We start from the raw sequence: 456064 nt of genomic DNA, 5'->3' as shown, positions 1-456064 counted from the left end.
CGACTCAAAAGATGCTGGGGTCGCTGATAAACGAAGTTCCAACGAAGATGGGAGAAACAAAAAAGATGACTTGGAACTGACATCATGCTCCACCTCAAGCCTTGCCGTTTTCTTTGCTTTTCGATCTCCCTGAACAAACTCGGGTTCAGCAACTTTGTTCCGGCATTATGAACAGTTGGACAGGTTTCCGCGGCGGCGATCGCTCCCGCGCCGGCCTATCTCCGGCGTGGCCACTGATGTGTCGGAACAGCGTCTTTAACGGCGCGTTTCAGGTAAACGGCGCGGGCGTGGGCCTAATGGCGGTCACTTATGTGGGAATGGGCGTTAGGCTGGATCGCACCAGCCGCAACAATGATCGCCGCGATGATGACCGCCGCCAACGCGGGCGCGCGCGTCACGGGGTGGGGTTTCGTCGTGTTTGCAATCGGCTCCGTCGCCTGGAGCTTGACCGCGACGTACTCCCATCAGCGCAATCTGTTGCTCACCAATCTTGTTCTTACGGTGGTCAACTTGATTGGGGTATGGCGGTGGTTGGGCAGGCAGGCAAGGCATGAGGACGGAAGCATCAAGGCCGTGCGCAAGAGCAGCCACGCGGACGCCGTGCCGACGCTCTTTTCTGCGTCGGCGGCCGTTGGCGCTAATGTCATCGACGCGAGCGGCGAGAGGCTCGGCGTCATCGTTGATTTGATGCTGAGACGCGATCAGCGCGGCCTCGCCTATGTGGTCGTCGCGCAATATGGAATGGGCGGCGTTGGCGAGACGCTCCGCGCCGTCGATCCGGCGAACATAGAGTTCACAGCCGATTTTGCGCACAGTAAAATATCTAGGAAGGAACTCGACGCGCTTCCGGCGCTTCAAGCCGACGACTGGCCCAGCGCCTTACCCTCTGAGCGCGCGCGAGACCCGAGCGCGCTGGACCGAAACTGAATATGGCCGACGCTCATGCGCCGGCCATCATTCATCCGCCAAGGTTAGTCGCGCGGATTGCTGCTGCCCGAATTCCACATCGCGCCCAGCATAAATCCCGCTGCCACCGCCATGAGCACAGTCGTCGTTGGCTGACTGCGCGCCGACTTCTCGATGGCCTGCCGGAAGTTGCCGATCACATCGCCGGCGCGTCCGGCGGCTTCGCTGCCCTTCTCCTGCACCGTGGACATCGCCGATCCGGCTTGCTCCATTGTCTGATTGATGCGTTGCCCGACTCTGTCGGCCGCCGCCATTGCTTTGTCGCCCATGATCGCAGCAGTCTCGCTGATCGGGCGATCCGATTGTCGGATGCGCTCCAGTTCTGGCGTCGCCATTCTTGCCTCCATCCTCGAAATAGTTCGAGCCTCGCCTTAACCCGCTGACATCGTCGTTGTTCCAATCGGGGAAAGGCCAGGACATCGCAGCTCCTGTGGAGCCCACGTGTTCGGCAGGCCTCGTAGTCGGGCCTTGGCCGTCGCTGATCGAGCGCCGTTCAGCGGAACGTCGACGGCGGCTTGATTTGAATGATCTATGCTTTATTTCCTGAAAGTGCTTGCGCTTAGCTGGCGCGTCAAACGCAGTTCGCGCCGTATGTTAGCGAGTTGGTGAGGAAGATCTCGGGATGACGAACACGGCGATGTGGCGAGCGGATGACGTCGGGGGGTGGGCGGTTGACGACACAGACCTCTTCACAAAGGCGCGTCGGAATTGCAAGACGAGCGAACTCTACGCCGAAGCGATCCGACGCGGGGAGGGAATCGCATCCGCGACAGGCGGCCTCGTCGTGGAAACCGGCGCCCACACGGGGCGATCGCCGAACGACAAATTCATCGTCTGCAACGCGCTGACCGAACCGACGATCTGGTGGGACAACAATCTTTCGATGACGCCAGAGCAATTTGGCCGACTGCATCAAGACATGCTGACGCACGCGCGTCGTATGAGGCTCTTCGCTCAGGATCTCCATGCCTGCGCCGCGCCAGCGCACCAGCTAAATATTCGTGTTTTGACCGAATATGCTTGGCATTCGCTCTTTGCGCGGCATCTTTTCACTCCGGTTGAGAGCACGAGTGGTTTCGAGCCGCAGTTGACAGTTCTGGATCTGCCCTCCTTCCGGGCCGACCCATTGCGGCACGGGTGTCGCTCCACCACAGTGATCGCCATCGATTTCTCGAGAGGCGTCGTGCTGATCGGCGGCACACAATATGCGGGAGAAATCAAGAAATCGATCTTCACCTATCTCAACTTTATTCTGCCCGCGAAAGGCGTGTTGCCGATGCATTGCGCCGTCAATGACGGCGAGGGTGGATCGGCGGTGTTCTTCGGACTTTCTGGGACAGGTAAGACGACGCTTTCCGCCGATCCGGCGCGCAGCCTGATTGGCGACGACGAGCATGGGTGGGACGAGAGCGGTCTCTTCAACTTTGAAGGCGGCTGCTACGCTAAGGCGATCCGGCTTGCGCAGCACTCGGAGCCGGACATCTACGCCGCGTCTCACCGTCGGGGCGCAATCCTTGAGAATGTGTCGTACGATCCCCGCGCGGGGCGGTTCGACTTCGACGACGATTCGAAAACCGAAAACACGCGGATCGCCTATCCGCTCGACTTCATCTCCAATGCTTCGACGACGCGTCGGGCGAGTCATCCCAGGAACGTCGTGATGCTGACGTGTGACGCCTTTGGCGTGCTGCCGCCGATCGCCCGTCTTACGCCCGCGCAGGCGATGTATCATTTTCTGTCCGGCTACACCGCAAAGGTCGCAGGGACCGAGCGCGGCGTCAAAGAGCCCCAGGCGACGTTCTCCGCCTGCTTTGGCGCGCCCTTCATGCCGCGCCGGCCGACGGAATACGCCGATTTGCTGCGCGAGTTCATCTGTTCCAGCGAAGCGAACTGCTGGCTGGTGAACACCGGTTGGTCGGGCGGCCCCTATGGGATCGGACGTCGAATGCCGATCGCGGCGACGCGCGCTTTGCTTCAGGGCGCTCTCGACGGGTCCCTCGCGCAAGCCGACTTCCGGACGGATCCCTCCTTTGGACTATCCGTGCCGACGTCTGCGCTCGGCGTCGACTCCAAGATGCTAGATCCGGTCCAGACGTGGTCGTCGCGCGAAGATTTTGACCAAATGGCGAAAAGGCTGATCGGAATGTTCGAGGCGAATTTTAGCCGGTTCGCCCCGGTCGTCGACCAGCAGGTGCTCGACGCCCAGCCGGGCGTCGTCCGGTAGGCAGCGCAGCGCCAAACAGGGCCGCGCAAGCGCGCGCCAACTTGAAACTTCGCTGATTCGAGAAATATAGGCTCTATCTTGGTGCGCCGTCGGAGGATGCGCATGCGCCATTGGACGCCTACTTTCGACTTCGATCTCGGCGACGTGGCCGACCGCGTGCGCAGCGCAACCGAGGCCTTCGCGACGGCGGAAATCGCCCCGCGGGCGCAGCAGATCGATGCGCAAAACGCTTTTCCGCCGGATCTTTGGCCCAAGCTCGGCGCGCTCGGCGCGCTCGGCCTGACCGTGCATGAGCAATATGGCGGGGCCGGCATGGGCTATCTGGAACATGTGCTGGCGATGGAGGAAATCAGCCGCGCCTCGGCGTCTGTCGGACTGTCCTATGGCGCGCACTCCAATCTCTGCGTCAACCAGATCCATCGTAACGGCTCGGACGAACAGAAGCGGCGATACCTGCCGAACCTCGTCTCGGGACAACACGTCGGGGCGCTCGCGATGTCGGAGCCTGGCGCCGGATCAGACGTCACGGACATGAAGCTTAGCGCGGTGAAGCGCGGCGATCGTTATGTCCTGAACGGAAGCAAGATGTGGGTGACGAACGGTCCCGACGCCGATGTCGTGATCGTCTACGCCAAAACCGATCCGGGCGCCGGTTCGCATGGCATAACGGCCTTCATTGTCGAGCGCGTCTTTCGCGGATTTTCATCAAGCGCGAAGCTCGACAAGCTCGGCATGCGCGGCTCCAATACATGCGAACTCGTATTCGAAGACTGCGAGGTTCCCGAAGAAAACGTGCTCGGCCTCCCCGAGCGCGGAGTCAATGTGCTGATGAGCGGCCTGGATTACGAGCGCGCTGTGCTCGCCGGCGGTCCGCTTGGAATCATGCAGGCCTGCATGGATGTCGTGCTTCCCTATGTGCATGAGCGCAAGCAATTTGGGCAGCCGATCGGCGAGTTCGAACTCATGCAGGGCAAGCTCGCAGATATGTACACGGCTGTCATGGCGACGCGCGCCTATGTCTATGCGGTCGCGAAGGCGAGCGATCGCGGCCGCGTGACGAGAAAGGATGCGGCGAGCGCGATACTTTTCGCCGCTGAACGCGCGACATGGATGGCGCTTGAATCCATTCAGTGCCTCGGCGGCAACGGTTATATGAACGAATATCCGACTGGCAGATTGTTGCGCGACGCCAAGCTTTACGAGATCGGCGCGGGAACAAGCGAAATTCGCCGCATGCTGATCGGGCGCGAACTCTTTCAGGAGACAGCCTGATTTTGGATTTAGGATATGCCACGCCTCGATAGCCTTGTTCATCCGAAAGACGCCGATTTCGCCAACAATCATCAAGGGATGACCGATCGCGTCGCCGAGTTGAGGCGGATTGCGGCGGATATTCGAGCGGGTGGCGGCGAGCAGGCGTGTAAGCGGCATCTCGCCCGCGGCAAAATGCTCGCGCGTCAGCGCATTGACGCGCTTATCGATCCCTTTTCGCCCTTTCTCGAAATTGCGCCATTTGCGGCCCACGGCATGTATGACGGGCGTGTCGCCGCGGCGGGAGTCGTCGCTGGCGTCGGGCGGGTGCGCGGCCGCGAATGCATGATCGTGGCCAATGACGCGACGGTTAAAGGCGGGGTCTACTTCCCCTTAACTGTAAAGAAGCATCTTCGCGCGCAAGAGATCGCCGCGCAGAACAATCTGCCCTGTCTCTATCTCGTCGACTCAGGCGGCGCCAATCTGACGAGCCAGGAGGATGTTTTTCCCGACCGCGATCATTTCGGCCGAATTTTTTATAATCAGGCCACGATGTCGTCGCACGGCATTGCGCAGATCGCCGTCGTCATGGGTTCGTGCACCGCCGGAGGCGCTTATGTTCCGGCGATGAGCGATGAAACGATTATCGTGCGCAACGAAGGCGCGATATTTCTTGCGGGTCCGCCGCTCGTCAAAGCGGCGACGGGCGAAGTCGTAACAGCCGAGGAGCTTGGCGGCGCCGACGTTCACTGCCGCCGTTCTGGCGTTGCCGATCATTGCGCCGAGAATGACGCCCATGCCCTGCAGATCGCGCGTCAGATCGTCGGCAATCTCGGGCCTTCCGGCGCCATCACCGTTCCGGTGAGAAAGCCTGCGGAGCCCTGCTACGATCCCGCCGAGATTTACGGTCTGTTGCCGCAGGACCCGCGAAAGCAGTTCGACATACGCGAGGTGATCGCGCGCCTTGTCGACGCGAGCGAATTCGAGGAGTTCCGTAAGCTGTATGGCCCCACGCTGGTGACAGGTTTCGCGCACATCCATGGCTATCCCGTCGGGATCGTGGCCAATAACGGCGTCTTGTTTCCCGAGAGCGCGCAAAAGGGCGCGCATTTCATCGAGCTTTGCGCGCGACGAAAAATACCGCTGCTGTTTTTGCACAATACGACCGGCTTCATGGTCGGGGCGAAGTATGAAAGCGCCGGCGTCGCCAAGGAAGGGGCGAAGATGGTGACGGCGGTGGCGACGGCCGCGGTGCCGAAACTCTCGATTATCGTCGGCGGCAGTTTTGGCGCCGGCAATTACGCCATGTGCGGGCGCGCCTACTCGCCGCGATTTTTATGGATGTGGCCGGGCGCGCGCATCGGCGTCATGGGCGGGGAACAGGCCGCGAGCGTGCTGACGCGCGTCAAGCGCGAGGCCATGGAGAAACGGCAGAAGGCTTTCTCGGAAGAAGAGGAAGAGGACTTCGCGCGCCCGATTCGTCAGCAATATGAGCGCCAAAGCCTGCCGCTCTATTCCAGCGCCCGGCTCTGGGACGACGGCGTCATCGACCCGCTCGATACGAGACGGATTGTCGCTTTGGCGCTATCCTTCGCGCTAAGGGCGCCGGTCGAAGAAACGCGCTTTGGCTTATTTCGCATGTGAGTCACGTTCTATGACGACTTTGCTGCAATCGATTGACGCGAACGGCGTCGCGACTTTGACGCTGAACCGTCCAGACAAGCGCAATGCGCTCGACTATGAGCTTATTGGCCTTCTAAAGGATGCGCTCGAAGAATTGGATGCGCGCGCCGACGTCCGCATCATTACGCTTGAGGGCGCGGGAGACTATTTTTGCGCCGGCGGCGACATCGGCTCGATGATTCGCGTCACGCAGCGTTCATCGACCGCCAATGAACAGGACGCTTTGGCGCTCGCCCGAATGCTGCGCGCTCTGGACACGGTGTCAAAGCCGACGATCGCCTTGGCCAAGGGCGTCGTTGTTGGCGGAGGCGTCGGTCTGCTCGCGTGTTGCGACATCGTTGTGGCCGCCGCCGACGCGTCATTCTCGCTCAATGAGGTGCGGCTGGGATTGCTCCCGGCCATAGTCGCGCCCTTTCTCATCCGGGCCATAGGCCTGCGGCAGCTGCGCAGATATGCTTTGACGGCGGAGCGCTTTTCCGCCGCCGAGGCGCAGATGTTGGGTCTTGTCCATCGTGTGGCGCCAAGGTTGGAGGTTAATTTGGCGCATGCGGCCATCGTTGCGGACTTGCTGCGCGGCGCGCCTGGCGCGCAGGCGGACGTAAAGACCTTCTTCGCGGAATGCGACGGCCACGGCGTCGATGCGGAACTCTTGCGCGAAGCTGCGCATCGTCTCGCCGCAAGAAGATCCAGCGCGGAGGCGCAGGAAGGTCTCTCCGCCTTTCTTGAAAAACGAGCGCCACACTGGATCGCGGCCGATTGAGATGATGCGCAAGCTCCTCATCGCGAACCGCGGCGAGATCGCTTGCCGAATAATGCGCACGGCGAAAAGATTGGGCGTCACATCGGTCGCCGTCTACTCCGAAGCTGATGCGCATGCGCTGCATGTCGAACTTGCCGATGAAGCCTATCTTCTCGGACCCGCGCCGGCGCGCGACAGCTATCTGTCGATCGGGAAGATCATCGAGGTCGCCCGACGTAGCGGGGCGGACGCCATACATCCGGGCTACGGATTCCTGGCCGAGAATGCGGACTTCGCCGAAGCCTGTTCGGCGAACGGTCTGATCTTCGTCGGGCCTCCGCCCCACGCCATGCGGCTACTTGGCTCCAAGAGCGAGGCCAAGGCTGCGATGATGCGTGCAGGGGTGCCTGTGGCGCCGGGGGCATCAGGCGGCGACGACGCTGAATTGTTCGAAGCGGCGCGCGCCATCGGTCTTCCATTGCTCGTGAAGGCGTCCGCCGGCGGCGGCGGAAGGGGCATGCGCATCGTGCGCGCGCCTGAGGAGTTGTCCGCCGCGATCGAAAGCGCGCGGCGCGAAGCGGGCGCCGCCTTCGGGGATGACACGCTGTTCATCGAGAAATATTTCTCCGGCTATAAGCACGTCGAAATCCAGATTTTCGCGGACTCTCACGGCAACGTCGTTTCTTTCCTTGAGCGCGACTGTTCGATGCAGCGCCGCCATCAAAAAATTATTGAAGAGACGCCCGCGCCCGGTCTGACGCCCTCGTTACGCGCGCAGATGAGCGACGCGGCGATCCGCGCCTCCCGAGCCGCTGGCTACACCGGCGCAGGCACGGTCGAATTTCTCGTCGGAGAAGACCACTTCTATTTTCTCGAGATGAACACGCGGCTTCAGGTCGAACATCCTGTCACCGAGATGGTCTCGAAGCAGGATCTCGTCGAATGGCAGTTGCGCGTCGCCTGTGGCGCGCCGCTTCCCTTGACGCAGAGCGAGCTGAGGATGAGCGGCTGCGCAATTGAAGCGCGGATCTGCGCGGAAGATCCCGCGCGCGGGTTCATGCCTTCGGTTGGGGAAATCGCCCACTTCCGCGCGCCGCGGCAAGCGCCTTTCTTGCGCATCGACTCAGGCGTGCGCGCCGGGGATCGCGTCACGCCCTATTATGATTCGCTGTTGGCGAAACTCATCGTCTTCGGCGAAAATCGCGAGCAGGCGTTGCGTCGCCTGCAGGCGGGGCTAGAAGAGGTCGAAATCGTTGGCGTCGCCACAAATCTCGATCTGCTGCGGGCGATCTCGAAGAGCGACGGGATGGCGGCCGGCGATTACGACACGGAATATGTCGGGAGCAATATCGCTATGCTGACGTGCGCCGCGGCTCCGAGCACGGATTCGGACCGCGTCCTTCTTGCGGCGGCGGCAGCGGTTTTGCTGGCCGACTCTCGGCGCTCCGCGCTTGAAGCGAGTAGATCGCTGGGCGACGATTGGTCGCCCTGGGCCGGAACGGACGCGTGGCGGCTCTATGAGTGCGCCGATCATGAGCTCAGGGTGACGCAGGCGGGCCGGACGCTTGTTGCACAAATCATGCGTCCGCAGGACGGCGGCTTCCTGCTGAACTTTGGCGACGCGGTCACGGAAGTTGGCGTTCAAACTGTCGCAGGTCGCCTCTCGTTGCTTGTGGATGGAGTGAAGCACGAAGTCTCAACAGTCGCGTTGGATAATGGCCTTGTCGTCATTCTGCGCGGGAAGAACTATGTGATCCACTGGGCGAAAGCGGCAACCTCCTCGCAAAGCGAAGGACCATCTGACGAACGCGTGCTGGCCCCGATGCCGGCGACCGTCACGCGAGTTGCGGTGAAATCGGGCGACGCCGTCAGCAAAGGCGAGACTCTCGTCGTTCTGGAGGCGATGAAAATGGAGATCGCGATGGCCGCGCCGCACGATGGCGTCGTCAAAAGCGTGGCGTGCGAAGCGGGCGACATGGCGATCGAAGGCGCCGAACTCGTCACGATCCTGCGAAAGGACGAGGAGTGAGCGTTCCGGCACATGTCAACATCGTGGAGGTCGGCCCACGCGACGGCCTGCAGAATGAGAAGGTGATGCTGTCGCCGCAGATCCGGGCCGAACTCATCCGCCGTCTTGCGGCCGCGGGGCTTTCGCGCATCGAAGCCGGAAGTTTCGTCTCCCCTACGGCCGTGCCGCAGATGGCGCATACGGATGAAACTCTTGCGCTTGCGCCAAGGCAAAATGTGCGGCTGAGCGTGCTGGTTCCAAACCTGCGCGGACTCGCGGCGGCGCTTTCCGCCGGGGCGGACGAGATCGCCGTGTTCGCTGCGGCGTCGGAGACGTTTTCAAAGCGCAATATCAATTGCTCGATCGAGGAAAGTCTCACGCGATACGCCAAAGTCGTCGCGGAAGCCCGGCGATACGGCGTCATGGCCCGCGGCTATATTTCCTGCGTCTTAGGCTGTCCTTACGAAGGAGATGTCGATAGCGGCCGAGTTGCGTCGGTAGCCGGCGCGCTCCTCGACATGGGCTGCTTCGAGGTCTCGCTCGGCGATACGATCGGCGTCGGCGCGCCGCTGCCCGCCCGCCGAATGGTCGAAAGAGTGGCGCGCGTCGCGCCGCTCGACAAAATCGCGGTGCATTTTCACGACACCTACGGACAGGCGCTCGCCAATATTTTCGCGTGCCTCGAAGTCGGCGTCAGCGTTGTCGACAGTTCGCTGGCCGGCCTTGGCGGGTGTCCTTTCGCGCCCGGCGCCGCCGGAAATGTCGCGACCGAGGACGTCGTCTATATGCTTGAGCGAATGGACGTCGAAACCGGCGTGTCGCTCGATCGACTCTTGGAGGCCGGAGCTTTCGCCTGCCGCGAGTTGAAGCGCGCGCCGGCGAGTCGCGTGGCGCAAGCCTATGCCGCCAGATGCGGCGATCCGACCGAAGCCCCTTGCGACGCTGACTTGCCAAAAAGCTTCGACGCGACAGATTAACGTCAACAATTGCGGTGAATGGCCGAATGTCGTCCTATTTCGAATTGAGCGCCGAGCAGCAAGCCATTCGTGAATTGGCGCGGGACTTCGGACGCGATCGCCTTGCGCCCTTTGCTCTCGATTGGGACCGCGAGCATGTCTTTCCGACAGACACGCTGCGTGAGGCCGCGGCGCTCGGCATGGCGGCGATCTTTGTGCGAGAGGCGTCCGGCGGCGCCGGGCTGACGCGCTTTGACGGCGTGCTGATCTTCGAGGCGCTCGCAATGGGTTGCCCCACGATCGCCGCCTATCTCTCGATTCACAATATGTGCGCGGCCCTGATCGACGCTTTCGGAACCGAACGCCAGATCAACGCATGGCTGCCAGGGCTCGCGACGATGGAGGTTCTCTCGAGCTACTGCCTGACGGAATCGGGCAGCGGTTCGGATGCTGCGGCGCTACGCACGCAGGCGCGGCGCAGCGGCGATCACTACGTCTTGAATGGCGCGAAACAGTTTATCTCGGGCGCCGGCGCGGGCGGCGCCGACCATCTCTATGTGGTCATGGCGCGTACCGGCGAGTCGGGGCCGCAAGGCATTTCGGCCTTCGTCGTCGAGGGCGGCGCGCCAGGCCTAAGTTTCGGCGCGCTCGAGCGAAAAATGGGATGGAACGCCCAGCCGACGCGGGCCGTCATCTTCGACGACTGCCGCGTGCCGGCCGATAATCTCATCGGACGCGAGGGCGACGGATTCAAGATCGCCATGGCCGCGCTCGACGGCGGGCGGCTCAACATCGCCGCCTGTTCGCTTGGCGGCGCCCAATCGGCCTTCGACCATAGTCTGCGCTACATGGCGAGCCGCAAGGCGTTCGGGCGCGCCCTCGACGAATTTCAGGCGCTGCAGTTCCGGCTCGCGGATATGGCGACGCAGCTTGAAGTCTCGCGCACATTCCTTTGGCGCGCGGCGGCGGCGCTTGACGTCAAGGCGCCAGACGCCACGACGCTATGCGCCATGGCCAAGCGCGTCGTGACCGACGCCGGCTTCACAGTCGCCAATGAGGCGCTGCAATTGCATGGCGGCTACGGATATCTTAGCGAATATGGCGTCGAGAAGATTGTTCGCGACCTTCGCGTCCATCAGATTCTGGAGGGAACGAATGAAATCATGCGCGTCATCATCGCACGCTCGCTACTGAAGTAAGCATATGGATCTCATCGCTTCGCGAGAGGGCCGTCTCGGACGCATCCTCCTCAACAGGCCACAGGCGCTCAACACGCTGACGCTGCCGATGGTGCGAGAGTTCCGGCGCGCGCTTGACGACTTCGGGGGCGACGCGAGCATTTGCGCCGTGCTCGTCACGGGCGCCGGCGATCGCGGTCTGTGCGCCGGCGGCGACGTGAGGATTCTCTACGAGCTGGAGCCCGCACAAAAGCGGCTGTTCGCCGATTTTTGGCGCGAGGAATATGAGCTGAACGCCCGCATCGCCTCCTTTCCCAAGCCCTATGTCGTGATCATGGATGGCGTCGTGATGGGCGGCGGCGTGGGCATATCTGCGCATGGCAACCGGCGAGTGGTCACGGAGCGAAGCCGCGTCGCGATGCCGGAGGTTGGCATCGGATTCTTTCCTGATGTGGGCGCGACCTGGCTTCTTTCGAGAGCGCGCGAAATCGGCGCCTATCTGGCGCTTTCGGCGACGTCGGTGGCGGCGGCGGACGCGATCGAGGCCGGTCTTGCGGATGTTCTAATTCATGCAGAGGACATTTCGCCGCTGATCGACGCGCTGGCGACGATAGGAGCCGCCGAAGACGTCGATGTTGCGTTGCGGCGCCTCGCCCGCCACCCAGGGAACGGCCGGCTCTCGCTGCACAGGCCGTTGCTCGCTGCAGCGACGGCGCATGATCAAGTGGACGACATTATCGCCGCCTTCGAGCGCGAAGGGTCTGAATTCTCTTTGCGCGCGGCGGAGGACATCAGCGCGAAGTCGCCGACGGCGTTGAAAGTGACGCGCGCATTGCTGCTGCGCGCCGCGGGAGCGCCTGACGTCGAGACGTGTCTGACGAATGAATTCGAGGCGGCGTGCCGCATGCTGGCGACCCACGATCTTTATGAAGGCATCCGCGCCGCGATCATCGACAAGGACCGGCGCCCGAAATGGTCCCCGGACCGGCTCGACGCGGTGAGCGACGAAACCGTCGAAGACATTCTCGCCGGGGACGACACGCCGCTGCCGGCGTTCAAAAGTTGGGATTCAACCCCATATTCCGCTTGGAGGGGTTAGCTCGCCAGCCGATGAGGAGATTGTCATGAGCGCTGCCGCACCGGTCGCCATCGTAGGCGCCGCGCGCACCCCGATCGGCGCGTTTCTGGGAGAATTGAAGGACGTCTCCGCGCCGCAGCTCGGCGCGTACGCCATCGAGGCGGCCGTGACCCGCGCCGGCCTGGCGCCGAACGACATCGATGAAGTCGTCATGGGCTGCGTGCTTTCGGCAGGCATTGGCCAGGCCCCGGCGCGGCAGGCGGCGCTCGGCGCCGGGTTGCCGGAGACGACGGGCGCCGTCACCATCAACAAAATGTGCGGCTCTGGAATGAAGGCGGTGATGCTCGCGAGCGACCAGCTCGCTGTTGGAGGCGCGCGGATCGCGGTCGCCGGCGGCATGGAGAGCATGAGCAACGCGCCTTATCTGCTCGATCGCGCGCGCACCGGTTATCGAATGGGACACCGCAAGGTCCTCGATCACATGTTTCTGGATGGGCTGGAGGACGCCTACGAAAAGGGTCGGCTGATGGGCTCCTTCGCGGAGGATTGCGCGACGGAGTATCAATTTACCCGCGAGATGCAGGACCAATATGCGTCGACGTCGCTAGCGCGCGCCCAACGCGCGACGAGCGACGACTCTTTTGCGCAGGAGATCGCGCCCATAACGCTGGGAAAAGGCGCCAACGCGCGCGCCATCGCCAGCGACGAGCTGCCCGGCAACGCCAAGGCGCAGGATATCGCCCGCCTGAAACCCGCCTTCAGGGAGGACGGCACGATCACCGCCGCCAACGCCAGCGCGATATCGGACGGCGCGGCGGCGCTCGCCCTGATGCGCGTCGACGAGGCCGAGCGCGCCGGCGCGACGCCGCTCGCCATCATTCGCGATTACGTCACCGTCGCGGGCGCGCCGAGCCGCTTTTCCGTCATGCCGATCGAAGCGATCCGTAAACTCCTGGACCGGGTGGGCTGGGCGGCGCGCGACGTCGACCTCTTTGAGATCAATGAGGCGTTCGCCGTCGTCGCCATGGCGGCGATGCGCGAACTCGACTTGCCGCATGAGAAGGTGAATGTCCATGGCGGCGCCTGCGCCCTTGGCCATCCGATCGGCGCGTCGGGCGCACGGATCATCGTCACGCTTCTCGCCGCTCTGGAGGCTAAAGGCCTAAAAAGGGGCGTGGCGGCGCTCTGCATCGGCGGCGGAGAAGCTACCGCGATGGCGATCGAACGGTTGGGCTAGCCCCAGCGCCTCAGCTGCATGATCTTGCGCAGCCGGTCGGTCGAAAGTTCCATCGCGGCGTCGATAGGAGAAGCGCTCTCGGCGCGCGACCGCTCCAGCGTGAGCCGCGTGTTCCGGCCGATTTTCTCCTCTATCGCCGCGAAGGCCGCCGCTTCGCCGCCGCCGCTGTATTCAATGCTCGCGCAGATCACGCCGCCGGCGTTGGCGATGAAATCCGGCACGCTGACGATTCCTCGCGCGAACATCATGCGTTCCGCCTCGGCGGTGGCGGGAATGTTCGCGCCCTGCACCACCAATTTACAGTCGAGCATGTCGACATTGTCCGCGCGCAGCACGTCCGGGCGTGCGGCCGGAATGAAGATCTCGCAAGGCAAGGCGATGAGCGACTCAGGGTCGACGGCGCGCGCGCGCTCCAGGTCGCCAACGCTCTTGCCCTGGCGCTTCAGCGCGGTGAGCGCCTCGATATCGAGCCCATCCTCGTCAGCCACCGCGCCGCGGCTGTCGGACACGCCGACCATTCGCGCGCCTTTGCTGGCCAGAAACCGCGCAGCGTGTATGCCCACGGCGCCAAACCCCTGCACGACGATGCGCGCGCCGCGTAGCGAAACATCGGCGAAGGGCGCGGCTGCGCACGCGGCGATCATGACGCCAAAACCCGTGGCTCCGATTTCATCGAGAGGAATGCCGCCAATCTCAGCCGGGAGACCGACCGAGCGGCCGATTTCGTCATGCACCCAGGCCATCGCCGTCTCGTCCGTGCCCATGTCGGGTCCGGGAATATAGTCGACGAGCTGCTCAATGGATTTGGCGAACACGCGAATGAGCCGTTCTTTGTCGGCCTGCGCCATATCGGGATCGCCGAAAATCACGGATTTTGCGCCGCCGTGCGGCAATCCGCAGGCCGCGTTCTTCAAAGTCATCGCCCGGGCGAGTCGGAAGCACTCCGTGACGCTGACGTCCGGCGCCATACGGGTGCCGCCGATGGCGGGACCTGCGGCGACATTGTCGATGACGACGACGGCGCGTAGTTTGACCGAGGGCGACCAGATATGGACGATCTTCGCGGGGCCAAATTCGTCTCGAAAGGAGAAGGGATCGATTTCCGATTTGGCGGGCATGATCGGTAAATTGGACAGCCGGCTATACAGTCAAGCCCGTAGCTGGGCCCATTTTCCTGCGCTGCGGCGCCGGGAAATCGCCAAAAAAAATGTCGCAGAGCCGTGACCTCGCGTATCGCCGCGCTAATTCGCTCATCAGGAGCGGGGCGATGGGAAACATTGAGATGGGCTTCGATCTCCACATGGATCTTGTTCAGCTGTTGTCGCCCGGCGGCGAGATCAGCAAGGCGGCGAGCAAGTCGGCGAAGGACATCGAACGACTGCTCCGATTCTATCGCGCGATGACGCGAACCAGAATCTTCGACAACAAGGCGATCAGTCTTCAACGCACCGGTCAGTTGGGCACGTTCGCGTCGGCGCTCGGCCAGGAAGCGATCGGCGTCGGGGCGGCCGCGGCGATGGACGAACGCGACGTGCTCGTGCCGTCGTATCGAGATCACGCCGCGCAATTCTATCGCGGCATGGCGATGTCCGAATGTCTGCTCTATTGGGGCGGCGACGAGCGCGGCAGCGACTTCAAAAATGCGCGCGGCGACTTTCCAAACTGCGTCCCCGTCGCCACGCAGGCCCCGCAGGCGGTCGGCGCGGCATACGCGTTGATGGCACGGACGGAGGATCGCGTCGTCGTCACGTTCATCGGCGACGGCGGCACCTCCAATGGCGCTTTTTACGAAGCGTTAAACATGGCGGGAGTCTGGAAGACGCCTGTTGTTTTTATCATCTGCAATAACGGCTGGGCGATATCGACGCCGCGCGAACTTGAGAGCGCCGCGGAAACTCTCGCGCAAAAGGCCGTCGCCGCCGGCATGGAGGGGCGCCAGGTCGACGGCAATGACGTCATTGCGGTCCATGAAGTGGTGCGTCGGGCGATCGACAAGGCGCGATCGGGCGGCGGACCGACGCTGATCGAAGCGCTCACCTATCGGCTCGGCGATCACACCACCGCCGACGACGCATCGCGCTATCGCGATCCCGAAATCGTGCGCGCGCAGTGGACGCGCGAACCGATCGCTCGGCTGCGCGCTTACCTTGTGAGCGAAGGCGCCTGGTCGAAAGAGCAAGAGGCGGAGCTGCACAAGGCGTGTGCGGAAGAGGTCGATCGCGAGGTTGCAGCCTATTTGCACGCCTCGCCGCTGAACTCCGACGCCATGTTCGAACATCTCTACGCAAAGCTCCCGGATACCCTGCAGTGGCAGCGCGAGGAAGCGCGACGATTTGCCCAGCGCAGCGCAAATGGCGACGGAAACGGTCATGTCTGAAATCACTCTTGTCGAAGCGGTCAATCTCGCGCTCGCGCGCGCAATGGGCGAAGACAAGGACGTCCTCCTGCTTGGCGAGGACATCGGCGTCAATGGCGGCGTATTTCGCGCCACGAACGGCCTGCAGGCGCGCTTCGGGCGCGAGCGCGTCATCGACACGCCCTTGGCGGAAGGCGGCATCGCCGGCGTTGCGGTCGGCATGGCGGCGATGGGGCTGAAGCCGGTCGCCGAAATCCAGTTTTCCGGTTTCATCTATCCGGCCATCGACCAGATCATCAATCACGCGTCTCGCATGCGCAATCGCACGCGCGGGCGGCTGACCTGTCCAATGGTGCTGCGCTCGCCTTGCGGCGCCGGCATTCATGCGCCCGAGCATCATTCCGAAAGTCCGGAGGCGATGTTCGCGCACATGCCGGGCCTTCGCGTCGTCGCGCCCTCATCCCCCGCCCGAGCCTACGGGCTGCTTCTGGCGTCTGTGCGCGATCCCGATCCGGTGATCTTCCTCGAGCCCACGCGCCTCTATCGTCTCTTCCGCCAAGAGGTCGAAGACGACGGCGTGGAGTTGCCGCTCGACGCCTGCTTCATCCTGCGCGAAGGCGCCGACGCGACGGTCGTCACCTGGGGCGCGATGGTGCCCGAAACGCTCGCCGCCGCCGAAAATCTCGAAGAAGAGGGCGTGATGATCGAAGTGATCGACGTCGCCACTCTGAAGCCTCTCGATGTGGAAACGATTCTGCGTTCCGTTGAAAAGACCGGACGCTGCGTCATTGTTCACGAGGCGCCGCGCACGGCGGGCTTCGGCGCCGAGGTCGCCGCGGAAATCGCTGAGCGTGCGCTTTACTATCTGCTCGCCCCGATCAAGCGGGTCACCGGCTATGACGTGGTCGTGCCGCTCGCGAAGCTGGAGAAGCAATATATTCCAAGCGTGGATCGCATCGTCGACGGCGTTCGGCAAGTGATGGAGGCGTCATGAACATCTTTCGTCTTCCCGATCTCGGAGAGGGGTTGCAGGAGGCCGAACTCGTCGAATGGCGCGTCGCCGCCGGCGAGGACGTTAAAGTCGATCAGCCGCTCGTGGCGGTTGAAACCGCCAAGGCCGTCGTCGAAATCCCATCGCCGCAGGGAGGCCGCATCGAGCGGCTGTTCGCCTCCGCCGGAGACGTGATCCGCATCGGCGCGCCGCTGGTGGGTTTCGAGGGCGCGGGAGAAGACACAGGGTCAGTGGTCGGCGCCGTTCAGCAGGGGTCCGGGGTCGTCCGCGACCAGCCGATCTCAGTCGGCCATGTCGGCGGCGCGGTGCGGGCGACGCCTGCCGTAAGAGCGCTGGCGCGCAAGCTGAACGTCGATCTCGCCATGGTGACGCCCTCCGGCGCGGACGGATTGATTACCACGCAGGATATCGAACGCGTCGCGCGCATTCTGAGCGAGACGGAAGCCGCCGAGCCGCTGCGGGGGGTGCGCCGCGCCATGGCCCATAATATGGCGCAGGCGCAGGCGGAGGTGGCGGCGGCCACGATCGTCGACGACGCCGATATTCACGCGTGGGCGTCAGGAACCGACACGACCATCCGCCTGATCCGCGCTCTTGCCCAGGCCTGCAAGGCGGAGCCTGCGCTCAACGCCTGGTTCGAGCCTCACGCCTTCGCGCGTCGGGTGATGAAGAAGATCGATCTTGGCGTCGCGGTGGATCTGTCGGAAGAGGGCCTGTTCGTGCCTGTTCTGCGGGATGTCGGCAATCGCGACGCTCAGGATTTACGCAAGGGCCTCGACCGCCTGCGGCAGGACGCGGCGGCGCGGCGAATCCCGCCCGAGGAGCTGCGCGGCGCGACCATCACGCTTTCAAACTTTGGCATGATCGCCGGGCGCTACGCCGCGCCGATCGTGCTGCCGCCCACGGTCGCGATCCTCGGCGCCGGCCGGATCAGAGACGAGGTTGTCGCTGTCGATGGCGCGCCAGCGGTGCATCGGATTTTGCCTCTGAGCCTGACTTTCGATCACCGCGTCGTCACCGGCGGCGAAGCAGGCCGCTTCCTGGGCGCCGTGATCGCCGATTTGACGCTCGCGGCCTAAATCTATTCCGCGTCCGGCTGCGCCTCTGGACGCGCTTCGATAAAGGCGGGGTGCGCAGCGCAAGCCGCCTCTACGGCAAGGATGCGCGGGCAGGCCTCGAGTGAAACGTCGAAGCGTCGCGCGTTATAGACCTGCGGAATGAGACATATGTCGGCAAGCGACGGCTCGGCGCCAAAGGCGAAGGGGCCAGGCGCGATGAGCGCCTCGACCGCTGTCAAACCCTCTGCGATCCATCGCCTGCGCCAAGCGGCAATCTGATCGTCCCTTGCGCCGAATTCCCCTTGCAGCGCCTCTATCACCCGCAGATTGGCGAGCGGATGAATCTCGCAGGCGATCGTCAACGCCGCAGCCCGCGCCTGCGCCGCCAGGACGGGGTCTCTCGGCAAGAGCGGCGGCTCAGGCTTCAGCGCGTCGAGATAGTCGATGATCGCCAGCGATTGGGTAATGAGTCGACCATCATCAAGTTGAAGGGTCGGCACGATGCCCAGCGGGCTTTTGGCGCGATAGCCGGGATCACGCTGTTCCCCGCGCAGGAGATGTACGGGCCGCCGTTCGACAAACAGATTTTTGAGCGCAATGGCGATCCGCACGCGATAGGCGGCCGACGAGCGATAATAGTCGTAAAGGATCATGGGCCTTTAACCGGATCGGGAACGCAATATCTAAATATCAGGTCAGCCAAAGCTGTATATAGGCCCGCTCATGAACTCGACGCTTGGCGGCGCGGCAACGCCCGCCGAAAACCCGATGGGAACAGACGGATTCGAATTTGTCGAATTCGCTCACCCCGATCCCGCGCAACTCGCCTCGCTGTTCGAGAAGATGGGCTTCGTCGCCGTCGCGCGTCACCGCTCCAAGGACGTGACGCTCTATCGGCAGGGGGAAGTGAATTATGTGCTGAACGCGGAGCCTCACAGCTTCGCCGCCGAATTCCAGAAAGCGCACGGCCCTTCGGTGTGCTGCATCGGCTTCCGCGTCGTCGACGCCGCAAAAGCGATGCGCCGCGCGGTTTCGTTGGGCGCAAAGCCTGTCGCCTTCGGCGTCGGCCCGATGGAGCTGAACATTCCCGCTATCGAAGGCGTTGGAGGTTCGCTCATCTATCTCGTCGACCGTTATGGCGATCAGGGTTCGATCTGGGACATCGACTTTCGATGGATCGGAGAGCGCGATCCTAATCCCCCTGGCGTGGGGCTGACCAATATCGACCATCTTACTCACAATGTTCGGCGCGGCCGCATGGACGCGCTCGCGGCATGGTATGAGCGCATCTTCAATTTTCGTGAGATTCGCTACTTCGACATCGAGGGCAAGATGACGGGCCTGCGCTCTCGCGCCATGACGAGCCCCTGCGGCAAGATTCGCATCCCGATCAATGAAAGCGCCGACGAGAAAAGCCAGATCGAGGAATTCTTAGACGCATACAGGGGTGAAGGGATTCAGCACATCGCCTGCGCGTGCCACGATATTTACGAGACCGTCGTCGCGATGCGCAACAACGGGCTCGATTTCATGCCGGCGCCGCCGGACGCCTATTACGAAGCCCTTGAGCATAGGCTGCCGGGGCACGGGGAGCCGACCCAGCGTCTTAAGGAGCTCGGCATTCTGGTCGACGGCCTCACGACGGGCGCCCGACGTCTGTTGCTGCAGATTTTCTCGAAGACGGTTATTGGACCCATCTTCTTCGAATTCATTCAGCGCAAGGGCGATGAAGGTTTTGGCGAGGGAAATTTCCGGGCGCTATTTGAATCGATCGAAGAGGATCAGATCCGCCGCGGCGTTTTGAACCGGGCGGCAGGTTAGGCATGTCCTCCACGCGCTATTTGCATGGCTTCGGCAATGAGTTCGAGAGCGAAGCTCTGCCCGGCGCGTTGCCGATGGGGCAGAACTCGCCGCAGCGGTGCCCTTACGGGCTTTACGCCGAACAATTGTCTGGCTCCGCATTCACCGCGCCGAGCCATCTCAACAAACGCTCCTGGCTCTACAGGATACGACCCTCCGTCCTTCACCTCCGCAACCCCAAGGACATCGAGCAGAGCCACTGGAAAACCGCGCCCTGCCGCGATGTTGACGCGCCGCTCGGGCAGCTGCGCTGGGGGGCGAGTGACGTCCCAGAAGACGCAGGCTCCTTCATCGAAGGAATGCGCACCATCGTGACGGCGGGCGATTGCAGCCTGAGAGTCGGCATGGCGGCGCATCTCTATCTCGCCGGGCGGTCGATGCACGACGACTATTTCTACGACGCCGACGGCGAGTTGCTGATCGTCCCGCAGTTCGGCGAGCTGCGCATCTTCACCGAGTTCGGCTTCATCGAATGCGCTCCCGGCGAGATATGCGTCATTCCGCGCGGCGTGAAATTTCGGGTTGAGCTGTCGGCCGGCCCGTCTCGCGGCTATGTCTGTGAAAACTACGGCGCGCCGTTTACATTGCCCTATCGCGGCGTGATCGGCGCGAATGGACTCGCCAATCCGCGCGACTTCTTTTCGCCGACCGCCGCGTTCGAAGACAAGGAAACGCCGTGCCGTCTCCGCGTCAAATGGGGCGGCCGCTTCTATCGCTGTGACCTCGATCATTCGCCGCTTGACGTCGTTGCCTGGCATGGGAATTACGCGCCCTATAAATATGATCTGCGAAAATTCTGTCCGGTCGGCGCCGTGCTGTTCGATCATCCCGATCCATCAATATTTACGGTGCTGACCTCTCCTTCAGACGAAAGCGGCGTGGGCAACGTCGATTTCGCGATTTTCCCGCCCCGTTGGCAAGTCGCGGAACATACGTTCCGGCCTCCCTGGTATCACTTGAACATTATGAGCGAGTTCATGGGTCTGATTTACGGACGCTACGACGCGAAGCCGTCCGGCTTCGAGCCCGGCGGCATGTCGCTGCACAATGCGATGCTGCCGCACGGCCCGGACGCCGAAGCTTTCGAGCAGGCCTCTGAGGCCGATCTTGGCCCAGTGAAGATCGACGACGCTCTCGCCTTTATGTTCGAGTCTCGACTGCCGCTCTATCCGACCTCTTTCGCCATGTCGCTTGAAACCCTTCATCAAGACTATGCGGAGTGCTGGTCGGATTTGCGCCGCAACTTCACCGGCAATGGACCGTGAAGCTCGCATCCCTGAAGAGCCGACGGGACGGCGCTCTCATCCTCGTTTCGCGGGATCTCACGCGGGCTGTTGCGGCGGGCTTCGTCGCGCCCACTCTGCAATCGGCGATCGAAGATTGGGACGCCGTGGCGCCGGAGCTGCGGGCGCTGGCGGCGCGGCTCGAATGCGGACTTCGAGAGAGCTTTCCCTTTCGCGAGCAGGATTGCGCGTCGCCGCTGCCGCGCGCCTATCAGTGGGCGGACGGCTCGGCATATGTCAATCATGTCGCGCTCGTTCGCAAGTCGCGCGGCGCCGAGATGCCGGAGAGTTTTTGGAGCGATCCGCTGATGTATCAGGGAGGCTCCGACGTCTTCCTTGGCCCGCGTGACGATATTCCCCTGCTCGACGAAAAGCACGATCTCGATTTGGAAGCCGAAGTTGCGGTCGTCACCGACGATGTGCCGATGGGCGTGACGCCGGAGGAGGCGCGCGATCACATCAGGCTCGTCATGCTGGTCAATGACGTGACCTTGCGCGGGCTGGTCCCTCCGGAGCTTTCGAAAGGCTTTGGTTTTTTTCAGTCAAAGCCGGCGTCCGCCTTTTCTCCGGTCGCCGTGACGCCTGACGAACTTGGCGACGCTTGGGACGGCGAGCGGCTGTCGCTGCCGCTGCTGTCCTTCGTCAATGGCGCGCCGCTCGGCCGGCCGGACGCCGGAAAGGATATGACCTTCGACTTTCCGCGTCTCATCGCGCATGCCGCGCGCACGCGCGCGCTTAGCGCCGGAACGATCATCGGCTCCGGCACCGTTTCCAACCGGGACGCCGATGGCGGGCCAGGCAGACCGATTGCGCAGGGCGGAGACGGCTACTCCTGCATCGCCGAGCAGCGCGTGGTGGAGAAGCTTATCGAAGGCGCGCCGCGCACGCCGTTCCTGAAGGATGGAGATGTGGTGCGCATTGAGATGCGCGCCGCCGATGGGCGCTCGATCTTCGGCGCCATCGAGCAACAGGTGGCCAACTCAGGGCCGCAGCCCTAAGCGCTGCGCTTGGCGCGGAAGTAATGGAAATCGCCGCGCGAAATGATGCGGTCTGCTGGCGCGAGCTCATGCGCCGCAAAGTCAGAAGCGTCGCGCAGGCGATCATAGATCGGATCAAAATCCTGATAACCGTCGGCGAGAAGCTTCTCGAAGCTTTCGATGACAAAATATGTCTGCTGGAAATCGCTGATGATGTAATTCGTTCGCATGACGCGTTCGAGGTTGAAGGCGACGCGGTTTGGCGACGAGTCTTCGAGCGAAAAGATCGTCTCGGAAGGCGAGGACATGATTCCGGCCCCGAAAATGCGCAGTCCTTTCGGCGTCTCGATAAGGCCGAACTCGATCGTGTACCAGTAGAGTCGCGCGAGATTGTGGAGCTGCCCGCGCGCGAGCGCCCGTCGGCCGCCCTTGCCATAGGCTTCGAGAAAGCGCGCATACGTCGGATTGGCAAGGAGCGGCACATGCCCGAAGACGTCATGGAAGACGTCGGGCTCCTGCAGATATTCGAGCTCCGACTCCGGGCGAATGAATGCCCCGGCGGGAAAACGCCGATTGGCGAGATGATCGAAGAAGGCGTCGTCAGGAATCAGCCCGGCCACCGGGACGACGCTCCAGCCGGTCATCGCCCCCAGTCGGCGGGTCAGATCCGCGAACTCCGGAATGCCGGAGCGCGACAGTTCGAGCTTTTGCTTCGCCTCCAAGAATTCGTCGCAGGCCCGTCCGGGCAAGAGCTTCGCCTGGCGGGCGAACAGCCTGTTCCAGCGATCGTGCTCCTCGTCGCTGTACGAGGCCCAATTTTGATCTATCGTCCAGTCCGCCTGTCGCGGCGCCTGCGCGTATCGATTCTTGCTTTCGCTGGCGAGTTGCAGTCCCATCGCGGGTGTCCGTTGTCTCTCTCCAACATATAGGCGCGCGATCCCGTCTTGCGAGATGACATCGGCCGGACGCGCCTTAGATGAGCGAACATGGAAGAACTTTCGCATTTTATCGGCGGACGCCGGGTTAAGGGAAAGTCCGGCCGTTTCAGTGAGGCCTATGAGCCGATGACGGGCGCGGCGATCTCGCGTGTGCCGCTCGCCAGCCGCGACGAGGTGCGTGAGGCGATCGCCAACTCAGCCGCGGCGCAGCGAGAATGGGCGGCGGTCAATCCGCAGCGCAGAGCCCGCGTGCTGATGAAATTCGTCGATCTCGTCGGACGCGAGAAGGAGAGGCTTGCGGCGATTCTCGCGCGCGAGCACGGCAAGACGCTCGCCGATGCGCAGGGCGAGATCCAGCGCGGCGTCGAGGTCGCCGAATTTTGCATCGGCGTTCCGCATCTGATGAAGGGCGAATTTACCGATTCCGCGGCGGCCGGCCTCGACGTCTATTCGATGCGCCAGCCGCTCGGCGTCGTCGCCGGCATTACGCCTTTCAATTTCCCGCTGATGATTCCGATGTGGAAATTCGCCCCGGCGATCGCCTGCGGCAATGCCTTCATTCTGAAGCCCTCCGAACGCGATCCTGGCGCGCCCTTGTTTCTGGCGGAACTGATGCTCGAAGCCGGTCTGCCGCCGGGCGTGCTCAATGTCGTCAACGGCGACAAGGAAGCGGTCGACGCGCTCCTTGAAGACCCTGACGTCAAGGCCATCGGCTTCGTCGGTTCGACGCCGGTCGCCGAATATGTCTATGCGCAGGGCGCCGCCCACGGAAAACGCATGCAGTGTTTCGGCGGCGCGAAAAACCACATGGTGATCATGCCCGACGCCGACATGGATCAGGCCGTCGACGCCTTGATCGGCGCCGCCTATGGATCCGGCGGCGAGCGGTGCATGGCGATTTCTGTCGCCGTGCCGGTCGGGGAAGAAACCGCCAACGCGCTGGTCGCCCGGCTCGAACCTCGGGTCGAAAATCTGCGCGTCGGGCCCTCGACCGATCCTTCAGCGGATTTCGGCCCGCTGGTCACGCGCGCGCATCTGGAGCGGGTCAAGGATTACGTCGCGCTCGGCGTCCAAGAGGGCGCGAGATTACGCGTCGACGGACGCGGCTTCAAAATGCAAGGCTATGAGAACGGCTTCTACATGGGCGGATGTCTGTTCGACGAGGTGCGCCCGGAGATGCGGATCTACAAGGAGGAAATCTTCGGCCCGGTGCTCTGCGTGGTGCGCGCGCGCAGCTTCGATGAGGCGCTGTCGCTGGCCAATGATCACGAATATGGCAATGGCGTCGCGATCTATACACGCGACGGCGACGCCGCGCGTGAATTCGCCTCCCGCGTCGAAGTCGGCATGGTCGGCGTCAATGTGCCGATCCCGACGCCGCTCGCCTATTACACCTTCGGCGGTTGGAAGCGCTCGATGTTCGGCGATCTCAATCAGCACGGGCCGGACGCCATCCGCTTCTATACAAAGACGAAGACGGTCGCATCCCGCTGGCCGGGCGGCGTCAGGACCGGCGCGAGTTTCGTCATGCCGACCTTGTCATAGCCATGATGCGCGCGGCTTTCATCGGTCTGGGCAATATGGGCCGTCCGATGGCGGCGGCGCTGGCGCGCGCCGGGGTTGAGGCGCGAGGCTTCGATCTCAACGCATCGCTCGTCGAAGCCGCCGCTCGGGAGGGGGTCGTCGCGACGAATTCCCTGCGCGAGGCGATCGAGGGCGCTGACGTTGCGATCACCATGCTGCAAAGCGGCGCTCAGATGCTTGCCGTCTGGCGCGAAGTCGCGCCGCACGCGCGCGGCAAGCTTCTCATCGACTGCTCCACGATTGACGTCGAAAGCGCGCGCGCCGCGCATCGGCTCGCGCAGGAGGCCGGCGCGCGCTCGGTCGACGCGCCGGTGTCGGGCGGCGTCGCCGGCGCGAAAGCGGCGAGTCTGACCTTCATGTGCGGCGGCGAGCAGGAGGCGTTCGCGGCGGCGAAGCCGATCCTCGAACATATGGGCGCGCATGTGCTTCATTGCGGCGGCGCCGGCATGGGGCAGGCGGCGAAAATCTGCAACAATCTCATGCTCGGCGTCACGATGATCGCGACGGCCGAGGCTTTCGTGCTTGCGGAAAGACTCGGCCTCTCGCATCGGGCGCTATTCGACGCTGCGTCGATCTCCTCGGGCCAATCGTGGTCGCTCACCACCTATTGTCCCGTGCCGGAGATGACGCCCGCGTCGCCGGCGAACAATGACTACAAACCCGGCTTCATGACCGCCCTGATGCTGAAAGATTTGCGACTCGCGCAAGAAGCCGCCGCGCAGGTTGGCGCGGCCTCGCCGGTCGGGGCCGCCGCGACGCAGCTCTATGCGCTGCATCAGTCTGCTGGCCAGGGCGGCGCCGATTTTTCGAGCATCATCAGACTCATTCGCGGCGAATAAGGCGATTTCGAACAATCTTGATGTTGATACAAACACGACATAGCGTGCGGCGGCAGGCGCTTGCAACGATCAGCCGCACATTCTCTCCACGTCTTTATAGGAGGCGACACGTGTCGAATCATTTTACCGGCCTCAGTCTCGGTCCGCCGCTTGGCGATCAAAGGTTGGATCTCTGCGATCTCTACGCCTTCCAGTCTCCAAGCGATCCGACTCGGTCGGCGATCATCCTCAACGCCAATCCCGCTTGCGATGAATTTCATCCCGACGCCATCTACCGGCTCAACATCGATAATGACGGAGATTGCCTGACGGATATTGCGATCAGCTATGTGTTCTCGCCCAAGCAAAACGGCAGACAGACCTACGACGTTTATCTGGCGCGGGGCGCAGAGTCGCATTCTCCCGAACCCGTGGGCGAGAAGATCGTCTCCGGCGCGGAAGTCTCCTTCGGACCCAAGCCGAACATCGTGCGAGCAGGCGATTTCACCTTCTTCACAGGCGTTCGCAGTGACGCGTTCTTTTTCGATTACGACGGCATTCTGGCCTTGTACGACACGTCCGGCGGCAGAAATTTCACTGCGCCGCATCTGGGCGGCAAGTCTCCCTGGACGGGAAAGGATTCAAACACCGAAGCCAATGTGCTTTCGACGGTCGTTGAAATGCCGACAAGCGCTCTTGGCGGCAATCCGGCGGTCAGAATCTGGGGACGGTGCAGCGTGCGCGAGGACGGCAAGCTTATTCATGCCGATCGCGCCGGCCATCCGTCGGTCAGCAGCTTCTTCAATACCGACGAAACAAAGGAAGAATATAACGCCAGCGAACCCGTCAACGACCGCGCGCGCTGGCTCGAGCTGTTCATTCATCTGATGGGCCATACCGGCGACTACACGAGGGACGACGCGATTACGGCGATCGACGAGCACGGCATTCTGCCCGACATGCTGAGCTTCGATCCCACCAAGCCCGCGGGCTATCCCAATGGCCGCACCTTCGCCGACGATGTCATCAATTTCCGGTTGTCCTTTCTCTCGAAGGGCGACATCCCGCCGGATGGGCTGGAGCCGCATACCGACACTTTGAAAGAGTTCCCCTATCTCGGAACGCCGCACGCAAAGTAAATCGCAGGCGCAAAAAAGGGCGCGCCGGCGGCGCGCCCGTTTTCGTCCGTTGCGTCGTCAAAGATTACCGGTGCGCGCGAGTTTTCTTCGGCTTGGCGGCCGGCGCGGGCGGCGGCGGCGGCGGGGTCACCGGCATATATTGCAGGCTGACATTGCCGATGCCGGCGGAAACATTGAGGCCGGTGCCAAGGGAAACGGACACGGGCTGCAGGGAGATGGTCTTGTTCGAGCCGCCCACAAGGACCGCGCCGCCGGCGCCGGCGCCGACTGCGACCGACCCTTCCGCGCCGACATAGTCTCCGGCCAGCGCGCCAGGCGCCACGCTGTTGGTGGCCGCGAGAACCGTCCAAATCATCTGACCCGGACCGCTGATGCCGATATTGGCGCCGACGTTGGTCAGTCTGCCGATGTAATGCTGGGGCGGGCTGCCTTTGGCGTCCGTGTAGACGCAGTCGAGCGCCTGATTCTCCATGATAATCATGCCGACGCCGCCGGAGACATGGCAGAGAAGGGTGCCGACCTGCACCGACTGGGCCATGGCGGCGCTGGACGACAGCGCGATGAAAGACATCGCGCACATCGCGCGGCCGAGCGAGGAATGAGACATTATTGAACTCCAATTGATGGGTGCGGAACTTAGCCGCGCGCCGGGACTTTATGGCGAAAAATACAAAAAGTAACCCCGCCGCGAAGCCCTTGAGCCGTCGCAAGAATATTTGCCACAGCCGAGCCGAACGGGACGCGGCGTCGCGCCGGAGCGATCAGAGGCGCGCCACGGCCCTGCTTGCTTTCAATTGCCCTGGGCCTACGTTTTTACCGAGAGGCGGCCGCTGCCAGCGGTAGCCTACACGGAACGGCTCGCGACCTCGGATGTAAAGGCGCGAGCCGTTTTCTTTGAAGCGTCTTCCGCTTAGCGCACAGGCGTTCCCGCAGGCGCAATATTCAGCCGCGGGTCGTCTTTCGGATCGTAATAGTCGATCTGCCAAGGACCGGTTGCGTTGATCTGGAGCACTGAGTCCTCGTCGACGAAAACATAATGCAGCACGCCGGCAGGCATTGAAATGAAGCTTCCCGCTGGGAGTCTTTCGACCGTCGCGCGGTCGGCCGCCTGCCCTCGACCGAAACTGAATGCGCCGGAGATGATCGTGACGAGTTCGGCCTTGGAATGCGTGTGTGGCGGCACCCGGTAGCCTTTCGGCGCTCTGATCCTGGCGACGAAGTCGCCTTCTTTGGTCGGGTCTCCGTACAGCACCGCCATTTCGGCGCCGCCTGGCAGCGAACTCGGCGCCGCCTCCCATTTCATGTTCTGCGGAAGAAATACGCGATGCGCTTCGACTGCGCCGCCCTGGGCCGCTCCGCCGCAGGCGAGGACGCCAGCGACGACGATCGCTATTGTTGTTTTCATAAGTCCCTCCCACCGCCGCGGTCTGTCTTCCCGCACGACTCCAAGTCGCGTCGGCCCGCAGCGCCTTCAGGGCGAGAGATATAGGGCGAGAGCGACTGCGCTCATCCCTTCGTGGCCGGAAAAAGCGTAGAATCGAAAAGGCGTCGCGTTGGCGCCGGGAGGGGCTAACCCCACCAGAAGATCGTCGCGACGATGACGTAAAGACCGACCAGCGCGGCCCCGTCGACCATGTCCGCTCGGCCGTCGACGGTGACCACTGTGACGACCAATACTGAAAGAAACAGCGCCGCCGCGAGGATCGGCGGAATGGCGAGCGTGAACGGCGCCGCGCCGCCCATCGCAAAGCTGACGAGCACGAGAATCGGAATCAGCGCCACGGCGACCTGAAGCGCCGAGTTCAAAATAACGCTGACCGCGAGGTCGGCCTTGCCCTGAGCCGCGAGCCGAACGCCCACGACATTTTCGACGGCGTTGCCGGCGATGGCGACGATGACGAGCCCGGAAAAGGCCTCGCTGATGCCCAGGATTTCAATCGCTGGACCGAGCGCCTCGACGAACCAGTCCGAGACGAAGGCGGCGGCGCCGCCACAGGCGGCGAGAACGGCGATCGCGGCGCCGAGCGACCATGCATGCTGGCGCGCATGCGCTTCAGCCGGCAGCGCACGCTGCCCCTGACTGAGCATCGCCTGGGTGAGCACAACGAAAACGAAAAGAAGCACAATCGCGCAGACGACGGCGAGCTCCTGCTCATGGGCGCCGCTCGGCAGGTGCAACTCCTGCGCGAGCGTCGGCAGCACCAACGCCGACACCGCCAGCAGAAGCAGCGTCGCGATCATCCGCGGCGTCTGACTTTCGAAGTGAAGAACGCCGCGCCTCCAGCCGCCGGCGATAAAAGCGAGGCCCAGGACGAGAAGCGCGTTCGACAGAATGGAGCCGATCAGCGACGCCTGCACGACGGTCAGCAGCCCGGCCCTGAGCGCGAAGATGCAGACGAACAATTCGGGAAGATTGCCGACCGCCGACTGAACAATGCCCGTCGCGGCCGGCGAGAGGTGATTGCCAAGCTGATCGGTGGCTTCGCCAATCACATGCGCGACGCTCGCCAGGGCCAAAGCCGAGGCGATGAAATTGACGATGGGCCCGGCTTCGGTGAAATGCAGCGCTGCGGCGACTCCCACAAGTCCGGCTGCTGGCGCCATCGTCGCGAGGACTTTCCCGTAGCCGGCTGCGATCATTTGCTTTCCTTTATTTGGCGACGCGCGCCACAGTCGGTCCACGCTTGGCGCGGGCGCCAAACGTGAACGGCGATCCAGATCAATCTAAGAGTTGCGCAGAGCGGTCAATCCGTCTTTCTCGGCCCTCGACCAAGACGCTTCTCCAAATCGACGATGCGTCTTGTGGTCTGCAAAACCGTGTCGGGATTGAGGCTGATCGAATCGATTCCCAAGCGCACGAGAAACTCGGCGATCTCTGGGTAATCCGAGGGCGCCTGGCCGCAAATGCCGCTGTGCCGCCCGTTGCGCTTGGCCCCTTCGACCGCCAAACGAATGATCTCCTTCACGCCCTCGTCGCGTTCGTCGAAGTCGAAGGCGACGATTTCGGAGTCGCGATCGACGCCGAGCGTCAGTTGCGTCAGATCGTTCGAGCCGATCGAAAAACCGTCGAAATTTTTGGAGAATTGATCGATAAGCATGACGTTGTTTGGAATTTCGCACATCACGTAGATCTCGAGCCCGTTCTTGCCGCGTTCGAGACCGAGTTCGCGCATCAGCGAGATGACCTTCTCCGCTTCTTCGATCCGGCGGCAGAAGGGAATCATCAGCGTGATGTTCGTCAGACCCATCTCGTCGCGCACGCGGGTCATTGCGGCGCATTCGAGCGCGAAACCTTCCCGGTAAGCAGGGTGGGCATAGCGCGATGCGCCGCGAAAGCCAATCATCGGATTGGCTTCCTGCATTTCGAAAACCTCGCCGCCGAGCAATGAGGCATATTCATTGCTCTTGAAGTCGGACATGCGCACGACGACAGGCTTTGGATAAAACGCCGCGGCGATCGTGCCGACGCCTTCCGACAGGCGCTTCACGAAAAATTCGCTGGGGCTTGCATAATTTGCGGTCAGTCTCGCAATTTCGGCGCGTTCGCGCTCTCCGAGCCGCTCCGGGTGAACGAGCGCCATGGGGTGCGCCTTGATCGAGTCCGCAATAATGAACTCCATGCGCGCAAGGCCGACGCCGTCGTTCGGCAGCGCCGCAAGGCCGAAGGCGATATCGGGATTGCCGACGTTCATCATCACATGCGTGGCGGGCTTCGTCAGAGTCGACAGATCGACGCGCTCCACCTCGAAGGCGATGGGCCCTTCGTAGACCTTTCCGGCGTCGCCCTCGGCGCAACTCACCGAGATCATGTCGCCGGTGCGAATGAGTCGCGTCGCGGCGTCCGTGCCGACGATTGCCGGAATGCCAAGTTCGCGCGCGACGATCGCCGCATGGCACGTGCGGCCGCCGCGGTTCGTCACTATGGCGGCGGCCGATTTCATCACCGTGCCCCAGTCCGGCGACGTCGTATCGGCGACGAGGATCTCGCCCGGAACGAATGTTGAAAGCTCGCTGGCGTGCTCGATCACGCGCGCCTTGCCGCTGGCGATCTTTGCGCCGACGGCGCGCCCTTCAACTTTCACCGCGCCGTGCTTCGTCACCTTATAGATTTCAGCGATGTTCCGGTCGCGGCGCGACGCGACGGTTTCGGGGCGGGCCTGAACGATGTAGAGCTGGCCGTCGAGACCATCCTTGGCCCATTCGATGTCCATGGGGCGGCGCGCGCCGGCTTTGGCGCTATAATGGTCCTCGATCTCGATCGCCTGGCCGGCGAGCGTCAGCGCCTCTTCGTCGGAGATGCAGAATTTCTCGCATTCCTTGGCGTCGGTGGGGATGTTGCGCGTCGTCGCCCGGCCCCGATCCGAAAAGACCATCCTGATTTTTTTTGCGCCCAGCGCGCGCTTCAAAATAGCGCGCTTGCCCTGCCGATAGGTGGGCTTGAAGACGTAAAATTCGTCGGGGTCGACCGCGCCCTGCACGACGTTTTCGCCAAGGCCATAGGCGCCGGTGAGGAAGACAACGTCCTCGAATCCGCTTTCGGTGTCGATCGTGAAGATGACGCCGGACGCCGCCAAATCCGAGCGCACCATTTTCATCACGCCGACGGAGTTGAACACTTTGAAGTGATCGAATCCGTTGTCGATGCGATAGCGGATGGCGCGGTCGGTGAACAGGCTCGCAAAGCAATGACGGATAGCGTCGAGAACGGCGGCGGGGCCGCGCACATTGAGATAAGTGTCATGTTGTCCGGCGAAGCTCGCGCTCGGCAAATCTTCCGCCGTCGCCGACGAGCGCACCGCGACCGTCAAATCGGCTCCATATTCGTCGGTGAGGCGGGCTAGGGCGGTGCGGATTTCGGCCTCGACGACCGGGGGCGTCTGCGCGCCATAAACGATGTCGCGGGCGCGCGCGGCGCGCTTGGCGAGATCATCGACGTCAGACGGGTCCAATCCCTCGAGCGCCTCTTTTAGCGTGGTCCAGACGCCCGCTGCATCGAGCGTATAGCGATAGGCTTCGGCGGTGACGGCGAAGCCATTGGGCACCTGGATGCCCTTGGCCGTCAGCTCCCGGTACATTTCGCCAAGCGAGGCGTTCTTGCCGCCTACCAGCGGCACGTCGGCGATGTTCACCTCATTGAAAAAACGAATAAATCGCCCGGAAGCCGAGTGCGCCGGCGTTGACTCTTTGGAAATGGGGGAGTCGGCCATTCTATTCATGACGAGCTCTTTTGGTAAGGGTGCGTGCGTGAGGTCCCTGGGCTATTGCGCCAAAATTATTACAGCTGCGCGGTGATATTGAGCCCTACACAGAATTTGTGTGAACAAGGCACGTTTTCAGTCGCATCGGCGCGCTTAGTAGCTTAAGCATTGGCCCTTGGAGGCCGATCTGTCCTAGGAAAACGCTTACCCCGCAGGTTATGGTTAAAACTTGACTTAATGGTCGAGATTTGGCCGGATTCTTGTCCATAATAGGAATCTGATTGGACGGCTGGCCAACCCAGTTCGTGCGATGGCGGGAGGCGCAAATGGATTCGCTGGATCTGGATCAGGTGATGGACGAAATCATCCCGAGAGGGGACAACAGGCCGCTGGCGCCGCCGGCGCCGAACTATCCTGTCCGTCAGCGGCCGCGCGCCACTGACGACGCTACGGCGGCGCTGGACCTCGTGTCCCAGGCCGCCGCGGCGATCAAGGAGCTCGAAAAGCAGTCCGCTCAAGCGGTGGCGCGCGCGCATAGCGCCGCTAATGCGGTGAGAGAGAAGCTAGAGCGCGCCGAAGACCGAGGCGATCGCGCCGAAGCTGCGCTGCGCAAATCGGAGTCGGAAGCCGCCGAACTCTCCGCGGCCCTCATCCAGACGCGAAAAGATCTCGAGGGGGTGCAGTCGCAGCTTGCGGCGAGGCAGGCCGAACTGGCGGCTATGGAGCAGCGGGCCATCGCGGCGGAGAAGCGCGCCAGTGAGTCCGACGCCTCCGTTCAAAGGATCGTCGATGCGATTCGGACGCAGCTGCCGGTCAAAGTCGCCGAACAAGCCAAGCCTGCGGCCTAGAGTCCAGAACTTGGCGCCCGAGGGTCGTGATCGGCGTCGGCCGATCCGCCCCGCCTGAGAATTGACCAGTGTGCGCGCCAACCGGCGCGAGAGGCTCCGCGCCTTTGGCGCAACCGCCAGCGCGTCGGCCCGGCGCGCTCAGGCGCAGCGCCCGCGGCGCCATCCCCCCGCACTTTTACTATCTCGGGCGACTTCATCGCAGCGTCTGGCAGGGCGCGATAAAGAAAGCCGCAAGGCTCGACCACACCACGCCGGCGCTCGACAGCAAGATCAGCAGCAACGTCGCGCGCATCTGAAATTCCGCTGACAGGGCGGCGTCGCCGTCGCTCTCGACCGCATCGCGACGCCAGCGGCGCGCCGCGCGCGCGATGAAAACAAGAAGCGCAAGGGCCGCGCCGCCCGCCACGATCACAGTCGCCCGTATGATTTGCGGCTCGCTGGACCATCCGAGCGCGCACATCAGCGTGTGTCCGCCATAGACAAAAAGAAAATGCAGGCTCCAGACGATGGGACCGGCGAGCAGAGAGGCGATGATCGTCGTCAGCGACCAGCGAGGATGCTCCGCCTTGCCTGCACGCGACATCGTCTACCCCAGCATTCGCGGAAAGCCATAAATGAGCAGAAATCCGAGGAGCCCTTGCGCGGCTGTGTAGTAAGCCAGCAGCGCCGCGCTTTCGAATGATACGCGTCGCTGCGCATCGAGTTTCCCCGTGACGAGACGCGCCAGGGCGAATCCGGTCATCAGCGTGACAGTCGCCACGAGCTGACCTGTCAAGACAATGTCCAAATACACCATCGCGCCGTAGGAGTTTTCCCCCGGCCGCAGGCCGGATCGCCATTGCGCATAGCCCTCTATCCCGACGCCGGCGATGAGACACAAGGCGCCGGCGATCATCAGAAGCGCCGCCGATAGGCTGATCGAACCGGGCTTTGGAAGCGCGCGGTCGGCCATCCCGTACGCAAGGATGCTGAGAAGCATCAGCGACGCGCCGCTCGCCGCCCAGCGCAGGTCCGGAAGCGGCGAAGAGCCCGCGAGGGGCCAAACCCCCGGGCTGACGGTCCAAAGATAGAGGTAGGAGAAGACGAAGGCGATGTAGAGCGAGCCGGCGACGAGGATCAGCACGATCATCGCCCACCAGGCGTGCGACGAGGGTCCGGACATATAGGTGGGCAGACTGATCCCGCCGCCGATCTCCACCCGTCCGCGCGGCGGCGGGTCGAGCTGCCAGCACCAGACGAGCGTGGCGAAGATGGCTACCGCGCCGCAGACAAGCGCGATCGCAACGGCCTTCACCGTCAGCAGCAGAAAGAAAGCGGCCGTGAAGACCGCGGAGAACATATGCGCCCAGCCGGGCCCCGGCATTTCCAGCAGATATTCCGGTCGGGCGTCGATCGGCGAGGTGACGATCGTCTCGCGCCGTCCGGTTGCGGCGTTCGGCAGATAATAGGCCCCCGCGGCGACGTCCTCGGCGAGATTGGGCTGATCCCATAGAGGGTAGCGACTCGTGACGATTGGAACGCTGCGCATCGAATAAAGATCGCTCGGCAGCCACTCCAGCGTTCCGGCGTTCCAGGGGTTGGTTTGCCTTCGCTGCGTCTCCCAGTCGCGCCGGAAGCGCACGAAAATATCGACGACGAACACCAGCACGCCGAGCGCGAGAATGAAGGCGCCGATGGTGGACGTCATATTGAGCGTGTCCCAGCCCATGGCGCTTGGATAGGTCCAAACCCGGCGCGGCATGCCGAGGAGACCAGAGATGTGCATGGGGAAAAAGGCGACGTTGAAGCCGATGAACATAAGCCAGAACACGTAGCGCCCCAGGCGCTCCGAAAGCCGGTTCCGGCTGATCATCGGGTCCCAGTAATAGAAGGTCGCAAACAGCGGAAACACCATGCCGCCGACGAGCACGTAATGGAAATGCGCGACGATGAAATAGCTGTCATGCGCCTGAAGATCGAACGGCACGACCGCCACCATGACGCCCGTCAGACCGCCGACCGCGAAGATGAAAAGAAATCCGAGGATGAACAGCGACGGCGTGGTGATTCTGAATCGATCGCGCGCCGCGGCGATCGTCGCGATCCATGAGAAGACCTGAATGCCGGAAGGCACGGCGACCGCCATGCTCGCGGCCGAAAAGAAACCGAGGCTTAGGGCCGGTATGCCGGTGCTGAACATGTGATGCACCCACAGGCCGAAGCTGAAGAAGCCCGTGGCGATCAACGCGACGACGATCAGCCGGTAGCCAACCAGGGGCCGTTGCGCCATCGTAGGCACGATCATCGAGACGAGACCGGCCGCGGGCAGGAAGATGATGTAGACCTCGGGATGCCCGAAAAACCAGAAGAGATGCTGCCACAGCAGCGGATCGCCGCTTTGGGCCGCATTGAAGAAGGGCCAGCCGAAGGACCGCTCGATCTCAAGCATCATGGTCGCAAGGATCACAGCGGGGAAGGCGAAGACGATCATCGCCGCAAAGACCAGCATCGACCAGCCGAAGATCGGCATCTTGTCGAGCGTCATCCCCGGCGGCCGCGTGCGCAGCAAACCGACGATAATTTCAATGGCGCCAGCGATTGCGGATATCTCGATGAAGCCGATGCCGAGCAGCCAGAAATCGGCGTTGTCTCCCGGCGAGAACTTGGTCAGCGTCAGCGGCGGATACATGAACCAGCCGCCGCTCGGCGCGAGTCCATAGAAGATCGTCGAGAAGAACACGAGGCCGCCGATCACATAGGCCCAGACGGCGAAGGCGCTCAGCCTTGGAAAGGGCAGGTCGCGCGCAGCCAGCATCTGCGGCAGCAGGATGACGCTCAGCGCCTCCATCACAGGCACGGCGAAAAGGAACATCATCGTCGTGCCATGCACGGTAAAGATCTGGTTGTAGAAATCCTGTCCGATGAAACGATTGTCGCCGTGCGAAAGTTGGACGCGCATGATCAGCGCCAGCACGCCCGCGAGCAGAAAGAACAGAAAGGCCGCGCCGATATAGATGACGCCAACGAGACTGTTGTTGATCTCGCTGATTTTTCGCCACCCCGGCGGATAGGCCCAGACGCGCTCAAGTTCTTCAAGTTCGCCTGGCGGCCGCGGCGTTTCGTTTGGAAGACGCTTCGGGTCGCTTTGGCGTTCAGGCATCGAGGCGGCGCCCTAGGCGCCGTCCGGACGATCGGAACGCCCCTGCACGCGATCGTCCTCCAAAGCAAGCAGCCATCGGGATGCGATCCAAACGCCGGAGAGGACATAGCTTGCCGGGCAGGCCGCCAGCATCAGCAAACCGGCAAGGCGTTGATCCGCCAACATTGTCTCTGTGGTCACTCCCCAACTTGCAGCGCTTGTGTCGAGAACGCGCGGCGCGAACACAAGAAGCACGCCGAGAAGGCAGGCGACCTTTCCGGTGATCGCCAGAGCGGCGACGCCGCGCCAGCGCGCGACGCCTGTATCGCCAAGAATCGCGAGCCAGAACAGCAGGGCGGCCGCCAGCAGCGACGCGTGCATCAGGAGATGCGCGGTCGGATGCGACTCCGTGTAAGCGGCAGCCCCCGGCGCATGCCACGCATAGAGCAGGGCAAGCTGCGCCGCGGTGACAACCGCCAGGGCGCGACCGGTCGCGAGGACCGGCGCCGACGCGAAACGCATCCACAGCACAGCCAAAAAAGGCGCGAGCGCGCTCATTAATATAATGTGCGTCGCCATGTGAGACGCGCGAGGTCCGAGGCCCGGACCCGCGGAAGCGACAAGCCCGACCGCGGAAGCGACGATGATCGCGACGGCGATTTTCGCTCCGAAATCCGAGAAGGCCTGGACGCTGGGCGCGCCGTTCGCCGTCGATGCAATCGCCAATTTCGCTCTGCTCATCGATTCGTTGGTGCGGGTTACGAATAGGGACCATATTGGCCAGCGCTCGGACCAATCCAGAGCTTGTGGCGCCTATTGAAACGTCTGCCGCGTCGCCTACTGTTTAAACTTGGGGCGGCAAGCGGCGTAGACGTGGACAAATTTCAGATACTTCCCCATCTCGCGGCGCTGGCGGGCGCCTATGCGCTCGCATTGCCGATCGGCTGGGATCGGGAGCGAGAAGAGCGCAGCGCAGGTCTTCGCACCTTTCCGCTCGTCGCTCTTGCCTCCTGCGGATTTGTCCAGGCGGCTGAGCAATACATGGCCAACTCGCCTGACGGTATGGCGAGAATTGTTCAGGGGATCATCACTGGAATAGGGTTCATCGGCGGCGGCGCCATTCTCAAGCAAGGCGCGGCGGTTAAGGGAACGGCGACCGCCGCGAGCCTGTGGGCCACCGGCGCTATAGGCGCCTCGGTTGGTCTCGGCAGCTACGACGTTGCGGTTGCGATAGCGATTTTCACTTTTGTGACGCTCAGGGCGATCACGCCGCTCGAAAATAACGTGCTGGTCGACGACGATTCTCGCCCGAACAAAGACCCCCGCGTGAACAAAGATCCGAGCTCATAGAATTTGGCAGCTGCGTCGCGGATTCGCTCACAGAAGCGCAGGCGCGATGGCGCTGTGGAAGCGCGTCGGCAGCGCTGAGGAACATCGCCCACGTGACGGGGTTCTATTGCCTGACGAAACGGGACTGGATCATGGAGTTTTCAGTTGGACGCAGCCTGGGAGCGGCTTCAAAACATTTGGCAGGGGTTCGTGGCGTTTCTGCCGAACCTCGCCTTCGGAATCTTCGTTTATTTCGTCGTTTACCTGTTCGCCCTGGGCGTGGGGCGCGGCGTCGCTAGGGTCGCGACCCGTTCGGGACAGCCTCCACACATCGTCAAGATTTTCTCCCGGCTGGGTCGCGGCGCCGTTAACCTGATCGGCGCGATCATCGCCCTGTCCGTCGTGCTTCCTTCGCTCGACGCCGCTTCCGTGTTCGGCGCGCTTGGAATCGGCAGCGTCGCCGTCGGCTTCGCGGCGAAGGACATATTCCAGAATATGCTCGCCGGCATACTCTTGCTGGTGACGCGGCCATTCCATATCGGCGATCAGATCGTCAGCGGCCCGCATGAGGGAACCGTCGAGGACATTCAAATCCGAGCGACTCTGCTGCGCACCTATGACAGTCGCCGCGTCGTGATTCCGAACAGCGAGCTTTATACGAACCGCGTCGTGGTCAATACCGCCTATGAGGCGCGCCGCATTCATCTCATGATCACGATCGGCGTGAGCGACGAGGTCGACAAGGCGGGCGCAGTCATCCTTTCCAATATCGCGAAAGTGGGCCGCGTGCTGCGCGAGCCGAAACCTGTCGTGCTGTTCCAAGGCCTTGGCGATTTCGGCGTCAATCTGGAGGTCCGCTACTGGATCCAGCCGACGATCATGCGCGAGGTGGTCGAGTCGACCGACGAGGTCTATCGCGCCATTGCGCCGGCTTTGACGGCGGCCGGCGTCGACATGCCGTTCCCGACCTATCAGATCCTCTTCCACGATCAGACCGAGGAAACAGACGGGGAGCGCGGGCGTCAGCGCGAAGGTTGGCCGCCGCCGAGCGGAACTGCGCCGCCGCGCAAGCAAAGGCGCGATCAGGCGGCGACGACGACTCGAGCCGGCGAATTGTTTCACGGCGGCTAGGCGATCCTCTGTCTGCCGCTTTGCTTTGCATGAGCCCTGTGGAGAGCGGAATGGATCACTCGCAGCAAACGCAACAGGTCGCGCAGACTAGACTGCTGGCGATCATCTCCTTCTTGCTCGTCGGCTTTGCATTGAGACAAACCTACGCCGTGACGATGCCGCTCGCGGCGGCCTTTGTCGTGATCGCCGCTGTCTGGCCGGTCAAACCATGGCTGCAGCGCTATGTGCCGGAGACGCTCAGCAACATCGGCACGATTCTGGCGCTGCTCGCCGTGCTGGCGGCTTTCGCCGGCGCCATTTCCTTTTCCGTCGCTCAGATCGGGCAAGCTTTTGGCGAAAATTCTGAAAAGCTGCAGCAGCTCTACGAAAGGGTCTCCGCTTGGGTGCAGAGCTGGGGTGGCTCGATCGGCGGAGTGGGCGGCTACGGCCGGATGATCGACTTCGCACAACAGGCGCTCACGAGCGTCTACAACATCATTGCCTATATCGGCGTCATTGGCGTGCTTGTCGCCTTCGGCCTCCCCGAAGTTACGCTGCTGCGCCAGAAGATCGGACAGCAACTCGGCGGGCGTGAAAGACGATGCTTCAGAGCCAGCGCCTATCGCTGACGCCGATGGCGGTCCTCGTTTCGCTTTCGGTCTGGACCTGGATCTGGGGAATCGCCGGCGCCTTTATCGCCGTTCCGCTGACATCGGCGCTGATCATCCTCTGTCAACATTTTCCGAGCGTCCGTTGGATTGCGACGCTGCTCTCGGACGATCAGGCGGAGAGCGCCGCCTCGCCGGAGGAAACCGAGATGGCCGCTCGCCGCTCCGCGTGATGACCCAGTCGAGGCGCGGCTGATCCGCCCTCGACCTTGGACGCGGTCCTCAGGCGACGAGGCAGGCGTTGCTCTGAAGGTGGCCGAGAACGCGATCGACGTGCTCGGCGGCGCAGACGGCGACATCGGCCGGCTCGACCACTGTCTGACCGGCGCGCTGAAAGGTCACGCGGCCGGCATCCGCCGCGTCGATTGTCGCGGCGATCAAGCCGTCGCGGTCGTTGCTTCCGTCGAGCAGCGGCGTCACAACCTGGGCGACGATATCGAGCCGAATCGGCTCGTGACGCAGATTGGCCGAGTGCAAGACGCCGGCGGCCGCGTCGGCGCGCAGCATGGGGCAGGCGATTGGCTTCGCCGACAGCGCGCGGGCGATCCGCAGGCATTCCGTTGAGGCGGTCAAGAGACCCACAAGCGCCATGCGCATTAGCGCGTCGGCGATTCTGGATCGCATCGCCTCGTCGACCGGGGCGCCGCGCAGCTCCATCGCTGCGACGAGCTCGTCGACCGAACTCGACTCGGGCAGGCGCGCGACGAGCGCTTCCATGGCCTTGCGCACGTCAAGGTCCTGTGTGGAAAACCACGCCCCCGCGCCGTCGGCGAAAAACGCCTTGCCGTCCTCTTCGCGAGAAAGGCCAAAGTCCGGCCGCGCCAGAAAGTGTAGACCTTTAAGAGCGTCGGGCGTCACTGTGCGGACGCACTTGCCCTCCCGCTCTTTATGGATGAGCAGGGTTTGGCGGAAAGTCCGGCCGGTGAAAATATCCATGTGCTGCTCGAGTGAGACCTGATTGTCGCCCGCAAGCGCGCGCAGCAAGGGCGCCGCGGCGGGATTCATATTTTCGGGCAGCATGGTCGAAAGGGTCGCCTCGCCGAGATAGGCCAGCCCGCGGCCCCCGGCGCTCGCCATGAACTCTGAGAAACTGCACGGCTCGTTGCAGTCTTCGAGAAATTCGTGGCCGATGTAAGAGTCGTCCGCCATACGCAAATTGGCGGCTTCGGCGCGGAAAATATTGCCCCAGGTGGTTTCCGCCGGCGTGTTCTGCTCCAGAAAGGACAGCATTTCGCGGGCGCGGGCCACGCGCTCGCGCAGCGAGCCCTGCGGCCCCACGTGCAGCCCCAGCGCATCGCGCAGCGTCTGTCGCAGCCGCCATCCGGGCTGAACATTGTAACTGATGAAGGCGACGCCGTTTGGCGCGAGATTTTCTCGCGCGATTCGCAGAATGGCGTCGCGCACCTGCTCGGGCACCCAGCTGTAGACTCCGTGGCATATAATATAGTCAAACCCGCCGTCCTTGGACCGAAGGTCGGTCAGGCTCTGGCGGCGCAGATTGATATTGGAGAGGCCGAGGGCGGCGACTCGCTGCTGGCCCTCGTCAATCTGCCGCTGCGACAGGTCGACGCCGAGAAAATAAGCATCGGGGTGACGGGCCGCGAGCGGAATGAGATTGCCCCCAGCCGCGCATCCGAGTTCAAGCACGCGCGCGCGGGAGAGGTCCGGCGCCGCGAGCTTGAAGATACGTGCGACCGCGCCGAGGCGCGCCGGATGTGTCTGCGGAAAGGGATGCGAGACATAAGGAAGATCGTCATAGGAAGCGGCGTTGCGTGCAATCGCCGCCTGCACGGCCGTCCCGAAGTGAGTCGTCATAAGCAAGGTTCCGGAGCCTAAAGCGGATTCATTCTCCCTTCCGGCCGGCGAATTTGCAAATGACGCGCGGCGAATTCCGCAAGAGCGCATGAGAATCCACACCGGCCACTCCCATCGTGGGCCGATATTTTTCCCATCGTGGGACGATGCGCCAATTTGAGACGCGCCAACGCTCATTTCGAGACGCGCAGGGTCATAATCCAAAAAGATGAATTACTTCAAGTATTTGGCTTGTTTTCAGTCACTTGCGCACTGTTTCCTATTTATCACAGCTGCCGGAAATGTGGCCAAAGCGCGCGCTGAAGGCGCCGTTCGTCGTTGACTGTGCATGCCCGTCTAAATTGTATTCATCGCGATAACGCTTCCCGCGGCTTGGGCAAATTCGCGGCTTGGTGCTCTTCGCAGTCAAGGAATTGGGGGAACTGATCGTGACCAAACTATCTCAGAAACTCATCAAGTCGAACACGGGCGCCATCGCGCTTCGTCGCGTGCTCATGGGCGGCTCGGCCGCCGTCGCGATGGGCGCCGCCTTTGCGCCGACGTCGGCGAGCGCCGCGGTCTGCACCGGCTCGGTCGGCTCCGCCGCCGCGATTACTTCGTTTGCTTGCGGATTTCTCGACAATGCGTCGGGAAGCGGGTCCTCGGCCTTTGGCATTGGCAATACTTCCTCTGGAATAGGCTCGGCCGCGTTCGGTAATCTCAACACAGCATCTGGGTTGGGCGCTGCGGCATTCGGCAACACCAACAACGCCATCGGAGCTGGCTCTGCGGCGTTTGGCGTCCTCAATACTTCTAAGGGATTGGGTTCAGCCGCGGTTGGCGTCAGCAACACGTCTAACGGAGCTGGTTCTGCGGCGCTCGGCGTCCTCAACACGTCCAACGGAGCTGGCTCTGCGGCGGTCGGCGTCGGCAACACCTCGGATGGGCTCGGCTCCTCGGCGGTCGGCGTCGGCAACACGTCGAAGGGAGATCTTTCGACCGCGCTCGGCAATCTCAACAAGTCGAACGGCGCTGGCTCCGCGGCGATCGGCATTGGCAACGTCTCGGATGGAGTTGGCTCGGCGGCGATTGGCGTCGGCAACAAATCGTCGGGATTGGGTTCCGTCGCGCAAGGCGTCCTCAATACCGCCTCGGGGGCGGGGTCCGTCGCGCAGGGCATCGGCAACACCTCCGCCGGATTGGGCTCCACAGCTGTAGGCGTGGCGAATTTCGCCAATGCGGACGGCTCCACCGCCGTCGGCAACGTCAATGTGATCACTCCCGCATCGACCAAGGCGACTTCGGTCGGCTCCTTCAACGGGATCGATGGCGAAAACTCCACAGCCGTCGGCACCCTCAACGGCATCTTGGGCAAGAACTCCACTTCGGTCGGCGCCACGAACCTTGTGATTGGCGACAAGTCCACCATCCTCGGCACGACCAACGCCGTTGTGGGCGATAACTCCACCGCGGTTGGCACGGTCAACGGCGTGGCTGGCGACAACTCCGCGGCCTTCGGCGCCTTTAACGGCGTGATTGGCGACGGTTCGCACGCGATGGGCACGCTGAACGGCGTGATCGGCGACGGCTCGAACGCGGTCGGCACGATCAACGGCGTGATCGGTGACGGCTCCAACGCCTTCGGCACAGTCAACGGCGTGATCGGCGACGGCTCGAATGCGGTCGGCACCATCAACGGCGTGATCGGCGACGGCTCGAACGCGGTCGGCACGATCAACGGCGTGATCGGCGATGGCTCCAACGCCTTCGGCACGATCAACGGCGTCATTGGCGACGGCTCCACCGCGACCGGCTCCAAGAACCTCGTGATCGGCGACAAGTCCACCAGCACCGGCAACACCAACGCGGTCATCGGCGACAACTCCAGCGCGTTCGGCACGGTCAACGGCGTGGCGGGCGACAACTCCGCGGCCTTCGGCGCCTTCAACGGCGTGATTGGCGACGGGTCGCACGCGGTTGGCACGCTGAACGGCGTGATCGGCGACGGCTCGAATGCGGTCGGCACGATTAACGGCGTCATCGGCAAAGGCTCGAATGCGGTCGGCACCGTCAACGGCGTGATCGGCGACGGCTCCAACTCGGTCGGAACGTTCAACGCCGTCATCGGCGATAAGTCCACCGCGGTCGGCAACACCAACTTCGTGGCTGCCGACACCGCCCAGGCCTTCGGCTCTGGCAACTTTGTCATCGGCGACAAGGGCACCGCCGTCGGCACGAATAACGCCGCGATTGGCAAGAATTCGTTTGCCGCCGGCGTGGGTTCGAAGGCGATCGGCACGAACGCCGTCGCCATCGGAAACAACGCCCAGGCGGGCGCGAAGGGAGCTAACGCGATCGCGATCGGCACGAACGCGAAAGCCACTGACTCGGTCGCGATTGGTTTGAACTCGACCGCGTCGAACGGCGGCACGGCCGTGGGCGATTTCTCGACCGCGACGGGCCCTCTCTCGAACGCCTATGGCTTCGGCTCTAAGTCGACCGGCTTTGGTTCCTCGGCGACCGGCGCGTTCTCGAACGCGAGCGGCGTTGCCGCCACGGCCTCCGGCACGGGCTCGAACGCCAGTGGGTTCGGCTCCACCGCGACTGGCGCGTTCTCGAACGCCAGCGGCGTGGCTTCCACGGCCATGGGCGTCGGCTCCAACGCTTCGGGCTTCGGCTCGACGGCGGTCGGCGCCGGCTCCTCGGCTGCATTTGCGGGCTCGACCGCTCTCGGCGCGGGCGCAGTCGCCAACGCTCCGGGCCAGATCATGCTCGGCACGGCGGCCAACACCTACCAGGCGCCTGGCATCACCTCTGCCGCGAGCCTGGCCTCGCAGGTTGGCGTGACCAAGTTCACCACCACGGACGCCCAGGGTCATCTCGCGACTTCGGCCTTCGGTCCGCAGGACATCCAAGGTCTGCAGGCCGGCGTCCTTGGCCTGTCGCAGAGCGTGTATGACCTCGGCAGAGGGGTGCAACGCGGTTACGAGGGCACGGCCGTCGCCGTCGCGCTCGGCGGCGCCAGCTACCTGCCGGACAACAAGTTCTTCTCGGTCACCGGCAACTTCGGCACCTTCCGTGGTCAATACGGCCTTGCCGCTCAGGCGCAATTGCGCTTGAACGAATGGGCGGTGGTCAATGCCGGCATCGGCGCGGGCCTCAAATACGGCGGCGTCGCCGGCCGTGCGGGCGTGACCCTGGCTTGGTGATCCATGATCGTGAAGGTCAAGACAATACTGCTCGCGGCCCTAGTGGCCGCGAGTTTTTTTCCGACGATGGCTTCGGCGCAGTCGCCTAAGCCGGCGCCTAAGCCTGGGACCTCAAGGCCGGCGCAAGCGCCCAGGCCCGCCGAGATCGACAAGAACGGGGTGCTGATTCTGGTCCGCTCGACTCTGCTCGCGCTCGATCAGGCCAACAAAACCGGCAATTATACGGTGCTGCGCGACCTCGGAGCCCCCGGCTTCCAGACGAACACGGCCGCCCGGCTCGCGGAAATCTTCGCCTATCAGCGCAACCAAAATCTCGACCTCTCCGGCGTCGCCGTCTTGGAGCCGCAGCTCAGCATGCTGCCGCAAATCGAGTCGACCGGCATGATGCACATGTCAGGGTTTTTCCCCTCCGTGCCGACGCAGATCCGTTTCGAACTGCTCTATGCGCCGGTCCAAGGTCAGTGGAAGCTGTTCGGCCTCTCGGTTTCGCTGGGATCTTCAGCGCCGGTGGCGCCGAGCGACGCGCCAGCCCCGAGCGCCGCGGAACAGCCAAGAGGCGGGACAGGACTTCGCCCCTCCGGGCAAAAGCCCTGAGGGCATTAGGGAGCGGCCTCGCCGAGGCGCCGGGACGGTTCGCCGTCCCGGCTTGTCACTGAACTTAATAATTTGGCCAGCAGCGGCGGCCGTAGGGGCCGAGATGGAAGCCTGGCGGGCAGGCGCGACCGACGCCGTATCCGCCCCACTGTCCGCCCCAGCGGCAGCCGCCATAGGGACCGCGATGGCCGTAAGGCCCGCAACCGCCATAAACTTGCACGATCGGCGCGCTCGCCGTCTCACTTGGCGCGAGCGGCATGGCGGCCTGGGCAGGGGCAGCCACAGCGGCCGCGAAAACCAGCGCGAGACCCGTCCTCAATTTCATCTCCAATCTCCTCCTTAGACCAGATTAACGCGCGGCTGGCGCGCCGCGCCCTCAGAATATCAGCGCGTGAACCGAAACTTGGCAATTGCAATCTGCGATCTAGGTTAGTGCTGGCGCGGCTATGTTCATATAATGTTCTTGCGCTGAAATCGCGCGGCAGTTAAGCTGTCGACGATAATTTGCGCAAAAGAATTTCTCGGGAGCGCGCGATGGCGGTGAGGGTGGCGACGGTCGCGTTCGAAGGCGTCGAGGCCCGTCCCGTCGACGTCCAAGTGCAGATTTCGAGCGGCGCGGTCGTCTTCAACGTCGTCGGCCTCGCCGATAAGGCCGTCGCCGAGTCGCGCGAGCGAGTGCGCGCGGCGCTGATCGCTTCCGGTCTGGCGCTGCCGGCGAAAAGAATCACCGTCAATCTCGCTCCCGCCGACATGCCCAAAGAGGGAAGCCACTATGACGTGCCGATCGCGCTTGGCGTGATGGCCGCCATTGGAGCCATTCCCTCCGACGCGCTGGAAGGATTCGTCGTGCTTGGCGAACTTGCGCTCGACGGAACGCTGACGCCGACGGCGGGAGTCCTGCCGGCGGCGGTGGCCGCCAACGCCCGGGGCTTGGGACTGATCTGTCCGAGCGAATGCGGGCCGGAAGCGGCCTGGGCGTCGAGCGATATGGAGGTGATCGCGCCGCGCTCGCTCATCCAACTCGTCAATCACATCAAGGGCGCGCAGGTTCTAGCCCGGCCTGAGCCGGCGGTGCGCAGGCTCGCCGCCGATCAGCCCGACCTTTCCGACATCAAGGGACAGGAGACCGCCAAGCGCGCGCTCGAAATCGCCGCCGCCGGCGGCCACAACCTTCTGATGAGCGGCCCTCCGGGCGCGGGAAAATCGATGCTCGCCGCGCGGCTGCCGTCGATCCTGCCGCCGTTGACCCCGCGGGAATTGCTCGAAGTCTCGATGGTTCATTCGGTGGCGGGACAGATTGCGGGAGGCGAACTGACCGACCGGCGGCCATTTCGCGCGCCCCACCATTCCGCCTCGATGCCGGCGCTGGTCGGCGGCGGCTCCCATGCAAAGCCTGGCGAGATTTCGCTTGCGCATAACGGGGTCCTTTTTCTCGACGAATTGCCCGAGTTTCAACCGCAAGTGCTGGACAGCCTGCGTCAGCCGCTCGAGACCGGCGAGGTGGCGGTGTCGCGCGCCAATCATCGCGCCGTCTACCCAGCGCGCTTTCAGCTTGTGGCGGCGATGAATCCCTGCCGTTGCGGTCATGCGATGGATCCGGGCTACGCCTGCAAGCGCCAGCCCAATGAACGCTGCGTCGCGCAATATCAGGCGCGGCTTTCGGGACCGCTGCTCGACCGTTTCGATGTGCAGATCGAAGTGCCGGCGGTGACCGCCGCCGATCTCGTGTTGCCGCCGCCGTGCGAGGGTTCGCGCCAGGTCGCGGCGCGCGTCGCGCGCGCGCGCGAGATTCAGCGCGCCCGCTACGATGCGCTCTCGTTGCCAAGGGTCGCCGCCAACGCCGCCGCGCCGGCGGCGGTGATCGAGCGCGCGGCGCGTCTCGACGCTGCGGGCACAGCGCTGATTCGGGACGCGTCGGAGCGCTTCGGCCTCACGGCGCGCGGGTTTCACAGGGTCTTGAAGCTCGCGCGCACCATCGCCGATCTCGACGGCGCTGAATCCGTCGGCCGACCGCATCTCGCGGAAGCGCTTTCCTATCGCGCGGGACTTGCGTTCGGGCGCCTTGCGGCCTGATATGGGCGCATGTCCTTAAACCATATTGTGATTTTGGTCGTGGCGCAGCTCGTCATTCTGTTGCTGGCGGCGTCCATTTACATTGCTCTGCGCGGGCGTGGCCGCGAAAATGTCGAGGCCGAGCTCGAATCGCTGCGCGATGAAATTTGGGAGCTGCGCGCCGCCGCCGCCGCGCGCGACAGGGCGGAAGCCGCCAGTCTCGCCAAGTCGCGCTTTCTCGCAGCGGTCAGCCACGAATTTCGCACGCCGCTCAACGGCGTCATGGGGTTGGCGCAGCTTCTCGCGATGACCAAGCTCACCGCCGAACAGGCGAGCTATGTCGAAGCGATCGGCGATTCGAGCCGTTCGCTCTCGCAACTGATCGACGACATTCTGGATTTCTCCAAGATCGAAGCCGGCAAGTTCGAGCTGCGCCACGAAGCCTTTGCGCTCGCGCCGTTCGTCGAAAGCTTGGTCGAATTGCTGGCTCCGCGCGCGATGGCGAAAGGGCTGGAGCTTGCCAGCGTCATCTCGCCTGATACGCCGAGCGAAATCGTGGGTGATCCGGCGCGACTTCGGCAGGTGCTCGTCAATCTCATCGGCAACGCGGTGAAATTTACTGAGCGGGGCGGCGTGGGCGTGCGCGTCGCGCGAGATGGCGCGCGGCTGCGCTTCGAGGTGAGTGACTCTGGGCCGGGCGTGCCCGAGGCGGCGCGCGAGGCGATCTTCGAGGAATTCGAACAGGCCGATCCTTCCGACAACCACCCTCAGGCGGGCGCAGGCCTCGGCCTCGCCATCTCCCGCCGTCTCGTCGCCCGGATGGGCGGCGCGCTGGCGCTGGTTAAGTCATCCGACCAGGGGGCCGTGTTCGCATTCACGCTGCCGGCGCCGCCCATCAGCGAAGAGCCCGCGCCGGCGCCGCTTTCCGGGCTGAAGGCGCTGATCGTGGCGCAAAGCATCTTTGAAGCGCCCTATCTCGCGCAGTGCTTGAGGTTCGCCGGGGCTGAAGCGGAGATCGTCGCGGCCGAGGACGCACCCAGCGCGCTGCATAGCGCGCGCGAAAAACCTTTCGACGCCATCATCGTCGACTGCGCGCTGGGGCCGCACATGACGTCGCAGCTTGCAAAAACCGCACGCGCCGCGCAGGCGCGAAAGCTTTTTCTCCTTTTTTCGCCCATCGAACGGCGCGCCTTCGGCGAGGACGCCTTGTGCGACTTCGATGGCTGGCTGGTGAAGCCGGTGCGGATCGCCTCGCTCATCGCTCGGTTGTCGCAGGAGCGCGCCAAGGCGCCGGCGCCCGAGCAGGGCGCGCCCACGCAGGCGCTCGCCGGGGTGAACGCCCTTGTCGCCGAAGACAATGATATCAACGCGCTTATTCTCATGCGTCACCTCGCCAAGCTTGGCGCGAGAGTGACTCGGGCGGAAAGCGGCGCGCTCGCGCTCGCGCGCGCCCGCGAGGCGATCGAGGGCGTGGGCGAGCCTTATGACGTGATCGTCATGGATCTTTTCATGCCAGATTTCGACGGATGCGAGGCGAGCCTCCGCATTCGTGAGGCCGAGGCGCGGGCAGGCGCGCCGCGCACGCCCATATTGGTGCTTACGGCCAGCGCGCGCGAAGAAGACGAGCGCGCCGCCCGCGCCGCCGGAGTCGACGCTTTTCTCACCAAGCCGGTGGAATTCACTTCGTTGGCGGCGACGATCGAAGAGCTGAGATTGGCGGCGCGTCGCAGCAGCGCTTCCTCTTAGAGCAGGTTCCCAAAAGGCTCACAGACCTTTTCGATGAGAACCTGCTCCGACATTTGCTTTTGAGCGATTGCTATCGATCACATGAGTCCATGTGATCGATAGCGCTTTAGCCGCCCTGCGGCGCGATGACGCCGAACCGTCCCGACTGATAATCGGCGAAGGCCTGCCGCAACTCGTCCCGCGTATTCATCACGAACGGACCTTGTTGCGCCACGGGCTCGTCAATCGGTTCGCCGCTCATGACGATCAGCTTCACGTCATTGTTGGCTTCAAAGGCGATGTCTCCGCCTTCCTCCTCGAATACGACAACATCCGTGGCGCGTGCGATCTTCTCGCCATTGACTTCGGCCGTTCCTTCGAGAATGGCGACAAGCGCTGTATGGTTTTCCGGCAGCGTGAATCGGGCGCTCTTTCCCGCGTCGATCCGCACGTCCCACAGGTCAATCGGCGTCGCGGTTTGCGCCGGTCCGCGATGGCCCTCGAATTCGCCGGCGATGACGCGAACAAGCCCGGCGTTGCCGGGCAGATCGACGCGCGGAATGTCCTTGTCGAGGAGGGTCTGGTAGCGCGGCGGGCTCATCTTCTCGCGCGCCGGCAGATTGACCCAAAGCTGCACGACCTCGAACCGTCCGCCCGACTTGCCGAAGCTTTCGGAATGATATTCCTCGTGAACGACGCCGGAAGCGGCGCGCATCCATTGCACGTCGCCGGGACCGATCAGTCCGCCGGCGCCGGTCGAGTCGCGATGCGCCAGTTCGCCGTCCAGGACGATCGTCACCGTTTCGAAGCCGCGATGCGGATGGGCGCCGACGCCGCGGCGCTCGGGCGTCGGTGAAAAGTCAAACGGTCCCGCGTAGTCGAACAGCAAAAAGGGGCTCACCTGTGCGCCATGTTGGTGATGCGAAAACAGCGAGCGTACGGGAAAACCGTCGCCGACCCAGTGCATGGAGTCCGGGGCGGGGTAAACGCCGATAATTCTTCTCATGATGAAGGCTCCTTGCGGCCTATGTGGGCGGCGTCCCGCGAAATGCAAATTGGCGGTTCTTGACGGATTGGACCGCAAAACCCACAAGTCGCCGGACGCGGCGACGACGCCGGCGGGCAAGGACGGTTAGATGGACTGGATCATCCTTTTTATCGGCAGCATCTGCGAAGTCGGCTGGCTCATCGGGATGAAATATGCACAAGGATTCACGCGGCTCTGGCCTTCGCTCATCATGGTGTTCTTCATGGCGGCGAGCGTCGGATGCCTGGGCATTGCGGTAAAGACGATTCCCGCCGGCACGGCCTATGCGGTGTGGACCGGCGCAAGCATCGCCGCGGCGACCTTGGTGGGCGTTTTCCTGTTCAATGAACCGACCACCGTGCTGCGGCTGGGATCGATTGGCCTCATTCTCTTGGGCATCATCGGCCTGCGGCTTGGCGGCGTGAACCTCAAATAGAAATCGCCCGGCGCTCCTTGCGAGAAGCGTCGGGCGAAGAGCGCGATTGAATCAAAAATAGCTTTCGAGCGTGCCGCGCCGGCGCACGTCGAGCGTGGCGCAGTGGAACGCGCCGCCGAACGCCGCATAGTGCAGGAAAGAGCAGGGGATGGGTTCGTAGCCCCATTTCTCCATCTGCCGCATCATGTTGGTGTGATGCGGATCGACGATGACGCGCTTCTCATCGATCGCCAGAATGTTCATGCTGAGCCATTTGCCGCACATCGAGGTGATTGCCAGAATGCGGTCGTTGATCGGATCCGGCTCCGGCGCGACGAGAATGTCCCATTTCTTCAAAATGTCCGGCAGCTCATCCGGATTGATATATTCCGGATTGATCAGCAGGCGCCCCGGCCCCAGCGGCAGAATCGTCGTGTCGATATGCATCGGGTTCGGGCAACGGCTCTTGATCTCATGGATGCGATAGCCCTCGCCAAGATGGCGGCGCAGCCAGTCGATGCCCATCGCATTGGTGACATTGGAGCGCGTCACGAAAAGATCGCGGCCGCAGCGGAAGAAATCGGCGGCGTCGAACACCGGCTCGAATTCGGTGAGAATGTAGCGAATCTCTTCGCCCTTCTCCGGCAATTTGAAATTTGGATCAAAGAGTTCGTCGGTGAGCTGCGGCTTGGGCGCCGAGGTCCAGCGCGCGCCGCGTCGGAAATAATCCTTGAGGATCTCCCGATAGGAGTGTGTTTCGAAATAGCGGCAGGGCCAGGCCATCGGGGTTTCGATGATCTCGTCGCCGATCACCAGCATCGAGTCGCGCGGGCAAGAGTTGCAGAAGCCGCGCGACGACCAGTGCGGCGTCGAGAACTTCGCCTTGTGATTGACCGCGTCGGGCCGCGTCACCTTGACGTCGAGCGATTCAAGCAAGGCGATGAAGCCGTCGAGCTCCTGCTGCGCCGGTTCGATCATGAATTTCGGAAAGCGGAAGCCTGCGGCGAGCGATTGGGCGCGCGCGGCCATGCCGGGGATGTTGCAGGTGACGACCGGATGGTCGGAAGGAATTGTCGAGCCTTCGAGGCGCCCGACGATGATCTCCTCCAAAGGATCCCACTCATTGTGGGAATTGACTGGACAGTCCGCGGCAATCGCGGTCCCCATAGTTGCATGTATATTCATAATGCGCCCCGGATCGTTTCCAGCGAGTGACATCTAGCGCTTTCCGACTGTTCTTCAATCTTACGAAAAAACGGCGTTATTTCTTGCTTTAACGTCGCGCTGCTTGGTCTTCCTCGCTTTGTTGCCGACTCAAGCCTTCTTGGCGGTCGGACTATGTCGCCAAGAGGAGGGGCCGTCTACTCCTGGCGCTCCCGACGCTTGCGCGGACTTGCGTTTCCCCCTGCATTGGGCAATAAACCGCGCTCTACAGAACCGCCCGGCCAGTGATGGGCTGCCGTGGCGGTTCTTTCGCTCGCGCGAACACGCGTCGTTTGGACCAATTTCCTGCGGCGCAAACAACAGGGCCTAGCGCCCGGGAGAGCAAAATGCCCAAACTGAAGACGAAATCCGGCGCGAAAAAGCGCTTCAAGATCACCGGCACCGGGAAAGTGGTCTACGCCCAGCAGGGCAAGCGCCACGGGATGATCAAGCGGACGAACAAGCAGATCAGAAATCTGCGCGGCACGGCTGTCTTGTTCAAGACTGACGGCGACAACGTCAAGAAATACTTCCTGCCGAACGGCTGATCGCAAAGAGCGCACTTTTTCCGCAAAGGAGTTTCGTCATGGCTCGCGTCAAACGCGGCGTCACATCGCACGCCAAGCACAAGAAGACCCTCAAGGCCGCCAAAGGTTTCTATGGCCGCCGCAAGAATACGATCCGCGCCGCCAAGGCCGCCGTCGACCGGTCGATGCAATATGCGACGCGCGACCGTAAGGCGAAAAAGCGCGTGTTCCGCGCCTTGTGGATTCAGCGGCTCAACGCCGCCGTGCGCGAGCACGGGCTGACCTATTCGCGGTTCATCGACGGGCTCGCCAAGGGCGGGATCGAAGTCGACCGCAAGGTTTTGTCGGATCTCGCCATCCACCAGCCCGAAGCCTTCGCGGCGATCGTGGCGCAGGCCAAATCGGCGTTGCCGCAGGCCGCTTAAGACTTATATCGGCGAACATATTCGAGCCTCCCGCGGCAGCGCGGGAGGCTTTTTGTTTTGGAGTTTTACTATTCTTGGCCGCCTATTGCCGGGCGATTTATCTCGCCCGCCCACGAATTTTGGGAGCGTCCGCCACCGGCCGATTTGGCTCTTGAGGCATAGGCGCGCTCTGCAATTCGGCTGGCGGCGCCTGAAGGGGCCATCGTGTTGGCCGATCCATGACGAACTGGTTGATCGCGCAAATGAACGAACTGAACATGAAGCCGCCATGGCTCATGAGCACGTCGTCATAGGCGCGCATGTTCCAGAACGGGTCGTTCGCGCGCGTGATCGGGAGCAGTCCCGCAAGCCTGAAACCGTGAGTCATCTCGACCGCGGGATGACCGCCGCTGCCGCGAGGATTCGCAGGATCTGGGTCGAGCGGCGGGGCCAGTATCGCGCTCTCCCACTGAGTGCCATTCGTTTGCGCCCTTCGAGCCCGCGTCAGCCAGTCGTGGCTGACAGCGCAGGTTAGTGAGGGATCGGCGGGGATATCCTTGTAATCCGCCTGACTGGGCGGCGCCCAACCGATGCTGCGAATTTCATGCGTCGTGCCGAGCTGGCGCGCCGGCATGCGAAGAGTATCGACGAGATTCACCGACGATCGCGGCGGATCGAGATGGCCGATCGTGCGCGAAGACTCGATATCCGTATTCTGAAAGGGAAGATCGCTCACGAATTCTCCAACCCTTTGCCAAAATCTCAGCGCTCGCTGATCTTGTCGGTTTTCGGGGAGGCTGAAGCTTTCGCAGGCTGCGCGCAAATCTCGTGCGACGCCAGCGATCATCGCGCCAAGGGGACGCAGGTCGCCGCGAAAAAGCGGAAAAGCGAGATAGGTTGCGAGGTCGGATTTTATGCCGATTTTCTTTTTTCGATCGATGTTCTCCACCGCTTGATCGAGCGCAAACGGCGTTCTCAGCGCCCCGCAGGCGCGCTCGTCGGGGTTCGGCGTCTCGTCATGGAAGATGAACTCCCCGGGTTTTTTTGCCTCTAGGAACTGCTTGTATCTCGAGCATATTTCGTCTGGCGAATTCACACCCTGACCGAGCAAACTCAGTTTGTGACGCATTGCTATGGCGCAGTCTCCGGGCCGGATCCCTCCTGGAGGCCAGGAATAGGCCGAGGTGACTGAAATCACGACAGGACTCTGATGAGCGGGAAAGAAGCGGTGGCCCGCCATGAGGTCGCCTTCGCCCTCGAAGAAAGCGACTTTCTCCCAGACGGCGCGCTGAACATCAGTCCATTTTGAGGCTTCGGCCGCAGGGTTAATGAGAACCACGAGATCGCCGAGCGGCGGATAAAAATAGGCGTTGGCGCCCGGATGATTATGCACCGCCTTGATCAAATGGTCTTTCAAAGCCGTGGCCAGCATGTTGCCGCCGAGGCTATGACCGATCACGATCATCTTGTTTGGATTGTCTCGTTGCTTTGCCTTCGTCCCGGGCTGTTTGTTGAGAACCTGCTCGATTTTTCTCAGCGCCATAAGGGCGTGCGGCGCAATATATTCGCTGACGGGTTTGCGGTCGAAGAGGGTCAGCGTCGCGACGCCGGAAGCGAGCGAATCGCCCCAGGAATTGATCCAGTTCTTCCAGCACAAGGGTTTTTCGCTGGGCAGAACGCCGTTCGAGCAATGTGCGGCGTCGCCATCTAAGAGCGCGCCGACGGTATTGCCCATAGCGATAAAGGGAAGATGCAGTCGCGTCTCGTTCAGGCGCGCGCCTCGCCAGCCGACGTACACCGCCGTCACCTCGCGCCCGCAATGCTCGCTTTCGCCAGCGTTGCACCGGTCGCGAAGGTATCGCGCGACATGCGCCGCGTAAGCGCGAAGATCGGTGACATTTCCGTCGCCGATCGATGCGTCATGTCGCCAGCCATGAACGAAGACGATGACGTAATTGCTGTGCTTGACGGCATTCCCGAATTCATCGGCGTGGGCGCGCTTTTCAACTGATCTAAGATGCGCGTTGAGCGCCTCAAGTTGTGTGATCGGCTTCCATGAGCTGCGTTCGATATAGCTCACGCGATCGGTCAATTCGTTCATGGTGAACAGCTGATGAGGGTCCTTGATCAGCTCGAACGGCTCGCCATCCTCCTTGAATTCCAGAAAGGCCAGCGTGTAGCCAAGCGCATTCGATCGATTGTTGTCATCAGCGCGAGGGACAGGAACTTCGTGACGCTGTATCGCGCACTGAAATCTCGTGTCCCAACGACCTGCCTTGTCCTTGAGCGCCGCTTCGTTTTCGGCGTTGCCATAGGCTGCAAGAATATTCCAAGCCGGCGACGCGTAGTTTCCGTTTTCGCCGATCCGCATGTTGCAATCGCGCGAGTCGGGATCAAGAACGCGATAGGGGTGATCCTTCGGCGTGGAAATGGCCCAAGCGGTCACGAGAACCGTCAGAAAAGCCAAAAGCAAAAGCCGCACGACAGTAATTGCCGCGCGCCAGATGAAACGAGCGGCGCGACGCAGACCAGCGAGGATCTTGAAAGAAAGCGAACGCAGCGAGGCGGTCGTAGATGCAAGACGGGCGCTCATCAAAGCCCCCTTATGGTCAGGTGACTGCAAACGTCTAAACAATATATGCTTTTCCTTCAGCGCGTAAATTTTCGCGAATTTTTAGAATTTGCCGACAACGCTGAAGACTGGGTTACCTGGAAGCTAGGACGAAGCATGGCCGACACATATGATCTCATCGTCATCGGCGGCGGGCCCGGCGGCTATGTCGCCGCGATCCGCGCCGCGCAGCTGGGTCTCAAAACGGCGGTCGTCGAGCGCGAACATCTTGGCGGCATTTGCCTGAACTGGGGCTGCATCCCGACGAAAGCGCTGCTGCGCTCCGCCGAGGTCTATCGCCTCGCCAGCGAGGGCGAGCGGTTCGGCGTTTCGCCAGGCGCCCTGAGCGCCGACGTCGCGCGCATCGTCGCGCATTCGCGCGAGGCGGCGACGCGACTCAATGGCGGCGTGGCGTTTCTGCTCAAGAAGAACAAGATCGACGTGATTTGGGGGGAGGCGACGCTTGCCGGAAAGGGCGAGGTGCGCGTCGCCGCGCCGACCAAACCGCCCATGCTGCCGCAATTGCCCTCGCCGAAAGCGAGGCTCGACCACGGCGTCTATCAGGCGAAACACGTCATCATCGCGACCGGCGCCCGCCCGCGCGTTCTGCCGGGGCTCGAGCCCGACGGACGACTCGTCTGGACCTATTTCGAGGCGATGAAGCCGGAGCGCTTTCCGAAGTCGATGCTTATCGTCGGCGCCGGCGCCATCGGCGTCGAATTCGCCTCCTTCTATCGGACGTTCGGCGTCGAAGTCATTCTCGTCGAAGCGCTGCCGCATATTCTCCCGAGCGAAGACGAAGAGATCGCCGCTTTGGCGCATCGATCGTTCAAAAAGCAGGGGATCGACATTCGCGTCGCGACGACGGTGACGGGCGTCGAGAAAAAGGCCGACAGCCTCGTCGTCACGCTGAAACCCGCGGACGGCGAGGTGGAGACGCTCGAAGTCGACCGCGCGCTGTCGGCGATCGGCGTCGTCGCCAATGTCGAAAATCTCGGGCTAGAGACGCTCGGCGTCGCCCTCGAGCGGGGCGTCATCAAGATCGACGGCTTCGGGCGCACCAATGTCGAAAGCGTTTACGCGATCGGCGACGTCGCCGGCGGCCCGATGCTTGCGCATAAGGCGGAGCATGAGGGCGTCACCTGCGTCGAGGCGATCGCCGGCTTGGACGCGCACGCGCTCGACAGATCTCGCATTCCAGGCTGCACCTATTGCCATCCGCAGGTCGCGTCGGTCGGACTGACCGAGGCGAAGGCGAAAGAGCAGGGGCTCGACGTCAAGATCGGCCGCTTTCCCTATCTCGCCAATGGCAAGGCGATCGCGCTCGGCGAACTCGAAGGCGTCGTGAAGACAATCTTCGACGCCAAGAGCGGGCGGCTGCTCGGCGCGCATATCTTTGGGGTCGAAGCGACGGAACTGATTCAGGGCTTCGTCATCGCCATGAATCTCGAGACGACCGAAGAAGAACTGATCCGCACGATCTTTCCGCATCCGACGCTGTCGGAAACGATGCATGAGAGCGTGCTCGCGGCCTACGGCCGCGCGATTCACGTGTAAGGCGAACCTTGCCCGCATGTCATTCCCGACGCGCGTTTCGCGCGCGATCGGGAATCCAGACGCACGGCAAGCGTCTCGGGCGTTGCTCTGGGTCCCCGATCGCGCTTCGCGCGTCGGGGATGACAAGCGGAGGCAAATTGATACGACGTGCGAGCGCCGGTTCTCGGCGCGTCAGCTCTGCAGCACATAGGTTCCCGGCGCGTCGCAGAGCGCGTCGGCCATCGCCGGCGGCGCGACCGGCGGGCCGGATCGGGCGGCGAGCCAGGCGCTCCATTCCGGCCACCATGATCCTTCCCTGACAGTCGCGATCTTCACCCATTCTGCGGGGTCGGCGTAATGCTCGCCGTTCACGCGATGCGTGAAGCGGTAATCGCCGCGCTTCTTCTCGGGCGCCGAGACGATGCCGGCGTTATGCCCGCCGCTCGTCAGCAGGAAGGTGATTTGGGCGTCGGCGAGCAGGTGGATCTTATAAACCGAACGCCAGGGCGCGACATGATCGCGCTCCGTGCCCACGGCGAAAATCGGCGCGCGAATTTCGCTGAGCGCGACGGCGCCGCCGTTGACGCGCAGCCGGCCCTCGGCGAGATCGTTGTTGAGGAAGAGCCGCCGCAGATATTCCGAATGCATCTTGTAGGGCATGCGCGTGGCGTCGGCGTTCCAGGCCATCATATCGGTCATCGGCTCGCGCTCGCCCATGAGATAGGATTTGAGCGCGTAGGACCAGACAAGATCATTGGAGCGCAGGAGCTGGAACGCGCCGGCCATCTCCTTGGAATCGAGGAAGCCGTGCTCCCACATCAGATCTTCGAGAAAGTCGAGCTGACTCTCGTTGACGAAGAGCGTCAGTTCTCCGGCTTCGGTGAAATCGGTCTGCGCGGCGAGGAGCGTCACGCTCTTGAGGCGATCGTCATTGTCGCGCGCCATGGCCGCTGCGGCGATGGCGAGCAGCGTTCCGCCTAGGCAATAGCCGGCCGCATGGATCTTTCGGTCCGGCATGAGCCGCGAGATCACGTCGAGCGCCGCCATCACGCCGAGTCTGCGATAGGCTTCCATGTCGAGATCACGATCTTCGGCGCTGGGATTGCGCCAGGAGATCATGAAGACCGTGAAGCCTTGCTCGGTCAAAAACCGCACGAGCGAATTATGCGGCGATAGATCGAGGATGTAATATTTCATGATCCAGGCTGGGGTGATGAGCACGGGCTCGGGCCGTACTGTCTGGGTTGCCGGCGCATATTGGATGAGCTCGATCAGCCGGTTGCGGTAGATCACCTTGCCTGGCGTTATCGCGACGTTCTGACCGGGAACGAAGGCTTCGGCGCCGACAGGCCGCTTGCCGCCGGCGCGCCGCTCCATGTCTTCGAGAAAATTCTGCAGGCCATAGACGAGATTGACGCCGCCTGTCTCCAGCGTGCGTTGCAACGCCTCTGGATTCGTTAGCAGGAAATTCGACGGCGAGAACATGTCGAGCAATTGCCGCGAGGCGAATTCGACGACGTCTTCATGCTGCTTGGTGACGCCGCGGATGCCCGTCGTAGCGTTGTGCCACCACTGCTGATTGAGCAGAAAACCCTGGTAGAGCAGCGCATAGGGCCAGCCTCGCCACGCTTCGCCGGCAAATCTCTTGTCCTGCGGCAGCGGCTCGATGCAGGGCGCGGCTTTCGACTGCAGCGCGCAGCGCCCGGCGTAATTGGCGAATCGCCAAGTTTTGCGCATCGCCTTTTCGGCAAGCTGCATCTGCTTTCCTGGCGCTGACGCGAGGTGCGCCGCCCAGTCCCAATAGGCGCTCGCCATCGAGGCGGGCGAAAGGCCGCCGGTCAGATGGGCGACGCTCGCATGGAGCGAACGGTCGATGACATTGCTCAGGGCCGCGTAGCCGTAAGGGTCTTTGTCGGCGGCGCGCTCCGCCGCCAGAAAGGCGCTTGGCCAAGCCTCGACGAAGGCTCTCGACGCGAGGCGCGGAAAGTCATGGGCAGGGGAGGGGTGGCCATGGCTAGAAGATGCCTGCTCTGCGTGCGCAGGGTTCGGCTGCGCGGCATGGGGGTGCTTTGTCATCAACTTCCTTTAAGCGCGAGGCGCTCGACTGAATTCTGATCTTATTTCGGGCAATGCTGCGCCGCAACATGGCGTTTCCGGGCTTGGCCGGGAGGCGAGCGCTACCATTTCCCTGTGAAGGAATGCCGACCGCTTAGGAGAGCCCTATGAGAGCCATCGCCGCAGCCGCCTTATTGACTCTCGTCTCCAGCGCCGCGCTTGCCGCTCTCAAGCCCGGCGACGCCGCGCCCGACTTCAGTCTGGAGGCCGCGCAGGGCGGCAAGGAATTCTCCTTCTCGCTGCGTCAGGCGCTCGAGAAGGGTCCGGTCGTGCTGTATTTCTATCCGAAGTCGTTCACGAGCGTCTGCACGCTCGAGGCGCATGAATTCGCCGAAGCCATGGAGCAGTTCGCCGCCATGGGCGCGAGCGTCATCGGCGTTTCGAGCGACAAGATCGCCACGCAGCGCGAATTCTCGATGAAGGAGTGCCGCGACAAATTCCCCGTCGGCGCTGATCCGGGCTTCAAGGTGATCAACGCCTATGACGCCGCCTTCAAGGTTCCGGTCGCGGGAGCGATGTTCGCGAACCGCATTTCCTATGTCATCGCGCCCGGCGGGAAGATTCTCTCGGCGGTCGAGGATTCGGGCGCAACGAAGCATATTGAGAATGCGCTCGCCGTCGTGCGGCAGTGGCGCGACGCGCAGCGGAAATAAGCTGCGAGCAAGGGGGCGATCGTCCGTATGCAAGGCCAGCCGCCCGACGCGCAAAAGCGCTATCGCGCATGCAAGGGCGGGCCGTCGTTCACCCCCTCTTCGGGCGAATGCGGATGATCACGTCGCAGCCGACGATTTCCATCCCTTCCGGCGGCGCCGGCAACCGCGTAAATTCGACAGAGCCATCGGCGGCGTCGAACATGCGGCCCGTCGCCTCATCCATGAAATGATGGTGCGGCGAGGTGCGGGTGTGGAAATAGGTGCGGGGTCCCTGCACGGCGATTTCGCGCAACAGCCCGGCTCCGGCGAACTGGTTGAGCGTGTTGTAGACCGTGGAGAGAGACATTGTCAGACCGGCTTCGCGCGCTTCGGCGTGCAGCGCCTCGGCGCTCACATGTCGATCGCCGTTGCCGAACAGCAGCCGGCTCAGAGCGAGCCGCTGAACGGTGGGACGCAGACCTGCGCCGCGCAGCCGGGCTTTGATTTCCGAGACCTTCGTCGCGCTCTCGGGGGATTGATCGCGCAGTTTGATCGAACGGTCGAAACTTGTAGTCGAAGGTTGATGAGTCATTCTTCGCGACAGGCGAGCATCACTCGCTCCCTATTCATACATTAAGCTTTTTTCAGTAGAGGGCAGCGCCCGCCCCCTGTCAAACGAAATGGCGGAAGGTGTAATATTTCCAAAGAAGCAGCAAAGGACTGGCTAATGATGCGGCGCCTTGAGCCAATACTCTGTGCAGGGATTGATCGACGTCAGATGCTCGGCGCGTCGGTTCGTGCAGTCGCCGTTCTCTGGCTTGCCGGAGGGCGCGCCAAAGCCGACACGTTCGAGGCGTTTTTGCAGGGCCTGTGGCCGTCGGCGCAGGCCGCCGGGGTCTCGCGCGAAACCTTCGACGCGGCGATCGCCGGACTTGCGCCGGACCCGTCGGTATCGGCGAAGCCGCGCGCACAGTCCGAGTTCACCATTTCGATTCCCGCCTATCTCGCCGGCTCCGTGACGAATGGTCGCGTCGCGCGCGGCCGGGCGGTCGCCGCCGAACTCGCGGGGCCGCTGGGTCGGGCGCAATCCCGCCACGGCGTTCCAAGCGAGATCGTCGTCGCCATTCTGGGCGTCGAAAGCAATTTCGGAACGGCGGCCGGCGGCTCTGACGCGCTGCGCGTCCTGGCGTCGCTTGCGTGGAAGGGGCATCGCGCCGAAACCTTCATCGAGGAATTTGTCGCCGCCCTCGTGATGCTGGAGAAGGGCTACGCGACGCGCGAGCAATTGCGCGGCTCCTGGGCCGGGGCCATGGGCCAACCGCAGTTCATGCCTTCCGCCTATCTCAAATACGCCGAAAGCGACGCGGGCGGCGGCGCGCCGGACATCTGGCGCTCGCGCGGCGACGCCGTGGCCTCCATCGCCAATTTCCTGGCGAAATCCGGATGGATCGCCGGACTGCCCGCCGTCGTCGAAGTTCGACTGCCTCAAGGATTCGACTACGGCGCCTTCGATCTCGACTTCGCCCGCTGGCGACAGCTCGGCGTGACGCGCGCCGACGGCGGCGCGCTTCCCGGCGGCGGCGCCGCCAGCCTCTATTTGCCGGCTGGCGCGAACGGCCCGGCCTTTCTGATCACCGACAATTTCGAAGTCATTCGGCAATACAATACGTCTGACGCCTATGCGATGTCGGTTGCGCTGCTCGCCGATCGCATCGCCGGGCGCGATATCCCGATCACGCCCTGGCCGAAGGTCGCGCCGTTACCGACCGCCGACGTCAAGGCGATGCAGCAGCTGTTGACGGAGCGCGGCTTTTATCGCGGCACATTCGACGGCAAGCTCGGGCGCGCGAGCCGCAACGCCATCCACGCCTTTCAATTGAGCGAAGGCATTCAGCCCGCCGACGGCTTTGCGACGAAAGACGTTCTGGCGCGGCTGCGCGGCCGGTAAAGCCGCCACGATTCAGACATCGAGATCGCGGTAGACGGAGACTTCCCTTTCGCGCGCGGTCCGCGCCGCATCGCCGGCGCGGAAGCCACGCCAGACGTCGAACGCCATGACCAGGGTCGTGAACAGTCCGGAAATTTTCCCGACGATGAAGCTGAAGGGAAAAATAAGACGGTCCGGCGGAAGAATGAATTGCGCGCCAAGAAAGATGAGCGCCGCGTTGACGAAATAGGCTGGCCGGAACAGCGATTTTTCTTCCCAGGCGCTTTGCGCATAGCTGCGTGAATTCTTCTTCACCGTGCGGTTATAGGCCGGATTGGGAAACATGCCCCAGAAGCGCCGTTTGGGCGGAAGCGCATTCGGCCCCGCGAGCAGCGCGCGATAGCTTTGACGCACCGAGGAATGCGCAAGCAGCGCGAGAATGATGTTGGCGATCACGAACGCGAATTTGAGCTGGAGGAACGAGAACGACAGTTGCGCGGCGAGGTCGACGAAAAACAAATGGGTGAATGCGTTCAGCATGAAGGCGGAGCGATGAAAGCTCGCGCGGTTGATGTCTTGAATCTTCTCGTCGACGAAAGTCGCGCCGGCCTTGGTCTCGGCGAGTTCCTTGAGAGTCAGCCGATCATAGTCGTCGGTTTTGAACCGCTTCGCGATCTCGCCAATCATTTCGAGCGGCGGCCCGCGCTTGATCTTGAAGGTCGCTTTGTTGAGGAAAGTTGAGATACGCGCGAAAATATCTCGCGCCATGGCGTAACGCGACGTTACCGAACTGAGAAAATCGGGCTCTCCCGCCATTGCGCGCACCTAAGCTGATTCTTTCGCTCTCATATTGTTATAGACGCAACTGGCGCCGGCGCCGACCCTGACCGCAGGTTGATCCTGTCCGGCCTCTTGCCATATTTAGGCTGATCCCGATCCTCGCGTCTTCGCTTGTCGGAGCCGCCCATTTTTTGGTCCCCGCCATGTTCAGCGCCCGTTCTTTCGCCCATTCGACCGCCGAAGCTCCCGCCGCGAAAACTGCGGAACGACTGCCAGAATGGAATCTCGCCGATCTTTATCCGGGCATCGATTCTCCCCAGGTCGTGTCCGATCTTGGCAAGGCCGCGCAGGAGGTTGCGCAATTCGGCAAGGATTATCGCGGCCGGCTAGAGTCGCTAGCTAAAGGCCCCGACGCCAGCGTCAAGCTTGGCGAGGCGGTGGCGCGATATGAAGCGCTGCAGGACTTGCTCGGGCGACTGATGTCCTTCGCCGGCCTGCTCTATAGCGGCGACACCACCGATCCCGCGCGCGCCAAATTCTATGGCGACGTGCAGGAGAAGGTCACCAACGCTTCGGCGCAGCTGCTGTTTTTTCAGCTTGAGCTCAATCGGATGGACGACGCCGCGCTGATGGCCGCGGCGAGCAAGGAGCCGCTCTCGCGCTGGAAGCCGTGGCTCGAAGACATCCGCAAGGAGAAGCCGTACGAACTCGAGGACAAGCTGGAAGAGCTGTTCCACGAAAAATACATCTCCGGCGCGGCCGCTTGGAATCGTCTTTTTGACGACACCATCGCCGGGCTGCGCTTCAAGGTCGCCGGCGAGGAGCTTGCGATCGAGCCCGTGCTCAATCTGATGCAGGATTCGCGCGAAGAGACGCGTCGGGAAGCGGCGCAGGCGATCGGCGTGACGCTCAAAAACAATCTGCGCACCTTTTCGCTCATCACCAATACGTTGGCGAAGGACAAGGAAATCTCGGATCGCTGGCGCGGCTTCCAGGACGTCGCCGATGCGCGCCACCTCTCCAACCGCGTCGAACGCGAGGTGGTCGAGGCGCTCGCGCAAGCGGTGGAGGCTGCGCATCCGCGCCTGTCGCATCGCTATTACAAGCTGAAGGCGAAATGGTTCGGCAAGGACGCGCTGGACTATTGGGATCGCAGCGCGCCGCTGCCGTCGACGCCGGCCAAACGCTATTCCTGGCCGGAGGCGCGCGAAATCGTGCTCGAGGCGTACGACGGGTTTGCGCCGCGCATGGCGGAGATCGCCGGGCGCTTCTTTGAGAAGAACTGGATCGACGCGCCGGTGCGGCCGGGCAAGGCGCCGGGCGCCTTTTCACATCCCACCGTGCCCTCCGCGCATCCCTATGTGCTGCTGAATTTTCAAGGAAAGACGCGCGACGTGATGACGCTCGCGCATGAACTCGGCCATGGCGTGCATCAGGTGCTTGCGGCGCGACAGGGCGCTTTGATGGCGCCGACCCCGCTGACTCTCGCGGAGACGGCGTCCGTCTTCGGCGAAATGCTCACCTTCCGCGCGCTCATCGCGCAGGCGTCCGATAAGGCGCAAAAGCGGGTTCTGCTCGCCTCCAAGGTGGAGGACATGCTCAATACCGTGGTGCGGCAGATGGCGTTCTACGCCTTCGAGCGAAAGGTGCATAACGCGCGACGCGAAGGCGAGCTGACCGCGGATCAGATCTGCGAATTATGGATGAGCGTGCAGGCCGAAAGCTTTGGCCCTTCAATCCGCCTGGGCCCCGGCTATGAGACCTTCTGGGCCTATATCCCGCATTTCATCCATTCGCCGTTCTACGTCTACGCCTATGCGTTCGGCGATTGCCTGGTGAATTCGCTCTACGGCGTCTATCAAAAGGCGCATGATGGATTCGCCGAGCGCTATTTCGCTTTGCTCGAAGCGGGCGGCGCCAAGCCTTATGCCGAGCTTCTCAAGCCTTTCGGATTGGACGCGCGGGATCCGGCGTTCTGGAACATTGGCCTTGAAATGATCGAAGGCTTGATCGCGGAACTGGAGGCGATGGAGGACGCTTAATGAGCGCCATGACGACCTTCGCGCAAAAAAAACGCCGGCGTTGAGCCGGCGTTGTTGTTGGAAGCAGCTGGTGTCAGCGCTTAATTCTGGCCGCCCCTGATCACGATCTTCTCGCCGTCGCAGGCAGCTTCGCCAATATACACGTTGTGGGCGCCCTCGACGGGCTTGCCGGTCCATACGCAATTCTTCTTGGAATCGGAGCGGTCCACGAGTTTGAGCGTGTAAACGCCGCCGGTGAGTTCGCCTTCAAGCTTGTAGGTCAGCATGGAGCCGTTATCGAGCTGCATTTCGCTCTTGCCCGAAACCTTGTCGCCTTCCGTCGCGACAGTCCAGGTGCCCTGCGCGCGCTTGATGCCCGCCTTATTCGCTTCGGTCACATTCCACTGCGCGGCATAGGCCGAGGCGCTAAAGGCGGCGGCGGCAAGGGCCGTCGTCAAAGCAAGCTTGATCATTTGTTGTGCTCCCATAAAGTGTTGTGATGAGCAGCATATCGGCCGCAGTCCAACTGGGGCTCGTGAAATGCGGCTATCAAGCCTTTTTGCGCCCGTGCGCTTTGGCGCGCGAACGACGGCGGAACATCGCGTGATATCACGCGAGATGTCAATTTATTTCCGCCCGAACTAACGTTAGGCGCTCGATGTAAGGGACGTCAAATGTTCGAAGTAAAAAACTGGCCTCGCGTGGACGACTACATCGGCGCGGCGCTGATTTCCAAAGAAGAAGCGCAGGAGGAAACGCTTGCGGCAAATGCGCGCGCTGGCCTTCCGGCGATCGACGTTTCGCCGCCGCAAGGCAAATTGCTGTATCTGCTCGCCTGCGCAATCGGCGCAAGACGCGTTCTCGAAATCGGGACGCTTGGAGGCTACTCGACGACCTGGCTGGCGCGCGCCGTGGGCGAGGGCGGCAAGGTCGTCACCTTCGAAGTCGATGCGCATCACGCCGAGGTCGCGCGCGCCAATATTGCCCGCGAAGGCGTGAGCGCGCGCGTCGATCTACGCGTCGGCCCCGCGCTCGAAATGCTGCCGCTGCTTGAATCAGAGCGGGCGCAACCCTTCGATCTTGCCTTCATCGACGCCGACAAGCCGAGCAACGCCGCCTATTTCGATTATGCGCTGAAGCTGTCGCGTCCCGGGGCGCTGATCATCGTCGACAATGTCATTCGGGAGGGCGCCGTCGCCGACGCATCGGCCACGGACAGCGGCGCGCTGGGAGCGCGCGCGCTGTTTGACGCCGTCGCCGCGGAGGGGCGGGTCGAAGCGACGGCGGTGCAAACCGTCGGCGCCAAAGGTTGGGATGGGTTTCTGATCGCGCGCGTCAGATAGGACGCCTCTTCAGCTCCCTTCAAACGCTGTCGAACGCCCGCTTGCCGCGCCGCTTGCGGGGCAATGGCGCGCCGTCGGCTCCGAACAGGGCCGCTTCGACCTGGTTGCCGCTGTCGTCATAGCGCCAGGAGATGCGCGCCGCGCCAAGATCCTTGCGGATCGTGGGCTTGCCCTCGGCATTGAAGTAGGCCTCCTCGACCTGATTGCCCTTGGCGTCATAGAAGCGCGCGACCCTGGCTGCGCCAAGGCTTTTGCGCTTCATTGGCCGGCCGTCGGGATCGAAATAGGCCTCGACGACCTCCACCCGTCCGCGCGTGGGGGCAGGCGCCGCAATGGCTTCAGGCGCGACGCGGATATTGCCGTCGCTCGCCGCGGTCAGCTTCCCGTTCTGAGAGCAGCGCCGTTCTCCCGAGGCCGCGCTGCGCGCCCTCTTAGCGAGGCGCGGCGCCAATTGAGTTTTCTGTTCCATGATCCCAAATCGCTGCGCGGTCCGATGGCTCGTCGCAACCGCCAGTCAGAGAACTGAGCGGCGCGTGCTCTCTGCGATGCACGCTGACAAACGACGGATACGCTGGTCTGACTCTCCCCCGCCGGCGGCATGCCGACATCGGGGCGTGACGCCGCACTGCTGCGGCAAGCGTCAGATCAGGACGGGAGGGGCGCGGGAGCCGAGCGGCGGTGTCGACGCCTCTGGAGGACGAGATGTCTCGTCAAAGGCCAGTCCGATCGTCGAATAGGACGCGGCTGGTGGCGTCTCGCCGATGAACGGCGAGGCGGCGGTCGCGCCGCCGAGCGATGCGCAATGCGCGACGCAACAGACGTCGCCGTGCCGCGCCGGACGTGCGGGAGTCGCGGGATCTCCGGAAAGCGGTCCGGAAGCCTTGCTAAAGCAGATCGTGTTGGCGAAGAGGCCCGAACCGCGTCCGCTGAACGAAACGCCTACAGCAAGGCCTTGCAAAACAAACAGATAGGCGACGAGCAGAGCGACTGCCGTCGAACCGTACTGCGATGTTTTGACTTCGCTGCGCGCGCTCATAGCCCGTCGAAGCTATTCACTGATCTTGTCAAGGTCAATGGCGACGCCGCGCGCCGGCGGCGATTAAGGGTTGGGCCGCCCAGAGCGCTTATGGATCACATGGAATCATGTGATCGATATGGAATTGCTCGAAATCAAATGCTGGAGCAGGTTCTCATCGAAAAAGTCCGTCAACTTTTTCGTAACCTGCTCTCGTCAAGGGTTCCAGGGCCCCTCGGCTTCCGACGCGCGCTCATACGCCTTTTGCGCCTCGATGGCGTCGAACACAGCGCGGAGCGCTTCCCTGACGCCGGCGCGGCTCGCGGACGAAAGGAGCAGGGGCGCCGGATGGCGATCGTGCGTCTCAGGGCCGGCGGCGGCGATCGCCCGCTTCAGCCGCTCCCGCTGCTTCTTGAGATGATCCGCGTCGACCGCATCGATCTTCGAAAGCGCGACGATTTCCGGCTTCTCGGCGAGACCGGCGCCATAGGCGGCGAGTTCGCCGCGGACGATCTTGTAATCCTTGCCGGCATGTTCCCCGGTCGCGTCGATCAGATGCAGCAGCGCACGGCACCGCTCGACATGGCCGAGAAAGCGATCGCCGAGGCCGTGGCCCTCATGGGCGCCCTCGATCAGACCCGGAATGTCCGCGAGAACGAGTTCCCTGTCGTCGATGCGCACGACGCCGAGACCGGGATAAAGCGTCGTGAACGGATAGTCGGCGATCTTGGGCTTCGCCGCCGTCACCGTCGCCAGGAATGTCGACTTGCCGGCGTTGGGCAGGCCGATCAGCCCCGCGTCGGCGATGAGTTTCAGCCGCAGGATGATGGTGCGCTCCTGGCCCTCGAGGCCGGGATTGGCGCGCCGCGGCGCTCGATTGGTCGAGGTGGTGAAATGCGCGTTGCCGAAGCCGCCGTTGCCGCCTTTGCAGATGACGACGCGCTGCCCGACCTCGGTCATGTCGGCGATGAGGGTTTCCCCATCCTCCTCGAAGATTTGCGTCCCGACCGGCACTTTCAGCACGGCGTCGGCGCCGCGCCCGCCGGCGCGGTTCTTGCCCATGCCGTGGCCGCCGGTCTTGGCCTTGAAGTGCTGCTGGTAGCGATAATCGATCAGCGTGTTGAGCCCGGCGACGCATTCGGCGACGACGTCGCCGCCGCGTCCGCCGTCGCCGCCGTCCGGCCCGCCGAATTCAATGAACTTCTCGCGCCGAAACGAGACGGATCCCGCGCCGCCGTCGCCGGAGCGGACAAAAACGCGGGCCTGGTCGAGGAATTTCATCTGCCGCTCACGGTGAAAAGAATCGCGGCCGGCGCGCGCCGAACAGCGTATGCGCTTCGCCGCGCTTTAATTCGAAAAGCTCGACTTCCATTTCGCCGCCGCGCGCGGGCGCCGGCCGCATGCCGCGGCCGATGGTCCGGAAGCCGAGTTTCTCATGCACGTGCAACGAGGAGCGATTGTCCGGCCGCGCCGCGGAGACGATCCGATCCAGCGAGGTGATGCCGAAGGCGAGGTCGATGAGGGCTCTGGCCGCCTCGGTCGTATAGCCTTGCCCCCAATAGGGCTTGCCCAGCCAATAGCCGAGCGTCGCCGAGCCGCGGCGGTCGGCGCCATGCAAACTCACAAGCCCGATCGGCTCGTTGGGCCGGTTTTTCGGGGTGATGACGAGATGAAGCCCGCCGCCGGCGCCGTTCTCCGCGCGCACCGATGCGATGAACGCGTCGGCGTCGTGCGGCGCATAAGGATGCGGGATGCTGGCGGTCATCAACGCGACGTCGGGATCGCCGACGTGCTGGCGAATCTCGTCGGCGTCAGCGGCGCGCGGCCAACGCAGCCACAGTCGTTCAGTCTCCAGCCGAAAAACGTCGTCGCGGGTAATTTCGGGAAACATTGATTGCTCCAAGCGACATCGGAAATATTGGCCTAAGAGCCTGAAAGGAGAGCGCTCCCCACTGGCCCTTCACGGCGCTTCCGGACATCTCGCCTGAAACGTTCCCGCCTGAATTCGCGAGAGTGGTAGTCGAGACGACTGTCCGCCGGAAGGCCGGCGGCGGGTCGTCCCCTACCGCCTTACTCGGCTGCTGCGGCGGGCGCCGGCGCCACCGATACGCTAGCGCGTCCGCCGCTGGACTTGAATTCGACGACTCCGTCGACGAGCGCAAAAAGCGTGTGGTCCTTGCCCATGCCCACATTGCGGCCCGGGCGCCACTTCGTGCCGCGTTGACGCACGATAATATTGCCGCCGATGACGGCTTCCCCGCCGAATTTCTTGACGCCGAGGCGCCGGCCGTCCGAATCGCGGCCGTTGCGCGACGAGCCGCCTGCCTTTTTGTGAGCCATGGTCTTGCTCCGATCTTCCTATGCGGCGACTGGGGCCGCTTTATTCCAAGTGTCGCGTTCCAAGTGTCGCGAGAGGCGGTCAGCTCTCGATCGCGGTGATTCTCACAAGCGTCAGGTCCTGGCGATGACCGCGCTTGCGCTTGGAATTCTGCCGGCGGCGCTTTTTGAAGGCGATCGACTTGGCGCTGCGGGTCTGCTCGGCGATCTCGCCGGAGACTTTCGCGCCGGCGATCGTCGGGGCGCCGACCTTGGGGCTGTCGCCGCCCAGCATGAGCACTTCGTCGAAGGTGACGGCGTCGCCCGGCGCGCCGTCGAGCGCCATGACGGTGATCACGTCCCCAGCGGCGACGCTATATTGCTTGCCGCCGGTTTTAATGACTGCGAACATCTTTTTTTCCTGTGTTCGTCCCGACGCTGGCGTTTCCGCCGGCCGGCTTCTTGGCAGTTAGTGGCTTCGCCTCGATCTTGCGCCAGGCGCAAACGAAAAGCGCGGCGAAACCGCCGCGCCGAAGCGACGTTCATCTACCCTTCAAAGCCGGCGACTGTCAATATGTGGGGTGGTTGGGTTCAAAGGCGGGGGCGCTGTCGATTTCGGTTTCAGCTGAGATCGGCTTTCTATTGCATCTGAGGCGTCGACTCTCTTGTCGCGATCCAGATGACGTGCCGGGCGCCGCCACGCCCGCCGTTGGCGCGCACCTTGACTTCATCCACGCGGAACCCGGCTTTGCGGAGGCGCGACGTGAAATTCCGATCCGGCCCCGATGACCAGACGGCCAACACCCCATTATGGCGCAGCGCCTTGCGGGCCGCCCTCAATCCCTCGATATCGTAAAGTCCGTCATTGGCTTCGCGAGTCAGGCCCTCGGGGCCATTATCGACATCGAGAAGGATTGCGTCATAAGTCGCGCGGCCGGACCGGATCAGGCGCCCAACGTCCCCTTCCTCAATGCTGACGCGCGGATCCGTCAGGCTGGCGCCGAAGACTTCCGCCATCGGGCCGCGCGCCCAGGCCACGACCGCCGGAACGAGTTCGGCGACAACGATCCGCGCTTTCGCGCCGAGGACAGTGAGCGCGGCGCGCAGCGTGAAGCCCATCCCCAGCCCGCCGATCAGAAGGCGCGGCTGTGGGCGCGCCTGAATTCTCTCGCAAGAGAGCGTGGCGAGCGCCTCCTCCGAGCCACTGAGGCGACTGTTCATCAGTTCGATATCGCCCAACATGATCGAGAATTCCGCGCCGCGACGCTTGAGGCGGAGTTCGCCCTCGCCGCCCGGTATCGGCGCTGTGTCGAGCAGGGTCCAGGGAATCACTGATAACACTCCGTTGGAGTTCAAAGCCCCTCACGAAAAATGGCGCAGCAGCGATAGGCCGGCGAGGAGGCCGGCCACCGCCAGGCCGACCGACGCCACGACATAGAAGGTCGCCATCGCCAGTTCGCCGCGCTCGTAAAGCAAAACCGTCTCGAGCGAGAACGCCGAAAAGGTGGTGAAGCCGCCGAGGATCCCGGTCGTGAGGAACAGGCGCCAGTTCTGCGACGCCTCGCCCTGGAAGGCGAAATAACCGACGATCACGCCCATCAGGAACGAGCCAAGCACGTTCACGGTCAGCGTCCCGAACGGAAAACCAACGCCGATCAGTCGGGCAAGAAGAATGTTGACCCCGTGGCGCGCGGCCGCGGCCAGTCCTCCGCCAGCAAACACAATGAAGAAGCCCATGACGTCGTCCTTTCCAACGAGCGGACGACAAACATGCTGCGGCAGGCGGCGTTTTAGGCGCGCTCCTCCCGCAGGACGCGCGTCCTTGCGGCAGGAGCCATCAGCCTTCATCAGGCGGTTACCGGGAGCCCCATCCCGTGTGGAAGGCAACATAGCCGCGCCGGCGCAAACGATCAACCGGCCGTCGCCCCCGCAGGGCTTCGACCTCTGGTTAATTTCAGCTCACTTCGGCTCTCACATTTGCCTCGCGTCATCGCGTGGATGTCCGCGACAAGCGCGGCCATGACGCGGCGCGATGACCCCTCGTTCACCTGGATTCGGAGCCCTGCAGCCGCCGTCGCCCGTGCGGAACGCTTGCGCGCCACACGCGTTATCCTTCCGTTACGAAAGAATTTTTTGGAGAATAGCTATGCATTTACGCTCTGGTTTGCGCCTCTGCGCGGTCCTCGCTTCGACGCTCTTCGTATTTTTCATGGCGACGTCATCGCCAGCGGTCGCCGCCGGCGCGGTTGGCGCGAAGTGCGGCGGCATCGCCGGCCTTCCCTGCGCGAAGGGCTTGTGGTGCGAGATGCGCCCCGGCTCCTGCCGCGTCGCCGACGCGTTCGGCCATTGCGCGCGCAAGCCCGCCTTCTGCCGCCGCAATTTCAGGCCGGTTTGCGGCTGCGACGGCCGCACCTACCCGAACGACTGCGCGCGCCGCGCCGCCGGCGTCAGCAAAAACCACAATGGCCGCTGCCGACGCCACCACTGACCGCTCGTTGAAGCAGCATATTTTAAAGGAGGAGAATATGACGAAATTACTTTGGAGATTAGCGATCGCCCTGGCGCTCTCACACTTTGTTTCCGCCCCCGCCTCGGCCGCCAAAGTCGGTGAGATGTGCGCAGGCATCGCCGGCATTCAATGCGACAAAGGCTGCACGCGTCGCGCCGCGAAGATCGCGAAAAAGTCCGACGGCGAGTGCCCGAAACCCTACAGGTGAGCCTTGATGATGGCGCGGCGCACTCGGGCCGCGCCATCACTTCGGTTACGCGCGTTCTTGGGCTAGTTGAAGCAGCCGCTGGCGTGCATCTGAGCGAACCAGATGGCGCAGGCCGCCTTGGCGCGCTCGTAACGGCGACGGGGGGAGCCGCCGCCATAGCCGTCGTAGCCGCCAAATCCGCCGTAGCCGCCACCGCCGCCATCGTCGTCATCGTCGCCGGGATAGCCGCCGCGATAGCCACGACCATAGCCTTGACCATAACCTTGGCCATAGCCCGGACCATAACCGCCGCCGCCGCGCCCGTACTGATGCTGGCGCATGCAGGTGTTGTAGTTTTCAGCGATCGCGAGGCACAGCGGCGCATTGGCCGCCTGCGCGATCGGCGTGAAGAGGATGCCGAGGGCGCAAGCCGCGCCGACGATAGAACAGGTCACGAGCCGCATGCGGGCATTTTCCTTGTTTGCGCCCCCCAGCGCTTTGCCAAGGCATCTTCGCGCGCGCCGGCTGAAACCAAGCTGAACGGCGTCACAGCTACCGCGATCACCAGCCGGCGATGCGTCGGCATGAAGAATCGCCCGCGCCAAAGGCGTAATGATCGCCGCAGGCGAAGGCCACCGGCGGTTCGCCGGTCTGCTCGAAGATGTCGTAGCCCTGCTTCAGATTGCGCCAGAACTCGGTCCAGTGCTGATAATTGCCGCCCGCGCCGACGAAGGCGAGCCAGCTGCCGCCGGTCTCCCGAGCGATCGCCTGCTCCGTCAAGCGGAAGGGAAAAATATGCACCTGCACTTCGTGCTGGCCGGCGCGCATCGCCGCCTCGACGAAGGCGTAGATTTCCTCGATGCCGCGGTCGGTCATGGCGAAGCAGCCGACCGATTTGCACGCGCCATGCACCATGACGAGGCCGCCGGTCCGGCCGTTCTGGCGATCGAAGGCGTTCGGATACCCGACGTTGAACGCGCGGTGATAATTCGAATGCGGATGCAGCTGCTTCGCCGAGACGCTGTAGAAGCCCTCCGGCGACTGGTAATCGGCTTCCTTGAGCTTGGGTCCGAGCCTGCCTGACCATTTGCAAATCGGATAGGTTTTATAGAGCGAGAAGCGGCTGTTGCTCTTTCGAAGCCAAAGCTCGAGCTGCCCTTCCTGCTTGAAGATCCGCACGAAGACCTGGTCCCCCATGCCGTAACGGATCGGGGCCTCCTGCTGAAACGCGTCCTCGGGCGCAGCCCGCAAGGTCGGCTCGACGGCGCGCGCCACCTGGGTCGGCGGCGCCGACTCCTGCGCCGTGGGCGTCGCCTCTACCGCGGCTCTCGCCGACGGCTCCTGCGGCCGGGCCGGCGGCAGCGGCGCATTGGCGAGCGCCGGCGCCGGGACCTCGGCGGGGGCGGGCGCGGTCGCCTCGGCGGTTTGCGGCGGCTGGGCGGGAGCTGCCGCCGTCTCGGCGAATTTGTCGGCAAGCTCGGCGAGATTGGCCGGTCGCGACGGGGGCAGCGGCGTGGGCTTTTCCACAATCTCCGGTCGCGCGGGCGGCGGCGGCGCGGGCGGGAAGGACACCGACCCTTCGACGCCGTCGCCGCCTTGCGGCAGCGCCGCGACCTCGGCGGACGGCTCTTGCGGCGGCGCAGCGACTGGCGGAGCAGGGGGAAAAGCGCCGGGCTTTATCCGCAGGGCCATGCTGCGCAGGCCGGTCGGCAGCGCGCCGCTCCAGGCGCTGCGCGCGGCGTCGCTGCGGACGGGAGAGTTGCTCCCAACGTCGGGCATATAGCGGAGGGCTACGACTCCGCTGACGAGTGCGGCGAGGGCGATCGCCGCCAGCGCCAAATGGGTCCGTCGCGGCGTCATGCGCCTATGCAAGCCTCTCACGGAGATTCTGAACTTCGAGCCTGGGCTGAGCAAGAACACCCGGAAAAAGGCGCTTTAGTGGCCTGCGAAGGCGACGAGCGTGCGCACCGGGACGCCGAGCGCCTGGAGCCTTTTCACGCCGGCGAGATCGGGCAGGTCGATGACGAAACAGGCGGCGACGACGTCAGCGCCGCCCTGGCGTAGGAGCTTCACCGCGCCCTCGGCGGTGCCGCCGGTAGCGATCAGATCGTCGACGAGAATGACGCGCTCGCCGGGGGAGACCGCGTCTTCATGCATCTCCATTTCGTCGACGCCATATTCGAGCTCATAGGCGACCGAGACGACGCGATGCGGCAGCTTGCCCTTCTTGCGGATCGGGATGAAGCCGGCGGAAAGCTGATGCGCCACCGCGCCCCCGAGGATGAAGCCGCGCGCCTCCATGCCGGCGACCTTGTCGATCTTGCCGCCGCACCAGGGCTGCACGAGTTCGTCGACCGCCTTGCGGAACGCCTTGGCGTCGCCGAGCAGGGTGGTGATGTCGCGAAACAGGATTCCCTTCTTGGGATAATCGGGAATGGTGCGAATGGCGGCGGCAAGCGGCATGAAACGGCCTTGCGATCAGCGGCGAGGTGGCCGCGTGGATGGATATGGCGCAACCGCCACGGCTCAGAGGAATACACGGAGGGCGGGGCGGGGCGCAAATGGGTGGTAGGCGCTGGGGCAATCGGGCGAACAGCGAACTCGAACAGTTGCGCGAAATACCTCCCCCTTGCGGGGAGGTCGGCGGTCGCAGGCAAGTTTACGCAGCGTGCGTAAACTTGGCTGGGACCGCCGGGTGGGGGGTCTTAAACGCCAGATCGAGCGGAGCTTACCCCACCCGACCCCGCTTCGCGGGGCCACCCTCCCCGTAAAGGGGAGGGATTCGCAAACGCCTGAAGTGAGCGGCCTGTCTGCGACGAGCAGGCCTCGATCCGCAGCAACCTTTTCTTCGGATCAGCGAACAAATATCGACATCTCAGCATTATGCGACATGAGGGAACTAAGTATGTGACTCTCGCGCTCTAATTCCGATGTGATGGAAAAAATTGCCAAGGAGTGTTCCTTAAGATTCCCCAACTTATTGAATGGACTGAATAAATCCTTGGCGACAATTGCATCTCCGACTTTTACGTATGTTCTACAAAGCCTGTGTGCTTCCGAAAAACGCTCGATTTTCGATATGGTATCGGGCCCAAAAAAGACCCTAAAGACAACAATGCTCTGATTAGTCTCAACCTCTCTGCCAGCTGAATCAAACACCTTTGCTCGATTAACTGGCTCAACGTGATAATAATCTATGTTGATGGAGGTTCCCGCGACGCATTGAGCATTCTCTGCTCCGCACACAGCGCCCGGAACAGAATAAAAGATCAAAAGAATCGTAATTTGTTTCAGAAAAAATTTATCGAAGTTCATCACCTACGCCCTCCAGGCGTTTCCTTGGCAATCGCTCGCCTTCTGCAGAAAACATCATAATACTCCTCATCATCGCGCGCTCCGTTAGCGAACTGCGGCGGCGCTGATATCGTGGATCAGTCGCGACTGCCCCTTTCCATCACCGCGTCGAGCCTCTTTGAGCAGTTCCGGATCGCTCTCCGCCGTATCCGCGTCGGCAAGTTCGGTAACGATAACGCGAGTCATCGCCCCTTGAGCGCGGCGAGACGGGCGGCGTTACGCGCCCTGTGCTCCTCAAGCGAAATAAACTCGCCGCGTTCAAGCGCGGCCAGACCTTCCTCAACGAGGGGCTTTGCCCAAACCAAATCGTCTTTTTCAAGTTCACGCTCGACAATACGCTCGTCGATGAGCTGACGGGCGGCCTCCTCGATCGAGGGAAAATCACCGGTCGCGACATGCGCTTGAAGCCAAGCTTTTTGGTCGGGGGTGAGGGTGATCGCCATGAGGCTTCCTATATCATAAAACGCCTTTGCCCTTCACCCTCCCCATCACCGCATCGAGCTTCTTCAACAATTCCGGATCGCGCGCGTCGGGGGCGGTGACGATGGCGTTGTCGAGCGCGCGGTCGGAGCCGATCGGGCAGGGCTCGTGTTCGCGCGGAAAATCCGTCAGAACCCGCGCCAACAATCGCGCGACGGTCGCCGAATTCTTCTGAACGACCGCGATCACCGAGGCGATGTCGACATTGTCGTGCTCGGGATGCCAGCAGTCGAAATCCGTCACCATGGCGACGGTGGCGTAGGAGATTTCGGCCTCGCGCGCGAGCTTGGCTTCGGGCATCGCCGTCATGCCGATCACGTCATAGCCGGCGGCCTTGTAGGTGAGCGATTCGGCGTAGGACGAAAACTGTGGGCCTTCCATGCAGACGTAAGTTCCGCCGGCGACATGTTCGATGTTCTCGTCTTTCGCCGCGGCGCCGATGCGCGCGGACAGCAGCGGCGCGATCGGATGCGCCATCGACACATGCGCGACGCAGCCGTCGCCAAAGAAGGAGGATTGGCGCGCGAAGGTGCGATCGACGAATTGATCGATCAGCACGAAGAGACCCGGAAAAAGCTCCGATCTGAACGAGCCGCAAGCCGAGACCGAAATCAGATCGGTGACGCCGGCGCGCTTCATCGCGTCGATGTTCGCGCGATAGTTGATGGTCGAGGGCGAGAGCCGATGGCCGCGCCCGTGCCGCGGCAAAAAGACCGCCTGAGTCGCGCCGAGTTCGCCAAAGACGAGTTCGTCGGAAGGCGCGCCCCAGGGCGTCGTGACCCGCTCGCGGCGGATGTTGGCGAGCCCCGGTAGATCATAAACGCCTGACCCGCCGATTATTCCGACGACCGCTCTGGTCATGAATATGTCTCCTCGATAGCTGTTGCTCGGCCGGGTTTTGGGCCGGCGCCGAAAATCGCGGCAATGTGACAGGGTTGCGCCCCCAAAATGCCTGTGTTAGGGGACGCTCGCCTTGGAGCTGGGGCGCAGCGGCCCTCGTTCCTTTTCCTACAGCATCCGTCGTTTGAGGCTAACCGCTTAATCGTCGCGACCGTGCAACTTGCACTGCGAGCGGCGTCTCCAAACGGCGTAGATTGACGAGCGAACCAAGTGGCTCAAGACGGGGATTCCTTATCGGGCGTTGCAGGTCGCTACGCTTCCGCACTCTATGATTTGGCGACGGAAAATCACGCCGCCGATGACGTCGCCGCGGCGCTCGATCGATTCAAGACTCTGCTGGACGGCAGCGACGATCTCAAGCGCATGGTCAAAAGCCCGGTGTTCTCCGCCAAGGAGCAACTCGACGCGCTCGAGCCCGTTCTCAACAAGGGCCAGATCTCCGGCATCGCCGCCAATTTCATCCGTCTCGTCGCCGCCAAGCGACGTCTCTTCGTCATCTCCGACATGATCGCCGCCTATCGCCGCCTGCACGACAAGGCGAAGGGCCTGGTGCGCGCCGACGTGACGATCGCGGCGGCGCTGAAGCCGGATCATGAAGCCGCGCTGCGCGAGACGCTCGCCGGCGTCACCGGCGGCAAGACCATCGATCTCAAGGTGACGACGGATCCGTCGATCATCGGCGGTCTGATCGTCAAAATCGGTTCACGCATGGTCGACGCCTCCGTGCGCACCAAGCTCAACTCAATCCGCACACGCATGAAAGAGGTCGGCTGATGGATATCCGCGCCGCAGAAATTTCCGCGATCCTCAAGAAGGAGATCGCCAACTTTGGCGCCGAGGCCGAGGTCACCGAGGTCGGCCAGGTTCTGTCCGTCGGCGACGGCATTGCGCGCGTCTATGGACTCGACAATGTTCAGGCCGGTGAGACCGTCGAATTCCAGGACGGCACCAAGGGCATGGCGCTCAATCTCGAAACCGACAATGTCGGCATCGTGATTTTCGGCGACGACCGCCACATCAAGGAAGGCCAGACGGTCAAGCGCACCGGCGCCATCGTCGAGGTTCCGGTCGGCAAGGAGCTCCTGGGCCGCGTCGTCGACGCGCTCGGCAATCCGATCGACGGCAAGGGCCCGATCAAGACGGCTCAGCGTTCGCGCGTCGACGTCAAGGCGCCGGGCATCATTCCGCGCAAATCCGTGCATGAGCCGATGGCGACGGGCTTGAAGGCCGTCGACGCGCTGATCCCGATCGGCCGCGGCCAGCGCGAACTGATCATCGGCGATCGCCAGACCGGCAAGACCGCCATCGCGCTCGACACGATCCTCAATCAGAAATCGCTGAACGACGGCGACGACGAGAAGTCGAAGCTCTACTGCGTCTATGTCGCTATCGGCCAGAAGCGCTCGACCGTGGCGCAATTCGTCAAGGTGCTCGAAGAGCGCGGCGCGCTCGAATATTCGATCATCGTCGCCGCGACGGCTTCGGATCCGGCGCCGATGCAGTTCCTCGCGCCCTTCTCCGGCTGCGCGATGGGCGAATATTTCCGCGACAACGGCATGCACGCCGTGATCATCTATGACGATCTGTCGAAGCAGGCCGTCGCCTACCGTCAGATGTCGCTGCTGCTGCGCCGCCCGCCGGGCCGCGAAGCCTATCCGGGCGACGTCTTCTATCTGCATTCGCGCCTGCTCGAGCGCGCCGCGAAGCTTTCCGACGATCGCGGCGCCGGATCGCTCACCGCGCTGCCGGTCATCGAGACGCAGGCGAACGACGTGTCGGCTTATATTCCGACGAACGTCATCTCGATCACCGACGGCCAGATCTTCCTTGAGACCGATCTCTTCTACCAGGGCATTCGTCCCGCGGTGAACGTCGGCCTTTCGGTGTCGCGCGTCGGCTCGTCGGCGCAGACCAAGGCGACCAAGAAGGTCGCCGGCAAGATCAAGGGCGAACTGGCGCAGTATCGCGAAATGGCCGCCTTCGCCCAGTTCGGCTCGGACCTCGACGCGGTGACGCAGCGCCTCCTGAATCGCGGCGCGCGCCTCACCGAACTCTTGAAGCAGCCGCAGTTCTCGCCCTTGAAGATGGAAGAGCAGACCTGCGTGATCTACGCCGGCGTCAACGGCTATCTCGATCCGCTGCCGGTCAATCGCGTGCGCGCGTTCGAGGACGGCTTGCTCGCGCTGCTGCGTTCGCAGCACAGCGACATTCTCGAGAGCATCCGCACGACGAAGGATCTCACCGACGAGACTGCGGCGAAACTCAAGAGCGTCGTCGAGAGCTTCGCGAAGAGCTTCGCTTAACGCGCCCGGTCATATGGGCGTTGGTGAAACGAGACAGGCAAAAACGACATGCCCTCGCTAAAGGATCTTCGAAACCGCATCTCCTCCGTCAAGGCGACGCAGAAGATCACCAAGGCCATGCAGATGGTCGCCGCCGCAAAATTGCGCCGCGCCCAGTCGGCGGCGGAAGCGGCGCGTCCCTATGCCGAGCGCATGGAGTCGGTGCTCGCCAATCTCGCGTCCAGCGTGACGGCGGGCGGACCTCCGCTCTTGGCCGGCAATGGCAAGGATGAGACGCACCTGCTGGTCGTCGCCACCGCCGAGCGCGGCCTTTGCGGCGCCTTCAATTCCTCCATCGTGCGTCTCGCCCGCGAGCACATCGCGCGGCTTCAGGATCAGGGCAAGACCGTCAAGATCCTCTGCGTCGGCAAGAAGGGTTTCGAGCAGCTTCGCCGCCAGTATGAGCGCAACATCATCGAGGTCATCGAGCTGCGCGGCGTCAAGCAGCTGGGCTTCGACACCGCCGATGAGATCGGCAAGAAGATCATCCGCATGTTCGAAGAGGGCGACTTCGACGTCGCGACGCTGTTCTTCTCGCGCTTCAAATCGGTGATCGCTCAAATTCCGACCGCGCAGCAGCTCATCCCGGCGCAAATTCCCTCGAACGAAAACGCGCCGCCCGTCGAAGGTCCGCAAGCGTCTTATGAATATGAGCCGGGACAGGACGAAATTCTCTCGACGCTGCTGCCGCGCAACATCTCCGTGCAGGTGTTCCGCGCGCTGCTCGAAAACGCCGCCTCCGAACAAGGCGCCCGCATGAGCGCGATGGACAATGCGACGCGCAACGCCGGCGATATGATCAAGAAGCAGACGACGATCTACAACAGGTCGCGTCAGGCGATGATCACCAAGGAGCTCATCGAAATCATCTCGGGCGCCGAGGCGCTCTGAGGCATTTTAGGACGAGGACCAAACATGGCCGCCAATAAGCCCAGCGGGCGCATCACCCAAGTCATCGGCGCCGTCGTCGACGTGCAGTTCGACGGGAATTTGCCTGAGATTCTGAACGCGCTCGAGACGACGAACCAAGGCAATCGCCTCGTTCTCGAAGTCGCGCAGCATTTGGGCGAAAATTCCGTGCGCACCATCGCCATGGATTCGTCCGAAGGCCTCGTGCGCGGTCAGGAAGTCACCGACACCGGCGCGCCGATTTCGGTTCCGGTCGGCGACGAGACGCTTGGGCGCATCATCAACGTCATCGGCGAGCCGGTCGACGAGGCGGGCCCGATGCTCACGAAATCGCGCCGCGCGATTCACCAGCCAGCGCCCTCCTACGCCGAGCAGGCGACGGAAGCGCAGATTCTCGAGACCGGCATCAAGGTCGTCGATCTGCTCGCGCCTTACGCCAAGGGCGGCAAGATCGGCCTGTTCGGCGGCGCGGGCGTCGGCAAGACCGTGCTGATCATGGAGCTGATCAACAACATCGCCAAGGCGCATGGCGGCTATTCCGTCTTCGCCGGCGTCGGCGAGCGCACCCGCGAAGGCAACGACCTCTATCACGAGATGATCGAGGGCGGCGTCAACAAGAAGGGCGGCGGCGAAGGCTCGAAATGCGCGCTGGTCTACGGCCAGATGAACGAGCCGCCGGGCGCGCGCATGCGCGTCGCGCTGTCGGGCCTCACCGTCGCCGAAGATTTCCGCGACCGCGGCATGGACGTGCTGTTCTTCGTCGACAACATCTTCCGCTTCACCCAGGCGGGTTCGGAAGTCTCGGCGCTTCTCGGCCGCATCCCCTCGGCGGTGGGCTATCAGCCGACGCTCGCCACCGACATGGGCGCGCTGCAGGAGCGCATCACCACGACGACCAAGGGCTCGATCACTTCGGTGCAGGCGATTTACGTCCCGGCCGACGATTTGACCGACCCGGCGCCCGCCACCTCCTTCGCGCATTTGGACGCCACGACCGTGTTGTCGCGTTCGATCGCGGAAAAGGGCATTTATCCGGCGGTCGATCCGCTCGACTCGACCTCGCGCATGCTGTCGCCGGCCATCGTCGGCGAGGAGCACTACGACGTCGCCCGTAAGGTGCAGTCGACGCTGCAGCGCTACAAGTCGCTGCAGGATATCATCGCCATTCTCGGCATGGACGAACTCTCCGAAGAGGACAAGCTCGTCGTCGCCCGCGCCCGTAAGATCGAGCGCTTCCTGTCGCAGCCCTTCCATGTCGCCGAAGTGTTCACCGGTTCGCCCGGCAAGCTCGTCGCGCTCGCCGACACGATCAAGGGCTTCAAGGGCCTCGTCGAAGGTGAATATGACCATCTGCCCGAGGCGGCTTTCTACATGGTCGGCTCGATCGAAGAAGCGGTCGAAAAGGCCGCGAAGCTCGCCAAGGAAGCGGCGTAACTTTTACAAAGCGTTTTGGCCGGACGTGCTCCGGCCATGACGCTGATCAGTTTTCGTGGATGGCCGGGTCGCCCGGCCATGACGGGCTGAACGCAAAGCGCCGTCGGAGAACATCATGGCTGCATTCCACTTCGAACTCGTCTCACCCGAGAAGCATCTCTTCTCCGGCGATGTCGAGTCGGTCGTCGCCCCTGGCGCCGACGGTCAGTTCACCGTGCTCAAGGACCATGCGCCGGTCATGACCACGCTGAAGGCCGGCGTGGTGACGGTCGCCGGCGGCGACGGCAAGGTCGAGAAGCTTTTCGTGCGCGGCGGGTTCGCCGACGTCAATGCGTCCGGCTTCACCATTCTCGCCGAACAGGCGATTCCTCTTGCCGAAATCGACGTCGCCAAGGTCGACGTCGACATTCGGAACGCGCGCGAGGACATCTCCGACGCCAAGTCTGACGAAGCGCGTCTAGCCGCGTCCGACAAGCTCGCGCAATTGCAGGAGCTGCGCGCGGCGATCGGCGGCTGATCACCGCGCGAGGGCCATCACGCGGCGCAGCGCGCAAGTCTCGCAACTTCTCTCCGCGTCATGCCCGCGCTTTGTCGCGGGCATCCACGCAGAACTGCTCAAACGCGGCGTGAACTATATCTCGTTCACGTCTTCCGACGCCGGCTCCTCGAGCTCCGCTTCGATCATGTCGCCGTGCCGCTCTGCTGGCGCGAGTTCGGATCGTGACTGCGCAATCTCTCGGATCGCCTCTCCAATCTCCGGATTGCGCTTGGTCAGCGTCTGCAGATCATAGGCGTCGAGGATAAGGAGTTTCGTCGGCGCGGTCGCCCGCACGTCGGCGGTGCGCGATGTTTTGTGCAGAACGGCGATCTCGCCGAAGAACTGCCCTTCGCCGAGCTTGACGTTTTCATGCGCCAGTTCGACTTCGACCTCGCCTTCGGCGATGAAATACATCGAATGCGCGGGATCGCCCTTGCGCACGATCATTGCGCCCCGGGGGATGGACTGCGCCCGAAGATAGCGCATGATCTCGGCAATCCCGGCCGCATCGAGGCCGCGAAACAGCGGCACGCTGGCGACCATCGTCCACGTGACGACGAATTCGCGGCGGTGAATTTCTTCGGCGAAGGCGGTGGCGAGAATGCCGACCGGCAGGCCCAGCAGCAGAAAGCCCGTCACCATGGCGAAGGAGGCGATGAGCTTGCCCGCCAGCGTGAGCGGGATGACTTCGCCATAGCCGACGGTCGTCACCGTTTCGATCGCCCACCACATGGCGTCCGGAATCGTGCCGAATTTTTCGGGCTGCGCCTCATGTTCGGCGATATGCATCGCGGTCGAAAAGAACAGCACCGCGCCAAACAGAATGATTAGCCAGGCGAGCAGCGCCTTGCGCTCGGCCTCGATCACCGCCAGCAATGTGCGGATGCCAGGAGAATAGCGCGCGAATTTGAAGAACCGCAGCAGGCGCAGCATCAAAAAGACGCGCAGATCCGCCGAGAAGTAGAACGAGAGATAGAAGGGCAGGAAGGCGGCGAGGTCGATCAGCGCCCAGCCTGATCCGATGAAGGCGAGCCGCGCCGCCGTCGGCGAGCGGCGCGCATAGAGCGCATGTTCGGGGGCGCACCAGACGCGCAAGACATATTCGAGCGTGAAGGCGGCGACGGCGACATATTCGATAAGGTCGAAGACATCCGCATAGCTGTCGCTGTATTCCGGCACCGATTCGAAAATCACCGAAACGACCGACAGCAGCACGAGCCCAATCAGCCCGCGATGCACGACGCGTGCGAACCGGTCGTGGCTGCCGCCGTCCAGGACGACGTGGACGCGTCGCCGCAACAAAGCCAGACCGCGCCGCCGGTCCGGCTCGTTCATGGCGTGGCCGCTTTTCCGCGCAACGCATCCTCGACGGAGGCGAGCGCCTGATCGATGGCGGCGGCGTTGGGGCCGCCCGCCTGCGCAAGGTCGGGGCGGCCGCCGCCGCCCTTGCCGCCGAGCATAACGCTCGCGACGCGCACGAAATCCACGGCGCTGTATTTCTCGGTGAGATCATCGGTGACGCCGACGACAATGCCGGCCTTGCCGTCGGGCGAGGCGCTAGCGATCGCGACAACGCCCGAGCCGATCGCCTTCTTGGCGTCGTCGACCATCGACTTCAAATCCTTGGCCTCGATGCCTTCGACCGCGCGCGCCAGCAGCTTAACGCCGCCGATGTCGCGCGGCTTCTCGGCGGCGCCGTCGACAGCGCCACCGCCCATCGCGAGCTTGCGTTTTGCGTCCGCGAGTTCGCGTTCAAGCCGCTTGCGCTCGTCGAGAAGAGCGGCAAGTCGCGCCGGCGCGTCTTCGACAGGGGCGCGCATCAGCGCCGCCATGTCGCGCAGCGCGCGCGATTGCGCGACAAGCTGGCTGCGCGCGCCCTCGGCGGTGCGCGCCTCGATGCGGCGCACGCCGGACGCGACCGCGCCCTCGCCGACGATGGCGACGAGGCCGATGTCGCCGGTGCGCGCGACATGCGTGCCGCCGCACAGCTCGACGGAGAAGGGATGCGCGGCGCCGGGACTCACCGGGCCCATCGAGACGACGCGCACTTCGTCGCCGTATTTTTCGCCAAAGAGCGCGCGCGCGCCGGAGCGGATGGCGTCGTCCTGGGCCATCACCCGCGTCTCGACGGGCGCATTGTCCTGAACAATCTCATTGGCGAGCGTCTCGACGCGCGCCAGCTCCTCATCGGTGAGCGGCTTGGGATGGGTGAAGTCGAAGCGCAGCCGATCCGGCGCGACGAGCGACCCCCTTTGCGCCACATGCTCGCCGAGCACCTGCCGCAGCGCCTCATGCAGAATATGGGTGGCCGAATGGTTGGCGCGCGACTGAGTGCGGCGCTCGTGGTCGACGTCGAGCTCGAGCGCGAGGCCGGGCGTGATCTCGCCCTCTTCGACGACGCCCTCGTGAACGATGAGGTCGCCGAGCTTCTTGACGGTGTTTTCCACGCGAAAGCGCAGGCCGCGGGCGCGCATCACGCCGACGTCGCCGACCTGTCCGCCCGATTCGCCGTAGAAGGGCGTCTGATTGAGGATCAGCGCGCCGCGCCCGCCTTCCTTCAGCGAAAAGGCCTCGCCGCCGTCATGAATGATGGCGGTGACGACGCCCTCGCTTCTTTCGGTTTCATAGCCGAGGAATTCGGTCGCGCCGAGACGTTCCTTCAGCGCGAACCAGAGCGCTTCGGTCGCGGTTTCGCCGGAGCCGGACCAGGCCTTGCGCGCGTCCGCCCGCTGGCGCTCCATCGCGGCGTTGAAGATTTCCTTGTCGACGCCGATGCCGCGCGGACGCAAGGCGTCCTCGGTGAGATCGAGCGGGAAGCCGTAGGTGTCATAGAGTTTGAACGCCGTTTCGCCGGAGAGCTTGTCGCCCTGGCCGAGCGCCGCCGTCTCCTCGTCGAGGATCGCGAGACCGCGCGCGAGCGTGGCGCGAAAGCGCGTCTCTTCGGAAAGCAGCGTGTCGGCGATGAGCGACTGCGCGCGCACGAGCTCCGGATAGGCCTGGCCCATCTCGGCGACGAGCGTCGGCGCCAGCTTCCACATCAGCGGTTCTTTCGCGCCGAGAAGCTGGGCGTGCCGCATGGCGCGGCGCATGATTCGGCGCAGCACATAGCCGCGGCCTTCGTTCGACGGCGTGACGCCGTCGGCGACGAGGAAGGAGGAGGCGCGTAGATGGTCGGCGATGACGCGATGGCTCGCGCCCTGCGGGCCGTCGACCGCCGCGCCGGTGAAATCGGCGACCGCGCCGGTCAGCGCGCGGAAGAGATCAATGTCGTAGTTGGAGGTCACGCCCTGCATCAGCGCGGCGATGCGCTCCAATCCCATGCCGGTGTCGATCGAGGGGCGCGGCAGCGGCGCGCGTTGTCCCGGCGCCACCTGCTCATATTGCATGAAGACGAGGTTCCAGAACTCCAGGAATCTGTCGCCGTCCTCGTCCGGACTGCCGGGCGGACCGCCTTTGAGCGCCTCGCCCTGGTCGTAGAAGATCTCCGAGCAGGGGCCGCAGGGGCCGGCATCGCCCATGCTCCAGAAATTGTCGGAACTGGCGATGCGGATGATGCGGCTGTCGTTGAAGCCGGCGATCTTTTTCCACAGATCATAGGCCTCGTCGTCGTCGTGATAGACGGTGACGAGCAGCCGATCGACGTTGAGCCCGAATTCGCGCGTGATGAGGTTCCAGGCAAGCTCGATCGCGCCTTCCTTGAAATAGTCGCCGAAGGAGAAATTGCCGAGCATCTCAAAGAAGGTGTGATGGCGCGCGGTGTAGCCGACATTGTCGAGGTCGTTATGCTTGCCGCCGGCGCGCACGCATTTTTGCGCCGAGGCGGCGCGCGCATAGGCGCGCTTTTCGACGCCGGTGAAGACGTTCTTGAATTGCACCATGCCGGCGTTGGTGAACATCAACGTCGGATCATTGTGCGGCACGAGCGACGATGAGGCGACTTTCTCGTGCCCCTTGTGCGCGAAATAGTCGAGGAAGGCGGTGCGGATCTGGTTGACGCCACTCATGCGGTCACGGCTCGCGAATGCGCTCCCGTCGCCGAAGCGGCTTCTGCGCCGATGCGGGAGACGCGTTAAAACAATAACCTGGAGCGGCTTTTCGTTTCAACGAAACAGGCGACGGCCCGAGGTTGCGGCGAAGGCTGCGGCAGGCGGCGCCGTCGCGCGCTTCGTCCTGCGCGATATGACAGTTTCGGGGGGAAACGGCAATGGCGCGGGGGCGCCAGGCCCCCTCGCCAGTTCCAAATCACCGGCGCGCGCAGCGCCGGAAGTGCGATTGCATACGACGCGTAGGGTGGCTTAGGCCTCTCCGGCCTCGTTGTCATCGGGCGCGTCGAGAATACGCTCGGCGATCAGCCCGGCGTTCTCGCGGATCGCCTGTTCGATGCGCTGCGCGGCCTCGGGATTTTGCTTCAAAAAGCTCTTGGCGTTCTCGCGGCCCTGGCCGAGCCTCTGGCTGTCGTAGGAGAACCAGGCGCCCGATTTCTCGACGACGCCGGCCTTGACGCCAAGATCGATCAATTCGCCGAATTTGGAGACGCCTTCGCCATACATGATGTCGAATTCGACCTGTTTGAACGGCGGCGCCACCTTGTTCTTGACCACTTTGACGCGGGTCTGGTTGCCGGTCGTCTCGTCGCGGTCCTTGATCGCGCCGATGCGGCGGATGTCGAGCCGCACCGAGGCGTAGAATTTCAGCGCATTGCCGCCGGTCGTCGTCTCGGGCGAACCGTACATTACGCCGATCTTCATGCGGATCTGATTGATGAAGATGACGAGCGTGTTGGAGCGGGCGATCGAGGCGGTGAGCTTGCGCAGCGCCTGGCTCATCAGCCGCGCCTGCAGGCCGGGCTGCACGTCGCCCATCTCGCCTTCGATTTCGGCGCGGGGCGTCAGCGCCGCGACCGAATCGACGACGAGCACGTCGACGGCGCCCGAGCGCACCAGCGTGTCGGTGATCTCAAGCGCCTGCTCGCCGGTGTCGGGCTGCGAAATCAGGAGATCTTCGAGATTGACGCCGAGCTTGCGGGCGTAGATCGGGTCGAGGGCATGTTCCGCGTCGACAAAGGCGCAGACGCCGCCCAATTTCTGCGCCTCGGCGATGACATGCAGGGTGAGGGTGGTCTTGCCCGAGGATTCCGGCCCGTAAATCTCAACGACGCGGCCGCGGGGCAGGCCGCCGACGCCCAGCGCGATGTCGAGCCCCAGCGAGCCGGTCGAAATCGTCTCGATCTCGACGGCCTTCTGGTTCTTGCCGAGCCGCATGATCGAGCCTTTGCCGAAGGCGCGCTCGATCTGCGACAGCGCGGCGTCGAGCGCCTTGGTCTTGTCCACGGACGTCCCTTCCACGAGGCGGAGATTGGCTTGGCTCACGGCTGAAATTCCTTCTGACACGGTTAGCTAGGCGCGGCAATGCGGCTGCGAGGGGCGGGGCCAAACGCGCCAAGGCGAGAAGGGGGACAGCGCGCTTGACCCTGACCTCCAGTGTGCATGATTTGTTCTTTTTGCCAAGTTCTTTTTTTGTTCGAATTGGAGCGGACATAATTGTTAGTCCTCGGCGGACATCGCTATTTGTCCATCCAAAACCGTGTCTGATTTAAAAACAGGCCACTTAGATTGCGGAACATTGGCGAACCTATTGGCGAAACTCGCGCGTGGCCGCAGAACTTATCAAAACACGTCAAAACAATGAATTATGCAATTTGGATTCGCGAAAGCCTCCCGCCCAGCGAGGCGATTGGCGAACATATTGGCGAAAGTCTCGCCTGCCTTATGCGTCGTCCAAGGGCCCGTTTAACTCGGCTTCACAGATTCGATCATACTTGCTGTCGAGTAAGAGCACGATCATTGATGCAGCGGCTCTTAGAGACTTAAAGTCGCGATCTTCCGCTGGAGGATTTCCAATTTCGATATTCATTCCGCTTTCCCGCGATGTGTTGACGCTCACTGATGGCAGCTTCTGACCTAAAACATCAACCAGGGCAGTCTTTATGTTTTCAACATCAAGCTTCATCCGGCAACCATCCATCGGATACGACCGTGGAATGCGCGCGAACCGACATATTTGCTCGTACAGCGAAAGCGGCATGTCATTTTTATTAAAATAGTTCTGCAATGACCTGTATGGAATATTAAGATCACGCGCTACGTCTGTCAGCTTTACACGTCTTTGCTTCAGAGCGGCCCGCAAATGCTCAACGGTGCGCGTCCCTCCACTCTCAGCCTTGACATAGGCATCGTCAGGTGTATTTTTCATCAATTATGGGCCAAATTTCGCACAACATTCGCCTCACGGTCGCGCCGTCAGAAGATTTGTATCTGATGGTGCGCGCGGGTTTCGTGGCGCAGGGCACAACGCTTAACGCGTGGTGTATCGCTAACGCCCTTAATCGGCAAACCGTTGAACGCTCTCTGCGAGGATATCGGAACGGGATGCGGTCCCACTTGCTTCGAGAGCGTGTTGTTGCCGCCGCGCTTCAAAAGGCGAATGGCGCGCCATGAATGCATTCGTATCGACAGTCGCAATAGCGGAGGCAACAGGTAAAACGAAGCGAGCGATTGAGATTGCAATTTCCCGGATCGTTGCTGGGCAAGCAAGCACTTGGCGCGGAGCCAAGTTGGACATTCGTCAAGTGCACGGTCGCGGCGGGAAGGCTGGCGTTCAATATCAAGTTCGCGTCGACTCCCTTCCAATCGACGTTCAAGACCGCCTGAAGGTCCATTTGAACGGCCCTTCAACGCCCGTTATGCCGCGAACCTTTGCAACCCACTCCGCTGCGGTGCTGGACTGGTTCTCCCGTTTTGTCGAAGAGGTCGAAGCGACGAAGCCGGGCTCCGTCGCCCACGCGAACATCCTTCGCGCATGGAGCGGAAGGCCGCTGCCTGACATCAAGGGCTCGGGCACATTTCGGCGCTACAGCACGCGCTCGCTCAATCGCTTCCTCGCGGACTATCAATGCAACGGCGTCAGAGCATTGTGTCGCGCCAAGCGCAGCGATCACCGGACGAAACGCACGATCGTCACAGTGAAATTCGACGCCTGGGTGCGCGAAGTCGGGTTGGGGAATGAACTGGAGCCCATTGCGGAAGCGCTGAAAACTCGCATTCGCGGCTGGCACAAGGCGTCGGAAGGCATTTCCGCGATCCGTCTGGACGCCGAACGTCACCTTGAGAAGCTCGTCAGGGAGCGCGGCTTCGAGCCGCCGAACGGTGCCTGTGCCATCCCGCTTCACATCGTCAAGGCGGAGAGCAAATACCGCGCCGTCGCCAAATTCAAGAAAGACCGGAAAGCATGGCAGGACAGCGCGCCCGCCATCCGTCGCACGATCGACGGACTGGCGCCGATGGATATCATTGTCGGCGACGTGCATCCGCTCGATTTTCTGTTGCCCGAGGTGGAGGGTTTTCAGCGCTACGCAAAGGCGATCTGTTGGCTCGACGTTGCGACGAAGCGCCTGTGGATGACTGTCGTCTTTCTTCCCAAGGGCACAGGCATTCGCAACGCGCATGTCATCGCCAGCTTCATGGAGATGGCGTCGGCTCGGGGCCTGCCGAAAACCCTCTATCTCGATAACGGCTCGGAATATAACTTTGCCGAGTTTATCCCCGACGCCATGAAGCTCGCGGGCAATGACGGGGAACGCGTCCTCATCCGCGCGAAACCGTATAACGCTCGCGCCAAGGCGATTGAAGGCGTCTTCGCGATCTTGCGCCACCTCTTCGCAAAAATTCCGGGCTATATCGGCGGCGATCGCATGAAATCCAAAGTCGCCAACATCGGCAAGGCGCCCGTCCCCTTCAACGGCACATTTGGCCAATTCCGAGAAATCATCGGCGCGGTCGTTATGCAATATCACGCGCTGCCGCAACGCGGGCAATTGAAGGGCCTTTCGCCCATCGAAGCCTACAACCGGGCCGTCGGGGCCGGTTGGCATATGACTGAAGTCGACCCCGACGCCTTCTTTACCGCCTTTTCGACGCGCGAGACGCGCGTCATCAAGAATGACTGTTCCATCGATGTCGGCGGACGCTCTTGGACGTGTAGAGAGCTTCGCGAGCGCATCAGCGATCGCGTGACCGTGCGCATTCCAAAATTCGAGCAATGGGACCGCCTGCCGCTCGAAGACGAGCGCGGCAACCTCATAGGCTTCGCTGAAGAAGCGGTTGAGTATCGCTATTTCGACCCGGCCGGCGCGCGCGCAAGCGCCAAGCAGCAGCGCGAACGCGTCGCAGCGGTTCGCAGGCTCGATAGGTCGGCGCCAGATATCGACGTCATTGGCGAGGTTTTGGCGCTTGCAAATACCGTTCCCAAGATGCTTCCAGCGCCGATCGGCGCGCGCGTGACGGCCTCCGACTCTGCGCGAGCGATCGCGCGTGGGGCGAAGGAAAGTCCCAAGGTCAAGCGCGCGCGAGAGGACGCCGCGCGCGAGAGTGAGGCGGCGTTTGACGAAGACTTTATTCGCCGCATTCAAGGAGCCAAACAGCAGTGAGGGAGGATTTCTTCGTCGAGACGACAATCACGCGCGGCGTGCGCGCGAGTGTCGAATACGCCCTACAGAGCAAGACCGCCGTCGTTATCAAAGGCAAGGCGGGCCAGGGCAAGACGGTCACCTTGTTGCGCGAAATCGACGGGCGCCGCCCGTTTGCTCGAGGAATATATTGGCGCGCCAATGTCAGCGACGCGACGCCACGCGCGGCGCTTTGTTCGCTCGCTGACATTCTCGGTGACCACTATGGCTCGCATTTCAGCAATGCGAGTTCCTGCAAGGCGGCTTTCGAAGCGATCGAAGAATTTCTCACCGCGTGGCAAGCCATGGGCGATTTCCTGGTCGTCGACGAGGCGCACAAGATCGACCTTTCTGTTTTGCAGGAAGTCTCAGATTTTCCCTACCGGCACGGTCTGCCCGTCGTCTTCTGCGGCAATGACAAGCTCTTGAAGCGATCGCGCGCCAAAGCCGGCAATCTTGATCAAATTGAGAGCCGTTGTGGGCGGCAATTTATCGTCGGCGAAGCCTCTGAAGAAGATCATAAGGCCATTGCGGTCGCCTACGGGGTCGTCGGACAAGAAGCTTTGCAAGCCTGCATCCAGTTCGCCGCCAAGCAGTCGATTCGCGAGCTTGTCGAAATGCTGTCCGCTGCGCGCGCCGGGTCAGCCGGAAGCGATATCGGTTCAAATGAAATCCGCGAAGCCGCCGCCTTTCTCAAAAAGAAGCGTGGCCTGCGAATGCTCGCGCGGGATGACGATGATTTGTAAAGCGCGCTCGTATGGCCGCGTGAGAGCCCCGAAAGCGAACGGAGCAGCGGAGTAGCGGAATGTTGAACGCAAAGCAGCTAAGGCTCGTTCAGATCGTCAAGCGACAACTCGCCCTCGATGAGGAAACCTATCGACATCTCTTGCGTGAGGCGGCCGGCGTCGAGAGCGCGAAAGACCTCGACAATGTGGGATTGAACGCGTTTGTCAGGGAGGCGAAGCGGCTTGGGTTCAGGCACACGTCCGCGACCAGCTTCGGCGCGCGGCGAGGGATGGCGACACCAAAACAGGTCGCGGTGATCCGCAAGCTTTGGGAGGAATGGTCGACGATCGACGGTTCCGAAAAAGCGCTCAACGCCTGGATCGAACGTTCCTACGGTGTTTCGGCGCTCCGCTTTCTTTCGTTGGATGCGGCCGGAAAGGCGATCAACGGTCTTCGCGCCATGATCCGGCGCATGGCTGAAACAGCTGACCAGTCCTCAGATCGGAGTGCTTGATGACGCAAGGACCGATTTTCACACGCGAAGAGCTTCTTTCGCTCAGCAAGGAAAGGCTCGTCGATATCATCGGCCCGCAAAGCGTGACCATAAGCGCAATTCGAGAAATCAACAATGAAGCGGTGACCGTAGGGCTGCGACTTATGTCGGCGGATGTTCGAGACGATCACGCATATAGCCAAGTTCCACTTAGAGCACGGCGTCGCTTTCGAAGCGATGTGCAGGCAGAAATCCAGTCGTCAAGCACGAAGCAATAGTTGAGCGGGAAATCGCCGCGCAGGAAATAGTCGCAGTCTTTGCAACGTTTTTCGGCGGAAGAGATCAAGTCGCAAGCTTTGCGACTTGGAAGGCGCGAGACGGGCGCTGCTACGCCCGCCTCGCATGATCGTAAACCACGACAGACAGGTGAAGTCCATGAGCAGCATACGATCGATGAGAGATTACGACGAACGCACTCAACATCTCAAGCATCTATGGCATGAGACGGTTATCAAGAGGTTGCTCGACAATGCCGAACATCTTGAGGGCAGAGTGGGCGCGCTTCGCCACGACATGAAATTGGAGAACCTCGACGTCCGCCACGCCTACGCCAGAACATTTGAGTTCGACAAAATCCTTGCGGACATACGACGGCTGCTTTTGGAGACGGAGATATTCCAGGACAAGGAAGTGTTTTTCGAAGGGTTTTTGGAGGATGCGGCCGAGGCTGAACGATTGAAGGCGAAGCCCAGCCGAACGAAAGCGCGGAAAGCTAACGGCCGCGCCGCAAAGCCGCAAACGCCCGTCCGAAAGAAGCTCGCAAAAGCGCGCCCTTCGGCGTGACGCTGTCCACAATGGGCGTTTCGATTTCACTCCCAAAGACAAGGCCTTTCAACATGAGCGAACTGAAACATCATGCCAATGAGGCGCTCGCCGACATCGGCTATCTTGGCGACATTCTCGACGCGCTGGACAGCGTTCCAGACGACAAAGCCGACGCCGACGTTCTCTTGCGAGGAGTCACGGCGATTGGGCGGCGCATCGTCTGGCTTTCGATTGAAGCGTCCGAGCCGTTTCAACTATCCGCCGATGCTCGCTACACGCGCGCAGCGCTGTCCGATCTTTGCGGCTTTGGCCAGATCATCGCCGCGCTCGACGCGGTGCCTGCGTCGAAGCAAGACGCCACAACGCTTCTTTGCGCATCGGCCGCGCTCGGCCGCGGCATCACCCATCTGGCGATCGAAGCCGGCAACTCGCCAGCGGGCGAACTCGACGTAGTCGAAGCCACATTGGCGGCTGCAGAGATCCTGGACGCCGCCGAGAAGGGCGTGGCGCCTGATCCTTCGCGAAGGCCGATCTATGCATCCTTTCTAAAGGAGTTTAGCACCGTCGAGCATGGCGGCGTGCGCTTCGACGGGCGTTTCTGGAGCTGCGCGGCGATGCAGCCACTCCACGGCGAAAGAGTGACCGTCTTCATCCCGAAAGTCGGACATCTCACACGCCTTATGATCCTTGACTCCGATGGCGGTCTGATCGGGGTGGCGAAGGCGGAGCAACCCGGCGCTTTGGCGTCGGGAGAGGTTCAGGCGGCCGACTAGGAGCCAATGTCGACCGGCCGACGCGGCGCACTATGGCAGCGCCGGCCGGAAAGGTCAGAGGTATACTAGTCTGACTGCGCCGGGGAGTACGTGACGCTCCATGGGCTTTGTCGCCTGCCACTACCGATTCCGGGCCGTCGCAGCCTATTGATGCGCCTCTCCGGTCCGTTCGACAAGCCAAGCGCAAGAAACGGCCCATCTAACGTTCGATCAGCGTGCGCGTCTGGCGAAAATCGCCATTATTTCGAGAGGCGTGACGGGGAGGACGCCTGAACCCTCCGCGGGCGCATTGCCCGGCTGCTCGATTTTGCGCCGTCGCGATCGCCGAATATAGCTTCCAGTCGCCTTCTTCAACGCGCGAGCGCGATCTTCGCAGAAACGGCCCTCTGGCGCCCCAAACCAAAAATCCACTGCTTCCACCCGCGTGGTTTCGAAAAACGCGCCCACGGCGTTCAATGGTGCTTTAACGTCGATTTTATCGGATGGAGGGACGGCCGGTCGTGACCGGCCCATAACAATTTCGAACCGCCATCATTACTTTGGAAGGCGTGACGGGGAGGACGCTGGCGCCCTCCGCAGGCGATTGCCCCGCCACACGATTTTTGCGCCGTCACGAGGCCTGACGGCCCTTCAGGCGGCCGTCTTTCAACACGTGGCGTTTTCCCGTCAATTTGATTTCCGCTCTGGGACCCCAAGCCAACTTTCGCAGGTGCAGCCTGCAAGAAAGCTTTGAGCCCCCGGTCGAGCAGCACTTCTCATCAAGAGCTAGCCTTGGGTTTCCGCGGCTAACATTTGACGACGCGCAAACATCGCAGTTACACCTTTCGACGGATTGCGAGACAAAATTAGGCGGGAAATCGGGGTGCGATGCGCGTCAGAAAAATCACCATCGAAAATTTTCGTGGTGTCGCCCACGGCACAGTCGACTTTCCGGGGCATACGTTGCTCGTCGGAACGAACAACGTCGGCAAATCGACGGTCTGCGAGGCGCTCGACCTAGTTCTAGGCGCGGAACGACTATTCCGTCGACCAATCGTCGACGAACACGACTTTCACAATGGTCGGTATTTAGACGATGCCGGCAATCTCGTCGTCATCAAGATTGAAGTCGTGTTGATCGATCTGCCAGAGGATATGCGTCGGAAACTCTTTCACAAGACCAGACCCTGGAGCGAAGAGAAAAAGGGTTTCGTCGATGTCGACGGTTCGACACCATCCGACACTGACATCCCCGGCGTCGTTCGCGCACTCCCGATCACCTTTCTCGGCTGGTACGATCGAAAGACCGACGATTTTGAGGGGAAGACGTTCTTCTCCCATCCCACCAAGGAGAGCCCGGACGAACCGGATGATCCCACACCGGGCATCGGGCTAGAATCGTTCGGTCGCGATTGGAAGCAGGCATGCGGCTTCATCTATCTGCGAACGCTCCGCACCGGCCGTAGAGCGTTAAGTCTTGAACGAGGCTCCCTGCTGGATACGATTCTTCGGCTCGGCGACAAGGGCCGCGAGTCGATGTGGGAGGATACCGTCAAACGTCTGAAGTCGTTTGAACCGCCCGTCGGCTCCATCCCGCAACTCAAGGCGATCCGCGAGCAAGTCCGAAAACGGATGCAGCGCTTCATTGGGATAGCAGACGAGGATGATGCGACAGCGTTCTTCGCATCGGATCTCACGCGCGAGAATCTGAGGGAGGTTATTCAGTTCTTTGTGCGGTCCAAGGGGAGTGAATACGCCGTCCCGTTCCACAGATTGGGCACGGGGTCGATCAACACGCTTGTTTTCTCGCTTCTGACCCACATTGCCGATCTTCGCGGAAACGACTCCGTCATCTTCTCGATGGAGGAACCGGAGATCGCGTTGCCCCCGCACTCGCAGCGTCGGCTCACCCGTTACCTTCTCAAGAAGATGGGCCAGGCGATCGTCACCTCGCACTCGTCGCACGTCATCGACGAATTCGAGGTCACGCAGATCCTCGCAATCGACCGCGATACGAACCATCGTCTCTCGAGCACCGCGATTCCGACGGAGGGGATCAAGTTCAAGGCGGTGCGCCAGCGAAAGCTTCAGCTTGCAGAAGCAATCCTCGCGCGCGGTGTCATTGTCGCGGAAGGCGCGACCGAGGTTGCGACTCTGATCGCGACATCGCGCGCGCTGGAAGCTCATAGCCCGGAAAACGCGTATGACCCCTTCGACCTGACCGGCATCTCCGTCTTCGAGGCAGGAGCCCACGGTGAAATCCCCAAATGGGGACCCGCTTTAGGGAGCCTGCGAAAGGCGTTCTTCGCGTTCCATGATCTGCCGAAAAAAGAATGGACCGCGGAGCAAACGGCAAATCTCGCCCTGTATTCGGAGAACTGCCAGACGACCTACAAGGGGATTGAGGCGCTGCTGGTCGCCGAGGTCGCGGTCGACGCGCAAAGACGGTTTCTATCGGCGGTCGCGGAGTGGCCCGACTATCCGCAACACCGTGGCAAGCTGATGGCCGGCGCCGACGACGATGCGGTCAGAAAGCTTACCTACGTCGTGCTCGCAGACCGCAAAGGGGATGGTTACGCGGCCCACCTGATCGAGTGCTGCCAATCGTTGGCCGAGCTCCCCAAGACGATTACCGAGTTTCTGCAGCGCGTGAACGCGCTCTTGAGACTTCCGCCACTGGATGGCGACGACGACGCAGACGACGAGGGCAAGCCCGGATGACCTTCGTCCTGAACGACCAGCGCAGATCGGTGCTCGACGAGCCGGGGCACGTCCTCGTATTGGGCGGACCGGGCGCGGGAAAGACTACCCTCGCGATCCTGAAGGCACAGGCCGGAATGCCAGCGATGAAGCCCGGTCAAACGGCACTTTTCTTGAGCTTCTCTCGCGCGGCCGTGCACCAGATCATCACGCGCTGCAAGACCGTCCTGAGCCGGGAGGAGCTGTCGAGGATCGAGGTCAGAACCTATCACTCGTTCTGCTGGGAACTCCTGAAGGGACATGGTCGAGTGCTCCGCGGCTCGCCGATTGCCATGATCTCTCCCGGGCAGGAAGGAATGATGCGAACGCAATTCGAGGGCGACTGGGAAGTAGAACGTCGTCGCCTTCTCGACGAGGAAAGCCAAGCATCCTTTGACGCGTTTGCCCATGCCGCCGCTCGCCTGATCGAGGAAAGCAGGCATATTCGCGACGGCATCGCCGACATTCACCCGCTTATCATCCTCGACGAATTTCAAGACACAGATGACGATCAATGGCGCCTGGTACAGGCGCTCGCCGAAGCCACCAAGAGCGTCTTCCTCGCCGATCCGGAGCAGCGGATCTACGATTTCCGCAAGGGCGTCCGCACCGATCGCCTCGATATCCTACGCCGAGGTATCAAGTTACTCGAGGCCGACCTGGAGGCGGACAATTTCCGTAGCCCGACGTCGGACGTGCTGCGCTTCGCTAACGCGGTGGTAACGGCGAAAGCGCCGGGGCGATCAAAAGATGTCATCGTCACGACCTACGAGCGCTTCCAGAACATGTTCAATTCCACGGTCCACTTTTATGTGGGTCAGGCGTTCGCTGATTTGGCCCGGCGCGGCGTGGCAGAGCCTTGCGTGGCGGTCTTGGCGACGAGCAACGATCTCGTAGCGGACATCTCCGAGCTGCTCTCGACCTCTCATAATTTCGGGAAGAACGCGCTCTCCCCCATCAGCCACGACGTTGTCTGGGACGGTGAGCAATCATCCGCGGCGGCCCTCGTTACGGCCGCGTTGCTCGAGCAGACCTCCGCCTATTCGGTCGCATCCCGGACAGCAGCGCTGCGGCGTGTGGCCGATTTTTGGCTCCTGAAAAAGGATTGGTGCGAACAGCAAAATGCCCTCGGAGCCAAGACGGCCGGCGACCGCGCCGCCAGGATGACGGCCGCAATCGATTCGCTACGGAGGGACAAGCCGATCCGCGCATCTGGACCGAACCATCTAGCGCAATATCAGAGAGCATGCACCGGCGACCCTGTCAGCGATTGGCGCCTAGCCCGCCAGCATTGCACCGGCCATGACGACCTCAGAGCTATCGCGGTTCAAGCCGCAATGGTCCGCCTCTCGAAAGCCGGCGATCCGATCGCGATGGCATTGAGCGAACTCTGGGCGCGAACTGCGACATACGCCGGCGCGGTCGAGCGTGTCACCGCTATCCTCGATCAGCAGCGACTTGTTGGTGCTGATCGCCCTCCTCGCGGATGCATCCTGATGACCATCCATAAATCCAAAGGTAAGGAGTTTGATGCCGTCGTCATCGTGGAGGGATATCGTGGAGGCGCGCTCCTGAAGGAAGATGAGGCGCCCAAATACGAGAACAGCCGCCGTGTGCTTCGGGTCGGCATCACCAGAGCGCGGTACGCCGTCCGCATCATCCGCCCGGTCGATCCCACGCCGTTCTTCGATCCGAAGTGAGGCGGCCGCTGTGGTCATTTAGTCACGTCCGGCAGTTTGGCTTGAGCTTCCACCGGAGGCTGTTACTGCAACAAGGTCGGACGGATCGTCCGCTTCTGGCGCTTCCTCGCCTTGCGGGAACGCGAGTTTTTGAACCTTTTTTCGCCATTCACCGAGACTCGAATTTATTTCATGATTTCTGAGGGTGTATTGTTCGGTCTGTGGCCCGAGGGGAAACTTGGAACCGAGACCGTTCGGGCGCCGGGCGGCGTCTTAGAGAATCTATCCCCAGAAAAGGCGGAGGAGGCTCTGTGCATTCAGAGGATATCGACGAGTTGAAAGCGAAGCGGATGTGCTTTGCTTGCATCGGCGAGCGCTACCTAAGCGATGAAGTTCGCTCCAATGGTAAGCGGGCAAAGTGCAGCTATTGCCGCAAGATGCGTCGCTCCTACAGCGTCGGTGATATTGCCGAGCGCATCCAGACGGCGTTCGAGCAGCACTACTTCCGGACGTCGGATCAGCCCGACGACTGGGAATATACCCTATTGCGAGATCGAGAGTCGAACTACGAATGGGAACGGCATGGCGAACCGGTTGTCTACGCGATCATGAACGCTGCTGAAATTCCGGAAGAGGCGGCTCAAGACGTCCAGGCGATTCTAGAGGATGAGCATAGCGACTTTGACAGCGCTGCGATGGGCGAAGAGACAGAATTCGCCGATGAGAGCTACTATGAGGAGAAGCAAGTAAGCGATGACGCTTGGCAAGAGGAATGGCGTAACTTCGAGAACGCTCTAAAAACTGAAGCGCGCTTCTTTAGTCGCACCGCGGCCTCACACTTGGCATCAGTGTTCGATCGCATTGACGGACTGCGCACGCATGATGGCCGACCGCTGGTCGTCGATGCAGGGCCGGGAACAGATTTCCATAGACTGTTTCGTGCACGCGTCTTCCAATCCGACGACAAGCTCGAAGCCGCACTCGGTAGGCCAGATCAGCACCTCGGCCCCCCTCCTGCGTTTTTGGCCGCAGCAGGGCGCATGAATGCGCGCGGCATATCTGTGTTCTACGGCGCTAACGATCCGATAGCGGCTATTGCGGAAGTACGCCCACCCGTCGGTAGCCGGGTCGCCGTCGCGCAACTCGAGATCATCCGGAAGCTGCGGCTCCTTGATTTGACAGCCCTGAAGGATGTGCGGCTTTCGGGTAGCATCTTCGATTTTGGCTTCGCAGCCCGTCTGGAGCGCGCACAATTCTTGCGGTCGCTGAGCCGACGCATCACGCAGCCCGTGATGCCGGACGACGAGCCGTTCGAGTATCTTGCGACGCAAGCTATCGCCGATTTCTTAGCGACGGAATCCTCCTTGTCCGTCGACGGGATACTCTTTCCGTCGGTTCAGGTTGCCGGTGATGTTCTCAATGTCGTGCTGTTTCAAAAATCGGCACGCGTTGCAGCCATGGACATCCCCAAGGGCGCGGAGATCACTGCGCGGACCGGACAACTCGGGGAGGACGGATGGGAACACGATTACTCGGTGATCGAGGAGGTCCCACCGGTGCCCATGGAAACGGAGAAGAAGGAGAAGGACCACCCATGGCCTGATTTCGCCGCGATAGCAACGATGCCCTGGGAGGCGGTCGATTCCGACCTACGCGGAGTGACTCTTCGCATCTTAAGTGACAGCATCAAGGTGCATCGTGTGAAACGCGTCGTATTCGATACGGACGAATTCCCGGTTCGGCGACACAGATGGGAGAAGAGAAAAGCCGACTTCTAAATGCGTTTAACGAAATTCGGCCCGCCGCTGCACTATACGGACGAATGTCCATTTTTGGCGCAAAGCGGAAATTCAAACTGACCCACTCCCCGTTTTTCGCCCAAGCCCATCCGCGCACCCTGCTACTTGATTGGCGGCAGAGGGTCGGGTGAAATTCTTCACCCTGTGAAATCGTTCACCCTTTCAGCACTGTCGGCGCGCCTAGGCGTTCGCTTCGCGCTTGTCGGAAGGACAGCGGCAACCCGTCGCTCTCGCTTAGGCGGCTAGAGACGACATACGCATGTCCGAAGACTATTCCTTCCTTCCGCCCCTGCAAGCCGAGATCGCAACTGTTATCGGGCTTTATGCGACCATGAAACTCGCGGCCGAATGGGGCGGATGCGAGATATATATTCCGGCACACGCGCCGAACGATCATTGGCTCGTGCGATCGATTGGGCGTGAGGCGACCGATGGGCTCTGCGCCTATTTTGCTGCGCGTATCGAAGGCGATGGGCGGCGCGCCCATCATGGCGTGAAAATCACGTTGCCTCTCGGGCAAGCCGGCTCACGTGAGAAGGCGCGCCGCCAGGCAATAGAACTGCTAGACAAGGGCGCGAGCCTGAAGGAAGCTGCACGCGGCTCCGGTTTGCATCAGCGAACAATTCAAAACATCCGCGCCAAATTGCGCAATGAACGAGCTGGTGCTTCTACGGCGCTCGCCAGAAAATCTTCGTAGCCAGCGGTCCAGCGCATCCCGCCTATTCTCGTGACGAGAGGAGGAAAGGTTTCACCATGTGAAACCTTTCACGCTGAAGCGAGCGATCGAACGTCGGAGCTATTTTTCCTCGTCGACGCGTGCCGAAGAAGAGTTACGCAGGAATGCGAAGCGCCCGTGCCGAAGCCGACGAAAAAGCGCGAAGCCCAAAAGCTCCCTGGACGACTGCAAGCCATCGCCGATGCGGCGGGCATAGACGCGGCAATCGCGATCGCGCGCGAGTTCGGCGGTCGGCGGCTATATCTCCCCGCTTTGAAGACGCTTCGTCGGCGCCGCCAACATCCATTAGTTGTTCTGCTTGGGCTCGAATGCGCCTTGAAAGTCGTCGAGACGATCGGCGGCTTCGGCGAATATTTCGACGTTCCGACGGCGAGAAACGAGCTGATTTACCTAAAGCTCAGAGACGGCTTGTCGCAGGGACTAAGCACTTCAGAGCTTGCGAAACAGACTGGCATTTGTCGCCGCGCAGTCCTCTACCGGCTTGCCGCTATGAGAGTGGCCAACAAGGATGCCGCGAGGACGTCAAAGGGCGCAAAGACGGGCCGCAAAAGGACGCATCACGATGATGTATGATCTAATCGAGGACAACTCCATGCTTTCCGTCTCGGCCCCGCTGCCCAAAGCCGGCGCGGAGCCGCCGACGTGGATTACGATTTTCCCTCAGCTGGGGCGCATCGCAACTCGCGACGGGAGAAGTTACGACGTGGACGCTCAGGCGCTTATCGAGCGCTTTGAAGCCGACGGCCTAGACATTCCGATCGATATAAATCACTCGACGCCTAGAGCCGCCAGCACCGGGGAGCGCGCGGACGCCGTTGGTTGGATTACCGAGCTGAGCGTCAAGAATGGCGCACTTCAGGGCAAAGTCGATTGGCTGGACCAAGGCAGGGAGGTCTTACGCAAGCGAACGCATCGCTTCGTTTCCCCCGATTTTTTCCATACGCCTGAAGGAAAGACGAAGTGGTTGCGCGCAGTTGCGCTTGTCACGGCACCCGCGCTCGCGAACCAGCGCGCGCTCGCTGCCGCGCAAACGACGCACGGCGCTTCGCTTGCCGCCAAGATGGAAGACATCATTTATGCAATGATCGCGACGCCGATGCCGCGGACGAAGCCTTTGCCCGAGTGGGTTGTCGTCTTTGCCGCCCTGGGCTTCGTCGAGACGCAAACGGAGGATATCTTCTACATCGATGGAAAGGCGATCTGCGACGCATTCACGGCGGCGCGGCGCAGCGACGATCCTGATTATCGCGAATTTCCGGTAAACATTGAACATCGCCCGGATATTCAAATCGACAATGGTGAGGACGTTACGTCGGCGCCGATCGGCGAGATTGTCGAGCTTCGCATAAACACCGGAAAATTGGAGGCGAAAATCGATTGGCAGCCTGACGCATTGCAAATCATCAACGACATGAGGCTGACCAGCGTGTCGCCGACCTTTTTCAGCGATCAGGGCGGAAAGGTAAAGCGCCTCAAGTCGATCTCTCTTGTTCGACGTCCCATGCCATTGCTTAGATCGCGCGCCGTCGGAAATGACGCGGCGCCGGAGGAGCGCGGCTATCAACCCAAGGCGGTAGGAAATTCGAGCGACGCTCGGCTCTCCGCGGTTTCTGACTTGTTGAATTATCGCGTGAAGCAATTATCCAGCATCGGTCGAGTGAACCGGGACGAGCTCTTTCTCTTGGAGATATGGCGAACTGAAAGAGATTTGCTCGCCGCCGGGATTACGCCCGACGCGTCGTATATCCGGAGTTCCGCAGCTGAAAGTGTCGACAAACACGCCAATTATGTGCTTGGCAAACTCTTTCCTGAAGGCGGCGTGAGGCTCGAAGGCGCGCCGGCCACAGCGCGCTCGGCCCTGCGCGCAAGCGTTTCCCTCCCGGTGACACGGGCCAATAAGTTGAGCGCACAAGCGACGAAGCGCCCCGAGGATTGGAGCGCTCTCGAACTGGCGGCTGAGTTCCGAAAGGAGACGGCGCAGGCGAGCGCCGCCGGGCTCCCGACCGATGTCTGCTCCGTGCAACATCGCGTCATGTCCTGGTTAGGATTGGAGTGGGACTCGGAGAACGGCAGGCTGGTGGCGAGCGCGGCCGGACCGCAGGCGACGTAGCGTCCCGAAGATTGGAGCGCTCTAGAACTGGCGGCTGAGTTCGCAAAGGAGAGGGCGCAGGCGAGCGCCGCCGGGCTCCCGACCGATGTCTGCTCCGTGCAACATCGCGTCATGTCCCGGTTGGGAATTGAGTGGGACTCGGAGAACGGCAGGCTGGTGGCGAGCGCGGCCGGGCCGCAGGCGACGCAGCGTCCCGAAAATTGGAGTGCTCTCGAACTGGCGGCTGAGTTCCGAAAGGACATGGCGCAGGCGAGCGCCGCCGGGCTCCCGACCGATGTCTGCTCCGTGCAACATCGCGTCATGTCCCGGCTGGGAATTGAGTGGGACTCGGAGAACGGCAGGCTGGTGGCGAGCGCGGCCGGACCGCAGGCGACGCAGCGTCCCGAAGAATGGAGCGGTCTCGAATTGGCGGCTGAGTTCGCAAAGGAGATGGCGCAGGCGAGCGCCGCCGGGCTCCCGATCGATGTCTGCTCCGTGCAACATCGCGTCATGTCCCGGCTGGGAATTGAGTGGGACTCGGAGAACGGCAGGCTGGTGGCGAGCGCGGCCGGACCGCAGGCGACGCAGCGTCCGGAAGAATGGAGCGGTCTCGAATTGGCGGCTGAGTTCCGAAAGGAGATGGCGCAGGCGAGCGCCGCCGGGCTCCCGACCGATGTCTGCTCCGCGCAACATCGCGTCATGTCCCGGCTAGGAATTCAGTGGGACTCCGAGAACGGCAGGCTGGTGGCGTCGAAGTGACAACGCCCTGGATGACATAGGCTGAACGCGACCCTGGGCGCGCCTCCGAGAGGCTTTGAAGAGGCTTTTGAGGTGACTAAAACCACGGGAAAAGGCGCTCTTCCGCTTGGCGCGGCGAACGTGGGCGATGTCGCCATGGTGACCATCCCCCTCGCGGAATACGAGGAGCTGCTGACGGCCCGCCGTCGCTGCGGCGAGGCTCAAGCGGCCGCTTCTGTCCCTCTATTCCGGCGTCCATGGTGGGAAATCGATACGGACGTAGCTGATTTTGTTAGATCAATTTTCGGGAAAATGCCTCTCGGGAACATGCCGGCAGCCGTGGCGGACCGATTTTCGCGGGAGCGGACACCCTCGAAATCGGGGATTTTTCGATACATGAATGTATTGAGAGGGCGGCCGGCCGATACGCCAAAGAAGAAAAGCCGAACCGCGCCGATGCGGCGAAACCCGCATTCGAAGGCCAAATTCCCGCCTACGGCCGGTTGATCTCACCTAATCCCGGTCAAATAGCGATGTCGATACCAGAATGCGGTAGGAAAAGGAAAGAGTTTCGATCACCCTCGGGCAAGGTCCGCGACGCTCGGTTAAGGGATCGGTCGGAAACGTTTAGAGGTAGTCGAATTCTGTCGCCGCCTTCCCTAATCTTTGGGCAAAGCCCTCTGCACGGCTGCCGTTCAATGAACATGATTGACCTACCCGACCTGAAGGCAAAACTCTGGCATCAGATGCGGCACGATTTGAAGTCGTTGGTTCCGTGGTTCGCAGATAATGACTTGCTGCTGTGTCCTGCTTGTTGTCGGCCACTTAGGTTCGACGAATTCTCATTGGAGCATATCATTCCGCAGCAGGCTTTAGCATGTGATCCTTTAGATGTGCGTGATGCTGTCCCGCGAAACGAGCGCAGCGGAATGACCCTGATGTGTCGAAAACCTCTTGTCATCAAAGGAAGAAAAATACCTGGGCACGGTTGCAATAGCTGGAAGGGCAAATTCTACGACGCCTCCCTTCGCGACCTCATTCGAGCCGACTTTCAAAGGAAGCAGCTTAACTCACGTCACCAGATAGCTTTGTTCTCAGCAGGGTATCTCGCGCTATTTCGACAGTTCGGATATCAGATCGCGCTTCTGCCTAGTGGCTTGCTTATGAGAAACCAATTCTTTCATCCAAACTCGTTTCTCAGGGACGTGCCACTTTCTTGTCAGGTGGTGCTAGCAGGCGAACGCCTCCGGAGCTACGAGGAAGGCAATCGAGAATATTGGAGCGAACCTTTTAAAATCACTGTGGACGGCGCATCTGCGTTCATCGTGCTACGGAACATGGTCCTCAATCTTCCACTGTCACGCGATCCCAAGCTGCCGCTCGCGCGGGCGCTACCCTATGCTCCGTCAAAATATGCTTTCAGACCCGATCTGAGAACGGCATTTGAATGATGGTGGCGGCGCGCTCCGTCCTTTGCACACTTATCAAGGACTTCGCGTGCGGGTCTTTTGAAAGTCGGTGTTCTCGATAGATGGCGCGGGCGCACGGATTAATAGAAGAGACGATGAAACTGTTCCTTAGAGACATCAAACATCATGCCTGTTGAACTTCCCGTTTCGGAGCCGCTCCCCCCCTTCCGCGAGCGGGCGCCGTGGTTCGGCGGCGATCTGCAGACGTTGCGCAACATCATCATCGGCGGACCGCCGGAGCTTCCCGGCGGCGAGCGGCTGCTGCTTCCCATGCCGGACGGCGATCGTCTCGCGGCGCGGCTTGATCGACCGGGCGTGGAGACAAACGCGCCGCTCATCGTTCTGACGCATGGGCTCGCCGGCTCCGAATCCAGCCGGCATGGAATCGCCACGGCGCGCTATCTCGTGAGCCAAGGCTGGCCGGTGCTGCGCCTCAATCTGCGCGGCGCCGCGCCCTCGCGCGCCACCTCCGGCGGGCGCTACCACGCCGGCAAGACCGAGGATCTCGTCGCGGCGCTGCGCGGGCTGCCGGCGGAACTTGTCAGTCGCGGCATCGTGCTCATCGGCAATTCGCTCGGCGGCAATCTCGTGCTGAAATTTGTGGGCGAGGGCGGCCATCAGCTGCCGGTTCTCGCCGCCGTCGCCGTGTCGACGCCGATCGACCTCGCCGCGTCCTGCGCCCGGCTGATGGCGCCGCGCAATTTCGTCTATCATCGATACATGCTGGATGAGATGAAACGCGAAGCGCTGGCGCCGAGCGCCGCGCTCACCGCCGCCGAGCGCGCCGCGATCGCCGGCGCCCGCACGCTTTACGAATTCGACGATCGCTTCGTCGCGCCGCATTTCGGCTATCGGGGCGCGCCGGACTATTACGAATCCAACGCCGCGAAGAATTTCCTCGCCGGCGCGAGGCTGCCGACGCTGATCCTGCATGCGCTCGACGACCCTTGGGTGCCGGCGGAGAGTTATGCGGCGATCGACTGGTCGACTCTGCCGATGATCGAGGCGGCGCTGACGCAGGGCGGGGGACACATGGGTTTTCATGGCGTCGGCAGCCTGACGCCCTGGCATGATCGCGCCGCGGCGTTGTGGCTGACGCAAAAAGGTCTCGGGCCCGCGTCGCATGTTCAAGACGAAGTGAGGCCGCCGCAATGAATGCAGGCCAGACGATGGTGTTCGGCGACAACGCGGGCGACTATCGCTCCTTTCGCCCGCATTATCCCGACGCGCTTTTCGCGTGGCTCGCAAGCGTCGCGAAACAGGATCGTCTCGCCTGGGATTGCGGCGCGGGGAGCGGGCAGGCGGCGCTCGGACTGTCGCGCCATTTCACGCGCGTGCTCGCGACGGACCCCGATCCCCGGCAGCTGGCGCTCGCGCCAAAGGAGCCCAATGTCGATTATCGTCTGGCGCGCGCGGAAGATGATCTCGGCCTGCGCGGCGAGGTCGATCTCATCGCCTGCGCCTGTTCGATCCACTGGTTCGACCTGCCGAGTTTTTACGCGAACGCGCGGCGCGCCTTGCGCGCCGAGGGGATCATCGCGGCATGGACCTATGACTGGCCGCGAACGCATGTCGAGCCGCTCGATTTAATCTTGCGCAGGCTGAAGGAGGATATTCTTGGCCCCTTCTGGGCGGAGAATTCGGCGCTCTATTTCAATCGCTACGAGACCCTGCCGTTTCCGTTCAAGGAGATCGATTGCCCGCTGTTTCAGACGCCCATCGCCCGATCAAAAAGCGAGTTCGTGAGCTTTCTCAAGACCTGGTCCGCGGTCGAGAAATACAGACTGCATTATGGCCGCGATCCGCTGGCGCTCGTCGATCGCGAGTTGGAGGGGGTCTGGCGCGCGCATCCGCCGGATCTGCCGCTGTGCGTCCCGCTTTACATGCGCTGCGGCGTTAACACACCGTAAACTTAAGAATTGGCGCGCGCTATCCTACGTGTCGCCCGCAGCTTTCCCTAATTTTGCCTGTTTCTTGACGACGATGAAGAGTCGTCGCGTTGAGCCAATGCCGTATCGCCCGAGGGGATCGTTCAGCAAAGGACAGCAATATGCTTGAGGCCGGCAAAATTTATAAAGTCACGACGCTTGTGAATTGCGAAGGCGCCTGGGACGAAGAGATCGATCTATGGACCGTCACAGCGGTCGAAGGCACCTGCGCCAAGCTCAGCAATGAGAGTCGCGAAAACAGGATCGTCGACACGGCGTCCTGGAATTTCGTCAAAGCCGAAGCGGTCGAATAGGTTTCGATTCGTCGGCTGTCGGGGGACAATGTCGTCCCCGCGACGAAGGATCGCCATCGCGCTTTGGCGCGCGCCGGAGCGCCGCTATTTGCAGTTCATCAGCCGGGCGTCTTTCGTTAAGCCGGATTCGCTGCACAAGCCGAAGTGCCTGTCGGCGTCGTCGTTGTTCGGACAGCCGCCGCCGGATTGTTTGTCGTAAGCGGCGAAATAATAACTGTCGAAGTTCTGCGGGCGCGTTTTCCACGTGCTGAAATAATCAATTTCCGACTCGATGTTCATGTCCTTCATGCCGGCGTTGTTTCCACAGCTCGGCCAGCCTTCCTCGGTGACGATGACCGGCTTCGCGGTTTTGCCCGCTAAGCCTGTAACAGTGGCCTGAATGTCGTTTGCGACGCTCCTGCCGTTGACCTTCTCGGGCGAGCCGCCCCAGAACGGATAGATATTCGCGCCGATGACGGGGACGTTCTGCAACACTTTTTGAGGATCGCTTGCGACGAGGCGATTCCAATCCGGCGCGCGTTGCGCCGTCGTCACCACAACCTTGTTGTTGGTCTTACTCCTGAGCGTGTTCATGTCGGCCACGATTCGCTGTTGCATCGCCGGCTGCGGATTGCCTTGCCAATCGAACATGTCTTCATTGCCGACGACGAATGCGATGACCGTTCCGGGGTAGCGGAAATTAGCGTCGACGGCGGCGCTGATCTGCGACTGTGTCCAGTCAGGATGATCGGGAAATTCGAAAACGCCGAGCATCAGGCGCATGTTTCTCGCCGACGCCAACTCGGCGATGCTGACGCATTGCTGCCCGTTGATCGTGCAATAGGTCGAGTAGAATGTCTTGACGCGCGAAAAGCCCAGCGTCCTGATCTGGGTGAGATCGTCGCCGACGACCTTCTTCATCGTCGCGAAGTCATTGGCCTTCTGCGCCGCCAGGTAAGCGCCGCTGTGCGCAGGGTCGTAGTTGACGCCGTTTTCAGCCGCATAGGCATGGGACGACGCGACAATAGACGCCACGAGGGCGCTGCGAATCCAAGTCTTCATAAATTCCTCCAAGATCTCTCTTAAAAGACGAACGAACTTAACTTCCTTTGAGGTTTTAAAACGTAAGAGTCGTGACAATCCGACTTTTCAACTAGAATTTTGTAGCGCGTCTGCGGTTTGACCTCGTCATATGCGGGTCGGTAGCTCGGCGACGCCAGCCGCGCTATGAAGGAGCGAGTCGGCGTCGACGCCGCGCGCATCGGGAGGCGGGGATGTATAAGAAAATTCTGGTGGCGGTGGAAATCGGCGAGGACGAGGTCACGCAGATCGCGCTCGACGCGGCGGTGGCGCTCGCAAAAGTGGAGCATGAGGCTCAGCTTCGGCTCATCAATGTCCAGCCGCTCGTTCCGGTGGCCTTCATCGACTACATTCCGCCCAATTTCGACGAGGAGATGCGCGAGGCGACCGAGAAGGACCTCGCAGTGTTGCGTGGCAAGATCGCCTATCCGGCAGAGCGCGTCTCCTCGATCGTGCGCTTCGGCGCCGTCTACCCGGAAGTGCTCGCCGAGGCCGATGAATGGGGCGCCGACCTTGTTGTCGTTGGTTCGCATCGTCCGACGATGGCGACCTATCTGCTCGGCTCCAACGCCAAGACCATCGTGCGCCACGCCAAATGTTCGGTGCTTGTCGTGCGCAAATAGGGCGCGGTGACAGGCGCCGGGCGCGCGGCTAGACTTCGATGATGATCCGATTCGCGCCTCTGGCGATTATGACTTGCCTCTTGCTCGCCGCGGGAGCCGCCGCGGCGAAAGCGCCGATCGACGCCCAATTGCTGAAGCGCGGGCGGGTGATCGCGCAAGAAAATTGCGGCCGCTGCCATGCGGTCGGCCCGCGCGGCGTCAGCGCGAATCCGAAGTCGCCGCCGTTTCGCGATCTCGCGCGAAAATATCCGCTGCACAATCTCGAAGAGGCGCTCGCCGAGGGCATTGTCGTCGGCCATGAGGGCGTCGAGATGCCGCCGTTCCGGCTTAGCGCTGCGCAGATCGAAGCGCTGCTCGCCTATCTCAACTCCGTCCAGAGGTAGACCTGCGCGACCGCTGGCGCGGGAATGAATCGCGATGGTTGAACTGCCAATCGACACGCTCTACGCGGGGCGCCCGCGCGAGATCGCCCCCGGCCGCAAAAGCGCGATTTGCAAGGAGCCGCTTGAGCCGCCCTGGCGCATCGAGGTGGAAGGGCTCGTCGGCGATCGACAGGCGGATCGGCGTTATCATGGCGGCGTCGAGAAAGCGCTGCACCACTATCCGCGCGAGCATTACGACGCCTGGCGCGCGGATGTGCCGGAACTTGCGCAAGAATGGCGTCCCGCCGCCTTTGGCGAGAACATCTCGACGCTCGGGCTCACCGAAGATTCGGTCTGCGTCGGCGACGTCTTCGCGCTCGGCGGCGCGCGCCTGCAGGTGAGCCAGGGACGACAGCCCTGCCTGACCCTCAATTTTCGCTTTGGCCGGCGCGACATGGCGCGGCGCACGCAGGAGACGATGCGCTGCGGCTGGTATTACCGCGTTCTCGAAACGGGCGCGGCGCAGCCGGGCGACTCGCTGCGGCTCATCGAGCGGCCGCGTGCCGATTGGCCGCTCTCGCGCCTATTTGCGCTGCTCCACGACCGCACGCAGGCTTACGATGAACTCTCTGATATGGCCGCGCTGCCGGAGCTGGCGGAAAGCTGGCGGGCGCTCGCGCGCAGGCGAATCGAAAGCCGCAAGGTCGAAGACTGGAGGCGGCGGCTCGGAGGATAGGCGTTAGGCGCTTTGGCGACAAAGTCGTTTGCGCGATGCGGCGTCATGCGCGACGTTGACGCTGCGGCCTTCGACCATGCTGGGCGCTGCACATAATTTGTAGGCACGCGATGAAAGACTTGGACAGGAAGCAACATCCGGCGGTGCGTCGATTGCTGGATCTGATGGATCCGATCGGCTACCTGCTCACCGAACTCTTCCACCTTCTGGGACTGTTCGCGATCGGCGGCGCGACGGTCTGGGCGGCGGCGAAAGCGTTTCTCGAAATGTCGACGAAGGGTCACGCTTCGATCGAAGATTTGTTGCTGCTCTTTATCTATCTCGAAATCGGCTCGATGGTCGGCATCTATTTCCGCACCAATCACATGCCGGTGCGCTTCCTTCTCTATGTCGGCATCACGGCGCTCACCCGCCACATGATCGGCTATGTGCAGACGGAATCGGTCCCGGACGTCGGCATACTGATCCTCGCGGGCGCGACGCTCATTCTCTCGCTCGCCGTCCTCACGATCCGCTACGCCTCGGCGCGATTTCCCTCCAAGGCGTCGGACGGCATGGACGGCTGAACGCGCCCTGAGGCGCGCCTCCGCCGTAGCGGCGGAAGCGCGGGAGACGGTGGGTCAGTTCTTCATCTTGGAGAGCGCATCGGCGCAGTCCGGCGAGACTTCGGCCTTATGCGCCTGAAAACAGGCGAGGATGCGCCCGCCGCCAGGCATGACGCCGCTGCACAGCCTCGAATAATCGGCCTTGCATCTTACCTTCACGTCGTCGGGAATATCGTTTCCCGCCATGGCCTGCACGGGCGCGACGCTGGCGAAGAGGGCGATCAGCAACAGGCATACGGAATGGCGCATGTAGTTTTTCCTGGGTTGGGGTTGGAGACGAAGGCGATCGGCCGAGAGTGGGATTGTGACCCGCCTGCCGCGATCAGGGCAAGAGGGCGGCGAGGAGGGCGGGCGGCGAGCCGAGCGGCGGCTGACCCGCAGCGCTTCAAAACGCCGCGCTCCGCCCTTTGCGGCCACGGCTTTGCGAGACAGGCCGCTCTAGTCTAAGAGAAAACGGCAAAATAGCCGAGGAAAGAATGTCCGCGATACCGAACTTTGCATCAATTCCCTTTGCGCCCGTCGCGCCCGAGCAGGAGCCGAAGCCCCGCCGCTGGCTGACGCCCGAAGGGATCGAGGTGAAGAACGCCTATGGCCCCGAGGATATCGAGGGCCTCGCCTTCGTCGACGGCTATCCGGGCGTCGCCCCCTACGTGCGCGGACCCTATCCGACGATGTATGTCGCCCAGCCCTGGACGATCCGCCAATATGCGGGCTTCTCCACGGCCGAGGACTCGAACGCCTTCTACCGGCGCAACCTCGCCGCCGGACAGAAGGGCCTCTCCGTCGCCTTCGATCTCGCCACCCATCGCGGCTATGATTCCGACCATCCGCGCGTGATGGGCGACGTCGGCATGGCGGGCGTCGCGATCGACTCGATTTATGACATGCGCACGCTGTTCGACGGCATTCCGCTCGATCAGATGTCCGTGTCGATGACCATGAACGGCGCGGTGCTGCCCGTTCTCGCGCTCTTCATCGTCGCGGCGGAAGAGCAGGGCGTGCCCGCCGAAAAGCTGACGGGCACGATCCAGAACGACATCCTCAAAGAATTCATGGTGCGCAACACCTACATTTACCCGCCCGACCCGTCGATGCGCATCGTGTCGGATATTTTTGCCTATACCTCCAAGCATATGCCGAAGTTCAACTCGATCTCGATCTCCGGCTATCACATGCAGGAGGCCGGCGCCTCGGCCGATCTCGAATTGGGCTACACGCTGGCCGACGGCGTCGAATATGTGCGCGCCGGCGTCGCAGCCGGCCTCGACATCGACGCCTTTGCGCCGCGTCTTTCCTTCTTCTTCGCCATCGGCATGAATTTCTTCATGGAGGTCGCGAAGCTGCGCGCCGCGCGCCTGCTCTGGGCGCGGCTGATGAAGGATCTCGGAGCGAAGTCCGAGAAGAGCATGACCCTGCGCACGCACTGCCAGACCTCCGGCTGGTCGCTGACGGCGCAGGATGTTTACGTCAACGCCATCCGAACCTGCGTCGAGGCGATGGCGGCGACTCAAGGGCATACGCAGTCGCTGCACACCAATGCGCTCGACGAAGCGCTCGCGCTGCCGACCGACTTCTCCGCCCGCATCGCGCGCAACACGCAGATCGTGCTGCAGGAGGAGAGCGGCACGACGCGGATCATCGATCCCTGGGGCGGTTCTTACTATGTCGAACGCCTGACCGCGGAGCTCGCCAAGGGGGCGTGGAAGCATATCGAGGAGATCGAGACGCTCGGCGGCATGGCGAAGGCGATCGCCGCGGGCGTGCCCAAGCAGCGCATCGAGGAGGCGGCCGCGAAGACGCAAGCGCGCATCGACAGCGGAACGCAGGTCGTCGTCGGCGTGAACAAATATCAGCCGGTGAACGACGCCAAGCCCAATGTGCTGAAGGTCGACAACGCCGCGGTGCGCGCCGCGCAGCTCGATAAGCTCAAGCGGCTGCGTGAAGAGCGCGACGAAGCGAAGACGCAAGCAGCGCTCGACGCGCTGACCGACGGCGCCACGTCGGGCGCCAATCTTCTCGATCTCGCGGTCAAGGCGGCGCGGGCGAAGGCCAGCGTCGGCGAGATCTCTTTCGCGCTCGAAAAAGTGTTCTCCCGCCATCAGCCGAAGGCCAATGTCATTTCGGGAGTCTATGCGAAGGAAGCCGGCAAGGAGAGCGTTCATCTTGGCCGCGTCATCGGCATGACGCGCGACTTCGAAGAGAACGTCGGGCGCAAACCACGCATTCTCGTCGCCAAGATGGGTCAGGACGGCCATGACCGCGGTCAGAAGGTCATCGCCTCGGCCTTCGCCGACATGGGCTTCGACGTCGTCATCGGCGATCTCTTCGCGACGCCCGATGAAGTCGCCAGGAAAGCGGCGGAAGCCGACGTGCATATCGTCGGCGTCTCGACGATGACCGCCGGCCATCTGACTCTGACGCCGGAACTGCGCGACGCGCTCAGACGCGCCGGGCGCGGCGACATCATGATGGTCGTTGGCGGCGTCATCCCGCCTGATGATTTCCAGGCGTTGTATGATTCTGGCGCGGCGGCGATCTTCCCGCCCGGCACCAACATTCCGCTCGCGGCTGAGAAGCTGCTGTACGAGCTGAATATCCGTCTGGGCTTTGCGCAGCGCGAAGTGGCGAAGGCGGGGTAACTGACAGGTTCACCACCCCCTCCCTGTCCCTCCCCCGCTAAAGCGGGAGAGGGGACGCTCACGACGATTTCGCATCATGCTGCTTGACGAGCGCAATCCGCTCCCTCTCCCGCGAGCATAGCGAAGCGGGGGAGGGTTGGGGAGGGGGCGATAGCAGCGCTACAAAAAAGCGTTATCTAAATGGCGCGAAGTCGGGAGAAGCACGATGGATGAAGACGCTTTCAATATGGCGGTGCGCAAGTTCCTCAAGGAGGTGGGCGTCACCTCGCAGCGCGAGATTGAGCGGATCGTGCGCGAGCACAAGGACGATCACGGCCGCTTGAAGCTGCGCATGGCGTTGACGGCGGAAGGCACGCCGCTCAATCACATCGTCGAAACCGAGATTGACGTTCGCTGAGCCGATCAGATCGTAGGCGCCTCGACGAGGCGGGCGGCCTCGTCGATCTTTGCAGCGCGCGCGCGAATCTGCTGCTTTTCAGATTCGAGGGTCAGTTTCGCCTCGGCGCGCGCCAGGGCGTCCGCGGACTGGCGGAGCGCGGCCTTGCCGAAGGTCGTCGCGTCATCGCGCGTCAGACCAAGCAGAATTTTCTGCAGCCAGATCTGCACTTCGACTATGGCGGCGCCGTCGCGCGCGATAGGGCGAAAGAAATCCTCGAACATGTCGCCGACGTCGAGCGGCGGCAAATAAATGTTCGCGAAATTCACTTCCGCCTCGCTGCGGGTTTCCCACAGAGCGAGAAGACGCGCGCCACGCGTCAGCACGTCGATCGCGGTGCCGGGGTCGTTGATCGCCGGCGAGAGGGCGCGCGATGCGATTTCGCCAAGCACGATGAGCCCGAAGCGCGGATCCTGCTCGAAGGTTCGATTGTCGCCGATGGAGAAGACGCCTCGCAGAGTTTCCGTCAGCTCCTTGAGCCGCTCTTGTTCGATATCAGGACAGGCCACGCAACACAGGGGCTTGGTGCGATGCGCAAAGGAGCCAGGGTTCACCTGAATCCACAAGGTCGCGCCTGCTTCTTCCGCCGCTTCCTGCGCGGCCTCGAGGTCCATGTGCACGACATAGCCCGGCCGCACGGCATGAATCGGCGTCGCGTTCTCGGGCGGCGGCGCGGCCAGCGGCTTGCATCCGAGATATGGCGATTCGAGCCGTTCCTTCAGCGCTTCGGCGGTGGCCTTCTCCACCCGCGGCAGAAGGTCCGAAATGCGGCCGAATTCACGCAATAGATCAACCCAGCGAATGAAATTCCAGAACATCAGCGCGATCACGACAAGCGTGACGAAGAACAGCAGGAGCCGTCCGGCGCCGCCGTAGATTCCCATATTGAGCGTGACGATTCCGACAAGGCTGAAGACGAATGCGCCGAGAAAGGTTGCTATGACCTTTTGAGAGGTCTTCTCTTCAAGCAGAAGCTGCGTTGTGCGTGGCGTCGCGCTCGATGCGGCGCTGGCGATGGCGGTCGCCATAATGCCCAGCGAGAAGGTCGACACCGCCAGCATGGAGGAGGCCAGTATGGTCAGCACGCTTTCGAGTGCGTCGGCCCCGAGCTCCCGGTCGATCCACTCCGGCACATAGGTGCGCAACAGAAAGGCGGCGAAGGCCGTGGCGCAGGCGACGATCGCATAAAGCGTGACCCGCACCCATAATTGCTGGAAGAAATGGGACAGCCGCCAGGCCCACTTGCGTTGCATGTCCTTTTCCCTCTTAAGCGCCCGTATCGAAGCTCAAGACGGGAAATAGCGCTCACCGGCCGCCAAGCCACAGCGGACTATTTTAGACGCAGAGACTTCCCAGCCTCGGCTGGCTCTGGAATGCAACCGCGCGTCGCGCGGCTGCACTGTCTTTAAGATCCAGACGTCAACTTAACCAAGTAGGACCGGAAGCCGCTACCAGCACGTGCAGCCGCCGCCGTAGCCGTAGGCAGGAGCGGCCGCGCCATAGTAGCCGGGGGTAGCCGCGCCATAATAGCCGGGATAGGAAGATCCCCAATAGCCGGAGCCGCCGTACGGGTAACTCGTCGCCGCCCCGAGCGCCAGGCCGGTGGCCAAGCCCGCGGCGCCCAAGCCCAATCCGAGACCATATCCCCCGCGACCGTAATAGCCACGGTTCCACCCGAAGCCGCCACGGCCCCATCCGCCGCCGCCCCAAGCCTGGCGGCCCCATCCGCCGCCTCCACCCCAACGGCTCCACGCGGAGGCCGGAGTGGCGACCGACAACGCTCCAGCGAGCATGGTTGCGGCGAGCGCTGTCGTAAGTAGCTTGCGTGAGTTTTTCATTCCAAAATCTCCAGGTCCTCGTGTGAGGAGCCCCCCGAGCACGCCTAACGCGACACCAGTACTGTTGTTCCGGGCGCGAGGTTTGAGACGGGGAGACTTTGTCCTGCGGAGGCCGAGGCTTTCGGATTGCTCTTACAGCGCTGGAGCAAGAAAAAATCACAGGGATTCTATCGCGCTATCCAGAAGCTAGCTGCTCGCGGTTAAAGCTCGCCGGGCGCGGTGTGGAAACGTGCAAAAAATTGAGCGGCCAGTGACGGCGTGCGCTGCGTGAGCGAGCGATCAGAACAAAGCGCGCTGATTTTTGAACGAGCGCAAAAAGCGCCGGATCGGCGATGCGCGAGGTTTCTCTATGCTATGGAAGTTTTGGCGAGAGAGACGGGACTTGAACCCGCGACCTCCGGCGTGACAGGCCGGCGCTCTAACCAACTGAGCTACTCCCCCGCGAGCGCGCGCACGCGAGAGGCGCCAGATAGCGCAGCCGCATCTAGAGGTCAAGGAACTTCGCTGTCGCGGACCTCAGACGAAGCGCCGCGGGGCCGGGCAAGCCGCGCCGAGCGCCCCGCTGCTGGCGTCTTTCCCTGACCTTCCTTTGCCTTTCCTTTGCGCCTGCATTAAGCCTCGCGCCATATAGGGAGACAGATGTTGGACGACGACATGCGCAGGCGGCGCATCCGGGTGCGCGCCTGGCGGCGAGGCTTGCGCGAGATGGACATCCTCATGGGACGCTTCGTCGACGCCCGCGTCGAGACGCTTCCCGCGCAGGCGCTTGACGAACTCGAGACTCTGCTCGACCTGCCCGACGCCGCGGTGTACCGGTGGCTCTCGGGGGCTGAACAGCCGCCAGCCGAGCATGACACGTCGCTTCTACGGCAGATCATCGCCTTCCACACACATGATGGGCCGATCCATTGAGCGCCGCCGCGACAAAGCTCAAGAAAGCGGCGGCGGGACTTCAAGCGGCCCGCGCCGGCCTCGTCAAAGGCGAAAGGCTGATTTTCGCCCATGCGCCGGACGGGTTCGACGCTTTCGTCAGCGCCGATCTTGCGCGCGCGCTCGCGCGCGAGGCGGAAGGACATGCGGCGGTCTTCGTGCATGTCGCACGCGACGGCGCGCGGTCGGCGGCCTTTCGCACCGCCCTGCGTTTCGCCAATCCCGACGTCGAAATCCTCGACATCCCGGGATGGGACTGCCAGCCCTACGATCGCGTGTCGCCGCACGCGGGCGTCGTGGCGCGGCGGATGACGGCGCTTTCGCGTCTGACGCGCGCAAAATCCTCATCCGAACGTCCGCGCGTCGTCACGACCACCGTCGACTGCCTGTTGCAGCGCGTTCCGCCGCAAAAGATGATCGCCGCGGAAAGCTTCGCCGCCGCGCCCGGCAATGTCGTGAAGCTCGACGAGCTGGCGCTTTGGCTCGAGTCGAACGGCTATCTGCGCGCCAGCACCGTGCGCGAGACCGGCGAATATGCGCAGCGCGGCGGCATTGTCGATCTTTATCCGCCGGGGCTGCCGGCCCCGATCCGTCTCGATTTCTTTGGCGAAACGCTTGAATCGATCCGCTCGTTCGATCCCGATACGCAACGCGCCACGGGGCAGCTCCGTTCGCTCGACCTGACGCCGATGAGCGAATTGCGGCTGACGAGCGAGACGATGCGCCGTTTCCGGCAGTCCTACGCTGCGCGCTTTGGCGGGCAGACGCGCGGCGACGCCCTTTATGAGGCTGTCAGCGAAGGCCGGCGCTTCCACGGCATGGAGCATTGGCTGCCGCTCTTCTATGAGCGGATGGATACGCTCTTCGACTATCTGGGCGAGGCCCCTGTCGTGCTCGATCCGCTTGTCGAGGATGCGGCGGCGGAGCGCGTCAAGCAGATCGAGGATTATTACGACGCGCGCAAACATGCGCATGATCTCGATCCCGCCGCCTCAAACTATAAGCCGCTCGAACCGCGCGCGCTCTATCTGTCGCTTGACGAATGGCGCGCCGCCATCGAGGGGCGCGCGGCGGCGCAATTCACGCCTTTCGCGGCGCATGAAGGCGAGAAAGTCATTGATTGCGGCGCGCGGCCCGGCCGCGACTTTGCGCCCGAGCGCAACACGCCCGACGTCAATGTCTTCCAAGCGGCCGCGGACCATGTCGAGGCGCTGCGCGACGCGGGCAGAACGGTCGTCGTCACCGGCTGGTCCGAGGGCTCCTGCGAGCGGCTCGGCCATGTGCTCGCGGAACACGGCTTGCCCGACTTGCCGCGCGTCGCGTCGCTTCCGCAGGCGTTGTCGAAGGCCGTCTCCATCGCCGTTCTCGGGATCGAACACGGCTTCGAAACGGATGCCTACGCGGTTCTGGGCGAGCAGGACATTCTTGGCGATCGCTTCGTTCGTCGCCGCCGCAAACGCAAGCCCAACGAAAATCTCCTCGGCGAGGTCGCCGCGCTCGCCGCCGGCGATCTCGTCGTGCATGTCGATCACGGCATCGGCCGGTTCATCGGCCTCGAAACGATCTCCGCCGCCGGCGCGCCGCATGATTGCCTCGAACTGCACTACGCTGGCGGCGACAAGCTCTATCTGCCGGTCGAAAACATCGAACTCTTGACGCGCTATGGCGGCGAGGACGCCGAAGCGCAGCTCGATCGGCTTGGCGGCGCCGGCTGGCAGTCGCGCAAGTCGCGGATGAAGAATCGCATCCGCGAAATGGCGAAAGGGCTCATCGAGATCGCGGCGCAGCGGCAATTGCGCGAGGCGCCGAAGCTCGCCCCGCCGGAAGGACTCTACGACGAATTCTGCGCGCGCTTTCCTTATGATGAAACCGAGGATCAGCTCGCCGCCATCGATGCGACGCTCGATGATCTCGCCGCCGGCCGGCCGATGGATCGACTCGTTTGCGGCGACGTTGGTTTTGGCAAAACCGAGGTCGCGCTGCGCGCCGCCTTCTGCGCCGCCATCAATGGCAAGCAGGTGGCCGTCGTCGCGCCGACCACCTTGCTTGCGCGCCAGCACTACAAGACCTTCAGCGAGCGCTTTGCGGGCCTGCCGGTGCGAATCGGACGATTGTCGCGCATGGTCGGCGCCGCGGAAACGCGCGAGACGAAGAAGGACCTCGCCGAAGGCCGCATCGAGATTTTAATCGGCACGCATGCCGTACTTGGCAAGACGGTGAGCTTTAAGGATCTTGGACTCGTCATCATCGACGAGGAGCAGCATTTCGGCGTCGGCCATAAGGAGCGGCTGAAAGAATTGCGCGCCGAGGTGCATGTTCTGACGCTCTCGGCGACGCCGATACCGCGCACGCTGCAGCTCGCGATGACGGGCGTGCGTGAGCTTTCGATCATCGCCACGCCGCCGGTCGACCGGCTGGCGGTGCGCAGCTTCGTCTCGCCCTTCGATTCGCTTATTGTACGCGAAGCGCTGCTGCGCGAGCGCTATCGCGGCGGCCAGGCTTTCTTCGTCTGTCCGCGCATCGAGGACCTCGAGGAGGCCGCGGCGTTTCTGCGCGAAAACGTGCCTGAGTCGAAATTCGTCCTGGCGCATGGGCAGATGAGCGCGAGCGAACTCGAGGACAAGATGTCGGCCTTCTGCGAAGGCAAATTCGACATTCTGCTGTCAACGACGATCGTCGAGTCGGGCCTGGACATCCCACGCGCCAATACGCTGATCGTCTGGCGCGCCGATATGTTCGGCCTCGCGCAGCTCTATCAGCTGCGTGGCCGCGTCGGCCGCGCCAAATTGCGCGCCTACGCGCTGTTCACGACGCCCGCAACCCGCACGATCACGCCTCAGGCGCAAAAGCGTCTGGACGTGCTGCAGTCGCTCGATACGCTTGGCGCGGGCTTCCAACTCGCCAGTCACGATCTCGACATTCGCGGCGCCGGCAATCTGCTTGGCGACGAGCAGTCGGGACATATCAGGGAGGTGGGCTACGAGCTTTATCAGCAGATGCTCGCCGACGCGATCACGCTGTTGAAAGCTGGAATCGAGGAGCCGCAGGAGGAAGCCTGGTCGCCGACGATCGCGATCGGCGCGCCGGTGACGATACCGGAAGATTATGTCGCCGACCTCACGCTGCGCCTGCAGCTCTATCGCCGTCTGTCGACGCTCGAAACGGACCAAGACATCGAAGCGTTCGCCGCCGAGATGATCGACCGTTTCGGCCCGATCCCGCCGGAGGTGGAACAATTGCTCGAGATCGTCGCGATCAAGGCGCTCTGCCGACGCGCGCATGTCGAGAAGATCGACGCCGGCCCCAAGGGCGTCATCGTCGCGTTCCGCGAAGACAAATTCGCAAACCCGGCGGGGCTCGTGCGTTATGTCGCGGAGCAGCGGTCAAGCGCCAAGGTGCGTCCCGACATGCGCGTCGTGTTCATCCGCGAGTTCGAAAACACGAAACAGCGGCTCGCCGGCACGCGCCGAATTCTGCGCGCGCTCGTCGAGATCGCCGAGAAGAAGAAGGCGGCATAAGCTTTTGCGCCGCAACGCAGTGCGGTTTTTTGCGTCGCGGGATTTGTTCAAAAAAATCGCTTTCGAAATTCATGCGACCGCGTGACGATTCGCCCATCGCCACACGGCTTGATCTGTGACAAAGTTGCAGACGTTCAACGGCGCCTGATGCTCGGTTAGGCGCTCAACATGCGCGAAACTCCAACAGTGATTCGTCGCGCCAGCGACGACAGGAGCGATCGCGACAAACATCGCAAGGGAGGGCGCCATGACGACGCGAAAACAAACATCGCGCGGAAAATTGCTTGCGGCGAGCGCCGCTGCTTTGCTCCTCGCAGCTGGACTCTCGGTGGCGCAGGCGCAGCAGGGCGGCGCCGATCAGGGCGGCATGGACCATGGCAAGATGGACCATGGCGCCATGGAGCATGGCAAAATGGACCACGGCGGCGCCGCCGCCCCGGCGCAATGGGCGGACCCCGGCAAGGCGCAATCAGGCGGCGCTGAATCCGGCAAGGTCGACGAGCAGAAGAGCGAAGCGGGCAAGGCCGACGAAGGTCATGCGGGCCATCACGGCGGCATGTCGGGCATGGGCCAGGGCGGCGGCCAGAGCGGCGGCATGGGCGGCATGGGCGGCGGGATGATGGGCGGCATGTCGGGCATGAGCCACGGCGGCGGCAAGGACGGCGGCAAGGCCGGCGACGGCATGAGCGGCATGTCGCATGCCGGCGGCGGGATGATGAACAAAATGGTCTGCGGCTTCGCCGAACATGTCGATGGGCGGCTCGCCTATCTCAAGGCCGAGTTGAAACTCACGGCGACGCAAACCGGCGCCTGGAGCGCCTTCGACGAGGCATGGCGCGCCGCGGCGCAAAAGGCGAAGCAAAAATGCGACGCCGCCGACATGCGCATGGATCATTCCAAGCCGGAAGTGTTGAACAAGCTCACGATGATGGAGAACCATATGGTCGACCATCTCGAGGTCGTGCGCGCGCAAAAGGCTGCGATCGAGTCGCTCTTCACCGGTTTGAGCGATGAGCAGAAGAAGACCGCAAATGAGACGCTGAGCGGCATCATGAAGGTCGGCATGTCCATGGGCGACATGATGGGCGGCGGCATGATGGGCGGCATGGGCGGCGGCATGATGGGTGGCATGTCGCATTCGGGCGGCGGCATGGGCGGAATGCAGCATTAGTCGGCGTAACATCGCTCCCGGCGGGCCGAAGGCCCGACCGGGAGTGCGTTTGAATAGACGGCTTTTCAGATTGAGTTTGATACACGGCTCTGGATTTGCGAATGCGCTTCGCGGCCGCGCGTCTTCAGCCGCTCTACTCCACCGAGAACTCGCGCATCATGCCTGCGTCCTCATGTTCGAGGTTGTGGCAGTGATACATGAAGCGGCCTTTGAAATCGCCGAACGGCTTGATGATTCGCAGGCGCTCGCCCGGGGTGACGAGCACAGTGTCCTTTAGGCCGCTGTCGATGAAGCCGTCGCGGACCGAGGCGTAGGCGTCCTCGTCGCCTTCAAAGCGGCGCTCGATAATTTCGAAAGGCTGGCCGTGCAGATGGATGGGATGCGCCATCGACATCATTCCCATCATGCCCATGCCGCCCATGCCCATGCCGCCCATTCTGCCCCGCATCATGCCGCCGCCCATCATGCCGCGACCTTGCATCCCGCCCATGCCCATCCCGCCCATGCCCATCCCGCCCATGCCCATCCCGCCCATGTCCATGCCGCCCATGCCGCCGTGCTCATGGAAAATTTCGATGAGCTGCGTCGTGTCGACGGGGATGCGCTCGCGCGGCTGGATGTCGTCGTGACCGTAAGGTCGTCCGTTCAGGAACATCGCCATATGCGCCATGGTGATGGCGATCGGAATGGGATCGTCCAAATTGGCGATCTCGTCCTTGCGGAAACGCCGTATCGTCGAGAGCTTTTCCGGAAGCTTCCATGAGTCGGTTGAGGTTTTCGTCACCCTCGCCGTAAACAAAGGGAATTCCTCGCCCAACGCGAGATCGCTTCCCATCATGCGCTGCGCCATCGGCGGAATCAGACCGTAGAATTCTCCGCTCAGCATCGTCAGCTTCGCGCCTTGCGGACGTCCGCTGAAATCGACGATGAGATCGACGCGCTCGGCGGGCGCGAGCATCACATAGGGCCGCGTCTCCGCCTTCTCCAATAGACCGCCGTCAACGCCGATCACGGTCAGCGGCGTCCGGTCGTCCCAGCACAATTTGTAGATGCGCGCATTCGAGCCGTTGAGGATCCGCAGACGATAGGCGCGGCTCGCAACGTCGAACGTGAAGTCGCTTCGTCCATTGACGAGCACGCGGTCGCCATAAAAACCGAACATGCTCGTATGCATGTCGCCGCCGTAGGCGAGCTGATTGTCGTCGCCGAACGAGCGATCCTGGATGACGAGCGGAATTTCGAATTCGCCGGACGGCAGTCCGAGCGCGCGCTCTTCCTCGTCCTCAACGATGATGGCGCCCGCCAGGCCGCGATAGACCTGCGTCGCTGTCTTCTCGTGCGTGTGCGGATGATAGAAATACATCCCGGCGCGATTGCGGACCTCGAATTCGTAGACGTACGTTTCGCCCGGATCGATCGCCGCCGTCGGATGGCCGTCCATGAGCATCGGCACATGCAGACCGTGCCAATGCGTGATGGTTTCCTCCGGCAATTCGTTGCGAAGCCGGATGCGAACCTTTTGTCCCTTGGTGAACCGCAGCAGGGGGCCGAGGTAAGCGTCAGGCAGGGCCGTCAGCGCATTCGGCGGACCTTTGATCAGATTGCCGACGTAGCGCCACACCCGCGTGGCCTTGCCCGTCAAGATGGAGGTTTCGTCACGCTTGCAGATTAATTCGAGTTCAATATCCGGCGTGAAAGCGTCGGACGCACGGTTCGGCGCAATCCGGCGCATCGCATGACCCTGGCCCAAGGCCGGAGCGCCGATCGTCGCCGCTGCGCCCGCGCCGATGAGAAATCCCCGGCGCGACAAGGGCCTAAAGCGTTTCATGCATCCCCCCAGCGGCGTTCGAGCGCCACTTAAATTAGATACTGCTTATATATGCGGTCTCAGCGCATTGATAACTGCGGCAAAACGCGTCATGTTTTTGCGGGGGCGCGTTTTTGCCCAAAGGCGGCTATAATTTTAAAGTGACGCCCCCCGATCACCGACACAGTTCGACTATGCAAGCAGCGGCGGCGCTGGAGAGCGGCTTTCCATCCCAATGAACGACAGCAGCGGACAACGCGCCTTTAGCGCGACCTTGGCCGTGGACGCCCTTCGGCGGCGCCGCGCGCTCTTGGTGCGCCCGCGCTTCCTCATGTTTCTCCTGCTGTGCCTGTTGGCGCATCTGTGCGTCCTCGCGTTCCTGCTCTTGGAGGACTGGCGCTCGGCCCGCGAAGCGCCGCGGATCGTCGAGGAAACTCCCGTCGAGGTGATCACCGAACCGCCCGCGCCGAAGCAGGAAGAGCCTCCCGCGCCCGAGCCGGAGAAGCCGCCGGAGCAGCAAAAGCAGCAGCAGAAGCCGCCGCCCCCTCCGCCGCCCGTGGAAGAGGAAAAGCCGGCTTTCGACGCCCCCGAGGCCGAGAGCAAGACCAAGTCCGACGTTAACGCGCCGGAGGAGAAGGACGTCAAAACGCCGAAGAACGCGGAGGAGAAGGACGCGCCCAAGGACGACAAGCCTCAGGGCATGAAGGACGCCGAGGACGAAGACGGAAAGGCGAAGGCTCCGGAGGAGACCAAGGAAACGCCCCTCGAGGACAAGAGCGACGCCGAGATCATCGAGCAGGCCGCGCCCGAAAAGAAGCCGCAGGAAAAGCCCGACCCGAACGAAAAGGGGTCGGTGAAGAAAGGCGAGGCGAACTCCATCGCCGATCAGCTCGCGGCGCTCGCGCCGATCCCCGACTACAAGCTCGCCGCGCCGCGCAAGTTCTCGCCGGTTGGCGGCGGCCATGCGAAGACGACCTATCTGACGATCCTCTACGGCCTCATCATGCCGCACATGCGTATTCCTCCGCGCGTGCGCGGGAGCGGCGCGATAGGCAGGGGCGCGGTTGTCTTCTACATCGACGAGATGGGCAATCTCACCCATCAGGCGGTGCACCAGCCGAGCGGCGCGCCCGATCTCGACGCCGCCGCTCTTGCGGCCGTGCGCCGCGCCGCGCCGTTCCCGGCGCCGCCGCGCGGCCTGCCGCACTCAATGATCTTCAGCTACGCGACAAAGTAGTCTGGATTCCGGTCAGGCCTTCGCCTTTCACGCGAACCGATCAATCCGCACATGTGTTAGATCAGCGCGATCGCCGAGACGAGCCGCCCATAGTCCGGCTCGCGGCGATGCACGCTGCGGCGGTAGCTGAAGCAGCGCGCTTCATCGGCGTAAGTGTCGACGCCGAGGTCTTCGAAGGAGGCCACATCCAGCGTCTCGACGCGTGAGGCGATGAAGCCCGGCAGATCGAAGGTGGCATGGCCTTCGCGCGCCGTCGGCGTAAAAAAGCGCGAAAAGGACGCGTTGGCGTCGCGAAACTGATCGATGAATTCCGGCCCGACTTCATAACTCGTCGCGCCGATCGCCGGGCCGAGCGCGACATGGATGTCGGCGCGGCGCGCGCCATGCGCCTCCATCTCTCTGACGGTCGCTTCGATGACGCCGCCGAGCGCGCCCTTCCAGCCGGCGTGGCAGGCGCCGATGACGGCCGCCTTCGCGTCGGCGAAAAGCAACATGCCGCAGTCGGCGCCGGTGACGCCGAGCGCGAGCGAGACTTCCGCCGTCACCACGCCGTCGCATCGCGGCCGCGCGTCAGCGCTCCACGGTTCGCGCACGGCGCGCGCCTCCGCGGAATGGATCTGGAACGGCACCAGCAGGCGCTCGGCCTCAACGCCGAGACGCGCCGCCATGCGGGCGCGATTCTCCTCGACATGCGGCGGCGCGTCGCGCGAGCCGACGCCGCCATTGAGCGTGGCGTAGACGCCTTCGGACACGCCGCCGCCGCGGGTGAAAAAGGCGTGGCGCAGGCCAGGCAGGCTGAGATTTCGCGCGGTCAGCGCAGGCGTTTCGAACGTCATCGCATCAGATGCTACACGAAAAATCCCGGCAGGTCGGGCATGTCGGGATGGGTCACCGCCATCACCTTGAACAGTCCGCCCATCTGATGGCGCGCGTCATCGACGCCAGCGAGACGTTCGAAGGCGTCGATGATCGACTGCGCCTGTTCGGGCGTCGCCTTTTTCGACAAGGTCTCGGCGCGGCGTTCGATGCCAAGCTGCAGCAGAAATTGCGCTTGCGTGACCGGGCCCATCACCTTGGCGCCGCGCGCGCGCGCGGCGCGCGCCAGAGCCGCGAAGTCAACGTGCGCGGTCAGATCCGCATCTCCCGGGGTAGCGAGCGGATCGACATAGGCGTGGCGCGACACCGCCTGCAGACTTTCGCCAAGCGACGTCTGCTCATAGCCATAGTCAATGAGCAGCAGCGCGCCGCCCTCGGCGACGAGCCGCGCGGCGATGTCGCCGATGAGCTTTTGGCTTGCGGCGCTCACTTCGATGATCGATCCGTCGCGCGCCGGAACATTGAGCGTCGGCTCGATCTGATCGGACAGTCCGAAGGCGAGTTCGCCTTGAGCGTCGAGCCCGACAAGTTGTTCGCGCCAGCCGCCGGCGGTCTTGACGAAGTGCCTGACGGGCAGGGCGTCAAAAAACTCATTGGCGAGGATGAAGGCCGGACCGGGCGGCGTTTCCGCAAAATCCAGATGCCATTGCGCCGGCTTTGCGGCCCTGGCCAGCGTCTGGCGTTGCGTCTCGCGCAGAACCGGACTGGTTTCGACGAGATGCACGCTGACGGCGGAAAAGAAGTTGGGCGCGATCGGCGTCACCCGCAGCACGTCCGACATCAGCGTGCCGCGGCCGGGTCCGAGTTCGACAAGCCTTGCCTCAGTCGGCGCGCCGGCGGCGCGCCAGGCTTCGGTGACCCAGACGCCGAGCAATTCGCCGAACATCTGGCTTATCTCCGGCGCGGTGACGAAGTCTCCGCCAGCGCCGAACGGGTCGCGCGTCATGTAATAGCCGTAGCGCGGATGCGTCAAACAGAGCGACATGTAGCGCTCGAGCGTCATCGGACCGTCATGAGCGATCGTCTCGACGATCTCTCTCTTTAAGGCGCTCATGCCGTCGCGCTCCTTGGGCGCAGCGCGAACAGGATCGCCGCGGCGCCAATCAAAACAAGCGGCGTCGAAAGGACCATGCCCATGGTCAATCCATTGGGCAGCGCTTCCTGCACCGGATCGGGTTCACGAAAAAACTCGCAGAAAATGCGCGCCAGTCCATAGCCGACGCCAAAAAGGCCGGTGGCGAGACCCGGGTGTTTGAGCGCGCCGTGGCGCGCGGCGAGCCACAACAGCAGGCCCAGCGCCACGCCTTCGAGCCCCGCCTCATAAAGCTGGCTGGGATGGCGCGGGACGTCGCCCGCGCCGGGAAAGACCATCGCCCAGGGCACGTCGGTTTCGCGCCCCCACATCTCGGGCTTGATGAAATTGGCGAGGCGGCCGAAGAAAAGTCCGATCGGCGCCACCACCGCGCAAATGTCGCTCACGGTGAGCAGCGGCACGCCGCTGCGACGCGCGTAAAGGACCATGCCGATGGTCGCCCCGACGAGGCCGCCATGAAAGGCCATGCCGCCCTTCCATGTCTGGAAAATTTCCAATGGGTGCGCGAGGTAAAAGCCCGGATCATAGATCAGCACATGCCCGAGTCGTCCGCCGATGACGACGCCGAAGGCGACGAAGACGAGAAGATCATCGAGCGACTCTCGGCTTGGTCGCGGTTGGCCGCGTCTCCAGAGCGCGTCGTTGGCGGCGAGCGCGCGCAAGCCGAGCCAGCCGAAGATGAAGCCGCCGATATAGGCGAGCGCATACCACCGCAGCGGCACGGGCCCGATGTTGACGGCGACAGGATCGATCACTGGAAAGGGAAGCACAAAAATCGGCATCAACCAGGTCCGGGCGCGGGCGCGCGTTTCGAACCTACACGCCCAGCCTGTCTTTTACCCGTCGGCCCTGCGGATGTCATGTCCCCTAAAGGTGAAGCGCCCTCGCAGCGTGCGTTCAGACGCGGCCCCTCGTCCTTCGAGACGCGCCTGCGGCGCTCCTCAGGATGAGGGGCCTCAGCTCCGCATTTTTGCATGCTCGATGAAGAAGCCCTCATGCTGAGGAAGTCGCGAAGCGACCGTCTCGAAGCACGAGGGCTGTGATGCCGAATGTGATTACGCCGCCATTTTCTGCGGCATGAACCGCCCGTAGAACGTTTCGCCTTTCGCCGCCATGTCGCGCAGCAGTTGCGGCGGCTCGAAACGCTTGCCGTATGTCGCGGCGAGCTTGTCGCACAGCGCGACAAAGGCCTTCGCGCCCATGCCGTCGATGTAGGAGATGACGCCGCCGGTGAAGGGCGCGAAGCCGAATCCAAGAATGGAGCCGACGTCGGCCTCGCGCGGATCGGTGACGACGCCCTCCGCCATGGCGCGGGCCGCCTCGACCGCCTGCGTGACGAGAAAGCGCTGCTTCATTTCGGCGACGTCGAGCGTATCGGGGTCGATCTCATTCTGCGCCAGGGCCGAGAGACCGGGCCAGAGGCTTTTCGTTCCATTGGCGTGATAGTCATAAAAGCCCTTGCCGTTCTTGCGGCCGAAGCGGCTGTTTTCCTCGACCATGAAGCGCAGCACGCGTTCTTGCGCGGGATCGACGGAGCCTTCGCCGAGGTCCTTCTTCGTCGCCTGCAGGATTTTCCATCCCAGATCGAGCGCGACTTCGTCATTGAGCGACAATGGCCCGACCGGCATGCCAGCCATGCGGGCGACATTCTCGATCATCGCCGGCGGCACGCCGTCGACAAGCATGATCTGCCCTTCGCGAACATAATTGAGCACGCAGCGATTGGCGAAGAAGCCGCGCGAGTCGTTGACGACGATCGGCGTCTTCTTGATGATGCGGACGAAGTCGAGCGCCGTGGCCAGCGCGCGATCGCTCGTTTTCTCGCCCATGATCACTTCGACGAGCAGCATCTTCTCGACGGGCGAGAAGAAATGGATGCCGATGAAGTTCTCGGGCTTCTGCGTGGTTTCCGCGAGCGAGGTGATCGGCAGCGTCGACGTGTTCGAGGCGAAGATGACGTCGGCGCCCACAACCTCCTGCGCGCGCTTGGTGACGTCCGCCTTGACCGCGCGATCCTCGAATACGGCTTCGAGCACGAGATCGCAGCCTTTGAGCGCGGCATAATCGGCGGTGGCGACGACGCGCGCCATCAGCGCGTCCTTGTCGGCGGCGGTCGCGCGGCCCTTGCTGACGGAGCTCGAAATGAGCTTGTCGATCGTGGCCACACCCTTATCGGCGCTTTCCTGATCGCGATCGATGAGAACGACGTCGAGGCCGTTCAGCGCGCTGATATAGCCGACGCCCGCGCCCATGAAGCCCGCGCCGATAATGCCGATCTTCTTGAGATTGGTGGGGCCGACGTCCTTGGGCCGATGCGCGCCTTTGTCCAATTCGTTCTTCGAGAGAAACAGCGAGCGGATCATCGCCGCCGCTTCCTTCGAGCGCAGGATATGCGCGAACCAGCGCGACTCGACGGTCAGCGCCTGGTCCATCGGCAATTGCAGCCCTTCATAGACGGCGTGCAGAATGGCCTTGGCGGCGGGATAATTGTTGTAGGTCTCGCGGCGATAGATGGCGTTGGCGGCGGGCCAGATCATCATGCCGGTCGGCGAGAACACCCTGCCGGACGGAGCCTTGAACTCCTTCGCGTCCCACGGCGCCTGCGCCTTGCCGCCGTTGACGATAAAGGCGCGGGCGCGCTCGACGATTTCCGCTTTCGGCGCGATCTCATGCACGAGCTTCGCGCCGAGCGCGGCTCTCGGCTTGATCTGATCACCCTTGAACAGAAACTGCAGCGCATCGCCCGTCTGCATGATGCGTGACACGCGCTGCGTGCCGCCCGCGCCCGGAAAGAGACCGACCTTGATTTCAGGCAGCCCGACTTTGGTCTTCTCGTCGTCGGCCATCACGCGATAATGGCAGGCGAGCGCGAGTTCGAACGCGCCGCCAAGACAGACGCCGTGAATGGCGACGGCGAAAGGTTTGCCGCAGGTCTCTAGCTTGCGGTAGAGGAGCGACAATCGGCGCGAAAATTCGAAGAAATGCTTGTTCGCCGCGTCTTCGCCCTGCTCCTTGAGCGCCCTGGCGTATTGCGCGGCGCCATGCTGCAGCATGGAAAGATCGGCGCCGCCCGAAAAAGCGCTCTTGCCCGACGCGATCACGCAGCCTTTGACGTCGGGCGCGGCGACCACTGTGTCGATGAGCTGCTCCAGCTCGTCCATCACTTCGGGCGTGATGACGTTCATCGTGCGCTCGGGCATGTCCCAGGTCGCAAGCGCGACGCCGTCGGCGCCGGTCTCGAAGCGGAAATTGACGAGGTTCATTGTTTCGTCTCCGAAAGATTTTGCGCTGTATTGAACCTCGTCCTTCGAGACGCCCGCTGCGCGGGCTCCTCAGGATGAGGTTCATAACGTTGCCTCACCCTGAGGAGCGAGCGCAGCTCGCGTCTCGAAGGGCGAGGAAACGTTGACCCTTCACACCCGCTCCACGATCGTCGCGGTGCCCATGCCGGCCCCGATGCAGAGCGTCACGAGCGCGGTCGATTTTCCCGTGCGCTCCAATTCGTCGATTGCGATTCCCATCAGCATGGCGCCCGTCGCGCCGAGCGGGTGACCCATGGCGATGGCGCCGCCATTGACGTTGACCTTGGCGGGGTCGAGTTCGAAGGCTTCGAGGTAGCGCAGCACGACGGCGGCGAAGGCCTCGTTCACCTCAAAGAGGTCGATATCGTCGACGTTCATGCCGGCGCGGTGCAGCACTTTCTTCGTCACATCGACAGGGCCGGTGAGCATCAGCGCCGGGTCCGAGCCGATATTGGCGTAGGCGCGAATCTTCACGCGAGGTTTCATGCCGAGCTTCTCGCCCGCTTCTTTCGAACCGACGAGCACCGCCGCCGCGCCGTCGACGATGCCCGACGAATTGCCGGCATGATGGACGTAATTCAATTTCTCGACTTCGGGATGCGCCTGAATCGCCACCGCGTCGAAGCCGCCCTGCTCCGCGTAAAAGGCGAAGGACGGCTTTAGCGCCGCGAGCGACTGCATGTCGGTTCCCGGCCGCATATGTTCGTCGCGGTCCAGCAGGGTGATGCCGTTGACGTCCTTCACCGGCACGATCGAATGTTTGAAGCGGCCTTCTTCCCACGCCTTCGCTGCGCGCTTTTGCGATTCGACGGCGTAGGCGTCGACGTCATCGCGCGAGAAGCCGTATTTGGTGGCGATGAGGTCCGCCGACACGCCCTGCGGCATGAAGTAGGAGGGAATGGCGATCGTCGGATCGACAGGCCAGGCGCCGCCGGACGCGCCGATGCCGACGCGGCTCATGCTCTCGACGCCGCCGCCGATCGCAAGATCATGCTGGCCCGACATGATTTCGCCGGCGGCGAAATTCACCGAGTCCAATCCGGACGCGCAGAAGCGGTTGATCTGCACGCCGGGCACTTTGTAGGAGTAGCCCGATGAAATCGCCGCGGCGCGGGCGATGTCGCCGCCGGCCTCGCCGACCGGATCGACGCAGCCGAGGATGACATCGTCGATTTCGGGACCTTCGAGCTTGTTGCGCTCCCTGACCGCTTGCAGCGCCGTGACGGCGAGGCCGAGCGAAGAGACCTCATGCAGCGAGCCGTCCGGCTTGCCGCGACCGCGCGGCGTGCGGACTGCGTCGTAGATAAAAGCGTCGGCCATGAAGAGTTCCTCTTCTCGAATCTTTCCAGCACGTCCCTCTCCCGCTTGCGGGAGAGGGTGGCCCGGCGCAGCCGGGTCGGGTGAGGGCCCTCATCCGTCACGCCTTCGGCGCGACACCTTCTCCCGCGAGCGGGAGAAGGAGGGCGCCCCTTAAAACATCTCCTCGGGGAGCGACATCATCGTGTCGGCGCCGGTTGAAATGCGCGTCAGGCGCAGGCTCGTTTCAGGCAGCATGCGCTCCATGTAGAAGCGCGCGGTGAGCAGCTTGGCGTCCATCAGTTCGGCCCGCTCAGGCTCTTGCGCCTTTATCGCCAACGCCGCCTGCGCGATCTTCACCCACATGACGCCGAGCGCGACGCGGCCGAAGAGATGCATATAGTCGTAAGAAGCGGCGCCGGCGTTGTCGGGCTTCGCCATGGCGTTCTGCATCAGCCACATCGTCGCCTTTTGCAGATCGTCGAGCGCCGACTTCACCGGCGCGGCGAAGGATTTCATCGCTTCGTCCGATGCCAGCGGCGCCAACAGCTCCGTCGTGTCCTTGAAATAGGCCATGATCGCCCGGCCGCCGTCGCGCGGCAGCTTGCGGCCGACGAGGTCGAGCGCCTGAATGCCGTTGGCTCCTTCGTAGATCATGCAGATGCGCGCATCGCGCACGAACTGCTCCATGCCCCATTCGCGGATATAGCCATGTCCGCCGAGCACCTGCTGGGCCTTGACGGTGTTTTCGAAGCCGATGTCGGTGAGCACGCCCTTGAGCACGGGCGTCAGCAGGCCGAGGCGGTCCTCGGCCGCCTGGCGCGAGGCGGCGTCGTCCGATCGGTGCGCGATGTCGCTGTCGAGCGCGGCCGAAAGCGCGAAGCCGCGCGCCGCTTCGTTGAAGGCCTTCATCTCGAGCAGCATCCGCCGCACGTCCGGATGCACGATGATCGGGTCGGCCGGCTTTCCGGGGTCTTTGGGTCCGGAAAGCGCGCGGCCCTGCAGACGCTCCTTGGCGTATTGCGCCGCGTTCTGATAGGCGACCTCGGACTGGGCGAGGCCTTGCATGGCCACGCCGAGCCGCGCCTCGTTCATCATCACGAACATGGCGTTCAGTCCGCGATTGGCTTCGCCGACGAGAAAGCCCTGCGCGCCGTCGTAATTCATGACGCAGGTGGCGTTGCCGTGGATGCCCATCTTTTCTTCGATGGAGCCGCAGCTGACGCCGTTGCGAGGTCCAAGCGCGCCGTCGCCGTCGACCAGGAACTTCGGCACGACGAAGAGCGAGATTCCTTTCACGCCGGCGGGCGCGCCCTCGATGCGCGCGAGCACGAGATGCACGATGTTTTCCGTCAGATCATGTTCGCCGGCGGAGATGAAGATTTTTTGCCCGGTGATCGAATAGGAGCCGTCGCCGCGCGGCGTCGCCTTGGTCGTCAGCAGGCCGAGATCGGTGCCGCATTGCGGCTCGGTCAGATTCATCGTGCCCGACCAGCGGCCTTCGGCCATCTTCGGCACATAAAGTTTCTTCTGCTCGTCGTCGCCATGGCGCAGCAGAGCGGCGAGCGCGCCTTGGGTCAGACCCGGATACATGGCGAAAGACATATTCGCCGAGGAGGCGAACTCATTCATCGCCATCGACAGCGTATAGGGCAGGCCCTGTCCGCCATATTCCTCGGGCACGGCGAGGCTGATCCAGCCTCCTTGAGCGAAAGCGTCATGCGCCTCCTTGAAGCCCGGCGGGGTGGAGACGGAGGCGTCGTCGTGGCGCTTGCAGCCCTTTTCGTCGCCAATCTGGTTGAGCGGCGCGAGCGCCTCCTCGCAGATCTTTCCCCCCTCCAGGAGGATTTGCGACAGGACGTCCGGCGTCACGTCCGCGAAGCCTGGCAGATTGCCGAAACGCTGAAAATTCAAGACATCATTTAGCAGGAAGAGGGTGTCGTCTACAGGCGCCTTGTAGCTCGGCATCAACGCCTCCTTGCAAGCCGGCGCTTGGGGCCGAGCCGTCGCGCCGCGATTCTCTCGGGCTGCGTCATAGGTAGAGAGGCGCCGGCGCGGGCGCAAGCGAGCCGCTGTGCGACAATCGTGAACGCGACGGCTCTTTAGGGCCGTTTCTTAACGGCTTCTTTACTGCGATCGACGGAAAGTCACGGCGGTCGGCGGCCCGCGCCGACAGTAGCGCGCGATTCGCGCGTTCCACCGCGTTTTCGTCACAATTTCCACGGGTCGGTCCCGCCGGACAGCCACATGACCAAGGCGCAATTTCCTGATCAGGGTCGTCCGAATTCCGAGTCGCCCGAAGATAAGCGCGAGACCGGACATTGGGGGGGAAATCTTCCCAACGCGGAAGAGCCGAGCGACGAGAACCGTGGCGTCGACGAAGACGCCATCTGGCGGTCGATCGCTGCGCTCTCCAAAAGCCGTATCGAGAGCCAGCTCGGCGAACAGCCGGCCGCGAATGCGCGGCCGATTCGCAGCGCGCTGGCGGAGCTCGAAGCGCGGCTGGCGCGGCTGTCGGGCGAACATCGCGGCGCCGACGTCGAGAAGACGCTGCGCGGCCTTGATCAGCATCTCGCCGATATTGCAGGACGCCTGGACGACAATGCGGCGCGCGGGCGCGCAGCGAAGCCAGCGGAGACGTCGGGCGCCTCAGCCGGCTCGCGAAACGCCAGCTTCCCGGACGGTGGGCGCGGCGCGCGCAGCGCGGATGCGGCCGCCCGGCCAATTCTGGAAGCCTTCGCAAAAATCCCGCAGCGCCCACGCGCGCTCGACGACGCCCTCGGCGGGTCTGAGAACGCGTCCGGATCGCGCTTTGAGGCGCTGCAGCGCTCGATCGATTCCGTCACGCAGGGTTTAGACAGCTTTCGCGAGGACGCCGCCGAGCGCGGCGACCAGCAGCTTGTGATGATGCGACAAATCGAAAACGTCCGTCGCGAACTCCAGGATATGGCGCAAGCGATCGGCGAACTTGCGCCGCGCGCATCCGTCGCCGCTATCGAAACGGCGATGGGCGATCTGCGCCAGGGCATCGAGTCGCAACGCGGCCGCGGCGTTCCAGACGAGACGCTCGCGCCCGCCGAAAGAATTATCGGCGAATTGCGCGCCGTGATCGAAGATCTCGATCCGACGCCCATCGTGCGTAACCTGCGCGCCGACGTCGAAACGATCGGCTTCAGGCTGGAGAAGCTGCAGAATGGAGACGTTGCGAACGCTTCGGCTGTGCGCGACCTCGCGCGTGAAACTCATGAGATCAAGGAACAGCTGACGGCGCTCATGGCGCGGCCGCTGCCGCTTGAGAGGATCGAAACACGCATCATCGACGTCACGCAGCGAGTCGACGCGCTGGCGCTTTCACGTGGCGCGTCCGGCGCGGATCTCGGCGAAGTGGTCAAGGCGATCCGCTCCATCGTCGCGGCGGAAACAGGCAAGGGACTGGAGACCTTCAACAAGCGGCTGGAGCGGCTCGCGCGCAAGCTTGACGTCGTCGTCGAACAAACGGCGGCGGCGCGATTCGATGAAATCGGCGCGCGCATCGACGAACTCGGCAAGACGCTGGCGCAGCGCATCGATCGCGGCGCCGCCAACATGGCCCCCCTCGAAGCGCTCATCACAACGCTCGCCAAAAAAATCGATACGGCGCTGGACGGCGACGGTCACGCGTCGGCGTTCGAGGAGATCGGCCGCAGGTTCGATCGCTTCGAGTCCCGCGTCGGGGACAGCGCGCCGACAGAATCGCTCGCGCGCATCGAGGCCATGCTTGCCGAACAGAACGCCGAGCGTCAGTTCGCCGATCTCGCGCAGCGCATCGACGAGCTTCGACAGACGATCGCCGCGCGGTTGGAAAACCCCGGGGGCGTCGGCGATTCCGAACATTTCGCCGCGCTCGAGAATTTGGTGCGCGGCCTCGACAGGAAAATGGACGCCGCGTTCGCCGCCGATGCGCGGGACATTGATCTTCAGGCTGTCGAGCGTCAGCTCGCGCAGCTCTCGTTCAAGATCGACCGGCTCGACGATCCATTCTCAGCGCCGAGATTTGGCGAACAGAACACTCGGCTCGACGAAATCGTCGATCGCCTCGACCGGATGCACGCCGCATTCGCGCAGCGGGTCGAAGAGGACGGGAGCGTCGAGAAACGAGAGGGCGAGTTGGCGGCTCTCGTCGGGTCGCTCGCCGACCGCATGAAACAGTCGGCTGATCCCACGGCCGATGACGGTGCGCTCAAGTCGCTCGAAACTCAGATCGGCGCCCTGGCGCAGCGGCTCGAACGGATCGACGCGGGGAGCGGCGCGCTCATCGGCTTTGAGTCGAAGATCAACGATCTTTTCGCGCGCCTGGAGGACACGCGGTCCGCAACGACGCAGGCGGCGGAGGCGGCGGTGCGCCGGGCCGCCACGGAGGTTCTCCGCGATGCGGCGGGCGTTCAGCCGGCGGCCGTGCGCGTCGCTGTGCAGCGCGAATTGAGCGAATTGCTCAGGACGCAGGACGCGAGCGGTCAACGCACGAATGAAACGCTGACGGCGGTGCATCAAACGCTCGAGCGCGTCGTCAAACGGCTGGGCGTGGTCGATGACGAATGGACCGAGAACCGCTCCGTCGCGCGGCGCTCGCCAGATGCAGAACTCGGTGTCGAACCTTGCGGCGATGATACGCGCGAGCGGGTAGGCGCGCCGGCCGCTGACGCCTCAGATGCTGACGGCGAAGCCTTGGCGCCGGTCGATCCGATGGAGTTCCTGCTGCCGGTCGGCGAGGGGGGCGTGGAACGGCGCGAGCCTTTCCTGGCGCCCCCAGGAACGGAGGCCGATCAGGCCGCACATCGCAGTTCGATTCAGTTGGACTTCATCGCCGCCGCGCGCCGCGCGGCGCAAACGCCCGCGGCCGAGGCTGACGCTCAGTCGGCCGAAGCGGCGCGCCACGCGGGACAGGCTGGGGAAAAGCCGCAGGGCGCCGCCGTCGTCAATTTCAGCGCCCTCATTCAGGACCGCAAGCGTCCGCTGCTCCTAGGCATTGGCGCGGTCATGCTGCTGATCGGCGCCTATCAGATCGCGCGCATGGAGGGGCAGGGCGGCTTGACGCTGGGGCCGTCGCTCAGACAGCAGGAGGCGAAGGCGCCAGCCAAGGCGGTTCGGCCGGCGTTGTCGCCGGAAAAGCGTCTCGCCTCTAACGGCGCCTCGTCGCCGGTCGCCCAACGCCCGACCATGCCCGGGCCGGTTCTCAAAGAACTTCCCTCGGACATGGCGCCGGCGGCGTCCGTCGCACGACCCATCGCCGCGCAGCGGAACATCGATCCGACCCCCACTGGAACGATCGAGGCGCCGCCTCTGTCGCCGGGCGACGCCTTGGCGACGATCGAGCGACTCGCCGTCGAGGGCAATCCGGCCGCCCAGTATGAAATGGGCGCGCGTCTTGTCGAGGGACGCGGCGCCGCGCGGGACGCCAAGGCGGCCGCGCATTGGTTCGAAAAAGCTGCTGGTATGGGTCTGGCGCTCGCCCAATACCGGCTGGGTTCGATGTATGAGAGGGGCGTTGGGGTCGCGCGCGACTACGCCCGCGCCAGGCTGTGGTACGAGCGCGCGGCCGAGTCCGGCAACGCCCGCGCCATGCATAATGTCGCCGTGCTGCTCGCCGAGGGCGGCGACGGCAAGCCGGATTACGCCGCCGCTGCGGAGTGGTTCCGTCGGGCGGCCGAATACGGCATCCGTGACAGCCAGTTCAATCTCGGCATCCTCTACGCCCGGGGCCTTGGGATCAGCCGCGATCTGCAGCAATCCTACGTTTGGTTTTCCGCCGCGGCCGACCAGGGTGATGAAGACGCGGCCAAAAAGCGCGACGAAATCGGCGCCCGGCTGGATTCCAAGGAGCTTGCCGCGGCCAAGGCGCTGGCCGCCGCGTTCCGCGCCAAGACCCCGACGTCGGAGGCGAATGACGCGCCGGCGATCAGGACGGGCGGCGGCGAGGGCGAGAGGGAGCAGACTCCCGTCAAGCCGGCGCCGAAGTCGCCTTCCGGCAAGCCGCGGGTCTCGCAGCTTTGAAGCTTCGCTTGGCGGGCCATTAACGATTCGTCTACGGGATCGCTCCTATTGTCCCATCGAGCGAGCTTGCCGGCGCAGCGCGTGCGGACATGTGGCTCGCCCCTCTTGGGAGAGTATGATGCGCAGAACTATTGCGACGCTTTTGGCGGCTTTGGCTCTCGGCGCCGCGTCCCTGGCGCCGATTGCGCCAGCGCGCGCCGATTCCGCCGGCCCGGCCATTGCGGCGGGCATTGGCGGGTTTGCGCTTGGCGCCATCACCGGCGGGGCGCTCGCCAGTTCCGCGCCGCCCGTCGTCTATGCGCCTGGACCCGTTTATGTCGCGCCGCCGCCGGTGTGCTGGGTCGAGCGCCGTCCCGTCTTCGACGAATATGGCGACGTGATCGGCTCCCGCCCGCGCCGCGTCTGCGAGTGACGTGCGATCATCGCGTCCAAGAGGATTGATCGGCGGGAAGGTCGCGCAGCGGATCGAGCGCCGCGACTTTTGTCGCGCCTTCGATATTCCATCGCCAAAGGACGAGATTGAAGCCCGAAGCCTGAACCGAAGGGACGCGCACGCCGTCGATGTCTTGCGCAAGCAGACGCTTGGCGAGCGCCCAGCTCGGCGGCGCGCGCCTTTCGACGAAGGCGATCTGTTTCCACGGATTCTTCAATATCGCGGCATCGACGCCGAGCGCCTCAAGCGTTGGAATATCGCCGAGGTCCGCTATTCGTTCGCTTGTCACTTCATAGGCGCAGAGCGTTCCCGGCCTGATGCCGAGGTCCTGCTCATATTCCGCGACCGCTGTCGCGAAGTCCTCGGACATATAGAGCGCCGATAGGCCCGGCGGATTGAAGCGCCCGCCGCGCGCGGCGGCCCCGGCGCCGCTCAAGGGATCATGGGCCAATTTCGGCGCGAGCATCCGCCAATAGCGGCGCGCGACGGCGATCGTCGGCGCGCGCTTGGCCGTCACGCGTAGGAGCCCTCGCGCAGCAGATCGAGATGCGCCACCACGGCGTCGCTATGGCCGGCGGCGACCAGCTCCTCCGCGGTGCGTCCATCGAAACCAGAGAGCGGCTGATGCATGAACCAGACGATGGCGCGGCCCTGTTCGCCGCCGAGAAGCTCGGTCGCCGTGGCGATGATCCTGGCGACGTCGCCGAGGCGTTCTTGCACCAGCGGCGACTCCGGTCGCTGGGCAAGCGTATTGCGATGAACCTTGGCGAGCCGCGCAATCCTGGAGAGAGGCACATGCAGCGCCTCGCTCACGCGCTGCGGCGAAATGAAGCCGCCCCGCCGGTCGGTCACTTGGTCTAGGAAGGCGCTGATCATGGCGGGTTGGCTCTGTGCATGTAATGTGCACAATATGCCTATTGTGGTCACTGTTTCAAGCATCGGTCGGGCGACAAGGCCTGCGGCCGCTCCCAAGGGACGCCCATCCAACTCATGAAAAAGCCGCGTCCTTGCGCTAGAATTCGCGCCATGAACGCGAATCATCTTCTGGCGGCGCTTGCCGCGCTCATGCTCACGGCCGCGCCCGCCCGCGCCGAATGGTCGAGCTGCCTCTCCAGCCTGCGCTCGGCGGCGGCCAGAGCCGGCGTCGGCCAGCAGACCATCGCGTCGGCGACGAATGGGCTCACCCCCAACGACGCCGTCAGCTTCATGGACAAGCAGCCGGAGTTTACGACGCCCGTTTGGGACTATGTCGCCGGGCTCGTCGACGAGGAGCGCGTCGACGAAGGGCGCGTGATGCTGCATCAGCATGCCCGCGCGCTGCACGCGGCGGAAGGCCGATACGGCGTCGACGCTCCGACCATTGTCGCCGTGTGGGGCGTCGAATCCGACTTCGGCAAGAGCTTCGGCAAGCGCCCCGTGGTGCAGAGCCTCGCGACGCTCGCCTGCGAAGCGCCGCGCCGCAACGACTATTGGCGCAAGGAATTCATCGCCGCGCTCAAAGTCCTCGACCATGGCGATATCGCGCCAGAGGAGTTCTACGGCTCCTGGGCCGGAGCCTTCGGCCACACGCAATTCATGCCGTCGACCTTTCTCGGCATGGCGGTCGATCTCGACGGCGACGGCAGGCGCAATATCGCCAGCTCCGCAGCCGACTCGCTCGGCTCGACGGCGAATTATCTGCGCAAGAGCGGCTGGCATGCCGGAACGCCCTGGGGCTTCGAAGTGCGTCTGCCGGAAACCTATTCCGGACCTTCCGGCCGCAAGGGCCGCCAATCGATGGGCTTCTGGCAGTCGCGCGGCGTGACGCGCCTCGACGGCGGCGGCCTCGGCGAGGGAACTGCGGCGCTGCTCCTGCCGGCGGGGCGGAACGGACCCGCGTTCCTGGTGACGAAAAATTTCGACGCGGTCTACGCCTATAATGCCTCCGAATCTTACGCGCTGGCGATCTGCGTACTGTCCGACAGGCTGCGCGGAAGGCCGGGCATTCAGACGCCATGGCCGACAGACGATCCGGGCCTCTCGCGCGCCGAGCGCCGCGAACTGCAAGCGCTTCTGACCCGCAGCGGCTATGACGTCGGCGACTCAGATGGCGTGATCGGAACGAAAACCAAAGAGGCGATCGCCGATTTTCAGTCGCGCGCCGGCTTGCAGCGCAATGGCCGCGCCGGCCTAAAGGTTCTTAACGCCTTGCGCGGACGATAGCGCCGGCGACGTCTCCACGTTGAAGTCGGGCTCGGCGGCCGTTTCGTTGACCAATTTGAGGTCGTCGGCGATCCAGGCCTTCGTCAGCTCCCAAACGACGGCGAGCACGACCGGTCCTGCAAACAGGCCGGCGATGCCATGCGCGAGAACGCCGCCGATCACGCCCACGAAAATCACCGGTATCGGCGTCGACAGCCCATGCGCGAAAATGAACGGCTTCAGCACATTGTCCACGTAATTGACGCTGAGCATGCAAACCGTCAGCGCCAGCGCCGGCCCGGTCGCTAACGTCGTCCATCCCCAGAAGATGACGGGCGCGACGACGAGCAACGGCCCGATCTGAATAATGCCGAGGACGAGGATGGCGAGAGTCAAAAGGCTCGCGCCCGGCACGTCGGCGAGATACATGCCGGCGCCGCCAACGACGGCCTGCAAGAGCGACAGGCCCATGACGCCGCGTGAAACCGCGTTGATCGTCGCGCCGGCGAGATCGACGAATTTCTCGCCGCTCGAAGGATCGATCCGCCGCGACAGCGCGCGCGCCCCTGCGAGCATTTGCGGCGCGGCGGCGAGGATGAAGCCCATGAGCAGGACGGAGACCAGAAATTTGAGCGTGCCCGCGCCGGCGCTCTTCGCCATTTCGAGCAAAAATTCCCCGGCGGGCTTCAGCTGCGGCAAAACTTGGGTGAAGGCGCTGCGCAGATTGGTCGAGGCCAGCAGCCAGAAGGAATAAAGCTGCTCGCCGACGAACGGCCAGTCCTTGATCGAGGCCGGCGGCGGCGGGACGGCGATATCGCCGGTTTCAATGCCCGCCATCACCGCCTTGATGGGGTCGATGGCGCCGACGGCCATCCATGTGACGGGCCCGATGATCAGCACGAGGCCGGCGATCGTCACCAAAATGGCGGCGGCGATCGGCCGGCCGCCCAATATTTCGGCCACCACGCGAAAGATCGGATAGAGCGCCACGGCGAGCACGACGCTCCACAGAATAATCGCCGCGAAAGGCAGGACGATGATGAAGGTCCAGTAGATCAGCGCGCCGATCGCGAACAGCCGGATCGCCAGTTCGATGACCAGCATGTTGAAGCGGCGGTCGGAGCCGTTGAGGCCATTGGTCGGATCGTTCACCGGCGTTCTCTCGTCGCGATTTTGCATCGCAATAGAGTGAAGACTTGGCAGGCGTCTGACAAGAGGAGCAGTTTGCGCGGTCGGGCGGGTCGGTTCCGGGCGAACCGCAGCTCGCCGAGCGCCAGCGGAAGCCCTGCGGGTTCAACCGGCCCTAATAGTCGCCGCTTCCAACCAACGGATGGATGCCGCCGGCGCCGCCGCGATCGGCGTTCTGCCGACTGCGCTTGCCGGTTTTTGTCGCCTGGTCCGACTTTGCGGCCGAAACGGATTTGGCGCTGGATTTCGAGGACGCCGCGGAGGCGGGCGGCGCGGCAATTGCGCAAGCGACAATCAAAGCAAGAATGTAACGCATGGGGTTACTCCCTGGGCCAGGAGGTCCCTCGACCAGGGCCCAGCCATTAGTTAGCACAATTCGCCGCGCAGGCGAGCGCGTCGGGCGCAAACCCCCGCCGCGCTTCGACAAGCCTTGCGCATTCTGCGATAGACTGTCCGCTCCACATCGAATGATTCGAGCCGCATGACCATCCGCCTCCACCAGGGCGATCTCCCCGAGGGGATCGGCGCTGGCGCCATTGTCGCGATCGACACCGAGACTCTAGGCCTCAATCCGCATCGTGACCGTCTGTGCCTGGCGCAGCTCTCCTTCGGCGACGGGAACGCCGAGCTCGTCCAGTTCGGGCGCGGTCAAACGCGCGCTCCAAATCTTGAGCGCCTGCTCGCAGATCCGGCCATTCTGAAGCTCTTCCATTTCGCCCGTTTCGACATCGGCATCTTGGCCAAGACCTTCGGCTTCGTTCCGGCGCCGGTCTATTGCACCAAGATCGCCTCCAAGCTCGCCCGCACCTATACGGACCGGCATGGCCTCAAGGATCTCGTGCGCGAGCTTCTTGGCGTCGAGATTTCGAAGCAGCAGCAGTCGTCGGACTGGGGCGCCCCGATCCTTACCGACGCGCAGCAGACCTATGCGGCGTCGGACGTCCTTTATCTGCATCAGCTCAAGGACAAGCTCGACGCCATGCTGGCCCGCGAGGGCCGCGCCGAACTGGCGCAGGCTTGTTTCGACTTTCTGCCCGCCCGCGCCCGGCTCGACCTCGCCGGCTGGCCGGAAACCGATATTTTCGCCCATGAGTAAGGCTCTGGCGATCGAGGCTTTGGCTTTGCCTCGAATTCGCCACCTGCACGCCTCATGATCACGTCATGACCGACGTCTTGCCGGCGCCCAGCGCTCGCGATCGCCTGGGCGGCCTTGTTGCGCCGCGCCAGAGCGCCTTTCCGGAGGCGCTGCGCCACACGACGCGCGTTGCGCACCTGCGCCGCTGGATCCTTTGGGGGGCAGGCGGCGTCGTTGGAATTGTCGGCCTCGGCCTTCTGATCAGCTCGCTGCGCTTTCTGCCCGCCGATCTGAGCTTGGCGCGCGTCGCGCTCAAGGGGTCCCGCATCGTCATCGAGAGCCCCAAGCTCGTCGGCTATCGCAAGGACGGACGTCCCTACGAGGTGCGCGCGCTCGTGGGCACGCAGGATCTGGCGAAGCCTGATGTTTTCGAACTCGATCAGCTCGAGGTCCGGGTCGAGAACGCCAAGGACAATTCCATAGTCCTGTCGGCGGCGAAGGGCGTCTACAACAGGAAAGCCGATCGGGCCGATATGACCGGCGGCGTCAACATCCACGAAGACAACAACTTCGATATGCGGCTCGAGTCGGCGGTAATGGATTTCAAGGACAGCGTGATGACGTCCGACAAGCCCGTGCTGTTGAAGATCGACGGCGGCGAGGTCACCGCGCAATCTGTTGAGTTTTCCCAAAAGGACCGCCACGCGACTTTCGCGGGCGGCGTCCATTCGGTGCTATACGGTGAGGGCGATGCGCCTTCGCAAACGTCCGGCGCTGCGATCAAGGACTAAATGCGCCGCCACCTCTTCGTTCTTCCCCTAGCTGCGCTCGTCGCCGCGACGCCGGCCAGCGCCGCAGGCCGCTCGGGCGGCATTCTGCCGGGCGCCTCCGCCAAGGATCCGCTCAACATCGACGCGGGCAAGCTCGATTATTTCGAGAAGGAGCAGAAGCTCATCTACTCCGGCAGCGTCATCGTCACGAATGGGCCCTCGACGCTGAAGGCCTCGCGCCTCATCATTTTTCTCGAGGGAAAGGGCGGGGGACAACCCGCCGCGACGACCAACGACCGCGTCAAACATATCGACGCCGAAGGTCCGGTGACGCTGGTTTCAAAGGACCAGATCGGCACGGGCGATCGGGGCAGCTACGACAAGGCCGAAAACAAGGTTTATCTCATCGGCAACGTCACGCTCACCCAGGCCGAGAACATCGTGAAGGGCGACAAGCTCGTCTATGACGTGGCGACCGGCATGGCGACCGTGCAGGGCGGCGCGGCCCAGGGGGGGCGGGTGCGCAGCACCTTCACCCCGAAAAACCAATAAGGCTTTTACGGTTCACTGAGAGGCGGACGTCACCAGCTCGTCGAGCATCCGCTTGCGCTTCGCCTCGTAGTAGTAACCGCCGGCGTAAAGCTTGATCGCCCGGCCTTCGTCGCCGCCGCTGACCTTATAGGCGTTGGCGAGGTAAGGCACCGCGAACGCAAGATTGGTGTCGGCGTCGAGAAGACCGCTCGCTGGGCCCTGATAGCCCATGTGCCGCGCCGTGTCGTGACGGATCTGCATCAGCCCCCAATAGGGTCCATGGCGGGCGTGGGGATTGTAATTGCTCTCTCGGCGGATCGAGCGATGAATGAGCGATTCCGGAATGTCGTAGATGCGGGCGTAATGGGAAATTCGCGCATGCAGCGCGTCCTGGCCGGTGAGTTCGGTCGCCTTAGCGGCCTCTTCATAGGCGGCGGGAGCTGACGCGACGGGCGACTCCTGCGGCGCGCAGCCCGCGAGCGGCAGAGCGCCAATGGCGACAAAGGCGGCGGCTCGGCGGAATAGTCTCATCTAAAAAATCCCTCGCGGCCGCCCACGGCCCAGCTGGGAAATGCGCCACGCGCAGATGGCGAATTCGTGGCGGCCACGCTTCGGGGACATTGAATTCTGTGGGCGGCCGACTACCTGGCCAAGGCTCCTGACTGACAGCGCTCCTGACAAGCGCTTCTGAGATGAGGCGGATGATGGCGCCAAGGCAGCCGAAAAGCCGCGCGCCGGCAAAAAGTTCAAAGACCGCGACCAACTACTGGTCGGGCGAGGTCACGAGCCACAGCAACGCGCTCGATCTCGACGCGGGGGTGTTCACATGGGACGACCCCGTGAAGATCGCCCGCTCCCTGAAGCGGTCGGCGGAGGCGAGCGAGCGGCGCAAAGCGGACCCGTTCCGTTCCGCTATGTCGATGCTGACCTTCTACATCAACCGGGCCGGCAAGGATTTGCCCGACGCGCGCCGACAGGTGCTGGAGCAGGCGAAGGACGAACTGCGGAAGGCGTTTGGGCGGACGTCCCAATGAGCGTGCCCGCAGATTGACGCCTCGATTGAATGGGTATTACTTTCTTGAGCGAGTATTACCCTTTGGCGTCATGAGCACAAAAGTCACCATAAAGGGCCAGGTCACCTTGCCAAAGGCCGTACGCGAAGCGGCCGGCATCCGGCCCGGCGACCGCGTCAGCGTGCGCGCAAGGCCGGAGGGCGGCGTGCTGGTGGAGCGAAGTGATGCAGCTCAGGCGGACCCCGCGGCGCTGAAGGCGGCGAGGGGCAAGATCGAGCGGGCGCTCGCCGCGCTGGATCGCAAGGGCGTGAAATTTCGAACGACGACTGACGAGTGGATGCGTCTCCTGCGGGGCGACGATTGACGCTTGTCGACACCAATATCTTCATCGACCTGCTGACGCATGATTCCAATTGGTTTGAAGCGTCGCAGCAGGCGCTCGAACGAAGAATGTCGCTTGGAGCGATCTTGATCGTCGATGCCGTCTTTGCGGAACTGGCGACCGGCTTTACGGCCGAAGCCGATTGTTCCGACTTTTTAGGCGCGCTCGGGGCTGAACATTCCACAATGTCGCGTCAAGCCCTCTGGCGCGCCGGGCAGGCGTTTCGCGACTATCGGATACGCGGCGGCGCCAAGACGAATGTACTGGCGGATTTCTTTATCGGCGCGCAGGCGGAAACTCTCGGCGCTCCCCTGCTGACCCGAGACGTTGCGCGTTATCGAACGTATTTCCCGGAGGTCGCGATTGTAACGCCCGGCTGAGAACGGAGCAGCTAATCAGGCAAGACGAGAGAAGCTTTTGCGGCGTATGAAAGCAGGCCAAAGCGCATCTGCCATCGTCACCGCGCGAACTTCTTATATTTCAGCCGGTGCGGAATGACGCTGTCGATCCCGAGGCGCCGCTTCTTATCCTCTTCGTAATCGGCGAAGTTGCCTTCGAACCATTCGACATGGCTGTCGCCTTCATAGGCGAGAATATGCGTCGCGATGCGGTCCAGGAAAAAGCGGTCATGCGAGATGATGACGGCGCAGCCGGCGAAATCGACGAGCGCCTCTTCGAGCGCGCGCAGCGTGTCGACGTCGAGATCGTTGGTCGGCTCGTCGAGCAGCAACACATTGGCGCCGCTCTTCAGCATCTTGGCGAGGTGCACGCGGTTGCGCTCGCCGCCTGAAAGCTGACCGACCTTCTTTTGCTGATCGGCGCCCTTGAAATTGAAGGCCGAGCAATAGGCGCGGCTGTTGATCTCGCGCTTGCCGAGATAGATCACCTCATTGCCGTCCGAGATTTCCTCCCAGACGGACTTGTTGGCGTGCAGCGCGTCGCGCGACTGGTCGACATAGCCGAGCTGCACGCTGTCGCCGATCTCGATCGTCCCGTTGTCGGGCTTCTCTTGTCCGGTGATCATGCGAAACAGCGTCGTCTTGCCGGCGCCGTTCGGCCCGATCACCCCGACGATGCCCCCGGGCGGCAGTTTGAAGGAGAGATCGTCGATCAGAAGCGTGTCGCCATAGCCTTTCGACAGATGGTCGAAGTCGATGACATTGTCGCCGAGGCGTTCGGCCACCGGAATGACGATCTGCGCGGTCGTCGGCGCCTTGTCGTTCTGCTTGGCGACGAGTTCCTCATAGCGCTGAATGCGCGCCTTGCTTTTGGCCTGCCGCGCCTTTGGCGAAGCGGCGATCCACTCGCTCTCGGCTTCAAGCGCCCGCTGGCGCGCCTTGTCCTCGGAGGATTCCTGAGCCAGTCGCTTCTGCTTTTGCTTCAGCCAGCTGGTGTAATTGCCCTCGTAAGGGATGCCGCGACCGCGATCGAGCTCCAATATCCATCCGGTGACATTGTCCAAGAAATAGCGGTCGTGGGTGACGATCAGGATTGCGCCGGGATACTGGCGCAGATGTCCTTCGAGCCAGTTGACGGTTTCAGCGTCGAGATGGTTCGTCGGTTCGTCGAGGAGCAGCATTTCCGGCTGTTCGAGCAGCAATTTGCACAGTGCGACGCGACGCCGCTCGCCGCCCGAAAGCTTGGTGACGTCAGCGTCGTCCGGCGGGCAGCCAAGCGCGTCCATCGCCTGATCGACCTGGCTGTCCAAGTCCCAAAGACCTTTGGCCTCGATTTCGTCCTGGAGCTTAGTCATCTCGTCGGCGGTCTCGTCCGAATAATTCATGGCGAGATCGTTGTAGCGATCGAGAATGGCCTTCTTGTCGGCGACGCCAAGCATGACATTGCCGCGCACGTCGAGCGTCGGGTCGAGCTGCGGCTCCTGCGGCAGATAGCCGACCCGCGCGCCCTCGGCGACGAAGCCCTCGCCAGAATATTCCTTGTCGGCGCCTGCCATAATGCGCAGCAGCGTCGATTTGCCGGAGCCGTTGACGCCGAGAACGCCGATCTTCGCGTCGGGATAAAAGGAGAGATTGATGTTCTCCAAGACCTTCTTGCCGCCCGGATAGGTCTTGCTGAGGCCCTGCATGTGATAGATGAACTGCCGCGCCATATCGCCTCGCAAAGAGAGATTGCGCTGTCTTTAGAGCATTTTCACTCCGGGAGGGAAGCCGTCTGGGACCTTGGCGAGGCAGAAAAATGCCCCCGACGGCTTGTCGGGGGCATTTGTTTCCAGGCGCTGCGCTCAGGTTCGCATAAAACTCAGAACCGTGGCGCTAAGGGTGCTGCCCGTGAGCACGATCGTCGAGCCGAGCGCGAGCAGTGCGACCAGGTTCAGGGTCAAATCGGCGGGACTGCCGGCAAGCGCCAGTATGCCGAGGACGATCGCCGCCAGTCCTGCGAGCGCCTGAATGCCCGCTGAACCCGACGCCATTTCGCTCGCGAGCATCTCGGCGCCGACATGTTGCGACTGTCCGATCGCGGTCTCCATCTGAGCGGAGGCGCGTCGCAGCACATACAGGCGCCACACGGCGTTGCTGCTCAGCAACAGAGCGGTGCCATAGCCGATCGCCGCGACCGGGGTCAGGATTGCCGGACTGATTCCAAGGAGCGACAGAACGCCCAGCACTATGCCTGCAGCGCCGACGAGGAAGACGAGCGCGAGACTATTGCCGCCCATCTGTTCCACGGAAGCGGTTCGAACGCCGCCGGGAAACACGACCTGCATATATTCCGACAGCATAGCTCCGCCTTGAATCAACAATGCGACGCCAAACACGATCGTCGCGATTGCGACCATCATGGGGGGCGCTATTCCAACTAAACCGCAAATCACCAGGACGATGGTGGCGACGCCGCCAATGGCGTCAATGAGGCCGCCATAGGCGACCGCATTGTCATGCGAAGAGATCTCTCGGGTAATGGACATGTGGGACACTCCAGCCGCTAGCCCCCGGACCGATAGCTAGCGGCGCTTACGCAACGGGCAAGCACAGCATTTCGGCAGCGCATTGCCTTTTGGCGTCCGCGCGCTCTAGAAGCGGAAACGAAGCAACCGGGCGAGCGTTAATGAATGTTCTTCTGATCGGATCGGGCGGTCGCGAGCATGCGATCTCCAATGCGCTAACGAAAAGCCCGCTGCTGACGGGGCTCTATATCGCCCCAGGCAATCCGGGGACGGCTCGCGTGGGAGATAACGTCGATCTCGACGTCGCCAACCACCCCGCCGTGATCGACTTTTGTCGCGATGCGGGAATTGCGCTCGTCGTTGTCGGACCCGAGCAGCCGCTGATCGGCGGTCTCGTCGACGAACTGGAGAAGCACGGGATCCTCGCCTTCGGGCCAACTCAGGCGGCGGCTCAGCTTGAAGGGTCCAAGGGTTTTACAAAGGATTTGTGTCGCGACTACGGGATTCCGACCGCGAGCTATGCGCGATTTGCTGCGCTCGAGCCGGCGCTACACTATCTGCGTGAGCAGGGCGCGCCGATCGTCGTCAAGGCGGACGGGCTCGCCGCCGGCAAAGGCGTCGTCGTGGCTCGGACGCTCGAGGAAGCGGAACGCGCCGTGCAGGCGATGTTCGCGGGCGCTTTTGGACTCTCGGGCGCGGAGGTGGTCATCGAGGAATGTCTTGAAGGCGAAGAGGCGTCGTTCTTTGCGATTTGCGACGGCGTTCGCGCGCTGCCGTTCACGGCCGCCCAGGATCATAAGCGGGTTGGCGACGGCGACACGGGGCCGAACACAGGCGGCATGGGCGCCTACTCGCCGGCTTCAGTGGTGACGCCAGAAATAGAAGCGCGCGTGATGGCCGAGATCATCGAGCCCACGATGCGCGCCATGCGCGACAAGGGCGCGCCGTTCAAGGGCGTGCTCTACGCCGGACTCATGCTGACACAGGACGGGCCAAAGCTGATCGAATACAATTGCCGTTTCGGCGACCCCGAGGCGCAGGTCATTCTGCCCCGTTTCGAGGGCGATCTTCTCGAGCTGATGCTTGACGCCGCGCGGGGCGAATCGCCTTCGCACCGACCGCGGTTTTCGCCGCTCGCGGCGCTGACGGTGGTGCTGGCGGCGAAAAACTATCCGGGAACGCCAATGACCGGCTCGGAAATTCGCAATTTGGAGTGCGCCGAAGCCGTCGAGGACGTCGCCATCACCCACGCCGGCACGCGCGAAGAAGGCGGACGACTCCTCGCTGCCGGGGGTCGCGTGCTGAATGTCACGGCGTTAGGCGAAAGCGTCGCCGAAGCTCAGGCGCGCGCTTACGCGGCGGTCGACCTCATCGATTGGCCGGGCGGCTTTTGCCGCCGCGACATCGGCTGGCGGGAAGTCGCGCGCGAACGAGAGGCCTCATGAGCGTGGACGCGCATGGGTCGCCCGGCCAAGGCGCGGCCCGCTACATCACATAGATTTTATCCGGCAGTTCGTCGCCGCTCGCGCCGGGCGGCGCATGCCGCGCCAGGAGGCGCGCGCATTCCTCGATCGCCGCGACAAAGCCGTCCGAGAGCCGTTCGCGTTGCAGGTCTCGCAGCAGCAAATCGAGAGCGGCCTGCCATTCGTCATTACTGATCTTTGCGGCGATGGCGTCATCCGCGACGATGCGCGCGTAACGCTCGGCGAATGAGACGAAAATGAGCACGCCCGTGCGCGCCTTGGTGGCGGAGACGCCGCGCGAGAAAAACTGCTCAATCGCCTCGCGCGCGGCGCGGGCGCGCTTCACGGCGCGCGGCGTCAGGAAAAAGCGCACCGGTCCCCAGGAAACGACGAGCGTCGCAACGATAAAGATGGCGATCTGCGCCGCAAAAATCTCACGAGGCGAAAGTTGGGTGAAAAGCAGCATGGGCCAAGGCGACGCTAGCGCGATAAATGCGCCCCAGAGCGGTGGCACGAAGGCGTAATCGGATGAGCGACGCGCCAGCACGCAGACGATCTCGCCGGAGGTTTTTTCTTCGGCCCGACGAATCGCCTCCGCGATGCGCTCGAAGTCGTCCGCCGTGAGCTGCATCACCAATCCCCCGAAGCGCCGCCGCCACCCGATGAGCCGCCGCCGCCGGAAAAGCCGCCGCCGTCTCCGAAACCGCCTCCCCCTCCCCACCCGCCGCGAGAATCATCCCCCCAGAAGCCGCCGCTCGGGGGCAAGACGATGAAAGGGGGGCCGCCGCGCCTGTAACTCCGCTGGTACCGTTGCCGGCCGCGCGCGCTACGCGCCATCCAGACCACGATGAACAGAAAAAGAGCGAAAAAAATGAGCGGGGAAAGCTCATCGAAGGTCGTGGACTGTGGCCCCCGCGCGCGTTTTGTCCATTCCGCGGAATCGCCGGAGAGCACCTCGATGATCCCCTCGACGCCGCGTTCGATTCCCGCGCCGTAGTCTCGCGCTTTGAATCGCGGCGCCACCGCGCTCGTCAAAATGATCTTCGACAGCGCGTCGGTGAGCGTCCCTTCCAGGCCATAGCCGACTTCGATGCGCATTTTGCGCTCGTTCGGCGCCACCAGAAACAGAACGCCATTGTTCTTTTTTGCTTCGCCGAGCTTCCAAGCGCGAAACAGGCCGTTGGCGTAGGTTTCGACGTCCAGGCCGTCCAGCGAATTGACAGAGGCGACAACGAGCTGAATGCCGGATTTATCCTCGAGATCCCTCAGCTTTGTCTCGATCGCGCTTTTCGTGGACGGCGGAATGACATCGGCTTCGTCGACCACCCGACCAGCGAGTGGCGGATAGTTCACCGCCGCGAAGGCCAGCGACGCGACAAGAAAGAAGAGCGGCGCGAGCCAGCGCACGGCGCCGCGCATGGCTATTTGCCTTCGCATCGGGCGCAGCGCCCGGCGATTTCAACGACGCGCGTGCGGGCGCTGAAATGCGCCGCTCCGACGAGCGCCGCGAGTTCGCGGGCAAATCCGGGCGACGTCGCCTCTTTCACCTCGCCGCATTGCTCGCAAATGATGAAAACGACCGGCTCCTCGGCTTCATGGGCATGGCCGCAGACGATATAGGCGTTTTTTGACGCAAGCCGATGCGCGAGGCCGTTGTCCATAAGGTAGCCGAGCGCGCGATAGACAGAGACGGGCGCGGGGCGCTTGCCTTCTTCGTCGGCCATGAGATCGATCATCTCATAAGCGCCGACCGGGCGGTTCGCTTGCGTGAGAATGTCGAGCGCACGGCGGCGCGCCGGCGTCAGGCCGGCGACCTTGGACCGTGTCGGAGTTTTTGTCGAACGGCTGCTCATTGCGCCAATTTAGGGGGCTCCAACGTAAAAAACGAGGCTTTAGCGTTTGGCGCAGGCTGCGGCGAATTTCTTGAATTTTTCCGCTGCGTCCGCGAGGGGCGCCGATCGCTTTGTTCCGCCAACGGCGATGTCGAGCGTTTCCCCGCCGGCCATCGCCGCGAAGATCGGGTCTTTCGCCGGCAGGCTCCCTTCGAAGCTCGGCACGCCCGCTTCTTCATTGGGCACGAGCTTGCCGGCGACCTTCGCCGTCTTTTCGCCGACCGAAAAGATCGCCGTCGTCTTGCCTCCCGCTTTAAGCTTGGCGCTGGTTTCGGCGATCCAGATTTTGACCACGCCGCCCCCTGGCGTGCAGGTGAAGCTCCCAAGGCTGTCGTCGCTCTCCGGCACCCCATAGCCAAGATAGATGCTGTCGGCGTTTTTCTCCTCCAGTCCGCCGAGCGTCCATACGCGCTGGTCGGTTTGCGCGCAGAGACCCGATAGCCCCAGAAAAGAAAGGACGCCCGTCAGGGCGAATGTTCGCTTCACGTCGTTTCTCCTGCGCGCACGTGGGCCGCGTCGCGCCGCCTTGCGCTCGGGCGCGCGGCGCCTATAGTCCGCGCGCAAATCGCCTCCCGCCGAGCCAGAGCCAAAATGACCCGCCAGAAAACAGAAATCAAACGCGTCGTCCTCGCCTATTCCGGGGGGCTCGACACCTCGATCATTCTGAAATGGCTGCAGACGACCTATGGCGCGGAAGTCATCACCTTCACCGCCGATCTCGGTCAGGGCGAGGAGCTCGAGCCCGCGCGCGAGAAGGCGCTGCTTCTGGGCGTCAAGCCTGAAAACATCTTCATCGAGGATCTGCGCGAAGAATTCGTGCGCGATTATGTCTTCCCGATGTTCCGCGCCAACGCCCAATATGAGGGGCTTTATCTGCTTGGCACCTCGATTGCGCGCCCGCTCATCGCTAAGAAGCAGATCGAGATCGCGCGCAAAATGGGCGCCGACGCGGTCTGCCATGGCGCGACCGGCAAGGGCAACGACCAGGTGCGGTTCGAACTCGGCTATTACGCGCTCGAGCCCGATATCACCGTGATCGCGCCGTGGCGCGAATGGGATTTCGTCTCGCGCGCCGATCTCATCGCCTTCGCCGAAAAGAACCAGATCCCGATCGCCAAGGACAAACGCGGCGAAGCGCCGTTCTCGACCGACGCCAATCTTCTGCACACGTCTTCGGAAGGGAAGGTGCTCGAAGATCCGACTCAGGAAACGCCTGATTACGTCTATTCGCGCACCGGCAATCCCGAAGATGCGCCGGACGCGGCGCAATATGTCACGATCGACTTCAAAAAAGGCGACGCCGTCGCGGTGGACGGCGTCAAGCTTTCGCCGGCGGCGCTCCTCGCCAAGCTCAATGATCTGGGGCGTCTTCACGGCATCGGGCGACTCGATCTCGTCGAAAATCGCTTCGTCGGCATGAAGTCGCGCGGCATGTATGAGACGCCCGGCGGCGCGATTCTGCTCGTCGCGCATCGCGGAATCGAAAGCCTGACGCTCGACCGCGGCGCCGCGCATCTCAAAGACGAGCTGATGCCGCGCTACGCCGAACTGATCTATAACGGCTTCTGGTTCGCGCCGGAGCGCGAGATGCTGCAGGCCGCGATCGACAAGAGCCAGGTGCATGTCACGGGCCGCGTGCGCATCAAGCTCTACAAGGGCTCGGCGACGCTCGTCGGTCGCGAAAGCCCCTGGTCGCTTTACGATCAGGACCTTGTCACTTTCGAAGAAGGCGGAACCTACGACCAGCGCGACGCGGAAGGCTTCATCAAGCTCAACGCGCTGCGGCTGCGCACGCTGGCCAAGCGCGCCGCGCGTGGGGCGAAGCAATAACGAACCGCGCGGATGATTTTTTCGCGGAACGCTTGACGCCTCCCTCTCCCGCGCAGCGGGGGAGGGAAAGGGAGGGGGAATATATTCGAGCCGAGCGCAAACCGCATCGCCCCCTCTCCAACTCTCCCCCGCTGCGCGGGAGAGAGAGCGATTGCGCGGCGGAGAAACGCGTGCCGCGGGATCAAGACGCCGCTGCGCCAATGCGCGCGCCGTCGCGCACGCTTACCTCGATCGCCGATCTGGTTGACGCGCGCCTCATGAGCGAGGTCAACGGTCTCGATCGGGTGGCGCAGCGCTACAGCATCGCCGTCACGCCGGAGATCGTGGCGCTGATCGACCGTGACGATCCGAATGATCCGATTGCGCGGCAATTTATCCCCGATCTTCGCGAGGCCGCGACGACGCCGCAGGAACGCGCCGATCCCATCGGCGACGACGCCCATTCGCCGCTTCCGGGGCTCGTGCATCGCTATCCCGACCGCGTGCTCCTAAAGCTGCTGTCCGTCTGTCCCGTCTACTGCCGTTTTTGTTTTCGGCGCGAGACGGTTGGTCGCGGGAAAGGCGATCTGCTGCCCGAGCGTCACGTCGCGGCGGCGCTCGACTATATCGCGCGGCGACCGCAGATTTTCGAAGTGATCCTCACCGGCGGCGATCCGTTGATGCTGTCGGCGCGTCGACTCGGCGCCGTGTCGCGCCGGCTTGCCGAGATTCCGCATGTGCGGCTGTTGCGCGTCCATACGCGCGCGCCGACGGTCGCGCCCGATCTCGTGACGAGCGATCGGCTTGCCGCGCTTCGCGAGAGCGGCAAGACGCTGTTCGTCGCCTTGCATGTCAATCATGCGCGCGAATTGACCGAACCGGCGCGCGCGGCGATCGCGCAGTTGCGCGAGGCCGGCGCAGTCCTTCTCTCCCAGACCGTGCTGCTCAAGGGCGTCAATGACAACGTCGACGTCTTGGAGCGGCTGATGCGCGATTTGGCAGGTTTGGGCGTTCGGCCCTATTATCTGCACCATCCAGATCTCGCGCCGGGGACCGCGCATTTTCGGCTCAGCCTCGCGGCGGGCAGGAGAATCTACGAAGACCTGTCGCGCCGCGTGACCAGCGTTGCGCTGCCGGCCTATGTGCTCGACATTCCCGGCGGGTTCGGCAAAGCGCGGGTCGCCGAGGGCTCCGCCGCGCCGGATGGGCGGGGGGGGTGGACCGTGGTCGACCGGAACGGCGACAAGCGGTCCTACCGCGACGAACTCGAACCGCCGCAAGATTGACCTTTCGCCTGCGTGCTCGAAACCGATTTGATCGGCTCGCTCCACCCAAGGACCGCATGTGCGCATACTGACGCTCCTGATCGCCATCCTGATTGCGACGCTCGCCGCCCCCGAACTGCGCGCCGACGAAGCGCCGGCGTCGATCGAACAGTTCAACGCGCGTCTCGATCGCGCGCGCGCCACGTTGGATGAGGTGCAGAAGACGCTTGAGCAGCCCGAGCTTTCCGACGCCGCGCTGCGCAGTCTGCGCGCGCGTATAGAACCCTTGCCGCACGAACTCGAGGAAACGATCGAAAAGCTGACGCCGCGTCTTGCCGCGATCGATGCGCGGTTGAAGGAGCTTGCGCCCGCCGCCGCAAAACCGCAGGAGCCGCCAAAAGAGGCTCCGAAAGCGCCCGAGAAGCCGGCGGAGTCCAAGCCTCTGGCCAAACCTGCTGCAAAGAACGGCGTCGCGAAGCCGCCGCCGGCGAGAGGGCCGCCGGTCCCCACGCCCGAAGCGACGCCGAACGGGCCAGAATCCGCCGACGCGGCCGCGCGCGTCAGCGCTGACGCCGAACTCCAAGAGCAGCGTCGCCTGTACGACGCGGTCGACGCGACTCTCAAACGCGCGCGCGCCATGTTGCTCGAGACGCGGCAGGTCGCCGTCACGATTGTCGCGCGCCAGCGCGGGCTCTTTGCGAAGAATCTCTTTCTGCGCACGGACGGTCTATTCTCGCCTTCGCTGTGGCGCGCCGCGCTCGACGGGGCGCCCGCCGTGATCAGCGATTCTGCGACCTTTCTTTCCGATCGAACGGCGAACGTCGTCGATCGCGTCAACAATGGCCGACGCGCGCAGTTTTTCGCCGTCATTTTTCTGATCGCAGCGAGCGTCGCCTTGGCGCTCTTCATGGCGCGGCGCGTCGTCCGGCGTTCGGCGGACGAGTCTGCTCCGACGCCTTTGCGCAAGGCGGCCGCCGCCGGATGGACGGCGCTCGTCATCGCGGCCGTGCCGGTCGCGGCGGTCGGCGCTTTAAGCATCGCCTTCGACGCCTATGATCTTATCGACGGCGCGCTCGAACCGATCTGGCGACGCTTTGTCGAGGGCGTAGCGCGCATCGCCTTCGCCTACGCCATCGCGCGCGCCGTCCTTGCTCCCGCGCATCCGAACTGGCGGCTGATTGATCCGGGCGATCGGCTTGCGAAACGTCTCACGCAACTCGTCACGCTGGCTGCGGTGACTCTTTCCGCGGCGCGGTTCCTGGAGCAGTTGGAAGAGTCCGTGCAGGGGGGGCTTCCTATCGTGATCGTGACGCGCGGCCTCGGCGTTATGATCGTCGCGGCGCTCATCGCGATCGCCCTCTTCAATCTGCCAAGCCGAGTCGAAGTCGAGGAGGGCGCCGCCGTCGCCACCCCCGAGGGCCGCGACTGGATGAGCGCCGCGCGTTTCTTCGGCGCGCTTATCGTGCTCGTGCTCGTGGGGGCGTGCGCGGCTGGCTATGTCACTTTCGCCAATTTCGTCATCCTGCAGATCGGCTGGACGGCGGCGGTCATCTCCATTCTGTATGTCGTCGTCACCCTTTCGCGCGGCGGCATCGAGGCGGCGCTTGCGCCGACGAGTTTCCTCGGTCGTAAATTGATCACCGGTCTTGGCGTGCGCCGTGAGCAGCTCGCGCCGCTCGCCGTGCTCCTGTCCGGCATTGTCACGCTGCTCTGTTTCCTCGCGGCGGCGTTGGTGGCGCTTGCGCCGCTCGGCTATGAGTCGGGCGATTTCCTGGGCAATATTCGCTCGGCGTTCGTTTCCTTCAAGATCGGCGACGTCACGATCTCTCCTTCAAGCGCGCTTGTGGCGATGCTGCTCTTCGCCGCGGCGCTCGCCGCAACGCAGGGGCTGCGGCGCTGGCTTGACGCGCGCTTTCTGCCGCTCACCCGGCTCGATCTCGGTTTGCGCAACTCCATCAGCGCGACGCTTGGCTACGCCGGCTTCATTTTCGCGGCAGCGCTCGCACTGTCCTATGTCGGGCTCGGTTTCGAAAAACTCGCGATCGTCGCCGGCGCGCTCTCGGTCGGCATCGGCTTTGGCCTGCAATCGATCGTCAACAATTTCGTCTCCGGCCTCATCCTGCTGTGGGAGCGCGCCATTCGCGTCGGCGACTGGGTCGTGGTCGGCGACGAGCAGGGCTATGTCAAACGCATTAATGTCCGCTCCACCGAGATCGAGACCTTCGATCGCGCGACGATGATCGTGCCGAATTCGAATCTCGTCGCGGGTGTGGTGAAGAACTGGCTGCGCGGCGACAAGGTCGGCCGCATCAAGATCGCCATTTCGCCGCATGTCGGCGTCGATCCGGAAAGAATGCGCGACATTCTTCTTGCGGCGGCGCGCGCGCAGGAAAGCGTTTTGCGGATACCCGCGCCGCAAGTGATGTTCCTCGGCATGGAGGCGAACATCTTCAAATTCGAGCTTTGGTGCTACGTCGAGGATGTCGAGCAGTCCGCGCGCGTGCGCAGTGACTTGCACTTCGATCTCTATGAGCGCCTCAACGACGCCGGAATCTCGATCGGTCCGGCGGCTTCGCCGCCGCCGCCGACAATCGTCAACATTCCCGAACTCGACAAGCTGGCCGCAGCGGCCGTCGCGAGCGCGCTGGCGATCGAAGCCAATCTGGTGGGCGGCAAGAGCGAAGATGAGCGCACCGAACGGTCCGACGACTCGAAGGAGGACGCTGCGACGCCGGACGATGCGCAAGCGAAGTAACTCCCGCCATTCATTGTTTCTCAAACAATGAGGAGCGAGATGCGCTCGATGTCCTTGTTGTCTCCTCTCCGCATCGCCGTTCTCCTGGCGCTCGGCGCGCTTGCCGGCTGCAACGCCGGGCAAGAGCCTGCGCCTCGGGCGACCGGGCCGGAGTCGCCGATGTATCGTTCTTTGGCGGCGACGGGCGCGCACGTCGATCCCGTGACCGCGCGCGACATGATTTCGCTCTATCGACGCAACAGCGGGCTCGGCGCTCTCACGCTGGATGACGGGCTGCAGCGCGTCGCGGAGACGCAGGCGCGGGACATGGCGCAAAGCGGCGATCTTGCGGCGCGCGGCGAACTCGGCGACCGCCTCGCAGGCGCGGGCATTCAAACGCCGGCGGCCGTGGAGAACGTATCAGCGGGTTATCGCACGCTGGCGGAAGCTTTTTCCGGCTGGCGCGATTCCGCGCCGCATAATGCGCGCATGCTGGATAAACGCGTGAAACGGATGGGCATCGCGACGGCCTACGCGGCCGGGGCGAAATATAAGGTCTATTGGGCGCTCGTTCTTGCCGACTGAGGTCAGGCGCGGACCCGGCGCCTGCGCTTGCCGCCGCCCTGCGGCGCGCCGCAGGACTCCGGAGCAGGCTTCTCCTGTGGATTGACGAGGGCGTCCTCCATCCGCACATAGCGCACGCCGAGAAAGAACAGGATCTGCGCGTCGCGTTCGGGCGCCTCGCGGCGTTTCGACGCCGCTCTCGTGCGCATCTGGAAGGCGATGACCTTCCCCATGGCGATTTCTCCAAGCTCGTTCCGCCGACGATGAATCAGCCGTCCCTAACGATTAGGAATTGGCGAGGGTTAATGCTCCGTCAACGACCGGATGCTAAATTTTCTGCAAGTTGCGTATGGGTTCGAGTGGTGAAGTGATGGGCGCCGATAGGGAACAGCGTCGGATGGTCGACGCGTCGCTGCTTCGAGCGGTCGTCGATCAGTTCGTCGAGCGATCGATGCATTCGATGGCCGACATCCGGCAGTTCGAACAGCTCGCGCTCGGGCTCATCGACATTGTCGATGCAGAAACAGTAGCCCGCGCGGCGCTGCCGCTCTGCTTCCATCCCGAAACGCCCGCCTCGATTTTCGCGCGTCTTTTCGACAAGGGCGGCGCTGCGGCCGCGCTTGCCTTTCAATTCGCGCCTAAGCTCGCGCAGCGGGACATGATCGCGACCGCCGAGCAGGGGCCGGCGCAATTCGCGGCGGCCGTCGCCCGCCGCCGCGACCTCGATCGGGAGACGATGCTGGCGCTTGCCTCACGCCGCGAGGGCGAAGTGCTTCGCGGGCTCGCCGGCAATCTCGCTGCGCATTTCGATTCGGCGTCCAGGCGGGCGTTGGTCATGGCGGCGCGCGATGATCTGACTCTTGCGCGCATGTTGCTCGATCGCGACGACCTGGATCTCGATCCAGAACCGCTTTTCCTTGCGGCGAACCGGCTCGAGCGCACGGCGATCGTGCTCAACGCCTGCCGCCAAATATTGGCGAGCGGCGCGACCGAAGCGCCGCTTCGCGCCGACGACGCTTTCCTCGAGAAACTGGAAGCCGCGGCGCAACGCCTTGATCGCAACGCGATGGCCGCTCTCCTCTCCGAAGCGCTCGAGTGCCGAAAGGAACGGGCGCGCGCGCTCGTCGTCGATCATCTCGGCGAGGCGCTCGCTCTGGCGCTCAACGCGATCGGCGTCCCGCTCGAATCGGCGACGCGCATCTTTCTTTGCGCCCAGCCTGGCATTGCCGATGACGGCGAGGTCGTGCAGGCGTTGCTCGGCGTGATGCGCTCGACGCCGCAGCGGGCGGCGGCGCGCATCGTGGGCGCTATGACCGGCGCGGCGCGATCGGAGCGCGAAATTTCACGCCGTGCGGCGCGAGAAGATCCGGGCGCGCTGACGCGGCGTCGCGCGGCGCCGCAGCAATCATTGGCGCGGCCATCGCGCAAACTCGATCAATCCGCTTAGGGCGCCTGTCGGCTTTTTCACAAACCTGCTTGCGCTAAGCGGCGAGGTCGACGAACACGCGGCCGTCCGGGTCCTCGATCTCGACGATCCAAAGGTCCGGGTCGAACATGATCTCGCGCTTGAGCCTCTGCTCGGCCTCCGCCGGATCGAGCCAATCGCCGGCATGGACGCGCGCGAACAGCCGATCGACTCCCTCCGGCGGCTCTTCGGTCTGCGGGGCAGGGCCATAGACGGCGGCGCGCCCATCAAGCCGATCAAGCTTGACGAAGATCGCGCCGGCCTCGGCGGCGCCGCGCCGGCGCAGCATGGCGACCGCGCCTTGCACCTCAGCCCGGCGGATCAGCGCGGAGACGAATATGTCGGACCTCAGTCGCATGCGCGCAAACTAGCGCTTGAGCGGCGGGATTGTCGAACGCGCGCGCCTCAAGGGAGCGGAAGGCGGGAGCGCGCCGCGAGCTGCTGAAGCAATTTCGGCGTGATCCGGCCCTTGACCGGCAGGCCGGCGTCGCCCTCGAACTTCTCCAAAGCGTGGCGCGTCGCGCCGCTGAGAACGCCGTCGGAGCGCACCACATAGCCGAGCTTCAGGAGCGCGCGCTGCGCGTAAAGAACGTTTTTGTCGACAGAAGCAGTTTTGTCGGCGCTGGCGGCCTTGTCCGCTTTGTCCGCCTTGTCGGCTTTGTCGGCGCTTGCCTTAAGCGGCGGCGGATCGCCGACGATCAGCAGGCCGATCGCGTCCCGCTTCTTTTCCGCTGCGCGCGGCGGATCCGCTTTCGCCGGCGCGCTCTTGCCCGAGTCGGGGCTTTTGGCGACGTCAAGCCTTTCGATCTTGCTGGCGATGGGGTCTTTCGGAGTGGCGCGCGCGGGCGCATTCGCGTCTCGCTCTGTGCGGGCTTCGACTGCGGGCGGGCGCGCCGGCGGCGTTGGCGCGCCCAGGACCGCGTTCGAAGTCTGAGCCGAAAAGAGCGGCGCCGGATGTCTTCCGTCCTGGAGGAACAGCGCGTTCATGGGCACGCCGATCGCCGCCACGGCGGCGATGCCGAGGATAAGCATGACGCCGATTCGCTTGGCGCCGAACACGCGCGCAAGGACTGAGCGACGACCATTGCGCCTTGTGTCGCGCGGCGGGGCGCGATCGGCGGGGGAAGCCTGAAAGCGAGAGGCATAGAGCGAGGCGTCACGCAATTTTCTTCACCGTTGCTGGTTCTGCGCCGTCGACCACGGCCACGCTGAGCGGCGCGCCAAGTCGCGCGATCGTTTCGATTCTTGCCGGACCGCCGGTTGCGCAGCGGTTACGGCAGTCGAGCGGCAGGCGCACGGAAACCGCCGTGCCGGCCTGCAGGCCGCTTTCGATGGTGATCGAACCCCCGTGCAGCCCAACGAGTCCGCACACCACGGAAAGGCCGAGGCCAGTTCCCTCGCGCCCGCTGTCGAGCGACGCGCGCGTTTGAAAGAAGGGATCACCGAGCCGCGCGAGATCGTCTGCGGCGATGCCTGCGCCATCATCCGCGACGGTGATGACGATGTGATTTCCTTCAGGCTGAAGCAACAGCTTGACCGTGCCGCCGCGCGGCGTGAATTTCAGTGCGTTGGAGAGCAGATTGATCAAGATCTGCCTGCACCCGCGCTTGTCGGCGACGATCTCGCCAAGGCTTTCGGCATATTCGCGCGCGAGCCTCACGCTCGACTGATCGGCCTGCAGCTGCATCATGTCGCAGCACTGATCGGCGAGGGTCGGCAGGGCGAAGGACTCAGCGGCGATCTCCATCGCGCCGGATTCGATCTTGGATATGTCCAGGATAGAATTGACGATCTCGAGCAGATGGTGGCCGGAGTCGCTGATGATCGACGCATATTCCCGCTGTTTGGCGGGTTCGGAAGGCGCAATCTCGTCGGTCGCCAACATTTGGGAGAAGCCGATGATGGCGTTGAGCGGCGTGCGCAGCTCATGGCTGACATTGGCGAGAAGGCGCACGTTGCTGCTTGCAGCGCGCTCGGCTGCCGCGTGTGCCGCCGCAAGCGCGATATCAGCTTCGAGCGTGGCGTGTACGTCTCGCAGGGCGCAGACGACGGCCTCCGCTGCGCATTCCTCGTCGTTTGATTGAGCACGGCGCACGCGCGCCTCGAAAGAGTTGAAAACGGGCGCGACGAATTCGCTGGAAGCATTGCGCGCAACGCCAACCTGAACGCGAACGGCTGCGGTCGCCACCGCCATGCCGTCGACGGCGTCGGAGACCGCCTTGAGGAAGCTCGGCCGGTCGGCGACGTGAATCCGCGTGAAGAATTCACGGCCGATCAGATCGCGCTTGAGATCAAAGACGTGGCGCCCGTCGCCCAGGACCGCGTTGACGAAGCCGGCGCGATCAAGGTGCAGCAGGATGTCGCCGACGGCGCCAGTCAGGAGCATGAGGTCGCGGTCGTTGCGCGCTTCGGCGTGGGCGCGAGCCTGCTCGACCCGGACGGCGCCGAAGACGAGAGCGGCGATATAGAGAAACAGCGGCGCTCCGAGAAGGATCGTCGTCGCTGCATGTTCCGTCAGCAGTTCGCGCGGGGCCCGCAGATTGAGACCGGCCGTCAGCGCGAGGGCGGCGATGGCGACCACTTCTATAACGATCACCGCGCCGACGTCGGGCGTCAGGGCAGCCTCAACGAGCGCAACGAGCAGCAGCGCGATTGAAAGCGCGTCGTAGCCCGGCATTAGCGCGTGGATCGCCGTCGCCATCGTCAGCCAGCCGCCGATCGAGAGGCTCCGCGCGATACGCAAATCTCCCGTGCGCGACAACACGATCACCGAGGCGAGCGGGATCTGCGCGAGAAGGAAAAGGACGCAATCGCTTGTCGTCGGCGCGCCATGCAAGAACAGAAACAGCGGGGCCGAGAGCAGGACGCAGGCGGCGACGACGAGCCGAGCGACGATGAACGCACGATGACGCGCCTCTTCCACCGGTCGTCCGGCGACCCGCTCGTGCAAGGCGGCGTCCACGCAAGACGGGTAACGGCTGTCCTCGGCGATGCTACTCAAGGCGTACGCTCCTTATCGCCAATAGCGATAGCAGGGCGTCCTTAAGCAGCCGCTAAGCCGATGCGAAAGCTTCAACAGCTACTCGGCGACGCGTTGACATGGTTTGCACTTTATTGCCGTGACTTTCAGGGAAAGAATTGAAGGCGCGTTTACGAAGGCTCAACCCCGCCGCGCCATCACTTACAAGAAACCGCTATCGCTGATGGAGACGAGTTTGGTTTTTCTCGCCAAATGCGCGATTTGCATTCTCCTCGTCTGCGTCGCCCTGCAATGGCGCGCTGATCACGCGCCAGTTGCGCCGAAAAGCGCCGCCGTCCGCGCTTCTGCGCCGCAGCACGCGGCTGGCTTCGTACAGGACGCGATCGAGAAAGCGTCCGCGCTGATTCGCGCCGGCGGCGACGCGCTCGCCGGCGCCGCGCGCGATAAATGTCTGGCGTCGCCGCGCGACTGCCTCTCGGCGGCGCAGCGCGTGCAGTCCGCCGCCGGTCGCGCGCAGTAACAGCCAATCCACGACGGCGTAGTGTGCAATAGCTGCGCCGCTGCGCCGGTTTTGCAGAATCAATTTTTTGACACTAAACATGTTTGCGCTTGGCGCGCGATTTTGAGGCCGAACCGCCACCGAGGCCATTCCGTTTTTGCTCGCGCGACCCGTTCGCACATCGCGAGCCATCCTGTCCCTAAAGGAGGCGGCCATGTCCGAAGAAACTTCCTCGCAACCCGAAGATACGGTTTCCCGCTCCGAACTGACCAATCTGCAGGAGCAGCTCAAAGCGACGCGCATGGAGCGTGACCGGCAGATTTTCGAGAAGTCCGAGATCGTCGCGAAGGCGAACGCCTACGCCAAGGAGCGCGACGATGTTCGCGACAGCCTGGCGGCGATGACCGCCGAGCGCGACCGCCTCGCCGCGGAGAACGCCGGGGCGTCGACGAAAGCGCTCGAGATGTCTCGGCAGCTCGAAGCCGCCAATCGCCGGGCCGACGAGGCTGCGGCTGAGGTCGTGCGGCTGCGCCACGCGATCGCCACCGCGCCCTCATCCGACCCCGCCGTCGTGCTGTGGAGCCTCATCTCGGAAAAGACCAGGGATGGCGTCGCCTGGGTAAGGGGCAAATTCCCCGCCGACAGCCCGGCTTTGCCCTGGTTCGACAAGACGGTCTCGCTCGTGACTCAGATCGGCTGCATGGCCGTGCGGGCGACGGACGCCTTCATCCGCTGGGCCGTGCCCAAAGCTATCGAGCTTTTTAACAAGGGCAAGGCGGAGCTCGAGGCGCGGATGGAGAAGAAGTAGCCTTCCAGAAGGCTCCGGCGCGCCCTAGGACGCCCGCCTGGGAATGAAATGGCGCCGGGCGCGGGCTGGCGCGCCCTTTCATTCCTTGGCGGGCGCTGCTATCCCCGCGCACATGACCGCCCACAAGATCGAAAACATCCGCAATTTCTCGATTGTCGCGCATATCGACCACGGCAAATCGACCCTGGCCGACAGGCTCATTCAGGAGACAGGGACGGTCGCCGCGCGCGACATGGTTGAGCAGGTGCTCGACTCGATGGACATCGAGCGCGAGCGCGGCATCACCATCAAGGCGCAGACGGTGCGCCTCAACTACAAGGCCAAGGACGGCAAGGATTACGTCCTCAATCTGATGGACACGCCGGGCCACGTCGACTTCGCCTATGAGGTGTCCCGCTCGCTGAAGGCCTGCGAAGGCTCGCTGCTTGTCGTCGACGCCTCCCAGGGGGTCGAAGCGCAGACGCTCGCCAATGTCTATCAGGCGATCGACGCCGGCCACGAGATCGTTCCCGTCCTCAACAAGATCGATCTGCCGGCGGCCGAGCCCGACCGCATCAAGGAGCAGATCGAGGAGGTCATCGGGCTTGACGCCTCGGGCGCGGTGCTCATTTCGGCCAAGACCGGCATCGGCATTCCCGACGTGCTCGAGGCGATCGTCACGCGCCTGCCGCCGCCAAATGGCGACGAGAAGGCGCCTTTGAAGGCGCTGCTCGTCGACAGCTGGTATGACGCTTATCTCGGCGTCGTCGTGCTGGTACGAATTTTTGATGGCACCCTGAAGAAGGGCCAGAAGATCAAGATGATGGCGGCCGACGCCCATTACGAAGTGGACAAGATCGGCGTCTTCCGTCCCAAAATGCAGGACGTCGCGGCGCTTGGTCCCGGCGAAGTCGGCTTCATCACGGCGCAGATCAAGCAGGTGGCGGATACGCGCGTCGGCGACACGATCACCGACGACAAGAAGCCGACCGCCGAGGCGCTCCCGGGCTTCAAGCCGGCGCAGCCCGTAGTGTTCTGCGGACTGTTCCCCGTGGACGCCGCCGACTTCGAGGATTTGCGCGCGGCGATCGGCAAGCTGCGCCTGAACGACGCCAGCTTCTCCTACGAAATGGAGACCTCCGCCGCGCTCGGCTTCGGATTCCGCTGCGGTTTCCTGGGCCTGCTTCATCTCGAAATCATTCAGGAGCGGCTGCAGCGGGAATTCGATCTCGATCTCATCGCGACGGCGCCGTCGGTCATCTACAAGATCACGCTGACGAATGGCGACGAGATTGAGCTGCACAACCCCGCCGACATGCCGGATGTCGTGAAGATCGAGGAGATCAATGAGCCCTGGATCAGGGCGACGATCCTGACGCCCGACGACTATCTCGGCTCGGTGCTGAAACTCTGTCAGGACCGGCGCGGCGTGCAGGTCGATCTCAACTATGTCGGCAAGCGCGCCATGGCGGTCTACGATCTGCCGCTGAACGAAGTGGTGTTCGATTTCTATGACCGGCTGAAGTCGATCTCGAAGGGCTATGCGTCATTCGATTATCAGATCACCGACTATCGCGCCGGCGATCTCGTGAAGCTCAGCATTCTCGTCAACGCCGAGCCGGTCGACGCACTTTCGATGCTCGTGCATCGCACCCGCGCTGACTCGCGCGGCCGCGCCATGTGCGAGAAGCTGAAAGAGCTGATCCCGCCGCATATGTTCCAGGTGCCGATTCAGGCGGCGATCGGCGGCAAGATCATCGCGCGCGAAACGGTGCGCGCCTTCCGCAAAGACGTGACCGCGAAATGTTACGGCGGAGACGTTAGCCGCAAGCGCAAGCTCCTGGAGAAGCAGAAGGAAGGCAAGAAGAAGATGCGCCAGTTCGGCCGCGTCGAGATTCCGCAGGAAGCCTTCATCGCCGCGCTGAAGATGGAGGAGTAGGGTGCCCTCTCCCGTTTGCGGGGGAGGGTGACGAGCCGTCTCCGCCGTCATGCCCGCGCTTGTCGCGGGCATCCACGCGATGGCCTACGCCAATCTGGCAAAGCGGGCGCAGCGTCCCGGCGTGGATGGCCGGGACAAGCCCGGCCATGACGACATTCTTGCGAGCGTACGCAATTGCGTACATATTGGAGTGATGCGCACAACCTCTTACAGCGATCTCCGCAAGAATCTCGCCGCTACGCTCGATCGCGTCACGGAAGACCATGAGCCGGTCGTCATCACCCGCGACAAAGGCAAGCCTGCAGCCGTGCTGATCTCGCTCGAAGACTTCGCCTCCTATGAAGAGACCAGCTATCTGCTGCAGAGTCCGCGCAATGCAGAGCGCTTGCGCGCAGCCATCCAGGAGCTCGACGCGGGGCGTGGAAAAGAGCGCAAGCTCGTTGAATGAAGCTCGTCTTCGCCGAACAGGCTTGGGCCGATTATCTCTATTGGCAAGGCCAAGATAAAAAGACTCTCGAACGCATTAACATGCTCATCAAAGAGTGTAGTCGCACGCCCTTCGAAGGGCTTGGCAAGCCGGAACCCTTACGTGGCGATTTACGCGGCTGGTGGTCACGCCGCATCGATCGGGAGCATCGCCTCGTTTATCGCGTCGAAGACGGCGCCTTGCTGATTGCTCAGTGCCGCTATCATTACTGACGCCTCACTCCCGCGCCAGCGCGATCATCACCGCGCCAAGCAGCATCACCGCCGCGCCAAGCAACCGGCCGCTCGACTCCTCCTTCAGCACACGTCCGCTCGCGACAACCGTGAAGAGCGCCGACAGGCGCTTGATGGCGATGACATAGGGCGTGAACAGCACGGTGAGCGCCCACATCTGCAAAGTATTGCCGAAGGCCATCGCTGAACCCGCGCCGATGGCGTAACGCAAATTGAACGCGCTTGGCGCGGGCCGGCGCCCGGCGACCCAGTAGAGCAGGGCGCACAGCGAAATGACGATCGTCACCGCCGCGATCCAGATCAGCGGCGTCGACGCCCTGACGCCGAGCTTGTCGATATTGGCGGTGACGCTCCAGATCACCGCGGTGCCGATCATCATCCGCGCGCCTTTGTCGCGCGCGAAGACATGGAAGTTGAAACGGCGTCCGTTTGCCCGGTCGGCGTCGAGCAAGCCGACGCCGAGCACGGTGAACAGCACGCCGAAGACGCCCATCGGCGGCGCGTGCTCGCCCGTCATGATCGGCGAGGTGAACAGCATCAGCACGGGCGTGAGCAGCACGAGCGGCGCGACCAGCGACGCGTCGGACAGTCGAAAGGCGCGGATGTACAGCACATAGGCGACGACGTTGAGCGCGCCCGACCACGCGAGGAGACTCCAGAATTCGGGCCTCGTCAGCGATGCGAGCGTCTCGCGCGGCGCGCCGAGAAGGCCCGGATAGAAGACGACGCAAGCAACGGTCAGGAGGACCGCGCCCGCGCACCATTGCGCGGCGAGAATGGCGCGATCGTCGGCCGTTCGCGTCGCGGCCTTGGTGCCGAGATCGGTGACGGATTGGCAGATGGCGGTGACGAGCGAGGCGAAGAGAGCGAGAAGCGCGAGGTCCATGGCGCGCTATAACGCATGATCAGCGAGAGTGGGAACTGGCTTTGCGAGCGAGTTTCTCGTGTCATTCCCGACGCGCGCTTTGCGCGCGATCGGGAATCCAGAGCAAGAAGTTCAGCACCCTGGATTCCCGGTCGAGCCTCCGGCTCGCCGGGAATGACATGCTGGTATACTAAAGCGGCCTCACGCGCCCGGCTTCACCGCCGTCACCAGCGTGTCGACGCCGTCGCGGAATTCAACCGCGACCGGCGCGTAGCCCGCGGCGCGCAACTGCTCGAGCGCCGGCTCGAAAGGCATAATGTGCAGAGGCGATTCGTCGCTCAATAGATGCACGATCCAGTCTTCGAGCAGATCGAGCCGGTTCATCTTCGTGAAAATCTTGAACCAACCCCGCACCACGGCTTGCGTGTCGGCAAGATGCGCCGCTGGGTCGTCCATCGCGTAGCGGTCGCCATTGACGAAAATTCCGCCCGGCTTCAGGACGCGAAAAATCTGCGAAACCACGTCCTTACGGTAGTCGTCAGGGAAGTTATGGATCGCGTAATTTGAAATGACGACATCCATGCGCGCATCGGGCAGCGCGCGGAGCGCCGTCAGCGCATCGGCTTCGACAAATTTGACGCGGCCCGCCAAGGCGTATTCGGCGAGATTGGTTCGCGCCTGATCAAGCATTTCGCCGGCGCTGTCGATCGCGGTGAGCTTGAGGTCGCCCCGCGCCGAGAGCGCCGCCAGCGTGCTGATCCCCGTTCCGCAGCCGATCTCGAAGCCATCGATCGGCCCTGCGTCGGAACGCCAAGCGGCGATTCGGTCGCCGATCTTTTTGGCGAGCGTGGCGGCGTTTGGACACATCAGCCGCAGCACGTCATATTCGGCCGCAATGGGCCCAGTGAACGGATTCTCTTGAAGCGCGGACATGCGGCCTTTTTTCATATCGCGACAGGCCTCGCAAGGGCGGCCTTTCTTGAGGGCGGCTTTTCTTGCTTGGGCCGCCATGTTAGCGAAACTCCAGCATATCCCGTGAGAAAGCTATGACGCAGGCATTACGCAGCGAGCCGCCGGCAGGCGGCGCAGACGCGACGCTGAGCGACTCGTTTGTCGCGCTCGGGCGCGCCGCGCGCGCAGCGGCGCGGGCGGTGGCGCTCGCCTCCACCGACGCCAAGAACAAGGCGCTGCGCGCAGCCGCCGGCGAAATTCGCCGCCAGAGCAACGCCATACTCGCCGCGAATGCGCTCGACGTCGCCGACGCCAAGGCGCGCGGAACTGCGGCGTCCTTCCTCGATCGGCTGACGCTTGATCCCGCCCGCGTCGAGGCGATCGCCCGTGGACTGGAGGAGATCGCGGATCTGCCGGACCCTGTCGGCCGCGTTCTGGCGAGTTTCGACCGCCCGAACGGCCTCAAGATCGAGCGCGTCTCGACGCCGCTTGGCGTCATCGGCGTGATCTACGAAAGCCGGCCAAATGTCACCGCTGACGCCGGCGCTCTGTGTCTCAAGGCCGGCAACGCCGCGATCCTGCGCGGCGGCTCCGAAAGCCTGCGCTCGTCGGCCGCCATTCACGCCTGCCTCGTCGCGGGGCTGAAGGCCGCAGGGCTTCCCGAAGCGGCGATCTCGCTTGTCGCGACGGCGGACCGCGCCGCCGTGGGCGCGATGCTCGCGGGCCTCGACGGCAATATCGACGTGATCGTGCCGCGCGGCGGCAAGAGTCTCGTCGCCCGTGTGCAGCATGAGGCGCGCGTGCCGGTTTTCGCGCATCTTGAAGGCATCGTGCATGTCTTCGTGCATAAGGACGCCGATCTCGACATGGCGAGGCGCGTGCTGCTGAACGCCAAGATGCGGCGCACCGGCATTTGCGGCGCGGCGGAGACGCTGCTCGTCGACCAGGCCTGCGCCGCGACCCACCTTCAGCCGCTCGTCGCGATGCTGATCGATTCAGGCTGCGAAGTGCGCGGCGACTCAGCAACACAAGCCGCCGACGCGCGCGTCAAGCCGGCGCGCGAAGACGACTGGCGCGCCGAATATCTTGACGCCATCATCGCGGCGCGGGTCGTCGATGGATTAGAGGGCGCGATCGATCACATCGAAACTTACGGCTCGCACCACACCGATTGCATCATCACGCGTGACGCCGCTGCGGCGCAGCGTTTCATGAACGAGGTTGATTCCGCGATCGTGCTGCACAACGCCTCGACGCAATTCGCCGACGGCGGCGAATTCGGCTTCGGCGCCGAGATCGGCATCGCCACGGGCCGCATGCATGCGCGCGGACCCGTCGGCGTCGAGCAGCTGACCTCGTTCAAATACCGCGTCTATGGCGACGGCCAGGTGCGGGGGTGAGTGGCGAAGCCAAATCTGAAGAGTGACTCTGCCGCGAGCGTGCGCAGTTTCTGAAGGCGTTTTGAGCGCCGGTTCGCTTTCCGCTGTCGGCATATGACGGTTTCCCCGACCGTTCGATCGGCCGACTAAGCGCTCTTTCCGCCTGTTTCGCTTGCGCTGGCAATTGAAGCGTATAACGTTATGCGTTATAAGCTTTCATGATCAGGAGTTTCGCTGACTCCGAGACTGAATCGATCTGGTCGGGTCGTCGCAGCCGCAGGCTGCCGCCGGACATTCAGAGCGTGGCGCTGCGCAAACTGCGCCTGCTCAATCAAGCGCGCATACTGAACGATTTGCGCGTCCCGCCGGGCAATCGTCTTGAGGCGCTGAAAAGCGATCGGTTCGGCCAGCATTCGATCAGGATCAATGACCAATGGCGCATCTGTTTTATTTGGAGCGAGGGAGGGCCGTCCGATGTCACGATCGTCGACTACCATGACTGACTTGTTGCCCAACCCGACCCCGGGAGAAATTCTTGCCGAGGAATTTTTGAAGCCCATGGAACTGAGCCAGAATGCGCTCGCGCGCGCCATTCGCGTGCCGCCCCGCCGCATCAATGAGATCGTTCTCGGCAGGCGCGCGATCACCGCCGACACGGATTTGCGCCTGGCGCGATATTTCGGAATTTCGGAAGGCTTCTTTCTCGGGCTGCAGGCGGACTATGACCTTATGGCCCGGCGCCGGCAGATCGGCTCCGAGCTCAGCGCGATCGAGCCGCGCGCCGCCTGAGAAGCTTGATCTAACCCAAGCTTGCGCCGCATATCGACGTATGACTTCCGCCCCCGTTCGCCTTCCCCCGCACGCGCCCGGCATGCGCATCGGTCTTTTCGGCGGCTCATTCGATCCGCCGCATGAGGGCCATGCGCTCGTCTCGCGACTCGCGCTGACGCGGCTAAAACTCGATCGGCTGTGGTGGATCGTCTCGCCCGGCAATCCGCTCAAAGACGCGCGCGAACTGCCGTCAATCGAAGCGCGAATAGCGGCGGCGAGAAAAATCCTGCGCGATCCGCGAGTCGCCTTCACCGGATTCGAAGCCGAGATCGGCGCGCGTTACACCTGCGACACGCTCGATTATCTGCGCCTCCATTGCCCCGGCGTGCGCTTCGTTTGGATCATGGGAGCGGATAATCTCTTGCAGTTTCATCGTTGGCGGCGATGGCAGGACATTGCGCGGACGACGCCGATCGCCGTCATCGACAGGCCGGGCGCGACGCTCAGATCCGTAAACGCCAAGGCGGCGGTCTATTTCGAGAGCGCGAGGATTCCCGAGAGCGCGGCCGGTGTGCTCGCCGTGACGTCGCCGCCGGCGATCGTCTACCTGCACGGGCCAAGAATCGAGCGCTCTTCGACCGAGTTGCGCGCCGGAGCGCGTTCATAACCGCGCTCCGGTTTCTTGATTTGACGCAATTTCGGACGCGCCGGCTTCGCCTTCGGCGGAGAATGCTTCCCTATTTGCGCTCGAAGAGCGGCAATATCCAGCGCTTGTAGGCCCAGAAGCTCAGAGGAATGCCGACGAAGATCGCGACCCACATCAGCGCCGAATTGTCCGTGCTGTGCTCGTAAAAGCCGCCGCCTTCGGTCACGGACTGCGTATAGGGATTGCGCACGAAGAGCGTAATGGCGAATGAGCCGATGACGATGAGCGCGGTCGCGATGTAAAGGCTGCGCGGAATGACGAACTTCGGCAGCTGCGGCTGCGCCGGCGCCTCTCTGGGCAAAGGCGGCGGCGTTTCCAGCGGCGGCGTGCCCTTGTCTTGCGGTTCTTCGGTCATGGCGCTTCTCTCCCTAAATCTATCCTTGGCCCCAATATAGGGCTGCTCTAGGTCGCTGCGCCATAGACGTCATAGGCCTCCGAGCGTTCAATTTTCGCCGTGACGATGTCGCCCGCGCGCAGCGGGCGCCGCGATGCGACAAAGGCTGCGCCGTCGATCTGCGGCGCGTCGGCCTTAGTGCGGCCCTTGGCGAGCGCGCCCGATGGTCCGCCGCCCGGCTCGTCGATGATGACTGAAAGGCGCTTGCCGATTTTGCGCTTCATCAGCCGCGCGCTGATTGCCTGCTGCTTCTCCATGAAGCGCTTCCAGCGCGTCTCCTTCACATCGTCGGGGACGGCAGGTAGGCCAAGCGCCTCGGCCGGCGCGCCGGCGACAGGCTCATATTTGAAGGCGCCGGCGCGGTCGATCGCGGCCTCCTCCAGCCAATCGAGAAGATAATCGAAATCCGCGTCGGTCTCGCCGGGGAAGCCGACGATGAACGTCGATCGCAGCGCGAGGTCGGGACACGCCTCGCGCCAGGATCGAATGCGCGCGAGCGTCTTCTCTTCATTCGCAGGACGCTTCATGGCCTTCAGCACGTTCGGCGCGGCATGCTGAAACGGAATGTCGAGATAGGGAAGGATTTTCCCTTCCGCCATCAATGGCATCACCTCGTCGACATGAGGATAGGGATAGACGTAATGCAGGCGGACCCAAAGGCCGAGATCGCCAAGTTCGCGCGCCAGATCGAGAAAGCGCGCGCGCACGCTGCGGTCGCCGAACATGCTTTCGGCGTAGCGAATGTCGCGGCCATAGGCGCTCGTGTCCTGGGAGATGACAAGCAGTTCCTTGACGCCGGCGCGCGCCAGCTTTTCCGCTTCGCGCAGCACGTCGGCCGCAGGCCGCGAGACGAGCGGCCCGCGCAGATGCGGGATGATGCAGAAGGAGCAGCTGTTGTCGCAGCCTTCGGAGATTTTCAGATAGGCGTAGTGGCGCGGCGTGAGCTTCACGCCTTGTTCGGGGAGAAGATCGACAAACGGGTCATGCGCGGGCGCGGCGGCGCGATGCACCGCGTCGACGACGCTCTCATATTGCTGCGGGCCGGTGATCGCCAGCACCTGCGGGAAGCGCGCCGTAATCGCTTCAGGTTCGGCGCCCATGCAGCCGGTGACGATCACCTTGCCGTTTTCGTTCAGCGCGGCGCCGATCGCTTCAAGCGATTCCGCCTTAGCGCTGTCAAGGAAGCCGCATGTATTGACGATGACGACGTCCGCCCCGGCGTGGGTGCGCGACAGCTCGTAGCCTTCGGCGCGCAGCTGCGTGATGATCCGTTCGCTATCGACGAGGGCCTTCGGACAGCCGAGCGAGACGAAGGAGACGCGCGGGGCGGCGCTCAGCGGCCTCTGTTGTTCCTGCATGGCGCCCCTTGCCATGCGGCGGCGGACTTTGCAATCGCGGGCTCGGCGTTACGCCGTCAGCGCGCCAATGAGAGCGAAGAGCGCGACGGCGGCAAAGATGATAGCGTGGACCATAACGCAACTCCGACGAGCCCAGATTGGTCTAGTTGCGCGCGCTTTAAGAAAGCGTTGACGGCCTCGTTTTGGGACAGTCTGCCGTCGCCGGCGCAAAAAAGCCAATAAGTCAGCGACGATTGGGGCCGTTGCCGAAGCTCAAAAAGAAAAATTTGCGCTTGGCCTGAGCCGCTCTTAATGAATAGCGCCACGCTCACGAGCTTCAGCCACGCCGTCTCAGAAGGAAGCGCCACGTCTTGACGAATTCCATTGTTCTCGGAACCGGGTCTTATGCGCCCCAGCGCGTCATCTCCAACGCCGACCTCGAGAAAATCGTCAGGACGAACAATGAGTGGATCGTCAGCCGCACCGGCATCAAAGAGCGCCGAGTGGCCGCGGATGATGAGGCGACATCGGATCTGGCCGCGGCCGCAGGGCGCGAGGCGCTGCAGTTCGCTGGCGTAAAGCCGGACGACGTCGACATGATCGTCGTGTGCACGGTGACAGGCGATGCGCCGACGCCGTCCTGCGCGTCATTTGTTCAGGCGCAGCTCGGCGCGAGAAACGCTTTCGCCTTCGACGTCGGCGCCGCTTGCGCCGGTTCGCTTTACGGGCTGTCGATCGCCGACCAGTTTATCAGAAGCGGCAAGGTCAAGCGCGCGCTGGTGATCGGCGCCGAGACCCTCAGTCGCTTCGTCGATTGGACAAATCGCGAGACATGCGTGCTGTTTGGCGACGCCGCCGGCGCGATTTTGCTGGGCGCCAGCGAAGAAGAAGGGCGGGGCGTGCTCGCCGCCAGCCTGCGCACCGACGGCTCGATGACGGGCATTCTCGGCATCTATGGCGGCGGCAGCCGCCGCCCGCCATCTGCTGAAATGCTCGAAGAAAAGGCCGGCAAAATCAAGATGCGCGGGCGCGAGGTCTATAAGGTGGCGACGCGCCTGTTGCCTGAAGTGGTCGGCGAAACGCTCGAAGCCGCCGGTCTGACCGCAGCCGACGTCGATCACGTGATCGCCCACCAGGCCAACAAGCGCATTATCGAGTCCGCAATGCAGAATCTCGGCGTTCCGTTCGAGAAATGCTGGATCAACATTGACCGCTACGGCAATACGTCGAGCGCCTCGATGCCGATCACGCTCGATGAGGCGAATCGCGCCGGAAAGCTGAAAAAGGGCGACGTGATCGCGATGATGGCGATCGGCGCGGGAATGACCTGGGGCGGCGCAGTTCTGCGCTGGTAGGCGTTACCTTTCGCGGCCGTCCACACTCCAAGCTCCGCTGACGTCACGCAGGCTTGACCCGCGCTTTTCCTCCTTGCCCAATCAGTCTACTCATGCTAGTGACTTTATAGACTATATGGGAGAGGCGTCACCATGAGTGAGAAATTGCGAAAAAGTCTGGGACTTGGAATTTTAGGGGGATTGGTCGCCCTCACGATGCTGGCAAGCGCGCATTCTCTAGCGGGCCAGACGTTCCTGAACGTCTCCTATGACCCGACGCGCGAACTCTATAAGGCGATCAACCCCGCTTTCGCGGCGGACTGGAAAGCCCGGACGGGCGAGACGATCGAACTTCTGGCGTCGCATGGCGGCTCAGGCGCGCAGGCGCGCGCGGTGATCGAAGGACTGAACGCCGATGTCGTGACGCTGGCGCTCGCCGCCGACATTGACGCGATCGCCAGCAAGAGCGGCAAGATTCCGGTCGATTGGCAAAAGCGCCGACCGAATAACTCGTCGCCCTATACGTCGACGATCGTGTTTCTTGTCCGCAAGGGCAATCCGAAAGCCGTCGAGGATTGGGACGATCTGGCGAAGCCCGGCGTCGCGGTGATCACGCCCAACCCGAAGACGTCCGGCGGCGCGCGCTGGAATTATCTTGCGGCCTGGGGCTACGGGCTGAAGAAATTCGGCGGCGACGAAGCCAAGACCAAGGATTTTGTCAAGGCGATCTACAAGAACGCCCCGGTGATGGACACGGGCGCGCGAGGCTCGACGATCACCTTCGCCCAGCGCGGCATCGGCGACGTGCTCCTCGCATGGGAGAACGAAGCCTTCCTTGCGCTGAAGGAATTCGGCGCTGACAAGTTCGAGATCGTGACGCCGCCGCAGTCCATTCTGGCGGAGCCGCCGGTCGCCGTCGTTGACGCCAACGCCGACGCCAAAGGCAACAGGCAGCTCGCGGAAGCCTATCTCGACTTTCTGTATTCGCCGGCGGCGCAGGCGATCATCGCACGCAATTTCTATCGTCCCGTTCATCCCGAATATGCGGCGAAGGACGACGTAAAGAAATTCGCCAAGATCGAATTCATCACCGTCGATAAAAGTTTCGGCGGCTGGGCGGCGGCGCAAAAGAAGCATTTCGCCGACGGCGGCATTTTCGACGACATCCAGAAACAAGAGCTGACAAGGTGACCTCCCCGAGCCTTGTCGGCAAAAACGCTCGGCGCTTCGCGGCGCCGAGCGTCATTCCAGGCTTCGGCCTGACCTTCGGCTATACGCTGATCTATCTTGGCGTGATCGTCCTCTTTCCGCTCGCCACGCTCATCTGGCAGTCATCGGGACTGGGATTTTCCGGGCTCTACGCGATCGCCGCGGAGCCGCGCGTCGCCGCGTCGCTGCGCACGACGTTCTTCATCTCCTTCGCGGCCGCGGTCGTCGATCTTTTCTTTGGCCTCATCGTCGCCTGGGTGCTCACAAGATACGATTTTCCCGGCCGTCGACTGCTCGACGCGTTCGTCGATCTGCCCTTCGCGCTGCCGACGGCGGTCGCCGGCATTTCGCTTGCGGCGCTGTATTCGCCGAATGGCTGGTTTGGCGCGCCGCTCGCCGATTACGACATCAAGGTCGCTTACACCCGCTGGGGCATTCTGGTCGCGCTCATCTTCATTGGCTTGCCGTTCGTCGTGCGCACCGTGCAGCCGATTATTTCCGAGCTCGAAGCGGAACTGGAGGAAGCCTCCGCCACTCTCGGCGCGGGCAGGCTGCAAACCGTCGTCCGTGTGATGCTGCCGCCGCTGGCGCCGGCGCTGCTCACCGGCTTCGCGCTCGCCTTCGCCAGATCCATTGGCGAATATGGCTCGGTGATCTTCATCGCCGGCAATATCGCTTACGTCTCTGAGATCGCGCCGCTGATCATCGTCGTGAAGCTTGAACAATATGACGTCCCGGGCGCGACCGGAATCGCAACGATCATGCTGGCGATTTCTTTCGCCGCGCTGCTGCTCATCAATCTGGTCCAGGCATGGAGCCGCAGGAGATTCGGCCATGTCTGACATGTCTGAGATGTCTGAGATCGCGATCACGTCCAGCCGCCGCGGTCGCGGCGTCAAATTCCGACCGGTCACGCAGGACTCGTCGTTCGCGCGCTATACGCTCATTGCGACGGCGGTGCTGTTTCTCGCTCTCTTCCTTTTTGCGCCGCTGGCGATCGTCTTCGTCGAAGCCTTCAGCAAAGGGATCGGCCCTTTTCTGACCGCGTTCGGCGATCCAGACGCGCGCGCCGCGATCCGTCTGACGCTTCTTGTCGCGGCGATCGCCGTTCCAGCGAATCTTGTGTTCGGGCTCGCGGCTTCCTGGTCGATCGCCAAATTTTCCTTTCCCGGCAAGAGCGTGCTCATCACGCTGATCGATCTTCCGTTCTCCGTCTCGCCGGTCGTCGCCGGCCTCGTCTATGTGCTGGTATTCGGGGGCCAGGGCCTCTTCGGCCCGTGGCTCGCAGCTCACGGCGTGCAGATCATCTTTGCCGTGCCCGGCATCGTGCTGGCGACCATCTTCGTCACCTTTCCTTTCGTTGCGCGCGAACTCATTCCGTTGATGGAGGAGCAGGGCAAGATCGAGGAGGAAGCGGCGCTCACGCTCGGCGCCTCCGGCTTCAAGACATTTCTCACCGTGACGCTGCCCAACATTAAATGGGGCCTGCTGTACGGCGTGCTGCTGTGTAACGCCCGCGCCATGGGCGAATTCGGCGCCGTTTCGGTCGTATCGGGCCACATTCGCGGCTTGACCAACACAATTCCGCTTCAGGTGGAGATACTCTACAATGAATACAATAATGTCGCCGCTTTCGCGCTCGCGGTTCTTCTTGCAGGCTTGGCGCTCGTCACACTTGGGCTCAAGACGTTCCTCGAATGGCGTCACGCTGACGCGCTCTCCGGACGCGCTCGCCGCCACTGAGGGAAGTAAGCGCGGAACGTCCATTCGCATCGAGGGAGTCGAGCAGGACTTCGGCGCCTTTCCGGCTTTGCGCGACGTCAGCCTCGACATTCAGCCTGGCGAACTCGTCGCGCTGCTTGGACCCTCGGGCTCCGGCAAGACGACGCTGCTGCGGGTGATCGCGGGCCTCAATTCTCCCGATCGCGGCCGGATCCTCTTCGACGGCGAGAACGCGACCAATCTGCCCGTGCAGGACCGCCATGTCGGCATGGTGTTTCAGAACTATGCGCTGTTCAAACATATGACCGTCGCCGACAATATCGCCTACGGTCTGAGAGTCCGTCCCAGACGCACGCGTCCCTCGCGGGCGGCGATCAAGGCGCGCGTCATGGAGCTTCTGCAGTTCGTGCAGCTCGACGGACTCGGCGGCCGCTATCCGGCGCAGCTCTCCGGCGGCCAGCGTCAGCGCGTCGCCCTCGCGCGCGCGCTCGCCATCGAACCGCGCGTGCTGCTGCTCGACGAGCCCTTCGGCGCCCTTGACGCGCGCGTGCGCAAGGATTTGCGCCGCTGGCTGCGCGACATTCATAAGCAAACGGGATTGACGACGGTCTTCGTCACGCATGATCAGGATGAAGCGATGGAGCTTGCCGATCGCGTCGTCGTGCTCAACGAAGGCCGCATCGAACAGATTGGCACGCCTGAGGAGCTTTACGACCGCCCGGCTTCGCCCTTCGTCATTTCCTTCGTTGGCGAAGCGGTCGCGTTGCCTGTCACCATCGCTGGCGGCCATGTGACGTTCGGCGGCCGCGAATTGCATATCGACACCCATGGCTTGCGCAGCGGACCGGCGAGAGTCTTCTTCCGCCCGGCGGACATCGCCGTCGCAGCTGAAGGGAGCGGCGATCTTGAAGGACGCGTCGAGAGCCTGCGGCGCACGCCGGCCGGCGTGCGCGCCACGATCGCCATCGACGGCTACGATCAAACGCTCGAAATCGACTCGCCGCTCGAACGTTCAGCTTCGCTCGGCGGCCGCGTGCCGCTTTCACTGGCGAAAGCACGCATATTTCCCGCGGACGAGAATGGCGACTATGTCAACGCCGGAGACGGCATTTGAGCGCGGCGCCCGCTGACGGGATCGCCGAAAGGCGCGCGACAAACGACTGGAATTCGGCGCTCTATCTGAAATTCGAAGCGGAGCGCACGCGCGCCGCCCGCGACCTGCTTGCGCACGTGCCTTATTGCGACACGCAACGGGTTTATGACCTTGGATGCGGACCCGGAAACAGCACACAGCTCCTCGCGATGAGCTTTCCCGACGCCGACATCATCGGGATCGACAAATCCGACAACATGCTGTCGGTCGCCCGCGCGCGCACGCCCACAGCGACTTTTATCAAGGAGGACATCGGGCATTGGCGTCCGTCGCAGCCCGCCGATCTCATCTTCGCCAATGCGGCTCTGCATTTCCTCCCCGACCATCGCGGGTTGATGACAAGGCTTTTGAGTTATTTGCGGCCCGGCGGACGTCTGGCGGTCCAGATGCCGAACAATACGCATGAGCTTTCGCACGCGGCGATGCGCATGGTCGCGGCGGATGGCCCTTGGGCGCCGCGTCTGCTTCCAGTCGCCAAGTCGATCATGGTGCTCGGTCCGCTCGAGGAATATTACAATCTGCTCGCGCCGCTCTGCAGCACAATCGATATTTGGCAGACGGTCTATGTCCATCCGCTCGACGGTCCTGACGGCGTGGTCGAATGGTTCGAAGGATCGGGCCTTCGTCCCTTCCTCGACTTGCTCGATGCAAATGAGCGCGTCGAATTTTTAGCGCGATACAGAGGGAGGCTTGCACAGGCCTATTCGCGGCAACCGGACGGTAAAGTTCTTCTGCGGTATCCGCGCCTCTTCTTCGCCCTGCAGAAATAGGGTGGCGGGCTAGGTCTCTGCTCGCTTTGGCGGCGCCCAATCTCTCAAACTGTGACATTACCGCAACGCTTTCGCTCGATGTGCGGAATGGTCTACTAAATCGATAGACAAAAAGCCAAGGTTTCGCTTTACTGCCTCTTGCGGCGTGGACGGAAAATGGTCGCAGAAGGGCAACCTCTGCGGCCAGAGAGAGAGAGCCGAAATGTCAAAGCGAAAATTAAACGCGTGGGCTGCAGTGTCGCGTTTGCTGTGGCTATTCCACAACAGCGCAAGTCGAAAATCGAGTTGATGCAAACATGAGCTTAACAGATCGACCGTAACGGCATATCCGATATGTACACGGTTTACATATCGGTCCGTCGATCAGAGCGCCAACCGGAGTCCGGGTTAAGCGATACGGGACAAAAGTCGATGTCGACAAGCAAAAACAGCAAGAAGTTAAGAATAGCCGCGTTTGGCGCTGTTGTCGGCGCTGTCCTTAGCGTTCCCGAAATAGCGGGCGCCGAAGACAAAGCGCCCTCGAAGGAAGTTGCGGGAAAAGAGGGGCAGTCGGATGACGGCGCAAAAGCGGCCGCGCCGGAAAAAAAGTCAGTCAAGACGAAGACCGATGGCAAGGGTGTCGCTGCTGGTCCCGGGGCGCCACCGGCGCTGCTGGTGAAGAAGAGCTACTATGTGCCGACGCGCGGCTATCGTTTGGAGCCGCAGCCCGACATTCCGCCTTATGTGCGTAACCTCGCGAACACCTACAAGCAATTCGAAGGCATCGACTGGCTGAACGTCGGTCTCGATTCGCGCGTGCGTTTTGAATACCGCAAGGACGATTATCGGCCGTGGACGAGCACGGCAACCAATCCGCCGACGTCGCAGCGCAAGTATTTTCCCAACTCGCTCTGGCTGTCGCGCACGCGGGCCTATCTGGGCGTGCAGAACATCCTCGATCCCTTTCGATTCGTCATCGAATTTCAGGACTCGCGCGCCTACAACAGCATCTATGAATATCAGGGCCAGGAGATCAATCAGACGGAGCTCATTTCGGGCTATGGCGAACTCTTTTTCAAGGACGCCTTCGGCAAGGACGATCTCGGCAATGATCGGCCGCTGACGCTTCGCGCCGGGCGCTTTCATCTCGAGCTGCTCGACCGCCGTCTGATCGCCGAGAATGAGTTCCGCAACACGACCAACAATTTTGATGGCTTCCGGATCAAAATCGGCAAGAAGGATAATGACTGGGACATTGACAGTTTCCTGATGCGGCCGGTCATTCGTTATCCATATCAGTTCGACCGACCTGACTGGCAGAACTGGATCTACGGCAGCGTGTTCAGCATCCGCCGCTGGTCGGAATATGCGACGATCCAGCCTTATTTCCTGGGCCGCAAGCAATATGGGGATCCGCTCAACGTCTCGAACGCGCTGAAGTTTCATCGCGACACTTATGCGCCTGGCCTGCGCGTCTACGGCGTGATCAAAGATTTTGATTACGACTTCGACATCAACAAGCAGTTTGGCGAATCCGGTGAATTCCGCCAGTTCAGGAATGTCCAGAACGCGGTGCAGACGACAGTGCAGCACGACGCCATCGCCTATGCATTCGAGGCGGGCTACACATTCTCAGATCATCCGTGGAAACCGCGGATCAGCGCCAACTACGCCTATGGCACTGGCAATAAGAGTCCTTTCGATAGCGTCAATCAGACCTTCGACATCTTCTACGGCTTCAATCAGCCGTTCTCGCGCAACGATTATATCGCCTGGAATAATGTCAAAGCGCCCAAGGCGCGCTTGGAATTTTCGCCTTTCAAAGATCTCCGGATCGATACGGCCTTCAGCGCCTATTGGTTGGCGAGCGCCGCCGCCGCTTGGGACCGCGCTAATCTCTTTGCCCCGCTCGGCAACAGAGGCACATTCATGGGCACGGAATATGATCTGCGCATTCGCTACAAACTGAATCAGTTCATCAATTTGACGGCGAGCTACGCGCGGTTCTGGCCGGGCTCCTTTACCTCGAGCTTCGCGCCGCCGGTTGCGCTGCAGCCATTCTTCCCGCAATCGTTCCCTGGGCAGACGACGACAACGAATGGCCTGACCGGGCGGCCGACCGACTTCTTCTATCTGGAAGTCTCCGCCAACGCTTTTGGCGACGGCAATCCGATCACCAAGCCGCCGGGCTCGGATTTCCTCGCTCTCTTCTCGCCTGAGGGGCCTGCGCCGCGGCCTGCGCCGCCGCCAAGCTGGTCTGACGTTTACGTCGGCCTCAACGGCGGCGGAGCTTGGTCGAGCCCGCGGTCGATCGTTCAGCCCTGGCCCTTCGGCGCCGCCGCCGCGAGTCCAGCCGTGGCTGTCAGCGCCACGCCGATCGACCAGACGAACCATCTCGCCGGCTTCATCGGCGGTTTCCAGATTGGCGCCAACTGGAAGTTCGCCGACAGCTTCTTGGCCGGCGCGGAGGCGGATCTGCACGGCGTTTCGGGCAACACCGACACCAGATGGCAAGCGACTCTCGCGCAGGGGGGCGGCAATAGCTTCGCCACCTATGCGCAACGCACCGCGACGCTCAACTATCTGGGAACGATCCGCGGCCGACTGGGCTATCTCGTCACCCCGACGCTCGCCCTCTACGGCACGGGCGGCATGGCCTATGGCGGCGTCACCTCCAACGCCGCGATCTTCACGCGAAGAATTGGCGGAACGAACCAGACGCTCGTCAATCCCGTCTATCAGGACAGCTTGATCGGCTGGACGGCGGGCGGCGGCGCGGAATGGATGTTTACGCCCGATTGGAGCGTTAAGATCGACTATCTTCGCTACGATCTCGGCGCCGCTCAAGGGTTCAATTTCGCGGCGCAGACGAACGGCTTTTACGCCTATGGCGCGTCAAGCTCGACGCGCTTCAATGGCAACCTGATCCATGCCGGCGTCAACCGCCACTTCGATCTCATCAGCATCGCAGAAATGAAATAGGCTCAAGCTGAAGTGCGAGGCGCTGCGTCAGTTAAGGCAGCGCCAGTGCGCTTCTAAGGCGCGCTTTCGTGGGCGCTTCAGTCGCGCTCTCGCCGTCTCGATGGGCAGGATCGACCCGGGTCAGAAATGAAATCGCTCCAGCGCACGTGAGCGCGCGAGCTGTGATTTTGTTCCCTCCTAGGAACATTTCTTAAGTTCCAGAGTTTTCCTTCGGCCGTGACAGGCCTGTACGCCGCCGCGCGCCGGCATGACTGCGTCGCTCGCAGCCAATAGAAGCGCAAGCTGAGCAGGTTGCTCCCGGTGCAAACTTTCCGTCGCCAGGTCTTTTGGTGAAAGGCCAGGTCTTTTGGTGAAAGGATTGACCGATGGCTTCAGACCCCAATCCAGTTCCCAAAGGAAAAGAGCGCCCTTCATCCACGATCGAAGAGCTTGACGTGCTCTGGCTTACGGCGGGACTGAGTTGCGACGGCGACTCGGTCTCAATCACCGCCGCGAGCGAACCGAGCATAGAAGACGTCATCCTCGGAGCGATCCCCGGCCTGCCGAAGGTGCGCTTGCACAATGCAGTGCTGTCCTACGAAGTTGGCGATGACTTCATGAAGGCCTTCCATAAAGGCGCGCGGGGCGAACTCGAAAACTTCGTCCTTGTCGTCGAAGGCTCCATCCCGAACGAGAAGCTGAGCGGCGATGGGTATTGGGCCGCGATCGGCACGGATGCGGCAACCGGAGAGCCAATCAGAACGACCGAATGGATCGACCGTTTGGCTCCAAAGGCGCTCGCCGTAATCGGCGCCGGAACATGCGCCGCATATGGCGGCATTCATGCAATGAAGGGCAATCCCACCGGCTGCATGGGCCTGCAGGACTATCTTGGCGCCGAGTGGAAATCGAAGGCCGGTCTGCCAATCGTCAACGTCCCGGGCTGTCCTGTGCAGCCGGACAATTTCATGGAGACATTTCTCTACCTGCTGCGCCAGCTCGCCGGTCTGGCGCCGATGATTCCTGTCGATGGACACGGGCGCCCGCGCTGGCTGTTTGGTCCCACCGTTCATGAGGGATGTGACCGCGGCGCTTATTACGAAGAAGCCGATTTCGCGCAGGAATATGGCTCGCGGAAATGCCTGGTGAAGATCGGCTGCTGGGGACCGGTCGTGCAGTGCAACGTGCCCAAGCGCGGTTGGATCGCGGGTCTTGGAGGGTGCCCCAATGTCGGCGGCATCTGCATCGGCTGCACCATGCCGGGGTTTCCCGACAAGTTCATGCCGTTCATGGACGAACCGCCCGGCGCGCGCATTTCATCGGTGCTGGTCAAGCCGTACGGCGTGTTGATCCGCAATCTGCGCAAGATCACCAATCACACGCTCAACAAGGAGCCGAAGTGGCGCAACAGGGAGCCCACCTACACCACTGGTTACGAGCCTGATCGGCCGAACAAGACTCATCCACTCTAGTTAAGGATCGCGACCATGGTCGACCTCGCAACCCGTCCTTCGGCGCCTCCGAGCCCCAATAAAGCGTCGCCCAATCTCGTCGAGATGAATTGGGATCCGATTACGCGGATCGTCGGCAGTCTGGGAATTTTCACCAAAATTGATTTCGAAAATCGGCAGGTCGCCGAATGTCACAGCACGTCGTCGATCTTTCGCGGCTACAGCATTTTCATGAAGGGCAAAGATCCCCGCGATTCCCACTTCATCACCAGTCGCATTTGTGGAATCTGCGGCGACAATCACGCGACGTGCTCGGTCTATGCGCAGAATATGGCCTATGGCATCAAGCCGCCGCCGCTCGCCGATTGGATCATCAATCTCGGCGAAGCCGCGGAATATATGTTCGACCACAACATCTTTCAGGACAATCTCGTGGGGGTCGATTTCTGCGAGCAGATGGTCAAGGAAACCAATCCGAGCGTCTGGGTAAAGGCGCAACGGACCCCGGCGCGGAACTCGGACGCGCATGGCTATCGCACGATCGCCGACATCATGACCGCGCTTAATCCATTTTCCGGCGAATTCTACCGTGAGACATTGATTGTAAGCCGCTACACGCGTGAGATGTTCAGCCTGATGGAGGGGCGCCATGTGCACCCCTCCACCCTCTATCCGGGCGGCGTCGGCACCGTCCCGTCGAACCAGCTTTTCACCGAATATCTGACGCGACTCGTGCGCTACGCCGAGTTCATGAAAAAATGCGTGCCGCTGCACGATGATCTGTTCGACTTTTTTTATGAAGCGCTGCCCGGCTACGAGGAGGTTGGACGTCGACGAATCCTGCTCGGGTGCTGGGGCGCGTTTCAGGACCCGAACCATTGCGACTACAATTATAAGCATATGACCGACTGGGGCCGGAAGATGTTCGTCACTCCAGGCGTTGTCGTTGACGGCAAGCTTGTCACGACCGACCTCGTCGACATCAATCTGCAGATTCGCATCCTGCGCGGTCAGTCCTATTACGAGGACTGGGACAATTGCGAAACCTTCGTCAAGACTGACCCGCTGGGCAATCCGGTCGATCAGAAACATCCATGGAATCAGACGACCATTCCGCGGCCGCAGAAGCGGGATTTCGACAAGAACTATTCCTGGGTGATGTGTCCGCGCTGGCTCGACAAGAGCAGCGGAGATCATCTGCCGCTCGACACCGGCGGAGGCGCCTTCGCGCGCCTATTTTCGACGGCGCTGGCAGGGCTCGTCAACATGAATGGCTATGTCAAAGCGACGGGCGACAGCGTGAAGATCAATCTCCCCAAGACGGCGCTCAAGCCGGCAGTGGAGTTTGAATGGAAGGTCCCAAAGTGGAGCAACGCGATCGAACGCAATCGGGCCCGCACCTATTTTCAAGCCTACTGCGCCGCTGCGGCATATTACTTCCTTGAGCAGGCCTTTACAGAGATTCAGGCGGGCCGCACCAAGACCTTTACGCCATTCGAGGTTCCGGACGAGGCGATCGGCTGTGGCTTCCATGAGGCGGTGCGCGGCGTGCTGTCGCACCATCTCGTCATAAGAGACAAGAAGATCGCCAATTATCATCCCTATCCGCCGACGCCGTGGAACGCGACGCCGCGAGACGACTTCGGAACGCCGGGCCCCTACGAGGACGCGGTCCAGAACACGCCGATCTTCGAAGAGAACGGTCCGGACAAGTTTAAGGGCATCGACATCATGCGCGCGGTGCGCAGTTTCGATCCTTGTCTGCCATGCGGCGTGCACATGTATGTGGGCGGCGGCAAAACTGTCAAGACCACGCATTCGCCGATGTTCGGCGCGTCGCGAAAGCCGTCGCCATGAGCGGAGAAGCGCGCGAGACGGAGACGCTGGAGCAGTCGCTGGCCCGGCTGGAAAAGCTGACGGCGACGCTCGAGAGCATCCCCGATGCGACGGGGCGGGAGGCGGCGCGTGAGTTGCTGGCGCTGCTGCTCGATTTGCACGCGCGTTCGCTGGCGCGGCTCAGCGCGATCATTGCAGCATCGGACGATGGCGCGGCCTTACTCGATAGGATCGTCGACGATCGGGATCTTCGGGCGATATTGCTCCTCCACGGGCTACATCCGCAGAGCGTGGAGAATCGTCTACTTGATGTCATCGCGCGCATGCAGCCGCAATGGAGCGCGCGTGGCCTCCATGTGAGCCTCATGAGCGCGAGTAAAGCCTTTGCAATGGTTCAGCTGCAAAGGAATGGCGTTGCTGAGCCTACCGACCAGTTGCGGCTGGAGATCGAGAACGCTCTCACCGACGCGGCGCCGGACCTCGATGATATTTTGATCGAAATGGACATGACAACCCTATACGCCGAGACCGCCGCCTAGAAAGTAAAGAGGCGCGAGAGCATGGAAAGAATAGAATCGGGGAATTGGGCGTCTCGGCTGCGGCGCTTCGTGCGCACGACGGCAGAAGAGCATTGCGAGTTCTGCTCGAAGGCCATCGATTCTCGGCACGCGCATTTGGTCGAGCGCGCGACGCGAAAGTTCTTTTGTGCTTGTCCGCAATGTGCGTTCCTCTTGGGCGGGGGTGAGCGTTTTGCCGCCTTGCGGGCACGCGCTGATGCGCTTCACGACTTCGATCTAAGCGACGACGACTGGCAGGGCTTTCGTATTCCGATTGATCTCGCCTTCGTGTTCCACAGCACGCCGGCGCAGGGTCCCGTGGCGATCTATCCCGGGCCGGCCGGAGCGATCGAGTCTCCTTTTGCCGCCGATGGCTGGTCGCGACTGGTCGCGGCCAATCCGACGCTGGCGGACCTTGATCCGGACGTTGAGGCGTTGCTCGTCAATCGAATGAATGGCGCACGGCAATACTATCTCGTTTCGATTGACCGCTGTTATGCGCTCGTCGGGCTGATCCGAAGGCATTGGCGCGGATTGTCGGGCGGCGCAGAGGTCTGGGAGGCTGTTGGCGACTATTTTACGAACCTGCGGGACGACGTCGAGACGAAGGACAGTGTACATGGTTGATCTCGACTTTCGCATCGAAGACGTCAAAGTCGAGAAATATTCTGCGGCGCCGCTGCTGCTGTTCGCGCTGCATGTCGTAAACAAGACGCCTGACCTGCCCATTCTCAACGTGATGTTGAACTGCCAGATTCGCATTGAGCCTGCGCGGCGGCGCTACGACGGCGACGAGCATGATCGACTTTCCGATCTCTTCGGTCAGCCCTCGCGCTGGGGCGAGACGATGCGGAGTTTCCTTTGGACGCATGCGAGCGTTTCCGTTCCCGCAGTCAATCCTGAGCGTATAGTCGATCTGCCGGCGCCTTGCAGCTATGACTTCAACATTGCAGCGACCAAATATTTTCATGGCCTGGAGCAGGGCGATGTTCCGCTCAATTTTCTGTTCAGCGGCTCGATTTTTTACCGCGACAGCGAAGGTAGGCTGCAGATTGAGCAAGTCGCTTGGAGCAAGGAATGCGCGTATCGCCTGCCCTTAAGCGTATGGCGCGCGATGATGGAGCACTACTATCCGCAGAGCATGTGGCTTTGCCTGCATCGCGACGCTTTTGAGGACTTGGACCGTTACCGGCGCCGGCAAGGACTTCCGACATTTGAACGCGCCTTGCAGGCGCTACTCGAATCCAGCGCGGCGGAGGCGACATGAAACTCGACTCCATCAGAGCGATCGCCAACGCGGTTCTTTACGAGGGCTACATCCTGTATCCCTATCGGCCATCGTCAATAAAAAATCGTCAGCGCTGGACGTTCGGCGGGGTCTTTCCGCAGGCGTTCGATCAGCAGGGCGACGCCTCGCGCATGGAGACGCAGGTTCTCTTGCGGGGCGGAGAGCAGGCGGCGTTGAACATCCATTTTAGATTCCTGCAGGTCATGACGCGCGAGGTTGGACAGCTGGCGACGCCGACGCGAGAGCTTCCCGAAGAGGGCGAGCCGGCGCTGACGCGCGTTCCGAGCCTTCATGTCGACGGCCGGGAGTTGCTGGCCTGGGAGGAGGCGATCGAACGGGAGATCGACTTAGGGCCGCTGCGGCCGGCAGATATTCAAGAGGTAGCGACTGTCTTGCCGTTCCACTTCGAAGGCGCGCACGAAATTGAGCCGGTGCGCGGCGCAGACGGCTGCGTCGCCGCCGTTCTCATTCGCACCTCGCATGAGATCCAGGGCGTGGTTGAGGCGAGGGCGGAGAAGCTCGCGACTGATTTGTGGATGCTGACGATTGGAATCGAGAACGTCACGCCGCTTTCGGGCGCTGTTCGTGATGAACGCGCCGCCGCGCAGCTTCGCGCTTTCGCCTCGACGCATGCGATCCTCACCGTCGAAGATGGCGCATTCGTTTCGTTGCTCGATCCTCCCGACGATTTGCGGGGGACTGCGGCGCAGTGCCGAAATGTCGGCGCCTTCCCGGTGTTGGTGGGCGGTCAAGACAATAGCGCCATGCTGGCTTCTCCGATCATCCTCTATGATCATCCTGCGATCGCGCCCGAAAGTCCTGGCGACCTCTTCGACGGCACTGAGATCGACGAAATCCTGACGCTTCGTATCCTCGCGATGACCGACGCCGAAAAACGCGAGATGGCGTGCGTCGACGCTCGTGCGCGCGCGCTTCTGGAACGCACGCATGCTCTGACCGCCGAGGACATGGCGCGGCTTCATGGCGTCATGCGAAATCACCAGTCTCAGGCCAGCCAGATTGAACCGCCGCCGATGGGCGGGGACCATGAGAAGCCTCGCCTCGTCTCACTGCTGGAGAGCGGACGCAGTCTATGCGTCGGCGCCCGCGTGCGACTGCGCCCAAAATCGGGCGGCGACATCATGGATATCGCGCTCAAAGACAAGATCGCGGTCGTCGAGGCGATCGAGCGCGATTTCGAGGACAGGATTCATGTCGCGGTGACCTTGATTGACGATCCGGGCCGGGATCTCGGCGCGGCGGGCTTTCCGGGACATCGGTTCTTTTTCAGTCAAGAGGAGATCGAGCCGATCGCTGCGGGAGACGGACCATGACGTCGATCCTCGTCGCCTGCGTCGGCAACATCTTCAATGGCGATGACGCCTTCGGCGTCGAGGTGGCGCGGAGGCTTTCACAGGCGAAGCTGCCGGACGGCGCGCGAGTGATCGATTTCGGCATTCGCGGAATCGATCTCACCTACGCGCTGATGGATGGCTACGACGCCGTGATTCTCGTCGATGCGGCGCAGCGGGGGGAAGCGCCGGGCGTCGTCTCAGTGGTTGAGCCCGACCCGATCGCAGCGGGAGACTCGATACCCGAGGATCTGGCGCTTTCGCCGCATGAGCTCGATCCGGCGAAAGTTCTTCGCCTGGCGTCGGCGCTCGGCGGAACTTGCCGGCGCGTCCTGCTGGTCGCCTGCGAGCCGTTGACCTTCGGTGACGACGAAGGCGTCATGGGGCTGAGCGAGCCTGTCGTGGCGGCGGTCGGCGTCGCTGCGGAGACCGTCGAAGAGCTGATTGAGGAGATGATGGCGGCGTAACATAACGTGATCGCGCTCGCGCCGCGCATCGGGTAAAGGGAGAATGTCATGAGCGGATGGGAGATTACAGGCATCGTCCTGGGGCTTATCATCCTCGGACTGCTGATCATGAATGCGAAGGACCTCTGGCGCTATATCAAGATCAGCAATATGTGAGGCTGACAGGGATCATGAGTTTCGCGGCGGTAGAGCCATCGCAGGCGCTCGAATTTCGGGTGCGCGGCCGCGTCCAGGGCGTTGGCTTTCGCCCGACCGTCTGGCGCATGGCGCGTGAATTGGGGCTTGCCGGCGAGGTGCTCAATGACGGCGAGGGCGTATTATTGCGCGTCAGCGGCGATCCGTCGCGGATCGCTGCGTTGCTTCGGCGAATCGAACGAGACGCGCCGCCGCTCGCGCATATCGACTGCATCGAAACGCGGCGCTACAGCGGCCAACTGCCAGTGGAGTTCCGTATCGCCGAGAGCATCGGCGGACCCGCACGCACCCAGGTCGCGCCGGATGCGGCGCTCTGCGGAGCATGCGCGGCGGAGCTGCGTGATCCAAACGAACGGCGCTATCGCTATCCGTTCACGAATTGCACCCATTGCGGACCGCGCCTCAGCATTGTCACGGCTATTCCCTATGACCGCGCGACGACCACGATGGCGCCCTTCGCCTTGTGTGCGGCGTGTGAGGCGGAATATCGCAATCCGAACGATCGCCGCTTTCACGCTGAAGCGGTGGCCTGCCCGTCCTGCGGGCCGACTGCATCGCTGGTTGCATTCGGTGAAGCGGAAGTTCCGCGCGATGGCGACGCCGACGCGGTCGAAATTGCAGCGCGTCTTATCACGCGGGGCGACATTATCTCCGTTAAGGGACTGGGCGGCTATCATCTCGCATGTGACGCAACCGACCTTGCGGCCGTCTCGCGCCTGCGCCGTTTGAAGCGCCGTGACGCAAAGCCCTTCGCGCTGATGGCGCGGGATCTTGCCGTTATCCGTCGCTACTGCGCGATCGACCCGGTCGAGGAGCGCGCGCTCACAAGCGTTGAGGCGCCGATCGTGCTGCTGCGCGCGACAGGTCCGCAGCATTTGCCTGAGGCCGTTGCGCCTGGACTTGCCACACTCGGCTTCATGCTGCCGACGACGCCGCTGCATCTGCTATTGATGGATCAGTTCGATCATCCGCTCGTGATGACGAGCGGCAATATCTCGGACGAGCCCGCCGTCGTCGATGACGCGGAGGCGTACCGACAGCTTGCCGAAATCGCCTCCTTCGCATTGACGCATGATCGTGACATCGCCAATCGGGTCGATGACTCGGTCGTGCGGGTCATGGCCGGGCGATCGCGCGTTCTTCGCCGCGCCCGCGGCTACGCGCCCGCGCCGCTGCGCTTGCCGAGCGGCTTTGAGAAGGCGCCCGACCTGTTGGCGATGGGCGGGGAGCTGAAGGCGACCTTCTGCCTGGTCAAGGACGGTCAGGCGATCCTGTCGCAGCATCAGGGCGATCTCGAGAATGCGGCGACGCTAGATGATTACAAAAGGAATCTGGCGCTCTATCGGAGCCTGTTCGATCATGCGCCCTCGGCGATCGTCGTCGATCGGCATCCGGAATATTTGTCGTCGAAAATCGGACGTGCGGCGGCCGACACACGGGCTTTGCCTTTGATTGAAGTTCAACACCATCACGCCCATATCGCCGCCTGCTTTGCTGAGAATGGCCGGCCGCTCGATGCGGTGCCAGCGCTCGGGATCGTGCTCGACGGCCTAGGCTTTGGCGATGACGGGACGATATGGGGCGGAGAATTCCTGCTCGCCGACTATCTTGGCTACGAGCGGCTCGCGCGGTTGAAGCCGGTCGCCATGCCTGGCGGGGCACAGGCGGTGCGCCAACCATGGCGAAACCTCTATGCGCATTTGAAGGCGGCGGGCGATTTCGATGCGACGCCTTCTGCGTCGGGCGATTGGAGCGCCTTGAACGGCAAACCGCTAGCGACGATCGACCGGATGATCGCGCAAGGCCTCAATTCGCCGTTAGCCTCGTCTTGCGGACGGCTCTACGATGCGGCCGCCGCCGCGCTCGGCGTCTGCGCCGACCGTCAGGCCTATGAAAGCGAAGCGGCCGCGCGGCTCGAGGCGCTTGCGGCCGCGGCGCCAAACGAGACGCGCGGCTATGCGCTTAGGATTTCCGAGCCCGCGCTCATCGACATCGACGCGGCGCCGATGTGGCGCGCAATTCTCGATGATTTTCGGCAGGGCGTTTCGGCGCAGACCATTGCGCGCCGTTTTCACCTCGGTCTGGCGCAGTCAATCACTGAAGTCGCCGTGCGGCTGGCGGCTGCGCGAGGATTCGAAACGGTGGCGCTGTCGGGCGGCTGCTTCCAGAACCGCCTGCTTTTTGAAGGTGTCCACGACAGATTGTGCGAGGCTGGCTTCACGGTGCTCACCCATGCTGACGCGCCCGCCAATGATGGCGGGCTCTCGCTGGGTCAGGCCGCCATCGGCGCCGCGCATCTGATGAGAACGGACATGACAAGAGATGGAAAGGACGGCGCATGTGTCTCGGCATTCCCGGCTGCATCGTTAGCATAGACAATGCCGACGATCTCGTCGCGACCGTTGACGTGAGCGGGGTGCGCCGGCAGATCAACATCAGCTGCATCGTGGATGAAACGCATCCTGTCGAGTCCTGTGTCGGCGATTGGGTTCTCGTCCATGTCGGTTTCGCGATGAGCCGGATCAATGAGGCGGAGGCTGCGGAGACGCTCAGATTGCTGCAAGAGCTTGGCGAACTCCAAGCCGAACTTGAGACTATGCAAACGCTCACCGACGCCGTCGCGGCGGAGAAATAGGATCATGACCAGCAAGAGCGCATTGGAGGTCCTTTATCCGTTCCTGCATGGCAAGGAGCAGGATCCCGCCGCCGTTGACGCGAGCCTGATGCAGTCGATTGCCGAAAAGGCGCGGGAGTCGCGCGAGACCAGCGTGAGATTTTTTGGCGAGCAGGCGCCCGTCCTACTCGACGCGGCGAAGGCGCTTGCCGGCGTCTATCGACGCGGCGGCCGGATGTTCACCATGGGCAATGGCGGCTCGAGTTGCGACGCCTCGCATGTGGCCGTCGAGTTTCTCCATCCGATCACCGCTGGCCGGCCCGCGCTTGCCGCGATAAATCTCACCGCCGACGTGGCGATGACGTCCGCGGTCGGCAATGACGTGGGCTTCGAGCACATTTTCGTGCGCCAGATCATCGCTCATGGCCGGGCGGGAGACGGGCTTGTTGGCCTCTCCACCAGCGGCAATTCGGCAAACCTGATCGCCGCCTTCGTGAAGGCGAGAGAAATGGGTCTGACGACGATTGGCTTTAGCGGCGGCGACGGCGGCAAGATGGCGTTGGGGGCCTGCGATCATTGTCTTGTCGTGCCGACGACGTCCGTCCATCGCATCCAGGAATGTCACGTCGCCGCCTATCACATTCTCTGGGACCTGGTTCACACGCTGCTCGCCGACGATCGCGGCTCGTCTATAAGCAAGGATGTCGCGGCATGAGATATGTCGACGAATTTCGTGATCGGGCCAAGGCTGACATTCTGGTCAAGGAGATTGAGCGCCTGCTTGCGCGAATGAAGCGCGACGAAAGTCGGCCGCTGCAGATCATGGAAGTGTGTGGAGGCCACACGCATTCGATCTTCCGCTACGGCGTCGAAGGCATGCTGCCGAAGTCCATTGAGCTGGTGCATGGACCCGGCTGTCCAGTGTGCGTTCTGCCGATGGGACGCGTCGACGATTGCGTCGCCATCGCCGAGCGGCCGGAGGTGATCTTCACCACCTTCGGCGACGCCATGCGCGTGCCGGGCTCACGCAAGAGCCTGCTGCAGGCGAAGGCCGACGGCTGTGACGTGCGCATGGTCTATTCGCCGATGGATGCGCTGGCGCTCGCGCGTAAAAATCCCGCGCGCGAGGTCGTTTTCTTCGGCATCGGCTTCGAGACTACCATGCCGTCGACGGCGTTGACCGTGCTGCAGGCGGAGCGCGAAGGGATCAAGAACTTTTCGATCTTCTGCAATCACATCACCATCGTTCCGACCATCAAGGCGATTCTCGACAGCCCGGATCTGCGGCTCGACGGATTTCTGGGGCCGGGCCATGTGTCCATGGTGATCGGCGATGCGCCTTATGAATTTATCGCGTGTTACTACAAGAAGCCGATGGTGATCGCGGGGTTCGAGCCTCTCGACATTTTGCAGTCGATCTGGATGTTGCTGAGGCAAATCGACGAGGGACGCTGCGAGATCGAAAATCAATATGCGCGCGTCGCGCCAGCAGGGGGCAACGCCGTGGCGCTGCAGGCGGTTGCGCAGGTCTATGAACTGCGCGAATTCTTCGAATGGCGCGGGCTCGGCTCCATCGATCACTCTGGCGTCAAAGTGCGCGACGCCTATGCGGGCTTTGACGCCGAGCGGAAATTCGCCGTGCCCAATGCAAGAATCGCCGATCCAAAATCCTGCCAGTGTGGCGAGGTCCTCAAGGGCGTCATCAAGCCGTGGCAGTGCAAGGTGTTCGGCGGCGCCTGCACGCCGGAGACGCCGCTCGGCGCGCTTATGGTGTCGTCCGAGGGCGCATGCGCGGCCTATTACCAATATGGCGGCATAAAGCGGGGCCGCGACGACGAGGCGAGCGCCGCATGAACATGGTTTCCATCCCACCCCGACGTGCGCGCGGCAAGGTGCATGTGCCGACCGTCACGCTGGCGCATGGCGGCGGCGGCAAGGCGATGAAGGATTTGATCGACGACGTCTTTGTCTCGGCCTTCGACAATCCGCTGCTGTCGCCGCTCGACGATTCTGCGCGGATGGATCTCTTGGACCTTGCGCAATATGGCGACCGGCTGGCCTTCACGACCGACTCATTCGTCGTCGACCCGCTGGTGTTCCCCGGCGGCGACATCGGCAGGCTTGCGGTCTGCGGCACGGTGAACGACCTCGCGGTAGGCGGCGCGCTTCCCCTCTATCTCTCTTGCGCCGTCATTATCGAGGAGGGCGTCTCGATCGATTTTCTGCGACAGATCGCAAGGTCTATGGCGGCGACGGCGCAGGAAGCCGGGGTGAAGATCGTCACCGGCGACACCAAGGTCGTAAACAAGGGCGCCTGCGACCAGATGTTCATCACCACGACCGGCGTTGGCGTCGCCGCCGCCGGCGTCGAGCTTGGCGCGCATCGCGCAAGACTGGGCGACGCCGTGCTGGTCAACGGGCTCCTCGGCGATCACGGCGCCGCAATTCTTGGCGCGCGCGGCGACATGGCGTTGCAGTCGCCGATCGAGAGCGACTGTGCGCCGCTGCAGGGTCTTATTGCAAGCCTGCTCAATGCGGCGCCGAACACGCGGTTCATGCGCGATCCGACGCGCGGCGGAGTCGCGACCGTGCTCAATGAAATCGCCGAAGCGGCACAGATCGCCATAGACATTGACGAGGCGGTCACGCCGCTTCGCGACGAGGTGCGCGGCTTTTGTGAGATTCTCGGCCTCGATCCGCTCTATCTCGCCAATGAGGGGAAGATCGTCGCAATTGTCCCGCCCGATGAGGCCGAACCGGCGCTCGAAGCCATGCGGGCGCATCCGCTGGGCCGACAGGCGGCGATCATCGGCAATGTCGTCGCGGGCGAGTCGGGCCGCGTCACCATGCGCACGATTTTCGGTGGCCGGCGCATCGTCGACATGCTGGTCGGCGAGCAACTGCCGCGCATCTGCTAAAGGAGCCGACGTGCACGAACTCTCGATCGTTTGCAGCATCATCGAACTGGCGTCGCAAGCCGCGCAAGGGCGTAGCGTGCGCCGCGTGACGCTCGAGATCGGCAAATTGTCGGGCGTCGAGCCGCAGGCCGTCGCGTTCTGTTTTCCGGAAGTCGCCCGAGGCACGCCGGTTGAAGACGCGACGCTGGACATCCGCGAAGTCGACGCCGAGGCGCGCTGCGATGTTTGCGGCGCGGAATTTCCCACGCCGGACATGCTTTCGGCGTGTCCTTGCGGCTCTCGCCAATTCCAGCGCCTGCGTGGCGAAGAGTTGAACATCAAAAGCATCGAAGTCGAAGAGGCTGCATAATGTGCACGAGCTGCGGCTGCCAAGGGCAGGGCACCACGATGACCAATCTGCAGACCGGCGCGCGCGCGGAGATCGCGGCGCCGCCCGAGCATGATTCGTTCGGCGATGGCCATTCGCATGGGGACCATGGCCACGGTCATCTTCATGGCGAACAACAACATGCTCATGATCATCATCACGGGCGCGAGCATGGCCATGCGCATGGGCATGATCACAGCCACGCGCATTCGCACGATCACGGCGATCACGATCACGCTCACGAGGATTCCCACCGGCGCCTCGAATTGGAGACGCGCATTCTCGCGAAGAACGACGCGATCGCCGCCAAATGTCGGGCATGGCTCGCGGGTCGCGAGATCGTGGCGCTCAATCTCGTCAGCTCGCCCGGCGCGGGAAAGACGACGCTGCTGGAGCGCGCCATCGCGGACCTCTCAGGCGAACTGCCGCTGTTCGTCATCGAGGGCGATCAGGCGACGTCGAATGACGGCGAACGCATTCGCGCCGCGGGCGCGCCGGTGGTTCAGGTCAACACCGGCACGGGATGCCATCTCGACGCGGAAATGATCGCGCGCGCGCTTTCCGAACTCAAGCCGAGCGTCGCTTCGCTCGTCTTCATCGAAAATGTCGGCAATCTCGTCTGCCCGGCGCTGTTCGATCTCGGCGAGCACGCCAAGGCGGTCATCTTTTCGACGACGGAAGGCGAAGACAAGCCGCTCAAATATCCGCATATGTTCAGCGCCGCGAAGCTCGTCATCTTTAACAAGATCGACCTTCTGCCGCATCTGGATTTCTCTATGGAGCTGGCGCGAGACAATGTTCTCCGCGTCAATCCGGATGCTGAAATCATTGAAGTCGCCGCCAAGACCGGCGCGGGCATGCAGACGCTTTACGACTGGATTCGCGCGCAGATGGCAGCGGCGAAGGAACCGGCTCTTTTGTAAAGACAGGGTAAAGGTCGCGCTGCTAAATCGCTGCTTCCTTGACGTCGACGCTGACATCCAAATCTTGATCGCCGGCGCCGATAATCACCCCGTCGATCGGCGAAACATCCGCATAGTCGCGTCCGATGGCGATGGCGATATGGTCGTTCCCAACGACGATCGCGTTCGTCGGATCAAGGTCGAAGAAGCCAAATTCCGGCCCGCACCAGACAGACACCCACGCATGGGTTGAATCGGCGCCTTCCAGCCGCGCCTGGCCTGGCGCTGCGAAAGTTCGAAGATAGCCGCTGACATAGGACGCCGCCAGGCCAAGCCCGCGTAAAGCCGCGATCATGATATGCGCGAAATCCTGGCAGACGCCGCGACGGCGTTCGAACGCCTGGGCGATCGGCGTCGCGATATGCGTCGCATCCGGATCGTAGGCGAAGTCGGCGTGGATGCGCTGCGTTAGTTCGATTGCGCCTTCGAGAATGGGTCGACCCGGCGAAAAGCTTTTGCGCGCATAATGCGTCGCTGCGTCGAACAGCGGCGCAAAGCGGCTTGCATAAATGTAATGGGCGGGAGAGGAGGCTGCGAGCGAGTCGGACGCGTAAGCGGCGTTCCTCACGATTTCCCATGCCGGCGTCAGCGCCGGCGCAGGCGGGGGCGCCCGTTCGACCGCGACGCGCGCAGCAAGGGCGATTTGCAGTCTCGTATGAGGCTTGAGAATGCGCGCTTCGCAGATCCGGTTGCCGTGAAAGTCGATTCTTTCATGGAGGATTTCGGCTGATGGCGACAGCTCAATTCGGTGGGACAGCACGGTTTGGCCGCGATCGTTTCGCGGGATCAGGCGCATGGCGCAGCGCGCCGAGGCGACCGGCGCGTCATATTTGTAGATCGTGCGATGGGCGATATCGTAAATCACGCGATCCGCGACGGCTGAGAATTTGCTGCGCCATCGGCGCCATGCGTGAAATAGCGCTCGGCGATTTTGTCGGCGAGAGACATCAGGCGTTGCTCAAACCCAAGAATGATCGCGGCGTCCAAGCGGCGCGCATCTTCCGACTCGAGTTCGGCGCGCAGCTTGACGGAAAGTCGCCGCGGCGGCTCCATGACGCCGTCGTCGCGCAGATTCGGCAGCGCCGCGAGATGTTCGTCGATACGCATCGCCTGGAAGAGGACGGATCGCGGATTGAACGGATCGAGCATGGCCATGTCGAGGACCGGCGCCAGCGCGGCGCCGGCGATGTAGCGGGAGCGATAGGTAATCTGCGAATCGAGCAGATCGAGCAGAGCGTCCAACGTCTCGACCGTCGCATCGTCGCCGGCAAATTGCCGGGCGAAGCGGCACGTCCCGATGGCGCGTTCGATTCTGCGTCCGAGATCGATAAAGCTCCAGCCGGCGACGCGATTGAAATTTTCGTCGATCAGTCCGGACAAAGCCGCCAGCGTATGGAGCGAACGCTCCACAATCTCGAGCGCCTCGGGCTCGGTTATCGCGGCGGCGCCGGCGCGCGTCAGGCGTGTCTCGATACGTCCGATGAGTTGCCAGACATCTTGGGACAAGCGCTCGCGCACGATCGAGGCTGCGCGTCTTGCATAGCGCACGACAGAAAGCGCTGAACCGTAATTGTCGGCGCCTGCGGCCGCCGCCCATGCGATCTGCGTCGGGTCCATGTCCGGCATGTCTTCGGGGGCGGCGCCCCAGGCGATCAGCAGTCGCGCAAGCCGTTCGATCGACTGGCGCCCTTGCAGATCGATGTGCTGGAGTTCGCCCAGCCGTGCCCCGAGCGACCGCACGACGCGCAATGTCGCTTCGGCGCGCTCGAGATAGCGTCCCATCCAGAAAAGATTATCAGCGGCGCGGCTCGGTAGATTGCCGAGCGCGCGCACGATCGGCGGATCCTCGTCGGACGGCAGCAGCGTCGACCATTCAATCGGATGGCTTGTCAACACCCAGACGTCGCTCGACTGCGCGCCGGCGTCCATCGACACGGCGCGCGCATTAAGCCGGTTGGAGACTCGGCAGAATCCGCCGGGCATCACCGTCCAACCGTCAACCGTCGCGGCGGCGAACACACGCAAGGCGAAAGGTCTCGGCGTCAGCCTGCCCTCGGCCCAGGCTGGCGTCGTGGAGAGATTGACAGGTTCCTGAGCGACATAGTCGACGCCGCGCTGATTGATGGCGTCGATCAGACGCGCGCGCTCCTCGCTGGAGAGCGCATGACCGAGCGCCTCACGACGTTCGCCAAATCCCGGGAGCCTGTCGCTGAACGCCCCGCTGATCGCGTAGGCGCTCAAGGTCTCGACAACTTGATCGCGTTCGCTTTCGCGTCCGCACCACCACGTCGCGACATTGGGAAGTTTGAGGCTCTCGCCGAGCAGGCGTTGCGACAGCTCCGGCAGGAAACTCATCAGCGCGCGCGATTCGATGAGACCGGCGCCGGGCATGTTCGCCACGACAACGGCGCCGCGACGGATGGCTTCGAACATCCCGGCGACGCCCAGACGCGACGCGGCATTCTGCTCCAGCGGGTCGCACCAGTCAGCGTCGACGCGACGCCAAATCGCATCGGCGCGCTTCAAGCCGGCGATGGTGCGCACATGCAGCTTGCCATCGCTCATGACGAGATCTTCGCCTTCGATCAGCGTAAGGCCGAGATAGCGGGCGAGATTCACCTGTTCGGAATAGGTCTCGCTCCAAGGGCCAGGCGTCAGCAGGCAGATGCGCGGATCAACGCGTTGCGCGGCGCCGGAAAGGCTCGCACGGAATTCTCGGAAAAACGGCGCGAGGCGCTCGACGTTCATGTCTCGATAGAGACTCGGCAGCGCGCGCGACAGGATCATCCGATTTTCTAAGGCGTAACCAGCTCCCGAAGGCGCCTGCGCGCGATCGCCGAGCACCCGCCAGGCGCCATCGGGCCCGCGCCCGATATCGGCGGCGTAAAAGCGAAGCCAGCGTCCGCCGGGCGGCGCGACTCCGCACATCGGTCGAATGAAGTCCGGCGATCCCGTTATGGCTGCGGCCGGCAGGGCGCCCTCAGCGACAAGCCGCGCCTCGCCGTAAACGTCATGCAGGATCTGATCGAGAAGTTCTGCGCGCTGTGCGACCCCAGTCGCAATATCGCGCCATTCTGATTCCGGGATCAGAAGCGGCAAACGCCCTAACGGCCAACTGCGCTCCTTGGCCTCTCCGTGGACCCGGTAGGAAATTCCCATGTCGTCGATGCGGCGGCCGGCCGCGGCGAAGCGTTGCTCAAGGCCGATATCGCCGAACGCGGCGAGCGATTCGAGGAATTGGAGCCAGTGCGCACGCGGACGTCCATCTGGGTTCAGAAGCTCATCCGGCGCGTCGCGCATCGGCGCATATTGAGCGATCCAGGCGGCAACGCGCTGCGACGCCTTGTCCGTTTCCATGGGGCGCTCAGCGGACAATGCTCCTCCGAAGATCCAATGTCAGCGGAAACTCTTGGCCGGGCTCCTCGCGCGGCGGATCGACAGGCCCGGGCGTATGCCCATGATCCTCAAATCGCGCCAAGCGCCGCGCTTCGGCTTCGTTACTGTTGACGGGGAAGGCGTCGTAATTGCGGCCCCCAGGGTGCGTCGCGTGATACACGCAGCCGCCCAGCGAACGCCTGCTCCAGCAGTCGATCACGTCGAAGGTCAATGGCGCGTGGACCGGCAGCGTCGGATGCAGGCCGGAGGGCGGCTGCCAGGCCTTGAAGCGAACGCCCGCCACCGCCTCGCCGGGGACGCCGGTGCTGGTCATCGGGACACGGCGTCCATTGCAGGCGATCATGTGCCGGCCCGGAACGAGGCCCTTCGCTTTGACCTGCAGGCGCTCAAGCGACGAATCGACGTAGCGCACCGTGGCGCCGTTCGCGCCTTCTTCACCCATCACATGCCAGGGTTCGAGCGCGCCGCGGATCTCCAGATGAACGCCGCCGTGCTCGACGCTTCCAGCGAGCGGAAAGCGGAATTCCCGCTGCGCCTCAAACCATTCCTGTTCGAAGGCGTAGCCGGCGCGGCGCAGATCATCGATAACGCCAAGGAAGTCCTGCCATACGAAATGCGGCAGCATGAATTTGTCGTGCAGCGCCGTTCCCCAGCGCACCAGATCGCCGTGCTGCGGCTCCCGCCAGAACCAGGCGACGAGCGCGCGAAGCAACAGCTGCTGCGCCAGACTCATGCGGGCGTCGGGAGGCATTTCGAAGGCGCGGAATTCGACGAGCCCGAGACGCCCGGTCGGCCCGTCGGGCGAATAGAGCTTATCGATGCAGATTTCGGCGCGATGGGTGTTGCCGCCGACATCGACCAGCAGATTGCGGAACAGTCGGTCGACGAGCCACGGCGGCACATAGCCTTCGCCGGGAGACGGCACCTGCGCCAGGGCGATCTCCAGCTCGTACAGCGAGTCGTGCCGCGCCTCGTCAACGCGGGGCGACTGGCTGGTGGGGCCGATGAAGAGTCCGGAGAATAGATAGGATAGTGAGGGATGCCGCTGCCAATAAAGCACAAGGCTCTTCAAGAGGTCGGGGCGGCGCAGGAAGGGGGAGTCGGCTGGCGTTTTGCCCCCAAGCACGACATGATTGCCGCCGCCCGAGCCGATCTGCCGTCCGTCGATCATGAATTTGGCGGTCGTCAATCGCGCCCGCCGCGCGTCCTCATAGAGCGCGGTCGTCGTTTCGACGGCCTCCCGCCATGTGGCGGCCGGGTGAATATTGACCTCGATGACGCCAGGATCAGGCGTCACCTTGATCACTTCGAGGCGCGGGTCGTCGGGCGGCGGATAGCCTTCGATATAGAGCGGCAGCCCGGTCGCTTTGGCGCTCTCTTCCACCGCCTCGAGCAGTTCGAGATAATCCTCGAGCGTTTCGACGGGCGGCATGAACACGCAGAGATTGCCGTCTCGTGGTTCGATGGTGAAGGCGGTGCGCACGGCGCCCTCGACAAGGGACTGTTCGTGCACGTCTTGGCGCGCATGACCCCCGGACGTCGCCCCCCCGCCTTGAATGCGGCGAAAATGTCCGGGCTCCGGCAGCGGCTCGCGGGGCGCGAAGGGATCCTGCGGATAGATGAACGGATATTCGCCTTCGGGAAGCTTGGGCAAGGATGCAACCGGGAGCCGCAGTCCGATAGGCGAATCGCCCGGCGCCAAGAACAGCTTTCCTCGTCGCAGCGTCCACTTCTCCGAGGTCCAGCGCGACTGGGACTCGGCGCGCGCATTCCAGCGCTGAATCGGCAGGACGAAACCTGTCGGCTTGCTCAGGCCGCGCTCAAACACGCGCATCATGCGTGAGCGTTCCTCCGCATCGTCGATCTTAGGATCGGCGGGGTCGACATTGATCGGGAGGACGCTCTCCTTGACCATCCAATGCGCGGGATCTTCGTAGGCCGGCAAAGCATGTTCGGCGCCCACCCCGAGACGCTCCGCAAGATCCTGCACAAAGACTTCCGCCTCCGCCGTGGTCGCGCCTTTCGGCTCGGCGATATCGGCGATCAGTTGCGGCTGCGACCAAATCGGCTTGCCGTCCCGGCGCCAGTAAAGCCCGAAGGCCCAGCGCGGCAGGCTTTCGCCGGGATACCATTTGCCTTGGCCGTAATGCAGAAACCCGTTTGGCGCAAAGCGCTCGCGCAGCCTGCGAATAAGGTCGTCGGCCCGCTCTCGCTTGGTGGGGCCGGTCGCCGCCGTGTTCCACTCGGGGGATTCGAAATCGTCGATCGAGACGAATGTCGGCTCGCCGCCCATTGTGAGGCGAACGTCCAGCGCGCCAAGATCGGCGTCGACCTTCTCACCCAAGGCGTCAAGTCGGCCCCATGCGTCATGGGAAAAGGGGGCGGTGATGCGCGGCGCCTCATTGATGCGATCGACGCGCATCTCGAAACCGAATTCGACCTGGGCGGGCTCTACGAGGCCCGACAGAGGCGCGGCGGAGCGATAGTGCGGCGCGCTGCATAGCGGCAGATGACCTTCGCCGCAAAACAGTCCCGAAGTCGCGTCGAGACCGATCCAACCTGCGCCGGGCAGAAAAACTTCCGCCCAAGCGTGCAGATCGGTGAAGTCGTGATCGGTTCCCTTCGGGCCTTCAATCGGATCGACATCCGCCTTTAACTGGATGAGGTAGCCGGAGACGAAACGCGCCGCGAGACCGAGCTTGCGCAAGATCTGCACGAGAAGCCAAGCGGAATCGCGGCACGAACCCGATCCCAGCGCGAGAGTCTCTTCCGGCGCCTGCACGCCAGGCTCCATCCGGATGACGTAACGAATGTCGCGGTGCAGCCGCGCGTTGAGTTCGACGAGAAAATCAATTGTCCGCGTTTTTTGCCGCGGAAGGCTTCGGACGAAGTCTTCCGTCAGGGCGCCCACGTCCTCGGGGTCAAGATAGGCGGCAAGCTCAATTTTCTGTTCCTCTGGATAAGCGAACGAAAATTCTTCGGCATAAGGCTCGATGAAGAAATCGAATGGGTTATAGACGGCGAGATCCGCCAGCAGATCGACCTCAATCTTGAATTCGCTCGCGCTATCGGGGAACACCAGACGCGCCAGCCAATTCCCGTGCGGGTCCTGCTGCCAGTTTATGAAATTTTCCGAAGGCGCGATCTTGAGCGAGTAGCTCAAGATTTTCGTGCGGCAATGCGGAGCCGGGCGCAGACGGACGATCTGCGGACCGAGCACGACCGGGCGGTCATATTTGTAGTGGGTGATGTGGTGAAGGGCGATCTGGATCGACACGTTAATCAGCGTCTCGTTTCAGCGTCATTCTCTCAAGAACTGACGCAGGGCCACTGCCGAGAGTTTAGCGGGGCCGCGCCGCGCAGTGTCAATCTGAAGAGCCGCCAAAATGGCGGCTTTGTCCGAAATTACGGCAATAAGCCTAGCAGGTGAATACGGGCTGCGCATTCAATTGGCGCCGGTATAGGATGCTCCGGAAGACCGAGGCTCCCGAGCGACCACCGCTCTGTCTTGACCAGGAACATTCCGTCAGCAGCGCAGTTAAGGGCGCAAGCGCGGTTCGGGAAGATCCTCCATGAAAGCCTTTCGATGCCAGGTTTGCCGCCAGAGCATACTTTTCGAGAACACCAAATGCGAAAGTTGCGGGCACACGCTCGGCTATTTGCCGACGCATAGCGAGATGACCGCCGTCGAACCCGTCGGTAACGGATGGCGCGCGCTCGCTGACGGAACTCGCGAATATCGTTTCTGCAAGAACTGGGAGTTGCACGGATGTAATTGGATGGTCGAGAAGGGCGGTCCCTCGGAGTATTGCCTCGCCTGCCAGCATAATCGAATCGTGCCTGACTTGTCGGACGACAAGCGCCACGCGGCGTGGCGGAAAATCGAAGCCGCCAAACGACGGCTATTTTACAGCCTGATCAGACTGAAGCTTCCTGCGCCAACGGCGTCCGAGAACGACGGCGAGCCGCTCGTCTTTGATTTCTTGGCTGAGGAGCCATCGCGACGGCCGGTGCTCACGGGCCATAGCTCGGGCCTGATTACGATCGCTTTGAAGGAAGCGGACGACCCCGTGAGGGAAAAAATGCGCGATGAGATGGGTGAGCCTTATCGTACATTGCTTGGGCATTTCCGGCATGAGATCGGCCATTATTATTGGGATCGCATCGTGCCGCACGCCGAACATCTTTGGCCGTTTCGAGAGCTCTTTGGAGACGAGCGGGAAGATTATTTCACCGCCCTAAAGAGACATTATGATGAGGGGCCGCCAGCCGACTGGCGACAAAAGCACATAAGCGCATACGCCTCTTGTCATGCGTGGGAAGATTTTGCGGAAACCTTCGCGCATTATCTCCATATCGTCGACACGCTCGAAACCGGTAGCAGCGCAGGGCTCGTGGTGCGGCGGGATGACGGTTCTCCGGCGCGGGTCGATTTTGATCCCTACGGCTATCCCGACATCAATGAGATGGTCGATAGTTGGCTGGACATTTCGTTCGCGTTGAACAACATCAACCGATCTATGGGGCAGCCCGATATCTATCCCTTCGTGATTTCCCCGGTCGTGAAAGAAAAGCTGAGCTTTGTCCAAAACCTTCTCATGGATCACGCCCAGCGCCACGCCGCTGTCGCCGCGCCGCGCGCCGCGTGCTGCTAATCCATCCAATTGCGATAGAGGGCCAGCTCGCAGGCGAAGCGCTCTTGAGCTGTGACGAAGCGGCAAGCGCCCAAGGCGATAGATCGGTTTGACGATGCGCCGCGCTCCTGCGATCAAGGCGGAAGGCGTGAGCCCTCGACGCGCGCCTGTGCGTTCAGGCGTAGGCTCGCGCTCACGCTCCAGCGCCCGACCAGTTTGGGGAATCGAATGATTGTTTCGTCAGCTTCGGATTATCGAAAGGTCGCACAGCGCAAGCTGCCGCGCTTCCTCTTTGATTATATCGATGGCGGGGCGAACGCAGAAGACACCCTGCAGGCCAATGTCGCTGATTTGAGAGCCGTGAACCTCAGACAGCGCGTGTTGAAGAACGTCACCGGCCTCAGTCTCGCGACGGCGTGGTTCGGTCAGCATTCCGAGCTTCCGGTGATCCTGGCGCCTGTCGGGCTGAGCGGGATGTTTGCTCGTCGGGGCGAGGTCCAGGCGGCCAATGCTGCGTCGAGGAAGGGCATTCCTTACGTGCTGTCAACGCTTTCGATCTGCTCGCTCGAAGAGGTCGCGTCGCAATGCAGCGCAGGAACCATCTGGTTCCAGCTCTACGTGCTCAAAGACCGCGGATTCATGCAATCGATGTTGGAGCGCGCCCAACGCGCAGGCATAACAAAACTTGTCTTCACGGTAGACCTTCCTGTGCATGGATCGCGCTACCGCGACGCCCATTCCGGTCTGTCAGGGCCTATCGCCAAACCGAGGCGCTTGCTTCAGGCGATCGCGAAACCGAGCTGGTCCTTTGACGTGGGGATCAGGGGCCGACCGCACGATCTCGGCAACATCTCAAAATATCTCGGCAAGGCGACCGGACTGCAGGATTACATCGGCTGGCTTGGAAAAAACATTGATCCATCGATCAGCTGGTCAGACCTCGAATGGATCCGCGAGTTCTGGAAGGGGCCTTTGATCCTCAAGGGCATATTGGATCCTGAGGACGCACGGGACGCCGTGCGGTTCGGAGCGAATGGAATCATCGTTTCCAATCACGGCGGACGGCAGCTCGACGGCGCGCTCTCGACGGTCAAAGCCTTGCCGCCGATCGTCGACGCCGTCGGAAGCGATCTTGAAGTTTTTGTCGATTCAGGCGTGCGGTCCGGACTGGACGTGGTGCGCATGCTGGCGCTCGGCGCAAAGGGCGTCCTGCTCGGACGGGCCGCAGCCTATGCGCTGGCCGCGGCCGGACAGGGGGGCGTCGAGAATATGCTCGAGATCTTCGCCAAAGAAATGCGCGTGGCGATGACCCTGACGGGCGTCACTTCAATTGCGCAGATCGATCGGCGCATTCTTGCGTGATCAGCCTCAAGCAAACAGGTCGACCCGACCGTCTGCAAGGCGATAAATTCCGCTCACGACTTTGACGCGCTTCTCATTGACAGCGGCGCTCAGCAACGGCGTTGCGGTCTCGAGCATCCTCGCGCACATCCGGGCGTTCTCCGCGGTCGCATTCTCCTGAAGATCGCCCTGCCGGCCCCTAACTGCTTCAACCGCGGGGGTTAGAGCGGCGACGAGCGTCGGAAGGTGGCCTGGCAAAGTCGTATGATCCTGGATCGACGAAATCGCCGACTTAACAGCGCCGCAGGCTTCGTGACAGAGCACTAAGATGAGAGGAGTCTTCAACACCTCAACAGCATATTCCAAGCTTGCGATATTGTATGGATTGGCGACATTGCCCGCGACACGAACAACGAAAAGGTCGCCGCGCGAACTGTCAAAAGCGTATTCCGGCGCGATACGTGAATCCGCGCAGCTAAGAATCGCAGCATAAGGATTCTGTCCGCTGACGAGGGCTTCGCGCTCTGCGAAGAAGTCGTGCCGTCTTGCGATGCCCTTCTGATATCGCCTATTGCCCTCCATCAGGCGCGCCAATGCATCGTCTGGATTCATCACATTATCAGGCTTGGGCGGCGCACTACTCGGCTTGGCTTGTTTCGACTGGGATTTTCGGCCCTGGGCGCTCGCGCTTCCTACGACCGTCAGCGCTCCCGCCGTGGCGGCGCCGAACACAAAGGCTCTGCGGCGCATTTTGCTTCCATGAATGACATCGGTAAAGCCACACGCCTGACACATACGCGATCCTCCGAGAGAGAAAACAACGCTCCGAACCCGTGGCGCACACATAGCGCCATATTGATCGATATTGAAAGAGTCTACTCGAGCTCGGCCTTTTTACCGCGGTCAAAATTGCTTTGCTTTCAACGCTGACAAGGCGCCATGCGAGCGTCTGCCGCTGAACGATGGCTGGTCGATTGAGCAGGATCCGATGTATCTAATTTACCATGAATTTTACAAATCGCCTGTTGCGGGCCCGCGGGGGAGCGTCGCTCACATTATGGCCGCAACCTAAGTCGACGCTCTCACGTCCGCTGTGGACGAGTGGAGGCGTAACATGCGTCTGTCCCCTATGCATGGCCAAAAGGTCGGCGATGAAATCGGCGAATTGCTAAGGAAAACCTACGACGACGTTCTTCGAGAGCCGCTTCCCGATCGGATGCGCGATCTATTGGAGGGGCTGGGAATGGACAGGCCGTTTTTTTTAGCGGAAGCGCGAGCTTGCGAAGATAGCGACTCCGATCATGCGCTCACGGCGCGCTGACGTCGTTGGAGCCTGGGCGCCTGTTATGGGCTCAGGTTATGTCAGCAGATCGCGTCGTTATCTTGCTCACCTGCCTTTGATTCTTCTTCGAAGCTGCGGGAATTTTTGAGAGGACACCATGTCGATAAGAATTTTGACCGCCGGAATTTGCGTCGCTGGCGCTTTGATTTCGACTGCTGCTTTCGCCCAGACACCGCCAACTGGCCCGGACTGCGCCGCCCAGGCGACGGAAAAGAAGCTGCACGGCGCAGCGCTGAAAAGTTTCATGAGAAGGTGCGACAGAGACGCCGCTGCGAGCGCCTGCGATGTGGCTGCAGCTGAAAAGAAACTGGCAGGCGCAGCTCGGACGAGCTTCACGAAGAAGTGTGTCAGGGACGCTGCGGCGAAGCCCAGCATCCACTGATTGCGTATAAAATCAGAAGGTCGCTCCGTGTCGCTCAGTCATCAGCAAGGGTAAAGCGATGAATGAGCCCCCCGATGACGGCGCCGACGAGCGGCGCGACCCAGAACAGCCAAAGTTGTTCGAGGGCCCAGCCGCCGACGAAGAGCGCCTGGCTTGTCGAACGCGCAGGGTTCACGGAAGCGTTGGTGATAGGGATGTCGACCAGATGGATCAGCGTCAGCGCCAATCCGATCGCGATCGGCGCGAAGGCGACCGGCGCGCGACCTTCCGTCGTTCCCAGAATGACAAGCAGGAAAAACGCCGTCAGCACGATTTCCGCAAGAAGGCCGGACTGCCATGTGTATCCAGCGGGGGAATGTTCGTCATAGCCATTTGCGGCAAAGCCGTTGGCGAGCGAAAAATCAATGTTGCCCTGAGCGATCTTGAGCAGCACGAAAGCCGCAAATGTCGCGCCGAGAAGCTGCACGACCCAGAAGGGTCCGACGTCCTTCCAGGAGAAGCGGCCGGCCGTCGCGACGCCGAGCGTCACCGCTGGATTGAAATGGCCGCCAGATACGGGGCCGAAGGCGTAAGCGCCCGTCAGCACCGTGAGTCCGAAGGCTAGCGCCACGCCGAGAAAGCCAATGCCGAGCTGTGGAAAGCCGGCGGAAATCACCGCGCTGCCGCAGCCGCCGAACACGAGCCAAAAAGTCCCAAGAAATTCAGCGAGAAGCCTACGTGGAAGAGAATGCCGCATTTAGTTCTCCTTCTGTCGCTGCACGAATGAATTTGTGAATCGAAGGAAAGCTTAGCGCAAAGCCATGGTTTGATCGAGGGCCGACATGCCGCGGCGAGGTCGAGCGCGGACCGGCTTGTGCTCCGAGAGCCAAGTGGGAAAGAACAGAAAGTCGCACGCGGATCGTTAGAACGCCTTATCCGCGAATGGGACGCGGGACGCCGACATGTCCTAATGGACATTCGAGAGCTGCGCGGTCCCATCCGCCGGCGTCGGCGGCAGCGTCATATGTGCTCTGCAAAAAGCGAAGGAGCGTCGCATCCGGATGTTCGGCTTTTCGCACGATGTCATAGGGCAGGATGAATTCCTTGAGATCCTGGCTAAAAAAAGCGCCCTCGGGTCCTACCGGCGCGCGATCGAATCCCGGCGGCGCGGGATAGGCGTAGGAATAGAAAGCAGGAAAATCGATCGAGCCGCCGCCAGGCCAAAAGCCCGCGCTGCTCACCTCATGCGAGTAAGCTTCGCGCACAACGGCGTCCGCAAGATTTGGAACACCCCCGGGATGGCGCGGCGCACGGCGACCAGAAAACCTCGTCACCGCCAAATCGAAACTGCCCCAGAAAAAGTGCACAGGGCTGACCTTGCCAACGAAGCCGGTGCGAAAGGTTTTGAAGACGCGATCGGCCTGCACAAGCAATCTCCAAAAGCTGTTCGCGTAAACAGGATCGTAGTCGGCATGAATCCGGTCCGTGGTGAAGGGAAGCGCATCAGGTATCTCGTTGGGATGTTCATTGATGCGCACAAAAATGCTCAACTCCTCGAGCCTGCTGAAAAGATGCGCGTAAAAGTCGGCGACAGTCTGAGATCGGAGCTGCATTTGGCGTTCGTCGCCATCGCTCGTCGTTATACGAAGAACGTGGTCTATAAAATCGAAATCAATCTGAAAGACGCTTACGCCATATGCGATGGGCGACGTGGTGAGGCCACGCGTCGTCACATAAAGCGCAACGTGCCAGGAGTGGTTCTGCCAGGGAGTCAGCGACAACCGGATCTTGCCGACGATCTGAGTCCAGAGATGCAGAGTCGTATAGGTCTCCCGCCAAGCCAAGTAAGGCAACGCTGGCCAAGCATTTCGCTCTGCTTCGGTCACGGTAGTCGCGGTCATTCAGCTGGTCCCGGCGGCGTCGCCCTTCGCTCAAGGTGCGACCAATTCATGTACGCTGAACAAGCTTAGGTGATCTTTCCATACGCGCAGAGGGGTCCACCCCGCCGCCTGCGCGATCAGATGGAACTCTTCGATCGTGTATTTGTAAGCGCTCTCGGTGTGAATCGTCTCCGCCGTACGGAAGCGAATTTTTCTTCCCGCCACCCAGACGTCCTGATCCTTCAGACTGACGAGATGCATCTCAATGCGTCCTTCGAAGGGCTCGTAGGTCGCCGCATGGCGAAAGGCTTGAAGATCGAATGTCGCATCGAGTTCGCGATTAATGCGCACAAGGAGATTGAGATTGAATGCGGCGGTGACGCCATTGGCGTCATCGTAAGCTGCAACAAGCTGGCGAACGTCCTTTTTCAGATCGACGCCGATGATCAGCTTTCCGCGCGGCGAAAGCGTCTCTCGCATCGCGCGTAGCAACTGCGTCGCCTCCGCAGGGACGAAATTGCCGATCGTCGATCCAGGGAAAAATCCCAGCTTAGGCCGTTCCGCCAGCTCGAGAGGAAGCTCGATCGGACGCGAAAAATCGCCCAAGAGCAGCTGAATGTTGAGTCCGGAAAATCGCGCCGTCAGCCGCTCTCGAGCATCTGTAAGAGCGCTCTCCGAGATATCGATCGGCACATAGGCGTGTAGACGCGGCAAATGTCCGAGCAGGATTTCCGTCTTGATGCTCGAACCCGAGCCGAACTCGACGAGAACCGTCTCTGCGAGCGCTCCCTCGAGCATCTGCATCGCATTGGCTGTGAGAATCCCAACCTCGACTCTTGTTGGATAGTACTCGGGCTGGCGCGTAATGTCTTCGAAAAGCCCGCTGCCTTTCGCGTCATAAAAGAACCGGCAGGGAAGACTCTTCTTCGGCCGGGACAGGCCCTCCAGCACGCTAACGGCGAAGTCGTCCGCTTGCCGCGCGAGCGGCGTGGCTGAGCGTTCCGTCGCCTTTGACATCAGGCAACCTCCGAAGCGAGACGTAGGCCCAGAAATTGCCAGCGCTGATGTGGATAAAAGAAGTTGCGATAGCTCGGGCGGATGTGATCTTGCGGCGTTACGCAGGAGCCGCCGCGCAACACGTGCTGACCAACCATGAACTTGCCATTGTATTCTCCGAGCGCTCCCTCAGGGGCGCGATAGCCCGGATAGGGCAGATAGGCGCTCTGGGTCCATTCCCAGACATCGCCGAACATCTGACGAGGCGATCCATTGGGTTCGGCTTCGACCGGTCGCGGACGCAATGCCGCCGTTTCAAGAAAATTTCCCTGCTTTGGGACTGTTGCCGCCGCGACTTCCCATTCGAATTCCGTGGGCAAGCGCTTGCCAGACCAGCGCGCAAAAGCATCGGCTTCGTAGTAGCTCACATGCGCAACCGGCGCATCGAGGCTTAGCGGCTGCAATCCATGGAGCGACATCTCAAACCACTCTCCGTCGCGAGACTCCCAATAGAGTGGCGCATGCCAGTTTTCGCGCAGGATCGCGGCCCAGCCGTCGGACAGCCATAGGGTCGCCGTCTCGTAGCCGCCGTCGGCGACGAACGCCAACCACTCCCGGTTTGTGACGAGGCGGTCCGCAAGCCGAAACGGGCGCAGGAGCACATCATGGCGAGGCCCCTCATTGTCCCAAGCAAAACCCTTTCCGTCGTGGCCGATTTGGCGCACGCCGCCGGCAAAGTCGATCCAGCGTAGCGGTTCGCTTGGCGCGGGAATGGAGTGGGGCTGGGTTGGGCGATAGGCTGGCGTTAGGGGATTCGCAGCGAAAAGGGAGAGGATGTCTGTGAGCATCAGCTCCTGATGTTGCTGCTCGTGATTGATCCCGACCTCCAGCGTATGGATCAACGCCGGCGACGCCTCGGTTTGCTCAGTAAGAAGCTGCGCCAATGCTATGTCAACATGCTGCCTGTAGGCGAAAACGCGATCGAGCGACGGCCTGGTGAGTAGTCCGCGCTTCGGCCTTGGCTGCCGAGCGCCAAGGTGCTCATAATACGAATTGAAGCAATAATTGAACGCCTCATCGAATAGTTGATAGCCAGTCAGATACGGCGTCAAGACGAAGGTTTCGAAAAACCAAGTTGTGTGAGCGAGATGCCATTTGGTCGGACTGGCGTCCTCCATCGCTTGGACGACCATGTCTTCGGCGCTGAGTGGAGCTGCAAGTTCGATCGAAAGTCTGCGGGTTTGAAAAAGACGGTCGCTCATGGCGCTGTGGGCGCTCGCCGAAAGCTGCGTTTCGAGGATCAAGGCTAATCCACCCATCAACATCTCTCCAAAGAAGCAAGCTGAACTTAAGCTGCGACGCCCGACAAGGTGAGCATATAGGGCGATCCGCCAACCTAAGGGTCCGTGCAGGGATTGGTCCCGCTGATCAGTCATCGAGTTCAGGATAGTGACGAAATATACCTTGCTCGTTGAATTTCACCCTGCGATCGCTCTCGATGTATGCGCGAATGCGCGGGCGTCGCGCGACCATCATGCAAAGAGCGGACACGCGCGGCGACGCGGCGAGAACTGCTTTTGTTGTGTTGGGGAACGCATAGAGCAAGCCTTCGACGGTTTGGAACAGGGAGAGATCGGCGTAGCTTAAGGTATCGCCGACGAGATGTGCGTCACCGTCGGGATTGCGGGCGAGGATCGTTTGGAACCAATCAAGATATTTTTGTATCCGTTCCTTGCGGAACCACTTCGCTCTGCGTGAGGCCTCGGGTTTCTGCTCCTCGTAATACAAATCCCCGCCCAAGGGATGATGAGTGTCGTGAGCCTCGCCGACCAAGTCAGCGATCGTCAACTGAATTTGGTGAACCCAAAGTCTGCGCGCCGCGTCGCTCGGCGCGAGATGGTGACGATCGCCGAGATAAAGCAGTATCGCGGCGGTCTGTCCCACGATCACCTGTCCGTCTTTCAAGAACGGCGGTGCGAATGACGGATGGGCGAGGTCGGTTCGTTCGAGAAAAGCCACAAGCGACGCCTCGGCGTTTGGCTCACGCGCCATGTCAATATAGCTGGCGCCGGCTTCTTCCAGCACGAGCCTCACGAACTCTCCACGTCCTTGAATGCCGGGCCAATAGTAGAGCTCATAGGGCATGACTGAGCCTGCAATTTCGGCTGCGCCGGAAGTATCCAGCGCGGAAGGTCGTCTCGAACGTCAATCGCTTGATGGCCGCTTATGCTGCAACATATTCCTTGAGCCGGACACATCAAGGTCGCGCTTGAGGCGCATCAGAGCCCCGACGCAGCCGTGCGGCTGCTCTATTATCGCAGCGTGCGCGGTTAAGCGGCCCATTTGCATGACGAAATCTGCGCCGCGTAAAAGCCCTTAAAGATTCGCAATGTTCAATCGCGAACGGGCGGCTTCCAAATCCGCAGGCGCATCAACGTCGAGATAGGCGCTTTCATCAAACACGTGCGCCTGCTTTTGCGAATCCGCGCAGTTCTGGAGCAATTGCTTGGCGCCCGACGACCCAGAAAGGACCGCCAGCGAGGGGAGGAATCGTCGGGGCCACAAAACCGGGTTGCGCTGCTCGCCAGAGGAGGTTGTTGGATAGGTGATCAAAGCGCCCCGGCTCTCCATAAAGAGGGCGGTCAGCTCTTTGATCAGATCTGATGTCAAAAAGGGCAGATCGCCCGGGATCACAAACGCTCCTTGTGTTTGCTGGCCGAGCGCGTTGACGCCGACGGCGATCGACGCTCCCATGCCGCTTTCCCAGTTCAAATTGTGTGCAAATCGAAGCGGCAAGCCTTCGAGAGCTTTTTCGATCTGCGGGCGATCGCAGCCGGTAACGACGACAACGTCGACGCCGCTGCAAACGACGGCTTCGGCCACCCTGCGGATGAGCGGCTTTCCGCCGAGGTCGGAGAGAAGCTTGTTGTTCTCGCCAAATCGTTTTGAGGCTCCAGCAGCCAAGAGCACAGCTGCGATATTCACGCTTGCCTCGTTTCGCGCGCGACTTTGACGATTTCCGCGAGAATCGAGACGGCGATCTCGGCCGGGCCTTTCGCGCCAATCGGCAGTCCAATCGGGGCGCTGATGCGCGCGAGTTCCGCATCGTTGAAGCCTGCTGCGGCGAGACGCTGCAAGCGCTTGGCGTGTGTCCGTGTCGAGCCCAGGGCGCCAATATACAGGCAGTGCGAGCGCAGCGCCTCGGTGAGCGCTTCATCGTCAATCGCGGCGGCGTGGGTCAGAGCGACCACCGCCGTCCTTGGGTCGAGCCCCAAGGACTTCAGCGAGATTTCAGGCCAGTCGGTGAGACTTTTGAAATCGCCGAGGCGGTCTACGCTCGCAAATGCGGCGCGCGGGTCCACGACGACGACGTCGTAACCAATGCGATTCGTCAGATCAGCCAGCACCTGGCCGACATGCGTCGCGCCGACAATGACCACGCGAACGGGCGGCGTGAGCGCGTGCAAGAAGACCGGCGCATCGCCGAGCGAGAGAAGCCGGCTTTCACCCGAAACCAGGCATTGGGCGATCTCGGCCGGCATCAATTCGCTGGCGTCAAACAGGCGTCGCGCGCCGGTCGCAAGCGTGGTGATCACGGCAAGCGACATCCGTGCGCGGCGCGCGGAAAACACTCTGTCGAGAAAAGCTGAATCTCGCTCACGCTGCAGCGGCTCGACATAGATGCTGATGGCGCCGCCGCAGGGCAGGTCGGCCTTCCACGCCAGTTCCTCTCCGACTCCGAACTCTAACAACTTCGGTCTGTCGCGCGCCAGAACGTCCGCCGCTTGGGTAATCACGTCCGCTTCGACGCAACCCCCGGAGACGGAGCCCTCGAATTGTCCGCATGGACCGATGGCCATTTGGCCGCCGACCGGTACGGGCGACGAACCCCAGGTGGAAACGACGGTCGCTAACGCCGCCTGTCCGAATTCCTCCAGCCACCTGCGGGCGCTCGTCAGCGCGTCTCTCGGTCGGCCGGGGTCTGGGACGTAATTCATTTACTCTGCGTGGTTGCTCGTGGGCTGCCTCAACTCGGGTAGCTTATCGATCGTGATCGGAAGATCGCGGACGCGAGATGTTCACGAAGGGCGTCGAGGAAGGTGGTCCACGGCCGCACGAACATGCGGCGTTCCACGTCATTCACGCGAAAGCCCACCTCGAACTCCGGCGGCAAGCTCCGCTGAGGTCGCCTGCGGTCTTCCTTGCATGGCCTGATCCGAGAAGGCCGAATTAGAACCGCCGGCATTAGGATTGGTTCCCTTGCAGCTTCAGGAAGACGATCGCACATCAGCTCGAGAATGCTTCCTGGCTCACGCGTCGCGCCGAACTTGCCGCGATCATTCAGCCGAACTTGCCGCGATCATTCATCTGCTTACCGGAAAAAACCCGTTGCCAGATGGAAGCCAGGAGGTCCTATTTAATACGACCCCTGTTACAGGGCTATCCGTGTGGAAGCACGGTGAGGGAATAACGGTCGATCGCGTCGATACCTTAGAGGAGTGTTCGAGGCGCGCGAAATCCTGGGTCTATTTCTGTTCGACACACGCGCCGTTGATTGAGACCGTCATCTCATGAGAGGCGGCGTTTACGGCATATAATTCCACTGCGCCGGTGGAACGGTTGAGGTTGCCCCCCTGATTTTTCTTATTTTTAAAGACGTAGTAGGCGTCATTCTTTCGAATGAGAGAAAAATGGCCATCAAGGGCGCTGACGTTGCTCAGCTTCACTGCGGCGCCACTTATCTCGATGGAAAAGGGCCCCGACTGGCTTGAGTCGCTCTGTTGAGCCGAGACCTCGCATTGATATGTCACCGGCGCATCTTCAGCGAAGGCCCAACCCGAGCAGAACAATATGATCGTCGCAACGGATAGTCGTAATTTCATTTCGCAAGTTCCTTTCTATGGAAGCATCGCCCTGCGCGCCGACGGGCGTCACCCGACCTCGTTGGCAGGCAGCGCCGCTGTCGCGAGATCGGCGCCATCCCATGTCGGAGACCGCATTTTGTATTCAATTCGTCCATTTGCTGAGCGTCTTTGAATGGATCTCTCGCGCCAGGTTTCGTCGCCGGATCGCCCGTTTGACGCCAGAACAATTTTCGCACGCCGAGACCAACCGCGAGGTTCAGAGGCTGCGCGGCGCTCCTGCGATTCGGCTAGGGCCAAATCCGGGATTTGTCGAGAACCATTTCGTTGGTTTCTTCGAAAAACCACTTTAAAACAGCGGATTAGGATAGTGGTGGAGCCAGACGGAATCGAACCGACGACCTCTTCAATGCCATTGAAGCGCTCTCCCAACTGAGCTATGGCCCCGTTTTATTCGGACGCCTCTTGGGGGAGGCCGGACGGCTTGACGTCGTCGCGCGCTGTATAGTTCAGCCGTGCGTCGCCTGCAAGCCCGCTCAAGAGGGCCGCCGCTCCGGCGGGCCGGGACCATCGACGGTCTGGCGATGAAGTCGTCTGCGCCCGACTTCAGACTGACGCCGCGGCCGGGCCGATCGAGAGCCGTCATCGTAACGGCGAAGATGCGCGGTGCTTCGCGGACGGATCGTTAACGAGGCGAACGCGCGCGCTCATGTGAACACAGAACTCTCAGCGCTTCTCTGCGAGAAAGGAATTCACGGTTTCCAAGAATTTCGCCACGGAAATGGGTTTCGACAAATAGGCTTCGCAGCCGCCCTGCAGGATCTTTTCCTCGTCGCCCTTCATCGCGAAGGCGGTGATCGCGATGACGGGAATGGCGCGCAGATCATCGTCCTCCTTGAGCATGCGGGTGACTTCCAGACCGCTGATCTCGGGCAGCTGGATGTCCATCAGGATCAGATCTGGCCGGTGGTTGCGCGCGAGGGATATCGCCTCGAAGCCGCTCTTTGTTTGCAGCGTCGCATGGCCGTTGGCTTCCAAGAGATCATTAAAAAGCTTCATATTGAGCTCGTTATCCTCGACGATGAGGATGGTCTTGGTCATTTCCCTTCGGCCCGTGTTTCCGCCTGCGATCGATCTCACCTAGCATAGGCGGATTAATGAAAAGCGCCAGAAATCCGCGCATTTCTAATGGTTGCGCGATCGGGCCATGCTTGCGGGCAATTCGAGGCTCCTCTAAACGGTTTGGACCATAGGGCGCAGCCCGGAGCAAAAGCCATGCTCCGCTTAGGCGAATAGCTGCAGGTTCAGCAGCGCTCTCGCTCGCGTTGGAGGCGCGAGTCCATGACGCTTCTCATGCCGAAGCCCGAGCCGGCGATTATGTCGCGGCGCAATGAACTCATTGCGCGCCTCGCGGCCATACTGCCTCGCGAAAGCCTGATCGTCGACGAGGTCGCGCGTCGCGCCTATGAATGCGACGCGTTCACCATGTATCGGGCGCTGCCGCTCGTCGTCACGCTGCCGGAGAGCGTTGAACAGGTGCGCGCGATCATGGCGCTCGCCGCCGAGATGAACGTCAAGGTCGTGCCCCGCGGCGCCGGCACGTCGCTGTCCGGCGGTTCGATGCCGCTCGAGGACGGCATTCTTCTCGGCATGTCCAAGTTCAACCGAATCCTAGAAATCGACTACGAAAACCGCTGCGCGCGCGTCCAGCCCGGCGTTCAAAATCTCGCGATCTCCAAAGCCGTTGAAGCGCAGGGCTTCTATTATGCGCCGGATCCGTCGTCCCAGATCGCCTGTTCGATCGGCGGCAATGTCGCCGAGAACGCCGGCGGCGTTCACTGTCTGAAATACGGCCTGACGACCAATAACATCCTCGGACTCGACATCGTGCTGATGGGCGGCGAGTTCATCCGGCTCGGCGGCAAGCATCTCGACAGCGAGGGCTACGACCTCATCGGACTGATGACCGGCTCCGAAGGCTTGCTAGGCGTCGTCACGGAGGTGACGGTCCGTCTGCTGCAAAGGCCGCCCGTTGCGCGGGGGCTGCTGCTCGGCTTTGCGAGCGTGGCGGCGGGGGCGCGCTGCGTTGGCGCGATCATTGCGCGCGGCGTCATCCCGGCTGGCCTCGAAATGATGGACAAGGCGACAATCCATGCGGTCGAGCGCTTCCAGCCCTGCGGCTATCCGCTCGACGCCGCAGCGCTCGTCATCGTCGAACTCGACGGGCCGCAGGCCGAAGTGGATCATCTCGTAGGCGTGGTGCAGGATATCGCGCGCGAAGAAGGGGCGACGACGATACGGGCTTCGACAAGCGAGGCCGAGCGGCTGCAATTCTGGGCCGGACGCAAAAACGCCTTTCCGGCGGTGAGCTGCATCGCGCCCGACTATCTTTGCATGGACGGCACGATCCCGCGGGCGCGGCTGCCGGAAGCGCTCGCCGGCATGGATCGGCTCGCCAAGGAGCAAGGATTGGGCGTCGCCAATGTCTTTCACGCCGGCGACGGCAATCTCCACCCGCTCATTCTCTATGACGCGTCGAAAGAGGGCGACATTGAGCGCGCGGAGAAGCTCGGCTTCGACATCTTGCGCCTGTGCGTCTCGCTCGGCGGCGTTCTCACCGGCGAACATGGCGTCGGCGTCGAGAAGCGGGACCTCATGGGCGAGATGTTTACCGAGGTGGATCTCGCGCAGCAGATGCGGCTGAAATGCGCTTTTGACCCGGAGGGCCGGCTCAATCCGGGCAAGGTGTTTCCGACGCTGCATCGCTGCGCTGAACTCGGGATGATGCATGTCTCGGGCGGCAAAGTGCCCTTTCCCAACCTGCCGAGATTTTAGCAATGCAGTCCGCTTGCGCGACGCTGGAAATCCGCGACGAAGCGGACGCCGTTGACGCGATCTGCGCGGCAAAGGCGAGAGGCGACTGCTGCGCGATCGTCGGCGGCGGCTCCAAGTCGGGGCTCGGCCGCTTCGCGCCGCAAGCGCAGGCGCTCTCCACGGCCGCGCTGACCGGCGTGACGCTCTATGAGCCCAATGAACTCGTGCTCTCGGCGCGCGCCGGCGCGCGCCTGAGTGAGATTGAAGCGCTGCTGGACCGGCATGGACAGCAGCTCGCCTTCGAGCCGATGGATTACGGACTGCTGTTTGGCGGAGAAACGGGCGGCGCCACGATCGGGGGCGTGATCGCGGTGAACGCCGCGGGGCCGCGGCGGATCAAGGCGGGCGCGGCGCGCGATCATCTGCTCGGGTTCCGCTGCGTCACCGGTCGCGGCGAGCTGGTGAAATCCGGCGGCCGCGTGATGAAGAACGTCACCGGCTACGATCTCTCCAAGCTTGTCTGCGGCTCCTACGGCACGCTGGCGCTTCTGACGGAGCTGACGCTCAAGGTGCTTCCAAAGCCGCAGACCGAATGCACGCTGCTGGCGATCGGGGCGGACGAGGCGGAGAGCCTCGCGCTGCTGCGCCGCGCCACCGCGACGCCTTGCGAGCCTTCGGCGCTCGCCATGCTGCCGGCCGGCGCCGCATTGGCGCTGGACGCCGATGCGGCCGCCATACGGCTGGAAGGTCCGGCGATTTCCGTAACGGCGCGCCGCGACGATCTCGTCGGGCGACTGGCGCGCGATGGCGTCCGGTTCGAGACGCTCGATGAACACGACTCCGCGGCGTTGTGGCGAGGTCTGCGCGACGCTGCGCCCGTCGCCGCCAAGGTCGGCCAAATCTGGCGTATGTCCGTTGCGCCGAGCGAAGGTTTCGCGGTCGTCGAGCGCATTCGCCGCGCTGGCGCGCCGGTCCTCGCTCATTTCTACGACTGGGCGGGCGGACTGATCTGGCTGCGCCTCGAGAGTGCGCCTGACGCCTATGCCGGCGTCGTGCGCAGCGCGGTGGACGCCAGCGGCGGCCATGCGACGCTCATCCGGGCGAGCGCGGAGACGCGCGCGACGGTCGACGTCTTTCATCCGCAACCGGCGGCGCTCGCCGCGCTGACGCGCCGCGTCAAGGCAAGCTTCGATCCCGCGCATATTTTGGAGCGCGGCCGCATGCGCGCGGAGTTCTAAAGCGATGCAGACGTTCTTCTCGCTGCAGGCGCTCGCCGATCCCGACATGGCGGAATCGGAGAAGATTCTGCGCGCCTGCGTGCACTGCGGATTCTGCTCGGCGACATGTCCGACCTATCTTCTCACCGGCGACGAACTCGACGGGCCGCGGGGCCGCATCTATCTCATCAAGGAGATGTTCGAGAAGGAGCGGCCGGCTGACGCGCGCACGGCTCTTCATATCGATCGTTGTCTGTCTTGTCTTTCCTGCATGACGACGTGTCCTTCGGGCGTGCATTTCATGCATCTCGTCGATCACGCCCGGGCGCATATCGAAAAAACATATGCGCGACCATTCACGGAGCGCGCGATGTGCGGAGCGCTCGCTTTCGTCCTGCCGCGTCCTTCTCTCGCGCGACCGCTGTTTCGCGTCGCAGCCGCGATCCGCCCCTTGGCGCGCTGGCTGCCGCGCCGAATCGCGGCGGCGCTCGCGCTGGCGCCGTCGAGCCTTCCGCCAGCTTCCAGCGTCGACTCTCCGCAAGTCTTTGCCGCGCAAGGCGCGCGCAAGATGCGCGTCGCTCTACTCAATGGCTGCGTTCAGACGGTTGTCGACACGTCGATCAACGAGGCGACCATACGGCTCCTGACGCGCCACGGCGTTGAGGTCGTCGTCGCGAAGGGCGCCGGCTGCTGTGGGGCGCTGCCGCATCATCTGGGAAAGGTCGACGAGTCGCTGCGCTATGCCCGCGCGAACATCGACGCCTGGACGCGCGAAATCGACTCTGGCGGACTGGATCATATCATCGTCAACGCCTCAGGATGCGGCACGAGCGTGAAGGACTATGGGCATATGTTCCGCAACGATCCAACTCTCGCGGATAAAGCCGCGCACATCTCGGCGATGACGAGAGATGTGACGGAGCTGATGACCGAGATCGGCTTTGCGCCGTCGGGCGATGCGCCGAAACTTCGGGTCGCCTACCATTCCGCCTGCTCTCTGCAACATGGGCAGAAGATATCGCAAGAGCCGGTCGCGCTGCTGACCGCCGCGGGCTTTGATGTCGTTCCCGTTCCGGAGGGTCACATCTGCTGCGGTTCGGCGGGAACCTATAATGTGCTGCAGCCGAAGCTGGCCGGTGAGCTGCGGTCGCGAAAAGTCGCAAATATCGAGAGCGTCGCGCCGGACATTGTGGCCGCCGGCAATATCGGCTGCATCGTGCAGATCAGGTCGGGAACGCCCGTCCCTGTCGTCCACACAGTGGAATTGCTCGATTGGGCGAGCGGAGGGCGAAAGCCTGACGCGCTCGCTCGGCGAGAAATTGGAAGCGCTGTCTTCTGACGGGACGGCCCGTGTCATTCCCGACGCGCGCGAAGCGAGCGATCGGGAATCCAGAGCAAGGCCAAAACGCATGGATTGATTCTGGATTCCCGGTCGGACCTTCGGTCCGCCGGGAATGACACGTCATGTGAACTGATCTAACGGATTCCGTGTAGCTGGGGATTAACGCAAAAACCCAACAATATCCTTCACCGCATTCATATTCTCGCGGGCGATGGCGCGGGCGCGTTCGGCGCCGTCGCGCAGCACGCCGTCGACATAGCTCTCATCCTCGCGAATGCGGCGCATTTTGTCGGTGATCGGCGCGAGCTTGGCGACGGCGAGATCGACAAGCGCGCTCTTGAAGCTCGAGAAATTGGCCCCGCCGAACTCGCCGAGCACATCCGCCTTGCTGCGTCCTGAAAGCGCCGCGAAGATGCCGACGAGATTATAGGCCTCGGGGCGCCCTTCGAGTCCTTTTTCCTCGGAAGGCAGCGCATCGGGGTCGGTCTTGGCCTTCCTCACCTTCTGCGCGATCTGATCGGCGTCGTCCGATAGATTGATGCGCGAATAGTCGGAGGCGTCGGATTTCGACATCTTCTTCGTGCCGTCGCGAAGGCTCATCACCCGCGTGGCCGGGCCTGAGATCAGCGGCTCGGGCAGGGGAAAGAACGCCTCGCCAAAACCGTTGCGTGCGATCGATTCCGAGAAATCATTGTTGAACTTCTGCGCGATGTCGCGCGCAAGCTCCAGATGCTGCTTCTGGTCGTCGCCCACAGGCACATGGGTCGCGCGATAGATGAGAATGTCGGCGGCCATCAGCACCGGATAGTCGAGCAGGCCCATGGAGGCGTTCTCGCGATCCTTGCCCGCCTTGTCCTTGAACTGAGTCATGCGGTTGAGCCAACCGATGCGCGCGACGCAATTCAACACCCAGGCGAGCTCGGCGTGCTCCGGCACCTGACTCTGGTTGAAGACGATGTTTTCCTTGGGGTCGATGCCGCAGGCGATGAACGCCGCGGCGATCTCGCGCGTGTTCGCCTTCAGCGCGATTGGGTCCTGCGGCACCGTGATCGCATGCAGGTCGACGACGCAATACATGCAGTCGAAGTTCTTCTGCAGCTCGACGAATTTGACGATCGCGCCGAGATAGTTGCCGAGATGCAGATTGCCGGTGGACTGCACGCCCGAGAAGACGCGCTGAGGAAAGGTGGACATGTGATTGGCCAAGGTTTTGAGTTTGGCCGGTCTTATGGCGAGAAGCGGGGGCTGAGGCAAGCGTGCTGTTTGGGAATAGAATTTGTTAAATGCCCCAGCCCCTCATCTCACTTCTCCCCGCAAGCGGGGAGAAGGGGCGTTAGGCGTTGCGCTGAAGACCCCTCTCCCCGCTTGCGGGGAGAGGTAAGGTGAGGGGCTTGGGCGATGTGCGCTGGCTAAATCGCGTCACAAAATAAACCGGCTCAAATCCCTGTTCCTCGCCAGATCGCCGATATGCTCCTCGACATAGGCGCCATCGATCACGATACTGTCGCCCGCGCGGTCGGACGCCGAGAAACTGATGTCGTCGAGCACGCGCTCCATCACCGTTTGCAGACGCCGCGCGCCGATGTTCTCGACCGAGGTGTTCACCTGCACGGCGACTTTGGCGATCGCATCGACGGCGGACGGCGCGAATTCGAGCGTCATGCCTTCGGTGCCCAGCAGCGCTGAATATTGTTTCGTCAGGCAGGCCTCGGTTTCGGTCAGAATGCGACGGAAGTCGTCTTCGTTGAGCGAGGCGAGTTCGACGCGAATCGGCAGGCGCCCCTGCAGTTCCGGCAGCAGGTCTGAAGGCTTCGCCACATGGAAGGCGCCGGAGGCGATGAACAGCACATGGTCCGTCTTCACCGTTCCATGTTTCGTCGCGACGGTCGTACCCTCGATCAGCGGCAGCAGGTCACGCTGCACGCCTTCGCGCGAGACATCGGCGCCGCCGCGTCCTTCGCGCGCGCAGATCTTATCCATCTCGTCGATGAAGACGATGCCGTTGTTCTCGACCTCGTGGATCGCCTCGCGGACGCTCGCTTCCTGATCGATCAGCTTGTCGCTCTCTTCGGCGATCAGAGGGCCCTGCGCCTCTTTGACCGAGAGTTTGCGCGGCTTGCCGCGCTGCATCGCCTTGCCGAAAATATCGCCGAGCGAAAAGGCGGAGACGCTGGCGCCGGGCATATTCGGCAGTTCGAACATCGGCATCGAGGAGCCCGACTGCGTCAGCTCGACTTCGATTTCCTTATCGTCGAGTTCGCCCGCGCGCAGGCGGCGGCGAAACGTTTCACGCGTGCCGGGCGACGCGGCGGGCCCCACCAGCGCATCGAGCGTGCGCTCTTCGGCCGCTTGCTGCGCGCGCGCCTGCACGTCCTTGCGGCGGCGCTCCTTGACCATCAGGATGGCGACCTCGACCAGATCGCGCACAATCTGTTCGACGTCGCGGCCGACATAGCCGACCTCGGTGAATTTCGTCGCCTCGACTTTGATGAAGGGCGCATTGGCGAGACGCGCCAGACGCCGCGCGATTTCGGTCTTGCCGCAGCCGGTCGGGCCGATCATCAGGATGTTTTTGGGCAGCACCTCTTCGCGCATCTGGCCTTCGAGCTGCAGCCGCCGCCAGCGGTTGCGCAGCGCGATCGCCACCGCGCGCTTGGCGTCGCTTTGCCCAACGATATAACGATCAAGTTCGGAAACGATCTCGCGCGGCGAGAAGTCGGCCATGGTGAGTTCCTTCGGAACGGCAGTAGGCAGGGCGGTAGGCAGTAGACAGACGGCTGTGGAATCTTCGTCATTGCCGACCAACGACTGCCGACCGCCTTAGATCTTTTCCACCACCACATTCTGGTTGGTATAGACGCAAATCTCGGAGGCGATCACCATCGCGCGTCGGGCGATGGTTTCGGCGTCGAGGGACGAATCGAGCAGGGCGCGCCCGGCGGCGAGCGCGAAGTTTCCGCCCGAGCCGATCGCAGCCACCGCGCCCTCGCCGGTGCCTTCCGGCTCAAGCACGTCGCCGGAGCCGGTCAGCACGAGGCCGACGCTCTTGTCAGCGACGAGCATCATCGCCTCCAGGCGCCGCAGATAGCGGTCCATACGCCAGTCTTTGGCGAGTTCGACGCAGGCCCTCATCAATTGTCCGGGATATTGTTCGAGCTTCGATTCGAGCCGTTCGAAGAGCGTGAAGGCGTCGGCGGTGGCGCCGGCGAAACCGGCGATCACGTCGCCCTTGCCAAGACGCCGCACTTTCTTGGCGTTGCCCTTCATGATCGTCTGGCCGAGGCTGACCTGGCCGTCGCCGGCGATCACCGTTTCTCCGGCTTTCTTGACGAGGATGATTGTCGTCGCGTGCATGGCCGCAAAGCGGTGTTGTTCGCTATCCATTCGCCTCATCCAGCCAGAGATGTGAAGCCGATGTAAGGTTTGGCGGCGATTTGAGCAAGGGCGGAGCGGCGACGGGGCAGCCCGCTATTCGCCAGTCGGGCTGCAGTTCACTGCAAGACTCACTCGCGCGGCGCGCCGGCGAGCGGCGCGGGAAAATCCAGGACCTCGCGCGTATAGGTCTCATGCACCTCGGAAAGCGGACGTTGATCGCGCGCATAGACCACGGCCGTGTGCTCGAAGAGGTCGTGCGGAATGGAGAGCGCGCCGTTGGTCTTTTCAGGCGAGGCCGTTGGGACGGTCGAGAGCTCCCAGCCCTCGGGCAAAGGCGACCAGCGCATCTTCATGTCGATGGTGCGACGGAACGGCTGCAGCGGCGCGATGGCCTTGCCGAAGGGCGTTTCGGTCGTCTCCAGCGTGCGGTTCATTTCGTCGGAAAGCCGCCCAGGCACGTACCAATTGTCGGCCTCCGAGAGCACGTGATCGCCGCAGGCGAGCTGCACGCGCCGGTATTTCACCGGCTCCGCGTCGCCGACGTCGAGCCGCCGGCGCGTCTCCGCGCTCGGCTGCTGCTCGATTCCCGCAACGCGGCGGGCGACGATCTTGGGCTCCGCGGACATCTTGTGATCGGCGCACCATTTCTCAAGCGTCGCGGTCGCGCTGCGGCTTGCGAGCAGGGAGGCGTTGAGCGTTTGCATGAGCGCCAGCGCTTCGATGCGCGACACGAAGCCGTCCCGCCAAGGCTCGCCCGTGGCCGGAACAGTCCCTGAGGACGCCACGAGAAGCGCGAAACCGAGCTTAAGTCGCATGTTTAAGTCTCCCTGCGGCGCGGCAGTTCTCGCCACGACTTCGCGATCTATTTCTCCCCAACGGCCGAAGTCGCCGCCGGTGCGGCATTTAGCGTCTTCTTGATGCGTTGTCGCGAAGCTACAAGCGCCTGTCGGCGTCGGACATATTGCCGTGGTTGCGCTTGGGTGAGGAATCAGCGCGAACACACAGACCATTCTCTTCTTTGTTTAGGCCGATTTGCCGTCAAGGAAGAGTGAGTTGGCGCGCATCTCGCTTCTCCTTGACGCCCAAGCAGTTCGGGTGGCGAATCCAAGGCGGAGTTGCTACAAGCTGGCCGCTTGCGGCCAAAGTCGCCGGAAACGCCGGTAGGGTCCAAGAAAAGGCAGGAAATGCGCAGCGCGACGATCGAGCGCAACACCAAGGAAACCAAAATCTCGGTCACCGTCGACCTCGACGGGGACGGCCGCTCGGACATTTCGACCGGCGTGGGGTTTTTCGATCATATGCTCGACCAGATCGCCCGTCATGCGCCGCTGGATCTTGCCGTGCGCGCTGAGGGCGATCTGCACATCGACGGCCATCACACGGTCGAGGACGTCGGCATTGCCGTGGGCCAGGCGGTGGATCGCGCGCTTGGAGACCGCAAGGGCATTTCCCGCTATGGCGACGCGCATGTGCCGCTCGACGAGGCCCTGACCCGCGTCGTCGTGGACGTCTCGGGCCGGCCCTTTCTCGTTTACGACGTCGCCTTTCCGTCGCAGCGGATCGGCGGCTTTGATACCGAGCTGATGCGCGAATTTTTTCAGGCCTTTGCGGTTCACGCCCGCGTCGGGCTGCACATCGAATGCCTGCGCGGCGTCAACAGCCACCATATCGCCGAGAGCGCCTTCAAGGGATTCGCGCGCGCCTTCGGCAAGGCGGTGGCGATCGATCCGCGCCGCACGCAGGGGGAAGCGCCTTCCACCAAGGGAACGCTCACCGCCTGAAAAGAGGCGGGTGACGCCGACGAGGGGACGGCCGATGGCGATATTCACTGTTCATTTTCCGCGAATGGCGCCGGGCCAGCTTCCCGCGCCGGACAAGATCGTCTTCTTGCGCGACGGCTTTTCCTGGCCGGCCTTTATTTTTGGTCCGTTCTGGCTGGCCTGGCGGCGCGCCTGGCTGGTCGCCGTCCTCTGGACGCTGCTTCTTGTCGCCTTGGCGCTTATCGCCTGGCAGCTGCGGGTGTCGCGCGACGCGATGTCCTGGCTGACGTTCGGGCTCGCTGTCTGGCTCGGTTTCGAGGGGGAACGGCTCGTCGGCTGGAATATGGCGCGTCGCGGCTATGTCGAGCAGGATCTCGTCATCGGCGATGACATGGACGAGGCGGAGGCGGCCTACTTTCACCGCCATCGCCTTTCTGAGCCGACCGCGAAAGACGGTGACGCTGGGGAGCCCGCTCCTTGACGACCGCGATCATCGACTATGGGTCGGGCAATCTGCATTCCGCCTTGAAAGCCTTTGAGCGCGCCGCCCGAGAGTCGCAGGCGCGAGGCGACATTTGCGTCACCAGCGACCCTGACGTCGTGCGCGCCGCCGAGCGCGTCGTACTGCCGGGTGTCGGCGCTTTCGCCGATTGTCGCCGCGGGTTGATGGCCATCGAGGGTCTTTACGCCGCCCTGCAAGAGGCGGTCATCGACCGCGGCCGGCCATTCTTAGGGATTTGCGTCGGAATGCAGCTCATGGGCGCGCGCGGCCTTGAACATGGTGAAACGCCGGGCCTCGGCTGGGTTCCGGGAGACGTCGCGGCCATCGAGCCTGCGGATCCTTCGCTGAAAATCCCGCATATGGGCTGGAATACGCTGACGCTGAGCCGCGAACATCCGCTCTTTGCCGGCGTGCCGACGGGAGAGCGTGGATTGCACGCCTATTTCGTGCACTCGTTTCAGCTCGCGCCGACGTCGCCGGCGCACATCCTGGCGACCACCGACTATGGCGCGCCGCTCACCGCGGCCGTGGCGCGCGACAACCTCGTCGGCGTGCAGTTTCATCCCGAAAAAAGCCAGAGGCTGGGCCTAGCGTTGATCGGCAATTTCCTGAGGTGGCGTCCGTGATTCTGTTTCCCGCAATCGATTTGAAGGAAGGTCAGTGCGTGCGCCTCGCGCAGGGCGATATGGACCGCGCGACCGTGTTCAATGACGATCCCGCCGAGCAGGCGCGCGCCTTCCAGCGAGTCGGTTTCGAATATCTGCATGTCGTCGATCTCGACGGCGCCTTCGCCGGCGCGCCGCGCAACGCCCAGGCGGTCGAATCCATTCTCGCCGCGTTGACGATTCCCGTGCAGCTTGGCGGCGGCATTCGCGACATGCGCACGCTGTCCTGCTGGTTGGACAAAGGCGTCGCGCGCGTCATCATCGGCACGGCGGCCGTCAAAGACCCGTCTTTCGTGCGCGAGGCGGCGCGCCTTCACCCGGGCCGCGTGGCGGTCGGTGTCGACGCCAAGAATGGTTTTGTCGCCGTCGACGGCTGGGCGCGCGCCACGCGCATGTCGGCGCTCGATCTTGGCAAGAGCTTCGAAGACGCGGGGGTGAGCGCCATCATCTACACCGACATCTCGCGCGACGGCGTTTTGACCGGGCTTAACATCGAGGCGACCCTGGCGCTCGCCGACGCCTTGACGATACCCGTCATCGCCTCCGGCGGCCTCGCCTCGCTCGCCGACGTGGAGCGCCTGCTGCAGCCCGACTGCCGCAAGCTCGCCGGCGCGATCACCGGACGGGCGCTCTATGACGGGCGGCTCGATCCGGCGCAGGCGCTGGCGATGATCCGCGCGCGCGCCGCGACCGAGAACGCGTGATGCTGAAGGCGCGCGTCATTCCCTGCCTGGACGTGAAAGGCGGACGCGTCGTCAAAGGCGTCAATTTCGTCGATCTGCGCGACGCCGGCGATCCGGTCGAATGCGCCATCGCCTATGACGCCGCCGGCGCCGACGAACTCTGCTTTCTCGACATCACCGCAAGCCATGAAGACCGCGGCATACTGCTCGACGTCGTGCAGCGCACGGCGGAAGCCTGCTTCATGCCGCTGACCGTCGGCGGCGGCGTGCGCACGCTGGATGACATCCGCAATCTGCTGCTCGCGGGCGCCGACAAGGTCTCGATTAATTCCGCCGCCGTCGCCAATCCCGGCTTCGTTCGCGAAGCATCGGAAAAATTTGGCGCGCAATGCATCGTTGTGGCCATTGACGCCAAGCGCGCAGCCGAGGGACGCTGGGAAATCTTCACCCATGGCGGACGCCGCGCAACGGGGATCGACGCGGTGCAATTTGCACGCGACGTCAGCGAACTCGGCGCAGGCGAAATCCTGCTGACCTCGATGGACCGCGACGGCACAAAGAGCGGCTTCGACATCGCGCTGACGCGGGCCGTCGCCGACGCGGTGCAGGTGCCGGTCATCGCCTCGGGCGGCGTCGGAACGCTCGACCATCTCGTCGCCGGCGTCAAGGAAGGCCATGCGAGCGCCGTGCTCGCCGCTTCGATTTTCCATTTCGGCGAATATTCGATCCCGCAGGCGAAGCTTCACATGGCGGCTGCGGGGCTGCCGATGCGCCTCGACGGCCTGGAGGCGGGGAGATGACGGCAAAATCCAGTTGCAGCGCAGGGGCGATGACCCCCTCCCTGTCCCTCCCCCGCTTCGCTTGGCTCGCGGGAGAGGGGACGCTAACGATCGGCGATAGCGAAATCCCGACGAAGCGCGGAATCTGCTCCCTCTCCCGCGCAGCGGGGGAGGGTTGGGGAGGGGGTCTGTCATGAGTTTCACGCTCGACGATCTCGCCGCGCTCATCAAAGCGCGGCGCAACGACAGCGCCTCGACCTCCTATACGAAAACCCTGCTCGACGCCGGAATGGCGCGCATCGCCAAGAAGTTCGGCGAAGAGGCGGTCGAAACGGTGATCGCGGCGATAGAAGGCGACCGAAGCGCGCTCGTCAATGAAGCCGCCGATACGCTCTATCATCTTCTCGTCATGCTCGAAGCGCGGGACATTTCGCTCGACGACGTGTTGCGCGAACTGGAGCGGCGCACGAATCAGTCCGGGCTCGCAGAGAAAGCCGCGCGCGGAGCAAAGGAATGACCGTGGCGGAGCTCGTCCCCAACAACGAGGCTCTTTCCCCCTACCGGCATTTTACGCGCGCCGAATGGGCGTCGCTGCGCGCCGATACGCCGCTGACGCTGACGCTCGATGATCTCGTCCGACTGAAATCGCTCAACGATCCGATCTCGCTCGAAGAGGTAATTGAGATCTATCTGCCGCTCTCGCGCCTGCTCGCGCTTTACGTCGCGGCGACGCAGGGCCTCTTCAAGGCGACGCAGCGCTTTCTCGGCGCCGAGGACGGCAAGGTTCCTTACATTATCGGCGTCGCAGGCTCCGTCGCCGTGGGAAAATCCACGACGGCGCGCGTGCTGCGCGCCCTGTTGTCGCGCTGGCCGAATACGCCGAAAGTGGAGCTCATCACCACCGACGGATTTCTCTTGCCCAACAGAATCCTTGAAGCCGAAAAGCTGATGGACAAGAAGGGCTTTCCGGAAAGCTACGACAATAAATCGCTGCTGCGATTTCTCTCCGATGTGAAGGCGGGGAGGCGCAATGTCTGCGCGCCGGTCTATTCGCATATGACCTATGACGTCGTCGAGGGCGAAGCGAGCTGCGTCGATCGTCCCGACATTCTCATCGTCGAAGGCGTCAACGTCTTGCTTGCGCCGCGCATGCGCGACGGCCGCGAAATTCCCTTCGTCTCCGACTTCTTCGATTTCTCGGTCTATCTCGACGCGCCCGAAGACGTGCTGGAGCGATGGTATGTGGAGCGCTTTCGGCGACTTCAGCAGACGGCGTTCCGTGATCCCAAGTCCTACTTCCGCGTCTATGCCGATCTCGACGCAGAGGAGACGACGCGCGTCGCGAAAGACATATGGACGCGCATCAACCTCGAGAATCTGCGCCAGAACATCGCCCCGACCCGCCCGCGCGCGAGTTTGATCCTCACCAAGGACGCCGATCACAGGATCGAGGAAGTGTCGCTGCGCAAATTATAAGCTTCGCTTCGGCCGCGACGCGGAGTTCGCTTGCGCGAGGCGCGGCTTATAGGGTGGGCGCATGATCGCGGGTCTCCAAACGCTTGTCTTTCTTCTCGCGGCGGTGGCGTTCGTCGCCTTCATCGCGTCGCGCTCCGGCGCCGCCGCGCCAATCCTGCTCGTCGCGGCCGGCGTGCTGATCGCCGTTGCCCCGGGCGTGCCCACCCTTGTGCTCGAGCCGCAGTTCGTGCTGCTGCTCGTGCTGCCGCCGGTGATCTACATCTCCGCGGTCAATATGAGCTGGCGGGAGTTCAAATTTAATCTGCGGCCGATCCTTCTGCTCGCCGTCGGCTGCGTCGTCTTCACCACCATTTCCGTTTCACTCGCGACGAAATGGCTGCTCGGCTGGCCACTGGCCGTCGGTTTCGTGCTCGGCGCGATCGTGTCGCCGCCCGACGCCGTCGCGCCGCTCGCCATTGCGCGACGCATGCAGTTGCCGCGGCGCATCTCGGTCATTTTGGAGGGAGAGGGTCTCGCCAACGACGCCACCGCGCTTGTCCTTTATCGCTTCGCGGTGGCGGCGGTCAGCGTCGGCTCCTTTTCGCTGGCGCAAGGAGGCGAGACGTTCACGGCGATTATCGCCGGCGAAATCGTGTGGGGCATCGGCGTCGGCTGGACGATGCTGCGGCTGCGTCGCTTCATGCGCGATCCGCGCATTGAAATCACTCTCTCGCTGATCACCCCGTTCTTGGCCTATTGGCCGCCTGAACATCTCGGCGGCTCGGGCGTCATCGCGACGGTCGCCACCGGCCTTTATATCAGCTGGAATGGCCCCAGATTGATCAGCGCCGCGACGCGTCTGCAAGGCGTGTTCTTCTGGGATTTCTTCCTTTTTCTGATCGAAGGCCTGGTTTTTCTCTTCACCGGTCTACAGGCGCAGGCGCTTTTTGCGCGAATCCAAGACCATTCCCTGTACGAACTGACGACGTCCGCCGCGATCGTTTCGCTTGTCGTAATCGCGGCGCGGTTCGTGTGGACGTTTCCAATCACCTACCTGCCGCGCTGGCTCATTCCGCCGCTGGCGCGACGCGATCCATCGCCGCCGTGGCAGTGGCCGTTCATCATTTCCTTCACTGGCGTGCGCGGGATCGTCTCGCTCGCCGCGGCGCTGGCGATCCCGCTCGCCACAGCGGACGGCGCGCCGTTTCCCTATCGCGACTCGATCTTTTTTCTCACCTTCTGCGTCGTGATGGTGACGCTCGTCTTCCAGGGGTCGGCGTTGCCCTGGATCATTCGCAAACTCGGCCTCGTCAAAACCGGCATGAGGGAACGCGTCCTCGACCGCGCTGAAGAGCTGCGCGCCCGCCACGCCGCGATCGAGGCGTCGAGCGCAAAACTCGCGCGTTTTGGCGTGGAAAATGACGTCCCGGAAGAAGCGATGAACTCGCTTCTCGCGCAACAGGACTATTTTCTGTCGCGCGTCCGCATGAAATGCGAGGCAAGTGAAGAACGCCGTGCGCTGACTGCGCTGCATGACGAGATCGACCTGCAGCTCATCGCCGAGGAGCGCAATCTGATCAACGGCATGCTGCGGGAAGGCGAACTCACCGACGAGGCGCGCCGCCGCATCGAGCGGGAGCTCGATTTGCGCGAGGCGGATGTGCTGAATCGGAAGAAAGAGCGGCTGGGGTAGAGCGCGAGAAACCCTCTCCCAAGGGAGAGGGTGGCTGCGCAGCAACCGGGTGAGGGGACGTAGGTCCGATCACACAGATCGAAGTTACACTTATGATTTAGAGATCGATATGTTGAACTCTTTTTTTAACAGTTTGCGCTTCGCTGGAGTCACTGCATACGATAATATGTCACGCAGTTGAGGAAGGAGGGTTCCTTGAAGCCTATCAGCAAAAAGGCAAACGAGTAGTAGTGAAATACCTTCGATAACTTTTCGCTCCCGTGTTGCCCACATACCAAGGCGGTCAGATTCTGTGCTCCAAATTAAGATCTTGGAAGCAACGTCAGTCATACGGAAAATGGTTGCCGACGCATGAACTGCTTTTGACAGCGTGGCGTATTCACTCTCGATTAACTCTAGTCCTGTGATTTTAGCATCTGAGCTTGATACAATTGGATGCTGCTGGGCGTAACGCATCAACTCGCTGAAGCCCTTACGAAATTTTCCAGCCTGCCATAGTTGCAGCTCGATCGGATGATCCTTGTAATAAATCGTTGAGAGCGTGTTTTCCAAGCAACTGCGCAAAGATTGCAGCGCTGGACGCCACGCTCCCATGGATGCGCTTACGTGTGACGCAACCGCATCATTGTGCGCTTCGAGAAAAAAGGCCGAACTATCTGGACTGCAGTGCGGCTCGATAAGTTGCACCTTTAACGCTTGTAAACAGCAGAGCCTGCGGTAACTCTCAAGGTAGTGTTTCTCTTTTGCTAAATCATTCCAGTTCTTGGTTGCTTGTTGTGTCCAATCCTCGCGGAAACTACGATAATTGGCTTCCAATTCAGTTTCGAGCAAATTCATTCTTGGCTCAAAAGAAACTGCAGAGCTTTCATCAGCTCGGGCGACGTTTCAGAGCGAGAGCGCTGAGCAACCTTACTCAGACGTTCTCTGGCCTCTGGGTTCTGTTCGAGGTGTTTCAGAAGTTTGCCCAAAATATCGCGCGAAGCGTCGCGAAGTCGAACTTCGATCGGAAAATTATGCTCCTTTATAAAAGTTGTCCATTGCCGCTTATCGATTTCTGAAAGTCGCACAAGCGTGCTTAATGCAACAGGAATGCTAGCGGGATCGAGCTGAGGAGGCTTGGCAATTGAGCTTGCGAAATCGTCGAGATCTCGGTTAGGCGCATTTCGAAGCGCTTGTGCCAGGACCATCAAAATTTTTGCCGCGTCGTGAGTTTTCATGCCGTTAAACCCACTTCAGCCAGTATTTCCCCGCCAAGCCGGGTGAACTCCTTCACAGCTTCGATATCTTGCATACTAAAAATGGGTAAATTTTTTGCAGCTGATTCACTGACAGACGACCGTTCACGGATTTCGGTATCAAAAACCTTGGTGCCGAACGTTTTTCTCAGTGATTCGATAGTTTGGGCCCTAAAATACGAAGGGCGCCCAACGCGAGACATTATTATGCCCGCGTGCTCAATCGGGGAATCGAGCTCATCAGAAAATTTCTTAACGCGCGTGAGCAGCAGCGCGATCCCTAAGCTAGAAAGAAAATCGGGTGAAACTGGGACTATATAATGAGTGCTTAGTGCGAGTGCATTCTGAGTTGGAATTGTTAAATTGGGAGGACAATCGCAGATGATTACGTCGTAGTCAGAGACGACGTCCTTAAGTGCTCGCTTTAATTTGGTTTCTCGTGCAACTTCCGAGCCAATGTCAAGGTCAATAGTGAATAGGTCCAAGTGGGAGGGTAGCAGATCCACGTTATTGAAAACACTTCCTTTTATAACTTCTGCTGCGCTCTTAGATTTTCCCTCGGCGCTCGTATGTTGTCTTACTCCAAGCAGATTTGCCACAGTTCCACGCTCTGCTGCATGTTTCTGCCAATCCTCAGGAGAAATGCAAGAAAACGTGGCGTTTGTCTGTGGGTCCAAATCTATGAGGAGCGTTTTCTTCTTCTTAATTCCGCAGTAGGCAGCTAGGTTTACTGCAATTGCGGTTTTTCCTACTCCGCCCTTCAGGTTGACGCAGGAAATTATAACCGGATTATTCATAATACCTCAGAAGAATCTTGAAAGGTGCTTTATCCCTAACATGCACTCGCATTACTCGCAACGAGAAGGCGCGCCATTCGCATGGTATCCATATGCGACTGGCGCGCCCGTCGGTTACGCGTTCCCCACCGTGCGCAGCAGAGGCGGCGCGACATTTCGATGCGCCGACTTGCCGTCGATGATGAGGCCCGTCGCGTCCGCCGAAACTTCGACGCTCGCCCCGTCGATGATCTCGCCCGCGAGCAGCCGCTCGGCGAGCGTGTCCTGCAACTCTTTCTGCATGACGCGCTTCAAGGGCCGCGCGCCATAGGTCGGGTCGTAGCCCTTGGCGGCCAGCCAGTCGCGCGCCTTGGCGTCGAGGCGCAGCGTGATCTTGCGATCTTCGAGGAGCTTCTGCAGCCGCTTGACCTGGATGTCGACGATCGCGCCCATATCCTCGCGCCGCAGGCGGTTGAACAGGATGATCTCGTCGACGCGGTTCAGGAACTCCGGCCTGAAATGCGCGCGCACGACCTGCATGACTTCGCTGTGCACGGCGGACGAATCCTCGCCCTCTTTCTGCATGACGAGGAATTCCGAGCCGAGATTCGACGTCATGATGATCAGCGTGTTCTTGAAGTCGACGGTGCGGCCCTGGCCGTCCGTCAGGCGCCCATCGTCGAGCACCTGCAGGAGCACGTTGAAGACATCCGGATGCGCCTTCTCGATCTCGTCGAAGAGCACGACCTGATACGGCCTGCGGCGGACGGCTTCGGTCAACGCGCCGCCTTCCTCATAGCCGACATAGCCGGGCGGCGCGCCGATGAGCCGCGCCACTGAGTGCTTTTCCATATATTCGGACATGTCGAGCCGCACCATCGCCGTCTCATCGTCGAAGAGAAACGCGGCGAGCGCCTTCGTCAGCTCGGTCTTGCCGACGCCCGTGGGGCCAAGGAAGATGAAGCTGCCGATCGGACGGTTCGGGTCCTGCAGTCCGGCGCGCGCGCGACGCACCGCGGTCGACACGGCGACGACCGCGTCATGCTGGCCGACGACGCGCTTTGCGAGCTCGTCCTCCATGTGCAACAGCTTCTCGCGTTCTCCTTCGAGCATCTTGTCGACAGGCACGCCGGTCCAGCGCGAGACGACCTGCGCCACGTCATTGGCGGTGACCTCCTCGTCGACGAGCGTGTCGGCTTCGCCTTCCGTCTCGCCCAGTTTCTTTTCGAGATCGGGAATGACGCCATAGGTGAGCTCGCCCGCGCGCTGATATTCGCCGCGTCGCTGCGCCTGCGCGAGTTCGTTGCGCGCCGCTTCAAGCTGCTCCTTGAGCTTCTGCGCCGCGCCGAGCTTGTCCTTCTCGGCTCGCCAGCGCGCGGTCAGCGCTCCCGATTTCTCTTCGAGGTCGGCAAGCTCGCCTTCGAGTTTCGCCAGGCGATCCTTTGACGCCGTGTCCGTTTCCTTCTTGAGCGCTTCCTGTTCGATCTTCAGCTGGATGATGCGCCGATCGAGTTCGTCGAGCTCCTCGGGCTTCGAATCGATCTGCATGCGCAGGCGCGACGACGCCTCGTCGATGAGGTCGATCGCCTTGTCCGGCAGGAAGCGGTCGGAGATGTAGCGGTTCGACAGAGTCGCCGCGGCGACGATCGCGCTGTCGGTGATGCGCACGCCGTGATGGAGTTCGTATTTCTCCTTCAGGCCGCGCAGGATCGAGATCGTATCCTCGACGGTCGGCTCGTCGACGAACACCGGCTGGAAGCGTCGCGCCAGCGCCGCGTCCTTTTCGACATGTTTGCGGTATTCATTAAGGGTCGTCGCGCCGACGCAATGCAGTTCGCCGCGCGCAAGCGCGGGTTTCAGCAGATTGGAGGCGTCCATCGCCCCATCCGCCTTGCCTGCGCCGACAAGCGTGTGCATCTCGTCGATGAACAGGATGATATTGCCTTCGGCGGCGGTGACTTCGTTCAGCACCGCCTTCAGCCGCTCCTCGAATTCGCCGCGATATTTCGCGCCGGCGATCAACGCGCCCATGTCGAGCGCGAGCAGCTTCTTGTCCTCGAGCGACTCGGGCACGTCGCCATTGACGATGCGCAGCGCCAGGCCCTCGACGATCGCGGTCTTGCCGACGCCCGGTTCGCCAATCAGCACCGGATTGTTCTTGGTGCGGCGCGACAGCACCTGAATCGCGCGTCGGATCTCCTCGTCGCGGCCGATCACCGGATCGAGCTTGCCCTCGCGCGCCGCTTCGGTGAGGTCGCGGGCGTATTTCTTCAGCGCGTCATAGGCGTTTTCGGCGGAAGCCGAATCCGCCGTGCGGCCCTTGCGCAAATCTTCGATCGCGGCGTTGAGCGTCTGCGGCGTCACGCCGGCGGCGGCAAGAATTTTCGCGGCCTCGGAGTCCTTCTCCATCGCGAGCGCCAAGAGCAGCCGTTCGACGGTGACGTAAGAATCGCCCGCCTTTTGCGCGATCTTCTCGGCGTTGTCGAAGAGGCGCGCGGTCGCCGGCGCGAGATAGAGCTGGCCGGCGCCGGAGCCGCCGACTTTCGGGAGTTTGGCGAGCGCGGCCTCGGTTTTCGCCAGCGCCTCGCGCGAGCGGCCGCCGGCGCGGTCGATCAGTCCGGCGGACAGGCCCTGATCGTCATCGAGCAGGACTTTTAATATGTGCTCGGGCGTAAACTGCTGGTGGCCTTCGCGCGTCGCCATCGACTGCGCCGACTGAACGAATCCGCGCGCGCGTTCGGTGTATTTCTCAAAATTCATTTTTAGCCCCTCTGACCATGAGGCGGCCCTTTGTTTTAAGCGGCGCGCCTCGCGTCCAAAATTTCTCGTTCAAGGCCCCTTGCGGCTGCCCTCGTGGTCGATATGGGAAGGGCCGCACGAGGTTAAAGGGGGTGCGGCGCGAAAGCGCGGACTCGACCGCAAGCGAAGATGTGTCGATTAACCGCGCACGCCCGCCCGGACCGCGCGCCATGCCCCATAGAGCGCGAGGGCCGCGAGCGACAGCGTCATCGCATAGACCAGTCCCGAGGCGATGAACCCCGCGATGGGACTGCCGTACATCGCAGAAATGTCAGGCGGCCGCTGCTCGGCGGCGGGGCTCAGATGAGCGAACCAGAGCGCCACGGCGCCAAGAACGCCGATGACCGCCCAGAACCCCGCGCCGATCTTGCCGCGGAAATAGAAATACAGCGCGGCGCCCGTGAGCGCGTATTTCACCGAAAGAAAAGCGGCGACGATCGCCCATGCCCCTGGTTGCGAGAAATCGTCGCGCAACAGGTGGTCGAGATCATGCGCGGCGGAAAACGCCACTGCGGCCAGAACGAGGACTGTGAGCGTCTTGTCCGACATGGATGGCCCTCCTTGCGAAACGGCGGCGCTGTTTTCGTGACGGCTGGGGAGGTGTAGGCAATTCGCCTCGACTTGTCACCGAACAGGGACGTCCATGCGACTCGCTTCTCTATATCGCTATCCCGTCAAAGGCCTCTCGCCCGAGCCGCTGGACGCGGCCGATCTGAAGACTGGCGATTACTTTCCGGGAGATCGGCTGTTCGCGCTGGAAAACGGCCCTTCAGGCTTCGATCCAGCGGCGCCGGAGCATCAGCCCAAGATCAAATTCCTGATGCTGATGAGGAACGGCGGGCTCGCGGGTCTTGCGACGCGCTACGATGACGCGACAGGCGTATTGACGATCGCCAGGGCAGGCCGCGAGGTCGCGCGCGGAGAGTTGCGGTCCGCCAAAGGGCGCCAACCCATCGAGGCCTTCCTGACCGGCTTTCTTGGGCCCGAAATCCGGGGTCCCGTGCGGCTTCTGGCCGCGCCCGACGGCTTTCGCTTCACGGATTCAAAGTCGGGATTTGTCTCACTCGTCAATTTGGCGAGCGTTGCGGCGATTGCGCAGGCGCAAGGCGCCGCGCTCGATCCGCTGCGGTTTCGCGCCAATCTCTATGTCGAAGACATCGGCCCTTGGGCCGAGGCGGCGCTCCTGGGGCGGACCCTGTCGATCGGCGCCGCACGGCTCGAGGTGCTCAAGATGACCGATCGCTGCGCGGCCACAGGCGTCGAGCCGGGCACAGGGCGACGCGACATGGATCTCGTTCAAACGCTGCGCCAGAACTTCGGCCACATTGATTGCGGCGTTTACGCGCGGGTGATCGAGGGTGGCCGGATCAAGGCCGGCGACGCGATCAGCATCCTCGCCTGAAGCCCTAGAACCGATCGGGCTCCAGCGGAAGTTCGCCCACCTGCGGCGATTCCTCGTCGCGTGCGCCGCCGGCGACGTCATCCATCGGCGGGCGCGGGCGCCGGCGCCGGCGTGAACTCAAATGATAATTGACTCCGCCCTCGGTTTCACGCGGCGCATTCTCGCGCTCGAGAACGGGTTCCGCGCCCGCGCCCTCGCTCGGAACGGCGGCGCGCGCCACTGGCGCGGTGATGAATGAGGGAAGCGCCGTCCCTGCTTCGCTCTCGGCCGCGCTGGCCTCGGGGCGCGGCTGGAAGCGGCGGTCGCGGCCGCGCTCATATCCCTGGTGACGAGGGCGGTCGCCGCCGCCTTCGGCGTTGCGATCTCGGTTAAACGGCGGTCGCTCGGGCCGCTGCTGCCGTTCCGGACGCTCCACGCGCTCGCCGGCGCGCATCTCGCCGATCGGGCGCTCCTCAAAAGGCTGGGGCTGCGGCTGCGGCTGCGAGAAATGCGGCTGCGGCTGTGGTTGCGGCGAAAAGGGCGGCGGCGGCTGGAAGGCCGGCGGCGGCAGTCGTTCGGCAAGCGGCGCGAAACGGTCCGGAAGCGGGGCGAAATCGTCGTCGTCATCAGAGGTGTCGACTTCCGCTTCCAGCTGCGGGCGCCCATAGCCGTTGACTTGCTGTTGCTGCTGCGCGGCGGCGATCAGCCGGAAATAGTGCTCCGCATGCTGCAGCAGGCTCTCCGCCATGATCGTGTCGCCCGAGGACTGCGCGTCGCGCGCGAGCTGAAGATATTTCTCGGCGACATGCTGAGCCGTGCCGCGGATCTTCACATCGGGGCCATTCGACTCGTAGGACCGCGTAAGCGGATTGGGCCCTTTGCGGTTGTTGGGCCGCCCGCGCATTCTCTTGTTTTGCCCTGGTCTCATCAAACTCCCCGAAATCTTGCTGCGCTCGGCCCCGCCTGCGCGGCGTTCCCAATACGTCGCCGCTAAATTCCCTCGCCCGGCGCATGCGCGAACGGACAGGCGACAGCAATCCGTTTTCGGACCTCAAGCTTCGATAACGCTGTGCGCGAGTCGATTTTCCTCAAGTCGGCGCCAATCGGCGGCCCCACGTAGCTTTGCGCCAATTCCCCTCAGCGCAACGGCTTGACGTCCAACGCGATCGCATGCCTGCCTGCCGGATCGCAACGCCTCCGACAATCGAAGTGGTCTTCACTCCGGCGCTTTCATGTCGATTTCGACGTTGCTCCTGGCCGGTCGTTTCGGGCTTCCGTTCGCGAAGCGGAGCCAAAGCGTTCGAGTTCTCTCTCGAAGTCGGCGATCGGCTGGACCTGGGGATGACTATAGTGGAGGGGGTGGCCGCCAACAAGGCCGAGCGCGGCGAGACTGGCCAAAAAAGCGGTTACTGTCGCCAATATGTCACGGCCTTGGCGGGCCAAGCCGAGCCGCCACGACCCTCTCGTGGCCCCCAACATCGCGCGCCACACGCTCGATGTTGAAGCCGTCGGCCTCCAACAGCGCCCCGACGCCGCCAGCTTGATCGAAGCCGACCTCGAACAGGACGACCGTGTCCTCGTCAATGAGCCGCGGCAAGTCGCCGATGATCTCCCGATATCGCTCGAGTCCGTCGGCGCCGCCGTCGAGCGCCAGCGCCGGATCATGGAGCCGCACCTCGGGATCGAGCCCTGCGATGTCCTGCGTGCGCACATAGGGAGGATTGGACACGACAAGGTCGAAACGCGCCTGGAGCGCCTCCGCCCAGCGGCCGCGCACAACCGCCGCCCGGTCTGACAGGCCGCAACGGGCGAGATTTGCGGCGGTCGCCGCGCAGGCGTCCTCCGAGAGATCGACGGCGACGGCGCGCGCCGCCGGAAGCTCGCTGAGAAGCGCGCAGGCGATCGCGCCCGAGCCGGCGCCGAGATCGAGAATCGAGAGCGGCGCGTCGCGCCTTTCCGCAACGAAGCGCAACGCCGTCTCGACCAGCGTTTCCGTGTCGGGCCGCGGATCGAGCACTGACGGCGCGACGGCGAGATCGAGCGTCCAGAATCCGCGCTCTCCGAGAATGCGCGACACCGGCTCACGGGCGGCGCGTCGCGCCGCGTAGCGGGATAGGGCGCGCGCTTCCTCGTCCGAAAGCGGCGCGCGCGGCGTCATGGCGAGTTCGAGCCGCGTCAGCCCGGTGGCGGCGCGCAGCAGAGCGCGCGCGTCCTCCTGCGCGTCCTCAACCCCCCGGGCGCCGAGATAGTCCGCAACTGTCGCGATCGCCTGGGCGCGCGTCAGCGGATCGCTCGTTGCGGCTTTCCTCGCGCCCAGATTCATCTCTACCCCCGGCTGGCGAGAAGCGCCGTCAGCCTTTTCGCGAAAGCCGCTGCGTCGATAGGATGCTCGCCGTCGGCGACGCGGGCGAGATCGAGCAGGAGGAACTGGTCGTCGCGCGCCGCTTCACGCCCCTTTTCACGCAAGGCCGTCGCCAGCGCGACGATCGCTTCATGCCTCGGGTTGATCTCCAAAACCGGCTTTCCGAAGGCCGCCTGTTGTCCATGTTCGGCCAAAAGCCGGGACAATTGGCGATCCAACCCGCTGTCCGGAGCGACAAGGCAGACGGCGCTGTCGGTCAGCCGCGTCGAGGCGCGCACGTTGTCCACATATTCGGCAAGCGTCTCCTTGAGGGCTGCAAGCAGGTCGGCCACGTCCGCCGGCTGCGTCGCCTCCGTCTTGGCGTCCTCGACCAGCGCGATCGCATCGATGTCGGCCTGACCCTGCGTGACGGATTTGAACGGCTTGCCCTCGTAGCCCAGCGCGCTCGTCACCCAGAAGGCGTCGACGGCGTCGTCGAGAAGCAGCACTTCGACGCCTCTGGCGCGGAATCCTTCGAGCTGCGGGCTGGCGCGCAGCCGCTTCATATCGTCGCCGACAAGATAATAAATCGCCGTCTGATTTTCCCTCAGATCGGCGACGTAATCCTTGAGCGCGCGGGTCTGTTCCTCGGACTTCGTCGAGGCGAACCTCGCAATTTCGAACAAATCGTCGCGGCGGCTCGGGTCTTCATGCAGCCCTTCCTTGAGCACGGAGCCGAAGTTCTTCCATACGTCCGCGAATTTTTCGGGCTCCGCGTCGGCGAGCTTCTTGAGCTCCTGCAAAATGCGCGTCGCGATGGCCTTGCCGATCGCGCCGGCGACCGGGCTTTTCTGCACCATCTCGCGCGAGACATTGAGCGGAATGTCGGCGCTGTCGACGACGATGCGCATGAACCGCAGCCAGGCGGGCAGCAGCTCCATGTCGCGCGATATCAGCACGCGCCGCACATACAGCTTGGATTTGCTCTTTCGCGCCGGGTCGAAGAGATCGAAGGGCCGCGCCCCAGGAACAAAGGCGAGCACCGTATATTCGGTGCGTCCTTCGGCGCGCCAATGGGCGATCAGCGCGGGCTCGTCCAGCTGCCCGGACAATTGGCGGTAGAAGTCGACATATTGCTCATGTGTGATGTCAGACTTCGGCTTCGTCCACAGGGCGACGCCTTCGGCGATCCGCCGGGGCTCTTCGCCCGGGGCCGCGATGAGATCAATCGGCGCGGCGATCGCGCCCGAGTGCTCGCGCACGACGCTTTCAACCCGCCAGCCGTCGAGAAATTCATCGCTGTCGGCGTTGAGATGCAGCGTGACGCGGGCGCCGACGGTCGGCGCCTCTTCGAGCGGCAGAGCTGCGATCTGATAGGAGCCCTTGCCGTCTGAACTCCACAGCCAGGCCTGATCCTGGCCGGCCCGCCGCGTCGCGACCTCGACGTGGTCGGCGACCATGAAGGCGGAGTAGAAGCCGACGCCGAACTGGCCGATGAAGCCGGCGTCCTTCTCCTTCCCGAGTTTGTCGAGAAAGGCGCGCGTGCCGGAATTGGCGATGGTGCCAAGGGCGCTGATCAGCTCCTCGCGCGACATGCCGACGCCATTGTCGGCCACGGTCAGCGTGCGCTTCTCCTTGTCGAGTGAGATCGTGACGAGCGGCGCGGCGGCTTGCGCGGCGAGTTTTTCGTCGGAAAGCGCCTCGTAACGCAGCTTTTCACAGGCGTCGGCGGCGTTCGAGACGAGTTCGCGCAGAAAGACGTCGCGCTCCGAATAGACGGAATGCGTCATCAGCTCGAGCAGCCGCGCGACGTCGGCCTCAAAACCGAAATCGGCGGCGGTTTGCGGATCGGCGGCGGGAGCCGCGGCGGCGACGGATGCGGCGTCGTCGGTCATGTTCTCTCCAATGAAAACAAAAAGAGAATGGCGTCGCGGGCGACGCGACTGCGGCTCCTGAATTCGTCAATAATGCGGAATTTTGCAAGAGCCTCGGCGGCGGGGCGCCGCTGCTGGCCCGCTAAAGCTAGACGAGCCGGCGCGGGAGCGAAACTCCCGGCCGGCTCGACCATCGCCACGACCTCTATATCTCTGAACCTCACGCTTCGGGGGGCTGGGGGGCTGACGAAACCGAAAACGCGTGGCCCCGAGCTGTCGAGGCAATGAACTTCATTTTGGGCGGCGCGTTTGGCTGGCAAGGGGCGCCAAGTCGGCGAAAGTATGATTCTTCCCAGCCAAATCTTATCAGAGCGCAAGGATGCGAAGATTCTCGTCGTAAACCAGTCATTAAGTCTTGCCGGGCGCATTCTTGCGGGCCAACATGGTTAAGAGAGATCGAGGAGAGCGGACGCATGGCGGAGTCGGAGACGACGGAGCCCAGCCGGGTTCGACCCGCGCTCGTCGTCGTGAACGGCGCTTCGCCGGACGCGGCGTCGGGAGTTCGGGGAGACAAGCGCGGCGCGGCGGTTTCGTTCAGCCGCCTAGAACTCAACGTCATCTTCAATCTTTATGGAGCGAAAGTCGCGCAGGGAGAGTGGCGCGACTATGCGATCGACTTCACGCCGGCGAAGGCCGTGTTCTCGATTTTTCGGCGCGCGAGCGAAGCGCCGTTGTATCGAATCGAGAAGAACCCGGCGCTGGCGCGTCGGCAAGGCGCCTATTCCGTCATCGCGGCGACGGGGCTCGTGCTGCGGCGCGGACATGATCTCGCGCGCGTCGTGCGAGTCTTGGACCGCGCGCTCAAGCTCGTCGGCGCCGAATAGAACAAAGTCATCTTCGCAAGATCAGAATCGATCGGCCCGATAGGGCGCGGGATCGATGAAGGGCTGTTCGCCCGTCATCATATCGGCGAGGAGCCGGCCGGAAACCGGCCCAAGCGTCAGCCCATGATGCGCGTGGCCGAAATCGAACCATAGGCCGGGATGACGCGGCGCCGGACCGACGATCGGCAGCATGTCCGGCAGGCAGGGCCGCGCGCCGCGCCAGGGTTCGGGGTCCAGCCGTTCGGCCAGCGGAAACAATCGCCGCGCCGTCGGTTCGCAAACCTCGATCTGAACCGGGGTCGGCGGCGCGTCGCGGCGGGCGAATTCGGCGCCGCTCGTCAGCCTGACGCCGCGGCGCATCGGCGCCAAAAGATAACCGACGTCGGCGTCGAGGATGGGATGATTGAGTTTTGCGCCATCCTTTGCGGCGTAATGCATATGGTAGCCGCGCTTCCAGCCGAGCGGAATGCGATAGCCGAGCGGCCCGTAGATGGCGTCCGACCAGGGGCCGAGCGCCACAACCGCGGCGCCGGCGACGAGCGGCCCGTTACCCGTCTCGAAGCGCCAACGCCCATCCGGCTCTTGCGAAAGACTGCGCGCGTCTCCTGAGAGCAGATGGCCGCCACGCGAGACGAAGAGATCGGCATAGGCTTTCGACAGAGCCGCAGGATCGATGATCGCGGCGGTGTCACGGTAATGGATACCGCCCATGATCGGGGCGAGATCGGGCTCCAGCGCCGCGACCCCGGCCGAGTCGAGCGTATCGATATGCAGATCATAGGCGCGCAGCCGCTCGGCGTCGGCAAGGCCGGCGGCGAGCGTCCGCTCGCTGCGATGCAGCTTGATCCACCCGGTCCTGCGCAACAGCTCGCCGGCGCCCGCCTGCTGGATCAGCGCCTCATGCTCGCTCAGGCTGTGTTCGATCAGCGGGCGTCGCGCCTCGAGATTCCGCTGCACCCTCTCTGGCGCGCTCTCGCGCCAATAGCGCAAGAGCCAGGGCCCCACCGCCGGCATGGCCGAGACGTGATAGCGCGCCTCCGGCAGAAGGTTCAGCGCATATTTGATGAGCTTCGCCGGATCGCGCGGGAACAGATAGGGGATGAGGGAAGAACGTTCGATCAGGCCGGCGTTGCCGAAGCTCGTCTCCTGACCCACGGCGCCGGCGCGATCGATGAGCGCGACGTCGCGGCCGCGCGCCTGCAGATGCAGCGCGGCGCTGACGCCGACAATTCCGGCGCCAAGAACGACGACATCCGTCGACTGCATGAATCCCCCAAAGTGATCGCCTCATATATGGACTTTGATGCAACGCGCATGCTAGCGCCTCTCTTCTTCCACAAATTTTCAGGGCGCGCCGGATGATCCCCCGCTATTCCAGACCCGAGATGACCGTGATTTGGGAGCCGCAGACGCGGTTTCGCATCTGGTTCGAGATCGAGGCCTACGCCTGCGACGCGCTCGCCGAGATCGGCGTCATCCCGCGGGAGAGCGCCAAGGCGATCTGGGACAAAGCGGATTTCGTCACCTTCGACGTCGCGCGGATCGACGAGATCGAGCGGGTGACGAAACATGACGTGATCGCCTTTTTGACCCATCTCGCCGAATTCATCGGCGCCGAATCGCGCTTTGTGCATCAAGGCATGACGTCTTCCGACGTGCTCGACACTTGCCTTGCCGTGCAATTGTCGCGCGCCGCCGATCTCTTGATCGCCGACGTCGACGCGCTGCTCTCCGCGCTCAAAACGCGCGCTTTTGAGCACAAATACACGCCGACGATCGGACGCTCGCATGGCATTCACGCCGAGCCGACGACCTTTGGGCTGAAACTGGCTCAGGCCTATGCAGAGTTCGCGCGGGCGCGCGCGCGGCTCGTCGAGGCGCGCAGGGAAATTTCGACCTGCGCGATTTCCGGCGCCGTCGGCACTTTCGCCAATATTGATCCGCGCGTCGAAGACTATGTGGCGCATAAGATGGGACTGACCGTCGAACCGATCTCGACGCAGGTCATTCCGCGCGACCGCCATGCGGCGTTTTTTGCGACGCTCGCCGTCGTTGCGTCTTCCGTCGAACGGCTGTCCATCGAAATCCGCCATCTTCAGCGCACCGAGGTTCTTGAGGCGGAGGAATATTTCTCGGCCGGGCAGAAGGGCTCGTCGGCCATGCCCCACAAGCGCAATCCGGTGCTGACCGAGAATCTGACCGGCCTCGCGCGGCTGGTGCGCGGCATGGCGATCCCCGCGATGGAAAACGTCGCGCTCTGGCACGAGCGCGATATTTCGCATTCGTCCGTCGAGCGCATGATCGGGCCTGACGCGACGGTCACTCTGGACTTCGCGCTGGCGCGCTTGACGAGCGTCATCGACAATCTCGTCATCTACCCCGAAAATATGCGCAAGAATCTAGAGAAGCTCGGGGGACTCATTCATTCGCAGCGCGTGCTTCTCGCGCTGACGCAAAAAGGCGTCTCGCGCGAAGACGCCTACGCCATGGTGCAGCGTAACGCCATGCCGGTTTGGCATAGGGCGTTCGAGGGACGCCCGTCGCAAGAAAATAATTTGGAAGGGGATTTCCGCACGCTGCTCGGGCACGACAAGGATGTGAGCGCGAAGCTGTCGCCGGCGGAATTGGATGCGCTGTTCGACCTCTCGTACCACTTCAAACATGTGGATACGATTTTCGCGCGCGTCTTTGGAGAGGCTTAGCGCCGCCGCTAATCTCAATATATCCGAGCTGCAATTCTCTCGCGAAAGCGACCAGCGCGGCGGTGAAGAGCGCCATCGCCAGGGCGAACAGCAATCCCGCGCCATACTCATGGCGTACATGAAGGTAAGCCGCCCCGAAGCTGACGATGACGAGGACGCTCGTCACGATGCAGCTCGCCACGCCCCAGTAGATCGCGTAATGCATCAGCAAGCCGCGCTTTCTGAGGATTGGCAGTTCAGCTTTCAGATCGACTTGCGCCGCGCTGTCGCCGTCCGTCTGGACGATGGTTCTCGCGCGATCGATGATGCGGTCCAATCGTGAGACGAGGACGGCCAAGAGCTGCGCCTCGGCTGCGAGCAGAAAGGCTGGACCGGTGACCTGTGAGATCACAGTGGAAAGCTGTTCGATCGAGGGCGTGTTGATGAGCATTTAGGGTCTCGGAGCATGAGGGTTCGCACGAGGATCCGGCGCAATTCCGATTAGGCGCGCCCGCCAGTCAAGCGTTACCGTGACGGCCAGCGCCATTTTGGCGACTCATGTTCGGGCGCGAGCGTCTCGCCCAGACGCTTCTCTAGCGCGATTTCGACGCAACAATCGTCCTTTCTCAGTTCCGAGACCAGTTGGGCCGAGTGCGACACGACGAACAGCTGCGTCTCGTTGGAGACCTTGCGCATCAGCCGCGCCAGCGCGCCGATGAGATTGGGATGGAGGCTCGCTTCAGGTTCGTTGAACACCATCAGCGCGGGCGGGCGCGGCGTCAGCAGCGCCGCGACGAGCAGCAGATAGCGCAGCGTGCCTTCCGAGAGTTCCGCGGCGCGTAGCGGCCGAAGCAAACCGTGCTGGCGCATCAGCGTCTCCACGTAACCGTCCGATGCCGAAATATCGATCGTGCTGGATGAAAAGGCGTCGTCGATCGTCTCTCCAAGGCCGTCGGCGTCGCCAACTTCCAAAATGGTTGCGAGCGCCGCCGCGAGGTCTGCGCCGTCATTCGAGAGCGCGGGGGTGAAGGTGCCGATCTGCGGGCGTCGCGCCGGCGCCTCGCGGTCGGCGCGCAAATTGTCATAGAAGCGCCAGCGCCGCACCGTCTCACGCAAGATTGAGAGGTCATAGGCTTCGCGCAGGTCGGCGCAGTGCGTCATCATGCTGTCGACGCCGGCGAGCGCCGCCGCGGCCTGCCGCCATTCGCCATTTTCCCCGCGAATGCGTGCGCTCGGTCCCCGTCGCTCGGCGAAAAGATTAGCATGGCCGAGATGTTCTCCGGTCCATTGCGCCTCGAGCTTGATCTGCGGATCGAGCGGGAAGGCCTCCGTCGCATTGGAAGTTGGGCCGAGGTCGATCGCATAACCATAGGTCTTCGAAGCGAAGCCGAGCTTCAGCGCCTTTCGCGACTGGCGCGCCAACGGCTCTATCGGAGTCTCGCCCGCTTTCATGGCCCGGGAGAATTTCTCTGGCCCGGCCCAAAGCGTCGAATTCAGTCCGCCCTCCCGGGCAAGGGATTGGACGATGCGTCCCTGCGCAACATCGGCGAGAAGGCGCAGCGCGCGATAAAGGCTGGACTTGCCGGCCCCGTTGGCGCCAGTCACGATGGTGAGACGCCCCGGCGCAAGGACCAGATCGCGGATGGATCGATAGCCTGAAATTGCGAGCCGCGTGATCACGGAGCCTCCCTTGGCGCGAATATCCGATGGACGGGCGTGCAGGGGCAATGGCCGCACTTCCAATAGGGAGCGCAAAGCCTTAAAGAGCGGGCATGATCTGGCTTATCTTCGCCTTGCTGACCGGCGCCGCGGTGATGGCGGTGCTGGCGCCGCTCGCCATGCGGAATGGGGCGCGGGATGAAAGCGCCGCAGACGTCGCCTTTTTCGAGGAGCAGATCGCCGAAATCGAGCGGGAACGCGCCGAAGGGCGTCTCGACGCGCCGGACGCTGACGCCGCGAAGACCGAGGCGGCGCGCCGACTGCTGCGCGCGGAAGCCGCGCCAAAGGCGAGGGTCGTCTCCTCGCGCAAACTCGCGCTCGCCGCGGCGCTCGCCGCCATCGTGGTCATCCCCGCCGTCGCGCTGACGCTTTATGCGCGGCTCGGCCATTCTGACATGCCGGATATGCCGCTGACGGCGCGGCTCGACTCCGCGCCGGACCGCAATGACCTCTCCGGCGCCGTCGCGCGCATCGAACAGCATTTGCGCGCGCATCCCGAAGACGGCCGCGGCTTCGAAGTCATCGCGCCATATTTGCTGCGCACGGGCCGCGGCGAAGACGCCGTCCACGCCTATTCCGAAGCGCTGCGACTTTTGGGCGCAACCGCGGCGCGACATGCGGCGCTCGGAGAAGCGCGCGTCGTCGTCGCTCAAGGCGTGGTGACGCCGCAAGCCAGGAAGGATTTCGAGGCGGCGCTCGCGCTCGACGCGGCGGCGCCAGAGGCGCAGTATTACCTCGGCGTGGCGGCTGCGCAGGCCGGCGAGAAGGACAAGGCCATCGCAATCTTTTCCAAGATGGCCGCTGACGCGCCGGCCGACGCCGCTTATCTGAAGGCGGTCAACGCCCAGCTCGCCATTCTGCGCGGCGAAGCAAGCGCGCCGGTCGTCGCGCGCGGGCCGTCGAGCGAGCAGGGCAAAGCGATTGCGGCGATGCCCGCCGATCAGCGTCAGGAGATGATCCGCGGCATGGTCGATCGTCTTGCCTCGCGGCTCGAGGCGAAGGGAGACGACGTCGAGGGATGGCTGAAGCTCATTCGCGCCTATAGCGTTCTCGCCGAGACGGAAAAGGCGAAGAAGGCCGTGACCGAGGCGCGCAAGGCGCTCGCCAGCAGGCAAGATGATGTCGCCCGCATCGAGGCGCTGGCGAAGGAGCTGAATATCGGAGGCTAGACGTTTCGCCTTTTTGCGAGAGCGGCCATATGTGGCCGCATGGGAGCGTTCTGAATAATGACGCGTAAGGGAAAGCGGCTGACGTTGATCGCCGGAGCAATGGCCGTTCTCGGCGTCGCCGCCGGGCTTATGCTGTTCGCGCTGCGCGACAATATCGTGTTCTTCTATACGCCCTCGGAGCTTGCGAAGAAGCAAACGGCCTCCGGCGCGCGGCTGCGCATCGGCGGTCTCGTGAAGGAAGGCACGGTGGTCAAGAATGGCCAGGATGTGCGCTTCACCGTCACCGACAAGACGAGCGATCTCACGGTGTCCTACACAGGCCTGTTGCCGGATCTCTTCCGCGAAGGGCAGGGCGTCGTCGTCGATGGCGTGCTGCAGCCCTCCGGCGGCTTTCGCGCCGACAGCGTGCTGGCCAAGCACGACGAACGCTACATGCCGCGCGACGTCGCCGACGCTTTGAAGAAGCAGGGCGTCTGGCAGGGAGAGACGAAGTGAGGGGCGGCTGCCGTGTTCATACCTCCCCCTTGCGGGGAGGTCGGTCGCCATCGCAGGCAAGTTTACGCAGCCTGCGTAAACTTGGCTGCGAAGCGACCGGGTGGGGGGCGATCTCACAGTCCCTCTACGAGATCACCCCACCCCGAACCGCGTCGCGGTTCGACCCTCCCCGTCAAGGGGAGGGATATGCGCCCTTTCTTGCGATCCTCGGAAGGTCCGCATGATCGTTGAAACCGGACATTACGCGCTTGTCCTCGCGCTCGCTCTGGCGCTGGCGCAATTCGCCATTCCCTTCATTGGCGCTCGGCTGAACGATGCTGCGCTGATGCGCGTCGCGCGTCCCGCGGCGATCACGCAATTCCTGTTCGTCGCGCTGTCATACGGCGCGCTGACATATGCGCATGTCGTTTCCGACTTTTCGCTCGTCAACGTCATCGAGAATTCCCATTCGCTGAAGCCCTTCATCTATAAAATCTCGGGCGTGTGGGGGAACCACGAAGGCTCGATGCTTCTGTGGGTGCTCGTTCTCTCGCTATGCGGCGCGCTGATCGCGGTTTTCTCCAGCGCAATGCCCGACCGGCTGCGCGCCGACGCGCTCGCCGTGCAGGGTCTGCTCGGCGCGGCGTTTCTTCTCTTCATTCTGCTCACCTCAAATCCGTTCGCGCGCGTTGCGCCGGCGCCGTGGGAGGGCCGCGACCTCAACCCGATCCTGCAGGACCCGGGCCTCGCGATCCATCCGCCGCTGCTCTATCTCGGCTATGTCGGCTTTTCGATCGTGTTCTCTTTCGCCGCCGCCGCGCTCATTGGCGGACGCATCGACGCCGGCTGGGCGCGCGTCATTCGCCCCTGGACTCTCTTCGCCTGGATCGCCCTGACGCTCGGCATCGCCATGGGGTCGTACTGGGCCTATTACACGCTCGGCTGGGGCGGCTTTTGGTTCTGGGACCCGGTCGAGAACGCGTCGCTGATGCCCTGGATCGCCGGCACGGCGCTCGTGCACAGCGCCGCCGTGATGGAAAAGCGTGAGGCGCTGAAGGTCTGGACGATCTTTCTCGCGATCCTCGCCTTCTCGCTCTCTCTGCTCGGCACCTTCCTCGTGCGCTCCGGCGTGCTGACGTCCGTGCACGCCTTCGCGAGCGATCCCGACCGCGGCGTGTTCATCCTCGCCATTCTCGTCTTCTTTATCGGCGGCGCGCTTGCGCTCTTTGCGCTGCGGGCCGGCGCGCTGCCCGTCGGCGGACTGTTTTCGCCGATCTCGCGGGAAGGCGCGCTCGTCCTCAACAATCTGCTGCTTTCGGCGTGCTGCGCCACCGTCGTCGTCGGGACGCTCTATCCGCTGGCGCTGGAAGCGATCACCGGCGAGAAAATTTCCGTCGGCGCGCCTTTCTTCAACACCGTGCTGATCCCGATCGCGCTGCCGCTCGCCTTGCTGATGCCGATCGGCCAGATGCTCTCCTGGAAGCGCGGCGATCTCGCCGCCGCCTTGCAGCGGCTGCGCGTCGCCTTCATTGTCGGCGTCGTCGCGACGGCCGCTTTCGGCGCCTGGTACGGGACGCCCTTCCTCTCGATCTCTGCCGCCGGAATCGCGATCTATCTCGTCGTCGGCGCCTTGAGCGATCTTGCGCTGCGCGTGCGGGGGAGTTCGGGGCGCGCGAGCCTGAAGCGGCTCGCCGGCCTGCCGCTTTCGGTCTTCGGCACGTCGATCGCTCACGCCGGCATGGGGCTGACGCTGCTTGGCCTCGCCGCCACCGGCTGGGGCGTCGAAACCATCGTGGCGATGAAGCCCGCGAGCTTCTATGACGTCGGTCCCTATCAGATCGGCATCGAATCCGTTTCCCCGCGCCAGGGACCGAATTATTCCGAAGTCTATGCGGTGATGGCGGTGCGCAAGGACGGCGCGACGCTCGCGACGATCGAACCGGCCAAGCGCTTCTATCAGGCGCGGCGCATGGCGCGCTCGGAGGCGGGCATCGTCACGCTCGGCCTTGGCCAGGTCTATGCGGCGATCGGCGAGTCGCATGAGGACGGCACGATCGACGCGCGGCTGTACTGGAAGCCGCTCGTGACGCTGATCTGGATCGGCGCGCTGATCATGGCCTTCGGCGGCGCGCTGTCGCTCGCCGACCGGCGTTTGCGCATCGGCGTCGCCCGCCGCGCCGCCGCGCCAGCCCTGGAGCCAGCTGAATGAGCGTCGATCTTTGCTTCGGCCAATCCCCCAAGCCCCTCACCTCACCTCTCCCCGTTTTCACGGGGAGAGGGGTCATCAGCGCATCGCGTATGCGATCGGCCTTGCGGCGCGGCGCCGACCGCCTCCTCTCCCCGCTCGCGGGGAGAGGTGAGGTGAGGGGCCGGGGGGTTTGCCTTCGACTCGCGGCGTTACTCTTCCTCCTTTTCCCCCTGACCGCCCACGCCGTCACGCCTGGCGAAAGGCTTGCCGATCCGGCGCTCGAAGCGCGGGCGCGGGCGATCACCACCGAGCTGCGCTGCCTCGTCTGCCAGAACCAGTCGATCGACGATTCCGACGCCTCGCTCGCCAAGGATTTGCGCGTTCTGGTGCGCGAGAAGCTCAAGGAGGGGATGAGCGACGCGCAGGTGCGCGAATTCGTCCATGCCCGTTATGGCGATTTCGTGCTGCTGCGCCCACCGATGAAGCCCGGCACGCTGCTGCTCTGGGCCGCGCCGCTGATCGCGCTGCTCGCGGGCGCCGCCGCCATCTGGATGGCGGCGCGGCGACGGGCAGGCGTCCCCGCCACGCCCGCCAAGGCGCTCAGCGAAGAAGAGCGCGCGCGACTGAAAACTCTGGGCGTTTCGCACTTGGAAACGCCCAAGAGCTAACCCCCCAAGAGCTATACCCCTATCCAACGCACTCCCACTGGACTATAGGGGCGGGATAGTTCCCGCCGCCCCGGCGCCTCTCAAGGAGCGGATCATGGCCCAGCATTACACGCCCCATTTCCACAATCAGCCCGGCGTCGCGCAGATCAGGATTGGCGCGAAGGAATTCATGTGCATCGGCGCGCTCCCGCCTTTCGACCATCCGCATGTCTATCTCGACATGGGCGCGGGCTCGGAGGCGATCTGCCCCTATTGCTCGACGCATTATGTCTACGACGCGACGCTGCGCGGCGGCGCCGACCCGGCCGAATGCGTCTATCGCATCTCTGAAGACACCGCCGCCTGACAGTTCGCGGGTGAACGCGCCGATCGTCATCGCCGGCGCGGGCATTGGCGGCCTCGCCGCGGCCCTGTCGCTGGCGCGCGCCGGCAAGCGCACGCTGGTGCTCGAGCGCGCTGCTCGGATCGACGAGGTCGGCGCAGGATTGCAGATCGCGCCGAACGCCGGCCGCATCCTCGCCAAGCTCGGGCTTGAGCCGGCGCTCACCGCCGTCGCTTTGGAGCCCGAGGCCATCAATATCCGCCGCGGGCGGGACGGCGCCGTTCTAGCGCGCCTTGATCTTTCCGCCGCAAGGACCCGCTGGGGCGCGCCGTTCCGGCTTTTCCACCGCGCCGATTTGCAGGGCGCGTTGCTGCAGGCGGCGCTGGACAATCCGCAGATTCATGTCCGCGCCGGCGCCCGCGTCGGCGATTTCGAAGCGACCGCCCGAGGCGTTCGCCTTCGCGTGCACACCCAGGACGGCGTCGAGGAAATCGAGGCGGCGGGCCTGATCGGCGCCGATGGCGTGCGCTCGAGCGTGCGCGGCCATCTCGTCCCGTCCGAGCGCGACGCGCCCGCCTATTCCGGATGCGTCGCCTGGCGCGCGACGCTGCCCGCCGAGAGCGTTCCGGCGGCGTTGCGCGCGCGCGAGTCCAATCTCTGGCTGCTGCCGGGCGCCCATGTCGTGCACTATCCGCTGCGCGACGCGTCAATAATCAACGCCGTCGTCATCATCGAAGAGCCGCCGCAGGCCGAGGACGCCGCGTCAAGCCTGTCTCTTGACGGGGCGGCGCTCGCGCGCCGACTCGCGCCGCGTAAAATCGCGGTAGAACTGCGCGACTTGATCGAAGCCGGCGCCTCCTGGCGCCACTGGCCTTTGTTCACGCGGCCGGCGCTGGAACACTGGACGCAGGGACCGGTGACGCTCCTCGGCGACGCGGCGCATCCGATGGTTCCCTTTCTGGCGCAGGGCGCGGCGCAGGCGATCGAAGACGCTGACGCCTTGGGGGACGCCTTCATGCGATTGGGCGCGACGGTGGAAACGGCCTTCGCCGCCTATGAGGACGCGAGGCTTCCCCGCGCCGAGCGGGTCGTGCGCGTCTCCCGTCGCCAGGGCGGCTATTTCCATATGCGCGGGCTCCCCGCCGCGGCGCGCAATCTTGCGATCCGCGCGCTCGGCGGCGGCGGCATGCTGGCGCGCAACGCCTGGCTTTACCGTTAGCGCTCGCGTTCGCTTCGTCGCTTGTCGGTAAGAACGCGCTCAATTCTCGGATCGGGCGCAAACCACATTAGCGCGACGAACACGTAAATCGCCAGCGAGAGTCGCGGATCGATGAACGTCAGCCCGATCGCGAGCAGATAAAGCAGCACCGAAATTTTGCCTTTGACGTCGACGCCGAGCGCGCGCGCGAGCGTCGACTCGGGTCCGTGCGTCTTCAGAAGCATTCGGCTGAGGATGAAATAGGCGATGGCCGGCGCCAGCAGCGCTGCGCCATAGACCGCGACCGTCGCGCGAGCAAAATGGTTCTCCGCCATCCATGCGCTGGCGAAGGGAATGAGAGACAGCCAGAACAGCAAATGGACGTTAGCCCACAGCACCCGACCTGTCACATGCGACGACGCCTGCAGCAGATGATGATGGTTGTTCCAGTAGATGGCGATATAGGCGAAGCTCAAAACATAGCTGAAAAACACCGGCGCGAGCTGCGCGAGCGCCGCGAAGCTCGCCTCATGCGGCGGCTTCAACTCGAGCACCATGATCGTGATGATGATCGCGATGACGCCGTCGCTGAAGGCTTCGAGCCGCTGCTTCTCCATGATCCGCTCCAAGGCCGATTGTTCTTTACGACGCTATATGCATTCGCGAGGAATGCGCTCGCCGCTTCCTGCTCGCGCCAACTCGGCGTCAGCGGTCTCGCAACGTAAACCTCTGTGACGAATTTGCGCTTCCACCAAGGCGCGCCGTCACACTCGCTAAAAAAATTTGCGCGCTGAACGGGCGCGTTAACCGCCAGAATGGTCGCATATTAACCGGCCTTCCTCGAAGCTTTAGTGTGGGTGGCCGGAAGGGCCGGAAACGAGACGCCGGGCGGGAAAAAACTTGATGCAGTTCAGCGTGATAGGAGATCGCATCAAATTTTATGCATTCTCATAAGACGAAATTATACTTACCGACGATGCAGCAAAATCTAAACGCGTTCGCGTAAAATGCGGCTGAAATACTTTCATCGACAGCAAAACAAGAAAACTAACCTCGCCTCATGTCACGGAGGCGGGTTATGTTGGGCATCGTTAGCAAGGCGGTTGTGGCTCTCGGGATGGCGGGCGCGGCGCTTATCGCCGTCAATGCAAAAAGTTTCGCCGGACCCGAAACCGCGAGTTTCGCCACGCTTGGCGCCGAAACAAGCGTGCCCTACGGCTGGGTGGACTTCTGCCAGCGCTACCGGGGCGAATGCCAGAACGAGGAAGCCGCGCCGCAGGAGGTCGAACTCACCGCGGCCGTCTATCGCAAGATCGCGCGCATCAACGCCTGGGTGAATGAGAACATTGACCCGATCGCCGACGCCGATCACTGGGGCGCGGTCGATCAGTGGGATTATCCCAGCGACGGGAAGGGCGACTGCGAGGATTTCGCGCTTCTAAAGCGCCGCATGCTGATCGAGGAAGGCTTTCCCCGGCAGGCGCTGCTGCTCACCGTGGTGAAGGAGAAGAACGGCGACGGCCATTCGGTCTTGACGGTCAAGACCAACCGCGGCGAATTCGTGCTCGACAATCTTTCCAACGAGATGCGGCCCTGGACGCGCGCTCCCTACCGCTTCGTCAAGCGGCAGTCGCAGCAAAATCAGAACGCCTGGGTGGCGATTGCCCCCGCGACCAGCGCCCCGCTGTATGTGTCGCGGTAAGGGAGTTCAGCCGATCAGCGTCAGCCCGCTCGCGTAGCGTTGGCCGTTCTCGACATAATGTTTCGCCGAGTCGAGATGGCGCTCGCGCGCCGCTTCGTCGAGCGTGCGGATCGCCTTGGCGGGCGAGCCGACGATCAGCGAATAGTCGGGAAATTCCTTGCCCTCGGTGACCAGCGCATTGGCGCCGACGAGGCAGTTCGCGCCGATCTTCGCCCCGTTGAGGATTGTCGCCCCCATGCCGATCAACGTCGCTTCGCCGATGATGCAGCTATGCAGAATGACGCCATGGCCGATCGTGCAGTCCGGCCCGATGACGAGCGGGAAGCCCATGTCGGTGTGGAGAATGCTGTTTTCCTGAATATTGGTGCGGGCGCCGACGGTGATCCACTCATTGTCGCCGCGCAGCACGCAGCCGAACCAGACATTGGCGTCTTCCTCCAGCGCCACGCGGCCGATGATTCGCGCGCCCGGAGCCACGAAGAACCGGCCGGGAGCCGGAAGGCGCGGCGCGATTCCGTCGATCGTGTAAAGCGGCATGGGCGAAGCCTCCTAAAAAAGAGGCGCGACATTGGCATTTTCCCCCTTTCGCATGCAATGGCGCAGCGCCGAAGCCGGCGCGATCTCATTCGGAAGTCACGGAAATTTGGACTATAAGCGGACGGCGGGGTTTGATATTGCCGGCTGGCGCGCCGCCGGTGGCAGATCTATCGCGCGAGAGCCGCTGTCGGAGGACGCCCACTGAGCGCCATCATGTTGCGGGATAGGGTTCGGCTGGCGAGCGTTTCCGCGGCGCGGGCGGCGGGCGCCTTCGCGCGAGGCGCCGCCGCGCCCTATCACCTCATGAAGTCGATGGCGATCGCGCCGCCGGAGCGGCTGCGCATCGCGCCTCCCGACATCAGAACCACCGATTCGACCGTCGCGGACCAGATTTACGCCGGCTATTTCTCCTTCGAGGGGAAAACCGTGCAGGCGCGGGGCGTATCGCCTTTTCTGGTCGCGCCGCCTTCCGAATGCTGGCGGCGCTCGCTTGCAGGCTTTTCCTGGCTGCGGCATTTACAGGCCTCGGACAGCAGAGTGGCGCTGGCCACGGCGCAGGAGCTCGTAGCGGATTTTCTTTCGCTTCCGAAAATTCCGGCCGACGATCCGGCGATGGAGCCTGCCGTCGTCGCGCGGCGCCTTCTGTCTTTCCTGTCGCAATCGCCGACGCTCCTCGACGGCGCCGACGCCGATTTTTATGACGCCTTCATGCTGGCGCTCGCGCGCAACGCCCGGCTGTTGTGGCGGGCGCTGGCCGGCGATGGGGCGCGCGGCGCCGATCGCGCCTTCTGCGCCATCGCGCTTGCCGAATTCGCCGTTTGCGCGGACACCGGCCGCAAGATCGCCCCGCATGTGTCGCGCGCGCTCAGCGCGGAGCTCGACCGCCAGATCCTCATCGACGGCGGCCATGTCAGCCGCAATCCGCAGGTGGCGGTCGACCTGCTGCTCGATTTGTTGCCGCTGCGGCAGGTGATTGCGGCGCGCGGCCTGCAAACGCCGTCCGCCGTCCTGCGCGCCATCGACCGGATGATGCCGATGCTGCGGATGCTGCAGCATGGCGACGGCTCGCTGGCGCTGTTCAACGGCATGGGCGCGACGGCGCTGGACCGGCTGGCGAGCGCGCTCGCCCATGAGGACACGCGCGGCGCGCCGCCCGTCAACGCCCCATACGCCGGCTATCAGCGCATGGAGGCCGGCGACGCGCTCGTCCTCGTCGATGCCGGGGGGCCGCCGCCTTTCGAATTTTCCCTCTCGGCCCACGCCGGCTGCCTGTCTTTCGAATATTCGCTGGGAATCGAGCGGGTCGTCGTCAATTGCGGCGCTCCCTCGGCGCCGCATCTCGACGCCCGTGAACTGGCGCGCGCCACCGCCGCGCATTCGACGCTCATCGTCGGCGATCGCTCCAGCGCCCGCATCGCGCCGCAGAGCGCGCCGCGCCGGCGCGCCGGGCGCGTTCTCGGCGGCCCGCGGAACACGGCGGTCGAGCGCCGCCGTCTCGACGGCGAGACGTCGCTCATTTTGTCGCATGACGGCTATGTGCGCGATTTCGGCCTCGTCCATCAGCGCGAACTGACCCTTCCGGCCGATGGCGCCGCGCTCCTGGGCGTCGATCGGCTCATCGGCGCGGAGCGTGGCGGAAGACATGCGCAAGCGAGCGATTTCGCCCTGCGCTTTCACATTCATCCGCGCGTGCGCATCGCGCCGAACGCCGACGGCGCAATCGAACTCACGCTCGCCGACGGCGAAATTCTCATCTTTGAATCGCAAGACCTGACGCCCGAAATCGAAGACAGTATTTTCTTCGCCGCGCCCGGCGGCGCGCGCAAATGCGCGCAAATCATTGTGCGAGGCGCGGCGGCTCCTGGCGCCGAGATCGCTTGGAGCTTCCGGCGGCGCGCAGGCGCGCAGGTTCCTCCCGGCGGCAAGGTATGTTAAGCGCGGCGCCAGTTAGGAGTATGCGATGCCCGTCGATTTGCGCCACGTGTCGCGCGCGCTGATTTCCGTTTCCGACAAAACAGGCCTTGTCGAGTTCGCGCGCGTTCTGGCGACGCATGGCGTGGAGCTTGTCTCCACCGGCGGCACGCGCAAAGCGCTCGCGGAGGCGGGTCTCGCGGTTCGCGACGTGGCCGATCTCACGCAGTTTCCGGAGATGATGGACGGAAGGCTGAAGACTCTGCATCCCAAGGTGCATGGCGGCCTTCTGGCGATCCGCGAGAATCCCGAACATGAAGCGGCGATGCTCGCGCATGACATCCGGCCGATCGACCTGCTCGTCGTCAATCTCTACCCCTTCGAGGCGGCGCTTGCGAAAGGCGCGCCGTTCGAAGAATGCGTCGAAAACATTGATATCGGCGGGCCGGCGATGATCCGCGCCGCGTCGAAGAATCACGACGACGTCGCTGTCGTCGTCGATCCCGATGATTACGCCGCGCTCATCGAGGAACTCGCGGCGATGAATGGCGCAACGCGGCTCGCGACGCGCAGGCGGCTCGCGCAGAAGGCGTTCGCGCGCACCGCCGCCTATGACGCCGCGATCTCCAACTGGCTCGCGCAGCAGATCGGCGAAGCCTCGCCGCCGCTACGCGCCTTCGGCGGACGACTCGCCGAGCCGATGCGCTATGGCGAAAACCCGCATCAATCCGCTGGCTTCTATCTTTCCGGCGAGAAGCGGCCGGGCGTCGCCACGGCGCGCCAGATTCAGGGCAAGCAGCTTTCGTACAACAACGTCAATGATACCGACGCAGCCTTCGAATGCGTGGCGGAATTCGATCCGGCGCGGACCGCGGCCGTCGTCATTGTCAAACACGCCAATCCTTGCGGCGTCGCCGAAGGCGCGACTCTTGTCGAAGCCTACGCCAAGGCGCTGCGTTGCGATCCGGTGTCCGCCTTCGGCGGCATCGTCGCGCTTAATCGCAAGCTTGACGCCGACGCGGCGCGCGAGATCGTCAAGATTTTCACCGAGGTGATCATTGCGCCAGACGCCGACGAAGAGTCGATTTCGATCCTCGGGGCCAAGAAGAACCTGCGTTTGCTGTTGACCGGCGGCGTTCCAGATGCGCGCGCGGCTGGCTTGACCTATCGCTCGGTTTCAGGCGGCTTTCTTGCGCAATCGCGCGACAGCGCCGTCGTCGATGAGATGAATCTGCAGGTTGTGACGAAGCGCCAGCCGACGGCCGAGGAGCTGGCGGATCTCAAATTCGCTTTCCGCGTCGTGAAGCACGTCAAGTCGAACGCTATCGTCTACGCGAAGGGCGCCGCCACGGTGGGAATCGGCGCTGGGCAAATGTCGCGCGTCGACTCATCGCGCACCGCCGCGCATAAGGCGCAGGAGGCCGCGCGCGCGGCGGGGCTAACGACAAGTCTCGCGCAAGGGGCCGTCGTCGCTTCCGACGCTTTCTTTCCCTTTGCGGACGGACTATTGGCGGCGGCTGAGGCAGGCGTGACGGCCGTCATCCAGCCGGGCGGCTCCATGAATGATAAGGACGTGATCGCCGCGGCGGACGCACAGGGTCTCGCCATGGTTTTCACTGGCGTGCGCCACTTCCGACACTAGCGATCGACACTAGCCATGCGCCGGGCGATCCAGCTAGAGTGGCGCTTGACGCGAAATGGAGTTCAAAAAATGCGTAAGTCTTTGAAACTGGCGTTGGGTCTCGCGTTGGTTTGCGCGCTTGCTTCGAGCGACGCCCTGGCGAAATCGAAACAACGCGCGCCTGTCGCGACGGGTCAGGTCACCGCGACGCAGGGCGATGATTTTGCGATTCCTCTGCCGCATAATCTGACGACCGGCAAAGACTGGCTCGACGACGGCGCGGCGCCGGACGCGGCGAAGGGAAATCTGCAGCCCAATCGTTACGCCAATGACAATTACTTCCTGGAGCAGCAGGATTTCTCGCTGCAAGATCCGCAGCGCTACAATGAAATCGGTCAGTATTTCGATTACGGCTGGTGAGCGGCGCCTCAAAATGAAAAGGCCGGCGTGGGCCGGCCCCTTCCTGACGACGGGATCTTGGCCGCATCAGCACGTCGGCACGGCGCGGTAGCCGATGACATAGCCATAGCGGCTATAGATCGGCTCGCGAACGTAACCGCAATCCGGCTCGCTCGCGGCGGCCGCCGCCACTGCGCCTAACGCGAGCGCGCCGCCCACGGCGAAAGGCGCCCAGCCATAGCCGTGATGGTGCCACTTGGACCACGCGAATGCCGGCGTGGCGCTCCCGACCGCCCCCAACATGACGCTGGCGGCGAGACTCGTAGAGACAATCTTTTTCAACGTAGACATGAGGTTCTCCTCGGCGTTCTCACTCGTCATTTGGCGAGTAGCCGCACTCTAGCGAGGGCCTCTAACGATGTTCGTGCGTCGGCGCACAGGACGCATGCGCACGTCATTTCGTCGGCGCGCGTCTACGCCTCGCTTTGCGAGAGGAGTTTTTGCTGATGATCGGTCGTCAGCGCGTCGAAGATCTCGTCGAACTCGCCTTCCATCACGCGGTCGAGCTTGTAGAGCGTGAGATTGATGCGGTGATCGGTGACGCGTCCCTGCGGAAAATTATAGGTGCGGATTCGCTCGGAGCGATCGCCTGAGCCGACCTGCTGCTTGCGATCCTCCGAACGTTCATTGTCGAGGCGCTGTCGTTCGGCGTCATAGAGACGCGAGCGAAGAACGTTCATCGCCTTGGCTCTGTTGCGATGTTGAGAGCGCTCCTCCTGCATCATCACCACGATGCCCGATGGAATATGCGTGATGCGGATGGCCGACTCGGTCTTGTTGACGTGCTGGCCGCCGGCGCCTTGCGCGCGCATCGTATCGATCTGCAAATCCTTCTCGTCGATGTCGACGTCGACGTCCTCGGCCTGCGGCAGCACGGCGACTGTCGCGGCCGACGTGTGGATGCGACCCTGCGTCTCGGTCGCCGGCACGCGCTGGACGCGATGCACGCCCGACTCGAATTTCAGCCGGCCATAGACGCCGCGACCGATGATCTCGGCGACGATTTCCTTGAATCCGCCAAGCGGGCCGGGGCTTTCGGACACGATCTCCATGCGCCAGCCCTTGAGCGCCGCATATCTTTGATAGGCGTGGAAGAGATCGCCGGCGAACAGCGCCGCTTCATCGCCGCCCGTGCCGGCGCGCACTTCGAGAATGACGCCTTTCTCGTCTGCTTCGTCCTTCGGCAGAAGCGCCAGTTTCAGCGCGCTTTCCGCCGCAGCGAGTCGTTCGTGCGCGGCCGCCGTCTCACTTTCGGCCAGCACGCGCATTTCGGCGTCGAGCGAGGCGTCAGCGAGCATGGCGGAAAGATCGTCGGATTCCTTCTGCGCCGCGCGATAGACGCGAATCCTGTCGACGACCGCGTCGAGCGTCGCGCGTTCGCGCGAGAGCGCGACGAACGCCTGCCCGTCGGCGCCGGCCGCGAGCTTGTCGCCGATCTCGTCGTAGCGGCGCAAAATGAGGTCGAGCTTGTCTTGAGCGAACATGGGGGAGGGGCTTCCCGAGCAATGGTGAGGGCGACGGCGTGAAGAAAGGGGGGCTCGCTACAAGGGCACGCCGCGCGCAATCGCATAATCGCGCAATTGCTCGCGCACCGAAGCGCTGCCGTCGTCGGACGCGAGCAGCGAGGCGAGATACACCTGCGCCTCTTCGAGATTGAGATTGAGGATCATTGATTTGACCGGACCGATGGCGGACGCCGCCATCGACAGCGAGCGGTAGCCGATGCCGAGCAGCGCCAGCGCCTCGAGCGGGCGGCCGCCCATCTCGCCGCAGAGCGTCACCGGCGCGTTGTGCCGCGCGCCGGCCGTGACGATGCGCTCGAGCGCGCGCAGCACCGGCCGCGAGAGATTGTCGTAGCGCTTCGAAACGCGCGTGTTGTCGCGGTCGGCCGCGTACATGTATTGCACCAGATCGTTCGATCCGACCGACAGAAAATCCGCGCGCTCGGCGATAAGATCGATTTCCCACAGGAGCGACGGCACTTCCACCATCGCGCCGAGCTCCAATCGCGTCGGCGGCGGATGGCGATGATGCGTGATGTGGTCGAGCTCCCGCAGCGCGATCGCTTTCGCTGCGTCAAATTCGGCGACATTGGCGATCATCGGAAACATGATGCGCAGATCGCGATGGGCGCCTGCCTTCAGCATCGCGCGCAGCTGCATGCGCAAAAGCCCCGGCCTGTCGAGGCCGATGCGGATGGCGCGCCAACCGAGCGCCGGGTTCTCCTCTTCGATCTTCGCCATATAGGGAAGGATCTTGTCGGAGCCGATGTCGAGCGTGCGAAACGTGATCGGCTTATCCGGCGCGGCGTCGAGCACGGCTTTGTAGAAGCGATATTGCTCGTCCATGCGCGGAAAGCGCGGCGCGAGCATGAATTGCAACTCGGTGCGGAATAGTCCGATCGAATTCGCGCCGGTCTCATGCAGATGCGGCATGTCGATCGCCAGGCCGGCGTTCATCTGCAGCCCGATTTCGACGCCGTCCTTGGTGACCGCCGGCACATCGCGCAGCTTGGCGTATTGCTCCTGACGCCGCGCCCGCAGCCGCGCTTTTTCGGCATAAGCGCTCTGCACGTCGGGTTGCGGCCGGACATGCACTTCGCCGGTCGTGCCGTCGACGATGATCGGATCGCCGGTTTCGACGATGTCGATCAGGCCGGCGACGAGCCCCACGGTGGCGATGCCGAGCGCGCGCGCGACAATGGCGACGTGGCTCGTCGGCCCGCCTTCCTCCAGCACGAGGCCGCGCAGCCGCTTGCGGTCATAGTCGAGAAGCGCCGCCGGCCCCATGGTGCGCGCGACGATGATGGCGTTTTCCGGCACGCTGTCGCGATCGGCGACGTAGCTCTGACCGGTCAGCTGATGCAGCAGCCGGTTGGCGATATCGTCGAGATCGTGCAGGCGGTCGCGCAGATAGGGATCGGTCTGGCGCTGCATGCGGGCGCGCGCGTCGTTCTGAACGCGCTCGACCGCCGCCTCCGCCGTCAGCCCGGTCATCACCGCTTCGCGCAGGCGGCGCACCCAGCCGCGGTCATAGGCGACCATCCGCACGGTTTCGAGCACGTCGCGCGGCTCGCCGGCGGCGATGCGGTCGCTATGGGCGACGAGCTCGTCGATCGACTGGCGCATCGCGTCGATCGCATGTTCGAGCCTCGCGAGTTCAGAGGGCATGTCCTCGGCGACGAGCTGCTTGATGACGACGCGCGGCTCGTGCAGCAGCACATGGCCGAGGCCGACGCCTTCCGCCATCGGCGCGCCTCTCAGCGACGCCGGGCGATAAAGCGCGAGATCGCGCGGGTCTTCGATCGCCTGCAATTCGCCCGAAGCGATGAGCTCGGCGAGCAGCATCGCCGTCGTCTGCAGCGCCTCGATCTCTTCTTCAGAATAAACGCGGCGCACCTTGTTCTGCACGACGAGCACGCCGAGCGTGTTGCCGCCGCGCAGGATCGGCACGCCGAGGAAGGAGTGATAGGCGTCTTCGCCCGTCTCCGGCTTGTAGGAGAACGAGGGATGCTCCTGCGCCTCCGAAAGGGCGAGAGGCTCGGCGCTTTTGGCGATCAGGCCGACAAGTCCTTCGCCCGCGTGCATCGTGGTGAGATGCACGGCCTCGCGGTTAAGGCCCTCCGTGGCGTAAAGCTCCAAGCGCTGGTCGGCGCGCAGCACATAAACGGAACAAACCTCGGCGACCATATTCGCGGCGATCTGCACCACGATCTTGTCGAGCCGCGCCTGTGCGCTCACCGGTTCCGCGCTGATTTCGCGGAGTCGGCGCAGCAGAAGGCGAGGGCCGCCGAGAGCGCTTCGCATCCAATCCGTTCCCGTTTTCCCAGAATTTCGCGGGTGGGCACACCGCAAAAAAACCGCCATGCGCCTGCAGATAGCGACGGTGGCCTTCAAGCAGCGTATATTGGCGCCGTCCGCGCTCCGCAAGCGCGGCCAAGAAGCGCAGCGACGCAAGGAACATACCGTTATTGCAAAGCTTGGCGAATCGGCTTGCCGGCAGGGCTCGAAGCCTCTACCACTTTCCCATCAGAGTCTGGCGATGACAGCCCGCCCACGCGTTTGGCGCCCGGCATCGACCGCGCCAGGCGCGTTCTCCGAGCCTGCGGCATCGAGAAGAGAATTCGTGCGTCTGAAAAAATACCTGGTTGCGCTCTTTTTGTTCATCCTCTCGGCTCAGGCCGTCGCCATGGAGTCGGTGCGGGTGCCGCAGGGCGCGCGCGCGATCGATCTCACCAATGTCATCGAGAAACATTCCTCGCAGGGCGACCGGCTGCAGGTCTCGACCGCGCCTGGCTCGGACGGCATCGTCCGCCGTATCGAGGTCGGCGCCAAGGAGGCCGGCAGCCAGCCCAACTGGATCGTTTTCGCGCTCACCAACGACACGGATGAGCAGATCGAGCGCCTGATCGTCGCCCCGCATTACCGCCTGCAGGGCTCGGGCGTCATCTGGCCCGATCTCGGCTCGACGCGCATTTCGGCGATCACGGCCAGCCAGGGCTTTCCGCCCGAGGCCGAAGACGCCTCGGACGCCGACGTTTTCCGGCTGACGCTCGACCCCGGAACCACGGTCACCTATGTCGCGGAGCTGCGCACGCCGAACCTGCCGCAGCTCTATTTGTGGGAGCCAGCCGCCTATAAGGACAAGGTGACGAGCCTGACGCTCTATAAGGGCATCGTCATCGGCATCGCCGGCCTGCTCGCGCTGTTTCTGACCATCGTCTTCGTGGTGAAAGGCGCCGTGATTTTCCCGGCGGCGGCGGCGCTCGCCTGGGCGGTGCTGGCCTATGTGTGCATCGATTTCGGCTTTTGGGACAAGATTTTCGGCTTTGACGCCAACGCCAACCGCATCTGGCGCGCTGGGGCCGAAACGGTTCTGTCGGCGACGCTCGTCGTCTTCCTTTTCGCCTATCTGAACCTCAACCGCTGGCATGTGCGCGCCTGGCACGTCGCCGCCCTGTGGCTGCTGATCCTGTTGGACCTCGTCGGTCTTGCGGTGTTCGACGCGCCCGTCGCCGCTGGCGTTGCGCGCATCTCGCTGGCGACGGCCGCCGTCGTCGGATTCGTGCTGATTCTCTATCTCGCGTCGCACGGCTTCGATCGGGCCATCATGCTGATCCCGACCTGGTTCCTGCTGGCTGTGTGGGTGGCGACGGCCGGATTTGCGGTCGCCGGCTGGATCACCAACGATCTTGTCTCTCCCGCGCTTGTCGGCGGTCTGGTGCTCATCGTGATGCTGATCGGTTTCACGGTGATGCAAAACGCCTTCGCCGCCGGCGGGCTGTCGCACGGCGCCATCAGCGACGTCGAGCGCAAGGCCCTCGCGCTCACCGGCGCGAATGAGATCGTGTTCGACTGGGACGTTCCGTCGGACCACATCTATGTCAGCCCGGAGGCGGAAGCGGCGCTCGGACTCGACCGCGGCGGGCTCGAGGGCGCCGCCTCCTCCTGGCTCGATCTGCTGCATCCCTTCGAGCAGGACCGCTATCGCGCCTGTCTCGACGCCATTCTCGAGCAGCGGCGCGGCCGCATCAATCAGGACTTTCGCCTGCGCGCGGCGGACGGCCATTACCTCTGCTACCGGCTGCGGGCGCGGCCTGTCGTCGGTCCCGACGGCGAGGTGATCCGCGTCGTCGGCACGCTCAATGACGTCACCGACGAGCGCAACGCCCAGGAACGGCTGCTGCACGACGCCGTGCATGACAATCTGACGGGCCTGCCGAACCGCGAATTGTTCTTCGACCGGCTAGAGGCGGCCCTGATTCTCGCGCGCATGGAAAAGGACGTGCGCCCGACGATCCTCGTCATCGACATCGACCGCTTCAAGCTGATCAATGAGCAGGTCGGCATGGCCATGGGCGACAGCATTCTGCTCACCGTGGCGCATCGCCTGACGCGGCTGTTGCAGCCACAAGACACGCTGGCGCGACTTTCAGGCGATACATTCGCGATCATCCTCGTTTCGGAGTCGCACGCCGACCACGTCATCTCCATCGCCGATTCGGTGCGCCGCGCGCTGTCTATTCCGGTGCGCTTCACCGACCAGGAGATCGCGCTGTTCGCCTCGATCGGCATCGCGCTCTACGACCAGCAGACGCATCCCGGCGCCCGCGACATGCTGGAAGACGCCCAAATCGCGATGCGCCACGCCAAGCGCTCGGGCGGCAACCGCATCGAAGTGTTCCGCCCGGCCATGCGTGCGCAGCGCTCCGATCGCCTGACGCTCGAGGCCGATCTACGGCGGGCGCTGGAGCGGGGCGAGATCAAGGTTTTCTTCCAGCCGATCGTCAGGCTCGAGGATCGCACCATCGCCGGATTCGAGGCCTTGCTGCGGTGGGACCATCTGCGCTTGGGTCGGCTCGAGCCTTCCGAATTCTTGCCCATCGCCGAGCAGACGGGGCTGATCATCGACCTCGGACTTTTGGCGCTGGAGCGCACGGCGCGCGAACTCGCGGCCTGGCAACGCGCGCTTGCGGTCGATCCGCCGATTTTCGCCTCCGTCAATGTCTCGTCGCGTCAGCTCTTGCGCCACGACCTCCTGCGCGACGTCAAAAGCGTGTTGATGCGCAATGACATCGCCAAAGGCAGCCTCAAACTTGAACTGACCGAGAGTCTGGTGATGGAGAATCCCGAATATGCCGCGCAGATGCTGGCGCGCATCAGGGAACTCGGCGCGGGGCTGTCGCTCGACGATTTCGGCGCCGGCTATTCGTCGCTCGCCTATTTGCAGCGCTTCCCCTTCGACACGATCAAGATCGATCGTTCCTTCATCAAGCAGTCCGGCAAGGGCGCGCGCCCCATCATTCTGCGCTCGATCATCGCGCTGGCGCAGGATCTCGGCATGGACGTCGTCGCCGAGGGCGCGGAGACCGAGCAGGACGCCATCGAGCTTTATCAGCTCGGCTGCGGCTTCGCGCAGGGCTACGCCTTTGGGCGCCCGATCAGCGCGCGGGATGCGCGCCGCCTCGTCGGCGCCGCGCCGGAAGCGGCATAGGGCGAAGATGACGGAGAAAATCGAGTTCTGGTTCGAATTCGCGAGCACATATTCTTACGTCGCTGCGGAAGAGATCGAGGAAAAGGCCGCCGCCGCTCGCATCGAGGTGGCATGGCGACCCTTTCTTCTCGGGCCGATCTTCGCCGAGCAGGGCTGGCGGGATTCACCCTTTAATCTCTATCCAGCAAAAGGCGCCTACATGTGGCGCGACATCGAGCGTCTCTGCCAGAGCAAGGGCATCGCCTGGCGCCGGCCGAGCGCCTTTCCGCGCAACGGCCTTTTGGCCGCGCGCGTTGCAACCGCATTGGATGGGGCGGAGAAGCTTTCTGACTTCGTTCGGGCCGTTTATCGCGCCAATTTCTCCGATGACCTCGACATCTCGGACCCCTCCGTTCTGAAGGAAATCTTGCGGCGTCTCTCGCTCGATGGGGAGGCGACTCTTAACCGCGCCAATGACGAGTCCATAAAGCGATTGCTCAGAGCTCGCACGGATGAGGCCAAGAGTCGGGGCGTGTTCGGCGCGCCGAGCTTTTTTGCAAAAGAGGAACTATTCTGGGGTAGCGATCGATTAGAACTCGCTCTTTCAGCCTTGAAAGAATAAAGCGCCGCCCGGCGCGCCCTATCGACCGGATCGTCCAGCATATGGCCAAGTCGCCTCCCGAGCCTTCCCTTTCCGAAGCGCGCGCCGAACATGCGCGGCTGCATGAAGAACTCACGGCGCACGATCGGCGCTATTACCGGGAAGACGCGCCGACGATCTCGGACGCCGACTATGACGCGCTGCGCCGTCGTTACGAGGAATTGGAAAAGGCTTGCCCCGAACTCGCGACCCCGCAGTCGCTGACGAAGACGGTCGGCGCCAAGCCGTCTGAAAAATTCGCCAAAGTGAAGCACGCCGTGCCGATGCTCTCGCTCGGCAACGTCTTCTCGGACGAAGAGGTCCTGGAATTCGTCGCGCGCGTGCGCCGATTTCTTGGCCTGGGTGAAAGCCCGCTGCGCTTCACCTTTGAGCCGAAGATCGACGGGCTGTCCTGTTCGCTGCGCTACGAGAAAGGCCATCTCGTGCAGGCGGCGACGCGTGGCGACGGCTATGAGGGCGAAGACGTCACCGCCAATGTCCGAACCATCGACGAAATCCCGCAACGGCTACGCGGCGATCATTCCGACGTTTTTGAAGTGCGCGGCGAAGTCTATATGACGCACAAGGATTTCGCCGCGCTCAATGCACGGCAGAAGGACGCGGGCAAAACGCTCTTCGCCAATCCGCGCAACGCCGCCGCCGGTTCCCTGCGGCAGCTCGATCAAAAGATCACCGCATCCCGTCCGCTGCATTTCTTCGCCTATGGGTGGGGCGAGACGAGCGCGCTGCCTGCGAATACGCAACTGGGCGTGCTTGAGGCGCTGCGCCGTTACGGGTTGCCGGTCAATCCGCTGACGACGCTCTGCGAGGACGCGGAAGACATGCTGGCGCATTACCGTTCGATCGAAACGCAACGCGCGACGCTCGGCTATGACATCGACGGCGTTGTTTACAAGGTCGACGACATCGTGCTGCAGGAGCGGCTTGGATTTGTCTCGCGCGCGCCGCGCTGGGCCGTCGCGCGCAAGTTCCCTGCCGAACGCGCCACGACAATTTTGCGCGATATCGAGATTCAGGTGGGGCGCACGGGCGCCTTAACGCCGGTCGCGAGGCTCGAGCCGGTGACGGTCGGCGGCGTCGTCGTGCAGAACGCCACGCTGCACAACGAAGACGAGATCGCACGCAAGGATATTCGCATCGGCGACACCGTCGTCGTGCAGCGCGCCGGCGACGTCATTCCGCAGATTGTCGAAGTGGTGAAGGAGCAGCGTCCGCACGGCGCGAAGCCCTATCAGTTTCCCCATGTCTGCCCGCGCTGCGGCTCGGCGGCGCTGCGCGAAATCGACGAAAAGACCGGCGAGGCCGACGTCGTGCGCCGCTGCACCGGATCGCTTGTTTGTCCGGCGCAGGCGATCGAGCGCCTAAAGCATTTCGCCTCGCGCAACGCCATGGACATTGAAGGTCTCGGCGACAAGCAGATCGAATTTTTCTACGATGAAGGGCTCATCAAAACCGCTTCCGACATTTTTGCGCTTGCCGAGCGCGAAGCGCAGATGTCGCCGCGACTCGCGGAACGCGAGGGCTATGGCGAGACCTCGGTGCGCAACCTCTTTGCGGCGATCGAGGCGCGGCGAAGGGCGCCGATCAATCGCTTCATCTTTGCGCTTGGCGTGCGCCACGTGGGCGAGACCAATGCGCGCCGGCTGGCCCGCCATTTCGGCGACTTCGAGTCGTTGCGCGAGACGGCGCGCGATGCGGCGTTGGGGAGCGAAGCGCGCGCCCGCATCGATTCGATCGACGGCGTCGGCCCTGCTGTCGCCGAAGCGCTGCACGATTTTTTCGCCGAGCCGCATAATGAGCGCGAACTCGACGCGCTGCTCAAACAAATCACGCTGGAGCCGATGCCGGCGGTGGCGTCCACGTCGCCCGTCTCCGGCAAGACGGTGGTGTTCACCGGCGCGCTAGAGCGGCTCACGCGCGACGAAGCGAAGGCGCAGGCCGAGCGTTTCGGCGCGCATGTCGCGGCGTCGGTGTCGAAGAAAACCGATCTTGTGGTCGCCGGTCCCGGCGCGGGCTCGAAGCTCAAAAAGGCTGCGGAGTTGGGGATCGAAGTGATTACCGAAGACGAGTGGTTTAAGCGGACGGGGCAGGGGTAAAATTCAGCGCTCGCCGCAGTTAGGGCGTTTCCCTCCCCTCGACGGGGAGGGTGGCTTGCGAAGCAAGCCGGGTGGGGTGAATTCTATTACCCCCACCCGATCGCCTTTGGCGATCGACCTCCCCGCAAGGGGGAGGTAGTGCGCGCCCTCACACCGCGCGCGTGCCGGGCGTCTCGTCCTTGCGATAGGCGGTGCCGAACACATAGTCCCACCAGATCGCGTGAACGCCGAAGCCTTTCTCGGCGTCGCGGAAATGATGCAGCATGTGCAGGCGCTTCACCATGCGGGCGAAGTCGGATTTCGGCTGCCCGTGATGCGTCCAGTAGTGCACGCAATCATAGATCACATAGCCGGTGATGAAGCCGGCCAGCGCCGGCCACGCGAATGTTGGGCCAAAAATCAGGCGGGCGCAGACGAGCGCGATCAGCATGATCGGCGCCGAGAGCAGCGGCGGCATGACGAGCCGCAGCGGGTCGTTGGGATAGATGTGATGCACGCCGTGGATAAGGAACTGGAAGCGCGGTCCAAGCCCGAACGGCAGCGCGAACACGGTGTGGAAGAGATAGCGATGGCCGAAATATTCGGTCAGCGTCCAGCCGAGATAGCCGACGACAAGACCCAATAAGACGAGCGTCAGACTGTTGAAGGTGAGCGAATAGAACACCAGGCCGAGAGTGATCGGGCAATAGACGATCACCGGCGTCAAATGGTGCACGCGCGACAGCTTATCGAGAAGATCGCTCTCGAAGAGGCGGGGCGAAGCGTCGAGCGCTTCCGTTCTTACGTCCTGCGTCATGACTTACTCCGCCGGCGCGACGACAGGCGCTACGCGCTCCGCCGCCTGCGTGACATTTTCCGACCGCGTGCCGAGTGAATAGGTCGGATCGAAAATGAAGGTGACGAGCAGCGCCGTCCAGGAGCGATGGCATCGCAGATCATCGTAGAACTCCGGGGCCATCGCCTTCAGCTGAGGCAATCGGTTCCACGGGATCTCGTGAAAGTCGTGGTGTTCGTTGTGATAGCCGATGTTGAGCGCGAGCGTGTTGAGCGGCCCGTAATAGTCGAACGTTCCCTGATCGGGGCCGAAGGCGAAATGCTCCTGCAGCCAGCGCGCGCTCAACGGATGCATGCCTCCGACCGAAAACCAGAAGGAAAAGAAAAGATAGAGCAGCGCGTTCGGCCCAAAGGCCCAGAGCACGAAAAGATCGAAAACGGCGATGACGGCGATATTGACGTAGGTCCAGGTTCCCCAGATCGGCACCGTGCCTTTCAGGCGCGACAGGCGCGCAAGCTGAATGACCGGGAAGAAGAAGATCCAAGCGGCCTTGCGCCATCCGCTGTTGCCGACCCATTCGACCTCCCAGCGGCTCGGAATGTCGGCGTCATAGTCATAGGCCGAGAGATGCGAATGATGCTTGATGTGGTAGCAGCGAAAGCCCATCGCCGTCGGAAAGGCGTTGGGAAGATCGGCGAGGATCGCCGTCCATTTATTGGCGAGCGGGCTCTCGAAAACGCAATTGTGGATCGCGTCGTGGATGATGACGAAATTGGCGTGATTGGCGAAGGCGCCGACGCAGATCGCCATCAAGAGCGACAGCCACCAGTAAGAAAGGCCGAGCGAACCCAAGATCGCGGCGATGACAAACTGCCCGACGAAAATCGCCGCCGTGATCTTGAAGGTCACCGGGTCCTTGCCGAAAAGTTCGCGCACTTGCGGATATTTTTCGAGGATCAGCTTGCGCCGTTCGACATGCGAGCGGTCGGCGCCATTGGCGGTGACGGATATGCCGTTCATGACGTTGCATCCTGTAGCTGAGTTGCCGTGACGCCGTCGCGCATACGCATCGCCTCGTCGCCGCCGCCGACCGTGAGGCGCTTTTCATAAATGCGATGAATTTTGTCGACCTTGCCGCCGAACATTTCGATCGGCCGGCGCATGTCGGCGTTGCTTTCCAACACCCATCCCGCTTCGAGATGCGGAACGCGGATTTTCGCGTGGCGCCGCCGCATCTCTTCGACCAGCGACAGGAAGATCGCGCCGCCGGTCGCGCTTCTTTGCAGCGTCTTGCGCGTGCCAAGCAGCAACAGCCGCGCCGATTTGAACTGATGCGAGCGGAACCGCTGAAACGCGCGCGCCCAGCCGAAGGGGAACAGGCGGCCGTCGAGATCGGCGAGAATTTCGTTGAGATTGGGAAGCGCGATCGCAAAGGACTGCGGAACGCCGTCGAGCTCGACGACGATGCCGAAATCCGCCGGCACGAGATATTGCAGCGCGTCGGCGTCGGAGTCGAATTCTTCCTTGGTGAAGGGCACGAAACCCCAATTTCCGCTCCAGCCGTCGTTGAACAGCTCGGCCATCAGCGCGGTTTCGCCCTGCTTCAAGGCCTTCATGTTCAACGGCCGGAGTTTCAAGCGATCGCGCCACTCGCGCCGCGTTGAAATGCGCGCCGGCTTGTCGCTCTCGTCGCTCGAAATGTCGAAGCGGTAGGACAGGAGGTCCTGCGCCTTCTCGTAGCCCAGCGCCTCGAGATGGCGCGAGAGATAGGGCGGATGCCAGGGCATGAAGAACATCGGCGTGGCGTCGAAGCCATCGACAAGAAGTCCGCACTCCTTGTTGACCGAGGGCGAGAACGGTCCGTTGATCCGCGCCGCGCCCTTGGCGCGCAACCAGTCCTCGGCGGCCAGGGTCAGCGCGCGCACGACCTCGACGTCGTCGATTGCGTCGAGCGCGCCGAATTGCGCATTGGAGGCGCCGACCGGCGTGACGCCGGGCTTATAGATCTGCGCCATGACGCGGCCGACCCATTGGCCGTCACGTCGGGCGAGAAATTTCTGCTCCTCGACGAGCTTGTAATGCGGGTTGAGCTTATGCGCGAAGACGCTCCAGCGCTCGAGGTCGAGCGGGGGCGCGAAGCCCTCCGCGCCGGCATAAAGCAGCCGTGGGAGCCTGCAGAAGGTCGCAAAGCGCAAAGGGCCGTCGACCGGAAGAATCTCGATCCGCGCCATATGCAAGTCCTAGCGGCCGCTGGCCTTAATCGAAAGCGTCAAAGTGACGCGGGAGTCAGCGCTAGCCGCCCGCCATCGCCGCGGCGACGATCTGATGCGCCTCTTCCGTCACCGGCGGCATGTCGCGCAGCATCTGGATGACGCCGCGGATTTCCGCTTCGCTGTGGTTCGCCGAGAAGAAGAAGCGCAGCCGCGGCCCGTCCTTCGGCACGCCGATGCGCACGACCGGCGGCACGTAATAGCCGTTCTCCAGCAGATGCTGCGACGCCCACATCGTTTCGACGTCGCTCGAGAACAGGATCGGCACGACGCCGCGGCCGATCGCCGGGCCGGTCGAGAATCCCGCTTCATGCGCCACGGTGCGGAAGAGCTCGGCGTTGTCGGCGAGTTTGGCGATGCGCCAGGTCTCTTCCTGCATCAGCCGCAGAGCGGTGCGCGCGGCGGCGAGAATGACGGGCGACAGGCCGACGCTGTAGACGAAGCCCGGCAGCGTATAGCGAAACCAGTCGATGACCTGCTTCTTGCCGCAGACATAGCCGCCGCAGGACGCCAGCGTCTTCGACATGGTGCCGACGATGAGATCGATGCGCGCCGGATCGACGTCCTGATGTTCGGCGAGGCCGCGGCCCGTCGCGCCGAGCACGCCGAGAGAATGCGCCTCATCGACAAGCAGCCAGACCTTGTATTTTTCCTTGATGGCGAGGAGCCGCGGCAGGTCGGCGGTGTCGCCGTCCATGCTGTAGACGCCCTCCACCACGATCAGGACGTTGCGGTATTCCTCGCGATGACGCGCGAGCAGATGGTCGAGATGATCCAAGTCGTTGTGGCGGAATTTGACGACCTGCGCCGGCGCGCCGTCGGCGCCCGCGACGATGCTGTTATGCGCGAGTTCGTCGATGAAGATCGCATCGCGCTTGCCGCTCATCAGCCAGGCGATCGTCGTCACATTGGAGAGATAGCCGGAGACGAGCGTCAGCGCGCTTTCCATGCCAAGGAATTCGGCGATCTCCGCCTCGAACGGCTTGTGCGTGGTGCGTTCGCCGCCAACAAGCCGCGAGGCCAGCGCGCCGATGCCGAGGCCGTCGATCTCGCGCTTTGCTTCCTCGCGGATCCGCGGGTGATTCGCGAGCCCGAGATAATCGTAATTGGCGAAGCTGACGAAATGCTTGCCCTGCGCCTCGAATTCGGCCCGCAGCCTGTCGATCTGGGCGAAGAACGGGTCGCTGAACTCCAGCAAGGCGTTGCCAGCAAAACGGAATCGCCTTGCCGCGTAATCCTCTAAGCTCTTATGCTTCGTCACTTACTGGGCAATCCCTGAATAACGGGCGCGCCGCGCGCGATTAGCGAGAACTTGGGCCGCTGAGCGTCCAAGAAAGGGTCTGCGCTGCTTAGCATTCCCGTCCCGTCTGCGCCAGCGGCGCGGACGGGGGCAGGGGGCGGGCGATCGGGTGAAGAATTGTTTTCCTCACCCTCATCCTGAGGAGCCGCCGCAGGCGGCGTCTCGAAGGACGAGGGTGAGGAGAAATACGTGAAAACGGGCTTCCTCGTCCTTCGAGACGCGTGCTGCGCACGCTCCTCAGGATGAGGAAGCCGTTCACCCGATCGCCCTGCGGGACCAGGGCGGGGCGCTTGAGGCGCGAGCCCCTGTCTGGCGGAGTCGATCGCAAAGCTCTATGCGGAGCGCATGTCGATCGATGTGTCCCAGCCCGTTCAGCCGCCCGTCGATGGCGCTTTACGTCTTTACGTCGATAATCTCGGCGTTTTGCGCGGGGGCAGGCGCGTGCTCGATCACCTGAGCTTTTCGCTTTCCGCCGGGCAGGCGCTGATCGTGACGGGTCCCAACGGCGCCGGGAAATCGACGCTGCTGCGGGCCTTGGCGGGACTGCTGCCGCGCGCCGGAGGCTCGATCGCTCTCGAAGGCGGGCCGAGCGACGTCGAACTGCCGCAGCAGGCGCATTACCTTGCCCATAGCGACGGGATGAAGGCGGCGCTAAGCGTCGAGGAGAACCTCGATTTCTGGTCGCGCTATCTCACTCAAGGGCCGGACGCGCGCAGCCGCACAGTCGGCGCGGCGCTCGCGGTCGTCGGTCTCTCCCATGTCGCGGCCGCGCCGTTTGGCGTTCTCTCGGCGGGTCAGAAACGGCGCGCCGCGCTGGCGCGCCTCCTCGTCGCCTTTCGGCCGCTCTGGCTGCTCGACGAGCCGCTGACGGCGCTCGACCGCGCCTCACGCGAAAAATTCGCGCTCGCCATGCGCGATCATTGCGCGCTCGGCGGATTGATCGTCGCCGCGACGCATGAGCCGCTGGGATTGAACGAAGCAAAGGAATTGCCGCTAGGGAGCGCGGGATAATGCTGCGTTGCTCTCCGTGGCTCCTTGCCCTCGCCCCTCGCCTTACCTCTCCCCGCCAGCGGGGAGAGGGGTCATCAGCGCCGCGCTTGCCGCCCCCTCTCCCCGCGAGAGCGGGGAGAGGTGAGGTGAGGGGCCGGGGGATTGGCGCGAACGCCATAAAAGCCTGGAGTCTAGAGTGAGCTCTCCGCTCGTCGCGCTTTTCCTGCGCGAATGGCGCGTCGCGCGCCGCATCGGCGGCTCCGGCGCGATGGGCGTCGTCTTCTTCCTGACGCTCGTCGCGATCGTGCCTTTCGCCGTCGGGCCCGATCCCAATCTCCTCGCCCGCATCGGACCGGCGATCCTGTGGATCGCGGCGCTGCTGGCGACGCTGCTCTGTCTCGATCGCCTGTTTCAGGCCGACGCCGAGGATGGCTCCCTCGATCTCTTCCATCTTTCCGAGACGCCGCTCGAATTGGCGGTGCTCGTCAAATGCGCGGCGCATTGGGCGGCGACCGGCCTGCCGCTCGTGATCGCCGCGCCGTTTCTGGGACTGATGCTGCAACAGGAGGCCATGGCGCTTCTCGGCGTCGTCGCGACGCTGCTTGTCGGCACGCCGGCGCTCACGCTGATCGGCGCCATTGGCGCGGCGGCGACCGTGACCGTGCGGCGCGGCGGCCTGCTTATGGCGCTGCTCGTCCTGCCGCTGACGATCCCGGTGCTGATCTTCGGCGTCTCCGCCGCGGAGGCGGCGAGCGGCGGAACCGTGCCCTTCTACGCGCCCTTCGCGATCCTATGCGCGATCACGCTCGCCGCTCTCGCGCTTTGCCCCTTCGCGGCCGCCGCGGCGCTGCGCTATCTCGGCGAATAGGTCGCGACTTCAATCAATGCACACGCGACCGCTGCTCGAGCGGCCGGTGAGGCTGTGCGTATGATTGCCGCTGCCGCTCGTCACATGAACGAAGTTCTTCATCTGGCCACGTCGTCCAAACACGCAGCGCTTGGCGTTGCCGATCTTGAATGCGCCCGGGGTCGTGCAAAAAGCCGAGTCGCCGCGCCATTCCCTGCCGGCGCCATGGGCGTAGAAAAAGTAATTGTGCGGATCGGACGTCTCGCTGCGAAGGACGACTCTTTCGCAGCCGCCGCAGGCGCGAAGCTTCCACCATCCCTCTGAGGTGAATCCGCCGCTCGGGCTCACCCAAGCGGACGCAACGGTGACTTGATCGGGCGTTCTGTTGCAGACGGTTAAATCCGCCTTCGCGGGCGGCGCAAAAGCGCAGGATGCGACGGCGAGCGCGATCGAAAGACGAAAAGCATTCATTTCACTCTCCTAAAAATGAGTTCTAAAAAAACTCGCGATAAGTCATTGACGCCCGCCAAAGCAGCTGAGCGTGTTTCGCGGCGGCGCTCGATGATCAGCCTGCGCGCGCCGGGAAGGCGGCGAGCGTGAAGGCGATCGCGAGCGCAAGGAGCAGCGCCAGATGCAGGGCGCGATTGCGCAATCTGGACATTTTTCTCTTCCTTCAAAAATGACGCGCCGTGCCAAACAGGCTAGGTGCGGCGAACATCATTTAAGATCGAAACAGCGTGCGGCGCCTCGTCCGGTTAGCTGAGAGAGGCGCAAGAAAGATCAGCGTCGGCGCAGCCGAGAGCGGCGCGACTTTTAGCAGCGTATAAGGCCGGTTCTCACTTTTCGGCCCATGCGGGCGCACGCTTCTCCAGAAACGCCGCGACGCCCTCCTTGGCGTCTTCCGCCAGCATGTTCTCGACCATCACGGCGCTCGCCAGTTCATAGGCGTCCGAAAGCGGCTTCTCGCTCTGCGCATAGAAGGCCCTCTTTCCGAAGCGGATCGCCTGCGGGGATTTTTGCGCGACGAGTCGCGCCAGCGCCAGCGCGCCGGTCCGGGCGCCATCGGCTGACATGCGGTTGACGAGGCCGATGCGCAGCGCCTCCTCGGCGTTGATGGGAACGCCCGTGAGCAGCATCTCCATCGCCTGCTTTGGAGCCACATTGCGCGAGAGCGCCACGGCCGGCGTCGAGCAGAAAAGGCCGATGTTAACGCCCGGCGTGCAGAAGCGCGCGCGCGGGCCGGCGACGGCGAGATCGCAACTCGCGACGAGCTGGCAGCCCGCGGCCGTCGCCATCTCATCGACAGCGGCGACGACCGGCTGAGGCAGCGTCACGATTTTCTGCATTAGCGCCGAGCAGGCGCGCATCGTCTTATCGAAGAAGGCGCGGCCTCGGTCGGGATCGTTGCGATGCGCCGTCAGCTCCTTGAGGTCATGACCGGCGCAGAAGGCGGGGCCTTCCGCCTGCAGCACGACGACGCGAACGTCGTTGCTGCCGGCAAGCGCGTCGAGCCGGCCCGAGAGGGCGTCGATCATCGCGAGAGACAGAGCGTTGCGCGAGGCGGGGCTGTTCAGCGTCAGGATCGCCACGCCAGCCGCAGTCTCCAGCGTCACGCGCGCGGTTGTTTCGGCGTCCAGGGTCATCGCTTCGAGCATATAAGCCCGGCGGCGGGAAACCAAAGGTGTCCGGCCGCCGTGCGCAGGGGAATCGGGTGAAGGGGTTCCTCATCCTGAGGAGGCCTCGAAGAGGCCGTCTCGAAGGACGAGGAAACCCGCTTTCACGTATTTTTTCCTCACCCTCGTCCTTCGAGACGCCGCCTACGGCGGCTCCTCAGGATGAGGTGAGGAAAAACATTCTTTACCCGATCGCTCGGCCGCTGCGTTCGATTTAGTAGAGGCCGCCGGTGCCGCTGCCGACCTGCTGATCCACGTCATGCGGCGTATCGAGCTGACGCGGGCCGCCGCCGCCGGAGTAGGAGTCGGGCGGCGCCGTTCCCGGCTTGAACGCCTCGAGAATCGTGCCGGCTCCCGACGAACGCAGCCCGGAGTGCACGTCGATGGAAATGAGCTTGATCCCCGGCGGCACACGGAACGGCGTATCGGGCTTGTCCTTCAGAGCCACGGTCATGAAGTCGCGGAAGATCGGCGCGGCGAACTGCGCGGCCTGGGCGTGGCTGCCGAGCGAGCGCGGCCGATCGTAGCCGATGAAGACGCCAACCGCGAGGTCAGGCGAGAAGCCGACGAACCAAAGATCTTTTGCGTCGTTTGTCGTGCCGGTCTTGCCGGCAAGGTGCTTGCCGACCGATCTGATCGAGACGCCGGTGCCGCGCTGGATCACGCCTTCCATGATCGAGGTGATCTGATAGGCGGTGAGCGGATCGAGCACCTGTTCGCGCTTGTCGATCAGTTTCGGTTCGAGCTGATTCTCCCATTTGGCGGAGTCGCAGCCGATGCATTGACGCTCGTCATGTCGGTAGACCGTCTTGCCCCAGCGATCCTGAATGCGGTCAATCAGCGTGGGCTTGATGCGCTTGCCGCCATTCGCCAGCATCGAATAGCCGGTGACCATGCGGAGCAGCGTCGTTTCGCCGGCGCCGAGCGCCATGGACAGATAGGGCGTCATCTCGTCGTAGACGCCAAAGCGCTTGGCGTATTCGGCGATGAGCGGCATGCCGACGTCTTTCGCCAGACGCACCGTCATCATGTTCTTGGAATGCTCGATTCCGTAGCGCAACGGATGCGCGCCGGTGCCGTGGCCGCCTTCGAAATTCTCGGGCGTCCAATAGGTGCCGTCCGCCTGCTGGATGGAAATCGGCTCGTCGAGGATGGACGACGACGGCGTATAGCCATTGTCGAGCGCCGTCGCATAGACGAAGGGCTTGAACGAGGAGCCGGGCTGGCGCAACGCCTGAGTCGCGCGATTGAATGACGACTGGTCGAAGGAAAAGCCGCCGACCATGGAGAAGACGCGGCCCGTATGCGGGTCCATGGCCACCATTGCGCCGGAGATGTCGGGGATCTGGCGCAGACGATATTGGCCGGCGCGTCCCGCGAGCGGTTCGACGTAGATCACGTCGCCCGTCGTCAAGGCCGTTCGCGGCGTGCGGCCGCTCCAGCGCATGCCTTCGGCCGTGAGAAGGCCGGTCTCGCGTTCGCGCGCCACTTCGCCGAATTTCTCGCGTCCCGGCTGAAGGCCGATGCGCGCGGCGTCGCCGGTCACATCCAGCACGACGGCGAGGCGCCATGGCTTGACGTCGCCAAGCGCGGGAATGGCCGCGAGCGTCACGCCCCAGTCGGAAGAGATGTCGATGTGGTTCATCGCGCCGCGGAAGCCATGCGCCTCGTCGTAGCGAACGAGGCCGTCGGCCAACGCCTTTCGCGTGAGGGCCTGCATCTTGGGGTCGAGCGTCGTGCGAACCGACAGCCCGCCTTCATAGAGCTTCTTCTCGCTTTGTTGCTCCAGCAACTGACGGCGCACTTCCTCGGCGAAATAGCCCGCGACATAAGTGTTGGGCGAGAGAACGCGCGGATTGACGCCAAGCGGCTCGGCTTTCGCCTTCGCGCCTTCGTCGGCGGTCACATAGCCGTCGGCGATCAGTCGATCGATCACGTAGTTGCGGCGCTCGATGGCGCGCTCGCGGTTCTGGAACGGATGATAATTGCTCGGCGCCTTGGGAAGCGCGGCGAGATAGGCCGCCTCGGCGAGCGTGAGCTCATTGACCGATTTGTTGAAGTAGTTGAGCGCCGCGGCGGCGACGCCGTAGTTTCCAAGGCCGAGATAGATCTCGTTGAGATAAAGCTCGAGAATCTTGTCCTTGGGATAGGCCGCTTCGATGCGGAAGGCGACGAGCGCTTCGCGAATCTTGCGTTCGATCGAGCGCTCGTTGCCGACGAGGAAGTTCTTGGCGACCTGCTGCGTGATGGTCGAGGCGCCTTGCACATGGCGGCCGCCCTGGGCGAGCACCGTTACGGCGCGCATCACGCCTTCCGGATCGATGCCGACGTGGTTGTAGAAATTCTTGTCTTCGGCGGAGATGAACGCCTGTTTCACCAGCTGCGGAATGGCGGAACTCGGCAGGAACAGGCGGCGTTCATGTGAATATTCGGCGAGGATCGACCCGTCGCCGGCGTGCAGCCTTGTCGTCACTGGCGGCTCGTAGTCGCGCAACTGGGCTGTGTCGGGCAGATCCTTGGAAAAATAATAGATCAGCCCGGACCCGGCGATCGCTCCGATGAGGAAAACGATCGTCGCGGTCGCGAAGACGAAGCCCAAAAACCTTGCGAGCATTCGCATGAAATATCACCCTTAGAGCGGCCGGCGGCTGGCGTCGGCTATTGTTTCAATGCCAAAGTCCGTGTCGCAACCGCGGGAGCCTGAGCCTGGTTGGCGCGAGAGCGACTCGTTCAGCTCAGATATAGTGAGCGATCGCACTATTTGGGTCGCTTTCTTTCACAACGCCCGTTTGGATCATTCCACCGTTCGGCGAATTCCCGGCGCCGGCTCGCGGCGCCTTTGACTGCGAACGCCGCCGGTCACGAAATTGCCGCGACGCGAGAAGCGTTTATCCGCAAGTGTGTGACGCCGCGTCTGCGTTTCTCGTTCTTCAGCGGCTGCGACGCGCGGGCGATCGTGCGTCGCGACTGTCTCCATGTGCCGTGATTTTGTGTTTTATTGTGGGCGCGCCGCGCCCGAGGGCGCTCCAGCGGGGGCCCGCGCTTCACGGCTACGCGCGCTGATAAAGGCGTCAACAGCTTCGGCGGTTTTCTGCGCCGCGCGCTCGCGCCAGTCCTGGGACGTCAGCCGGGACAGATCCTTTTCGCTTGAAAGATATCCAAGTTCGAGCAGCACGGAGGGGACGTCAAAGGCTTTGAGCACAACGAAGCCCGCCGAACGGCTTGGATTTTTGTTGAGCGCCCCGACTTCCTTCCAGAATGAGATCAGCGAATGCGAAAATTGGCGACTGTAGCCGCGGGTTTCGCGCCGCGTGAGTTCGAACAATATGTCGCCAACCTCTTCGGCGTCCGCCTTGCTTTCAAGTCCGGCGGCCTGATCCGCGAGATTCTCCTTCTCGGCCATCCGCGCCGCTTCGGCGTCCGAGGCGCGTTCAGAGACCGTGTACACGGTCGCGCCCTCGACGCGGGACGCGGACAGCGTGTCCGCATGAACCGAGATAAACAGCGACGCGTTGTTTTCGCGACCGATTCGCACCCGCTCGCCGAGCGGGAGAAACATGTCGTGGTCGCGGGTTAAAAGCACGCGCGCGCGCCCGGTTTCCTGGATTTTGTCCCGCAGCGCGCGCGCGAATTCGAGCACGACGTCCTTTTCCATTTCGCCGTGCTTGGAGGTCGCGCCCATATCGACGCCGCCATGGCCCGGATCGATGACCACCATGGGCTTGTCCGTTGGCGCTTTGGCGGCCGTCGCTGGCAGTTTCGGCGGTTCCGCAGGCTGCAGGCGCGCCTGTTCGGCGACAGTCGCGGCGAAATGCCCGGCGCTGGTCGGGGCGAGCTCGATGACGAGCCGCGGTCCGCCGACGGCGACCTCGCTGTCCGCTTTGAGAATCTTGGCGGGCCCCGCGAGATCGATCACGACGCGCGAGCGTCCCGGCGCGAAGATGCCATAACGGTATGATTTTATGAGCTTGTCGCCGGGCGACAGGCCGGCGTTCGCCTCCATGCGGAAAAGCACTTCCGGCAAATCGACGATGATGCGCGGGGGGTTCGCCACGGGATGCGCGGTCACCGGCGGCAGGCCGGTGAGATCGAAGAGGAGGCGGGAACGATCGGGGAGCGCCTCGATTCGCGCGGTGAGCGCAGAGATTTCCTTCTGCTGCTCGACGGCGGCGGCAGACCGCGAGAGCGCGCCCTGAGCCGCGAGGAGCGCGGCCGCCATTACGATCAACGGTCGTGACGCCCCTGCGCGCAAAGCTGTCCTCCTCACCTGCGTCCCCAAATTCGCGCGGCGTTTCGATCCGGCAACTGGCATTTTGGCAAGAGCGCCGTTAACGCATCGTTAGCTTATCTGAAAGCCGTCCGTTGCGGGACCTTTCCCCATGAATTTTTCGGTGAATAGCCGAGCCGGCGCTTGCACCGGCCTACTTCGACCGATATGTAAGGAGATAGCTGCGGAATTCTGCGGCGCGATATTTGCCGTAAAATGCGGCCGTGAAGTCGAGCCAACAGAATTTCGGACAGTTGCTTTCCGTTACGCCGCCCCGTGCAGGTCGTGACGTTTGGTCGCCGCCATTTGGCGGTGCGAAAGGTTTTTTGACGATCTCATGGCCAGGACCGTGATAGGCGCGAGAGCAGTCGTTTCCTCCGTGTGGCTTGTCCTCGCGGAAGGGCGCAGCCTCGCAAAAAACATGTCCTCTTGGTTCGTTCGTCATTTCACGGGGACGAGGCGCGATGCGCTTTGTCCCGCCGGCTCGCAAGCCGGCAAGCGTATCGCAGGTCTCAGGCCTGTCTCCCTTATCCTCACAAGAAGCGTTCGCGCCGTCAGGATGCGCCAAAGAGCGGTCGCCGAGTCCCCTCGAGGACTCAGGCTTGCCCCGTCGGCGTTATTGCGCGCGACGCCGCAGAAGAGTCCCCCATGGCTAACAAGATGCTCATCGACGCCTCCCACCCGGAGGAGACCCGCGTAGTCGTTCTACGTGGAAGCCGCGTTCAGGAATTCGATTTCGAGGCTGCTGACAAAAAACCCCTGCGCGGCAACATTTATCTCGCGAAGGTCACGCGGGTTGAGCCGTCCCTTCAGGCCGCCTTCGTCGACTATGGCGGAAACCGTCACGGCTTTCTGGCCTTCGCCGAAATTCACCCTGACTATTATCAAATCCCCGTCGCCGACCGGCAGGCGCTGCTCGAGGAAGAGAGCCGCGCCCATCAGCAGGCCGACGAGGAAGAGCGCGTTCCGCATGGTCGCGGGCGTCGTTCGCGCCGCCGCCAACATGAGGGCGCCGAGAAGCGTGCGAGCGCCGATGAGGCTGTGACGAGCGAGCCCCTCGACGACGCGGGCGCTTCGCCGGTCGTCATTGAGGATCAGGCCGAAACAGCCTTCGCCGAATCGGCTGAGGAACGGTCTGAAGCCGCGCCGGAGTTCGCGCTCCAAGCTGAGTCGCAAGAAGGTCTTGAAGCTCAGCCAGAGGCCGTCGAGACCCAATCGAGGGGTCAAGACGTCGGGGCGCAGGAGGAGCCTGACGCCGGGAACGCCGAAGCTGCCGACTTTCGGTCAGAGAGCACGGACGTTGAGGTCGAGGCGGGCGATCAGCCGATCGCTACGGCGCAGCATGAGCAGATTTCCATCGATCCGGCCGGTTTCGGTTCGGTCGAGACCGGCGAAGCCGAGGAGTTTGCCCTCGAAGCGCCGGAGCCTGACCACGAACTGAAAGCGCGCCGCCAGGACGAGCGCGACGAGGCGCGTGAGCGCGCTCGCGAAGATGCTGAAGGCGAAACGGCTGAGGTCAACGCCCGCGTCAACGCCCCGGCTGAGGAGCATGACGAGGAAGAGCACGACGACGAGGACGATCACGTCGAGCACATCGGCGGGGATGCGATGGACGAAGCGCCCTATCGGGCGCCGCGCTCCCGCCGTCAGTACAAGATTCAAGAGGTCATCAAGCGCCGCCAGGTGCTGCTTGTGCAGGTCGTCAAGGAAGAACGCGGCAACAAGGGCGCCGCGCTCACGACCTATCTCTCGCTCGCCGGCCGTTATTCCGTGCTCATGCCCAACACCGCGCGTGGCGGGGGCATTTCGCGCAAGATCACGGACGGCGCGGACCGCAAGCGGTTGAAAGAGATCGTGCATGATCTCGAAGTGCCCGAGGGGATGGGCGTCATCCTGCGAACGGCCGGCGCGACGCGGACCAAGCAGGAGGTCAAGCGCGATTTCGAATATCTGCTGCGGCTGTGGGAGAGCGTGCGCGAATTGACCCTGCGCTCCGCGGCGCCGACCCTCGTCTATGAGGAAGGCTCGCTCATCAAGCGGGCGATTCGCGATCTTTATGGCCGCGACGTCGAGGAAGTCGTCGTTTCCGGCGAAGACGCCTATCGCGAGGCCAAAGACTTCATGCGCATGCTGATGCCGAGCCACGCCAAGAACGTGCGCCTGCATCGCGAGCCCTTTCCGATCTTCGCCGAGAGCGGCGTCGAGGCCCAACTCGACGCGATGTTCTCCAATCATGTCACGCTGAAGTCGGGCGGCTATCTGGTCATCAACCAGACCGAGGCGCTGGTCGCCATCGACGTGAACTCGGGACGTTCGACGCGCGAGCACAATATCGAGGACACGGCGCTTCGCACCAATCTCGAAGCCGCGGACGAAGTGGCGCGGCAGTTGCGACTGCGGGATCTCGCCGGGCTGATCGTCGTCGACTTCATCGACATGGAGGAGAGTCGCAACAATCGCGCTGTTGAGCGACGCCTCAAGGACGCGCTGAAAAACGACCGCGCCCGCATTCAGGTCGGCCGCATCTCGCATTTCGGCTTGCTCGAAATGTCGCGCCAGCGCATCCGCGCGGGCGTCGTCGAAGGCTCGACGGTGCCATGTCCGCACTGCCTCGGCGCCGGTCACGTGCGCTCCACCGCTTCCGTCGCGCTGCACGTGCTGCGCGTGCTCGAAGAGGCGCTGGTCAAGAGCGCCGCGCATGACGTGACGCTGCGCACCCGCGCGGTGGTGGCGCTCTACATTCTCAACCAGAAGCGCACTCATTTGCAGGAGCTGGAGCGCCGCTTCGGCGTCCACATCACGGTGGCCGCCGACGATACGCTGACGGGCGCGACCTATCATGCGCTCGAGCGCGGAGAACTCGCGACCGGTCCGCGCGTTTCCCAGCGCGACGCGCCTCTGCGGGTCGATTCGCTGCGCGCCGAACCTCTCGAGGAAGAGGCGCCGGAAGATGTGATCGGCGGCGAAATCGTCGAGGTGGAAGAGGAAACCGTCGAGTCGAACGGCGACAAGCGTGAAGAGAACGGCGAACGATCGCGCTTGGGCGCGGAAGAAGACGCATCGCGCGGCCGTCGCCGTCGCCGTCGTCGAGGCCGTGGCGGCGGCGCACAGGGCGGCGAACCCTTGCCGCCCGGCGCCGAGCAGCCGTCCGATGAAGGTCTTGCGCTCATGGCGGCGATCGAGGGCGCGCCGGCGCCTGCCGAGGAGCGGTCTGACCGCCGCGGCGGCCGACGCGGTGGCAATCGCGGCCCGGATCGCGGTTCAGATCGCGGTCCCGGCCGTTGGCGGCGATCCGCGCCCTTGCCCGAGGAATTCAAGGACCCTTCCGCAGTCTTCGCGCTCGACGAGGGTGGTGAGGGCGCTCAGGCGCTGATCTCTCCGCGTGGGGCGCAGATGCCGGACTATCCGGAGACTTTGCCGCCGCCGCCGCCGGTAAACGGCGCCGAGATTGCGCCGCCCTCCCAGCCGCCCATCCAAGAGCGTGCAAGCGAGCCGGTCGCCCCCATCGCTCCGCCTCAGGCTGCGGCGCCGACGCCCGAGCCCGCCCCGCAGCCGGTCGCCCCGCGCGAGCCCACGGAAGTGGTCATTACCCAAGCGGACCCCGACCGCCCGAAGAAGGGCGGCTGGTGGCAGCGCGTGCGCACGCCTTTCGGCAGTTAGAGCGCTTCCCGATCACATGGAATCATGTGATCGATAAGGAATCGCTCAAAATCAAAATGGTGGAGCAGGTTCTCATCGAAAAAGTCTGTCAACTTTTTCGGAACCTGCTCTTAGGGCCGCAGCCAGGCTTCTAGGCGGGCGAGGCCCTCGCGCACGTCCGCCTCCGGACCGGCGTAAGAAAGCCGCAGCGTTTTTGCGCCGCGGCGCGGATCAAAATCGAGGCCGGGCGTCGTCGCGACGCCGGCCTCGTGCAACATCCGCCGACAGAACCCGATCGAATCGTCGGTGAAACGCGAGATGTCGGCGTAGATGTAAAACGCGCCGTCGGGCGGGGCGAAATTGTCCAATCCCAGTTTGGGAAGCCGGTCGAGCAGAAGCGCCCGGTTTCGAGCATAGGCGGCGCGGTTCGCCTCCAGTTCATCGCCCGCGTCGAAAGCGGCGAGGGCCGCGCGCTGCGACAGGGTCGGGGCGCAGATCGCGAGCGACTGCTGCAAGCGCTCGAGCGGACGCATCAATTCGGCCGGCGCGACGAGCCACCCGAGCCGCCATCCCGTCATCGCGTAATATTTTGAGAAGGAATTGATGACGAGGGCGCGTTGCGAGAAACGCAGCGCGGTCTCCGCGCGCATCTCATATTCGAGTCCGTGATAGATCTCGTCGGAGACGAGAACGATTTCGGCTTCGTCGCAGAAGGCGCAGATCCGCGCCAATTCATCGCGCGCAATCATCGCGCCGGTTGGATTGGCGGGACTCATGAAGAGCGCGCCATGAAGTTTCCTGTCGCGATGGGCCGCTTCCAGCATCGCCGCGGTGGGCGCAAAGCGCGTCTCTTCACTGATTTCGAGCAGGACCGGCTCCAAGCCGAGCGCCGAAAGGATGTTCGCATAGGCCGGATAGCCTGGCGCGGTGACGGCGATCCTAGCTCCCGGGTCGAATGCCGCGAGGAAGGCGAGCAGAAAGCCGCCGGATGAGCCTGTCGTGGCGATGACGCGGTCGGGCGTAACGTCAACGCCATAGCGCTCGCGATAGTGCTGCGCGATGCGATCGCGCAGCGGCGCGTCGCCGAGCGCCTCGCCATAGCCGATCGAGCCGTTGCGCAGCGACTCGGCGGCGGCCTCGCGCACGCGGCGCGGCGCGGCGACCCCGGGTTCGCCAAGCTCCAAATGGATGATGCTGCGGCCGGCGCGCTCCAAGGCTTTCGCGTCGCGCAGCACGTCCATGGCCATGAAGGGCGCGATATTGGAGCGGCGGGATGGGGGTAGGGGTACGTTCATACATGCCTTCTATTGCTAATCTCGGTCAGGCGCACGCTCTGGCGGCCACGCGCCATATGATCTTGAGCGGCGCACGCCGCGTCGGGTCTTGATGGAGTAGTCGTGGCCACCAGCCGTGATTTCCGGCGCATCGCACTGTCTCTCGAGGGAACGCGCGAAGCGCCGCATTTCGACAGAACCGCATTTAAGGTCGCGCGGATCTACGCGACTCTCGCCGCCGACGAATTGACGGCCAACGTGAAACTGGCGCCCGAAGAGCAGGCGTTCAAATCCATGATGGCGCCGCAAGCCTTTGCGCCGGTTCCCAACGCCTGGGGACGGCAGGGATGGACGACCATTCTGCTCGAGGCGATCGACGTCTCGGAGCTGCGCGACGCGCTGGAAACGGCTTGGCGTCACGCCACAAAGAAAAAGACGGAAAAGAAGAAGACATGTACGATTTAAGCGCCATCGAGCTGATGCAGAGACTGTCGATTGCGCTGGCGATCGGGCTGCTCATTGGCTTGGAACGAGGCTGGACGTCACGCGACGAGTCGGAAGGCGAGCGCGCCGCCGGCCTGCGCACGCATGGGCTTGCCGGACTGCTTGGCGGCGTGTGGGGCGCAATCGTTCAGCCTTTTGGCGCTTCCGGCGTCGTCGCTTTGGCGATCGCCTTCGCCTTCGTCGGCGCTTTGGTCGGGGTCTATCGCTACCGCGAAAACGTCCATGATGAGACCTTTGGCGCGACGACCGTCGTCGCGGCGTCGCTAGCCTTTTCACTCGGCGCCTTCGCGGTGATCGGCGACATACAGGCGGCGGCAGCCGCAGCGGTGGCGACGACGGCGATCCTGGCGCTCAAAGGGTTTCTCCACGGCCTCGTCAAGCGCATCACCTGGGACGAGCTGCGCTCCGGGCTGGCGCTGCTGGCGATGAGCTTCATCCTGCTTCCCGTTCTACCCAATCGCGCCATTGACCCGTGGCAAGCGGTGAACCCTTTCGAATTGTGGCTGATGACCGTGCTGATCGGCGTGATTTCCTTCGCGGGCTACGTCGCCGTAAAGATTATCGGCTACGGCCGCGGCGTCGCGGTCGCCGGCATGGCGGGAGGATTGGCGTCATCGACGGCGGCGACGGCGGCGATGTCGCGGCTGGCGCGGGAATATCCCTCGCAGATTGGCGCTTCGGCGGCGGGCGCCATCTTCGCGAATGCGGTGATGGCGCCGCGAATCATCGCCGTCATCGCGGTCATCAATCCGACGCTCGCGTGGCGCTTGGCGCCGCCGGTCGTTGCGGGCGGCGCGCTCTTCGCGCTCGCCGGAGTCTTTCTCCTGCGACGAAGCGAGCGGCCCGCAGAATCGAGCGGCTTTTCTGTTGGCAATCCGCTGGATCTGATGGCGGTGCTCAAATTCGGCGCGCTCCTCGCGACCGTGATGATCCTCTCGCGGCTCGCGACGCATTTCGCCGGGAGCGCCGGCGCCTATGCGCTCGCGGCCATTTCCGGCATCGTCGACGTTGACGCGATCGGACTGACCATGGCGCGGCTCGGCGCAAGCGAGATCGGCATAAGGGCGGCGGCGGGGGCGGTGCTGCTGGCGCTGCTGTCGAACACGGCGTCGAAAGTCGTGATGGGCTGGGTTATCGGCGGCGCCGGAATGGGCCAAAGACTCGCCGCGGCTTCCGCTCTCGCCGTCGCCGGGGCGCTCATGGCGTTGTGGCTGGCGGAATTCGCAGGCCTATAGACCACGTTCGTCAAGCGCGACAGACTTCACCAGGGCGTATACGTCTGCGCCGACGGTCAGCCGCAATTCATCGAGCGCGAGGCGCGTGATCGCCGAGACAAGACGGTCGCCGCCGATGAGCGTCAGCGTGACGAAGGCGAGGGCGCTCTCGGTCGCATCGATCTTTTCGATGCGGCCGCGCAAAATCGTGCGCACGCTGGTGTCGCGTGGTTCGGACATCGCAAGCGCGACGTCTGTCGCGCGCATGACGACGCGCGCCTCGCGCTGCGTCGTCAGACGCGCAGCGATCAAGATCTCGCCCGCCGGATGGGCGAGCCGCGTGACGCCGTATGCTTCGTCGACGGCGACCACGCGCGCCTTGAGCGCGTTGACCACGCCGAATCGGCCGCCTTCGACAAGACGGCTCGCGCTCGGCAGCACGTCGAGCGGCGCGCCGCGCGCGACGACGCGACCGCGATCGAGCACGACGGCCTCGTCGGCGATGCGGGTCACTTCTTCCGGCGCATGGCTGACGTAGATGATCGGAATATCGAGTTCGTCGCGCAGCCGTTCGAGATAGGGCAACACGTCGAGACGGCGCGCAACGTCGAGCGACGCCAGCGGCTCATCCATGAGCAGCAGTTGCGGACGCGTCAGCAGGGCGCGGGCGATCGCGACTCTCTGTCGCTCGCCGCCGGAAAGCGTATCCGGCCAGCGCTCCGCGAGAGCGGCGATGTCGAGCATTTCGCAGAGCGCCTCGCGCCCTGCGTCGGCCGCCGTGACGCGCGCGCGGGTCATTCCATAGTCGAGATTTCCTTTGACGGTGAGATGGGAAAACAGACTCGCATCTTGAAACACCATGCCAAGCGCGCGGCGATGCGTCGGCACGAAGACGCCATGCGCCTCGTCTTGCCAGACGTCGCCGCCGATCTTGAGAAGCCCGTCGGGCGCGCGCGCCAGCCCGGCGATGCAGCGCAGAGCGGTGGTCTTGCCGGAGCCGGAAGGGCCAAAGAGCGCTGTGACGCCGCGTCCCGGCAGCTCCAGGTCAACGTCGAGCGCGAAGCCGGAATAGGCGAGGCGAAAACGCGCGGCGATGGCGCCGTCAGCCATTGCGGCCGTTCCGTCGGCGCCCATAGAGCGCGAGGAGAACGCAGAAACTGAACAGCAGCATGCCCCCCGCGAGCCAATGTGCGCGCTCGTAGTTCATCGACTCGACCTGGTCATAGATCAGTACGGACACCACGCGCGTCTTGTCCGGAATGGCGCCGCCGATCATCAGAACGACGCCGAATTCACCGACGGTATGCGCAAAGCCGAGGATGGCCGCGGTGACGAGACCGGGCCTCGCCAGAGGCAGCGCCACCGTGAAGAAAGCGTCCAGCGGGCTCGCGCGCAAGGTGGCGGCGGCCTCCAGCGGACGATCGCCCATCGCCTCGAAGGCGTTCTGAATCGGCTGCACCACGAAGGGCAGCGAATAAAAAAGCGACGCCACGACGAGGCCGGCGAAGGTGAAAGGCAAGGGCGCGACGCCGAGGAACGCCGTGAGCCTGCCCAGGGGTCCATGCGGGCCCATGGTCAGCAGCAGGTAGAAGCCCAGCACCGTCGGCGGCAGAACCAGCGGCAGCGCCACGACGGCGCCCAATGGACCCTTGAGCCAGGACTGCGTGCGCGCCAGCCACCACGCCAGCGGCGCGCCAATGAGGAGCAGCAGAAAGGTGACGATCGTCGCGAGCTTGAGCGTCAGCCAGATCGCCGCGAAATCTTCAGATGTCGGCATATGAGACCTGCCGCCGAGCGGCGGCGGTGAGGTTAAGACAGGCGGAAGACTGTCAGTCCGCCTGTTCCATTTAGCGGATGCGGCGGGCGGAACGGCCTACCGCGCGGCCTGGCCGGGGGGCGCGAAGCCGAACTTAATCATGATCGTCTGCGACTGTCCGGTTTTGAGATAGTCGAGAAAGGTCTTCGCCAAAGGTTTGTCGGCGCCCTGGCGGGTCACGACATAGGCCTGTTCGAGTCGTGAATGCAGCGTCTCTGGGATCAGAGAATAGCCGCCTCTGTCCGCAACCTCTTTGCTCAAAGCGATCGAAAGAGCGGTCAGCGCGACATCGGCGGCGCCTGTCTCGGCGTATTGCGTCGCCTGCGAGATGTTCTCGCCGAACACAAGCTTGTCCTTCACCTTGTCCCAAAGGCCGGCGGCGCGCAGCACTTGTTCCGCGCATCTGCCGTAAGGCGCATGCGCCGGATTGGCGATCGCGATCTTGCCGATCTTGGAATCGGCAAGATCCTCCAGGCGCAATTTTGTCGCGTCCCTCGTCGCGCTCCACAGGACGAGCCTGCCGACCGCGTAGGGCGTGGGCTCGCTCGCCGCGAAGCCGTCCTTGCGCAGCGCGCGCGCATAGGCGATGTCGGCCGAAAAGAAAATGTCGAAGGGCGCGCCCTCGCGGATCTGCGTCTGCAGCTTGCCGGAAGAGCCGTAAACAACGTCGACCTTGTCGCCCTTATGGGCGGCTTGAAAGTTGGAGACGATTTCCTGCAACGCGAATTTAAGATCGGACGCCGCCGCGATGGTGATTTCGCTGGCTGCCGCCGCGCGGAGCGGCGCGAGCGTTAAAGCGATCAGGCAACAGACAGCGAAAAATTCATGCAGTCGGCGCATCTACGCAGCTCCCGAGTTTTGATGGCTCGAGAGCATGCCTGTTGCGATGCGCCGGCCGCTGGACCCAATTGCAAGAATCGTTCACACGGCTGCAGCGATCCACCGCGACAATTCGCCCTTGGGCGCGGCGCCGACCTTTTGTGCGGCGGCCTTGCCGTCCTTGAACAGAATAAGCGTCGGAATCGACCGGATGCCGAGCTTGCTCGCCACGGCGGGGTTTTCGTCGATGTTGAGCTTGACGACTTTGATCTTGCCCTTCATCTCCGCGGCGATCTCCTCCAGCGCCGGGGCGATCATGCGGCAGGGACCGCACCATTCCGCCCAAAAATCGACAACAACCGGCTCGGCGGATTTGAGCACTTCCTCTTCGAAAGTGGCGTCAGTGATTTTCTGCGTGGTCATGGCCGGCCTTCCATTGGGCTTTTCGTTAGACGTGCGCGGAACGTAGGAAGCGCGTCATCGCCCGTCAAGGCGACGTCCCACGCAGCTCCGGATCAGACTGAGCGGAATCATTGTTCGACGCTTAGCGATTCATTAAGCGCATGTGTCGCAAACGCATGTGTGTCGCGCGTCGATAAAAACACCGCGCGGCGACAAAAAAACACAAAGAGCGGGAATGGCGTCCCGCCGCTCCCCGCTCTTTGGTACCCCGTCCTTAACCAAACTGAAACGCCAAGCTCCGAAGTCTTAAGTCGCTCCGATAGCCCCGTTCGCGCCGACTCATCTTGCGAGCCTCGGCGAACTGCGTTCTGTTCGGCGTCCTCCCCGACTTGGACCGTAGCTGGGCCTAATTCCTGCGACGCATACGACGCTTAGGCTTTTACCCCAACCAACCTGGCGAGCGAACACTAGGACAAAACGGGCGGACTGTCACTTGAAAAATGTGCAGTCTGACGAATTTTGTGATCGGGCGCCGCTGAATTAGGCGGATCACGCGGACCCAGCCTCAACGGCGCAACGCCATCACGTTTGCGACGGCGCCGCGCTCGCTATTGCGCCGCGTTACAAGGGAATGTTGTCGTGCTTCTTCCAGGGATTCTCCAATTCCTTGTGGCGAAGCAGCGCAAGCGCGCGAGCGATTCGTTTGCGGGTCGAACGCGGCGTAATCACCTCGTCGATATAACCGCGCTCCGCGGCGACAAATGGCGACAAGAAGCGATCTTCATACTCCTTGGTGCGCTGAGCGATCTTCTCCGGATCGCCAATGTCGGCGCGGAAGATGATCTCGACGGCGCCCTTCGCGCCCATGACGGCGATCTGCGCCGACGGCCAGGCGTAATTGACGTCGCCGCGAAGATGTTTCGAGGACATAACGTCATAGGCGCCGCCGAACGCCTTTCGCGTGATGACGGTCACTTTCGGCACCGTCGCTTCGGCGTATGCGAACAGCAGTTTCGCGCCATGCTTGATCAGGCCGCCATATTCTTGCGCCGTCCCAGGCAGAAAGCCCGGCACGTCGACAAAGGTGACGATCGGAATGTTGAAGCAGTCGCAAAAACGCACGAAACGCGCCGCCTTCTTGGAGGCGTCGATGTCGAGCACGCCGGCGAGCACGAGCGGCTGATTGGCGACAAAGCCGACCGTGCGTCCTTCGATGCGGCCGAAGCCGATCACGATATTGCGCGCATGCGCATCTTGTATCTCGAAGAAGTCGGCCTCGTCGACGATCTTATGGATGAGTTCCTTGATGTCGTATGGCTTGTTCGGATTATCCGGAACAATCGTGTCGAGCGATTCGTCGAGCCGGTCCGCCTCGTCGAAAGCGGGCCATTCCGGCGGCTCCTCCTGGTTGGAGGAGGGCAGGAAATCGATCAGCCTGCGCATCTGCAGGAGCGCTTCCACATCGTTGTCGTAGGCGCGATCGGCGATCGAGCTTTTGGTCGTATGCACCGAGGCGCCGCCGAGCTCTTCCGCCGTCACCGTCTCATTCGTCACGGTCTTGACGACGTCGGGTCCGGTCACGAACATATAGCTCGTGTCGCGCACCATGAAGATGAAGTCCGTCATCGCCGGCGAGTAAACGTCGCCGCCGGCGCAAGGGCCCATGATCACCGAGATTTGCGGAATGACGCCGGAGGCCATGACATTGCGCTGGAAGACTTCGCCATAGCCGCCGAGCGCCGCGACGCCTTCCTGGATGCGCGCGCCGCCGGCGTCGAACAGGCCGATGATCGGGGCGCGATTTTTCAGCGCCATGTCCTGCAGCTTGGTGATCTTTTGCGCGTGCGTTTCGGAGAGCGAGCCGCCGAAGACGGTGAAGTCCTTGGCGAAGACGAAGACGGCGCGGCCGTTGACAGTGCCCCATCCCGTGACGACCCCATCGCCCGAAATTTTCTCGCCCTGATCCATGCCGAAATCGGTGCAGCGGTGGGCGACGAACATGTCGAATTCTTCGAACGAGCCGTGATCGAGGAGCAGTTCGATTCTCTCGCGCGCGGTGAGCTTGCCGCGGGCGTGCTGCGCTTCGATCCGCTTTTGGCCGCCGCCAAGCCGCGCGGACGCGCGCCGCCGTTCAAGCCCGTCGAAAATATGTTTCATGTGCTGCCCTGGTTGCTGATTATGGCTGTCATCCGGCGCGTCTAGAGCTTGCGCGACCCAAGCCGCCAACGAGCGATGTCGGCGCCGGTCAGCACGTAAAGCTTATCGGGCGACGTCCGCTCGGCGAGCTTCACGAGTTCGGTGCTCACGCCCATCATCGCCGCGTAGCGGGAAAGCGTCTGAAGCATGCCGCCATCGTCATAATTTCGCTCGCGCACGAGTCCGCCCTCGGCGATGTCGAAACTCGTCGAATAATTGAACATGCGGTGAATGCCGACGCTGCTCTGCGGCGGAATCACGCGCCTCCTGCCGCCCATCAGCGCATAGACGCAGGCAGAATAGCAGCGGCCCGATACGAGCGCCATCGTGCGCGATTGATCCGCCGCGGGACGGGCGACGATCACCGCCATCCCGAGCTTGCGGATGGCCTGGCCGAGTTCCATCGAGGCGACGACCTTTCCGCCAGGCGAGTCGAGCAGCACAATTCCGTGCAGATTGCCGCCGCGAGCATTTTCGCGCACGAAGGCGACGAAGGCGTCGGGCGTCTCCGGGCCGATTTCGCCTTGCGCCGCGATCACCTGTGGGCAGTTTGCGCCGCAGCCCCCGGAATTCACGCTGACGACGCGAAAGCTCATATCTTCAGCATGCGCGAAGGTGGGGACGAAGGCGGCGACGCAGAGCGCAATGAAAACGGTTTTGATCAATCTCATCCGGGCGGCCTTCTTTGTCCCAGCAAGCTAAAGCGAAATCCTGGGCTTTGGAACACCAATTCCCGCGGCGAGCCCTGTGCCGTCTCGATGGCGGCAGTGGTGGGCGGTGACGGTCTCGAACCGCCGACCCTCTCGGTGTAAACGAGATGCTCTACCAACTGAGCTAACCGCCCTGACATGATGCGCGCCCGCCGGGTTTTAAGGGCGGGCGCCTCGGGAGGCAAGCCGGTTCAAAACTACGGCCGCCGGGGCTCCGACGGCCGTCGTGCGAAATTTCGGAAACGCCTGCGACGCCAGCGCCTCCGCGCGCCGAGCTACTTGGCCTTGTTGAGCGCGGTCTTCAGCGTCGCGCCGGGCTTGAAGCGGGCGCTCTTGGACGCGGGAATCTTGATTTCTTCGCCGGTCGCCGGATTGCGGCCTTTGCCGGCGGCGCGTTTCTTGACCGAAAAAGTGCCGAAGCCGACGAGGCGAACTTCGTCGCCCTTCTTGAGGGCCTTCGTGATGCCGTCGATGACGGCGTCGATGGCGGCGGCCGCCGCCGCTTTCGAGCTGTCCGTCTCGCTCGCGACGTGCTCAACGAGTTCCAATTTGTTCATGGCTTTTCCTTCTCCTTCACTGCGAGCCGCCCGGCGTAAGAATGCGCGACCTCGAATCGGCGTTGCGCAGCGATGGCGAGTGTTGGTCGCGAATCGCAGGAAAAGCAAGGCTTACCGGCCGCCAAAGGCCAGGAATCGCTGGTTTTCCGGGGGAAACGGCGGCTCTGCCGCGAAATGCTCATACAATCTGGGGGCTGCAGCGCGCATCAGCCGCCCAAAAGCAAAGAGCCCCGCTCTGAGGGAGCGGGGCTCTTGAGTGTGTTGTACGATTTGCGATCAGTGGGCGCGGACGCCGGTGCCGTCATCGTCGCCGACAGCGTGTTTTGCGATCGCGGCGGCGTCTTCCCGCCATTCGATCGGCGTCGGCTGAGAAATCAGCGCGTGGCGCAGCACTTCTTCCATGCGGGCGACGGGCACGATTTCCAGTCGGTTCTTCACCGCGTCCGGGATTTCCGCCAAATCCTTGGCGTTCTCCTCTGGGATCAGCACTTTCTTCAAGCCGCCACGCAGCGCCGCAAGCAGCTTCTCCTTCAAGCCGCCGATCGGCAAGACGCGGCCGCGCAGCGTGATCTCGCCGGTCATGGCGATGTCGCGCCGGACGGGGATGCCGGTGATGATCGAGACGATGGCGGTCGCCATCGCCACGCCGGCCGACGGTCCATCCTTGGGCGTCGCGCCTTCCGGCACGTGCACATGGAAGTCGCGTCGGTCGAAAACCGGCGGTTCGACGCCGAAGTCCACGGCGCGGGAGCGCACATAGGACGCCGCCGCGGAGATGGACTCCTTCATCACGTCGCGCAGATTGCCCGTCACGGTCATCTTGCCCTTGCCGGGCATCATGACGCCTTCGATCGTCAGCAATTCGCCGCCCACTTCGGTCCAGGCCAGACCGGTCACGACGCCGACCTGATCTTCGAGTTCGGCCTCGCCATAGCGGAACTTCGGCACGCCAAGATAGTCGGCGAGATTCTCGCTCGTGACGACGATCTTCTCTTTCTTCTTTAGAAGGATTTCCTTTACCGCCTTGCGCGCGAGATTGGAGAGTTCGCGCTCCAGATTGCGCACGCCGGCTTCGCGCGTATAGCGGCGAATGAGGGTGAGCAGCCCGTCGTCGGCGATCATCCATTCGTCGGGCGAAAGGCCGTGCTTATGCACCGCGCTGGGAATGAGGTGCCTGCGCGCGATCTCGAGCTTCTCATCTTCGGTGTAGCCGGCGATGCGAATGATCTCCATGCGGTCCATCAGCGGCGCCGGAATATTGAGCGTATTCGCCGTCGTCACGAACATCACATTCGAAAGGTCGTAGTCGACTTCGAGGTAATGGTCGTTGAACGTCGCGTTCTGCTCCGGGTCCAGCACTTCGAGCAAGGCCGACGACGGATCGCCGCGGAAGTCCATGCCCATCTTGTCAATCTCGTCCAAGAGAAAGAGCGGATTGGACGTCTTCGCCTTGCGCATCGACTGGATGATCTTGCCGGGCATCGAGCCGATGTAAGTGCGCCGATGACCGCGGATTTCCGCTTCGTCCCGCACGCCGCCCAGCGACATGCGCACGAAGTCGCGGCCCGTGGCTTTGGCGATGGACTTGCCGAGCGAGGTCTTGCCGACGCCGGGCGGGCCGACGAGGCACAGGATCGGTCCCGTCAGCTTGTTGGCGCGGCTCTGCACCGCGAGATACTCAAGGATGCGCTCCTTGACCTTCTCGAGGCCGAAATGCTCGGCGTCGAGCACTTCCTCGGCCTGTCCGAGATCCCGCTTCACCTTGGAGCGCTTGCCCCACGGGATCGACAGGATCCAGTCAAGGTAGTTCCGCACGACGGTGGCTTCGGCGGACATCGGCGACATCTGCCGCAGCTTCTTGAACTCGGCCAAGGCCTTGTCGCGCGCTTCCTTGGAGAGCTTGGTGTTCTTGATGCGCTCCTCGAGCTCGGCGAGATCGTCCTTGCCGTCCTCGTCGCCCAGCTCCTTCTGGATCGCCTTCATCTGCTCGTTGAGATAATATTCGCGCTGCGTCTTCTCCATCTGGCGCTTGACGCGCGTGCGAATGCGCTTCTCGACCTGCAGGACCGAGATCTCGCTCTCCATCAGCGACAGACATTTTTCGAGGCGGCGCGCGACGCTGACCGTCTCAAGCACGTCCTGCTTCTCGGCGATCTTCACCGACAGGTGAGACGCGACCGTGTCGGCGAGCTTCGAATAGTCGTCGATCTGCGTCACCGCGCCGACGACCTCGGAAGAGACTCGCTTGTTGAGCTTCACATAGCTTTCGAATTCAGCGATCACCGATCGGCCGAGCGCTTCGACTTCGACCGGAGAGGCGAGATCGTCGGCGACGACTTCGGCGTCCGCTTCGTAATAATCGTCCGCGCGCGTGTATGTGCGAACGCTGGCGCGCGCCACGCCTTCGACCAGCACCTTCACCGTGCCGTCGGGCAGCTTCAGAAGCTGCAACACCGAGGCGAGCGTGCCGATCGGATAAATCGCATCGGCCGAGGGATCGTCGTCGCCAGCGTTCTTCTGCGTCGCCAGCAGAATGAGCCTGTCGGATTTCGTCACCTCTTCGAGCGCGCGAATGGATTTCTCCCGCGCGACGAAAAGAGGAACGATCATGTGCGGAAAGACGACAATGTCGCGCAGCGGCAGCACCGGATAGCTTTCGATGGTTCCGGGGGTGACGGCGTCTCGCTTTTCGTTCGACATTCTTTTTGTCCTGTCCTTGACGCGTCCCGCTAAAGCGGCGGCGCGAGACCGCAGGGCGATTTTTGGGTTCAGGCCGCGAATACGGTCGCCCGCCGATTTCGCGCCAATTAAAGACCGCCGGCGGATGCGCCCGACGGCCCCGTTAACGCAAATGGTTACGCGAATAATCGATTCAAGGCGCTGCGGCGCCCAAGCTTAAACCCGCATGCGGCGTCGCCGCCGCATAGTCGCTTCGTCTTTGCGCGTCAGGCGCTCGTGCCGCTCTTTTCGCTGCGTTCGGCGTAAATATAGAGCGGCCGGGCTTTGCCCTCGACGACTTCCGGTCCGATGACAACCTGTTCGACCCCCTCCAGACCTGGCAGATCGAACATCGTGTCTAGCAAGATTCCTTCCATGATCGAACGCAGGCCGCGCGCGCCGGTATGGCGTTCGATCGCCTTGCGCGCGACGGACGAAAGAGCGTCGTCCTGGAAGGTGAGCTCGACGTTCTCCATCTCGAAGAGCCGCTGATACTGCTTGACCAGCGCGTTCTTGGGCTCGGTGAGGATGCGCTTGAGCGCGTCCTCGTCGAGATCCTCGAGCGTCGCAATGACCGGCAGACGGCCGACGAATTCGGGGATGAGCCCAAATTTCAGCAGGTCTTCCGGCTGCACTTGCCTAAAAATGTCGCCGGTGCGCCGTTCGTCGGGCGACTGCACGGTGGCGGCGAAGCCGATCGAGGTGTTGCGTCCGCGGGAGGAGATGATCTTTTCAAGCCCGGCGAAAGCGCCGCCACAGATGAACAGGATGTTCGTCGTGTCGACCTGCAGGAACTCCTGCTGTGGATGCTTGCGACCGCCCTGGGGCGGCACGGAGGCGACGGTGCCTTCCATGATCTTCAACAGCGCCTGCTGCACGCCTTCGCCCGAAACGTCGCGGGTGATCGAAGGATTGTCGGACTTGCGCGAAATCTTGTCGATTTCGTCGACATAGACGATGCCGCGCTGGGCGCGCTCGACATTATAATCCGACGCCTGCAGAAGCTTGAGAATGATGTTTTCGACATCCTCGCCGACGTAGCCCGCTTCGGTCAGGGTCGTGGCGTCGGCCATGGTGAACGGAACATCCAGGATGCGCGCCAGAGTCTGCGCCAGCATGGTCTTGCCGACGCCGGTCGGTCCGATCAGCAGAATGTTGGACTTCGCCAGCTCCACGTCGCCATGCTTGGTCGCATGGTTGAGGCGCTTGTAATGGTTGTGGACCGCGACCGAGAGCACGCGCTTGGCCTGGGACTGGCCGATGACATAGTCGTCCAGAACCTTACAAATCTCCCGCGGGGTCGGAATGCCGTCGCGCTGCTTGACCAGCGAGGATTTGTTCTCCTCGCGGATGATGTCCATGCACAGTTCGACGCATTCATCGCAGATGAACACCGTCGGTCCGGCGATAAGCTTACGGACCTCGTGCTGGCTCTTGCCGCAAAAGGAGCAGTAAAGCGTGTTCTTGGAATCGCCGCCGCCGACCTTGCTCATATTGCTCTCCTATCGGGCCGGCCTGCCGGGCGAATCGGCCCGAACACCTGTGTAACCGGCGCCAGACTAACAAAAAGTGGAAGCGGCTGGCGTGCCCGTTCCCATCCAGTTTCGGTCGTCAGCGACGAGCGCCCGAGAACCATGACTAGTTAGTGTATTTTACACGACGGCCAAATTGCAACCTTCGCCGGAAACTCTGTTGAAGCAAGAAAGGCGCCCTCGCCGGCGGCTCAGGCGGTAAGGATCTTGGGAACTCGATTCAGCCGTAGCCGATAGGCGTCTGGCATGCCGCTTCCGAGTAAGGGGCGCAGATACATCCGGAAGGCGTCGGTGACGTCCGTGCCGCAGGGGCTAATGTATTCGTCCGGCATGACTTTTGTCTTTCCAGCGATCGCTTCAAGCGGCGTCAACTGATAGTCCACCGAATAAAAGCCGGTCCGGTGGATCGTCACCGAGCCGTCGCGGTCGCCCCAAATGGCGTATTGCACGGCCTTTTCGCCGACCTCGCGCGCCTCTCGCTGGTCGACGTCGGAAACGCAACCGACGAAGCTCCTTTGCACATAGCCGAATGTATCGGCCCGCACCCGCTTGAATCCGAGCCGGTCCTTCACGAGGCGGGTGAGTTCGTCGGCCAGCGCGCCGCCCCCGAGATGGACATTGCCGTGATCGTCGCGCTCCACCGCTTTGGCGAGCTTTTCGGCGATGGGGGTATGGTTTTCGTCGCAGACGCCTTCTGACACCGCAACGACGCAGCGGCCGTATTTCGCCATGGTCGCCTTAACGTCGGCGAGGAATTTGTCGATGATGAAGGCGCGCTCAGGGATGTAGATGAGATGCGGGCCGTCGTCGGGGAATTTCTTGCCGAGCGCCGAGGCGGCGGTCAGAAACCCCGCGTGCCGGCCCATGACGACGGCGACATACACGCCGGGGAGAGCCCAATTGTCGAGATTGGCGCCGGCGAACGCCTGCGCCACCCAGCGCGCCGCCGAGGGAAAGCCCGGCGTGTGGTCGTTGATCATCAGATCGTTGTCGATGGTTTTTGGAATGTGCACCGTCCGCAGCGGATAGCCGGCGCTTTGGGCCTCCTGCGAAACGATGCGCACCGTGTCCGAGGAATCATTGCCGCCGATATAGAAAAAGCAGCCGACCCCATGCGCGCGCAGGACCCGGAAGATTTCCTGACAATATTTTAGATCCGGCTTGTCGCGCGTCGAGCCGAGCGCCGAAGACGGGGTGCAGGCGACGAGTTCGAGATTATGAGTCGTCTCCTGCGTGAGGTCGACGAAATCCTCGTTGACGATGCCGCGAACGCCGTGGAAGGCGCCATAAACCCGCTCGACCTCGCGAAATTTGCGGGACTCCAGCACGGCCCCGACGAGCGACTGATTGATGACGGCGGTGGGGCCGCCGCCCTGAGCGACGAGCACTTTAGAAAAATCAATGGCGGTCACGACAAGCTCCTGGAAACCCGCGGCGGCCGCTTTCTCGCGAACGCGAGACGGCGGCGCTCCAACCGCGCTGCGCTTATATTCTCAGGCGCGAGGCGGTTCAAATCGATCCGGCCGCTCATCCCGAGGTCGTGCGCGCGCAGACCTTGGCGAAGAGTCCGTCGTAATAGGGCGGCACCGGCGACCATTCGTCTTTCGGCGGATAGGGCTTGGTTATCTTTCCTTCGCCCATCTGACCCTGCCGCCAGCCGCCGCCCTCGGACCTGTATTTCCGATTGGCGCAATCGAGCGACACTTTCTCGATTTCCGACAGCCCCTTTTCGGCGAGGCCGAACGCCGCGGCTTTTGGCGAGGCGGCGTTGTAATCGGTGAGCGCGTCGACCGTGACGAACCCGTCGGGCGAGGTCCGACGCGAGCCGGCGTCCATATAGACGGTCGAGAAATCGTCCTTGGAGACCTGCACCCACTCGGCGCGGGCCGATGCGGAAGACGCCAGCGTCGACAGGAGAGCCGAGACGCTGATCTTCCACATCGCCGTCCGCATCCCCGGCTTAGACAAGAGCGCCGTGGCAATGCTTGTATTTCTTACCCGAGCCGCAAGGGCAGGGCTCATTGCGTCCCACCTTGCCCCAAGTGGCGGGATTGCTCGCGTCGCGCGCAGCGGGCGCTTCGCTGACCGCGAGCCCGCGCGCCGAGAAATCGGCCCCCGCGAGACGCGTATTGAGATCATCGAGCGCAAGCTGCGCGCCGCCGCCGATCAGCGCCTCGGGATTTGGATGCGACATTTCCATCGGCGGCAGTTCCGGCGGCGCGGAAGGCGGAGCTTCGAAGGACACTTCGACGCGCATCAGTTGCGTGGTCACCGTTTCGTCCCACCGCGTCATCAGGCCTTTGAAGAGCTCGAGCGCTTCGGACTTGTACTCGTTAAGGGGATCGCGCTGCGCCAGGCCGCGCCAGCCGATCACCTGCCGAAGGTGGTCGAGCGCGACGAGATGTTCGCGCCACAGCGTATCGAGAGACTGCAGGACGACCTGCTTCTCGATCATGCGCATCAGCGGCTCAGTGTTCTTTTCGACGCGCTCGGCGTAAGCGGCGTCGGCCGCCTCAAGCAGGCGCTCCTTGAGCTCCTCGTCGGCGATGCCTTCTTCCTTCGCCCAGTCGGCGACCGGCAGATCGAGATTGAGCTTCGCTTTGACGTCTTCCGCCAGCCCGTCGACGTCCCAGGCCTCGGCGTAGGCGTCATGCGGAATGTGCTGCGACACCATCGCGTCGACCACATCGGCGCGCATGTCGGCGGTCTGCTCCTCGACGCTCTCCTCATCCATGATTTCGCGCCGGCGCTCGAAGATCACCTTGCGCTGGTCGTTCATGACGTTGTCGAACTTGAGGATGTTCTTGCGGATGTCGAAGTTGCGCGCCTCGACCTTATGCTGCGCCTTCTCGATCGCCTTGTTGATCCAAGGATGGACGATGGCTTCGCCCTCCTGCAGGCCGAGCTTCACCAACATCGAGTCCATGCGCTCGGAGCCGAAGATGCGCATGAGATCGTCCTGCAGCGACAGGAAAAATTTCGAGCGGCCAGGGTCGCCCTGACGTCCGGAGCGGCCGCGCAGCTGATTGTCGATGCGCCGGCTCTCGTGGCGCTCGGTGCCGATGATGTAAAGGCCGCCGGCAGCGATGGCCTTCTCTTTGAAGTCCGCGACCTCCTCGCGAATCTCCGCTTCCTTCTTGGCGCGCGCGTCGCCTTCAAGGCCGGCGCATTCCTGCGTCACGCGCATCTCGACGTTGCCGCCCAGCTGAATGTCGGTGCCGCGGCCGGCCATGTTGGTGGCGATGGTGATCGCGCCGGGCACGCCGGCTTCCGCGACGATATAGGCTTCCTGCTCGTGGAAGCGCGCATTGAGCACCGCGAAAAGCTTCGACGGCTTGCCAGAGCGCGCCGCCGCGTAGAGCCCCGTCAGCCCCTTGGGATCGGCGAAGTCGATCATCGTGTAGCCCTGCGTCAGCAGGAATTCCGCAAGCTGCTCCGACTTTTCGATCGACGTGGTGCCGACGAGAAGCGGCTGCATCCGTCCATTGGCGTCCTGGATCTCGGCGGCGATCGCGCCGAGCTTTTCCTTGGCGCTTCGATAAACCTCGTCATCTTCATCGAGCCGGCAGACGTCGCGGTTCGTCGGAATTTCGACGACGTCCAGCTTGTAGATTTCGGAGAATTCATTTGCCTCTGTGGCCGCGGTGCCGGTCATGCCGGCGAGTTTGCCGTAGAGACGAAAGTAATTTTGGAAGGTGATCGACGCCAAGGTGACGTTTTCAGGCTGAACCTGAACATGCTCTTTCGCTTCGAGGGCCTGATGCAGGCCTTCCGAATATCGGCGGCCCGGCATCATGCGGCCGGTGAATTCGTCGATGATGACCACCTCGCCCTTGCGGACGATGTAATCCTTGTCCTTCTGGAAGAGCTTATGCGCGCGCAGCGCCTGATTGACGTGATGCACGAGCGTCACGTTGTGCGCTTCGTAAAGCGCGCCTTCGGTCAGCGCGCCGGCCTCGGTCAGCAGCTCTTCCATATGCTCATTGCCGGCGTCGGTCAGATGAACCGTGCGCTGCTTCTCGTCGAGTTCGAAGTCGTCGGCGTTGAGCTTGGGGACCAGCTTGTCGATCGTGTTGTAAAGATCGGACTTGTCGTCGATGGCGCCCGAGATGATGAGCGGCGTGCGCGCCTCGTCGATCAGGATCGAGTCGACTTCGTCGACGATCGCATAATTATGTCCGCGCTGAACCATCTGCGAGAACTCATATTTCATATTGTCGCGCAGATAGTCGAAGCCGAATTCGTTATTCGTTCCGTAGGTGATGTCGCAAGCGTAGGCGGCGGCGCGATCCTCGTCCACGAGGTCATGCACCACGACCCCGACGCTCATGCCGAGAAATCTGTAGATCTGCCCCATCCATTCGGAGTCGCGCTTGGCGAGATAGTCGTTCACCGTGACGACATGGACGCCTTTGCCGGCGAGCGCGTTGAGATAGACGGCGAGCGTGGCGACGAGAGTCTTGCCTTCGCCCGTGCGCATCTCCGAGATCGCGCCTTCGTGCAGCACCATGCCGCCGATGAGCTGGACGTCAAAATGGCGTTGCCCGAGGGTGCGCTTGGCCGCCTCGCGCACGGTGGCGAAAGCGGGAACGAGCAGATCGTCGAGCGACTTGCCGGCGGCGTGCTCTTCGCGGAACCGGCGGGTGCGATCCCGCAACTCTTCGTCGGTCAGCGCCTCGACTTCCGGCTCCAGGGCGTTGATCGCGTTGACCTTCGGCGCATATGTCTTAAGCCGGCGATCGTTCGCCGTGCCGAAAATCTTCTTGGCGAGTGCGCCGATCATACTTGCGAACCTTTCTCCCGCGCAGCGTCTGCCGCCTTCTCGGCGCGCCGGGGAATGGCGGCCGGCGGAACGTCACATAATGCATGAATAACATCCGCCTGCGACATCGCGCCAACGGCGGGGCGCCAAGATCGACGCGACATTTCCGCCGGAGAGATAAGAGCCGCCGGAAACCTTGTCAATGTAAGGGATTTTCTCGCGACGCCATGTGGATCAGGGCTGACCCCCATCGCCTGAGGGTAAGCCAAACGGACGTTGACGGCGGTCAGCGCTGCGCCTAGCGTCGCTTGACCAATCGTTTTTTACGGTCGCGCGTTCATATTCGGAATAGAATTAAGGAGGTCCCATTGGCCAGCCGTCATTATACGTTTTTCGCCGCTCTTGGCGCCGCAATTTTTCTTGGCGGCGCGACGGCGGAGGCTCAGCGCCGAACCCCTTCCGCAGCCGGTGTGAGCCCGACGGAGCACTTCGGCGAGAAGGCGCCTTCCAAGGAAGAAGCCGCGCCGCCGAGCAAGAAGCCCGTCTCCGGCGAGGAGGACGCCCGGCCGGGCGTCGGCGACGTTTCCAAAGAGCCGCAAGTTCCCACCAAGGCGCGGTCCATCCGCCGCGACCCTGCGGCCCAGCCCACGCCCAAGCCTTAATTCTTTTTAGTCGCGCCCGCGCATTTTCGCAGGGGAGGGAACCATGCGCAGATTTTTGATCTTATTGGCCACGCTCAGCATCGTCTGTGCGCCGAACGCCGCTCAGGCCTGGTTCAAGTTCCGCAACACCACCAAGGCCACGGTGTGGGTTTCATTTCTTTGGTATTCGCCGGGCTGTTCGGACGGCGGCGACTGGACGAAAAAGGGGTGGTGGAAATTGGAGCCGGGCCAGACGAAAACCGTCTTCGGCAAAGATCTGCAGAGCGTCAACACCTACTATTATTGGTACGCCGAGTCGAACGACGGCGCTGTGTGGAGCGGCCCTTTCAACACATGCGTGCCGCAGAGCGCCTACGAGTGGTGCATCAACACCTGTTGCTCGCCGACATGCCGGACGGTCGGCTTCCGCGAGAAATATATTGGCAGCTACAATAATTACACGATCAACCTCGTCAAATAGGGGCTCATGGAGCCTCATTGATGGGGCGTAGGGGCAACGGCATACCGCCGGTCTGCATCAGCCGCAAAAACAGCCTTATGCCCACCGGCTCATTTCCGTTCGGGTGCACGAGCACGATCGAGCCCGGGTGGGGCCTCGGGCCGAGCGCCAGCCAGGAGTCGGCGCCGAGCGCGACGAGATGTCGGCTGCGGACGTTCTCCAGCAGCGCGGCGTCGGCGACAAGGCCCGGAAAGCGGAAAAATACCGACGGCGTTTCGCCTTGGGCGACCATGAGCTTTTCCGTCTCGAATATCTCGCGATCGACGTCCACGCCCGGCCGCAGGAAGAAATTCCGCCCGTCCGGAAGGCGGCGAACATAGGGATGGCTGTAGGAATGATTGGCCCAGGCGATGTCGAGCGCCCCGCTGCGCGCCTTCTCGCGCAGCCAGGCGAAGTCGGCTCCGTGGCGGGCGATCCAGCCGCCGGAGACGGCGAGCATCACGGGCGTGCGCGGCCCCTGCGCGGCGAGTTCTTCGAAAAAGGCGCGGTCCAGCGGCTTGCGGCTCGGGCAGAGATCGCCGGTTACAAAGGCGCCGCCGCCGGCGCCGTGAATGAGGCCGGCGTTGACGAGCGCCGGCGGACGCGTGGGGTCTTGCGGCGGATGCAGCGCCTTGAGATAGCGAGTCTCGGCTTGCGCCGCATCGCTCGTCGCCTCGCAGCGCCAGCATGCCGCGCGCTCCAGCGACGTCTGGAGCGATTGCGGGTCGACCGTCAGGATCAAGGGCGTGCCGTCCAGGCTCATGCGCCGGATGGCCAGCCGCGTTGAGCCGCTTTCGCTCGCGCAGCTCTCGAAAACCGGCGCATAATTCTTAACGCGCGAGGCTGCCGGCGTCGGAGATGGCGCGATGTCGACCGGCGCGCAGGCGCTGTCTTCGCCGCGCGCCGTTGCGGCGCCGGCGACGCATGTCCACAATAGCAGAACGACGGCCCGTCTCACGGCGCGATCATGATAAAAAAAGAAGAGATTGAGAAGATCGCCCTTTCGGTCGAGTCGAAGGAGTCGAGCGAGGTTGCGGCAATGCTCGGCGAGGACATCGCGCGCCAGTTCGGCCCGCGCGACGAAACGCCTTTCTCCATTCTGGCGCGCGGGAAAGATGGCGCGCTGATCGGCGGGATCAATGGACTCATCCATTGGCGATGGGCCTATGTGCGCCATCTCTGGGTGGCGGAGTCGTGGCGCGGCCAGGGCCTCGGCGCGTGGCTGATGGGGGAGGCGGAGCGCCTCGCGCGGGATCGTGGGTGCGTCGGCGTCTATATCGACACATTCGAGAAACGCGTCGCCGCATTCTATGAGCGGCTCGGCTTCGCGCGCGTGGGTGAAATCGCGGATTTTCCGCCGGGCCACAGCCGCATCTCCCTAAGCAAGCCTCTCCGATGACTGAGATCATGAAAGCGATGGTCCTGCCGCGGCCCCACGCGCCGCTCGTCATGGAGGAGCGGCCGATCCCGTCGCCCGGCGTCGGGGAGTTACGGCTCAAGGTCGAGGCCTGCGGCGTCTGTCGCACCGATCTCCATGTCGTCGACGGCGAACTGACCCGGCCGAAGCTTCCGATCGTTCCGGGCCACGAAATCGTCGGGCGCATCGACGCGATCGGTGCTGGCGTGACCGGTTTCTCGCTTGGACAGCGGGTCGGCGTTCCCTGGCTTGGCTACACCTGCGGGCATTGCCCCTACTGTATGAGCGCGCGCGAAAATCTGTGCGACGATCCGCTCTTCACCGGCTACACGCGCGATGGCGGCTATGCGTCTCACGCCGTAGCCGATGCGTCCTACTGCTTCCCGCTGCCGGAGACTGGAGATCCGGCGACGCTCGCGCCATTGCTCTGCGCGGGCCTCATCGGCTGGCGCACGCTGAAGATGGCGGGTCCGGCGGAAGCGATCGGCATATACGGCTTCGGCGCCGCCGCCCATATCATCGCTCAGGTGGCGATCGCTCAAGGCAAGCGCGTTCATGCCTTCGTGCGGCCGGGCGATCAGGCGGCGGCGGAATTCGCGCTGTCGCTCGGCGCGGCCTCGGCGCAAGGATCGGACGCGCAGGCGCCGGAGAAGCTCGACGCCGCGCTGATCTTTGCGCCGGTCGGCGCGCTCATTCCGCGCGCGCTCGCCGCGACGAAGAAAGGCGGCGCTGTCGTCTGCGGCGGCATTCACATGAGCGATATTCCGAGCTTTCCCTACGCGCTGCTTTGGGAGGAGCGGCGACTGCTCTCCGTGGCGAATCTCACGCGCGAAGATGCGCGCGAGTTCCTTGCGCTCGCGCCGACAATTCCGCTGAAAATGCATGCGACGCGCTATCCTCTGGCGCAGGCGAATGAGGCGCTCGCCCATCTGCGTGAAGGTCGCCTGCAAGGCGCGGCGGTGCTCATTCCGTAAGCCGTGATCGCTGCGCGCTCCGCAATGATAGGCGGTTGCCGATTGTCATTCCCGGCAGGCCGAAGGCCTGACGGAAATCCAGAGCAAAGGCATGAGTGATGGGTTTCGTTCTGGATTCCCGATCGCGCGCTTCGCGCACGTCGGGAATGACATCACAGTTTGACGGCTTGCGATGACGACTTCAAAGCATTCCCAATCTCAGCGGCGATGATCGCCGTGTCTTTCGACGCGTCGATCTTGAACCATTCAATTTCGCCGGTCGGCCTCTCCATCTGCGCTTCGAGCACGTCGCGCGTGGCGTCGGACACGTCGTTGATGCGCGCATCGACGCGCGCCGCGCGCCGGTCGAGATCGAGATCGAGCCAGACGCCAAGGAACGGCGCTCGCGCACGCTCGGCCGCGGCTTTTATCGCTTCGCGATCTTGAGAACGGTCGAAGACGGCGTCGACGATGACGGGCCAGCCGCGCGCGGCCGTTCGCGCCGCAATCTCGAACATTTCGCCATAGACCTGCGCCGAAACGGCGCTCGCGTAAGCTTCCTGCGGGAGACGCGCGGTCGGCGCGACGCCGAACAGCCGTTTGCGAATGCGATCGCTGTTGATGACGCGCGCGCCGGGCGGACATCCGATGACGGGCGCAAGCGCCGCGGCGACGCTCGACTTACCCGATCCGCTCAGTCCCCCGATCGCGATGACGGCGCCTGCGGCCGGCGCAAGCAGAGTCATCGCGAGATCGAAATAGAGGCGCGCGCGTTTTAAGTTTTGTTGCGACGCCTCGACATGCGCGCGTATGGCGGCGCGCAGCGACATGAAGAAGGGAAGCAGCGGCAGGCCATCAGTTTCGTCGCGCGCGTCGAGATAGCGGTTCAACGCCAGATTGGCGCAGCCAAACGCGCCGACGCGCCACAGATCCATCAGCAGGAAGCTGACGTCGTACAGCACGTCGATCGTTGCGATCTCGTCGTCGAACTCGAGGCAGTCGAACAGCGTCGGGGAGCCCTCGAACAGACAGATGTTGCGCAGCGTCAGATCGCCATGGCAGCGGCGCACCTTGCCCCGCGCCTTTCGAGCGTCGAAAAGCGCGCTTTGCGCGTCGAGGGCTGCGTTGAGGCGCGCGACAAGCGCATCGATTCGCTCCGCGCTTGCAGCCGCCGCGTTGCGCAAGCTCAACGCCGTATCGTCCAGCGTCCGGCGCATCGACGCCGCGCCGCCCTTTTCATCGTTCGGCCTGGCTTCGTCGTGGGTTTTCGCAACCCGATGCGCCAGGGCCTCCACCATCACGGGCGTCAGACGGCCGTCCTGCGCAATCTGTTCGAAGAGGTCTTCGTCGGCGAAGCGCCGCATGACGACCACGGCGTCGATCATCTCGCCCGCGCCGTCGAGCGCCAGCCGCCCGTCCCTCTCGCGGGTCACGCGATGCGCGCCGAGATAAAGTTCGGGCGCGAAGCTTGTATTGAGCATCGCTTCGCGCTCGCACATGTCCAACCGGCGGCTCGGCGTCGAAAAGTCGAGATAGGGGAAGCGCACCGCTTTCTTCAGCTTATAGGCATGCGTCCTGCAGAGCGCGACGACGGAAATGTGAGTCGTGACGATTCGCTCCGCGCCGCCCTCGAGCGAGGCGAGAAAGCGCACGACTTCATCTTGCGCGCCAAAATCCATATGGAGTCTCAGAACTCGCGCCCACTGACGCCGTGCAAGAGGCGAACCGTCCCCCGCGGCCAGTCCGCTTTGGGTTTGATCGAGCCTATTCCATGCCGAGCGCGGAAAGATAGAGGTCGAGGATTTCCTCCTCCTCCTGCCGCTTGTGCTTATCCAAGCGGCGTATCGACACGATCTTGCGCATCACCTTCGGGTCGAACCCGGTCCCTTTCGCTTCGGCGTAGACATCCTTGATGTCGTCGCTGATCGCGCGCTTCTCCTCCTCGAGCTTCTCGATCCGCTCGATGAAGGCGCGCAAATGTCCGCCGTCGACGGCGTTGCTGGTCATGTGCAATTCCCGAGGCTGCTCCGGGCGGGCGGGGCGCGCGCCGGCTGGGCGGGAGCCTTGCGACAAACCGGCGGCGCTCGTCAAGGCGGCAGGGCCACTAATCCCCGAATTCCGCACCCCGAGCGGCGCACTTGAAACCGGCCTTAAGGTCGCCGATCTTTGGCGTGCCACCAGAAAGGCCGTAAATTGATGACCGAGCGGGATCCCTTTTCCAGTCGCGAGCGCCCCATGGCCCCAATCGGGGCGCGCGCCGCGCCTTACATTCCGCCACAGGCGCTCGAGGGCGTGCGGACGCGCCGCGTCATCGCCGTCACGCTTGATTTGATTCTCGTCGCCAGCATGTCGGCGGCGCTCTTCGTCGCCCTATTCATCCTTAGCGCCGGATTGTCTGCGTTCATCCTGCCGCCTTTGTTCCCGATCGTCGCCTTTTTCTACAACGGTCTGACAGTGTCGGGGCGAAGAATGGCGACGCCCGGCATGGCGTTCATGGACCTGGAGATGCGCACCATGGAAGGAGACCCGGTGCCGTTTCTGCAGGCGGCCGTCCACGCCGTGCTGTTTTATGTCACCTGGCTATTCCCGCCGCTGCTGCTCCTCTCGCTGTTTACGGGCGACAAGCGGTGCCTGCACGACATGCTCGCGGACGTCATCGTTTTGCGGCGCTCGTCTTAAAATCCGCAACTTCGACGCCGCAAATCTCCGTTGGCGCACGCCACATGGGCGCTCTAGATTAGTTTTGAATCTGGGATTTTAGAGCGTGACGAAAGAGCCGCGCGACGCGCCGCAATTCTATCTGACCTCTCCGGCGCCGTGCCCCTATTTGCCGGGCCGCGAGGAGCGGAAGGTCTTCACGCATCTGATCGGGCTGCGCGCGCCCGCGCTCAATGACACGCTGACGCAATCCGGCTTCCGTCGGTCGCAGACCATCGCCTACCGCCCCGCTTGCGAGCAGTGCCGAGCCTGCGTCTCGGTGCGAGTAAAGATCGACGAATTCACGCCCTCGCGCGGCATGCGTCGCGTCCGCCGGCGTAACGCCGAGCTTGTCGCCGAAACACGGCCGGCGCGGGCGACGCAGGAGCAATACGCCTTGTTTCGCCGCTACGTCAGCGCCCGCCATTCCGACGGCGGCATGGCCGACATGAGCATGATCGACTATCAGATGATGATCGAAGACAGCCACGTCGACACGCGGCTCGTCGAATATCGTCTCGCCCAAGGCAATGGCGAGATTGGCGCGCTGGTCGCCTGCTGCTTGACCGACCGGCTCTCGGACGGGCTGTCGATGGTCTATTCCTTCTATGAGCCTGAACTCGAGCACAGATCGCTCGGGGCCTTCATGATTCTGGATCATGCGGAGCGCGCCCGCGCCTTTGGATTGCCGCATGTGTACCTTGGCTATTGGGTCGAAGGTTCGCGCAAAATGGAATATAAGTCGCGCTTCCTGCCTCAAGAGCGCCTGGGCATGAGCGGCTGGGTCCGGGTGGACTAGCCGGCAGGAATGGGAGCGAAGACTTGGCGGCGGCCCTTCGCCGCGCTCCGGCAGGCCACAAAATCGCCGGACTATTCGTCCCTTGTTAACGCCGAAGATGCACAACTCGATCGAAAGAGCCGGCGCGGTCCTCTAGGCGGCGTCGTCTTTCGGCTTGACCGCCGGAGCATGCTCCGGCGATGCGATTGGAGCGATCTGTGCGAGAATCCGCAATTTTCCAGTTTGCCGGCGCCGCGCTCGTCCTTGGCGCGGCCGCCCTCACGCCCGCCGCAGCCGCCTGGGACCAGGACGGACAGGCTGAATGGGCGCAGCGCTATGACGCCGACGCCCGCCTGACCGTATCACGCTCGACGACCCCCATCCTGTCCGCTCATACGGTGGCCGCCACGGAAGCGGCGATCGAGCGTTTGCGCGAAATTGCGGCCAATGGCGGCTGGCCACAGGTGCCGGGCGGACAACAGCTGCGGCTGGGGTCGAACAGTCCGGCGGTCTCGGCGTTACGCCGCCGCCTGATCGTCTCCGGCGACATTGGGGCCGAAACCGGCGCGAGCCCGGTGTTCGACTCCTATGTCGAAGCGGCGGTGCGCCGATTCCAGGCGCGCCACGGCATCATTTCGACCGGCGTCGTCAATCAGCAGACCGTTCAGGCGATGAATGTGCCGGCTGAGACCCGGCTGAGGCAGCTCGAGACCAATTTGGTGCGTCTGCGCAGCTTTTCGCACGACCTCGGCAACCGCTACGTCACCGCCAACATCCCGGCCGCTTCGGTGGAGACAGTCGAGAACGGCGAGGTCGTCACCCATCACATGGCCGGCGTCGGCAAGATCGACCGCCAGTCGCCCGTGATGCAGACCAAGGCGATCCAGGTCAATTTCAATCCGTTCTGGACCGTGCCGGCGTCGGTGATCCGCAAGGATTTGATCCCCAAGATGCAGGCGGATCCAAACTATCTCACCGCCAATCACATCCGCGTCTACAGCAAGGACAATCAGGAGCTGCAGCCCGAGCAGATCAATTGGCGCTCGCTCGACGCGCTCAATTTCCGCTTCCGGCAGGACATTGGCGGCGACTTCAACTCGCTTGGCGTCGTGCGCATCGATATCGCCAATCCCTACGGCGTTTACATGCACGACACGCCCGCTAAAGGCGTCTTTGGCGACGACTTCCGCTTCGTCTCGTCGGGCTGCATCCGGCTTCAGAACGTTCGCGACTATGTCGCCTGGCTGCTGAAGGAGACCCCCGGCTGGGACCGCGACCATATTGACCAGGTCATCGCCTCCGGCGAACGCGTGGACGTCAAGATCACGCCCGCCGTGCCGGTCTACTGGGTCTATATTACGGCATGGGCGGCGCCGGATGGCGTCACCCAGTTCCGTGATGACATCTACCAGCGCGACGGCCTCGGCGTGCGGTCAGCCGGCGCCGATTCGCCGGCGCCGACGGTGGTGCAGGCGGCGCGTCCGGTGCGCGGCGAAGGATTGTTCCCGAACGACGACGACAGCTATTTCGAGGAGCGTGCCCGGTAAACTGCGGCCCTATTGCGCCGCCGCGGCGCTGCGCGAGGCGCGCCAGGTTCCGCCGCAAAGGTCGGTGGACGATGACCAAGGGCCGGAGCCCCTGCCGCCCCGCAGCGTTCCGTGGAAGCGCACGACCCGCTCACCGTCGCCGGTGAATCGCGCGACGATTGTGCCTTCCTCGTCGACATAGCCCCAAAAAGAGGCGGCCGGCCCCGGCGCGGCCGCGATTTTATTGCCGACGATGTCGAAAGACGGCGGAATGAGACTGCGACACTCTCCGACGGTCGTCGTCGCTTCGATGTTCCATCTGCCGTTTGGATCGCCGACCGGGCCGGACAGTGCTCGTTCGTTGTCTGGCTGCGCCTTTTGGCCCCGCGGCTGCTTGGCGGACGCTCCCTGGGCAACTACGCAGACCGCAAGCGCCAACGCTAAAATTCTCATTTGGCCTCCGAAAGCGCGCGCCGCAGCGCGCCGTGCATGTCGCAGCCCGCGTAGATAAACTCCATCACGCCCGCATGGCGCAGACGCTCTTCGAGTTCGCCCGGCCGGCCGGCGAGATAAAGCCCAGCGCCTGCGCCCTTTAGCGCCAGCGCCGCCGTTTCCGCCGAGTCTCCGTAGATCCTGTCGGAGGAACAGAGGCAAGCGAGTTTGGCGCCAGACTCCCGGTAGGCGTCGACCAATTCGGTCGTGGACTCGGTTTCGGGTCCAAAGACCGCTTCGACGCCGCCGGCCTCGAAAAAATTCTTGGCGAAATTCGCCCGCGGGGTGAATGCGGCGACCGGGCCGAGATTTGCGAGGAAAATCTTCGGGCGATCGCCTAACTGCGCGAGGCTGACGTCCGACTCGTCACGCAGCCGCTCGAAGGGCTCGGCGAGACGGCGTGGCGCGAGCGGAGCGCTCATTCGCGCGCCGGTTGGCGGCTCAGCCGTTTCAGCCGCGGCGTCATAGGGCGCGAGAACGTCGAGCGCGCCCTCGTGAATATCGGGAAACTGGTTCGCGCCGATGAGCTTATCCTTTGCGCGCGCGACGTTCTTCGCCCGTAACGCGGCGGCTTCGGCGACGCCCGCCTGAAAGACTCCCGTCTCCAACGCTGTGGGAAGGCCGCCGTCGGCCTCGATCTGCTGAAAAAGTCCCCACGCCCGCGCGCACAGCGCGTCGGTCAGCGCCTCGAAGCCGCCCGCGCCGCTCGTCGGATCGTCGACGGCGTCGATATGCGATTCGTCCTGCAGCACGAGCTGGGTGTCTCGCGCCAGCCGCCGCGCGAATTCGTCGGGGGCGCCGAGCGCCTGAGTGAAGGGGAGGACGGAGACGGCGTCGGCGCCGCCGATCGCCGCCGAGAACGCGGCGAGCGTCCCGCGCAGAATATTGTTCCACGGGTCACGCCGCGACATCATCCGCCACGCCGTCTCGGCGAAGACCAGCGTTGGCTTGGGGGAGAGGCCGCAGGCCTCTTCAACGCGCGCCCAAAGGCGCCGCGCGGCGCGGAATTTCGCCACGCCCAGCAATTCGTCGGCGTCGGCGCAGAATCGAAACGCGATCAGACCGCGCGCGGCGTCGAGGTCGACTCCGGCGTCCGCCAGCGCGCGTAGATAGGCGAGCCCGGAAGAAAGCGCGAAAGCCAGCTCCTGCGACTCGGTCCCGCCCGCCGAATGCACGACGCGGGCGTCGGCGACGGCGGTCGCGTAGACGAAGCCGGCGTCGGCGGCCGCCTTCACGTCCCGCGCGAAGCTTTTGGAGGCTTGCGCCCAGGGCTCCGCAGCGAATCCGTGCCGCGCCTGCGCGCCCAGCGGATCGAAGCCCATTGAAACGCGGGTGAGCGACGGTTCAATATGTTGGCGGTCGACAAAACGCATGAGCGCCTGCGCGGCGCCTGGCGCGCGCGGCGACGAGTCGAGCGTCAGCGGAATGCGGTAGTCGAGGCGAACATTGGCGAGCGCGTGAGCGATCGCGTCATCGTCATCGCCGACAATCCCCCCGCCATAGGCGCCGATCGAGCCGGCGAAGACGAGATGCAATCCGTCGGCGCCGCCGTCGAGGTCCTGCAGCGCCAAGCGGTTGGCGGCGTCAGCGTTCGGCACGTCGACGCGCGCGAGAATCGCCCAGCGGCCGGGGTTTTTGCGCAGCACCGGGACAGGCGAACCCGCGGCGCGGGCGTAGATGGGCTCAAGGGAAAGCCCGTCATAGCTCTTAGAGACGAGCGTTTCGAAGGACGCGCCTTTGAGCGCCCGCTCAACAAGGGCGCGCCACTGCGCGTCAGTGGCCTGCGGAAAGACCCCCGCCAGCGCCGTCTCCTGTCCCGTCATGTTCGCTGTCGCCCTCGGTTGTTTCGGGCGGCGTTTTCGCATGAAGCGCTCCGCCGGGCCACTGCAAATCCGCCGAGAGCGCGGCGGGCTTTATTTTCGGGACCAAACGCCTTAACCAGTGCCGACTGCGCCCGAGGGCGGGAACGGGGCGCTGGAGCGGAAGAGCCAGAGGCGGGCGGTTCTGGCCACGCGCCCGAATCAAGGCGTCGGATCGGCGCTGCCGCGTCAATGCGTCGCGAGCGCTGTGTCGGCGGCGCAGGGCCTGAAACGGAGGGATTCGTGACTGATAATCCGCAGGACAAGAATCAGCTCGTCGACGAGATCATCGAAGTGATCGCGTCGGAAGGCATGGTCGACAAAAGCAAGATCACCCCCGACGCGTCAATCGAGAGCCTCGACCTCAAATCCGTCGACATCGTTATGATTCTCACGGCGCTGGAGGAAAAGTTCAACGTCTACATCCCCATGGACGGGTCGCTGCAGGAAGCCAAAGACGTCAAAAGTCTGATCGAGGCGATTGCGGACCACATCCAGAAAGAGCGCGAGAAGCAGTAAATGGCATTCTCGCGAGCGCGGGCCGAAGGGCGCCGCGTCGTTATTTCTGGCATGGGCGCGGTCTGCGCCTCTGGAGTCGGCGCGCAAAAGCTATGGGAAGCGGCGCGCGACGGCGTCGCCCAGATTCGTCCGCTCAAGACGGAGCGTCCTTATGACGGGCGCATCAAGATCGCGGCGCAGGTCCCCGACTTCAATCCCGCCGACTACATCGAACCCAACGTTCTTCCGTTCTGCGATCCGTTTACGCAGTTCTGCATCGTCGCCGCCGACGAAGCGGTGGCGCAGGCGGGGTTCGGACGCAAGGACATCGCCGGGCCGAGAACGGCCGTCATCATCGGCTCCGGCATCGGCGGCATGACGACGATCGAGGACGGCATCTACCGCTATTATGTCGAAGGAACGCGGCCCGAGATGTTGAGCGTTCCCAAGCTCATCCCGAGCGCGGCCCCTGCGACGCTCGGGATGCGCTATTCTTGCCACGGCCCGACATTCTCGATCGGAAGCGCCTGCTCCTCGGCGTCGCAGTCGATCGGACTTGGGATGCAGATGATCCGACAGGGCCTTGTGGACAAGGCCATCGTCGGCGGCGCCGAGGCCTGCGTCATCAACGCGACTATCCGCGCGTGGGAAGGCCTTCGCGTGCTGAGCCCGAATTTGTGCCGTCCCTTCTCCAAGGGCCGCAACGGCATGTCGCTTGGCGAAGGCGCGGCGGTTTTCGTGCTGGAGACGGAGGAGGCGGCGCGGGCGCGCGGCCACGCGCCCCTGTGCGAACTCGCCGGCTACGGCACGACGAGCGACGCCAAGGACCCCGTGCGGCCAGATCTTGAAGGCGCGTCGAGCGCGATCGCCCTGGCGCTCGAAGACGCGGGAATGGCTCCGCAGGAGGTTCATTACGTCAACGCGCATGGCACCGCGACCCACGCCAATGACATCACCGAAGCCGAAGCGATTCTGCGCGTGTTCGGCGATTATGGACGGGTGGTGCCAGTGTCGTCGACGAAACCTATCCACGGCCACGCGCTGGGCGCCAGCGGCGGCTTGGAGCTCGCCATCGCCATTCATGCGCTTCGCGAACAGATTGCGCCGCCGACGATCAATTTCCTGGAGCCGGACCCAAAGTGCCCGCTCGATGTCGTGCCGAACGCGGCGCGCAAGCACAAGATCGACGCCGCCATGTCGAACTCCTTCGCCTTCGGAGGGATCAACGCCGTGTTGATCGTGCGTCATGCCGTCTGACCCGCCGCTTGCGCTGGGACCTTTTCGGTTGCGCGTCGATCCGGCGCGCGCCGCAGCTTATGCGCGCGAGACCGGCGGCGATGGCGCGAGCGTTCCGCTCGCCTATCCGGCGATCTGGCTCGCCGAGCCTTCGCTTTTTTCAGTTGTGCGCGACCTCTGCGCGAAGCGCGACGTCGTGCCGGTGCATGAGTCGCAGAGCTTCTCCTATGACGCGCCCCTCGTCGCCGGCGAGAGCTACGACTTGAGCGTCACCATGAGCAGCGAGGAAACGCCGCCGCGTCTGACGATGGTCGGGACAGTCGCAACGCCCCAAGGCGAGCCCTGCGCACGCATCGAAACCATCTTGCGGCTCGTGCCGCGCGCGGGATTTGGGAGCGCGTCATGAGCGATCCCATCAAAGTCGGCGACAAACTGCCGGAGAGCGTCATTGGCCCGTTCGACGCGCCTTCGCTTGCGCGCTACGCCGAGGTCTCGGGCGACGCAAATCCATTGCATCTCGACGACGCCGTGGCGGCGGCGATCGGGCTTGCCGCGCCGCCGGTACATGGCATGAAGCTCCTGGCCGCGTTTGAACCAATGCTGAGGGCGTGGCGCGGCGACCTCGTCATCGCTTCAATTGCCGGGAAGTTCGTGCAGCCAATCTTGCGCGGCGAGACCGTCAGATTGTCTGGCCGCGTGCTGCGCGCGACCGAAAACGAGATTTTCGTCCGTCTGGTGGCCTATGGGGCGGCGCGGGCGCCCGGCATCGTCGGCGAAGCGACCTTGCGGCCGGGGCCAGCCACATGAATGGTCGGCGGCGCCGTAGGGCAGGGCGCGCATATGGCTAAGAGCGCTGTTCGTGTTCTTATCACCGGCGCCTCGAGCGGCATCGGGCGCGCCTTGGCGCTCGCCTATGCGCACGAAGGCGCGAGCCTTGTCTTGCTTGGCCGCGACGCCGAGCGCCTCGAGGGCGCCGCGCGCGCCTGTCTCGCGGCCGGCGCAGAGGAGGCGGAGACTCACCTCGCCGACGTGCGGGATCGCGAAGCCATGGGGCGCATCGTTCGATCTGCGCAAGAAAAGCGCCCCATCGACATTCTCGTCGCCAACGCCGGCGTCGCGACGGGCCTTTCGCCCGGCCAGCTTCTCGAAACGCCCGAGGCGGTCCGAGCAATGCTCAAGATCAATGTCGAGGGCGTCTTCAACACCGTCGAGCCGGCAATTCTGCCGATGTGCGCCCGAAAGAGCGGCAGGATCGCCATTGTCGGCTCGATGGCCGGCGTGCGCGCGCTCCCGCATTCGCCGGCCTATTGTGCGGCGAAGGCGTGCGTGCACATGTGGGCGGACAGCCTGCGCGCCCAGCTTGCAGCCCATGGCGTGCATGTCGCGCTGATCGTGCCGGGTTATGTGAAGACGCCCATGTCGGCGCGCACCATCGTGAAGACGCCCTTTTCGGCGCGCGCTTTCCCAAAGACGCCAGCGTCGGCGGGCGTCGAATCCTGGCAACCTGGCGCCCTTTCCGACGCAGAAGCCGCGCGCATCATCAAGAACGGGCTGGAACGCCGCCGCAACGTCATCGCCTTTCCGCGTTACATGTATTGGGCGATGCGCCTCTTCTCGCTGTTGCCGGCGGCGCTCGTCGACGGCGTCATGCGCCAGTTTCCCGCCGAAGTCCCGGAGACGCCGGAACGGGAAATTTCGTGACGGCTTACATCATCCTCGCGTGGGCCGCAGGCGCCTATTGGATGATCGCCGTCGTGTTGCTTGTCGTCTCGGTCGCGGCGACCATCGCGCAGCCTTGGCTCGCCGCGCGCCGCGCCACGCGCCGAGACCAGCCGCCAGTCTCGGTCGTGCTTCCCGTTAAGATGCTCGAGGACCAGTTCGACCGCACGCAAGAGTCGGCGCTGACGCAGCACTACAGCGATTTCGACGTGACCGTCTCCGCAACCGACGTCGAGGGACCGGCAGTCGAGCGCATGCGCGCCATTCTCGCGCGTCACCCGACTGTGCCGTCCCGCATCCTGCGTTCGACAGCGAAATTCGCCGTCAGTCCGAAGGTCGACAATCTTTATGCGCCTTTCATGCAGGCGACGCACGACGTCATACTGATGAAGGACGCCAATGTGCTGCTCGAGCCCGACGCGCTGGCGCAGCACGTCAGGCAGCTGACGGACGAAGTCGGGCTCGTCTGCGCCATTCCGTATTGCGCGCGCCTTGAAAATTTCGCCGCGCAAGTCGAGGCCGCGATCATTAACGGTCCGCACGCCCGCATGCTGTTTCTCGCCTCGGCGCTGGGGCAGGGGCATGGCGTCGGCAAGATCATGTTGTTTCGACGTTCGGACTTCCTGCGCGCCGGAGGCTTTGACGCGATTTCCCATACGGTCGGCGAAGACAACGCCTTGGCCAAGGCGATGCGGCGGATCGGCAAACGGCCGGTCTTTTCTCACAGGCTTGTGCGCCAGGAACTCGGCGCGCGCGCGTTCGAAGATGTTTATCAGCGGCAATTGCGCTGGAGCGTCGTTCGCCGCAGCGATGAACTCATCTCCTTCCTGGCCGAGCCAATATGCCAAGCGGTTCCAGCAGTTATCGCTTCGGCGATCGCGGCGCCGCTCGTCGGGGTCGCGCCCATTGCAGCTGCGTCGGCGACGCTTCTGCTGTGGTTTGCGCTTGAGACATTGCTTTCCGTGGCCAAAGGATGGCAGTTATCGTGGGCTGCGCCCGCGGTGTTTGTGGTTCGCGAGGCGACGATGCTGGCGGTCTGGTTGAACGCCTGGGTCACTGACCAGGTGGTTTGGGCGAAGGACAGCGTGAATGCGCGCGCCGGGGCGAAGCCCTCGCCGGTTCCGCACGAAGAAGGATAGGCCGTTTGCTGGGGCTTTTTCAATTCCTCGTCGACTCGGTCGCGATGGTCTGCGCTTCGATCCTGATGGCGATCGGGATCGGCTATCTGATCGTCATCGGCCGCTTCTGTTACGACCAGCTGCGCGGCGTGCGTGATCCGGAGGCGCCCGCAACGCCTGACTCGGATCTGCCGCGAGTCCTGTTGCAAATCCCCGTTTTCAACGAGCCGCTCGTCACCGAGCAGTCGTTGCGCTGCGTCGCGCTTCTCGACTGGCCGAAGGACCGGCTGCGCATTCAGCTTCTCGATGATTCGACCGACGAGACAAGCGCGCGGGCGGACGCAGTGGCGGCGGAGCTGCGCATCGGCGGCGCCGTGATCGACCATGTGCGGCGCGCCGATCGCTCGGGCTTTAAGGCGGGCGCCTGCGCGCATGGCCTCACGCTGACCGACGAACCCTTCGTCGCCATGCTCGACGCCGACTTTCGTCCGCCGCCCAATTGGCTGAAGCGAACGGTGCCGCTTTTCCTGACCGACGATCGCATCGGCTTCGTGCAGTCGCGCTGCGAGTTCCAGAATTTCGAGAAAAACTGGCTGACGCGCGCCCAGGGCCTCGTGCAGGACGGCCATTATCTCGTCGAACAGCGCTCACGCGCGCATGCCGGCTGGCTCTTTCAATTCAACGGCACCGGCGGAATTTGGCGACGCGCGACGGTCGAGGACGCCGGCGGCTGGTCCGACTATTCGCTCTGCGAGGACCTCGACCTCACCGTGCGCGCGGCGCTCCAGGGATGGCATGGGCTGTTTGTCTCGGAGCCGCCGATTCCCGGCCAGGTGCCGGAGGGAATCCGCGATTTCCGTCGCCAGCAAAGGCGATGGTCGAACGGATTCGTGCAGGTCGCGCAAAAGACCGTCCTGCCGATCTGGCGTTCGCCATGGAGCCTGACGCGCCGGGTGATGGCGATCTCGCTGATCGCTCATCAGATTTTCTTCCCCACGGCCGCCATCGGACTCATCGCATTTGTCCTTGGCGTGATTCTGCACGGATCGCTCGCGCCCTTCGCCGGGATGTTGGAGATCATCGGACTCATGACGGTGCTGGTGGCGCTTGGCATCACGCTGCCGCCCTATCTGGCGCTCAAGCGCGGGACAGTCGCCGATTATGTGAAAACGGTCGCGTCGATTCCGCCGCTGATGATCTATCTCGCCTTCGCCAATGGCGCGAAGATTCTCCAGACCCTGCGAGGGCGCAAATCGACGTTCAAGCGCACGCCGAAGCTCGACCATGAAGCTGCGACGCCGATCGACGCTGAGGTGGAGTAGGGCGAGGGCGGTCGCGCTTACTCCAGCCGCGCCGGGGCCTCGAAAGCGCCGGCGTCGGTGACGATCGTTAACGTCGCGTCGGCGGCCTTGGCCGCTTTGCTTCCGGAAAAGAGCTTAAGCTCGAAGCCCTCTCCCGCGCGCGTGCTTTCAATGAAGAACGGCTCAGGCGCTTCGGCAAAGACGTCCTCGGCCTTGCCGGGTCCGAGGTAGCGCAGCCGCCACGACCCTTCCGCGTTATTCCGCGAAACAGCGAAGCGCTTTTTGGCCTCGGCCGCGGTGAGCTTGCTTGGCACCAGCCGTTCGGCTTCGGCGATCGCCGCCGCATGAGGCGAAGCGCCGTCGCGCGGCAGCTCCAGAGACAAATCAGCGCGGGCCGGCAGGCAGATCTTGCCGCAGGAGGCGTAGTCGAGCACGAGATTGAGCGTCACCGGCGCATTGGGATCGCGTGGCGTCACCTTCAACGGCAGGACGACGCGCGCATCATAGCCGGCGACGATGGTTCCGGCCTCGTCGATATGTTTCGGCGCGGGGAAGGACGGTTCGACTTTGGCCACATTGACCGATCTTGAGAAATCGAACGCGGGCGCCGAGCCCGCCTCGCCAGGCTGGCGCCAATAGGTGATGGTTTCAGGCGCGAGCGCGATCTCGACGGCGGCGCGGTAAGCCCCGGCCTGCAGAGGGCCGGCGGACAAGAGCCGAGCGCTCGACGCGGCCCCCTTTACGATCGCAGAGGCGAAGGCCGTGTTCTCCGCGAGCGACGACGCCGGAAAGATCTGCGCCAGCGTGACGGCTAGCGGCGCGAAGAGAAAGAATTTTGAGCGCATCGTGACCCTTCGGCGCCCCCGGTCCCCCAGTCAAGGCAGTCAGTTACGTGATTTGCGCCGCTTGTCCTGAGGACGCGGCGGGCGTAGCATGACCCTATGAGGCCGAGCGGCAAGAAGCAAGATTTCGCGGAGAGGGTGGGCGAGCGCCGCAGCGGTCGTCCCGACGAGCGCCGTTTTCTCGATGGCCAATTGCTGATCGCGATGCCGAGCATGTTGGATCAGCGCTTCGCGCGCTCGGTGATCTATCTTTGCGCCCATTCCGAAGAAGGCGCGATGGGCATCGTCGTCAACCAGGCGGCCCGTGTGCGCAATTTTCCCGATTTGCTCGTGCAGCTGCAAGTGATCGCCCCCCAGGAGCGCATCAGCCTGCCGAGCCGCGCCGAAGACATCCAGGTTCTGTCAGGCGGGCCCGTGCAGACCGACCGCGGTTTCGTGCTGCATACGCCGGATTTCTTCCTCGACAATTCCACCTTGCCGATCGACGACGGCGTCTCGCTCACCGCGACGATCGACATTCTGCGCGCCATCGCCGCAGGGCGCGGCCCGGACCGCGCGCTGCTGGCGCTCGGCTATGCGGGTTGGGACCCGGGTCAGCTCGAAGAAGAGATTCAGCGCAACGGTTGGCTGAACTGTCCGACCGATCCCGCCTTGCTGTTCGATCATGACCTCGAGACGAAATATGCGCGCGCGCTGCGCTCGATCGGCGTCGATCCACAACGGCTGTCGACACATGCGGGACACGCCTGAGCGTCGATTCAGAGCCGAGCGAAGGCTGGCGCATAGTCTACCGGTCCCTCCTTGGCTGGAAGCGCGCCGTTAAGCGCCAGCGCCATGAAATGCGGTCCCGCATATGGCGTGTCGAAGCCGGCGGCAAGCTCCGGTCGAAATCCGAAACGGCCGTAAAAGGCGCCGTCGCCCAACACAAAAATCGCGCGCCACTGGTCGTCCTGCGCACGCGCCAAGCTCCAGCGCAAAAGAGCGTTGGCGATCCCTTTTCCGCGATATGCCGCGGCGACGGCGACAGGACCGAGCCCGAGCGCCGGAAAGGGAGCGTTCATCCTGGACAGGGCGGCGTAGCCGACGATGACGCCGTGGACAGTCGCGACGCCGCCAAAAACCAGGTCGCCTTCCTTGCGCAGCGCCTCGACGAGTTCGGCCTCGCCGTATCGGTCGAAAGCCGCAACGAGCAGCTCGTGTATGGCGGAATGATCCTGCGGCGTTTCCGCGCGAAGACTTGCGCCTTCGGTCATGGCGCAGGGTTGCTGTGAAGATGATGGATCGCGTCAATACGCCGCTCGATTTCAGGCGTGATCCTGAACTCCACCGACGCGAGGTCGGCTTTGAGCTGCGCCATCGTCGTCGCGCCAATAATATTTGACGTCACGAAGGGCCGGGACGTCACGAAGGCGATGGCGAGCTGCGCCGGATCGACTCCAATATCTTGCGCGAGCGCCAGATAGGCGGCGATCGCTTTTTCGACTTCCGGCTTCTCATAACGCTGCGCGCGCTCGAACAGCGTCGTGCGTGCGCCGGGCGGCCGCGCGCCGCCCTGATATTTTCCGGTGAGGTATCCTTGCGCGAGCGGCGAATAGGCGAGCAATCCGACGCGCTCGCGCTCAGCGAACTCAGCGAGCCCGATCTCGAAGGTGCGGTTGACGAGGTTGTAGGCGTTTTGAATCGAGACGACGCGCGGCCCATGACCGAGTTCCGCAGCGCGCAGAAAGCGCGCCACGCCCCACGGCGTTTCATTGGACAGGCCGATATGCCGAACCTTGCCGGCTTTGACGAGCCGCGTTAGCGCTTCCAGCGTCTCTTCGATGGGAGTTTCGTCGCGCTTCGTCGGGCGTCGATAGACCGTGCCGCCAGCGCCCCACAGCGGCAGCGAGCGATCCGGCCAGTGCAATTGATAGAGATCGATGTAATCTGTTTGCAGCCGCTTCAACGATCCCTCGATCGCAGAGTTGATATTCTTGGCGTCGAGAACCGTTCCCACGCGCCCCGGACGCAGCCAATTGGCGTCGCCGCGGCCGGCGACCTTAGTGGCGATGATCGCCTTGTCACGGTTCTTACGTGCCGCGAGCCAACTCCCGATGATGCGTTCGGAGGAGCCTTGAGTTTCTTGCCTCGGCGGAATGGAATAGATTTCCGCCGTGTCGATGAAATTGACGCCGCAATCGAAGGCGTAATCCAGTTGCGCATGGCCGTCGGCTTCGCTGTTCTGCTGTCCCCACGTCATTGAGCCGAGACAGATGGCCGAAACGGAGAGATCGCTGTCACCAAGTTTGCGGTATTCCACGGCGCCCGTCCCTTAACGAAGCCATTCGCTCGACTGCAGCGCGAGCCGCAGTTCGAAGCTTTGAAATTGGGTGAAGATTGGCGACAGCCATGCTTTGAGCGCCGCGCGAACCACGATGGACATTTCCGGCGGCGGCTCTCTCGTGAAGCGGGACAGCGACAGATTGACGTCGTCGAGAGCGCGCGCGATCGGCGCCTCAAGACGCGGGATCACGAATTTGCCGCTCGCGGGATAGCGCGCAAGAATCGCCAAGGAGTCGCGGCCGAGCGGCGAGGCGCCGCGATTGTGAATGACGCTCATCATGAGATCCGGCCATGTGGTCTTGAGGACCAGCGCGCTGTTCGCCGCGCTCTCCGTGACGTCCGTCTGAAAGAGCACGATCGGCTCCACGCCGCGCCGCCGCGCTTCTTCGAGAAAGCCGATTTCGGCGATGGTCGCGAACAGACGCTCATAGGAGCGATGCCAGACGTCGACGATCTTTGGCGTCTCGTCGGCGACGAGCAGGCGGTCGAAGAGCGAAATCTGTCCCTTGATCTCGCTAACGTCGACGATGCGCGTCGCTTCCGGAAAGAACACTGCATAAAGCGGCTCCCGGAAATCCGTGTCAAAGCCTTCCACGTCGACATTGCGCGACAGATAATAATCGGTGAGCAAACGCGCCGCTGTCGTCACGCCTGTTCGCGAGTGCGGCGAGCAAACGAAGAACGCAAGAGTGCGAGGCGCCATGTGGTCTTCGCGGAGACGATGCGCGCCGCCGCGACCCTCTATCGCCTCTTATCGCCAACAAGATCGAGAAGGCCGACCCGTTCGAACTCATCGGCGACGCGCGCCAGCCACGTGCGGACGTAGCCGCGCAACACGAACGAATGCTCCGCCGGTCGGCCCTGCGCGTCCTGATTGCCGATGAATGTCGAGAACGGCGTGCCGGAGAGCTCGACCTGCTCGTAGGCGAGTTCGCTGAGCTTGGGGATCGTGATCTCGCCCGAGGTGACGACATGCTCGAAATATTTCGCGTGCGTTTGTGGATCCCACTCGAAGAAGGTCGTGTCGTTGACGTGATTCTTCACCATGAAATAGTTGGCGTCCGCGACATAGGGCGCAATTTCGGCGATCTCCTCCAACGAAGCGATGGAGGGCCCGATCACATGCAGCAGCACGAAGCGGAATTCGCCGCCTTTCACCGCATCGAAGAAGCCGATTTCATCGAGCGCCCCGAGCGCCGGGCTCAACCCGCCGGCGCGCACGTCGATGACGCTGACCTTGGCCTGCGACGTATTCAGCGTGTCGATGATCTTCATCTGGTCCGAGGGTTCGGTCAGATCGACGATCATCGTCTCGTCAGGGTGGAAGCGATGAAGCGTTCCGCGCGGCGTCTCGGTGTCGAACGCGCGCGTATGGATGTCATTTAGCGAAAGAAAGTCGAGGATGGCTCTGGCGATCGTGGTTTTGCCGACGCCGCCCTTGTCCGCGCCAACGACGATGACCGCCGGGCGCGCGGCGGCGTTCGCGGCGGGGGCCGGAGCCTCGACCTTACGCGGCCGGCTTTCCGCCTCGCGTTTCGCGGGCGCTTCCCTGGTGATTTTGACCGGCTTCTTAACCATGGGTGCTCCTATCGCATGTCGCGCTGGCGCCGCTGTTTATGAATGACAAGCGCTCAACAAACATGGTTTTTAGCGCTTGTCATGCTCTGTTTCAGCTAACTGCGGATGGCGCTCCAATTGTGACGCGCTTAAAACAACACATAAAGTTTGTAATTAAACCCAAGCACCACAATATGATCGTGAATTGACATTCGTGCGGTTTGGAGGTTTATGCGTTCGAAATACAGAACGTCCGTGGCTGCTGGCCGGCGCGGACCAGGTCGGCGCGTCAAGGCATGAGCAATATCGAGAATATCGTCGCGCGGCGGCCCGCCGAATCGTCGCAGCAGAGTCTGCCGACCCTGCACGTCGAGGATCGCGACGGCGTTGTCCATGAACTCGAAGCCGTGGAAGGCTGGCGGCTGATGGAGATCTTGCGCGACCACGGCGTCGGCATGGACAACACCTGTGGCGGCGCTCTTGCATGTGCGGAGTGCCACGTCGTTCTCGACGCGGAGTCCGCCCGTCGCGTGCCGCCGCCGCGCGAAGAGGAAGTCGAAAAGCTTGATGAATTGCCGATGCTTTACGAAAATTCGCGTCTCTCCTGCCAGATCATCTGGTCCGACGAGATGAGCGGCCTTCGGCTGAAGCTGGCGCAGGAAACGTGATGCCCGTCTTCAAACATCCCCAGATCCTGATCGCCTCGAATTTGACGGACGGCGAAGTGGTGTTTCTCGGCCCCTCGGGCTGGGAGCGCGACCACCGCCGCGCGCGCGTCGCGCGGAAGGCCGACGAGGCGACCGCACTGGAAGACTTGGGCAAGCGCGACATTTCAGCCAATCGCGTGGTTGACGTCTATCTCGCCGATGTCGAGATCGGGAGCGACGGCGCGCCGACGCCGTTACATTATCGAGAGAAGATGCGCGTGAAGGGACCGAGCGTTCGCTTGGATCTTGGCAAGCAGGCGGGCGAGGGCGCGTTATGACAGCGGTCGATCTGCGTGTGGCGCAGCGGCCCAATGCGCCGATGACCACTTATCGCTATGATGAATATGACGCGGCCTTTGTCAGCGAACGCGTCGCGGAGTTTCGCGAGCAGGTCAATCGGCGGCTTTCCGGCGCGCTGACCGAAGAGGAGTTCCGCCCCTTCCGGCTGATGAACGGGCTCTATCTCCAGCTTCACGCCTATATGCTGCGCGTCGCCATTCCCTATGGCACGCTGACGGCGCGGCAGATGCGTCGGCTCGCCGATATCGCGGATAAGTGGGACAAAGGCTACGGCCATTTCACGACGCGCCAGAACCTCCAATATAATTGGCCCAAGCTCGTCGATACGCCGGACATTCTGGAATCGCTGGCGGAAGTCGAGATGCACGCCATCCAGACGTCGGGCAACTGCATTCGCAATGTGACGGCCGATCATTTCGCCGGCGTCGCGCCGGATGAGATCGAAGATCCGCGGCCGACGGCGGAGTTTCTCCGCCAATGGTCGAGCCTGCATTCGGAGTTCTCGTTCCTGCCGCGCAAGTTCAAGATTGCGGTGACCGGCGCCGCGCATGATCGCGCCGCGATTCTGGTGCATGACATCGGCCTGCGCATCGTGAAGAACGATACGGGCGAGATCGGCTATCAGGTCGTCGTCGGCGGCGGACTCGGCCGTTCGCCCTTTATCGGCAAGGTCGTCGGCGACTTCGTGCCGCGAAAGGATCTGCTCGCCTTTCTCGAAGCGATCCTGCGCGTCTACAACCGCTTTGGCAGGCGCGACAACAAATATAAGGCGCGAGTCAAAATTCTCGTCCACGAGAAGGGAATCGACGAAATCCGCGCCGCGGTCGAAGCCGAGTTCGCGGCGATGGACCGCTCGGCATTTGCCCACGATCCTGAAGAGTTCGAGCGCATCGCCGCCTTTTTCGCGCCGCCGCCTTACGAGTCGCTGCCGGCGACGTCCGTCTCGCTGCGCGCCGCGAAACTGGAGACGCCGGCATTCGCGAATTTCGTCGACGTCAACGTCGGCGCGCACAAGATCCCCGGCTACGCCATCGTCACTGTTTCATTGAAGCCCATCGGCGGCGTCCCCGGCGACGCCACGTCCGAACAGATGCGGGTGCTCGCCGACGCCAGCGAGCGCTTCGGCTTCGGCGAGTTGCGCGTCAGCCATGAGCAGAACATCATCCTGCCGCATGTGAAGCAGGACGATCTTTTCGCCTTGTGGAGCATGCTCGACGCCGCTGGTCTTGCGACGGCGAACGCCGGTCTCGTCTCCGACATCATCTCTTGCCCCGGCCTCGACTATTGCTCGCTCGCCACCGCGCGCTCGATTCCCATCGCGCAGGCGATCTCCAAGCGCTTCTCCGACATGTCCAGGCAGCGACGCATCGGCAAGCTCGGCGTCAAGATCTCAGGCTGCATCAACGCCTGCGGCCACCATCACGTCGGCGCGATCGGCATTCTCGGTCTGGAGAAGAAGGGCCAGGAATCCTATCAGATCACGCTTGGCGGCGATCCGACCTTCTCCGCGTCGATCGGCGAAATTCTGGGACCTGGCGTCACCGCCGAGCAGGTGCCCGACGTCGTCGAACATCTCGTCGACTACTATCTCGCCGAACGCGAGGAGGGCGAAGCTTTCATCGACACCTGGCGCCGCATCGGCCATGCGCGGTTCAAAGACGTTCTGCGTCGGGAGGGCGAAGATGGCGCTGATATCTGACGGCCGCTTTATCGAGGACGCATGGCGCCGACTTGCCGATGAGGAAGCGCTGCCAAAGACCGGCAAGTTCATCGTGTCATTGCCGCGACTCGAACATGCCGTGGAGGTCCTCGGGCCGACGGCCACGTTTGGCGTGATCGTTCCGAACACGACGGAACCTTCGGCGCTCATCGCCGCCTTGCCGCGGCTCGACCTCATCTCGATCGCTTTCCCGGCTTTCGCTGACGGCCGCGGCTTCTCTTTGGCGCGCCTGCTGCGGCGGGCGGAGTTTAAAGGCGAGTTGCGCGCCAGCGGGCGGCTTGTCGCCGACCAATATCCTCACGCGATCGGCTGCGGCTTTGATACGATCGAAATTCCTGACGATCTCGCCGAACGCCAGGACGAAGGACAGTGGCGCGCCGCGCTCAACGCCTATTCAATGAGCTATCAGCGCGGCTACGCCGGGCGCGGCTCGATCCTCGACGCGCGCCGAAAGGCGGTGCGTTCATGAAGCCTTCGATCCCCGAAACGCTGGCGCCGCGACTGGCGCCGCTCGATCTCGATCATCGTTTGCTGCTCGTGCGCGAATTCATTCCCGGCCGGATTGTCTTCACCACGAGTTTTGGCGTCGAGGATCAGTTCATCGCGCATTCGATCTTCACGCAGGGCCTCGATATCGACGTCGCGACGATCGACACGGGGCGGCTCTTTCCCGAAACCTACGAGCTGTGGGAGCGCACCGAAGCGCGCTATGCGCGGCGCATTCGCGCGGTTTACCCGCAGGCCGCGCCGCTCGAAGCGCTCATCGAGGAGCAGGGGATCAACGGCTTTTATAAGTCCGTGGACGCTCGCAAGGCCTGCTGTCATGTTCGCAAGGTTGAACCGCTGTCGCGATTGCTCGAGGGCGTTTCGGGCTGGGTGACGGGGCTTCGCGCGGACCAGTCGCAGGCGCGCGCCGAGGCGCCGCTCATCGCCTTCGATGAGACCCACAGGGTGCTCAAGCTCAATCCGCTGGCAGATTATACGCGCGACGCGGTCGTCGCCGCGGTCGAGGAGTTTTCAGTGCCGATCAACGATCTCCACGCCAAGGGGTTTCTATCGATCGGCTGCGCGCCGTGCACGCGCGCGGTGCAGCCCGGCGAGGACGAACGCGCCGGACGCTGGTGGTGGGAAGAAGACAACAAAAAGGAATGCGGCCTGCATGTCGGCGAAGACGGCGTGTTGCGACGCGGCGCGCCGCAAGAGGCGAGCCTATGACGGCGCTGGCGACACGTCCGCTCGGCCATCTCGACCGACTCGAGGCCGAGAGCATCCACATCATGCGCGAGACCGTCGCCGAGTGCGAACGGCCGGTGATGCTCTATTCGATCGGCAAGGATTCGGCGGCGATGCTGCACGTCGCCATGAAGGCCTTTTATCCCTCCAAGCCGCCGTTTCCGCTGCTCCATGTCAACACGACCTGGAAATTTCGCGAGATGATCGAGTTTCGCGACCGTCGCATGAAAGAGCTTGGCCTCGAACTCATCGAATATATCAATCCCAGAGGGATTGAGATGAACATCAGCCCGTTCGTTCATGGCTCGAAGCTTCACACCGAGATCATGAAGACCGAGGCGCTGAAGCAGGCGTTGGACAAGTATAAGTTCGACGCCGCTTTTGGCGGCGCGCGTCGCGACGAGGAAAAATCCCGCGCCAAGGAGCGCGTGCTGTCATTTCGCACGGCGCAGCACCGTTGGGACCCGAAGAATCAGCGCCCGGAATTCTGGCGTCTCTACAATACGCGAAAGGCCCCCGGCGAGAGCCTGCGCGTCTTTCCGATGTCGAATTGGACCGAGGCGGACATCTGGGATTACGTCGCGCGCGAGAACATCCCCGTCGTTCCGCTCTATTTCGCCAAGGAACGGCCGGTCGTGCGCCGCGGCGGCACGCTCATCATGGTCGATGACCCGCGCATGGAGCTCGCGCCCGGCGAATCCATCGAACATAAGATGGTGCGCTTTCGTACGCTCGGCTGCTATCCGTTGACCGGCGGCATCGAAAGCGATGCCGCCAGCCTCGAAGAGATCATTGCGGAGATGCGCGAAAGCCGCTCCTCGGAGCGCCAGGGGCGGCTGATCGACCACGACGGCTCCAGCTCGATGGAGCAAAAGAAGCAGGAAGGATATTTCTAACATGCACGGCGCCGTCGCTGCCGCATCGCCGTCGCGCGCGCCAGCGCGCCTGGTCGGCGAAAAGCCGCTCTTGCGATTCATCACCTGCGGCTCGGTCGACGACGGCAAATCGACGCTGATCGGTCGTCTGCTGTACGACGCCGATCTTGCGCCCGACGACATTATCGCAGCGCTGGAGAGCGATTCGAAAAAGCACGGCACTCAGGGCGAAGAGCTGGATTTCGCCTTGCTCGTCGATGGGCTCGCGGCCGAGCGCGAACAGGGCATCACCATCGACGTCGCCTATCGCTATTTCGCGACCGACAAGCGCAAGTTCATCGTCGCCGACACGCCTGGCCACGAGCAATACACCCGCAACATGGCCGTCGGCGCCTCAACCGCGGAACTCGCCATTCTGCTTGTCGACGCGCGCAAGGGAATTCTGCCGCAAACGCGGCGTCACAGCGTCATCACCTCGATGTTCGGCGTCCGCCATGTCGTCGTCGCGGTCAACAAGATGGATCTTGTCGGCTACAGCGAAGAGGTGTTCCGCAAGATCGAAGCGGATTTTCACGCCTTCGCCGACCATCTTCGCTTTGCATCCATTTACGTCGCGCCGCTTGTCGCCAAGGACGGCGATAATCTAGTCCACCACAGCGCCCATATGCCTTGGCACGATGGGCCGCCGCTGCTCTCCTATCTTGAGGGCGTCGCGGTGGAGGACGCCACGCGGATCGCGCCCTTCCGCATGCCCGTGCAATGGGTGAATCGGCCTAATCTCGACTTCCGCGGGTTCTCGGGCTTCATCAGCGGCGGCAATATTCAGCCGGGCGACATCGTGCGCGTTCTGCCCTCGGGGCGCGACACGCGCGTCGCCAGGATCGTGACCTTCGACGGCGATCTCGAAAGCGCCGTTTCCGGCCAATCGGCGACCCTCACGCTCACCGAGGAGATCGACATTTCGCGCGGCGATCTTTTGTGTTCGCCGGTCTCGCCGTCGAAGACCGGGGATCGTCTCGAAGCGAGGCTGTTGTGGCTGGTGCGTGAGCCTCTTGTCGTCGGCAAGAGCTATCTCTTGAAGCTCGGGACGAAGACGGCGCCGGCCGCCGTGACCGCGGTCGATGCGCGCATCGACATCGAAACCGGCCTGCCGCAGCCGCTCCCTGAAGGGTCGACGCTCGCCTTCAACGAGATCGGCGGCGCGCGCCTGTCGCTCGAGACCGTGATCGCCTGCGATCCCTATGGCGAGAACCGCGAGACCGGCGGATTCATTCTCATCGACCGCATCACCAATGAAACGGTCGCGGTCGGCATGGTCAAAGCCGTCGCCGCATCGAACGGCCGCGTCGCGCCGCCGCTGACGGACCTCAGCTACGCCTCCATGGAAGGACTGCCGCTGGCGCGGGAGTCGTTTCGACCGACCCCGACGCGCAGCCTGGTGAAGGCGCTGTCCTGGCTCCTGCCGGCAAGCATTTCGACATTTCTGATCGTCTACGCTTTCGTTCAGAGCGCCGCACTCGCCGCCGAAATCACCGGCGTTGAGATGATCGCGATCTTTGCGCTCTATTATCTTCACGAGCGGTTCTGGTTGCGATTAAGCTTCGGGCTGGGGACCGAAGACGCCCCTGACCGAGATGACCCCAGCCTGTAATAAGACATCCGTTCGAACTGCTCGGGTGTCATTCCCGACGCGCGCAACGCGCGCGATCGGGAATCCAGAGCGAGACCCATTACCCTTGTTGTGGCTCTAGATGCCCGGTCAGGCCTTCGGCCTGCCGGGAATGACACGGCCCGAGCGAACGGATCAGCCGGACGCGCCGTCAGTGCGCTTCGTCCCAATTGGCGGCGGCGCGGGCATCGACTTTCAGCGGCACGGCAAGATGGACGGCGGGCGCGGGCGCCTGCTCCATGACGCGGCGCGCGAGTTCGATCGTCGCCTCCGCTTCTTCGTTCGGCGCTTCGAACACAAGCTCGTCATGAACTTGCAGAAGCATCTGCGCCGCGAGACCGGCGCGAATGAGCGCGTCATCCATCCGGATCATGGCGCGTCTGATGATGTCCGCGGCCGCTCCCTGGATCGGCGCGTTGATCGCCGCGCGCTCATAGAAGGCGCGGTCTGACGCATTGGCCGATGAGATGCCGGGGAAGTGATAGACTCGGCCGAAAATCGTTGAGACTTCGCCTTTCTCGCGCACCGTCTTGCGCGTTGAATCCATATAGTCGCGAATGCCGGGAAAGCGTTCGAAATAGCGTTTGATGTAGGCGCTCGCCTCTTCGCGCGGAATGCTCAGCTGATTGGCGAGGCCGAAGGCGGAAATGCCGTAGATGATGCCGAAGTTGATCGCCTTGGCGCGGCGGCGCGTTTCGGGCGGCATGTCCTTGATGGGCACATTGAACATCTCGCTCGCCGTCATCGCGTGAATGTCGAGATTTTCGGCGAAGGCGCGTCTGAGCTGAGGAATGTCGGCGATATGAGCGAGCAGCCGCAACTCGATCTGCGAATAATCCGCAGAGATCAGCACATGGCCGGGCGCCGAGACAAAGGCCTTGCGGATTTTGCGTCCAGCCTCATTGCGCACGGGAATGTTCTGCAGATTGGGCTCGGATGAAGAGAGCCGTCCCGTCGTCGTGGCGGCGAGCGCATAGCTCGTGTGCACGCGACCGGTCTCGGCGTTGATATAGCCGGGCAGGGCGTCGGCATAGGTGCTCTTGAGCTTTGAGAGCTGTCGCCAATCGAGAATGCGGCGCGAAAAATCATTGCCGGCGACGGCGAGGTCTTCGAGAACGCTTGCGGAAGTCGACCAGGCGCCGGTCGCCGTTTTCTTCGCGCCGGGCAACCCCATCTTGCCGAAAAGGATGTCGCCCAACTGCTTGGGCGAGCCAAGGTTGAAACTCTCGCCGGCAAGTTCGAAGATCTCGGCCTCGAGACGCGCCATGTCCTGCGCAAATTCGCCGGAGAGCCGCGACAAGGTCGCGCGCTCGACCATGACGCCCCTTCGCTCCATGCGCGCGAGCGTCGCGACCATGGGGCGCTCTAAGGTCTCGTAGACGGTGCTCATGCGTTCCGCCAAAAGCCGCGGCTTCAACACGCGCCAAAGGCGCAGGGAAATGTCCGCCTGTTCCGCGGCGTATTCCGTCGCCGCCGTGAGCGCAGCGCGGGCAAAGCCGAGAAAATTGCGGCCCGCGCCGGCGACGGAGGCGAAGGTCAGAGCGTCATGGCCGCAATAGTTGCGGGCCAGCTCTTCGAGACGATGATCGCCACGCCCCGAGTCCAGCGCGTAGGACATGAGCATGGCGTCGTCGATCGGCGCGACGTCGATTCCGTAGCGCGAAAGAACCAGCAGATCATGCTTCATATTATGTGCGATTTTGAGGATCGAGGCGTCCTCAAACAGCGGCTTGAGTCGCGCGAGAGCCGCGTCGAGCGGGATCTGTCCCTCGACCAAATCGGCGCCGGAAAATAGGTCAGCCGCGTCGCCGGAGCGATGCTGTAGCGGGATATAGCAGGCGCGCCCCGGCGCGGTCGCCAGCGAGACGCCGATGAGTTCGCAGCGCATCGGGTCCGGCAAGGTCGTCTCGACATTGATTGCGACCAGTCCTGCGCCAGCGGCTTCCGTGATCCAATCGTCCAGACGCTCGGCCGAGATGACTGTTTCATAGGTGGAGCGGTCGATCTTGACCGCCTTCGCTTCGATGAGACGCACGGCGACGAGGTTCGCGGGCGTGAGCGCGTCGCTCGCCGGCTTCTCTGCGCGGTTCGGCGCTTCGGCAGCGGGCGCTGCGATCTCGGACAATTCGCCGTTGCGCCCGCGCCAGCCGGCGGCGCCGACAAAACCGGGATCCGGCTCGATATCCTGCGCCTGGACCCCATACAACTCGGCGACGCGGCGGGTGATCGTCGTGAACTCCATCGCCTGCAGAAAAGCGATGAGCTTCGCCGCGTCAGGTTGATGAAGACCAAGGTCTTCGAGCGGTGTTTGGAGCGGCGCGTCGCGCACGAGTTCGCAGAGTTTCTTTGAAAGAAGGATGCGCGCGACCGCATCCGGCTCGGTCAGCGCCTCGCGGCGCTTCGGCTGCTTGATGCCCGACGCTTGGGCGAGCAGCGTTTCAAGATCGCCGTATTCGTTGATGAGCTGAGCGGCGGTCTTGACGCCGATGCCTTTTGCGCCCGGCACATTGTCGGTGGAATCGCCCGCGAGCGCCTGCACGTCGACGACCTTGTCCGGCGTAACGCCGAAATAGTCGACGACCTCGGTTTCGCCGATGAGGCGTTCTTCGCGCGCGCCTTTCGTTCCAGCCGTCCCCGAGGCGGGGTCGTACATTCTGACGCCGGGACCGACGAGCTGCATCAGATCCTTGTCGGCCGAGACGATCAGCACGTCCGCGCCCTTGGCCTGCGCCTGCGTCGCATAGGTGGCGATGAGATCGTCGGCCTCGTAGACGTCCTGTTCGATGGGGGTGAGGCCGAAAGCGCGCACGACGGCGCGCATCAGCGGGAATTGCGGAATGAGATCGTCCGGCGGCTCGGTGCGGTGCGCCTTGTAGTCGGGATAAAGGTCTTTTCGGAAGGAGTGCTCGCTCTTGTCGAAGATGATGGCGAGATGCGTGGGCTTCACGCCGGCAGCGCCTTCGCGCACGAACTGCAACAGCTTCGTGCAGAACAGCCGCACGGCGCCGGTCGGCAGCCGGTCGGAGCGATAGTTATATTTCGCATCCTGTCGGATCGATTGGAAATAGGCGCGAAAGACGAAGGAGGAGCCGTCAACGAGGAAGATGTGGCTCCCGGGGCCGACGGGCTTATGTGTGAGGGTCATGCCCTATCTTAGCGGCGCGCGCGCGCCGCGTCATGACGCCCGCGCCTGAAACCGCCGTTTGACCCTCGCCGGCGCCAAGCCTAGAAGATCGCATGTCCCACAACAGTTTCGGCCATCTTTTCCGCGTCACCACCTTCGGCGAGAGCCACGGGCCGGCGCTCGGCGCGATCGTTGACGGCTGTCCGCCGAACATCCCGCTCGAAGCGCAGGAGATCCAGGGCTTTCTGGACAAGCGCAAGCCCGGACAGTCGCGCTTCACCACGCAGCGGCGGGAGGCCGATGAGGTAGAGATTCTTTCGGGCGTTTTTGCCGACCGCGACGGCCGACAGGTGACAACCGGCGCGCCGGTCGCGCTCGTGATCGAAAATACCGACCAGCGCTCGAAGGACTATGGAGAGATCGCCGACAAATATCGGCCCGGCCACGCCGATTACGTCTACGACGCGAAATATGGCGTTCGGGATTATCGCGGCGGCGGGCGCTCCTCCGCGCGGGAAACCGCGGCGCGAGTCGCCGCCGGGGCTGTCGCGCGCAAGGTCATCGCCGGCGTGACGATTCGCGGCGCGCTGGTGCAGATTGGCCCGCATAAAATCGATCGCGCGAATTTCGATTGGGCGGAGGTCGAGCGCAATCCGCTGTTTTGTCCCGACGCGCGCGCGGCGGAACTATGGGCGAACTATCTCGACGACGTGCGCAAGGACGGCTCCTCCATCGGCGCGGTGATCGAGGTCGTCGCCGAGGGCGTTCCGGTCGGTTGGGGCGCGCCGGTTTACGGCAAGCTCGACGCCGACCTCGCTGCGGCGATGATGTCGATAAATGCGGTGAAGGGCGTCGAGATCGGCGCCGGATTCGCCGCGGCCGAACTCACCGGCGAAGACAACGCCGACGAGATGCGCGCCGGACAAAACGGACCGGAGTTTTTGTCGAACAACGCCGGCGGCGTGCTCGGCGGCATTTCGACAGGCCAGCCCATCGTCGTGCGCTTCGCAGTGAAGCCGACGTCGTCGATCCTGACGCCCCGCCGCACGATCGATCGCTTCGGCAAGGAGACAGACATCGTCACCAAGGGCCGTCACGATCCCTGCGTCGGCATTCGCGCGGTTCCTGTCGGTGAAGCGATGATGGCGTGCGTGCTCGCCGATCATTTCCTGCGCCATCGCGGGCAGGTGGGGTGACGCGTGTTCGCGAGTCGACTCGGCGAGTCGGCTTGGCGGAACATCTTAATCGCACCCTGCGCCTCAGACGTAGCCGCTCACGCACAGTTACGGCAAAGCTGGAAGTTGGAGACGGCCGCGCATGTGTTTGTCCGGCTTCAAGAATAGACGCGTCGCTTCGTCGCACAGCGGTTTTTCGTCACTTCGCTTGACCATGTCCAGGATTAAAACCTAAGTTCGATGCTTGGAACCCGAGAGGCCACGGTGGATCCAATTTTCCTGCGGACAAATCAGCGCGCGCGCATTTTTGCGGCGCTCGTCGCCTTGCTTATGCTCGTGCAGACCACGAGCGCGGGCGCAGGCGCCGTTGCGCTGGGAGAAGGCGTCGCTTTCGGTACGGTCTGCGCGCCGCAGGATGTGGTGAACGGCGAACCGCCGCCTTTCCCGAATGAACGCCACCGCCATGGACTCTGTTGCGTTTTTCACAAGGGCGCGTTGGACGTTCCTCCTTCCAAGCCAGTTGTTTCGATCGCTCTGATTTTTCCCACCGAGGCTCATTCGCCTCGGCCGGACACTTCCAGTCAAGCGCCGCGCATCGAGCCACGGCGCGCGCCACAATCGCCACGAGCTCCTCCCCGACAGGTCTGAAGGTTTTCTCGCGCTGAAATTCAACGCAGCCGCCATCCTTGCGATGGCGATGCAAGCGAGCGCGTTCGCGACGAATCTTTCAACGGATCCTGCCGCCACGGCTGCGAGAGCAGACGCGGCGACTGCCGAGCGCGCGCGCATCAAAACTATTCGAAGGGGCTTTCATGCCCCGCATAACCAGAATTTTGGAGATGACTAATGAGCATGACAAAAGCAGAGGCCCGTTCGGCCGCCCGAAGCGCTGAACGAATTATCGACACCAGGCCCGTTCTTATCGGCGTTCCGGTCTTAATGCTGTTCGTGGCTATCCTGCGCCTCTACGAACAACTTTTCGCCTGGAGATTTGGTCTCGATTCCTTCTCCCCCGAGTTTCAGCTCTATTGGATGGGCCTGTTGCAGTTTGCGATTATGGCTTCGAGCTTTGCCGCGATCGGCCTCGTCGGCTTTCTGTGGCGCACGCGCGATCGCGATCTGGCGAAGTTGGGAGCCGCAGCTGAAATGCGACGGCTCGTTTATCTCGTCCAGTGGCTGCTCGTTTTCTCGCTCGCCCTGTTTTGGGGCTTAAGCTTCTTTTCGGAGCAGACGGCTGTCTGGCACATGACCGCCGTACGCGACACGGATTTCACGCCGAGCAATATCATCACCTTCTATATTGCATATCCGCTCTTTGCGATCATCGGCCTCGGCGCGTTCTTCTATGCGAAAACGCGTCTGCCGACTTTCGCGAAGGGATATTCTCTCGCCTTCGTGGTTCTTGTCGTCGGCGTCTTCATGACGATCCCGAATGTGGGATTCAATGAATGGGGTCACACGTTCTGGGCGATGGACGAAGGCTTTGCAGGTCCGCTGCACTGGGGCTTCGTCTTTTTCGGCTGGATGTCGCTGGCGACTTTCGGCGTCGTGCTGCTGATCCTTGGCCGTCTTCGCGAACTCCTCGGCGCGGATGCGCTTGAGCAGCTCTATCGACGTTAAGTTCGCCTGCAGTATGTTGCGAAGCCGGCGCCGCTCGTTGGAGCGGCGCCGGTTGCATTCCCAGGTTCGTCGTGTGCGGAGGCCGGCGCACCCATGCGGCGGACATCTTGCTCACGGCAATGCGTGCTGCATCAGAACGGCCGGGAATGAGACCTGCGAGTCGAGAGGGATATCTGCCCCCGCTACGGTTTTGAAGCCTAACGCCTTGTAAAAATTTTCGGCGGCGAATGTTGAGCAACAATGAAGTTCGCTTACGTCTCGCGCCTTGGCGTCCATGCAGCACTGATTCATAATCGAACGCCCGACGCCCAAGCGAGTCCAGCCGGGATGGGTGGCGAAATGGCGGATATGCGCTTCCCCTCGGACGATCTTTGCAGTTCCTGGACGCTCAAGCGACCAGCCGCCACACCCGATGAGTTCGCCGTGGCTGCTCTGCGCGACGTAAAAGGCGCCAGAGGCGAGGAGTGTCGGATTGGCCTTTGTCATGAAAGGCAAGGCTCGCTCGAGCAGCCCCTTTTCGTAATGCGACGCCAACAGAGTTGAGTAGCTCGCCGCCAGAAGGGCGCTCACCGTGTCGGCGTCAGAAAGAGCTGAGAGCCTTACGATGTAGGTCACTGTTGCGGCCATTGCGCCACGAGCGGCGGCGCGCCGCTACGCCGCGAGATCGGCGACGACAGCATCGAGCACCGGGAAGCCTTCCGAGCTGACGCGCAGCCTGTTGTCGCGGGTGAATTCGACCAGCCCGTCGCCGATAAGTTCGCTGATGCGCGATTGCGACAGGCGTTTGCCGGTCAGCAGGAAATAGCGCTGCGGATCGACGCCTTCGCGCAGCCGCAGCCCCATCAGCAGGAATTCATCGCCTTCCTGCTCGGACGAGAGCAATTCGTCCTCGATGATGCCGTGGCCTTCGGTCTCGACGCAGGTCAGCCACATCTCGGGATGCCGCTCGGTGGACTGGGCGCGCCGCCCGCGCGGCGTGACCACCCGCCCATGCGCGCCGGGGCCGACGCCGACATATTCGCCGTAGCGCCAATACACCAGATTGTGCCGGCACTCGGCGCCGGGCCGCGCATGATTGGAGACTTCGTAAGCCGGCAGGCCGGCGCGTGCGGTGACTTCCTGCGTGACGTCCCAGAGCGCGCGCTGCGTTTCGACGTCGGGCAACGCCATCTTGCCGGTGTTGACCATGCGCTCGAACATCGTGTCCGGCTCGATCGTCAGCTGATAGAGCGAGACATGCTCTGGCGAACGGGTGAGCGCCAGCTCCAGCTCTTTTCGCCAGGCGGCGGGCGTCTGGCCCGTGCGGCCGTAGATCAGATCGAAGGACGTGCGCTCAAAGACCGAATTGGCGACGTCGAGCGCCATCAGGGCTTCCGCGACGGAATGCTGCCGGCCGAGTGCGCGCAGGTCAATGTCGTTCAGGGCCTGCACGCCGAGCGAGACGCGGTTGACGCCTGCGGCTTTGAAGCCCTTGAAACGCGAGGCCTCGACGCTTGTCGGATTGGCTTCGAGCGTGATTTCGCAGTCCTTGGCGAGGGGCCAGTGGCTCGAAATCTGGGAGAGAATGGCTTGAGCGGTCGAAGGCGCCATCAACGACGGCGTGCCGCCGCCAAAGAAGATCGAGCGGACTTCCCGCCCTGGCGTCAGGGCGGCGCGATGCGCAAGCTCCGCGCTGAAGGCCTCGACGAAACGGTCCTCGTCAACGTCGCCGCGCCTCACGTGGCTATTGAAGTCGCAATAGGGGCATTTCGACAGGCAAAACGGCCAGTGGACATAGACGCCAAAGCCGGGGTCGAAAGCGTTGCGAATCGGTGTCGCCATGGTCCTTTATCGCACGGAACAGCGGGAAGGGCACGGCGATGGTCGCTGGCATTGGAAAAGGCTGGGCGTTTGCATATCCCTCCCCTTGACGGGAAGGGTGGCCCCGCGAAGCGGGGACGGGTGGGGTAAAATTTTGCTCGAGGACGTGAGGTCCCCCACCCGGCGATCCCGCAGCCAAGTTTACGCAGGCTGCGTAAACTTGCCTGCGATCGCCGACCTCCCCGCAAGGGGGAGGTATGTCGCGCCAAACATTGGGATCGTGGGAGATCGTATGATGGCGTTTTGGGAGGTCTTGGGGTTCTGGCGGAGGAAGCCGGCGACTCTGCCGGACCCAGCGATGCGGGCGATCGCCGAGGCCATCTCCGATAATCTTTCGGCGCTCGGCCTGTTCGTCGATTCGCGGCCATACGGGCGCGGGTTCTTTGAAATCAGAGCCTCGACCTCTCCAAAGCTCATCACCACGCCCGACGGGAGGGAGGCGTCCGGGATCGCGCTTCTGCTCGCCGGCGCATATGAGCCGCCGTCGCTGGTTTTCGAGCAGATCAACTCTTTGCAGCGCGGCTTGGGGCGGGCGATGGTTGAGGCCGTCATCGCCGGGGTAAAGGAGCAACCCGGCGCGTTCCGGCTGCTGCGAGTCAATGACCTTTCGCCGCGCTTGCCGGACGGCAGGCGATGGTGGGAGCATGTCGCCGCGGCGCATCCGGAGTTCGATTGGGTGATCACGCATGAGGAGCCGTTCGGAAGTGCGCCTAGAACGTGAGCGGCGGGGATTCGACGCGCTGTCCTTTCTCCGCTCAAGGCTTGCCGCACGGCGCAAGAGGGGCGCCGAACCGGCGCCCGCGCAGATGGTGAGCGAGATCGAAAACGCGCCCGATTTCTCAAGGAAGCGGCAAAGGCTCGCGGCGCTCGTGGCGGAGTTCGGCTACGACGTCAGCAAAGTGATCCTCAGCCTACAGAAAAAGACGTTCAACTATCTCGGCCAAAGCTTCACTTCGGAGGGACAGTCCTTTCCCGACGGCCGCATTGAAATCTATTACGACCCGCAGATGAGCGACGCGCGCCTTGGCTGCTGCCTTGCGCATGAACTGCAGCATGTGCGCTATTTCGTTGTGCGCGACGCCTATCGCGCAGAACCGAGCGACGGACCTTTGCATCGGCGCTTTGCCAAATATGTGCCGGAACTGCTCGCCGCGCAGCGTGGCGTCTCGATCTATTCGAATGAACATTGGGACGCCTGGAAAAGCGATGCGCCGCCGAGGCTTTTCTCTCTCGAGTTGGAGGAGGGAGAGAGCGAGCCCATCAATGAGACGATCGCGGAGGTCGCCAAGGCGCTCTACAATTGGGGGCCGGACGTGCGCATCAATGCTCTGTGGAAAGAGATGCACGACGCGATCAATGAAGAACATGCGGCGCTTCGAAGCGCATAGAGCGCTCGTTCACGGCTTGCGTTCACGTTCGAGCAGCTCGCGTTTGCGCTCCACTCCCCAATAATAGCCGGAAAGCGCGCCGTCGCTGCGCACGACGCGATGGCAGGGAACCGCGAGCGACACCGGATTGGCCGCGCAGGCGCCCGCGACCGCGCGCGTCGCCGTCGGCGCGCCGATGCGTTTCGCGATCTCCGCGTAGCTAGCCGTCTCTCCCGCCGGAATGTCGCGCAGCGCAGCCCAGACGCGCTGCTGAAAGGCCGTGCCGCGCATATCGAGCGGCAGATCGAAAGATGATTGCGGCCGCTCCACCATGCCCACCGCCGCGGCGACATAGCGTTCGAACGACTCATCGCCGCCGATGAGGCTCGCGCGCGGAAATCGATGTTGCAGATCGCGCAGCAGATCTTCGGGGTCGTCGCCAAGCGAAATGGCGCAAACGCCCTTCGTGCTGGCCGCGACGAGCACCGCGCCCAGAGACGACTGGCCGATGGCGAAGCGGATCGTTTCGCGCGGCGCCCCCGCGCGATAGGCGCCTGCCGTCATGCCCAACGTTTCCTGCGCCTTCGCGTAGAACCGCGCGCTCGAATTATAGCCTGCGCCATAGATTGCATCGGTCACTGTCTGGCTTTCCTTCAGTGCTTCTTGTAGGCGCGCGCGCCGATGCGCCTGCGCATAGGCTTTGGGCGTGACGCCGGAAATGCGCGAAAAAAGTCGGTGGAAGTGATAGGGGCTAAGCCCGGCGGCGCGGGCCAGCTGCGCAAGCGTCGGCGGCGCTTCCGCCGCTTCGATCATTCTGCAGGCGCGGGCGATCTTCTCCGCGTCCCGCTCTTGCTGAGATGGCGCCTCCGGCCGGCAGCGGCGGCAGGGACGAAAACCTGCCCGCTCCGCTTCGGCGGCCGTGGCGCAAAAGCGCACATTGGCGCGCTTCGCCGGGCGAGAGGGGCAGGAAGGGCGGCAATAGACGCCGGTCGTTTCGACGCAATAGTAAAAGTCGCCGTCGCGGCGCGGATCGCGCGCGACAACCGCAGCCCAGCGCGTCTCGTCGAGGTCGAGTGCATTTGCCTGGGTCATGTCGTTCGTCTGCATGTCGCGCATCATCCATCTTTTACGACGATCGCTGCAATGCGTTTCTTGCTGTCAAATCCAAATCCGGCTGACACGTCCGTTAGGCGATCCTATGGTGTGTGTTTGAAGCCACGGACCGGGGAAATGGCCGGAGAACGTCACGCCGCCAATCTTACGCGCCGAGCGGCGATCGCCGGCGCTGGCGCATGCCTCGCCTTCGGCGCGCGAGCCGCGACGGCCTCGACCCTGCTCGTCACGCACCCTGCGGGGTTGGCGCATGACATGGGGCCGGCGCATGTTGAGCGGCCGGAACGCCTTCGCGCCATTCTCCACGCGCTTGACGACGCGCGCTTCGCGGGCCTCATGCGCGCCGAAGCGCCTTTAGCGGCGCAGGAAGCTTTGTTGCGCGCGCATAGTTTTGAACACCTCGCGCGTCTCGCGAAATCGGCTCCCGCAGACGGCTATGCGCGCATCGGTCCCGACGTCGCCATGAACGGCGCCACGCATGAAGCGGCGTTGCGCGCCGCGGGCGGCGCTCTCTCGGCCGTCGATGCGGTGATGCGCGGCGACGCCAAGAACGCTTTCGTCGCCATGCGGCCGCCGGGCCATCATGCGACTCGCGATGCGCCGATGGGCTTTTGCTTTTTCAACAACGCCGCCGTGGCGGCCTTGCATGCGCGAACGGCCCATGGCGCCTCGCGCGTCGCCATCGTCGATTTTGACGTGCATCACGGCAATGGCGTCCAGGAGATTTTCTGGAGCGATCGAAACATGCTTTACGCTTCGACGCATCAGATGCCGCTCTATCCCGGGACTGGGGCGGTGAGCGAGACCGGCGCGCATGACACGATCGTCAACGCGCCGCTCGCAAAGGGCGACGGCGGCGCGCAATTTCGCGAGGCGCTCAATTCGCGCATTCTGCCGCGGCTCGATGCTTTCTCGCCCGATCTCATCATTCTTTGCGCCGGCTTCGATGCGCATCTCCACGATCCGCTCGGCGGATTAAGATTCGTCGCCGAAGATTTCAGGGACGTCACGCTGCGCGTGATGGAGATCGCCGCGCGCCGCTGCAAGGGACGCATCGTCTCACTGCTCGAGGGCGGCTATCGACCTGAAGATCTCGCGCACAGCGCTGCGGCGCATGTAGGCGCCTTGATGGAAGCGTGAATCGGTTTGCGGTTTGTCATTCCCGACACGCGCCATGCGCGTGATCGGGAATTCAGAAAAATCTTGGATTCGGTTTAGCGGCTCTGGATTCCCGGTCAGGTCTTCGACCTGCCGGGAATGACATTAGGATTACCCAAGCCGCGCCGCCAGCCTGCTCCACAAGGCGTTCTCCGCCTGAAAGATATAATCGAGCCGCGCGCTGGTGACGCTTTTGGCGCCTCGCGCGATGAGCCAGTCGGCGAGCGCCGCCACCTGTTTCGCCGGACAGGAGAACGTCGCTGACTCGTCGCTCATTTCGCGCAATCCGGCGCCGAAGTTTGCCTCAGCCTCTCGCAGGATATGTTCGCTCGGCGTTGGCAGACTTGCGCGCACGTCGCGTGTCGTGCGCGCTTCTTCTTCCGCCGCGATGCGGGAGAGAATGACGCGCGCGGCTTCGCGCGCCGCATTGTTCCACGGCGCCGTCAGCGAGGCGACGAGATTGGCCTGCGAGCGTAGAATGACGCCGTCCTCGATGATCTTCAGCGCGTTCGCTGCGAGCGTCGCGCCTGTCGTCGTGATGTCGACGATGAGATCGGCGGAGCCTGCGGCGGGCGCGCCTTCAGTGGCGCCGGAGCTCTCGACGATGCGATAGTCCGATACGTCATGAGCGGCAAAGAAGCGCCGCGTCGTATTGATGTATTTCGTCGCGACCCGCAGCCCGCGGCCGTGGCGTGCGCGAAATCCATCGGCGACGTCGGCGAGATCGCTCATATAGCGCACGTCGATCCAGGCTTGCGGAACCGCGACGACGACATTGGCGGCGCCAAAGCCGAGCGGCGCGAGAAGCTCCACTTTGTTGTCGGCGTCGGCGATCTCCTCGCGCACCAGATCTTCGCCGGTGACGCCGAGATGGGCTTCGCCCAAGGCCAGACGGCGCGTGATCTCGGAAGCGGAGAGATAGGCGACTTCCGCGCCTTCGACTCCGGCGACGGCGCCGCGATAGTCGCGCGCGCCGCGGCCTTGAGTCAGCTCCAGGCCGGCGCGTGCGAAGAAGGCGGCGGCGTTCTCCTGCAGCCGGCCTTTTGACGGGGAAGCGATAATGAGTTTTTGCGCGGGGGCCATCATACTTCTCTCGCGCTCGGGGAAAGACGGTCTATCCAGATGGCGGCGCCGACAGCCGGTATGTCCGACGCCGCGCCGAGCGTTTTGAGCAGTCGGTCGTAACGTCCGCCGCCGATCACCGGCGCGCCGTCGCTGGAGTGGCGGGCCTCGAAAACGAAGCCCGTGTAATAGTCGAGATGACGCGCAAAGCTTGCCGAAAAGCGGATCTCGTGAACCGTGAGGCCGCGCGCGCTAATGGCCTCTGCGCGCGCATCAAACGCGTCCAGCGCGGCGGAGAGGTCGAGCTGCGCGTCGGCGGCCAGCCGGCGCATGGCTGCGGAAGCTGACTCGGGCGCGCCTTCGATGGTGAAAAAAGTCTCCGCCAGCGCGCGCGTCTCGTTGGAAACGCCCGCGCCTTCGGCGAGCGTCGCTTGATCGAGAAAGCGTTCCGCGATTTCAGCCGCGCTGCGGCCGCCGACGGCGGTGATGCCGGCGATGGACAGCAAGTCCTCGACGAGACGGCGCGCATCGGACGGGTCGACTTTCGTCAGCGCCGCCAATACGCCCGACTGTTCCGATCCGCCATTGCGTTCGGGCGAGGCAAAAATATCGGATAGCCTCTGGCCGCGCGCGTGCCCGGCCGCCAGACGCCGGCGCCAGACCGGCGGCATCTCAAGCCCTTCGAGGAAGGCGGCGACGAGCCCGGCGTCGCCGATCAGAACCTTGAGCGCCCTCGCGCCGGCCGCCGCCGCGGCGTCGAGCGAAGCGGCGAGAATTTCGGCGTCCGCGGCTTCGCGGTCCTGGCGGCCGAAGCTCTCCAGCCCAGCCTGAAGAAATTCGCCGTCGCCGGTCGCGCCATGTTCAGGCGCGCGAAAGATCGAGCCGCCGTAAGCATATGCCGCCGGATCGCCGGCCCGGGCGGAGGCGAGATAATCGAGGCAGACCGGAATCGTATATTCCGGCCGCAGGCAAAATTCGGCGCCTGAGCCATCGCTCGTCAGATAAAGCCGGCCGCGGAAATCCTCGCCCGAGCGGTCGAGAAAGACATGCGCGGGCTGCAGGAGACGCGGCTCGCAGCGCGCGAATCCCTCGCGCGCGAAATGCGCGAGAATGGCCGCAAGGCTCGTAGCTTCGCGTTCTGCTGAAGTGGCGGTGACGGCGTTCAAGCGCAAATCCCTCGAATTTGCGCTCTCTTTAGCAAGTGCGCCGCGCGCGCGCACCCCTGCTCCGGGCGAAAGGTGAACGCCGCAAAGCAAAGGCCGCGGTCCGGAGCCTTGCATCCCGCGCGCTCGTCTGCCAAATAAGGGGCCGGGAGGTTGGCGGTGGACGCTTCACTCGCCAACCGGGTCAGGTCCGGAAGGAAGCAGCCCTAACGAGCTTGGGCGGGTCTTCGTTCAGCCTCCCACCTTCTTCGGCGAGCAGCGAATGGCGTGGCGCAATATACTGCGCTGTTCGTCGCTCGTCTGCCGCCGGATGGATGCAGATGGACCACGAGCACGATCCGCCGAGGCCATCGCTGGCGCCCGATGACGGGCCTTCGCTGTTTGGCGCCGATCAGGCGCCGCCGTCGGCCTATCGCGTGCTGGCGCGCAAATATCGACCGACCACCTTCGTAGACCTGATCGGCCAAGAGCCGATGGTGCGCACGCTCGAAAACGCCTTCGATCTCAACCGAATTCATCAGGCCTATCTGCTGACCGGCGTGCGCGGCGTCGGCAAGACGACGACCGCGCGCATTCTCGCGCGCGCGTTCAACTATGAACTGCCGGCGGGAGACGGGCGGCCCGCGATCAATCAGCCGACGATTCATATGGAGGAGCTCGGCGTCCACTGTCAGGCGATTATCGACTCGCGCCATGTCGACGTGCTCGAAATGGACGCCGCCTCGCACACGGGCATCGACGACATCCGAGAGATCATCGACAACGCCCGTTACCGCCCGGTCATGGCGCGGACCAAGGTTTACATCATCGACGAAGTGCACATGCTCTCGAAGGCCGCGTTCAACGGTCTCTTAAAGACGCTTGAAGAGCCGCCCGAGCATGTGAAGTTCATCTTCGCGACGACCGAAATCGACAAGGTGCCGGTGACGGTGCGTTCGCGCTGCCAGCGCTTTGATCTGCGCCGCATCGACGCCGGTCTGCTCGCTAATCACCTGCTTGGCGTATGCAAGGCCGAGGGCGTCGCGATCGAGCCGGATGCGCTCGCCATGATCGCGCGCGCCGCGGAAGGCTCGGCCCGCGACGCGCTGTCCTTGCTCGATCAGGCGATCGCCTATGGCGCGGCGCATTCTGCGGGCGGCGCGATCGCCGCCGAGGATCTGCGGCTGATGCTCGGCGTCGCCGACAAGGCGCGAATCATCGATCTTTTCGAAGCGGCGATGTCGGGCGATATCGCCAAGGCGATCGCTATTCTCGAAGATCAGTATAATGGCGGCGCCGATCCGGCGCAGGTGCTGCTCGAACTCGCCGAATTCACGCATCTCGCGACGCGCCTGAAGCTTGCGCCGGAGACCGCCCAGTCGGCGGCGCTGACGCCCGAAGAGAAACGCCGCGGCGAAGAGGCCGCAACGCGCCTCTCGGTTCCTGCGCTCACGCGCGCCTGGCAGATCTTGATGAAAGGCGTTGATGAATTGCGCGGCTCGCAGCGACCGTTGGCGGCCGCCGACATGGTGCTGGTCAGGCTCGCTTACGCCGCCGACATGCCGTCGCCGGCGGAGGCGCTGCGGCGCCTGGGTTTGGGCGAGAGCGCATCGAGCGCCAACTCCGGGGCGCCCTCGACACGAAACGCAGGGCCTGCCGGCGGCGGCGCTGCGCTGCAAGGGCGCGGCGGCGGCCAGGCGCTCGCGCCCGCGCCGCGCTCCGCAGCGCCTCAGCCTTCTATAGCGCCGTCGCCAAGATCTGCGGCGCCGGAGCCAAGAATCATCATCGAAAGCTTCGATGCGCTTGTGGCGCTTGCCGCGCAGAAACGTGACATGCGCCTCAAGATCGGGCTCGAATCCGAAGTGCGGCTGGTGCGGTTTGAACAGGGGCGGATCGAGTTCGAACTCGCGCCGGGCGGCGCGCGTGAACTGGCGTCGACCTTGATGCAGAGGCTTCAGGCCTGGACCGGCGAGCGCTGGATGGTGTCAGTCGTCGCCTCGGGCGGCACGCCGACGCTCAAGGAACAGCGTGATGCTGAAGAGCGCCAACGCCGTTCCTCGCTTGAATCGGATCCGCTCGTCGCGAGCGTGCTCGCGCGTTTTCCCGGCGCGCAGATCGTGGCCGTGCGGGGCAGGGACGAGGGCGCAGCGTCCGCCGAAACGCTCTATGATGACGCGACGCCAATCGAGGAAGACGACGGAGACGCGCAATGATGGACTTCATGGGCCTGATGAAGCAGGCGCAGCAGATGCAGGCCAAAATGGCCGAAGCGCAGTTGGAGCTCGAACAGACGGTCGTCGAAGGCGAGGCGGGCGGCGGCATGGTGAGGGTCGCGCTTACCGCAAAAGGCGGGATGAAAAGCATCTCCATCGACCAGAGTCTGCTGACGCCCGACGAGAAGGAAATTCTTCAAGACCTGATCCTCACGGCCCACATGCAGGCGCGCGCCAAAGCCGAGGAGGCCATGGCTGAAAAAATGAAAGCGCTCACCGGCGGGCTGCCGTTGCCGCCGGGCTTCAAACTGCCGTTTTGATGCGTATTGCTGCAATTCCCGCGTCATGGCCGGCCTCGAGCCGGCCATCCACGTGATGACGTCGCCCAAAGCTTCCAAATACGTAGCATTCTGACGTGGACCCGCGACACGCGCGGGCATGACGCGAAACCACATGAGGCGTTGATCCGGCTATGGCGGAAAAGGTGGCCGGTCCCGAGATCGAAAAACTCGTGCAGCTCCTGGCCAAATTGCCCGGGCTTGGTCCGCGGTCGGCGCGGCGCGCGGCGCTGCATCTCATCCGCAAACGCGAAGAACTGCTGGCGCCGCTCGCCGAAGCGATGCGCGTCGCGCAGGAGCGCATCGTCGTTTGCTCGGTCTGCGGAAATATCGATACGAGCGATCCCTGCACGATCTGCCGCGACGCGCGCCGCGACGGGTCGATCCTGGTTGTCGTCGAGACGGTCGCCGACCTATGGGCGCTGGAGCGGGCAGGGCTGCTCAACGCGCGCTATCACGTGCTCGGCGGCGTGCTGTCGCCGCTTGACGGCGTCGGCCCGGACGATCTCGCCATCGCCAGCCTCGTCGCGCGTGTGCGCGGAGAGGAGACTCGCGAAGTCGTGCTTGCGGTCAACGCAACGGTCGACGGCCAGACGACCGCGCATTACATCGCCGATGTGCTGTCGCCGTCCGGCGTGAAGGTGACGCGGCTCGCCCACGGCGTGCCGGTCGGCGGCGAACTCGACTATCTCGATGAGGGAACGCTAGCGGCGGCGCTGGAGCGGCGTACCGCGTTCTAGAGGGCGTTTTTGAGAGCCGTCAGGGCTGGCTTTACACCGCCGTCCCGCGCAGGAAGCGATTACTTCGCTGCGGTTTTCGACGTGATGATCTTTTCCCAGTCCTCGACGCCGATCTCGCCGGTGTATTTGTCGCCATTGACGAAGAAGGTCGGCGTCGAGTTGACGCCAAATTTCTCGGCGGCGCGATTACGCACCTTATTGACGTTCTCGTAAAGCGTCTGATCCTTTAAGACGGCCTCGAACTTCTCCTGGCCGAGCCCAGCCTGTTTCAAGACATTGGCCAAGCCGTCCAGCGGCTTGTCGGAGAAGGCCCAATTCTTCTGCTGCGAAAACAGAAGATCGACCGTCGCGTCGCGCTTGTCGCCGAGTTCGCGCGCCAGCATGAAGGCGGCCGTCGCGAGCGGATCGAGCGGAAACTCCCGCAAAATGAATTTCGCCTTGCCCGTGTCGATGTAGTTCTTCTTCAGCTCCGGATACACGTCGTGATGGAACGCCGCGCAGTGGCTGCACGTCATCGAAGCATATTCGACGATCGTCACGGGAGCGTCCGCCGCGCCTTCCACCACGTCCGGCAGAGCGTTCGGCGCCATCAGCTCGTCAATTGCGACCTTGCCCGAAGCAGACTTTTCGGCAAGGGCGGGCATTGCGGCGAGGAGCGCGCAGGCGGCGCCGACAAGGAAACCACGACGGGGCATAATAAAAGCGAAGGGCATGGGCGGTCCGTAACTGTTGCGACGCCAAAGACCATATCGTCTTCGACAATTGTGGCAAATCAAATCTGGCGAGGAGAATGGGGCGCCGCTAACCGGGCGCTACAGCCCGTGTTTCGGCCGAATGAACCAGTAAAGCACGCCGATAAAAGCGAGCACGACGCCGAACCAGAAAACGACGTCGCCGAGCATCAGGTCCCTCATGGTGTAGCTTAGAACGCTGACCAGCAAGCCGCCGATCGCTATCCAGAGGGGACGCTGACCGCGTTCCTTCTCCGCCGGCCGCTTCTTCGATAGCCCGGACACGTGCCTCTCCTTCTGCGTTCCCTCGGCGCTGCCGCCTTTCAGCTTGGCTTGCAAGTGATGACGGCGCTTTTGTGCGAGAGCAGGTTCCGAAAAAGTTGACGGACTTTTTCGATGAGAACCTGCTCCAACATTTTGATTTTGAGCGATTCCTTATCGATCACATGAATCCATGCGATCGGAAGCGCTCCAGACTTTCCGATTGTGGTCCCACAGTCAAGAACGGGCATAAAAAAACAGCCGCTCGACGCGGCTGTCCTTCTTACATCGCTGCGCGTCGAGGTTAGCGCGAATAGAACTCGATGACGAGGTTCGGCTCCATTTGCACCGGATAGGGCACCTCCGTCGCATGCGGCACCCGGACGAGCTTCGCGGTCATCTTGGAGTGGTCGACGTCGTAATATTCCGGCGCGTCGCGCTCGGCGAGCTGAACCGCCTCGAGCACGGTCACGGCCTGTTTCGAGGCTTCCTTCACCTCGATCACGTCGCCGACCTTCACCTGATAAGACGGAATGTTGACGCGCTTGCCATTGACGCGGATGTGGCCGTGATTGACGAACTGGCGCGCGGCGAAAACCGTCGGCACGAATTTCGCGCGATAGACGACCGCGTCAAGGCGCCGCTCCAAAAGGCCGATCAGATTGTCGCCGGAGTCGCCCTTCAAGCGGATCGCTTCCGCATAATATTTGCGAAACTGCTTTTCGGAAATATTGCCGTAGTAGCCCTTGAGCTTCTGCTTGGCTTTGAGCTGCGTGCCATAGTCGGAGAGCTTGCCCTTGCGCCGCTGTCCGTGCTGTCCGGGGCCATATTCGCGGCGGTTAACCGGGCTCTTCGGGCGGCCCCAGATGTTCTGGCCGAGGCGGCGGTCGAGCTTATATTTTGATTCTGCGCGCTTCGTCACTTTGACTGTCGTCCTCTCATGGTCGCGTTGTGGCGTGCGAGAGGCGAAAGACGAAATGCGCCCGGAGCGTTGCGCTCGGACGTCGTCCAGAATCGCGTCTCTCGCCGCCCCCGGCCAGCGCCGGGGCTTCAAGAACGCGCCCTCCTCTGCCGTCACCGGCCGACAGGCGTTTGCAGCAAACGCCACGGGTGCTGGCCTGGCGCGAACGGGTCGCGTCAGGCTCGTGGGGAGCTAAAGGAAAGCGCTCCCGAAGTCAAGAATCTCGAGAAAGGCCGACTTACGGCCACCAGAATGGGAAACCCTCATCGTAAGGCACGATCATGCTCGCGTTGTAGGGCGGCCGCTGCGGAAGCGTCTCCTGCATATACCAGCTGCGCTGGTTGCGCTCGATCGGATCGTGATTGAGGTAGGTCTGCTGAACCATGTAGCGGTTGGTGCTGCCGACCGGCACCTGGGTGCCGGGATCGAGCCAGCTGCGGCGCTGGATGTCGATCGGACCACGGCCGCAACACGCATCGCCCGAGGCGACGCGATAGCGGGACTTGGCGAGCGCATCGCCCGCCGCGAACAACACCAGACAGGCGAGCCCCGCCGACAGCACTTTATTCCTGCGCATCACGATCCCCTTTCGGACTAACGCCGTATCTCATAATAGCGGATCGTTTCGCAAAAGCGAATTAAAGCCGGCTTTTCCCGGCAGCAATCCGCCGTCAGGGTGAATGCGGAACGCCTAGCGCGTGATCTGTGCGCCTTGGCGCGATGTCCTCGCATGCGCGCGGCGGGCGCCCTGCGCTGAACGCGCGGCGTTCTTTTGCGCTGGGATGGTCGCGGTCAGGTCGTCGCGCGAGATATTGCCGCAGCCAATGGCGCGCGTCGACGCCGCTTGCGCGAAGAAATCGTTCAGCGCCGGATTATCCGGACTCGCCGTGTAGTTGATGCGGTCGAGCAGGCAGCCGAGCGCGACTCGGTCGATTGGTTTCGCCGATTCGCCGCAGGCCAGTCCGGCGATTTCGAGAGCGAGCTTCCCATCGATGAAACGCGCCGCAACGCAGCTGCGTTCGCTCGCCGCGACGCCCTCGGATGCGGTTTGCGAGAGCCGTATTTCGGCCGTCTCAAACGCCCCGAATTTGGTGTTGAGCGCGCTCGGCTGGCCGATCTTCGCGACATTAAGGCCGGCCTGGGCGGCGTGTCGGGCCATATCGAGGAAGAAATCGGACGTCTTTTCCTTGTCGACGATATCCTGATGAATATCGACGCGCATGAATGGCGCGCCCATTGCAAATTGCCCGACGGCGATCGTGTCGATACGGCCGGAGCCGTTCTCGCTGTCGCGCACGGCGATCGTTTTTTTCTCCCGGTCGAATTCCGGCGCGGCGATGTCGAATGCGCTGAAGGGCTTCGCCATCAGCGCCGAGGCCTCGATGGCTTCGACGGAAACCTTGGTGGAAATCTTGCGCGAAGGCGCGACAGTGACGCGCGGTTGCTCGACGTTCGCCGCGACTTTCGGTTCTGGGATCTGAGCTCCGCGCGGAAGAAGGACGAGTGCGGCGAAGAGAATGAGCGTCGCACCGACACCCATTCCGATCGCTGCGCGAACGCCCGCCGGGCGGGCGCGCAGCGGCTGCGCATAACGCCTGTAGTTGGGGTCGACTTCGGCAACGCTCATGAGACGCGACTCCGGCGGCCCGCGGCGGCCGCGGGCGGAAAACACGCCGACTTTGCCCAGTCGTTTCAGAAGTTAGCGTTAACGGCTCTGCGCGAATTGGGGTTTGGTGAATGAAAGGTTTACGCGAGGCGCAAAGAAAAGCCCGCGCCTTGCGGCGCGGGCCTGAAACTGCCGGTCGAGAAGGTCTTACTCTTCCTCGTCCTTCTTGGCTTTCTTGGGCGTCTCTTCGCGGGCTTTGAGCGCCGCGCCAAGGATGTCGCCCAGCGAAGCGCCGGAGTCGGCCGAGCCATATTGCGCGATGGCCTCCTTCTCTTCAGCGACTTCGAGCGCCTTGATCGAGACGGAGACCTTGCGGGCCTTGCGGTCGAACAGCGTCACGCGGGCGTCGACTTTCTCGCCGACGGCGAACCGTTCAGGACGCTGGTCGGCGCGGTCGCGAGCGAGTTCGCTGCGCTTGATGAAGGTGGAGAGATCGGTGCCGGCGATCTTTACGTCGATGCCGGAATCCTTCACCTCGATCACCTCGCAGGTGATGACAAGGCCCTTTCTGAGCTCGCCGCCTTCTTCGGCGCTGACGGAAGCGAACGGATCGCCTGCGAGCTGCTTGACGCCAAGCGAAATGCGCTCCTTCTCCACGTCGACATCGAGGACCTGGGCGTTGATCATGTCGCCCTTCTTATACTCCTCGATGACCTGCTCGCCGGGACGGTTCCAGTCGAGGTCCGACAGATGGACCATGCCGTCCACGTCGCCGTCGAGCCCGATGAAGAGCCCGAACTCGGTCTTGTTCTTCACTTCGCCCGAGACGGTCGAGCCGACCGGATGCTTCTCGGCGAAGGCCTCCCAAGGATTCTGCAGGCACTGCTTGAGGCCCAGCGAAATTCGACGTTTGACCGGATCGACCTCGAGCACCTGAACGTCGACTTCCTGGCTCGTCGAGACGATCTTGCCGGGATGGACGTTCTTTTTCGTCCAGCTCATTTCCGAGACGTGGACGAGGCCTTCGATGCCAGGCTCCAGTTCGACGAAAGCGCCGTAGTCGGTGATGTTGGTCACGCGGCCGTGGAACCTGGCGCTGATCGGATATTTCGCCTCGATGCCCTGCCAGGGATCCTCGAGGAGCTGCTTCATGCCGAGCGAGATGCGGTGCGTCTCGTGATTGATCTTGATGATCTTCACCTTGACGGTCTGACCGATGGTCAGCACCTCGGACGGATGATTGACGCGCCGCCAGGCGATGTCGGTGACATGCAGCAGGCCGTCGATGCCGCCGAGATCGACGAAGGCGCCGTAGTCGGTGATGTTCTTCACGACGCCGTCGATCACCTGTCCCTCTTCGAGGTTGGCGACGATCTCGTGGCGCTGCTCGGCGCGGCTCTCTTCGAGCACGGTGCGGCGCGAGACGACGATATTGCCGCGTCGGCGGTCCATCTTCAGGATGTGGAACGGCTGCGGCACGTTCATCAGCGGGCCGACGTCGCGGATCGGACGAATGTCGACCTGGCTGCGCGGCAGAAAGGCCACGGCGCCGTCGAGGTCGACGGTGAAGCCGCCCTTGACCTGATTGAAGATGACGCCCTCGACCTTTTCATTGGTCTCGAAGGCCTTTTCGAGCTTGACCCAGCTCTCTTCGCGGCGCGCCTTGTCGCGCGAAATGACAGCTTCGCCGAGCGCGTTCTCGACGCGCTCCAGGTAGACTTCGACTTCTTCGCCCACTTGGGGGGCGGGGTCCCGGCCATAGCCGGTGAATTCCTTGATGGCGACGCGGCCCTCGGTCTTGAGGCCGATGTCGATGACGGCGACATCCTTTTCGATGGCGACGACGCGGCCCTTGATGACGGAACCTTCGAAGGCCTCGTTCTGGCCATAGCTCTCATCAAGCAGAGCGGCGAAATCTTCGCGCGTAGGCGCGCGATCGGTCGTGGCGGACATTTGTTCTCCTGAGAGCCCAGAGAGGGCGGCGCCGGCGAGGGTTAGCGTTGCAGAGGGCTTTCGGCGATCGGACGTCCCCCGCGGCTAAACGCGAGGCTGGACGAAAAGTTCGCTAAGCGAACTGCCGGCGCGGCCCGATGTCGAAAACCAAAGCGAATGCCCCGGCTTGGTTACCGAGGCGGGGCCTATCTACCAGCGTCGCGCCGCCGTCGCAAGCGCGCCAAAAAGAAAACAGTCGGCTCAGCCTTACCAAAGTCATGATATTGCACTGCAATAAGTTAACAATATACTGATTTAATATAATAATCATAACTCAAAAAGGCTCATTTATTGGCGAATTTCTCGCTAGCGGAATCGCAGCCGCACGCATAGTCTGCGTCGACTGCCAGGCTTCGGCGCGCCGCAGACGTCAGCGGCGGCGACGCCGCTGGTCGCAACATGGGCGCCCGGCCACTTGGCCGAAGTCCAGTGAACTTCGCCTTCGCCGTCCAGACGGCGAGAGCGTCGACTTCCCGTCGTTGCGATAGGGATATAAAGAGGAGAAAGAGATGAAGACGAATATTATTTCAGGTTCGGCTCTCGCCGCCGCCGCCGTCGCCCTTGCTCTGAGCGGCGCGTCGGTTGCGCCCGCCCACGCGCATTCCGCGAAGTCGACCCACGCGAAGACACATTGCGGCGCCAAGGGAACATGCCGCGGCATGGCCAAGTGCCACCACAAGGCGCAGTGTCACCACCACAAGGGCCGCTGCAACATGAAGAGCCGCTGCCACAGCAAGTAATCGCCTTGCGCGGGGCCGGCTCCTACGGCCGTCCCCGCCACGCTGATGCGGCTCCGGCATGAGCGGCGATGCCTGAGAGGGAACACGTCATGGAAAAACCCGCGCCGCTTGGCTACGGCTTGGGTCTGCGGCCGATCTATTATGAAGAGATCCTCTCGTCCCGCCCGCCGATCGACTGGTTCGAAATCATTTCTGAAAACTACATGCTCGCGGGCGGCCGACCTCTGGCGATGTTGGAGCGCATACGCGCCGACTATCCCGTCGTCATGCATGGCGTCTCGATGTCGCTTGCGTCAACCGACCCGCTCAACTTCGACTATTTAAGGCAGTTGAAGGCGCTCGCCGAACGCGTCCAGCCGGCATGGGTTTCAGATCACGTCGCCTGGACAGGCGTTCATGGCGTGACGCTCCACGATCTGCTGCCCATTCCCTACACGCGCGAATCGCTTGCGCATATCGTCGAGCGCATCCAGCGGGTGCAGGATTTTCTCAAGCGCCGGCTAGTCGTTGAAAACGCCTCAACCTACGTGTCGTTTGTCGATTCGGAGATGAGCGAACACGAGTTCGTCCGCGAAATGGCCGAGCGCGCCGATTGCCTGTTGCTGCTCGACGTCAACAATGTTTTCGTTTCGAGCTTCAACCACGGCTTCGATCCGGTCGCCTTCATCAACGGCGTTCCGGCCGATCGCGTCGTGCAATTTCACATGGCGGGTCACACCGATCACGAGACGCATCGCGTGGACACGCACGACCAGCCGGTCTGTGATGAGGTCTGGGCGCTCTACGAGCACGCGCGTCGTCGCTGTGGCGACGTCTCCGCCATGATTGAGCGCGACGACAATTATCCGCCGCTCGCGGAGCTTTTGGACGAACTCCAGAATATGCGCGACATCGACGCCCGCATCTCAAAAGAGCGAGCGCTCAGCGCGGCATGAAGCTCGCCGACTTTCAGTCTCTGTTTCAGCAGCGTGTGCTGGCCGGCTCTGGAGAGGCGGACAAGCCGCTCCTGAAAAAATTACGGCCGTCGCCGCGCGGCGCCGCGCCGGAGACGCTGCTGGACGTCTATCAGACGGGCTACCGCATTCGGCTTGCGGACTTTGTTTCGCAGGATCACCCGGGGCTGCGCGCGATTCTCGGAGACGAGGCGTTTGACGCGCTGGTCGACGACTACATCGACCAGCGTCCGTCGCGCGATCCGAACGCGCGCTGGTTTACGACCGGACTGCCGGACTTCATGCGCGAAAATGCGCACTGGCGCGACGATGTTGCGGCGGCGTCCATGGCGCTGTTTGAGCGCGCCATGGTCGACGCCTTCGACACGACTGACGAAACGCCGTTGACGGTGCAGGCGCTGGCGGGCTTTGCGCCCGACGATTGGGCGCGGCTCGCCTTCGAATTCGACCCGAGCCTCACGCTGCTCGAACTCGCCGCCGGCACGGTCGAGGCCTATGGCGCGGCGATTAGCGAGGAACCGCCAACGAGCGTCGATAAGCCCGCGCCGGGCGAACACATCGAACATGCCGCCGTATGGCGCGTCGATCATGAATCCGCCTATCGCCAGCTCGAGCCCGACGAATATGTCGCGCTGTCCGAAGCGCGCGCCGGCCACGCCTTCGGCGACATTTGTCAGATGACCGCCTTTCAGCAGGCGGGCGAGATTGCGCCAGAGCGGCTGGCGCAATGTCTCTCAAGCTGGTTCGAGGACGGCATGATTATCGGCGTGCGCGTCCGCGAGGACGATCAGTCTTCGAACACGCCTTCAAGCGCGTAGTGCTGAACGCTCTTGCGGTTGGCGATGAGTTCGTCGGCCGTCGGCTCGCCCTTCATGGCGCGAGAGATCGCGAGCTTCGTCGCTTCGTAATTGGTGCGATAGAGATCTTTCTTGTCGAGCTCCGTATGCGTCGCGCAACGCGGATCGAGCCAGACCATGATGATCATGCAGAGCTCGTTGAGCTGATCCTTGGGGAGAATCCCTTCGGCAATGCAGTCGACGATGGCGTCGCCGGTCGCCGCCTGCACGACTCCGCCGAGAAGCTCGACGTAATCTTCCGATTTGACCGTCATCTTCGTGGTCATCATGGTCGACGGCCGCACCTGCTGGTTGAGGTCGCGGATGACGAACATGCGCGGATGGCCGGCGACTTGGCCGGCCATGCTGGCGAAGGCGTGCCCGACCGGACCCTTGACGTTGCCGATCATCACTTCCGGCATGGCGTCAGTGTATTGTCCGTCCGCGGCCAGAACCGTCGCTTCGCCCGTCGCCAGCCAGATATGCTCGGTCATCGTCGTTCCTCTTGCGTTGATCGAGGGCTCGATAGCATCGCGCGCCGTCACATGGAAGCCGGCGATCCTCCGGCTGAGCGGCGTTGCCGGCGCATCGGCCGCGCGTCATTATAGGCGGCGCGCGCCCTCAACATGGCACGCATCGTGAAGGGGAACCCTGTGACAGACAATCGAACTCGGTCATCGTTGCGGCTCTGGGTCGCGATTGTTGCGGCTGCCTCCCTAGGAGCCGCAACCTCGGCGCACGCCGGTTGTCCGAGCGCGCGTTCACAAAACAGCGACGTCGCGACGACGATCACCTTCGTCAATCAGTCGGGCGAATATCGCGGCATTTACTGGAAGGACTTCTCTGGCGGCGACAAGAGCTATGGCGGTCTTAATCCTGGAGAGCGCAAAACGATCAGCACCTTTCTGACCCATCCGTGGGAAATCACCAACGGACCGGGAGATTGTTTGCAGCTCGTATTTCCGCGTCCGGGCGGCTCAATCGTGCGCCTGACGGCGCGCGGTCGGCGTGCGCATCCTTCTCAGGGCGAGTAGCGATGGAGAATCGCAGGGGAAACCCCGTCGAGCGTTTCATCCGGCGCTAAAATGACTTCGCCCTTTTGCCGATCCTTGCGGCCAGCGCCTCTCCGTCTCGCGCGAGCGTTTCCGCCAACCCGCGCTTGATGCGCGTGACCAGCCCTGGCCCTTCATAAACCAGCGCGGAATAAAGCTGCACCAGCGTCGCGCCGGCTTCGATTTTGGCGCGCGCCGCATCCGCGCTGTCGACCCCGCCGACGCCGATCAGCGGAAACTGACCTTCCACGCGCAGAAATGTTTGCGCGAGCTTGCGCGTCGAGAGATCGAACAGCGGCGCGCCGGAGAGGCCGCCGCCTTCCTTAGCCTGTGGCGAGCGCAGCGTTAGGGGCCGCGAAATCGTCGTGTTCGAGACGATCATGCCGTCGATGCGCTTGTCGCGCGCGACGCGCACGATGGCGTCGAGCTGTTCGAGCGTGAGATCGGGCGCGATTTTGAGGAGTAAAGGCCGCCGAACCGGCGCCGCGTCACGCGCCTCAATGACGCGCGCGAGGAGATCGGACAGCGCTTCAGGCTCCTGAAGATCGCGCAGGCCCGGCGTATTCGGCGAACTGACGTTGATCGTGAAATAGCTCGCGACATCGGCGAAGGCGCTGACGCCCGCGACATAGTCGGCGACGCGATCGCCAGCGTCCTTGTTGGCGCCGATATTCACGCCGACGATTCCTCGGCGCGCGCGCTTCGACAGGCGCGCCAGCGTCGGCGCATGGCCCTCATTGTTGAAGCCGTAGCGATTGATGACGGCGCGATCCTCGATGAGTCGAAAGGCGCGCGGACGCGGATTGCCGGGCTGCGCGCGCGGCGTCAGCGTGCCGACTTCGACGAAGCCAAATCCGAAACCGAGCATCGCGTCGGCGACTTCGGCATTTTTGTCGAAGCCTGCCGCGAGGCCTATCGGATTAGGAAAGTCGAGACCGAAGGCGTGGACCGCGAGGCGTGGATCATCCGCCGACGGCGCGCGACGGGGCAGCAGTTTTAGCGTCGCGATCGTTGCATGGTGCGCGGTTTCAGCGTCGAGCAGACGCAAAAGCGGCGATGCGATCGCGAAGGCGTCCGTCATTTCAGGACGGCCGAAAAATCGTGCCGGCCGTCCGCGCCTAAGGGCAGCGGATCGACGCGCGCCACCGTCTCGAGCGAAAGCGGCGCATAAAGATGGGGAAACGGCGCGCCGCCGCGCGAAACCTCCCATCTGAGCGCGTCGCCCAGCTGCGTGAAGTCCACGGCGACGAGCAGCAGATCGGTTTGGCCGGCGAAATACCTCGCCGCCGTTTCCTCAACCTGATCCGCGGTTGAGAAATGAATGAAGCCGTCGGCGAGATCGACGGCCGCGCCGCTAAAGAGGCCGGCCGCTTCCGCCGCACGCCACTCCGACTGCGAAATGATTTTGTAGATATGAGTCACGAACCCATCAGCCTTGTCTCAAGCCCGCCGAGTCACTCCGCGGCGCGCGGGGTTCTCTGCGCAACGGCCGCCTGCGCGGCGCGGCGCGGCAGACGCGCGACCATGCCGATGAGCGCACGGTCGGAGAGCGCCACAAGCCGCTCGCCGCGGTTCAGCCAATTGACTGCGTCCTCAATTGTCTCGGCGTCGGCGATCTTGGTTTCGGCCAAGGCGCGGTCCGCGCTGATCTGCCCGCGCTGCCTCGGGCGTCGCGTCGGCAGCCAGCTTTCGTGCAGCGCGCGCAACTCGGGATCGGCGTGGAGCGCCAGCAGACCATTGACGTCATCTTCGGCGGCGCGCGCCAGCGCTTTGGAGAGCGCCTTGCCCCGCTTGGCGATCGGCGGCGTCGTGGTTTCTTCGGGCGTCGTCAGCACGCCGGCGCGACGAAACATCAGGCCGAGCCAACGTTGACTCGTCGCCCAGGAGATAAGGATCGCGAGCACGAGGCCGGCGATCGTCGGCGACATCCAGGCCGCGAGCGAGGGCGAGATCATGAAGCCTGCGATGAGGCTTAAGAGGCCCAGCGCCACGTGCCACATGTGGCGGCGGACGATATCGGCAAACGGCACTGAGCCGTCGTCGCGTCGCTGCGGATCCCAACCGGTATCGAAGCCGAAAACGATGTGCAGCACATGGCCGGTCTGAATCAGCATCATGATCGGCGCGAGCAGGGCGGACAGCACGACTTCGAAAAGGGTCGAGATCAACAGCATGATCACGCCGCCGGAGCCTTTGCGCGTTTCCGGCTCGTTGATGGCGACGATCAAGCCCAACATCTTGGGAGCGAGGAGAATGCCCATCGTCAGTCCAAAGAGTTCGAGCGACCGTTCGGCGTCGAACCGCGGGAAGGTCGGAAACAGCGCAAATTCGCCGGTGAAATATTCCGGTCGGAAATAGCTCGCCTGGAAGACGATGACGATGCCGATGAGAAGTTGCAGCAGCCAGAGCGGCGACGTCAGATAGCCGAAGATGCCGGTGAGAAAATGCTGCCGCGACGCCCAGTGAAAGCCTTTGCCGAGCAGTACGCGCGAATGCTGCAGATTGCCCTGACACCAGCGGCGGTCGCGAATCGACAAATCGATCAGAGAAGGCGGGCTTTCCTCATAGGAGCCGCCGAGCGTCGGCGTCATGTAGACCGCGTATCCGGCGCGGCGGATAAGCGCGGCTTCGACGAAGTCATGGCTCAGGATATGGCCGCCCCAGGGCGGGCGGCCGCGCAGGTCGGGCAGGCCGCAGTAGCGGGCGAAGGCCTCCGTGCGGATGATCGCGTTATGCCCCCAGTAATTGCCGTCGCGGCCCATCCAGGCCGTTAGCCCCATCGCGATGACGGGCCCATAGATGCGCGCGGCGAATTGCTGGACCCGGGCGAAGAGCGTGTTGCGGTTGATGATCAGCGGAAGGGTCTGGATGATGCCGCTGTCGGGGTCGGCCTCCATTGCGGCGGCGAGCTGCACGATGGTCGGCCCGCTCATCAGGCTGTCGGCGTCGAGCACCACCATGTGCTTGTAGGCGCCGCCCCAGCGCGAGACGAAATCTTCAATATTGCCCGCCTTGCGTCCGGTGTTCTTTTCACGCCGGCGGTAGAAGATTCGCGCCTGTGGGCCCAGTCGGCGGCGAATGCCGATGAAGGCGCGCTCTTCGGCGACCCAGATGTCGGGATTGGTGGTGTCGGAGAGGAAGAACCAATCGAAATGCGCGCCAAGGCCGGTCGCTTGCACGTCTTCGTAGATCGTCTGCAGGGCGGCGAACACTCGGCTCGGCGCCTCATTGTAGATCGGCATGACGACGGCGGTGGTCTCGGCGAGCGCCGTCGGCAGAGCCGGGCGCCGGCGCTGGCGCATCAGCAGTGCGAAGCCGACGATGCAACTCGTGAAGGACAGCGCGATCCAGGAGAAGTTCAGCACGAACAGCCCCAGCAGCGCCCACTTCAATGTGGTCACCCCGCCGACGTCGACGACCTTATACATCTCGTGAGCGCCATAGGCCGTCAGCGCCAGACCGCCGCCAAAGGTGACAATCCTCGCAAGCCATGGCGTGCGCCACAGCCAAGGCGCTTCGGCTTTGCGCTGCTGCCGCTTGTCGAATTTAAAAAGGTTTTGCGCCGGCATCGACAGTCGGTTCTCGATCGGGGTCGGCGGGGCGGCGGCGGGATCGGAGCTGGCGGTCCGCCATTCCATTGCCCGCGACGGATCGTCTGAAGGAGCGAGGGTCACGACGTCCATCGATAAAGCCAGGTCTCGCTGATCGGTCGCTCGTCGGACTGCAAAACGAGCCGAAGCTCGCAGTAGTTCTCGCCGGCAGGGTCTACGTCGAAGGCGACGCGGCAGGACTTTGCCGACGGATTTAAATAGGTCCGAATATTCGTCGCCAATCCCGGAGAGGTCGTCAACGCCGCTTTCAGCTGCGTTGTGCGTTGAGGGTCCGCCAACACGTCGCCGGAAAACACGACAATAAAACGGCGGAGCTTGGCGCCCGGCGCACGGCCGGAGCGCGCGCTCATGGCGATCGCCAGCGGCGGCCGCGTCGGCGGCTCCCAGCACCAGAACTGCCGATAGGCGAATGACGTCTCTTTGCCGGCGACGAGAGCGGTCTTGGGCCGCCAATAGGCGACGATATTGGCGTTGATTTCGGATTCGGAGGGAATTTCGACGAGCTGCAGGGCGCCTTCGCCCCATTCGCCAAGCGGTTCGACCCACAGCGAGGGACGGCGCTCCCAGTGCTGCTGGTCATCCTCATAGTCGTCAATGTCGCGCTGCCGGATCAGCGAGCCAAAGCCCTGCGGATTGTCGTCGACAAAGGAGGAGAACTGCAGACTCTCCCGGTTCGACACGGGTCGCCAGAGCCATTCGCCCTGGCCGCTGAGCATCTGAATGCCGTTGATGTCGGCGACCATCGGCCGCCAATCGTCGAGTCTGGGACGGTCGAGCGGCGTAAAGAGCGAAGCGCCGGCAAAACCGGCGATTCCCAAATGATCGACCGCCGTGCGCGGATAGAGGGTCAATTCGGTGTCGATGAGCGTCGCTTCGCCCGGCCGCAGCGTGAAGCGATAGACGCCGGCGACGCTTGGCGAATCGAGCAGAGCATGGATGACGAGCGCGTTGTCGCTGAGCGCGGGCTTTTCGATCCAGAAGCTGCGGAAGGCGGGGAATTCCTCGCCGCGCGGATCCGCCGTTCGAATGGAGAGCCCGCGCGCCGTCACGCCGAGATTCTGCCCGCGCGCGACGGCCCGATAAAAGCTCGCTCCCTGAAATATGGCCAGCTCCGCCTCGGCGCCGCCATTTTGGGCGTGAAGCACCCGAAAGCCCGAAAAGCTGAGGTTGGGAAGCGTCTCCGGGACATTGAGCGCCCCATAGTCGAAGCGGCTCGCCTCATAAGGCAGTCGCGCGGCGGCGCCGTTCTCCACGACGTAGATATCCACAGCAGCTGCAAAAATATGGCCGCGGTGAAGCGGCTCGATGCTGAAACCCGTATTGTCGTGACGCCAAATCGCCGCATCTGGCTTCGTCTTGATCCCGACGAATTGCTCATAGGAGAGATTGGCGAAGGGTTCGGGCAGGTCGGTTCGCGGCGGCGTATAAGGCTTCGCGGCCAGCGCGCGGGCAAGTTCGACGACCATGTCGCGCGAGAATGGCGCTGGCTTTTGAACCGTCGGGGGGGCTGCCTGACTGGCGGTCCCCGCGCTTGACGGCGGCGGAACGATTCCCGCCGCGATTGCGCCCAAGCCCGCTTTCAAAACATCTCGACGTTCAAACATGAGCTACCGAAGGAGGCCGATCCGCGCGGTCCATGAACGTGTGATTGAGCCATTTTGCGGCGCTGGGCTGGGCGACAGCCCCTCTATACAAGAAAGCTAAGGAGACAAAATGGTTTTCTTGGCGGTTTTTGAGGGCTGCGCGCGAAAGCCGCGGCGGCTTGCGTTCCGCCGCTCGAATCTGCCAGAACCGCGGCCTGAGCGGCGTCGTACGCCGGCTCCTTACGCCAACGTCTAGCCTTTGGGCGCCCGATGCCGACAGAAAGAAGCGCGCTCGCGATCGTCCTTGCCGCCGGCGAAGGCACGCGGATGAAATCCGACCGACCGAAGGCGCTGCACGAGGTCGCCGGGCGCTCGATGCTTGGCAATGTGCTCTCGAGCGCCATGTCGGCGGGCGTCGGCAGCGTCGCCGTGATCGTCGGGCCGGGTCGTGATGACGTCGGCGCGGAGGCGCGCCGCTTCATCCCTGAGGCGGAAATCTTCGTGCAGAGCGAAAGACGCGGCACGGCGCACGCCGTTCTCGCCGCGCGCCACGCCATCGCTAAAGGAGCTGACGACCTCCTTGTGCTCTTCGCCGACACGCCGCTCCTGACAGCGCCGACGATCGGCGCGTTGCGCGCCGCCCTTGCCGAGGGCGCCGCCGTCGCCGTTCTGGGCTTTCAGGCGTCCGACCCATTCGGTTACGGACGGCTGCTGCGCGACGCGGCGGGGCGCCTCGTCGCCATCCGCGAGGAAAAAGACGCAAGCGACGAAGAACGCGCGGTCACGCTCTGCAACGGCGGTGTGATGGCGATCGACGGGGTAGAGGCGCTGCGCCTGCTCGAAAAGATCGACAACAAGAACGCCAAGGGCGAATTCTATCTCACCGACGCGGTGGAGCTTGCGCGCGCGGAAGGACTCGAAACGAGAGTCGTCATCGCCGACGAAGCCGAAGTTCTCGGCGTCAACGACCGTATGCAGCTCGCGCAGGCTGAGGCCGTCGCGCAGACGCGGCTTCGGCGCGCCGCCATGGCGGGGGGCGCGACGATGACCGCGCCGGAAACCGTTTTTCTTGCGGCCGACGCCGTGATCGGCCGCGACGTCGTCATCGAGCCGCATGTCTTCATCGGACCGGGCGTTGAAATCGCCGACGGCGCCGTGATCCACGCCTTTTCGCATCTTGCAGGCGCGCGCGTCGGCGCAGGCGCAAGCGTCGGACCCTTCGCGCGCTTGCGGCCCGGCGCGGCGCTTGCGGAAAAAGCCAAGGTGGGGAATTTCGTCGAGATCAAGAACGCCAATGTCGCGCGAGGCGCCAAGGTCAATCACCTGTCCTACATCGGCGACGCCGACATCGGCGCCAACGCCAATATCGGCGCAGGAACCATCACCTGCAATTACAACGGCTTCCTCAAATATCGCACGACGATCGGCGAAAACGCCTTCATTGGCTCAAACTCGTCGCTTGTCGCGCCGGTGACGATCGGCCAGGGCGCCTATGTCGGCTCCGGCTCCGTCATCACCAGGGATGTTGCGCCGGACGCGCTCGCCGTGGCGCGCGGGCGGCAGTCGGAAAAAATGGGCTGGGCGGTCTCGTTTCGTATGGCGCAGGCGGCGAAAAAGGCGAAGGTGGAATAGGCCGGACTTTCTTTCATGCTCATGCTAAATTCGGCGCGATGATTACGCTTTCCCGAGAGACCGAGGTCTTGGCTGAGCGCCTCGCGGCCGCTAGGCGGGTTTCCGTCGACGAGGCCGTCCGTCAGGCGCTGGAAGCGTCCGCGCGGGCGGCGGGCGTGTCGCCGGCGCAGCGTCGACGTCGCATGACGGTCGAACAGATGCAGGCATTGGGCGCCGAAATCGCCGCCTTGCCGATTCTCGATCCTCGTTCTCCACAGGAGATCATGGACGACATCAACGAGCTATGATTGTCGTCGACAGCTCCGCATTGATCGCCATTTTAGAACATGAGGAAGACGCGCCGCTTTACGCTCGCGCTATTCATGATGCCGAGCGTTTGCAGGTTTCCGCGCTAAATGTACTCGAAACAGGCATTGTCTTGCGCGCGCGTCATGGCGATGTCGCCGTGGCGCGTTTGTGGCGTTTTCTGCGTGACGATAATGACTTTGAAATCGTGGCCTTCGACGCGGCGCAGGCGCGCGCGGCGATCGCCGCTTACGGGCGCTATGGCAAGGGCGTCGATCCCAAAGCGCGGCTCAATCTCGCCGATTGCGCCGCCTATGCGCTCGCCAAGACTCTTGATTGGCCGCTCCTCTTCAAAGGCGCCGACTTTTCGGCGACCGACGTGCGCGCCTGTCGTTTATGAAGCTTGCAACGAGGCCAAGCGAGCGGGAGCCTCCCTCAACCCTGATTCCCGTCTTTACTCGCGCCCATCCGCTTTGGCGGCGCTCTTGCTATTATGCTTTCGGAGGTCGTCATGTGCGGCATTGTGGGAATCATCGGAACAGGTCCGGTCGCCGGCAAGATTGTCGAGTCGCTGAGGCGTCTCGAATATCGGGGCTATGATTCGGCCGGGATCGCCACTCTGGAGAACGGCAGGCTCACTCGTGTGCGGGCGAGCGGCAAGCTCAAGAATCTCGAAGAGAAGCTCGCAGCCGCGCCGCTCTCGGGCGCCATCGGCATTGGCCACACGCGCTGGGCGACCCATGGCCGCCCCACCGAGAACAACGCCCATCCGCACGCCAACGACCGCGTCGCGGTGGTTCATAATGGCATCATCGAAAACTTCCGCGAGCTGCGCGCCGAGCTGACGGCGAAGGGCCATGTCTTTTCGAGCGAGACCGACTCGGAGGCCGTCGTCCATCTCGTCGCCGACCAGCTGCGCAACGGCGCGTCGCCTGAAGAAGCTGTCGCGGCGGCGCTGAAGCGGCTCAAAGGCGCCTTTGCGCTGGCCTTTCTCTTCGAGGGCGAAAGCGATCTTCTGATCGGCGCGCGGCGCGGTTCGCCGCTCGCCGTGGGTTGGAGCGACGAAGGCGCCTATCTCGGCTCCGACGCCTTGGCGCTCGCGCCATTCGCGACCTCCATCGCCTATCTGGACGAAGGCGACTGGGTGACGCTGACGCGCGAAGGCGCGCGTTTCCATGACGCCAATGACAATCTCGTCGAGAGGCGCTTCCAGCCGCTGCTGGCCGGTTCCTTCCTGGTCGACAAGGGCAACTATCGCCATTTCATGGCCAAGGAGATCCACGAGCAGCCGGAGGTCGTCGGCCGCACGCTCGCGCATTACCTCGATCTCGCCGAGGGCGTCGTGCGCCTGCCGTTCGAATTCAAATTCGATCCGCAGACGCTCTCGCGTGTCACCATTTCGGCCTGCGGCACGGCCTATTACGCCGGGCTCGTGGCGCGCTACTGGCTGGAGCGCTTCGCCCGTCTTTCGGTCGAAATCGATATCGCGTCGGAATTTCGTTACCGCGAGGCGCCGCTGCCCGAGAATGGATTGACGATTCTGGTCTCGCAGTCCGGCGAAACCGCCGACACGCTCGCCGCGCTGCGCTACGCCCGCGAGCAGGGCCAGCACATTCTCTCGATCGTCAATGTCGAGACCTCGACGATCGCCCGCGAGAGCGACACGGTGGCGCAGACGTTGGCGGGACCGGAGATCGGGGTCGCCTCGACGAAGGCCTTCACCTGTCAGCTCGTGGTTTTCGCTTGTCTTGCGCTGGCGCTCGGCCGCGCGCGCGGCGTTCTGAGCAAGGAGCGCGAACGCGAACTGGTCGCCGAACTCGTCGCCGCGCCGGGGCAGATGGCGCAGGCGCTCGCGCACGAGGCGCAGATCGAACCCGTGGCGCGTGACGTGGCGCGGGCTTCGAGCGTGCTCTATCTCGGACGCGGAACCGCTTTTCCTTTGGCGCTCGAAGGCGCGCTGAAGCTCAAGGAGCTTTCCTATATCCACGCGGAAGGCTATGCCGCCGGCGAACTGAAGCATGGTCCGATTGCGCTGATCGACTACGCCATGCCGGTGATCGTGCTGGCGCCGCCCGACGCGAGCCTCGATAAGACTGTATCGAACCTGCAGGAGGTCGCCGCGCGCGGCGGTCACTTAATCTTGATTGGCTCGCCGCACGCTCGGGACGCCGCGGCCGCCGATCTCGCCGGTTTCATCGAAATGCCGGAAAGCGTCGCGGGCCCGTTTGCGGTCATCGTCTACGCGGTTCCGGCGCAGCTCCTCGCCTATCACGTCGCGACTTTCATGGGCAAAGACGTGGATCAGCCGCGCAATCTCGCCAAGAGCGTGACGGTGGAGTAGGGCGATCAGCCCCTCGTGATGATCTCGACGGCGTTCTGCGCTTCGACGATGGCGCTCTCGACCGCCGGCATGCCCTGTCCGTCCGAATGGGCGAGCAGCACATTGCCGAAGCGCTTTGGCAGGGCGCGCATCGTGGCGACGATCCCCGGCGTGGCGATGAGGTGATGGTGTCCCCAGCGCGTCAGCCGCACCTCCGCGAGCCGCGCCTTGCCGAACGCCTCCGGCATGAAACGCCGCAATTCTTCGACGATCGGCGCGGCGAAGGCGGCGCGGTCGCCGGCGAGGAGGCGCGCCCGCCCCGCGCCAGGGTCGCGGAACGGCGCGTAGACGGTCAGGACGCTGTGATCCTTGGGCCGCTCGGCGGCGGGCAGGATCGCCGTCGCGCTGATCGCGTCACTGAAGCTCTGGGCGCCCAGGGCCCAGCTGTCATAGGGCAGCTCCTGCGGCGTCCCCTCGAAGCAGCAATTGGCGACAAGGTAGCTACCCTGCCGCAACCGAGTCATTTGCGCCGTCGCGGCGAGATCGACCCCGCGCAGAATACGGCCGGCGAAAAAGTAAGGCGCGGCGACGACCGCCCAGCGCGCCTCAAGACAGCGGGGCTCCCCAGGGTGTTGCGCGTCGAACCAGCCCACGCGGGCGTAGCCGCCTTCCGCCGGTTCGATCGCGTAGACCGCGGCGCCCGTGACGATGCGTCCCTCGCCGGCGCGCGACAGGCGCGCCGCCATAGCGCGGACGATCGCCCCGTTGCCTCCTGGGAAGGCGTAGATCGGCGCGTTGATCTCCGAAAGAAAATTAACGCCCGCATAGGCGGAGATTTCGGCCGTAGGCGCGCCGAGCGCTGAGAGGCAGTAGGCGTCGAGCAGGCCGAAGAGTTCGGCGTCGATATGTTCGCGCCGGACGAAGTCGAGGAGCGACAGCCTGTCCAGGGCAAGCGCCGGCGCCGACGCCTCGGCGATTGGGATCTTGGGAAAGTCCGGGCTCTCGCCGAGGCGGCGCAAAAGCGCCTTCAGCCGTTCATAGGCGCCGCGCCATTCTCCCTCCCTTGGGTCCCCGGCGCCGGCCGCCCCGGGCAGCGCTCTGTCGACCGGTTCGCTGACAGGTCGCGGCGCGAGGCCCAGCGTCTCGTAGAACGCCCTGAAAGGATCAGATAAGTCAACGATATAGGCTGATCCGAGCGCATAGTCGACATTGCGCCAGCGGCCCGATTTGGCGACGCCGCCGGGCTCCGACTCGCGCTCCAGGACCAGCACGTCGCGATCCCGTAGCAGCGCCGCGACGGCGAGGCCGGCCAGACCGCCGCCGATGACGACGACGTCGACGCGCCGCTCGGGAGCCGAAAGCGGCGCGCGCCAAAGCCCGTCGCGGATCGCGTGCATGGGCGCGAAACTGTCGCCCGTCCATTCGCCCAGTTGATAGGGCGGCTCTTGCGCAGCTTCGGCGCTCGGCAGGACCAACTGCGTCGCCAGCGCGCCCAGACCTGCGATGGTCGCACGACGCGTCACCATGGCCGCTTCCAAAGACAATAAGCTCGATAATGCATGCGGTTCCCGTGAGGGTGAGCGTCGCCATTGACAGGGGGCGGGCTGAACTGGTCTATGCGGGCGACGCCGCGCCCGGCGCGAGAATGCTCGATCGGCGCATGATCCTGTCCCAGTGACGACTCGCGCTTTTCGAAATCATGGTCTGAACCTAAGGACGCGCCGACACTTGCTCGCCTCGATCCCTCCCGTCTATGTCGCGCCCTTTGATCGAGCTTGGCGCAACCGGGAGCTTATCCGCGCCGTCGTGCGGCGCGAGTTCATTTCCCGATTTCGCGGCTCGGCGCTCGGACCGCTCTGGGCGGTGCTCTCGCCGCTCTTCATGCTGCTCACCTACACGGCGCTGTTCTCGATCACGGTTCCGCAGCTTTCCGCCGGCGTGAGCGTCACCGACTACGCAAGCTCGATTTTCATCGGGCTCATTGTCTTCAATCTGTTTAGCGAACTCGCTTATCGGGCGCCAATGCTTCTGCACGAGCATGTCAACTTCGTGAAGAAGTCGATTTTCCCCAGCGAGACCATCGCCTGGACGGCGACGATCCGGGCGTTCACATATGGCGGCGTGGGCTTCGCCGTTTATATCGTTTTCCGGTTGCTGACAGCCGGAACCATTCCCTTAACGATCGTGCTGACGCCGTTCCTGATCGCGCCCTTTTTCCTCTTCATCATCGGCGTCGTGTGGTTTTTGATGGCGCTCGGGGCGTTCACGCGCGACGTCGCCCATATCATGGCCTCGATCGTGCCGGTGCTCATGTTCGCGACGCCGATCTTCTATCGCCTGGACCAGATCGCCGCGATGTCGAAATCGGCCGCCTTCTGGCTGCGTTTCAACATCGTCGGGGATTACATCGAGATGCTGCGCTCCCTTGCTCTTGATGGAACAATTCCAAACGTCTTCGGCTATCTCGCGCTTGTCGCGGTCTCCTACGCCGTGTTCCTTGGCGGCTATCAGTTCTTCATGCGCTACAAATCGGTCATCGTCGATGTCATCTGAGCCTTCTATCCGCTGCGCGGGCGTCGGCAAGGCTTTCCAGCTCTATGCGCATCAGAACGACCAGCTCAAGCAGATCCTGTTTGGCCTATGGAAGAAATTCTATAAGGACAAATGGGTCCTGCATGACGTCAATTTCACGGTCGAGAGAGGCGAGCGCGTCGGCATCGTGGGACGCAATGGCGCCGGCAAGACAACGCTTCTGCAGATTCTGTGCGGCATTACCCAGCCAACAAAAGGCGATTTCAGGGTCAGTGGCCGTATCGCGCCGATCTTGGCGCTCGGCTCGGGCTTCGACGGGCTGCTGACGGGGCGCGAAAACGCCCGCATCGGCGCGGCGATCCTGGGGCTGTCGCGCAAAGAGGTCGACGCCTGCATCGACGACATCGCCGCCTTCGCCGACATCGGGTCGTTTTTCGAGCAACCGATGCGCACCTATTCCATGGGCATGATCGCGCGCGTGGCTTTCGCGATCTGCGCCCACGCCAAGGCCGACGTGCTCATCGTCGATGAAGCGCTATCGGTCGGCGACGAGATCTTTCAGCGCAAGTGCGAGAAATACATCGCCGAATTTGCCAAAACCGGCACCATTTTGATGGTGTCCCACGATCTCAACTTTCTCGCCTCTCTATGCAATCGCGTGCTCTGGCTCGAGGGCGGCGTCGTGCGCGAGATGGGCGATCCGCAGAAGGTGGTCGCGGAATACCGTAAGGCGATGCGCGCCGAAGAGGGTCAGGCGAGCGGCGTCGCGTAGACGTCCCGCGCCGATGAAGCGCGTGCGTCGAACAGGCGCTTGGGCTTGGGACTGCGGTTGAGCCGGGCAAGAAGCCAAAGCGAAACGCCGACTTCGGCGAGCGCGAGCGCGGCAAGCAGTAAGACGAACAACCCACTGATGCGCAGAAGCGACTCAAGCGCGACGAGAAAGCCGATGTGCACGGCTGGAACCGCAATCGTGGCGAGGCCGCCCGCCGCTCCGCGCCGGCCAGTGATATTTCCAAATGTCAGGACGAGGGCCATCGCAAGGAGCGTATGGGCGATGGCGAGCGCCGGCACGCCGAAGCGCTTCGCCGCCTCCGCCGTCCACTCGCCGAGCTGTCGCGGATCGCGCCGCGCGGCGGCGTAATTGGCGAGAAAGGCCCCGGCCGACAATTCATAGACGCCGCGCCAGCCCCGGTCGGGCAGCGATGCGCTGCCCTGCATCGGCAACGCCATGGCGTATTCATCGAAATTGGCGATGCGGACGTCGCCTGACGTCAATGAGCGCGTCTGGATGCTGCCATTGGAGAGCGCGACGATGACCCCGGATTCATTGCGCCGAAATTCGGCGCGCGCCGCCGTCACCGTCTCTTCCTGCATCTTTTCGATCGAAAGCTGACGCACGAACAGATTTACCGCAAGGTCTGGCGTCTCCCAACGCTCGATGTAGAGCGTCTTCACGCCATTGTCGAAGGTGTAGAAACGCGCCGCGTCGAGCATGCGATGGTTGAGCGAATTGCGCACGACATTGAGCACGTCCTGCATGCCGCTCGAATAGTAAGGCGCCGCGAAATTGGCGAGCAGATAGCCGAGGACCACGACGCCGGCCGCCAAGACCAGCGCCGGGCGGCAGATGGCCCAGACGGAAAGGCGCAGCGCGTAGAGAACGGCGATCATGCCTTCGCTCGCCATGCGGCCGAACTCGAGCGCGGTGGCGACGCCCACCGCCATCGGCAAAGTCACATAAGCCACCGTGGGCGTCACCCCGATCAAAGCGGGAATGACAAGGCCGCCGCGCACCGCGGCGGGCGGCAGCTGGTAAAGCAGATATGACAGGACGACGGGAATGGAGAGCGCGAACTGCACGATGAGCACGCCGAACCCGATGCGCTTGAACAGATAGCGGAACAACAGGCGCGGCATGGCGGGGCTCCGCTATCGCTCGGCGTCGCGCCGAGCGCCAAAGAAAATCGGCATCGCGACGGCTAAGCGGCGGAACGGCGCGCCGGCGCAAAGGCGCGCACGACGCGCGGCGCCGCGAGTCATTGCTTGAACCTCGCCCAGGCGGCTTGCGAATAGTGCGTCCACGCCTCATCGAACACGCCATTCTTCGGCAGCGCTGTCGCGCCGGCCCAATGCGCGAAATAGATTTCCTTGCCTTCGTAGTCGACGGGCTTGCCATTCTTGAATTCGACGCCTGGCGCTTTGTAGAAGCTTTCGTGAGAGGCGCCCGCGATGACGTTCGGCAAAAGCTCGATTTTCAGGCCGCGGCGGTGCGTGACGAAATTAACGAGCGGCTGGGCGAAGAGCTGACCGCGCTTGCGCACGTCATGGAAAATTACGGCGTCGTCGCGGATTGTATCCATGAAATCGGACAGCTTCAGATATTGGTTCGAGGTGACCCAGAAGCCGTCATTGAAAAGGAGCGCATCCTTCAAAAACGGATAGTGGTCGCGCCTGTCGTTGTAGACATATTCGAAGCTCGGAGAGGCGACGATGAACTCCGTCTTGCCTTTGTCCAAACGGCCGAACAGCGGCGTGAAGTCGCGAAACAGAATGACGTCCACATCGACATAGGCGACTTCATCGAGCGGCAGCGCGAGCGCTTGCAGCTTTCGCAGCCGACGGCGGTTGGTGTTGAAGATGCCGGGATAAAGTTCGTGCGAGAGCTTGTCGATTTCGGTCGGCTCTTCGCCGACGTAATGCGCCCCGTAAATCTCCGCCGCGCGGCGCGTCATGACGACATTGTCGTCATAGGGAATGAGATAAAGCGGCAGCGCCGAATTGGTGTCTCGGTAGCTTTCGAGAAATGGGAGCAGCCAGTCGATGATCTTGTCATTGCCGACAATGGCGACGCCGTAACGCTTGGCGGGGGCGGGGGTGGACGCGGGGCTGCCGGCCGCGGCGCCCTCGGGCGATAAGACTGGATTTGGAACGCGAAGCCTCATATACGGGATGTATTTGAAAATGTCGGCCAAAAGCAAGTGGCGGCTCGGCATTGAGGAAAGATGCGGGTCGGGACGCCTCAATGTGAAACAGCAGCGATGCGGCGCGCCTGAGAGGCCGAGCGAGCGATTCTCGTAAGGTATTTGAGAACGAACGACCATGTTGCAGCACGATGTCTGATACGATGGGCCATATATTGTCATCCGCGGCGCGCGGGGCACGGACCGCAGGCCCGCAGGCGCGGCCTTTCGCCGGCAAAACCGTGGCCGTTGTTCATGCCGCCTGGCACAGTTGCGGCAGTTATCAGGTGAACGTCAGTCAGATCGCCGCCTATAAGGCGCTGGGCGCGCGCGTCGTGTCTGTCGCGATGATGGACGATCTCGCACGCCGCCCGCCGCTCGGCGGGCGCTGGCCAGCCTATATTGAAGCGTCGCGCGACATCGGCGCCGACCGTCGTTTTCATTCAGGCGCGCCGTTCTCCGCCTTGGCGTCCCGGTTGCTCGTCGATGGCTGGTGGCGACTGATCCACGGCGATCAGGCGTCATGGCTCATCGAGCTCGCAAAGCGCACGCCCATGCCCGAAGGATTCGAGAGCGAGTCGATCGACTTCATTCACGCCAATCATTACTTCACGCTGCCCTTCGCGGAAAGGCTGATGCGCGGCCGTAAAGTTCCGGTCGTTCTGGAGACGCAGGACATTCAGGCGCGCCAATATGTGTTGCGCAACAAGGGCGGTTTCTTCATTCCGCCCTATGCGACCTACGACGGCATGCTCGAGGTCGAACTCGCATGGATGCGCCGCGCCGATCTTTGCGCGCATCTCAACGAGGAGGAGCATCTTGATTTTCAAAAGCTCCTTCCGGAGTTGCGACATGCGCTCATTTACCCGGCGGTGGCGTCGGCGCCCTTGGCGCGCGGCCGCGACATCATCATCGTGGCGAGCGACAACTACGCCAATTACATGAGCCTCCGCTGGTTCCTGCAGGAGGTCATGCCCTTTGCGGGCGGCGCCCGCGTCGCGATTTACGGCAATATCGACGGCGCCATGAAGAGACGCGACGCGGCGCTCTATGAGTCGCATCGCACCCTGTTCAAGGGTCGCGTCGACGATATCGGCGCCGTCTACGCCAACGCTGGCTGTGTGCTGCTCCCGACCGTTGAAGGCCACGGCCTGTCGATCAAGGCGGTCGAGGCGCTATCCTGCGGCGCGCCGCTCGTCGCGACCCCGCTGGCGTTTCGCGGCATGCAAATCGATCCCGCCAGATTGCGAAATGTGGCTCTCGCAGAAAACGCCAGGCAATTTGCGGCCCTATGGGGCGAAGCCCAGGCGCGGGCCGTGAGCGGAGAACCCGCAGATCCGGAGCGAAGCGACACGCGCCGCCTGTACGAAGAGGCGTTCAGCCCAGAGGCTTATGCGCGCGCTCTGGCGATGTCCGCCGCAGCGCTCTAAATCCGGCCTAACAAGCTACACGGACGGACGCGCCACGAGCGCCAAATTCGCCACTTGTGCAATCAAGCATAGACGCACTTCTTTGGTCGGCGCCCTGCGCGCAAACGCGTCAGTTGCAACCGTTCCGCACTAAAGCGATTGTCGGGGCAGACGAACTCTGCTTAGGCTGCGGCTCGCGCCAGCTGGAGGAACGGGTTGAGCGTTGCATCGAGTGATTGCTTGGCCTGCGCCCAGCGTCCGCTTCTTGGCCGCCGCGTCGCGCTGATCCACCCGGCTTGGCACTCCTGCGGCACGTATCGCGTCGTCCTTGGCCAGATCGCCGCCTATCACGCTTTAGGAGCGGAAGTTTTTCCGATCGCGATCAGTTCCGATCCAGGTTTCATTCCGGGTCGGAACTGGATTTGGAAATCCTTCAACCAGGCGACTCCGGAACTTGATGACGGCGCGCGCTATTACGGCGGCGCGCCGTTCCACGCGATGCTCTCGCCGCAATTTTTGCGTGACGTTCTGTGGCCTTATCTCCATGGCGATCAGGCGGTGGTTCGTCTTGGCATGGCGGAGCGGGCGCGGCTATCGCCGGCCATCGAGGGCGCGACCTTCGATCTCGTTCACTGCAACCACTTTTTTCTGATGCCGATTGCGCGCCGTCTTGCGCGGGGCGTCGCGCCGATCCTGCTCGACACGCATGATCTGCAGGCGCGGCAGTTTGCGCTGATCAACGAAACAAAGCTCTGGCTTTCCCCGCGCGCCTCCTACGAATCGATGCTGGCGCAGGAACTTGAGGCGATGCGCGGCGCCGATCTGCTGCTGCATCTCAATGCGCAGGAGGCCGAAGACTTTCGCGCTCTAATTCCTGAGAAGGCGCATGCGCTGCTCTATCCCGCAACGCCTGAGGCGCCGACCGGTCCCGGCGGTCCGGACATCATTCTTGTCGCGAGCAACAACACCGCCAATGTCGAAAGCGTCGTCTGGTTTCTGCGCGAAGTCGCGCCGAAAGCGCCGGGCGTCACAGTGAAGATCGTCGGCAACGTCGACGCCGGGGTGCGTTCAAAAGCGCCGGAGCAATACGCCGCCTTTAAGGACTGGTTTTTGGGTCGGGTCGAAGATCCCGGCGTCGTCTACGCGAACGCCCGCCTCGCGCTGCTTCCGACGATCAGCGGCACTGGACTTTCGATCAAGACAGTGGAAGCGCTGTCGAGCGGCCTGCCGCTGATCGCCACCACTCAGGCGATGCGTGGGATGGATGAGGAAGCGTTGCGCCTTCCTGGCGTCGTCATTGTCAGTTCGGCTGAAGAATTCGCCGATGCCCTGAACCGGGCGGCGGCGGTCAGCGCGCCTCTGGACGAAGCGGGGCGGCGCGGCAGCCCGGCGCGCCGCTATTACGAGTCGCGGCTTTCGCTCGCGGCGTACAAGGCGAGCCTCGGCGTTCTCGCGGCCGCGCTGATCAGCGCCGGATCTGGGGAGTAGATTCCAGGAAATCAGCGCGTTGTGGGGAGGTGTGTCTCATCGGCAACGGCGCCCGAAAAACGTGGTCGGAGCCTTTGGCGCTAATTACGTCTTAGGTTCGATGATGATACTTTATATTCGAAACTGCCGTTCGTCCCGGGAGGACGAGCTTATTGGAGGCGCCTCGAATGACTTTCAGAGCTTTTATTTTCGGCGCCTTTGCGTCAATCCTGGCGGTCAGCGCCGCTTCGGCGGCTGACCTTCCGAGCTACAAGGCGCCGCCGCCGCCTCCTCTTCCGCCGCCCTTCAGCTGGGAAGGCTTCCACATCGGCGTTAGCGGTTCCTATGCCGGCGGCGTCTCCAGCCAGTATTCGAACCTTTACGCGCTGCAGCCCGGGGCTTTCCTCGTGTTCCCGACGTCGAATTCGATCGGCACGAGCGGATACATGGTCGGCTATCAGAATGGTTATAACTGGGTGTTCGCCAACCGTATCGTGGTCGGCTACGAAAGCGAATACAACTACGCCAACGTTCGAGCGACGAATACGAGCGGCTATTTTACCGGCGTCGGCGCCAGCAGCCGTCTGCAGTGGTTCGGCGCGGAGCGTTTACGCTTCGGTTACGCCTTCGGCCGGATCCTCCCATACATCACCGGCGGCTTGGCCTATGGCAAGGTGAGTCCCTACGGCCAGCAATGGGCGAATGGATCGGTGTTCCCGTCCAGCCGGGCCGTATGGCAGGCGGGTTTCACGGTCGGCGCCGGCGTGGAATACGCCGTTCTCGACAACTGGACCGTCAAGGCGGAGTATCTCTTCACCCGCATGAAGGGCGCATCCGGCGCGAGCATCGGCTTCCCCTTCGCTTACCGCGTCACGACCGGCAACAACCTCGACACCCACATCGCGCGCATCGGCGTGAATTATCAGGTCAAGAGCTTCGGCGCGCTGATCGGCATGCCGGAACTAGGCCTCTGATCGACCGTCCTCCCCGACGTCGACAAAGCCCGGCCTCGCGGCCGGGCTTTTTTTGTTGGGCCTTCGATGTGATATTCTCAAGGTATGATCCGCAGCGGCCCGCTTACCCACACATCGGCTCTCAGTCTCGTGCAACTCAGCGAGCGCTCCCGCGAAATTTTCAGGCATATCGTCGACACCTATCTCGCCTCAGGCGATCCGGTGGGCTCGCGCAATCTCGCCCGGCTCCTGCCGATGACGCTCTCGCCCGCCTCGGTGCGCAATGTCATGCAGGACCTGGAGGAACTCGGCCTCATCTATGCGCCGCATACGAGCTCCGGACGTCTTCCGACCGAGCTTGGCCTGCGGTTTTTCGTCGATTCCATGCTGCAGATCGGCGACGTCGAGGAGAACGAGCGCGCGCGCATCGCCGCCGAGGTCGAAGCGGCGTCCAAAGACCATGATTTTCCCGGCGTCCTTGCGGAAGCGACGAGTCTGCTGTCTGGACTGACGCGCGTCGCCGGCGTCGTCGTCGCGTCCAAGGACAATGTGCGGTTGAAGCAGATCGATTTCGTGCGGCTCGAGCCGGAGCGGGCTCTGGTCATTCTCGTCGCCGATGACGGATCGGTCGAAAACCGCGTGATTCCCGTCGCGCGCGATCTTCCGGCCTCGGCGCTTACGGAAGCCGCCAATTATCTGAACGCGCGCGTCTCGGGACGCACGATCGCCGAAGCCCGCGAAAACATCGAAGGCTCGCGCCGGGCCGCGCAAATGGAGCTCGACGAACTCGCCGCGCGGATTGTCGAAGCCGGACTGGCGACCTGGGCGGGCGCGATGGGCGAATCGCGGCAGCTGATCGTCCGAGGGCAGGCGCATCTCCTTGAGGACTTGACCGCCGCCGTCGACCTCGAGCGCGTTCGACTCCTGTTCGCCGATTTGGAAACGAAGACGGAGGTCATCGACCTGCTGGAGCGGGCGGAGCAGGGCGAAGGGGTCCGAATCTTCATCGGCTCGGAGAACAAGCTGTTCTCGCTCTCAGGCTCGTCGATGATCGCGGCGCCGCTGCGCGACAGCGAACGCCGGATCATCGGCGCGCTCGGCGTCATCGGCCCGACCCGGATCAACTACGCGCGGATCGTTCCGATGGTCGACTATACGGCCAAGGTCGTGGCGCGCGTCATTGGCGGGTAAAGCGGCTGCTCAGGCGGGCGATCGGGGTTAAGAGAAATTTTGCGGGTCGACGTCGACCTGAACGCGAACGCCGCCGCGCTCCTTAGGTCCGGCGGCGAGCATGTCGCGTAGAAACGCCTGCATGTCGGCGCCTCGCGGTCCTTTGGCCAGCAAGCGGAATCGATAGCGCCCGCGGATGAGCGCGATGGGGGCCTCCGCCGGACCAAGCAGCGCGATTTCATTCTGCTCTGGCCAGGCGCCGGGCGCGGCGACTCTGTAACGGGGCGATGGCGGCAGTTCATGCGCCCCGCGAGCGAGTGCGCGCGCATGCGCTTCCGCGGTGGAGGCGTCCTTGGCGGAGACAATCAGCGCGGCGAGACGGCCGAAGGGCGGCAGTCCCGCGCGTTCACGTATGGCGATCTCCTGTTCGTAGAACTTTTCCGCGTCTCCCGAGAGCAGCGCCGCGATCACCGGATGCGACGGGTGAAACGTCTGGATCAAGGCGTGGCCGGGCTTGTCGCCGCGCCCGGCGCGCCCTGTGACCTGATTGAGCAGCTGAAATGTGCGCTCGGCGGCGCGTGGATCGCCGCTGCCCAAGCCCAGATCCGCGTCGACGACGCCAACAAGCGTGAGAAAAGGAAAATTGTGGCCTTTGGCGACGAGTTGCGTGCCGATGACGATATCGAAGGCGCCCTTGGCGATCTCCTCCAATTCGCGCCGCAGCCGGTCGGCGCCGCCAGGAAAATCCGATGAGAGAACGAGTATGCGCGCATCTGGAAAGAGCGTCGCCGCTTCTTCGGCGAGCCGCTCCACCCCCGGTCCGCAGGCGGCGAGCGAGTCCTCGGCGCCGCATTCAGGGCAAGCGTGCGGCCGACGCTCGATATGGCCGCAATGATGGCACATCAGCGCACGCCGAAAACGATGTTCGACGAGCCAGGCGTCGCAATGTTCGCAGCGGAAGCGATGGCCGCATGTGCGGCAAACCGTCAGCGGCGCATAGCCCCGCCGATTGAGAAAGAGCAGCGCCTGCTCGCCGCGCGCGATCGCTTCGCCCACCGCCAACGCCAGCCGCGGCGCGATCCATCGGCCGCGCGGCGGGCCTTCCTTGCGCATGTCGATCGCTGCGAGCGTCGGCATCAGCCGTGCGCGCGCCCGCGAATCGAGTCGCAGATAACCGTATCGGCCGCGCATGGCGTTGACGCGGGTTTCGATGGATGGCGTCGCCGAGGCGAGAACGATCGTGGCCTCCTCCATGCGCGCGCGCACGACCGCCATGTCGCGCGCGTGATAGCTCACGCCGTCGTCTTGTTTGTAGGCGCCTTCATGCTCCTCATCGACGACGATCAGGCGCAGATCCGAAAAGGGCAAAAACAGCGCCGAGCGCGCGCCGACGACCACGCGAACGTCGCCCGTCGCGCAGCCGCGCCAGATGCGCGCGCGTTTGCGCGCTCCGACGCCGGAATGCCACTCGGCGGGCTTTTCGCCGAAACGGTCCGCGAAACGCTCCAGAAATTGCGTCGTGAGCGCGATTTCCGGCATCATGACGAGGGCCTGTCCGCCTGCCTCCAGCGCCTGCGCGATCGCCTCGAAATAGACCTCGGTTTTACCTGAGCCGGTGACGCCTTCGAGCAGAAAGGGCTTGAACGCCCGTGGTGAAAGCGACGCCTTCAGCGCGTCGGCGGCGTCCTGCTGCGCGGGCTCCAATGCCGGCGCAGCGAACAGAGGATCGAGCGGCGGCGAAATCGGCGCCGGCGGCGCGGCGATCGCCTCCAGCGCGCCCTCATCGACAAGCGCGTCGATGACGCCCGTCGAGCAGGCGGCGGCTTCGGCAAGCGCTTTCTTGGCGAAAGCAACGCCGCCTTCCGCGGCTTTGAGGACGCGAGCGCGCGTCGGCGTCAATCGTTCCGGGACATTGCCCGTCGCGCGATAGATCATGCGCAGCGCCTCGGGCCCGGCGTCTTCGGCCGCGCGCGTGGCGAGCCGTAGCGCCATGCCGCGCGGCGTCAGCGTGTAGCGTGCGAGCCAGTCTATGAAGCTGCGCAGCTTTTGCGAAAGCGGCGGCCGGTCGAGACGGGCGCTGATCGTCTTGAGATTACCGCCCGGGCCGGAGCCGCCGTCGATGCTCCAGACGACGCCATAAGCCTCCCGGCGTCCCAGCGGGGCCGTGACGCTGTCGCCGGGGGAAAGCCGCATCGCCGCCGGGGCAAGGTAGGAATAGGTCGAATCGACCGCGACGGGCGCCAAGATCTCGACGACTCGCGCTCTTTCTTCCTCGTCCTGCGCCGCGCTCATGCCCAGGGCTTAATCCATTTCCGATCCTCCGCGAAATTTCTGGAACGAAGCGGCGCGCGAGAGGGTTCGGTAGCATCGGCTTCAACGGAGGCTCTTATGGAAAAATGGTCGCGCATCGGTCTGTCAGCGCTTGTGACGGGAAGCGTCGCAAGCGTCATCTCCACCGCAGCTCTCGCGGCGCTCGCGACGCTCGAAGGCAGGGGCGCGCTCGAGCCCACCAACGCCACCAGCCACTGGCTTTGGGGGCGCAAATCGCGCGGCCGGCGCGACGTCGACGCCGCGCACACCGCCGTGGGCTACGCGACGCATCACGCATCGGCGGTCTTCTGGGCCTTGCCCTTCGAGGCCTGGCTCGCGATGCAGCCGCCGCGCTCAACGTTGGAACTGATCGGAGATGCGGCGATGATGTCGGGAATCGCCGCCACCGTCGACTATGGCGTGGCGCCCAAGCGAATCACGCCGGGCTGGGAGCTCGCCTTGTCGGACCGCTCGATGATTGCGGCCTTTGCCGCTTTGGCGGTCGGTCTGGCCTGCGGCGCGGCGGCGTCTCGCGCGCTTCTCGGCCAAGAAGAGCTAGAGCTAAGGTAGCGACCCAGCAAGTCGGCGCTGACTTAGCGCGTAATCAATCGCGAGCCTCGATTGCCCGTCAGATAGGTCGCGATCCAGCTGATCGCGACAAGGATGCGGCTGCGCAAATTCACCAGAAAGTAAATGTGCACCACGCTCCAGAAGAGCCAACCCGGAAAGCCGGTCAATTCCAGTCGGCCGAGTTTGACGATCGCCGAGTTGCGGCCGATCGTCGCCAAATTGCCGTAGTCCCGATAGCGGAAGAGTTTGCGTGGGGCGCGCCCTTTCAGACGGAGTCGGATGGCGCGTCCGGCGTATTTGCCCATTTGCTTGGCGGAAGCGGCGAGCGCCGGAACAGGCGTCCCGTCGGCGCTCGTCAGAAGGGCGAGATCTCCAATGGCGTAGACATCTGGAAGGCCGGGAACCGTCAGGTCTTCGCCCACCGGAATGCGTCCGGCGCTGTCGCTTTCAACGCCCAGCCAGTTCGCCGCAGGCGACGCCCGCACGCCAGCCGCCCAGAGAATCACGCCGGCGGGAATCTCCTTTTCTCCAGCGACAATTCTGTCCTCGAAGATCTGGTCGACGGGCGTATCCGTCCGCACTTCCACGCCCTTTGCTTCGAGCGAATCGCGCGCGTAGTGCGAAAGCCGTTCAGAAAAGCTTGCAAGAATGCGGGGCCCCGCCTCGAGCAAAATGATGCGCGCCTTCCGTGGATCGGCGCGGCGAAACTCCGGCGGAAGCGTTCGCCGGGCGAGTTCGGAAATCGCGCCGGCGAGTTCGACTCCCGTCGGACCGCCCCCGACAATGATGATGGTGAGCAGTCTCTCGCGCTCGACGGGATCAACGCTGACTTCTGCGCGTTCGAATGCAAGAAGCAACCGGCGGCGGATGAGCGTCGCGTCTGAGATGGATTTCAGCCCCGGAGCCAAACCTCCCCAGTTGTGACCGAAGTACGAGTGGGTGGCTCCTGTCGCTACGACGAGGACGTCATAGCCGATCTCGCATTTGTCGGTCTTCACGACTTTGCGGGCGGCGTCGACGCTCTCAACCGTGAGCATCAGGACGGTCACATCCTTCTGGCGCCGCACGATGTGACGTATCGGCCAGGCGACATCGGGCGACGCAAGCGCCGCCGTCGCCACCTGATAGAGCAGGGGCTGAAAGCAATGATGATTGTTGCTGTCGAGGATGAAGATGCGCGCCCCGGCGCCCTCAAGCGCCTGCGCAGCCGCAATACCGGCGAAGCCGCCGCCGATGATGACGACGCGAGGTTGGCGGTCGGCGGCGCTGCTGTGCTGCATGATGAACCATCCCTGGCAGGCGAGTCGTCTATTTAGACAGCGATTCAAGATTAAGCCGTCAAAGGCGCCAAGGTTCCAGCCTCGCCGACGCCGTCTCGCCCAGGCAAAGCAACAAACTCAAACGGTGCAGGGCGTGACGCGGGCGCGGTCCCGACCCGCATGGAAAAATGATCAACGTATGGATCGATGAATGTACGCTTCAGCTTGAGAGAGCCGCGACGCGCAGCATGCGCATCGCGGCTCATCGCATTATTGATTTGCCGCCTTCAAATGAATGAGCGCGGTTTCGGCATGACGGACGCCCTTGTCAATCCGGCTGGCGTGGTGGGTGCGCTTGGCCGTCTTGAGCGCCTGACTGAGATGCTTCATCGCCGTCTTGATGTGGCCCTTGGGGTCTTCCCCGCTGGCCGCCTTGGCGTGATCCCAGGCGTTATGCGCATGCTCGGCGAAGGAGGAGGCATTATGCTGTTTGCCTTCCTTGATCGCCTCATTGGTCTCCTCGATCGCCTGAGTCAGATGCTCGCTATCGCTTCGCGCCAACGCCATATGCGGCGTCACGAGAAAAGCGGTCGCGACGGCTAAAGCGGCGAAAATCGAACGACGTGACAGCATTAATATTCTCCCTTATCGCATTTCTCTTTGGTCTCGGCTCGGCGCCCCCCAGCATTAGCCAAGGCGAAGAACCAATTTAAGAGATGGCGACTATTGCTTAGCTTTCCAAGGCGACGTTTTGACGCCGTTCTTGCATTCCGTCGCGAGGGCGCCTATCCCTCAAGAGGCCAGTCGGCTGGACGGCCGCTGCCGAAAGGCAGAGGAAAGTCCGGGCTCCACGGAGACACGGCGCCGGATAAGGTCCGGCGGGGGCGACCCCAGGGATAGCGCCACAGAAAGCAAACCGCCGCGCAAGCGGTAAGGGTGAAAGGGTGCGGTAAGAGCGCACCGCCCGGACGGCGACGTTCGGGGCACGGCAAGCCCCGCCGGGAGCAAGACCGAATAGGGGCGACGGAAGGCCTTAAGCGCGAGCTTTTTGTCTTCAACCCGTCTCCGGGACTGTCGCCCGGGTTGGTTGCTAGAGGCGGGCGGCAACGTCCGTCCCAGAGGAATGGTCGTCACGTTCTGCAAAGAACGTACAGAACCCGGCTTACAGGCCGACTGGCGTTTAAATCAGAGGTATTTCGTCGAGGAGATAAGCGGTCGAGATAGCTTCCGCGATCAAGGGGCTTCGGCCGGATCAGAAGCTTTGCGTCATTCGTTTTGCGCGGCCTTGAGGCCGCCAAATTCGCGCCACCGTAAACGCTCCCTTAACGATAAAAAAGCCTAATAGGACAGGTTGCCGATCGGCGCGTGGCGACCAGCCTGCTTCCGACGCCTCGCGGTACCATGTCGATCCAGACCGCCCAGCCGCAATTGAGTCGTCTCGACGAGCCAGCGCTCATCGGGCGCACAGGATCGCGCCGGCCTCGCGCCGCGCGTCTGGTGAGGAGCATGATGATGACGTCCGCTGGGACGCATATTCCGGTGCTGCGCGACGAGGCGATCGCCGCCCTCGGCATCCATCGTGGCGGCCGCTATGTCGACGCCACCTTCGGCGCGGGCGGCTATACGCGCGCCATCCTAGCGCAGCCGGAAACGCGCGTGCTCGCCTTCGACCGGGATCAGACGGCGGTGAAAGCCGGCAGCGCGCTCGTCCAAGAGATGGGCGAAAGGCTTACGCTGATCGAAGCGCGCTTTTCTCAGCTCGAGGACATCGCGCGTGTGCAAGGCTTCGCCCCGCTCGACGGCGTCGTCTTCGACATTGGCGTCTCGTCGATGCAGTTCGACCAAGCGGGCCGCGGGTTTTCCTTTCGCGCCGAGGGTCCGCTCGACATGCGCATGGAGGGGCGAGGGCGCAGCGCCGCCGACATCGTCAATGAAGCGGATGCGGAGACGCTCGCGGACATTCTCTATTTCTATGGCGAGGAGCGCGCCGCGCGGCGGATCGCGCGCGCCATCGTCCACGACCGCGAGATTGCGCCTTTCACAACGACGAGAGCGCTGGCCGAAATGATCGCGCGCGTCGCTCCCAATCGCGCCAGCGACATTCATCCGGCGACCAAAAGCTTTCAGGCGCTGCGCATCGCCGTCAACGACGAGCTTCAGGAATTGCTGAAGGGGCTGCTTGGCGCGGAACGGCTTCTCACTGAGGGCGGTCGTCTTGTCGTCGTGACGTTCCACTCGCTTGAGGATCGTATCGTCAAGCAGTTTCTCGCCGAACGCTGCGGCCGCGGCGAAACCGGCTCGCGCCGGCTTCCCGGCGAAACGCCGCCGCCGCCGCCAAGCTTCGTTTGCGAAGGTCGCCAACCGGTGACGCCTGCGCCCGCCGAGACGGCGGCCAATCCGCGCGCGCGGTCGGCCAAGCTGCGCTACGCGACGCGCACGGCGGCGGCGCCGTATCCGCTCGACGAAAGGCTGGCGCGTCTCGCTCGCCTGCCCGATCGCGACAAGGGAAAAGCCTGATGCTGCGGCTCCTCAATATCGTGGCGGTTCTCGTGCTCGTCGGCTCGGCGGTTTACGCCTATTCGATCAAATATCAGACGAGCTATCGCGCCGAGCAGATCGCAAAGACCAAGATCGAGATCAGACAGGAGCGCGACGCGATTGCGGTGCTGCGCGCCGAATGGGCTTACATGACGCGGCCTGAGCGCATTCAGCAGCTCGCCGACGCTTATCTGCCCGGCATGAAACAGCTTGAAGCGACGCAGATCGTCGCCGCGCAATCGCTTCCCGAGAGATCGCCGCGCGTCGACTCCATCGGCAATAAGCTCGACGCGCTCGGATTGAGCATGCCAGCGACGCCGCCCGTCCCCGGCAGCGCGCCGACGACCACGCCCAAAGCGCAGGGACAAAGCCAACAGCGACGCAAGCCATGACGCAGACAATGCTCGACACGCAACCTTCGCCGCCGCCGGTTGGCAAAATACGCGCGATGCTGCGCGCGCTGTTTTCGACGAGTCTCGCGCTGAGCGCGTCGCGCATGCGGCTCGCGGCGCTGGCCTTTCTCGCGCTCTACGCGGTGATTTCGATCAAGCTCGTCTATCTCGCATTCAAGCCGGAGGCGGCGACGTCGCGGCGCGCCGCAGCGGAGGCGGTCGCGGCGTCCCGTCCGGACATTATCGATCGCAACGGCGAGGCGCTTGCAAGCGACGTCAAGGTGATGTCGGTGTTCGCCGAGCCGCGCCGCATCATCGACAAGGACGAAGCGACCGAGCTCTTGACCGCGGTTTTGCCTGGCCTCGACGCCCGCGATTTGCGCGAGCGGCTCGGCTCCAAGAAAGGCTTCGTTTGGGTGAAGCGCGAGGTGACGACGCATCAGCGCGACGAAGTCTTCCATCTCGGACTGCCGGGCGTCGGACTGATCGCCGAAAATAAGCGCGTTTATCCCAATGGACCGATCGGCGCGCATGTGCTCGGCTTCGCCAATGTGGACAATCAGGGCATCGCTGGCATCGAGAAATACATCGACGGGCAGGGCCTCGCCGATTTGCACGGCGCCGGCTTCGGCGTGACGCCAGAGGAACTCAAGCCCGTGTCGCTTTCGCTCGACATTCGGGTCACGCATGCGTTGCGCGACGAACTCGAAAAGGGCGTAACCCACTTTAAGGCGAAGGCGGGCGCCGCGGCGATCTTGGACGTCAACACCGGAGAGGTCATCGCGCTCGCGTCGCTTCCCGACTACGATCCGAACAAGCCGACGGAAGCGCTCGATCCTATCCACATCAACCGCATGAGCGTCGGCGTTTATGAGATGGGCTCCACCTTCAAGGCGCTGACCATCGCGATGGCGCTCGACTCGGGCAAGGTCAATCTGAATTCACGGCTTGACGCGCGCGGCGTGCTCTCGTTCGGGCGCTTCAAAATCCATGACTATCACGCGCAAAATCGCGCGCTCACACTGCCAGAGGTCTTCACCTATTCCTCCAATGTCGGCACCGCGCGCATGGCGATGGGGCAGGGCGTGGAGCGGCACAAGGCGTTTTTGCGCAAGATGGGCCAGCTCACGCGCATGCGCACTGAACTGCCGGAAAGCGCGGAACCCATCGTGCCGAAAAATTGGGGCGAGTTGAACACCATGACCATCGCTTTCGGTCATGGCCTTGCGGTGGCGCCGCTCCAGGCGATGATGGCCGTCGGCGCGCTGATGAATGGCGGCTATCTGATCACGCCGACCTTCATCAAGCGCAGCGAGGAGGAAGCGAAGGCGGGCGCCGAACGCGTCGTGAGGCCGGAGACGAGTGAGGCGATGCGCTATCTCATGCGTCTCAACGCCGAAATCGGCACGGCGCGGAAGGTGAACGTCCCCGGCTATTTCGTCGGCGGCAAAACCGGCACCGCGGAAAAGGTCGTTAACGGCCATTATTCGAAGAACCGGCTGTTTAACACTTTCATGGCCGTCGCGCCGTCCGACAAGCCGAAATATCTGTTCCTGACCATCATGGACGAACCGCAGGGCTTGCCGGAAACCGGCGGCTACGCGACGGCGGCCTATAACGCGGGACATGTCACGGGCGAGATCATCGAGCGCGTCGGTCCGATTCTCGGCCTTGCGCCGCGTTTCGAGCCGCCGCACCAGCCTTTCCCGCTCCTCGCCAAATTAGGTTATGGCTATGCCAATGTTCCGGCCCGCGGCGGCGGAGGACATTGATGCTGCTTTCGGAACTGCTTGCGACGCCAGACCTTGAGCCCGCCTTGCACGGGCTTGCCGTCTCCGGCCTGACGGCTGACAGTCGAATGGCGCGCAGCGGCTTCGCCTTTTTCGCCATCCCGGGCCACGCCGGCGACGGCATGTCCTATGTCGCCGACGCTAAGTCGCGCGGCGCCTGCGTCGTCGTCGCGCAGCGGAGAGCTGACAGCCCGCTGCCGCTTGTCGTCGTCGATGACGTTCGGCGCGCCCTGGCCCTCGCCGCGGCGCGGTTCTTTTCTCGTCAGCCGTCGACGATCGCGGCGGTTACGGGAACGAGCGGCAAGACGTCAGTGGTGGCCTTCTTGCGCCAGATCTGGGCCGCGCTTGGACATGAGGCGGCGTCGCTCGGCACCGTCGGGATTGTCGATTCTCGCGGCGCGCATTATGGAGCGCTGACGACGCCCGGACCCGTCGAACTGCACAGAACGCTGGACGAACTTGCCGGACGCGGCGTGACGCATCTCGCCATGGAGGCGTCATCGCTGGGGATCGATCAGCGGCGGCTCGACGGCATGCGCGTCGACGTCGCGGGCTTCACCAATTTCTCGCGCGACCATCTCGACCATCACGCCGACATGGAGGACTATTTCGCGGCGAAGATGCGGCTCTTCGACACGCTGCTGCACCCTGGCCAGACGGCGGTGATCGACGCCGACAGCGACGTTGCTTCCCGCGTCGTCGAAATCTGCCGCGTGAGGGGACTCACAATTTCGAGCGTCGGTTCGAAGGGCGAGACGATAAGGCTCCTTTCGGCGACGCCGTCCGCCTTAGCAACGTCGCTGCGGCTCCGCCATAATGGCGCCGACTATGAGGTCAATCTGCCGCTTGCCGGCGCCTTCCAGGTCTCGAACGCGCTCGTCGCCGCGGGGCTGGCCATCGCAAGCGGCGATGATCCGGGGCGAGTCTTTGCGGCGCTCGAAGCGCTCAAGGGCGCGCCGGGGCGGCTCGAACTCGTCGGTCAGCGTAACGGCGCGCCGATTTTCGTAGATTACGCGCATAAGCCTGACGCGCTGGAGAAAGTGCTCGCCACTTTACGGCCGCTGACAAAAAAACGCCTGATTGTCGTCTTCGGGTGCGGCGGCGATCGTGATCGTGGCAAGCGCCCGCTGATGGGGGACATCGTCGCCCGCGCGGCGGATGTCGCCATCGTCACGGACGACAATCCGCGCAGCGAGGACGCCGCCGCCATTCGCGCAGAAATTCTCGAAGGAACCCGCAGCGGCGCGGCGCACATCATCGAGATCGGAGACCGGCGCGCGGCGATCGCCAACGCCGTCGCGGGGCTTGAAGCGGGCGATGCGCTCGTCGTGGCTGGAAAGGGCCACGAAACCGGGCAGATCATCGGCGACCGCGTTTTGCCTTTCTCCGATCATGAGGCGATTGCGCAGGCGCTCAAGGAGAATCATCCATGACCAAGAGGCCGTTATGGTCGGGATTGGCGCTGGTGGGCGCGCTGCGCGCGCGTGCGAGCGGCGGCCTTGCGCGCGAAGCCGCCGGCGTTTCCATCGATACCCGCACCCTTCAGCCCGGCGATCTGTTTATCGCGATCAAGGGCGAGACGCGCGATGGTCACGACTTCGTGCGGATGGCGTTTGAGAAAGGCGCGGCGGCCGCGGTCATCGACGAAGCGCATGCGACTGAGCTTTCTGGCGCCGGACCGCTTTTCGTCGTCAGAGACGTGCAGCAGTCGCTCGAGTCGCTGGGCGCGCGGGCGCGCGAGCGAAGCGCCGCCTTTATCGCCGCCGTCACCGGCTCCGTCGGCAAGACCTCGACGAAGGACATGGTCCGGCTGATGCTGTCGCGGTTCGGCGATACGCATGCCTCGGCGGCGTCTTACAACAATCACTGGGGCGTGCCGTTGACGCTCGCCCGAATGCCGGCGGAGTCGCGCTTTGGCGTGTTCGAACTCGGCATGAATCACGCGGGCGAGATCGCCGCGCTCGTCGCTCAGGTGCGCCCCCACGTCGCCGTCGTGACCCGCATCGCGCCGGTTCATCTCGAATATTTCGGATCAATCGAGAAGATTGCGGACGCCAAGGCCGAAATCTTTTCCGCGCTCGACGGCGGCGTCGCGATCATCAACCGCGACGATGGATTTTACGAGCGTCTCGCCGCGGCGGCCGCGCCGACCGCCAGCCATGTCTTTGGGTTCGGGGAGACGGAAGGCGCGCATGCGCGGCTCCTGTCTTACGAGCCCGCCGACGAAGGCGCGCTGGTCGAGGCGGAAATTCTCGAGCGGCGACTACGCTTTCGCATCGGCGCCCCAGGCAAGCATATCGCCATGAACGCGCTCGCGGCGCTGCTCGTGGGCGTCGTTTTCGACGTGGATTTGGAGGAAGCTGCGGCGGCCTTCAGCGAATTCACGCCTCCCTCCGGACGTGGACAGCGCGAGAAAATCGTGACGCCAGACGGCGCGTTTACGCTTATCGACGAAAGCTACAACGCCAACCCGACCTCTATGCGGGCAGCGCTGCAGCTGCTCGGCGGCGCGGCGACAGGACCTGGAGGCCGGCGCATCGCCGTGCTCGGCGACATGCTGGAGCTCGGGCCGCAGGCGGCCGAACTGCATGCCGAACTCGCTCAGGACCTCATTGGCGCGAAAGTCGACCTGCTATTCACCTCGGGGCCATTGATGTCACGCTTGAGTTACGCTGTGCCTGATTCGATGCGCGCGGCGCATCGGGCGACGCCGCTGGAGCTGGAAGAGGCCGTTCTCGCAGCGGTTCGTCCCGGCGATGTGGTGATGGTGAAAGGCTCCAATGGTTCGCGGATGGCGCGGATCGTCTCGGCCTTGAAAAGCGTATTCGCCCCCGAAATGGCGAACTGAGGAGAGACGATGCTAACCCTGCTTGCGGACTTCTCTTATCTTTACAGTCCGCTAAACGTCTTCCGTTACATCACTTTTCGCGCCGCCATGGGGGCGGCGACGGCGCTGTTCTTTGTGTTTTTCTTCGGTCCGGGCGTGATCGCCGCGTTGCGCATCAAGCAGGGCAAGGGCCAGCCGATCCGCGAGGACGGACCGGCTTCGCATCTCGTGACCAAAAAAGGCACGCCGACGATGGGCGGCCTGATGATCCTCTCGGGACTCGTCGCGGCGACGCTGCTCTGGGCGAATTTGCGCAACGCCTATGTGTGGATCGTGCTCTTTGTCACCGTCAGCTTCGGCCTCATCGGCTTTTATGACGACTATCTCAAGGTGACCAAGCAGTCGCACGCCGGCTTCTCGGGCAAGATGCGATTGGCGCTTGAGTTTATGATTGCCGGCCTGGCCTGCTACGCGCTGATGGAAACCGGCGGCGACAACATGACGAAGCTCGCCATCCCCATGGTGCGGGGCTATGTCGCGACGCTGGGTCCGCTCTTCATCCTGTTTGGCGCCTTCGTCATCGTCGCCGCGGGCAATTGCGTCAATCTTACCGATGGACTCGACGGGCTCGCCATCGTGCCGTCGATGATCGCCGCCGGCGCCTTTGCGATCTTCGCCTATCTCGTCGGCAATTCGATCTTTTCGAATTATCTTGGCGTGAATTACGTGGCCGGCGTTGGCGAATTGACGATCGTCTGCTCGGCCTTCATCGGCGCAGGGCTCGGCTTTTTGTGGTTCAACGCGCCGCCCGCACAAATCTTCATGGGCGACACCGGCTCTCTGGCGCTCGGCGGGCTCGTCGGCTCCGTGGCGGTGGCGGTGAAGCAGGAGTTCGTGCTCGTCATCGTCGGCGGCCTTTTTGTTATCGAAGGCGCGTCAGTCATCATCCAGGTCGTCTATTACAAGCTGACCGGCAAGCGCATCTTCCTGATGGCGCCGATCCATCACCACTTCGAACAGAAGGGGTGGAAGGAGCCGCAGATCGTCATCCGCTTCTGGATCATCGCCTTCGTCCTGGCCCTGATGGGCCTCTCGACCTTGAAGCTGAGGTGACGATGACGCCGGTCGAGACATTCAAGGGCAAGCGCGTCGCGCTTTTTGGCCTCGGCGGTTCGGGTCTGTCAACGGCCCGCGCCCTTATCGCCGGCGGCGCGCAGGTCGCCGCCTGGGATGACGGCGAGGCCGGCCGACTCAAGGCCGTCGCGCAAGGCGTAGCGCTCGAGGATCTCGCGGCGGCGGATTGGAGCGGCTTCGACGCGCTCATTCTCTCTCCCGGCGTGCCGCTGACCCATCCCGAGCCGCATTGGACGGTGCAGGCGGCGAAAGCCGCCGGAGTCGAGATCATCGGCGACGTCGAACTGTTCTGCCGCGAACGCGAAGCGCGCGCCGGGGGATCGCCTTTCATCGCCATCACCGGCACAAACGGCAAATCGACGACCACGGCGCTGATCGCGCATATCTTGCGCGAGGCCGGCCGCGACGTTCAGCTCGGCGGCAACATCGGCGTGCCGATTCTCGACCTCGAGCCGCCGTCCGATGAGCGCATTCACGTTATCGAATGCTCGTCGTTCCAGATTGATCTCGCGCCCTCGCTGGCGCCGACCATCGGCGTGCTGATCAACATCACGCCGGATCATATCGATCGTCACGGGACAATCGAAAATTACGCAGCGATTAAGGAGCGGCTCGTCGCCGCGGCGGAAGTGGCTCTGATCGGCGTCGACGACGCCTATTGCCATGCGATCGGCGCGCGCCTCGTTGAAGCCGAGTCCCCCGAGCGGCGCGTCGTGCCCGTCTCCGGGAAGCGTGCGCTCGACTGGGGGTTCTATGTCGAGGATCGAAGCGTTTATTTCCGCGAGCAGGGACATCCGCCCGAGGAAGCTGAGCTGATCGGTTCGCTCGACGGCGCGCGCGCGCTTCGCGGCGCGCATAATGCGCAGAACGCCGCCTTTGCCGCCGCCGCCGCGTGGGAATGCGGATTGGACGACGACGAGATCTTGCGCGGATTGTTGAGCTTCCCCGGCCTGCCGCATCGGATGGAGGAGGTCCGGCGCATCGAGCGCACGCTTTTCGTAAACGACTCGAAGGCGACCAACGCCGACGCCGCCGAAAAGGCCTTGGTGAGCTTTACCGATATCTACTGGATTCTCGGCGGCCGATCGAAAGAGGGCGGCGTCGAACCGCTGCGTCCGCATTTCTCGCGCATCCGCAAAGCCTATCTGATCGGCGAGGCCGCCGAGAATTTTGCGCGCACGCTGGAAGGCGCGCTGCCTTTCGAACATTGCGGAACGCTTGACGTCGCGACGACGCGCGCGGCGCTCGACGCGCTCGCCGAAGGCGCGCCGGAGCCGGTCGTGCTGCTGTCGCCGGCCTGCGCCTCCTATGACCAGTTCGCCAATTTCGAGGCGCGGGGCGACGCGTTTCGCGGCCTCGTCGAAGGGCTTCCCGCCGTGATCGCGGCGCGAAAAGGAGAGCTGACATGATCTCGCGCGCCGAACGATCCTTATTCTCCGACTGGGCGTGGACAGTGGATCGCTGGCTGCTTGCAAGCCTCGCGCTGCTGATCGTCGCGGGACTCGTCTTCGCCATGGCCGGCAGCCCGCCCGTCGCGGAGCGGCTGCATCTGCCGACCTTCCACTTCGTCAACCGGCAAGTGCTGTATCTTCTGCCGGCGCTCGTCTTGATGATTGCGACGTCGTTTCTTTCGCCGCGTCACGTGCGCCGACTGGCGCTGGTGATTTTCGTCGTCTCTCTCGCGCTTGTCTTCGCCACCATCTTCTACGGTCAGGAAGTGAAGGGCGCGAAGCGATGGATCTTCGGCGTTCAGCCGTCGGAATTTTTGAAGCCGGCCTTCGTCGTGCTCGTCGCCTGGGCCTTCTCCGAAGGGGCGCGTCGCAAGGATGTTCCAGGCAATCTGATCGCGCTTCTGCTGCTGCCGATCGCGATCGCGCCGCTGATGCTGCAGCCTGATTTCGGCCAGACGATGCTGATTTCGATTGTCTGGGCGGCGCTGTTTTTCATGGCCGGCTTGCACTGGATCTGGGTTGTCGGTTTGGGCGGGGTTGGCGGCGTCTCGGCGCTGCTCGCCTACAAGTTCGTGCCGCACGTCCACGCGCGTATCGAATCCTTTTTGGAGCCGCCGCCGCCGGTCGCAGGCGTGCCCGCGAATTTCCAGTCGGAGACGGCGCTTGAAAGCTTCATCGCAGGTTCGTGGTTCGGCAAGGGCCCAGGCGAAGGGGTCATCAAGCGAATCCTGCCCGACTCCCACACCGATTTCATCTTCGCGGTCATCGGCGAGGAATTCGGCGTCCTTGTCTGCATCGCGCTTGCCGGGGTCTTCGCCTTCGTCGTGGTGCGGGGGCTGTTTTCGGCGGCGCGCAACAGCGATCCCTTCTGCCGTTTTGCGACGGCGGGACTCGTGATGCTGTTTGGCCTGCAGAGCTGCATCAATATGGCGGTGAACGTGCATCTCATGCCCGCTAAGGGCATGACGCTGCCCTTCGTCTCCTATGGCGGCTCTTCGCTTATTTCGCTGTCGCTCGGCATGGGCTTTCTGCTCGCCGTCACGCGTAAGCGGCCGCGGTCCCGCGTGCTAAGTGAGCTCGCCGCGACGGGCGCGCCCGCCGCCGCGTGATAAAAGCCTCAGTATGATCGATTCGCCGATTCTCCTCGCCGCCGGCGGCACCGGCGGCCATCTTTTTCCGGCCGAGGCGCTTGCGCATGCGCTCGCCGCCCGCGGGCTGGCGGTGGAGCTCGTCACCGAGGAGCGCGCCCTGCGCTACGGCGGCGCCTTTCCGGCGCGAGCCCTGCATGTGATTCCTGCCGGCACGCCGCGGGGCGGCTCGCTGCTCGCCAAGGCTCAGGCGGTCGCGCGTCTTGCCCTTGGAACTGCGCAGGCTGTCGCGCTGCTGCGCCAGGTCAAGCCGGCCGCGGTGATCGGTTTCGGCGGCTACCCGACCGTTCCGCCCTTGCTTGCGGCGTCCTATATCGGCGTGCCGAGCGCTTTGCATGAAGCGAATGGCGTCATGGGCAAGGCCAATCGCTTCCTCGCCGGCCGCGTCGACAGGATCGCCGCCGGCCTGCCGACTCTGGCCGTGCCCGCAGCCTTGCAAAGCAAGGTCGTCGTCACCGGCAATCCCGTGCGTCCCAATGTGCTCGAGGCCGCCAAGACTCCCTATCCTTCGTTCGACGATGGAATGTTCCGGCTGCTCGTCGCCGGCGGCTCTCAGGGCGCCCGCGTTATGGCGGACATCGCGCCGGCGGCCGTCGCGGCGCTCCCCGACGCGCTGCGGGCGAAAATTTCTGTCGTTCAACAGGCGCGTCCCGAAGATATCGCGCGGGTCGAGGCGATCTACGCCGGCGCTGGGGTCGACGCCGAGATTGCGCCCTTTTTCGCCGACTTCCCGGCGCGGCTCGCTGCGGCGCATTTCGTCATCACCCGCGCCGGCGCGTCGACGGTCTCGGAGCTCGCGGTCGTCGGGCGACCGGCGATGCTGGTGCCGTTGCCGCATGCGCTCGACCAGGACCAGGCGGCGAACGCGGCTTTTCTCGAAGCGGCGGGCGGCGCCGAAACCGTGCGCCAGAGCGACTTCACGCCGGAGTTTTTGACGCGGCGGCTTTGTGAACTCATCAATGCGCCGGCGCAACTCGCGACGCGCGCCGAAGCCGCAAAGAGCGTCGGCGTCGCCGACGCCGCCGATCGTCTCGCCGATCTGATCATCGACGTGGCGCGGACAGGCGCTACGAAACGGAGCTAGGATGAAACTGCCGAAAGAGTTGGGCCCGATTCACTTCGTCGGCATCGGCGGCATCGGCATGTCTGGAATCGCCGAAGTGCTGCTCAATCTCGGCTACAAGGTGCAGGGATCTGACGCGGCCGAGAACGCCAACGTCAAGCGTCTCGTCGAAAAGGGCGCGACGATCAGCATCGGACATGACGCGAAAAACCTCGGCGAAGCCGCAGTGGTCGTCGTCTCCACCGCGATCAAGCGCGACAATCCCGAACTTGTCTTGGCGCGCGAAAAACGTCTGCCGGTCGTGCGTCGCGCCGAAATGCTGGCCGAGTTGATGCGCCTCAAGCAATGCGTCGCCATCGCCGGCACGCATGGCAAGACGACGACGACCTCGCTCGTTGCGACGCTGCTCGACGCCGGCGGCCTCGATCCGACCGTGATCAACGGCGGCATCATCAACGCCTATGGCACGAATGCGCGTCTTGGCGCCGGCGACTGGATGGTGGTGGAGGCCGACGAAAGCGACGGCACGTTTCTCAAACTGCCGGCGGACGTCGCCATCGTCACCAATATCGATCCCGAACATCTCGACCATTTCCATACATTCGACGCCATCAAGGAAGCCTTCCGCAACTTCGTCGAGAATATTCCCTTCTACGGCTTCGCGGTGATGTGCCTCGATCATCCGACCGTGCAGGAGCTCGTCGGCCGCATCGAGGACCGCCGCGTCATCACCTATGGCGAAAATCCGCAGGCCGACGTGCGTCTGCTCGACGTCGATCTCGAGGGCGGCGTGTCGAAGTTCAATGTGCTGCTGCGCGACCGCAAGACGTCGCAGGCGATCTATCTCGAAAATCTCGTCCTGCCGATGCCGGGCCATCACAATGCGTTGAACGCGACGGCGGCGATCGCCGTCGCCAATCAGCTCGGCCTGTCGCCCGAACAAATCCGCAAGGCGCTTGCCGGCTTTGGCGGCGTGAAGCGGCGCTTCACCAAGACGGGCGAATGGAACGGCGTGCAGATTTTCGACGACTATGGACATCATCCCGTCGAAATCGCCGCCGTGCTGCGCGCGGCGCGCGCCTCCACCAAGGGCAAGGTCGTCGCGCTGATGCAGCCGCATCGCTATTCGCGGCTGCAGTCGCTTTTCGATGCTTTCGCCACCTGTTTCAACGACGCGGACGTGGTCATCATCGCCGACGTCTATCCGGCGGGCGAACAGCCGATTCCGGGCGCTGATCGCGATGCGCTCGTGTCCGCCATCAAGGCGCATGGCCATCGCCGCGCGATGGGGCTGCCCTCTCCCGAAGTGCTGGCGGCGATGGTTCGCGAGATCGTCGCGCCGGGCGATTATGTCGTGTGTCTTGGCGCCGGCAATATCACGCAATGGGCCTATGCGCTGCCGGAGCAGCTCGCGGCGGGGCAGGGGTGATGGCGTTGGTTTCGCCCCCTCCCTGTCCCTTCCCCGCTAAAGCGGGAGAGGACCCTGACGAGCGGCGTTCGCGGGGCTTGGACGAAACGCGTGGCCCGCTCCCTCTCCCGCGAAGCGGGGGAGGGTTGGACGCTTCGTAGCTCGTGACGAAGTGACGTGAATTATGTGGCATGATTTGACTTCCGCAGGATCGTTACTACAATTGACTACATCGTAGTCAAACCTATCTGGGTCATGAAATCCGCCTCACCCGCGCCGACATCCGTCCGTCTTACCGACGAAACGCGTAAAATCCTCGACGAGGCGGCGCGGCGCACGCGCCGTTCGCGTTCTTATCTCGTTGAGGAAACGCTAAAGCAGTTTCTTCCGCGCATCGTGCAAAAGGAAACCCAGCCTTCGCCGCAAGAGCGCATTCGTCGCCTGAAGGAGCTGGAGGGAATCGGCCACCGGCTTGTCGGACCGCAATCCATTGAGGAGATCGACGCGCGCATCCGTGAATTCCGCGGCGATGAATGAGACGCTTCCGGTCGAAGGCGGGCGGGCCTATTTCGATGCAAACTCGGTCATCTATTTCATCGAGGCGAATCCGGCGTTTTATTCGAAGGTCTCCAGCCTCTGGTACGCCCTCATCGAACGAAACACGACCTTTGTCACGAGTGAAATCTGCGTTGCGGAATGCTTTTACGGCGCCTTCAGACGTCAGAGTCAGGTGCTCGAAAACGGTTACGATCGACTGTTCTTTGAGGAGAGGACCTTCGACATTCGGCCCGTGGACCTCGATACTCTCGTCGGGGCGGCGCGCCTCGGCGCCGATCTCGGCCTAAGACTGATAGACGCGGTGCATTTTCGAACAGCGTTGGCCTCGCAATGCGATATCTTCGTCACGAACGATCGCCGCTTCCGCTCGGGTCATGGCGTGCGTGTCATCCAAATCGCGGAACTGTGACGTAGCGCCGATCAAGCCGAAAGCCGCACATGACCTTCCCCGATATCTCCGCTGATATAACGGCCACGATGCCGCAATTGCGCGGGCGCATCACGGCGAATGAGCCGCTCGCGCCTTACACATGGTTCCGCGTCGGCGGGCCGGCGCAGATCCTGTTCATGCCGGCCGACGAAGCCGATCTCGCCTATTTCCTCGCGCGATTGCCGCGAGAGATTCCCGTATCCGTCGTCGGCCTTGGCTCCAATCTGATCGTGCGCGACGGCGGCGTCGAAGGCGTGGTCATACGCCTGTCGGCCAAGGGTTTTGGCGAGATCGTCGTCGAGGACGGCTGCAGGCTGCGCGTCGGCGCCGCGGTCCCCGACGTGAAGGCCGCGCGCGCGGCCGCCGAAGCGGGCGTTGACGGACTCGCCTTCTATCGCGGCATTCCCGGCGCGATCGGCGGCGCGTTGCGCATGAACGCCGGCGCGCATGGCGGCGAGACCAAGGACGCGCTGATTGAAGCGCGCGGCGTCGACCGCGCCGGCGACGTCCGCGTCTTTGGCGTCGCCGACATGGGCTATTCCTATCGCCATTGTTCCGCCCCCGACGATGTGATCTTCACGCAGGCGCTTTACCAGGGACGTCCCGGCGATCCGGCGACGATCATCGCCGAGATGGATCGCATCACCGCGGCGCGTGAGGCCTCGCAGCCGATCAAGGAAAAGACCGGCGGCTCGACTTTCAAGAATCCTGACGGCCGCAAGGCATGGCAATTGATTGATGCGGCCGGCTGTCGCGGACTCGTCGTCGGCGATGCGCAGGTGAGCGAAATGCATTGCAATTTTCTCATCAATCGGGGGCGTGCGAGCGCCGCCGACATCGAGGCGCTTGGCGAAGAGGTGCGCCGGCGCGTGCGCGAAACGAGCGGCGTCGAACTACATTGGGAAATCAAGCGTATAGGCGTCGCTTGAGATGAATGGCGCCAGAAGATTGCGGAGTCGCTGCTGAGATCTTAGCGTGGACGCTTGAGGAGATTCCCGCCGTGCCGCCTCGAAATAGATCGCACAGATTCTCGGACGCTACTGAAACGGCGGCCACGTCGAAAGGCGGCGACGAGCAAGGACCGAAGAAGAGTCCTTCGGTCAAAGATCGAGTTTCGCCAGCGTCAGGCGCGTTAAGCGACTCATTCTGTCCTTTCGCCACATTCGCCGAATGGGCTTCGGAAGCCGACGAAGCCGCCTATTCGGAACTCTAGTTGGCATTTTTCAAGTCGAGAGCACATGACCAAGCACGTCGCCGTTCTGATGGGCGGACTCTCCGCCGAACGCGAAATTTCCTTGCGCTCGGGCGAAGCCTGCGCGAAAGCCCTCGAAGAGCAGGGATTTCAAGTGTCCCGCGTCGACGCGGGGCATGACGTCGCAAATGTTCTTGCGGCGCTCAAACCCGATGTCGCCTTCAACGCGCTTCATGGCAAGTTTGGCGAGGACGGCTGCATTCAGGGCGCGCTGGAGCTTCTGCGCATCCCCTACACGCACTCGGGCGTGCTCGCCTCTTCGGTGGCGATGAAAAAGGATATCGCGAAGACGGTGATGGCGGCGGCCGGCGTTCCGACGCCAAAAGGGCGCGTTCTGCACAGGCTCGACGCCGCCAAAGCGCACGCGCTGCCCCTTCCATATGTCCTCAAGCCCGTTTCCGAAGGCTCCTCCTTCGGCGTCTTCATCGTCAGCGAGGGCCAAGAGCATCCCCCGCAGGAATTATGGCGTGAGGATTGGACTCATGGCGACATGATGCTCGCGGAGCAGTTCATCGCCGGGCGCGAACTCACATGCGCGGTCATGAACGACAAGGCTCTCGACGTGATCGAAATTCTCGCTGCCGACGGCGGCTGGTACGATTATCACGCGAAATACGCCAAGGGCGGCTCGAAACACGTCCTTCCGGCAAATCTTAAACAGAATATTTACCAAGAGGTCCAACATTTGGCCCTTGAGGCTCACCGAGCTCTCGGCTGTCGCGGCGTAAGCCGCGCGGACTTCCGATACGACGACCGCCCCGGAGGTACGGGCGAGCTCGTCGTATTGGAAGTGAACACGCAGCCGGGAATGACGGAGACCTCGCTCGTGCCAGAAATGGCGGCATACGCAGGTTTTTCATTCGGCGAGTTGGTCAGATGGATGGTGGAAGACGCATCCTGCGATCGTTGAGAGAGTCATTTTCGGCTCGGCACTCGCTCGTCCCCATCGTTCCCGGAGAAGCCCCATACGCCTTGGCGGCGGCCGCCGTTGCGTCCTCCCCGCCGCCGGCAGCCGTTCCCGTCGCCGCGGCGGTCGCTCCGCGCGCGTCGGCGCGAAGAACCCGCGGTGAACGCCTCCTTTCGCGCCTCGCCTTGCTGGGCCGTCCCGGCGTCGGCGCTCTGGCGACGCTAGCGCTCTTCGCCGCGATCGGCGCGGCGGGATTCGTCGAGAACGGCGGCTACGCCGCTCTCGTCGCAAGTGAGGGCGAGCTCTACGACATCGCGGCGCGCGCCGCCGGGTTTCCGATTTCCGCCGTCACCATCACCGGTCAATCGCGTTTGACCGAACGCGAACTTCTCGACGCCGCGGGCGTCGGCCCGCGAAACTCCTTGCCCTTTCTCGATGCGACGGCGGTGCGCGACCGGCTGATGCAGGTCCCCCTCGTCAAAACCGCGCGGGTGATGAAGCTGTATCCCGATCGCTTGGTCGTCGCGATCGAAGAGCGGCAGCCAAGCGCCTTGTGGCAGCGCGACGGACGCGTCGCCGTCATTTCCGAAGACGGCGTGCCGATCGATGAGTTGCGCGACCAGCGCTATCTCGGTTTGCCGTTCGTCGTCGGCGAGGGCGCGCAGAAGCGGCTGCTCGAATTTCTCATGCTGATGACGAAGGCCGGCGACCTTGCGCATCGCATCAAGGCCGGCGTGCTCGTCGCGGGACGCCGCTGGAACTTCGAGGTGACGAATGGCGTCACGGTGAAACTGCCGGAGATTGATCCATCCGGCGCGCTGGAGACGCTCGCGCGGCTGCAGCGAGAGGCGCGGATCCTCGACAAGGACGTCATGTTCATCGACTTGCGCATTCCCGACCGCGTCAGCGTCAGGCTGACCGAAGAGGCCGCTGCGGCGCGCGAAGCGCAGCTTGCGCCGCGCAAGTCGACCAAGAGTGGTGGTTAGCTGCATGATTTCCCCTGGTGTCCCACCGCGCATGAAGCCGCTCTCGCCGCGTCGCTCCGCGACGTTCGCGGCGCTTGACGTCGGCACGTCGAAGATCGCCTGCCTGATCGCTCGGCTGACCCCGCTTGGCGCGGTCGCGCCCGGCGACTGGCGCACGCATCGCGTTCGCGTCGTTGGCATTGGCCATCAGCGCTCTCTGGGCGTGAAGAACGGCCTCGTGGTCGACATGGACGCCGCCGACGCCGCGATCCGGCAAACCGTCGACGCCGCCGAGCGCATGGCCGGCATGCAGGTGGAGCGCGTCCTTGTCACGGCGTCGGGCGGCCGACTGTCCTCGCAGCATTTTCAGGCAAAACGCGTCATCGGCGGCCGGGAAGTCGCCGAACACGACATTCATCGGGTTCTAGAGGCTTCGGCCGCGCATCATCTCGCTCGCGGCCGCGTCGCCGTGCACTCGCTGCCGACGGGCTTTTCGCTCGACGGCGTGTCCGGCATCCGAGAGCCTAAAGACATGATCGGCGAAGAGCTCGCGGTCGATCTCCACGTCGCGACCTGCGATCAGGCCGCCGCCCGCAATCTTCTCGTCGCCGTCGAGCGCAGCCATCTCAGCGTCGAAGCCATGGCCGCCGCGCCTTACGTCGCCGGACTCTCCACGCTCGAGCCGGACGAGGCCGAGATGGGCGTCGTGGTCATCGACATGGGCGCTGGATCCACGTCCGTAGCCGTCTTCGCCAGGGGCGAGATGATTCACCTTGACGCCGTCACGCTTGGCGGCGCCCACGTCACCATGGACATCGCGCGCGGACTCGACGCGCGGCTCTCCGACGCGGAGCGGCTGAAGACCTTTCACGGCTCGGCGATCGCTTCGACATCAGACGAGCGCGAAACCATTTCCTTCGATCACGTCGGCGAGAGCGATCACAAGGCGCATGCGCCTAAATCGCATCTCGTGCGCATCATTCGCCCGCGAATAGAGGAAACGCTGGAGTTCCTGCGCGATCGCTTGGCGAAGGCCGGCCATCCGAGCGGTCCTGGCCGTCGTATCGTGCTGACGGGCGGCGCGAGCCAGCTCACAGGCGTCGCCGAGGCGGCGCGCCGCATTCTCGGCGGACAGGTTCGGGTCGGACGTCCGATCGGTGTCGAGGGCTTGCCGGATTCCTCCAAGAGCCCCGCCTTCGCGGCCGCGGCCGGGCTGCTCGTCTATCCGCAAGTCGCCGCGCACGAATATTTCGAGCCGCGCCGGATCGAGCGCGCGGCGACGGGAACTGACGGATACATCTCGCGCGTAGGGAGATGGTTAAGAGAAAGCTTCTAGTATCGCGTGAAAGTGATTCTTTCGACCCGGCGCGCGCTTCGACACGCCGGGGATGATTGCCAAGGACGACGCGTTCGGCGACCGGGCGTCCAAGGGCGAAGGACAACGGGCGCCGAGTTGTGAACGCATTGGTGAGAGGCCTGGCAGATGACGATCAACCTTAAAGCTCCCGAACTCAGGGAATTGAAGCCCCGCATCATGGTTTGCGGCGTCGGCGGCGGCGGCTGCAACGCCGTCAACAATATGATCACCTCCGGTCTGTCGGGCGTCGATTTCCTTGTCGCCAATACTGACGCCCAGGCGCTCGCGTCGTCGCAGGCCGAGCGAATCATTCAAATGGGCCTGCAGGTGACGGAAGGACTGGGCGCCGGCGCTCAGCCGGAAGTCGGCCGCGCCGCGGCGGAAGAAGCGCGCGAAGAAATTCGCGAGCATCTCTCCGGCGCGCATATGTGCTTCGTCACCGCCGGCATGGGCGGCGGCACCGGCACGGGCGCTGCGCCGGTGATCGCCCAGATCGCGCGCGAAATGGGCATTCTCACCGTCGGCGTCGTCACCAAGCCGTTCCATTTTGAAGGTCAGCGGCGCCTGCGCATCGCCGAATCGGGCATCTCCGAACTGCAAAAATGCGTCGATACGCTGATCGTCATCCCGAATCAGAATCTCTTCCGCATCGCCACGGAGAAGACGACCTTCGCCGACGCCTTCGCCATGGCCGACCAGGTTCTCTATTCGGGAGTCGCGTCGGTTACGGATTTGATGGTCAAGGAAGGCCTCATCAATCTCGATTTTGCTGACGTCCGCTCGATCATGCGTGGCATGGGCAAGGCGATGATGGGCACCGGCGAAGCCACGGGCGAAAATCGCGCCAATCTTGCCGCGGAAGCCGCGATTGCCAATCCGCTGCTTGACGAAGTGTCGATGAAGGGCGCGCGCGGCCTGCTGATCTCGATCACCGGCGGCCACGATCTGACCCTCTACGAAGTCGACGAGGCGGCGAGCCGCATTCGCCAGGAGGTCGACGAGGACGCCAACATCATTCTGGGCGCGACATTCGACTCGTCGCTTGAGGGCGTGGTGCGCGTCTCCGTCGTCGCGACGGGCATCGACCTGACCGCCATCACGGCCGATGATCCGACGAGCGAATCGCGTCTCGCCGAGGCCGCCGAGCGCCTGCGCGCCCAATTGCAGCAGGCGCGCGCTCAGCAGGCGCCGGCCGTCGAGGCCGCGCCGGTCCTGCGTCATCGCGAAGAGCCGCAGGCTGCAGCCGGCTATTATTCTGAGCAGGCGCCGCCGCATGGCATTTATCTCGAGCCGGCGCCGCCGCGTCTCGCCTATGGCGAGCCGAGATTCGAAGCCGAGCGTCACGAAGCGCCGGCGGTCGCCTATGTGCCCCCGGCCCCCGAGCAGCCGCGTGCGCCGCGCATGCCTCAGCTCGAGGATTTTCCCCAGCCCATCCAGGAACAGCTGCGTCAGCAGATGGGCGCTGGCGATCCTCGGCGCAAATCGATCTTCGAGCGCCTCGCCTCCTTCGGGGCGAGCCGACAGGAAGATTCGATGCATGGCGGACCCGCCGCGCCGGCCCCGCGCCCGCAAATGGCTCCCACAGGCCAGCCTTCGGCGACCCACGCCGAATATGGCAAGCGTCCGGCCGCGCCGGCGCCGGTCGGCGCCGGGGGACATGCTGCGCTCGATTCGCATGGTCGTCGCGCCCTGCAGCCGCGCCCGTCCGAGGAGGATCATCTGGAGATCCCGGCCTTCCTGCGTCGCCAAGCCAACCACTGAAACATTCTCGACAATCGGAAAAGGCCCGCCTCGCGCGGGCCTTTTCATTTTGGCCGCCGGGTCTTGTAACAAACTGTAAGAAAGCGTGACTGGAGCGTCGGCGCCCGGATTTGCTATCGTTCGTCCGGGCTTTAGGGGAGGGTTGCGCCATTCGTTCGGATTCACGCCGACCTGCGTTGCGCGCGCGCCGCGCTGCGCGTCCCGGGAGCGCGGCCGCGCCGGCGGTTCAGCAGACGCTCGCACGAAGCTTCACGTTAACCGGCCAGGGCGTGCATGGCGGCCGTCCCGCCAGCATGACGCTCGCGCCTGCCGGCGCTGACGTCGGGATCGTTTTCAGCGTCGCCGGAGCCGATATCGAAGCGCATTGGTCGCGCGTCGACGCATCGACATTGCGCACCCAGCTCGCCGGCGACGGCGCGAGCGTGTCGACCGTCGAGCATGTGATGGCCGCGCTTGGCGCGCTTCGCGTCGACAATGCGCTGGTTTTGCTGGAAGGCGACGAGGTTCCAGCGATGGACGGCTCGGCCCGCGACTTCGTCTCGGCGATCGACGAGGCCGGCGTCGTGGCGCTTGCTGCGCCTCGGCGCGTGTTGCGCGTCGTCACTCCGGCGCGCGTATCCGACGGGGCCGGCTGGGCGGAGCTGCGGCCGGCAGAATCCGGCCTTCATCTGGATGTGGAAATCGCCTTTTCCCGTCCAGTCGGCCGCCAACGCCTGGCGCTTGATCTGACGCCCGAGACGTTCCGGCGCGAACTGGCCGGCGCTCGCAGCTTCGGATTCCTGCGCGACGCCGAGCGGCTGTGGCGTGAAGGTCTGGCGCTCGGCGCCAATCTCGACAACACGCTCGTCTTTGACGCCCGCGCCGCGATCAATTCGCAGGGGGAGCGATTCGCCGACGAATGCGTGCGCCACAAGATGCTCGACGTCGTCGGCGATCTGGCGCTGGCCGGGGCGCCGATCATAGGCGCCTTCCGCTCCTATCGCGGCGGCCATAGCCTCAACCTCGCGCTCCTCGAAGCTGCGGCGCGCGCGGGCGCCCTGGCGCTCGAACTCGACAGCGGGCATAACGAAGGCGTGAGTGCGACAGGCCGAAGCCTGTCGCCATAATCTCGCCAGATCGAAGGTTCTTCTTTCAGCCGACCGCAAAGGCGGGATCGGTGCGCCGCCCGCCGTCAGGGCAGGGCAAGGGCGTCCAGCAACGCCATTTGGCTTTATTGAGGTTAGAGGGCGCCGGGACCGCGCGAGCGTCGCGCAGCGCCGCAATGGGGCAACACATGTCGGTTTTCGATCGTTCAATCAGAGTGTTGGCTTTGGCGTCGGCCTTGTCGATCGGCGCGGCGCCGGCGCGCGCCGACCTCATGGACTCGATCACCAGCGGTTTCGGTCTCTTCGGCGGCGGCGGGACGAAATATCAGACGGAAGTCACGCCAGACATCCCCGCCGAGGATCTCTATAACGCCGGTCTGGCGCGGCTGAAGGCCAAGGACTACGAGGGCGCAGCCAAGAAATTCGGCGAATTGGAAAAGCAATATCCGTCATCGGATTGGTCCCGCAAAGGCTTGCTGATGACCACCTTCGCTCAATACGAGCACCCCAAATATGACGACGCCGTGCAATCGGCGATGCGCTATATCGGCCTTTATCCGAACTCCGCCGATACGCCTTATGTCTACTATCTCGCGGGCATGTCCTTCTATAATCAGGTGCCGGACGTCATGCGCGATCAGCAGTCGGCTGAGAAGGCGCTCGAGGTTTTCACGCAGCTCGTACAGAAATTTCCGAAGTCGGAATATGTGAACGACGCCAAATACAAAATGCAGGTGACGCGAGACCAACTCGCCGCCAAGGAGATGAACGTCGGGCGCTTCTATCTGCTTCGCAAGAACTACCCCGCCGCGATCAACCGTTTCCACGACGTCCTCGGCAAATATCAGATGACGCGTCATACCGAAGAGGCGCTCTATCGTCTCACGGAAGCCTATCTCGCGATGGGCGTCACCAACGAAGCGCAGACGGCCGCCGCCATCCTGGGGCATAATTACCCGGATTCGCAGTGGTATAAGGACGCCCACGCTCTGCTGAAAACGGACGGTCTCGAGCCGCACGAATACACGGATTCATGGCTCTCGAAGATCGGAAAGTCGCTCCACGCGAATCTGGCCGTCCTCCAATAATCGCGCCCGGATAAATGCGCCGGCATGGGCGAGCGCGCGTCGGCCCTCCTCAAGCCTTGCATTCCATAAGTGCCACGCGTGGATCATGCGCGGCCAAATCTCCAGCGTGACCGAAACGTCGGCGGCGCCGGCCGCCGCGGCAAGTCGCGTCGAATCGGCGAGCAGCGTTTCGTTTGAACCCACCTGAATCATGAGGGGCGGCAAGCCGCTCAGATCGCCAAACAGCGGCGAGACGCGCGGGTCATGGCGATCGACTCCGGTCGGGACATAGGCCTGCGCGAGTTCCTCCAGATAGGCCTTATGCAGCAGCGGGTCGGCGTCGTCTTTCGTCGCCAGCGTTTCGCCGGAGAGGGTGAGATCGGTCCAAGGCGAGACGAGCCAGGCGCAGGCAGGGAGCGCCTCCTTGAGGTCGCGCAGCCGCATCAGCAAGGCAAGCGTCAGGCCGCCGCCGGCGCTGTCGCCACCGACCGCGATCTGGCGCGCGGAAAACCCCTGTCCCCGAAGAAATCGCCAGGCCGCGAGCGCATCCTCATAGGCTGCGGGAAACGGATGCTCGGGCGCGAGTCTGAATTCGACGGCAAGCGTGCGGGCGCCCGCGGCGCGTCCGGCTTCAGTAGCCATGCGGCGGTGGCTGACGATCGAGCCGGAGCAGTAGCCGCCGCCATGGAAGAACAGCAGCGCGCGCGACGGGTCGCTCGTTGGCGCGCAAGACCATTCGGCGGCCATGCCGTCGATCGACGCCGGCTCCAACGAGATATCCGGCGCGCTCGGCCAAACGGCGCCGACTTCCTCGATGCGGGCGCGCCGCGCCGGCCAGCCGACGGGTCGCGGTTTTGCGCTCAGCAGCGCGCGAATGTCGTCGATGCCGAGATCGGCCATAAAATCTCCGTTTGGAAAAGGGCGCTGGCGACTATAATCGAGGGCCGTCCGCGCGTCGCCGGCGCGCGGCTTCCGGCGCATGTGCGCGCCCAGGGCATTTGAGCAACGCCCCATGCTGGTCCGTCTTTCCATTCGCGACATCGTGCTGATCGACGCGCTCGACCTCGAGTTCGCGCCGGGTCTGACGACGCTCACGGGAGAGACCGGGGCGGGTAAGTCGATCCTGCTCGACGCCTTCGTGCTGGCGCTCGGGGGGCGGGGCGACGCGTCGCTCGTGCGCGCCGGCTGCGAACAGGGCCAGGTGACGGCGGCGTTCGATACGCCGGCGAATCATCCCGCGCATCTCGCGGCGCGCGAATTCGGCCTCGCGAGCGAGGACGAACTGGTGTTGCGCCGCGTGCAGGCGGCGGACGGGCGCACCCGCGCCTTTGTGAATGATCAGCCGGCGACCGCGCAGGCGCTGCGCGCGATTGGACGCGAACTCGTCGAGATCCACTGTCAGCACGACGAACGCGCGCTCGTCGATCCGAACGCGCATCGCGCGCTCGTCGACGCGCATGGCGGCCTCGTCGCGCAAGCGAATGACGTGCGCGCGCGCTACGGGGCTTGGCAGGCGGCGCGCCGCGCGCTGGCGGAAGAAGACGCGCGCGTCGCCAAGGCGCGCGCCGACGCAGACTATCTGCGCCATGCCCATGCCGAGCTTTCGGAGCTGGCGCCGCAGGAGGGCGAGGAAGAGACGCTCGCCGAACGACGGCTCTTCATGCAGCGCGCCGAAAAGGTCGCTTCGGATATCTCCGACGCGCTCTCGGCGTTTTCAAATGACGGATCACCGGCGCGGGAAATCGCTCAGGCGGCGCGGCGATTGGAGCGGCGTCTGACGCAGGCGCCGCAACTGCTGGACGCGCCTGCGCGCGCCTTGACGCAGGCTGTCGATGCCTTGGGCCTCGCCGAGGAAGCGCTTGAACGCGCGTTGACTGAGACGAAGTTCGATCCGGCGGAATTGGAGCGGGTCGAGGAGCGGCTGTTCGCGCTGCGCGGCGCCGCGCGCAAGCATCAGGTCGCGGTCGCCGACCTTGCGAAGCTTGAAGAAAAATTCGCCAATGACATCGCCGCGCTCGATGCGTCCGAAGCGCGGCTGGTCGCGCTGGGGCGCGCGCTTGCAGACGCGAAGCAGTCCTATGACGAAGCGGCCTCGGCGCTGTCCGCGGCGCGCCGCGCAGCGGCGAAGAAACTCGATGCGCTGGTCGACGCCGAGTTGAAGCCGCTGCGGTTGGAGGGCGCGCATTTCTCGACGCAAGTGACGAGCGACGCCGAGTCCGCAGGGCCGGAAGGAATCGACCGCGTGGAATTCTGGGTGCAGACCAATCCGGGATCGCGTCCGGGACCGTTGACGAAAGTCGCGTCGGGCGGCGAACTCGCGCGCTTCATGCTGGCGCTGAAGGTCGTTCTTGCGGACCGCGGCTCGGCCCCGACGCTGGTTTTTGACGAGATCGACACGGGGGTCGGCGGCGCCGTGGCCGACGCCATCGGTCAGCGGCTGGCGCGTCTCGCCGCGCGCGCGCAGGTGCTCGCCGTCACCCATGCGCCGCAGGTCGCCGCGCGCGCCGGCCAGCATCTGCGCATCAGCAAGGGCGCGCCGGCGAAGACCGGCAAGGACAAGCGGGTCGCGACGAGCGTCGCCGTGCTTGCCGAGGGCGAGCGGCGCGAGGAGATCGCCCGCATGCTGTCGGGCGCCGCCATCACCGAAGAAGCGCGCGCCGCCGCAGCGCGGCTGCTGGAAGGGGCGGGGTAGGAGCCTTTCGTTGCCTCCTGTCCCGCGCTGGCCTAAGAGAGTGCGCCATGCAGAATGCGCCTTTGCTCATGCCCGCCGCGGACACGCTTGCCGAATTGCGCGACGAGATCGACCGGATCGATCGCGACATGCATCGGCTGTTGATGCAGCGCGGCGAGATCATCGACCGGCTGATCGCCGTGAAGCGCGCGCAGGGCGTCGGCTGCGCCTTTCGACCCGATCGCGAGGCGCAGATGATGCGCGCGCTGGTCGAGCGTCACCAGGGGCTCCTGCCGCTCGACGCCGTCGAAGGCGTTTGGCGCGTCATCGTCTCAACCTTCACCTATGTGCAGGCGAATTATTCGGTGCATGCCGACGACAGCGGCGGCGACGCGCAGATGCGCGATTCGGCGCGCTTCCACTTCGGGTTCACCGTTCCCTATGTCGCGCATCACGGCGCTGGCGCGGTGATCGAAGCGGTCGCCGCCTCGACCGGCGATCTGGGGATCTTGCGCGCGACGGGCGGCCTGTCGGATGGCGCCTGGTGGATGCGCCTCGTTGGCGAAGGCGCCCCCAAGATCATCGCGCGCCTGCCTTTCGTCGAGCGGCCCAATCATCCTGCGGGTCTGCCGATGTTCGTCGTCGCGCGGCTTCCGGCCGACGCAATGGCGCATGGCGTGACGCTTTATGCGGTCGGCCTCGCGCGCTGGACGCACGCGCTGCCCGCCGCTTTCCAGACGCTCAAAGGCGAAATCCTCGCGAGCGCCCCCCATCCGGAAGGGCTCGCGCTGCTTGTCGCGGCCGCCGGCGACGCTGACGCCCAGTCCTTCGCCAAAGCGTTGGCGGAAGCGGGGGTGGAGGGCGCGCGCGTAGACGTGATCGGCAGCCACGCGATGCGCTTCCAGCTCAACGACGCGCGCAGCGGCGTCTTCGCGCCAGGCGATTGATCACATGACCAAGCCCACCCCCCGTTCAACCGTTCTCGCGATCGACGCTTACGTGCCCGGCAGGAGCGCCGCGCCGGGCGCCGCGCGCGTGTTCAAATTGTCGGCCAACGAAACGCCGCTCGGCCCATCTCCGCGCGCCATAGAGGCCCTGCGCGGCATGGCGGACCATATGGCGCTTTATCCCGAAGGTTCGTCGCGCGCCCTGCGCGAGGCGATCGGCGCGCGTTACGCGCTGAACTCGGACCGGATCATCGCCGGCGCCGGCTCGGACAATCTTCTGGAGCTGCTTGCGCTCGCCTACATCGGGCCCGGAGACGAGGGCGTCTACAGCCAGCATGGGTTCCTTGAATATAAGATCGTCACGCTCGCCGCGGGGGGAACGCCGGTTGTCGCTCCCGAGACGAACTACACAGCGGAAGTTGACGCGCTGCTTGCCTGTGTGAGCGAGAGAACAAAGATCGTTTTCCTCGCCAATCCGAATAATCCGACCGGCACTTTCCTGACCGCGAATGAAGTCTCGCGGCTGGCGCGTTCGCTGCCCGCGCATGTGCTGCTCGTGCTCGACTCCGCCTATGCCGAATATGTCCTGCGCGAGGATTATGAAGCGGGCGTCGCGCTGGTCGATGCGCATGAAAATGTCGTGATGACCCGCACCTTCTCGAAAATCTACGGCCTCGCGGGCCTGCGCGTTGGCTGGGCCTACGGACCCGCGCATGTGATCGACGCGCTGAACCGAATCCGCTCGCCCTTCAATGTCTCGAGCGCGGGTTCAGTCGCGGCGATCGCCGCGCTGTCGGATCGCGCGCATCTCGAGGCGGCGATCGCGCATAATGACCGCTGGCTGCCGTGGCTCTCGCGAGAAATTTCCGCGCTCGGCCTCGACGTTCTGCCGAGCGTCGCCAATTTCGTCGCCATACGTTTCCCTAACGCGCCGGGATTGACGGCCCTCGACGCCGACCGCTTCCTCATGTCGCGCGGCCTGGTGCTGCGCGCCATCGGCGCCTATGGCATGGGGGAGTTCCTGCGGCTCACGGTCGGCGCGCAGGAGGCGAATGAGCGCGTCGTCGAAGCGCTTGCTGAATTCATGCAGAGCGCCCGCGTGCGGCAAGACGCGCAAGCAGGCGTTCATGGCTGATCCTGCTTGTGAACGCCTGGCGCTGATCGGCGTCGGGCTCATCGGCTCGTCGATCGCGCGCGCGGCGCGCCAATTCGGCGCGGCGCGGCATGTCGCGGTGATGGATTCATCGCCTCAGGTCGTCAGACGCGCCAGCGAACTCGGTCTCGCCGACGTTGCGACACAGGATTATGCGCAGGCGGTGGGTGGAGCCGATCTCGTCATCGTGTGCACGCCTGTCGGCGCTTGCGGCGACGTTGCGCAAAGCCTCGCGCCGCATCTGCAAAAGGGCGCCGTTCTTTCCGACGTCGGCTCGGTGAAAGGCGCCGTCGTCGCGCAGATGGCGCCGCATCTTACCGAACCCGCGCGCTTCATTCCCGCCCATCCGATCGCCGGCACGGAGTTCTCCGGACCGGACGCGGGATTCGCCACGCTGTTTCAAAATCGATGGTGCATTCTCACGCCGCCCGACAACGCCGACGCCGCAGCCGTGGAAAGGCTGACGAAGTTCTGGATGCGTTTGGGCGCCAACGTCGAGACGATGAGCGTCGCGCATCATGACGCCGTGCTCGCGCTCACCAGCCATCTGCCGCATCTCATCGCTTATAACATCGTCGGCACGGCGGATGACTTCGGCGATGAGACGCGTTCCGAGGTCATCAAATTCTCAGCGTCCGGCTTTCGCGATTTCACGCGCATCGCCGCGTCGGATCCCATCATGTGGCGCGACATTTTCCTCGCCAATAAGGACGCCGTCCTGCAGATGCTGGGACGCTTCAACGAAGATCTCAGCGTGCTGCAGCGGATGATCCGGCGGGGCGACGGGGAGGGGCTGCTGGAATTCTTCTCCCGCACCCGCGACATCCGCCGCTCGATCATCGAGCAGGGGCAGGACACGGCAGCGCCCGACTTCGGAAGGCGAGCGGAAGGGCGGTGAAAACCGTCTCTCCACGGCCGCGGTCTATACGGGAATCACATATGACCGAGTCGAATTTCGACGCGCTGCGCGCCGCTTTCGAAAACGCCGTTCCCGGCTATGACGCGCTGCGACGCAAACTCATTCCACATTTCGACGCCTTCTACGGGACCACGCTCGACCTTCTCGAAGAGGCCGTCGGCCAAGGAGAATTTCGATGCGTCGACCTTGGCGTCGGCACCGGTCTCTTGTCGGAAATGATTCTCAAGCGGTTTCCCCGCGCGCAGGTCGAAGGCGTCGATCTCGCGCCGAGGATGCTCGATGCGGCGCGCGAACGGCTCGCGGTTTACGGCGCGCGCCTGCGCCTGTCGCTCGCGGACTATGCAACCGCGCCGCTCCCTGGGCCGCTCGACGCCGTCGTCTCGGCGCTCTCCATCCACCATCTCGATCACGAGGCGAAGCGCCGACTCTTCCGGCGGATTCATGATGCGCTGCGACCCGGCGGCGTGTTCCTCAACGCCGACCAGTCGCTCGGCGCGATGCGCGAAATCGAGGACGCCTATCAGCGCCGCTGGGAAGCGGATGTCCGAGGGTCAGGAATCGCCGCCGATGATTTCGCGGCGGCGAGAAAGCGCACGGAGCTCGATCGCAGCGCGACCTTCGCCGATCAGATCGCCTGGCTCGAAGACGCGGGATTCCGCTATGCCGACATCGGCTGGAAGCGCCACCGCTTTACGGTGTTTTACGCGCGGCGCTAGCGTCGTTTTTCGGCGCTTGGCCGATGCGCAAGGCGTCGCCGGCGTTGCGCGAGATTAATTGCTGCAGCTTGCCGGAAATGGCCGCCAACACCCACGGCAGCTGAACGTCGATGCGCAGCAAATCCTTCAGCACCGTGATCTGCGCCGTCGCCGTCTGGCCGAGCGCCGTCACGCGAACCGTTCCGACGTCGCCGGCCCAGGTGACTTCGGAATGCGCGACCTTGTCCACATATTCGCGTTGCATCCTTGCCAGCTGTTCGGAGACTCGGGCTTTCGCCGCTTCGACGCCGAGATCATGCGGCACTGTGACGGTGATGGCGTTCGACATTGGCTTCCTCCACTCGCCCCAATGTAGGCGCCCCTCTGCAGGATTAGAAGAATGGCGCGGCTAAAGGCGATGATGAGGACGACGATCTCTCGCGAGCTTGTGCGCTGTACGGTCGAGGTTGCGCTCGTTCTGGCGTTGAGCGGTGTCGCAACTTCCGCTGGGGCGCTCGACGCGCCGACGCCGCCACGACGACCGGCGTTTCAGACCATCCCCCTACCGGAGGCAAAGCCTGCCGTTGGCGCCAAGCCGCAGCAAGTGGAGCCCCATCCCCCCGAGGATTGCATGGCGAATCTGGGCGCGGCTGGCGTCGCTTTCGAACCCGCCGAAGCGCCTGCCGGCGCGCTTGACGGGTGCGCGATCGAGGCGCCGGTCCGTCTTCTTTCAGTCACGGTCGGCGTACGGCGCGTCGCGCTCAATGCTAAGCCGCTGCTGGGTTGCGCCTTCGCGCTACAATTTTCCGATTACGTGAAAAATCTGCTGGCGCCGCTCGGCCCCGGGACGATGGGCGCGTCGCTCGTCGCGATTGACACAGGTCCAGGCTACGAATGCCGCGGCCGCAATCATGATAACGGGGCCAAGTTGAGCGCGCACGCCAAAGGGCTCGCTCTTGATGTCGGCGCATTTGTTTTCTCGGACGGTCGAAAGATCGCCGTCGACGCTCAGCCGGATCCTCAATCGACAGCTTACGTCAAGGCGCTAAGAACGGCGGCTTGCGGCTGGTTCACCACGATACTTGGACCTGGATCAGATCCCTATCACGCAAGCCATCTTCATTTCGACGTCGAGCGCCATGGATCGAATGGCAGCTATCGCATTTGTCAGTGAGCGCGCGCTCCGGGCCTTCGCCTGCTGTCAATTCGCCGATGCGAGTAGGCCGAGGCGCGTCAGCTCATGCTCGCGAATGTTGCGGGTGATCGGATAATAGCCGCCCTTCTTCGCCTGCGTCTGACCATCTCTCGAAAGAACATATTTGACGAATTCGCCGCTGAGCGTGTCGATCGGCTTCTTTGGGTCCTTCATCAGGTAAATAAAGAGACCCCGCGCCAGCGGATATTTGCGCGAATACGTGTTGTCGAAGGAGGCGTCATAGCAGCTTTTGCCCGACGACAGCGGAACCGCGCGAACCCCCGCCGTCTTGTAGCCGATGCCGGAATAGCCCATCGCGTATTTGTCCTTCGTCACTTCGCTGACGACGGCTTCAGAGCCAACCTGCATTTGTACGGTGTCTTTGAAGTCGGCGCCGGCGAGGGCGTGCTGTTTGAAATATTTATAGGTGCCGGACAAAGCATTTCGACTCTGCAGAGCAATGGGCTTAGCCGCCCATTCGCCGGTGAGGCCAAGTTCGCCCCAGGTTAGGATGCTCTTGCCGCCGCCGCTTTTCGGGTCGGCGGCGAAAACCCGCTCAATCTGCTCCATGTTGATGCATTGGAGCGGGTTGTCCTTGTGGACGTATATCGCCAAGGCGTCGATCGCGACCAGAACCGCCGTCGGCTTGTAGCCATATTTCGCCTGGAAGGCCCCGATTTCATCGGGGTTCATCTGCCGCGACATCGGCCCAAGCTGGGATTCTCCCGAGAGGAGCGCCGGCGGCGCCGTGTTCGAACCCTTGCCGACAAGTTCGATCGACACATTTGGGTAGATCGCTTGAAACCCTTCGGCCCAGAGCTCCATTTCGTGATGCATCGTGTCCGAGCCGACCGACCTCAATTTTCCCGAAAGTCCGTTGACGACCTTGTAGGGGGAGAGCTCCAGATCGAGCGCAACAGCGCCGGCGGCCAAAACTACGAAAGCCGCGACGGCGGCGGAGAGGGCGCGCAGTTTCATGGCTTTTCTCCGTTGCATCAAAATCATTGCGGCCGAAACCACCTCGCCGCGTCAAGCGCGCGATCGACGTGGAGACGGCGTGGGAACGCCCGCCCGAATGTTGTGTGAGACGCTCTTGCTTTCGCCGCAATTTCGCTCGGCGAAATGACAGGCTCATGACGCCTATGCGACAGGACGGCCGCGCAACGTGCAGTCGAAAAAAAGCGCAAAAAAAACCGGAAGGCGAGGCGTCGCCTTCCGGTTTGACGTGATGTGGCCGCAGCGCGAAGGCGCGGCGGCCGCGTCTTTTCGTCAGTAGCTGTAATACATGTCGAATTCGACCGGATGCGGCGTCATCTCGAAGCGCATCACGTCCTGCATCTTGAGGTCGATGTAGGAGTTGATGAAGTCCTCGTTGAAGACGCCGCCGACCGTCAGATAGGCGTGGTCGGCCTTGAGATTATCGAGCGCTTCGCGCAAGCTGCCGCACACCGTCGGGATGGCCTTCAATTCTTCCGGCGGCAGATCGTAGAGATCCTTGTCGGCCGGTCCGCCCGGATCGATCTTGTTGGCGATTCCGTCGAGGCCCGCCATCAGCATGGCGGCGAAGGCCAGATAGGGATTCGCCGTCGGATCGGGGAAACGAACTTCGACGCGCTTCGCCTTCGGGTTGGAGCTGAAGGGGATGCGGCACGACGCCGAACGATTGCGCGACGAATAGGCGAGCAGCACCGGCGCCTCATAGCCCGGAACCAGACGCTTATACGAATTGGTCGACGGGTTGGTGAAGGCGTTCAGCGACTTCGCATGCTTGATGATGCCGCCGATGTACCACAGGCACTCCTGAGAGAGGCCTGCGTATTTGTCGCCCGCGAAGACCGGCTTGCCGTCCTTCCAGATCGACTGATGGACATGCATGCCCGAGCCGTTGTCGCCGAAAACCGGCTTCGGCATGAAGGTCGCCGACTTGCCGTAGGAATGCGCCACCTGATGGATCGCATACTTGTAGATCTGCAGGTGGTCGGCGACCGTGACGAGCGTCTCGAACTTCAGACCGAGTTCGTGCTGGGCGGAGGCGACTTCGTGATGGTGCTTCTCGACCTTGACGCCCATGGCCGCCATGGCGGCGAGCATCTCGCCGCGCATGTCCTGTCCGGCGTCGACCGGCGGCACCGGGAAGTAGCCGCCTTTGGTGCGCACGCGGTGGCCGAGGTTGCCGCCCTCATAGGCCGTGCCGCTATTGGAGGGCAGCTCGGTCGAATCCAGCGTGAAGCCCGTATCGTAGGGCTCGGCTGAAAAGCGCACGTCGTCAAAGACGAAGAATTCGGCCTCAGGACCAAAAAAGGCCGTGTCGCCGACGCCGGTCGATTTCAGATGCTCCATCGCCTTCTTGGCCATGCCGCGCGGGTCGCGGTTGTAGGGCTGGCCTGTCGCGGGCTCTACGACGTCGCAGACGACGGAGAGCGTCGACGCCGCGAAGAAGGGATCCACGGAGATGGAATCCAGATCCGGAAGGAGCGTCATGTCCGATTCATTGATCGCTTTCCAGCCGGCGATCGACGAGCCGTCGAACATGATGCCTTCGGTCAAAGCTTCTTCATCGACAATCGAAACGTCGAACGTCACATGCTGCCACTTGCCGCGCGGGTCGGTAAAACGGAAATCGACGTATTTAACGTCGTTATCCTTGATCTGCTTAAGAACGTCCTTGGCCGTTGTCATGTGGTTCGATGCCTCTCTTTGCTGATCTTGCTGTTTAGCTGTTTTCGAATTGGGCGCGGCGGAGCGTCGAAAGATGTTGGCGAGAAAGCTCATGGGGCGGGGGCTCAGTGCTAGATGGCGTCCGCGCCGGTCTCGCCGGTGCGAATTCGGATCGCGCCTTCGACGTTTGAAACAAAAATCTTGCCATCGCCGATTCGGCCCGTCTGCGCAGCCGTGCGAATGGCCTCGACGGCGCGCTCCACGGCGTCGTCCGCGAGAACGATCTCTATTTTAACTTTCGGAAGGAAATCAACGACATACTCAGCGCCGCGATAGAGCTCAGTGTGCCCTTTTTGACGGCCAAAACCCTTCGCCTCGGTGACCGTGATGCCCTGGAGGCCCGCCGCCTGCAGCGCTTCCTTCACTTCATCGAGCTTGAACGGCTTAATGATCGCCTCAACCTTTTTCATCAAATCCCCCGCGCGCTTAGCTTAAGCCCCGGCCCGCTAGCGACTTTGGCTCTGCTGAAGAGCCGTCGAGCTTCTAACATTGCCGCCTTGGCCGCGCCATGGCCAAAGTTCCGGCGCCCAACTTAGGCTTGGCGCCTCTGAGATATACTGTATGCTCTTAAATTAAGCGATAAGCCTATTGTCTAGGCGATGCTGCGATCGTCGATGACCGCGGGCAGGTCTTCCCGGGCCCCCCATTCCGACCAGGAGCCGTCATACACCGTAGCCGGCGGTCGGCCCGCTGCGGCGAGCGCGAGGCTGACGATGCAAGCGGTGAGCCCGGAGCCGCAGGTGGCGATGACCGGCGCGTCGGGATTGACGCCCGCGGAGGAAAAGGCCGCTTCGAGTCCGAGCTTGTCTTTCAGTCTCCCGCCTTCGAGGACATTGCCGAATGGAAGGTTCAGCGCGCCGGGCATGTGGCCGGAGCGCAGGCCCGGGCGCGGCTCAGGCGCCCATCCGTGGAAACGCTCCGCGCCGCGCGCGTCGACCACCTGCGGCCCGCCGAGATCAAGCGCGCGCCGCACGGCCGGCGCGTCGGCGACCAGACTCGCGTCGAAATGGGGCGTAAACGCCGCCGGCGCTCGCCTGCGCGCCTCTCCCTGCTGGAGCGGACGCCCTTCGGCCTGCCACGCGGGAAGGCCGCCCGCAAGGATCGAGACCCTTTCCACGCCGAAGACAGTAAAAGTCCACCAGAGACGCGGCGCGGAAAATATGCCGACGCTGTCATAGACGATCGCCTGCATGCCGTCGCCGAATCCGAGCCGGCGCATCTCCGCCGCGAAGACTTCGGGCTTGGGCAGCATATGCGGCAGGTCGGTGGACGGATCGGCGACGGCGTCTATATCAAAGAATTGCGCGCCGGGTATGTGCCCCGCAAGGAACTCGGCGCGCGCGTCGCGGCCGGTCGCCGGCATGTGCCACGACGCGTCGAAGACAACGAGATCGGGCGCGTCGAGACGTTCGGCGAGCCACGCGGCGGACACGAAAAGAGAGGCGGGGTCGATTATACGCGTCATGGCTCGGCTCGCTGATCCTGACGCTGCTTGCATCCGGCGGTGCGGCGTTCACAATACGCCGATTCGATTCTCACGCCATCAGGCGCTTGACCGACATGCTCGACATTCCAGGCAAGGCCTGCGGCTCCTGCTACTTCTGCTGCAAGGTTCTTGAAATCGAAGAGTTCAAGAAGCCCGCAGGCAAGCTCTGCGAGCATTGCGCGCTGACGGGCGGCTGCGGCGTTTATGACACGCGTCCGGACGTGTGTCGCGACTACTACTGCCGATGGAAAGATGAGCGCAGCTTTACTTCCCAACTGCGGCCCGACAAGGTCGGCACGCTGCTGATGGACGACCCCGACAGCGACGAATACCACGCGGTCTGCGACCCGGAAAAGCCGTTTTCCTGGCGCAATCCTCTCATATTCAAGCATCTTGTCGCCGAGGCGAAGGCGGGACGGCTCGTAGTCGCAAAGGCGGGGTTGCGGGCATGGCGCATTTTCGAAGACGGACATTGGCAAGAATGGGCCTGAGCCTCACAGCCGCGCACGCCATGAATTCGACCGAGAGGTCGAGTGCGGTAGAAGAATGGGCTGCAACAAGCGATACGCTCAGGCCATGAGAGCGCTAAACCGACTTTCATGCCTCACGGCGCGCGGCGGCTGCGCCGCCGCAGCGATGTCATTTGCGCTCTGCGCGCCCGCCGCCGCGGAGATGCTCAAGGCGCATTACGCCTTGAGCCTCATGGGGCTCTCCATCGGCAGCGCATCCGCTTCCGGCATCGTCGACGCGCAAAACTACCGCGTCGAGATCTCGATGCGGACGACAGGTCTCGCCAATCTCATCAACAACGCCAAGGGCGCCGCCAGCGCGAGCGGCGGCCTGACCGCCGGCGGTCCGTCGCCGGCAAATTACGCCAACACCACGTCGAATAGCGACGAAACGCGCACGGTGCGCATGTCGCTCGTCGGCAACGCGGTGCGCGCGGTGGAGGTGAGGCCCGCGCCCTGGGACGCCGAAGCGCGCGTGCCCGTGACGGAAAGCGCCAAGCGCCACATCGTGGATCCGGTCAGCGCCCTGATTATGCGCGTGCCGCCTGGAGAGGAGCTCACAGGGCCTTCGGCGTGCAACCGAACCATTTCCGTTTTTGACGGCGTGACGCGTTTCGACGTCGAGCTCGCCTATGCCGGCGCCCACACAGCGCAAACGCGCGGTTATGCCGGCCCTGTCACCGTATGCTCGGCGCGTTATACCCCGATCGCCGGGCATCGTCCCGACAGCTCCGCGACACGCTACATGGCGAACAACAACGACATCAGCGTCTGGCTCGCGCCGCTTCCCGACGCGCATGTCGTGGTGCCGATTTACATCGCGATCGGCACCGCCGCCGGCAAGCTCGTCATCGATGCGTCGGAGTTCCAGATCGAGCAGCGCCGCGCCGACGTCAGGCGCTGACCGGCTTCGGCCAATATCACTGGACGCGAACTTCCTTGGTCTTTTTCCGGTTCATGCGATCGGATTCATATTCGAGATATCTGACTTCCAGAGGGTCGGCGCCCTTGTTCGGGCGCAGACAGAATGAGGGGCGCGGCGAAAAGCCTCCGTCCTGCGCCTCGAAGCAATCCGAGAAGCGCACCTCGCATTGAAACATCGTTTCGCTTTTTGGCGCCGCCCGCGCCACCACGGCGCGCGCTTTCTCGATCGCCTGCTTGCAGACGTCGGGGTTGAAGCCCCATGCCTCGCAGTCGCTTTGCGTCGCCATATACTTGCCGTCGGCGGTACAGACGGGCGAGCGTCGGAACGCGTAATAGGCTGAAAATCCAGCGGCCGCGACAGCGACAGCGATGATGAAAAACTTGAACATCGGACGTCACGCTCGCGAGTTGGACTGTTGCCGCGCTCGATAGATAGTCTTCGGCGCGCAGCGGCGGCAAGCGTAAACTGAGCCCTTGTTTTTGGAGCTTTGATGCGGCGATGCAACGCAGCGGCGACCCTGTCGATCGCTTGACAGCGCTTTGCGTCTGCAATACTCCGAAACCACCGCATTTCGGAACCGCGGCCGAGAGCTGCGAGCATTGTGGCTCTCCGGGCGCGGCTAGGGCCGAATAGCGATGCAGACGCGTTCCCGCCTAGGTGAGGTCAACGTTGAACCAAGACCGAGGTGGGCCGGCGTCAGCCAAGCTTTCCACTTGACCAATTCGACGAAGAAAGCAACGCCGCAATCGCGGATTGCAGCCTGAATCTCGGCTTGTGGCGAAACGGCAGTGTGTGTGACAGAAGGAGGAAACTATGGGCGCTATTCTTGAACTGACGAGCTATGCAGCGACCCCGGTCGGCATGATCGCGATCATCGTCATCGGCGCGGCCGCGTATTTCGCCGCCCGCTGGGTGTTCAACGACTAAAACAAGCTTTACGAAGCAATCAATGCGGCGCGCTGGCCCTGGGCCAGCGCGCCGTTTTTTTGTCTGTTCGCCCGCGCGCCGGGGGGCGCAAAGAGGCTTGCATCCGCGGGAGCCTGCGGTATTGTGACATACGCCCCACCTCTAACGGGCAGGGTGCGCCGACCCGCCCGGCCCCCATGGGATGGGGGTCTGAGGGCAACTGCGGGCGATCTTGACCAATTCGCTGCGCTCCGCGCGGCGGTGGAGGCTGAATGGCTCCTACCTCTTCGATTAGGGCCGCGAATGACCAGAGGGACGGCGTGCGCGCCGCTCGGCCGAATGGCGCCGACGGAGTCCGCACGACGACAGAGGCGGATCGCATCGACGTCGCGATCGCCGATAAGAGCCCGCTGATTCTCGCAGGGCTCGACAAGCTGCTGTCGGACGATCGCCGATTCACGCTTGTGGCGAAGCTGACGGACGGCGAAGAGTTTCTCGAGGCGGCGCGACAGCAGAAATTCACCATCGCCGTCATCGGCTGGCAATTGCCGACGCTGCACGCCCGCGACGTCTTGCGCGCGCTGTCGCGTCAAGTCGCGGCGCCCAAGATCGTCGTCTACAGCGGCACCAATGATCCCGCCGCGCCGGCCGAGACCTTGCAGCTCGGCGGCGCGGGCTTCGTTTCAAAGCGGGCCCCGCCGGAGCGGCTTCTCGACGTGCTTGCGGCGGTGGCGGCGGGCGACATGGTGTTTCCCTTCGTCGACATCCGCAAGATGCGCAGCGATCCGCTGGAGAATCTAACTCTGCGGGAGCGCAGCCTGCTGTCGGCGCTGGGCTCCGGGCACACCAACAGTCAGCTCGCCAAGGATTTCGGCGTCTCGATCAACACGATCAAATTCCATTTGCGCAATCTTTTCGAAAAGCTCGATGTGCGCAATCGGGCGCAGGCGATCGCGCTCTTTTTGGAGATGAAGCACGGCGCATATCCAGGCGGCGCCGGCGGGCGCAGCATGGAGCCCGCGGGCTCGTCGCGCGGACGCCGGCATCGCACGGACTGAGCGCGGCGGCAGGCAGCTAAGGCGCGGGGAACAGCGCGTCGCTTTTTCCGGTCAGCCTATAGGCGACGAGTCCCGCCCACTCATGCGCGGCGAATTCCACAAGACCGAGCGCTTTCGTCGCGAAACGCGGGAATTCGAGTCTGGAGTCGCCGCTGGTGCGATAGTCGACCGGATAGGCGATCACATCGAAGCCCGCCTGACGGAACACGCCGACGGCGCGCGGCATGTGAATCGCCGAGGTGACGAGCAGCCAACGCTCGTCGGCTTTGGGGCGAAGCAGTTCGCGCGTGAAGACGGCGTTCTCGTAAGTGTTACGCGAGCGGCGCTCGTAGAGAACGTCGCCCTGATCGAGTCCGATCTCACGCCAGAAGCGCTGCACGGCGTCGGCTTCAGAGTAGGGCGACGCCTGCAGCGCGGCGGAGCCGCCGGTAAAGATGAGGCGCGCGCTCGGGTATTTGCGCTTCAGCGCGATCGGCGCCGTCAGCCGCTCGGCCGCGTCCACCAACGCCGGGCGGTTGCGGCTGACGCTCAGCCGTTCGTCGATCGTGCCGCCGAGGACGATGATGCCGTCGGGCGCGGGCATGTCGTCTGGCGACGGCGGAAACCGGGCCTCGAGCGGACCCGCAAGGAGACCGCCGAGCGGTCCAAAAGCCATCAGCAGCAACGCGAACGCGCTTAATGCCGAGAGCGCGCGTCCCCAATTTTTCCAGCGCGTGAATAGCAGCATTGCGCCGATGACCGCGAGGAAAATGAAAAAGTGGACCGGCGCCAGAACGAACGCGAAGATTTTCGAGACGATGAAGAACATCGGTTCACGCAAATTCCCGGCGCGTCAAGGCGCGTAACGAGGCTTCGCCGGGTCCGATCACATATTCGGATAGTTCGGTCCGCCGCCGCCCTCTGGCGGAACCCAGGTGATGTTCTGCGCCGGATCCTTGATGTCGCACGTCTTGCAGTGAACGCAATTCTGCGCGTTGATCACAAAGCGCGGATCGCGGCGCGTCGCCTCATCGGCGTAGACCACCTCATAGACGCCCGCCGGGCAATAAAGTCGCGCGGGCTCGCCGTAGATCGGGAGATTGCGCGCGATCGGAATCGCGGGGTCGGCAAGCTTCAGATGAACCGGCTGATCCTCCTCGTGATTGGTGTTCGAGACGAACACCGACGACAGCTTGTCGAAGACGACATCGCTTGCGCGTTTCGGGTAGACGATCGGCGTGACTTCCGAGAGCGGCTTTAAGGTCTCGTAATCGGCCTTGCCGTGCTTGAGCGTGCCGAAGAAGGAAAAGCCGAACAGCTCGTTCGTCCACATATCGAGGCCAAAGAGCGGCGCGCCGACATAGGTGCCATATTTCGACCAGAGCGGCTTGACGTTGCGCACGGGCTTCAAATCGCGGCCGATCTCGGAGGCGCGCCAGGCGGCGTCATAGGCGTCCACCGAATCATGCGCGCGGCCTTCGCCGATCGCCGCCGCGACATGCTCGGCGCATAGAATGCCCGAAACAATGGCGTTGTGGGACCCTTTGATGCGCGGCACGTTCATGAAGCCCGCGGCGCAGCCGACCAGCGCGCCGCCCGGCATGACGAGCTTTGGCACGCTCTGCCACCCGCCTTCCGTCAGCGCGCGCGCGCCGTAGGAAAGACGCTCGCCGCCTTCGAGCGTCGGCGCGATCATCGGATGCGTCTTGAAGCGCTGAAACTCGTCGAAGGGAGAGAGCGTCGGATTGGAATAGTTGAGATGCACGACGAAACCGATCGACACGAGATCGTCGTCGAAATGATAGAGGAAAGAGCCGCCGCCGGTGTCGGCCGCAAGCGGCCAGCCGAAGGAATGCTGCACAAGTCCGTCCTTGTGCTTCTCTTTCGGAATGCGCCAAAGCTCCTTGAAGCCGATGCCGAACTTCTGCGGCTCGCTGTTGGCGCAAAGGTCGTATTTCGCCAGCAATTGCTTGGTGAGCGAACCGCGCGCGCCTTCGGCGAAGATCGTATATTTGCCTTTGAGCTCCATCCCGCGGGTGAAACTGTCCTTGGGGTGGCCGTCGCGTCCCACGCCCATGTCGCCCGTCGCGACGCCGACGACTTCGCCCTTGTCGCCGTAAAGAACTTCGGCGCCGGCAAAGCCGGGATAGATCTCGACGCCGAGGTTTTCGGCTTCAGAGGCGAGAAAGCGCACGACATTGCCGAGCGAGCCGATGAAATTGCCGTGATTGTTCATCAGCCGCGGCATCAACATATTGGGAATGCGCAAGCCGCCCTTTTCCGACAGCAACAGGAAATGGTCCTCATGCACTTTCGTCTTCAGCGGCGCGTCGTCGCGCGTGCGCCACTCGGGCAGAAGCCGGTCGAGGCCGATCGGATCGATCACCGCGCCGGAGAGAATATGCGCGCCGGGTTCGGAGCCTTTCTCGATGACGACGACGGAGAGATCCGGCGCAACTTGCTTCAAGCGAATCGCCGCGGCGAGGCCGGCCGGTCCCGCGCCGACCACGACCACGTCATATTCCATAGATTCGCGTGGCGGCAGCTCCGTATCTTCAGCCATTTTCAATCCCTTTTGCCTTTTCTTGGAGGCATTCTAGCCTTTTTGCCGCCGCCGCGGCAAAAGGAGTTTCGCCTTCGGGAGGAGCTTTGTTGGAGGCGCCCTCGCGGCGAGGTTCGCCGGCGGCGGGATGAGGTGCATAATCAGGCCATGCTCGATCCGCTCTACGCCCCCGCCGCATGAAGCGTCTCGCGGTCTTCATTGCGCTGGCGCTCCTTGCCGTCGTCGTTTGGCGCGTCGCCTATCGTCCGGCGACTCCCGCCGACGTCTTTCTGGGCTATGTCGAAGGAGAGATGCTCTACATCGGCCCTTACGAGACCGAGAGGGTCGCGAGCCTCGCGGTTTCGGCCGGCGCCGAGGTTAAAAAGGGCGATCCGCTGTTCACGATGTCGACGACGCTTCTCGATCGCATGCGCGACGAGTCGTCGGCGCGCCTCGCCCAACTCGAGGCGCAAGTCGAAAACCTACGCGCGGCGATGAATCGGCCCGAGCAGATCGCCGTTTTGCAGGCCGCGCTGGAGCGCGCCGAGGCCGCCCTCGAATTGTCCCGCGCTGATTACGAGCGGCAACGAAAACTATACGCCAAAGGTCATGTCGCAAAGGCTGCGCTAGATCGCGCCGAAATGGCCCGCGCGCGCGATGAGGCCAGCGTGGAGGAAGCGCGCCGGCAGGTTCAGGCTTCGCGCATGGCAAGTCGCTCGCAGGAGATTGAAGCCGCTGAAGCCAGCCTGAAGCAGGCGCGCGCGCAACTCGACGCGCTGAACATCCGCATCACGCGCCAGAGCGTGGTCGCGCCCGCCGATGGCGTCGTGCAAGACATTTTTTTCCGCCCCGGCGAGATCGTCAACGCGGGTCAGCCGGTCGTGGCGCTCTTGCCGCCCGAGAATCGCAAGGTGCGCTTCTTCGTTTCCGAGCCGGAGCTGCCGAAGATCTCGCTGGGCGAACGGATGCGCGTCACCTGCGACGGCTGCGCCGACGACCTCTTTGGGCGCGTTAGCTATATCGCCAGCCGGCAGGAATATACGCCCCCCGTGATCTTTAGCGACAAGGAGCGCGCGAAACTCGTTTTTAAGGCCGAAGCGCGGCTGGAAGGCGCGGCGCGCGCGCTGCCCCTTGGCATGCCGGTCGCCGTCAGGCCGGCGCCCGAGCCGACGGGAACGGCGCAATGAGCGTCGACAGCGACATCGCGATCGACGTGCGCGGGCTGACCAAATTCTTCGGCGCCAAAAAGGTCGTCGACAATTTCACGCTGCAGGTGGCGCGCGGTCACATCCAGGGCTTTCTCGGCCCGAACGGCAGCGGCAAGACGACGACGATCCGCATGCTCTGCGGCCTGCTGACGCCCGATTCGGGCGAGGGGAGGTGTCTTGGCTACGACATTCGCCGCCAGCAGGAGGAGATCAAGCGTTACGTCGGCTACATGACGCAGGGCTTTTCGCTTTATCGCGATCTCACTATTCGCGAAAATCTGGAATTTGTGGCGCGGGTTTACGGCCTCGAAGCGCCGGAGGATGCGGCTCAGGGCGCGCTGGAGCGGCTGGGGCTCGTCGCGCGCGCCGATCAGCTCGCCGGCGAACTGTCCGGCGGCTGGAAGCAGCGGCTGGCGCTTGGCGCGTGCATTCTGCCGGGCCCGTCGCTGCTCCTTCTCGACGAGCCGACCGCGGGCGTCGATCCCAAGGCGCGACGCGACTTCTGGGACGAGATCCATCATCTGGCGACGCAAGGCTTAACGGTGCTCGTCTCGACGCACTACATGGACGAAGCGGAGCGTTGTCACCGGATCGCCTATATCGCCAATGGGCGGCTGCTCGCTTCGGGCACGATTCCGGAGATCATCGCCAGCGCGATTCTCTCGACTTGGGTGGTGACGGGCGAGGGTCTCGATCCGCTCAGCAGCCAATTGAAACGTCAACCCGGCGTGGACATGGTTGCGCGCTTCGGCTCGGCGCTGCACGTCGGCGGGCGCGATGAAGCCGCGATGGAACGCGTCGCGGAGCGCTATAGCGCCGAAGGGCTTCATCATTGGAGACGCGACGAGCCGTCGCTCGAAGACGTGTTCATTGATTTGATGACGCGCGCTGGAGCCGACCAGTGAGCACGCAGGAAGGCCTGCCGAGCGTCGTTCCCCGTCCGGCGCGACGCGGCGCGCTCGCCCAGTCCTGGCAGCGTTTCGTCGCGATGTTCGTCAAGGAATTCATTCAGCTTCGGCGCGACCGGCCGACCTTTGCGATGATCGTCGGCATTCCGATCATTCAGCTGATGCTCTTTGGATATGCGATCAACACCGATCCCAAACATCTGCCGACGGCCGTGCTGACGGGCGATGATAGTCCGATCGCGCGCGCGCTGATCGGCGCGTTGCGCGCCACCGATTATTTCAACATCAAATATGTCGCGCGCGGCGAGGCCGACGCCGACAAATTGATCCTCTCGAACAGGGTGCAATTCGTCATTCAAATTCCGCCCGATTTCTCTCGCCAGCTCGTCCGCGGCGAAAAACCGGCACTGCTTCTCATCGCCGACGCCACGGACCCGACGGCGACCTCGGGCGCGGTCGCCGCCGCGCTCGGCGCCGCGAATCAGGCGCTCGACCGTGAACTGACCGGACCGCTGGCGTCGCTTGCGCAGAATGCGCCGCCTTACGAGATCCGCGTGCATCGGCGCTACAATCCGGCTGGAGAGACGCGCCGCAATATCGTGCCCGGACTGATCGGCACGATTTTGACCATGACGATGCTGATGTATACGGCGATGTCGGTGACGCGCGAAATCGAGCGCGGAACGATGGAGGCCTTGCTCGCCATGCCGGTGCGCCCGGTCGAGATCATGCTCGGCAAGATCGCTCCTTATGTCGTCGTCGGCGCCGTGCAGATGTCGACGATCCTCATCGTCGCTTCCTTGTTGTTTCAGGTGCCGGTGGTCGGCTCGCTCTTTACGCTCAGCGTGCTGACTCTGCTTTTTATCGTCGCCAATCTGTCGGTGGGCTACACTTTCTCGACCGTCGCGGTAAATCAGCTGCAGGCGATGCAGATGACCTTCTTCTTTTTTCTGCCGAGCATGCTTCTGTCGGGCTTCCTTTTTCCTTTCCACGGGATGCCGATGTGGGCGCAATATACGGGTGAGGCGCTGCCGCTCACCCATTATCTGCGCATTGTGCGCTCGGTGATGTTGAAGGGCTCTAACTTCGGCGATCTCGCCGTTGACGCCGGCGCGCTTGCGGCCTTCACGCTTGTTGCGATGAGCGTCGCGGTGATGCGCTTCCGGCAGACGCTGGACTGACGTTGACGGCCCAATTTTCGGCGGCTTAACATTGGCGCGGAGACAAACAATGTCGGAAACCCAAGACGCGGAAACGCGATTCAACATCATCATGAAAATCGCCGCCGTCGCCGCGGTGGTGCTGACCGTCTATTATGTCTGGTCCTTCTTCGTCAGCAGTCGCTACGAGGCGCTCTGCGGCGGCTCTTATTGGGAGCTCGACAAAAAACAAATCGATTCCTGTCTCGACAGGAAAAAGGAACTCGAGAAGTAGAGCAGTTCCGCATCGCGCGTCGCCCGACCTCTAGAAAAGAAAGGCGAGGCTCTGCGCAAAAAAACCTGCGAACAGCAGCAGACCCGCGTCGCGATTTGAGCGGAACAGGCGCAGCGCGGTGATCGGCGCGACATCTTGTCGGGTCTGCGCGGTCTGCCAGGCGAGATGCGCCGCATAGGCGATGACCCCGACGTAGGCGAGCCATCCGCCGCCCGCCAGAAAAACGGCGAAGGCGGCGCATGCGGCGGACACGGCGTAGAGCGCGCCGACCGCCAATTGCACGCGCGGACCGAACAATCTCGCCGTGGAGCGCACGCCGACGATCGCGTCGTCACGCAGATCTTGAAGCGCATAGATCGTGTCGAAGCCGATCGTCCATGAGATCGCCGCCGCATAGAGAAAAAGCGCCGGCGCGCCGAGTTCGCCCATGCGCGCCGTCCAGCCGAGCAGCGCGCCATAGGCGAAGGCTAATCCGAGGATCGCCTGCGGCCAGGACGTGAAGCGCTTGGCGAAGGGATAAATCAGCACGATCAGCGGAGATATCAGCCCAAGCGCGATCGTGAGGCCGTTGAACGACAAAAGCACTGCGAGCCCGACGAGGCATTGGGCGACGAGGAAGCGCACCGCCGCCGCAGGCGTCGCGCGCCCGCTGGCGAGCGGTCGTAGACGCGTGCGCTCGACTTTGGCGTCGATCTCGCGATCAACGTAATCATTATAGGTCGAGCCCGCGCCGCGCATGGCGACAGCGCCGATAAAGAAGAGCGCCAAGTGCCAGACGTTGGGGCCTTCGCGCATCGACGCGGAGGCGAGCGCGCTCGATTCCCAGCAGGGAAGCAGCAGCAGCCACCAGCCGATGGGCCGGTCGAGGCGCGCAAGCTGGACATAGGGCAGGAATGCTGGCGGCGCGCGGCGCAGTAACGGATGATTCGCGATAGCGTCGGGCAGCGCGGTCGTCCCCGCCGAATCGCCGCTTCGCCTTACGCTCACAGCGGTCCGGCAGGCAACTTTGGCGGCGCCATCATACCGCCGCCGCCCCCAGCCGCCGCTTGATCGCGCATCTCTTTCATCTTCGCTGCGGCCGCGCAGGCCTGCGACGCGAAGCCCTGAGTCTTGGCGCGCGCTTCCTTGAAGCCATCGGCGACATTGTCAGGAATGTTGCACCATTCCTTGTTCTTGGTGATGTAATTCATCATCTCGGTTTCGACGGCGACGAGACGTTTCGCCGCGGGGCAGGCGGCTTCGGGATCCATCTTGCCCTTGCCAGCCTTTCCCAGATTGTTGAGCGCCTCGATTCCCGCCATGCGCTTCTCGGTGAGCTTCCTGAAGTCTTCTTGACAAGCTTGCGCATGCGCGCCGGTCGAGGCGAGCAGCATCGCAAACAGCGAAAGCCCCGCGACAGCGCGGGAAATATCGACAGCGCCGATGATCATGTGTTTTGGTCCGCTCATCAGGCTCGCAGCATTACCAGCAGGCTTGCCGGCGACGCAAGTTTTGGCGAACCTGCACGCAACAAAGCGGCGGCTTCATGGCGAGCGCGCCTCGCGCTCGCGTCTCCGCTTGGGAAGCCATTGTGTCAGCTTACGATTTTTCTGCGCAGCGCTTGTTCGTTCGTGACGATCTCGCGCCGGATGTCGAACTCGCGCCTTCAGCTGAGGCGGCGAACTATCTGCTCAATGTCCTGCGCATGCGGGAGGGCGCCGCGATCCATGTCTTCAACGGCCGCGACGGCGAATTTCGCGCGACGCTCGCGAATGTCTCGCGACGTTCCGCAAGATTACGCGTCGGCGAGCGGCTACGCCCCCAGACCGAACGCGCCGACCTCGATTATTGTTTCGCTCCTCTAAAGCAGGCGCGGCTCGACTACATGGCGCAGAAGGCCACTGAGATGGGCGCCGGCCGTCTCCTGCCGGTGATGACGCGCCGAACGCAGGTGCGCCGGCTCAATTCGGGGCGGCTCGAGTCCAATGTCATCGAGGCCGCCGAGCAATGCGGCGTGCTGGCCGTGCCCGAAGTCGCAGCCGCCGTCGAACTCCCTGATTTTATAGCCCGTTGGCCGGCGAGTCGGCTCCTCGTGTTTTGTGACGAACGCGCCGCGCTCGCCAATCCGCTGGACGCGCTTAAGGGCCGCACGGCGCGAGAGGGCGTGAGCGTGCTCATTGGACCAGAAGGCGGCTTCGATGACGCCGAACGCGCCGCCATCGCCGGTCTGCCGAACGTCGCGCGGCTTTCGCTCGGACCGCGCGTGTTGCGCGCGGACACCGCCGCCGTCGCGGCTCTGGCGATCGTCCAGGCCGCAATCGGCGATTGGGTCGCGGCGGCCGCCGTCTAAACGAAAAATAAATAAATAGAAAATAAAGCGTAATTCTCACATGGCGCCGACAGGTTTCGCCAGTGAGCGTCCAAGACACGATCCTGCCACGATGTTTGGCTCTAGTTGGATTGCAGCGCCGGGAATGCGCCGCTCGAAGGCGAGGAGGTTCTCGTCGCCGCCAGCGCATTTACGGCGTATCGAGACATTGTCGGGATCGCAAGGCTCCTGAAATCTCGCGCGACGCGCGCGAACTTTCGGAAATGAGGCCCAAAACTCATGACCCTAGACAACATCAGCCGCAGTAACCGTCTTCTGCCGGCGGGCTTTTTCGGCGCCATCGCGCTCACGGTCATCGCCGTTGCGCCGGCGCATGCCGATAATGTCAGCCAATGCGCGCGATATGGCGCCGATTATGTCGCGGTCGCGGGGTCAAACGGTTGTGTTCGGCTCGGCGGCCACGTCCGCGTCTCTATGCCCCGCACCCCCGTCGCCCCATTGGGTTACACGGATATGCGTCGTGACGGCATGCAGCATGCCGCTGCGCGCTCGTCGCTGCCGCCGATGGCGCCCTTCGGGCTGCACGACCTCTTCCCACGCTAACCATCGCGTCGGCGCCGGCTCCCATACTATTGCGGAAGCACGCAATCGGTGAAGGCGGCGTCGATCGACTGTCCCCACCCGCCGTAATAGGCGTCCAAGCGCCGCTGGGCCAAAGTGCGTCCGTCTTCGATAATCGCTTCCAGGGGCGCGAGAAAAACGCTTTCGTCGCGCCCTTTGGCGTCGAGGCGGGCGCGTTGGCGCAAGCCGCCTTTCGCCAGCGCGAGAACGTCGCGCCCAACGTCGCGCAAGCTACGGCCCTCGATCCTCGCATCGAGCGCCAGACCGGGCACATCCGCGCGTAGCGCCTGACGCGCGGCGGCGCTCCACCCCTTCGTCAGTTCGCGCGCCTGATCGAGCGCGGCGGAGTCATAGAAGAGACCGGCGCAAAGCGCGGGAAGGGCGGTGAAATGGGCGCGAGGCCCTGCGTCCGCGCCGCGCATTTCGAGATAGGTCTTTAACCTCACCTCCGGAAAGATCGTCGAGAGGTGATTGGCCCAGTCGGACATTGTGGCGCGCTCGCCAGGCAGCTGCTGAAGCCGGCCCTCCATCAAGTCCCGAAAGCTCGCTCCCGCCACGTCGTGATAGACGTCGCCGCGTTTGACGAAATACATCGGCACGTCGAGCGCATAGTCGACGTAGCGTTCGAATCCGAATCCCTTCTCGAAGGCGAAGGGCAGCATGCCGGTTCGGTCAGGATCTGTGTCGAGCCAAATATAGGACCGTTGCGACAACCGGCCGGTCGGTTTGCCGTCGAGAAATGGCGAGTTGGCGAACATCGCGGTGATGAGCGGCTGTAAAGCGAGGCCGACACGCGTTTTTTGAACCATGTCGGCTTCGTCGACGAAGTCGATGTTGACCTGCACGGTTGCGGTGCGAAACATCATATCGAGCCCGAGCGCGCCGACTTTCGGCATGTAGGCTTGCATGATGGCGTAGCGTTGCTTGGGCATGGTCGGCGTTTCCGCGCGCGACCATTTGGGGCTTGCGCCCAGATCGAGGAAGCGCACGCCAAGCGCGCGGGCCACGGGCGCAAGGGCCGCGAAATGCGCGTCAAGCTCGTCATGCGTGGCGTGAACGTCGGCCAGCGGCGCCCCGGAGAGTTCGAATTGTCCGCCGGGCTCGAGCGAAATCGCGCCGCCGCCATCGGACTGGTAGAGGCCGATCAGCGTATCCCGGTCGAGGATGGGCGCCCAGCCGAGCGTGTCGCGCAAGCCCTCAAGCAGCGCGCGCACGCCGCCCCGGCCGCCGGCGCCCTCATAGGGGACCGGCGAATCGTCGGCCGCATAGAAGGGGATCTTCTCGTGCTCCGTGCCGATAAGCAGCGGCGCGCCGCTCGTCTTGGAGCCGGCTTCGAGCCATTCGACCAACATGTTGCGCGACGTGATCGGCGTCGTGTCGGATACGTCGCGGGCCATCTACGGGGAGTTTTCCGTGTTAGAGGAGAGGCGCGATCGCGGCGCGGACGCGACTCGCGGGTGCAGGAATCGCGCCGATGGATTGCAGGAAAGCGGGCGTTGCGCAAGCCTGCGGCCGAGCCCGCGCGATCCGAAGGGCGTCAGGCGTTTAGAACTTGGGCGAGCCCCGTTCCGAGCTTGGCCGGCCAGCCTCTCAGCGCTTGCCGAACATCTGGCCGAGAATGCTTTCGAAGTCCGAGCGAGCGCCGGCTTTTTCGCCGCCGCCGCTGCGTCCGATCTGCAGCGTCTTCTTGATCTCTTCGATCGCCTGCTGAATCGACGCCTGATCCATGTCCTCGGGCAGGCCTTGAGAGCGCCCAGCGCCTCGGTCGAGGTCAAGCGGGCCGCCGCGGCCCAGGCCGCCGGCGTCATTTGTGGGTCCGCCATAAGAATCCGGCGTGGTGCGGCGGCCGCCGCCGAGCAGAGAGCCCAGGATCGATCCCAAGAGGCCGCCAAGCAGGCCGCCGCCGCCTGTTGCGCCGCCTCGAGGCGTCGGCGCGGGTTCGGGCTGCGGCGTGCGCGCGCCGCCGCCGAGCATCTGCTCCAAAATGGAGCCGAGCGCGCCTGAGCTGACGAGCTGGCCGAGAACGCCGCCGAGGCCCCGGTTGCTCACATTTTTGAATAGTCCGCCGATGAGCACCGAGACGAGCACCGGCAGCAGTTGCGAGAGAATATCCGGACGCAGCCCCGACTCGCGAGAGGCGACCTGAACGACGCGCCCGGCGGCCGCCGGAGAGCCGAAGAGATCGGCGAGCAGCTGTCGCGACTGGGCCAGAGAGTCCACGTCCTGCGCAGCGCTGGGGTCTTCGAAGGCGGCCACGCGCAGCGGGGACGCGATATCGCCCAAAACCTTTTCGAACAGCGCCGGCTGTTCGGCGGCGTTGCTCAGGCCGACTTCGAGCGCGGGAGCGAGGGCTTTGATGGCGCGGTCCATCTGTTCGTCGGAGAGGCCGAAGCGCTGAGCCAGATTGGAGACCAACTGGCCGCCTTGCGCGGACTGCAAAATCTCGTCGAGATAGGACATGCGCGCAGCTCCGTTCACGCGAGCCCGGACGCCGAGCCCGCCGTCATGGTGTCACAGTCCGGCGGTCGCGCCAATCGACTGCGGCGCAGGAAACGTGTTGCGGCGCACCGCCGTTAGCAACGCATTGACGGCGTTCGCCGATGGGTCTCCCGCAGCGGATCGGCGCAGCGCCGGCGGCTTGACACCGTCGCGCATGCGCGACATTGCTTGCCGGCATTCAGCCGGGTGATCCGGATGGCCGCGTTTGGCGCTTGAGCGGCTCGCCGCCTCGCGCCGCCTCTGCCAAAAGGCGGGAAGATGAACGTTCACCCCCGGCCGACCAAGCCGCCGCTTAAGATACTGCTTTGCTCGCCGCGCGGATTTTGCGCCGGCGTCGTGCGCGCAATCGACGCCGTCGAGCGGGCGCTGGCCAAGTTTGGGCCGCCCGTTTATGTGCGCCATGAGATCGTTCACAATCGCTACGTCGTCGAATCGCTGAAGGCGAAGGGCGCGGTTTTCGTCGAGGAGCTCGACGAAATTCCAAACACGAACGCGCCGGTGATCTTCTCGGCGCATGGGGTCGCCAAAGCAGTTTCGGCTGCAGCGGCGGGACGCGGACTCCTCGCCATCGACGCGACCTGTCCGCTCGTCACCAAAGTGCATCGAGAGGCGGAAATTCACTGGCGGCGCGGCCGCCGGGTGTTGCTCGTTGGACATTCCGGCCATCCTGAGGTCGTGGGCACCATGGGACAGCTGCCGGAAGGGGCGGTGGTGCTGGTCGAATCCGTGGAGGACATTGGGCGGCTCAAACTCGATGACGAAACGAATCTGGCGTATGTGACGCAAACGACGCTCTCGCTCGACGACTCGCAGGAGATCGTCAGCGCGCTGATGCGGCGCTTTCCAAAGATCATGGGCCCGCACAAGGAAGACATCTGCTATGCGACGACGAATCGCCAGGCTGCGGTGAAGGAGGTCGCTCCGCATGTCGAGGCCGTGATCGTCGTCGGCTCGCCCAATTCGTCAAACTCGCAGCGGCTGCGCGAGGTGGCCGAGCGCGCTGGCGCGCCGGCGCAGCTCGTGCAAGGCCGGGGTGAGATCGACTGGGAGATTTTTGGCAACATATCGTCGCTCGGCATTACCGCCGGCGCGTCCGCGCCCGAAGTTCTGGTTGAGGAGATCATGGACGCATTTGCCGAACGCTATGACATTGTCGTCGAGACCATCTCCAGCGCCGACGAGAACGTGTCCTTCCCTCTGCCCAAGGAGCTGCGGGCGATCGCCTGAGGGCGGCCCGCAGTGAACGGTCGGCGCCCATGGCCGTCTACACGCTGGTTGACGACGAGGAGCTGATCGCGTTCCTCGCGACGTACGATCTCGGGCCGCTGCTCTCCTGCAAAGGCATCGCCGAGGGCGTCGAAAACTCCAACTATTATCTCCATACCGGAGGCGGCAGCTTCATCCTCACGCTTTACGAGAAGCGCGTCGCGGAAGCCGATTTGCCCTTCTTCCTGAACCTCATGGAACATCTCGCGGCGCGGGGCGTGACCTGCCCGCTGCCGGTAAAGAACCGCGCCGGGCTTGCGCTGGGGCGCCTGGCCGGCCGACCTGCGGTCATCGTCACTTTTCTGGACGGCTATTCGATCCACCACCCGGAGACGGCGCACTGCGCCGCGCTCGGTGCGACTCTCGCGCAACTGCACCTCGCCGGCGCCGATTTCGCGCAGCGGCGCCGCAACGCGCTTTCCATCGAGGGATGGCGGCCGCTTTTTTCGACGTGCGCGTCGCGCGCGGAAGAGGTCGCGACCGGATTGGGCGCGCTCGTCGACGCGGAACTCGATCATCTAGAGCGCAACTGGCCGCGGGATCTGCCGAGCGGCGTCATTCACGCCGATCTCTTCCCCGACAATGTTTTCTTTCTCGGCGAGCGCATCTCAGGCCTGATCGACTTCTATTTCGCCTGTACCGACGCTTATGCCTACGATCTGGCGATCTGCCTCAACGCCTGGTGCTTTGACGCCGAACTCCGCTATCAACCGGACAAGGGCGCCGCGCTGCTCGACGCTTACCGGCGGCTCCGGCCGCTTTCAGCCGCCGAGATCGCGGCCTTTCCCACGCTCGTACGCGGCGCCGCGCTGCGTTTTCTGCTCACCCGCTACGTCGACTGGCTCAATGTGCCGGCAGGCGCGCTGGTGCGTCCCAAGGATCCCCGCGAATATCTCGCCAAGCTTCGGTTTCACCAATCCGTCCCTGACGCGCGTGCTTATGGCCTCGGCTCATGACGCGCGGCGTCGAGATCTGGACGGATGGCGCCTGCTCGGGAAATCCGGGGCCGGGCGGTTGGGGCGCGATTCTCCGCTTTGGCGATCGCGAAAAAGAGATCAACGGCGGCGAGCCGCTCACCACCAATAATCGCATGGAGCTGATGGCGGCGATCGTGGCGCTTGAGACTCTGACTCGTGCTTGCGCGGTGGACCTCCATACCGATTCGCAATATTTGCGCAGCGGAGTCACTTCATGGATCGCCGGCTGGAAAGCGCGCGGCTGGCGCACCGCCGACCGAAAGCCGGTTAAGAACGTCGATCTGTGGCAAAGGCTGGAAGCGGCGGCGGAGCGCCATGACGTTGACTGGCATTGGGTCAAAGGCCATTCGGGCCATGACATGAACGAGCGCGCCGACGAATTGGCGCGCGCCGGCATGGCGCCTTTTCTCCCCGGCAGGCCGCCTGCAAGCGCACGCTTTTCATCAAAATAGCCTTGTCGAAGAGCGGACGAATCCTATTTCAGAATCGACCAGGACTCTTCTTCGACTTTGGGGAGCGCGGCGCGGCCGCGTTCCCCATTTTTGTTTGCCATCATATTGACACGTCGCCGCGCAAAAGGACCATGTGCGGTTGAGTTAAGCGCGTCTTTGCTGATTCTCTCTTCGATGGGGGGCAAGACGTCGATGCACCTTCCCAAAAAATGGTGGATTGGACTGCCGGTCCTTTTTGGACTGGCCTATTTTGCGCAGGACGCGTTGACGCCTCGTCTAGAGGACGATCTGCGCGCCGCGATCTTGTCGCGAGTCGCGCGGTCGCCTGACGCGATCGACAGGCCGGAGGTCCGCGTCGCGGGCCGTGATGTCGTTCTTGCCGGCATTTCGCTGTCGCCTGATGTGAAAGCTCGGCTTTTGACGGCGCTGGGCGTTGAAACGCCGGCGCGGCGTATCATCGACGCGACGCAGCCTCTCTCGCGCGCGACGCCCTTCGTGCTGAGACTCGAACGCCGCGGCGGCAAGGCCATAATCTCGGGCAACGTCCCGCCGGCGGGCGCGCGCGAAAGGTTGCGCGCGGAGATCGCCGCCTTAGGCCTGGAAGTGTCGGACTCCGCCGCCTACGCCGACGGCGCGCCGCAATCCTTCCCCGATCTCGCGTCCTTCGCCGTGCGCCGCCTCGCTGAACTCGATCCCGCATCGACGACGATGACCGACGCGACTCTGGCTGTTTCCGGCGAAGCGCGCAGCGCGGCCGATTACGACAAGGCGCTCGCCGCGCTCAAGGCGTCGCCGTTCGGCGCGAGCGGGGTAAAGGTCGACGTATCGCCGCCGCGTGTTTCTCCCTACGTGTTTTCAGCGGCCGCGCGTGATGGCGTCATCAGCCTCTCTGGCCACCTGCCCAGCGACGATCTGCGCAAACAGGTCGTCGCCATGGCGGCCGCGGCCGGCGCCGGCGCTGCGGTCAGCGATGCGATTCAGCTCGGCGCCGGCGCGCCGGCCGGAGACTTCGCCGGAGCGCTTGCGTTCGCGGTCGGCGAACTCGGCAAATTGTCGCAAGGCAAAGTCGCGGTATCCGATGGCAAGATCATCATCGAAGGGCAGGGGCGCCAGAACATATTGGGCGAGACGATCCGCGCCGACGCGAAAGCGCGGTTGCCTTCGGGATTTGAGATCGCGCGGCTCGACGTCATGGCGGGTCCGATAACGCCGTATGTTTTTAGCGCCCAGCGCGCCGGCGGAGAGGTTACGCTCACCGGCTATGCGCCAGATGAGGCTGTCCGTAATCGCCTCGTCGAAACAGCGCGCAGGAATTTCTTCGACGCGAAAGTCGTCGATCGGCTCGTCATCGCGAAAGGCGCGCCGCAGAACTTCGCGGAAGCGACGGATCATTCCCTTGCTGCGCTCGCGCGGCTCGACGAAGGCAAGCTCGCGATCAGCGACTCGAATATCTCGCTCGCCGGCGTCGCGCGTCATCAGAGCGCGCGCGCCGAGATCGCGGCGAGCTTCGCCGATGCGCTTCCGCAGAGTTTCCGCGGCGAGGCGCAGCTGTCGACTCGCATCGTCGGCTCTCCGCTTGTTGCAAGCCAATGTGGCGCGGCGCTCTCCGAGCTTCTCGCCAAATCGCCAATCGTCTTTGCGTCCGACGATTCAGCGATCGCCGCTGAATCCGCGCCTCTCATCGATGCGATCGCCGCGACGGCGCTGCGCTGCCCGGGCGCTGCTCTCGAAATCGCGGCGCACACCGATAGCCTCGGCATTGCCGAAGTGAATCTGGGGCGCAGCAAGCGTCGCGCGCAGGCGGTCGTCGAACGCTTGGCGAAGGCCGGAGTCGACCCGTTCAGAATAAGCGCCGTCGGCTATGGCGGCGAGCGCCCAATCGCTTCCAATGACGGTGACGAAAATCGCGCGCGCAATCGCCGCGTCGAAATCATCGTCAAGTAGCGCCAGAGAAGGAGACGGCTCATGTCCTACTTGCTGACGCTTGGCTGGCCTTGGTTCGCCGCCGCCTGCGGGCTTGGCGCGCTCGCCGGCTATGTGACGACCTCGCCGGCGAAGGACGCCCCTGCGGCGCCCGGCTGGAACGTTATCGCGATCGCCGTGACGCTCGGCGCGGGCGCGGCCGCCTCCTGGCTGGGGCTCCTTGACGGGCGCGCGGCGCTGACGATGGACGTGTTGCTGATCGCCGCGCTCGCTTATCTCGTCGGTCTGCCGGTTGGCGGCGCGCTCAAGACGACACAGGCCGCGCCCGCTTACGCCGCCAAGCGGCCGATCGTTGTATTGCGCGGCGCGACGCGCGACGATTACGGATCGACCGTCGCGCCGTCGCCCGAACCGCAAGATGAGCAAGATGAGATCGTCGCGACTGCGCAGCTAGAGACGGCGAAGAGCGTTGAGCCGGCGCTAGAGGCGGCGGCTTCCGCCGTCAAGGCGCTGAATGAAAAAGCCGCGCAAATGCGCGCGCCGACCGGCAAGATGGCGCCGGGCGCTCCGCCTGCCGCGCTTCCCGCGCCACGCAACGGCGCGGCGGACGATCTTGCAAAAATCAAGGGCGTCGGACCCAAGAGCGTCGAGAAGCTGCACGCGCTCGGGGTTTTCCATTATGATCAGATCGCCGGCTGGAGTGACGACAACGTCAAATGGATCGAGGCGGCGATCGGCGCGGCGGGGCGGGTGAAGCGCAACGGGTGGGTCGAGCAGGCGCAAGCGCTGAGCGCCGCCTCGGCTGATCGCAACGCCGACGCGGCATAAGCGCCGGCAAAAAACGAGTTCGTGCGTATGCGTATGGGTCTGAGCTTCGTCCTCATCTGCGTCGCGACATTGTCCGCTCAAGACCTCCGCGCGCAGGATATGCTGCAAGGCGTCGATCTTGCGCAGCCGGCTTATTCCAAGGCTGAATTGACGCGCGCCGATGTCGAAGCGGCGCTGCAGCATCGCGAGAGCGGACATAAGATCGATCTTTCGGAAAAAAGCCTCAACGGCCTCGATCTTTCCGGACTCGATCTGCGCGGCGTCGACTTTCACGCCGCCCGCATGAATAAGACCACGCTCGCCGGCGCACGGCTCGACGACGCGATCCTCGATCAGGCCTGGCTGATCGAAGCCGACCTCACCGGCGCATCGCTGAAGGGGGCGCACGCTTTCGCTTCGCAGATGCAGCGTATAAAGGCCGACGGCGCAGACTTCGCGCATGCGCGTCTTGCCGGCGATCTGACCGGCGCATCGGCGCGCGGCGCCAATTTCAGCGAGGCGGATCTCTCCGCCGACATGAAGAACCAGTCGATGGGATTGATGCGTGCGGTGCTGCGCTCGGCCGTGCTCGAAGGCGCGCGTTTTTACAAGGCCAATCTCGCGAGCGCCGACCTGCGCTTCGCGCGCGCCGCGGGCGCGGATTTTTCGCAGGCGAATCTGAAGGGCGCCGACGCCGCCGGCGCGGATTTTACCGGCGCAAACTGGACCGGCGCCAGGACTGACGGTCTTGATCTCGATTCGGCGCAAATCGACGTCGCCGCCGTGGCCGCGCTCGCAGGCGCGCAGAACATCGATCGCGCCCGCGTGAAATGACGCGCGACGTTATCCGCATCGGCGTCGATCTCGGCGGCACCAAGATCGAGGCGATCGCGCTCGACGCGGCCGGCGAGACGCTGGTGCGTCGCCGCGTCGCGACGCCGGCGGATGATTATGCGGCGATCATCGACGCCGTCGCGACCCTCGTGAATGATATCGAATCGAATATCGGGCGGCGTGGCGTCGTGGGCGTCGGCGCGCCTGGCGCGATCTCGACGCATACCGGCCTCGTGAAAAACTCCAACACGGCCGTCGTCAACGGCAAGCCGCTCGACGTCGATCTCGCGCAGGCGCTCGGACGCCCGGTGCGGGTCGCCAATGACGCCAATTGTTTCGCGCTGTCGGAGGCGATTGACGGCGCCGGCCGCGGCGCCGGAGTGGTGTTCGGCGTCATCCTTGGCACGGGCGTTGGCGGCGGCGTCATCGTCAACGGAAAGATCCTCGAGGGGCGCAATCGCGTCGCTGGGGAATGGGGCCATACGCCGCTGCCGTGGATGACTCTGGAGGAATATCCCGGGAGCCCCTGCTTTTGCGGGCACAGCGGCTGCGTCGAGACGTTTCTTTGCGGCGCTGGCCTTTCGCGCGACTATGAGAAGCGCTCCGGTGAGCGCCGCCTTGCAAGCGATATCGCTGCGCTGGCGGAAGCCGGCGACTACGCTGCGCGCGCAAGCCTCGACTGCTATCAGGATCGTCTGGCGCGGGCGCTCGCCGTAGTCGTCGATCTCATCGATCCTGACGTCATCGTGCTCGGCGGCGGACTTTCCAACATCGCGCGCCTCTATGAGGGACTCGCGGCGCGCGCGGGGAAGAACGCCGTCACCGACGCCTTCGATACGAAAATCTTGCCGAATGCGCATGGCGACTCGGGCGGCGTGCGCGGCGCCGCATGGCTATGGGGCGCCGGCGAGACAGGTTGAGCGGGCCGATCGCCCTGGGCGCGGCTCAGGCGCCGTTCCCTCCGGCCTCGCGCCGGTGTATGCGGAAGGCATCGCGGCGGCTGCGGCGAGCGTGAGAGGGAGTTTGCGATGGGCGCCGCCGGAGATCAGCAGAATCACGGGAAGAAACCTTGCGCCCATCTGGCTTTTCTTGCCTCTGGCGCGCCGGAGGCGGAGGACTCGCGCCAGCGCCTGATTGAAAAATACGGCGACTGCCCGCCTGAGGAGGCCGATTGCATCGTCGCGCTGGGGGGCGACGGCCTCATGCTTCGCACGCTGCATCGGTTCATGGACGCCGGCAAGCCGATCTACGGCATGAATCGCGGCTCGGTCGGCTTTCTGATGAACCAGTATCGCGAGACGGGGCTGCGCAAGCGGATCGCCGAGTCCAAGCCTTCCATCATTCACCCTTTGCTGATGCATGCCGTCAATGTGCGCGGCGACGAGTTTTCGGCGCACGCCATCAATGAGGTGTCGCTGTTGCGCCAGACCTCGCAGATCGCCAAGCTGCGCATTCTGGTCAACGGCCAGGAGCGCCTGCCGGAGCTCGTCACCGACGGCGTGCTGGTGTCGACGCCCGCCGGCTCAACCGCCTATAATCTTTCCGCCAATGGTCCGATCCTGCCGCTGGATGCGCCGCTGATGGCCTTGACGCCGATCTCCGCCTTCCGCCCGCGCCGCTGGCATGGCGCTTTGCTGCCCGACCTCGCCAAGGTGCGGATCGAGGTCCTCGAAGCGGCGAAGCGGCCCGTCTCCGTCGTCGCCGATCATGACGAATTCCGCGACCTTGCTTATGTGGACGTTGTGATGGACCACGCCACCAGTCTGATCCTGCTCCACGATGCGGGCCATTCGCTGGAAGAACGCATCCTGCGCGAGCAGTTCGGATACTAAGGACAATGACTGAATCAGCGATCAAACCCTTCCGCCGCCACGTCTTCGTCTGCGTCAACACGCGCGACGGCCGATCCGCCTGCGAGGACCACGGCGCGAGGGAGGCGCTGGCGAAGGTGAAGGAAGCGCTCAAGGCGCTGCCCTTCGCCAAGCGCGACGGCGTGCGCCTGTCGCAGTCGGGATGCCTCGGCCAATGCGAGCACGGTCCTGTCGCGGTCGTCTATCCTGGCGGGAAATGGATCAGCTACTCGTCGGCCGACGAGCTGATCCGCTTCGTTCTGGAGGCGATCGAGGCCCCGGACTGATCAGCGGCCGGGCTGGGCGTGCTAGAAGGGATCCGACGTCTCCCGGAACAAGCCCAGCTCGCATGCGCTCCTGTTTGATCCTTGAGTCCGACGCCAGCGATGAGGATGTCGCGGCGGCGCTCGATTGCGGAGCCGATGCGCTCCTGTTGCGGCTCGGCCCCTGCGTGGAAGACGCGGCGCGACGCAGCGCCCGCGCGCGCGCCTGCGCGCTGATCAATGAGGCGCGAGGCAAGGGGTGGTCGCGAGGCAAGAGCGCGGCGCCGAAACTCTTCGTGGAAGTCGCGCCGCTCGTGAACGAACTCATCGAGGCCGACCTCGACGCGCTGTTCGGTCCGGGACCGGACGGCGTCTTTCTGCCATCCTGCGACGGCGCCGCGAGCTTGCAGCGCGTTTCGGTGAAGCTCGCCGTGCGCGAGGCGCAAGCCGGCCTCGCCGACGGCGCGACCAGGATCGGCGCCTTCGCCGGGGGCGATCCCGCCGCCGCGTTGGCGTTGCGTTCACTTGCGGGCGCGTCGCCGCGTCTCGCGGCCCTGGCATTTGACGAAGCCGGGCTGCGGGCGGCGCTGGGCCTCGCCTGCGGCGACGGGGCCGCTGTCCAAATGGCGCGCGGGGCTGTCGTGCTTGCGGCGGCTTCGGCCGGCGTTCCGGCGCTCGCGGCGCCCGTGCGAACCGGGGAAGAGGCTGCCTATGCGGCGGCGCGCCGCGACGGTTTTCGGGGGGCGATGGCGCTTTTTCCCGGAGAGATCGCTGCCATCCACGAGGTCTTCCCGGCGGGCCAGAATCGACAAAGACCGCAATCCTCGGCATAGACAGGTCGATGAAAAAAGTCCGATTGGACGCGCTTGGCCGGGCCGCCGCAGCGGCGCTCGCCGGCGCAGCGCTGCTCCCCGAGCCGACGCAAGCGCAGCAACAGCCGCCGCGCCGTCCCCATCCGCCGCATAGCGCCGGCGAAGCGGCCGGACCCACCGCGCCGCCGACCGAAAGACGAGCAGCGCTGCGGCTAAGCGCGACGCTTGCAGCCAATGACCAGCAGCCGGTCCACTCGGGCCTCGTTTGGCGTGTCTTCGAGGAGAGCGCCCAGCCGGACGGATCGCACAAGCTTGTTGCGCAATCGGAAGAGGCGACTCCGACGCTGCCGCTGCCGGACGGTTCCTATATCGTCCATGCCGCCTATGGGCTTGCCGGCGTCACGCGCCGCGTCGCCATAGAGGGCGGCAATGTTTCCGAGCGGATCGTTCTGAACGCCGGCGGGCTCAAGCTCATCGATAAGCTGGGGGACGCGCAAATTCCCGCGCAACGGCTGTCAATTTCGATCTATGTGCCGGAACGCGGCAATTCCGAAGCGAAGCTCATTCTCGCCAACGCCAACTCCGATGAAGTGATCTGCCTCCCCGAGGGCGCCTATCACGTCGTCTCCACTTTGCTCGACACGGGGCAGGGCGCTCAGGGCGGGACGAACCAGACCAACTCCGTGGTTACGGCGGATTTGAAAATCCCGGCCGGAAAGCTGATCGAGGCGACCCTGCGCCATCGCGCGGCGACCATGACCTTGAAACTCGTCAAGCAGCCGGGCGGCGAGGCGCTCGCCAATACGAGCTTCTCGGTGCTCACGCCGGGCGGCGACGTCATCCGCGAGATGATCGGCGCCTTCCCTTCCCTCGTTTTGGCCGAAGGCGAATATGTCGCCATCGCGCGCCACGAGGGCAAAACCTATCAGGGCACTTTCCGCGTGCAGTCGACCAAGGATTCGGACGTCGAAATTCTCATGCGCGATCAGCCGCGCAATCACGCAAACGACGAACCTCCACAATAAAAAGCCGCCCGGCGGACCGGGCGGCTTGCTTCGGATGCTCTTGAAAACCGCGCTTTAGAGGAGCGTGAAGGGAATGATCACGTCCATATTGAACATGCCCTGGTTTGAGCTCAGGCCGTTGCGGCTGAAGAACGGCGTGGTGCCATTGACGGTCGTGTCCCAACGCAGCTCCGGCCGGATGATCAGGCCGGTGATGAATGGCATCTTTGGCAGTTCCGGGGTGATCGTCATACCGAGCGTGAAGGCGAGATAGCTCGTGCCGGAATAGAGCGGCCTGTTTGCGTATAGGCCCGTTCCCAGGTTCTGGTTGATGCAGGACGGACACCAGAAGCCGTGCGCCAGATTGACCGCGTCGTAATAGCCCGGATAGGCGCTGACGAAGAAGTTGTTGTTGTCGCGATAGAATTCGGCGCGCCCGTTGAGCTTGAAGATATCGTTGATCTTATAGGAGAAATATTGCGCGATGCCGAAGGCGCGCGCGCCCATCGGATAGGCCGGCGCCGTTCCCCAGAAGGCGCCATTGCCGCCCAAGCCGCCGACGATGGCGTTGGCCGCGCCCCAAGCCTTTTGCGGCAGGCCGAACGAGCTATTGTTCCAGCCGCTTTCCAGCATGAAGCTGATGTCGGTGATGAACGTCAGATTCTCGGTCGCCTTCCAGGTCGTCGTGAGGTTGTTGAACGAACGGATCGCCGTGTTGACGTCGCACGCGCAGAGGCCAGGGGCGCCGAAGCCGCCCTGGTTGACGGGCCAGCCCGCCGTCAGGACGTTTGGCCAACCGGTCGCTGTGAAGGGGAAGCCGTTGGCGAAACCGACGGGCCAGCCCACGCCGAGCGGATCGGTCTGCCTCTGGTTCTCGGGACCGGTATGGGTGATCGCCATAATGGTCAGATTGCCGTCGAGCAGGTTGAAGCCGAAACCGCCGTGGAAGGACGCAGCGGCGTTGTTGTCCCCAGGCCACCCGAGGCTCGTGTTCACGCCGCTGGTCACGCCGGTATAAACGTCGAGCCAGGGCTTGACGTGGGTGGTGACCATCGCGCCGGTGTGAATAAACGGACCGAAGTTGAAGATGTAGGAGTGGCTGTAGAACAGATTGTCTTTCGCCGGGATCACTTCCGCGCCGTTGTAGGTGGCGAACATGCCTACCTTGACGTCGACGCCGCCTTCGCTGATCGGGCTAATCCAGGGAAGATGCGCCTGGACGTTGGCCTCGATCGGTCCGATCTGCGTGCGCGAGGCGATCGCATAATCGAGAACGCCGAGGTAGTGATTGTAGCGCATGTCCTCGCCGATCATGCCCTGAAACTTGAAGCCGAAGTCATAGCCTACGGCCTTCGGATCGAGCGGACGCTGCACGGTCAGGAGGGCGCCGTTGAACGTCGGCCAGTTGGCGCGGTCCGTGTAGAGGTGGCCCCAGTTCAGCTTGTTGAACGGCTGATTGAAGTTGAGCGCAATGCCGCCTTCGACGTAGCCGTCGATGGTCAGCGTGTCGAGCCATCCCGGCGTCGGCGCCACGGCCGGACCCTTGACGATCATCCGGCCTTTTTTGACGGGCTTGGCCGCGGACGGAGGCGCGGGTTGATTCTCTTCGATGAGAGTCGGGTCGACCTCCATCAATTTCGACTGAGCATAAGCAGCGCTCGTGACGCTGGTTGCTAGCGAGAGTGCAGCGACGGTCGAAAGATAGGGCCACTTCATAGCTGGGAACTCCGTCTGGGAGGCGAGATCTGATTGATATCACTCGTGCGCCGAGTTCCGTTCAAGCCCAACGTCCGCGCACCTGCTTAATTGTTAAGCAAAAAACGCCCTGACGAATAATTGTTCTAATTAGTGTGGCGGCAATGTCACAATTTTCGATGGTTCCAAGGCGGTCGATGCTGGTTTCGCAAGCGCCTCTCGTCGTTAAAAAGGTGACAAATGTTCGTTTCTTGACGAATCACGATCGCTTCCGTCCAGATCGAGGCTTGCCTCTCTTCAGGCGCCGCCCTCTTTAGTAAGCGTGGCAATAGGCTGGCGCGCAGGGCGCGACGGCGCGGAACAGGAGCGAGCGACATGACGGAAGAGGGGCGCAGTCAACCCGAGGGCCCCGACTTCACGCAGGGAGTCGCTCCGGCCGAGATTTCCGAAGGCTGCCCGTTGCTTGGTCATGTGGCCGGCGAGGACGCCGTGATGGCGCGACAGGGGAATGCGTTCTTCGTAATCGGCGCTCATTGCACGCATTATCACGGGCCCTTGGCCGAGGGCCTCGTGGTCGGCGGCTCGATCCGGTGTCCCTGGCACCATGCCTGTTTCAGCCTGCGCAGCGGCCGCGCGTTGCGCGCGCCAGCCTTTGATCCGCTGCCGCGCTGGCGGGTCGAGCAGGTCGATGGAAGGGTGTTTGCGCGCGAAAGGCTGCCGGACCCGGCGCGCCCTGAGCGTAAGGGCGCCGCCGAGCCGCGCGGAGTCGTCATCGTCGGCGGCGGCGCCGCGGGCTTCGCCGCTGCGCAGATGCTCAGGGCGGAGGGTTATGACGGCATTCTGGAGCTGATCAGCGCCGATTTGGCCGAACCCTACGATCGGCCCAATCTCTCGAAGGACTATTTGGCCGGAACAGCGCAGGCGGACTGGCTGCCGTTGCGCGACCCAGCCTGGTATCGAGACAATGGCGTGCAGCTACGTCTCGGGCAGCGCGTCGAGTCGCTCGATCCGGCGGGCAAGCGGCTGACGCTCGCTGACGGGGCGGCGCTGTCTTACGACGCGTTGCTTCTCTCGACGGGCGCTTTTCCCGTAAAGCTGCCGACGCCGGGAGCCGAACGGAGCCACGTCCATTATCTGCGCTCGCTCGCCGACGCCGACCGTCTCATCGCGGCCTGCGCCGGGGTCCGCCGCGTGGCCGTGATCGGCGCGAGCTTCATCGGCCTTGAGGTGGCGGCGTCGCTGCGCGCCCGCGGTCTCGACGTGCGCGTCATTGCGCCCGAGGAGATACCGATGGCGCGCATTCTCGGACCCGAAATCGGCGCGCATGTGAGAACCCTCCACGAGAGCCACGGCGTCATCTTCCACCTCGGGGACACGGCGACGGAAATCGGCGAACGCACGCTCACATTGAAAAGCGGCGCAACCTTGGACGCCGATCTCGTGGTCATCGGCGTCGGCGTGAAGCCGGATCTTTCGCTCGCCCAATCCGCCGGGCTCGCGGTGGACCGCGGCGTGCTCGTCGACGAATATCTGCAAACAAGCGCGCCCGATATTTACGCCGCCGGCGACATCGCCAGCTGGCCCGACAAGATCACGGGGGAGCGGATACGCGTCGAACATTGGGTGGTCGCTGAGCGTCAGGGCCAAACAGCCGCGCGCAACATTCTTGGTCGCAAGGAAAAGTTCGACGCCGCGCCCTTCTTTTGGAGCCAGCATTACGACGAGGCGATTTCCTATATCGGAAACGCCGCGTCGTGGGACCGGCTGGAGATGTCGGGCGATCCGGCCGCCGCCGACTGCGCCGTTTCCTACTTCAAAGGCGACCGGCTGCTGGCCGTCGCGACGATCGGTCGCGACCTCGACAATCTGCGCGCCGAAGTCGCTTTTGAAGCGCGCATCGGCGCCGAGCCGCCGGAATCGATCGAATAGGGTTCGAGCTATTCGAAGCGTCCGGAGGCGTGGCTGAGCATGGTGTAGACCTTGCCGGCGTCGCCCGTCAGCAGGTCGAGCGCTTTCGAGCCGTCGTGGTCGCCGCGGCTTGTCTCGATGAGCAGATCCTCGAAGTGCTGGATGTAGCGATCGGCGGTCGCGCGAAACGCCTGATCGACGCGATAGCGGCGACGAATTTCCTCGAAGGTCTGATGGCCTTGCGCGGTGTAGAGACGGCGACCGAAAAGTCCGCCCTTCTCGCCGCGCTGATAGCGGCGCCATAGCTCCGCCACGGCGGCGTTGTCGACCATGCGCGCAATGTCGAGCGTCAGGCTGTCGAGGGCGCCCGCCGTCGCCAAGGACCGCGCCTGGCGCGGCGGTTGCGGCGCGGCGTCGTCGAAGGAGGCGCGCGCAAGCAGGTTGCTCAGCCAGCCGCCTTGCGGCTCGCGTGTCGGCTCCGCTGCGCGATTCTGCGCGACGCGCGGCGCTGCGTGCTCGGCGCGCTTCGCCTGATCCACAACTGGCTGACGGAGCGGAGGCGCGCTTTGTTCGGCGATGTCATAGACGCGGCCCGAACGCGCCACGATGTCGGTGAGCTCGTTCAGCGCCTTCACCTGATCGCCGACGACCCGCCGCAGCGCCGCCGCCTGCTCGGCGGTTTCGCGCGGAATTTCAGTCGCGCCGCGGCGCACCTCTTCGCGGGTCTCCTCGATCTCGCGATGAATGTTGCGCGCGAGACCGCGAAGCTCGTCTGTCGCGGCGTCGAATTTCGAGCGCGCGTCGCCGAAGAGACGGGTGATCTCTTCATTGGCTTCCGAGAAGGCGGCGCGCAGCGCCTCCGACGTCTGCTCGCGTTCGCCTTCCGCAGCGGCCCGCACCGCCGCAAAGCGCGTGTCGATCAAATCGGCGGTTTGCCGGGAGGTTTCGCTCAGCTCTCCTCCAAGGTCGCGCGACCGCGCTTCGATGGAGCGGAACGAATGATCCATCAGCTCGCTGAATCTTGTCATGGCGCTTTCCATCTCGGCGCCGCGGCCTTCGATGAGCCGCACCAAGTCTTCGAGCGAACGGCGGCGGGCGGCCATCACGGCGTCGAGCGCCTCCTGGCTTTGGGCCAGTTTTTCCGCGCTCTGCGCCAGCGTGTGCTGTCGTTCGTCCAGCGCCGCGACGATGGCGTTGGCGTCTTGCATCGTTCCGCCGGCCACTGCGCTGATATGTTCAACTTGCGTCGAAGCCTCGTTGAGCGCGCCATGGAACTCGGCGAGGCGTCTGCCGAGTTCATGTTCGAGCGTGACCAGATTCCCGCCGGTCTTGTCGATGACCGCATGGAGCGAGGCATTTGTCTCGCCGAGCGTGTCGAGCAGGGTGGGCAGCTCGGCGCGGATCTTTTCGTTTGTCTCCAGCAGCGCCGCAATCGAGGTCTGCGCGCTGGTCTCCAGCGTCAGCGCCAGCGCCTCGCGGGAGGCGTCCAGCGCGTTCGTCAGCTCGTCGCGCTTGTCGCCGAGGCGCGAGACAAGGGCGGCGCTGCTATTTTCAACGGCGGTCGCCACGAGATCGCCGATCGTCGTCAATTCCTGGGCGACGGCTCCGCCACGCGCGTCGAGCACGGTCTGCATTTGCGTGAGGCGCTCATCCAGCGCGCCGCTGATCTCCGCGACGCGTTCGGCGAGCGACTGGCCGAGATCGCCGGTGCGCGCATGAAGCGTCGTATCGAATTCGCGCCGCGCGACGGCCAGAACGTCTTTGATGTCCTGCAGACGGGCGCCGATCGTGTCCACGACCAGTCGGCCTCCTTCGTCGATTTCCGAAGAGACGGCGCCGAGCCGGCTGATCACATTGTTCTCGAGCAGCGCGATGCGCCCGTCGAGGGTCGTTTCCAGCTCCTTCGCGTGTCCGCCCAGCGCTTCGTTGATTTCCTCTGTTCTGGAGGCGATCGTATGGGCAAGTTCGCTCGAGCGCGACAGCAGCACCCAGTCGACGTCTTTGATCTTCGCGTCGAGCGTTTGCATGACTTGGCGCCCGCCGTCTTCCATCACCCGCGCGACTTCAGCCGCGTGTTTGGAGAGCGCTTCCTGCAGCATCTGGCCGCCAACGCCCAGGCCCGCGTCAACGCGCCCGACCAGTTCGTCGATGCGGTCCGCCGCCTCCATCGTTCTGGCGTTGGCGACGTTCTCGAAGGCTTCGATCTTGTTCGACATCGTCGATGCGATGTCGATCGCGCGCGCGCCGAGCTTTTCGACCAGATGGCCGCCTTTGCTCTCGATCGCGCCATCGATTTCGGCCAGTCTCGCGTCGATCTCATCAGCGAAATGGCGAGAATTGTCGCCGATCCGGGCGTTGTAATGGTCGACTTGCGCCGAGAGCCTTTCGACAAGCGCGCCGCCCTGCAGGCGGATGGTCTCGTCGAGCGACTGCAGCTGGTCGTCGATCCGATGCGTGATCTCTTGCGCCTGCGCGTCGAGTCGCGCGGCCGCGTCCATCGTCCGCGTCGTCAGATTGTCGACAAGCTGCGTTCCCTTGCCGCCGATCACGTCCTCGACGACAGCGAAACGCTGCGTGAGTTCGGCGCTGAGGCGTTCGGCCTGCGCGCCGACCCGGTCGGCGAGTTCGCCGCCGTCGCGAAGCAGCGCATTCTCGAATTGGGTGAGCTGTTCGCCGAGCGTGACTGCGATGCGCTCGCCATGATCGGCCAGCGAGGCCACGACGTCTTTGCTTTCTGATAGGACGCCGTTCTCGAAGGCGCCGAATCGATCGTTCACCAATTCATGCAGCCGCTCGCCCTGCGTGGCGATCGCCAGAACGGCGTCGCTCGCCGTATTGGCGAAACGCTCATGCATCGTGGCGGCGTTTTCGGCGAGAGCCGAGGAGGCGTCCGCGACGCTTTGGCGAAGCTTGTCGCGCAACGCCGCGCCGTGGGTCTCGAATTCCTGCAGCGCTAGTTCGCGCGTCGTCTCCATGGTTTTGGCGACGAGCATTCCCGCCGTCTCGAGCGCGTTGAGCCGCTCGTCGAGCAATTGGTCGACGCGCATCGCATGTTCGCCGACGACGGACGCCACGCTTTCACTGTGACGCTTAACGGCGTCTTCGAAGGAGCCGAGCTTTTCGGCGAGGTCGACTTCGGCGCTACCGGCGTGCTCCGCCAGGCGCTGCGCGATCTCGTCGCCCTGGCGCACGAGCACGTTTTCGATCGCTTCAAGACTCTGAGCGACAGCGTCGCTGACCTGTCCGCTGTTGCGGGCGAGGCTGTCTTCGAAGGCGACGAGTTTGTCGCCAAGTTCTGCGGCGGCGCGCTCGGTGCGGGCCGCGACCCGGGCCGCCAAATCTTCGCCCTGGCGCGCAACGACGTCTTCGAACGTCGATAGGCCCTGCGAAAAGGCCACCGTGGCGCGTTCGCCATGTTCGCTGACGCGCTGGGTGATTTCTGCGCTGTGACGCTCGACGGCTTCTCCGAAAGCGGCGAGCTGCGCCGAGAGGGTCGATGCGGCGCGTTCTCCACGCTCGCCGACGCGCTCGGCAATTTCATCGCCATGGCGGCTGATGGAGTCCTCAAAGGCGGTGAGTTGCGCCGAGAGCGTCGATGTTGCGCGTTCGCCTTGCTCGCCCACACGCTGCGCGATCTGTTCTCCGTGGCGCGTGACGGCGTCTTCAAACGAGGCCAGCTCAGCCGCGAGCGTCGACGTCGCCCGTTCGCCATGTTCGCTGACGCGCTGCGCGATTTCCTCGCTGTGGCGCGCAACCGTGTCCTCAAAGGCGGCGAGCTGGGTTGCAAGTGTGGACGTTGCGCGTCCGCCATGTTCGGTTACGCGCGTCGCGACGTGGTCGCTGTGCTGCGTGACTGCTTCCTCGAATGCGGCGAGCTGAGCCGACAGTGTCGCCGTCGCGCGCTCGCTCTGTTCGCTGACTCGTTCGGCGATTTCGCCGCTGCGGCTATTGACCGACTCTTCGAATGCGGCGAGCTGCGTGGAGAGCGCCGACGTTGCGCGCGCGCTGTGTTCGCCGACGCTCTGCGCAAGTTCCTCACTGCGCAGCGCAACCACCGTTTCGAAGGCGGCGAGCTGCGTCGCGACGGTCGTCGCGGCCTTCTCGCTGTGTTCGGCGACGCGCGAGACGACGTCCTCGCCGTGGCGCGCGAACGTGTCTTCGAAGGCGGCGAGACCGTCCGAAATGACGGAGCTGACACGGTCGCCATGTTCAGCGACGCGCATGGCCGCTTCCGCGCTGTTGCGCACCACGGCGTCTTCGAAGGCGGCAAGCCGCTCGGCGAGAGTGGTCTCGATCTGCAGCCCTCGTTCGGCGATCCGTTCCGCCACTTCGCCGCCGCGGCCGAGCACGGTCTGTTCGAAGGCCTGGAAGTTGTCGGCGAGCGTTTCATTGACTCGGTCGCCATGCTCCCCGATCGCCGACACCGCATCGCTGGCGGCGGCGACAAAACGCGCCTGCACGGCGTCGACCTGTTCGACAAGCGCCGTTGAACTCTGGTTCAGGCTGCGCGAGATTGATTCATGAAGCGCTTGTCCGCGCAGCTCGAATTCATTCTGCGCCTTCTGATGCGTGTCTTCGAGCAGGCCGACGATTCGGGTTTCCGCCGTTTCGAGTGTCGCTTTGGCGTTTTCGACATGTTCGGCGACGCGCGTCGTGAGCCGTTCCTGGGTCTCGGCGAGCGAGCGCTCAAAGGCTCCGCCCTGCGTCTCGATTGTTTCGCGAAGCGCCCCGCCGGTCTCCGTGAGCTGCGCGACGATCCGCTCCCCCTGGCCGCCGATCGCTTCGGAAAAACTTGCGCCGAGCTCTTCGAATCGTTCGAGCACATCTTGGCCGCGCGCGCCGAAATCGCCGGCGATCGCTTCGCTCGCGGCTTCCAGCTTGCGGCCAACTTCCTCGACTCCGTCGGCGAAACGGCGGCTGACGTCCTCGCTCGCGCCGGTCACTTTCTGCGCGACTTCTTCGCCGGTCTGGGTGAGGGCGATCAGCACTCTTTCGCCGTGACTGGCCAAAGTCGATTCAAAGGCGTCGCCCGCTTCGTCCAGCGCGAGCCGGATCTCCTCGCCCTTGGAGCCGAGCGAGGAGGTGACGCGCGCTCCGGCCTGGCTCACCGCTTCGGCGAGATGGACCGAGGTCGTGGCGAGTTCCTGAGACAGCGTCTCGCGCGCGCCAAAGAGCGCCGTACGGGCGTTGTCGGCGTTGACGACAATCGCTTCGCGTTCGCGCGTCAGCTCGTCGATGAGAAGCCGAATGCGCCGTTCATTCTCGGTGTAGGAGCGTTCGAGGTTGGTCACCTCGGTGCGCACGATCACTTCAAGTTCGCCGGCCCTTGCCAGCGCGCGTTCGATGCCGTCTCCCATGGAGGCGGCTTCGCGCCGGATCGCCTGAGAGAGCGAGACGACTTGCTCGGTGGCGACCGTTTCCGGCTCGATCAGCCGAATGGCCACTTCGGTCATGGAGTTGGCGATGAGCCGCATCTCATGCGCGCGGCGCGCCATCAATCCCGTGAGGAAGAGAAAGACGAGAGGCGCGATCAGCGCGGCGAGCGTCAAAACCGGCTTCGGCGCGAGCGTCAACCCGTCGGCGTCGAGGATTTCGCCTTGATGGAAATAAACATACAGGGCCCAGCAGGCCGCCCACAGCCCCATGGAGGCGAAGGTGACCGCCATGATCGAGCGGTTGGGCTTGATCTGCAGCGCCTGCCGCAACTCGCCGACCGTGCGGCGGTCGTCGTTCGCGGGCGCAAGGGCGGGCGCCATCGCTCCGGGCTGCGGTTGGACGCGGCCTTGCTGCTCGCCGTAAGCCGAGGCCGGCCTTCTCTGGTCCCCGGCGTGCGCTTCTCCTCTCGGGCTCTGGGCCGGGCCGGACCGGTTGTTCGCCTCATCCGCAGCGCCTGCGGCGTCCGGCGGCGCGCCGATATCCAGCGCCTCCTCGATCGCCGACAGAGCGGCGGACGCCGCGTCCTGGATCTTTCCCGATGTCGCCATTCGCCCTCTCCAGCGGCGCAGACGCGTTTCGCCCGGCCGATTTCACGGCCCACCGCTCAGCGACCGCCATTGAATAAAGATTAACCAAACTTTACAGCCCAATCCGGGCAATTGAAACATGCGCGCGGGCCGTATCGGGAAACTTCGTTAACGCGCCCTTCAGGATCGACGCGGCAGTCTCGACGCTGGGCGAGATTTGACAGTCCTTTTCCGGCGGGCTGCAAAACGAACCGCTTTGCGATAGATATCAAGGGGAACAGGAATGGGGATGGCGAAACTGGCGGACTCCACGTTTCTAAATTGCCAAGCTCAGCCGCAGCCGTTTTCCGTGGCCGACGGAGAGTCGCCGATCGACCTGGTCCATCTCTCCCGGCAGACCTTTGGCGATCATGATCTCGAACGCGAGCTGCTGGGACTTTTCGACGCACAGGCGGCGCAGTTTGCGAAACGCTTGCGCGCGCCGGGCGGGCAGGGCGACGCCGACTGGCGCATCGCGCTTGCGCATACCATCAAGGGCTCAGCGCGGGCAGTCGGCGCAACTGAGGTGGGGCGCGCGGCGGAGGCCTACGAACAGGCGTTGCGCGGCGAGGATGCGAGCGCCGCCGAGAAGTCCGAGATCCTCGGCGCCGCCATTGGACGCGCGCGTAGCGCCATCGCTCTATTGCTGGGCGGCGCGGCTCAGAACGGCCCCACCGGGAAATATTTCAAATAAAGCTCGGCGAAAACGCCGCGCTGGGCGAGGCGGGAGAGCGCATAATCGAGCGCCCGGCGCAGCGGCGCGTTGCCTTTTTTCACGGCGATGCCGACGCCCTCGCCGAAATATTTCGGATCGGTGAAGGGGCCATCCCGAAAGACGCAGCAGCCCGCCGCCTCGGCGCCGTTCAGCCAGTAGGAAAGGGCGATGGCGTCGCCGAAAACCGCCTGAACGCGGCCGTTCTTTAGCGCGTTGCGGGCGAGGGCAGGCGTTTCGAACGTCACCAAGGTCGAGCGCGGATAGAAGGCTTGCAGAAACGCCTCGTGTCGCGAGCCCGCGACCACCGCGATCGGGCGATCGGCGAGGGCGGCGGGAGACGCCGACGTCAGGGTGGTGTCGGCCTGCATGGCGAACCGGCCGGGCGTCAGCATGTAAGGTCCAGAAAAATCGGCCTGTTTTCGAGTTTCATCGTTGATCGCGAGCGAAGCGATGATGGCGTCGCCGCTATTGTCGTTGAGCGACGGAATGAGCAGATCCCACCGCCGCCGCTGGATCGTGCAGGTGGTGTCGAGTTCGACGCAGATCGCCTTGGCCAGATCGACGTTGAAGCCGGCGACCTGCCCATCCGAGAGCAGAAAATTGAACGGCGGATAGTCGTCCTCGGTCAGGAAGCGGATCTGGCGCAGTCCCGAGACGTCGGGCTTTTCCGGCGTGCGGTTGGGGTCCCAAAATGATGGCGCATTCGTGGCCGGCGGCGCCGACGCGGGGGGCGCCGGCGCGGGCGGCGCGCCGTCAGCCGCCGCAGCCGTGAAGCAGGACGTTAGGAACAGCGCGGCGAGCGCCGCACGAATGGAGGCGAGAAGACCGGTTCGGCGCGGCTGAGGGAGACGGCGCATAAAAGGATTGCTTGGCCCTTGTTGGAGGTCGATAGTCGCTGCAGGCTGCTAGCGCTTGCCGGATTTATTGCATGAATGTTGTGCCGATCGATAGTGTTGCTTCCTCTGCTTCGCAGATCAAGGACGAACTTCCTCCTCAGCCTTTCAAACGCCGGGCGCTCGCTGACTCCTCGGCCATTCGCCGGATGTCGCCGTCGCGCGCCACCGCGTCGAGATCCATTCCCGTCGAAATCGCCTTTCTTTCGGCGTACGGCGTGCCGGAGCAGGTGCTGCAATTCGCCGCTGCGACGGCGCGCCGCCAAGGCGTTTGCGCCGACGAAGCGCTGCTCGCCGAAGGGCTCGTCTGCGAGGATGTCTACTATCGGGCGCTGGCGAAGCATCTCAACGTCGACTTCGTCGACAGTCCAGTCGACGTCGCCCCGTCAGGCGTTGCGACGGCCGAATGCGGCTACGCGCGGGTTCGGGATCCGTCGAGCGGGTTTCTTTGGCTGTTCGCGCCGAGCGGCAGCGGCGTCTTCCGGTTGATGAGCGCGCGGCGTGCGGCAAAAGGCCGGCCGCTCTTCGCGATCACCACCCGAACACGGTTCTTGGAGGCGGTGCGTCGCGCCGATCCCGCCAACGCCGCGCGCGACGCGGCCTTTCTCGTCGAGCGCGTCGACAGGGACCTATGCGCCCGCGGCGGCTTGCGGCGCGGACAGGTGGGACTGCTGCTCGTCGCGCTGATCGGACTGGCGGCGAGCCTTTACGCCCCCTTCTTCTTTCTACGCCTTGCATCGGCCTTGCTCCTTGCAAGCGCGTTCTTTTGCGGGGCGTTTCTGAGGCTTTTCGCCTGCGCGGCGAGCCTTCAACGCTGCGCAGACGCCCAACCGCTCGAAAGCGAGGCGCAACTGCCGATCTACACGATCGTGCTTGCGCTCTATCAAGAAGCCGCCGTTGCGCGCCAGCTCGCTCGGGCGATCGACCGCTTGGATTATCCGAGAGCCAAGCTCGACATAAAATTCGTTATCGAAGCCGACGATGAACCAACGGCTGCGGCGTTGCGCTCGCATCCGCCGCACGCGCCGCATGAGATCGTGGTTGCGCCCGAGGGCGCTCCGCGCACCAAGCCGCGAGCCCTCAACGTCGCCATGCCGCTCGCGCGCGGATCGCTCGTCGCGGTGTTCGACGCGGAGGATTTGCCCGAGCCACGCCAATTGCGCCGCGCCGCGACGCTCTTCGCCGCCTCGCCGCCGAGCGTCGCCTGTCTGCAGGCGAGCCTCGCCATCGACAACGGCGAGCTAAATTGGATGACGGCGTTGTTCGCGCTTGAATACGCCGCGCTTTTTGACGTCTACAACAAGGGCCTCGCAGCGATGCGCATGCCGCTCTTCCTTGGCGGCACGTCGAACCATTTCCGCATCGAGGCTTTGCGCGACATCGGCTTCTGGGATGCGTTCAACGTCACCGAGGACGCGGATCTCGGCCTGCGGCTCGCCCGTGCGGGATTTGAGGTGCGGACATTCGCCTCGCAAACTTTCGAAGAGGCGCCCGCGGTCTTCGGCGCGCTGGTGAAGCAGCGCACGCGCTGGTTCAAAGGCTGGATGCAGACATTCATCGTGCATTGCCGCCGCCCTATGCGGCTTTTCGTCGATCTCGGCTCGCGGCGCGCGATCGCGGTGCTCGCCATGTTCGCCAGCGGATTGTTTGGTCCTTTGCTCGGCCCGTTCTTGGCGGCGCGCATGGCCTCTGACGCGATCTTTGGGGCTCTGTTGGCGCCGGTTGCGCCATTAGAAGTCGCCTTGAGCACGCTGTGGTGCTGTCTGGCGATCGCCGGCGCCGTCTCCCTGATCTTGCCGCTTGCCATGGGGATGCGCCGGCGCGGCCTGACGCGGTTTCGCCGCGCGCTTCTCTATCTGCCGCTGTGGCTGATGATGCTGAGCATCGCCGCCTGGCGCGCGCTTTATGAACTCTGGCGGCGTCCCTTCCATTGGGAAAAAACCGAGCATGGGCTGACCATACGCGGCGTTGTCGAAGCGGAAAAAGACGTCAACCCATTCGTCTCAAGAGAACAGCCACTGTTTGATCAGGAAGCCGGCGCTTAGCGCCTTGCCGTAATGCTCATGCAGCGCGACATGGCTCATGCCGGCGCGCGGCAGATCCGATTTCTTCAATCGTTTGAAGAAGGGAATGAGCACGTCCTCGAAGTTCGTCACCGTGTATTTTCCGCCGTGGCGATCGGCGACGCGCTCGGCGACATTGGCGAACAGCAGCGCCAGCGCCTTGAACAGCGCCGGATGCGTGATCTGCTCATCGGCGTTGTGCAATCCGAGACCATGCCGGCAGGCGCGCAAATAGGCGTTGAGCACCGCATAGACTTCCTCGGCCCGCGCATCGACGAATGCGCCCTTGATCGAGCGCAGCGCGGCGTTGAAGGTGACGCGCGAAATCGTGCCCTTGCGCCGCTCCGCCGGACTGAGCAGGTCCTTGAGCGCGCTGTCGTCGCGTGTGTGAAAAAGATCGAAGACGTCGTGCAACAGCGCGTCGGCTTTCGTCTCGACTTCCGAGAGGCGACGGATGTCGAGCAACAGCTCATTGGGCACCGGCCGCTGCTTGGTGTTGATGTCCATGAACAGCCGGCATTCTTCCGAACGCTTCAGCTTGTTGTAGATCACCACCGGCACGTCGACGGCGCGCTTCGCCAGCTTGAAGCCGAAAATCCGATGTTGCCCGTCGATGATCAGGAACGCGCGGGGGTCCTGCCGGAATGTCAGAGCTCCCGTGGCGCGGTCATAATGCATATGCGCGCGCGACTGCGCCGACAGCACGACGGCGCCGGGAACCGTTCCGAATCCGGCGTCGATATATTTGGCGATGGACTTCGCGCGCTTTGGATCGAGCAGGCGCTGGAAGCCTTCCTCCGGATTCTCGACCCGCGGTTCGACCGTGCAGGTTTCGGCGAGCAGGCTGCTCGGCAGCACCAGCGCGTAAAAGCGGTGCGCGCCTTGAGAAACGAGTTGCGCTGGAACGCTGATCGACGATTTGCTGGCGGCGACGGAGGAACTGCGTAATTCGGCCCCTGCGTCCGGCAATGGGGCGGATTCGGCGATATCGCTGAGCGTGTCCCGATCCATGTTCTGATCCCTCGGAAGCGCGAACTTTTGACAGCGTTCGCGACAGCTGACTCGACGAATCGACCGGCACTCAGACGAAAGGCTAAGCGGGAAAAGGTTTGGGGGCAAGATGGGTTGAAGGCGCGAAGCCGAGTTTTATCTTCCGAATACCTATTCAACGCCATTGTGGCCACGGTTGCGATGCTCTTTTCGGCCGCGGAAAGTGGGAGCATTGCGGAAAGCAACATTGTCGAATACTTGCTATGCTGTAAGCTGAACACTCACGATTGTCTGGAGCGCCGCAGTGTCCGTGCCGATAGAGACAACCCCGCGTTTTGCGACAGGCGTTCCGGGGCTGGACAGGGTTCTTCACGGCGGACTTCCGCGCGGCGCTCTTATTCTCGTCGAAGGTGCGCCCGGCAGCGGCAAGACGACCGTGGCGCTCCAGTTCCTGATCCAGGCGGTTCGCGCAGGTGAAAGCTGTCTGCTTGCGACGAGCGCCGAGTCGCCGCAACAGTTACGTTCGATCGCCGCATCGCACGGATGGAGTCTCGCCGGGATCAATATCACGGGCCTGTCGGAGCCACCCAGCGCGGAAGAAGGGCTCGATTACACGCTCTTCCCGGAAGCCGAGGTCGAGATCGGCGAGACGTTCGACCATCTTTTTTCCGAAGTCGAACGGTTGAGACCGAAGCTGCTCGTGCTCGATACGATCTCGAGTCTGCGCGTTTTGGCGCCGACGGCGGCCTTCCATCGGCGCCAACTGAAACGTATTCGCGACTTCATGGCGGCGCGCGACTGCACGACGGTGATGCTGGATGAAGCGTCGACGACGGAAAAGGATCTCCGCAGCAAAACTTTGTCTGACGGCATCATCGAATTGCGGCAAAAACCGTCTTCGTACGGGGCCGACCGACGCGCATTACGCGTGAGTAAACTGCGCGGCTGCAGCTATATGAGCGGCTCGCACGACGTAACGCTCGCCGCCGGAGGGCTGACCGTGCACCCTCGCCTCGTCGCGCAGAGCTTTCCGAGCCTCGTGACGGCGACGGCGCTCGACTCCGGCAATTCAGAGATCGACGCGCTTGTCGGCGGCGGGCTTCCGAGAGGTTCGAACACGCTCATCGCTGGGCCTGCGGGCGTTGGAAAATCTACTATATCAGCGCTCTACGTGATGGCCGCGGCCAAGCGCGGCGAGAAATGCGCCGTTTTTCTGTTCGATGAGAGCGAGGAGAGCTATATAGGGCGCAGCGAAGGGTTGGGCTTGGACATGCGCGTCGAAGTTGAAGCCGGCCGCATTGAACTCAGGCATCTTGATCCGGCTCAACTGAGCGTCGGCGAGATTGCCGACCTGGTCGTGGATCGAGTCGAGAAGCAGGGCGTGAAGCTCGTCGTGATCGACACGCTGAACGGCTATCTGCAATCCGCGATGGAAGAACCAAGTGTTATTCTTCACATCCGGGAGTTGCTCTCCTTTCTGAGCCGTCGTCAGATTGTCACCATCATGACGCTGACACAGCACGGAATTTTCGGAACGGAGCTCTTTTCGCCGCTGGACTTCAGCTTCCTGGCCGACAATGTGTTCCTGCTTCGTTTTTTCGAGCTTAGCGGCGCGCTGCACAAGGCCTTGTCGATCGTCAAAAAGCGTAGCGGCCCACATGAGCACACGATCCGGAAACTGACGATGAGAGCGGGCGGCGTCGACGTCAGCGAGCCGCTTACCAGCTTTACAGGCGTCCTAACGGGGACGCCTGTGTATCAGGCTGAATCCATCGTTCCATTTCCATGATGGCGGCGGATGGCGCAGCGCAGGTCGTCCCGAGAGTCGAGGATAGCCTGCGCGTTCTGATTATGACGCCAACGGGACGCGATGCCGCCCTCGCCGAAGACGCGCTCAATCGAAGCGGTCTCTCCACCTTCATTTGCGGCGACGAAGAAGAGCTACGCCGGGAGATCGCGAAAGGCGCTGGCTGCGTTCTGATAGCGGAGGAGGCATTGCCGCACGATGGCGCAGTGGCCTGGGACGATTTGATCGGTCCAGAACCGGCGTGGTCCAAGCTGCCCATCGTGCTGCTTCTCGCCCGCGGCCACTCGCAAAAAGAATTGAAGTCGCTGCGAACGATTGAGAAGCGTCCTAATATCGGCTTTGTCGAACGGCCTGCGCGAAAGCGCTCGCTGATCAGCGCGCTCAAGAACGCGATTGAATCCCGTCATCTGCAATACGCCATTCGCGACGCGCTGGACGCGCTGCAGACCGCTAATCGTCGCAAGGACGAGTTCCTTGCGGTGCTGGCCCACGAGTTGCGCAATCCTTTGGCTGTGATTTGCGCCGCGGTTCACATCAAGAGGCGGCGCTCAGCCGACGGGGGCGGCGACGACGACATGCTCGCGGCGATCGAACGGCAGACCGTGCAGCTCACGCGTATTATCGATGAGCTCCTCGATGTTTCACGCATCACCCGCGGCAAAATAGAACTCCAGTCGGAGCGCTTGGATCTTGTCTCGCTGGTGCGCGAAGTGTTCGAACATGGGGCCGACAAACTTCGGGGCGGGAAACATCGCAAGCAGCTTTCTATACAATCAACAGAGCTTTTCATCGATGGCGATCCGGTTCGGCTCGGTCAGGTGTTTTCAAATCTCCTTAACAACGCAGCAAAATACACGCCGGATGCTGGCGCGATCGATGTGACGGTGACGCGGGACGGGGACTGCGCCGTTGTCTCCGTCAAGGATACCGGCGTCGGAATTCCGCCCGAAATGCTGACGCGGGTTTTCGACATCTTCACCCAGGTCGACCACAGTCTCGGCAGGGCTCAAGGCGGTATTGGCGTCGGGCTCTCGCTCGCCAGCAGCCTCGTAAGGCTGCACGGAGGCACGATTGACGCTCATAGTGCTGGCGCGGATACGGGCAGCGAGTTTATCGTTCGGCTTCCGTTGAGTGAAGCGCCCGTCGCCCCGAACATTGAACCTGCGAAAGATAAAAGGGAGCGCCGCGCATCTCGGACGAAGGTGTTGGTTGTGGACGACGACCTCCTTGTCGGCAAACTCACTGGCGAGCTGATCGCCACATTCGGGATGGAGGTCCAAGTCGTCGCTGGCGGCGCCGAGGCGCTGGAAGTCATGCCGAAATTCAAGCCCCGCATCGTCTTTGTCGATATCGGCATGCCCGGGATCGATGGTTACGAGACTGTGCGCAGGGTCAGACAGCTTCCCGGCGGAGATTCGTTATTCGTCGCAGCGTTGTCGGGTTGGGGCCAGGCCGAGGACTTTAAGCGAAGCGCCGAGGCTGGATTTGACCGGCATTTCGTCAAACCGATCAAGATCTCGGAATTGGAAAATTTGTTCGCCTCGGAGTTACTAACCTGAGCAGATGAGGCGGGGCGTCAAGATTCACATCGGCTGAGCGCCGTGCGAGTTCTTGTCGCCGTGCGCGCTGTGTCAGCTCCGGAGACCGGGCGCCTCATGGCCCGTGCGCGCCACATATTCGGTGTAGCCGCCGCCGTAAACATGAACGCCGTCGGGCGTCAGTTCCAGCACCCGATTGGATAGCGCGGCCAGGAAGTGACGATCGTGCGAGACGAACAGCATGGCGCCCTCATATTGCGACAGCGCCGTGATGAGCATCTCCTTGGTCGCCAGATCGAGATGGTTCGTGGGTTCGTCCAGCACGAGAAAGTTCGGCGGGTCGTAAAGCATTTTCGCCATG

422 protein-coding genes, 3 tRNA genes, 2 other RNA genes, 1 pseudogene and 1 riboswitch (2 of these 429 cut by a window edge) are annotated in these 456064 nt (G+C 63.4%); of the genes and pseudogenes, 249 read left to right on the top strand and 179 right to left on the bottom strand.

The window, feature by feature from the left end; genetic code table 11:
* Positions 1-152: the start of a glycosyltransferase gene (locus EHO51_RS11225; protein ID WP_245434558.1), read on the bottom strand. The gene continues 1054 nt to the left of window position 1, outside the view; the window shows 152 of its 1206 coding nt (coding positions 1-152); the start codon lies at positions 150-152; its stop codon lies beyond the left edge, outside the window.
* A 211-nt stretch (positions 153-363) separates the two neighbouring features.
* Between EHO51_RS11225 and EHO51_RS11220 the strand changes: the two genes are divergently transcribed.
* The gene (locus EHO51_RS11220) at positions 364-927 is read left to right on the top strand and encodes a PRC-barrel domain-containing protein (RefSeq protein WP_245434557.1); all 564 of its coding nucleotides are present in this window, start codon (positions 364-366) and stop codon (positions 925-927) included.
* A 44-nt stretch (positions 928-971) separates the two neighbouring features.
* On the opposite strand, the gene EHO51_RS11215 is transcribed toward EHO51_RS11220, so the two are convergent.
* Positions 972-1301 (bottom strand): hypothetical protein, encoded by a 330-nt coding sequence (locus tag EHO51_RS11215; protein ID WP_124738975.1) that lies wholly within the window; start codon positions 1299-1301, stop codon positions 972-974.
* Between the two features lie 371 nt (positions 1302-1672).
* Between EHO51_RS11215 and EHO51_RS11210 the strand changes: the two are divergent.
* From EHO51_RS11210 to EHO51_RS11170, 9 genes and pseudogenes are all read left to right on the top strand, one after another.
* Positions 1673-3190: pseudogene (locus tag EHO51_RS11210) on the top strand (phosphoenolpyruvate carboxykinase); the annotation flags it as partial.
* Positions 3191-3292: 102 nt separating this feature from the next.
* Positions 3293-4462 carry an isovaleryl-CoA dehydrogenase gene (locus EHO51_RS11205; protein ID WP_124738973.1) on the top strand — a complete coding sequence of 390 codons (1170 nt, stop codon included), beginning with the start codon at positions 3293-3295 and terminating at the stop codon, positions 4460-4462.
* Between the two features lie 15 nt (positions 4463-4477).
* A complete protein-coding gene (locus tag EHO51_RS11200; protein WP_124738972.1) occupies positions 4478-6085 on the top strand; it encodes a carboxyl transferase domain-containing protein in 1608 nt (535 codons plus the stop codon).
* Between the two features lie 10 nt (positions 6086-6095).
* Positions 6096-6884 (top strand): enoyl-CoA hydratase-related protein, encoded by a 789-nt coding sequence (locus EHO51_RS11195; protein ID WP_124738971.1) that lies wholly within the window; start codon positions 6096-6098, stop codon positions 6882-6884.
* A 1-nt stretch (position 6885) separates the two neighbouring features.
* Positions 6886-8892: an acetyl/propionyl/methylcrotonyl-CoA carboxylase subunit alpha gene (locus EHO51_RS11190; RefSeq protein WP_124738970.1), complete on the top strand. Its 2007-nt coding sequence runs from the start codon at positions 6886-6888 to the stop codon at positions 8890-8892.
* Entirely contained in the window at positions 8889-9848 is a 960-nt protein-coding gene (locus EHO51_RS11185) for a hydroxymethylglutaryl-CoA lyase (protein WP_124738969.1), read from the top strand. Before EHO51_RS11190 ends, EHO51_RS11185 begins: the two co-directional genes overlap by 4 nt.
* A gap of 26 nt (positions 9849-9874) precedes the next feature.
* Positions 9875-11026, top strand: a complete 1152-nt coding sequence (locus EHO51_RS11180) for an acyl-CoA dehydrogenase family protein (RefSeq protein ID WP_124738968.1) — start codon at positions 9875-9877, stop codon at positions 11024-11026.
* Positions 11027-11030: 4 nt separating this feature from the next.
* Positions 11031-12104 (top strand): 3-hydroxyisobutyryl-CoA hydrolase, encoded by a 1074-nt coding sequence (locus EHO51_RS11175; RefSeq protein ID WP_124738967.1) that lies wholly within the window; start codon positions 11031-11033, stop codon positions 12102-12104.
* A 25-nt stretch (positions 12105-12129) separates the two neighbouring features.
* Positions 12130-13320, top strand: coding sequence for an acetyl-CoA C-acyltransferase (locus EHO51_RS11170; RefSeq protein WP_124738966.1), 1191 nt, complete (start codon positions 12130-12132; stop codon positions 13318-13320).
* Here the strand turns inward: EHO51_RS11170 and EHO51_RS11165 are convergent.
* Entirely contained in the window at positions 13317-14438 is a 1122-nt protein-coding gene (locus EHO51_RS11165; RefSeq protein WP_124738965.1) for a Glu/Leu/Phe/Val family dehydrogenase, read from the bottom strand. The two genes, EHO51_RS11170 and EHO51_RS11165, sit on opposite strands and share 4 nt — an antisense overlap.
* 149 nt (positions 14439-14587) lie before the next feature.
* Between EHO51_RS11165 and pdhA the strand changes: the two genes are divergently transcribed.
* The 3 genes from pdhA to EHO51_RS11150 are packed head-to-tail and all read left to right on the top strand — an operon-like array spanning position 14588 to position 17767.
* Entirely contained in the window at positions 14588-15697 is a 1110-nt protein-coding gene (pdhA, locus tag EHO51_RS11160) for a pyruvate dehydrogenase (acetyl-transferring) E1 component subunit alpha (protein ID WP_124738964.1), read from the top strand.
* Positions 15690-16670 carry an alpha-ketoacid dehydrogenase subunit beta gene (locus tag EHO51_RS11155; RefSeq protein ID WP_124738963.1) on the top strand — a complete coding sequence of 327 codons (981 nt, stop codon included), beginning with the start codon at positions 15690-15692 and terminating at the stop codon, positions 16668-16670. The genes pdhA and EHO51_RS11155 overlap by 8 nt, the downstream gene beginning before the upstream one ends.
* Entirely contained in the window at positions 16667-17767 is a 1101-nt protein-coding gene (locus EHO51_RS11150; RefSeq protein WP_124738962.1) for a dihydrolipoamide acetyltransferase family protein, read from the top strand. Before EHO51_RS11155 ends, EHO51_RS11150 begins: the two co-directional genes overlap by 4 nt.
* 2 nt (positions 17768-17769) lie before the next feature.
* Here EHO51_RS11150 and maiA read toward each other — a convergent pair whose 3' ends face one another.
* Positions 17770-18399 (bottom strand): maleylacetoacetate isomerase, encoded by a 630-nt coding sequence (maiA, locus tag EHO51_RS11145; protein WP_124738961.1) that lies wholly within the window; start codon positions 18397-18399, stop codon positions 17770-17772.
* Positions 18400-18469: 70 nt separating this feature from the next.
* Between maiA and hppD the strand changes: the two genes are divergently transcribed.
* From hppD to EHO51_RS11130, 3 genes are read left to right on the top strand one after another with little or no spacing between them, the layout of a single operon-like run.
* Positions 18470-19567 carry a 4-hydroxyphenylpyruvate dioxygenase gene (gene hppD, locus EHO51_RS11140; RefSeq protein WP_124738960.1) on the top strand — a complete coding sequence of 366 codons (1098 nt, stop codon included), beginning with the start codon at positions 18470-18472 and terminating at the stop codon, positions 19565-19567.
* A 2-nt stretch (positions 19568-19569) separates the two neighbouring features.
* A complete protein-coding gene (hmgA, locus tag EHO51_RS11135) occupies positions 19570-20871 on the top strand; it encodes a homogentisate 1,2-dioxygenase (protein WP_124738959.1) in 1302 nt (433 codons plus the stop codon).
* On the top strand, positions 20868-21887 hold the full coding sequence (locus EHO51_RS11130; protein WP_124738958.1) for a fumarylacetoacetate hydrolase family protein: 1020 nt from the start codon (positions 20868-20870) through the stop codon (positions 21885-21887). Before hmgA ends, EHO51_RS11130 begins: the two co-directional genes overlap by 4 nt.
* Here the strand turns inward: EHO51_RS11130 and phhA are convergent.
* Positions 21884-22762 carry a phenylalanine 4-monooxygenase gene (phhA, locus tag EHO51_RS11125; protein WP_124738957.1) on the bottom strand — a complete coding sequence of 293 codons (879 nt, stop codon included), beginning with the start codon at positions 22760-22762 and terminating at the stop codon, positions 21884-21886. The two genes, EHO51_RS11130 and phhA, sit on opposite strands and share 4 nt — an antisense overlap.
* A 90-nt stretch (positions 22763-22852) precedes the next feature.
* On the opposite strand from phhA, the gene EHO51_RS11120 reads away from it, so the two are divergent.
* The 3 genes from EHO51_RS11120 to EHO51_RS11110 all read left to right on the top strand — a co-directional run bounded on the left by EHO51_RS11120 (position 22853) and on the right by EHO51_RS11110 (position 26345).
* A complete protein-coding gene (locus EHO51_RS11120) occupies positions 22853-24349 on the top strand; it encodes a CoA-acylating methylmalonate-semialdehyde dehydrogenase (protein WP_124738956.1) in 1497 nt (498 codons plus the stop codon).
* A 2-nt stretch (positions 24350-24351) separates the two neighbouring features.
* On the top strand, positions 24352-25227 hold the full coding sequence (gene mmsB, locus EHO51_RS11115; RefSeq protein ID WP_124738955.1) for a 3-hydroxyisobutyrate dehydrogenase: 876 nt from the start codon (positions 24352-24354) through the stop codon (positions 25225-25227).
* Positions 25228-25337: 110 nt separating this feature from the next.
* Complete coding sequence (locus EHO51_RS11110; RefSeq protein ID WP_124738954.1) at positions 25338-26345, top strand: DUF4331 family protein; 1008 nt, start codon at positions 25338-25340, stop codon at positions 26343-26345.
* Between the two features lie 64 nt (positions 26346-26409).
* Here EHO51_RS11110 and EHO51_RS11105 read toward each other — a convergent pair whose 3' ends face one another.
* The 4 genes from EHO51_RS11105 to ppsA all read right to left on the bottom strand — a co-directional run bounded on the left by EHO51_RS11105 (position 26410) and on the right by ppsA (position 31552).
* On the bottom strand, positions 26410-26952 hold the full coding sequence (locus EHO51_RS11105) for a DUF992 domain-containing protein (protein ID WP_124738953.1): 543 nt from the start codon (positions 26950-26952) through the stop codon (positions 26410-26412).
* A gap of 303 nt (positions 26953-27255) precedes the next feature.
* Complete coding sequence (locus tag EHO51_RS11100) at positions 27256-27750, bottom strand: cupin domain-containing protein (RefSeq protein ID WP_124738952.1); 495 nt, start codon at positions 27748-27750, stop codon at positions 27256-27258.
* A gap of 164 nt (positions 27751-27914) precedes the next feature.
* Entirely contained in the window at positions 27915-28985 is a 1071-nt protein-coding gene (locus EHO51_RS11095; protein ID WP_124738951.1) for a calcium:proton antiporter, read from the bottom strand.
* A gap of 104 nt (positions 28986-29089) precedes the next feature.
* Positions 29090-31552 carry a phosphoenolpyruvate synthase gene (gene ppsA, locus EHO51_RS11090; protein WP_124740123.1) on the bottom strand — a complete coding sequence of 821 codons (2463 nt, stop codon included), beginning with the start codon at positions 31550-31552 and terminating at the stop codon, positions 29090-29092.
* Between the two features lie 317 nt (positions 31553-31869).
* Between ppsA and EHO51_RS11085 the strand changes: the two genes are divergently transcribed.
* On the top strand, positions 31870-32391 hold the full coding sequence (locus EHO51_RS11085; RefSeq protein ID WP_124738950.1) for an ABC transporter permease: 522 nt from the start codon (positions 31870-31872) through the stop codon (positions 32389-32391).
* Positions 32392-32584: 193 nt separating this feature from the next.
* On the opposite strand, the gene EHO51_RS11080 is transcribed toward EHO51_RS11085, so the two are convergent.
* From EHO51_RS11080 to EHO51_RS11070, 3 genes are read right to left on the bottom strand one after another with little or no spacing between them, the layout of a single operon-like run.
* Positions 32585-32974 carry a hypothetical protein gene (locus EHO51_RS11080; protein ID WP_124738949.1) on the bottom strand — a complete coding sequence of 130 codons (390 nt, stop codon included), beginning with the start codon at positions 32972-32974 and terminating at the stop codon, positions 32585-32587.
* Between the two features lie 3 nt (positions 32975-32977).
* A complete protein-coding gene (locus tag EHO51_RS11075; RefSeq protein ID WP_124738948.1) occupies positions 32978-35530 on the bottom strand; it encodes a cbb3-type cytochrome c oxidase subunit I in 2553 nt (850 codons plus the stop codon).
* A gap of 12 nt (positions 35531-35542) precedes the next feature.
* Positions 35543-36250, bottom strand: a complete 708-nt coding sequence (locus tag EHO51_RS11070; protein WP_124738947.1) for a cytochrome c oxidase assembly protein — start codon at positions 36248-36250, stop codon at positions 35543-35545.
* Between the two features lie 132 nt (positions 36251-36382).
* Between EHO51_RS11070 and EHO51_RS11065 the strand changes: the two genes are divergently transcribed.
* The 4 genes from EHO51_RS11065 (at position 36383) to EHO51_RS11050 (ending at position 38789) form a co-directional block, all read left to right on the top strand.
* Positions 36383-36859, top strand: coding sequence for an MgtC/SapB family protein (locus tag EHO51_RS11065; RefSeq protein WP_124738946.1), 477 nt, complete (start codon positions 36383-36385; stop codon positions 36857-36859).
* A 144-nt stretch (positions 36860-37003) separates the two neighbouring features.
* Positions 37004-37969 carry a mechanosensitive ion channel family protein gene (locus tag EHO51_RS11060; protein ID WP_124738945.1) on the top strand — a complete coding sequence of 322 codons (966 nt, stop codon included), beginning with the start codon at positions 37004-37006 and terminating at the stop codon, positions 37967-37969.
* A gap of 50 nt (positions 37970-38019) precedes the next feature.
* Entirely contained in the window at positions 38020-38577 is a 558-nt protein-coding gene (locus EHO51_RS11055; RefSeq protein WP_164479386.1) for an AI-2E family transporter, read from the top strand.
* Complete coding sequence (locus EHO51_RS11050) at positions 38550-38789, top strand: AI-2E family transporter (protein WP_124738943.1); 240 nt, start codon at positions 38550-38552, stop codon at positions 38787-38789. The genes EHO51_RS11055 and EHO51_RS11050 overlap by 28 nt, the downstream gene beginning before the upstream one ends.
* Before the next feature lie 49 nt (positions 38790-38838).
* Here EHO51_RS11050 and EHO51_RS11045 read toward each other — a convergent pair whose 3' ends face one another.
* Entirely contained in the window at positions 38839-40431 is a 1593-nt protein-coding gene (locus EHO51_RS11045; protein ID WP_124738942.1) for a methyltransferase regulatory domain-containing protein, read from the bottom strand.
* 413 nt (positions 40432-40844) lie between these two features.
* On the opposite strand from EHO51_RS11045, the gene EHO51_RS11040 reads away from it, so the two are divergent.
* Both EHO51_RS11040 and EHO51_RS11035 read left to right on the top strand, forming a co-directional pair.
* Entirely contained in the window at positions 40845-43619 is a 2775-nt protein-coding gene (locus EHO51_RS11040; protein WP_245434556.1) for a beta strand repeat-containing protein, read from the top strand.
* A gap of 3 nt (positions 43620-43622) precedes the next feature.
* The gene (locus tag EHO51_RS11035) at positions 43623-44213 is read left to right on the top strand and encodes a hypothetical protein (RefSeq protein ID WP_124738941.1); all 591 of its coding nucleotides are present in this window, start codon (positions 43623-43625) and stop codon (positions 44211-44213) included.
* 64 nt (positions 44214-44277) lie between these two features.
* Here EHO51_RS11035 and EHO51_RS11030 read toward each other — a convergent pair whose 3' ends face one another.
* Positions 44278-44538, bottom strand: a complete 261-nt coding sequence (locus EHO51_RS11030) for a GCG_CRPN prefix-to-repeats domain-containing protein (RefSeq protein ID WP_124738940.1) — start codon at positions 44536-44538, stop codon at positions 44278-44280.
* Positions 44539-44747: 209 nt separating this feature from the next.
* On the opposite strand from EHO51_RS11030, the gene EHO51_RS11025 reads away from it, so the two are divergent.
* A complete protein-coding gene (locus EHO51_RS11025) occupies positions 44748-46286 on the top strand; it encodes a YifB family Mg chelatase-like AAA ATPase (RefSeq protein ID WP_124738939.1) in 1539 nt (512 codons plus the stop codon).
* A gap of 9 nt (positions 46287-46295) precedes the next feature.
* Complete coding sequence (locus EHO51_RS11020; protein WP_124738938.1) at positions 46296-48011, top strand: ATP-binding protein; 1716 nt, start codon at positions 46296-46298, stop codon at positions 48009-48011.
* A gap of 106 nt (positions 48012-48117) precedes the next feature.
* Here EHO51_RS11020 and EHO51_RS11015 read toward each other — a convergent pair whose 3' ends face one another.
* Positions 48118-48996 (bottom strand): pirin family protein, encoded by an 879-nt coding sequence (locus EHO51_RS11015; protein ID WP_124738937.1) that lies wholly within the window; start codon positions 48994-48996, stop codon positions 48118-48120.
* 130 nt (positions 48997-49126) lie between these two features.
* Between EHO51_RS11015 and EHO51_RS11010 the strand changes: the two genes are divergently transcribed.
* Complete coding sequence (locus EHO51_RS11010) at positions 49127-49453, top strand: DMT family transporter (protein WP_029648562.1); 327 nt, start codon at positions 49127-49129, stop codon at positions 49451-49453.
* 51 nt (positions 49454-49504) lie between these two features.
* Here EHO51_RS11010 and EHO51_RS11005 read toward each other — a convergent pair whose 3' ends face one another.
* On the bottom strand, positions 49505-50542 hold the full coding sequence (locus tag EHO51_RS11005; RefSeq protein ID WP_245434555.1) for an amidinotransferase: 1038 nt from the start codon (positions 50540-50542) through the stop codon (positions 49505-49507).
* Positions 50543-50982: 440 nt separating this feature from the next.
* Here EHO51_RS11005 and rpmI point away from each other — a divergent pair, with 440 nt between their 5' ends.
* Positions 50983-51183: a 50S ribosomal protein L35 gene (gene rpmI / locus EHO51_RS11000; RefSeq protein WP_109025906.1), complete on the top strand. Its 201-nt coding sequence runs from the start codon at positions 50983-50985 to the stop codon at positions 51181-51183.
* 38 nt (positions 51184-51221) lie between these two features.
* A complete protein-coding gene (rplT, locus tag EHO51_RS10995) occupies positions 51222-51587 on the top strand; it encodes a 50S ribosomal protein L20 (RefSeq protein ID WP_018409162.1) in 366 nt (121 codons plus the stop codon).
* A 97-nt stretch (positions 51588-51684) separates the two neighbouring features.
* On the opposite strand, the gene EHO51_RS10990 is transcribed toward rplT, so the two are convergent.
* Entirely contained in the window at positions 51685-54159 is a 2475-nt protein-coding gene (locus EHO51_RS10990) for a hypothetical protein (protein WP_124738935.1), read from the bottom strand.
* Positions 54160-54294: 135 nt separating this feature from the next.
* Between EHO51_RS10990 and lpdA the strand changes: the two genes are divergently transcribed.
* Complete coding sequence (gene lpdA, locus EHO51_RS10985; protein ID WP_124738934.1) at positions 54295-55734, top strand: dihydrolipoyl dehydrogenase; 1440 nt, start codon at positions 54295-54297, stop codon at positions 55732-55734.
* A gap of 171 nt (positions 55735-55905) precedes the next feature.
* On the opposite strand, the gene EHO51_RS10980 is transcribed toward lpdA, so the two are convergent.
* The gene (locus tag EHO51_RS10980) at positions 55906-57789 is read right to left on the bottom strand and encodes a PHA/PHB synthase family protein (RefSeq protein ID WP_124738933.1); all 1884 of its coding nucleotides are present in this window, start codon (positions 57787-57789) and stop codon (positions 55906-55908) included.
* A gap of 146 nt (positions 57790-57935) precedes the next feature.
* On the opposite strand from EHO51_RS10980, the gene EHO51_RS10975 reads away from it, so the two are divergent.
* Positions 57936-58481 carry a peroxiredoxin gene (locus EHO51_RS10975; protein WP_124738932.1) on the top strand — a complete coding sequence of 182 codons (546 nt, stop codon included), beginning with the start codon at positions 57936-57938 and terminating at the stop codon, positions 58479-58481.
* Between the two features lie 88 nt (positions 58482-58569).
* Here EHO51_RS10975 and irrA read toward each other — a convergent pair whose 3' ends face one another.
* Positions 58570-59052 (bottom strand): iron response transcriptional regulator IrrA, encoded by a 483-nt coding sequence (gene irrA, locus EHO51_RS10970; protein ID WP_014890443.1) that lies wholly within the window; start codon positions 59050-59052, stop codon positions 58570-58572.
* A 138-nt stretch (positions 59053-59190) separates the two neighbouring features.
* Between irrA and EHO51_RS10965 the strand changes: the two genes are divergently transcribed.
* The gene (locus EHO51_RS10965) at positions 59191-60408 is read left to right on the top strand and encodes a lytic murein transglycosylase (protein WP_124740121.1); all 1218 of its coding nucleotides are present in this window, start codon (positions 59191-59193) and stop codon (positions 60406-60408) included.
* Positions 60409-60420: 12 nt separating this feature from the next.
* Here the strand turns inward: EHO51_RS10965 and EHO51_RS10960 are convergent, their stop codons facing one another.
* Positions 60421-61203, bottom strand: coding sequence for a hypothetical protein (locus EHO51_RS10960; protein WP_029648569.1), 783 nt, complete (start codon positions 61201-61203; stop codon positions 60421-60423).
* Positions 61204-61370: 167 nt separating this feature from the next.
* Between EHO51_RS10960 and EHO51_RS10955 the strand changes: the two genes are divergently transcribed.
* Entirely contained in the window at positions 61371-63209 is a 1839-nt protein-coding gene (locus EHO51_RS10955; RefSeq protein WP_124738931.1) for a M3 family oligoendopeptidase, read from the top strand.
* Between the two features lie 80 nt (positions 63210-63289).
* On the opposite strand, the gene EHO51_RS10950 is transcribed toward EHO51_RS10955, so the two are convergent.
* Positions 63290-63661, bottom strand: a complete 372-nt coding sequence (locus EHO51_RS10950; protein WP_124738930.1) for a hypothetical protein — start codon at positions 63659-63661, stop codon at positions 63290-63292.
* A gap of 201 nt (positions 63662-63862) precedes the next feature.
* Between EHO51_RS10950 and EHO51_RS10945 the strand changes: the two genes are divergently transcribed.
* The gene (locus EHO51_RS10945) at positions 63863-64531 is read left to right on the top strand and encodes an O-methyltransferase (protein WP_124738929.1); all 669 of its coding nucleotides are present in this window, start codon (positions 63863-63865) and stop codon (positions 64529-64531) included.
* A gap of 19 nt (positions 64532-64550) precedes the next feature.
* Here EHO51_RS10945 and EHO51_RS10940 read toward each other — a convergent pair whose 3' ends face one another.
* The 8 genes from EHO51_RS10940 to crcB all read right to left on the bottom strand — a co-directional run bounded on the left by EHO51_RS10940 (position 64551) and on the right by crcB (position 69599).
* Entirely contained in the window at positions 64551-65000 is a 450-nt protein-coding gene (locus tag EHO51_RS10940; protein WP_124738928.1) for a hypothetical protein, read from the bottom strand.
* 171 nt (positions 65001-65171) lie between these two features.
* On the bottom strand, positions 65172-65567 hold the full coding sequence (locus tag EHO51_RS10935) for a DUF2946 family protein (protein ID WP_124738927.1): 396 nt from the start codon (positions 65565-65567) through the stop codon (positions 65172-65174).
* 195 nt (positions 65568-65762) lie between these two features.
* The gene (obgE, locus tag EHO51_RS10930) at positions 65763-66827 is read right to left on the bottom strand and encodes a GTPase ObgE (protein WP_124738926.1); all 1065 of its coding nucleotides are present in this window, start codon (positions 66825-66827) and stop codon (positions 65763-65765) included.
* Positions 66828-66834: 7 nt separating this feature from the next.
* Positions 66835-67437, bottom strand: a complete 603-nt coding sequence (locus EHO51_RS10925; protein WP_124738925.1) for a GNAT family N-acetyltransferase — start codon at positions 67435-67437, stop codon at positions 66835-66837.
* A gap of 179 nt (positions 67438-67616) precedes the next feature.
* Complete coding sequence (gene rpmA / locus EHO51_RS10920; protein ID WP_018409147.1) at positions 67617-67886, bottom strand: 50S ribosomal protein L27; 270 nt, start codon at positions 67884-67886, stop codon at positions 67617-67619.
* A gap of 79 nt (positions 67887-67965) precedes the next feature.
* Complete coding sequence (gene rplU / locus EHO51_RS10915) at positions 67966-68274, bottom strand: 50S ribosomal protein L21 (protein WP_018409146.1); 309 nt, start codon at positions 68272-68274, stop codon at positions 67966-67968.
* Positions 68275-68501: 227 nt separating this feature from the next.
* Positions 68502-69194, bottom strand: coding sequence for a spermidine synthase (locus tag EHO51_RS10910; RefSeq protein ID WP_124738924.1), 693 nt, complete (start codon positions 69192-69194; stop codon positions 68502-68504).
* A gap of 30 nt (positions 69195-69224) precedes the next feature.
* On the bottom strand, positions 69225-69599 hold the full coding sequence (gene crcB, locus EHO51_RS10905) for a fluoride efflux transporter CrcB (RefSeq protein ID WP_124738923.1): 375 nt from the start codon (positions 69597-69599) through the stop codon (positions 69225-69227).
* Positions 69600-69683: 84 nt separating this feature from the next.
* Positions 69684-69746, bottom strand: a riboswitch (Fluoride riboswitch).
* A gap of 262 nt (positions 69747-70008) precedes the next feature.
* Between crcB and EHO51_RS10900 the strand changes: the two genes are divergently transcribed.
* On the top strand, positions 70009-70350 hold the full coding sequence (locus tag EHO51_RS10900; RefSeq protein WP_124738922.1) for a Kazal-type serine protease inhibitor family protein: 342 nt from the start codon (positions 70009-70011) through the stop codon (positions 70348-70350).
* Entirely contained in the window at positions 70325-70579 is a 255-nt protein-coding gene (locus EHO51_RS10895) for a hypothetical protein (RefSeq protein ID WP_245434554.1), read from the top strand. The genes EHO51_RS10900 and EHO51_RS10895 overlap by 26 nt, the downstream gene beginning before the upstream one ends.
* Positions 70580-70641: 62 nt before the next feature.
* Here the strand turns inward: EHO51_RS10895 and EHO51_RS10890 are convergent, their stop codons facing one another.
* The 7 genes from EHO51_RS10890 to EHO51_RS10865 form a co-directional block, all read right to left on the bottom strand.
* Positions 70642-71022 (bottom strand): hypothetical protein, encoded by a 381-nt coding sequence (locus tag EHO51_RS10890; RefSeq protein ID WP_124738921.1) that lies wholly within the window; start codon positions 71020-71022, stop codon positions 70642-70644.
* Between the two features lie 97 nt (positions 71023-71119).
* Entirely contained in the window at positions 71120-72418 is a 1299-nt protein-coding gene (locus EHO51_RS10885) for a L,D-transpeptidase family protein (RefSeq protein ID WP_124738920.1), read from the bottom strand.
* A 75-nt stretch (positions 72419-72493) separates the two neighbouring features.
* Complete coding sequence (locus tag EHO51_RS10880; RefSeq protein ID WP_029651084.1) at positions 72494-73021, bottom strand: adenine phosphoribosyltransferase; 528 nt, start codon at positions 73019-73021, stop codon at positions 72494-72496.
* 390 nt (positions 73022-73411) lie between these two features.
* A complete protein-coding gene (locus tag EHO51_RS10875; RefSeq protein ID WP_124738919.1) occupies positions 73412-73873 on the bottom strand; it encodes a hypothetical protein in 462 nt (153 codons plus the stop codon).
* 84 nt (positions 73874-73957) lie between these two features.
* Positions 73958-74098, bottom strand: a complete 141-nt coding sequence (locus EHO51_RS20525) for a hypothetical protein (protein WP_164479385.1) — start codon at positions 74096-74098, stop codon at positions 73958-73960.
* Positions 74095-74355 (bottom strand): hypothetical protein, encoded by a 261-nt coding sequence (locus EHO51_RS10870; RefSeq protein ID WP_124738918.1) that lies wholly within the window; start codon positions 74353-74355, stop codon positions 74095-74097. The genes EHO51_RS20525 and EHO51_RS10870 overlap by 4 nt, the downstream gene beginning before the upstream one ends.
* A 13-nt stretch (positions 74356-74368) precedes the next feature.
* On the bottom strand, positions 74369-75253 hold the full coding sequence (locus EHO51_RS10865) for an S-methyl-5'-thioadenosine phosphorylase (RefSeq protein ID WP_124738917.1): 885 nt from the start codon (positions 75251-75253) through the stop codon (positions 74369-74371).
* A 249-nt stretch (positions 75254-75502) separates the two neighbouring features.
* Between EHO51_RS10865 and EHO51_RS10860 the strand changes: the two genes are divergently transcribed.
* The 5 genes from EHO51_RS10860 to EHO51_RS10840 all read left to right on the top strand — a co-directional run bounded on the left by EHO51_RS10860 (position 75503) and on the right by EHO51_RS10840 (position 80494).
* Positions 75503-76066, top strand: a complete 564-nt coding sequence (locus EHO51_RS10860; protein WP_124738916.1) for a F0F1 ATP synthase subunit delta — start codon at positions 75503-75505, stop codon at positions 76064-76066.
* Complete coding sequence (gene atpA / locus EHO51_RS10855) at positions 76066-77595, top strand: F0F1 ATP synthase subunit alpha (protein ID WP_109025885.1); 1530 nt, start codon at positions 76066-76068, stop codon at positions 77593-77595. The genes EHO51_RS10860 and atpA overlap by 1 nt, the downstream gene beginning before the upstream one ends.
* Positions 77596-77643: 48 nt before the next feature.
* A complete protein-coding gene (locus EHO51_RS10850; protein WP_124738915.1) occupies positions 77644-78525 on the top strand; it encodes a F0F1 ATP synthase subunit gamma in 882 nt (293 codons plus the stop codon).
* A gap of 24 nt (positions 78526-78549) precedes the next feature.
* Positions 78550-79977, top strand: a complete 1428-nt coding sequence (atpD, locus tag EHO51_RS10845) for a F0F1 ATP synthase subunit beta (protein WP_018409133.1) — start codon at positions 78550-78552, stop codon at positions 79975-79977.
* A 115-nt stretch (positions 79978-80092) separates the two neighbouring features.
* Positions 80093-80494, top strand: coding sequence for a F0F1 ATP synthase subunit epsilon (locus tag EHO51_RS10840; protein WP_124738914.1), 402 nt, complete (start codon positions 80093-80095; stop codon positions 80492-80494).
* A gap of 114 nt (positions 80495-80608) precedes the next feature.
* Here the strand turns inward: EHO51_RS10840 and EHO51_RS10835 are convergent, their stop codons facing one another.
* From EHO51_RS10835 to EHO51_RS10820, 4 genes are all read right to left on the bottom strand, one after another.
* Positions 80609-81850 (bottom strand): cyclic nucleotide-gated ion channel, encoded by a 1242-nt coding sequence (locus tag EHO51_RS10835; protein ID WP_124738913.1) that lies wholly within the window; start codon positions 81848-81850, stop codon positions 80609-80611.
* Entirely contained in the window at positions 81847-84519 is a 2673-nt protein-coding gene (gene alaS, locus EHO51_RS10830; RefSeq protein WP_124738912.1) for an alanine--tRNA ligase, read from the bottom strand. Before alaS ends, EHO51_RS10835 begins: the two co-directional genes overlap by 4 nt.
* Before the next feature lie 291 nt (positions 84520-84810).
* Positions 84811-85884, bottom strand: coding sequence for a recombinase RecA (recA, locus tag EHO51_RS10825; protein WP_018409129.1), 1074 nt, complete (start codon positions 85882-85884; stop codon positions 84811-84813).
* Between the two features lie 397 nt (positions 85885-86281).
* Entirely contained in the window at positions 86282-86767 is a 486-nt protein-coding gene (locus EHO51_RS10820) for a hypothetical protein (protein WP_124738911.1), read from the bottom strand.
* A gap of 361 nt (positions 86768-87128) precedes the next feature.
* Here EHO51_RS10820 and EHO51_RS10815 point away from each other — a divergent pair, with 361 nt between their 5' ends.
* The 16 genes from EHO51_RS10815 (at position 87129) to EHO51_RS10740 (ending at position 105305) form a co-directional block, all read left to right on the top strand.
* Positions 87129-89000: a hypothetical protein gene (locus EHO51_RS10815; RefSeq protein WP_124738910.1), complete on the top strand. Its 1872-nt coding sequence runs from the start codon at positions 87129-87131 to the stop codon at positions 88998-89000.
* Complete coding sequence (locus EHO51_RS10810; RefSeq protein WP_124738909.1) at positions 88997-89764, top strand: ATP-binding protein; 768 nt, start codon at positions 88997-88999, stop codon at positions 89762-89764. The genes EHO51_RS10815 and EHO51_RS10810 overlap by 4 nt, the downstream gene beginning before the upstream one ends.
* A gap of 59 nt (positions 89765-89823) precedes the next feature.
* The gene (locus tag EHO51_RS10805) at positions 89824-90258 is read left to right on the top strand and encodes a regulatory protein GemA (RefSeq protein WP_124738908.1); all 435 of its coding nucleotides are present in this window, start codon (positions 89824-89826) and stop codon (positions 90256-90258) included.
* Entirely contained in the window at positions 90258-90515 is a 258-nt protein-coding gene (locus tag EHO51_RS10800; RefSeq protein ID WP_124738907.1) for a hypothetical protein, read from the top strand. Before EHO51_RS10805 ends, EHO51_RS10800 begins: the two co-directional genes overlap by 1 nt.
* Positions 90516-90672: 157 nt before the next feature.
* Positions 90673-91080, top strand: a complete 408-nt coding sequence (locus EHO51_RS10795; RefSeq protein WP_124738906.1) for a hypothetical protein — start codon at positions 90673-90675, stop codon at positions 91078-91080.
* Positions 91081-91133: 53 nt separating this feature from the next.
* On the top strand, positions 91134-91835 hold the full coding sequence (locus tag EHO51_RS10790; RefSeq protein ID WP_124738905.1) for a hypothetical protein: 702 nt from the start codon (positions 91134-91136) through the stop codon (positions 91833-91835).
* A gap of 867 nt (positions 91836-92702) precedes the next feature.
* Entirely contained in the window at positions 92703-94535 is a 1833-nt protein-coding gene (locus EHO51_RS10785; protein WP_124738904.1) for an ATP-dependent nuclease, read from the top strand.
* Positions 94532-96253 (top strand): UvrD-helicase domain-containing protein, encoded by a 1722-nt coding sequence (locus tag EHO51_RS10780; RefSeq protein ID WP_124738903.1) that lies wholly within the window; start codon positions 94532-94534, stop codon positions 96251-96253. The genes EHO51_RS10785 and EHO51_RS10780 overlap by 4 nt, the downstream gene beginning before the upstream one ends.
* 290 nt (positions 96254-96543) lie before the next feature.
* Positions 96544-98010 carry an RES family NAD+ phosphorylase gene (locus tag EHO51_RS10775; RefSeq protein ID WP_124738902.1) on the top strand — a complete coding sequence of 489 codons (1467 nt, stop codon included), beginning with the start codon at positions 96544-96546 and terminating at the stop codon, positions 98008-98010.
* Positions 98011-98290: 280 nt separating this feature from the next.
* On the top strand, positions 98291-98728 hold the full coding sequence (locus EHO51_RS10770; RefSeq protein WP_124738901.1) for a helix-turn-helix domain-containing protein: 438 nt from the start codon (positions 98291-98293) through the stop codon (positions 98726-98728).
* Between the two features lie 601 nt (positions 98729-99329).
* The gene (locus tag EHO51_RS10765) at positions 99330-100877 is read left to right on the top strand and encodes a phage protease (protein WP_164479384.1); all 1548 of its coding nucleotides are present in this window, start codon (positions 99330-99332) and stop codon (positions 100875-100877) included.
* A gap of 111 nt (positions 100878-100988) precedes the next feature.
* Complete coding sequence (locus tag EHO51_RS10760; RefSeq protein ID WP_124738899.1) at positions 100989-101615, top strand: hypothetical protein; 627 nt, start codon at positions 100989-100991, stop codon at positions 101613-101615.
* 677 nt (positions 101616-102292) lie between these two features.
* Positions 102293-103045 (top strand): hypothetical protein, encoded by a 753-nt coding sequence (locus EHO51_RS10755; RefSeq protein ID WP_124738898.1) that lies wholly within the window; start codon positions 102293-102295, stop codon positions 103043-103045.
* 144 nt (positions 103046-103189) lie between these two features.
* Complete coding sequence (locus EHO51_RS10750) at positions 103190-104218, top strand: YheT family hydrolase (RefSeq protein WP_124738897.1); 1029 nt, start codon at positions 103190-103192, stop codon at positions 104216-104218.
* Positions 104215-104973 carry a class I SAM-dependent methyltransferase gene (locus EHO51_RS10745; RefSeq protein ID WP_124738896.1) on the top strand — a complete coding sequence of 253 codons (759 nt, stop codon included), beginning with the start codon at positions 104215-104217 and terminating at the stop codon, positions 104971-104973. Before EHO51_RS10750 ends, EHO51_RS10745 begins: the two co-directional genes overlap by 4 nt.
* Before the next feature lie 140 nt (positions 104974-105113).
* Positions 105114-105305, top strand: a complete 192-nt coding sequence (locus EHO51_RS10740) for a hypothetical protein (protein WP_029651067.1) — start codon at positions 105114-105116, stop codon at positions 105303-105305.
* Positions 105306-105389: 84 nt separating this feature from the next.
* On the opposite strand, the gene EHO51_RS10735 is transcribed toward EHO51_RS10740, so the two are convergent.
* On the bottom strand, positions 105390-106346 hold the full coding sequence (locus EHO51_RS10735; protein WP_124738895.1) for a glycoside hydrolase: 957 nt from the start codon (positions 106344-106346) through the stop codon (positions 105390-105392).
* 212 nt (positions 106347-106558) lie between these two features.
* On the opposite strand from EHO51_RS10735, the gene EHO51_RS10730 reads away from it, so the two are divergent.
* The 4 genes from EHO51_RS10730 to EHO51_RS10715 all read left to right on the top strand — a co-directional run bounded on the left by EHO51_RS10730 (position 106559) and on the right by EHO51_RS10715 (position 108651).
* Positions 106559-106987 (top strand): universal stress protein, encoded by a 429-nt coding sequence (locus EHO51_RS10730; protein ID WP_124738894.1) that lies wholly within the window; start codon positions 106559-106561, stop codon positions 106985-106987.
* 68 nt (positions 106988-107055) lie between these two features.
* On the top strand, positions 107056-107370 hold the full coding sequence (locus tag EHO51_RS10725) for a c-type cytochrome (protein WP_432431908.1): 315 nt from the start codon (positions 107056-107058) through the stop codon (positions 107368-107370).
* A gap of 34 nt (positions 107371-107404) precedes the next feature.
* Positions 107405-108085 carry an MOSC domain-containing protein gene (locus EHO51_RS10720; protein ID WP_124738892.1) on the top strand — a complete coding sequence of 227 codons (681 nt, stop codon included), beginning with the start codon at positions 107405-107407 and terminating at the stop codon, positions 108083-108085.
* 110 nt (positions 108086-108195) lie between these two features.
* On the top strand, positions 108196-108651 hold the full coding sequence (locus tag EHO51_RS10715) for a phosphate-starvation-inducible protein PsiE (RefSeq protein WP_124738891.1): 456 nt from the start codon (positions 108196-108198) through the stop codon (positions 108649-108651).
* A 54-nt stretch (positions 108652-108705) separates the two neighbouring features.
* Here the strand turns inward: EHO51_RS10715 and EHO51_RS10710 are convergent, their stop codons facing one another.
* Positions 108706-108939, bottom strand: a complete 234-nt coding sequence (locus EHO51_RS10710; RefSeq protein ID WP_124738890.1) for a hypothetical protein — start codon at positions 108937-108939, stop codon at positions 108706-108708.
* Positions 108940-109166: 227 nt separating this feature from the next.
* Between EHO51_RS10710 and scpA the strand changes: the two genes are divergently transcribed.
* Positions 109167-111329, top strand: coding sequence for a methylmalonyl-CoA mutase (gene scpA / locus EHO51_RS10705; RefSeq protein ID WP_124738889.1), 2163 nt, complete (start codon positions 109167-109169; stop codon positions 111327-111329).
* Positions 111330-111534: 205 nt separating this feature from the next.
* Positions 111535-111726, top strand: coding sequence for a DUF6494 family protein (locus EHO51_RS10700; protein ID WP_124738888.1), 192 nt, complete (start codon positions 111535-111537; stop codon positions 111724-111726).
* Positions 111727-111731: 5 nt separating this feature from the next.
* Here the strand turns inward: EHO51_RS10700 and EHO51_RS10695 are convergent, their stop codons facing one another.
* From EHO51_RS10695 to EHO51_RS10685, 3 genes are all read right to left on the bottom strand, one after another.
* A complete protein-coding gene (locus EHO51_RS10695; protein WP_124738887.1) occupies positions 111732-113018 on the bottom strand; it encodes a DUF2254 domain-containing protein in 1287 nt (428 codons plus the stop codon).
* A gap of 195 nt (positions 113019-113213) precedes the next feature.
* On the bottom strand, positions 113214-113603 hold the full coding sequence (locus tag EHO51_RS20855) for a hypothetical protein (RefSeq protein WP_245434553.1): 390 nt from the start codon (positions 113601-113603) through the stop codon (positions 113214-113216).
* Positions 113604-113967: 364 nt separating this feature from the next.
* A tRNA-Asp gene (locus EHO51_RS10685) sits at positions 113968-114044 on the bottom strand.
* Positions 114045-114242: 198 nt separating this feature from the next.
* Between EHO51_RS10685 and EHO51_RS10680 the strand changes: the two genes are divergently transcribed.
* The 3 genes from EHO51_RS10680 (at position 114243) to EHO51_RS10670 (ending at position 119222) form a co-directional block, all read left to right on the top strand.
* Complete coding sequence (locus EHO51_RS10680; RefSeq protein WP_124738886.1) at positions 114243-114515, top strand: succinate dehydrogenase assembly factor 2; 273 nt, start codon at positions 114243-114245, stop codon at positions 114513-114515.
* Entirely contained in the window at positions 114512-118051 is a 3540-nt protein-coding gene (gene mfd / locus EHO51_RS10675) for a transcription-repair coupling factor (protein ID WP_124738885.1), read from the top strand. The genes EHO51_RS10680 and mfd overlap by 4 nt, the downstream gene beginning before the upstream one ends.
* 247 nt (positions 118052-118298) lie before the next feature.
* Complete coding sequence (locus EHO51_RS10670) at positions 118299-119222, top strand: Spy/CpxP family protein refolding chaperone (RefSeq protein WP_124738884.1); 924 nt, start codon at positions 118299-118301, stop codon at positions 119220-119222.
* 133 nt (positions 119223-119355) lie between these two features.
* Here EHO51_RS10670 and EHO51_RS10665 read toward each other — a convergent pair whose 3' ends face one another.
* Positions 119356-121050 (bottom strand): multicopper oxidase family protein, encoded by a 1695-nt coding sequence (locus EHO51_RS10665; protein ID WP_124738883.1) that lies wholly within the window; start codon positions 121048-121050, stop codon positions 119356-119358.
* Between the two features lie 214 nt (positions 121051-121264).
* Between EHO51_RS10665 and EHO51_RS10660 the strand changes: the two genes are divergently transcribed.
* Entirely contained in the window at positions 121265-122266 is a 1002-nt protein-coding gene (locus EHO51_RS10660) for a TonB family protein (RefSeq protein WP_124738882.1), read from the top strand.
* 56 nt (positions 122267-122322) lie between these two features.
* On the opposite strand, the gene EHO51_RS10655 is transcribed toward EHO51_RS10660, so the two are convergent.
* The 6 genes from EHO51_RS10655 to EHO51_RS10630 form a co-directional block, all read right to left on the bottom strand.
* Positions 122323-123102 (bottom strand): polyphenol oxidase family protein, encoded by a 780-nt coding sequence (locus EHO51_RS10655; protein WP_124738881.1) that lies wholly within the window; start codon positions 123100-123102, stop codon positions 122323-122325.
* Positions 123103-123113: 11 nt separating this feature from the next.
* On the bottom strand, positions 123114-124196 hold the full coding sequence (locus EHO51_RS10650) for a class I SAM-dependent methyltransferase (protein WP_124738880.1): 1083 nt from the start codon (positions 124194-124196) through the stop codon (positions 123114-123116).
* Positions 124193-125017: a prolipoprotein diacylglyceryl transferase gene (lgt, locus tag EHO51_RS10645; RefSeq protein WP_124738879.1), complete on the bottom strand. Its 825-nt coding sequence runs from the start codon at positions 125015-125017 to the stop codon at positions 124193-124195. The genes EHO51_RS10650 and lgt overlap by 4 nt, the downstream gene beginning before the upstream one ends.
* 273 nt (positions 125018-125290) lie before the next feature.
* Positions 125291-127498, bottom strand: a complete 2208-nt coding sequence (locus tag EHO51_RS10640; protein WP_124738878.1) for a 3-hydroxyacyl-CoA dehydrogenase NAD-binding domain-containing protein — start codon at positions 127496-127498, stop codon at positions 125291-125293.
* Between the two features lie 150 nt (positions 127499-127648).
* Entirely contained in the window at positions 127649-128857 is a 1209-nt protein-coding gene (locus EHO51_RS10635; RefSeq protein WP_124738877.1) for an acetyl-CoA C-acetyltransferase, read from the bottom strand.
* 150 nt (positions 128858-129007) lie between these two features.
* Positions 129008-130801 carry an acyl-CoA dehydrogenase C-terminal domain-containing protein gene (locus tag EHO51_RS10630; protein WP_124738876.1) on the bottom strand — a complete coding sequence of 598 codons (1794 nt, stop codon included), beginning with the start codon at positions 130799-130801 and terminating at the stop codon, positions 129008-129010.
* A gap of 279 nt (positions 130802-131080) precedes the next feature.
* Between EHO51_RS10630 and EHO51_RS10625 the strand changes: the two genes are divergently transcribed.
* Together EHO51_RS10625 and EHO51_RS10620 are read left to right on the top strand one after the other, a co-directional pair.
* Positions 131081-134863, top strand: a complete 3783-nt coding sequence (locus tag EHO51_RS10625) for an SEL1-like repeat protein (protein WP_124738875.1) — start codon at positions 131081-131083, stop codon at positions 134861-134863.
* Between the two features lie 115 nt (positions 134864-134978).
* Complete coding sequence (locus tag EHO51_RS10620) at positions 134979-135275, top strand: hypothetical protein (RefSeq protein WP_432431907.1); 297 nt, start codon at positions 134979-134981, stop codon at positions 135273-135275.
* A 7-nt stretch (positions 135276-135282) separates the two neighbouring features.
* Here EHO51_RS10620 and EHO51_RS10615 read toward each other — a convergent pair whose 3' ends face one another.
* Both EHO51_RS10615 and EHO51_RS10610 read right to left on the bottom strand, forming a co-directional pair.
* Positions 135283-135813 carry an RES family NAD+ phosphorylase gene (locus tag EHO51_RS10615; protein WP_164479383.1) on the bottom strand — a complete coding sequence of 177 codons (531 nt, stop codon included), beginning with the start codon at positions 135811-135813 and terminating at the stop codon, positions 135283-135285.
* Positions 135810-136172, bottom strand: a complete 363-nt coding sequence (locus EHO51_RS10610; RefSeq protein ID WP_124738874.1) for a hypothetical protein — start codon at positions 136170-136172, stop codon at positions 135810-135812. Before EHO51_RS10610 ends, EHO51_RS10615 begins: the two co-directional genes overlap by 4 nt.
* A gap of 150 nt (positions 136173-136322) precedes the next feature.
* On the opposite strand from EHO51_RS10610, the gene EHO51_RS10605 reads away from it, so the two are divergent.
* Complete coding sequence (locus EHO51_RS10605; RefSeq protein WP_164479382.1) at positions 136323-137498, top strand: lytic murein transglycosylase; 1176 nt, start codon at positions 136323-136325, stop codon at positions 137496-137498.
* Here EHO51_RS10605 and EHO51_RS10600 read toward each other — a convergent pair.
* A complete protein-coding gene (locus EHO51_RS10600) occupies positions 137466-138629 on the bottom strand; it encodes an AI-2E family transporter (RefSeq protein WP_124738872.1) in 1164 nt (387 codons plus the stop codon). The genes EHO51_RS10605 and EHO51_RS10600 overlap by 33 nt on opposite strands.
* A gap of 151 nt (positions 138630-138780) precedes the next feature.
* Positions 138781-138981 carry a hypothetical protein gene (locus EHO51_RS10595; protein ID WP_124738871.1) on the bottom strand — a complete coding sequence of 67 codons (201 nt, stop codon included), beginning with the start codon at positions 138979-138981 and terminating at the stop codon, positions 138781-138783.
* 165 nt (positions 138982-139146) lie between these two features.
* Here EHO51_RS10595 and EHO51_RS10590 point away from each other — a divergent pair, with 165 nt between their 5' ends.
* The 3 genes from EHO51_RS10590 (at position 139147) to lptA (ending at position 141062) form a co-directional block, all read left to right on the top strand.
* Entirely contained in the window at positions 139147-139761 is a 615-nt protein-coding gene (locus tag EHO51_RS10590) for a ribonuclease D (protein WP_124738870.1), read from the top strand.
* A gap of 65 nt (positions 139762-139826) precedes the next feature.
* Positions 139827-140531: an LPS export ABC transporter periplasmic protein LptC gene (gene lptC, locus EHO51_RS10585; protein WP_124738869.1), complete on the top strand. Its 705-nt coding sequence runs from the start codon at positions 139827-139829 to the stop codon at positions 140529-140531.
* Entirely contained in the window at positions 140532-141062 is a 531-nt protein-coding gene (gene lptA, locus EHO51_RS10580) for a lipopolysaccharide transport periplasmic protein LptA (RefSeq protein ID WP_124738868.1), read from the top strand. It begins immediately after the preceding gene.
* 12 nt (positions 141063-141074) lie between these two features.
* On the opposite strand, the gene EHO51_RS10575 is transcribed toward lptA, so the two are convergent.
* Positions 141075-141572 (bottom strand): lytic transglycosylase domain-containing protein, encoded by a 498-nt coding sequence (locus EHO51_RS10575; protein ID WP_124738867.1) that lies wholly within the window; start codon positions 141570-141572, stop codon positions 141075-141077.
* Between the two features lie 173 nt (positions 141573-141745).
* On the opposite strand from EHO51_RS10575, the gene EHO51_RS10570 reads away from it, so the two are divergent.
* The 3 genes from EHO51_RS10570 to EHO51_RS10560 all read left to right on the top strand — a co-directional run bounded on the left by EHO51_RS10570 (position 141746) and on the right by EHO51_RS10560 (position 142816).
* Entirely contained in the window at positions 141746-142075 is a 330-nt protein-coding gene (locus EHO51_RS10570; RefSeq protein ID WP_124740116.1) for a DUF3175 domain-containing protein, read from the top strand.
* A 70-nt stretch (positions 142076-142145) separates the two neighbouring features.
* Entirely contained in the window at positions 142146-142418 is a 273-nt protein-coding gene (locus EHO51_RS10565; protein ID WP_124738866.1) for an AbrB/MazE/SpoVT family DNA-binding domain-containing protein, read from the top strand.
* Positions 142415-142816, top strand: coding sequence for a type II toxin-antitoxin system VapC family toxin (locus EHO51_RS10560; RefSeq protein WP_124738865.1), 402 nt, complete (start codon positions 142415-142417; stop codon positions 142814-142816). Before EHO51_RS10565 ends, EHO51_RS10560 begins: the two co-directional genes overlap by 4 nt.
* 77 nt (positions 142817-142893) lie before the next feature.
* Here the strand turns inward: EHO51_RS10560 and ettA are convergent, their stop codons facing one another.
* Together ettA and EHO51_RS10550 are read right to left on the bottom strand one after the other, a co-directional pair.
* On the bottom strand, positions 142894-144546 hold the full coding sequence (gene ettA, locus EHO51_RS10555) for an energy-dependent translational throttle protein EttA (protein WP_018409087.1): 1653 nt from the start codon (positions 144544-144546) through the stop codon (positions 142894-142896).
* Between the two features lie 132 nt (positions 144547-144678).
* Entirely contained in the window at positions 144679-145362 is a 684-nt protein-coding gene (locus EHO51_RS10550; protein ID WP_124738864.1) for a hypothetical protein, read from the bottom strand.
* A gap of 140 nt (positions 145363-145502) precedes the next feature.
* Here EHO51_RS10550 and purD point away from each other — a divergent pair, with 140 nt between their 5' ends.
* Positions 145503-146786 carry a phosphoribosylamine--glycine ligase gene (gene purD / locus EHO51_RS10545; RefSeq protein WP_124738863.1) on the top strand — a complete coding sequence of 428 codons (1284 nt, stop codon included), beginning with the start codon at positions 145503-145505 and terminating at the stop codon, positions 146784-146786.
* 40 nt (positions 146787-146826) lie between these two features.
* Here purD and EHO51_RS10540 read toward each other — a convergent pair whose 3' ends face one another.
* From EHO51_RS10540 to EHO51_RS10525, 4 genes are read right to left on the bottom strand one after another with little or no spacing between them, the layout of a single operon-like run.
* Positions 146827-147435: a TPM domain-containing protein gene (locus tag EHO51_RS10540; RefSeq protein WP_124738862.1), complete on the bottom strand. Its 609-nt coding sequence runs from the start codon at positions 147433-147435 to the stop codon at positions 146827-146829.
* On the bottom strand, positions 147435-148223 hold the full coding sequence (locus tag EHO51_RS10535; RefSeq protein WP_124738861.1) for a TPM domain-containing protein: 789 nt from the start codon (positions 148221-148223) through the stop codon (positions 147435-147437). Before EHO51_RS10535 ends, EHO51_RS10540 begins: the two co-directional genes overlap by 1 nt.
* 2 nt (positions 148224-148225) lie before the next feature.
* A complete protein-coding gene (locus EHO51_RS10530) occupies positions 148226-148657 on the bottom strand; it encodes a transcriptional repressor (RefSeq protein WP_124738860.1) in 432 nt (143 codons plus the stop codon).
* A 39-nt stretch (positions 148658-148696) separates the two neighbouring features.
* The gene (locus EHO51_RS10525; protein ID WP_245434552.1) at positions 148697-149182 is read right to left on the bottom strand and encodes a hypothetical protein; all 486 of its coding nucleotides are present in this window, start codon (positions 149180-149182) and stop codon (positions 148697-148699) included.
* Between the two features lie 105 nt (positions 149183-149287).
* On the opposite strand from EHO51_RS10525, the gene EHO51_RS10520 reads away from it, so the two are divergent.
* The 4 genes from EHO51_RS10520 (at position 149288) to EHO51_RS10505 (ending at position 155089) form a co-directional block, all read left to right on the top strand.
* On the top strand, positions 149288-150526 hold the full coding sequence (locus EHO51_RS10520; RefSeq protein ID WP_124738858.1) for an argininosuccinate synthase: 1239 nt from the start codon (positions 149288-149290) through the stop codon (positions 150524-150526).
* A 200-nt stretch (positions 150527-150726) separates the two neighbouring features.
* Entirely contained in the window at positions 150727-151791 is a 1065-nt protein-coding gene (locus EHO51_RS10515) for a lysine-2,3-aminomutase-like protein (RefSeq protein WP_432431928.1), read from the top strand.
* Between the two features lie 58 nt (positions 151792-151849).
* On the top strand, positions 151850-154525 hold the full coding sequence (locus EHO51_RS10510) for a DUF3772 domain-containing protein (protein WP_124738856.1): 2676 nt from the start codon (positions 151850-151852) through the stop codon (positions 154523-154525).
* A gap of 39 nt (positions 154526-154564) precedes the next feature.
* On the top strand, positions 154565-155089 hold the full coding sequence (locus EHO51_RS10505; protein WP_124738855.1) for a CAP domain-containing protein: 525 nt from the start codon (positions 154565-154567) through the stop codon (positions 155087-155089).
* Positions 155090-155091: 2 nt separating this feature from the next.
* Here EHO51_RS10505 and EHO51_RS10500 read toward each other — a convergent pair whose 3' ends face one another.
* Positions 155092-155301 (bottom strand): hypothetical protein, encoded by a 210-nt coding sequence (locus EHO51_RS10500; protein WP_124738854.1) that lies wholly within the window; start codon positions 155299-155301, stop codon positions 155092-155094.
* Between the two features lie 164 nt (positions 155302-155465).
* Between EHO51_RS10500 and EHO51_RS10495 the strand changes: the two genes are divergently transcribed.
* On the top strand, positions 155466-156515 hold the full coding sequence (locus EHO51_RS10495; RefSeq protein ID WP_245434551.1) for a DUF2336 domain-containing protein: 1050 nt from the start codon (positions 155466-155468) through the stop codon (positions 156513-156515).
* Between the two features lie 34 nt (positions 156516-156549).
* Here EHO51_RS10495 and EHO51_RS10490 read toward each other — a convergent pair whose 3' ends face one another.
* The 3 genes from EHO51_RS10490 to EHO51_RS10480 form a co-directional block, all read right to left on the bottom strand.
* Entirely contained in the window at positions 156550-156891 is a 342-nt protein-coding gene (locus tag EHO51_RS10490; RefSeq protein WP_124738852.1) for a DUF1491 family protein, read from the bottom strand.
* A gap of 47 nt (positions 156892-156938) precedes the next feature.
* Positions 156939-157565 carry a peptidoglycan-binding domain-containing protein gene (locus EHO51_RS10485; protein ID WP_245434550.1) on the bottom strand — a complete coding sequence of 209 codons (627 nt, stop codon included), beginning with the start codon at positions 157563-157565 and terminating at the stop codon, positions 156939-156941.
* Positions 157566-157689: 124 nt separating this feature from the next.
* Positions 157690-159534, bottom strand: coding sequence for a sensor histidine kinase (locus tag EHO51_RS10480; protein ID WP_245434549.1), 1845 nt, complete (start codon positions 159532-159534; stop codon positions 157690-157692).
* Between the two features lie 214 nt (positions 159535-159748).
* Here EHO51_RS10480 and EHO51_RS10475 point away from each other — a divergent pair, with 214 nt between their 5' ends.
* The 5 genes from EHO51_RS10475 to EHO51_RS10450 all read left to right on the top strand — a co-directional run bounded on the left by EHO51_RS10475 (position 159749) and on the right by EHO51_RS10450 (position 163437).
* The gene (locus EHO51_RS10475; RefSeq protein ID WP_245434548.1) at positions 159749-160033 is read left to right on the top strand and encodes a hypothetical protein; all 285 of its coding nucleotides are present in this window, start codon (positions 159749-159751) and stop codon (positions 160031-160033) included.
* A gap of 193 nt (positions 160034-160226) precedes the next feature.
* The gene (locus EHO51_RS10470) at positions 160227-160820 is read left to right on the top strand and encodes a hypothetical protein (protein WP_124738849.1); all 594 of its coding nucleotides are present in this window, start codon (positions 160227-160229) and stop codon (positions 160818-160820) included.
* 112 nt (positions 160821-160932) lie between these two features.
* On the top strand, positions 160933-162738 hold the full coding sequence (gene lepA / locus EHO51_RS10465) for a translation elongation factor 4 (protein ID WP_124738848.1): 1806 nt from the start codon (positions 160933-160935) through the stop codon (positions 162736-162738).
* Positions 162739-162787: 49 nt separating this feature from the next.
* Positions 162788-163186 carry a type II toxin-antitoxin system Phd/YefM family antitoxin gene (locus EHO51_RS21390; protein WP_245434547.1) on the top strand — a complete coding sequence of 133 codons (399 nt, stop codon included), beginning with the start codon at positions 162788-162790 and terminating at the stop codon, positions 163184-163186.
* Positions 163183-163437, top strand: coding sequence for a Txe/YoeB family addiction module toxin (locus EHO51_RS10450; RefSeq protein WP_124738845.1), 255 nt, complete (start codon positions 163183-163185; stop codon positions 163435-163437). The genes EHO51_RS21390 and EHO51_RS10450 overlap by 4 nt, the downstream gene beginning before the upstream one ends.
* 4 nt (positions 163438-163441) lie before the next feature.
* Here EHO51_RS10450 and EHO51_RS10445 read toward each other — a convergent pair whose 3' ends face one another.
* Both EHO51_RS10445 and EHO51_RS10440 read right to left on the bottom strand, forming a co-directional pair.
* A complete protein-coding gene (locus EHO51_RS10445) occupies positions 163442-164344 on the bottom strand; it encodes a DMT family transporter (RefSeq protein ID WP_124738844.1) in 903 nt (300 codons plus the stop codon).
* A gap of 180 nt (positions 164345-164524) precedes the next feature.
* Complete coding sequence (locus EHO51_RS10440) at positions 164525-165256, bottom strand: class I SAM-dependent methyltransferase (RefSeq protein ID WP_124738843.1); 732 nt, start codon at positions 165254-165256, stop codon at positions 164525-164527.
* A 113-nt stretch (positions 165257-165369) separates the two neighbouring features.
* Here EHO51_RS10440 and EHO51_RS10435 point away from each other — a divergent pair, with 113 nt between their 5' ends.
* The 4 genes from EHO51_RS10435 (at position 165370) to EHO51_RS10420 (ending at position 168091) form a co-directional block, all read left to right on the top strand.
* Entirely contained in the window at positions 165370-166674 is a 1305-nt protein-coding gene (locus tag EHO51_RS10435) for a glutamate-5-semialdehyde dehydrogenase (RefSeq protein WP_245434546.1), read from the top strand.
* 197 nt (positions 166675-166871) lie between these two features.
* Positions 166872-167156 (top strand): type II toxin-antitoxin system RelE/ParE family toxin, encoded by a 285-nt coding sequence (locus EHO51_RS10430; RefSeq protein WP_124738842.1) that lies wholly within the window; start codon positions 166872-166874, stop codon positions 167154-167156.
* Positions 167128-167442 carry a HigA family addiction module antitoxin gene (locus EHO51_RS10425; protein WP_124738841.1) on the top strand — a complete coding sequence of 105 codons (315 nt, stop codon included), beginning with the start codon at positions 167128-167130 and terminating at the stop codon, positions 167440-167442. Before EHO51_RS10430 ends, EHO51_RS10425 begins: the two co-directional genes overlap by 29 nt.
* A gap of 82 nt (positions 167443-167524) precedes the next feature.
* On the top strand, positions 167525-168091 hold the full coding sequence (locus tag EHO51_RS10420) for a nicotinate-nucleotide adenylyltransferase (RefSeq protein ID WP_245434545.1): 567 nt from the start codon (positions 167525-167527) through the stop codon (positions 168089-168091).
* 70 nt (positions 168092-168161) lie between these two features.
* Here the strand turns inward: EHO51_RS10420 and EHO51_RS10415 are convergent, their stop codons facing one another.
* Positions 168162-168485, bottom strand: coding sequence for a hypothetical protein (locus EHO51_RS10415; RefSeq protein ID WP_124738839.1), 324 nt, complete (start codon positions 168483-168485; stop codon positions 168162-168164).
* A gap of 47 nt (positions 168486-168532) precedes the next feature.
* Positions 168533-169882 carry a 30S ribosomal protein S12 methylthiotransferase RimO gene (gene rimO / locus EHO51_RS10410; RefSeq protein WP_124738838.1) on the bottom strand — a complete coding sequence of 450 codons (1350 nt, stop codon included), beginning with the start codon at positions 169880-169882 and terminating at the stop codon, positions 168533-168535.
* Between the two features lie 350 nt (positions 169883-170232).
* Between rimO and EHO51_RS10405 the strand changes: the two genes are divergently transcribed.
* The 21 genes from EHO51_RS10405 to hypB all read left to right on the top strand — a co-directional run bounded on the left by EHO51_RS10405 (position 170233) and on the right by hypB (position 192957).
* On the top strand, positions 170233-171216 hold the full coding sequence (locus EHO51_RS10405; protein ID WP_124738837.1) for a beta-ketoacyl-ACP synthase III: 984 nt from the start codon (positions 170233-170235) through the stop codon (positions 171214-171216).
* A gap of 132 nt (positions 171217-171348) precedes the next feature.
* Positions 171349-172386 (top strand): sulfate ABC transporter substrate-binding protein, encoded by a 1038-nt coding sequence (locus EHO51_RS10400; RefSeq protein ID WP_164479381.1) that lies wholly within the window; start codon positions 171349-171351, stop codon positions 172384-172386.
* Entirely contained in the window at positions 172383-173246 is an 864-nt protein-coding gene (gene cysT, locus EHO51_RS10395) for a sulfate ABC transporter permease subunit CysT (RefSeq protein ID WP_124738836.1), read from the top strand. Before EHO51_RS10400 ends, cysT begins: the two co-directional genes overlap by 4 nt.
* A gap of 10 nt (positions 173247-173256) precedes the next feature.
* Positions 173257-174147: a sulfate ABC transporter permease subunit CysW gene (gene cysW, locus EHO51_RS10390; RefSeq protein WP_124740111.1), complete on the top strand. Its 891-nt coding sequence runs from the start codon at positions 173257-173259 to the stop codon at positions 174145-174147.
* Entirely contained in the window at positions 174113-175240 is a 1128-nt protein-coding gene (locus EHO51_RS10385; RefSeq protein WP_124740112.1) for a sulfate/molybdate ABC transporter ATP-binding protein, read from the top strand. Before cysW ends, EHO51_RS10385 begins: the two co-directional genes overlap by 35 nt.
* Positions 175237-176049: a trans-aconitate 2-methyltransferase gene (gene tam, locus EHO51_RS10380; protein ID WP_124738835.1), complete on the top strand. Its 813-nt coding sequence runs from the start codon at positions 175237-175239 to the stop codon at positions 176047-176049. The genes EHO51_RS10385 and tam overlap by 4 nt, the downstream gene beginning before the upstream one ends.
* 411 nt (positions 176050-176460) lie before the next feature.
* A complete protein-coding gene (locus EHO51_RS10375; RefSeq protein WP_124738834.1) occupies positions 176461-179010 on the top strand; it encodes an alginate export family protein in 2550 nt (849 codons plus the stop codon).
* Between the two features lie 365 nt (positions 179011-179375).
* On the top strand, positions 179376-180461 hold the full coding sequence (locus EHO51_RS10370; protein WP_124738833.1) for a hydrogenase expression protein HypE: 1086 nt from the start codon (positions 179376-179378) through the stop codon (positions 180459-180461).
* Positions 180462-180476: 15 nt separating this feature from the next.
* A complete protein-coding gene (locus EHO51_RS10365) occupies positions 180477-182297 on the top strand; it encodes a nickel-dependent hydrogenase large subunit (RefSeq protein ID WP_124738832.1) in 1821 nt (606 codons plus the stop codon).
* Positions 182294-182815, top strand: coding sequence for a nitrogen fixation protein NifU (locus EHO51_RS10360; RefSeq protein ID WP_124738831.1), 522 nt, complete (start codon positions 182294-182296; stop codon positions 182813-182815). The genes EHO51_RS10365 and EHO51_RS10360 overlap by 4 nt, the downstream gene beginning before the upstream one ends.
* Positions 182816-182836: 21 nt before the next feature.
* On the top strand, positions 182837-183460 hold the full coding sequence (locus EHO51_RS10355; RefSeq protein ID WP_124738830.1) for a DUF5947 family protein: 624 nt from the start codon (positions 182837-182839) through the stop codon (positions 183458-183460).
* Entirely contained in the window at positions 183453-184100 is a 648-nt protein-coding gene (locus EHO51_RS10350; protein ID WP_124738829.1) for a DUF6084 family protein, read from the top strand. The genes EHO51_RS10355 and EHO51_RS10350 overlap by 8 nt, the downstream gene beginning before the upstream one ends.
* Positions 184097-185455, top strand: coding sequence for a hypothetical protein (locus EHO51_RS10345; protein WP_124738828.1), 1359 nt, complete (start codon positions 184097-184099; stop codon positions 185453-185455). The genes EHO51_RS10350 and EHO51_RS10345 overlap by 4 nt, the downstream gene beginning before the upstream one ends.
* The gene (locus EHO51_RS10340) at positions 185452-185940 is read left to right on the top strand and encodes a hydrogenase maturation protease (protein WP_124738827.1); all 489 of its coding nucleotides are present in this window, start codon (positions 185452-185454) and stop codon (positions 185938-185940) included. The genes EHO51_RS10345 and EHO51_RS10340 overlap by 4 nt, the downstream gene beginning before the upstream one ends.
* A gap of 170 nt (positions 185941-186110) precedes the next feature.
* Positions 186111-188510, top strand: a complete 2400-nt coding sequence (gene hypF, locus EHO51_RS10335; protein ID WP_124738826.1) for a carbamoyltransferase HypF — start codon at positions 186111-186113, stop codon at positions 188508-188510.
* Positions 188474-188770 carry a HypC/HybG/HupF family hydrogenase formation chaperone gene (locus EHO51_RS10330; protein ID WP_124738825.1) on the top strand — a complete coding sequence of 99 codons (297 nt, stop codon included), beginning with the start codon at positions 188474-188476 and terminating at the stop codon, positions 188768-188770. Before hypF ends, EHO51_RS10330 begins: the two co-directional genes overlap by 37 nt.
* A gap of 4 nt (positions 188771-188774) precedes the next feature.
* Positions 188775-189464 carry a D-sedoheptulose-7-phosphate isomerase gene (locus tag EHO51_RS10325; protein WP_124738824.1) on the top strand — a complete coding sequence of 230 codons (690 nt, stop codon included), beginning with the start codon at positions 188775-188777 and terminating at the stop codon, positions 189462-189464.
* Positions 189461-190603, top strand: coding sequence for a hydrogenase formation protein HypD (hypD, locus tag EHO51_RS10320; RefSeq protein ID WP_124738823.1), 1143 nt, complete (start codon positions 189461-189463; stop codon positions 190601-190603). Before EHO51_RS10325 ends, hypD begins: the two co-directional genes overlap by 4 nt.
* Positions 190600-191667: a hydrogenase expression/formation protein HypE gene (gene hypE / locus EHO51_RS10315; RefSeq protein WP_124738822.1), complete on the top strand. Its 1068-nt coding sequence runs from the start codon at positions 190600-190602 to the stop codon at positions 191665-191667. Before hypD ends, hypE begins: the two co-directional genes overlap by 4 nt.
* A gap of 10 nt (positions 191668-191677) precedes the next feature.
* Positions 191678-192016: a hydrogenase maturation nickel metallochaperone HypA gene (locus EHO51_RS10310; RefSeq protein WP_124738821.1), complete on the top strand. Its 339-nt coding sequence runs from the start codon at positions 191678-191680 to the stop codon at positions 192014-192016.
* The gene (hypB, locus tag EHO51_RS10305) at positions 192016-192957 is read left to right on the top strand and encodes a hydrogenase nickel incorporation protein HypB (RefSeq protein ID WP_124738820.1); all 942 of its coding nucleotides are present in this window, start codon (positions 192016-192018) and stop codon (positions 192955-192957) included. Before EHO51_RS10310 ends, hypB begins: the two co-directional genes overlap by 1 nt.
* A gap of 22 nt (positions 192958-192979) precedes the next feature.
* Here hypB and EHO51_RS10300 read toward each other — a convergent pair whose 3' ends face one another.
* Genes EHO51_RS10300 through EHO51_RS10290 form a run of 3 tightly spaced genes read right to left on the bottom strand, consistent with a single transcriptional unit; the run spans position 192980 to position 199669 of the window.
* Positions 192980-193861, bottom strand: coding sequence for a transglutaminase family protein (locus EHO51_RS10300; protein ID WP_124738819.1), 882 nt, complete (start codon positions 193859-193861; stop codon positions 192980-192982).
* On the bottom strand, positions 193858-196353 hold the full coding sequence (locus EHO51_RS10295; protein ID WP_124738818.1) for a circularly permuted type 2 ATP-grasp protein: 2496 nt from the start codon (positions 196351-196353) through the stop codon (positions 193858-193860). The genes EHO51_RS10300 and EHO51_RS10295 overlap by 4 nt, the downstream gene beginning before the upstream one ends.
* A gap of 7 nt (positions 196354-196360) precedes the next feature.
* The gene (locus EHO51_RS10290) at positions 196361-199669 is read right to left on the bottom strand and encodes a DUF2126 domain-containing protein (RefSeq protein WP_124738817.1); all 3309 of its coding nucleotides are present in this window, start codon (positions 199667-199669) and stop codon (positions 196361-196363) included.
* A 295-nt stretch (positions 199670-199964) separates the two neighbouring features.
* Here EHO51_RS10290 and EHO51_RS10285 point away from each other — a divergent pair, with 295 nt between their 5' ends.
* On the top strand, positions 199965-201047 hold the full coding sequence (locus EHO51_RS10285; protein WP_124738816.1) for a zinc-binding metallopeptidase family protein: 1083 nt from the start codon (positions 199965-199967) through the stop codon (positions 201045-201047).
* Positions 201048-201254: 207 nt separating this feature from the next.
* Entirely contained in the window at positions 201255-202388 is a 1134-nt protein-coding gene (lldD, locus tag EHO51_RS10280) for an FMN-dependent L-lactate dehydrogenase LldD (protein ID WP_124738815.1), read from the top strand.
* Positions 202389-202394: 6 nt separating this feature from the next.
* Here lldD and EHO51_RS10275 read toward each other — a convergent pair whose 3' ends face one another.
* Positions 202395-203162, bottom strand: coding sequence for a carbonic anhydrase (locus EHO51_RS10275; protein ID WP_124738814.1), 768 nt, complete (start codon positions 203160-203162; stop codon positions 202395-202397).
* 319 nt (positions 203163-203481) lie between these two features.
* On the opposite strand from EHO51_RS10275, the gene EHO51_RS10270 reads away from it, so the two are divergent.
* Positions 203482-203688, top strand: coding sequence for a NepR family anti-sigma factor (locus EHO51_RS10270; protein WP_124738813.1), 207 nt, complete (start codon positions 203482-203484; stop codon positions 203686-203688).
* Positions 203689-203806: 118 nt separating this feature from the next.
* On the top strand, positions 203807-204091 hold the full coding sequence (locus EHO51_RS10265; protein WP_124738812.1) for a PsiF family protein: 285 nt from the start codon (positions 203807-203809) through the stop codon (positions 204089-204091).
* Between the two features lie 34 nt (positions 204092-204125).
* Here EHO51_RS10265 and aqpZ read toward each other — a convergent pair whose 3' ends face one another.
* The 8 genes from aqpZ to EHO51_RS10225 form a co-directional block, all read right to left on the bottom strand.
* Complete coding sequence (gene aqpZ / locus EHO51_RS10260; RefSeq protein WP_124738811.1) at positions 204126-204827, bottom strand: aquaporin Z; 702 nt, start codon at positions 204825-204827, stop codon at positions 204126-204128.
* A gap of 175 nt (positions 204828-205002) precedes the next feature.
* Positions 205003-205971 carry a DUF5996 family protein gene (locus tag EHO51_RS10255; RefSeq protein WP_124738810.1) on the bottom strand — a complete coding sequence of 323 codons (969 nt, stop codon included), beginning with the start codon at positions 205969-205971 and terminating at the stop codon, positions 205003-205005.
* 30 nt (positions 205972-206001) lie between these two features.
* Positions 206002-206967, bottom strand: coding sequence for an L-histidine N(alpha)-methyltransferase (gene egtD / locus EHO51_RS10250; protein ID WP_124738809.1), 966 nt, complete (start codon positions 206965-206967; stop codon positions 206002-206004).
* Positions 206967-208271, bottom strand: a complete 1305-nt coding sequence (gene egtB, locus EHO51_RS10245; RefSeq protein WP_124738808.1) for an ergothioneine biosynthesis protein EgtB — start codon at positions 208269-208271, stop codon at positions 206967-206969. Before egtB ends, egtD begins: the two co-directional genes overlap by 1 nt.
* Before the next feature lie 103 nt (positions 208272-208374).
* Positions 208375-209091: a glutathione S-transferase gene (locus EHO51_RS10240; protein ID WP_124738807.1), complete on the bottom strand. Its 717-nt coding sequence runs from the start codon at positions 209089-209091 to the stop codon at positions 208375-208377.
* A gap of 231 nt (positions 209092-209322) precedes the next feature.
* Entirely contained in the window at positions 209323-209916 is a 594-nt protein-coding gene (locus EHO51_RS10235; RefSeq protein ID WP_245434872.1) for a nucleotidyltransferase family protein, read from the bottom strand.
* Between the two features lie 11 nt (positions 209917-209927).
* Positions 209928-210944, bottom strand: coding sequence for an XdhC family protein (locus EHO51_RS10230; protein WP_124738805.1), 1017 nt, complete (start codon positions 210942-210944; stop codon positions 209928-209930).
* Positions 210945-211472: 528 nt separating this feature from the next.
* Entirely contained in the window at positions 211473-211829 is a 357-nt protein-coding gene (locus EHO51_RS10225) for a hypothetical protein (protein ID WP_124738804.1), read from the bottom strand.
* 101 nt (positions 211830-211930) lie between these two features.
* On the opposite strand from EHO51_RS10225, the gene EHO51_RS10220 reads away from it, so the two are divergent.
* Positions 211931-212161 carry a hypothetical protein gene (locus EHO51_RS10220; RefSeq protein WP_124738803.1) on the top strand — a complete coding sequence of 77 codons (231 nt, stop codon included), beginning with the start codon at positions 211931-211933 and terminating at the stop codon, positions 212159-212161.
* Between the two features lie 18 nt (positions 212162-212179).
* Here EHO51_RS10220 and EHO51_RS10215 read toward each other — a convergent pair.
* Positions 212180-212255: transfer RNA gene (locus EHO51_RS10215), tRNA-Ala, on the bottom strand.
* Positions 212256-212534: 279 nt separating this feature from the next.
* Positions 212535-212909 carry a response regulator gene (locus tag EHO51_RS10210; RefSeq protein WP_018409014.1) on the bottom strand — a complete coding sequence of 125 codons (375 nt, stop codon included), beginning with the start codon at positions 212907-212909 and terminating at the stop codon, positions 212535-212537.
* A 240-nt stretch (positions 212910-213149) separates the two neighbouring features.
* Here EHO51_RS10210 and EHO51_RS10205 point away from each other — a divergent pair, with 240 nt between their 5' ends.
* From EHO51_RS10205 to glcF, 3 genes are read left to right on the top strand one after another with little or no spacing between them, the layout of a single operon-like run.
* Entirely contained in the window at positions 213150-214643 is a 1494-nt protein-coding gene (locus tag EHO51_RS10205) for an FAD-linked oxidase C-terminal domain-containing protein (protein ID WP_124738802.1), read from the top strand.
* A gap of 2 nt (positions 214644-214645) precedes the next feature.
* Positions 214646-215860, top strand: a complete 1215-nt coding sequence (gene glcE, locus EHO51_RS10200) for a glycolate oxidase subunit GlcE (protein ID WP_124738801.1) — start codon at positions 214646-214648, stop codon at positions 215858-215860.
* A gap of 4 nt (positions 215861-215864) precedes the next feature.
* Complete coding sequence (gene glcF, locus EHO51_RS10195; RefSeq protein WP_124738800.1) at positions 215865-217178, top strand: glycolate oxidase subunit GlcF; 1314 nt, start codon at positions 215865-215867, stop codon at positions 217176-217178.
* A gap of 162 nt (positions 217179-217340) precedes the next feature.
* Here the strand turns inward: glcF and trpS are convergent, their stop codons facing one another.
* The 4 genes from trpS to EHO51_RS10175 form a co-directional block, all read right to left on the bottom strand.
* Complete coding sequence (gene trpS, locus EHO51_RS10190; RefSeq protein WP_124738799.1) at positions 217341-218375, bottom strand: tryptophan--tRNA ligase; 1035 nt, start codon at positions 218373-218375, stop codon at positions 217341-217343.
* Between the two features lie 225 nt (positions 218376-218600).
* Positions 218601-219905: an ATP-dependent protease ATPase subunit HslU gene (gene hslU / locus EHO51_RS10185; protein WP_124738798.1), complete on the bottom strand. Its 1305-nt coding sequence runs from the start codon at positions 219903-219905 to the stop codon at positions 218601-218603.
* A gap of 96 nt (positions 219906-220001) precedes the next feature.
* Positions 220002-220565: an ATP-dependent protease subunit HslV gene (hslV, locus tag EHO51_RS10180; RefSeq protein WP_026223084.1), complete on the bottom strand. Its 564-nt coding sequence runs from the start codon at positions 220563-220565 to the stop codon at positions 220002-220004.
* A 119-nt stretch (positions 220566-220684) separates the two neighbouring features.
* The gene (locus EHO51_RS10175) at positions 220685-221371 is read right to left on the bottom strand and encodes a hypothetical protein (protein WP_124738797.1); all 687 of its coding nucleotides are present in this window, start codon (positions 221369-221371) and stop codon (positions 220685-220687) included.
* A gap of 369 nt (positions 221372-221740) precedes the next feature.
* Here EHO51_RS10175 and hisB point away from each other — a divergent pair, with 369 nt between their 5' ends.
* The 8 genes from hisB (at position 221741) to EHO51_RS10135 (ending at position 228093) form a co-directional block, all read left to right on the top strand.
* On the top strand, positions 221741-222337 hold the full coding sequence (hisB, locus tag EHO51_RS10170; RefSeq protein ID WP_124738796.1) for an imidazoleglycerol-phosphate dehydratase HisB: 597 nt from the start codon (positions 221741-221743) through the stop codon (positions 222335-222337).
* 34 nt (positions 222338-222371) lie between these two features.
* Positions 222372-222797: a DUF2628 domain-containing protein gene (locus EHO51_RS10165; protein WP_124738795.1), complete on the top strand. Its 426-nt coding sequence runs from the start codon at positions 222372-222374 to the stop codon at positions 222795-222797.
* A complete protein-coding gene (gene hisH, locus EHO51_RS10160; RefSeq protein WP_124738794.1) occupies positions 222794-223444 on the top strand; it encodes an imidazole glycerol phosphate synthase subunit HisH in 651 nt (216 codons plus the stop codon). Before EHO51_RS10165 ends, hisH begins: the two co-directional genes overlap by 4 nt.
* On the top strand, positions 223441-224187 hold the full coding sequence (gene hisA, locus EHO51_RS10155) for a 1-(5-phosphoribosyl)-5-[(5-phosphoribosylamino)methylideneamino]imidazole-4-carboxamide isomerase (protein WP_124738793.1): 747 nt from the start codon (positions 223441-223443) through the stop codon (positions 224185-224187). Before hisH ends, hisA begins: the two co-directional genes overlap by 4 nt.
* Positions 224187-224966 carry an imidazole glycerol phosphate synthase subunit HisF gene (gene hisF, locus EHO51_RS10150; RefSeq protein WP_124738792.1) on the top strand — a complete coding sequence of 260 codons (780 nt, stop codon included), beginning with the start codon at positions 224187-224189 and terminating at the stop codon, positions 224964-224966. Before hisA ends, hisF begins: the two co-directional genes overlap by 1 nt.
* A gap of 172 nt (positions 224967-225138) precedes the next feature.
* Positions 225139-225462, top strand: coding sequence for a phosphoribosyl-ATP diphosphatase (locus EHO51_RS10145; protein ID WP_124738791.1), 324 nt, complete (start codon positions 225139-225141; stop codon positions 225460-225462).
* Positions 225459-226421: a type I pantothenate kinase gene (gene coaA / locus EHO51_RS10140; protein WP_124738790.1), complete on the top strand. Its 963-nt coding sequence runs from the start codon at positions 225459-225461 to the stop codon at positions 226419-226421. Before EHO51_RS10145 ends, coaA begins: the two co-directional genes overlap by 4 nt.
* 61 nt (positions 226422-226482) lie before the next feature.
* A complete protein-coding gene (locus EHO51_RS10135; protein WP_124738789.1) occupies positions 226483-228093 on the top strand; it encodes a Na+/H+ antiporter in 1611 nt (536 codons plus the stop codon).
* Positions 228094-228183: 90 nt separating this feature from the next.
* Here the strand turns inward: EHO51_RS10135 and EHO51_RS10130 are convergent, their stop codons facing one another.
* The 5 genes from EHO51_RS10130 to EHO51_RS20685 all read right to left on the bottom strand — a co-directional run bounded on the left by EHO51_RS10130 (position 228184) and on the right by EHO51_RS20685 (position 233452).
* Complete coding sequence (locus EHO51_RS10130) at positions 228184-228930, bottom strand: hypothetical protein (protein ID WP_124738788.1); 747 nt, start codon at positions 228928-228930, stop codon at positions 228184-228186.
* Entirely contained in the window at positions 228927-229310 is a 384-nt protein-coding gene (locus EHO51_RS10125; protein WP_124738787.1) for a hypothetical protein, read from the bottom strand. Before EHO51_RS10125 ends, EHO51_RS10130 begins: the two co-directional genes overlap by 4 nt.
* Entirely contained in the window at positions 229307-230125 is an 819-nt protein-coding gene (locus EHO51_RS10120) for a ParA family protein (RefSeq protein WP_124738786.1), read from the bottom strand. Before EHO51_RS10120 ends, EHO51_RS10125 begins: the two co-directional genes overlap by 4 nt.
* A 114-nt stretch (positions 230126-230239) precedes the next feature.
* Positions 230240-232864, bottom strand: a complete 2625-nt coding sequence (clpB, locus tag EHO51_RS10115) for an ATP-dependent chaperone ClpB (RefSeq protein WP_124738785.1) — start codon at positions 232862-232864, stop codon at positions 230240-230242.
* Positions 232865-233041: 177 nt separating this feature from the next.
* Positions 233042-233452, bottom strand: coding sequence for a hypothetical protein (locus EHO51_RS20685; RefSeq protein WP_205788962.1), 411 nt, complete (start codon positions 233450-233452; stop codon positions 233042-233044).
* Positions 233453-233546: 94 nt separating this feature from the next.
* Between EHO51_RS20685 and EHO51_RS10105 the strand changes: the two genes are divergently transcribed.
* Positions 233547-234305: an MOSC domain-containing protein gene (locus EHO51_RS10105; protein ID WP_124738784.1), complete on the top strand. Its 759-nt coding sequence runs from the start codon at positions 233547-233549 to the stop codon at positions 234303-234305.
* Positions 234306-234309: 4 nt separating this feature from the next.
* On the opposite strand, the gene EHO51_RS10100 is transcribed toward EHO51_RS10105, so the two are convergent.
* The 3 genes from EHO51_RS10100 to htpG form a co-directional block, all read right to left on the bottom strand.
* Entirely contained in the window at positions 234310-235212 is a 903-nt protein-coding gene (locus tag EHO51_RS10100; protein ID WP_245434544.1) for a DUF4167 domain-containing protein, read from the bottom strand.
* Positions 235213-235707: 495 nt separating this feature from the next.
* A complete protein-coding gene (prmC, locus tag EHO51_RS10095) occupies positions 235708-236607 on the bottom strand; it encodes a peptide chain release factor N(5)-glutamine methyltransferase (RefSeq protein ID WP_124738783.1) in 900 nt (299 codons plus the stop codon).
* Between the two features lie 2 nt (positions 236608-236609).
* Complete coding sequence (gene htpG / locus EHO51_RS10090) at positions 236610-238520, bottom strand: molecular chaperone HtpG (protein ID WP_124738782.1); 1911 nt, start codon at positions 238518-238520, stop codon at positions 236610-236612.
* A 452-nt stretch (positions 238521-238972) separates the two neighbouring features.
* On the opposite strand from htpG, the gene EHO51_RS10085 reads away from it, so the two are divergent.
* Positions 238973-239383 (top strand): DUF2794 domain-containing protein, encoded by a 411-nt coding sequence (locus EHO51_RS10085; protein WP_124738781.1) that lies wholly within the window; start codon positions 238973-238975, stop codon positions 239381-239383.
* A 21-nt stretch (positions 239384-239404) separates the two neighbouring features.
* On the opposite strand, the gene EHO51_RS10080 is transcribed toward EHO51_RS10085, so the two are convergent.
* Entirely contained in the window at positions 239405-240649 is a 1245-nt protein-coding gene (locus EHO51_RS10080; RefSeq protein ID WP_124738780.1) for an NAD(P)/FAD-dependent oxidoreductase, read from the bottom strand.
* A gap of 92 nt (positions 240650-240741) precedes the next feature.
* Between EHO51_RS10080 and purB the strand changes: the two genes are divergently transcribed.
* Positions 240742-242085, top strand: coding sequence for an adenylosuccinate lyase (purB, locus tag EHO51_RS10075; protein ID WP_124738779.1), 1344 nt, complete (start codon positions 240742-240744; stop codon positions 242083-242085).
* Here purB and EHO51_RS10070 read toward each other — a convergent pair.
* Together EHO51_RS10070 and EHO51_RS10065 are read right to left on the bottom strand one after the other, a co-directional pair.
* Complete coding sequence (locus EHO51_RS10070; RefSeq protein WP_124738778.1) at positions 242039-242515, bottom strand: DUF2721 domain-containing protein; 477 nt, start codon at positions 242513-242515, stop codon at positions 242039-242041. The two genes, purB and EHO51_RS10070, sit on opposite strands and share 47 nt — an antisense overlap.
* A gap of 74 nt (positions 242516-242589) precedes the next feature.
* Entirely contained in the window at positions 242590-243744 is a 1155-nt protein-coding gene (locus tag EHO51_RS10065) for an AAA family ATPase (protein WP_124738777.1), read from the bottom strand.
* A gap of 92 nt (positions 243745-243836) precedes the next feature.
* On the opposite strand from EHO51_RS10065, the gene ccmI reads away from it, so the two are divergent.
* The 6 genes from ccmI to EHO51_RS10035 all read left to right on the top strand — a co-directional run bounded on the left by ccmI (position 243837) and on the right by EHO51_RS10035 (position 249823).
* Complete coding sequence (gene ccmI, locus EHO51_RS10060) at positions 243837-244952, top strand: c-type cytochrome biogenesis protein CcmI (RefSeq protein WP_124738776.1); 1116 nt, start codon at positions 243837-243839, stop codon at positions 244950-244952.
* A 57-nt stretch (positions 244953-245009) separates the two neighbouring features.
* Positions 245010-245447 (top strand): cytochrome c maturation protein CcmE, encoded by a 438-nt coding sequence (gene ccmE / locus EHO51_RS10055; protein ID WP_018408982.1) that lies wholly within the window; start codon positions 245010-245012, stop codon positions 245445-245447.
* A gap of 220 nt (positions 245448-245667) precedes the next feature.
* Entirely contained in the window at positions 245668-247635 is a 1968-nt protein-coding gene (locus EHO51_RS10050; RefSeq protein WP_124738775.1) for a heme lyase CcmF/NrfE family subunit, read from the top strand.
* 152 nt (positions 247636-247787) lie between these two features.
* Complete coding sequence (locus EHO51_RS10045; protein ID WP_124738774.1) at positions 247788-248282, top strand: cytochrome c-type biogenesis protein; 495 nt, start codon at positions 247788-247790, stop codon at positions 248280-248282.
* 94 nt (positions 248283-248376) lie between these two features.
* Positions 248377-248628, top strand: coding sequence for a zinc-finger domain-containing protein (locus EHO51_RS10040; RefSeq protein WP_124738773.1), 252 nt, complete (start codon positions 248377-248379; stop codon positions 248626-248628).
* A gap of 10 nt (positions 248629-248638) precedes the next feature.
* Complete coding sequence (locus EHO51_RS10035; RefSeq protein WP_124738772.1) at positions 248639-249823, top strand: FAD-dependent monooxygenase; 1185 nt, start codon at positions 248639-248641, stop codon at positions 249821-249823.
* Here the strand turns inward: EHO51_RS10035 and EHO51_RS10030 are convergent.
* Positions 249820-250419 (bottom strand): TMEM175 family protein, encoded by a 600-nt coding sequence (locus tag EHO51_RS10030; RefSeq protein ID WP_124738771.1) that lies wholly within the window; start codon positions 250417-250419, stop codon positions 249820-249822. The two genes, EHO51_RS10035 and EHO51_RS10030, sit on opposite strands and share 4 nt — an antisense overlap.
* 461 nt (positions 250420-250880) lie before the next feature.
* On the opposite strand from EHO51_RS10030, the gene EHO51_RS10025 reads away from it, so the two are divergent.
* Positions 250881-251504: a transglutaminase-like cysteine peptidase gene (locus EHO51_RS10025; RefSeq protein WP_124738770.1), complete on the top strand. Its 624-nt coding sequence runs from the start codon at positions 250881-250883 to the stop codon at positions 251502-251504.
* A 6-nt stretch (positions 251505-251510) separates the two neighbouring features.
* Here EHO51_RS10025 and EHO51_RS10020 read toward each other — a convergent pair whose 3' ends face one another.
* Positions 251511-252041: a gamma carbonic anhydrase family protein gene (locus EHO51_RS10020; RefSeq protein ID WP_124738769.1), complete on the bottom strand. Its 531-nt coding sequence runs from the start codon at positions 252039-252041 to the stop codon at positions 251511-251513.
* Between the two features lie 213 nt (positions 252042-252254).
* Between EHO51_RS10020 and EHO51_RS10015 the strand changes: the two genes are divergently transcribed.
* The 3 genes from EHO51_RS10015 to EHO51_RS10005 all read left to right on the top strand — a co-directional run bounded on the left by EHO51_RS10015 (position 252255) and on the right by EHO51_RS10005 (position 255993).
* Positions 252255-253976, top strand: coding sequence for a heparinase II/III family protein (locus EHO51_RS10015; RefSeq protein ID WP_124738768.1), 1722 nt, complete (start codon positions 252255-252257; stop codon positions 253974-253976).
* A gap of 25 nt (positions 253977-254001) precedes the next feature.
* Positions 254002-255594, top strand: a complete 1593-nt coding sequence (gene purH / locus EHO51_RS10010; protein ID WP_124738767.1) for a bifunctional phosphoribosylaminoimidazolecarboxamide formyltransferase/IMP cyclohydrolase — start codon at positions 254002-254004, stop codon at positions 255592-255594.
* A gap of 69 nt (positions 255595-255663) precedes the next feature.
* Positions 255664-255993: a cellulose-binding protein gene (locus EHO51_RS10005; protein WP_124738766.1), complete on the top strand. Its 330-nt coding sequence runs from the start codon at positions 255664-255666 to the stop codon at positions 255991-255993.
* A 66-nt stretch (positions 255994-256059) separates the two neighbouring features.
* Here EHO51_RS10005 and EHO51_RS10000 read toward each other — a convergent pair whose 3' ends face one another.
* From EHO51_RS10000 to ptsP, 3 genes are all read right to left on the bottom strand, one after another.
* Positions 256060-256323, bottom strand: coding sequence for a hypothetical protein (locus EHO51_RS10000; protein WP_124738765.1), 264 nt, complete (start codon positions 256321-256323; stop codon positions 256060-256062).
* 122 nt (positions 256324-256445) lie between these two features.
* On the bottom strand, positions 256446-257516 hold the full coding sequence (gene prfA / locus EHO51_RS09995; protein WP_124738764.1) for a peptide chain release factor 1: 1071 nt from the start codon (positions 257514-257516) through the stop codon (positions 256446-256448).
* A 57-nt stretch (positions 257517-257573) separates the two neighbouring features.
* Positions 257574-259838 (bottom strand): phosphoenolpyruvate--protein phosphotransferase, encoded by a 2265-nt coding sequence (gene ptsP, locus EHO51_RS09990; RefSeq protein ID WP_124738763.1) that lies wholly within the window; start codon positions 259836-259838, stop codon positions 257574-257576.
* Positions 259839-260157: 319 nt separating this feature from the next.
* Here ptsP and EHO51_RS09985 point away from each other — a divergent pair, with 319 nt between their 5' ends.
* Genes EHO51_RS09985 through ligA form a run of 3 tightly spaced genes read left to right on the top strand, consistent with a single transcriptional unit; the run spans position 260158 to position 265761 of the window.
* Positions 260158-263025, top strand: a complete 2868-nt coding sequence (locus EHO51_RS09985) for an EAL domain-containing protein (protein WP_124738762.1) — start codon at positions 260158-260160, stop codon at positions 263023-263025.
* Between the two features lie 7 nt (positions 263026-263032).
* Positions 263033-263626, top strand: coding sequence for a 2-hydroxychromene-2-carboxylate isomerase (locus tag EHO51_RS09980; RefSeq protein WP_124738761.1), 594 nt, complete (start codon positions 263033-263035; stop codon positions 263624-263626).
* A gap of 41 nt (positions 263627-263667) precedes the next feature.
* Complete coding sequence (gene ligA / locus EHO51_RS09975; protein ID WP_124738760.1) at positions 263668-265761, top strand: NAD-dependent DNA ligase LigA; 2094 nt, start codon at positions 263668-263670, stop codon at positions 265759-265761.
* Between the two features lie 148 nt (positions 265762-265909).
* On the opposite strand, the gene EHO51_RS09970 is transcribed toward ligA, so the two are convergent.
* The 4 genes from EHO51_RS09970 to EHO51_RS09955 all read right to left on the bottom strand — a co-directional run bounded on the left by EHO51_RS09970 (position 265910) and on the right by EHO51_RS09955 (position 270067).
* Positions 265910-266557 (bottom strand): sterol desaturase family protein, encoded by a 648-nt coding sequence (locus EHO51_RS09970; protein ID WP_124738759.1) that lies wholly within the window; start codon positions 266555-266557, stop codon positions 265910-265912.
* Positions 266558-266560: 3 nt separating this feature from the next.
* Positions 266561-267556 (bottom strand): fatty acid desaturase, encoded by a 996-nt coding sequence (locus EHO51_RS09965; protein WP_018408964.1) that lies wholly within the window; start codon positions 267554-267556, stop codon positions 266561-266563.
* The gene (locus EHO51_RS09960) at positions 267553-268767 is read right to left on the bottom strand and encodes a hypothetical protein (protein ID WP_124738758.1); all 1215 of its coding nucleotides are present in this window, start codon (positions 268765-268767) and stop codon (positions 267553-267555) included. Before EHO51_RS09960 ends, EHO51_RS09965 begins: the two co-directional genes overlap by 4 nt.
* Before the next feature lie 61 nt (positions 268768-268828).
* A complete protein-coding gene (locus tag EHO51_RS09955; RefSeq protein WP_124738757.1) occupies positions 268829-270067 on the bottom strand; it encodes an aminotransferase class I/II-fold pyridoxal phosphate-dependent enzyme in 1239 nt (412 codons plus the stop codon).
* A gap of 384 nt (positions 270068-270451) precedes the next feature.
* Here EHO51_RS09955 and ccmA point away from each other — a divergent pair, with 384 nt between their 5' ends.
* Positions 270452-271117, top strand: coding sequence for a heme ABC exporter ATP-binding protein CcmA (gene ccmA / locus EHO51_RS09950; RefSeq protein WP_124738756.1), 666 nt, complete (start codon positions 270452-270454; stop codon positions 271115-271117).
* A 175-nt stretch (positions 271118-271292) separates the two neighbouring features.
* Positions 271293-271964, top strand: coding sequence for a heme exporter protein CcmB (ccmB, locus tag EHO51_RS09945; protein ID WP_124738755.1), 672 nt, complete (start codon positions 271293-271295; stop codon positions 271962-271964).
* 9 nt (positions 271965-271973) lie between these two features.
* Here ccmB and EHO51_RS09940 read toward each other — a convergent pair whose 3' ends face one another.
* The 4 genes from EHO51_RS09940 to EHO51_RS09925 all read right to left on the bottom strand — a co-directional run bounded on the left by EHO51_RS09940 (position 271974) and on the right by EHO51_RS09925 (position 277835).
* On the bottom strand, positions 271974-272414 hold the full coding sequence (locus tag EHO51_RS09940) for a DUF1036 domain-containing protein (RefSeq protein ID WP_018408959.1): 441 nt from the start codon (positions 272412-272414) through the stop codon (positions 271974-271976).
* A 365-nt stretch (positions 272415-272779) separates the two neighbouring features.
* Positions 272780-273586: an enoyl-CoA hydratase gene (locus EHO51_RS09935; RefSeq protein WP_124738754.1), complete on the bottom strand. Its 807-nt coding sequence runs from the start codon at positions 273584-273586 to the stop codon at positions 272780-272782.
* A 244-nt stretch (positions 273587-273830) separates the two neighbouring features.
* A complete protein-coding gene (locus EHO51_RS09930; RefSeq protein WP_124738753.1) occupies positions 273831-276236 on the bottom strand; it encodes a penicillin-binding protein 1A in 2406 nt (801 codons plus the stop codon).
* A gap of 375 nt (positions 276237-276611) precedes the next feature.
* The gene (locus EHO51_RS09925) at positions 276612-277835 is read right to left on the bottom strand and encodes an N-acetylmuramoyl-L-alanine amidase (RefSeq protein ID WP_124738752.1); all 1224 of its coding nucleotides are present in this window, start codon (positions 277833-277835) and stop codon (positions 276612-276614) included.
* A 696-nt stretch (positions 277836-278531) separates the two neighbouring features.
* Between EHO51_RS09925 and EHO51_RS09920 the strand changes: the two genes are divergently transcribed.
* Positions 278532-281543: an Rne/Rng family ribonuclease gene (locus tag EHO51_RS09920; RefSeq protein WP_124738751.1), complete on the top strand. Its 3012-nt coding sequence runs from the start codon at positions 278532-278534 to the stop codon at positions 281541-281543.
* 110 nt (positions 281544-281653) lie between these two features.
* On the opposite strand, the gene EHO51_RS09915 is transcribed toward EHO51_RS09920, so the two are convergent.
* Positions 281654-282817 (bottom strand): pyridoxal phosphate-dependent aminotransferase, encoded by a 1164-nt coding sequence (locus EHO51_RS09915; protein WP_164479380.1) that lies wholly within the window; start codon positions 282815-282817, stop codon positions 281654-281656.
* Between the two features lie 102 nt (positions 282818-282919).
* Here EHO51_RS09915 and EHO51_RS09910 point away from each other — a divergent pair, with 102 nt between their 5' ends.
* A complete protein-coding gene (locus EHO51_RS09910; protein ID WP_124738750.1) occupies positions 282920-283261 on the top strand; it encodes an MmcQ/YjbR family DNA-binding protein in 342 nt (113 codons plus the stop codon).
* Positions 283249-284535, top strand: a complete 1287-nt coding sequence (locus EHO51_RS09905; protein WP_124738749.1) for an MgtC/SapB family protein — start codon at positions 283249-283251, stop codon at positions 284533-284535. Before EHO51_RS09910 ends, EHO51_RS09905 begins: the two co-directional genes overlap by 13 nt.
* Here EHO51_RS09905 and modC read toward each other — a convergent pair.
* The 13 genes from modC to secA form a co-directional block, all read right to left on the bottom strand.
* Positions 284530-285624: a molybdenum ABC transporter ATP-binding protein gene (modC, locus tag EHO51_RS09900; RefSeq protein ID WP_164479379.1), complete on the bottom strand. Its 1095-nt coding sequence runs from the start codon at positions 285622-285624 to the stop codon at positions 284530-284532. The two genes, EHO51_RS09905 and modC, sit on opposite strands and share 6 nt — an antisense overlap.
* Positions 285617-286291 (bottom strand): molybdate ABC transporter permease subunit, encoded by a 675-nt coding sequence (modB, locus tag EHO51_RS09895; RefSeq protein WP_124738747.1) that lies wholly within the window; start codon positions 286289-286291, stop codon positions 285617-285619. The genes modC and modB overlap by 8 nt, the downstream gene beginning before the upstream one ends.
* A gap of 96 nt (positions 286292-286387) precedes the next feature.
* Positions 286388-287170: a molybdate ABC transporter substrate-binding protein gene (gene modA / locus EHO51_RS09890; RefSeq protein WP_124738746.1), complete on the bottom strand. Its 783-nt coding sequence runs from the start codon at positions 287168-287170 to the stop codon at positions 286388-286390.
* 81 nt (positions 287171-287251) lie between these two features.
* Positions 287252-287572, bottom strand: coding sequence for a thioredoxin (gene trxA, locus EHO51_RS09885; RefSeq protein ID WP_124738745.1), 321 nt, complete (start codon positions 287570-287572; stop codon positions 287252-287254).
* 600 nt (positions 287573-288172) lie between these two features.
* Positions 288173-289708, bottom strand: a complete 1536-nt coding sequence (locus EHO51_RS09880; protein WP_124738744.1) for an acyl-CoA carboxylase subunit beta — start codon at positions 289706-289708, stop codon at positions 288173-288175.
* A 41-nt stretch (positions 289709-289749) separates the two neighbouring features.
* A complete protein-coding gene (locus tag EHO51_RS09875) occupies positions 289750-290418 on the bottom strand; it encodes a hypothetical protein (protein ID WP_124738743.1) in 669 nt (222 codons plus the stop codon).
* Positions 290419-290515: 97 nt separating this feature from the next.
* A tRNA-Val gene (locus EHO51_RS09870) sits at positions 290516-290591 on the bottom strand.
* A gap of 141 nt (positions 290592-290732) precedes the next feature.
* Positions 290733-291014: an HU family DNA-binding protein gene (locus tag EHO51_RS09865; RefSeq protein WP_124738742.1), complete on the bottom strand. Its 282-nt coding sequence runs from the start codon at positions 291012-291014 to the stop codon at positions 290733-290735.
* 276 nt (positions 291015-291290) lie between these two features.
* Positions 291291-293714, bottom strand: a complete 2424-nt coding sequence (lon, locus tag EHO51_RS09860; RefSeq protein WP_124738741.1) for an endopeptidase La — start codon at positions 293712-293714, stop codon at positions 291291-291293.
* A gap of 245 nt (positions 293715-293959) precedes the next feature.
* Positions 293960-295225: an ATP-dependent Clp protease ATP-binding subunit ClpX gene (gene clpX, locus EHO51_RS09855; RefSeq protein ID WP_018408942.1), complete on the bottom strand. Its 1266-nt coding sequence runs from the start codon at positions 295223-295225 to the stop codon at positions 293960-293962.
* 230 nt (positions 295226-295455) lie between these two features.
* Positions 295456-296676: a 6-phosphofructokinase gene (locus EHO51_RS09850; protein ID WP_124738740.1), complete on the bottom strand. Its 1221-nt coding sequence runs from the start codon at positions 296674-296676 to the stop codon at positions 295456-295458.
* 115 nt (positions 296677-296791) lie between these two features.
* Complete coding sequence (locus EHO51_RS09845; RefSeq protein WP_245434543.1) at positions 296792-297205, bottom strand: surface-adhesin E family protein; 414 nt, start codon at positions 297203-297205, stop codon at positions 296792-296794.
* 19 nt (positions 297206-297224) lie between these two features.
* Positions 297225-300047, bottom strand: coding sequence for a preprotein translocase subunit SecA (gene secA / locus EHO51_RS09840; RefSeq protein ID WP_124738739.1), 2823 nt, complete (start codon positions 300045-300047; stop codon positions 297225-297227).
* Between the two features lie 347 nt (positions 300048-300394).
* Here secA and EHO51_RS09835 point away from each other — a divergent pair, with 347 nt between their 5' ends.
* Both EHO51_RS09835 and EHO51_RS09830 read left to right on the top strand, forming a co-directional pair.
* Positions 300395-300688 (top strand): hypothetical protein, encoded by a 294-nt coding sequence (locus EHO51_RS09835; RefSeq protein WP_124738738.1) that lies wholly within the window; start codon positions 300395-300397, stop codon positions 300686-300688.
* A gap of 43 nt (positions 300689-300731) precedes the next feature.
* Entirely contained in the window at positions 300732-301148 is a 417-nt protein-coding gene (locus EHO51_RS09830; RefSeq protein WP_124738737.1) for a DUF1036 domain-containing protein, read from the top strand.
* Positions 301149-301152: 4 nt separating this feature from the next.
* Here the strand turns inward: EHO51_RS09830 and EHO51_RS09825 are convergent, their stop codons facing one another.
* Complete coding sequence (locus EHO51_RS09825) at positions 301153-302124, bottom strand: polysaccharide deacetylase family protein (protein ID WP_245434542.1); 972 nt, start codon at positions 302122-302124, stop codon at positions 301153-301155.
* Between the two features lie 9 nt (positions 302125-302133).
* Between EHO51_RS09825 and EHO51_RS09820 the strand changes: the two genes are divergently transcribed.
* Positions 302134-302565 carry a GNAT family N-acetyltransferase gene (locus EHO51_RS09820; protein WP_124738736.1) on the top strand — a complete coding sequence of 144 codons (432 nt, stop codon included), beginning with the start codon at positions 302134-302136 and terminating at the stop codon, positions 302563-302565.
* Positions 302566-302573: 8 nt separating this feature from the next.
* Entirely contained in the window at positions 302574-303557 is a 984-nt protein-coding gene (locus EHO51_RS09815; RefSeq protein ID WP_124738735.1) for a zinc-dependent alcohol dehydrogenase family protein, read from the top strand.
* Between the two features lie 152 nt (positions 303558-303709).
* Here the strand turns inward: EHO51_RS09815 and EHO51_RS09810 are convergent, their stop codons facing one another.
* Together EHO51_RS09810 and EHO51_RS09805 are read right to left on the bottom strand one after the other, a co-directional pair.
* On the bottom strand, positions 303710-305215 hold the full coding sequence (locus EHO51_RS09810) for an AAA family ATPase (RefSeq protein ID WP_124738734.1): 1506 nt from the start codon (positions 305213-305215) through the stop codon (positions 303710-303712).
* 85 nt (positions 305216-305300) lie between these two features.
* Positions 305301-305543, bottom strand: coding sequence for a DUF2312 domain-containing protein (locus tag EHO51_RS09805; RefSeq protein ID WP_205788961.1), 243 nt, complete (start codon positions 305541-305543; stop codon positions 305301-305303).
* A 228-nt stretch (positions 305544-305771) separates the two neighbouring features.
* On the opposite strand from EHO51_RS09805, the gene EHO51_RS09800 reads away from it, so the two are divergent.
* The 3 genes from EHO51_RS09800 to EHO51_RS09790 all read left to right on the top strand — a co-directional run bounded on the left by EHO51_RS09800 (position 305772) and on the right by EHO51_RS09790 (position 308558).
* Entirely contained in the window at positions 305772-306215 is a 444-nt protein-coding gene (locus EHO51_RS09800) for an RDD family protein (RefSeq protein WP_245434541.1), read from the top strand.
* An 85-nt stretch (positions 306216-306300) separates the two neighbouring features.
* The gene (locus tag EHO51_RS09795; RefSeq protein ID WP_124738731.1) at positions 306301-307032 is read left to right on the top strand and encodes an arginyltransferase; all 732 of its coding nucleotides are present in this window, start codon (positions 306301-306303) and stop codon (positions 307030-307032) included.
* Between the two features lie 179 nt (positions 307033-307211).
* Positions 307212-308558: a L,D-transpeptidase family protein gene (locus EHO51_RS09790; RefSeq protein WP_124738730.1), complete on the top strand. Its 1347-nt coding sequence runs from the start codon at positions 307212-307214 to the stop codon at positions 308556-308558.
* A gap of 9 nt (positions 308559-308567) precedes the next feature.
* Here the strand turns inward: EHO51_RS09790 and EHO51_RS09785 are convergent, their stop codons facing one another.
* Both EHO51_RS09785 and EHO51_RS09780 read right to left on the bottom strand, forming a co-directional pair.
* Positions 308568-308990 (bottom strand): hypothetical protein, encoded by a 423-nt coding sequence (locus tag EHO51_RS09785; protein WP_124738729.1) that lies wholly within the window; start codon positions 308988-308990, stop codon positions 308568-308570.
* Positions 308987-310852 (bottom strand): methylmalonyl-CoA mutase subunit beta, encoded by a 1866-nt coding sequence (locus EHO51_RS09780; protein ID WP_124738728.1) that lies wholly within the window; start codon positions 310850-310852, stop codon positions 308987-308989. The genes EHO51_RS09785 and EHO51_RS09780 overlap by 4 nt, the downstream gene beginning before the upstream one ends.
* Before the next feature lie 279 nt (positions 310853-311131).
* Here EHO51_RS09780 and EHO51_RS09775 point away from each other — a divergent pair, with 279 nt between their 5' ends.
* From EHO51_RS09775 to EHO51_RS09745, 7 genes are read left to right on the top strand one after another with little or no spacing between them, the layout of a single operon-like run.
* A complete protein-coding gene (locus EHO51_RS09775; RefSeq protein WP_014890237.1) occupies positions 311132-311407 on the top strand; it encodes an acyl carrier protein in 276 nt (91 codons plus the stop codon).
* Positions 311408-312643 (top strand): beta-ketoacyl-[acyl-carrier-protein] synthase family protein, encoded by a 1236-nt coding sequence (locus EHO51_RS09770; RefSeq protein ID WP_124738726.1) that lies wholly within the window; start codon positions 311408-311410, stop codon positions 312641-312643.
* Positions 312633-313028: a hypothetical protein gene (locus tag EHO51_RS09765; RefSeq protein WP_124738725.1), complete on the top strand. Its 396-nt coding sequence runs from the start codon at positions 312633-312635 to the stop codon at positions 313026-313028. Before EHO51_RS09770 ends, EHO51_RS09765 begins: the two co-directional genes overlap by 11 nt.
* Positions 313025-313429: a MaoC family dehydratase gene (locus EHO51_RS09760; RefSeq protein WP_124738724.1), complete on the top strand. Its 405-nt coding sequence runs from the start codon at positions 313025-313027 to the stop codon at positions 313427-313429. Before EHO51_RS09765 ends, EHO51_RS09760 begins: the two co-directional genes overlap by 4 nt.
* Positions 313430-313462: 33 nt before the next feature.
* Positions 313463-314323 (top strand): SDR family NAD(P)-dependent oxidoreductase, encoded by an 861-nt coding sequence (locus tag EHO51_RS09755; protein WP_124738723.1) that lies wholly within the window; start codon positions 313463-313465, stop codon positions 314321-314323.
* The gene (locus EHO51_RS09750; RefSeq protein ID WP_124738722.1) at positions 314320-315480 is read left to right on the top strand and encodes a glycosyltransferase; all 1161 of its coding nucleotides are present in this window, start codon (positions 314320-314322) and stop codon (positions 315478-315480) included. Before EHO51_RS09755 ends, EHO51_RS09750 begins: the two co-directional genes overlap by 4 nt.
* A 5-nt stretch (positions 315481-315485) precedes the next feature.
* On the top strand, positions 315486-316781 hold the full coding sequence (locus EHO51_RS09745) for a glycosyltransferase family 2 protein (RefSeq protein WP_124738721.1): 1296 nt from the start codon (positions 315486-315488) through the stop codon (positions 316779-316781).
* Positions 316782-316798: 17 nt separating this feature from the next.
* On the opposite strand, the gene EHO51_RS09740 is transcribed toward EHO51_RS09745, so the two are convergent.
* The gene (locus EHO51_RS09740; RefSeq protein WP_124738720.1) at positions 316799-317605 is read right to left on the bottom strand and encodes a protein-disulfide reductase DsbD domain-containing protein; all 807 of its coding nucleotides are present in this window, start codon (positions 317603-317605) and stop codon (positions 316799-316801) included.
* Positions 317606-317701: 96 nt separating this feature from the next.
* Here EHO51_RS09740 and EHO51_RS09735 point away from each other — a divergent pair, with 96 nt between their 5' ends.
* Positions 317702-318352 (top strand): YqgE/AlgH family protein, encoded by a 651-nt coding sequence (locus tag EHO51_RS09735; RefSeq protein ID WP_124738719.1) that lies wholly within the window; start codon positions 317702-317704, stop codon positions 318350-318352.
* Between the two features lie 8 nt (positions 318353-318360).
* Here the strand turns inward: EHO51_RS09735 and EHO51_RS09730 are convergent, their stop codons facing one another.
* From EHO51_RS09730 to EHO51_RS09715, 4 genes are read right to left on the bottom strand one after another with little or no spacing between them, the layout of a single operon-like run.
* On the bottom strand, positions 318361-318855 hold the full coding sequence (locus tag EHO51_RS09730) for a GNAT family N-acetyltransferase (protein WP_124738718.1): 495 nt from the start codon (positions 318853-318855) through the stop codon (positions 318361-318363).
* Positions 318852-319901 (bottom strand): aldo/keto reductase, encoded by a 1050-nt coding sequence (locus tag EHO51_RS09725; RefSeq protein ID WP_124738717.1) that lies wholly within the window; start codon positions 319899-319901, stop codon positions 318852-318854. The genes EHO51_RS09730 and EHO51_RS09725 overlap by 4 nt, the downstream gene beginning before the upstream one ends.
* Positions 319902-319913: 12 nt before the next feature.
* Positions 319914-320627, bottom strand: a complete 714-nt coding sequence (locus tag EHO51_RS09720) for a hypothetical protein (RefSeq protein ID WP_124738716.1) — start codon at positions 320625-320627, stop codon at positions 319914-319916.
* A 38-nt stretch (positions 320628-320665) separates the two neighbouring features.
* Positions 320666-321502: a hypothetical protein gene (locus EHO51_RS09715; protein ID WP_124738715.1), complete on the bottom strand. Its 837-nt coding sequence runs from the start codon at positions 321500-321502 to the stop codon at positions 320666-320668.
* Between the two features lie 275 nt (positions 321503-321777).
* On the opposite strand from EHO51_RS09715, the gene EHO51_RS09710 reads away from it, so the two are divergent.
* Genes EHO51_RS09710 through cysN form a run of 7 tightly spaced genes read left to right on the top strand, consistent with a single transcriptional unit; the run spans position 321778 to position 327967 of the window.
* On the top strand, positions 321778-322149 hold the full coding sequence (locus tag EHO51_RS09710) for a 2Fe-2S iron-sulfur cluster-binding protein (protein WP_124738714.1): 372 nt from the start codon (positions 321778-321780) through the stop codon (positions 322147-322149).
* The gene (locus EHO51_RS09705) at positions 322149-322466 is read left to right on the top strand and encodes a DUF2849 domain-containing protein (protein ID WP_124738713.1); all 318 of its coding nucleotides are present in this window, start codon (positions 322149-322151) and stop codon (positions 322464-322466) included. The genes EHO51_RS09710 and EHO51_RS09705 overlap by 1 nt, the downstream gene beginning before the upstream one ends.
* The gene (locus EHO51_RS09700) at positions 322463-324187 is read left to right on the top strand and encodes a nitrite/sulfite reductase (RefSeq protein WP_124738712.1); all 1725 of its coding nucleotides are present in this window, start codon (positions 322463-322465) and stop codon (positions 324185-324187) included. Before EHO51_RS09705 ends, EHO51_RS09700 begins: the two co-directional genes overlap by 4 nt.
* A complete protein-coding gene (locus tag EHO51_RS09695) occupies positions 324171-324677 on the top strand; it encodes a DUF934 domain-containing protein (RefSeq protein WP_124738711.1) in 507 nt (168 codons plus the stop codon). Before EHO51_RS09700 ends, EHO51_RS09695 begins: the two co-directional genes overlap by 17 nt.
* Positions 324674-325423 carry a phosphoadenylyl-sulfate reductase gene (locus EHO51_RS09690; RefSeq protein ID WP_124738710.1) on the top strand — a complete coding sequence of 250 codons (750 nt, stop codon included), beginning with the start codon at positions 324674-324676 and terminating at the stop codon, positions 325421-325423. Before EHO51_RS09695 ends, EHO51_RS09690 begins: the two co-directional genes overlap by 4 nt.
* The gene (gene cysD, locus EHO51_RS09685) at positions 325420-326337 is read left to right on the top strand and encodes a sulfate adenylyltransferase subunit CysD (RefSeq protein ID WP_124738709.1); all 918 of its coding nucleotides are present in this window, start codon (positions 325420-325422) and stop codon (positions 326335-326337) included. The genes EHO51_RS09690 and cysD overlap by 4 nt, the downstream gene beginning before the upstream one ends.
* Position 326338: 1 nt before the next feature.
* Positions 326339-327967, top strand: coding sequence for a sulfate adenylyltransferase subunit CysN (gene cysN / locus EHO51_RS09680; protein WP_124738708.1), 1629 nt, complete (start codon positions 326339-326341; stop codon positions 327965-327967).
* Positions 327968-328136: 169 nt separating this feature from the next.
* On the opposite strand, the gene polA is transcribed toward cysN, so the two are convergent.
* Positions 328137-331130, bottom strand: coding sequence for a DNA polymerase I (polA, locus tag EHO51_RS09675; protein ID WP_124738707.1), 2994 nt, complete (start codon positions 331128-331130; stop codon positions 328137-328139).
* 92 nt (positions 331131-331222) lie between these two features.
* On the opposite strand from polA, the gene aroC reads away from it, so the two are divergent.
* Together aroC and EHO51_RS09665 are read left to right on the top strand one after the other, a co-directional pair.
* Positions 331223-332305 carry a chorismate synthase gene (gene aroC / locus EHO51_RS09670; protein WP_124738706.1) on the top strand — a complete coding sequence of 361 codons (1083 nt, stop codon included), beginning with the start codon at positions 331223-331225 and terminating at the stop codon, positions 332303-332305.
* 825 nt (positions 332306-333130) lie between these two features.
* Positions 333131-333904: a methane monooxygenase/ammonia monooxygenase subunit C gene (locus tag EHO51_RS09665; RefSeq protein WP_124738705.1), complete on the top strand. Its 774-nt coding sequence runs from the start codon at positions 333131-333133 to the stop codon at positions 333902-333904.
* 111 nt (positions 333905-334015) lie between these two features.
* On the opposite strand, the gene EHO51_RS09660 is transcribed toward EHO51_RS09665, so the two are convergent.
* Both EHO51_RS09660 and hemW read right to left on the bottom strand, forming a co-directional pair.
* Complete coding sequence (locus EHO51_RS09660) at positions 334016-334519, bottom strand: GNAT family N-acetyltransferase (RefSeq protein ID WP_245434540.1); 504 nt, start codon at positions 334517-334519, stop codon at positions 334016-334018.
* A 36-nt stretch (positions 334520-334555) separates the two neighbouring features.
* The gene (hemW, locus tag EHO51_RS09655) at positions 334556-335725 is read right to left on the bottom strand and encodes a radical SAM family heme chaperone HemW (protein ID WP_029648233.1); all 1170 of its coding nucleotides are present in this window, start codon (positions 335723-335725) and stop codon (positions 334556-334558) included.
* A 271-nt stretch (positions 335726-335996) separates the two neighbouring features.
* Between hemW and EHO51_RS09650 the strand changes: the two genes are divergently transcribed.
* A complete protein-coding gene (locus tag EHO51_RS09650; RefSeq protein WP_245434539.1) occupies positions 335997-336485 on the top strand; it encodes a hypothetical protein in 489 nt (162 codons plus the stop codon).
* Positions 336469-337152 (top strand): hypothetical protein, encoded by a 684-nt coding sequence (locus EHO51_RS09645; protein ID WP_245434538.1) that lies wholly within the window; start codon positions 336469-336471, stop codon positions 337150-337152. The genes EHO51_RS09650 and EHO51_RS09645 overlap by 17 nt, the downstream gene beginning before the upstream one ends.
* A 9-nt stretch (positions 337153-337161) precedes the next feature.
* On the opposite strand, the gene ada is transcribed toward EHO51_RS09645, so the two are convergent.
* Complete coding sequence (gene ada, locus EHO51_RS09640) at positions 337162-338238, bottom strand: bifunctional DNA-binding transcriptional regulator/O6-methylguanine-DNA methyltransferase Ada (protein ID WP_124738703.1); 1077 nt, start codon at positions 338236-338238, stop codon at positions 337162-337164.
* Between the two features lie 123 nt (positions 338239-338361).
* Here ada and EHO51_RS09635 point away from each other — a divergent pair, with 123 nt between their 5' ends.
* The gene (locus tag EHO51_RS09635) at positions 338362-339384 is read left to right on the top strand and encodes a histone deacetylase family protein (RefSeq protein WP_124738702.1); all 1023 of its coding nucleotides are present in this window, start codon (positions 338362-338364) and stop codon (positions 339382-339384) included.
* Between the two features lie 129 nt (positions 339385-339513).
* On the opposite strand, the gene hisG is transcribed toward EHO51_RS09635, so the two are convergent.
* Together hisG and EHO51_RS09625 are read right to left on the bottom strand one after the other, a co-directional pair.
* On the bottom strand, positions 339514-340485 hold the full coding sequence (hisG, locus tag EHO51_RS09630) for an ATP phosphoribosyltransferase (RefSeq protein WP_124740105.1): 972 nt from the start codon (positions 340483-340485) through the stop codon (positions 339514-339516).
* Complete coding sequence (locus tag EHO51_RS09625; RefSeq protein WP_124738701.1) at positions 340485-341636, bottom strand: ATP phosphoribosyltransferase regulatory subunit; 1152 nt, start codon at positions 341634-341636, stop codon at positions 340485-340487. The genes hisG and EHO51_RS09625 overlap by 1 nt, the downstream gene beginning before the upstream one ends.
* 138 nt (positions 341637-341774) lie before the next feature.
* Between EHO51_RS09625 and ffs the strand changes: the two genes are divergently transcribed.
* From ffs to recR, 4 genes are all read left to right on the top strand, one after another.
* Positions 341775-341871, top strand: an RNA gene (gene ffs / locus EHO51_RS09620) — signal recognition particle sRNA small type.
* 76 nt (positions 341872-341947) lie between these two features.
* Positions 341948-343819: a DNA polymerase III subunit gamma/tau gene (locus EHO51_RS09615; protein ID WP_164479377.1), complete on the top strand. Its 1872-nt coding sequence runs from the start codon at positions 341948-341950 to the stop codon at positions 343817-343819.
* Positions 343816-344139 (top strand): YbaB/EbfC family nucleoid-associated protein, encoded by a 324-nt coding sequence (locus EHO51_RS09610; RefSeq protein WP_205788959.1) that lies wholly within the window; start codon positions 343816-343818, stop codon positions 344137-344139. Before EHO51_RS09615 ends, EHO51_RS09610 begins: the two co-directional genes overlap by 4 nt.
* Positions 344140-344291: 152 nt before the next feature.
* Positions 344292-344897, top strand: coding sequence for a recombination mediator RecR (gene recR, locus EHO51_RS09605; protein ID WP_018408890.1), 606 nt, complete (start codon positions 344292-344294; stop codon positions 344895-344897).
* Between the two features lie 59 nt (positions 344898-344956).
* Here recR and EHO51_RS09600 read toward each other — a convergent pair whose 3' ends face one another.
* The 6 genes from EHO51_RS09600 to rpsA form a co-directional block, all read right to left on the bottom strand.
* Positions 344957-345610 (bottom strand): DsbA family protein, encoded by a 654-nt coding sequence (locus EHO51_RS09600; RefSeq protein WP_124738699.1) that lies wholly within the window; start codon positions 345608-345610, stop codon positions 344957-344959.
* 99 nt (positions 345611-345709) lie between these two features.
* Positions 345710-345913 (bottom strand): hypothetical protein, encoded by a 204-nt coding sequence (locus EHO51_RS09595; RefSeq protein WP_018408888.1) that lies wholly within the window; start codon positions 345911-345913, stop codon positions 345710-345712.
* A 280-nt stretch (positions 345914-346193) separates the two neighbouring features.
* Entirely contained in the window at positions 346194-346811 is a 618-nt protein-coding gene (rpsD, locus tag EHO51_RS09585) for a 30S ribosomal protein S4 (protein WP_124738697.1), read from the bottom strand.
* Positions 346812-347088: 277 nt separating this feature from the next.
* A complete protein-coding gene (locus EHO51_RS09580) occupies positions 347089-347427 on the bottom strand; it encodes a hypothetical protein (protein WP_029650357.1) in 339 nt (112 codons plus the stop codon).
* A gap of 114 nt (positions 347428-347541) precedes the next feature.
* Positions 347542-348477 (bottom strand): hypothetical protein, encoded by a 936-nt coding sequence (locus EHO51_RS09575; protein ID WP_124738696.1) that lies wholly within the window; start codon positions 348475-348477, stop codon positions 347542-347544.
* A 186-nt stretch (positions 348478-348663) separates the two neighbouring features.
* Positions 348664-350409: a 30S ribosomal protein S1 gene (gene rpsA / locus EHO51_RS09570; protein WP_029650353.1), complete on the bottom strand. Its 1746-nt coding sequence runs from the start codon at positions 350407-350409 to the stop codon at positions 348664-348666.
* 548 nt (positions 350410-350957) lie between these two features.
* On the opposite strand from rpsA, the gene EHO51_RS09565 reads away from it, so the two are divergent.
* The 3 genes from EHO51_RS09565 (at position 350958) to EHO51_RS09555 (ending at position 352959) form a co-directional block, all read left to right on the top strand.
* Positions 350958-351188 carry a hypothetical protein gene (locus tag EHO51_RS09565; protein ID WP_124738695.1) on the top strand — a complete coding sequence of 77 codons (231 nt, stop codon included), beginning with the start codon at positions 350958-350960 and terminating at the stop codon, positions 351186-351188.
* A gap of 89 nt (positions 351189-351277) precedes the next feature.
* Positions 351278-352123, top strand: coding sequence for an MNIO family bufferin maturase (bufB, locus tag EHO51_RS09560; RefSeq protein ID WP_124738694.1), 846 nt, complete (start codon positions 351278-351280; stop codon positions 352121-352123).
* Positions 352120-352959, top strand: coding sequence for an HvfC/BufC N-terminal domain-containing protein (locus EHO51_RS09555; protein WP_124738693.1), 840 nt, complete (start codon positions 352120-352122; stop codon positions 352957-352959). The genes bufB and EHO51_RS09555 overlap by 4 nt, the downstream gene beginning before the upstream one ends.
* On the opposite strand, the gene fae is transcribed toward EHO51_RS09555, so the two are convergent.
* Complete coding sequence (fae, locus tag EHO51_RS09550; protein WP_124738692.1) at positions 352929-353471, bottom strand: formaldehyde-activating enzyme; 543 nt, start codon at positions 353469-353471, stop codon at positions 352929-352931. The genes EHO51_RS09555 and fae overlap by 31 nt on opposite strands.
* A gap of 159 nt (positions 353472-353630) precedes the next feature.
* Between fae and EHO51_RS09545 the strand changes: the two genes are divergently transcribed.
* Positions 353631-354011 (top strand): hypothetical protein, encoded by a 381-nt coding sequence (locus EHO51_RS09545; protein WP_164479376.1) that lies wholly within the window; start codon positions 353631-353633, stop codon positions 354009-354011.
* A 46-nt stretch (positions 354012-354057) separates the two neighbouring features.
* On the opposite strand, the gene EHO51_RS09540 is transcribed toward EHO51_RS09545, so the two are convergent.
* From EHO51_RS09540 to EHO51_RS09525, 4 genes are read right to left on the bottom strand one after another with little or no spacing between them, the layout of a single operon-like run.
* Complete coding sequence (locus EHO51_RS09540; RefSeq protein ID WP_124738690.1) at positions 354058-355110, bottom strand: quinone-dependent dihydroorotate dehydrogenase; 1053 nt, start codon at positions 355108-355110, stop codon at positions 354058-354060.
* Positions 355107-355451: a DUF952 domain-containing protein gene (locus tag EHO51_RS09535; protein ID WP_124738689.1), complete on the bottom strand. Its 345-nt coding sequence runs from the start codon at positions 355449-355451 to the stop codon at positions 355107-355109. The genes EHO51_RS09540 and EHO51_RS09535 overlap by 4 nt, the downstream gene beginning before the upstream one ends.
* A gap of 32 nt (positions 355452-355483) precedes the next feature.
* A complete protein-coding gene (mdoH, locus tag EHO51_RS09530) occupies positions 355484-357712 on the bottom strand; it encodes a glucans biosynthesis glucosyltransferase MdoH (RefSeq protein ID WP_164479375.1) in 2229 nt (742 codons plus the stop codon).
* Entirely contained in the window at positions 357700-359244 is a 1545-nt protein-coding gene (locus tag EHO51_RS09525) for a glucan biosynthesis protein (RefSeq protein WP_124738688.1), read from the bottom strand. Before EHO51_RS09525 ends, mdoH begins: the two co-directional genes overlap by 13 nt.
* Positions 359245-359493: 249 nt before the next feature.
* On the opposite strand from EHO51_RS09525, the gene glmU reads away from it, so the two are divergent.
* From glmU to glmS, 4 genes are all read left to right on the top strand, one after another.
* Entirely contained in the window at positions 359494-360855 is a 1362-nt protein-coding gene (glmU, locus tag EHO51_RS09520; protein ID WP_124738687.1) for a bifunctional UDP-N-acetylglucosamine diphosphorylase/glucosamine-1-phosphate N-acetyltransferase GlmU, read from the top strand.
* Positions 360856-360923: 68 nt separating this feature from the next.
* Positions 360924-361142 (top strand): type II toxin-antitoxin system VapB family antitoxin, encoded by a 219-nt coding sequence (locus tag EHO51_RS09515; protein WP_245434537.1) that lies wholly within the window; start codon positions 360924-360926, stop codon positions 361140-361142.
* Positions 361139-361540: a type II toxin-antitoxin system VapC family toxin gene (locus tag EHO51_RS09510; RefSeq protein ID WP_124738685.1), complete on the top strand. Its 402-nt coding sequence runs from the start codon at positions 361139-361141 to the stop codon at positions 361538-361540. The genes EHO51_RS09515 and EHO51_RS09510 overlap by 4 nt, the downstream gene beginning before the upstream one ends.
* A 111-nt stretch (positions 361541-361651) precedes the next feature.
* A complete protein-coding gene (glmS, locus tag EHO51_RS09505) occupies positions 361652-363481 on the top strand; it encodes a glutamine--fructose-6-phosphate transaminase (isomerizing) (RefSeq protein ID WP_124738684.1) in 1830 nt (609 codons plus the stop codon).
* Positions 363482-363486: 5 nt separating this feature from the next.
* Here glmS and EHO51_RS09500 read toward each other — a convergent pair whose 3' ends face one another.
* The gene (locus EHO51_RS09500; protein WP_124738683.1) at positions 363487-364986 is read right to left on the bottom strand and encodes an FAD-dependent oxidoreductase; all 1500 of its coding nucleotides are present in this window, start codon (positions 364984-364986) and stop codon (positions 363487-363489) included.
* A 29-nt stretch (positions 364987-365015) separates the two neighbouring features.
* On the opposite strand from EHO51_RS09500, the gene EHO51_RS21235 reads away from it, so the two are divergent.
* Genes EHO51_RS21235 through EHO51_RS09490 form a run of 3 tightly spaced genes read left to right on the top strand, consistent with a single transcriptional unit; the run spans position 365016 to position 366764 of the window.
* The gene (locus tag EHO51_RS21235; RefSeq protein ID WP_255722823.1) at positions 365016-365138 is read left to right on the top strand and encodes a hypothetical protein; all 123 of its coding nucleotides are present in this window, start codon (positions 365016-365018) and stop codon (positions 365136-365138) included.
* A 50-nt stretch (positions 365139-365188) separates the two neighbouring features.
* Entirely contained in the window at positions 365189-366013 is an 825-nt protein-coding gene (locus EHO51_RS09495; RefSeq protein WP_124738682.1) for an ABC transporter permease, read from the top strand.
* Positions 366003-366764 carry an ABC transporter ATP-binding protein gene (locus EHO51_RS09490; RefSeq protein ID WP_124738681.1) on the top strand — a complete coding sequence of 254 codons (762 nt, stop codon included), beginning with the start codon at positions 366003-366005 and terminating at the stop codon, positions 366762-366764. The genes EHO51_RS09495 and EHO51_RS09490 overlap by 11 nt, the downstream gene beginning before the upstream one ends.
* Here the strand turns inward: EHO51_RS09490 and EHO51_RS09485 are convergent.
* Together EHO51_RS09485 and EHO51_RS09480 are read right to left on the bottom strand one after the other, a co-directional pair.
* Positions 366743-367909 carry an LptF/LptG family permease gene (locus tag EHO51_RS09485; RefSeq protein ID WP_124738680.1) on the bottom strand — a complete coding sequence of 389 codons (1167 nt, stop codon included), beginning with the start codon at positions 367907-367909 and terminating at the stop codon, positions 366743-366745. The two genes, EHO51_RS09490 and EHO51_RS09485, sit on opposite strands and share 22 nt — an antisense overlap.
* A 119-nt stretch (positions 367910-368028) precedes the next feature.
* A complete protein-coding gene (locus tag EHO51_RS09480; protein WP_124740102.1) occupies positions 368029-368985 on the bottom strand; it encodes a hypothetical protein in 957 nt (318 codons plus the stop codon).
* A gap of 119 nt (positions 368986-369104) precedes the next feature.
* Here EHO51_RS09480 and EHO51_RS09475 point away from each other — a divergent pair, with 119 nt between their 5' ends.
* From EHO51_RS09475 to hrcA, 4 genes are all read left to right on the top strand, one after another.
* A complete protein-coding gene (locus tag EHO51_RS09475; RefSeq protein ID WP_432431906.1) occupies positions 369105-370382 on the top strand; it encodes a glycosyltransferase in 1278 nt (425 codons plus the stop codon).
* 219 nt (positions 370383-370601) lie between these two features.
* Positions 370602-371849: a glycosyltransferase gene (locus tag EHO51_RS09470; RefSeq protein WP_124738679.1), complete on the top strand. Its 1248-nt coding sequence runs from the start codon at positions 370602-370604 to the stop codon at positions 371847-371849.
* A gap of 167 nt (positions 371850-372016) precedes the next feature.
* A complete protein-coding gene (locus EHO51_RS09465; RefSeq protein ID WP_124738678.1) occupies positions 372017-372802 on the top strand; it encodes an outer membrane protein in 786 nt (261 codons plus the stop codon).
* Positions 372803-372886: 84 nt separating this feature from the next.
* A complete protein-coding gene (gene hrcA, locus EHO51_RS09460; protein WP_124738677.1) occupies positions 372887-373972 on the top strand; it encodes a heat-inducible transcriptional repressor HrcA in 1086 nt (361 codons plus the stop codon).
* Positions 373973-373999: 27 nt separating this feature from the next.
* Here the strand turns inward: hrcA and EHO51_RS09455 are convergent, their stop codons facing one another.
* Positions 374000-376243: a primosomal protein N' gene (locus EHO51_RS09455; protein WP_124738676.1), complete on the bottom strand. Its 2244-nt coding sequence runs from the start codon at positions 376241-376243 to the stop codon at positions 374000-374002.
* A 96-nt stretch (positions 376244-376339) separates the two neighbouring features.
* On the opposite strand from EHO51_RS09455, the gene EHO51_RS09450 reads away from it, so the two are divergent.
* A complete protein-coding gene (locus EHO51_RS09450; protein ID WP_124738675.1) occupies positions 376340-376831 on the top strand; it encodes a hypothetical protein in 492 nt (163 codons plus the stop codon).
* A 23-nt stretch (positions 376832-376854) separates the two neighbouring features.
* Here the strand turns inward: EHO51_RS09450 and EHO51_RS09445 are convergent, their stop codons facing one another.
* Both EHO51_RS09445 and smbP read right to left on the bottom strand, forming a co-directional pair.
* The gene (locus EHO51_RS09445) at positions 376855-378111 is read right to left on the bottom strand and encodes an NAD(P)/FAD-dependent oxidoreductase (RefSeq protein ID WP_124738674.1); all 1257 of its coding nucleotides are present in this window, start codon (positions 378109-378111) and stop codon (positions 376855-376857) included.
* Positions 378112-378360: 249 nt separating this feature from the next.
* Positions 378361-378723 (bottom strand): small metal-binding protein SmbP, encoded by a 363-nt coding sequence (gene smbP, locus EHO51_RS09440; RefSeq protein WP_018408856.1) that lies wholly within the window; start codon positions 378721-378723, stop codon positions 378361-378363.
* Positions 378724-378890: 167 nt separating this feature from the next.
* Between smbP and rnpB the strand changes: the two genes are divergently transcribed.
* From rnpB to EHO51_RS09340, 20 genes are all read left to right on the top strand, one after another.
* An RNA gene (rnpB, locus tag EHO51_RS09435) (RNase P RNA component class A) lies at positions 378891-379271 on the top strand.
* Positions 379272-379602: 331 nt separating this feature from the next.
* Positions 379603-380607: a 16S rRNA (cytosine(1402)-N(4))-methyltransferase RsmH gene (gene rsmH, locus EHO51_RS09430; RefSeq protein WP_164479447.1), complete on the top strand. Its 1005-nt coding sequence runs from the start codon at positions 379603-379605 to the stop codon at positions 380605-380607.
* Positions 380607-381020: a cell division protein FtsL gene (ftsL, locus tag EHO51_RS09425; RefSeq protein ID WP_018408853.1), complete on the top strand. Its 414-nt coding sequence runs from the start codon at positions 380607-380609 to the stop codon at positions 381018-381020. The genes rsmH and ftsL overlap by 1 nt, the downstream gene beginning before the upstream one ends.
* Positions 381017-382792: a peptidoglycan D,D-transpeptidase FtsI family protein gene (locus EHO51_RS09420; RefSeq protein ID WP_124738672.1), complete on the top strand. Its 1776-nt coding sequence runs from the start codon at positions 381017-381019 to the stop codon at positions 382790-382792. The genes ftsL and EHO51_RS09420 overlap by 4 nt, the downstream gene beginning before the upstream one ends.
* Positions 382792-384243, top strand: a complete 1452-nt coding sequence (locus EHO51_RS09415; RefSeq protein ID WP_124738671.1) for a UDP-N-acetylmuramoyl-L-alanyl-D-glutamate--2,6-diaminopimelate ligase — start codon at positions 382792-382794, stop codon at positions 384241-384243. Before EHO51_RS09420 ends, EHO51_RS09415 begins: the two co-directional genes overlap by 1 nt.
* Positions 384240-385658 (top strand): UDP-N-acetylmuramoylalanyl-D-glutamyl-2,6-diaminopimelate--D-alanyl-D-alanine ligase, encoded by a 1419-nt coding sequence (locus EHO51_RS09410; protein WP_124738670.1) that lies wholly within the window; start codon positions 384240-384242, stop codon positions 385656-385658. Before EHO51_RS09415 ends, EHO51_RS09410 begins: the two co-directional genes overlap by 4 nt.
* A 9-nt stretch (positions 385659-385667) precedes the next feature.
* The gene (gene mraY / locus EHO51_RS09405; RefSeq protein ID WP_124738669.1) at positions 385668-386750 is read left to right on the top strand and encodes a phospho-N-acetylmuramoyl-pentapeptide-transferase; all 1083 of its coding nucleotides are present in this window, start codon (positions 385668-385670) and stop codon (positions 386748-386750) included.
* 2 nt (positions 386751-386752) lie between these two features.
* Positions 386753-388180, top strand: coding sequence for a UDP-N-acetylmuramoyl-L-alanine--D-glutamate ligase (gene murD, locus EHO51_RS09400; RefSeq protein WP_124738668.1), 1428 nt, complete (start codon positions 386753-386755; stop codon positions 388178-388180).
* Complete coding sequence (locus tag EHO51_RS09395) at positions 388177-389331, top strand: FtsW/RodA/SpoVE family cell cycle protein (protein WP_124738667.1); 1155 nt, start codon at positions 388177-388179, stop codon at positions 389329-389331. The genes murD and EHO51_RS09395 overlap by 4 nt, the downstream gene beginning before the upstream one ends.
* Positions 389332-389344: 13 nt before the next feature.
* Positions 389345-390454: an undecaprenyldiphospho-muramoylpentapeptide beta-N-acetylglucosaminyltransferase gene (murG, locus tag EHO51_RS09390; RefSeq protein ID WP_124738666.1), complete on the top strand. Its 1110-nt coding sequence runs from the start codon at positions 389345-389347 to the stop codon at positions 390452-390454.
* 1 nt (position 390455) lies between these two features.
* Positions 390456-391862, top strand: a complete 1407-nt coding sequence (gene murC, locus EHO51_RS09385) for a UDP-N-acetylmuramate--L-alanine ligase (RefSeq protein WP_124738665.1) — start codon at positions 390456-390458, stop codon at positions 391860-391862.
* A gap of 234 nt (positions 391863-392096) precedes the next feature.
* Positions 392097-392378, top strand: coding sequence for a ribbon-helix-helix protein, CopG family (locus tag EHO51_RS09380; RefSeq protein ID WP_124738664.1), 282 nt, complete (start codon positions 392097-392099; stop codon positions 392376-392378).
* Positions 392371-392808, top strand: coding sequence for a type II toxin-antitoxin system VapC family toxin (locus tag EHO51_RS09375; protein ID WP_124738663.1), 438 nt, complete (start codon positions 392371-392373; stop codon positions 392806-392808). Before EHO51_RS09380 ends, EHO51_RS09375 begins: the two co-directional genes overlap by 8 nt.
* A 29-nt stretch (positions 392809-392837) precedes the next feature.
* Positions 392838-393758 carry a UDP-N-acetylmuramate dehydrogenase gene (murB, locus tag EHO51_RS09370; RefSeq protein ID WP_124738662.1) on the top strand — a complete coding sequence of 307 codons (921 nt, stop codon included), beginning with the start codon at positions 392838-392840 and terminating at the stop codon, positions 393756-393758.
* A gap of 309 nt (positions 393759-394067) precedes the next feature.
* Positions 394068-394991, top strand: coding sequence for a D-alanine--D-alanine ligase (locus EHO51_RS09365; protein ID WP_124738661.1), 924 nt, complete (start codon positions 394068-394070; stop codon positions 394989-394991).
* Between the two features lie 182 nt (positions 394992-395173).
* On the top strand, positions 395174-395974 hold the full coding sequence (locus tag EHO51_RS09360; protein WP_245434535.1) for a cell division protein FtsQ/DivIB: 801 nt from the start codon (positions 395174-395176) through the stop codon (positions 395972-395974).
* Between the two features lie 31 nt (positions 395975-396005).
* On the top strand, positions 396006-397289 hold the full coding sequence (gene ftsA, locus EHO51_RS09355) for a cell division protein FtsA (protein WP_432431905.1): 1284 nt from the start codon (positions 396006-396008) through the stop codon (positions 397287-397289).
* Between the two features lie 147 nt (positions 397290-397436).
* A complete protein-coding gene (gene ftsZ, locus EHO51_RS09350) occupies positions 397437-399071 on the top strand; it encodes a cell division protein FtsZ (RefSeq protein ID WP_124738658.1) in 1635 nt (544 codons plus the stop codon).
* Positions 399072-399247: 176 nt separating this feature from the next.
* The gene (lpxC, locus tag EHO51_RS09345; RefSeq protein ID WP_124738657.1) at positions 399248-400177 is read left to right on the top strand and encodes a UDP-3-O-acyl-N-acetylglucosamine deacetylase; all 930 of its coding nucleotides are present in this window, start codon (positions 399248-399250) and stop codon (positions 400175-400177) included.
* A 167-nt stretch (positions 400178-400344) separates the two neighbouring features.
* A complete protein-coding gene (locus tag EHO51_RS09340) occupies positions 400345-401244 on the top strand; it encodes an outer membrane protein assembly factor BamD (protein ID WP_124738656.1) in 900 nt (299 codons plus the stop codon).
* On the opposite strand, the gene EHO51_RS09335 is transcribed toward EHO51_RS09340, so the two are convergent.
* Entirely contained in the window at positions 401188-402123 is a 936-nt protein-coding gene (locus tag EHO51_RS09335) for an alpha/beta hydrolase (protein WP_124738655.1), read from the bottom strand. The genes EHO51_RS09340 and EHO51_RS09335 overlap by 57 nt on opposite strands.
* A 112-nt stretch (positions 402124-402235) precedes the next feature.
* Between EHO51_RS09335 and recN the strand changes: the two genes are divergently transcribed.
* The 5 genes from recN to EHO51_RS09310 are packed head-to-tail and all read left to right on the top strand — an operon-like array spanning position 402236 to position 407629.
* On the top strand, positions 402236-403915 hold the full coding sequence (gene recN / locus EHO51_RS09330) for a DNA repair protein RecN (RefSeq protein ID WP_124738654.1): 1680 nt from the start codon (positions 402236-402238) through the stop codon (positions 403913-403915).
* 47 nt (positions 403916-403962) lie between these two features.
* Positions 403963-404841 carry a chorismate mutase gene (locus EHO51_RS09325; RefSeq protein WP_124738653.1) on the top strand — a complete coding sequence of 293 codons (879 nt, stop codon included), beginning with the start codon at positions 403963-403965 and terminating at the stop codon, positions 404839-404841.
* Between the two features lie 4 nt (positions 404842-404845).
* Entirely contained in the window at positions 404846-405976 is a 1131-nt protein-coding gene (gene hisC / locus EHO51_RS09320; RefSeq protein WP_124738652.1) for a histidinol-phosphate transaminase, read from the top strand.
* Positions 405969-406892: a prephenate/arogenate dehydrogenase family protein gene (locus EHO51_RS09315; RefSeq protein ID WP_124738651.1), complete on the top strand. Its 924-nt coding sequence runs from the start codon at positions 405969-405971 to the stop codon at positions 406890-406892. Before hisC ends, EHO51_RS09315 begins: the two co-directional genes overlap by 8 nt.
* A 41-nt stretch (positions 406893-406933) precedes the next feature.
* Positions 406934-407629 carry a class I SAM-dependent methyltransferase gene (locus EHO51_RS09310; protein WP_124738650.1) on the top strand — a complete coding sequence of 232 codons (696 nt, stop codon included), beginning with the start codon at positions 406934-406936 and terminating at the stop codon, positions 407627-407629.
* On the opposite strand, the gene EHO51_RS09305 is transcribed toward EHO51_RS09310, so the two are convergent.
* Complete coding sequence (locus tag EHO51_RS09305; RefSeq protein WP_124738649.1) at positions 407604-407957, bottom strand: polyhydroxyalkanoic acid system family protein; 354 nt, start codon at positions 407955-407957, stop codon at positions 407604-407606. The two genes, EHO51_RS09310 and EHO51_RS09305, sit on opposite strands and share 26 nt — an antisense overlap.
* Before the next feature lie 51 nt (positions 407958-408008).
* Between EHO51_RS09305 and EHO51_RS09300 the strand changes: the two genes are divergently transcribed.
* On the top strand, positions 408009-408782 hold the full coding sequence (locus EHO51_RS09300) for an extensin-like domain-containing protein (RefSeq protein WP_124738648.1): 774 nt from the start codon (positions 408009-408011) through the stop codon (positions 408780-408782).
* A gap of 27 nt (positions 408783-408809) precedes the next feature.
* Here EHO51_RS09300 and EHO51_RS09295 read toward each other — a convergent pair whose 3' ends face one another.
* The 4 genes from EHO51_RS09295 to sseA all read right to left on the bottom strand — a co-directional run bounded on the left by EHO51_RS09295 (position 408810) and on the right by sseA (position 412986).
* The gene (locus EHO51_RS09295; RefSeq protein ID WP_124738647.1) at positions 408810-409781 is read right to left on the bottom strand and encodes a PstS family phosphate ABC transporter substrate-binding protein; all 972 of its coding nucleotides are present in this window, start codon (positions 409779-409781) and stop codon (positions 408810-408812) included.
* 291 nt (positions 409782-410072) lie between these two features.
* On the bottom strand, positions 410073-411482 hold the full coding sequence (gene glnA / locus EHO51_RS09290; protein WP_026223046.1) for a type I glutamate--ammonia ligase: 1410 nt from the start codon (positions 411480-411482) through the stop codon (positions 410073-410075).
* 110 nt (positions 411483-411592) lie between these two features.
* Positions 411593-411931: a P-II family nitrogen regulator gene (locus tag EHO51_RS09285; RefSeq protein WP_014890136.1), complete on the bottom strand. Its 339-nt coding sequence runs from the start codon at positions 411929-411931 to the stop codon at positions 411593-411595.
* 182 nt (positions 411932-412113) lie between these two features.
* Positions 412114-412986: a 3-mercaptopyruvate sulfurtransferase gene (sseA, locus tag EHO51_RS09280; RefSeq protein ID WP_124738646.1), complete on the bottom strand. Its 873-nt coding sequence runs from the start codon at positions 412984-412986 to the stop codon at positions 412114-412116.
* A 95-nt stretch (positions 412987-413081) separates the two neighbouring features.
* On the opposite strand from sseA, the gene EHO51_RS09275 reads away from it, so the two are divergent.
* Positions 413082-413498, top strand: a complete 417-nt coding sequence (locus EHO51_RS09275; protein WP_018408820.1) for a hypothetical protein — start codon at positions 413082-413084, stop codon at positions 413496-413498.
* A gap of 85 nt (positions 413499-413583) precedes the next feature.
* The gene (locus EHO51_RS09270; RefSeq protein ID WP_164479374.1) at positions 413584-414420 is read left to right on the top strand and encodes a DUF3108 domain-containing protein; all 837 of its coding nucleotides are present in this window, start codon (positions 413584-413586) and stop codon (positions 414418-414420) included.
* A gap of 16 nt (positions 414421-414436) precedes the next feature.
* Here the strand turns inward: EHO51_RS09270 and EHO51_RS09265 are convergent, their stop codons facing one another.
* A complete protein-coding gene (locus tag EHO51_RS09265; protein ID WP_124738644.1) occupies positions 414437-414829 on the bottom strand; it encodes a DUF1190 domain-containing protein in 393 nt (130 codons plus the stop codon).
* Positions 414830-415619: 790 nt separating this feature from the next.
* On the opposite strand from EHO51_RS09265, the gene EHO51_RS09260 reads away from it, so the two are divergent.
* Positions 415620-416405: a response regulator transcription factor gene (locus EHO51_RS09260; protein ID WP_124738643.1), complete on the top strand. Its 786-nt coding sequence runs from the start codon at positions 415620-415622 to the stop codon at positions 416403-416405.
* A gap of 16 nt (positions 416406-416421) precedes the next feature.
* On the opposite strand, the gene EHO51_RS09255 is transcribed toward EHO51_RS09260, so the two are convergent.
* Both EHO51_RS09255 and EHO51_RS09250 read right to left on the bottom strand, forming a co-directional pair.
* Positions 416422-417213: a YdcF family protein gene (locus EHO51_RS09255; RefSeq protein WP_124738642.1), complete on the bottom strand. Its 792-nt coding sequence runs from the start codon at positions 417211-417213 to the stop codon at positions 416422-416424.
* 57 nt (positions 417214-417270) lie between these two features.
* Complete coding sequence (locus tag EHO51_RS09250; RefSeq protein ID WP_124738641.1) at positions 417271-418947, bottom strand: electron transfer flavoprotein-ubiquinone oxidoreductase; 1677 nt, start codon at positions 418945-418947, stop codon at positions 417271-417273.
* Positions 418948-419123: 176 nt separating this feature from the next.
* On the opposite strand from EHO51_RS09250, the gene EHO51_RS09245 reads away from it, so the two are divergent.
* From EHO51_RS09245 to EHO51_RS09230, 4 genes are read left to right on the top strand one after another with little or no spacing between them, the layout of a single operon-like run.
* Complete coding sequence (locus EHO51_RS09245) at positions 419124-420113, top strand: HlyD family secretion protein (protein WP_124738640.1); 990 nt, start codon at positions 419124-419126, stop codon at positions 420111-420113.
* Complete coding sequence (locus tag EHO51_RS09240; RefSeq protein ID WP_124738639.1) at positions 420110-421039, top strand: ABC transporter ATP-binding protein; 930 nt, start codon at positions 420110-420112, stop codon at positions 421037-421039. The genes EHO51_RS09245 and EHO51_RS09240 overlap by 4 nt, the downstream gene beginning before the upstream one ends.
* The gene (locus EHO51_RS09235) at positions 421036-422223 is read left to right on the top strand and encodes an ABC transporter permease (protein WP_205788957.1); all 1188 of its coding nucleotides are present in this window, start codon (positions 421036-421038) and stop codon (positions 422221-422223) included. Before EHO51_RS09240 ends, EHO51_RS09235 begins: the two co-directional genes overlap by 4 nt.
* A 49-nt stretch (positions 422224-422272) precedes the next feature.
* A complete protein-coding gene (locus EHO51_RS09230; RefSeq protein WP_029650229.1) occupies positions 422273-422476 on the top strand; it encodes a hypothetical protein in 204 nt (67 codons plus the stop codon).
* A 30-nt stretch (positions 422477-422506) separates the two neighbouring features.
* Here the strand turns inward: EHO51_RS09230 and ubiA are convergent, their stop codons facing one another.
* Both ubiA and EHO51_RS09220 read right to left on the bottom strand, forming a co-directional pair.
* On the bottom strand, positions 422507-423463 hold the full coding sequence (gene ubiA / locus EHO51_RS09225; protein WP_124738638.1) for a 4-hydroxybenzoate octaprenyltransferase: 957 nt from the start codon (positions 423461-423463) through the stop codon (positions 422507-422509).
* Complete coding sequence (locus EHO51_RS09220; protein ID WP_239754246.1) at positions 423460-423924, bottom strand: hypothetical protein; 465 nt, start codon at positions 423922-423924, stop codon at positions 423460-423462. The genes ubiA and EHO51_RS09220 overlap by 4 nt, the downstream gene beginning before the upstream one ends.
* Before the next feature lie 122 nt (positions 423925-424046).
* Between EHO51_RS09220 and EHO51_RS09215 the strand changes: the two genes are divergently transcribed.
* Complete coding sequence (locus EHO51_RS09215) at positions 424047-424805, top strand: 16S rRNA (uracil(1498)-N(3))-methyltransferase (protein WP_245434534.1); 759 nt, start codon at positions 424047-424049, stop codon at positions 424803-424805.
* 258 nt (positions 424806-425063) lie between these two features.
* The gene (locus EHO51_RS09210) at positions 425064-425387 is read left to right on the top strand and encodes a hypothetical protein (protein ID WP_109025548.1); all 324 of its coding nucleotides are present in this window, start codon (positions 425064-425066) and stop codon (positions 425385-425387) included.
* 26 nt (positions 425388-425413) lie between these two features.
* On the opposite strand, the gene EHO51_RS09205 is transcribed toward EHO51_RS09210, so the two are convergent.
* The 3 genes from EHO51_RS09205 to EHO51_RS20520 all read right to left on the bottom strand — a co-directional run bounded on the left by EHO51_RS09205 (position 425414) and on the right by EHO51_RS20520 (position 428060).
* Positions 425414-426802, bottom strand: coding sequence for a glutamate--cysteine ligase (locus EHO51_RS09205; RefSeq protein ID WP_124738636.1), 1389 nt, complete (start codon positions 426800-426802; stop codon positions 425414-425416).
* A 193-nt stretch (positions 426803-426995) separates the two neighbouring features.
* Positions 426996-427865, bottom strand: coding sequence for a DUF937 domain-containing protein (locus EHO51_RS09200; RefSeq protein ID WP_124738635.1), 870 nt, complete (start codon positions 427863-427865; stop codon positions 426996-426998).
* 51 nt (positions 427866-427916) lie between these two features.
* The gene (locus tag EHO51_RS20520; RefSeq protein WP_164479373.1) at positions 427917-428060 is read right to left on the bottom strand and encodes a hypothetical protein; all 144 of its coding nucleotides are present in this window, start codon (positions 428058-428060) and stop codon (positions 427917-427919) included.
* Positions 428061-428162: 102 nt separating this feature from the next.
* On the opposite strand from EHO51_RS20520, the gene ispH reads away from it, so the two are divergent.
* The 11 genes from ispH (at position 428163) to EHO51_RS09145 (ending at position 438113) form a co-directional block, all read left to right on the top strand.
* Positions 428163-429131 (top strand): 4-hydroxy-3-methylbut-2-enyl diphosphate reductase, encoded by a 969-nt coding sequence (gene ispH / locus EHO51_RS09195; protein WP_124738634.1) that lies wholly within the window; start codon positions 428163-428165, stop codon positions 429129-429131.
* Positions 429132-429160: 29 nt separating this feature from the next.
* Positions 429161-430126: a homoserine kinase gene (gene thrB, locus EHO51_RS09190; protein ID WP_124738633.1), complete on the top strand. Its 966-nt coding sequence runs from the start codon at positions 429161-429163 to the stop codon at positions 430124-430126.
* Entirely contained in the window at positions 430123-430599 is a 477-nt protein-coding gene (rnhA, locus tag EHO51_RS09185; protein ID WP_124738632.1) for a ribonuclease HI, read from the top strand. The genes thrB and rnhA overlap by 4 nt, the downstream gene beginning before the upstream one ends.
* Before the next feature lie 192 nt (positions 430600-430791).
* Complete coding sequence (locus tag EHO51_RS09180) at positions 430792-432543, top strand: OmpA family protein (RefSeq protein WP_245434533.1); 1752 nt, start codon at positions 430792-430794, stop codon at positions 432541-432543.
* A 21-nt stretch (positions 432544-432564) separates the two neighbouring features.
* Positions 432565-433350 (top strand): hypothetical protein, encoded by a 786-nt coding sequence (locus tag EHO51_RS09175; protein WP_124738631.1) that lies wholly within the window; start codon positions 432565-432567, stop codon positions 433348-433350.
* Between the two features lie 33 nt (positions 433351-433383).
* The gene (locus EHO51_RS09170) at positions 433384-434163 is read left to right on the top strand and encodes a pentapeptide repeat-containing protein (RefSeq protein WP_124740098.1); all 780 of its coding nucleotides are present in this window, start codon (positions 433384-433386) and stop codon (positions 434161-434163) included.
* Positions 434160-435083 carry an ROK family protein gene (locus EHO51_RS09165; protein ID WP_124738630.1) on the top strand — a complete coding sequence of 308 codons (924 nt, stop codon included), beginning with the start codon at positions 434160-434162 and terminating at the stop codon, positions 435081-435083. Before EHO51_RS09170 ends, EHO51_RS09165 begins: the two co-directional genes overlap by 4 nt.
* Positions 435084-435191: 108 nt before the next feature.
* Positions 435192-435995, top strand: coding sequence for an NAD kinase (locus tag EHO51_RS09160; protein WP_124738629.1), 804 nt, complete (start codon positions 435192-435194; stop codon positions 435993-435995).
* 5 nt (positions 435996-436000) lie between these two features.
* Positions 436001-436300 (top strand): (2Fe-2S) ferredoxin domain-containing protein, encoded by a 300-nt coding sequence (locus EHO51_RS09155; protein ID WP_124738628.1) that lies wholly within the window; start codon positions 436001-436003, stop codon positions 436298-436300.
* Positions 436301-436374: 74 nt separating this feature from the next.
* A complete protein-coding gene (locus tag EHO51_RS09150) occupies positions 436375-437109 on the top strand; it encodes an aldolase/citrate lyase family protein (protein ID WP_245434532.1) in 735 nt (244 codons plus the stop codon).
* A gap of 8 nt (positions 437110-437117) precedes the next feature.
* Positions 437118-438113, top strand: coding sequence for a hypothetical protein (locus EHO51_RS09145; RefSeq protein ID WP_124738626.1), 996 nt, complete (start codon positions 437118-437120; stop codon positions 438111-438113).
* A gap of 54 nt (positions 438114-438167) precedes the next feature.
* Here the strand turns inward: EHO51_RS09145 and EHO51_RS09140 are convergent, their stop codons facing one another.
* Complete coding sequence (locus EHO51_RS09140; protein WP_245434531.1) at positions 438168-439808, bottom strand: outer membrane beta-barrel protein; 1641 nt, start codon at positions 439806-439808, stop codon at positions 438168-438170.
* Positions 439809-440162: 354 nt separating this feature from the next.
* On the opposite strand from EHO51_RS09140, the gene EHO51_RS09135 reads away from it, so the two are divergent.
* Positions 440163-441716, top strand: a complete 1554-nt coding sequence (locus EHO51_RS09135) for an FAD-dependent oxidoreductase (protein ID WP_124738625.1) — start codon at positions 440163-440165, stop codon at positions 441714-441716.
* Between the two features lie 8 nt (positions 441717-441724).
* On the opposite strand, the gene EHO51_RS09130 is transcribed toward EHO51_RS09135, so the two are convergent.
* Positions 441725-447679 carry an apolipoprotein acyltransferase gene (locus EHO51_RS09130; RefSeq protein ID WP_124738624.1) on the bottom strand — a complete coding sequence of 1985 codons (5955 nt, stop codon included), beginning with the start codon at positions 447677-447679 and terminating at the stop codon, positions 441725-441727.
* 268 nt (positions 447680-447947) lie between these two features.
* Here EHO51_RS09130 and EHO51_RS09125 point away from each other — a divergent pair, with 268 nt between their 5' ends.
* Positions 447948-448391, top strand: coding sequence for an Hpt domain-containing protein (locus EHO51_RS09125; protein ID WP_124738623.1), 444 nt, complete (start codon positions 447948-447950; stop codon positions 448389-448391).
* Here the strand turns inward: EHO51_RS09125 and EHO51_RS09120 are convergent.
* Complete coding sequence (locus tag EHO51_RS09120; protein WP_124738622.1) at positions 448358-449269, bottom strand: transporter substrate-binding domain-containing protein; 912 nt, start codon at positions 449267-449269, stop codon at positions 448358-448360. The two genes, EHO51_RS09125 and EHO51_RS09120, sit on opposite strands and share 34 nt — an antisense overlap.
* 71 nt (positions 449270-449340) lie before the next feature.
* On the opposite strand from EHO51_RS09120, the gene EHO51_RS09115 reads away from it, so the two are divergent.
* Positions 449341-451350, top strand: coding sequence for a glycosyltransferase (locus EHO51_RS09115; RefSeq protein ID WP_124738621.1), 2010 nt, complete (start codon positions 449341-449343; stop codon positions 451348-451350).
* Here EHO51_RS09115 and EHO51_RS09110 read toward each other — a convergent pair.
* Entirely contained in the window at positions 451309-452379 is a 1071-nt protein-coding gene (locus EHO51_RS09110; RefSeq protein WP_124738620.1) for a DGQHR domain-containing protein, read from the bottom strand. The two genes, EHO51_RS09115 and EHO51_RS09110, sit on opposite strands and share 42 nt — an antisense overlap.
* Before the next feature lie 283 nt (positions 452380-452662).
* Between EHO51_RS09110 and EHO51_RS09105 the strand changes: the two genes are divergently transcribed.
* The gene (locus EHO51_RS09105; RefSeq protein WP_245434530.1) at positions 452663-454147 is read left to right on the top strand and encodes an ATPase domain-containing protein; all 1485 of its coding nucleotides are present in this window, start codon (positions 452663-452665) and stop codon (positions 454145-454147) included.
* Positions 454144-455724, top strand: a complete 1581-nt coding sequence (locus EHO51_RS09100) for a hybrid sensor histidine kinase/response regulator (RefSeq protein ID WP_124738618.1) — start codon at positions 454144-454146, stop codon at positions 455722-455724. The genes EHO51_RS09105 and EHO51_RS09100 overlap by 4 nt, the downstream gene beginning before the upstream one ends.
* 72 nt (positions 455725-455796) lie before the next feature.
* On the opposite strand, the gene EHO51_RS09095 is transcribed toward EHO51_RS09100, so the two are convergent.
* Positions 455797-456064, bottom strand: partial view of an ABC-F family ATP-binding cassette domain-containing protein gene (locus EHO51_RS09095; RefSeq protein ID WP_124738617.1) — the end only. It continues 1355 nt past the right edge of the window; 268 of the gene's 1623 nt are visible here — the last part of the coding sequence; its start codon lies off the right edge, out of view; it ends in the stop codon at positions 455797-455799.

This window comes from Methylocystis rosea, from assembly GCF_003855495.1.
GTDB classification, from domain to species: domain Bacteria; phylum Pseudomonadota; class Alphaproteobacteria; order Rhizobiales; family Beijerinckiaceae; genus Methylocystis; species Methylocystis rosea_A.
Note: the sequence above shows the minus strand (reverse complement) of the source record. Positions and strands in the feature narration are given on the sequence as shown.

Bases quoted from the DNA above. Each gene is read 5' to 3' on its own strand.
- EHO51_RS09810 (WP_124738734.1), bottom strand. From the start codon at position 305,215: ATGGATTTTGGCGCGCAAGATGAAGTCGTGCGCTTTCTCGCCTCGCTC.
- phhA (WP_124738957.1), bottom strand. From the start codon at position 22,762: ATGGGACTGCAACTCGCCAGCGAAAGCAAGAATCGATACGCGCAGGCG.
- EHO51_RS09920 (WP_124738751.1), top strand. From the start codon at position 278,532: ATGGCTAACAAGATGCTCATCGACGCCTCCCACCCGGAGGAGACCCGC.
- glmS (WP_124738684.1), top strand. From the start codon at position 361,652: ATGTGCGGCATTGTGGGAATCATCGGAACAGGTCCGGTCGCCGGCAAG.
- EHO51_RS09700 (WP_124738712.1), top strand. From the start codon at position 322,463: ATGACAGCGGTCGATCTGCGTGTGGCGCAGCGGCCCAATGCGCCGATG.
- EHO51_RS09245 (WP_124738640.1), top strand. From the start codon at position 419,124: ATGAAGCGTCTCGCGGTCTTCATTGCGCTGGCGCTCCTTGCCGTCGTC.
- EHO51_RS09805 (WP_205788961.1), bottom strand. From the start codon at position 305,543: ATGACCAGCAACGCCGTCGACGGCGGACATTTGCGCGCCTTCATCGAG.
- mmsB (WP_124738955.1), top strand. From the start codon at position 24,352: ATGATGCGCGCGGCTTTCATCGGTCTGGGCAATATGGGCCGTCCGATG.
- EHO51_RS09635 (WP_124738702.1), top strand. From the start codon at position 338,362: ATGGCCGGAGAACGTCACGCCGCCAATCTTACGCGCCGAGCGGCGATC.
- EHO51_RS10740 (WP_029651067.1), top strand. From the start codon at position 105,114: ATGCTTGAGGCCGGCAAAATTTATAAAGTCACGACGCTTGTGAATTGC.
- EHO51_RS10895 (WP_245434554.1), top strand. From the start codon at position 70,325: ATGGCCGCTGCCGACGCCACCACTGACCGCTCGTTGAAGCAGCATATT.
- EHO51_RS09865 (WP_124738742.1), bottom strand. From the start codon at position 291,014: ATGAACAAATTGGAACTCGTTGAGCACGTCGCGAGCGAGACGGACAGC.
- EHO51_RS09375 (WP_124738663.1), top strand. From the start codon at position 392,371: ATGAATGAGACGCTTCCGGTCGAAGGCGGGCGGGCCTATTTCGATGCA.
- murD (WP_124738668.1), top strand. From the start codon at position 386,753: ATGACGCCGGTCGAGACATTCAAGGGCAAGCGCGTCGCGCTTTTTGGC.
- EHO51_RS10720 (WP_124738892.1), top strand. From the start codon at position 107,405: ATGGTTGAACTGCCAATCGACACGCTCTACGCGGGGCGCCCGCGCGAG.
- EHO51_RS10400 (WP_164479381.1), top strand. From the start codon at position 171,349: ATGAGTGAGAAATTGCGAAAAAGTCTGGGACTTGGAATTTTAGGGGGA.
- EHO51_RS09110 (WP_124738620.1), bottom strand. From the start codon at position 452,379: ATGGATCGGGACACGCTCAGCGATATCGCCGAATCCGCCCCATTGCCG.
- EHO51_RS09710 (WP_124738714.1), top strand. From the start codon at position 321,778: ATGAGCAATATCGAGAATATCGTCGCGCGGCGGCCCGCCGAATCGTCG.
- EHO51_RS10015 (WP_124738768.1), top strand. From the start codon at position 252,255: ATGTTGCGGGATAGGGTTCGGCTGGCGAGCGTTTCCGCGGCGCGGGCG.
- rpmI (WP_109025906.1), top strand. From the start codon at position 50,983: ATGCCCAAACTGAAGACGAAATCCGGCGCGAAAAAGCGCTTCAAGATC.
- EHO51_RS11195 (WP_124738971.1), top strand. From the start codon at position 6,096: ATGACGACTTTGCTGCAATCGATTGACGCGAACGGCGTCGCGACTTTG.
- EHO51_RS09310 (WP_124738650.1), top strand. From the start codon at position 406,934: ATGACCGAGTCGAATTTCGACGCGCTGCGCGCCGCTTTCGAAAACGCC.
- EHO51_RS10530 (WP_124738860.1), bottom strand. From the start codon at position 148,657: ATGAGCAGCCGTTCGACAAAAACTCCGACACGGTCCAAGGTCGCCGGC.
- rpsA (WP_029650353.1), bottom strand. From the start codon at position 350,409: ATGTCCGCCACGACCGATCGCGCGCCTACGCGCGAAGATTTCGCCGCT.
- EHO51_RS10875 (WP_124738919.1), bottom strand. From the start codon at position 73,873: ATGAACTTCGATAAATTTTTTCTGAAACAAATTACGATTCTTTTGATC.
- EHO51_RS10840 (WP_124738914.1), top strand. From the start codon at position 80,093: ATGGCTGCATTCCACTTCGAACTCGTCTCACCCGAGAAGCATCTCTTC.
- EHO51_RS10805 (WP_124738908.1), top strand. From the start codon at position 89,824: ATGTTGAACGCAAAGCAGCTAAGGCTCGTTCAGATCGTCAAGCGACAA.
- EHO51_RS09340 (WP_124738656.1), top strand. From the start codon at position 400,345: ATGTCGGTTTTCGATCGTTCAATCAGAGTGTTGGCTTTGGCGTCGGCC.
- EHO51_RS09175 (WP_124738631.1), top strand. From the start codon at position 432,565: ATGTCCTACTTGCTGACGCTTGGCTGGCCTTGGTTCGCCGCCGCCTGC.
- EHO51_RS10350 (WP_124738829.1), top strand. From the start codon at position 183,453: ATGGTTGATCTCGACTTTCGCATCGAAGACGTCAAAGTCGAGAAATAT.
- ccmI (WP_124738776.1), top strand. From the start codon at position 243,837: ATGATCTGGCTTATCTTCGCCTTGCTGACCGGCGCCGCGGTGATGGCG.
- EHO51_RS10070 (WP_124738778.1), bottom strand. From the start codon at position 242,515: ATGCTCATCAACACGCCCTCGATCGAACAGCTTTCCACTGTGATCTCA.
- EHO51_RS10680 (WP_124738886.1), top strand. From the start codon at position 114,243: ATGTTGGACGACGACATGCGCAGGCGGCGCATCCGGGTGCGCGCCTGG.
- htpG (WP_124738782.1), bottom strand. From the start codon at position 238,520: ATGACCGACGACGCCGCATCCGTCGCCGCCGCGGCTCCCGCCGCCGAT.
- EHO51_RS10575 (WP_124738867.1), bottom strand. From the start codon at position 141,572: ATGAGACTATTCCGCCGAGCCGCCGCCTTTGTCGCCATTGGCGCTCTG.
- hslU (WP_124738798.1), bottom strand. From the start codon at position 219,905: ATGGCCGACTTCTCGCCGCGCGAGATCGTTTCCGAACTTGATCGTTAT.
- EHO51_RS10220 (WP_124738803.1), top strand. From the start codon at position 211,931: ATGTCGGAGACCGCATTTTGTATTCAATTCGTCCATTTGCTGAGCGTC.
- EHO51_RS09145 (WP_124738626.1), top strand. From the start codon at position 437,118: ATGAAAAAAGTCCGATTGGACGCGCTTGGCCGGGCCGCCGCAGCGGCG.
- EHO51_RS09285 (WP_014890136.1), bottom strand. From the start codon at position 411,931: ATGAAAAAGGTTGAGGCGATCATTAAGCCGTTCAAGCTCGATGAAGTG.
- prfA (WP_124738764.1), bottom strand. From the start codon at position 257,516: ATGTTCGCTCAAGACAAGCTCGACCTCATTTTGCGCCGCTACGACGAG.
- EHO51_RS09325 (WP_124738653.1), top strand. From the start codon at position 403,963: ATGCAGAATGCGCCTTTGCTCATGCCCGCCGCGGACACGCTTGCCGAA.
- EHO51_RS09915 (WP_164479380.1), bottom strand. From the start codon at position 282,817: ATGAACGTACCCCTACCCCCATCCCGCCGCTCCAATATCGCGCCCTTC.
- EHO51_RS10800 (WP_124738907.1), top strand. From the start codon at position 90,258: ATGACGCAAGGACCGATTTTCACACGCGAAGAGCTTCTTTCGCTCAGC.
- EHO51_RS11050 (WP_124738943.1), top strand. From the start codon at position 38,550: ATGCTTCAGAGCCAGCGCCTATCGCTGACGCCGATGGCGGTCCTCGTT.
- mraY (WP_124738669.1), top strand. From the start codon at position 385,668: ATGCTAACCCTGCTTGCGGACTTCTCTTATCTTTACAGTCCGCTAAAC.
- EHO51_RS10135 (WP_124738789.1), top strand. From the start codon at position 226,483: ATGATCGCGGGTCTCCAAACGCTTGTCTTTCTTCTCGCGGCGGTGGCG.
- EHO51_RS09650 (WP_245434539.1), top strand. From the start codon at position 335,997: ATGATGGCGTTTTGGGAGGTCTTGGGGTTCTGGCGGAGGAAGCCGGCG.
- EHO51_RS10925 (WP_124738925.1), bottom strand. From the start codon at position 67,437: ATGTTTCCCGAAATTACCCGCGACGACGTTTTTCGGCTGGAGACTGAA.
- EHO51_RS09715 (WP_124738715.1), bottom strand. From the start codon at position 321,502: ATGGTTAAGAAGCCGGTCAAAATCACCAGGGAAGCGCCCGCGAAACGC.
- EHO51_RS10785 (WP_124738904.1), top strand. From the start codon at position 92,703: ATGCGCGTCAGAAAAATCACCATCGAAAATTTTCGTGGTGTCGCCCAC.
- EHO51_RS09160 (WP_124738629.1), top strand. From the start codon at position 435,192: ATGGGCGCCGCCGGAGATCAGCAGAATCACGGGAAGAAACCTTGCGCC.
- coaA (WP_124738790.1), top strand. From the start codon at position 225,459: ATGACCGTGGCGGAGCTCGTCCCCAACAACGAGGCTCTTTCCCCCTAC.
- ettA (WP_018409087.1), bottom strand. From the start codon at position 144,546: ATGGCGCGGCAGTTCATCTATCACATGCAGGGCCTCAGCAAGACCTAT.
- EHO51_RS11180 (WP_124738968.1), top strand. From the start codon at position 9,875: ATGTCGTCCTATTTCGAATTGAGCGCCGAGCAGCAAGCCATTCGTGAA.
- EHO51_RS10340 (WP_124738827.1), top strand. From the start codon at position 185,452: ATGACGTCGATCCTCGTCGCCTGCGTCGGCAACATCTTCAATGGCGAT.
- EHO51_RS10325 (WP_124738824.1), top strand. From the start codon at position 188,775: ATGACCAGCAAGAGCGCATTGGAGGTCCTTTATCCGTTCCTGCATGGC.
- EHO51_RS10890 (WP_124738921.1), bottom strand. From the start codon at position 71,022: ATGCGGCTCGTGACCTGTTCTATCGTCGGCGCGGCTTGCGCCCTCGGC.
- hisC (WP_124738652.1), top strand. From the start codon at position 404,846: ATGACCAAGCCCACCCCCCGTTCAACCGTTCTCGCGATCGACGCTTAC.
- EHO51_RS10625 (WP_124738875.1), top strand. From the start codon at position 131,081: ATGACCAAGGCGCAATTTCCTGATCAGGGTCGTCCGAATTCCGAGTCG.
- EHO51_RS09970 (WP_124738759.1), bottom strand. From the start codon at position 266,557: ATGACGCAGGACGTAAGAACGGAAGCGCTCGACGCTTCGCCCCGCCTC.
- pdhA (WP_124738964.1), top strand. From the start codon at position 14,588: ATGGGAAACATTGAGATGGGCTTCGATCTCCACATGGATCTTGTTCAG.
- EHO51_RS09815 (WP_124738735.1), top strand. From the start codon at position 302,574: ATGAAAGCGATGGTCCTGCCGCGGCCCCACGCGCCGCTCGTCATGGAG.
- hppD (WP_124738960.1), top strand. From the start codon at position 18,470: ATGAACTCGACGCTTGGCGGCGCGGCAACGCCCGCCGAAAACCCGATG.
- EHO51_RS10880 (WP_029651084.1), bottom strand. From the start codon at position 73,021: ATGCCGCTTGCCGCCGCCATTCGCACCATTCCCGATTATCCCAAGAAG.
- EHO51_RS10900 (WP_124738922.1), top strand. From the start codon at position 70,009: ATGCATTTACGCTCTGGTTTGCGCCTCTGCGCGGTCCTCGCTTCGACG.
- EHO51_RS10345 (WP_124738828.1), top strand. From the start codon at position 184,097: ATGAAACTCGACTCCATCAGAGCGATCGCCAACGCGGTTCTTTACGAG.
- EHO51_RS09265 (WP_124738644.1), bottom strand. From the start codon at position 414,829: ATGTTCAAGTTTTTCATCATCGCTGTCGCTGTCGCGGCCGCTGGATTT.
- trxA (WP_124738745.1), bottom strand. From the start codon at position 287,572: ATGACCACGCAGAAAATCACTGACGCCACTTTCGAAGAGGAAGTGCTC.
- EHO51_RS09780 (WP_124738728.1), bottom strand. From the start codon at position 310,852: ATGACGGGACAGGAGACGGCGCTGGCGGGGGTCTTTCCGCAGGCCACT.
- EHO51_RS09580 (WP_029650357.1), bottom strand. From the start codon at position 347,427: ATGCGCAGGAATAAAGTGCTGTCGGCGGGGCTCGCCTGTCTGGTGTTG.
- EHO51_RS09980 (WP_124738761.1), top strand. From the start codon at position 263,033: ATGACGGAGAAAATCGAGTTCTGGTTCGAATTCGCGAGCACATATTCT.
- EHO51_RS10630 (WP_124738876.1), bottom strand. From the start codon at position 130,801: ATGCCGAGCTACAAGGCGCCTGTAGACGACACCCTCTTCCTGCTAAAT.
- EHO51_RS09365 (WP_124738661.1), top strand. From the start codon at position 394,068: ATGACCAAGCACGTCGCCGTTCTGATGGGCGGACTCTCCGCCGAACGC.
- EHO51_RS09465 (WP_124738678.1), top strand. From the start codon at position 372,017: ATGACTTTCAGAGCTTTTATTTTCGGCGCCTTTGCGTCAATCCTGGCG.
- purH (WP_124738767.1), top strand. From the start codon at position 254,002: ATGCCCGTCGATTTGCGCCACGTGTCGCGCGCGCTGATTTCCGTTTCC.
- EHO51_RS10470 (WP_124738849.1), top strand. From the start codon at position 160,227: ATGTCCGAAGAAACTTCCTCGCAACCCGAAGATACGGTTTCCCGCTCC.
- maiA (WP_124738961.1), bottom strand. From the start codon at position 18,399: ATGATCCTTTACGACTATTATCGCTCGTCGGCCGCCTATCGCGTGCGG.
- EHO51_RS11120 (WP_124738956.1), top strand. From the start codon at position 22,853: ATGGAAGAACTTTCGCATTTTATCGGCGGACGCCGGGTTAAGGGAAAG.
- EHO51_RS09170 (WP_124740098.1), top strand. From the start codon at position 433,384: ATGGGTCTGAGCTTCGTCCTCATCTGCGTCGCGACATTGTCCGCTCAA.
- hisF (WP_124738792.1), top strand. From the start codon at position 224,187: ATGCTGAAGGCGCGCGTCATTCCCTGCCTGGACGTGAAAGGCGGACGC.
- EHO51_RS11175 (WP_124738967.1), top strand. From the start codon at position 11,031: ATGGATCTCATCGCTTCGCGAGAGGGCCGTCTCGGACGCATCCTCCTC.
- EHO51_RS10535 (WP_124738861.1), bottom strand. From the start codon at position 148,223: ATGCGCGGCGCCGTGCGCTGGCTCGCGCCGCTCTTCTTTCTTGTCGCG.
- EHO51_RS09940 (WP_018408959.1), bottom strand. From the start codon at position 272,414: ATGAATGCTTTTCGTCTTTCGATCGCGCTCGCCGTCGCATCCTGCGCT.
- ppsA (WP_124740123.1), bottom strand. From the start codon at position 31,552: ATGGCCGACTCCCCCATTTCCAAAGAGTCAACGCCGGCGCACTCGGCT.
- EHO51_RS10665 (WP_124738883.1), bottom strand. From the start codon at position 121,050: ATGAAACGCTTTAGGCCCTTGTCGCGCCGGGGATTTCTCATCGGCGCG.
- EHO51_RS10485 (WP_245434550.1), bottom strand. From the start codon at position 157,565: ATGCTTATCCTCGGCATCGCCGCCGTGGCGGCGATCGGCGTGCCCATG.
- EHO51_RS10940 (WP_124738928.1), bottom strand. From the start codon at position 65,000: ATGGAACAGAAAACTCAATTGGCGCCGCGCCTCGCTAAGAGGGCGCGC.
- EHO51_RS10570 (WP_124740116.1), top strand. From the start codon at position 141,746: ATGGCGCCAAGGCAGCCGAAAAGCCGCGCGCCGGCAAAAAGTTCAAAG.
- EHO51_RS10265 (WP_124738812.1), top strand. From the start codon at position 203,807: ATGTCGATAAGAATTTTGACCGCCGGAATTTGCGTCGCTGGCGCTTTG.
- EHO51_RS20520 (WP_164479373.1), bottom strand. From the start codon at position 428,060: ATGCGCGACGGTGTCAAGCCGCCGGCGCTGCGCCGATCCGCTGCGGGA.
- EHO51_RS11215 (WP_124738975.1), bottom strand. From the start codon at position 1,301: ATGGCGACGCCAGAACTGGAGCGCATCCGACAATCGGATCGCCCGATC.
- EHO51_RS10505 (WP_124738855.1), top strand. From the start codon at position 154,565: ATGCGCTCGATGTCCTTGTTGTCTCCTCTCCGCATCGCCGTTCTCCTG.
- hypF (WP_124738826.1), top strand. From the start codon at position 186,111: ATGAGTTTCGCGGCGGTAGAGCCATCGCAGGCGCTCGAATTTCGGGTG.
- EHO51_RS09120 (WP_124738622.1), bottom strand. From the start codon at position 449,269: ATGCGCCGTCTCCCTCAGCCGCGCCGAACCGGTCTTCTCGCCTCCATT.
- EHO51_RS10360 (WP_124738831.1), top strand. From the start codon at position 182,294: ATGAGCGGAGAAGCGCGCGAGACGGAGACGCTGGAGCAGTCGCTGGCC.
- obgE (WP_124738926.1), bottom strand. From the start codon at position 66,827: ATGAAATTCCTCGACCAGGCCCGCGTTTTTGTCCGCTCCGGCGACGGC.
- EHO51_RS10670 (WP_124738884.1), top strand. From the start codon at position 118,299: ATGACGACGCGAAAACAAACATCGCGCGGAAAATTGCTTGCGGCGAGC.
- EHO51_RS10725 (WP_432431908.1), top strand. From the start codon at position 107,056: ATGACTTGCCTCTTGCTCGCCGCGGGAGCCGCCGCGGCGAAAGCGCCG.
- EHO51_RS10425 (WP_124738841.1), top strand. From the start codon at position 167,128: ATGTCACGATCGTCGACTACCATGACTGACTTGTTGCCCAACCCGACC.
- EHO51_RS10085 (WP_124738781.1), top strand. From the start codon at position 238,973: ATGGCGGAGTCGGAGACGACGGAGCCCAGCCGGGTTCGACCCGCGCTC.
- EHO51_RS10610 (WP_124738874.1), bottom strand. From the start codon at position 136,172: ATGATCAGCGCCTTCCTAGACCAAGTGACCGACCGGCGGGGCGGCTTC.
- EHO51_RS09490 (WP_124738681.1), top strand. From the start codon at position 366,003: ATGTCATCTGAGCCTTCTATCCGCTGCGCGGGCGTCGGCAAGGCTTTC.
- EHO51_RS09250 (WP_124738641.1), bottom strand. From the start codon at position 418,947: ATGGCTGAAGATACGGAGCTGCCGCCACGCGAATCTATGGAATATGAC.
- EHO51_RS10165 (WP_124738795.1), top strand. From the start codon at position 222,372: ATGGCGATATTCACTGTTCATTTTCCGCGAATGGCGCCGGGCCAGCTT.
- EHO51_RS09765 (WP_124738725.1), top strand. From the start codon at position 312,633: ATGCCGTCTGACCCGCCGCTTGCGCTGGGACCTTTTCGGTTGCGCGTC.
- EHO51_RS10415 (WP_124738839.1), bottom strand. From the start codon at position 168,485: ATGACCGAAGAACCGCAAGACAAGGGCACGCCGCCGCTGGAAACGCCG.
- lptA (WP_124738868.1), top strand. From the start codon at position 140,532: ATGCGCCGCCACCTCTTCGTTCTTCCCCTAGCTGCGCTCGTCGCCGCG.
- EHO51_RS10430 (WP_124738842.1), top strand. From the start codon at position 166,872: ATGATCAGGAGTTTCGCTGACTCCGAGACTGAATCGATCTGGTCGGGT.
- EHO51_RS09410 (WP_124738670.1), top strand. From the start codon at position 384,240: ATGACCAAGAGGCCGTTATGGTCGGGATTGGCGCTGGTGGGCGCGCTG.
- EHO51_RS10500 (WP_124738854.1), bottom strand. From the start codon at position 155,301: ATGGGGAAGGTCATCGCCTTCCAGATGCGCACGAGAGCGGCGTCGAAA.
- mdoH (WP_164479375.1), bottom strand. From the start codon at position 357,712: ATGGACGTCGTGACCCTCGCTCCTTCAGACGATCCGTCGCGGGCAATG.
- EHO51_RS09875 (WP_124738743.1), bottom strand. From the start codon at position 290,418: ATGAGATTGATCAAAACCGTTTTCATTGCGCTCTGCGTCGCCGCCTTC.
- EHO51_RS10990 (WP_124738935.1), bottom strand. From the start codon at position 54,159: ATGAGCGCCCGTCTTGCATCTACGACCGCCTCGCTGCGTTCGCTTTCT.
- murB (WP_124738662.1), top strand. From the start codon at position 392,838: ATGACCTTCCCCGATATCTCCGCTGATATAACGGCCACGATGCCGCAA.
- hemW (WP_029648233.1), bottom strand. From the start codon at position 335,725: ATGGCGACACCGATTCGCAACGCTTTCGACCCCGGCTTTGGCGTCTAT.
- atpD (WP_018409133.1), top strand. From the start codon at position 78,550: ATGGCCGCCAATAAGCCCAGCGGGCGCATCACCCAAGTCATCGGCGCC.
- murC (WP_124738665.1), top strand. From the start codon at position 390,456: ATGAAACTGCCGAAAGAGTTGGGCCCGATTCACTTCGTCGGCATCGGC.
- EHO51_RS10285 (WP_124738816.1), top strand. From the start codon at position 199,965: ATGAAAGCCTTTCGATGCCAGGTTTGCCGCCAGAGCATACTTTTCGAG.
- EHO51_RS11190 (WP_124738970.1), top strand. From the start codon at position 6,886: ATGATGCGCAAGCTCCTCATCGCGAACCGCGGCGAGATCGCTTGCCGA.
- EHO51_RS10595 (WP_124738871.1), bottom strand. From the start codon at position 138,981: ATGCGTTACATTCTTGCTTTGATTGTCGCTTGCGCAATTGCCGCGCCG.
- glcE (WP_124738801.1), top strand. From the start codon at position 214,646: ATGCAGTCCGCTTGCGCGACGCTGGAAATCCGCGACGAAGCGGACGCC.
- EHO51_RS09735 (WP_124738719.1), top strand. From the start codon at position 317,702: ATGAGGCCGAGCGGCAAGAAGCAAGATTTCGCGGAGAGGGTGGGCGAG.
- EHO51_RS10620 (WP_432431907.1), top strand. From the start codon at position 134,979: ATGATGCGCAGAACTATTGCGACGCTTTTGGCGGCTTTGGCTCTCGGC.
- EHO51_RS11095 (WP_124738951.1), bottom strand. From the start codon at position 28,985: ATGATCGCAGCCGGCTACGGGAAAGTCCTCGCGACGATGGCGCCAGCA.
- EHO51_RS10000 (WP_124738765.1), bottom strand. From the start codon at position 256,323: ATGTCTACGTTGAAAAAGATTGTCTCTACGAGTCTCGCCGCCAGCGTC.
- EHO51_RS11055 (WP_164479386.1), top strand. From the start codon at position 38,020: ATGGATCACTCGCAGCAAACGCAACAGGTCGCGCAGACTAGACTGCTG.
- EHO51_RS10330 (WP_124738825.1), top strand. From the start codon at position 188,474: ATGTGTCTCGGCATTCCCGGCTGCATCGTTAGCATAGACAATGCCGAC.
- EHO51_RS10120 (WP_124738786.1), bottom strand. From the start codon at position 230,125: ATGAATAATCCGGTTATAATTTCCTGCGTCAACCTGAAGGGCGGAGTA.
- EHO51_RS10950 (WP_124738930.1), bottom strand. From the start codon at position 63,661: ATGATCAAGCTTGCTTTGACGACGGCCCTTGCCGCCGCCGCCTTTAGC.
- rplU (WP_018409146.1), bottom strand. From the start codon at position 68,274: ATGTTCGCAGTCATTAAAACCGGCGGCAAGCAATATAGCGTCGCCGCT.
- EHO51_RS10125 (WP_124738787.1), bottom strand. From the start codon at position 229,310: ATGAAAACTCACGACGCGGCAAAAATTTTGATGGTCCTGGCACAAGCG.
- hrcA (WP_124738677.1), top strand. From the start codon at position 372,887: ATGATCCGCAGCGGCCCGCTTACCCACACATCGGCTCTCAGTCTCGTG.
- EHO51_RS09395 (WP_124738667.1), top strand. From the start codon at position 388,177: ATGATCTCGCGCGCCGAACGATCCTTATTCTCCGACTGGGCGTGGACA.
- EHO51_RS11025 (WP_124738939.1), top strand. From the start codon at position 44,748: ATGGCGGTGAGGGTGGCGACGGTCGCGTTCGAAGGCGTCGAGGCCCGT.
- EHO51_RS09415 (WP_124738671.1), top strand. From the start codon at position 382,792: ATGCTGCTTTCGGAACTGCTTGCGACGCCAGACCTTGAGCCCGCCTTG.
- EHO51_RS09770 (WP_124738726.1), top strand. From the start codon at position 311,408: ATGGCATTCTCGCGAGCGCGGGCCGAAGGGCGCCGCGTCGTTATTTCT.
- purB (WP_124738779.1), top strand. From the start codon at position 240,742: ATGATCCCCCGCTATTCCAGACCCGAGATGACCGTGATTTGGGAGCCG.
- EHO51_RS11170 (WP_124738966.1), top strand. From the start codon at position 12,130: ATGAGCGCTGCCGCACCGGTCGCCATCGTAGGCGCCGCGCGCACCCCG.
- smbP (WP_018408856.1), bottom strand. From the start codon at position 378,723: ATGCTGTCACGTCGTTCGATTTTCGCCGCTTTAGCCGTCGCGACCGCT.
- EHO51_RS11045 (WP_124738942.1), bottom strand. From the start codon at position 40,431: ATGACGACTCACTTCGGGACGGCCGTGCAGGCGGCGATTGCACGCAAC.
- EHO51_RS10550 (WP_124738864.1), bottom strand. From the start codon at position 145,362: ATGTCCATTACCCGAGAGATCTCTTCGCATGACAATGCGGTCGCCTAT.
- EHO51_RS09205 (WP_124738636.1), bottom strand. From the start codon at position 426,802: ATGGCCCGCGACGTATCCGACACGACGCCGATCACGTCGCGCAACATG.
- EHO51_RS10040 (WP_124738773.1), top strand. From the start codon at position 248,377: ATGGCCCAGCATTACACGCCCCATTTCCACAATCAGCCCGGCGTCGCG.
- trpS (WP_124738799.1), bottom strand. From the start codon at position 218,375: ATGTCCACCTTTCCTCAGCGCGTCTTCTCGGGCGTGCAGTCCACCGGC.
- ada (WP_124738703.1), bottom strand. From the start codon at position 338,238: ATGCAGACGAACGACATGACCCAGGCAAATGCACTCGACCTCGACGAG.
- EHO51_RS09420 (WP_124738672.1), top strand. From the start codon at position 381,017: ATGACGCAGACAATGCTCGACACGCAACCTTCGCCGCCGCCGGTTGGC.
- EHO51_RS09785 (WP_124738729.1), bottom strand. From the start codon at position 308,990: ATGAGAATTTTAGCGTTGGCGCTTGCGGTCTGCGTAGTTGCCCAGGGA.
- EHO51_RS09140 (WP_245434531.1), bottom strand. From the start codon at position 439,808: ATGAAGTGGCCCTATCTTTCGACCGTCGCTGCACTCTCGCTAGCAACC.
- EHO51_RS10255 (WP_124738810.1), bottom strand. From the start codon at position 205,971: ATGACCGCGACTACCGTGACCGAAGCAGAGCGAAATGCTTGGCCAGCG.
- EHO51_RS09115 (WP_124738621.1), top strand. From the start codon at position 449,341: ATGAATGTTGTGCCGATCGATAGTGTTGCTTCCTCTGCTTCGCAGATC.
- EHO51_RS10515 (WP_432431928.1), top strand. From the start codon at position 150,727: ATGCGCGCGCCGTCGCGCACGCTTACCTCGATCGCCGATCTGGTTGAC.
- EHO51_RS10635 (WP_124738877.1), bottom strand. From the start codon at position 128,857: ATGGCCGACGCTTTTATCTACGACGCAGTCCGCACGCCGCGCGGTCGC.
- prmC (WP_124738783.1), bottom strand. From the start codon at position 236,607: ATGAATCTGGGCGCGAGGAAAGCCGCAACGAGCGATCCGCTGACGCGC.
- EHO51_RS10370 (WP_124738833.1), top strand. From the start codon at position 179,376: ATGGCTTCAGACCCCAATCCAGTTCCCAAAGGAAAAGAGCGCCCTTCA.
- EHO51_RS20685 (WP_205788962.1), bottom strand. From the start codon at position 233,452: ATGTCGGACAAGACGCTCACAGTCCTCGTTCTGGCCGCAGTGGCGTTT.
- EHO51_RS09335 (WP_124738655.1), bottom strand. From the start codon at position 402,123: ATGGCCGATCTCGGCATCGACGACATTCGCGCGCTGCTGAGCGCAAAA.
- ptsP (WP_124738763.1), bottom strand. From the start codon at position 259,838: ATGCGAAGCGCTCTCGGCGGCCCTCGCCTTCTGCTGCGCCGACTCCGC.
- EHO51_RS09240 (WP_124738639.1), top strand. From the start codon at position 420,110: ATGAGCGTCGACAGCGACATCGCGATCGACGTGCGCGGGCTGACCAAA.
- aroC (WP_124738706.1), top strand. From the start codon at position 331,223: ATGTCCCACAACAGTTTCGGCCATCTTTTCCGCGTCACCACCTTCGGC.
- EHO51_RS10030 (WP_124738771.1), bottom strand. From the start codon at position 250,419: ATGGAGAAGCAGCGGCTCGAAGCCTTCAGCGACGGCGTCATCGCGATC.
- EHO51_RS11155 (WP_124738963.1), top strand. From the start codon at position 15,690: ATGTCTGAAATCACTCTTGTCGAAGCGGTCAATCTCGCGCTCGCGCGC.
- EHO51_RS11015 (WP_124738937.1), bottom strand. From the start codon at position 48,996: ATGAGAAGAATTATCGGCGTTTACCCCGCCCCGGACTCCATGCACTGG.
- EHO51_RS09665 (WP_124738705.1), top strand. From the start codon at position 333,131: ATGAGCATGACAAAAGCAGAGGCCCGTTCGGCCGCCCGAAGCGCTGAA.
- EHO51_RS10210 (WP_018409014.1), bottom strand. From the start codon at position 212,909: ATGACCAAGACCATCCTCATCGTCGAGGATAACGAGCTCAATATGAAG.
- ccmA (WP_124738756.1), top strand. From the start codon at position 270,452: ATGTCGATCGATGTGTCCCAGCCCGTTCAGCCGCCCGTCGATGGCGCT.
- EHO51_RS10450 (WP_124738845.1), top strand. From the start codon at position 163,183: ATGAAGCTCGTCTTCGCCGAACAGGCTTGGGCCGATTATCTCTATTGG.
- EHO51_RS10835 (WP_124738913.1), bottom strand. From the start codon at position 81,850: ATGAACGAGCCGGACCGGCGGCGCGGTCTGGCTTTGTTGCGGCGACGC.
- EHO51_RS10445 (WP_124738844.1), bottom strand. From the start codon at position 164,344: ATGGACCTCGCGCTTCTCGCTCTCTTCGCCTCGCTCGTCACCGCCATC.
- EHO51_RS09790 (WP_124738730.1), top strand. From the start codon at position 307,212: ATGCGATTGGAGCGATCTGTGCGAGAATCCGCAATTTTCCAGTTTGCC.
- lon (WP_124738741.1), bottom strand. From the start codon at position 293,714: ATGTCGAACGAAAAGCGAGACGCCGTCACCCCCGGAACCATCGAAAGC.
- EHO51_RS09695 (WP_124738711.1), top strand. From the start codon at position 324,171: ATGGCGCTGATATCTGACGGCCGCTTTATCGAGGACGCATGGCGCCGA.
- thrB (WP_124738633.1), top strand. From the start codon at position 429,161: ATGGCCGTCTACACGCTGGTTGACGACGAGGAGCTGATCGCGTTCCTC.
- rpmA (WP_018409147.1), bottom strand. From the start codon at position 67,886: ATGGCTCACAAAAAGGCAGGCGGCTCGTCGCGCAACGGCCGCGATTCG.
- purD (WP_124738863.1), top strand. From the start codon at position 145,503: ATGAATGTTCTTCTGATCGGATCGGGCGGTCGCGAGCATGCGATCTCC.
- EHO51_RS09445 (WP_124738674.1), bottom strand. From the start codon at position 378,111: ATGCAGCACAGCAGCGCCGCCGACCGCCAACCTCGCGTCGTCATCATC.
- glmU (WP_124738687.1), top strand. From the start codon at position 359,494: ATGCCGACAGAAAGAAGCGCGCTCGCGATCGTCCTTGCCGCCGGCGAA.
- EHO51_RS10240 (WP_124738807.1), bottom strand. From the start codon at position 209,091: ATGCCCTATGAGCTCTACTATTGGCCCGGCATTCAAGGACGTGGAGAG.
- EHO51_RS09125 (WP_124738623.1), top strand. From the start codon at position 447,948: ATGGCGAAACTGGCGGACTCCACGTTTCTAAATTGCCAAGCTCAGCCG.
- EHO51_RS21390 (WP_245434547.1), top strand. From the start codon at position 162,788: ATGCCCGCGCTTGTCGCGGGCATCCACGCGATGGCCTACGCCAATCTG.
- EHO51_RS09755 (WP_124738723.1), top strand. From the start codon at position 313,463: ATGGCTAAGAGCGCTGTTCGTGTTCTTATCACCGGCGCCTCGAGCGGC.
- scpA (WP_124738889.1), top strand. From the start codon at position 109,167: ATGTCCGCGATACCGAACTTTGCATCAATTCCCTTTGCGCCCGTCGCG.
- hypE (WP_124738822.1), top strand. From the start codon at position 190,600: ATGAACATGGTTTCCATCCCACCCCGACGTGCGCGCGGCAAGGTGCAT.
- rimO (WP_124738838.1), bottom strand. From the start codon at position 169,882: ATGCAGGAACAACAGAGGCCGCTGAGCGCCGCCCCGCGCGTCTCCTTC.
- EHO51_RS10005 (WP_124738766.1), top strand. From the start codon at position 255,664: ATGCGTAAGTCTTTGAAACTGGCGTTGGGTCTCGCGTTGGTTTGCGCG.
- hslV (WP_026223084.1), bottom strand. From the start codon at position 220,565: ATGGATAGCGAACAACACCGCTTTGCGGCCATGCACGCGACGACAATC.
- EHO51_RS10980 (WP_124738933.1), bottom strand. From the start codon at position 57,789: ATGACAAAGCACCCCCATGCCGCGCAGCCGAACCCTGCGCACGCAGAG.
- EHO51_RS10420 (WP_245434545.1), top strand. From the start codon at position 167,525: ATGCGCATCGGTCTTTTCGGCGGCTCATTCGATCCGCCGCATGAGGGC.
- EHO51_RS09295 (WP_124738647.1), bottom strand. From the start codon at position 409,781: ATGAAACTGCGCGCCCTCTCCGCCGCCGTCGCGGCTTTCGTAGTTTTG.
- EHO51_RS10130 (WP_124738788.1), bottom strand. From the start codon at position 228,930: ATGAATTTGCTCGAAACTGAATTGGAAGCCAATTATCGTAGTTTCCGC.
- EHO51_RS10965 (WP_124740121.1), top strand. From the start codon at position 59,191: ATGCGGCGCCTTGAGCCAATACTCTGTGCAGGGATTGATCGACGTCAG.
- EHO51_RS10760 (WP_124738899.1), top strand. From the start codon at position 100,989: ATGTCCCGGTTGGGAATTGAGTGGGACTCGGAGAACGGCAGGCTGGTG.
- EHO51_RS10850 (WP_124738915.1), top strand. From the start codon at position 77,644: ATGCCCTCGCTAAAGGATCTTCGAAACCGCATCTCCTCCGTCAAGGCG.
- EHO51_RS09690 (WP_124738710.1), top strand. From the start codon at position 324,674: ATGAAGCCTTCGATCCCCGAAACGCTGGCGCCGCGACTGGCGCCGCTC.
- EHO51_RS09730 (WP_124738718.1), bottom strand. From the start codon at position 318,855: ATGACCGAAGGCGCAAGTCTTCGCGCGGAAACGCCGCAGGATCATTCC.
- EHO51_RS10955 (WP_124738931.1), top strand. From the start codon at position 61,371: ATGTTCAGCGCCCGTTCTTTCGCCCATTCGACCGCCGAAGCTCCCGCC.
- EHO51_RS09880 (WP_124738744.1), bottom strand. From the start codon at position 289,708: ATGAAACATATTTTCGACGGGCTTGAACGGCGGCGCGCGTCCGCGCGG.
- EHO51_RS10750 (WP_124738897.1), top strand. From the start codon at position 103,190: ATGCCTGTTGAACTTCCCGTTTCGGAGCCGCTCCCCCCCTTCCGCGAG.
- alaS (WP_124738912.1), bottom strand. From the start codon at position 84,519: ATGAGTGGCGTCAACCAGATCCGCACCGCCTTCCTCGACTATTTCGCG.
- EHO51_RS09230 (WP_029650229.1), top strand. From the start codon at position 422,273: ATGTCGGAAACCCAAGACGCGGAAACGCGATTCAACATCATCATGAAA.
- EHO51_RS11035 (WP_124738941.1), top strand. From the start codon at position 43,623: ATGATCGTGAAGGTCAAGACAATACTGCTCGCGGCCCTAGTGGCCGCG.
- rplT (WP_018409162.1), top strand. From the start codon at position 51,222: ATGGCTCGCGTCAAACGCGGCGTCACATCGCACGCCAAGCACAAGAAG.
- EHO51_RS11030 (WP_124738940.1), bottom strand. From the start codon at position 44,538: ATGAAATTGAGGACGGGTCTCGCGCTGGTTTTCGCGGCCGCTGTGGCT.
- rnhA (WP_124738632.1), top strand. From the start codon at position 430,123: ATGACGCGCGGCGTCGAGATCTGGACGGATGGCGCCTGCTCGGGAAAT.
- EHO51_RS11165 (WP_124738965.1), bottom strand. From the start codon at position 14,438: ATGCCCGCCAAATCGGAAATCGATCCCTTCTCCTTTCGAGACGAATTT.
- EHO51_RS10025 (WP_124738770.1), top strand. From the start codon at position 250,881: ATGTTGGGCATCGTTAGCAAGGCGGTTGTGGCTCTCGGGATGGCGGGC.
- secA (WP_124738739.1), bottom strand. From the start codon at position 300,047: ATGATCGGCGCACTCGCCAAGAAGATTTTCGGCACGGCGAACGATCGC.
- EHO51_RS09800 (WP_245434541.1), top strand. From the start codon at position 305,772: ATGGCCCCAATCGGGGCGCGCGCCGCGCCTTACATTCCGCCACAGGCG.
- EHO51_RS10885 (WP_124738920.1), bottom strand. From the start codon at position 72,418: ATGACGCCGCGACGGACCCATTTGGCGCTGGCGGCGATCGCCCTCGCC.
- EHO51_RS21235 (WP_255722823.1), top strand. From the start codon at position 365,016: ATGCATGCGGTTCCCGTGAGGGTGAGCGTCGCCATTGACAGGGGGCGG.
- EHO51_RS10295 (WP_124738818.1), bottom strand. From the start codon at position 196,353: ATGGAAACGGACAAGGCGTCGCAGCGCGTTGCCGCCTGGATCGCTCAA.
- EHO51_RS09275 (WP_018408820.1), top strand. From the start codon at position 413,082: ATGCTCGACATTCCAGGCAAGGCCTGCGGCTCCTGCTACTTCTGCTGC.
- EHO51_RS09210 (WP_109025548.1), top strand. From the start codon at position 425,064: ATGACCCTAGACAACATCAGCCGCAGTAACCGTCTTCTGCCGGCGGGC.
- modA (WP_124738746.1), bottom strand. From the start codon at position 287,170: ATGCGCCGACTGCATGAATTTTTCGCTGTCTGTTGCCTGATCGCTTTA.
- cysW (WP_124740111.1), top strand. From the start codon at position 173,257: ATGTCTGAGATCGCGATCACGTCCAGCCGCCGCGGTCGCGGCGTCAAA.
- EHO51_RS09130 (WP_124738624.1), bottom strand. From the start codon at position 447,679: ATGGCGACATCGGGAAAGATCCAGGACGCGGCGTCCGCCGCTCTGTCG.
- EHO51_RS09255 (WP_124738642.1), bottom strand. From the start codon at position 417,213: ATGTTCTTCATCGTCTCGAAAATCTTCGCGTTCGTTCTGGCGCCGGTC.
- recN (WP_124738654.1), top strand. From the start codon at position 402,236: ATGCTGGTCCGTCTTTCCATTCGCGACATCGTGCTGATCGACGCGCTC.
- ispH (WP_124738634.1), top strand. From the start codon at position 428,163: ATGAACGTTCACCCCCGGCCGACCAAGCCGCCGCTTAAGATACTGCTT.
- EHO51_RS09455 (WP_124738676.1), bottom strand. From the start codon at position 376,243: ATGAGCGCGGCGCAGGACGAGGAAGAAAGAGCGCGAGTCGTCGAGATC.
- EHO51_RS10870 (WP_124738918.1), bottom strand. From the start codon at position 74,355: ATGGCGATCACCCTCACCCCCGACCAAAAAGCTTGGCTTCAAGCGCAT.
- EHO51_RS10375 (WP_124738834.1), top strand. From the start codon at position 176,461: ATGTCGACAAGCAAAAACAGCAAGAAGTTAAGAATAGCCGCGTTTGGC.
- EHO51_RS10495 (WP_245434551.1), top strand. From the start codon at position 155,466: ATGGTCGACGCGTCGCTGCTTCGAGCGGTCGTCGATCAGTTCGTCGAG.
- EHO51_RS10655 (WP_124738881.1), bottom strand. From the start codon at position 123,102: ATGACGTTCGAAACGCCTGCGCTGACCGCGCGAAATCTCAGCCTGCCT.
- EHO51_RS11200 (WP_124738972.1), top strand. From the start codon at position 4,478: ATGCCACGCCTCGATAGCCTTGTTCATCCGAAAGACGCCGATTTCGCC.
- EHO51_RS10590 (WP_124738870.1), top strand. From the start codon at position 139,147: ATGACCATCCGCCTCCACCAGGGCGATCTCCCCGAGGGGATCGGCGCT.
- EHO51_RS10745 (WP_124738896.1), top strand. From the start codon at position 104,215: ATGAATGCAGGCCAGACGATGGTGTTCGGCGACAACGCGGGCGACTAT.
- EHO51_RS10975 (WP_124738932.1), top strand. From the start codon at position 57,936: ATGAGAGCCATCGCCGCAGCCGCCTTATTGACTCTCGTCTCCAGCGCC.
- EHO51_RS10145 (WP_124738791.1), top strand. From the start codon at position 225,139: ATGAGTTTCACGCTCGACGATCTCGCCGCGCTCATCAAAGCGCGGCGC.
- ftsA (WP_432431905.1), top strand. From the start codon at position 396,006: ATGAAGCCGCTCTCGCCGCGTCGCTCCGCGACGTTCGCGGCGCTTGAC.
- EHO51_RS09760 (WP_124738724.1), top strand. From the start codon at position 313,025: ATGAGCGATCCCATCAAAGTCGGCGACAAACTGCCGGAGAGCGTCATT.
- EHO51_RS10175 (WP_124738797.1), bottom strand. From the start codon at position 221,371: ATGCGACTTAAGCTCGGTTTCGCGCTTCTCGTGGCGTCCTCAGGGACT.
- EHO51_RS11150 (WP_124738962.1), top strand. From the start codon at position 16,667: ATGAACATCTTTCGTCTTCCCGATCTCGGAGAGGGGTTGCAGGAGGCC.
- EHO51_RS10770 (WP_124738901.1), top strand. From the start codon at position 98,291: ATGTCCGAAGACTATTCCTTCCTTCCGCCCCTGCAAGCCGAGATCGCA.
- cysD (WP_124738709.1), top strand. From the start codon at position 325,420: ATGACGGCGCTGGCGACACGTCCGCTCGGCCATCTCGACCGACTCGAG.
- EHO51_RS10230 (WP_124738805.1), bottom strand. From the start codon at position 210,944: ATGAATTACGTCCCAGACCCCGGCCGACCGAGAGACGCGCTGACGAGC.
- ligA (WP_124738760.1), top strand. From the start codon at position 263,668: ATGGCCAAGTCGCCTCCCGAGCCTTCCCTTTCCGAAGCGCGCGCCGAA.
- EHO51_RS10735 (WP_124738895.1), bottom strand. From the start codon at position 106,346: ATGAAGACTTGGATTCGCAGCGCCCTCGTGGCGTCTATTGTCGCGTCG.
- atpA (WP_109025885.1), top strand. From the start codon at position 76,066: ATGGATATCCGCGCCGCAGAAATTTCCGCGATCCTCAAGAAGGAGATC.
- EHO51_RS09260 (WP_124738643.1), top strand. From the start codon at position 415,620: ATGGCTCCTACCTCTTCGATTAGGGCCGCGAATGACCAGAGGGACGGC.
- lepA (WP_124738848.1), top strand. From the start codon at position 160,933: ATGACCGCCCACAAGATCGAAAACATCCGCAATTTCTCGATTGTCGCG.
- EHO51_RS10795 (WP_124738906.1), top strand. From the start codon at position 90,673: ATGAGCAGCATACGATCGATGAGAGATTACGACGAACGCACTCAACAT.
- EHO51_RS10755 (WP_124738898.1), top strand. From the start codon at position 102,293: ATGAACATGATTGACCTACCCGACCTGAAGGCAAAACTCTGGCATCAG.
- rsmH (WP_164479447.1), top strand. From the start codon at position 379,603: ATGACGTCCGCTGGGACGCATATTCCGGTGCTGCGCGACGAGGCGATC.
- EHO51_RS09500 (WP_124738683.1), bottom strand. From the start codon at position 364,986: ATGGTGACGCGTCGTGCGACCATCGCAGGTCTGGGCGCGCTGGCGACG.
- EHO51_RS10225 (WP_124738804.1), bottom strand. From the start codon at position 211,829: ATGAAATTACGACTATCCGTTGCGACGATCATATTGTTCTGCTCGGGT.
- glnA (WP_026223046.1), bottom strand. From the start codon at position 411,482: ATGACAACGGCCAAGGACGTTCTTAAGCAGATCAAGGATAACGACGTT.
- hypD (WP_124738823.1), top strand. From the start codon at position 189,461: ATGAGATATGTCGACGAATTTCGTGATCGGGCCAAGGCTGACATTCTG.
- crcB (WP_124738923.1), bottom strand. From the start codon at position 69,599: ATGGGCTTCTTCATTGTGTTTGCTGGCGGAGGACTGGCCGCGGCCGCG.
- EHO51_RS09740 (WP_124738720.1), bottom strand. From the start codon at position 317,605: ATGCGCTCAAAATTCTTTCTCTTCGCGCCGCTAGCCGTCACGCTGGCG.
- EHO51_RS10100 (WP_245434544.1), bottom strand. From the start codon at position 235,212: ATGAGACCAGGGCAAAACAAGAGAATGCGCGGGCGGCCCAACAACCGC.
- EHO51_RS09720 (WP_124738716.1), bottom strand. From the start codon at position 320,627: ATGGCGCCTCGCACTCTTGCGTTCTTCGTTTGCTCGCCGCACTCGCGA.
- EHO51_RS09925 (WP_124738752.1), bottom strand. From the start codon at position 277,835: ATGGCGGCCGCGCTCCTCGCGGCTCAGGGCGCGCTCTCGCGGTCTGCC.
- EHO51_RS09450 (WP_124738675.1), top strand. From the start codon at position 376,340: ATGGAAAAATGGTCGCGCATCGGTCTGTCAGCGCTTGTGACGGGAAGC.
- EHO51_RS09930 (WP_124738753.1), bottom strand. From the start codon at position 276,236: ATGCGAATGCTCGCAAGGTTTTTGGGCTTCGTCTTCGCGACCGCGACG.
- EHO51_RS09300 (WP_124738648.1), top strand. From the start codon at position 408,009: ATGGCGCGGCTAAAGGCGATGATGAGGACGACGATCTCTCGCGAGCTT.
- EHO51_RS09135 (WP_124738625.1), top strand. From the start codon at position 440,163: ATGACGGAAGAGGGGCGCAGTCAACCCGAGGGCCCCGACTTCACGCAG.
- ftsZ (WP_124738658.1), top strand. From the start codon at position 397,437: ATGACGATCAACCTTAAAGCTCCCGAACTCAGGGAATTGAAGCCCCGC.
- egtD (WP_124738809.1), bottom strand. From the start codon at position 206,967: ATGTCAAAGGCGACGGAACGCTCAGCCACGCCGCTCGCGCGGCAAGCG.
- fae (WP_124738692.1), bottom strand. From the start codon at position 353,471: ATGACCGAGCATATCTGGCTGGCGACGGGCGAAGCGACGGTTCTGGCC.
- EHO51_RS09220 (WP_239754246.1), bottom strand. From the start codon at position 423,924: ATGAGCGGACCAAAACACATGATCATCGGCGCTGTCGATATTTCCCGC.
- EHO51_RS11205 (WP_124738973.1), top strand. From the start codon at position 3,293: ATGCGCCATTGGACGCCTACTTTCGACTTCGATCTCGGCGACGTGGCC.
- EHO51_RS10710 (WP_124738890.1), bottom strand. From the start codon at position 108,939: ATGCGCCATTCCGTATGCCTGTTGCTGATCGCCCTCTTCGCCAGCGTC.
- clpX (WP_018408942.1), bottom strand. From the start codon at position 295,225: ATGAGCAAGGTCGGCGGCGGCGATTCCAAGAACACGCTTTACTGCTCC.
- bufB (WP_124738694.1), top strand. From the start codon at position 351,278: ATGGAAAAACCCGCGCCGCTTGGCTACGGCTTGGGTCTGCGGCCGATC.
- EHO51_RS09525 (WP_124738688.1), bottom strand. From the start codon at position 359,244: ATGTTTGAACGTCGAGATGTTTTGAAAGCGGGCTTGGGCGCAATCGCG.
- EHO51_RS09705 (WP_124738713.1), top strand. From the start codon at position 322,149: ATGCCCGTCTTCAAACATCCCCAGATCCTGATCGCCTCGAATTTGACG.
- EHO51_RS10700 (WP_124738888.1), top strand. From the start codon at position 111,535: ATGGATGAAGACGCTTTCAATATGGCGGTGCGCAAGTTCCTCAAGGAG.
- EHO51_RS10640 (WP_124738878.1), bottom strand. From the start codon at position 127,498: ATGAACCTCGTCAATTTCCGCTTCGAGACCGGCGCCGACGGCGTCGCG.
- EHO51_RS09485 (WP_124738680.1), bottom strand. From the start codon at position 367,909: ATGCCGCGCCTGTTGTTCCGCTATCTGTTCAAGCGCATCGGGTTCGGC.
- EHO51_RS11070 (WP_124738947.1), bottom strand. From the start codon at position 36,250: ATGAGCAGAGCGAAATTGGCGATTGCATCGACGGCGAACGGCGCGCCC.
- EHO51_RS10440 (WP_124738843.1), bottom strand. From the start codon at position 165,256: ATGTCCGCGCTTCAAGAGAATCCGTTCACTGGGCCCATTGCGGCCGAA.
- EHO51_RS09540 (WP_124738690.1), bottom strand. From the start codon at position 355,110: ATGACGGACGCCTTCGCGATCGCATCGCCGCTTTTGCGTCTGCTCGAC.
- irrA (WP_014890443.1), bottom strand. From the start codon at position 59,052: ATGACTCATCAACCTTCGACTACAAGTTTCGACCGTTCGATCAAACTG.
- EHO51_RS11085 (WP_124738950.1), top strand. From the start codon at position 31,870: ATGGATTCGCTGGATCTGGATCAGGTGATGGACGAAATCATCCCGAGA.
- EHO51_RS10050 (WP_124738775.1), top strand. From the start codon at position 245,668: ATGATCGTTGAAACCGGACATTACGCGCTTGTCCTCGCGCTCGCTCTG.
- EHO51_RS10820 (WP_124738911.1), bottom strand. From the start codon at position 86,767: ATGAAAAATACACCTGACGATGCCTATGTCAAGGCTGAGAGTGGAGGG.
- EHO51_RS09380 (WP_124738664.1), top strand. From the start codon at position 392,097: ATGAAATCCGCCTCACCCGCGCCGACATCCGTCCGTCTTACCGACGAA.
- polA (WP_124738707.1), bottom strand. From the start codon at position 331,130: ATGACCCTCACACATAAGCCCGTCGGCCCCGGGAGCCACATCTTCCTC.
- hisG (WP_124740105.1), bottom strand. From the start codon at position 340,485: ATGGCCCCCGCGCAAAAACTCATTATCGCTTCCCCGTCAAAAGGCCGG.
- EHO51_RS10520 (WP_124738858.1), top strand. From the start codon at position 149,288: ATGACCCGCCAGAAAACAGAAATCAAACGCGTCGTCCTCGCCTATTCC.
- EHO51_RS10365 (WP_124738832.1), top strand. From the start codon at position 180,477: ATGGTCGACCTCGCAACCCGTCCTTCGGCGCCTCCGAGCCCCAATAAA.
- EHO51_RS09200 (WP_124738635.1), bottom strand. From the start codon at position 427,865: ATGTCCTATCTCGACGAGATTTTGCAGTCCGCGCAAGGCGGCCAGTTG.
- EHO51_RS09830 (WP_124738737.1), top strand. From the start codon at position 300,732: ATGCGCAGATTTTTGATCTTATTGGCCACGCTCAGCATCGTCTGTGCG.
- ftsL (WP_018408853.1), top strand. From the start codon at position 380,607: ATGCTGCGGCTCCTCAATATCGTGGCGGTTCTCGTGCTCGTCGGCTCG.
- EHO51_RS10020 (WP_124738769.1), bottom strand. From the start codon at position 252,041: ATGCCGCTTTACACGATCGACGGAATCGCGCCGCGCCTTCCGGCTCCC.
- EHO51_RS09180 (WP_245434533.1), top strand. From the start codon at position 430,792: ATGCACCTTCCCAAAAAATGGTGGATTGGACTGCCGGTCCTTTTTGGA.
- recR (WP_018408890.1), top strand. From the start codon at position 344,292: ATGGCGGAAAAGGTGGCCGGTCCCGAGATCGAAAAACTCGTGCAGCTC.
- EHO51_RS11010 (WP_029648562.1), top strand. From the start codon at position 49,127: ATGGACTGGATCATCCTTTTTATCGGCAGCATCTGCGAAGTCGGCTGG.
- cysN (WP_124738708.1), top strand. From the start codon at position 326,339: ATGCACGGCGCCGTCGCTGCCGCATCGCCGTCGCGCGCGCCAGCGCGC.
- EHO51_RS10650 (WP_124738880.1), bottom strand. From the start codon at position 124,196: ATGAGCGCCTTAAAGAGAGAGATCGTCGAGACGATCGCTCATGACGGT.
- EHO51_RS09555 (WP_124738693.1), top strand. From the start codon at position 352,120: ATGAAGCTCGCCGACTTTCAGTCTCTGTTTCAGCAGCGTGTGCTGGCC.
- EHO51_RS10435 (WP_245434546.1), top strand. From the start codon at position 165,370: ATGACGCAGGCATTACGCAGCGAGCCGCCGGCAGGCGGCGCAGACGCG.
- EHO51_RS09315 (WP_124738651.1), top strand. From the start codon at position 405,969: ATGGCTGATCCTGCTTGTGAACGCCTGGCGCTGATCGGCGTCGGGCTC.
- EHO51_RS10660 (WP_124738882.1), top strand. From the start codon at position 121,265: ATGAACGACAGCAGCGGACAACGCGCCTTTAGCGCGACCTTGGCCGTG.
- EHO51_RS11220 (WP_245434557.1), top strand. From the start codon at position 364: ATGATGACCGCCGCCAACGCGGGCGCGCGCGTCACGGGGTGGGGTTTC.
- EHO51_RS09155 (WP_124738628.1), top strand. From the start codon at position 436,001: ATGACTGAATCAGCGATCAAACCCTTCCGCCGCCACGTCTTCGTCTGC.
- EHO51_RS09610 (WP_205788959.1), top strand. From the start codon at position 343,816: ATGATGGACTTCATGGGCCTGATGAAGCAGGCGCAGCAGATGCAGGCC.
- EHO51_RS09475 (WP_432431906.1), top strand. From the start codon at position 369,105: ATGTCTGATACGATGGGCCATATATTGTCATCCGCGGCGCGCGGGGCA.
- EHO51_RS10695 (WP_124738887.1), bottom strand. From the start codon at position 113,018: ATGCAACGCAAGTGGGCCTGGCGGCTGTCCCATTTCTTCCAGCAATTA.
- EHO51_RS11100 (WP_124738952.1), bottom strand. From the start codon at position 27,750: ATGAAAACAACAATAGCGATCGTCGTCGCTGGCGTCCTCGCCTGCGGC.
- hisB (WP_124738796.1), top strand. From the start codon at position 221,741: ATGCGCAGCGCGACGATCGAGCGCAACACCAAGGAAACCAAAATCTCG.
- EHO51_RS10490 (WP_124738852.1), bottom strand. From the start codon at position 156,891: ATGCGACTGAGGTCCGACATATTCGTCTCCGCGCTGATCCGCCGGGCT.
- EHO51_RS10080 (WP_124738780.1), bottom strand. From the start codon at position 240,649: ATGCAGTCGACGGATGTCGTCGTTCTTGGCGCCGGAATTGTCGGCGTC.
- EHO51_RS10960 (WP_029648569.1), bottom strand. From the start codon at position 61,203: ATGGCGGGAGAGCCCGATTTTCTCAGTTCGGTAACGTCGCGTTACGCC.
- glcF (WP_124738800.1), top strand. From the start codon at position 215,865: ATGCAGACGTTCTTCTCGCTGCAGGCGCTCGCCGATCCCGACATGGCG.
- EHO51_RS09845 (WP_245434543.1), bottom strand. From the start codon at position 297,205: ATGTGGAAGATCAGCGTCTCGGCTCTCCTGTCGACGCTGGCGTCTTCC.
- egtB (WP_124738808.1), bottom strand. From the start codon at position 208,271: ATGTTGATGGGTGGATTAGCCTTGATCCTCGAAACGCAGCTTTCGGCG.
- EHO51_RS10945 (WP_124738929.1), top strand. From the start codon at position 63,863: ATGTTCGAAGTAAAAAACTGGCCTCGCGTGGACGACTACATCGGCGCG.
- lptC (WP_124738869.1), top strand. From the start codon at position 139,827: ATGACCGACGTCTTGCCGGCGCCCAGCGCTCGCGATCGCCTGGGCGGC.
- hmgA (WP_124738959.1), top strand. From the start codon at position 19,570: ATGTCCTCCACGCGCTATTTGCATGGCTTCGGCAATGAGTTCGAGAGC.
- lpdA (WP_124738934.1), top strand. From the start codon at position 54,295: ATGGCCGACACATATGATCTCATCGTCATCGGCGGCGGGCCCGGCGGC.
- EHO51_RS10355 (WP_124738830.1), top strand. From the start codon at position 182,837: ATGGAAAGAATAGAATCGGGGAATTGGGCGTCTCGGCTGCGGCGCTTC.
- EHO51_RS10105 (WP_124738784.1), top strand. From the start codon at position 233,547: ATGCGACTCGCTTCTCTATATCGCTATCCCGTCAAAGGCCTCTCGCCC.
- EHO51_RS10865 (WP_124738917.1), bottom strand. From the start codon at position 75,253: ATGACCAGAGCGGTCGTCGGAATAATCGGCGGGTCAGGCGTTTATGAT.
- EHO51_RS10205 (WP_124738802.1), top strand. From the start codon at position 213,150: ATGACGCTTCTCATGCCGAAGCCCGAGCCGGCGATTATGTCGCGGCGC.
- EHO51_RS09905 (WP_124738749.1), top strand. From the start codon at position 283,249: ATGTACGATTTAAGCGCCATCGAGCTGATGCAGAGACTGTCGATTGCG.
- hypB (WP_124738820.1), top strand. From the start codon at position 192,016: ATGTGCACGAGCTGCGGCTGCCAAGGGCAGGGCACCACGATGACCAAT.
- EHO51_RS10765 (WP_164479384.1), top strand. From the start codon at position 99,330: ATGATGTATGATCTAATCGAGGACAACTCCATGCTTTCCGTCTCGGCC.
- EHO51_RS09820 (WP_124738736.1), top strand. From the start codon at position 302,134: ATGATAAAAAAAGAAGAGATTGAGAAGATCGCCCTTTCGGTCGAGTCG.
- EHO51_RS09960 (WP_124738758.1), bottom strand. From the start codon at position 268,767: ATGGCGCGGATCGAGATTCTTCCGGTCGACGGCCCTTTGCGCTTTGCG.
- EHO51_RS11075 (WP_124738948.1), bottom strand. From the start codon at position 35,530: ATGCCTGAACGCCAAAGCGACCCGAAGCGTCTTCCAAACGAAACGCCG.
- modC (WP_164479379.1), bottom strand. From the start codon at position 285,624: ATGGCTGACGGCGCCATCGCCGCGCGTTTTCGCCTCGCCTATTCCGGC.
- murG (WP_124738666.1), top strand. From the start codon at position 389,345: ATGATCGATTCGCCGATTCTCCTCGCCGCCGGCGGCACCGGCGGCCAT.
- EHO51_RS10730 (WP_124738894.1), top strand. From the start codon at position 106,559: ATGTATAAGAAAATTCTGGTGGCGGTGGAAATCGGCGAGGACGAGGTC.
- EHO51_RS09575 (WP_124738696.1), bottom strand. From the start codon at position 348,477: ATGAGCGTTGCCGAAGTCGACCCCAACTACAGGCGTTATGCGCAGCCG.
- EHO51_RS09305 (WP_124738649.1), bottom strand. From the start codon at position 407,957: ATGTCGAACGCCATCACCGTCACAGTGCCGCATGATCTCGGCGTCGAA.
- EHO51_RS09935 (WP_124738754.1), bottom strand. From the start codon at position 273,586: ATGACCCTGGACGCCGAAACAACCGCGCGCGTGACGCTGGAGACTGCG.
- EHO51_RS10780 (WP_124738903.1), top strand. From the start codon at position 94,532: ATGACCTTCGTCCTGAACGACCAGCGCAGATCGGTGCTCGACGAGCCG.
- EHO51_RS10275 (WP_124738814.1), bottom strand. From the start codon at position 203,162: ATGTGTCAGGCGTGTGGCTTTACCGATGTCATTCATGGAAGCAAAATG.
- EHO51_RS11105 (WP_124738953.1), bottom strand. From the start codon at position 26,952: ATGTCTCATTCCTCGCTCGGCCGCGCGATGTGCGCGATGTCTTTCATC.
- EHO51_RS11020 (WP_124738938.1), top strand. From the start codon at position 46,296: ATGTCCTTAAACCATATTGTGATTTTGGTCGTGGCGCAGCTCGTCATT.
- EHO51_RS10935 (WP_124738927.1), bottom strand. From the start codon at position 65,567: ATGAGCGCGCGCAGCGAAGTCAAAACATCGCAGTACGGTTCGACGGCA.
- lgt (WP_124738879.1), bottom strand. From the start codon at position 125,017: ATGCCGATTTTTGTGCTTCCCTTTCCAGTGATCGATCCTGTCGCCGTC.
- EHO51_RS10605 (WP_164479382.1), top strand. From the start codon at position 136,323: ATGAACGCGAATCATCTTCTGGCGGCGCTTGCCGCGCTCATGCTCACG.
- EHO51_RS20855 (WP_245434553.1), bottom strand. From the start codon at position 113,603: ATGAAAAACTCACGCAAGCTACTTACGACAGCGCTCGCCGCAACCATG.
- EHO51_RS10790 (WP_124738905.1), top strand. From the start codon at position 91,134: ATGAGCGAACTGAAACATCATGCCAATGAGGCGCTCGCCGACATCGGC.
- EHO51_RS09565 (WP_124738695.1), top strand. From the start codon at position 350,958: ATGAAGACGAATATTATTTCAGGTTCGGCTCTCGCCGCCGCCGCCGTC.
- EHO51_RS10565 (WP_124738866.1), top strand. From the start codon at position 142,146: ATGAGCACAAAAGTCACCATAAAGGGCCAGGTCACCTTGCCAAAGGCC.
- EHO51_RS10270 (WP_124738813.1), top strand. From the start codon at position 203,482: ATGCGTCTGTCCCCTATGCATGGCCAAAAGGTCGGCGATGAAATCGGC.
- modB (WP_124738747.1), bottom strand. From the start codon at position 286,291: ATGCCGACATCTGAAGATTTCGCGGCGATCTGGCTGACGCTCAAGCTC.
- EHO51_RS09165 (WP_124738630.1), top strand. From the start codon at position 434,160: ATGACGCGCGACGTTATCCGCATCGGCGTCGATCTCGGCGGCACCAAG.
- EHO51_RS09510 (WP_124738685.1), top strand. From the start codon at position 361,139: ATGATTGTCGTCGACAGCTCCGCATTGATCGCCATTTTAGAACATGAG.
- EHO51_RS10540 (WP_124738862.1), bottom strand. From the start codon at position 147,435: ATGCAGCTCACGGCGGACGACTTCGAGCGCATCGCGGAGGCGATTCGT.
- EHO51_RS10715 (WP_124738891.1), top strand. From the start codon at position 108,196: ATGAAAGACTTGGACAGGAAGCAACATCCGGCGGTGCGTCGATTGCTG.
- EHO51_RS09480 (WP_124740102.1), bottom strand. From the start codon at position 368,985: ATGCCGAGCCGCCACTTGCTTTTGGCCGACATTTTCAAATACATCCCG.
- EHO51_RS09615 (WP_164479377.1), top strand. From the start codon at position 341,948: ATGGACCACGAGCACGATCCGCCGAGGCCATCGCTGGCGCCCGATGAC.
- EHO51_RS11080 (WP_124738949.1), bottom strand. From the start codon at position 32,974: ATGTCGCGTGCAGGCAAGGCGGAGCATCCTCGCTGGTCGCTGACGACG.
- EHO51_RS09100 (WP_124738618.1), top strand. From the start codon at position 454,144: ATGATGGCGGCGGATGGCGCAGCGCAGGTCGTCCCGAGAGTCGAGGAT.
- aqpZ (WP_124738811.1), bottom strand. From the start codon at position 204,827: ATGCGGCATTCTCTTCCACGTAGGCTTCTCGCTGAATTTCTTGGGACT.
- EHO51_RS20525 (WP_164479385.1), bottom strand. From the start codon at position 74,098: ATGACTCGCGTTATCGTTACCGAACTTGCCGACGCGGATACGGCGGAG.
- EHO51_RS09270 (WP_164479374.1), top strand. From the start codon at position 413,584: ATGAGAGCGCTAAACCGACTTTCATGCCTCACGGCGCGCGGCGGCTGC.
- lldD (WP_124738815.1), top strand. From the start codon at position 201,255: ATGATTGTTTCGTCAGCTTCGGATTATCGAAAGGTCGCACAGCGCAAG.
- ccmE (WP_018408982.1), top strand. From the start codon at position 245,010: ATGACGCGTAAGGGAAAGCGGCTGACGTTGATCGCCGGAGCAATGGCC.
- EHO51_RS09965 (WP_018408964.1), bottom strand. From the start codon at position 267,556: ATGAACGGCATATCCGTCACCGCCAATGGCGCCGACCGCTCGCATGTC.
- sseA (WP_124738646.1), bottom strand. From the start codon at position 412,986: ATGACGCGTATAATCGACCCCGCCTCTCTTTTCGTGTCCGCCGCGTGG.
- clpB (WP_124738785.1), bottom strand. From the start codon at position 232,864: ATGAATTTTGAGAAATACACCGAACGCGCGCGCGGATTCGTTCAGTCG.
- EHO51_RS09600 (WP_124738699.1), bottom strand. From the start codon at position 345,610: ATGCCCTTCGCTTTTATTATGCCCCGTCGTGGTTTCCTTGTCGGCGCC.